This is a genomic window from Candidatus Avedoeria danica, assembly GCA_016703025.1.
GTDB lineage: Bacteria > Chloroflexota > Anaerolineae > Epilineales > Epilineaceae > Avedoeria > Avedoeria danica.
Window position 1 is genome coordinate 1,367,501 of the sequence record JADJCV010000004.1, and the last position, 461,373, is coordinate 1,828,873.

General features: G+C 70.5%; 323 protein-coding genes, 2 tRNA genes and 16 pseudogenes (1 of these 341 running past the window's edge). 155 read left to right on the top strand and 186 right to left on the bottom strand.

The annotated features are described in order from the left end of the window. The first annotated feature begins 126 nt into the window (after positions 1–126). From IPG72_08985 to IPG72_09010, 6 genes are all read left to right on the top strand, one after another. Positions 127–2,883, top strand: a complete 2,757-nt coding sequence (locus IPG72_08985) for a hypothetical protein (protein ID MBK6769126.1) — start codon at positions 127–129, stop codon at positions 2,881–2,883. Positions 2,884–3,155: 272 nt separating this feature from the next. Further along, positions 3,156–3,329 carry a hypothetical protein gene (locus tag IPG72_08990; GenBank protein MBK6769127.1) on the top strand — a complete coding sequence of 58 codons (174 nt, stop codon included), beginning with the start codon at positions 3,156–3,158 and terminating at the stop codon, positions 3,327–3,329. 482 nt (positions 3,330–3,811) lie between these two features. Next, entirely contained in the window at positions 3,812–5,518 is a 1,707-nt protein-coding gene (locus IPG72_08995) for a hypothetical protein (protein MBK6769128.1), read from the top strand. After that, positions 5,511–6,152, top strand: a complete 642-nt coding sequence (locus tag IPG72_09000; protein ID MBK6769129.1) for a CoA pyrophosphatase — start codon at positions 5,511–5,513, stop codon at positions 6,150–6,152. Before IPG72_08995 ends, IPG72_09000 begins: the two co-directional genes overlap by 8 nt. Continuing rightward, entirely contained in the window at positions 6,149–6,781 is a 633-nt protein-coding gene (gene thpR, locus IPG72_09005) for an RNA 2',3'-cyclic phosphodiesterase (GenBank protein MBK6769130.1), read from the top strand. Before IPG72_09000 ends, thpR begins: the two co-directional genes overlap by 4 nt. Positions 6,782–6,826: 45 nt before the next feature. Next, complete coding sequence (locus IPG72_09010; protein ID MBK6769131.1) at positions 6,827–7,810, top strand: 6-phosphofructokinase; 984 nt, start codon at positions 6,827–6,829, stop codon at positions 7,808–7,810. Between the two features lie 67 nt (positions 7,811–7,877). On the opposite strand, the gene IPG72_09015 is transcribed toward IPG72_09010, so the two are convergent. Beyond that, positions 7,878–9,830 (bottom strand): S8 family serine peptidase, encoded by a 1,953-nt coding sequence (locus IPG72_09015; protein ID MBK6769132.1) that lies wholly within the window; start codon positions 9,828–9,830, stop codon positions 7,878–7,880. Between the two features lie 573 nt (positions 9,831–10,403). Here IPG72_09015 and IPG72_09020 point away from each other — a divergent pair. Beyond that, positions 10,404–11,555, top strand: a complete 1,152-nt coding sequence (locus IPG72_09020) for an acyl-CoA dehydrogenase family protein (protein MBK6769133.1) — start codon at positions 10,404–10,406, stop codon at positions 11,553–11,555. Positions 11,556–11,597: 42 nt separating this feature from the next. Here the strand turns inward: IPG72_09020 and IPG72_09025 are convergent, their stop codons facing one another. From IPG72_09025 to rfbD, 4 genes are all read right to left on the bottom strand, one after another. After that, positions 11,598–12,530, bottom strand: coding sequence for a site-specific integrase (locus IPG72_09025; GenBank protein ID MBK6769134.1), 933 nt, complete (start codon positions 12,528–12,530; stop codon positions 11,598–11,600). A gap of 757 nt (positions 12,531–13,287) precedes the next feature. Beyond that, positions 13,288–14,679 (bottom strand): glycosyltransferase family 2 protein, encoded by a 1,392-nt coding sequence (locus IPG72_09030; GenBank protein MBK6769135.1) that lies wholly within the window; start codon positions 14,677–14,679, stop codon positions 13,288–13,290. Next, the gene (locus tag IPG72_09035) at positions 14,667–15,377 is read right to left on the bottom strand and encodes a hypothetical protein (protein ID MBK6769136.1); all 711 of its coding nucleotides are present in this window, start codon (positions 15,375–15,377) and stop codon (positions 14,667–14,669) included. Before IPG72_09035 ends, IPG72_09030 begins: the two co-directional genes overlap by 13 nt. After that, a complete protein-coding gene (gene rfbD, locus IPG72_09040) occupies positions 15,374–16,252 on the bottom strand; it encodes a dTDP-4-dehydrorhamnose reductase (protein MBK6769137.1) in 879 nt (292 codons plus the stop codon). The genes IPG72_09035 and rfbD overlap by 4 nt, the downstream gene beginning before the upstream one ends. Positions 16,253–16,506: 254 nt before the next feature. Here rfbD and IPG72_09045 point away from each other — a divergent pair, with 254 nt between their 5' ends. Both IPG72_09045 and IPG72_09050 read left to right on the top strand, forming a co-directional pair. Next, positions 16,507–19,014, top strand: coding sequence for a hypothetical protein (locus IPG72_09045; GenBank protein ID MBK6769138.1), 2,508 nt, complete (start codon positions 16,507–16,509; stop codon positions 19,012–19,014). 271 nt (positions 19,015–19,285) lie between these two features. After that, a complete protein-coding gene (locus IPG72_09050; GenBank protein ID MBK6769139.1) occupies positions 19,286–21,694 on the top strand; it encodes a lamin tail domain-containing protein in 2,409 nt (802 codons plus the stop codon). A gap of 3 nt (positions 21,695–21,697) precedes the next feature. On the opposite strand, the gene IPG72_09055 is transcribed toward IPG72_09050, so the two are convergent. Together IPG72_09055 and IPG72_09060 are read right to left on the bottom strand one after the other, a co-directional pair. Continuing rightward, on the bottom strand, positions 21,698–23,281 hold the full coding sequence (locus tag IPG72_09055; GenBank protein MBK6769140.1) for an AMP-binding protein: 1,584 nt from the start codon (positions 23,279–23,281) through the stop codon (positions 21,698–21,700). Positions 23,282–23,374: 93 nt separating this feature from the next. Beyond that, positions 23,375–25,804, bottom strand: a complete 2,430-nt coding sequence (locus tag IPG72_09060; protein MBK6769141.1) for an endonuclease MutS2 — start codon at positions 25,802–25,804, stop codon at positions 23,375–23,377. A gap of 226 nt (positions 25,805–26,030) precedes the next feature. Here IPG72_09060 and IPG72_09065 point away from each other — a divergent pair, with 226 nt between their 5' ends. From IPG72_09065 to IPG72_09085, 5 genes are all read left to right on the top strand, one after another. After that, positions 26,031–26,267, top strand: a complete 237-nt coding sequence (locus IPG72_09065; protein MBK6769142.1) for a helix-turn-helix domain-containing protein — start codon at positions 26,031–26,033, stop codon at positions 26,265–26,267. 14 nt (positions 26,268–26,281) lie between these two features. After that, positions 26,282–27,304: a LysM peptidoglycan-binding domain-containing protein gene (locus IPG72_09070; GenBank protein MBK6769143.1), complete on the top strand. Its 1,023-nt coding sequence runs from the start codon at positions 26,282–26,284 to the stop codon at positions 27,302–27,304. 128 nt (positions 27,305–27,432) lie between these two features. After that, entirely contained in the window at positions 27,433–28,629 is a 1,197-nt protein-coding gene (locus tag IPG72_09075) for a LysM peptidoglycan-binding domain-containing protein (protein ID MBK6769144.1), read from the top strand. Positions 28,630–28,713: 84 nt separating this feature from the next. Then, positions 28,714–30,615 carry a hypothetical protein gene (locus IPG72_09080; GenBank protein MBK6769145.1) on the top strand — a complete coding sequence of 634 codons (1,902 nt, stop codon included), beginning with the start codon at positions 28,714–28,716 and terminating at the stop codon, positions 30,613–30,615. Then, positions 30,612–34,292, top strand: coding sequence for a VWA domain-containing protein (locus tag IPG72_09085; GenBank protein MBK6769146.1), 3,681 nt, complete (start codon positions 30,612–30,614; stop codon positions 34,290–34,292). Before IPG72_09080 ends, IPG72_09085 begins: the two co-directional genes overlap by 4 nt. A 40-nt stretch (positions 34,293–34,332) precedes the next feature. Here IPG72_09085 and IPG72_09090 read toward each other — a convergent pair whose 3' ends face one another. Beyond that, positions 34,333–35,658, bottom strand: coding sequence for an exo-alpha-sialidase (locus IPG72_09090; protein MBK6769147.1), 1,326 nt, complete (start codon positions 35,656–35,658; stop codon positions 34,333–34,335). 198 nt (positions 35,659–35,856) lie between these two features. Between IPG72_09090 and IPG72_09095 the strand changes: the two genes are divergently transcribed. Further along, entirely contained in the window at positions 35,857–38,625 is a 2,769-nt protein-coding gene (locus tag IPG72_09095; protein ID MBK6769148.1) for a hypothetical protein, read from the top strand. Positions 38,626–38,679: 54 nt separating this feature from the next. On the opposite strand, the gene IPG72_09100 is transcribed toward IPG72_09095, so the two are convergent. Together IPG72_09100 and deoC are read right to left on the bottom strand one after the other, a co-directional pair. Then, entirely contained in the window at positions 38,680–41,247 is a 2,568-nt protein-coding gene (locus IPG72_09100; protein ID MBK6769149.1) for an aldehyde dehydrogenase family protein, read from the bottom strand. A gap of 161 nt (positions 41,248–41,408) precedes the next feature. Then, positions 41,409–42,494 (bottom strand): deoxyribose-phosphate aldolase, encoded by a 1,086-nt coding sequence (gene deoC, locus IPG72_09105; protein ID MBK6769150.1) that lies wholly within the window; start codon positions 42,492–42,494, stop codon positions 41,409–41,411. Positions 42,495–42,635: 141 nt separating this feature from the next. Between deoC and IPG72_09110 the strand changes: the two genes are divergently transcribed. Then, positions 42,636–43,271, top strand: coding sequence for a peroxiredoxin (locus IPG72_09110; GenBank protein ID MBK6769151.1), 636 nt, complete (start codon positions 42,636–42,638; stop codon positions 43,269–43,271). Positions 43,272–43,319: 48 nt separating this feature from the next. Then, positions 43,320–43,541, top strand: a complete 222-nt coding sequence (locus tag IPG72_09115) for a CPXCG motif-containing cysteine-rich protein (protein ID MBK6769152.1) — start codon at positions 43,320–43,322, stop codon at positions 43,539–43,541. 30 nt (positions 43,542–43,571) lie between these two features. Here the strand turns inward: IPG72_09115 and IPG72_09120 are convergent, their stop codons facing one another. From IPG72_09120 to IPG72_09155, 8 genes and pseudogenes are all read right to left on the bottom strand, one after another. Further along, a complete protein-coding gene (locus IPG72_09120) occupies positions 43,572–44,252 on the bottom strand; it encodes a hypothetical protein (protein ID MBK6769153.1) in 681 nt (226 codons plus the stop codon). A 358-nt stretch (positions 44,253–44,610) separates the two neighbouring features. Next, on the bottom strand, positions 44,611–46,941 hold the full coding sequence (locus tag IPG72_09125; GenBank protein ID MBK6769154.1) for a DEAD/DEAH box helicase family protein: 2,331 nt from the start codon (positions 46,939–46,941) through the stop codon (positions 44,611–44,613). Further along, positions 46,938–47,991, bottom strand: a pseudogene (locus IPG72_09130) (virulence RhuM family protein). Before IPG72_09130 ends, IPG72_09125 begins: the two are co-directional and overlap by 4 nt. 9 nt (positions 47,992–48,000) lie before the next feature. After that, a complete protein-coding gene (locus IPG72_09135; GenBank protein MBK6769155.1) occupies positions 48,001–49,317 on the bottom strand; it encodes a restriction endonuclease subunit S in 1,317 nt (438 codons plus the stop codon). Further along, positions 49,314–50,770 (bottom strand): annotated as a pseudogene (locus tag IPG72_09140) (N-6 DNA methylase). Before IPG72_09140 ends, IPG72_09135 begins: the two are co-directional and overlap by 4 nt. Before the next feature lie 88 nt (positions 50,771–50,858). After that, entirely contained in the window at positions 50,859–51,158 is a 300-nt protein-coding gene (locus tag IPG72_09145; GenBank protein MBK6769156.1) for a hypothetical protein, read from the bottom strand. A gap of 163 nt (positions 51,159–51,321) precedes the next feature. Beyond that, entirely contained in the window at positions 51,322–51,738 is a 417-nt protein-coding gene (locus IPG72_09150) for a type II toxin-antitoxin system VapC family toxin (protein ID MBK6769157.1), read from the bottom strand. A gap of 134 nt (positions 51,739–51,872) precedes the next feature. Continuing rightward, complete coding sequence (locus tag IPG72_09155; protein ID MBK6769158.1) at positions 51,873–52,256, bottom strand: hypothetical protein; 384 nt, start codon at positions 52,254–52,256, stop codon at positions 51,873–51,875. 239 nt (positions 52,257–52,495) lie between these two features. Here IPG72_09155 and IPG72_09160 point away from each other — a divergent pair, with 239 nt between their 5' ends. The 3 genes from IPG72_09160 to IPG72_09170 all read left to right on the top strand — a co-directional run bounded on the left by IPG72_09160 (position 52,496) and on the right by IPG72_09170 (position 55,688). Then, positions 52,496–54,364: an SBBP repeat-containing protein gene (locus IPG72_09160; protein ID MBK6769159.1), complete on the top strand. Its 1,869-nt coding sequence runs from the start codon at positions 52,496–52,498 to the stop codon at positions 54,362–54,364. 452 nt (positions 54,365–54,816) lie between these two features. Further along, a complete protein-coding gene (locus IPG72_09165; GenBank protein ID MBK6769160.1) occupies positions 54,817–55,236 on the top strand; it encodes an ester cyclase in 420 nt (139 codons plus the stop codon). A 215-nt stretch (positions 55,237–55,451) separates the two neighbouring features. Then, positions 55,452–55,688, top strand: a complete 237-nt coding sequence (locus IPG72_09170; GenBank protein MBK6769161.1) for a GlsB/YeaQ/YmgE family stress response membrane protein — start codon at positions 55,452–55,454, stop codon at positions 55,686–55,688. A gap of 219 nt (positions 55,689–55,907) precedes the next feature. Here IPG72_09170 and IPG72_09175 read toward each other — a convergent pair whose 3' ends face one another. The 8 genes and pseudogenes from IPG72_09175 to IPG72_09210 form a co-directional block, all read right to left on the bottom strand. Next, entirely contained in the window at positions 55,908–56,498 is a 591-nt protein-coding gene (locus IPG72_09175; GenBank protein MBK6769162.1) for a hypothetical protein, read from the bottom strand. A gap of 1,726 nt (positions 56,499–58,224) precedes the next feature. Next, positions 58,225–59,394 (bottom strand): annotated as a pseudogene (locus IPG72_09180) (DUF11 domain-containing protein). 360 nt (positions 59,395–59,754) lie between these two features. Beyond that, positions 59,755–60,324, bottom strand: a pseudogene (locus tag IPG72_09185) (DUF11 domain-containing protein). 525 nt (positions 60,325–60,849) lie between these two features. Then, positions 60,850–61,425: pseudogene (locus IPG72_09190) on the bottom strand (DUF11 domain-containing protein). Next, positions 61,352–64,444, bottom strand: a complete 3,093-nt coding sequence (locus IPG72_09195) for a DUF11 domain-containing protein (protein MBK6769163.1) — start codon at positions 64,442–64,444, stop codon at positions 61,352–61,354. Before IPG72_09195 ends, IPG72_09190 begins: the two are co-directional and overlap by 74 nt. Next, complete coding sequence (locus IPG72_09200; GenBank protein ID MBK6769164.1) at positions 64,431–69,482, bottom strand: DUF11 domain-containing protein; 5,052 nt, start codon at positions 69,480–69,482, stop codon at positions 64,431–64,433. The genes IPG72_09195 and IPG72_09200 overlap by 14 nt, the downstream gene beginning before the upstream one ends. A 629-nt stretch (positions 69,483–70,111) precedes the next feature. After that, a complete protein-coding gene (locus IPG72_09205; protein MBK6769165.1) occupies positions 70,112–70,930 on the bottom strand; it encodes a hypothetical protein in 819 nt (272 codons plus the stop codon). Next, positions 70,879–78,408: a DUF11 domain-containing protein gene (locus IPG72_09210; GenBank protein MBK6769166.1), complete on the bottom strand. Its 7,530-nt coding sequence runs from the start codon at positions 78,406–78,408 to the stop codon at positions 70,879–70,881. The genes IPG72_09205 and IPG72_09210 overlap by 52 nt, the downstream gene beginning before the upstream one ends. Positions 78,409–78,999: 591 nt before the next feature. On the opposite strand from IPG72_09210, the gene IPG72_09215 reads away from it, so the two are divergent. The 6 genes from IPG72_09215 to IPG72_09240 all read left to right on the top strand — a co-directional run bounded on the left by IPG72_09215 (position 79,000) and on the right by IPG72_09240 (position 92,784). Then, positions 79,000–80,460 carry a hypothetical protein gene (locus IPG72_09215; GenBank protein ID MBK6769167.1) on the top strand — a complete coding sequence of 487 codons (1,461 nt, stop codon included), beginning with the start codon at positions 79,000–79,002 and terminating at the stop codon, positions 80,458–80,460. A 24-nt stretch (positions 80,461–80,484) separates the two neighbouring features. Then, positions 80,485–81,813 carry a hypothetical protein gene (locus IPG72_09220; GenBank protein ID MBK6769168.1) on the top strand — a complete coding sequence of 443 codons (1,329 nt, stop codon included), beginning with the start codon at positions 80,485–80,487 and terminating at the stop codon, positions 81,811–81,813. A 125-nt stretch (positions 81,814–81,938) separates the two neighbouring features. Continuing rightward, positions 81,939–84,209, top strand: coding sequence for a VCBS repeat-containing protein (locus IPG72_09225; protein ID MBK6769169.1), 2,271 nt, complete (start codon positions 81,939–81,941; stop codon positions 84,207–84,209). 226 nt (positions 84,210–84,435) lie between these two features. Next, complete coding sequence (locus IPG72_09230; protein ID MBK6769170.1) at positions 84,436–87,906, top strand: hypothetical protein; 3,471 nt, start codon at positions 84,436–84,438, stop codon at positions 87,904–87,906. A 46-nt stretch (positions 87,907–87,952) separates the two neighbouring features. Continuing rightward, positions 87,953–88,603: a sigma-70 family RNA polymerase sigma factor gene (locus IPG72_09235; GenBank protein ID MBK6769171.1), complete on the top strand. Its 651-nt coding sequence runs from the start codon at positions 87,953–87,955 to the stop codon at positions 88,601–88,603. Beyond that, positions 88,600–92,784 carry a hypothetical protein gene (locus IPG72_09240; protein ID MBK6769172.1) on the top strand — a complete coding sequence of 1,395 codons (4,185 nt, stop codon included), beginning with the start codon at positions 88,600–88,602 and terminating at the stop codon, positions 92,782–92,784. The genes IPG72_09235 and IPG72_09240 overlap by 4 nt, the downstream gene beginning before the upstream one ends. Before the next feature lie 132 nt (positions 92,785–92,916). Here the strand turns inward: IPG72_09240 and IPG72_09245 are convergent, their stop codons facing one another. Continuing rightward, positions 92,917–93,825 carry an SDR family oxidoreductase gene (locus IPG72_09245; protein MBK6769173.1) on the bottom strand — a complete coding sequence of 303 codons (909 nt, stop codon included), beginning with the start codon at positions 93,823–93,825 and terminating at the stop codon, positions 92,917–92,919. Between the two features lie 119 nt (positions 93,826–93,944). Here IPG72_09245 and IPG72_09250 point away from each other — a divergent pair, with 119 nt between their 5' ends. Beyond that, positions 93,945–94,835 (top strand): hypothetical protein, encoded by an 891-nt coding sequence (locus IPG72_09250; protein ID MBK6769174.1) that lies wholly within the window; start codon positions 93,945–93,947, stop codon positions 94,833–94,835. A 41-nt stretch (positions 94,836–94,876) separates the two neighbouring features. Here IPG72_09250 and IPG72_09255 read toward each other — a convergent pair. The 13 genes from IPG72_09255 to IPG72_09315 form a co-directional block, all read right to left on the bottom strand. After that, a tRNA-Asp gene (locus IPG72_09255) sits at positions 94,877–94,953 on the bottom strand. A 149-nt stretch (positions 94,954–95,102) separates the two neighbouring features. Further along, on the bottom strand, positions 95,103–96,146 hold the full coding sequence (ltaE, locus tag IPG72_09260; GenBank protein ID MBK6769175.1) for a low-specificity L-threonine aldolase: 1,044 nt from the start codon (positions 96,144–96,146) through the stop codon (positions 95,103–95,105). Next, positions 96,146–97,615, bottom strand: coding sequence for a glutamate--tRNA ligase (locus IPG72_09265; GenBank protein MBK6769176.1), 1,470 nt, complete (start codon positions 97,613–97,615; stop codon positions 96,146–96,148). Before IPG72_09265 ends, ltaE begins: the two co-directional genes overlap by 1 nt. 18 nt (positions 97,616–97,633) lie before the next feature. Continuing rightward, positions 97,634–98,779, bottom strand: a complete 1,146-nt coding sequence (locus tag IPG72_09270; GenBank protein MBK6769177.1) for a rod shape-determining protein RodA — start codon at positions 98,777–98,779, stop codon at positions 97,634–97,636. After that, positions 98,776–99,063 carry a cell division topological specificity factor MinE gene (minE, locus tag IPG72_09275; GenBank protein MBK6769178.1) on the bottom strand — a complete coding sequence of 96 codons (288 nt, stop codon included), beginning with the start codon at positions 99,061–99,063 and terminating at the stop codon, positions 98,776–98,778. The genes IPG72_09270 and minE overlap by 4 nt, the downstream gene beginning before the upstream one ends. Positions 99,064–99,065: 2 nt before the next feature. Then, a complete protein-coding gene (gene minD / locus IPG72_09280; GenBank protein MBK6769179.1) occupies positions 99,066–99,896 on the bottom strand; it encodes a septum site-determining protein MinD in 831 nt (276 codons plus the stop codon). Between the two features lie 156 nt (positions 99,897–100,052). Beyond that, positions 100,053–100,691 (bottom strand): septum site-determining protein MinC, encoded by a 639-nt coding sequence (locus IPG72_09285; GenBank protein ID MBK6769180.1) that lies wholly within the window; start codon positions 100,689–100,691, stop codon positions 100,053–100,055. Continuing rightward, entirely contained in the window at positions 100,688–102,865 is a 2,178-nt protein-coding gene (gene mrdA, locus IPG72_09290; protein ID MBK6769181.1) for a penicillin-binding protein 2, read from the bottom strand. The genes IPG72_09285 and mrdA overlap by 4 nt, the downstream gene beginning before the upstream one ends. A gap of 2 nt (positions 102,866–102,867) precedes the next feature. Then, positions 102,868–103,374, bottom strand: a complete 507-nt coding sequence (gene mreD / locus IPG72_09295) for a rod shape-determining protein MreD (protein MBK6769182.1) — start codon at positions 103,372–103,374, stop codon at positions 102,868–102,870. Positions 103,375–103,388: 14 nt separating this feature from the next. Beyond that, positions 103,389–104,372: a rod shape-determining protein MreC gene (locus tag IPG72_09300; GenBank protein MBK6769183.1), complete on the bottom strand. Its 984-nt coding sequence runs from the start codon at positions 104,370–104,372 to the stop codon at positions 103,389–103,391. A gap of 10 nt (positions 104,373–104,382) precedes the next feature. Then, the gene (locus IPG72_09305; protein MBK6769184.1) at positions 104,383–105,423 is read right to left on the bottom strand and encodes a rod shape-determining protein; all 1,041 of its coding nucleotides are present in this window, start codon (positions 105,421–105,423) and stop codon (positions 104,383–104,385) included. 237 nt (positions 105,424–105,660) lie between these two features. Further along, complete coding sequence (locus IPG72_09310; GenBank protein MBK6769185.1) at positions 105,661–106,338, bottom strand: 50S ribosomal protein L25; 678 nt, start codon at positions 106,336–106,338, stop codon at positions 105,661–105,663. A 187-nt stretch (positions 106,339–106,525) separates the two neighbouring features. After that, positions 106,526–107,575 carry a glycosyltransferase gene (locus tag IPG72_09315; protein MBK6769186.1) on the bottom strand — a complete coding sequence of 350 codons (1,050 nt, stop codon included), beginning with the start codon at positions 107,573–107,575 and terminating at the stop codon, positions 106,526–106,528. Positions 107,576–107,676: 101 nt separating this feature from the next. On the opposite strand from IPG72_09315, the gene IPG72_09320 reads away from it, so the two are divergent. The 4 genes from IPG72_09320 (at position 107,677) to IPG72_09335 (ending at position 112,943) form a co-directional block, all read left to right on the top strand. Further along, positions 107,677–108,702, top strand: coding sequence for a rhomboid family intramembrane serine protease (locus IPG72_09320; protein ID MBK6769187.1), 1,026 nt, complete (start codon positions 107,677–107,679; stop codon positions 108,700–108,702). A 105-nt stretch (positions 108,703–108,807) separates the two neighbouring features. Continuing rightward, a complete protein-coding gene (gene recJ / locus IPG72_09325; GenBank protein ID MBK6769188.1) occupies positions 108,808–110,616 on the top strand; it encodes a single-stranded-DNA-specific exonuclease RecJ in 1,809 nt (602 codons plus the stop codon). Between the two features lie 18 nt (positions 110,617–110,634). Next, on the top strand, positions 110,635–112,059 hold the full coding sequence (gene phrB / locus IPG72_09330) for a deoxyribodipyrimidine photo-lyase (GenBank protein MBK6769189.1): 1,425 nt from the start codon (positions 110,635–110,637) through the stop codon (positions 112,057–112,059). Then, the gene (locus IPG72_09335) at positions 112,056–112,943 is read left to right on the top strand and encodes a YihY/virulence factor BrkB family protein (protein ID MBK6769190.1); all 888 of its coding nucleotides are present in this window, start codon (positions 112,056–112,058) and stop codon (positions 112,941–112,943) included. The genes phrB and IPG72_09335 overlap by 4 nt, the downstream gene beginning before the upstream one ends. 490 nt (positions 112,944–113,433) lie before the next feature. On the opposite strand, the gene IPG72_09340 is transcribed toward IPG72_09335, so the two are convergent. The 4 genes from IPG72_09340 to IPG72_09355 all read right to left on the bottom strand — a co-directional run bounded on the left by IPG72_09340 (position 113,434) and on the right by IPG72_09355 (position 121,719). Further along, positions 113,434–116,070 (bottom strand): phosphoenolpyruvate synthase, encoded by a 2,637-nt coding sequence (locus IPG72_09340; GenBank protein MBK6769191.1) that lies wholly within the window; start codon positions 116,068–116,070, stop codon positions 113,434–113,436. A 179-nt stretch (positions 116,071–116,249) separates the two neighbouring features. After that, positions 116,250–118,883, bottom strand: a complete 2,634-nt coding sequence (locus IPG72_09345) for a hypothetical protein (GenBank protein ID MBK6769192.1) — start codon at positions 118,881–118,883, stop codon at positions 116,250–116,252. Positions 118,884–119,257: 374 nt separating this feature from the next. Next, positions 119,258–120,151: a hypothetical protein gene (locus IPG72_09350; GenBank protein MBK6769193.1), complete on the bottom strand. Its 894-nt coding sequence runs from the start codon at positions 120,149–120,151 to the stop codon at positions 119,258–119,260. Positions 120,152–120,366: 215 nt separating this feature from the next. Continuing rightward, positions 120,367–121,719, bottom strand: coding sequence for an AMP-binding protein (locus tag IPG72_09355; GenBank protein ID MBK6769194.1), 1,353 nt, complete (start codon positions 121,717–121,719; stop codon positions 120,367–120,369). A 291-nt stretch (positions 121,720–122,010) separates the two neighbouring features. Here IPG72_09355 and rpsB point away from each other — a divergent pair, with 291 nt between their 5' ends. From rpsB to IPG72_09440, 17 genes and pseudogenes are all read left to right on the top strand, one after another. Beyond that, positions 122,011–122,799: a 30S ribosomal protein S2 gene (gene rpsB / locus IPG72_09360; protein ID MBK6769195.1), complete on the top strand. Its 789-nt coding sequence runs from the start codon at positions 122,011–122,013 to the stop codon at positions 122,797–122,799. A 122-nt stretch (positions 122,800–122,921) separates the two neighbouring features. Beyond that, on the top strand, positions 122,922–123,521 hold the full coding sequence (gene tsf, locus IPG72_09365) for a translation elongation factor Ts (GenBank protein MBK6769196.1): 600 nt from the start codon (positions 122,922–122,924) through the stop codon (positions 123,519–123,521). Between the two features lie 98 nt (positions 123,522–123,619). Beyond that, entirely contained in the window at positions 123,620–124,381 is a 762-nt protein-coding gene (locus IPG72_09370) for a UMP kinase (GenBank protein MBK6769197.1), read from the top strand. A 39-nt stretch (positions 124,382–124,420) separates the two neighbouring features. Next, entirely contained in the window at positions 124,421–124,981 is a 561-nt protein-coding gene (gene frr / locus IPG72_09375) for a ribosome recycling factor (GenBank protein MBK6769198.1), read from the top strand. Positions 124,982–125,082: 101 nt separating this feature from the next. Next, positions 125,083–125,799 (top strand): di-trans,poly-cis-decaprenylcistransferase, encoded by a 717-nt coding sequence (gene uppS / locus IPG72_09380; protein ID MBK6769199.1) that lies wholly within the window; start codon positions 125,083–125,085, stop codon positions 125,797–125,799. Between the two features lie 37 nt (positions 125,800–125,836). Further along, a complete protein-coding gene (locus IPG72_09385; protein ID MBK6769200.1) occupies positions 125,837–126,736 on the top strand; it encodes a phosphatidate cytidylyltransferase in 900 nt (299 codons plus the stop codon). Positions 126,737–126,743: 7 nt separating this feature from the next. Continuing rightward, entirely contained in the window at positions 126,744–128,705 is a 1,962-nt protein-coding gene (locus IPG72_09390; GenBank protein ID MBK6769201.1) for a hypothetical protein, read from the top strand. A gap of 33 nt (positions 128,706–128,738) precedes the next feature. Next, positions 128,739–129,605, top strand: a complete 867-nt coding sequence (locus IPG72_09395; protein ID MBK6769202.1) for a zinc metallopeptidase — start codon at positions 128,739–128,741, stop codon at positions 129,603–129,605. 108 nt (positions 129,606–129,713) lie between these two features. Further along, entirely contained in the window at positions 129,714–130,886 is a 1,173-nt protein-coding gene (locus IPG72_09400) for a cysteine desulfurase (GenBank protein ID MBK6769203.1), read from the top strand. Positions 130,887–131,148: 262 nt separating this feature from the next. After that, the gene (gene nuoB, locus IPG72_09405) at positions 131,149–131,859 is read left to right on the top strand and encodes an NADH-quinone oxidoreductase subunit NuoB (GenBank protein MBK6769204.1); all 711 of its coding nucleotides are present in this window, start codon (positions 131,149–131,151) and stop codon (positions 131,857–131,859) included. A 28-nt stretch (positions 131,860–131,887) separates the two neighbouring features. Continuing rightward, positions 131,888–132,328 (top strand): annotated as a pseudogene (locus IPG72_09410) (NADH-quinone oxidoreductase subunit C). Positions 132,329–132,556: 228 nt separating this feature from the next. Next, positions 132,557–133,281: pseudogene (locus IPG72_09415) on the top strand (hypothetical protein). A 14-nt stretch (positions 133,282–133,295) separates the two neighbouring features. Further along, on the top strand, positions 133,296–134,069 hold the full coding sequence (locus IPG72_09420; GenBank protein MBK6769205.1) for a 4Fe-4S binding protein: 774 nt from the start codon (positions 133,296–133,298) through the stop codon (positions 134,067–134,069). Between the two features lie 46 nt (positions 134,070–134,115). Next, complete coding sequence (gene ndhC, locus IPG72_09425) at positions 134,116–134,484, top strand: NADH-quinone oxidoreductase subunit A (GenBank protein ID MBK6769206.1); 369 nt, start codon at positions 134,116–134,118, stop codon at positions 134,482–134,484. Positions 134,485–134,522: 38 nt separating this feature from the next. Continuing rightward, positions 134,523–135,086, top strand: coding sequence for an NADH-quinone oxidoreductase subunit B (locus tag IPG72_09430; GenBank protein MBK6769207.1), 564 nt, complete (start codon positions 134,523–134,525; stop codon positions 135,084–135,086). A 22-nt stretch (positions 135,087–135,108) separates the two neighbouring features. Continuing rightward, positions 135,109–135,666, top strand: a complete 558-nt coding sequence (locus tag IPG72_09435) for an NADH-quinone oxidoreductase subunit C (GenBank protein ID MBK6769208.1) — start codon at positions 135,109–135,111, stop codon at positions 135,664–135,666. An 8-nt stretch (positions 135,667–135,674) separates the two neighbouring features. Further along, the gene (locus IPG72_09440; protein MBK6769209.1) at positions 135,675–136,916 is read left to right on the top strand and encodes an NADH-quinone oxidoreductase subunit D; all 1,242 of its coding nucleotides are present in this window, start codon (positions 135,675–135,677) and stop codon (positions 136,914–136,916) included. Positions 136,917–137,017: 101 nt separating this feature from the next. Here IPG72_09440 and IPG72_09445 read toward each other — a convergent pair whose 3' ends face one another. The 4 genes from IPG72_09445 to IPG72_09460 form a co-directional block, all read right to left on the bottom strand. After that, positions 137,018–137,965 carry an ABC transporter ATP-binding protein gene (locus IPG72_09445; protein ID MBK6769210.1) on the bottom strand — a complete coding sequence of 316 codons (948 nt, stop codon included), beginning with the start codon at positions 137,963–137,965 and terminating at the stop codon, positions 137,018–137,020. After that, entirely contained in the window at positions 137,962–138,927 is a 966-nt protein-coding gene (locus tag IPG72_09450) for an ABC transporter ATP-binding protein (GenBank protein MBK6769211.1), read from the bottom strand. The genes IPG72_09445 and IPG72_09450 overlap by 4 nt, the downstream gene beginning before the upstream one ends. A 46-nt stretch (positions 138,928–138,973) precedes the next feature. Next, the gene (locus IPG72_09455; GenBank protein MBK6769212.1) at positions 138,974–139,741 is read right to left on the bottom strand and encodes an efflux RND transporter periplasmic adaptor subunit; all 768 of its coding nucleotides are present in this window, start codon (positions 139,739–139,741) and stop codon (positions 138,974–138,976) included. A 71-nt stretch (positions 139,742–139,812) separates the two neighbouring features. Further along, positions 139,813–140,952 (bottom strand): ABC transporter permease, encoded by a 1,140-nt coding sequence (locus IPG72_09460; protein ID MBK6769213.1) that lies wholly within the window; start codon positions 140,950–140,952, stop codon positions 139,813–139,815. Positions 140,953–141,097: 145 nt separating this feature from the next. Here IPG72_09460 and IPG72_09465 point away from each other — a divergent pair, with 145 nt between their 5' ends. Continuing rightward, on the top strand, positions 141,098–141,730 hold the full coding sequence (locus IPG72_09465) for an NAD(P)H-dependent oxidoreductase subunit E (protein MBK6769214.1): 633 nt from the start codon (positions 141,098–141,100) through the stop codon (positions 141,728–141,730). Between the two features lie 98 nt (positions 141,731–141,828). Further along, positions 141,829–143,088 (top strand): NADH-quinone oxidoreductase subunit NuoF, encoded by a 1,260-nt coding sequence (nuoF, locus tag IPG72_09470; GenBank protein ID MBK6769215.1) that lies wholly within the window; start codon positions 141,829–141,831, stop codon positions 143,086–143,088. Between the two features lie 60 nt (positions 143,089–143,148). Here the strand turns inward: nuoF and IPG72_09475 are convergent, their stop codons facing one another. Continuing rightward, positions 143,149–143,427, bottom strand: a complete 279-nt coding sequence (locus tag IPG72_09475; GenBank protein ID MBK6769216.1) for a hypothetical protein — start codon at positions 143,425–143,427, stop codon at positions 143,149–143,151. A 155-nt stretch (positions 143,428–143,582) separates the two neighbouring features. Further along, complete coding sequence (locus IPG72_09480; protein MBK6769217.1) at positions 143,583–146,144, bottom strand: M20/M25/M40 family metallo-hydrolase; 2,562 nt, start codon at positions 146,142–146,144, stop codon at positions 143,583–143,585. A gap of 392 nt (positions 146,145–146,536) precedes the next feature. On the opposite strand from IPG72_09480, the gene IPG72_09485 reads away from it, so the two are divergent. From IPG72_09485 to IPG72_09535, 11 genes are all read left to right on the top strand, one after another. Next, positions 146,537–148,888, top strand: coding sequence for a hypothetical protein (locus tag IPG72_09485; GenBank protein ID MBK6769218.1), 2,352 nt, complete (start codon positions 146,537–146,539; stop codon positions 148,886–148,888). Positions 148,889–149,081: 193 nt separating this feature from the next. Next, positions 149,082–150,056, top strand: a complete 975-nt coding sequence (locus IPG72_09490; protein ID MBK6769219.1) for an alpha/beta hydrolase — start codon at positions 149,082–149,084, stop codon at positions 150,054–150,056. Between the two features lie 87 nt (positions 150,057–150,143). Then, positions 150,144–150,512: a cupin domain-containing protein gene (locus IPG72_09495; GenBank protein MBK6769220.1), complete on the top strand. Its 369-nt coding sequence runs from the start codon at positions 150,144–150,146 to the stop codon at positions 150,510–150,512. A gap of 153 nt (positions 150,513–150,665) precedes the next feature. Next, positions 150,666–151,238 (top strand): isochorismatase family protein, encoded by a 573-nt coding sequence (locus IPG72_09500; protein MBK6769221.1) that lies wholly within the window; start codon positions 150,666–150,668, stop codon positions 151,236–151,238. Positions 151,239–151,437: 199 nt separating this feature from the next. Then, positions 151,438–154,293: an NADH-quinone oxidoreductase subunit NuoG gene (gene nuoG, locus IPG72_09505; protein ID MBK6769222.1), complete on the top strand. Its 2,856-nt coding sequence runs from the start codon at positions 151,438–151,440 to the stop codon at positions 154,291–154,293. Continuing rightward, positions 154,293–155,330, top strand: a complete 1,038-nt coding sequence (nuoH, locus tag IPG72_09510; protein ID MBK6769223.1) for an NADH-quinone oxidoreductase subunit NuoH — start codon at positions 154,293–154,295, stop codon at positions 155,328–155,330. Before nuoG ends, nuoH begins: the two co-directional genes overlap by 1 nt. Positions 155,331–155,354: 24 nt before the next feature. After that, the gene (gene nuoI, locus IPG72_09515) at positions 155,355–155,936 is read left to right on the top strand and encodes an NADH-quinone oxidoreductase subunit NuoI (GenBank protein ID MBK6769224.1); all 582 of its coding nucleotides are present in this window, start codon (positions 155,355–155,357) and stop codon (positions 155,934–155,936) included. Positions 155,937–155,995: 59 nt separating this feature from the next. Next, positions 155,996–156,514, top strand: coding sequence for an NADH-quinone oxidoreductase subunit J (locus IPG72_09520; protein ID MBK6769225.1), 519 nt, complete (start codon positions 155,996–155,998; stop codon positions 156,512–156,514). After that, entirely contained in the window at positions 156,511–156,831 is a 321-nt protein-coding gene (nuoK, locus tag IPG72_09525) for an NADH-quinone oxidoreductase subunit NuoK (protein ID MBK6769226.1), read from the top strand. The genes IPG72_09520 and nuoK overlap by 4 nt, the downstream gene beginning before the upstream one ends. Positions 156,832–156,869: 38 nt before the next feature. Next, on the top strand, positions 156,870–159,323 hold the full coding sequence (locus IPG72_09530; protein ID MBK6769227.1) for an NADH-quinone oxidoreductase subunit L: 2,454 nt from the start codon (positions 156,870–156,872) through the stop codon (positions 159,321–159,323). Positions 159,324–159,332: 9 nt separating this feature from the next. Continuing rightward, positions 159,333–160,982: an NADH-quinone oxidoreductase subunit M gene (locus tag IPG72_09535; GenBank protein MBK6769228.1), complete on the top strand. Its 1,650-nt coding sequence runs from the start codon at positions 159,333–159,335 to the stop codon at positions 160,980–160,982. 92 nt (positions 160,983–161,074) lie between these two features. Here the strand turns inward: IPG72_09535 and IPG72_09540 are convergent, their stop codons facing one another. Beyond that, positions 161,075–161,824, bottom strand: coding sequence for a LamG domain-containing protein (locus IPG72_09540; protein ID MBK6769229.1), 750 nt, complete (start codon positions 161,822–161,824; stop codon positions 161,075–161,077). 113 nt (positions 161,825–161,937) lie between these two features. Here IPG72_09540 and IPG72_09545 point away from each other — a divergent pair, with 113 nt between their 5' ends. The 8 genes from IPG72_09545 (at position 161,938) to IPG72_09580 (ending at position 165,358) form a co-directional block, all read left to right on the top strand. Further along, entirely contained in the window at positions 161,938–162,477 is a 540-nt protein-coding gene (locus tag IPG72_09545; protein ID MBK6769230.1) for a hypothetical protein, read from the top strand. A gap of 114 nt (positions 162,478–162,591) precedes the next feature. Beyond that, positions 162,592–162,828, top strand: coding sequence for a hypothetical protein (locus IPG72_09550; protein MBK6769231.1), 237 nt, complete (start codon positions 162,592–162,594; stop codon positions 162,826–162,828). Positions 162,829–163,131: 303 nt separating this feature from the next. Further along, a complete protein-coding gene (locus IPG72_09555; protein ID MBK6769232.1) occupies positions 163,132–163,764 on the top strand; it encodes a dephospho-CoA kinase in 633 nt (210 codons plus the stop codon). Positions 163,765–163,825: 61 nt separating this feature from the next. Further along, positions 163,826–164,071, top strand: coding sequence for a hypothetical protein (locus IPG72_09560; protein MBK6769233.1), 246 nt, complete (start codon positions 163,826–163,828; stop codon positions 164,069–164,071). Then, the gene (locus tag IPG72_09565; GenBank protein ID MBK6769234.1) at positions 164,068–164,295 is read left to right on the top strand and encodes a hypothetical protein; all 228 of its coding nucleotides are present in this window, start codon (positions 164,068–164,070) and stop codon (positions 164,293–164,295) included. The genes IPG72_09560 and IPG72_09565 overlap by 4 nt, the downstream gene beginning before the upstream one ends. A gap of 21 nt (positions 164,296–164,316) precedes the next feature. Then, positions 164,317–164,577 carry a hypothetical protein gene (locus tag IPG72_09570; GenBank protein MBK6769235.1) on the top strand — a complete coding sequence of 87 codons (261 nt, stop codon included), beginning with the start codon at positions 164,317–164,319 and terminating at the stop codon, positions 164,575–164,577. Further along, positions 164,553–164,900, top strand: coding sequence for a GNAT family N-acetyltransferase (locus tag IPG72_09575; GenBank protein ID MBK6769236.1), 348 nt, complete (start codon positions 164,553–164,555; stop codon positions 164,898–164,900). Before IPG72_09570 ends, IPG72_09575 begins: the two co-directional genes overlap by 25 nt. Next, entirely contained in the window at positions 164,891–165,358 is a 468-nt protein-coding gene (locus IPG72_09580; GenBank protein MBK6769237.1) for a hypothetical protein, read from the top strand. Before IPG72_09575 ends, IPG72_09580 begins: the two co-directional genes overlap by 10 nt. A 163-nt stretch (positions 165,359–165,521) precedes the next feature. Here the strand turns inward: IPG72_09580 and IPG72_09585 are convergent, their stop codons facing one another. The 4 genes and pseudogenes from IPG72_09585 to IPG72_09600 all read right to left on the bottom strand — a co-directional run bounded on the left by IPG72_09585 (position 165,522) and on the right by IPG72_09600 (position 169,426). Next, positions 165,522–165,923, bottom strand: coding sequence for a hypothetical protein (locus tag IPG72_09585; GenBank protein ID MBK6769238.1), 402 nt, complete (start codon positions 165,921–165,923; stop codon positions 165,522–165,524). A 379-nt stretch (positions 165,924–166,302) separates the two neighbouring features. Then, positions 166,303–166,653 (bottom strand): helix-turn-helix domain-containing protein, encoded by a 351-nt coding sequence (locus IPG72_09590; GenBank protein ID MBK6769239.1) that lies wholly within the window; start codon positions 166,651–166,653, stop codon positions 166,303–166,305. 112 nt (positions 166,654–166,765) lie between these two features. Continuing rightward, a pseudogene (locus IPG72_09595) lies at positions 166,766–168,169 on the bottom strand (hydroxymethylglutaryl-CoA reductase, degradative). A 177-nt stretch (positions 168,170–168,346) separates the two neighbouring features. After that, positions 168,347–169,426 carry a hypothetical protein gene (locus tag IPG72_09600; GenBank protein ID MBK6769240.1) on the bottom strand — a complete coding sequence of 360 codons (1,080 nt, stop codon included), beginning with the start codon at positions 169,424–169,426 and terminating at the stop codon, positions 168,347–168,349. Positions 169,427–170,050: 624 nt separating this feature from the next. Here IPG72_09600 and IPG72_09605 point away from each other — a divergent pair. Further along, positions 170,051–170,335, top strand: coding sequence for a hypothetical protein (locus IPG72_09605; protein ID MBK6769241.1), 285 nt, complete (start codon positions 170,051–170,053; stop codon positions 170,333–170,335). Positions 170,336–170,418: 83 nt separating this feature from the next. Here the strand turns inward: IPG72_09605 and IPG72_09610 are convergent. The 7 genes and pseudogenes from IPG72_09610 to IPG72_09640 all read right to left on the bottom strand — a co-directional run bounded on the left by IPG72_09610 (position 170,419) and on the right by IPG72_09640 (position 177,449). Continuing rightward, positions 170,419–171,460, bottom strand: a pseudogene (locus tag IPG72_09610) (hydroxymethylglutaryl-CoA lyase). Beyond that, entirely contained in the window at positions 171,457–172,119 is a 663-nt protein-coding gene (locus IPG72_09615; GenBank protein MBK6769242.1) for a hypothetical protein, read from the bottom strand. Before IPG72_09615 ends, IPG72_09610 begins: the two are co-directional and overlap by 4 nt. Before the next feature lie 108 nt (positions 172,120–172,227). Next, positions 172,228–173,586, bottom strand: a pseudogene (locus IPG72_09620) (hypothetical protein). Next, positions 173,579–174,380, bottom strand: a pseudogene (locus tag IPG72_09625) (enoyl-CoA hydratase/isomerase family protein). The pseudogenes IPG72_09620 and IPG72_09625 overlap by 8 nt, the downstream one beginning before the upstream one ends. A 115-nt stretch (positions 174,381–174,495) precedes the next feature. Then, the gene (locus IPG72_09630; GenBank protein ID MBK6769243.1) at positions 174,496–176,049 is read right to left on the bottom strand and encodes a methylcrotonoyl-CoA carboxylase; all 1,554 of its coding nucleotides are present in this window, start codon (positions 176,047–176,049) and stop codon (positions 174,496–174,498) included. Positions 176,050–176,181: 132 nt separating this feature from the next. After that, complete coding sequence (locus IPG72_09635) at positions 176,182–176,376, bottom strand: Arc family DNA binding domain-containing protein (protein MBK6769244.1); 195 nt, start codon at positions 176,374–176,376, stop codon at positions 176,182–176,184. 203 nt (positions 176,377–176,579) lie between these two features. Beyond that, positions 176,580–177,449, bottom strand: coding sequence for an SPFH domain-containing protein (locus tag IPG72_09640; GenBank protein ID MBK6769245.1), 870 nt, complete (start codon positions 177,447–177,449; stop codon positions 176,580–176,582). Between the two features lie 201 nt (positions 177,450–177,650). On the opposite strand from IPG72_09640, the gene IPG72_09645 reads away from it, so the two are divergent. The 6 genes from IPG72_09645 (at position 177,651) to IPG72_09670 (ending at position 184,565) form a co-directional block, all read left to right on the top strand. Then, the gene (locus IPG72_09645; protein MBK6769246.1) at positions 177,651–179,540 is read left to right on the top strand and encodes a potassium transporter TrkA; all 1,890 of its coding nucleotides are present in this window, start codon (positions 177,651–177,653) and stop codon (positions 179,538–179,540) included. An 11-nt stretch (positions 179,541–179,551) separates the two neighbouring features. Then, positions 179,552–180,526, top strand: coding sequence for a mevalonate kinase (gene mvk / locus IPG72_09650; protein ID MBK6769247.1), 975 nt, complete (start codon positions 179,552–179,554; stop codon positions 180,524–180,526). After that, positions 180,523–181,374, top strand: a complete 852-nt coding sequence (locus tag IPG72_09655) for a hypothetical protein (protein ID MBK6769248.1) — start codon at positions 180,523–180,525, stop codon at positions 181,372–181,374. The genes mvk and IPG72_09655 overlap by 4 nt, the downstream gene beginning before the upstream one ends. Positions 181,375–181,981: 607 nt before the next feature. After that, positions 181,982–183,034, top strand: coding sequence for a diphosphomevalonate decarboxylase (gene mvaD / locus IPG72_09660; GenBank protein MBK6769249.1), 1,053 nt, complete (start codon positions 181,982–181,984; stop codon positions 183,032–183,034). 17 nt (positions 183,035–183,051) lie between these two features. Further along, the gene (locus IPG72_09665) at positions 183,052–183,687 is read left to right on the top strand and encodes a flavin reductase family protein (GenBank protein MBK6769250.1); all 636 of its coding nucleotides are present in this window, start codon (positions 183,052–183,054) and stop codon (positions 183,685–183,687) included. 35 nt (positions 183,688–183,722) lie between these two features. Beyond that, complete coding sequence (locus IPG72_09670; protein MBK6769251.1) at positions 183,723–184,565, top strand: hypothetical protein; 843 nt, start codon at positions 183,723–183,725, stop codon at positions 184,563–184,565. A gap of 178 nt (positions 184,566–184,743) precedes the next feature. Here the strand turns inward: IPG72_09670 and IPG72_09675 are convergent, their stop codons facing one another. From IPG72_09675 to IPG72_09685, 3 genes are all read right to left on the bottom strand, one after another. Then, the gene (locus IPG72_09675) at positions 184,744–188,520 is read right to left on the bottom strand and encodes a hypothetical protein (GenBank protein MBK6769252.1); all 3,777 of its coding nucleotides are present in this window, start codon (positions 188,518–188,520) and stop codon (positions 184,744–184,746) included. A gap of 222 nt (positions 188,521–188,742) precedes the next feature. Continuing rightward, positions 188,743–189,717, bottom strand: coding sequence for an isoaspartyl peptidase/L-asparaginase (locus tag IPG72_09680; protein ID MBK6769253.1), 975 nt, complete (start codon positions 189,715–189,717; stop codon positions 188,743–188,745). Between the two features lie 23 nt (positions 189,718–189,740). Beyond that, a complete protein-coding gene (locus tag IPG72_09685) occupies positions 189,741–190,514 on the bottom strand; it encodes a hypothetical protein (GenBank protein ID MBK6769254.1) in 774 nt (257 codons plus the stop codon). A 192-nt stretch (positions 190,515–190,706) separates the two neighbouring features. Between IPG72_09685 and IPG72_09690 the strand changes: the two genes are divergently transcribed. Beyond that, the gene (locus IPG72_09690) at positions 190,707–192,950 is read left to right on the top strand and encodes a pyruvate dehydrogenase (protein ID MBK6769255.1); all 2,244 of its coding nucleotides are present in this window, start codon (positions 190,707–190,709) and stop codon (positions 192,948–192,950) included. A 23-nt stretch (positions 192,951–192,973) separates the two neighbouring features. On the opposite strand, the gene IPG72_09695 is transcribed toward IPG72_09690, so the two are convergent. The 8 genes from IPG72_09695 to IPG72_09730 all read right to left on the bottom strand — a co-directional run bounded on the left by IPG72_09695 (position 192,974) and on the right by IPG72_09730 (position 201,691). Further along, a complete protein-coding gene (locus IPG72_09695) occupies positions 192,974–193,345 on the bottom strand; it encodes a hypothetical protein (GenBank protein MBK6769256.1) in 372 nt (123 codons plus the stop codon). Positions 193,346–193,415: 70 nt separating this feature from the next. Beyond that, on the bottom strand, positions 193,416–194,558 hold the full coding sequence (locus tag IPG72_09700; GenBank protein ID MBK6769257.1) for a hypothetical protein: 1,143 nt from the start codon (positions 194,556–194,558) through the stop codon (positions 193,416–193,418). Beyond that, positions 194,555–195,613 carry a hypothetical protein gene (locus IPG72_09705; protein MBK6769258.1) on the bottom strand — a complete coding sequence of 353 codons (1,059 nt, stop codon included), beginning with the start codon at positions 195,611–195,613 and terminating at the stop codon, positions 194,555–194,557. Before IPG72_09705 ends, IPG72_09700 begins: the two co-directional genes overlap by 4 nt. A gap of 155 nt (positions 195,614–195,768) precedes the next feature. Beyond that, entirely contained in the window at positions 195,769–197,625 is a 1,857-nt protein-coding gene (locus IPG72_09710; GenBank protein MBK6769259.1) for an ABC transporter ATP-binding protein, read from the bottom strand. Beyond that, positions 197,625–199,490, bottom strand: coding sequence for an ABC transporter ATP-binding protein (locus IPG72_09715; protein MBK6769260.1), 1,866 nt, complete (start codon positions 199,488–199,490; stop codon positions 197,625–197,627). Before IPG72_09715 ends, IPG72_09710 begins: the two co-directional genes overlap by 1 nt. Positions 199,491–199,769: 279 nt before the next feature. After that, a tRNA-Sec gene (locus IPG72_09720) sits at positions 199,770–199,865 on the bottom strand. 87 nt (positions 199,866–199,952) lie between these two features. Continuing rightward, on the bottom strand, positions 199,953–200,699 hold the full coding sequence (locus IPG72_09725) for a TlpA family protein disulfide reductase (protein MBK6769261.1): 747 nt from the start codon (positions 200,697–200,699) through the stop codon (positions 199,953–199,955). Between the two features lie 17 nt (positions 200,700–200,716). Then, positions 200,717–201,691, bottom strand: coding sequence for a hypothetical protein (locus tag IPG72_09730; GenBank protein ID MBK6769262.1), 975 nt, complete (start codon positions 201,689–201,691; stop codon positions 200,717–200,719). 75 nt (positions 201,692–201,766) lie between these two features. On the opposite strand from IPG72_09730, the gene IPG72_09735 reads away from it, so the two are divergent. The 11 genes from IPG72_09735 to IPG72_09785 all read left to right on the top strand — a co-directional run bounded on the left by IPG72_09735 (position 201,767) and on the right by IPG72_09785 (position 219,764). After that, the gene (locus IPG72_09735) at positions 201,767–203,728 is read left to right on the top strand and encodes an ABC transporter ATP-binding protein (GenBank protein MBK6769263.1); all 1,962 of its coding nucleotides are present in this window, start codon (positions 201,767–201,769) and stop codon (positions 203,726–203,728) included. A gap of 216 nt (positions 203,729–203,944) precedes the next feature. Next, positions 203,945–204,220: a 30S ribosomal protein S20 gene (locus IPG72_09740; protein ID MBK6769264.1), complete on the top strand. Its 276-nt coding sequence runs from the start codon at positions 203,945–203,947 to the stop codon at positions 204,218–204,220. Between the two features lie 157 nt (positions 204,221–204,377). Then, positions 204,378–204,950 carry a hypothetical protein gene (locus tag IPG72_09745; GenBank protein MBK6769265.1) on the top strand — a complete coding sequence of 191 codons (573 nt, stop codon included), beginning with the start codon at positions 204,378–204,380 and terminating at the stop codon, positions 204,948–204,950. 359 nt (positions 204,951–205,309) lie between these two features. After that, entirely contained in the window at positions 205,310–209,494 is a 4,185-nt protein-coding gene (locus IPG72_09750) for an oligosaccharide flippase family protein (protein MBK6769266.1), read from the top strand. Positions 209,495–209,562: 68 nt separating this feature from the next. Beyond that, entirely contained in the window at positions 209,563–209,757 is a 195-nt protein-coding gene (locus tag IPG72_09755) for an Rdx family protein (protein MBK6769267.1), read from the top strand. Between the two features lie 63 nt (positions 209,758–209,820). Then, positions 209,821–211,158 carry a tetratricopeptide repeat protein gene (locus IPG72_09760; GenBank protein ID MBK6769268.1) on the top strand — a complete coding sequence of 446 codons (1,338 nt, stop codon included), beginning with the start codon at positions 209,821–209,823 and terminating at the stop codon, positions 211,156–211,158. Positions 211,159–211,272: 114 nt separating this feature from the next. Further along, entirely contained in the window at positions 211,273–215,253 is a 3,981-nt protein-coding gene (locus IPG72_09765) for a hypothetical protein (GenBank protein ID MBK6769269.1), read from the top strand. 124 nt (positions 215,254–215,377) lie between these two features. Next, positions 215,378–215,950: an RNA polymerase sigma factor gene (locus tag IPG72_09770; protein MBK6769270.1), complete on the top strand. Its 573-nt coding sequence runs from the start codon at positions 215,378–215,380 to the stop codon at positions 215,948–215,950. Next, positions 215,943–217,451, top strand: coding sequence for a carboxypeptidase regulatory-like domain-containing protein (locus IPG72_09775; GenBank protein ID MBK6769271.1), 1,509 nt, complete (start codon positions 215,943–215,945; stop codon positions 217,449–217,451). The genes IPG72_09770 and IPG72_09775 overlap by 8 nt, the downstream gene beginning before the upstream one ends. Next, positions 217,448–218,179: a response regulator transcription factor gene (locus tag IPG72_09780; protein MBK6769272.1), complete on the top strand. Its 732-nt coding sequence runs from the start codon at positions 217,448–217,450 to the stop codon at positions 218,177–218,179. The genes IPG72_09775 and IPG72_09780 overlap by 4 nt, the downstream gene beginning before the upstream one ends. Before the next feature lie 130 nt (positions 218,180–218,309). Continuing rightward, on the top strand, positions 218,310–219,764 hold the full coding sequence (locus IPG72_09785) for a HAMP domain-containing histidine kinase (protein MBK6769273.1): 1,455 nt from the start codon (positions 218,310–218,312) through the stop codon (positions 219,762–219,764). On the opposite strand, the gene IPG72_09790 is transcribed toward IPG72_09785, so the two are convergent. The 9 genes from IPG72_09790 to IPG72_09830 form a co-directional block, all read right to left on the bottom strand. After that, on the bottom strand, positions 219,756–223,208 hold the full coding sequence (locus IPG72_09790) for a hypothetical protein (protein ID MBK6769274.1): 3,453 nt from the start codon (positions 223,206–223,208) through the stop codon (positions 219,756–219,758). The two genes, IPG72_09785 and IPG72_09790, sit on opposite strands and share 9 nt — an antisense overlap. Positions 223,209–223,446: 238 nt before the next feature. Further along, positions 223,447–228,948: a S8 family serine peptidase gene (locus IPG72_09795; GenBank protein MBK6769275.1), complete on the bottom strand. Its 5,502-nt coding sequence runs from the start codon at positions 228,946–228,948 to the stop codon at positions 223,447–223,449. A 36-nt stretch (positions 228,949–228,984) separates the two neighbouring features. After that, positions 228,985–230,085, bottom strand: coding sequence for a hypothetical protein (locus IPG72_09800; protein MBK6769276.1), 1,101 nt, complete (start codon positions 230,083–230,085; stop codon positions 228,985–228,987). Positions 230,086–230,195: 110 nt separating this feature from the next. Beyond that, positions 230,196–231,338 carry a hypothetical protein gene (locus tag IPG72_09805; protein ID MBK6769277.1) on the bottom strand — a complete coding sequence of 381 codons (1,143 nt, stop codon included), beginning with the start codon at positions 231,336–231,338 and terminating at the stop codon, positions 230,196–230,198. A 41-nt stretch (positions 231,339–231,379) separates the two neighbouring features. Next, positions 231,380–232,408: a hypothetical protein gene (locus IPG72_09810; protein MBK6769278.1), complete on the bottom strand. Its 1,029-nt coding sequence runs from the start codon at positions 232,406–232,408 to the stop codon at positions 231,380–231,382. A 437-nt stretch (positions 232,409–232,845) separates the two neighbouring features. Then, positions 232,846–233,424: a hypothetical protein gene (locus tag IPG72_09815; protein ID MBK6769279.1), complete on the bottom strand. Its 579-nt coding sequence runs from the start codon at positions 233,422–233,424 to the stop codon at positions 232,846–232,848. A 13-nt stretch (positions 233,425–233,437) separates the two neighbouring features. Next, positions 233,438–235,153, bottom strand: a complete 1,716-nt coding sequence (locus tag IPG72_09820) for a CTP synthase (GenBank protein ID MBK6769280.1) — start codon at positions 235,151–235,153, stop codon at positions 233,438–233,440. Between the two features lie 95 nt (positions 235,154–235,248). Further along, complete coding sequence (locus IPG72_09825; protein ID MBK6769281.1) at positions 235,249–236,190, bottom strand: CAP domain-containing protein; 942 nt, start codon at positions 236,188–236,190, stop codon at positions 235,249–235,251. Positions 236,191–236,270: 80 nt separating this feature from the next. Then, positions 236,271–237,455 carry a hypothetical protein gene (locus IPG72_09830; protein ID MBK6769282.1) on the bottom strand — a complete coding sequence of 395 codons (1,185 nt, stop codon included), beginning with the start codon at positions 237,453–237,455 and terminating at the stop codon, positions 236,271–236,273. 164 nt (positions 237,456–237,619) lie between these two features. Here IPG72_09830 and IPG72_09835 point away from each other — a divergent pair, with 164 nt between their 5' ends. After that, positions 237,620–240,436 (top strand): hypothetical protein, encoded by a 2,817-nt coding sequence (locus tag IPG72_09835; protein ID MBK6769283.1) that lies wholly within the window; start codon positions 237,620–237,622, stop codon positions 240,434–240,436. 53 nt (positions 240,437–240,489) lie between these two features. Further along, the gene (gene efp, locus IPG72_09840; GenBank protein MBK6769284.1) at positions 240,490–241,056 is read left to right on the top strand and encodes an elongation factor P; all 567 of its coding nucleotides are present in this window, start codon (positions 240,490–240,492) and stop codon (positions 241,054–241,056) included. 108 nt (positions 241,057–241,164) lie between these two features. Here efp and IPG72_09845 read toward each other — a convergent pair whose 3' ends face one another. Continuing rightward, the gene (locus IPG72_09845; GenBank protein MBK6769285.1) at positions 241,165–242,007 is read right to left on the bottom strand and encodes a DUF4230 domain-containing protein; all 843 of its coding nucleotides are present in this window, start codon (positions 242,005–242,007) and stop codon (positions 241,165–241,167) included. Between the two features lie 66 nt (positions 242,008–242,073). Between IPG72_09845 and IPG72_09850 the strand changes: the two genes are divergently transcribed. Beyond that, positions 242,074–242,976, top strand: coding sequence for an MBL fold metallo-hydrolase (locus tag IPG72_09850; protein ID MBK6769286.1), 903 nt, complete (start codon positions 242,074–242,076; stop codon positions 242,974–242,976). A 12-nt stretch (positions 242,977–242,988) separates the two neighbouring features. On the opposite strand, the gene IPG72_09855 is transcribed toward IPG72_09850, so the two are convergent. After that, complete coding sequence (locus IPG72_09855) at positions 242,989–244,638, bottom strand: M28 family peptidase (protein ID MBK6769287.1); 1,650 nt, start codon at positions 244,636–244,638, stop codon at positions 242,989–242,991. Positions 244,639–244,828: 190 nt separating this feature from the next. On the opposite strand from IPG72_09855, the gene IPG72_09860 reads away from it, so the two are divergent. The 3 genes from IPG72_09860 (at position 244,829) to IPG72_09870 (ending at position 248,005) form a co-directional block, all read left to right on the top strand. Further along, on the top strand, positions 244,829–245,680 hold the full coding sequence (locus IPG72_09860; protein MBK6769288.1) for a PIG-L family deacetylase: 852 nt from the start codon (positions 244,829–244,831) through the stop codon (positions 245,678–245,680). Between the two features lie 299 nt (positions 245,681–245,979). Next, positions 245,980–246,756, top strand: a complete 777-nt coding sequence (locus tag IPG72_09865) for an SDR family oxidoreductase (GenBank protein MBK6769289.1) — start codon at positions 245,980–245,982, stop codon at positions 246,754–246,756. 19 nt (positions 246,757–246,775) lie between these two features. Continuing rightward, on the top strand, positions 246,776–248,005 hold the full coding sequence (locus IPG72_09870) for a competence/damage-inducible protein A (GenBank protein ID MBK6769290.1): 1,230 nt from the start codon (positions 246,776–246,778) through the stop codon (positions 248,003–248,005). A gap of 6 nt (positions 248,006–248,011) precedes the next feature. Here IPG72_09870 and IPG72_09875 read toward each other — a convergent pair whose 3' ends face one another. Further along, entirely contained in the window at positions 248,012–249,097 is a 1,086-nt protein-coding gene (locus IPG72_09875; protein ID MBK6769291.1) for a site-2 protease family protein, read from the bottom strand. 3 nt (positions 249,098–249,100) lie between these two features. Beyond that, complete coding sequence (locus IPG72_09880; GenBank protein MBK6769292.1) at positions 249,101–249,853, bottom strand: metallophosphoesterase; 753 nt, start codon at positions 249,851–249,853, stop codon at positions 249,101–249,103. A 277-nt stretch (positions 249,854–250,130) separates the two neighbouring features. Between IPG72_09880 and polA the strand changes: the two genes are divergently transcribed. The 3 genes from polA to IPG72_09895 are packed head-to-tail and all read left to right on the top strand — an operon-like array spanning position 250,131 to position 257,970. After that, the gene (gene polA, locus IPG72_09885; GenBank protein ID MBK6769293.1) at positions 250,131–254,021 is read left to right on the top strand and encodes a DNA polymerase I; all 3,891 of its coding nucleotides are present in this window, start codon (positions 250,131–250,133) and stop codon (positions 254,019–254,021) included. Next, the gene (locus tag IPG72_09890) at positions 254,018–255,961 is read left to right on the top strand and encodes an ABC transporter ATP-binding protein (GenBank protein ID MBK6769294.1); all 1,944 of its coding nucleotides are present in this window, start codon (positions 254,018–254,020) and stop codon (positions 255,959–255,961) included. Before polA ends, IPG72_09890 begins: the two co-directional genes overlap by 4 nt. Continuing rightward, positions 255,958–257,970: an ABC transporter ATP-binding protein gene (locus tag IPG72_09895; GenBank protein MBK6769295.1), complete on the top strand. Its 2,013-nt coding sequence runs from the start codon at positions 255,958–255,960 to the stop codon at positions 257,968–257,970. Before IPG72_09890 ends, IPG72_09895 begins: the two co-directional genes overlap by 4 nt. Positions 257,971–258,101: 131 nt before the next feature. Here IPG72_09895 and IPG72_09900 read toward each other — a convergent pair whose 3' ends face one another. The 6 genes from IPG72_09900 to IPG72_09925 all read right to left on the bottom strand — a co-directional run bounded on the left by IPG72_09900 (position 258,102) and on the right by IPG72_09925 (position 266,013). Beyond that, positions 258,102–258,830 (bottom strand): WD40 repeat domain-containing protein, encoded by a 729-nt coding sequence (locus tag IPG72_09900; protein MBK6769296.1) that lies wholly within the window; start codon positions 258,828–258,830, stop codon positions 258,102–258,104. A 19-nt stretch (positions 258,831–258,849) separates the two neighbouring features. Next, entirely contained in the window at positions 258,850–260,688 is a 1,839-nt protein-coding gene (locus tag IPG72_09905; protein MBK6769297.1) for a DMT family transporter, read from the bottom strand. Continuing rightward, a complete protein-coding gene (locus tag IPG72_09910; GenBank protein MBK6769298.1) occupies positions 260,685–262,868 on the bottom strand; it encodes a DUF3516 domain-containing protein in 2,184 nt (727 codons plus the stop codon). The genes IPG72_09905 and IPG72_09910 overlap by 4 nt, the downstream gene beginning before the upstream one ends. A gap of 140 nt (positions 262,869–263,008) precedes the next feature. Next, on the bottom strand, positions 263,009–263,206 hold the full coding sequence (locus IPG72_09915) for a hypothetical protein (GenBank protein ID MBK6769299.1): 198 nt from the start codon (positions 263,204–263,206) through the stop codon (positions 263,009–263,011). Positions 263,207–263,447: 241 nt separating this feature from the next. Beyond that, positions 263,448–265,172, bottom strand: coding sequence for a DNA repair protein RecN (recN, locus tag IPG72_09920; protein ID MBK6769300.1), 1,725 nt, complete (start codon positions 265,170–265,172; stop codon positions 263,448–263,450). A gap of 193 nt (positions 265,173–265,365) precedes the next feature. Then, entirely contained in the window at positions 265,366–266,013 is a 648-nt protein-coding gene (locus IPG72_09925; GenBank protein MBK6769301.1) for a Uma2 family endonuclease, read from the bottom strand. 193 nt (positions 266,014–266,206) lie between these two features. Here IPG72_09925 and IPG72_09930 point away from each other — a divergent pair, with 193 nt between their 5' ends. After that, the gene (locus IPG72_09930; protein MBK6769302.1) at positions 266,207–267,133 is read left to right on the top strand and encodes a hypothetical protein; all 927 of its coding nucleotides are present in this window, start codon (positions 266,207–266,209) and stop codon (positions 267,131–267,133) included. Here the strand turns inward: IPG72_09930 and IPG72_09935 are convergent. The 7 genes from IPG72_09935 to IPG72_09965 all read right to left on the bottom strand — a co-directional run bounded on the left by IPG72_09935 (position 267,130) and on the right by IPG72_09965 (position 274,567). Then, positions 267,130–267,786, bottom strand: a complete 657-nt coding sequence (locus tag IPG72_09935) for a Uma2 family endonuclease (GenBank protein ID MBK6769303.1) — start codon at positions 267,784–267,786, stop codon at positions 267,130–267,132. The two genes, IPG72_09930 and IPG72_09935, sit on opposite strands and share 4 nt — an antisense overlap. A 205-nt stretch (positions 267,787–267,991) precedes the next feature. Further along, on the bottom strand, positions 267,992–268,882 hold the full coding sequence (locus IPG72_09940; GenBank protein MBK6769304.1) for a hypothetical protein: 891 nt from the start codon (positions 268,880–268,882) through the stop codon (positions 267,992–267,994). Then, positions 268,872–270,629: an FAD-dependent oxidoreductase gene (locus IPG72_09945; protein ID MBK6769305.1), complete on the bottom strand. Its 1,758-nt coding sequence runs from the start codon at positions 270,627–270,629 to the stop codon at positions 268,872–268,874. Before IPG72_09945 ends, IPG72_09940 begins: the two co-directional genes overlap by 11 nt. 70 nt (positions 270,630–270,699) lie before the next feature. Continuing rightward, positions 270,700–271,227: a hypothetical protein gene (locus IPG72_09950; GenBank protein ID MBK6769306.1), complete on the bottom strand. Its 528-nt coding sequence runs from the start codon at positions 271,225–271,227 to the stop codon at positions 270,700–270,702. 22 nt (positions 271,228–271,249) lie between these two features. After that, a complete protein-coding gene (locus IPG72_09955) occupies positions 271,250–272,185 on the bottom strand; it encodes an NAD(+)/NADH kinase (GenBank protein MBK6769307.1) in 936 nt (311 codons plus the stop codon). Further along, entirely contained in the window at positions 272,137–272,763 is a 627-nt protein-coding gene (locus tag IPG72_09960) for a hypothetical protein (protein MBK6769308.1), read from the bottom strand. The genes IPG72_09955 and IPG72_09960 overlap by 49 nt, the downstream gene beginning before the upstream one ends. 82 nt (positions 272,764–272,845) lie before the next feature. After that, positions 272,846–274,567, bottom strand: a complete 1,722-nt coding sequence (locus IPG72_09965) for a hypothetical protein (GenBank protein ID MBK6769309.1) — start codon at positions 274,565–274,567, stop codon at positions 272,846–272,848. 118 nt (positions 274,568–274,685) lie between these two features. Between IPG72_09965 and IPG72_09970 the strand changes: the two genes are divergently transcribed. Then, entirely contained in the window at positions 274,686–275,213 is a 528-nt protein-coding gene (locus IPG72_09970; protein ID MBK6769310.1) for a phosphatase PAP2 family protein, read from the top strand. Positions 275,214–276,333: 1,120 nt separating this feature from the next. Here IPG72_09970 and tsaB read toward each other — a convergent pair. After that, a complete protein-coding gene (gene tsaB / locus IPG72_09975; GenBank protein MBK6769311.1) occupies positions 276,334–277,512 on the bottom strand; it encodes a tRNA (adenosine(37)-N6)-threonylcarbamoyltransferase complex dimerization subunit type 1 TsaB in 1,179 nt (392 codons plus the stop codon). A gap of 10 nt (positions 277,513–277,522) precedes the next feature. Further along, positions 277,523–278,290 (bottom strand): tRNA (adenosine(37)-N6)-threonylcarbamoyltransferase complex ATPase subunit type 1 TsaE, encoded by a 768-nt coding sequence (locus tag IPG72_09980; GenBank protein MBK6769312.1) that lies wholly within the window; start codon positions 278,288–278,290, stop codon positions 277,523–277,525. Positions 278,291–278,452: 162 nt separating this feature from the next. Here IPG72_09980 and IPG72_09985 point away from each other — a divergent pair, with 162 nt between their 5' ends. Then, positions 278,453–279,193 (top strand): metallophosphoesterase family protein, encoded by a 741-nt coding sequence (locus tag IPG72_09985; GenBank protein ID MBK6769313.1) that lies wholly within the window; start codon positions 278,453–278,455, stop codon positions 279,191–279,193. A gap of 81 nt (positions 279,194–279,274) precedes the next feature. On the opposite strand, the gene IPG72_09990 is transcribed toward IPG72_09985, so the two are convergent. The 9 genes from IPG72_09990 to infA form a co-directional block, all read right to left on the bottom strand. Further along, entirely contained in the window at positions 279,275–279,988 is a 714-nt protein-coding gene (locus IPG72_09990; GenBank protein ID MBK6769314.1) for an ABC transporter ATP-binding protein, read from the bottom strand. Between the two features lie 9 nt (positions 279,989–279,997). Further along, positions 279,998–280,867: an ABC transporter ATP-binding protein gene (locus tag IPG72_09995; protein MBK6769315.1), complete on the bottom strand. Its 870-nt coding sequence runs from the start codon at positions 280,865–280,867 to the stop codon at positions 279,998–280,000. After that, positions 280,864–282,780 (bottom strand): leucine/isoleucine/valine transporter permease subunit, encoded by a 1,917-nt coding sequence (locus IPG72_10000; GenBank protein MBK6769316.1) that lies wholly within the window; start codon positions 282,778–282,780, stop codon positions 280,864–280,866. Before IPG72_10000 ends, IPG72_09995 begins: the two co-directional genes overlap by 4 nt. Beyond that, entirely contained in the window at positions 282,777–283,802 is a 1,026-nt protein-coding gene (locus IPG72_10005; protein ID MBK6769317.1) for a branched-chain amino acid ABC transporter permease, read from the bottom strand. Before IPG72_10005 ends, IPG72_10000 begins: the two co-directional genes overlap by 4 nt. 158 nt (positions 283,803–283,960) lie before the next feature. Continuing rightward, positions 283,961–285,271: a branched-chain amino acid ABC transporter substrate-binding protein gene (locus IPG72_10010; protein MBK6769318.1), complete on the bottom strand. Its 1,311-nt coding sequence runs from the start codon at positions 285,269–285,271 to the stop codon at positions 283,961–283,963. A 192-nt stretch (positions 285,272–285,463) separates the two neighbouring features. Next, positions 285,464–286,147 carry a cytochrome c biogenesis protein CcsA gene (ccsA, locus tag IPG72_10015; protein ID MBK6769319.1) on the bottom strand — a complete coding sequence of 228 codons (684 nt, stop codon included), beginning with the start codon at positions 286,145–286,147 and terminating at the stop codon, positions 285,464–285,466. A gap of 97 nt (positions 286,148–286,244) precedes the next feature. Then, positions 286,245–287,639 carry a heme ABC exporter ATP-binding protein CcmA gene (gene ccmA / locus IPG72_10020; protein ID MBK6769320.1) on the bottom strand — a complete coding sequence of 465 codons (1,395 nt, stop codon included), beginning with the start codon at positions 287,637–287,639 and terminating at the stop codon, positions 286,245–286,247. 4 nt (positions 287,640–287,643) lie between these two features. Then, the gene (locus IPG72_10025; protein ID MBK6769321.1) at positions 287,644–288,120 is read right to left on the bottom strand and encodes a hypothetical protein; all 477 of its coding nucleotides are present in this window, start codon (positions 288,118–288,120) and stop codon (positions 287,644–287,646) included. Between the two features lie 37 nt (positions 288,121–288,157). Then, the gene (gene infA / locus IPG72_10030; GenBank protein MBK6769322.1) at positions 288,158–288,400 is read right to left on the bottom strand and encodes a translation initiation factor IF-1; all 243 of its coding nucleotides are present in this window, start codon (positions 288,398–288,400) and stop codon (positions 288,158–288,160) included. A 272-nt stretch (positions 288,401–288,672) separates the two neighbouring features. Between infA and IPG72_10035 the strand changes: the two genes are divergently transcribed. After that, positions 288,673–291,042: a PASTA domain-containing protein gene (locus IPG72_10035; GenBank protein ID MBK6769323.1), complete on the top strand. Its 2,370-nt coding sequence runs from the start codon at positions 288,673–288,675 to the stop codon at positions 291,040–291,042. 21 nt (positions 291,043–291,063) lie between these two features. Here the strand turns inward: IPG72_10035 and IPG72_10040 are convergent, their stop codons facing one another. Next, a complete protein-coding gene (locus IPG72_10040; GenBank protein MBK6769324.1) occupies positions 291,064–293,034 on the bottom strand; it encodes a heavy metal translocating P-type ATPase in 1,971 nt (656 codons plus the stop codon). Between the two features lie 155 nt (positions 293,035–293,189). Between IPG72_10040 and IPG72_10045 the strand changes: the two genes are divergently transcribed. The 9 genes from IPG72_10045 (at position 293,190) to IPG72_10085 (ending at position 304,093) form a co-directional block, all read left to right on the top strand. Continuing rightward, complete coding sequence (locus tag IPG72_10045; GenBank protein ID MBK6769325.1) at positions 293,190–294,629, top strand: dipeptidase; 1,440 nt, start codon at positions 293,190–293,192, stop codon at positions 294,627–294,629. Beyond that, a complete protein-coding gene (locus IPG72_10050; GenBank protein MBK6769326.1) occupies positions 294,626–295,003 on the top strand; it encodes a hypothetical protein in 378 nt (125 codons plus the stop codon). Before IPG72_10045 ends, IPG72_10050 begins: the two co-directional genes overlap by 4 nt. A gap of 119 nt (positions 295,004–295,122) precedes the next feature. Then, on the top strand, positions 295,123–295,650 hold the full coding sequence (locus IPG72_10055) for a hypothetical protein (GenBank protein ID MBK6769327.1): 528 nt from the start codon (positions 295,123–295,125) through the stop codon (positions 295,648–295,650). Next, on the top strand, positions 295,647–296,390 hold the full coding sequence (gene tatC / locus IPG72_10060) for a twin-arginine translocase subunit TatC (GenBank protein MBK6769328.1): 744 nt from the start codon (positions 295,647–295,649) through the stop codon (positions 296,388–296,390). Before IPG72_10055 ends, tatC begins: the two co-directional genes overlap by 4 nt. Before the next feature lie 458 nt (positions 296,391–296,848). Continuing rightward, positions 296,849–297,985, top strand: a complete 1,137-nt coding sequence (locus IPG72_10065; protein ID MBK6769329.1) for a DUF2142 domain-containing protein — start codon at positions 296,849–296,851, stop codon at positions 297,983–297,985. A 645-nt stretch (positions 297,986–298,630) separates the two neighbouring features. After that, the gene (locus IPG72_10070; GenBank protein ID MBK6769330.1) at positions 298,631–299,455 is read left to right on the top strand and encodes a TRAM domain-containing protein; all 825 of its coding nucleotides are present in this window, start codon (positions 298,631–298,633) and stop codon (positions 299,453–299,455) included. Next, complete coding sequence (locus IPG72_10075) at positions 299,452–299,883, top strand: RidA family protein (protein MBK6769331.1); 432 nt, start codon at positions 299,452–299,454, stop codon at positions 299,881–299,883. The genes IPG72_10070 and IPG72_10075 overlap by 4 nt, the downstream gene beginning before the upstream one ends. A gap of 76 nt (positions 299,884–299,959) precedes the next feature. After that, on the top strand, positions 299,960–301,504 hold the full coding sequence (locus tag IPG72_10080; protein ID MBK6769332.1) for a S1 RNA-binding domain-containing protein: 1,545 nt from the start codon (positions 299,960–299,962) through the stop codon (positions 301,502–301,504). Between the two features lie 126 nt (positions 301,505–301,630). Continuing rightward, positions 301,631–304,093 carry an ATP-dependent Clp protease ATP-binding subunit gene (locus tag IPG72_10085; protein MBK6769333.1) on the top strand — a complete coding sequence of 821 codons (2,463 nt, stop codon included), beginning with the start codon at positions 301,631–301,633 and terminating at the stop codon, positions 304,091–304,093. 100 nt (positions 304,094–304,193) lie between these two features. Here IPG72_10085 and IPG72_10090 read toward each other — a convergent pair whose 3' ends face one another. The 6 genes from IPG72_10090 to IPG72_10115 all read right to left on the bottom strand — a co-directional run bounded on the left by IPG72_10090 (position 304,194) and on the right by IPG72_10115 (position 311,590). Then, the gene (locus IPG72_10090; protein MBK6769334.1) at positions 304,194–306,878 is read right to left on the bottom strand and encodes a hypothetical protein; all 2,685 of its coding nucleotides are present in this window, start codon (positions 306,876–306,878) and stop codon (positions 304,194–304,196) included. A 65-nt stretch (positions 306,879–306,943) separates the two neighbouring features. After that, entirely contained in the window at positions 306,944–308,272 is a 1,329-nt protein-coding gene (locus IPG72_10095) for a hypothetical protein (GenBank protein ID MBK6769335.1), read from the bottom strand. Beyond that, positions 308,269–308,865, bottom strand: a complete 597-nt coding sequence (locus IPG72_10100; GenBank protein ID MBK6769336.1) for a sigma-70 family RNA polymerase sigma factor — start codon at positions 308,863–308,865, stop codon at positions 308,269–308,271. The genes IPG72_10095 and IPG72_10100 overlap by 4 nt, the downstream gene beginning before the upstream one ends. Before the next feature lie 203 nt (positions 308,866–309,068). Continuing rightward, complete coding sequence (locus IPG72_10105; protein MBK6769337.1) at positions 309,069–310,568, bottom strand: hypothetical protein; 1,500 nt, start codon at positions 310,566–310,568, stop codon at positions 309,069–309,071. After that, positions 310,549–311,163 carry a sigma-70 family RNA polymerase sigma factor gene (locus IPG72_10110; GenBank protein ID MBK6769338.1) on the bottom strand — a complete coding sequence of 205 codons (615 nt, stop codon included), beginning with the start codon at positions 311,161–311,163 and terminating at the stop codon, positions 310,549–310,551. The genes IPG72_10105 and IPG72_10110 overlap by 20 nt, the downstream gene beginning before the upstream one ends. A gap of 184 nt (positions 311,164–311,347) precedes the next feature. Next, positions 311,348–311,590 carry a ferredoxin gene (locus tag IPG72_10115; protein MBK6769339.1) on the bottom strand — a complete coding sequence of 81 codons (243 nt, stop codon included), beginning with the start codon at positions 311,588–311,590 and terminating at the stop codon, positions 311,348–311,350. Between the two features lie 78 nt (positions 311,591–311,668). Here IPG72_10115 and IPG72_10120 point away from each other — a divergent pair, with 78 nt between their 5' ends. Next, positions 311,669–312,559, top strand: a complete 891-nt coding sequence (locus tag IPG72_10120; GenBank protein MBK6769340.1) for a bifunctional 5,10-methylenetetrahydrofolate dehydrogenase/5,10-methenyltetrahydrofolate cyclohydrolase — start codon at positions 311,669–311,671, stop codon at positions 312,557–312,559. A gap of 22 nt (positions 312,560–312,581) precedes the next feature. Here IPG72_10120 and rsfS read toward each other — a convergent pair whose 3' ends face one another. Further along, positions 312,582–312,890: a ribosome silencing factor gene (gene rsfS, locus IPG72_10125; protein ID MBK6769341.1), complete on the bottom strand. Its 309-nt coding sequence runs from the start codon at positions 312,888–312,890 to the stop codon at positions 312,582–312,584. 256 nt (positions 312,891–313,146) lie between these two features. Between rsfS and IPG72_10130 the strand changes: the two genes are divergently transcribed. Genes IPG72_10130 through IPG72_10145 form a run of 4 tightly spaced genes read left to right on the top strand, consistent with a single transcriptional unit; the run spans position 313,147 to position 317,377 of the window. After that, positions 313,147–313,977, top strand: coding sequence for a GNAT family N-acetyltransferase (locus tag IPG72_10130; GenBank protein MBK6769342.1), 831 nt, complete (start codon positions 313,147–313,149; stop codon positions 313,975–313,977). Positions 313,978–313,980: 3 nt separating this feature from the next. Continuing rightward, on the top strand, positions 313,981–314,835 hold the full coding sequence (locus tag IPG72_10135; protein MBK6769343.1) for a 1-acyl-sn-glycerol-3-phosphate acyltransferase: 855 nt from the start codon (positions 313,981–313,983) through the stop codon (positions 314,833–314,835). Next, positions 314,832–316,307 (top strand): NRDE family protein, encoded by a 1,476-nt coding sequence (locus IPG72_10140; GenBank protein MBK6769344.1) that lies wholly within the window; start codon positions 314,832–314,834, stop codon positions 316,305–316,307. Before IPG72_10135 ends, IPG72_10140 begins: the two co-directional genes overlap by 4 nt. After that, positions 316,304–317,377, top strand: a complete 1,074-nt coding sequence (locus tag IPG72_10145) for a hypothetical protein (GenBank protein ID MBK6769345.1) — start codon at positions 316,304–316,306, stop codon at positions 317,375–317,377. Before IPG72_10140 ends, IPG72_10145 begins: the two co-directional genes overlap by 4 nt. A 168-nt stretch (positions 317,378–317,545) precedes the next feature. Here the strand turns inward: IPG72_10145 and IPG72_10150 are convergent, their stop codons facing one another. The 8 genes from IPG72_10150 to IPG72_10185 all read right to left on the bottom strand — a co-directional run bounded on the left by IPG72_10150 (position 317,546) and on the right by IPG72_10185 (position 323,106). After that, the gene (locus IPG72_10150; GenBank protein MBK6769346.1) at positions 317,546–317,788 is read right to left on the bottom strand and encodes an RNA-binding S4 domain-containing protein; all 243 of its coding nucleotides are present in this window, start codon (positions 317,786–317,788) and stop codon (positions 317,546–317,548) included. Positions 317,789–317,832: 44 nt separating this feature from the next. Continuing rightward, positions 317,833–318,039: a hypothetical protein gene (locus tag IPG72_10155; protein MBK6769347.1), complete on the bottom strand. Its 207-nt coding sequence runs from the start codon at positions 318,037–318,039 to the stop codon at positions 317,833–317,835. Positions 318,040–318,155: 116 nt separating this feature from the next. Further along, positions 318,156–319,400 carry an arginine deiminase gene (locus IPG72_10160; GenBank protein ID MBK6769348.1) on the bottom strand — a complete coding sequence of 415 codons (1,245 nt, stop codon included), beginning with the start codon at positions 319,398–319,400 and terminating at the stop codon, positions 318,156–318,158. Positions 319,401–319,500: 100 nt separating this feature from the next. Then, entirely contained in the window at positions 319,501–319,953 is a 453-nt protein-coding gene (locus tag IPG72_10165; GenBank protein ID MBK6769349.1) for a hypothetical protein, read from the bottom strand. A 55-nt stretch (positions 319,954–320,008) separates the two neighbouring features. Continuing rightward, positions 320,009–320,410, bottom strand: coding sequence for a hypothetical protein (locus IPG72_10170; protein MBK6769350.1), 402 nt, complete (start codon positions 320,408–320,410; stop codon positions 320,009–320,011). Positions 320,411–320,460: 50 nt separating this feature from the next. Then, complete coding sequence (locus IPG72_10175) at positions 320,461–321,111, bottom strand: hypothetical protein (GenBank protein ID MBK6769351.1); 651 nt, start codon at positions 321,109–321,111, stop codon at positions 320,461–320,463. A 139-nt stretch (positions 321,112–321,250) separates the two neighbouring features. Then, positions 321,251–321,637: a DUF2089 domain-containing protein gene (locus tag IPG72_10180; protein ID MBK6769352.1), complete on the bottom strand. Its 387-nt coding sequence runs from the start codon at positions 321,635–321,637 to the stop codon at positions 321,251–321,253. 86 nt (positions 321,638–321,723) lie between these two features. Next, positions 321,724–323,106, bottom strand: a complete 1,383-nt coding sequence (locus IPG72_10185; GenBank protein MBK6769353.1) for a UTP--glucose-1-phosphate uridylyltransferase — start codon at positions 323,104–323,106, stop codon at positions 321,724–321,726. Between the two features lie 317 nt (positions 323,107–323,423). On the opposite strand from IPG72_10185, the gene IPG72_10190 reads away from it, so the two are divergent. Both IPG72_10190 and IPG72_10195 read left to right on the top strand, forming a co-directional pair. Continuing rightward, complete coding sequence (locus tag IPG72_10190) at positions 323,424–324,416, top strand: basic amino acid ABC transporter substrate-binding protein (protein ID MBK6769354.1); 993 nt, start codon at positions 323,424–323,426, stop codon at positions 324,414–324,416. After that, positions 324,413–325,264, top strand: coding sequence for an amino acid ABC transporter permease (locus IPG72_10195; protein MBK6769355.1), 852 nt, complete (start codon positions 324,413–324,415; stop codon positions 325,262–325,264). Before IPG72_10190 ends, IPG72_10195 begins: the two co-directional genes overlap by 4 nt. Here the strand turns inward: IPG72_10195 and IPG72_10200 are convergent. Further along, the gene (locus IPG72_10200) at positions 325,261–325,629 is read right to left on the bottom strand and encodes an FHA domain-containing protein (protein MBK6769356.1); all 369 of its coding nucleotides are present in this window, start codon (positions 325,627–325,629) and stop codon (positions 325,261–325,263) included. The two genes, IPG72_10195 and IPG72_10200, sit on opposite strands and share 4 nt — an antisense overlap. A 55-nt stretch (positions 325,630–325,684) precedes the next feature. On the opposite strand from IPG72_10200, the gene IPG72_10205 reads away from it, so the two are divergent. Next, positions 325,685–326,428 carry an HAD family hydrolase gene (locus IPG72_10205; GenBank protein MBK6769357.1) on the top strand — a complete coding sequence of 248 codons (744 nt, stop codon included), beginning with the start codon at positions 325,685–325,687 and terminating at the stop codon, positions 326,426–326,428. Next, a complete protein-coding gene (locus IPG72_10210) occupies positions 326,425–327,798 on the top strand; it encodes a cytochrome P450 (protein MBK6769358.1) in 1,374 nt (457 codons plus the stop codon). The genes IPG72_10205 and IPG72_10210 overlap by 4 nt, the downstream gene beginning before the upstream one ends. A gap of 128 nt (positions 327,799–327,926) precedes the next feature. Here IPG72_10210 and IPG72_10215 read toward each other — a convergent pair whose 3' ends face one another. The 3 genes from IPG72_10215 to IPG72_10225 are packed head-to-tail and all read right to left on the bottom strand — an operon-like array spanning position 327,927 to position 334,004. Then, the gene (locus IPG72_10215) at positions 327,927–330,092 is read right to left on the bottom strand and encodes a hypothetical protein (GenBank protein MBK6769359.1); all 2,166 of its coding nucleotides are present in this window, start codon (positions 330,090–330,092) and stop codon (positions 327,927–327,929) included. A gap of 26 nt (positions 330,093–330,118) precedes the next feature. Then, positions 330,119–331,984 (bottom strand): hypothetical protein, encoded by a 1,866-nt coding sequence (locus IPG72_10220; GenBank protein MBK6769360.1) that lies wholly within the window; start codon positions 331,982–331,984, stop codon positions 330,119–330,121. A 58-nt stretch (positions 331,985–332,042) separates the two neighbouring features. Then, positions 332,043–334,004: a hypothetical protein gene (locus IPG72_10225; GenBank protein MBK6769361.1), complete on the bottom strand. Its 1,962-nt coding sequence runs from the start codon at positions 334,002–334,004 to the stop codon at positions 332,043–332,045. A 322-nt stretch (positions 334,005–334,326) separates the two neighbouring features. Here IPG72_10225 and IPG72_10230 point away from each other — a divergent pair, with 322 nt between their 5' ends. The 8 genes and pseudogenes from IPG72_10230 (at position 334,327) to IPG72_10265 (ending at position 345,450) form a co-directional block, all read left to right on the top strand. After that, positions 334,327–337,122, top strand: a complete 2,796-nt coding sequence (locus IPG72_10230; protein ID MBK6769362.1) for a right-handed parallel beta-helix repeat-containing protein — start codon at positions 334,327–334,329, stop codon at positions 337,120–337,122. Positions 337,123–337,302: 180 nt separating this feature from the next. After that, positions 337,303–340,566, top strand: a complete 3,264-nt coding sequence (locus IPG72_10235) for an SUMF1/EgtB/PvdO family nonheme iron enzyme (protein ID MBK6769363.1) — start codon at positions 337,303–337,305, stop codon at positions 340,564–340,566. A gap of 49 nt (positions 340,567–340,615) precedes the next feature. Then, a complete protein-coding gene (locus IPG72_10240) occupies positions 340,616–341,791 on the top strand; it encodes a hypothetical protein (protein MBK6769364.1) in 1,176 nt (391 codons plus the stop codon). Beyond that, positions 341,788–342,747 (top strand): hypothetical protein, encoded by a 960-nt coding sequence (locus tag IPG72_10245; GenBank protein MBK6769365.1) that lies wholly within the window; start codon positions 341,788–341,790, stop codon positions 342,745–342,747. Before IPG72_10240 ends, IPG72_10245 begins: the two co-directional genes overlap by 4 nt. Beyond that, positions 342,740–343,366, top strand: coding sequence for a hypothetical protein (locus IPG72_10250; protein MBK6769366.1), 627 nt, complete (start codon positions 342,740–342,742; stop codon positions 343,364–343,366). Before IPG72_10245 ends, IPG72_10250 begins: the two co-directional genes overlap by 8 nt. Positions 343,367–343,499: 133 nt before the next feature. After that, complete coding sequence (locus IPG72_10255; GenBank protein ID MBK6769367.1) at positions 343,500–343,799, top strand: hypothetical protein; 300 nt, start codon at positions 343,500–343,502, stop codon at positions 343,797–343,799. A 102-nt stretch (positions 343,800–343,901) separates the two neighbouring features. Beyond that, the gene (locus IPG72_10260; GenBank protein ID MBK6769368.1) at positions 343,902–344,426 is read left to right on the top strand and encodes a ClbS/DfsB family four-helix bundle protein; all 525 of its coding nucleotides are present in this window, start codon (positions 343,902–343,904) and stop codon (positions 344,424–344,426) included. A 304-nt stretch (positions 344,427–344,730) separates the two neighbouring features. Next, positions 344,731–345,450, top strand: a pseudogene (locus tag IPG72_10265) (DUF3494 domain-containing protein). A 667-nt stretch (positions 345,451–346,117) separates the two neighbouring features. On the opposite strand, the gene IPG72_10270 reads toward IPG72_10265, so the two are convergent. Next, positions 346,118–346,738 carry a hypothetical protein gene (locus IPG72_10270; GenBank protein ID MBK6769369.1) on the bottom strand — a complete coding sequence of 207 codons (621 nt, stop codon included), beginning with the start codon at positions 346,736–346,738 and terminating at the stop codon, positions 346,118–346,120. Between the two features lie 35 nt (positions 346,739–346,773). On the opposite strand from IPG72_10270, the gene IPG72_10275 reads away from it, so the two are divergent. The 6 genes from IPG72_10275 (at position 346,774) to IPG72_10300 (ending at position 356,047) form a co-directional block, all read left to right on the top strand. Continuing rightward, positions 346,774–348,324: a hypothetical protein gene (locus tag IPG72_10275; protein ID MBK6769370.1), complete on the top strand. Its 1,551-nt coding sequence runs from the start codon at positions 346,774–346,776 to the stop codon at positions 348,322–348,324. A gap of 14 nt (positions 348,325–348,338) precedes the next feature. Then, a complete protein-coding gene (locus IPG72_10280) occupies positions 348,339–348,959 on the top strand; it encodes a DoxX family protein (protein ID MBK6769371.1) in 621 nt (206 codons plus the stop codon). A gap of 371 nt (positions 348,960–349,330) precedes the next feature. Continuing rightward, the gene (locus IPG72_10285) at positions 349,331–350,740 is read left to right on the top strand and encodes a hypothetical protein (GenBank protein ID MBK6769372.1); all 1,410 of its coding nucleotides are present in this window, start codon (positions 349,331–349,333) and stop codon (positions 350,738–350,740) included. 781 nt (positions 350,741–351,521) lie between these two features. Then, complete coding sequence (locus tag IPG72_10290) at positions 351,522–352,709, top strand: CHAT domain-containing protein (protein MBK6769373.1); 1,188 nt, start codon at positions 351,522–351,524, stop codon at positions 352,707–352,709. A 929-nt stretch (positions 352,710–353,638) separates the two neighbouring features. Continuing rightward, positions 353,639–355,285 (top strand): AAA family ATPase, encoded by a 1,647-nt coding sequence (locus tag IPG72_10295; GenBank protein ID MBK6769374.1) that lies wholly within the window; start codon positions 353,639–353,641, stop codon positions 355,283–355,285. A gap of 162 nt (positions 355,286–355,447) precedes the next feature. Continuing rightward, complete coding sequence (locus IPG72_10300; protein MBK6769375.1) at positions 355,448–356,047, top strand: hypothetical protein; 600 nt, start codon at positions 355,448–355,450, stop codon at positions 356,045–356,047. A gap of 19 nt (positions 356,048–356,066) precedes the next feature. Here IPG72_10300 and IPG72_10305 read toward each other — a convergent pair whose 3' ends face one another. Continuing rightward, entirely contained in the window at positions 356,067–356,918 is an 852-nt protein-coding gene (locus IPG72_10305) for a hypothetical protein (protein ID MBK6769376.1), read from the bottom strand. 518 nt (positions 356,919–357,436) lie between these two features. Between IPG72_10305 and IPG72_10310 the strand changes: the two genes are divergently transcribed. Continuing rightward, the gene (locus tag IPG72_10310; protein MBK6769377.1) at positions 357,437–358,363 is read left to right on the top strand and encodes a tyrosine-type recombinase/integrase; all 927 of its coding nucleotides are present in this window, start codon (positions 357,437–357,439) and stop codon (positions 358,361–358,363) included. A gap of 502 nt (positions 358,364–358,865) precedes the next feature. Here IPG72_10310 and IPG72_10315 read toward each other — a convergent pair. Both IPG72_10315 and IPG72_10320 read right to left on the bottom strand, forming a co-directional pair. Continuing rightward, complete coding sequence (locus tag IPG72_10315) at positions 358,866–360,674, bottom strand: hypothetical protein (protein ID MBK6769378.1); 1,809 nt, start codon at positions 360,672–360,674, stop codon at positions 358,866–358,868. A 542-nt stretch (positions 360,675–361,216) separates the two neighbouring features. Next, positions 361,217–361,772, bottom strand: a pseudogene (locus IPG72_10320) (recombinase family protein). A 612-nt stretch (positions 361,773–362,384) separates the two neighbouring features. Between IPG72_10320 and IPG72_10325 the strand changes: the two are divergent. From IPG72_10325 to IPG72_10345, 5 genes and pseudogenes are all read left to right on the top strand, one after another. Continuing rightward, positions 362,385–363,086 (top strand): hypothetical protein, encoded by a 702-nt coding sequence (locus IPG72_10325; protein ID MBK6769379.1) that lies wholly within the window; start codon positions 362,385–362,387, stop codon positions 363,084–363,086. Continuing rightward, positions 363,004–363,546, top strand: a complete 543-nt coding sequence (locus IPG72_10330; GenBank protein ID MBK6769380.1) for a site-specific integrase — start codon at positions 363,004–363,006, stop codon at positions 363,544–363,546. The genes IPG72_10325 and IPG72_10330 overlap by 83 nt, the downstream gene beginning before the upstream one ends. Beyond that, a pseudogene (locus IPG72_10335) lies at positions 363,543–364,992 on the top strand (DDE-type integrase/transposase/recombinase). The gene IPG72_10330 and the pseudogene IPG72_10335 overlap by 4 nt, the downstream one beginning before the upstream one ends. Beyond that, positions 364,989–365,787: pseudogene (locus tag IPG72_10340) on the top strand (AAA family ATPase). The pseudogenes IPG72_10335 and IPG72_10340 overlap by 4 nt, the downstream one beginning before the upstream one ends. 661 nt (positions 365,788–366,448) lie before the next feature. Beyond that, entirely contained in the window at positions 366,449–369,436 is a 2,988-nt protein-coding gene (locus IPG72_10345; protein MBK6769381.1) for a hypothetical protein, read from the top strand. A 403-nt stretch (positions 369,437–369,839) separates the two neighbouring features. Here IPG72_10345 and IPG72_10350 read toward each other — a convergent pair whose 3' ends face one another. The 19 genes from IPG72_10350 to IPG72_10440 form a co-directional block, all read right to left on the bottom strand. Continuing rightward, a complete protein-coding gene (locus IPG72_10350; GenBank protein ID MBK6769382.1) occupies positions 369,840–370,292 on the bottom strand; it encodes a hypothetical protein in 453 nt (150 codons plus the stop codon). 114 nt (positions 370,293–370,406) lie between these two features. After that, positions 370,407–371,099 carry a DUF4386 domain-containing protein gene (locus tag IPG72_10355; protein MBK6769383.1) on the bottom strand — a complete coding sequence of 231 codons (693 nt, stop codon included), beginning with the start codon at positions 371,097–371,099 and terminating at the stop codon, positions 370,407–370,409. Positions 371,100–371,486: 387 nt separating this feature from the next. Further along, a complete protein-coding gene (locus tag IPG72_10360; protein ID MBK6769384.1) occupies positions 371,487–374,414 on the bottom strand; it encodes a hypothetical protein in 2,928 nt (975 codons plus the stop codon). Positions 374,415–374,620: 206 nt separating this feature from the next. Beyond that, positions 374,621–377,095 (bottom strand): hypothetical protein, encoded by a 2,475-nt coding sequence (locus IPG72_10365; protein ID MBK6769385.1) that lies wholly within the window; start codon positions 377,093–377,095, stop codon positions 374,621–374,623. Between the two features lie 447 nt (positions 377,096–377,542). Then, positions 377,543–378,862, bottom strand: a complete 1,320-nt coding sequence (locus IPG72_10370; GenBank protein ID MBK6769386.1) for an imidazolonepropionase — start codon at positions 378,860–378,862, stop codon at positions 377,543–377,545. A 48-nt stretch (positions 378,863–378,910) separates the two neighbouring features. Then, the gene (locus IPG72_10375; protein MBK6769387.1) at positions 378,911–380,335 is read right to left on the bottom strand and encodes a proline--tRNA ligase; all 1,425 of its coding nucleotides are present in this window, start codon (positions 380,333–380,335) and stop codon (positions 378,911–378,913) included. Positions 380,336–380,474: 139 nt separating this feature from the next. Next, a complete protein-coding gene (locus IPG72_10380; protein ID MBK6769388.1) occupies positions 380,475–381,392 on the bottom strand; it encodes a PhzF family phenazine biosynthesis protein in 918 nt (305 codons plus the stop codon). Positions 381,393–381,422: 30 nt separating this feature from the next. Beyond that, positions 381,423–381,719, bottom strand: coding sequence for a ferredoxin family protein (locus tag IPG72_10385; protein MBK6769389.1), 297 nt, complete (start codon positions 381,717–381,719; stop codon positions 381,423–381,425). 172 nt (positions 381,720–381,891) lie between these two features. Further along, entirely contained in the window at positions 381,892–382,761 is an 870-nt protein-coding gene (locus IPG72_10390) for a pilus assembly protein (GenBank protein MBK6769390.1), read from the bottom strand. 23 nt (positions 382,762–382,784) lie between these two features. Continuing rightward, the gene (locus tag IPG72_10395; GenBank protein MBK6769391.1) at positions 382,785–383,504 is read right to left on the bottom strand and encodes a pilus assembly protein; all 720 of its coding nucleotides are present in this window, start codon (positions 383,502–383,504) and stop codon (positions 382,785–382,787) included. Continuing rightward, on the bottom strand, positions 383,495–383,998 hold the full coding sequence (locus tag IPG72_10400) for a hypothetical protein (GenBank protein MBK6769392.1): 504 nt from the start codon (positions 383,996–383,998) through the stop codon (positions 383,495–383,497). Before IPG72_10400 ends, IPG72_10395 begins: the two co-directional genes overlap by 10 nt. A 45-nt stretch (positions 383,999–384,043) precedes the next feature. After that, positions 384,044–384,649, bottom strand: a complete 606-nt coding sequence (locus IPG72_10405) for a prepilin peptidase (protein MBK6769393.1) — start codon at positions 384,647–384,649, stop codon at positions 384,044–384,046. Positions 384,650–384,712: 63 nt separating this feature from the next. Continuing rightward, positions 384,713–384,934: a hypothetical protein gene (locus IPG72_10410; GenBank protein MBK6769394.1), complete on the bottom strand. Its 222-nt coding sequence runs from the start codon at positions 384,932–384,934 to the stop codon at positions 384,713–384,715. A gap of 265 nt (positions 384,935–385,199) precedes the next feature. Further along, positions 385,200–385,457: a hypothetical protein gene (locus IPG72_10415; GenBank protein ID MBK6769395.1), complete on the bottom strand. Its 258-nt coding sequence runs from the start codon at positions 385,455–385,457 to the stop codon at positions 385,200–385,202. Positions 385,458–385,635: 178 nt separating this feature from the next. Then, positions 385,636–386,301 (bottom strand): hypothetical protein, encoded by a 666-nt coding sequence (locus tag IPG72_10420; GenBank protein ID MBK6769396.1) that lies wholly within the window; start codon positions 386,299–386,301, stop codon positions 385,636–385,638. After that, entirely contained in the window at positions 386,301–387,194 is an 894-nt protein-coding gene (locus IPG72_10425) for a hypothetical protein (protein ID MBK6769397.1), read from the bottom strand. Before IPG72_10425 ends, IPG72_10420 begins: the two co-directional genes overlap by 1 nt. A 24-nt stretch (positions 387,195–387,218) precedes the next feature. Next, positions 387,219–388,436 carry a CpaF family protein gene (locus IPG72_10430; protein MBK6769398.1) on the bottom strand — a complete coding sequence of 406 codons (1,218 nt, stop codon included), beginning with the start codon at positions 388,434–388,436 and terminating at the stop codon, positions 387,219–387,221. Then, positions 388,433–389,269, bottom strand: coding sequence for a hypothetical protein (locus IPG72_10435; GenBank protein ID MBK6769399.1), 837 nt, complete (start codon positions 389,267–389,269; stop codon positions 388,433–388,435). Before IPG72_10435 ends, IPG72_10430 begins: the two co-directional genes overlap by 4 nt. Positions 389,270–389,320: 51 nt before the next feature. Continuing rightward, entirely contained in the window at positions 389,321–390,325 is a 1,005-nt protein-coding gene (locus IPG72_10440) for a ParA family protein (protein MBK6769400.1), read from the bottom strand. A gap of 340 nt (positions 390,326–390,665) precedes the next feature. On the opposite strand from IPG72_10440, the gene IPG72_10445 reads away from it, so the two are divergent. From IPG72_10445 to IPG72_10460, 4 genes are read left to right on the top strand one after another with little or no spacing between them, the layout of a single operon-like run. Next, complete coding sequence (locus IPG72_10445; GenBank protein ID MBK6769401.1) at positions 390,666–395,393, top strand: HEAT repeat domain-containing protein; 4,728 nt, start codon at positions 390,666–390,668, stop codon at positions 395,391–395,393. Next, complete coding sequence (locus tag IPG72_10450; protein MBK6769402.1) at positions 395,386–396,750, top strand: winged helix-turn-helix domain-containing protein; 1,365 nt, start codon at positions 395,386–395,388, stop codon at positions 396,748–396,750. Before IPG72_10445 ends, IPG72_10450 begins: the two co-directional genes overlap by 8 nt. A gap of 1 nt (position 396,751) precedes the next feature. Continuing rightward, positions 396,752–398,779, top strand: a complete 2,028-nt coding sequence (locus IPG72_10455; GenBank protein ID MBK6769403.1) for a tetratricopeptide repeat protein — start codon at positions 396,752–396,754, stop codon at positions 398,777–398,779. 10 nt (positions 398,780–398,789) lie between these two features. Beyond that, positions 398,790–400,145, top strand: a complete 1,356-nt coding sequence (locus IPG72_10460) for a winged helix-turn-helix domain-containing protein (protein MBK6769404.1) — start codon at positions 398,790–398,792, stop codon at positions 400,143–400,145. 66 nt (positions 400,146–400,211) lie between these two features. On the opposite strand, the gene icd is transcribed toward IPG72_10460, so the two are convergent. Both icd and pckA read right to left on the bottom strand, forming a co-directional pair. Next, on the bottom strand, positions 400,212–401,459 hold the full coding sequence (gene icd / locus IPG72_10465) for an isocitrate dehydrogenase (NADP(+)) (protein ID MBK6769405.1): 1,248 nt from the start codon (positions 401,457–401,459) through the stop codon (positions 400,212–400,214). 40 nt (positions 401,460–401,499) lie between these two features. After that, a complete protein-coding gene (gene pckA / locus IPG72_10470; GenBank protein ID MBK6769406.1) occupies positions 401,500–403,092 on the bottom strand; it encodes a phosphoenolpyruvate carboxykinase (ATP) in 1,593 nt (530 codons plus the stop codon). A 292-nt stretch (positions 403,093–403,384) separates the two neighbouring features. On the opposite strand from pckA, the gene IPG72_10475 reads away from it, so the two are divergent. Further along, positions 403,385–403,852: a CinA family protein gene (locus IPG72_10475; protein MBK6769407.1), complete on the top strand. Its 468-nt coding sequence runs from the start codon at positions 403,385–403,387 to the stop codon at positions 403,850–403,852. On the opposite strand, the gene ftsH is transcribed toward IPG72_10475, so the two are convergent. Both ftsH and IPG72_10485 read right to left on the bottom strand, forming a co-directional pair. After that, on the bottom strand, positions 403,833–405,671 hold the full coding sequence (gene ftsH, locus IPG72_10480) for an ATP-dependent zinc metalloprotease FtsH (protein MBK6769408.1): 1,839 nt from the start codon (positions 405,669–405,671) through the stop codon (positions 403,833–403,835). The two genes, IPG72_10475 and ftsH, sit on opposite strands and share 20 nt — an antisense overlap. 121 nt (positions 405,672–405,792) lie before the next feature. Further along, positions 405,793–407,820, bottom strand: coding sequence for a protein kinase (locus IPG72_10485; protein MBK6769409.1), 2,028 nt, complete (start codon positions 407,818–407,820; stop codon positions 405,793–405,795). Positions 407,821–407,879: 59 nt separating this feature from the next. Between IPG72_10485 and IPG72_10490 the strand changes: the two genes are divergently transcribed. The 5 genes from IPG72_10490 (at position 407,880) to IPG72_10510 (ending at position 412,752) form a co-directional block, all read left to right on the top strand. Further along, positions 407,880–409,004, top strand: a complete 1,125-nt coding sequence (locus IPG72_10490) for a diacylglycerol kinase family lipid kinase (GenBank protein MBK6769410.1) — start codon at positions 407,880–407,882, stop codon at positions 409,002–409,004. Continuing rightward, on the top strand, positions 409,001–410,074 hold the full coding sequence (cax, locus tag IPG72_10495) for a calcium/proton exchanger (GenBank protein MBK6769411.1): 1,074 nt from the start codon (positions 409,001–409,003) through the stop codon (positions 410,072–410,074). Before IPG72_10490 ends, cax begins: the two co-directional genes overlap by 4 nt. Positions 410,075–410,198: 124 nt before the next feature. Next, positions 410,199–410,423: a preprotein translocase subunit SecG gene (gene secG / locus IPG72_10500; protein ID MBK6769412.1), complete on the top strand. Its 225-nt coding sequence runs from the start codon at positions 410,199–410,201 to the stop codon at positions 410,421–410,423. Between the two features lie 3 nt (positions 410,424–410,426). Beyond that, positions 410,427–412,085 carry a peptide ABC transporter substrate-binding protein gene (locus tag IPG72_10505; GenBank protein ID MBK6769413.1) on the top strand — a complete coding sequence of 553 codons (1,659 nt, stop codon included), beginning with the start codon at positions 410,427–410,429 and terminating at the stop codon, positions 412,083–412,085. A gap of 127 nt (positions 412,086–412,212) precedes the next feature. Next, positions 412,213–412,752, top strand: coding sequence for a hypothetical protein (locus IPG72_10510; protein MBK6769414.1), 540 nt, complete (start codon positions 412,213–412,215; stop codon positions 412,750–412,752). A gap of 96 nt (positions 412,753–412,848) precedes the next feature. Here IPG72_10510 and IPG72_10515 read toward each other — a convergent pair whose 3' ends face one another. From IPG72_10515 to IPG72_10605, 19 genes and pseudogenes are all read right to left on the bottom strand, one after another. Beyond that, on the bottom strand, positions 412,849–414,171 hold the full coding sequence (locus tag IPG72_10515) for a LysM peptidoglycan-binding domain-containing protein (protein MBK6769415.1): 1,323 nt from the start codon (positions 414,169–414,171) through the stop codon (positions 412,849–412,851). 94 nt (positions 414,172–414,265) lie between these two features. Further along, positions 414,266–415,435, bottom strand: a complete 1,170-nt coding sequence (locus tag IPG72_10520) for an SPFH domain-containing protein (protein ID MBK6769416.1) — start codon at positions 415,433–415,435, stop codon at positions 414,266–414,268. 96 nt (positions 415,436–415,531) lie between these two features. Then, complete coding sequence (locus tag IPG72_10525) at positions 415,532–416,509, bottom strand: hypothetical protein (protein ID MBK6769417.1); 978 nt, start codon at positions 416,507–416,509, stop codon at positions 415,532–415,534. Continuing rightward, entirely contained in the window at positions 416,506–417,246 is a 741-nt protein-coding gene (locus tag IPG72_10530) for a hypothetical protein (protein MBK6769418.1), read from the bottom strand. The genes IPG72_10525 and IPG72_10530 overlap by 4 nt, the downstream gene beginning before the upstream one ends. After that, positions 417,243–419,294 (bottom strand): DUF2207 domain-containing protein, encoded by a 2,052-nt coding sequence (locus IPG72_10535; GenBank protein MBK6769419.1) that lies wholly within the window; start codon positions 419,292–419,294, stop codon positions 417,243–417,245. The genes IPG72_10530 and IPG72_10535 overlap by 4 nt, the downstream gene beginning before the upstream one ends. Positions 419,295–419,403: 109 nt before the next feature. After that, positions 419,404–419,913 (bottom strand): annotated as a pseudogene (locus IPG72_10540) (class I SAM-dependent methyltransferase). Next, positions 419,910–420,419, bottom strand: coding sequence for an RsmD family RNA methyltransferase (locus tag IPG72_10545; protein ID MBK6769420.1), 510 nt, complete (start codon positions 420,417–420,419; stop codon positions 419,910–419,912). The pseudogene IPG72_10540 and the gene IPG72_10545 overlap by 4 nt, the downstream one beginning before the upstream one ends. Before the next feature lie 45 nt (positions 420,420–420,464). Continuing rightward, on the bottom strand, positions 420,465–421,487 hold the full coding sequence (locus tag IPG72_10550; protein MBK6769421.1) for a class I SAM-dependent methyltransferase: 1,023 nt from the start codon (positions 421,485–421,487) through the stop codon (positions 420,465–420,467). Between the two features lie 131 nt (positions 421,488–421,618). Further along, positions 421,619–422,875: a hypothetical protein gene (locus IPG72_10555; GenBank protein MBK6769422.1), complete on the bottom strand. Its 1,257-nt coding sequence runs from the start codon at positions 422,873–422,875 to the stop codon at positions 421,619–421,621. Continuing rightward, the gene (locus IPG72_10560; protein MBK6769423.1) at positions 422,784–423,221 is read right to left on the bottom strand and encodes a hypothetical protein; all 438 of its coding nucleotides are present in this window, start codon (positions 423,219–423,221) and stop codon (positions 422,784–422,786) included. The genes IPG72_10555 and IPG72_10560 overlap by 92 nt, the downstream gene beginning before the upstream one ends. A 322-nt stretch (positions 423,222–423,543) precedes the next feature. Next, complete coding sequence (locus IPG72_10565; GenBank protein ID MBK6769424.1) at positions 423,544–424,455, bottom strand: tetratricopeptide repeat protein; 912 nt, start codon at positions 424,453–424,455, stop codon at positions 423,544–423,546. A 187-nt stretch (positions 424,456–424,642) separates the two neighbouring features. After that, complete coding sequence (locus tag IPG72_10570) at positions 424,643–426,295, bottom strand: methyltransferase domain-containing protein (protein MBK6769425.1); 1,653 nt, start codon at positions 426,293–426,295, stop codon at positions 424,643–424,645. Between the two features lie 357 nt (positions 426,296–426,652). Further along, on the bottom strand, positions 426,653–426,994 hold the full coding sequence (locus IPG72_10575) for a hypothetical protein (GenBank protein MBK6769426.1): 342 nt from the start codon (positions 426,992–426,994) through the stop codon (positions 426,653–426,655). 388 nt (positions 426,995–427,382) lie between these two features. Further along, entirely contained in the window at positions 427,383–427,724 is a 342-nt protein-coding gene (locus IPG72_10580; GenBank protein MBK6769427.1) for a hypothetical protein, read from the bottom strand. Between the two features lie 269 nt (positions 427,725–427,993). Next, positions 427,994–428,242 (bottom strand): SPASM domain-containing protein, encoded by a 249-nt coding sequence (locus IPG72_10585; protein MBK6769428.1) that lies wholly within the window; start codon positions 428,240–428,242, stop codon positions 427,994–427,996. After that, positions 428,175–429,089: a radical SAM protein gene (locus tag IPG72_10590; GenBank protein MBK6769429.1), complete on the bottom strand. Its 915-nt coding sequence runs from the start codon at positions 429,087–429,089 to the stop codon at positions 428,175–428,177. The genes IPG72_10585 and IPG72_10590 overlap by 68 nt, the downstream gene beginning before the upstream one ends. A 164-nt stretch (positions 429,090–429,253) precedes the next feature. Further along, positions 429,254–430,108 (bottom strand): glycosyltransferase, encoded by an 855-nt coding sequence (locus IPG72_10595; protein MBK6769430.1) that lies wholly within the window; start codon positions 430,106–430,108, stop codon positions 429,254–429,256. Further along, entirely contained in the window at positions 430,105–431,385 is a 1,281-nt protein-coding gene (locus IPG72_10600; protein ID MBK6769431.1) for a glycosyltransferase, read from the bottom strand. Before IPG72_10600 ends, IPG72_10595 begins: the two co-directional genes overlap by 4 nt. A gap of 17 nt (positions 431,386–431,402) precedes the next feature. Further along, positions 431,403–432,020, bottom strand: coding sequence for an FHA domain-containing protein (locus IPG72_10605; GenBank protein MBK6769432.1), 618 nt, complete (start codon positions 432,018–432,020; stop codon positions 431,403–431,405). A 137-nt stretch (positions 432,021–432,157) separates the two neighbouring features. On the opposite strand from IPG72_10605, the gene IPG72_10610 reads away from it, so the two are divergent. Continuing rightward, entirely contained in the window at positions 432,158–433,246 is a 1,089-nt protein-coding gene (locus tag IPG72_10610; GenBank protein MBK6769433.1) for a serine/threonine protein kinase, read from the top strand. A gap of 3,271 nt (positions 433,247–436,517) precedes the next feature. Then, positions 436,518–440,303, top strand: coding sequence for a S8 family serine peptidase (locus tag IPG72_10615; GenBank protein MBK6769434.1), 3,786 nt, complete (start codon positions 436,518–436,520; stop codon positions 440,301–440,303). A 133-nt stretch (positions 440,304–440,436) separates the two neighbouring features. Here IPG72_10615 and IPG72_10620 read toward each other — a convergent pair whose 3' ends face one another. The 5 genes from IPG72_10620 to IPG72_10640 form a co-directional block, all read right to left on the bottom strand. Then, entirely contained in the window at positions 440,437–442,371 is a 1,935-nt protein-coding gene (locus IPG72_10620; protein ID MBK6769435.1) for a hypothetical protein, read from the bottom strand. Between the two features lie 193 nt (positions 442,372–442,564). Beyond that, positions 442,565–443,917, bottom strand: a complete 1,353-nt coding sequence (locus tag IPG72_10625) for a hypothetical protein (protein MBK6769436.1) — start codon at positions 443,915–443,917, stop codon at positions 442,565–442,567. An 81-nt stretch (positions 443,918–443,998) separates the two neighbouring features. Next, a complete protein-coding gene (locus IPG72_10630) occupies positions 443,999–444,715 on the bottom strand; it encodes a hypothetical protein (GenBank protein ID MBK6769437.1) in 717 nt (238 codons plus the stop codon). A 275-nt stretch (positions 444,716–444,990) separates the two neighbouring features. Further along, positions 444,991–445,887 (bottom strand): hypothetical protein, encoded by an 897-nt coding sequence (locus IPG72_10635; GenBank protein ID MBK6769438.1) that lies wholly within the window; start codon positions 445,885–445,887, stop codon positions 444,991–444,993. A gap of 196 nt (positions 445,888–446,083) precedes the next feature. Continuing rightward, on the bottom strand, positions 446,084–449,014 hold the full coding sequence (locus IPG72_10640; GenBank protein ID MBK6769439.1) for a hypothetical protein: 2,931 nt from the start codon (positions 449,012–449,014) through the stop codon (positions 446,084–446,086). Positions 449,015–449,249: 235 nt separating this feature from the next. On the opposite strand from IPG72_10640, the gene IPG72_10645 reads away from it, so the two are divergent. Beyond that, a complete protein-coding gene (locus tag IPG72_10645; protein MBK6769440.1) occupies positions 449,250–451,748 on the top strand; it encodes an AAA family ATPase in 2,499 nt (832 codons plus the stop codon). Positions 451,749–452,098: 350 nt separating this feature from the next. Here the strand turns inward: IPG72_10645 and IPG72_10650 are convergent, their stop codons facing one another. Continuing rightward, positions 452,099–453,202, bottom strand: a complete 1,104-nt coding sequence (locus IPG72_10650; GenBank protein MBK6769441.1) for a hypothetical protein — start codon at positions 453,200–453,202, stop codon at positions 452,099–452,101. Positions 453,203–453,230: 28 nt separating this feature from the next. Next, positions 453,231–453,833 (bottom strand): hypothetical protein, encoded by a 603-nt coding sequence (locus IPG72_10655; GenBank protein ID MBK6769442.1) that lies wholly within the window; start codon positions 453,831–453,833, stop codon positions 453,231–453,233. A gap of 141 nt (positions 453,834–453,974) precedes the next feature. On the opposite strand from IPG72_10655, the gene IPG72_10660 reads away from it, so the two are divergent. After that, positions 453,975–454,754, top strand: coding sequence for a hypothetical protein (locus IPG72_10660; GenBank protein ID MBK6769443.1), 780 nt, complete (start codon positions 453,975–453,977; stop codon positions 454,752–454,754). A gap of 42 nt (positions 454,755–454,796) precedes the next feature. Here IPG72_10660 and IPG72_10665 read toward each other — a convergent pair whose 3' ends face one another. From IPG72_10665 to IPG72_10675, 3 genes are all read right to left on the bottom strand, one after another. After that, complete coding sequence (locus IPG72_10665) at positions 454,797–455,447, bottom strand: response regulator transcription factor (protein ID MBK6769444.1); 651 nt, start codon at positions 455,445–455,447, stop codon at positions 454,797–454,799. Between the two features lie 106 nt (positions 455,448–455,553). Beyond that, entirely contained in the window at positions 455,554–456,714 is a 1,161-nt protein-coding gene (locus tag IPG72_10670) for a hypothetical protein (protein ID MBK6769445.1), read from the bottom strand. A 7-nt stretch (positions 456,715–456,721) separates the two neighbouring features. After that, positions 456,722–457,885, bottom strand: coding sequence for a DUF2270 domain-containing protein (locus IPG72_10675; GenBank protein MBK6769446.1), 1,164 nt, complete (start codon positions 457,883–457,885; stop codon positions 456,722–456,724). 222 nt (positions 457,886–458,107) lie between these two features. Between IPG72_10675 and IPG72_10680 the strand changes: the two genes are divergently transcribed. Together IPG72_10680 and IPG72_10685 are read left to right on the top strand one after the other, a co-directional pair. Beyond that, entirely contained in the window at positions 458,108–459,925 is a 1,818-nt protein-coding gene (locus IPG72_10680; protein MBK6769447.1) for an SLC13 family permease, read from the top strand. 95 nt (positions 459,926–460,020) lie between these two features. After that, on the top strand, positions 460,021–461,373 hold the 5' portion of the coding sequence (locus IPG72_10685) for a carboxypeptidase M32 (GenBank protein ID MBK6769448.1). 165 nt of this gene lie beyond the right edge of the window; the window shows 1,353 of its 1,518 coding nt (coding positions 1–1,353); its start codon is at positions 460,021–460,023; the stop codon falls past the right edge of the window.

Sequence of the window (461,373 nt, forward strand, 5' to 3'; positions counted from 1 at the left end):
GTGTCAAGCCCTGGAGCCTTAAAGATTTTGGCGTCGGGATTCCGGCGGTGGCGGCCGACGTATAATCGCAACCGATCCGACACGGGACGGCCATTCGGCCCGCCGCCCGGACTGGGGGGCTGCGCTTTGCTCGATCGATTCCTGTCGACCAAGCTCTACTTGCCGCGTCCTCGCCATGGCCTGGTCGCCCGACCGCGCTTGGCGGCGCGCCTGGACGAGACGCCGCCCGGCGGCGTTGCGGTCCTGTCGGCGCCGGCCGGATCTGGCAAGACCGTGCTGGGCATCCAATGGCTGAACGCGTTGCGGGCCTCGACCGAGCCGTCGACGGTGGCATGGATCGCGCTGGACGGCGCCGACAACGATGCAGCGCGGTTCTGGGCCGGTGTCGTGGCCGCCCTCCACGCCGCGGCTCCGTCCCTGGCGCCGGGTGCTGAAGCGCTCGTGCGCAGCCGGGACCGCGTGGAGCAGGATGCCCTGCTCACCGCGCTGATCAACGGTCTGGCTGCGCATCCCACCGCGATCGTGGTCGCCCTTGACCACCTGAACGCCATCGATGACCCGGTGCTGCTCGACTCGCTCGGCTACCTCCTCGAGCATCTGCCCGAGAACGTGCGAGCCATCCTCACGACGCGCGTCGAGCCGCCGCTCCCAACGACGCGGTGGCTGGTCGAAGGGCGGCTGTGCGCGCTGACCGAGGCCGACCTGCGTTTCAACGAAGAAGAGGCGCACGCTCTCCTCGCCGAAGTCACCGGACTCGGCGTCGATGCGGACCAGGTCGCTCGATTGACGGAACGGACAGAAGGTTGGGTCGGCGGTCTCGTGCTCGCTGCCCGCGCGGCCCGAGATCGCGGCGTCGAGACCATCCTCTCGTCCTTCGACGGCAGCCATCGCTACGTCGGCGACTATCTGGCCACCGAAGTGCTGAACGTGCAGCCGAATGAAGTGCGCGCCTTCCTGCTCCGGACATCCGTGCTCGATCGGCTCTGCGGTTCGCTGTGTGACGCCGTCGTCGGCGCCGTTGAGGGCACGGCGCAGACGATGATCGAACACCTCGATGCCGAGAACGTCTTCGTCGTTCCGCTCGACGACCACCGCCAGTGGTATCGCTACCACCGCCTGTTCGCCGACGCGCTGCGCGTCCGGTTGACGAGCGAGCACACCCCGCTCGAGGTGTCCGAGCTTCATCAGCGCGCCGCGGCTTGGTACGGCGCGAACGGGTACATCGTTCGCGCCGTCCGGCACAGCCTCGAGGCCGGGGACGAGGACGACGCGGCGGCGTTGATCCTTCTGGCTGCTGACGATGCCTGGACGCAGGGTCGCGCGGCAACGCTGAGCGGCTGGATCGGGGGACTTCCGGCGGGCGCCACGGACCGCCATCCCCGCCTCGGGGTGTACGCGGCGCTCTCGTCCGTCCTGCTCGGCCAGTCGCTCGAGACGGTCGATCCGCTCCTCGACCAACTCATGGACGCGCTCGCCGACGACGCTCCGCCGTGGCGGGGCCGCCTTGCCGTTGTCCGCGCCACGGCCGCCGGCGTGCGCGGTCAAAGCGCCGCGGCCGCCGCCGAGGCGCGATCCGCGATGCAGCTGCTCGATGCCGACGACCTCCCGTGGCGCGGACTGGCAACGATCGATCTCGGCTTGGCCGAGCTCGCGCACGGCCACGAGGCCGCGGCCGCCGCCGCCTTCGCGGAGGCGCGCGCGATCAGCATCCGAGCGGCCAACGGCTACGCAACCTTGGCCGCGTCCGTGAACCTCGCCCGCGCCCACCACGCGGACGGCGCGTTGCATGCCGCGGCCGCCGCGTACCGCGAGGCGCTGGCTTGCGCCGAAGAGCACAACCTCCAACAGCTGCCGCTGACCGGCCTGGCGCACATCGGCCTTGGCGACGTGCTCCGCGAGTGGGACCAGCGGGATGAGGCTGCCCAGCGCATCACGGACGGGCTGGTGCTGGCGGAGGGCCGCCACGTCCACGTTCGGACGGCCGTCTCCGGTCACCTGGCGCGGGCTCGGCTCGCCGTCGCCACAGGCCGGTGGGCGGACGTCGCATCCGACTTCGATGCCGCCGAGGCGCTGTCGCTGCGCCACGACCGCCCCGAGTACTTGGCCGAAGTTGAGTACGCCCGGGCCATCGCCGGCCTGCAGGCGGGCGATCCGGGGCCGGCCCTTCGCTGGGCCGGCGAGGGCGGCCCGGCCTCCGATGGAACGATCAGCGAGGGCGCGCCGGAGGCAGTGAGCGGCGGGCTGCTGCTGCGCGCCCAGCTCGCCCTCTTCCTCAGCGATCTCGACACGGCGGCCCACATGCTGGAGACGCTGTCCACGCAGCTGGCAGGGTCGAGCGGCCGTACGGCGCTGCGCGTCGGCCGCTCTTTCGCCGCCGCCCGATTGGCGCTGGCCCACGGCCATCGGACGGGGGCCGCCCTGTCGATGCGCACGGCACTCCAGCACGCGCTGCCGGAGCACTACGTTCGGTTGTTCCTTGACGAAGGCGACCGGGCGGTCGAGGCGCTCGAACTCGCCCGGTCGACCGCCGACGGCATCGATCCGCTGGACGAAGCGCTGGCGGGTTACGTGGCCGAGCTCCTCGCGGCTGCGTCGCATGAGACCGCCCTTCGCGCCGTGGCGGAGCGCGGCGACGGCGACAGCGGCCTGCGTTCGGTTGACGGTGCGAAGCAGGCAAACGCACGACTCCTCGAACCGCTCAGCCCGCGCGAGCTTGAAGTGCTGGCCGCCGTTGCGGCCGGCGAAACGAACCACGAGATCGCCGAACGCCTGACGATCGCGCTGTCAACCGTCAAGACGCACGTGAACAACATCTATGGCAAGCTCGGCGCGCGCAACCGCACCCAGGCCGTCGCCGTCGCACGCGAGCTCGGGCTGCTGTGACGCGCGTTCGCTCCCGTCGAACCCCACGCCCTGCCTGTCCGGTTGCGTGGACGGCGAAGCGCCGCTAGTACCCCGCCACTGCAGAATCTTTGGCCTTCGTACTCTGCCAGGCACCCTAGGCATGGCCAGTGGCGGGGTACTAGGTGCCCGCCGAACCGGCAAAGGTCAACCTTTCGGCCGATGCAGTCGAGCGACGCGGCACGTATTCTGTAGCCGTACGTCGGGCATTGGCATCGACGTGCTCGTCCGCATTGGCCATTTGGAGGTCCACCATGTTTTTCCATTCCGATATCCGTGCCCAGCAGGCCCGTTTCGACGACCTGCGCCGTGAAGCGATCGGCCAGCTTCGCATCCGCCAGCGCCAGGGCGACCGAGTGGCGGACGAGCGTCAGCGCAGCCGATCGCTCCTGAGCCGCCTCGATCGGCTGAGCCGACCGTGGCGCTAGTCGCCGCCTCACAGGCGGCCACGCGCCCCAACCAACGCCCCGGCCGGGCAGTCGCCCCGCCGGGGCGTTGCGCGTTAACGGCCAAGGCGGCGTCCTGACCCACCTTCCCGGCATCCCCCGTCGATCCACCTTTCGGACGATGTCCCTCCACCCCCACAATCCGTATCCTGACCGTGCAACCGATCAGACACCTCCATACCCCGTGCGGGCGGGGCGGCGCAAGCCGCCCCGTTCGTGCGTCTGGTGACCGGCACGCAACCCCGACGGCCCGCGACGAGTCATAATGACCGCCGGTTGTCACGGGAAGGGCGCGCGCCATGTCCCTCGTCAAACGCGATCCGCCACGCCGTTGCCGAGCACTGCGACGACGGCGAACGGCCCAGACCCCGCCCACGGGGGCGCCCGGGGGGCCCCCCGGGGGGGGGGGGGGGGGGGGGGGGCGGCGGGGTACGAGGCTGTCGATCCTGCTGGCCGGGCTGCTCGTGACCGCGACGCTTGCCTCCCTCGACGCGCAGCCACCGGACGCGGCGGAACGAGCGCGCTCAGTCGCCGACTCGAGGTCGACGGTCTACCTGCCGCGCCTTGAACGCGATGTCGGCTCGTGGCCGGATCAGGCGCTGGCCGATCGCATTTGGGGCGCCCTCGAAGCGTTCGAGCGCCGCCATCCGCTCGAAACGCTCGTCCCGAGCGTCGACGTCACGCCGTCCATCGCCGCCGCGATGGTGAACGTCGACGCCGCGTGCGCCGACTTTCCGGACATCCCGGACGTGTTCGGACCGGGCGCGCACCGCAGCGCCTGCCACGTCTGGGTGCCCGACGCGTTCGGCTTGTACCATGCCGCACGCGCGCTCCGCCTCGTGCAGGCGGGGCGGCCAATGACGGACACCGACGTCATGCGTCATCACGACTGGGCCCAGGCCTACCTGGCGGAGTCCGTTCGCGTGATGCAGCTGTTCGTCTTCGTGCGCTGCGATCCGCCGAACCCGTTCGGCTCGGACGACCCGCCTCGTTGCTTCGGCTACCGCGACACGCGTGCCGCCGTCTGGCAGAACACGCAGCGAGCGATGGAGCTCGGCGTGCTCGCGGATGCGGTCGCCCAGACCGGCGGCATCCACCCGGACATCGGCGCGCCCTTGGACGATGTTCTCGTCAGCACCGCCCGCGCCTGGCGCGCCGCCTTCTGGTCGGCGCAGCGGATGCCGAACGCGCGGCTCGACTTCGTCACCCGGCGCGCCGTCGAGGCACCGGCGCGCTCGCTCGGCGACGAGGACGTCGCCGCGGCCGTCTCGCACACGTTCCGCTGGGACGCCGACAAGCGGAACTCGCCGGCCGAGGAGATGGCCTGGATGGGCGCGGGCGTCGTCGTCGCAATGGCCGTCGCGGGCGATCGGATCGCGGCCGACGAGAAGGACGTCCTCACGGCCGCCGGTCGCCATTATGTTGATTACGCATTGTCCTACAACCGCCCCGACCCGGTGTTCGGCGTGCCCGTGCGCACCGTCGGGGCGGAGACGGACGGCGGACCCTACGGCCAGAACCGCTACTGGATCGAGAACCACCAGGATGATGCGCCCTCGCTGCCCTACCTCGGCTTCACGTGGGCATCCATCGGCATCGCCCAGCTGACGAGTGACCTGCCGCAGGGCGCGGTCTGGCCGAGCTTCGCGCCCCGCGATGCTTGGCCCGTGCTGGCCGCATCCGCCGAGGCCACACTGATCATGCCCGACGGCCAAAGCCTGGCCGATCTCCGGCCCGGCAACGGCGTCGGCTTCGATGTCGCCCGCTACCCACTCTGGACGATGCCGTGCGGCGAACACCGCGCGGGCGCGCTGTACATCGACGTCGGACCGAGTCGACCCGCCGGCAGCGCACGGTTCGTTTCCGAGATCGGCCACCCGGCCGGCCTTTCGATCGTCCTGGCAGGTGTGCCCCTGATCCGCACGGCCCTCGCCGCCGGCGACCTCTCGACGGCCGCCCGCTGGCAACGCCGCGTCGATGCCGTTCTCGCCGAGTACACCGCCAACCCGCCCGGCTTCGACGGCGTGCCGTGCAAGGTGGCGCCCTGGGTCTCGACGACGCCGGCGTACCATTGGGCCTACATGATCAATGCCTACCTCTACCCATGGCTGGTGGCCAGCGGCCACAGGATCGGAGAGAGGGACGACGCGGTGCCGACGTCCGGTGACTGACCACGCGGCCGTGGTCGCACGCCTGCGCCACCGCTTGGCGGCTGGCGACCTGCCCGGAGAGGCTGCGTTCAGCGCCCTCACCGTCCCCGGCCGCGCGGGCCGCACGGTGGACGAGGCGCGCGCAGGGGGTGCGCGCGAGGGTGCGGTGCTCGTGCTGATCTACCCCAACCCCAAAGCGCCGCACGTCGTGCTGACGGAGCGGCCCGCATCGCTGCGCGACCATGCCGGCCAGGTATCGCTGCCCGGCGGCCGAATCGAGCCCGGCGAAGAAGCGCAAGCGGCAGCACTGCGTGAAGCTGCCGAGGAGATCGGGATCGCCGATGCCGTCGACATCCTCGGCCCCCTTTCCCCGCTCTGGATCCCGCCGACGAACTTCCTCGTGTTTCCGATCGTCGCCGCGGCGCCCGCCCGCCCGACGTTCCGCCCGTCGCCCGACGAGGTGGCAGCGCTCATCGAGACCCCGCTCCACGCCCTCGCCGACCCGCACGCCCGGGGCACAGCCGTCCGCACCGGTCTCGACGGACAGCCGCGCCGCGTGCCGGCGTTCCACGTCGACGGCCGCGCGGTCTGGGGCGCGACGGCGATGATCCTCGCCGAGCTCCTCGCGGTGCTAGAGGAGCGTGGTGCGCCATGACCGAAGCCACGCTGCTGCGGCTGTTCGTGGCCGTCCCGATCCACGACTCCGCCCGCGCCGCGATCGCGCGCCACCTCGATGCCGCGCTCGGCGGACCGCTGCCAGGCCGCGTCGTTCCAGCGCCGAACTGGCACATCACGCTGCGCTTCCTCGGGAGCGTCGCCGCCGATGCCGAGGCGCCGCTCGTCACGGCCCTCGACGGCGCGCCGTGGCCGGCCGCCTTCGAGATCGGGTTCGGCCGGCTGGGCGCCTTTCCGTCCGCGCACCGCGCCCGCACGCTGTGGCTGGACGTCGATCCGGGTGGCGACGCACTCGGGCGGCTGGCCGCCGTCGCCGAGGGCGCCGTGCGCGCGTGCGGGTTCCCCGCCGGCAGCCGGTTCACCGCGCATATGACGCTCGCTCGGCTCCGGCGGGGCGACGATGGCGACGTTCGGCGGCTGCTGGACCGCGTCCCCTCGACGGCCGTCCGGCAGACGGTGGCCGCCGTCGCGCTCATGGACAGCACGCTGTCCGCCGGTCCGCCGCGCTACACCGAGCGACACCGCATCGTGCTGCCGGTCACGCCGCCGACGTCGCCGCCCGACACCCGCCACCCGGCAGGCGTGGACAGGCCGTCACCCCGCCACTAGAATCGACCGGCTCCGGTTCGGACTCGGACAACAGGCGGAGGGACGATGAAGCCGCGTCGCATCGCGGTGCTCACGAGCGGCGGCGACGCGCCCGGCATGAACGCGGCCCTGCGCGCCGTCGTGCGGATGGCGGCGTCGTTCGACATCGCCACGATCGGCATCAAGCGCGGCTTCGCCGGCCTCGTCGAAGGCGACGTTCGGCTGCTCGACCGGCGGAACGTGGGCGGCATCATGGACGCCGCCGGAACGGTCCTCGGAAGCGCCCGCCTGCCGGCATTCCGGTCGCCCGACGTGCAGCGCAACGCCGTCGCCACGCTCGATTCCGAGGCCGTCGACGCCCTCGTCGTGATCGGCGGGAACGGCAGTCAGGCCGGCGCGCACGCGCTCGCGTCGCTGGGCGTCCCGGTCGTCGGCATCGCCTCGACGATCGACAACGACCTTGTCGGCACGGACGTGACGATCGGCTTCGACAGCGCGGTCAGCGTCGCGATCGAGGCGATCGACCGGCTGCGCGCGACGGCCGCCAGCCACGAGCGGGTGTTCCTCATCGAGGTGATGGGGCGCGACAGCGGCCATGTGGCGCTCCACGCCGCGGTCGCCGGCGGGGCCGAGGCGTTCGCTGTGCCGGAGGATCCGATCGATCCGGACGCGTGGCTGGCCGAGTTGGCGGCGACATGGCGCCGGAAACGCCATGCGATCGCCGTCGTCGCCGAGGGCGCGCGGCCCGGCGCCGCGGCGCTGGCCGACGCGCTCCGCGCTGCGCGTGAAGCCCACGGACTGGCCGAGATCAGCGTCCGCGCCACGGTCCTCGGCCACGTCCAGCGCGGCGCGACGCCGACGGCAAGCGATCGCCTGCTGGCAACGCGTTTCGGGGCCGAGGCTGCGCGGCGCCTGGCGTCCGGCGAGCACGGCATCCTGATCGGCAGCGACGGCGGGGACGTCGTCGCGACGCCGCTCGCGGACATCGTCGGCCGGATCAAGCCGCTCGACCCGGACCTCTTGCGGTTGGCCGCGGCGCTCGACGCCTGAGGCGACCGGCGGTTCGCTCCAAACAACCGCGACGGGCGCCGGAACCCGGACCGTCCGGACCCGATCGTCAGTGAATCGCTGGATCCGCGTACCGCAGGCCGCGGGGCAGATAGATCCGGCTGACGTGGTCGGCGACGTGGACACGGAGCTGCAGGCACGCGCAGCCGGTGCGCGCGGCCAGGCCGCAGTCCTCCTGGTTGAACTTCAGAGCGCGCGGCAGGTCGGGGTCGTTCGTCGGGCAGACGCGGACTTCCTGCGGCGCGATGACGCTGCTCGACGACAGGCCGTTCGCCCAGCGGTCGAGGTTCTCGATGTTGATCACCAGTCCGCGCACCGAGGCCTCGCCGCGCCGTTGGCTGCGCGCCTCCTCCTCGAGCCACGTCGTCTCAGTGTAGATCGCCCAGGCGTCCACGTTGAGGTAGGGGTTGACGATATAGCGCTGGATCTCGGGCTCGCCCAAGGGCACGAACGAGTGGATCGCCCGACCGCCATCCAGTCGGATCTTGCGCGGCATCTGCTCGACGGTTCGCTCGAAGTCCACCACGCCGCAGCCGTACGCGTCGTTCCGCAGCCAGTCGTCGTCGCCGACCTCGAACTCGCCGAGCGTTTCGTCGCGGTGCGCGCCGCGGCACAAGTGCTCCTTGACCTGCAACGGAGACAGCGTCGGGTTGATCGTCTTCATCACCGCCGCCACGCCGGCAATGTGGGCAGCGGCGAAGTCGTCGGGCGCGAAGAGGAGCCGGAAGGGCGCGATCATCTGATAGGGCTGCTCGATCTCATGTTCATCGTCCGTGCCGCCCGGGACGCGGTTGATCGTCGTGTAGAAGCCTTCGCCCGGCGCCGCGATGTCCACCCACGGCCCCGTGCTCATCGTGCGGCGGCGCGCATACTTGTAGCCGTCCTCGTCGACGTGCGTGGCCGTCACGCCGATGACGTTGGAGCTGTTCGTGCGCGCCGGCCAGATGTCCGGATTCGCGCCTTTTGGGCACCCTTGGACCTGATCGACGCGCTCGACGAAGCCGCATTCACCGGCCGGCGCGATGACGGGAATGCCCTTCGTTCCGGCGAACGCGATCGCCTCCGACAGCCGCTTTACGCTCTCGTAGCGCACCTCGTCGGGGATGAGCTCGCCCAGCGGCAGGCCACCGATCAGGATGACCGTCGCCTCGTTCTTGGCCGCGTAGCAAACGCCTTCGGTGATGCTCTTGATCCAGAACGCGGCGCCCCATCGATCCGTGTCCGGGTCCTTGGCGGCGAAGGTCGCCTTGATCGGCATGATCCGCGCGCCCCACGATACGCCGGCGATCCCCTCGCCGTTGTTCGTCTGCGCTGCCGCGATGCCGGCCATCTGCGTGCCGCGATTCAGGGAGCGCGCGACGGTTCGAGGTTCGAAGTAGAGCGGCTGCGGTTCGTTGTCGCCCTTCGTCGGCGCGTTCCAGTCGCGGCCGAAGTCCCAGCCCTGTACATCGTCGACGTATCCGTTCCCGTCGTCGTCCCGACCGTTGTCCGCGGTCTCGTCCGGGTTCCGCCAGATCTTGGCCCCGAGGTCCGGGTGGCCAAGGTCAACGCCGTCGCTGATCACCGCGATCGTCACGTCGTCGCGGCCGTAGCTGACCTGCCAAGCGTCGAACACGTGAAGCACCTGTCCGAGGCTGTCACTCTGGAAGTCGAAGTACTCGTCGTTGGGCTTCGTCGAGACGGATCCCTGCGCCACGTCGGCCGCGTCGAGATCCGATGCGCGCGCCGCCGCGCGGCGAGCCACGCGGTCAGCGTCGAGCGTCGCCCCGTCGCCCCGCGACAGTACTTCATCGGCCGCGACTTCATCGGCCGCGACTTCATCGCCCGCGACGCCATACACGCGCGGCGTACCTGCCGGCGGCTGCAACCGCGTCCGATCACCCGCCGCGAGCGGCGCGAAGCCAAGGGCTTCCTGCGGACGGAGCGAGCGCGGCTGGAGGGCAGCCAGCCACGCCGGCTCGCACGTGGTCGTCGCGAGCGCGCGCAGCGCATCCGCGGGCACGTGAGCGCCGGGCGACGCCTGGCCCGCAACGCCAGGCGGTGTGGTCAACAAGACGCCAAGGACCGCAGCAATGGCCGCAGCGGGACGCAAGGGGCACGCGCGGCACGGAGGGAATCGCATGCTCGAGAAACCTCCATGTGCCGCGCGGGGGGAAGCGACGGCGACTGGAACCGCCCACCCGGCCGGCACGGCGTGCCGGAGCACAGCACCTTGGGGAAAGGGTGAACGTATCGGACCGCTATCAGAACGCATCCCGGTGGCCCGCATCGAACCCAGTCGGGCGCAATGCTCACCTGCAGATGCATGCGATATGGATAGGACGAGTTGACCGTCGACTAGGATACGCTCCACGGCGGCCGTGTCAAGACCGCGCCCGTGCATGCGACACACACCCGACAGTGCCAACCCGAGCCGTTTCAGCGCCTCTGCACGGCACGTCTGCACGGCCACCGAACCGGCTTGCGCCGGCCACGCGCCTCCGGTATCCTCTCGCGCCCTGGCGCACCCGGCGCCGCCGACGCCCGGTGTCCCGGCCACGCCGCCGGCCGCCCCACCCGATCCGGAGCAGACGCAGTGGACTTCGAGCTGACCGAAGAGCAGCGGATGATCCGGGATGCCGTGCGTGCGGTGGCGCAAGGCGAGTTCGCGCCGCGCGCCCACGACGTCGATGAGCGGTCGCGCTTCCCGGCCGAAAACTTCGCCCGGTTGGCCGAGATGGGCCTGATGGGCCTGCCGATCGCCGAGCGGTACGGCGGCGGCGGCGGCGACACCGTCAGCTACGCCTTGACAGTTGAGGAGCTTGCGGCGGCGTGCGGCTCGACCGCGCTCGTCTACGCGGCGCACGTCAGCCTCGGCTGCTCGCCATTCGCCCTCTTCGGCACCGAAGCGCAGAAGCAGGCCTACCTGCCGCGACTGACCTCGGGGGCGATGTTCGGCGCGTTCGGCCTGACGGAGCCGCACACCGGCTCGGACGCCGGCGCAACGCGCACGACGGCCGAGAAGACGCCGGACGGCTGGCGGCTGAACGGGCAGAAGATGTGGATCACGTCCGGCGGGATCGCCGGCACGATCATCGCGACGGCGCGGACGGTCGTGGACGGCGAGGACATGGGCGTCAGCTGCTTTATCGTCGAGCGCGAAATGCCCGGTTTCGTCGTCGGCAAGGACGAGCCCAAGATGGGCCCTAAGGGTTCGATCACGAGCCAGCTGTTCTTCGAGGACTGCGCGCTGCGCGACGACCACTTGCTCGGCGAGGCCGGCAAGGGGCTCAAGCAGATGCTGACGATTCTCGACGGCGGCCGGATCTCGATCGCGGCGATGGCGCTCGGCCTCGGACGGGCGGCGCTGGAGCATGCGACGGGCTACTCCCTCGAACGGATCGCCTTCGGCAAGCCGATCTCGGCGAACCAGGCCGTGCAATGGAAGCTGGCGGACTCGGCCGTTGGGCTCGACGCAGCGCGGCTGATGACGTGGCAGGCGGCGTGGCTGAAGGACCACAAGCGCCCGTTCGGCAAAGAGGCCGCGATGGCGAAGCTTGCCGCCAGCGAAGCGGCGGAAAAAGCGTGCTTCGAGGCCGTCCAGATCCACGGCGGGATGGGCTATTCCCGCGAGGTGCCCGTCGAGCGCTTCTACCGCGACAACCGCTTGACCGAGATCGGCGAAGGGACGAGCGAGATCATGCGCCTCGTCATCGCCCGCAGCATTCTGCGCGAGCGCGCCGACTAATCCGACGCATCGCCCTGGTGCCCGCGCGCCCGACGCACATCCTCACGCCGACGGGAACCGCTCGCTCACGCCGCTCGCCGGTCCGACGCCCGCCGCCAGCAGCCCGAGCTTTTGCGCCGTCTCGGCCCATGTGATCGGCGAAAGGCCGAGCCGGGCGCTGAGCGCTTCCGGAGGCACGCCGGCCCGCCAGGCGCGCAGCGCCATCGTCCAGCGCAGCGTCTCGAAGCTCGTGCGCTCGGGCAGGGCAGCGTCGCGCACGATGTCCTCGAGGACGTATTCCAGATTCCGCGCGGTGCAGGCAAAGAGCGGGGCGTCGTCGCCGACGTTGTAGCGGCGGCGGTAGGCCTCGAGCAGCGGCAGGAGCACGGCATCGAACGGCACGCGCCGTTCCTTGGCCCGGAATCGCGGCGCATCGTAGCGCACGAGCACGGACGGCGCGGCCGGGTCGGCTTGCACATCCGCGCTCTTCAGGCGGATGAGTTCGCCCTTCTTGAGTCCGGTGTCGAGGAGCAGCCGCACGAGGAGCTCCGGCCGCGGGTCGGGTGCCTGATCCCGCCCCCGGATGGCCGCGGCCGTTCCGAGGAGCGCATCCACTTGCGTGTCCGTCAGCACGAGCGGCAACGGCGCGACGGCGCGGCGATGGACCAACGGCAGTGCCGGGTCGTCCGCACGGGCACCCTCGGCGGCGAGCCACGCGAAGAACACCTTCAGCGTCGTCACGCGGCGGGCGTAGCTCTTGGCGCTGCACGGCTCACCGCGGTGCTCGAGCAGCCACGTCAGGAAGCGCTGCAGATCGTGCACGTCGATCTGGCCGATCGGCCGGCCATGGCCGAGGAACTGCGCGAGCAGGCGGAGGTCGCTGGCAAAGCCCAGGCGCGTGTTTTCGGTCTTGCCGGCGCGCAGCAAGTGCTCATGGAATGCCGCCGTGGCGCCGTCCAACGTCGTCGCCGCCTTGACGGCCGGCCACGGCGCCACTCGGTCTCCTACGGGACCGGCGGCACCCGGCCCCGTCGCCGGATGCCCGCCGAACAGCGGCAGCTGCGAGGGCGCGCGCGGCGGCGCTGGGTGGTCGTCCCTGTCCATGATCGGAGGCTAGCAGCACGGCCACGTTATGGCAAGTGGGGGAGGCCAGCCCCTTCGATGCGCGGTTACGAATATCTTAAGATTGCGAGGTCGACAGGCTGTGGTAGAATGGCCCGACGCGCCGCGAGGGCGTGGGGCGATGCCGTTTCGATGTGTCGCCGTGCCGCTCCCTTAGGAGGATGCCATGCGCAGGTGTGCGGTTACGATGGTATGGATCGCGCTGTTGGCGGTGTTTACCGGCACGACGGCGCATGCCCAGAACGTTCAGGGGATCAGCTTGCGGGCCGGTGAGGCCATGAAGGGTTCGCCGAGCGGTGTCGTCGACATCGTGGGCAACGGGACGTCGGCCATGGTGGCCGTCGACCTTTCGGGCGCCGCCGAGACGATGAAGCTTGCCGACTTCGAGGACGCCAAGGCGTTCGTCGTGTGGGCCGTCGACATGGATGGTTACCGGCACAACATCGGCACGCTCACAGACGAGCTGAAGATCGCCGACGCCGCGGTCGAGTACCGCGTCGCCCGCGTGTACGTGACGGCCGAGGCGGACGCGAAGGCAACCGCACCCACCGGCGACCCGCTGTACAGCGTGACGCTCCGCAACGTCACCGAGAAGTCCGGCGAGCCGGCCGGCGCATCCAAGGCCAGCAGCTCATCGACGACCGCGTCGACGAGCGCGTCGACGAGCGCTTCGACGACGAGCAGCACCGCGGCATCGAGCGCGGCCAAGCCCGCCGCCGTCGCCGGGACGAAGCCGTCCGAGCTGCCGACGACCGGTGGCGGGATGTCGGACATGATGGTCCTGGCCGCTGCCGCGCTCGTGCTCTTGGGCGTCGGCGCACGGCTGTTCGGCGTTCGGGCCTAGCACTCTGTCACTGGACACGCTTCGGACATCCGACACAGGTAGTTGTCCGCAGACCCTTGAATCCGCAGACCCTTGAATCCGCAAACCCTTGAATCCGCAGACCCTTGAATCCAACGGAAGGCGTGCCCGTGTGGCACGCCTTCCGTTCGTCATCGGCCACCGTGGTCCGCGCCACGCCCCTCGATCGGCGCCGGCTCGCGTCCGGTGAGCAGCATCGCCATCGCCCGGGCATCGATCCGCCGTGACCGTTGGATGATCCGCCGCGCGCCGAACGAGCGCCACGCCGTCCCCCAGCCCACGATCTGACCGCGCATCGTCGCGCGAGCCGCGGCGCCGCGCGCGTGCCGCAGCGCGCGCGAACGTCCGGCCCTCAGCGAGCGCGATGCGCCAGGCGTTCCTCGCGACGAGGGGCGACGGGTAGCACCGCTGGATCGTCCAGGCGCGGTTGCGGGCCACGTGGTAGCTGGCCACCGGTCCGCCGCCCGTCGCCGAGAGCTTGTGGTAGACGACGGCGTCCGGCACGAACACGCAGCGCCAACCGCGCAGCCGCGCCCGCCACGCCAGGTCGACGTCCTCGTAGTAGCTGCCGAAACGCGCCTCGAAGACGCCGACGTCGTCCAGCATCGCCCGGCGGTAAGCCGCCGCCGCGCCGCTCGCGCCGAAGACCCAGCGGGCGTCGTCGCCATCGAACTGCCCGCGATCGACCTCCCAGACGCCGCGGTTCGCGGCCTGCCCGGCGCGGTCCACGGTGTCGCCCGTCGTGTGCAGCGTTTCCCGCCGATCGAAGAGTCGGACCTTGGAGGTGGCCATGCCGGCCCCCGGCGCCGCTTCGAGCCCCCGCACGAGCGCCGCCAGCCAGCCCCGCTCGACCTCGGTGTCGTTGTTCAACAGGACGATCACGTCGGCGCGCGCACGATCGATGCCGGCGTTCACGGCGCCCGCAAAGCCGATGTTCGCCGGCAGCCAGATCGTCGCAACCGCCGGGTAGGCCGCCATGAGATCACGCGTCCCGTCCGTCGAGCCGTTGTCGACGACGATCGTCTCGAACGGCCCGCAGTCCTGGCGACCGAGGCTGTCGAGGCAGACGGTCAAGTGGTGCGCGCCGTTCCAGGTGGGGATGATGACCGAAGCGATCGGACCCACCGGCGGGCCATCCCCCGCCGCGCTCACGCTTCCCATCGCGCCATCGGAACGGCGCGCGACATCACGCGCCAGGCCAACGTTCCGCCGAGAAGCGAGCCGATTCGGTCCGAGGCCGCGAGCGCGAGCAAGCCGGCATCCGCCAGCGCCGCGGGTGCGGGCGGCAGGAGGTCGAAGTGCAGCAAGACGTCGCGGCTGGCCCCACCGATGAACGCCTGCGCACCCGGCGCGCCATGCCACGCCCGCGCGACAACGACGTCGGCGCTGTCGGCGAGGATCAGCTCGTTGATCTCCACCGTGGCCGGGCGACCGGCGGAACCGCCAAGCGGCCAGTGCGCCTCGCAGCCGCGACTGGGCCGCAGCCAGAGATCCCCCTGGATGTTGGCGACGTCGTAGCCAGCGGTCGGGATGCCGTGCTCCAGGGAGAACGCGTTGAGGAGGTCCGCCACGACGCCCTGCGATGGAACGCCGTGCGGCGACCGCGCCCAGGCCAGCAACGCCTCATGCGGCGGGATGGTTGCGGCCGGCAACCCGACGTCGGCGTACGCTGCCCGCCACGCAGCGAACACCGCATCCGGCGGTGGGGCCGCGGCCGCCGCGACCGCGGCGCGCGTGAGGGCGTCGCGTGCAGCGGCGGCCGCCCCGTCGGTCACGCCTTGGATGCGGCTCATGCGGACCGTCAGCCGAACGAAGTCGGGCACCGGCCCGAAGACGGCACTGTCGATCCGCTCGATCACGACCGGACCCGCGCCGGGACGTCAGCGACCCCGGCGGCGGTGTCCGGGTGTCCGCCGCGTTCGAAGAAGGCCTCGAGTCCCGATTCCCAGGCGGGGAGGCGGATGCCGAGCGCGGCGGCGGCGCGGTTCGCCAGCGGGGCGTATGCCGGAGGGCGGGCGAGGCGCGGGAACGCGGCGGCACGGTCGATCGGGAAGTCCCGCCGGCCGGCGCGGTCGAGCGCGGCGCGGGCGAGGTCCCAGCGGCTGCAGCTGCCCTCGTTCGTCAGGTGGTACGTGCCGTACGTGCCCGTCGCGACGAGGGCGAGAATGCCATCCGCGAGGTCATCGCAAAACGTCGGGTTGCCGACCTCGTTGTCGACGACGGCCAATCGGTCGCGCTCGCCCGACAGCGCGAGCATGCGCTGGACGAATCCGCGCCCGCCGAGGCCGTACAACCAGGCCGTGCGGACGACGTAGTGCGCCGGCTGGACGGCCCGCACGAGGTGTTCGCCGGCCAGCTTGGAGGCGCCATACACGCTGATCGGCGCCGGGGCGTCATCCTCGACGTACGGCGCGCCCTTCCGCCCGTCGAACACGTAGTCCGTGCTGACCTGGACGAACGCGGCCCCCGACGCCGCCGCGCCGCTGGCCGCCCGCCAGGCGCCGACCGCGTTCCCTCCGAACGCCGCCTCAGGCTCGCGCTCGCAGCGGTCGACGTCCGTGAACGCGGCGGCGTTGACGACGACGTCGGCGCGGACGGCCGCGACGGCGTCGGACGCGTCGGGCCGCGTCACGTCGATTCGGGTGCGGGGGGCGGCGACGACGTCGTGGCCGACGGCGCGGCGGGCGATTGCGCGTCCGAGCTGACCGTCGGCGCCGAGGATGAGGATGCGCATGCAACGTCCGGTGTGCGGGGGCCGCCGGCGGGGTGCGGCGGGCGCGGGTGGCAGGATTAAGGCAGCGGTGTCGGGCCGCGGTCAAGTTGGTGTGACAGGTTGCGCCCCGATCTGACCGTAACACCGGCCCGATCTCATCCGTCCTCTACCCTTGAAGCCCTGCCCGGCGGTCCCATCCCTGCCGACCACCCCCCAACACAAGACCGGGGTCGGCCGGGCCGCGATCGATTGGCTCAACACCCAAGGAGGTTCGGATGGCTGCCCTGCCACGGCGTGCCGCATGTCTGGCGCTCGGAATCCTGGCGCTGACGCTCACCACCCCCGCAACGTTCGCGTGGCTCACCGGCGCCGCCGTCGGACCGCGCACCCCCCGCACCGCCCACGCCCGCCCGGCCGCCGACGAGGTGCCGGCGGGCCAGATCGTCGTCCGCGGCCGGATCGACTACATCGACCGTGACATCGAGCGCGCGCACGCCGCCGCCGGGGTGCGCGTCGAGATCTGGGACCAGGACAAGGGGTTCCCGGACACGTCGAGCAAGCTCGGCGAGGCCCGAACGGACATCAACGGCTTCTTCGAGAGCCCGCCGCTGCCCAACCAGGACCGCGACGCGCCGGGCGGTGAGGCCGGGCTCACCGGCCAGGACATCTTCCTCAAGCTCTTCACGGACAACGGCGACGTCAAGCTCCTCCAGCTCGGAACGAGCCGCGAGTTCGTCTGGCAGAGCTACGACCTCGACCGCGAAGACGGGATTCAGCGAAACGTGGCCGACGGTTCCGTCACGATGCCGCGCCTGATCGTCCAGGGGACGACGCGCGACGTGGAGGCTCTCTGGACGTTCGTGAACATGGCCGAAGCATGGCTGTTCATGCAGTCCGCAAGCGGTTCGAACCCGGGCAAGGTGACCGGCTACTGGTCCAAGGACAGCCAGACCGGCCCGCTGTACGATCCGGCGAAGCGCGAGCTTGTCTTCCGCAATGACACGGCCGGCTATTCCGACGTCGTCGTCCAGCACACCGCCTACGCGCTTCTCCACAACATCTACGGCACGCTGCCGGCGGCGTGGACGGCGTGTCTGTCCGGGTCCGAAGAGAACATGAAGAACGAGATCGATCCGGCGTGCGCGCTGGTACAGGGCTTTGCGACGTTCCTGCCGTTGGCCGTCTACAAAGAGGCGCTCTTCGATTCGCAGGTCCTCCGGCGGCTCGATCTCGATGCGCCCGGGCCGGTGACGCCGGGCTGGAACAACGGCGATCGCGTGCCTGGCCGAATCGCCGGCGCATTCTGGGACCTGTACGAGGAAGACCAGACCGTCGAGGAGTTCGACACGTTCAACGCGACCTTCGGCGACGTCTGGGAGGTCTTCCGCCAGAAGAACCCGACGACGTTCGCGGAGTGGTGGGCCGGCTGGAAGGCGCTCGGCAAGGACAGCTGCGGCGCCGTCGGCAGCCTCTACCAGAACTCGATCGACTACGCCCGCGGCCTGCGCGTCGCGCCGATCCCCGACGTCGTCCTCGACGAGGACCAGTCGACGGTCGTCAACCTCGCCGCGTACGTCACGAACGCCGACTGCCCGCCGGATCGCCTGAAGCTGACGATCATCGATTACGGCGCGCCCGAGGCCGGCATCGAGCCCATCGCCGGCACGCTCATGATCAGCGTCACGCCGCAGGCCAACTGGTTCGGCCAGACGACCGTTCGCGTCCTCATCGCCGACGGTCCGACAAGGGTGAACACGACGTTCAAGGTCATCGTGAGGTCCGTCAACGACTGCCCGCGGATCACGCCGCGGATCGCCGATCCGGGCTCCGTGCGCTACGGCGAGACGATCACGATCGACCTCGGCACGCACGGCACGGACGTCGAGACCGCGCCGGCGCTGCTGCAGTGGCGGGCGGACATCGAGCCGCAGTACAAGGACCTGATGGTCACCGGCAACGGCACGACACAGCTCGTGTTCTCGCTGAACTCCTCGATCATCGTGGACTACTCCGCCCTCGTCGACATCGTCCTGCGCGATACCGACGGCTGCGAGGTGCGCCAGCCGATCGCGCTGAACTGGACGGAGCGGCCGAACCAGCCGCCGGTCATCTGGATGGACCGCCTGGTCCGCGAGTACCAGGCGCCGGTGAACACGACGATCCACGTCGACCTGAACGGCGTGGCCGGGGATGCCGAGGACGGGCCGGACGGCCTGGAGTGGTTCATCGAGAACTCGGGCGACATCAAGGCCCAGGCGCTGAAGGGGAGCGACAAGCGGTCGTTCGACTTCATCCCGAGCGACGGCTACATCGGCAGCACGTTCCCCGAGCTGGCGGTGAAGGACTCCAAGGGCCTGCAGGCCACGGCGGGCATCACGCTCACATGGGTCATCACGAACGCCAAGCCCGTCATCCTGCGCAACCTCCTCCTCGGCAAGACCGTCGGCGCGAGCCAAGGCGGTCGCCCGAGCCCTGCCGCGTGCTACCCGCTGGCGAACAAGGCCACGGACGCCGACGATCCGGTGTCCAGCCTGCTGTGGTTCCTGCGCGACTACGACGCGGACAACCTGACCGTCACCGGCCAGGGCACGCAGGCCGTCTGCCTCCGCCCCCGCCCCGGCTTCGTCGGCTGCGAGACGGCGCGCTTCCTCGTCCGCGACCCGAAGGGCGGCACGGACAGCCACGAGGTCACGACGTGCTGGCGGGAGATCAAGATCCTGTTGCCGTACACCGTGAAGCCGCCGCAGTCGGCGGCGATGCAGCAGCGCGGCAGCCGGCGGTAGCGGCGGCCTAAGGCCCCCGCCCCCGGCGTCGCTTCGCTCGCCGACCCCTCCCCCAATGCTGGGGGAGGGGTTTTCTTTGTGCTGGGGGAGGGATCTTCTTTGTGCTGGTGGAGGGGTTTTCTTTGTCATCCGGGCTTCTTCGGCACCGCGTGCTTCCCTTCAACCCCCTTTAACAGACCGCCACATCCCGTGTGATATACTGCCGCCGACCCCGCCCCCCGGCGCCCGGCCCACCGCGTGCCCAGGCGCCCTGCCCCGCCAGGAGCCCGGCATGCGCCCGCCCCGTCCCGAACGACCGCGCCGCCGAACCGCCACCCGCGCCGTCGTCGTCGCCACGTCGTGCGCCTTCGCTGGAGCCGCGCTGCTGCCATGGACCGACGCCCGCAGCCAGCCGGCGGCGAGCGCACAGGCCCCGTCCGCGACGGCGATGAAGGTCTGCGAGATCCAGGGCGCCGGCATGTCGACGATGGCGCCGACGTCGACGCTGGTTACGGAGGGCATCGTGACGGCGGCGTTCGTGCGCGTCGAGCCGTTCGGCTTCATGATCGAGGATCCGGGGTGCGACGGACGCGTCGAGACGAGCGATGGATTGTTCGTCTATGTGCCGAAGGGCGTGGAGGTGAGCGTTGCGGTCGGCCAGCGCGTGCGCGTCACGGGCCGGGCGAAGGAGTATGCCGGGCTGACGGAGTTCCTCGTCGGCGGCCCAACGGCCGTCGAGGTCCTCGGCACGGCGGCGCTGCCGGCGCCCTTCCCGCTGGCGCTCACGATGAACGCGGCGGACAACGCGGCCCTCCTGGAGGCCCACGAGGGCATGCGCATTGCGCTCCCGCCCGTTGCGGCCGTCGGCGGGACGGATGCGCACGGCGAGGTGCCGCTGATCGATGCGACGGCGGCGATCTCCCACGTCCTGCGACCGGCCGCCGACCCCCGCCTGATCGCGGCCGTGGCGCCAAGCGGGTGGCCGGTCGTGGCGCAGGGCGACACGCTCGCGGGCGTCGTCGGGCCGCTGCACTACTGGTACGGCAAGTACATCGTGGCGGTGGACGACTGGTCGACGGTCACGGTCTCGGCCGGCGGACGCCCCCCGGCGACGTTCGCACCGAGTGCGGCAGGGGAGCTCACGGCCGCCACGTTCAACGTCGAGAACTTGTTCGACGGTGTCGACGATCCGGGCAAGGACGACACCGAGGCAACGTATTTCCCGCGCTCGCAAGGCGAGTACGAGCGGCTCGTCGACCGGCGCGCGAAGGCGATGGCGGAGCGGCTGGGCATGCCCGACATCGTCTCGATCGAGGAGATCGAGCACCTGTCCGTCCTGGAAGATCTGGCGACGAACCCGCGGCTCGCGCCGGCGCATTACGGCGCCGCGCTCATCGAGGGCATCGACCCGCGCGGGATCGACGTCGGCGTGCTGTACAACCGGGCGCGACTGCGGCTGCTCGGCGTCGAACAGCGCCAGAAGTGCATGGATGGTGCGTTGGCCGGGGCAGCCGGACTCGGTCCGTGCACGCTGCCCGGCGGCGCGCCCGGCAAGCAGATCTTCGCCCGCCCGCCGCTCGTCGTCCACCTCGGCATCCGCGACACGGACGGTCGGCTCACCGTCGTCGCCAACCACTTCAAGAGCAAAGGAGGCGATGACGCCGAGACGACGGCCACCCGCCTCCTGCAGGCCAAGCACATCGTCGACCTCGTGCGCGCGTACCAGGCGGCATCGCCGACGACGCCCGTCTTCGTCATGGGCGACCTGAACGACTTCGAGGACAGCCCACCGATCCAGGAGCTCGTCGGCACCGGCCTGCTCACCGACCTCCACGACCGCGTGCCCGCCGAAACCGACTACACGTTCATCTTCAACGGCACGGCCCAGGTCCTCGACTACATCCTCGTCCCGCCCGCGTTCGCCGCGTCGCACGTCACGGACGCGCGCGTCGCCCACTTCAACGTCGACTTCCCGTCCCACCCGCCGCTCGACCGCATCCCCGAGCCGCCGTCGTTCGAGACGTCGCGCGTGAGCGACCACGACCCGTTCGTCATCCGCTTCAAGCGCTTCGGCACGCCGCGTTTCGAGCTGTTCCTGCCGGCGCTGCTGCGAACGGCCGAGTTCAACGTACCGAGCGGCGGCGACGGACCGACGGCAACGGCGCGGACAATCCCGCCGGAAGCAACGCCGACGAGCGCGGGGCAGCCGACGCCACCGCCCGGCTCGACGCCGCCGACCGCCGCGCCCACCAACATGCCCACCCTCCGGCCGCCCACCGCGACGCCCGCCGCCGGCGCGGTACCCCGCACGCCGCTGCGGATCTCGACGCTGTTCTACGACGGCGTCGTGCGGGACACCGAGTCCGACGAGTACATCGAGATCGAGAACGTGACGGCGAACGCCATTGCGCTCAAGGGATGGACGGTCGTCTCAGCGCGCGGCACGGATCAGGTCTTCGCCTTCCCGGCGGCCGCGATGATCGATGCCGGCGCGCGCTGCCGCGTCTACACGAACGAGGACCACCCCGAGCGGCCGTGCGCCTTCAAATGGGGGAGCGACCAGGGGATCTGGAACAACTCGGGCGACAAGGCGGAGTTGCGCGATGGGGTGGGGGCATTGATCGACGAGAAGTGCTACGGCGGCGAGCCATGGGGCAACGCCTGTGCCAACGTGCCGGAGACGCCGACGCCCACGCCGTAGCGGTCAGCCCCCCAACCCCACCGCCATCCGCTTCAACGCCCCCAAGTCCCGCTTCCCCGTCCCGAGCACCGGAATCGCCTCGACGACGTGGAAGTCGACCTGCCTCGGCCGCCAGAGCGTCGGCAGTCCGTCGAGCGACTCGAGGAGTTGATGCGCCGAAACCGGCAGCGCCCCAACGTGCAGGACGAGGAGGCGTTCACCGCGCTTGGCGTCCGGCACGGCGCACACGGCGATCTCGACGGCGTCGTCGGGGTGATTGGCGGCAATCCAGGACCGGAGCACGCCCTCGACCCTATCCAGCGGGACCATCTCGCCGCCTACCTTGGCGAAGCGGGCCAGCCGGCCCGTGATCGTGATGACCCCTTCGGCGTCGATCGTGGCGACATCGCCCGTGTTGTAGCCGCCGTGGATGAACGCGGCCGCCGTGAGGTCGTCGCGGCCGAGGTAGCCCTGCATGCGGGCGGGCGAGCGGGCGACGAGCAGGCCCTCCACGCCGTCCGGCTGGCGGGCGAGCGTGTCGGGATCCACGGTGAAGACCTCGATGCCCGGCAACGGCCAGCCGACCGTCCCCTCGCGTATCGCGCCGGGCCGGTTGCCGGCCACGACCGGCGCCAGCTCGGTGCATCCGTAGCCTTCGAGGAGCACGGAATTCGGGTACTGGGCGCGGAACGCGGCGTGCAGCTCGCTCGGGCACTTCTCGGCGCCGACGACGCTGTAGCGCAGTGCCTTGAACTGCTCGGGCGTCACGCGGCGCATGTAGGACCGGACGAACGTCGGCGTGCTGATCATGTAGCCCGCGCCGCTCTTCTCCGCCATCACGCCGATGCCGGTCGCGTCCAGCGGGTCGGGGTGCGCGGCGATCCGGACGCCGTAGCAGAGGCACATCCACATCCCCGGCACGAGCCCGAAGCTGTGAAACAGCGGCAGCGCCGTGAGCAGCGTCGCGCTGTCCGGGGCGATCTCGACGTGCTCGACCATCGCACCGCAGTTCGCCAGCACCTGGCGGTGCGTCAGCTGGACGCCCTTCGGGTCGCCCGTCGTGCCCGACGAGAAGATGATCGTCGCCACGTCATCCGGTCGGGCGCGATCCAGCCAGCGGCTCGGCAGCGCGATGACCTTCAACATCGCCCACACGACGGCCGGTTTGGACAGCCCGCCGAGCAAGTCCTCCGCCAGCACGACCCGACCTGGCAGCTCCGGCTGCCCGAGGCGCTCCAGGTAAAGCCTGGACGAGACGATCGTCCGGAGATCGGCCAACTCGGCCATCCGCCGGATCTGGACCTCGCCGGCGGTGTGGTTCAGGTTCACGCTCGTGCGCCCGCCCAACGCCAACGCCAGGTTCACGACCGCGCCGCCCCGCCCCGGCGGCAGCATCACGCCCACCCGCCGCTCGTCCGGCGCAAGGCCGAGCATGTCGCGGATCACGAGCGCCGCCGCGGCCAGGCGCAGCCGCGAGATGTCGCCGCGCTGCTCCTGGACGGCCACCCGTCCCCAGCGCCAGCGGGCGCGCGCGATCGTCGCGGCGCCGAGCGTTCGGCGGTCGCGCAGGCTCTCGGCGAGGGCTTGGTCGTAGGTCAAGCGGGGCATGTTCCGGCTCCGGGCGTATGGGGGAGGCGTATCTGGGGGGTGGAGGTGGAGGCGGGGGTGGGGCGGGGGGTGGGGGCGGGGGTGGAATCCGGATCAGTCGAAGTACACGACCGTGGCGCCGTCGCCCCCTTCCGTGCGATCGCCGGGCCGATGGCGCTTCACGGACCGGTTGGCGGTCAGGCGCTTCCGAAGCGCGGTCTTCAGCGCACCGGTGCCGTGGCCGTGGATGATGCGCAACCACGGCGCACCCTGCAACAGCGCGCGATCGATCCGGGTGTCGACGATGTCGAGCGCTTCCTCGACCCGCAGGCCGCGCACGTCGACCTCGGTGGCCGGCCCCGAGCCGGCCGAAGGCTCCGGCGCGAGCGGCACCGACGATCCGCGCTTGACGCGCGACGCCGAATCAACCGGCGGTTCGCTCGGCGCCGCCGCCACGAACTCGAGGTCGTCGAGCGAAACCGCCATCCGCATCCGCCCGAGCTGCACGTGCGCCGAGTCGCCGTCCACGGAAAGGAGCGTCGCCAGCTGGCCGAACGAGCGAACGCGCACGCTGTCCCCCGGCGACCAGTCGTCCACGTCGGCCGCGCCGCCCGGCCGTACGTTCTCGGCCGTCAGGATGTCCTCGATCTTCGCCAACCCGCCGAGGATCTCGGCGCGCTCGGCAGCAAGTTCGGCCGCCGACGGCGCTCCCGCTGCCGGCGCCTCGACGACGACCGTGCCGGCGCGCGCGAGGGCCGCCGCCCGCTCGGCGCGCTTGAGGAGCCGCGCGATCGCCTCTCTGGCCGCCTCGAGTTCGTCCTGCGCCTGCGCCCGCGTCGTCTGGAGGACCGCGGCGCGTTCGGCGGCCAGACGATCCACACCCTCTTCGAGCTCGGCCGCCCAGCGGTCGGCCGTCTGGCGCTGTTCCGTCGCCGCGGCACGGTCTTGGATGGCGGAGCGCCGGGCGGCGCGGATGTCGGCCAGCAGCTCCTCCATCTCGACCTCGCTCGTCGCCAGCCCGCCCCGCGCCGCCTCGACGATCGCGCCGGGCAGGCCGAGCCGCTCGGCGATCGCCAGCGCGTTCGAGCGGCCGGGCAGTCCGATCGTCAGCTCGTACGTCGGGCGGAGCGTCTCGAGATCGAACTCCACCGAGGCGTTCGCGACGCCCGGCGTGCCGTAGGCATAGGCCTTCAGCTCGGTGAAGTGGGACGACGCCACCGTCGCCACGCCGCGCGCCCGGAGCGCCTCCAGAATCGCGCCCGCGAGCGCGGCGCCCTCGGTGGGGTCGGTGCCGGCGCCGAGCTCGTCGAGCAGGACGAGCGAGCGCGGCGTCGCGTCGTGGAGGATCCGGACGATGTTCGTCAGGTGACCGGAGAACGTCGAAAGGCTCTGCTCGATCGACTGCTCGTCGCCGATATCGGCGTACACGGCGTCGAAGACGGCCAGCTGCGCCCCGTCGGCGCACGGGACCTGGAGGCCGGCCTGCGCCATGAGCGCCAGCAAGCCGACCGTCTTGAGCGTCACCGTCTTGCCGCCCGTGTTCGGGCCGGTGATGACCATCAACCGAAAGTCGTCCCCGATCCGCACGCCGATCGGCACGACCGTTGCCCCGTCGAGCAGCGGGTGGCGCGCGGCCTCGCACCGAAGCATCGGCGCCGCGGCGTCGACGATCTCGGGCGTCACCGCTCGAAGCTCTCGGCCGTACCGGGCCGCCGCGAACGCCAGATCGAGATCGCCGAGCGCCGCGACGGTTTCGGCGATCGCATCGGCCTCGACGGCGACGGCCTCCGAGAGCGCGCGCAGGACGCGCTCGACCTCGCGCTGCTCCTCGACGGTCAGCTCGCGGTGGGCGTTGCCGTTGTCCACGACCGCCAGCGGCTCGACGAACAGCGTTGCGCCGCTGTCGGACGTGTCGTGGACAACGCCCGGCACGCGGGAGCGGAAGTCGGCCTTCAGCGGCACCACCCAGCGGCCGTTGCGCTGCGTCACGAGCGCGTCCTGCAGGTACTCGCGGGCCGCGCCCTTCACGAGCGCCTGCAGCTGGCGGGCGATCCGATCGTGGACGACCTTCAGCTGCCGCCGCACGCGCCGCAGCTCAGGCGACGCGCTGTCCAGCACCTCACCCGCCTCGTCCAGCGCCTCGCCGATCGCATCGTGCACGGCGGGACACGGGTCGATCCGCCCGGCCAGCGCCGCCAGTCCCGGCCAGCGGGCGTCGTCGTGGGCGATCGCCCGCTTCAAGCGGCGCGCGACGGCGAGCGTGGCGCGCACCGCCAGCAGCTCCGCCGGCTGAAGCACGCGGCCGCGCGCCGCTCCGGCCACCGCGGCGCGAACGTCCTGCGCGCCCTCGAGCGTCGCGCCGTCGCGTCGATCGGCGAAAGCGCGCGCTTCACGCGTGACGGCTTGGCGGGCGCGCACCTCGACGGCGTCGGCGGACGGCCGGAGCGCCAGCGCCAGCTCGCGACCGACGTCGAATGCGGCGTGGCCGGCGAGACGCGCGACGATCTTGTCGTACTCGAGCACGCGCAGCGTTTTCGGGTCCATCGAGCCAACTCCGTCCGTAACGTCGACACCAATTGGGTCCGACTTAAGAATTCCAATCTGTCAGTCACTACACAAGGAAACGGAATTGCCTATTGACAAGCCGGTGGTCAACAGGTACACTGGCGGGCGAGCAACCGCTACCAGCTCGGCCCAAGCCATAGCAAGCACTAGCATGACCGAGCATCACGTAGCTGCGCGAGCCGGAGCGCTCAACAAGGGACGGCCTATGCCCGAGTTTTATTCTACCCAGGACGTCGCCGACCGCCTCGGGGTCAGCATCTTCACGATCCGGCGCTACATCCAATCCGGCAAGCTCGATGCGGTCAAGCTCGAAGGCGGCTACCGCGTGAGCCGGACGGCGCTGGATCACTTCCTTGCCGAGCGCGCCACGAGCGGACTGTCCGCTGAAGGCCGCGTCGACCCCGAACCGTCCGTCCACCCGTTCGCTTCCACCCTACCCTGAGGAGCCCCATCACCATGCGCACGATCATCCGGACCGCCCTGTTGGCCATCGCGCTTGTCGCGTTCGGCCTCCTCGACAGCCGCGGCGCCGCAGCCAACAACGGCGGCGTGCACGTCGTTCAGGCGGGCGAGACGCTCTACAGCATCGCCGCCAGCTATGGCGTGAGCGCCGATGCCATCGCCGCCGCGAACGGGATCATGAATCCCGACTACATCCGCGCCGGCCAGTCCCTGTCCATTCCCGGTGCGGCAATGCCCGGCCCGGGCGGACCGTGGGAGGTCGAGTCGCATCAGTGGGGCGGTCGCTACATCGTCAAGCCGGGCGACACACTCTACAGCATCGCGTGGCGCACGGGCACGAGCGTAAGCGCGATCATGGCCGCCAACGGCATCGCCAACCCCAACGTGATCTACGCCGGCCAGGCGCTGACGCTGCCGGGCGGTGTTCAGCCCGATCCGGGCGGCCCCGGTCCCGATCACGGCAAGCCGCAGCCGCAGTGCGGTTACCGCACCACGGTCAAGGGCGGTGACTCGCTGTCGGCGATCGCGTGGCGAACCGGAACGACGATCAACGCTTTGGCGCGGGCGAACGGAATCGCCTATCCGTACCTCATCTACCCCGGTCAGCAGCTGCACGTCCCGTGCGCCGACGGCCGCCCGGGCCAGCCGCACAAGCCCGGCCCGCGCCCGACGGCCCGCCCGACGGCCACCGGCCTCGTGCCGGCCGCGTGCCACCGGAACATCCAGATCGTCGATCCGCTGAACCTGGGGCACGTGTCCGGCACGCTCTACGTCATCGGCACGGCCGACATCCCGAACTTCCAGTTCTACAAGCTCGAGTACGCGCGCGGCACGACCCCGCTGAACTCCGAGTTCCACTCGATCGGCGAGACGATCCGCCAGCGCGTGCGCGACGGGATGCTCGGGGTCTGGTACCTCGGCAACATGCCCGCCGGCGACTACGTCCTGCGCCTGACCGCCGTCGACAACACCGGCCAGTTCCCGACGCCGTGCAGCGTCCGGGTGAAGGTGAACTGATCGACGGCAGGACGGCGTCGACGACGATGGCCGGTCGCGCGGTCGCAGGCAGGGGCACGGTATGCCGTGCCCCTGCCCGACGATTCGTGGCGCAGACCGAGGGTCACGTCAACGCAACGGCCCGCGTCGTGGCGCGATCACTTGCGGTCGCCGCGGCGGTCGTCGCCGCGGGCCTGTGGTCCGTTGCGGCCCCGGCGGTGCGGGCCCAGGCGCCGAGCGCGGCCACCCTTGCCGCGACCGGCGGGGCGTCGACCGAGGCATTCGGTCTCCACGCGGTCCATCCGGGGGAGACGTTCTGGCAGATCGCGGCGCGCTACGGGATGACGGTGGCAGACGTTGCCGCGCTGAACGGCCTCCGCCCGACCGCGCTCCTCCTCCCCGGCCGCTCGGTGCGTGTGCCCGTCGAGCGCGCCGCCAACGCGCGGGCGGCATCGCCGGCCGGACCGGCCGGTTCCGGCGAGGCAGCGCGCACGCTGCAGGCCGACGTCGGCGGCGCGTCCGGCGGCGACGGCGACGCCGCGTCGGCCACACCGTACGAGGTCGTCCTCGGCGACACCTTGTACGCGATCGCGGATCGCTTCGATGCCGACATCGAGGCGATCAAGCGGCGCAACGGCCTGCCGGCGGACGGATCGATCTACGAGGGGCAGACGCTCCAGATCCCGTCACCGCGCCCGGCCTCGGCCCAACCGGTCGACGCGGATGGCGACGGCAAGCCGGATCCGGCCGCGGACACCGACGCGGGCGCCCGCGCCGGCAGCGGCGCCGCCGTCCGGACGACGGACACCGTCACCGTCGCGTCCGGCGAGACGCTCAGCAGCATCGCCGCGCGCTACGGGACGACGGCGGCGGCGCTCATGCGCCTGAACGCCCTGGGCGACGACAACATCTATGAGGGTCAGTCGCTGCAAGTGCCGCACGCGGGCAGCGGCGTGTTGGCCGGCGTCGGCGCCAAGCGGATCGAGGTCGACGTGAGCGACCAGCGGATGTTCGTCTGGGAAGGCGACAACCTGGCGTTCAACTGGACGGCCTCGACCGGCCTGGCGACGCATCCGACGCGCACCGGCTCGTTCGCCGTGCAGAGCAAGGAGCCGAACGCGTGGTCGAGCGCGTGGGAGCTCTGGATGCCGCATTGGCTCGGAATCTACTGGGCCGGCGGTTCGGAGAACGGGATCCACGCCCTGCCGATCCTCAACGGCACGACGCTGTGGGGCGGCCTGCTCGGCTCGCCCGTGAGCTACGGCTGCGTCGTGCTGGACACGGCGAACGCCGAAGCGCTGTTCAACTGGGTGGACATCGGCACGCCGGTCGAAATCCACGACTGAGCGGACAAAGCCCAAAGCGCATTGCTCCGGTGTTGAAGGGGCCGTATACTCGGCCCTTACGCCCACCGCCACAGGAGCGCGCAGATGCGCTTGTCCTTCCGCTTCGCCGCCGCCCGCCGTCGCGCCCCAGGCCCGATCGCCGTCGGCGGTCTCGTCGTCATGTCCCTCCTCCTGCCATCGAACGCCGCGCGCGGCGCGACGATCCAGGTCTGCGCGTCCGGCTGCCGCTACACCGCCATCGCCCCGGCGCTCGAGGCGGCGGCGGACGGTGACGTGATCGAGGTCGGCGCCGGGACGTACGCCGGCGGCATCGTCGTCACCAAAGCGGTCACGATCCGCGGCGCCGGGCGCACCGAGACGATCATCTCGAGCGCCAAGTCGGCCACCGTGGCCCTTCAGAACCTCCTCGGTCGGAGCACGCTGGAGTCCGTCACGGTCTCGGGCGGGATCGGCTTGAACATCGACCAGCGGCGCTACGGCGGCGGGATCTACGTGAAGGGCAAGTCGGCGACGATCAAGGATGTCCTCGTCACGGGCAACGGCACGGAGCGCGGTGTCGGCGTGACGTACAACGGCGGCGGGATCTACCTCGATGCCGGCGACGTGACCATGACCGACGTGCACGTCGTCGGCAACCGGGCGACGAACTCGGGCGGCGGCGTCGTCGTGAACATCGATGCCACGCTGACGATGAACGGCGGGCGGATCGCGGACAACGAGGTCAAGAACGCGGACGAGTCCAACCCCGAAACGGACACGAACGCCCGCGGCGGCGGGATCTACGTCGAGGATCGGACGACGCTGACGGGCGTCGAGATCAGCGGCAACCACGCCGCCGCGTCAGGCGGCGGGGCGAACGTCGCCGGCGTCGGGCGGCTCACGCTGACGGACTGCGTCGTGCGCAACAACCGCTCGCACCAAGGCGGCGGGATCTACAACACCGCCACCGTCACCATCGTCGGCGGTCGGATCGAAGGCAACACGGCCTCCGGCGAGACAGAGGGTTCGTCCGCGGGCGGCGGCGACGGGCTCGCGTCCGGCGGCGGCGGCCTCCTGAGCTTCGGCACGGCATCCCTCGAAGCCGTCACCGTCGCGAACAACGCATCGATGTCGAACGGTGGTGGTTTGGTTTCGATCAAGGGATTGGGCGGCACGCAGTTCGGCCGACTGACGGCGTCCCGCTGCACGATCACGGGCAACACCGCCAAGGCGAGCGGCGGCGGGCTGTACGCCGCCAACGACGATCCGAACGACACGCTCGGCGCCGAGGTCACCGTCGATCGGTCGACGCTGTACGGCAACACGGCCCTCGACGGCGGCGCGGCCCTGCTCGATTTCGGCCGGCTCGAGTTCCGCGACAGCACGGTCGTGAACAACAATGCGCTGGGCGACGGCGACGGGCTGATGACGAACCAGGACAACGCGCTCCGGGTCGGCAGCACGATCCTGTCCAACGAGGCGAACGGCGCCAACTGCTTCAACAAGATCGCCTCGCTCGGCAACAACATCGACTCGGACGGCACGTGCGCCTTCGCCAACCGTGACGACACCGTCTCGACGCAGCTCGAACTCGGGCCGCTGGCGGACAACGGCGGACCGACGCACACGCTGTCCATCGGCCCGAACAGCGCGGCGATCGACATGGGCAACCCAGGCCGCTGCGCCCAGAACCCGCTCGACCAGCGCGGCGCCGTCCGCCCGGTCGACGGCGACGGCGACGGCGTGAAGCGCTGCGACGTCGGCTCGTTCGAGTTCGGCGCCGAGATCGCCGGCACGGCCACCCCGACATCGACCCGCACGCCCACCGGCCAGAGCACGAACGCGACGCCGCGCACCGCGACGCCCACCCCGAGCCGCACGCCCACGTTCGTCATCGGCTCGCCGTCGCCGTCGCCGACGTTCGTTGAAGGCGAGCCGACGACACCGCCCCCGCCGACGACCCCGGTCGCGGGGCGATCGTTCATGCCGTTCGCCAACAAGCCATGAGGATCGCCGCACCGGTCTGCACCGCCTGCGCGGCGATCACCCTGCTGGCGGTGATCGGCACGAACGCCGACCGTCGCCGGCACACCGCCGCGCAACCCGCCACCCTCGCCGCCCGCGCCGACGCCGCGTGCCGCACGACGCACCCGATCGTCGCCGCCGTCGTCCAGACGCGCGGCCTCTCCGCCGCCGCGCACGCCGCCGCGCCGGCCGTCGTCGCCGTCCACGCCACGACGCCGGGCGAGCCGGCGGCGCCCGAGGTGCTGGCGACGAACGGGCAGGTCGGTGCGGTGTACGGGCTGGCGTACGATCCGGCGGCCCGCGCCCTCTTTGTCGCGGCCCACACGCGCCGCGGCGGGGCGTTCGGACCCGGCGGACCGGGCATGATCTACCGGATCGACCTCGACTCGGGCGCCGTGGCGCCGTGGCACGCCCTGGCCGCCGGTGAAGACGTGCATGCCCCCGAGCTGGCGGATCACCCGACGGCCGACGACACCGCGGCGATGCGCTGGGTCGGCCGGATCGGCTTGGGGGACATCGAGCTTTCCGACGACGGCACCGCACTGCACGCGGTCAACCTCGGCGACCGGCACGTCCACACGCTGGCCTTGGCCGACGGCGCGGCCATCAGCCGCTTCCGCGACAAGCAGCGGCGCGACCAGTTCGACGACTCCCTTCACCCATTCGCGCTCGCCACATCCGGCGACGACCTCCTCTTCAGCGTGACGGACGGCTACGACGACGACTACCCGCCGCGCCAAAAGGCCGCCTGGGTGTACGCGGCGCTGCCCGATGGGAACAACCGACGCACGACCGCATACGCGGAGTGGGCGTACGCACCGCGCTCGCCCGCCTGGGGCGCGTGGGACGACAAGGTGACGGCCGTCGACCAGCCGTGGCTCGTCGACGTCGCCGTCCGCCCGGGCGGCGCGCTCGTCCTCGGGATGCGCGACCGGACGGTGGACATGGCGCCCGACCGCGTGCTCGATGCGTCCGACCCCGCCTACCGGAGCGTCGGCGAGCTCTTCGCGACGCGCTTCCAGGGCATCACGTGGCGCGCCCAACCCGATACGACGTTCGACACGCTCGGCCCCGACGGCCAGCACGCCGCGTTCGGCGCCGTGGCCATCGTGCCCGGCCTGGACGTCGTCGTCGCGCCGACGCTGCCGCTGCGCGCCACCGGCGCGGTGTCGACGACGGCCGTGAGCACGACCACCGTCGGCCTGGCGTGGTTCGACGCCGCGAGCGGGCGCCGGATCGCTTGGACGCCCCTCTTCGATCCCACCGACATCCCCGGCCTCGCCCTCGAGGTCGGCGCGGGCGACGTCGCGGTGCTCTGCGGCGCGACGCCGCCGTCCGACGTGAACCTGCCCGCCACCGCCACCGCCGTCGGCGCGCCGATCGCCACCGCGACGGCAATCGCCCGCGGCACGGCCTCCGCCGTGGCGAGCGCGCTCACCGCCACGGCCGCCCCGTCCGCCTTCGCCGCCACGCAGACCGCCCACGCCCCGACCGAGATTGCCCGTGCCACGGACGCGCGCGCCACGGCCACCGCGATGGCGCCGACGGCGTGGGCGCTCGAGACGCAGCGCCCGGCGGCGCAGACGGCGGTGGCCGGCACGGCCACCGTGGTCTCGGCCAAGCTGGCGACGGCTGCGCCGGCGATGGCGACGCGCCTGCGCGCCACGGCGCTGGCCACGCGGCCGGCGGTGCGGCGCAACGCGGTCGTACAGGCTCGGGCGACGATCCGTGCCTCGGACGCCAGCGACAATCCGTACCTGGCCGTGGCGAATCACGTCCCGGTTCTCGACGCGGCCGGCAACGCACAGAACGACGCATGGATGGCCGCGGAGCCCGTCGTCATCGCGTTCAACAACAGCGAGCCCGAGGACATCCTCGAGCACCACACCCTGGCCTGGCACGACGAGCTCGGCGCCGTCTTCGGCATCGCATCGGACATCGGGCGCGAGCAGCTCTACGTCGGGGCGTTCGTGAAGCGGGTCACGCAGCTCGGTCCGCTCGGGCCGGGCGGCATCTACCGCATCGACCTGCCCTCGGGCGCCGTCGAGCCGTTCGCCGTCTTGAACGCCGGCGCCGATCCGCACGACTTCAGCCGGGACTTCGACGTCGCCACGCGAAACCAGGTCGGCCGGATCGGGCTCGGCGACCTCGAGTACGCGCCGGAACGGGACGAGCTCTTCGCCGTGAACCTGAGCGATCGGCTGATCTATCGCTACCACGTGCCGGACGGTCGGCTGCTCGGCGCCTTCCCGCACGGCGCGATCCTGGAGCGCTGGGCGCGCGACGCCCGCCCGTTTGCCCTCGGCTGGCACGACGGCCTCCTGTACCACGGCGTCGTCGACGAGGCCGGCGATCCGCCGGCGGCCTACGTCTACCGCTCGAACGCCGACGGCAGCGACATGGCCGAAGTCGCGCGCCTGCCGCTGGACTACCCGCGCGCGCCGATGTGGGCCGACGGCGCGGCCGGCCGGCGTGAACCGAGCGCGATGCTCGTCGATCTCGAGTTCCGCAACGACGGCGACCTCGTCATCGGCCTGCGCGACCGGATGGGCGACAGCGAGGTGCAGGTCGTCGGCAGCGGCGACATCATCCTGACGACGCGGGTCGGCGATCGCTTCGTCCCGCTGCCGGCGCCCGAGCTGTACAACGACACGATCCTGCACCAGGAGACCGCGTTCGGGTCGCTCGCCGCCATGCCGTGGCTCGACCAGGTGGCGAGCACGGCCGTCGACCCGATCACGGTCAACTCGAACGGCACGCTGTGGTACGACAACACGACGGGCCAGTGGCTGCGCCGCGAAACGATCCACGCCGGCCTCGTGCTGACGTTCGCCAAGGCGGCCGGCCTCGGCGACATGGAGAGCCTTAACGTCGCGCCGACGCCGACCCACACGCCGACGCCGACGGACGTCTACACCCGGACGCCGTCCCCGTCGCCCACCCTGACGCTCACCCCGCCCCCGACCGTCACGCCGTCCCCGACGACGGGCCATTTCGAGATCTACCTGCCGCTGGCCCAGCGAATGCACTGCGTCCCGTTCGAGACGCGCACGGACGTCGTCCTCGTCCTGGACATGAGCACCTCGATGTACCGCCTGACGCGCGGCAACCGCACCAAGCACGACGCCGCCGTCGATGCCGCGCACACGTTCGTCGGCCTGATGCGCTTCGTGCCGGACGCCAACGGCCGGCGCGACCGCGTCGGCGTCGTCGGGTTCAACAACGACGCCTGGGTCGGCACGCTCCTCACGAGCGACCGCGCCGCCGTCGACGGGGCGCTGGACGGCCTGGCGCGCGGGATCAAGGAGGGCACGCGCCTCGACCTGGCGATCGCCCAGGGCCAGGCCGTGCTGGACGCCACGCCGCGGGCGTCCGGCGTCGACCCCGTGCTGATCCTGCTCACCGACGGCCTGCCCAACCGCGTCCCGACGCCCGAAGGCGGCGGCCGCCAGGAAGACACCGTTCTGGCCGCCGCGTCCGCCGCGAAGGCCGCCGGCACGCGCCTGTTCGCCGTCGGCCTCGGTGAGACCGGCGACGTGTTCGAGAGCCTGCTCGACGGCGTCGCGTCGGGACCGGGCGACTTCTTCATGGCGCCGGACGGAGAGGACTTGGCGGGGATCTATCGGGGGATCGCGGGGCGTTTGACGGGCTGTCCGTGACGGATGGGCGGCGGATCGGGCGCGCGCCCGCCGCGGGCGGTCAGGGCGGGCTCGATCCGCTCGTGTCCGACCACGTCGCCACGTTCGCCCCCTTCCGATCGACCCACGCCAGCGCGACGCGGCCCTGCGGGCTCACGGCCAGGGTCGGCATGTTCGGCTGCCCGCGCGTCTTGTCGGCGCCGTCGGCGATCGCCACGGGCGGTGCGAAGGTCAGGCCCTTGTCGTCGGACACGGTGTGGTACAGGACGCGTCCGCCCTCGCCGTCCGCTTGCCAGGCCGCGTGGATCCTCCCGCCGGGGCCGAGGCCGATCGTGGGCAGGGTGTGATGCCGGGTCGTCGCGGCGTTTATCCGGACGTTCGGGCCGAACGTCGCCCCGCCGTCCGTTGAGGCCGCCAGCCAGACATCGCCGCGGCTGAGCGTGCCCGGCGGCTCGTTCCGGCCGTCCATCCACGCCACAAACACTTCGTCGGCGCGGACGGCGAGCGACGGGCCGGCGATCGGGCAGGCCTCCAGGTACCAGTGGGCGTCGCTGACCGGCGTCACCGGTTCGAAGGTCGCACCGCCGTTCGCGGACCGGATCAACGCCAGATCGCGCGCAAAGCCCTTTTCAGGATCGGCCGCCAAGCTGCGATAGGCGATCAGGACGTCCTCGTCGCGCGCCACCACATGCGGCTGACAGCACTCGCACGTCCCGTCGCCGAGGCGCTGCACCTCCTGAAACGAGCTTCCCCGGTCAACGGATCGGACGAACCGGAGCGCGCTGCCGTTCAGCCACGACAGGACGGGGTCGCCCTCCGCATCCAGCGCGACGGACACCATCGTCGTCTCGCCGGCCTCATCGGCGGCCGCCGTCGTGCCCGGAGCGAAGCTCCGTCCCCCGTCCGTTGAGCCCGCGTACCACACCGCCCCGCCGTTGCCGTCCGGCGGGAGTTCCAGCCACGCCACGCCCACCCATTCGCCGCCCGTGACCGCGACGGCCGGGCGCTCGATGGGCATCACGTGCACGGGCCGATCCCCGGTGGCCGGCACCGCTTCGCCAAACGTCCGGCCTCCGTCCTCCGATCGCGCGACGAACAGGCCCTCGCCCTGCCCGTATGCCACGACGACGCTCTCCGTGTCCGTCGCGGCGACGGCCACGGACCGGGCGCCCGGGAACGCCACAAGGGTGAAGCCCGGGATCGCAGGCGTGGCGAACGCGTCCGGCGGCACGGCCGCCTCGCCCGGGACGAACGCCGTTGCGGCCGCCGCCGTCGCGACGTCTGCCGGCGGCACCGAACGGTTGGCCGGTGCGTCGACGCTGCAGCCCACGACGAAGACGAGAGATGCCGCCGGCCAGCAGTTCGCCCAAACCCAACGCCCCCGCATGTCGCACTCCTCGATGGGGTACAGCGGATCGCCGGCGTAGCCAACGGGTCGACGCGGCCCCCGGTTCACACGCCCGTCGCGGGCAGAACGCACACCGCCTCGACAGCCGCCACGCACAGGGGTACCTTACGCACCGCCGGCCGCGCATCCGATCGCGTCCAGCGATGGACGGATGACCACACCCCGGCGGAGGATCCAATGAGCTCCTTCCTGTCCTTCCTGGCCGACCTCGTCGCCGTCACCGCCCCGATTGCGGCCATCGCCCTCTTGGTTGCCGTCGTCGTGCTGGCGAATCCCGAGCCTGCCGCCGCGCGCGACGCGGCGCCCCGGCCGATCGCGCGCTTCTGGGCATGGATGTGGGCGCGGCTGCGCGCCGTGCTCGGCAACCTGCGCCATGTGGTGCTCCTGCGGTACCCGCTGCTGCTCGGGCTCTTCCTCATCGGCATGCCGGCCATCGCTCTGCACACGCCGCTGCGGGACAAGATCGGCAACCTGCTCGTCGTCACGCCGGTCGAGCTGGCGTTCGCGACGTTCCTGGCCGTCGTCGTCGCCTGGATCATCGTCCGTACCGCCGCCCTGACGCTGAACTACGGCCCGGCGCGCTTCGACGTCCCGCCGTGGCCCGTGCTCCCGCCGACGCCGGCCGGGGGCAGGCTCGCGGCCGTCATCGCGTGGCTTGGGCGGAACGGCGTCGCCGCGGTCGCCACGCCGTTGATCCTCGTGACGGCGGTTCGGTCGTTGGCCGACGCGCCGTTCGGCGTGCCGGTTTGGCCGATTGTCGGCGCCGGCACGGCGGCCCGCGCGGCGGTGCTCGCCGGGGCGGTGATCGTGGGGGCGATCGGCGCCTACGTGGTGCGCGCGATCGTCGAGTTCCTGCGGATCGACCCGAGCCCGACCGACCGCACGATGCAGCGGCGGGCCGCCAAGGAAGCAGGCGAGATCCGCAGCCGTGTCACGGGCCTCGTGGAGCGGGCCGCCCGTTGGATGTACCGGGTCTGGTTCCGGTGGCTGGGCGACGGCTACGCCGAAAACGGCGCCGTGGCGAGCGGCCATCTGGCGGCGGTCGTCCAGTTCGGGCTGTGCCTCATCCTCTACGTGATCATCGGCGCCGCGTTCAGCCCGGCGAATCTCATCGATGCCCGCGGCGTCGGCTGGGCGCTGAACGGCTGCTGGAACACCGTGCCGTGGCTGTGCATGCCGACGCTGGGCTACCTGTGCATCGTGACCGGAGTGGCCGCGTGGACGTTCTCGGCGACGTCCTTCCTGTTCGACCGCTGGCGGGTGCCGCCGCTGCTCGTCCTGTTCGTGCTCTTCGGCCTGAGCGCCACGCTCATGCCGGCGGACCACTACTACCGCATGACGCGGTCCACGCTGCCCGGCGTGGCCGCGCGCGCGCCGGGCACGCCGTCCGATGGCGCCGGGTCCGACGTCGTGCCGTCGCCCGCATTCCCCAGCCCGGCCGAGATCGTCGGTCGCACGCTGGCGGCGCAGGACGGGCCCGGCCCAAAGCGGCTCATCGTCGTGGCCGTCAGCGGCGGCGGGATCACGTCGGCCGCGTGGACGGCGCGTGTCCTCACCGGCCTCGAGTCCGCCGTCGGGGAGCCGTTCACGGGCGCGCTGAGCGCAGTCAGCACCGTGTCCGGCGGCAGCGTCGGTGCGATGTACTACCTCGGAGCGATGAACGACCGCCGACCGCGCCCGGCACCTGTCCTCGAGGGGATTCGCGACGCCTCGGCGGCGCCGGGCATGCGCGCGATCGCGTGGGGCATCGCCTACCCCGACATCTGGCGCGCGGTCGCCCCGTACCTCGTCGGCCTCGTGCCGAACGGCCGCTACTTCGACCGAGCCTGGAGTGCCGAGACCGCCTGGGAGCGCGCCTGGACGCTGAACATCCGCGCCGCGGCCGGGCAGCCGGGGAACGCGCCGGACGTGGGTGCGGACGGCGCGGCGGGCTACGGGCGGCAGGGGGAGGCGCAGGAGACGTGGACGGCGAGCCCGGACGTGCCGTACCTGCTCGACCTGCGGCAGCGGATCGCCGAGACCGACCTGCCCGTGCCGATCTTCAACACGATGACCGTCGAGGACGGCCAGCAGTTCATCCTCTCGCCGGTGGACCTCCTGCCCAGCGGCACGAGCCCTCGGCGCTGCGGTGAGCGGGCGATCGAAGCGCCCGTGGCCGACGTTGCGCAGCGCAGCCCGGCCGGCACGAGCGCCGGCGCCCGGGCCGCCGACCCGCCGGAGCCGCTGCGCGATCGGCACTTCTGCACGTACCGTGAGACCTACCCCGCTGCCGACCTGCCGCTCGTGACCGCAGCCCGCCTCTCCGCCTCGTTCCCGTGGGTCAGCCCGGTCGCCCGCCCGTCCGCCAAGGACTGCCAGGACTGCGGACCGCTGTACCACCTGAGCGATGGCGGCTACTTCGACAACGACGGGCTGATCGGGGCGATGGCGTGGCTGGAACAGGTGCTGCCGACGTTCGCCGAACAGAGCCGCACGGCAGGCGCGGCCGGCGGGTCGGGCGCGTCGGGCGCGTCGCTGCCATCCACGCGCGAGATCCTGATCATCCAGATCCGCTGGGGCAAGTGGACGCCGGCGACCCTCGACGAGCTCAAGCCCGCCAAGGGCGCGCTCTTCCAGATGATCGGCCCGTTCCAGGCGCTCCTTCGTGCCCGGGGCGCCACACAGAGCTCGCACAACGCGCAGACGCTGCGCCTGATGAACGAGCGCTGGTCACGTGAGGTCCTCGAGCGCTACCAAGTGGGCGTCAAGATGGTCGACTTCGACCTGGCCGGCCCGCCACCGCCGGGCGGCAGCGCCGCCGAGCCGCCGCTGGCGTGGCAGCTCACGGACCGCGAGGTCGCGCAGATCAACGCGCAGTGGTGCGGGCCGGCGGTGATCGAGGGGGTGAACGAAGTGGCCAGGTATCTCGGGACGACGGCGGCGATGGGGTGTCCCGGAGGGCAGTGAGCCACCGGCACGGCCGTGTTGTCGTGTTGCCCCACATCGCGGCGCGACCCGTCGTCACGCCCCGTACGGCACCCAGATGTTCTTCACCTGCGACGCCTGCCGCATGAACGCCTGCGCGTCCGGCATGTCGCCGCCGCCCCAGGCGCCCGTGCGCCACGTGCGCTTCACGTTGCCGGCGCTCCGTCCTTCCAGGTCCGCGACGAGCCGGGCTTCGGCCGGATCATCGCTTCCGTTCTCGGCATGCCAGAGCAGCGCGACATCGTCGTGGTCCGCCAGCACCGGCGCGAGGACTTGTCGCGAACCGGTCACGAGGTTGACGGCGCCGGGCGGGACATCGGACGTATCGAACACCTGACAGAGGTCGGTCGCCAACAGCGGCCAGCGCTCGGACGGCACGGCGACGACGGCGTTGCCGGCGGCGAGCAGTGGCCCGACGAGCGTCGTGAGCGCGGCGAGGGGTGAACGGTCCGGCGCAACGACCGCGGCGACGCCATACGGCTCGTTCAGCGCCAGGACGAGCGCGCGCTGCGGAACGCTGTGGACGGCGCCGTCGTGCTTGTCGGCCAGCGCCGCCCACGTGAACCAGCCGCGCACGGCGTCGTCGACCTCGTCCAAGGCAGCCGCGTCGGCCGCACCCGTGAGGTCGGCGATCCGCGCCGCGAACTCGGCCCGGCGGGCCTCGAGGTTCTCGGCCACAAAGTAGAGCACCTGCGCCCGCCCCGGCCCGCCGAGCGCCCGCCATGCCGCCGCGCCCTTGTGCGCCGCCTCGACCGCGTTGCGGACGTCCTTGCGGTTGCCGTCGGCCACATGCCCGGCCAGGCGGCCGTCGGCGGTGTGGACCGGGCGGCTGTTGCCGCCGTCGGGGCGGGTTTGGCGGCCGGCGATGTAGTGCTTGGGGGTGCGGTCGAGGGGGGGGAGGGCGTTGCTCGTCGATGAGCCGATGGTGCCCTCATTGCCCGACGGCCAAAGGCCCTCTCCCCCCGACCCCCTCCCCCAAGTCTGGGGGAGGGGGAGGATGCTTGGCGAGGGGGGGAGGGCATCGGATCGCGGGACGCCTGGATCAACGGCGGCGTCTGTTCTGTCCGCTTCGTCGGCCCCTGATCCTCCCCCTCCCCCAGACTTGGGGGAGGGGGTCGGGGGGAGAGGGCCTCTCCGACCCCGCACATACGCCCACATCCCTTCCCGCCCCCCCTCGCGCCCGAACCCGCTCTCCCGATACCCCCCGAACCCGCTCGCCGCGTCGAACTGGTTCGTGCCGTTGATCCAGACCGTGCCCGCCTTGATCCGCTGCGCGGCGTCCAGCGCCACGTTCACGTTCTCCGTCCAGACGCTCGCCGCCAGGCCGAACGGCGTGTTGTTCGCCAGCTCGACGGCCTCTTCGGGGGTGCGGAAGGTCATCGCGACGAGCACCGGGCCGAAGATCTCGACCTGGGCGATCGTGCTGGCCGGCTCGACGTCCGTGAAGAGCGTCGGCGGGTAGAACCAGCCATCGGCCGGGACGGCCCACGACGGCTGCCAGCACGTGGCGCCTTCCGACACGCCTTGGGCGCACAGGCTGCGGATCCGCTCGAGCTGGACGGGGGCGATGATCGCGCCGATGTCGACCGCCTTGTCCAGCGGCGAGCCGACGCGCAGGCGCTCCATCCGCGCGCGCAGCTTGGCGTAGACGTCCGCGGCGATGCGCTCCTGGACGAGCAAGCGGGAGCCCGCACAGCAGACCTGGCCCTGGTTGAACCAGATCGCGTCGACGACGCCTTCGACGGCGCTGTCGATGTCCGCGTCGGCGAAGACGACGAACGGGCTCTTCCCGCCGAGCTCGAGCGTCAGCGCCTTGGTCGTGCCGGCCGTCGCCCGCCGGATGACCCGCCCGACGTCCGTCGAGCCGGTGAACGCCAGCTTGTCGATGCCCGGATGCGCAACGATGGCCTCGCCCGTCCGCCCGTCGCCCGTGACGATGTTCACGACGCCCGGCGGCAACCCGACGTCCTGGCAGATCTCGGCGAACAGCAGCGCGGTCAGCGACGTGAACTCGGCCGGCTTCAGGACGACGGTGTTCCCCGCCGCCAACGCCGGCGCGATCTTCCAGCTGAGCATGAGGAGCGGGAAGTTCCACGGGATGATCTGCCCGCACACGCCGTGCGGCCCGTAGCCGGCCGCCTCGAACTCGCTCTCGAACAGCTGCGCCCAACCCGCATGGTGGTAGAAGTGCCGCACGACGAGCGGCACGTCGATGTCCCGCGTCTCGCGGATCGGCTTGCCGTTGTCCAGCGTCTCGAGCACGGCCAGCAGCCGGTGGTGCTTCTGAACGTGGCGCGCGATGGCGTAGAGGTACCGCGCCCTGCCATGCCCCCCCAGCGCCGCCCACGCCGGCTGCGCCGCCCGCGCCGCCGCGACCGCCGCGTCGACGTCGGCCGCACCGGCCTGGGCGACGCGGCCGAGCACCTCGCCGGTGGCCGGGAAGTGCGTATCGAACCACTCGCCGGACGCGGGCGAACACCACTCACCGCCGATGAACAACCGGAATTCCGGCCCGCGCGCATCGATCCAGGCCCGCGCATCGGCGTCCGATTCGGGGGCGGGGGCGTAGTCGAGCGTCGAACCGACGGGGTCCGGTGCGTTCATCGCGCGTGCTCCTCATGCCGCCCCATACACCACCCCGCTGCCCACCGCATGTTGCACCCGCGTAGGGGCGACGCATGCGTCGCCCCTACGCGGGTGGATGGCGTGTGGGCCGGCGTGTGGGCCGGCGGGGTGGTGATTTGCGGGGCACGCGTCGTCATTCGTCACCCCAGCGGCATCTGGTGGCGGGCCGCGTATCGGCCCGTGGCGCGGTGCGAGAGTTGGCGTTCGATGTCGGCGAGGGCGCTGGAGGCGCCGATGCGGAAGGTGCCGGGGACGACGTGTTCGGGGCCGAGTTCTTCGCGGACGAGGATCATCCAGGCCAGGACGTCCTTGGCGGTGCCGATGCCGCCGGCGGGCTTGAGGCCGGCGGCGGTGCCGGTGCGTTCGGCGTAGGCGCGGATCTGGCGGGCCATCACGAGGCCGACGGGCAGCGTGGCGTTGACGGCTTCCTTGCCGGTGGACGTCTTGATGAAGTCGCTGCCGGCCATCAGGCAGACGCGGCTGGCGACGGCGACGTCGGTGAGCGTGCCGAGGTCGCCGGTGGCGAGGATGGACTTCATCAGGACGCCCGGTCCGCACGCGTCCTTGAAGGCGCGGACCTCGTCGTACAGGCCGGCCCAGTCGCCCAACAGGACGTGCGATCGGCCGATGACGATGTCGATCTCGTTCGCCCCGGCGGCGACCGAGGCCCGGATCTCGGCGAGGCGCGTGGCCATGGGCGACTGCCCGGCCGGAAAGCCTGTGGAGACGGCGCAGACCGGGACGGCCGTGCCGGCGAGTGCGGCGACGGCCGGCGCGACGAGGTTGTGGTAGACGCAGACGGCGCCCGTCGCGAGCGCGTCGGCGGCGGCATCGTCGAGGCCGAGCGCCGAGAGGAGGTCGCGGCGGACGGGGCGACGGGCCTTGATGCACAGGCGGTGGACGCGGCCGGGGGTGTCGTCGCCGGACAGCGTCGTGAGGTCGAGGAGGGTGACGGCGCGCAGGAGCCAGGCGGTTTGGGCGGCTTGCTTCACGCTGCGGCGCGTCGTCAGCGTGGCGGCGCGGCGCTCGACGGCGCTGCGGTTCACGCGGACGTCCAGCGCCCAGTCGAGGTCCAACGGCGTGCCCGGGTTGTCGGCGCGGTCGATCGTCGGGCGGGGCGCCGGAACGTCATCGGCGTCCTCACGGGGGCGCGCGTCGACGTGCGCAGCCGCCGGCGCGGCGATCGGCGGCGCGGCGGACGGTCGGCCGAGGCCGTTCGGATGCATCGCGCTGACGTGCGGCGGTGGCATTTCGGACATGGGCGCACTATATATCAATATCATGTCCGACCATGATCATGTCGGATCATGTCCGCATCCGATGAAGGCGCGCGCGCCGGCTTGAAGCAACGAAGGAGCACTCCCGGAATGGCCATTCACTTGGGCGACACCGCCCCGGACTTCACCGCCGAATCCACCGAGGGCACGATCAAGTTCCACGAGTACCTGGGCGACAGCTGGGGCATCCTCTTCTCGCACCCGGCCGACTTCACGCCGGTCTGCACGACCGAACTGGGCCGGGTGGCGGCGCTGAAGCCCGAGTTCGAGAAGCGCGGCGTGAAGGTCCTCGGCCTGTCCGTCGACGGGCTGGAGGATCACGCGACGTGGAGCGCCGACATCCTGGAGACGCAGGGCACGGCGTTGAACTTCCCGCTGATCGCCGACGACCACCGGGTGGTGGCCGACCTGTACGACATGGTGCCGCCGGCCGCGGCCAACAACCTGACGGTGCGGTCCGTGTTCGTCGTCGGACCGGACAAGAAGGTCAAGCTGACGATCACGTACCCGGCCAGCACGGGCCGCAACTTCGACGAGATCCTGCGCGTGATCGACTCGCTGCAGCTCACGGCGAAGTACTCGGTCGCCACGCCGGTCGACTGGGAGCGCGGGGAGGATGTGATCATCATCCCCGCCGTGACGGACGCCGAGGCGGACGTGAAGTTCCCGAAGGGGTACAAGAAGATCAAGCCGTACCTGCGCGTGACGCCGCAGCCGGATCTCTAACCGTTGCCCGGTTGGACAAGCGCGGGGGACGGCACAGGAGCGGACGCGATGGGACGGCTGGACGACGACGACCTCGACTCGTTGGACGACCTCGAGCAAGAGGTGTTCTTCCCGTGCCCATGGTGCGCCGAAACGGTCTCCGCGCTGGTGGAGCTGTCGGAGGCGACGCAGGACTACGTCGAGGACTGCGAGGTGTGCTGCCGGCCGATGACGCTGCACGTGTGGCGGAGCGGACGGCGCGTGCGGATCGAGGCGCGGGCCGGGGGGTGAGTCGACACGGCGGTTCGCCACCCGACGCCGCTACTTGATGATCTCAATCACCTGCCCCGCGCCCACCGTCCGCCCCCCCTCGCGGATCGCGAACCGCAGCCCCTTGTCCATCGCCACCGGTACGATGAGCCGCACCGTCGCGACGCCGCTCGAGCCGGGGGCGATGACGTTGCGGCCGCCCTCCAGCTCGATCTCGCCCGTCACGTCCGTCGTGCGAAAGCCGAACGACAGCGTCATCTTGTTGTGGAACGGGGTGTGCCGGCCGCCCTCGTCCTTGGCCGAGTGCAACATCGCCCGAAACTCGGCATGCGGCTTGATGGTGCCCGGCCGTACGACGACCATCCCGCGCCGGATGTCCTTCTTGTCGACGCCGTGCAGCGTCAGGCCGACCCCGTCCCCGGCCCCGGGGGGAACGCCGCCGGCATCGGGCACCGCGCCCTTGCGGAACATCTCGATGCCCGTGATCGTGGACTTGAGCGTGCCTTCGCGCATCCCGACAAGCTCGACCTCGTCCCCGACTCGTGGGGTGCCGGACTCGATCGTGCCCACGACGAGGACGTCGCCGGGGCACGCGTTCGAGAATGCGTACTCCACGGGCAGCAGGAACGGCGGCTCGGCAGGGGCGGCGTGAAGCACGCCGGCGCCGAAGTGGACGGCTAGGAATCCGGCCGCAAGGGCCAAGAGCGGCAATCGCACGCGCTTCGTCGACATGACAGCCTCCAGTCTGGGGGTCGGGGCCGCGATCGGACGCACGTCCGTCGGCGCATCGGCATGGCGTCGACACGATGGCCCGCGACCGGCCTCGGCAGCATAGGCCTGCGCGTGGCACGTGTCCACCAGGCGGACGGCGGATGGAGGCGCGGCGGTCCTAGGTAGGGATCGCCGAAGTCCTTGAAAGGAATCGCTTCAATCCTCTATAGGAATCGCGCCATTCCTTGGTAGGAATCGGGCTGAACCATCTGTGGAGTGGTCCACGTCCTTGGAAGGGGTCGGCGCGAACCGCAGCGGAGATCGCTCGACACCACGGATGGAAGCGCCGCCCCGCAACGTCGTCGGGCTCGCCTCCTGCCTATGCAGCTGGTCGTAGTTGGTACAGGTACTTCTGGAATCCCGCGAACACCCGCCCAATCTCCTCTGCCTCCCCGAGGTCAGCCAGCGCGTCGGCGATCGAGTTCTGGTACTTCAGCCGCAGCAACGGCGTCAGCTTGTCCTGGTCGAGCTCCTCCACCCCGACGCTGACGTAGTGCGACAGGACGAAGTCGAGAAACGCCTGCTGCTTGGCGTTGAAGTGCGCGCTGATGTCGACGCGCGCACCGGCGGCCCGCTCGCCTCGGGTCAGCGGCGCGAGCGCGTACGCCACGTGGGCCAGGACGTCGAACAGGTCGCTCTTCTCGGCGTCGATGATCCTTTGCATCTCCGCCAGCTGCTCGCCGCCGAAGCCCCGCTCTGCCAGCCCCTGCAACAGCTTCCGCCGCGTCTCGGGCGCACTCCAGAGGCTCCGCAGCTCCGTCTCGTCCTTGAAGAACTCGGGCAACCGCCCGAACAGCGCTTCCATGAACTGCTGCGCGGACATCGGCGTGCCGTCGGGGTGCCAGTAGGACGTGCTCATCATGTGCTGGATCGTGCGCGCCTTGCCGTCGGACAGGGTGACCTTGATGGTCGGTCGCTTGCCGTACTCGCCTTCAGGCTCGCGAACGGGCGCGACCGGTGGCTCCGGTGGGTGCACGGGGTATGGCAGCGGGCTTGCTTCCGGCTCGATCGGCTCGCCGTCCCACTCCGGATCCGCGAAGTGATGGTGTGCCTTCACGAAGTCGTAGATCGTGAAGTAGTCCTTGCCGTCGTAGAGGCGCGTGCCGCGGCCGATGATCTGCTTGAACTCGATCATCGAGCGGATCGGGCGCATGAGGACGATGTTGCGGATGTTGCGGGCGTCCACGCCGGTGGACAGCTTCTGCGAGGTCGTCAGGATCGTGGGGATCGTCTTCTCGTTGTCCTGAAAGTCACGCAGGTGCTGCTCGCCGAGCTCGCCGTCGTTGGCGGTGACGCGGTGGCAGTAGTTCGGGTCGGAGCCCGTCTTCATCTGGTTGACGAGGTCGCGCACGGCCAGGGCGTGGGCCTGGGTGGCGCAGAAGATGAGCGTCTTCTGGCGCTGATCGATGAGGTTCATGAAGAGCTTGACGCGGTAGGCCTCGCGCTCCTTGATCTCGATGAGCCTGTTGAAGTCCTTCTCTTCGTACCTGCGCCCGCTCTCGATCTCGCCCTCGACCAGTGTGTCGTCGGGCGTAAATGTGTATTCATCGATGGTCGTGGCGAACTGCACGACCTTGAACGGGGTCAGGAAGCCGTCGTTGATACCGTCCTTCAGCGAATACGTGTAGACGGGCTCGCCGAAGTAGGCGTAGGTGTCGACGTTGTCCTTGCGCTTGGGCGTGGCGGTGAGGCCGAGCTGCACGGCCGGCGCGAAGTACGCCAGGATGCCGCGCCAGTTGCTCTCGTCGTTCGCGCCGCCGCGGTGGCACTCGTCGATGACGATGAGGTCGAAGAAGTCGGGCGGGTAGTCGCCGAAGTAAGGCGACGGGTGGCCGTCCTTCTCGGGGCCACTCATGAACGTCTGGAAGATCGTGAAGAACAGGCTGCCGTTCTTGGGGACTTTGCCCCGCTTGCGGATGTCCTCAGGCGCGATCCGCACCATCGAGTCCTCGGGGAAGGCGGAGAAGGCGTTGTAGGCCTGGTTCGCCAGGATGTTTCGATCCGCCAGGAACAGGATCCGCGGCCGGCGTGACGGCTCTCGGCTCAGGTTCCAGCGGCTGTGGAAGAGCTTCCAGGCGATCTGGAAGGCGATGAATGTCTTGCCGGTGCCGGTGGCCAGGGTGAGCAGGATCCGCTGACGGTTGTCCGCGATGGCCTCCAAGACGCGGTCGACGGCGGTGTCCTGGTAGTACCGGCTGGGGTGCGACCCGCCCTTGTCCTCGAACGGCACGGCGGCGAAGCGGTCGCGCCACTCGTTCGCTTCGGCGAAGGTCATCGACCAAAGTTCGTCCGGCGTCGGGTAGCGCGCCAGCTCGCCTTCCTTGCCGGTCCGCATGTCGATGCCGTAGATCCCCTGGCCGTTCGTGGCATACGTGAAGCGGACGGCCATCTTGCCGGCATAGTTCTTGGCCTGACCCACGCCTTCGGTCAGGTGCTTGTGCCACGCCTTGGCTTCGATGACGGCCAGCCTGTGCGTTCGATGGACGAGCACGTAGTCGGCGGTGATCGGGCTGGCGCGTCGGCCACGGCCTTCGATGCGACCGGGCGAGATCGGGAACTCGCGCAGGATCCTGCTGTCCGGCACGACGCCCCAGCCCGCCTCCTTGAGCGCGGGGTCGATGTGCTCGGCGCGGGTCTCGGCTTCGTTCATGGCGTGGGGGGCCTTGGTTTCTTCCGTTTGGGCAGCTTCTCGACCTCGTCCGCGAGCTGCCTGAGGGTGTCGGACTCCGCTGCGTCTTCAAGCTGTGCACGCCGAAGGGCGGCGAAGCGCTCGTACGCCCGCTCGGCGATGGCATCTGCGCTGTCGCGGCTGACCTTGCCAGCGTCTGGCAGGATAGCGCGCTCGTTCAGGCGGAGGAAGTCGTCGAGACGGGTCTTCCAGGTCTCCATGAAGATCTGCTTGCGGCGGCGGGCTTGGTCTTCGGCGAAGTCGAGGAACATGACGACGATGCGGTTCAGTTCGGTGATCTCGGTCTCGCGGAGGTAGTTCTTGGCGACGGTGATGTCACCCTTGCGCACCACGCCGCCCTTCCACGTGGTCAGGCCCATGTTCGGCTGGGCGGCGTCGGCACGCTCGGCGATCAGCTCGGGCGCGGTCTTGCCGGTCACGGCGAAGTGCAGCTTGTTCTGCACGGTCTGGAAGAAGAGCTGCGTTTCCGGCTCGGTGGGTGTGTAGTCGGCTGCCAGCGCCAGGATCTCCCGCACCCGCAGGTACATCCGCCGCTCGCTGGCGCGGATGTCGCGGATGCGCTCGAGCAGCTCGTCGAAGTAATCCGTCTGCCCCTCGCCGGGCGGGTTCTTGAGCCGCTCGTCGTCCATGGTGAAGCCCTTCACCAGGTACTCGCTGAGGCGCGCCGATGGCCCACTGGCGGAATTGCGTGCCGCGTTGGCTGCGGACGCGGTAGCCGACGGCGAGGATGGCGGGGAGGCTGTAGTGGTCGATGTCGCGGGTGACCTCGCGGGAGCCTTCTATGCGAACGATCCGGAATTTCCGGATGGTTGCCTCGCGCTCCACCTCGCCCTCGTTGAAGATGTTCGCGAGGTGCTCGTTGATCGTCCGGACGTCCTTCTGGAACAGCTCGGCGATGAGGGACTGTGATAGCCAGATGGTCTCGTCGACGAATCGGCACTGGATGCGGGTGCGGCCGTCTTCGGTCTGGTAGAGGATGAGGCTGGATGAAGGGGGGTCAGGGACGGGCATGGGGTGGTCCTAGAGCTGGCCGGTGAAAGCTTGGTGGAGGAGCGACTTCTTCAGTGCATCAAGAGCGGTAAGCTTGTGTTGGTAGAGGACCGTGAGGTGTTGGGATTCGGCTAGAACGGCGGCTAGCCGCACGGCAATCGACCTTTGCTCGCTCACGGACGCAGGATGCTTAATGATGAAATCTTGAATCTGCGCCTTGGTGATTGCCTGCCGTGTTGAACCTCCGTCCTCTCCTGTCTGAAGCAATCTGTCCTTATAATACCTGGAGATCAGAAGGAAGTGGAGAAATGCGGCATCCAGCTTGTCGGCAATAGGTCTAATAATCGATACATGTTGATTCACCCGCGCTGGGAGGACATTCTCAGGGACGATGCAGCAACGCGCCACAGAAGCGCCGGTGATATTCAGAAGCACGTCACCTTGCTGTACTTCTACATTCGACAAATCGTTGGCCTGCTGATCATCGAGGAATGCAAGTTTGGGGTATCTGAATTCAAGATCGTGAACATTCAGGCTGCGAATCAACGAAACGCCTTCCGGCTTGTAGGACTTCTCGCCACCGCGAGGGGTCGCGCCGCTGCCGATCTTGGTCGCGAGTGTCTTCAGACGGCTTTCCACCCACCCATCGCTGCGCTGGCTGAAGACGGACTGCAGATGGTTTTCAAACACCGCCCGCGCGTTCTCCCGGTTCCTCTCGGCGTTGGCCTTGGCGGTGGCGATGCCCGCGAACGCTTCGTCGAGGAGACGGACGATGCGGTGTTGTTCGGGGAGTGACGGATGGCATATGTAAAAGGCCTTTACCTCAGGGAAATAGATCGTCTGATGAACTGAACCGCTGGACAGCCGACGAAGATCATCGCCCTCGGCAATCAAGAGATATTTTAGAAAGTTGTGATCGAGTTGATCTGAGCAGACCCAATTCACGAAGTCTTGACTGGTGGCCATCGGGCGTCCCATGACGACCACATAACCGACGGATGCCGTACGCGACAGGCAAACCGTGTTCGTCGGAAGCACACGGGCCGAGGAATTCGCAATTCCGAGTTCGTTGGTGCTTTCGCGCGTCGCTTCAATCTGCCTGCCGTGGTTCGCTCGCGCGTCCTGGATACCGATCCATGGAATCGATCCACCCCACCACTCGGAATGTCGGCGACTCGGTGTGTGTCCGGATTCGAGTCGGGCAAGGTCCGTCAACAGCGACCATTGCCAGCCCTTGGGTGGTGGAACGGAGGGCGGACCAACTGCAAGCGCGAGATTCGGCGGAATGTGACGCGTGGTAGCCTTACGGCCCCCAGTTGCTGTGATGCGGGCGGCGACGGAAGTCACAGCAGCGCTCGGATTCTCGCCAAGACCTTCGCACTCTCTGCATCCAACCCCTCAATCTCATCCAAGATCTCCCCGGACTCCGATGAACCACATCCTCCCCCGCACCCGGATTCTTCACCGACAGATCCCACGTCCCCTGATCAATGCCCTCAACATCCACACTCCAACTCTTCGCCGAGTCGGCATGCGTCCTCTGCAATTCCACGAACTCCGCCAGATCCGTGTCGTTCAGCGGGTTCGTCTTGCCGAGGCTCCTGCCCGGATCGAGTTGGTAGTACCAGACGGTTCGCGTCGGCGCGCCCTTCTCGAAGAACAGCACCACCGTCTTCACGCCCGCGCCCTGGAACGTGCCGCCGGGGCAGTCGAGGACGGTGTGGAGTTGGCAGCTCTCCAGCAGGAGACGGCGGAGGCTGACGGAGGCGTTGTCCGTGTTGGAGAGGAACGTGTTCTTGATCACCACGCCGCCCCGCCCGCCGGCCTTCAGGCTCTTGATGAAGTGCTGGAGGAACAGGAACGCCGTCTCGCCGGTGCGGATGGGGAAGTTCTGCTGGACCTCCTTGCGCTCCTTGCCGCCGAAGGGCGGGTTCGCCAGCACCACGTCGTAGCGGTCCTTCTCCTGGATGTCGGCCAGGTTCTCGGTCAGCGTGTTCGTGTGCAGGATGTTCGGCGCCTCGATGCCGTGCAGGATCATGTTCATGATCGCGATCACGTAGGCGAGCGACTTCTTCTCCTTGCCGTAGAACGTCCGCTCCTGAAGAACGCGATCCTCCGCCGTCGTCCGCGACGGGTTCATGCGCTTCATGTACTCGTACGCCTCGCACAGGAAGCCCGCCGACCCGACCGCCCCGTCGTAAACCCGCTCGCCGATCCGCGGCCGCACCACCTCCACGATCGCCCGGATCAGCGGGCGCGGCGTGTAGTACTCGCCGCCGTTCCGGCCGGCGTTGCCCATGTTGCGGATCTTGGCTTCGTACAGGTGGGACAGTTCGTGCTTCTCGGCCTGCGACCGGAAGCGCAGCTCGTCGATGAGATCGATGATCTCGCGCATGTTGTAGCCGCTGGAGATCTTGTTGGTGATCTCGCCGAAGATCTCGCCGATCTTGTACTCGATCGTGTTCGGCCCGCGCGCGCTCGCCTTGAAGCTCTTCAGGTACGTGAAGAGCGTCTGGTTCACGAAGTCGCGCAGATCGTCGCCCGTCAGCGCCCTGTTGTGGTCGATCCTGCCGTCCGCACCCTTCGGCGCCGCCCAACTGTCCCAGTGGGCCGATGCGTCGAGGATGAATTGATACGGCTTCCCCGCCATCGCCGCCTCAGCAGCCAGGTCCTGCTCCAGCCCGTCGAGGTACTTCAGGAACAGCAGCCACGACGTCTGCTCGGTGTAGTCCAGCTCCGTCGTGCAACCGGCCTCCTTGCGGAGGATGTCGTCGATGTTCTTGAAGGCTTGCTCGAACACGGGCGCGGACCCTCGATCCGTGTATGTGGGTGGGTTTGCGGGCGGCGACGTGCCACGCATATGATAGAACAGACGATCGAAACGCCCGTCATCCCTGCCGCCCCCGAACCACCACCATCCCCCCTCCACCATCGCCGCCACCACCCCTCACAATCACGCGGCTCCCGGCCACCGCCAAGCGGTACGCGACACCGCCCAGCGGCAGGCGGCCCACATGCCGCGGAGCGGCCGGCTCCGGGAAATCGAAGGTATCGAGGAGGCGGTTGTTTCGATCGGTCCCGCCGCCGTTCATCTGCTCCGTGATCGCGTAGGCCACGTGCCCCTCGACCGCCACATTGTGAACCTCAGCCACGATCGGCAGCGCGTCCGGCTGACGCAGGTCGCCCACGTGCAGGCGCCCGCCATTGGCCCGCCCTTGGCCAGCAAGTAGGCCGTCCGACGACCGGCCGCAACGGCCACAAGCGTGTCGCTGACAGCGAAGCGGTCTCGCAGCACAGGCCGTGGGGCTGCTTCGATGGGCACGACCGACCGAACGGTTCAACGCGGCGCAATCAAACGCGTCGCGGCAGCCACTGCACGTTGACGCGCTCAGCGATCCGCTCGAACTCGGGGTCGCCCGTGACAACCGGCGCGTCGTGGCGCACGCCCAGGGCAGCCGCGAAACAGTCGGCGTACGAAATGCCGCCAAGACGCTTGAAGTCGGCCGCAATGTGAGCGAGATCCCAATCGGCACTGACCACGGCCAAGCCCACGTCCAAGAGCGAAGCGATCCGCTCATCCGCCGCTGTCGGACCGTACGCGCGGCCAATCGCGTACCAGGCTTCACCCAGGTTGACGGCCGAGATCAGGAGCTGAAAGTCGTCGCTGCCCGCGCGCGTCAGCAGCACCTCCACCTCAGCGGCGCCTGGCTCATCCTCGATGAACGCCACCAGCGCATAGGCATCCAGGACCACAACGCCGTCGGTCACGCGTCGCGCTCGCGATCACGCGCCCGTGCGTCCACTAGCTTCGGCAGCGCGCCTTTGCCCTTCAATGACCCGCGCTGCTGCTTGACCACCGCCTTCGCCTCCCGCTGCACCGCCCGCGCATACCCCTCCGCCAGCTATGGCCGAACCGCCTCGAACGTCGCCGCGCTCGGACAGAGCACGCACAGCCACGCCTGCGGCGCATAGACCGGGTGCGGCATCAGCTGGTCCAGCGCCGTGAAGTCGTGGCCGGTCTGTACGATCCCGTCCGGGCCGGCCTTCGGCGTCTCCGGGCCGAATAGCGAGCGGTACGTGTCCCGGCCGACGCCGACGTTCAGGCGGAACACGGACGGACGGTTCAGGTTCGAGGCGCGGTCGTACGCGTCGTCCTGGGTCCCCAGGGTGGCGAAGGGCATCATGCGATCGGCGCCGTAGAAGAAGAAGGTGAAGCCGTCCACGGTCGTGAGGTGGACGTCGTCGAAGGTGTCGGTGATGTAGTGGGTGATCGCAGGCTCGTCCATGGGGCGCACACTCCTTTGTTGCCAGAACCCGATGAATCCCGCTCCGTCACCCAGGCGGTTCACCGAAGCGGTTGGTGCCACGCGTGCCTGTGGCAAACCCGGCGTGGATGGCGAACAGCAAGGCGGCCGGCGTCTCCAACGCCGGCGTAGCCCGGCCGCGCATGCCGCCGTGTTCGTCAGGTCGACTGCGCGCCGCATAATACATGCGGATTCACGCACTGCCGCTCCGGAGCCTGCCCATGTCCCGCCCCTCCCCCCTCGCCCGCCTCACCGCCCTTGCCATCGCCCTTGCCACCGCCCTTGCCCTCGCCGCCGCCCTACCCGCCGCCGCCCGTCCCGCCCGTAGCGCGGCCGCCACCCGCAGCCACGCCGGCACCATCTCGGCCATCGCTCCCGCCCCCACCGTTCGCTTCATCCCCAACCTCGGCCAATGGCCATCCGCCGTCCACTACCGCGCCGAGTCGGCCCACGGCGCGCTCCTCGTCACGGAGTCATCGACGCGCCTCATCCCCGGCAAGCGCCTTCCCGGCGTGTCGCACTTCCTGCGCGGTCCCGACCCGGCCGCCTGGATCACGAACGTCCCGGCGTTCGACAGCCTGACGGTCCGGGACGAACGCACGGGGACGGACGTCGTGCTCGACGGGGATCCATCAGGCTCCTTTGCGCACCTGTTCGAAGTCGCGAACGTTGTCGCGCTGGGCGCCGCAAGCGAAGTCGCCCCGGACGCTGCCCTCTCCCCGACCTTCGCCGCCACCCCCACCCTCGCCTACAGCACCTACCTGGGCGGCCGCACGAGCGACCTCGCCCGCGGCATCGCCGTCGACGCCGACGGCAACGCGTACATCGTCGGCACGACGACGTCCAACGACTTCCCCGCGATCGGCGCGGGCGGCGCGCCCGGTGGCACGCCCGGCGTTCCCGGCCCCTTCCAAGGCACGATCGGCAACAGCGGCAGCCTCCAAGACGCGTTCGTCACGAAGCTCGACCCGACCGGCACGCACATCTTCTGGAGCACGTACCTCGGCGGCGTCCGCCAGGACGAGGCGTTCGATGTCGCCGTCGACGCCGCCGGCCGCGCCCACGTCACCGGGTACACCACCTCGCCCGACTTCCCGACGGCCCGCCCCGTCCAGCCGTCCCTCCACCTCGCGGACGGGATCTGGTCGGGCGACGCGTTCTTCGCCCGCCTGTCCGCCGACGGCAGCGCCCTCGAGGTCGGGACGTTCTTCGGCGGGACGGGGCGTGATGTCGGCAAGGGGATCGCGCTCGGCCGCGACGGCGCGGCGTACATCGCCGGGTGGACGGGCTCCAACCTGCCGGCCGTGAACGCGGTCTACCCGCTGAACCGCGGCGTGCGGGATGCGTTCATCGCCAAGTACACGCCCGCGGGCGATCAGCTCGCTTTCACGACCCACCTCGGCGGGGCGGATGCCGACGAGGGACGCGACATCGCCGTCGACGCCGCCGGCAATGCGACCATCGTCGGCAGCACGATTTCGCTCAACCTGCGGACAACGGCGCCCTACCAGAGCACGCGCCGCGGCGACAGCGACGCCTTCATCGCCCGCCTGAACGCGGGCGGGACCGCCTCGACTACGCCACGTACCTTGGCGGCCGCGGCGCGGACCAGGCCGTCGCCGTCGCCGTGGATGCCGCTGGACAGGCAACCGTCCTCGGCCGCACGGACTCGCCGGACTTCCCGCGCGCCGCCGCCCTCCAGCCGACGCGCTCCGGGCCGACGGATCTCTTCGTCACCCGGTTCACCGCGGACGGCGGCGCGCTCACCTACAGCACGTACCTCGGCGGCACAGCCGAGGAGGGCGGCTGCGTCCAGGACGAGAACTTCCGCGATCTGGCAACGCCCACGCCGGACGGCCGCGGCATCCGCTACCTCGAGGGCAGCAAGTTCACGGACGGCCCGTCCGCCGCCCTCGTCCTCGACGCCGCCGGCCGCGCCATCGTCGTCAGCTGCACGAGCTCCGGCAACATGCCCACGATCCAAGCGCTCCAGGACCGCCGCCGCGGCACCTACGACCTCCTCGTCGCCGTCCTCCGCCCCGACGGCGGCGCCCTCGACTTCGCCACCTACCTCGGCGGCCGAGGCATGAACGTCGCCCGCGCCGCCGCGCTCGGTCCGGACGGCGGCATCCACGTGGCCGGCCAAACGGATGCCAGCGACTTCCCGCTCGCGCCCGCCGCCGGCGCGCTGGACGACGCCCGCGCCGGCACGGACGACGCATTCGCGCTTAAGATCGGCGGCGTGCCCGACCTCGTCGTCCCGACCGCCGTCCGCCCGACCCCCACCGCGACACCGCCCGCGCCGACCGACCCGCCGTCACCGACCGTCGTCCCGCCGACGCCCAGCCCGGTCGCGACGATCGAAGCGACGCCGACGGGGACAGGCGGCGACCGGCGGCTGTGGCTGCAGCTGGCGGAGCGATCCCCGTGATCGCACCCTTCGCGGCCGCGGCGACGGTTTGTCCACCGGCGGGGCCGTGCGACCGATGTGCAGTGGAGAGATGACCGCTTCTCGAACCTATCCCGGAACCGGAGGACCCAGATGTCGAGCGAGCAGAAGGCGATGTCCGCAGCCGTCCTGGGCGACGTGTATGCGGCCGGCAACACGGACCGGATCCCGGCGTTGTTCCACGAGCGCTACGTCCAGAAGCCGTACGGCTTCTCCGGCCACGACGGCGTGCGTCGGCACGCCGCGGCATGGCGGACGGCGTTCTCCGACTTGGCGCTCGAGCTCGTCGACCAGATCGAGGAAGGAGACGGCGTCGTGAACCTCGTCTTCCTAACCGGGACGCACGACGGGCTGCTTCACGACCACGTCGCGCCGACAGGCCGGTCCGTCGCTGTGATGGCGATCATCCTCCACCGCTTCGAGCAGGGGCGGATCGTCGAGGGCGTCGTTCTTTTCGACGAGCTCGCGCTCTACCAGCAGCTGGGCGTCGTCGGGACGCCGGTGTGGGGCTGAGGCGGGGACAGGTCACCCAATTTCCAGGTCACCCAATATCAACGGCAGCCGCTGGCGAATTGGATCACGGCGACATTGCAGCAGGACGGTTCGCGCCGATGGGCGCCATCCGGTTGCCTCGCCACCCGGTTCGCACTACGCTCCCGCCCCACGTCATACGTCGCACGCCGTCGTGGCGCGCACGTCATCCGACACGACCTACGGAGGCAACGCACATGTGGTGGATCATCGCCGGCCCGATCGGCGGCTTTCTGGCCGGCTGGTTCCTCAAAGGCGACAAGAAGTTCGACCTCGTCGACGTCGTCATCGGCCTCCTCGGAGGCGCGCTGTTCGGTTGGATCTTCTCGTTCGTCGGCACCGGCTTGTTCGGTCAGGTGATCAGCGCGTTCCTCGGTTCCATCGTCCTCGTGTGGCTGTACGAGAAGTTCTCGGGCAAGCGGATCAACATGTAAAGGTCATCCGGCCGCAACACATCCCACCTCGGCCTGACGACAACCATCCGCGTAGGGGCGACGCATGCGTCGCCCCTACGCGGTGGATGGATGCGCGGGGCGGCGGCGTTGTGTTGCGGTGGATGGATGCGCGGGGCGGTCGTTGACCGCAACGGGCGTCGGTACGCGAAACGGGCCGGTCCTTTTGGGGACCGGCCCGTGATCGTGTGACCGCTTCGCCTACGGCCCGCAGTTCGGCGGCGCTTCGAGCAGGAAGTGGTCGAAGAGCGGGAAGGACTGGTAGGCCTTGCTCTCGTCGCCCGGGATGTCCGGGTCGCCGAGCACGGCGCCGATCCGCTCGATCCCGACGGCGCCGAGGCCGACGAGGTTGCGGACGAAGCGACCCTGCGCATCGAAGACGTCGTGTTCCCAGAACGTGGCGCTGACGACGATGCTGCCGAGGAAGCTCGGCCGGACCCAGCCCCAGCTGTCGATGTTGATGTACTCGACCTGCTTCTCGCCCAGCTTCTCGCAGACGAAGTCGATCAGCCCGTTCTGGTCGTACAGGAAGATCGCAAAGTCCGTGAAGCCCGGCTTCGGGACGAGGTTGGCGATGCCGATCTCCGTGCTCACGCCGCGGTTGCGCTTGGCGACCATCGGCAGGGCGAAGACCGCCGAGCCGCTCGCCACGCCGCCCTTGCCGTTGCCGAGCTGCCAGTCGTAGATCGTCTCGGTGGCGGCGTTGTAGGCCACGGCTTCACGCCGCTCGCTGCGGGCCGGATCGCTGAAGCGCTCGAGGATGACGACGCTCTGGATCCGTGGCGGATCCACGAGGTGCGCGCCCGGCGTCCACCACTCCTGGCTCTCGGCGCGGGCCGTGCCCGTCCAGTTGCCCGGCAGGCCGGCGATGACCGGCAGGAAGTACGACTGGCTGCCGCGCGGGCAGATCCAGTCCACCAGCGTCTGCTTGATCCCGCCGCCGAAGTCCAGGAAGTAGACCTTCACCTTGGCGGCCACGGTGGCGGACAGGTTCTGGACCTGGATCGCCGTGTCCCAGCCCATGTACTCGTTGTAGATGAGCGGCGCGTAGTTCACCTGGTCGCCCAGCGTGAACTCGAGGGCGTCGATGTCGGCCGGGATCCCGACGTAGCTCGTGAAGTGGTTCGGGCCCATCGTGTCGACGACGATGCCGAGCGGCTGGCTGGCGCGGATCCAGGCGCTGCCGATCCAACCGGCGCCGACGACGGTGGCCGGGTCGAAGTCCGACCGTCTCGCCGCGCGACAGCTGGATCACGTCGCCGAGGATCGGGCGCAGGCAGTTGTCCTGGTCCTTGAACCAGATCTCGAGGCTCGTGCAGAGCTCGCCCGAGTTCTGGATGTGGAGGATCGTGTTCAGCCCGGCGTTGCCGGACACGATGTAGGGCGCATAGCTCGTGAAGCCGCCGGAGACCGGATCGTACGCGCCCTCGAGATCGCTCGACACCCCCTCGTAAGCGGCGTGGTTCGTGCGGTTCGGGTCGGCCGGATCCGGGCAGCCGCGGTTCACGACGACCGCCAGCGGCTCGCCGGCGAACTTGCTGAAGTCGTAGCCGTCGTACGTGCCGCGCTTGCGGTAGGCAATGTCGAAGATGAGCCAGTTCAGGTCGCTGCCGACAACGGACTCGTAGATCCGCTCGCACACCAGGCGCCCGAAGGCCACGGGCTGACCGGGCTGCTCCTCGACGATCGCGGCCGAGAGCGAGTACACGACGGCGCTGTTCGCGCCCGGCGGGATCTGACTGTTGGCGAAGCTCCAGGCGCTGCCGGGGCGCAGCAGGCCGCTGCACTCCACCTTCAACGGCCCGGCGGCCTGCGGCGGGCAGAAGCCGGCCTCGCCCCAGACGACGAGGACCGGAATCGTGTCCCTGTCGCCGACGTTCTGGACCTGGATCCAGGTCTCGCACGTCTCGCCGCCGAGGATCGGCAGCTGGAGCCTGAAGTCCACGCCGACGCACGGCACCTCGATCCGCACGCTGTCCGAGTCCGTGACGATCGGCAGGCACGACAGGTCCGTCCGGCCCGAGTTCACCGGGTTCGCGCTGACCTCGACGACGTCGACGGCGTTGCCGCACTCGCGCGTCAGTTGCGGCACGGTGACCTGGCGCAGCACCTTCTCGCCCGGCGCGACGGGCACCTTCGGATCGATCCCGAACGTGACCGTATCCGTGAAGATGATGGTCGGCATCGTCGAGCGCGAGCGGAGCGTGTCGGTGATGAAGATGTCGTCCAGGTACGTCGTGCCGGTGTTCGTGATCTCGAAGCAGAACGTCACCGGCTGACCGGTCTCGTTGATGACCGGCAGGTCGGCGCCCGGGCAGATCCCGTCGAACGAGACCGTCTTGTCGATGTTGATGGACGGACACGCGACGGTCGTCGACTCGACGGCGCGGTTGTTCGCGCCGTTCCGGTCGACGGTCGGGGTGCGCGGCGTCGTCGGCGGCGTGCCGTTCGGCCCCTGCGCCGGGCCGGTGTTCGCCACTGGCCAGAGGGCGTCGTTGCGCCGCGTTTCGATGCTCACGGTGTTCGCGAAGACCGAGCCGCACTTCGCGGCCTGGCGGACCATCGCCGTGAGCTGGATCGTGACGCTCTCGCCCGTGTTCAACCGGCCGAGCTGCGGCACGCCCGCGTTGTTCACACCGTTGCCGACGCGGATCGTGATCCGCCCGTCGTCCCGCACCTCGACGACCTCGCCGGCGGACACGGTGACGTCCACCTGCGCCGGGTCGACCGCCAGGGCGTCGATCGGCAACTGGTCGACGACGAACACCTCGGCTGCGTCCGACGGGCCGTTGTTGGTGGCGACGATCTGGTACGTGACCATGCCGCCCGGCGTCACCGGATCGCACGTCAGGAAGTCGCCGAAGATGTCCGTCTTCGTAATGGCCAGATCGGCCTCGGCGATGATCCGGGTCCGCTCGGTGTCGCGGTTGTTCTGCCGCCGGAAGTCGACGGTGGCGGTCGTGAGGAACGCCGTGTTGCGGGCGATCAAACCGGCCTCGCTGTTCAGCGGACCCGCGGACTGCACGTTGGCGGCGTCCAGGACGTAGCCGGCATCGACGATCGTGACGATGTCAAAGCCGTAGCCGACGCCCGGCGTCAGCGTGCCGACGCCGCCGCTGAAGATCGTCTCGTTGTGGACCTTGAGCTGCCCCAGCGTGACGATGTTCGTGACCGGGTTGTACGTGCAGACCGCCACGTCGTCCGGATCGAGCGGCTCGCAGCGCAGGAAGCGCTCGCCCGTCAAGCCGGGCTGCTTGAAGTCCAGCGTGTCCGTCAGGACGACGCTCACGGCCGTCGAAGGCCCGGCGTTGCCGAACGTGATCCGGTAGCGGTGCTCCCGGCCGGCGATCGCGAGGTCGGGCTCGATGCTGCGGTCCAGCCGCGGCTCGGCCGGCACGTCGACCTTCTGGAGGAAGCCGTTGGCGTCGCCGAACGGCCCGCCGTCGCCCGGCCCGCCGATGTCGGCGACGGCGTTGACGGTCGTGTTGTTGCAGGACTGGTTGTTCGTCGCCAGCGGGTCGTTCGTCAGCGTCAGCTCCGGCGGCGGCGGCGGCAGCGGCGACGGGGCGGCCGGCGGCGAGGCCGGGGCGAAGAGCGCGTCCACGCAGTTTCGCAGGACGGCGTTGTGGGCCACGGCGCGGTCCACCAGAACGTACAGGCTGAACGTCCGGCGCTCGCCCGGCGCCATGTCGCCGACGGTGCAGTAGAGTGTCCCGCCGTTCACCTCGTCCGGCCGGCACATGACGCCGCCGTCCGTGCGCAGGAACGTCACGCCCGTCGGCAGGATGTCCCGCAGCGTGACGTTGCGCGACAGGCTCGGGCCGGCGTTCTGGACGCTGAGCTCGTAGCGCAGCACCAGACCGGCCGTGACACGGTCCGCCAGATCGGCCGTGAGGAACCGCGCGTTCGTCACGTCGTAGCCCGTGACGTTCTGCCCGGTCGCCGTCTTGCTCGTCGAGAGGTCGGCCGACGACAGCACCGCGGTCTGGACGTGGGCGTGGTTGTTCGCGACGTTGGGATCGAAGACGTCGGAGCGGACCTCGACGTCGTTTTCCAGGACCGAGCCGGGCGCCACGGTCGGGTCGACGAGGACGTCGAACGTGATCGTCGCGCCGCGCCGCTGCGCGGAGTCCACCCCCAGCAGCGTGCCGAGACCGCACGTCAGTTGGTCCGACGGGCTGCCGGGCGTACCGGTCTGGCACGCCGTGGCGGGCAGCTGCGGCAGGTTGTCCACGTTCACGCGCACCGTGTTCGGCAGGACGGTGACGCCGGCCGGCAGCCGGTCCGTCACCAGGACGTTCTCGGCATCGGACGGACCGCCGTTCTGAACACGGATCGTGTAGCGGATCCGGCGGCCGGCGGTGACCTGCGTGGCCGAGCCTGAATAGAACGGCGCCTCGGGCAGCACGGGCAGCGCGGCCTGGGTGTTCACGATCCGACCGGCCTGGCCGTTCACCTGCACCTCGCCGAGCGCCGTCTTCGTCACGGACAGGTTGGCGACGTCCGTGATCTCGTGCAGCACCTCGGCATGGTTGTTCGGCGGATCGAGTTCCTCGGACGTCGTGACGACGTCGGCGACGTTGCGGATGTCCTGCGCCTGCCGGAACCGGACGCGCATCGTCACGATCCAGCGGCCCGTGTTCGGCGGGCCGTCGGCCAGGAGGACGCCGAGCTGCGGGATGCCGAAGGCGGGCGTGAGGACCTGCGTGAGCGTGCAGTCCACTTGCAGCCGTTGGCCGATGAGGGGAATGCCGCTGGGCTCGAGGACACCGAACGGCGGCACGGGCGGCAGGGCGGGCGGCCACGGCGTGCCCGGGAGCACGTTCGTCTCCGTCGCGCCGTTGGCCAGGCTGCGGCACGTCGCCGGTCGGTCGGAGGTGATGTCGATGAGATCGAACTGTTCGGCCGACTGGAGGACGTCCTTCAGCGCGACGCCTTCGGCGAAGCTCGGTCCGTGGTTGTCGACGATGACGGTGTACGTCAGGATCTGGCCGGCGCGCACGCGGCCCTCGTTGTTGCCGAACTTCGAGATCGACAAGTCGACGACCGACAGGATGTAGTTCTTGGCAAACGCGGCGTTGTTGGCCGCGACGGGATCGCCGAGCGACGTCTCGCTCGAGACGGTGACGTTGTTCGTGATCGTCGTCCCGGCGGGGATGTTCGGCCGGACGAGGGCCCAGATGTCGAAGCTGCGCGACTGCCCGCTGGGCAGGTATCCGATCGCGCACGAGAGGATCTGCGGCACGGCCGGCGCGTTCGTGATCACGCACGGCGGCTGGAGGGTGTCGATCTCATAGATCACCTCCGGCGGCAGCGTGTCCGTCACGACGACGTTCTGCGCGTCCGACGGGCCGTTGTTCGTCACGAGGACGGTGTACTTCACCTGGCGGCCGGCCGCGATCTTCACCGGCTCGACCGTCTTCTGGATGGAAACGTCGGCCTGCGTCTGAACCGGCACGACGATCGTCGTGCTGTTGTTCACGGCGTTGCAGTCGGGCGTCACGCTCTGGACCAGCGCCGTGTTCGACACCGAGCCGGGCGGTGTGTTGGGCCGGACGATGGTGTTGATGAAGATCCGGCGCCCGCCGACCGGCGGCTCGCCGACCGGCACGTCGAACAGCGAGCAGATCACCTGATGTGCGCCCTCACTGTAGGTGCAGAGCTCGCGGTCTCGCAGGTTCTCGATCCGCGCGCCGACGAAGATCACGCCGGCCGGCAACGTGTCGCGGACCGTGACGCTTCGGCTGTTCGACGGGCCGGCGTTCTCGATCACGAGCTCGTAGGTCAGCTCGCGGCCGGCGATGACCGGGCTCGGCGTCGCGATCTTCTGGATCGAGAGGTCGGCGACCTCGCCGACGGTCGTGATATGCGTCACGAAGTTGTCGTCGTAGAACGGGTCGATGTTGTCCGACGAGGCGTAGGCGCTGTTCACGATCAGGTTCGTGCCCGAGCGCCCGACGTAGTCCGCGTTCACCCGCGCCACGATCGTCACCGTGCCGGACGCGCCGGCCACGAGCGAGGCGAAGACGCAGCGGGCCGGGTCGGACGGGTCGCCCGGCGTACCGGCGTGGCACCCTGCGGCCGACGCCGCCGGCCCGACGCCGGCGATCGAGACGATCTCGAGCCCGGCGGGCACGAAGTCGGAGACGACGACGTTCGGGGCGATGCTGCCGCCCGGTTCCCCGAAGGCCGGCGCCTGGTTCGTCACGATGATCGTCCACGTCAGCCGTTCGCCGGCGGTGACGTTGTTCGGAACGCTCGTCGTCGTGGCGCAGACCGTCGGGCTGCGCACGATGCCGACCGACGACTTCGTGATCACGAGATCGGACGTGTCCAGCACGGAGATGCTGTCCACGGCGACGTTGTTCCCGAGCCGCGGGTCGGGCGTGCCGATGCGTCCCGTCACGCCGTCGCGGCTGTAGACGCGCGCCTCGTTGTTGATGTCCTGCGTCTGCGTGGCGCGGGCCGTCACCTGCACGGTCCAGCGGCCGGTGCCGGAAGCCGCTGCCGACGGGCTCGAGCGGCTCGACGAGCGTGCAGCGCAGGATCTGGCCCGACAGCGGCGGCGGCGCCGGAGCGACGGTACAGGCGTCGTTCCGCGCCGGATCGAGCAGCGTGCCGACGAGCGTGAACGCGCCCGACGAGAGGAGCGTGTCGTCGATCGCCAGATCGCGGGCGTGCGAGGGCCCGAGGTTCTCGACGAGGAGGGTGTACGTGAAGATCTCGCCGGCGCGGATGCCATCGTCCGGCTTGCTGATCTTCCAGATCCGGGTGTCCGCCAGGTCGACGAGATGCGTCAGGTGGACCTCGGTGTCGTTCAGGATGTCGGTGTCGTCCTGGTCGGCCGTCACGCCGGCGCGCAGCGTCAGGACGAGCGGCTGGGCGGCGATCAGGCGCGTGTAGTAGGCGTCCGGCTCGACCTCGGTCTGGACCGTGATCGTCTTGCTCCCGCCCGGCGGGATCGAGCCGAACTGGCACGTCAGGAAGCCGACCGGCGCCTCGACGCACTGCGGGACGTTGTTGTCCGTCACGTAGTGGACGTCGACATCGAGCATGAGCGTGAGGACGACGCCGGTGGCGATGCTCGTCCCGTCGTTGCGGACCGTGATGTCGTAGAACAGCCCATTGCCGGCGACGGCCGGGCCGGGCAGGAGCGGCGGGCGCGGCGTCTCGGCGTCCGGGTCGGCGGCGTCGGGTGCGTCCGGGCCTTCGACCGCGTCGGCCGGAGCGGTGTCCCCACCCTCACCGGCGTCGTGGGCGTCGCGCGCCAGCTCGAGCGCCGCGGCGGACTCGGCCGGGTCCGGGTAGATGGCCGCCGGGCGCGAGACGATGATGATGTCGAGGTCGATGTTCGGGACGCCGAGGACGACGGCGTCGCGGTTGTTGTTAAGGTCCTGATCCCCGGTCAACGCCGTCACCGTGGCGATGTTCGTCGCGGACTCGCTGGCCGCCGAGCTGAACGTGGCGTTGATCGTCAGCGTGCGCGACGCGCCGTTGGCCAGCGCTCCGATCGTCCAGACGCCCGAGATCGGGTCGTACGTCCCGCCGGAAGCGGTGTGTGAGACGTACGTCAGGCCGACCGGGAGCCGGTCGCGCGCCGTGACGCCGACGGCGTTCAGCGGCCCGTTGTTCGTCACGACGATCGTGAACGTCACGGGCGTTCCGAAGGCGTACGGACCGGGCGTGACGGTCTTGTCGATCGAAAGGTCCGCGCCGCGAACCGAGACGTCTGCGGTGGCGGTGTCGTTGCTCAGATCGGGGTCGGGCAGGCTGGTCGCGGCGACGGTCGCGACGTTCGTCAGAACCTGGCCGCCCGTACCGCTGAGGACCTGGCCCCGCAGCAGGAGCGTGCGCATCGCGCCGTCCGGCAGGCTGCCGATGTTCCAGATGCCCGAAACGGGGTTGTACGTCGTGCCCGGCGGCGTCGTGGCGCTGACGAAGGCCATGCCGCTCGGCACGCGGTCGCGGATCTGGACGCCTGTCGCGTCGTCCTCGCCGTTGTTCGTGACGGTGATCGTGAACTCGACGGTCTGGCCCTCGTCGGCGATCGGCAGGTCGACGGACTTCGTGACCGCCAGGTCGGCGAAGACGAGGAAGATCGGCACGGACGCCGTGTTGTTGCGCGTGTCGGGGTCGCCGATCATCGGCGAGAGGTCGTCAACCGTCACGGTATTTGTAACGATCGGGTTCGCCGCCGCGACGCCCGGGTTCACGGTGGCGACGATGTCGAGCGTCGCCTCGGCGCCGATGCCGGTGTTCTCGTCGAACGCCAGCGCGCCGACGTTCCAGTCGCCCGTGCCGGGCGTGTAGGTGCCCTGGCTGGCGGTCGAGCTGACGTACGTCAGCTGCGGCGGCAGGACGTCCGTCGCATGCACGTCGATCGCGTCCTTCGGACCGTGGTTCGTGACCGTGATCGTGTAGATCACGGTGTCCCCTTCGTCCGGCGTGTTGTCGTCGACGGTCTTCTCGACCTCGAGATCCGCACCTTGGACCCAGACCGCGACGGTGCCGGTGTTGTTCGACAGGTTCGGGTCGTTCGGGTTGTTCGGCGGGTTGCTGTTGCCGGAGATCGTCGCCCGGTTCGCGATGAAGCCGCGGTAGCGGATGACGTTGTGGCTGCCGCAGCTCGCGACAAAGAGGTCGCCGTCCGGGCCCCACACGAGGCCTGTGGGGTTGATCGGCGCCGGCTCGCCGGGCTCGGTGATGAGGAACTCGCCCAGGAAATCACCGGGCGACATCGGGGAGGCGACCTGCGGGCCCTGGTAGACGAGGACCTGGGAGCTGCCGCTCGAGACGACGTACAGGTTGCCGTCCGGGCCGAACGTGAGGTCGGCCGCGCCGGCCAGCGGTCCGCCGTGCGAGAAGACCTGGACGAACGCGCCCGTGTCCCCGGCGTACTGGAAGATCCCGCTCGGCGTCGAGACGTAGAGGTCGCCGTCCGGGCCCCAGGCGAGACCGCGCGGGGCGATGAGGGACGGCGAGCCGCCGAAGTCGACGAACGGCGGCGGGATCGGGAAGCCGCGCAGGAAGCCGGTGTCGAAGTAGCGCAGGATCTGGTTGCCGATGTTGCTCGAGACGTAGAGCAGGCCGTCGTCCGGTCGAACGCGAGGCCCTCCGGACCCTGCAGGCCCCCGAGCCGAAGAAGCCGGGGACGTACGGCGTGCCCTCGTAGGCGCCCGTCGTTCCGTTGTAGCGCAAGATCTGGTTGTTGTTGTAGCTGGCGACGTACAACCTGCCGTCCGGGCCGAACACGAGGTCGCGCGGCCCGTCGAGCCCGCTCGTCTCGTCGACGAACGTGTCGATGAACGCGCCCGTCGTCCCGTTGTAGCGCAGGACGCGATCCGTGAACTCGCTGGACACGTACAGGTTGCCGTCCGGGCCGAACGTGAGGTAGCGGGCGCAGTTCAGGCCGGGGACGGTCGCGCTGTAGCGGACCTGGGCGAAGACGCCGAAGAACGCCGCATGCCCGTCGAAGCGGACGATCCGGTTGTTGCCGCGGTCGGCCACCAGCGCGTCGCCGTCCGGGAGGAACACGATGTCGCCGGGCACGCTCAGGACGCCGCCGCCGAACGAGGGCAGTGCGGCGCCGGTCAGGAAGTTCCAGCGCTCGACGGCGCCGGGGTGGGTCGTGCCGTACAGGTTGCCGTCCAGACCGTAGAACACATCCTCGATGAAGCCGGCCGGGTTGAAGCCGGCCGGGTCGCTGGCGACGCCCGCCGCGTTGACCCGCAGGATGTTGTTCGGCCCGCGGTTCGCGACGTACAGGTTGCCGTCCGGTGCGTACGCCAGACCGCGCGGGTCGTTCAGCAGCCCGCCGGAGCTGAAGACGCCCAGGAACGCGCCGGTCGCGCCGTCGAAGCGCAGGATGTCATCAGGAAAGAAGAAGTGGTCGCGGGCGACGAAGACGTCGTCCCCGTCGCCGATGGCGAGCCCGAACGCGCCCGGCCCGTCCATCGGGGTGGACCCGACGACCGAGCCCGGGCTGGTCGACGTCGGCCCGTTCAAGACGACGATGGCCGAGTCGATGGTCGTGAACGTGCACGACACGTTCAGCGTCAGGAAGACGAGCTTGCCGTCCGCCGTGATCTCCATGTCGAAGACGTTGTTGATGCTGCCGATGCCGATGCCGCACGCCGCGTTGAGGAGGTTGGCGTCGAAGAACGGCGTGGCCGACTCGGAGCCGGTGGTGGGGTTGTAGCGCCGGATGATCACCTCGTCGTTGTTCGACGGGTCGACGATGGCGGCGTAGAGCTGCTGGTCGAGGAAGCTCATCTTCAGCGCCCGGATGCCGTCGACGCCGGTGTTGTCGAACACGCCCTCGAACGTGCCGCTCACCATCCGGCCGAAGCCGAGGATCTGGTGCGAGTCCGTGCTGGCCACGAGGAGGTTGCCCGAGACCGGATCGATCGCCAGCGCCTCGGGTCCGACCAGCCCGTTCTGGTTGCTGGCGATGATCGGCAGGCCGGGGCCGAGGAACACGAGGTCGAGCTGCAGGACCTGCGACAACCCGCGGTTGGCCACGTAGAGGTAGCGCTGGTCGGGCGAGAGCACGATGCCCGTCGGCCCGGAGAGGCCATCGGTCGCGTCGAACAGCGCGCCCGTGCCGATCTGGGCCGAGGCGACGACGTTGAACACGAGGATCTCGCTCGAGTTCCGGCTCGCGACGTAGAGGTCGGCGATCGTGTCGCCGTTCCGGTCCGGGCCGAATACGATCCCGTCCGGGCCGGAAAGCGTCGAGTTCGGGAACATGCCGAACACGCCCGGGCTCGGGTCGTCCTTGTGCGCCGCGACGACGCCGGTGAAGCCGCCGGCGGTGTTGTAGCGCCGTACCTGGCTGTTCAGCGCGTTCGAGACGTACAAGTTGCCGGCGCCGTCGAAGACGAGCCCGCGCGGCCCGGCGATCCCGTTCGGGAACGGGAACAGCGGGTTCGGGCCGACGAACTCGCCGAGCGGAGCGCCCGTCGTCGCGTCGAATTGCAGCACCTGGTTCGTCTGGTTGCTTGCGACGTACAGGACGCCGGCCCGGATCGCGAGCCCGACCGGACCGCGCAGGCAGCCGAGACCGGGCACGTCGCAGTCCACATCGGGCTGGCGGTCCACGAAGATGTCGACGAACGCGCCGGTGGAGCTGTAGCGGAGGACCTCGTTCGAGTCGTAGCTCGAGACGAGCCAGTTGCCCGTCGCCGGGTCGCGGAGGATGGCGCTCGGGCGGCGCAGCCGGCCGAACGGCGGTGCCGGCGAAGGGTCGCCGTCGGCGATGACGAACTCGCTGTCGAACCGCCCGGGCGTGCGCGCGGTGTTCTGGTCGACCCGCACCGTGATCATCAGCGTTTCCATCTGGGCGATGGCGAGGTTGCCGACCGTCCAGATCCCGGTGACGTTGTTGTAGCTGCCCTGGGTGGCCGTGCTGCTGACGTAGATCAGGCCCGGCGGCAGCTGGTCGAGGACGGTCACGCCGGTGGCGGCGTAGCGACCGTCGTTCTGGACCTTGATCTCGAACGTGATGACCTCGTCCTCGCACGGCATCGGGTTGTCGACGCGCTTGAAGACGACCCGCAGGTCGGCGCCGGCCGGAGGCGGCGCGATGAACTTCACCGCGAGGTCCTCGTGGACGATCGGCGCGCCGATCCCGCCGCCCGGGTTGCAGCCGTAGGTCAGCCCGAGCGTGCCGTTCGGACCGTCCAGCCCGACCGTGGCCGAGCGCCCGCCGCTGCGGTCGCCGCCGGTGGCGATCGCGTTGACGAGCGTCGCGGCGGTCGTCATCACCTGGTTGTTGAACCGGCTGCCGATGTACAGCCGGCCGTCCGGGCCGAACGACAGCATGCGCGGCCCGTCGAGGCCGCCGCTGCCCGTCGGCGCGAACGTGCCGATGAAGGCGCCGGTCGTGCCATGGTAGGCGAGAACCCGATCGTTGGACTGGTTCGTGACGTATAGGTTGTTGTCCAGACCCCCGAAGACGATGCCGGCCGGCTCATCCAGGCCGCCGCTGCCGGCGGCGACGAAGTTGCTGATGAACGCGCCGGTCGTCCCGTTGTAGCGCTTGACCTGGTCCGTCTGGAAGCTCGACACGTACAGGTCCCCGCCCTGGAACACGATCCCGAGCGGGACGTCGAGTCCGCCGCTGCCGGCGGTAACGAAGTTGCCGATGTACGCGCCGGTCGTCCCGTTGTAGCGCTTCACCTCGTCCGTGTTGATGCTCGCGACGAACAGGTCGCCGCCCGTCCCGAACCGCAGGCCGTGCGGGCCGTCCAGGCCGCCGTCCTCGTCGATGACGAGCGTGACCGGATCGTCCTCGACGAACTCGTCGATGAACGCGCCCGTAATGCCGTTGTACTCGATGACCTCGTTGGAGAAGATGCTCGACACGAACAGGTTGCCGTTCGGACCGAACACGAGGTCCTGCGGCCCGTTCAGGCCGCCTGAACCAGCGCTCACGAACACACCGACGAACGCGCCGGTCGTGGCGTTGTAGCGGAGCACCTCGTTCGTGGAGCGGCTCGAGGACGTACAGGAAGCCACCGTTGAAGACAAGCCCTTCCAGGGAACGACGGCAGGGTGGGCGAAAGGAACGTCACGAGGTCGACGTCGAACTCGAGGACGCGGTTCGAGCCGTGGCTGACGACGTACAGGTTGCCGACGCTGTTGAAGCGGATGTAGCGCGGCTCGTTCAGGCCGTTCAGTCCGGGCGCCACGGCGACGTTGAAGAAGCTGCCGTTGCCGCCCGCGTAGCGCAGCACCCGGTCGTTGTTCTCGCTCGCGACGTACAGGTTCCCGTCGGCCGGGCCGAACGCGAGACCGCGCGGACCGTCCAGGCCGCCCGAGCCGCTCGCGACGAACGTCCCCGAGCAACGCGCCGGTCGAGCCGTCGTACCGAGCACCGTGTCGGTGTTGTAGCTGCTCACGTAGAGGTGGCCGTCCGGCCCCGAACACGAGATCGTCCGGGCCGTCAGGCCCGCCGGAGCCCGCGGCGACGAACGTGCTGATGAACGCGCCCGTCGTGCCGTTGTAGCGCAGGATCCGGTCGTTGTTGAAGCTGCTGACGTAGAGGTTGCCGTCCGGCCCGTAGCGCAGGCCGCGCGGCCCGTCCAGCGCGCCGGAGCCCGCGCCGACGAACGTCGCGAGGAAGAAGCCGTCGTTCAGCTGCGTGCCGGGGTGGGCGCCGTTGTAGAGGAGCACGCGGTCCGTGTGGAAGCTGCTGACGAAGACTTCGTCCACCCCGTCCGCCGTCGGGTCGCCCGTTCCGCCGGCCACGCCGTCACCGATCGTCATGCCGGAGGGTCCGTCGAGGCCGGCTTCGCCGCTGCGGATGTGGACGCCCTCGAAGGTGCCGGGCGTCGTGAAGCGCGTCACCTTGTCGCCCGTCTCGCTGCTGACGAGCAGGCGGTTGTCCGGCGACGGGTAGAGGGCGAGCGCGTCCGGCTGCCCGCTGTCGACGTTCAAGTACTCGACCCGGATGTCGCTGCTGCGCTCCAGGATCTGGATCTGGAAGATGACCGTTTCGGCCGCTTCGTTGAAGTGGCTGACCTGTTCCCACTGGGCCACGAACACCCGGTTCGGCGCCGTGCCGAAGGTGTAGGTCAGGATCCGGCCGTTCGTCGCCACGCGCCAGTCGTCCCACAGGCCGAAGATGCTGCCGCCCGCGGGTGCACCGCCGGTCGGGGGGCACGCGTTGGAGAAGCGGTTGTCGGGGCCGCCGAGGCTGATCTGGCCGTTGCCGCAGACGAAGACGCTCGTGTAGACCTGATCGAAGTACGTGAAGCTGAAGTCCGGCAGCACCCCGCCGTTCAGCGCGACCGAGACGCACTCGTCGTCGGTGATCGCCGGCAGCGGCGTGCCGATCGAGCGGATGTCGCGGAAGTCCGAGATCGGCGCCTCCGGGGTTTCCGATCTCGTCGGAGTCCACGTAGCGGTAGTAGCCGTTGCTCGCCAGGCCGCCGCCGATGGCCATCGGCTGCATGCCCTTCCCGGCGTCGCCCATGATGATGGGATCGCTCTTCACGACCGGCGGCGTCAGGTCGATCGCGAACGGCTGGTCGCCCGAGGGGGCCGCCTGCGACACGCCGGGGGCGCCCGCGGCCGGCACTTCGGGCGGCGCGCCCGCCGGCTGCGGCACGTCGGTCGTCCCGCTCTGTGCACGCGCCGCTCCGCCGGCAAAGGCCAGCGCGACCGCGAGCGCGACGCCAAGCGCCTTGGCGATGCGAACGGGTCGGGCTTGGCTCTTCACCAGGCGGATGGTTATTCGCCTGCGCATGGGAGGTTCTCCTTGGGGCGTGCGGCGGTCTCTGACAAGCCCGACCGGCGCCTATCGCTCAGCGAGCGGCTGGAACACCGGCACGCCAGGGCAGTTCGGAGCCGTTTCCGGCTCGAAGTGGTCGAAGATCGGGAAGGCCTCGAATGCCTTGCTCTCATCTCCCGGCACGTCGTTGCCGTTCAGGACACCGCCGATCCGCTCGACGCTCACGGCGCCGAGGCCGACGAGGTTGCGGACGAACCGGCCTTGGCCGTCGGAACACGTCGTGCTCCCAGAAGACGGCGCTGATGACCATCGAGCCCATGTACCGCGGCGGGATCCAGCCGATCGTGTTCAGGTCGAGGTACTCGACCTGCTTCTCGGTCAGCTTCTCGCAGAAGTGGTCGATTCGGCCGTTCTGGTCGTAGAGGTAGATGACGAAGTCGGTGAAGCCGGGCTTCGGCACGAGGTTCGTGATCGCGATCTCGCTCGTGACGCCATTGTAGCCCTTGGCGACGAGCGGGATGGCGAAGACCGCTGCGCCGCTGGCCGTGCCGCCCTTGCCGCTGCCGAGCTGCCAGTCGTAGCTGTAGCACTCCGTCTGGGCGTTATAGGCAATCGCCTCGCGCCGCGCCGTGCGCGCCGGGTCGGCCCACTTCTCGAGCAGGACGACGGACAGGATCTTGGGCGGCTCGACGTTCGGACCGCCGGGCGTGATCCACTCCTGGCTCTCCACGCGCGCCGAACCGACCCACGCGCCGGGCAGGCCGCCGATGACCGGCAGGAAGAACGTCTGGCTGCCGCGCGGGCAGATCCAGTCGACGAGCGTCGTGATGATCCCGCCGGCACGATCCAGGAAGTAGACTTTGACCTTGGCCGCGGTCGTGCCGGAGAGGTTCTGGACCTGGATGGCGGAATCCCAGCCCTGGTACTCGCTGTACGTCAGCGGGGCGTAGTTGATCTGGTTGCCGAAGCTGAAGTCCAGCTCGAACACGTCGGCCGGATAGCCGTTGTAACTCGTGAAGTGGTTGGCGCCGTTCGTGTCGACGACGACCCCCGGAGCGGGACCGTCGAGCGGATCCAGGCGCTGCCGAGCCAGTCCGGTCCGACGACGGTGTTCGGATCGAACGACACCGTTTCGCCGGGCGAGAGCGTGAGGACGTCACCGAGCATCGGGCGCATGCAGTTGTCCTGGCCGTAGAACCAGATCTCCAGGCTCGAGCACAGGGCGCCCGAGTTCTGCATGTGGATCACGGAGTTCAGGCCGCCCTTGTTGGCGAAGACGAGCGGCGCATAGAAGCCGTGGCCGCCGCTCCGCGGGTCGGCCGCGCCTTCGAGGTCGCTGGAGATGCCGATGTACGCGGCGCTGACCTTCTGGTTGGGGTCCGTCACGTCCGGGCACGTGCGGTTGACGACGACGGCCACAGGCTCGCTCAGGTACTTGCCGAAGTCGTACGTTCGCCACAGTCCGCGCATCCGGTAGGCGGCGTCGAACCGGACCCACTCGAGGTCGCGACCGACGACGTACAGGTTGATGTCCTCGCACACGAGCGCCCCGAACGGCACCTTCGTGCCCGGTTGGACCTCGACGGTCTCGGCGCTCATCGCGTAGACGACGGCGCTGCGGCTGCCCGTCGGCACCTGGCCGGCAGCGAACCGCCACGCCGAGCCCGGCCTGAGCAAGCCGCCGCACTCCGCCTTCAGTGGACCGGCCGCCTGCGGCGGGCAGAAGCCCGGATCGCCCCACACGACCATGAGCGGCACGATGCTGCGGTCACCGACGTTCTGTACGGTGACCCAGGTTTCGCATTCGCCGCTGTTGAGCACCGGCAGCTGGAGCCGGAAGTCGACGCCGGCGCACGGAACCTCGATGGTGGCGATGTCCGAGTCCGTCACGTCCGGCAAGCACGTGAGGTCGGTGCGGCCCGAGTTCACGGGGTTGGCCGTGACGGTCACGATGTCCTCGACGATGCCGCACTCGCAGTCGAGGCTCTGATAGGTCACCTGCCGCAGGACGGTCTCGCCCGGCGCGACCGGCACCTTGGGGTCGACGCCGAACTTGATCGTGTCCGTGAAGATCACCGTGGGCATCGTCGTGCGTGTGCGCAGCGTGTCCTCGACGAAGATGTCGTCGAGGTACGTCGTGCCCGTGTTCTTGATCTCGAAGCAGAACGTGACGGGCTGGCCGGTGCGGTTGATCTGCGGCACGTCGCGACCCGGGCACTTGCCGTCGAACGAGACCGTCTTGTTGATCTCGATCGCCGGACACTCGATCTTCGTGTTCTCGAAGTCGAGGTTGTTGTTCGCGTCCGGGTCGATCGTGGGCGTTCGCGGCTCCGTCGGGCTGACGGGCGGCGCACCCTGCGGCGGCCCGGTGATGATCGGCGGCCACCGGACGTCGTTGCGGCGCGTCTCGACGGTGACGACGTTGACGGCGAAGCCGCCGCACAAGGCCGTCTGCCGGACCATCGCCTGTATCGTGATGATCACCTCTTGGCCGGCGTTCAATCGGCCGAGCTCCGGCACGCCGGCATTGTTCACCCCGTTGCCGACCTGGAGCGTGATCCGCCCGTCGTCGCGCACCTCGACGATGCTGCCCGCCGAGATCGTCACGTCCACCTGTGCCGGGTCGACCGCCACGAATGCCTCGGGCAGCCGATCGATGGCGAAGACTTCCGCAGCATCGGATGGACCGTCGTTACGGACGCGGATCGTGTACGTGATCATGCCGCCGCGCGCAACGGGGTCGCACTGCAGGAAGTCGTCGCCGAAGAGGTCCGTCTTGTCGACGGTGAGATCGGCCTCGGCGATGATCCGGGTGCGCTCGGTGTCGCGGTTGTTGCCCAGGCGGAAGTCCGTCGTCGTCGATCGGACGAAGACGGTGTTGCGGGCGATCGCGCCGGGCTCGGAGTTCAACAGGTTGGCGGCGAGCGTGTTGGACGCATCGAGGATGTATCCCGGATCGACGAGCGTGATCAGGTCGAAGCCGTACGTGATGCCGGGCGCCAGCGTACCGAGGCCGCCGCTGAAGATCACCTCATTGTGCGCCCGCAGATTGGCCAGCGTCACGACGTTGGTGACGGCGTTGTAGGTGCAGACCACGGCGTCGTCCGGATCGAGCGGCTCACACCGCACGAAGCGCTCACCCGGCAGGCCGGGCTGCTTGAAGTCCAGCGTGTCCGTCAGGACGACGCTGACGGCCGTCGACGGCCCGGCGTTGCCGAACCGGATCCGGTAACGGTGCTCGAGGCCGGCGATCGCAAGGTCCGGCTCGATCGGCATGTCCAACCGCGGCTCGGCCGGCACGTCCCTCTTCTCGATGAACGACAGCGCACCCGAAGTCGCCGGACCCGGCTCCGGGCCTCCGACGTCCGCCACGGCGCGGACGGTCGTGTTGTTGCAGGCCAGGTTGTTCGGCACGAACGGATCGTCCGTCAGCGGCAGCGTCGGCGCGGGCGGCGGCAGTGCGGGCGGCTGGGCCGGCGGTGTGGCGCCAAGGAAGAGCGACGTGACGCAGTTCTGAATGACGGTGTTGTTCGCCACGGCCTGGTCGACGGCGACGTAGATGTCGAACGTCCGCCGCGCACCGACCGGCATATCGCCGACGGTGCAGTAGAGCGTCGTGCCGCCGACCTCGGTCGGCCGGCAGCTGGCGCCGACGACACGCAGCAGGCGCACGCCCGCCGGCAGCACATCGGACAGCGTGACGTTGGACGAATCGCTCGGACCGTTGTTCTGGACGGCGATCTCGTAGCGCAGCACGAGGCCGGCCGTGACGCTGTTGGGTTGATCGGCCAGGATGAAGCGCTGGTTGGCGACGTCGTAGCCGACAACGTTCTGCCCCATCGCCGTCTTGCTCGTCGACAGGTCGGCATCCGTGTCGACGACGGTCTCGACGTGGGTATGGTTGTTCTGGTTGAACGGGTCGAAGACGTCCGAGCTCACGAACGCATCGTTCTCGAGGACCGACCCTGCGGCGAGCGACGGGTCGACGAGCACGTCGTACTGGATCGTCGCACCGCGGCGAATCGCGAAGTCGACGCCGAGCAGCGTGCCGAGGCCGCACACGAGGCGGTCGGCCGGGTCGCCCGGCGTGCCGGTCTCGCACGTGCCGGCCGGCATGGCCGGCTGGTTGTCGACCGTGACGATGACCGAACCGGGCAGGATCGTCACGCCCGGCGGAAGGCGGTCCGTCACGACGACGTTCTCCGCGTCCGACGGGCCGCCGTTCTGGATCCGCAGCGTGTAGCGGATCCGGCGGCCGGCAGTGGCCAGCGTTGCGGATGTCGTGTAGTTCGGCGCCTGCGGGAAGGCCGGCGCACCGGCGGTGGTGTTGTAGATCAGGCCGGGCTGGCCGGTCACCTGCACCTCGCCCACCGCCGTCTTGACGATCGACAGGTTGGCGACGTCCGTGATCTCGTGCAGGACCTCGGCGTGGTTGTTGTCCGGCTGCGGCTCCTCGGCCGTGGCGGACAGCACGTCGGCGACGTTGCGGATGTCCTGCGCCTGCCGGAATCGGACGCGCATCGTCAGGATCCAGCGGCCGCTGTTCGGCGGGCCGTCGGCGCGCAGGACGGCCAGCTGGGCCTCGTTGCGCGGCGTCGCGAGGATGTCCCCTTGCGTCAACGTGCAGTCCACCTGCAAGCGCTGATTGATCAGCGGGATGCCGGTGGGCTCGAGCACGCCGAAGAACGGCACGGGCGGCAGCGCGGGCGGCCAACCGGTGCCCAGGATGTTGTTCGTTTCGGTGGCGCCGTTCGCCAGGCTGCGGCACGTCGTGGCGCGGTCGGACGTGATGTCGATGAGATCGAACTGCTCACCGCTCTGCAGCACGTCCTTGAGCGACACCGTCTCGGCGAAGCTCGGTCCGAGGTTGTCGACGATGACGGTGTACGTCAGGATCTGCCCGGCGCGCACCTGGCCGTCGTTGTTGCCGAACTTCGTGACCTTGAGGTCGCTCTTCGTCAGCACGAGGTTCCGGCGGGCCGAGACGTTGTTCCGCCCAAGCGTGTAGACATCACTGTTCACGACGCCGGCGATCGGGTTCAGGTCGCGGTCCGGCTCGGTCGGGCTCGTGACGATGGCGACGTTCGTGATCGTCGTACCGCTGAAGATCTCGGGCCGCACGAGCACCCAGATGTCGAACGTGCGCGTCCCGCCGCCGCTGTCGGCAACGTCCCGCGGCGGGTTGCTGCCGCGCGGCTCGATCGTCCCGAGCGGACAGAGGAGCGGCGAAGTGCGCGTGAGGGCGATCTGCCCGCGCATCTCGCCGCCCGGGAAGTCCGTCGAGTGCACGTTCACGTAGAAGCCGGCCGGGTTGGCGATGATCGCCGCGGCCTGCGCCGCCGACAGGAAGAGCTCGCCGACGACCGGATTCGTCGGGCTGAACGGCGGCGGCGGGGGCTGGTTGAAGAGGTTGATGACGACCGGCCCGTTCACGCCTGCTCCACCCGCGTGGATGTGGGCGTCCAACAGGTTGTCGATGTCGTTCACCTGCAGGCTGTAGACCAAGCGGTTCGTCGTCGTGTCGAGGACGAACGTCGCCAGCCCGTTGGCCAGCGATGCGTTCGGCGGCACTTCATTGGCCCCGGCCAGGACGGCGCGGTAGCCGAGCAGGTTGGCCGGCCGGGTGCACATCGGCGCGTTCGTGTCGATCTCGTAGTTCACCTCGTCCGGCAGGACGTCGTAGACCTCGACGTTCTGGGCGTAGGACGGGCCCAGGTTGGTCACGCGGACGGTGTACTTCTTCTGCTCGCCGGCGAAGACCTTGACGGGCGAGCTCGTCTTCTCGATCTCGAGGTCGGCGATGGCGACGATGTTCGTCGTGATCGTCGTCGAGTTCGTGGCGAGGTTGCAGTCCGGCGTAACGCTCGACGTCGCCGTGACGGTGTTCAGGATCGCGCCCGGCGCCGTGTCGGGTTTGACGCGCGTATTGATGAAGATTCGGCGTTGCCCGATGTTGGGCAGTGTGTTCGGCTCAGCCGGGGGGATGTCGAATCCGGAGCAGATCACCTGGTGCGCACCCGTGCTGTACGTGCAGTTCTCGCGGCCCTGCAGGTTCTCGATGCGGGCCGAATGGAAGACGACGCCTGCGGGCAGCGTGTCGCGGATGATCACTTCGCGGGCCGTCGAAGGGCCGTTGTTCTGGACGATGATCTCGTAGCTCAGCGACTCGCCGGCATTCGCCGTCGTCGGCGTCGACGTCTTGCTGACGATCAGGTCGGCGACCTCACCGACCGTCGTGATCTGGTTCACCCAGTTGTTCTGGAGGCTCGGATCGAGGTTGTCCGACGACGCCTGAGCGCTGTTCTGGAGCAGGTTCGTGCCCGAGACGCCGACGTAGTCGTCGTTGACGCGCACGACGATCGTCATCGTCGCCGTCTGGGCGACGGCGAGCGAGCCGTACGTGCAGCGCGTCGGATCGCCCGGATTGCCCGGCGTACCGGCGTGGCAGCCGGCCGCGCCGCTCGGGCCGACGCCGACGACGCTCACGAGCTCGAGGCCGTGCGGCAGGAAGTCCTCGATGACGACGTTCGTCGCGGTGCTGCCGCCGGGCGCGCCGAAGGCGGGCACGAGGTTCGTCACGACCAGGTTGTACGTCAGCTGGAATCCGGCCGTGACCTGACCGGCCGTCGGCGTCGTCAGGGCGCACGTTACCGCACTCCTGACCTGGCCGATCGACGTCTTTGTAAGCGCTAGGTTCGAAGTGTCCAGCACCGAGATGCTGTCCACGGCGTAGTTGTTCGCCAGATCCGGATCGGGCGTTCCCGGGGTGCGCCCGGTGATCGCGTCGACGGTGTAGACGTGGACCTCGTTGTTCACATCCGTCGCCTCGACGGCGCGCGCCTCGATCTGGACCGTCCAGCGCCCGGTGCCGAGGCCGCTGCCGACCGGCTCGAGCGGTTCGCCGAGGATGCAACGGACGATGCGGCCCGTCTGGGGCGGCGGCGCCGGCGCCTGCGTGCAGCTGTCGGCGCGGGTCGGGTCGAGAATCATGTTCACGAGCGTGACGTTGCTGTTGAACAGCACGGTGTCGTCGAAGCGCACTTCGCGGGCCGTGGACGGGCCGAGGTTCTCGATCAAGACGGTGTAGGTGAAGACCTCGCCGGCGCGAATCGTATCGTCCGGCTTGCTGACCTTCCAGACGCGCAGGTCGGCCAAGTCGTCCAGGAACGCGACCTGGACGAAGACGTTGTTCGACGGGTCGGCGTCCACCTGGAAACTAGAGACCCGGACGGTGTTCGTCATCCGCTCGAACCCGTTGGCGACCGCCTCGGGGTCGACGTCGACCTGGATCGTGAACACTTTGGTCTCGCCGCCGTCCAGCGTCCCGAGCTCGCACTCGACGACGCCGCTCCCCGGCGCCGTCTCGGCGCACGCCGGGTCGACGACCGGGCCGCCCATCCCATCGTCCGTCGGCGGCGCGTTGGACGAGATGAAGCGAACCTGCGGCGGCAGCGTGTCGACAACTTCGACGTCCGTCGCGCGGCCGCTGCCGAGGTTCGTGACCGTGATCTCGTAGAACAGCGGCTCGCCGGCGATGGCGGGGTCCGGGAACGAGGTCTTCGTGACCATGAGGTCGACCTCGGGCTCGATCCGCAAGTCGTCCAGGAGCAAGCCGGTGTCGATCCGGAAGTCGTCCTCGCCCTGGTCGCTCACGAGGAACCGCAGCTCGTGGGGGCCGGAGGCCGTGATCAGGTGCTGGAACGTCTCGAAGCCGCTTTGGCCCCACTCGAAGCTGCAGCCGCCGTTGCCCTGGAGAATCCGCACGCCGTCGACCGGGACGTCCGGCAGGGGCGACGGCCCGCCGCCGGGCACGCTGCCCGTGAGGATCGGCACGCCGTCGAGCGTGACGATGAAGAAGTCGTCGAACGGATCGGGGCTCGTCGTGCCGTCCGACTCGGCCGTCAGGAAGTTCCAGTCGAAGCTGAGCGTCGCCGGCACCTGGGTCGGCGAGAGGGTGAACGACTGATACATGATCGCGCGGTCGTTGTCGCTGTTGTCGTCCGGATCGCCGTCCAGGTCGCCGAGGTTGACGTTGCCGCGCTCGCCCGGGCCCGAACAGAGAAACGCCATCCGCGCCCCGTCCGGCGTGACGATGTCCCGACCGTCGTTTACCGGCTCGCGGGTGAACTGCGCGTCCGTGAGCGTCGTCACCGTGCCGAGGCCGTCGTCGATGTCCCAGCCGGCGAGCATGTCCTCGAAGCTGTCGACGTACGGCAGCACGCCGCCGGCATCCAGATCCGCCAGCGGCTTCATCGGCTTGGCGGCTTTGACCGTCGCATCGGACGTCACCGGCACGTCGGACGACGCGCCGGCGGCTCGCGGCGCCTGCGCCGACGCTCCGCCGCCCGAAAGGGCGAGGGTCACGCCGCACACCGCGCCGAGCACCAGCAGCCGCCAGCCGATCCGACGGCGATACGGCTCGGTGGTTCGTGCCAGCGCGCTCGGGATGGGACCGGTGGGGCGCATGGGGTGCTTCTCCTTCGGCCGGGCGCCGCGTCGGGATCGGCGGCTCGGTAGCTGATTCATTCTGTCCCGCCGGGCCGAGATTCGCCCTTGCCGGACCTTGGGAGGGTCCGCGGTGGCAGCACTCGGGCACTGCGGATGCGTGTGCGGTTCGTGAGAGACGGCGGCAACGGCTCGTTCCTGGCTGCCTGCTTCCGGTCCCCGACGGCGTCGCGGCACCAACAGACAGCATGCACCGCGCGCCAATGCGGGTGCCTGCCAATGTAACGGTTCAGCACGTCGGGTGGATACGGCTCACGCGCCCAAGTAGTCCATCGTTCCTTAAGACCCGAATGAGTGGGCGTTGCCTCCTTCGACAGAGCACGACCGCGGCGATGCGCCCCACTGCATGAGCGTGCGCTAAGGGCCAAGAGTAACGGCCGGCGCGCTGGCGCCAATTCGGATCGACGCGTATCCTTCCGCGACCCACGCGCGTTACAGTTGTGCGCGACGGGTAACTGCCGTGGTCGTGTGGCGCGCCCGTCACATGGGTACGGTTCGGCCAGACGGGCCGTCGGTTTTGCGATCCGGTGCGGGTCGCCAGGAGGTGTTGCCGTGCAACGAACGGTCATCGGTGCTGGGCTCCTCGCCACGGCCTTCGCCGCCGGGGTGACGCTGAGCGCCGCGAGCGCGCCGAATGCCCGGGCGGCCCGCGGGGGCCCGTCGACCCAGTCGGCATTACCGGTCGAGCAGGCCGCACCCGCCGCCCCGCCGGCCGAGGACTTGGCGCGCTCCGGCGCCGCCGCCAACGCGCGCCGCCGCTTCGAGGACGCCGCCGACGACTTCAACGCCGACGGGACGCTCACCGCTGAGGCGCTCGCCCAGGTTGCCGGCGAGCGGGCCGAGATCCTGGAGTGGATGGACGATTTCATCGAGGCGCAGGAACTTGTCGCGCCGCAGCCGGACACGGGCAGCGTCGACCGCCTCCGCGACCTGCGGGCGCGGATCGCCGTGATGCCCGACGAGCACCTCCACCGTCTTCGGATCGGCATGGGCGACGACCCGGGCTTCTGGCAGCTCTTCGACATGCTGAAGAGCATCCTGCTGCCGGGCAGCCAGCCCGTGCCGCCGCACTACGTCGACGCGATCGCAGCGTCGTACGACGTGCCGGAGGGCGTGACGTACAGCCGCCGTCCGCAGCGCTATGCGATCGCCCCGGGGCTGATCGGGGGACCGCCGGTGCAGCGACTGCCGGTTGCGCCGGGCGGCTTCCAGCCGGACGCCGTCGTCACGCCCGATGCGACGCAGACCGTGCCCTACCCGCTTCGCACGCCGTTCCCGACGCGCGAGGCGCTGCCTCCTGTGGAGAGCCGGCCGGGCTGCACCGGGGCATACACCGATAACAACATCTGCGAGGAATGCCCCGACGCTGTACCGCTCGGCGCGGTCTTCGCCGCCAAGCTCGCAGCCATCATCGCCGGCGGCCTGAACGACGCGTCGGGCACGTCGTCGCAGGATATCTGCGCGCCGCCGGGTGTTGGCTTCACGGTGCCGAACTTCGTGAAGTACATCTTCATCGGCATCGCGGCCGCGGCCGAAGAGGTGGTCAACGGCCTCGAGGCGGCGAACAAGGTGGCCGAGGACTGCCGCGAGGCCTATGCCCAGGCCGTGGCCAACACGCAGCTCGACGAGACGATCTCTTCCCGCGTCTCGCAGGCGAGCTTCGACCTGCACGCCGACACCGAGATGCGCTTGGCGATCGAGCACAACCTCCTCCGCGGCGCGGACGAGAACATCGGCCTGTTCATCCTGCCGTTTCACCGCTGCGGGAGCTTGATGCCGCAGGCGGACGTCGAGCAGCGCTTCCGGTTCTGCGGCAAGCTCGAGCTCGTCCGAGAGGTCGTCGCCGATGCGATCGACCGGAACAACGCCGCCGGCGGGACGGTCGACGTGAACAACGCCCGGCTCGAACTCGTGGCGGGCGACATGCACTACATGAACAGCCAATGGCGCTCGGCCTACGCGCGCTATCGCGCCGCCTACATCCGCGTCGTCCAGCAGTCGTCGACGCCGTAGGCACGGCGGCAACAGGAGCGTCTGATGCGCATCAACACCGCGCTCACCAAGGTTCTCGGCCCGGTTGTCCTCGCCCTCGCGTTCGCCGCCGGCCTCGGCTACGGCAACGGCGCGAACGCGGCGCTCGGCACGGCGCGGCCCGTCCGCGCTGCGGCGCCGCCGCCCGGCCCGAACGCCGCCGCCCCGCTCTCCTTTCTGGACGACGACGAGCCGGCCGCCGTGCAGGCCCGCCAGCTGGCGATCCTCGAGCAGCTCCCGGAGGAGCAGCGGTGGCGCGAGTACATCGCCCCGTACCTCGCCACCCAGGGCGTGACGGACGCCGCGGTCTCGGCGCAGGACGACGACCCGCCGACACCGGCCGAGCTCGAGGCGTTCCGCGCCACCTATGCGACGTTCGCCGTCGACCTCCAGCGCCTGCTCGACCTCATCCCGCCGGACCGACGGATGGACATCAAGGACCGCGTCGCCGACGCGCAGGCCCTGATCCCGCAGATGACATACGACGAGCTCGCCGCGCTCAAGGAAGGCTTTGCCGACTACCCAGGCTTCTGGTCGGCGCCGACGTGGGCGGCCAACCTCCTCGCGACCAGCGGCCACGTCCAGGTGGGCCAGCTCCCACCGGGCGGCGGTGCGATGCAACCGCAGGCGCTGCCCACCCTCCCGCCGTTCGTCCCGCAGTTCCCGGATTGTAAGGACTATGGCTCGACCCCGATCTGTGACGACTGCCCGGTGGCGCCCGCGGGCGGCTATATTTCGATCGCCGTGCTGAACGCCGTCGCGGTCGCCGCCAAGTACGGTTGCCAGTTCATCCCGCCCGACCTGCTGACGGGCTCGGCCAGCATCCCGAATCCGGTGAACGTCATCTGCGTCGGCGTCCGCGTCGGCCTCGAGATCGCCGCCGCCTCGCTGAACCTGGCCTACGAGCTCGCGAACAACTGCAACGAGGCTGTCTTCTACGGTATCGTCACCACGTACCTCGACACAACGGTCTCGTCGCGGGCGTCGCAGCAAAGCCACGACTTCCACCGCGCCTGGAACCTCCGCACGGACATCGAGGACAACCTGCTCGACCTGCTGGACAAGCGGATTTCGACGTACCAGCTGCCCGCATCCCAGGCCGGCTTCCTCACGGCGACCACGACCGACCTCTCCGTGGACTGGATCGTCGAAGACACGATCAACATGCAGGCCGCGGCGGGCTACGACGTCCGCAACGCGCAGGCCGAGCTGGCCGACGCCCGCATCCTGCTGTCGGGCGGCGACTACAAGAACGCCTTCGCCCGCTACCGCAAGGCCTACCGCGCCGCGGTGCGCGTCGGCCGCGAGCTGCCGGCGGCGACGCCGACGCCGTAGTGCGCCCTGGCGCGCGCATGGGTTCAATCGGGCATCGACGTCGGCACGCTGGGGATGCCGCACGCCCGTGGGCCCGTCCTCTGTCGCGGCGGGTCCGTCCGGGGATCGCACTGACGGTCGCTGCCGTGCTCGGCGTGGCGCACATCGTCGACGCTGAGTTGCCTGTCGCCGCCACCCCGGCCCGCGGGAGCGGCGTGTTCACCCTCTTCGGCTTCCTCAGCGGCCCGACGTCCGCCCGCGACGTCGCACTCGGCGACCTCGACGGCGACGGCGATCTCGACGCCTTCGTCGTGAATTACGGCACGCTCTCGCCCGGCGGCATGCTCGTGGGCGAGCCGGATCGCATGTACCGCAACAATGGTGGGGGTACGTTCGTCGACAGTGGCCAGCGGCTTGGCACCAGCTTCGGCGACGCCGTCGCGCTCGGCGACGTGGACCGCGACGGCGACCTCGACGCGTTCGTGACGAACTTCGGCCACTTCGATGCCACGGGCGCCCTGATCCCGCAGCCCGACGAGATCTGGCTGAACAATGGCGCCGGTGGGTTCAGCGATAGCGGCCAGCGGCTCGGCAACGACCCCGGGCGAGATGTCGCGCTCCGCGACCTCGACGGCGATGGCGACCTCGACGCGTTCGTGGCCAATGGGGCGGACCCGAACGGCGTTCCGCCCGGCCGACCCAACAAGGTGTTCCGCAACAACGGTAGCGGCAGCTTCAGCGACACCGGCCAGCGCCTTGGAGCCGTCGACTCGGCCGCGGTGGCCCTCGGCGACCTAGACGGCGATGGTGACTTCGACGCCGTCGTCGGCAACGATGGTGCGCCCGATGAGGTCTGGCGCAACGGCGGCAACGGCTTCCTCACCGACAGCGGCCAGCGGCTTGCCAACGGCAACACCTGGGATGTCGGCCTGGGCGACTTCGACGGCGACGATGATCTGGATATCTGGTTCGCGATGGCCGCGGTGCAGTCCGGGAGCGGCCCACCCCAGCCGGATCTGGTCTTCCGCAACAACGGCGTTGGCCTCTTCTCTGACTCAGGCCAGCGGCTCGGCGCAGGCACCACCTCCGCCGTACAACTGGTGGATGTCGATGGCGATACGGATCTCGACGCCGTGGCCGGCAACCTTCGCCAACCGACCGAAGTCTGGCTGGGCAACGGCGCCGGCGCCTTTGCCGACAGTGGGCAGCGGTTGGCGCGGGCCGCAACGCTCGGCATCGCGGTTGGCGACGTCGACAGCGACGGCGATCCCGATGCCGTGCTGGCCAACCAGGGCGAGTTCAGCACGATCTGGCGCAACGTCAATGCCATAGGCAGCTCGCCGACGGCCACACGCACGGCATCCAGGACGCCGACGTCGACGGCCACCCGCACGCCCACCGTCACCCCGTCGCCGACGTCGACGGCCACCCGCACGCCCACCGTCACCCCGTCGCCGACGTCGACGTCGACGTCCACCCACACGCCCACCGTTACCTCGTCGACAACATCGACGTCCACCCGCACGCCCACCGCCACCCCGTCGCCAACATCGACGTCGACGTCCACCCGCACGCCCACCGTTACCTCGTCGCCGACGTCCTCCCCAACGCCGATGCCCACCGCCACCCCGACGCGCACGCCGACGCCGACGGTCACCCACACGCCGACGATCACGCTCACCCCGTCACCCGGCCCGTCGCCGACGGCGTCGAACACGCCGACGCCGAGCGCCTCCCCGACGGCCAGCCCGACCCCGACGCGCACCGCGTCACCGACGGCTTCATCGACCCAATCGCCCAGCCCATCCCCGACGCCAACCGTGACCCGCACCCCCAGCCCGTCGCCCACCCCCACTGCCACCCGCACGCCCACGCCCACCGTGACCCAAACGGTCACGCCCGGCCCGTCGCCCACGCCCTCCACCACGCCGACCCCCTCCAACACACCGACGCCCTCCGCAACGCGCACCGCCACGCGGACGCCGACGATCACACCGACGCCCTCGATCACCCCGACCCCGTCCCTCACCCCAACGCCGTCGTCGACGTTCACCCCGTCCCTCACCCCAACCCCGACCCGCACCCGCACCGTCACGCCGACGCGCACGGCCACGCTCCCCCCGACGGCCGGCCCGTCGCCGACGGCCTCCCGTACGCCGACCGCCGCCCCGGACACCGCCACCCCGACGCCCACACCCTCGCCGCCGCACACGGCCAGCGCGACGCCCGAGCCAGCCACGCCGACGATCACGCCGACCGCGCCCGTCGAAGCCACGCCGACCGCGCGGCCGGACGCGACGGCGCCGGCGTCGCCCGAAGCATCGGCCACGGCGACGATTCCGAGCGCAACCTGGCGCATTCACCTACCGATCGCGGCCAAGCACAGCCCGATCGGCGGCCTCGCGTTGCGCCGGTAGGGGCAGGCGTGCCGTGCCCTCCGCGCGCCCACGACAATCCTCCGCGCACCCACGACAACCCTCCGCGCGCCCCGCAAGACCATCGCCCCTCCGAAATGTCACCGAATCCGTCCCCCCGGGATCATGACCCGTGAACTTGCCCGCGCACGGGCTCTTGGCCGCGCATGGGCTTTTGCCCGCGCACGAGGTCTTGCCTGCGATCGGGCGCACCCACGGGAGAACGACCATGAACCCTCGCTTCACTCCAACGACCGTTCGCCTGCTGCTGATCGCCGCCCTCGTGGCGGTCGCGGCCACGTTGCCCGCCAGCGCCGGGATCGCCGGCGCCGGCGCCACCGGCATCCAACTCCTGAACCTCGGCACCACCACGACGGACGTAGAGGTCCAGTTCCGGCCGCAGGGAGGCGGAGCGGCAACATCGGTCCATCGCTCCGGCGTGGCGTCCGGCAGCGCCGTCAACCTCTATTTACCGATGGAGTCCGGCCTCTCGAACGGTGCCTTCTCGGCCGCGATCCTCGGCGCACCCGAGGTCGCCGCGCTCAGCCGCACGGATTGGGGGTCGTCCGGGGGGGCGGTGCTCGTCGAAGGCGCCGCCGATGACAACGCCGTCTCCATTCCGCTGGCCCTCAGCAACGACGCGTTCGACACGCTCGTGAACGTCCAGAACACGGACACCGCGGCGCCGGCCGCCGTCTCGATCGCGGCCGTACGCAACGGCACGACTGCCGTCGCCGCCACGGTCGACCTCACGATCGCCGCGGGCGCGTCCGCCACGGTGGACCTCGGTCGCCATCCGGCGTTTGCCGCGCTCGGCAACTTCGACGGCGCGCTGCTCGTCACCGCCGACCGTGCCGTCGCCGCCAGCGCGATCGTCGACGGCGAGACGAGCCCGATGGGCGTGGCGGGCTACGCCGCGCCGGGCGTCGATGCGGCGGCCGGACGGCTGCTGCTGCCCTACGTCCCGCTCGAGGCAGTCGATGCCGCCGGTGCGACGTGGCACAGCACGCTGGCCCTGCACAACGTGGGCAGCGTCCATTCCACGATCGAGTTCATACTCATGGGCGTCTCTGGCACGTGCGACCAGAGTGACACCGGCGCGATCAGCACGCTTCAGGTCCCTGCTGGCGGGTCGCTGCACGTCGACGTGACGCCGTCGGCCGCCGGGTTGCCCGCCGGCTGCACCGCCGCCGGCATCGTCCACACGAGCACAGACTCGCATGTGACGGGCGCCGTCCTCACCCGCGCGGTCGCCGCAGCGGGCACCGTGACCGCGCTATCGAGCTACGCCGCGCTACCTGAGAGCGACGCCCGCACGCAGCTACAAGCCGTCCTGATGCGCCGCGAGCACACCGCCGCGACGCTGTCGACGACGCTCTGGCTCCTCAACCCCGGCGCCACGGCGGCCACCGTCACCGTCGAGGTGCGCGATCCATTCGGCACCTCGCTCGCCTGTCCGGCCGGGTGCACCCTTTCCGTCCCTGCAGGCCGCGGCGCGCCCGTGCCGGCCGACTTCGGCAGTGCGATGCCCCCAAACATGTACGGCAGCGCGTTCCTCCAATCGGACAGGCCCATCACCGGCGTCATCGTCGACGCGTCCATGAACGGCGTGCTCGACGCAGCCGCCGCCCCCCTGCTCTCGACGGCCGACATCGGCCGCCACTGGCTGCCCCTCGTCCTGCGCGCCCGCATCGGCCCGCCCCCGCCGACGCGGGCGGCGACCGCCACCTCCGGCCCAGGCACTGCTGTGCCGCCTTCGAACACGCCGACCCCGGCGCCCACCGACGGCCCGGTCCGGTGGCCGCAGCCCAGCGCGGGCAACAGCGCGGGCAGCTTCGCGGCCAGTGGTATCCAGGTTCTCAATCAGACCGCGGCGGCCGAGAACGTGGCCGTGCGCTTCGCGCCGGTTACCGGCGAGGTGCGCACGATCGATCGCGGGTCGGTGGCGCCGGGTGCCGCGTTCAACTTCTACCTCCCGGTACACTCAGAACTGTCCAGTGTTTCTTATGTCGCGTCGGTCGTCAACCCGGCCGGGTTCGGGTCGGTCGGCCGAACGGACTGGTCCGGGGCCGGCGGCTCGATCATGTTCACCTCCGCGCCCGCCGACGATGACATCGCCCTGCCGCTCGGCCTGCGCGCCTCCGAACGGGCCTACATCCGCATCGCCAACCCCGATCCCGCCGCCACCGCAGACGGCACGATCCACTACGGTGCCGCCACGACCACCCTGAGCATTGCCCCCGGCCGCTTCGTGACCGTCGCGGCGCCGGCCGGCGCCGCCATCGCCCGCATCGCCGTCGACCGCCCGGTCGTCGCCTCGGCCCTCGTGTTCGACCTCGCCAGCGATCAGGCGATTTACGACGTCGCCGGCCGCGGCACGGACGATGCCTCGACGGAGCGCTGGATCCCCCGCGCCTACCGCGCCGCACCCCTCGACGACGCGCTGGGCGTCACGCGCTCGAGCCGCTTCGTCATCGCCAACCCCGGCGCAGCGGCCATCGACGTCACCGCGCACGTGCTCGGCTCGACGAGCGCCTGCGCCGGCCAGGCGCTGTCGATCGGTCCGCGGTCCGTCGACGCGGGCGGCGCGCTTGCGATCGACCTCGCCGCGGAGACCACCGTCCCTGCCGGCTGCGCCGGCGCGGTGCGGATCGAAGGCACCGGACCGTTCGTTGCCAACGCCGTCGACCACTACTTGGCCGAGGGTGCGCCGCTCACAGCGGCGGCGGCGCCGGCGGTGGCGGCCGGCGACGGCGGGACGGACCGCTGGCTCCCGATCCTGCGCCTCAACCACACCGGCGCTCGCTTCACGACCGACGTCAGCGTCGTCAACCCGGACAGCCAACCGCACACCGTCACGCTGACGGCGACGGACGGCCAGGGCGGGCCGATCGGCGTCGCCGACGGCAGCGTCGTGCTGCCCCCCGGCGGCGGCCACGTCTTCCGCGGCGCGGTCGTGCTCGGCGCGCTCAACCACGCCTACGGCAGTGGCCGGATCCAGTCCGACGGCCCCGTCATCGTCCGCGTGGATGAGTTCTCGGCCAGCGGCACCTGGGACGCAACGGCCCTGTTGGCCGGCCCGGCCGACGACGGGCACGCCCCGCGGCTGGGCGACGGCATCCTCGTCTGGGCACAGAAGGGTGAAGGGCTTGGGGTCGGCGCCGTCCCCGAACCGACCGCCGTCCCGACGCCCATCCCCGCCCCGCCGCTCACCCTGCTCGCCGCCGCCTTCGTCGACGTCGCGGGCGGCACGGCGGCCGGCTGCGCCAGCTGCGACGGCGTCTACGACGCGGCCGATCGGGTCGCCGCGGCCGCAGCGCCGCTGCCACGGTTGCAGTTCTCGGTCCACGACGCGACCGGCCGGCAGGTGGCCAGCGGACGAAGCCAGCTCATCGACGGCATCCAGATCGCCGGGCTGCAGTTGCCGCAGCGCCTCGCCGACCGTTCCCTCATCGTGAAGCTCGACGGCCTGCCTTCCGGCTGGTCGTACTGCCCGAACGCGCCACTCGAGCGCGCGCTGACGCTCAAGGACTTCGAACTCGGCACGGCGCGGCTGTACTACCACTTCAGCAACGCCTGCGTCCCCGCCGGCGCCCTCGCGCCGATCGTACCCGCCGCGCTGCCGGACCTGCCGCCCGGCTTCGGGCAAGCGCGCATCTTCATCCCCTGGACGGTGCGCGACCGCGATCTCGGACGATGAGTCGAGCCGCGGCACCGCACGACCCGTTGGCGACGCACGCCCCGGCGTGAACGACGCCGCAGCGCCGCTGCCAACCGCCGCGAGCCCGGACGGGTCGTCCGGGCTCGCGGCGCGCGCGCGCGGCGGCGACGAGGCCGCATTCGCCGCCCTCTACCGCGGCTGCGTCGACCGCACATTCCGCTACCTCCGCCTCCGGGTCGGCGACGCGTCGCTGGCCGCCGACCTGACGCAGGACGTCTGGCTGAACGCGCTGAAGGGCATCCGCGACCTCGGCGACCCGGCGCGCTTCGACGCCTGGCTGTTCGCGATCACCCGCAACCGCCTGCGCCGCCACTGGGACGACCGCCGCCGCAACCCGACCGCGGCGTCGATCGATGCCGACGGCGACGCCGCACCGCTCGCGTTCGACGATGCGGCCGCCGGCACCTCCCCAACGATGGACGGATTGGGCGCCTCGGTCGTGGGCGAGGGCGTCGAGGCAATGGCCGGCATCTGGCGCCAGGCCGCGCTCGTCGAAGCCGTCACGGCGCTCTCGGACCGGCAGCGTGAAGTCATCGCCCTGCGCTTTGGCGCCGGGTACAGTGTTCTGGAAACCGCCGACCTCCTCGGGCGCAGCGAGGCGGCCGTGAAGCAGCTGCAGCATCGAGCACTGGTCGAATTGCGCGCGCGGCTCCAAGATAAGGAAATGGCACGATGAGCGATCCACGCCGAGCACGGCCCTCCCCGGACGACGCGTCCCGGCCCGCCGCGCCGTCCGGCCCAGCGGCCACCGACGGCGCGGCCGACCGCTTGGCCGAGGCCATCGCCCGCGCCTCGGCGATGGACGGCGCCGCCGCCGGAGACGACGCGGGCCGTGGTGCGCCATCCGATGCACACCGCGCAGTCCCCGCCCCCGCCCCCGGCCCGGACTTGGCCGAGCTCGTCTCACTCGCCGCAGCCCTGGCCTCGCTGCCCGCACTTCCCGCCGCCCGCCGCACCGCGATCGACCGCGCGCTCGGTCTGCCCGACGCCGCCGGCGCCGCCGGCGCTGCGGTCACCGCGCCCATCCCGATCGGGCCAGCCAGCCAACCGGAGGACGCCGAAGCGGCGCACCGATGGCCGTCTGCGCCAGGCCGACACGGTGGGACCGCCTTGCTCATCGGCATCCTGCTCCTGCTCACCGCCGCCGGACTGCGCGCCGGCCGCGACCGAACCCAAGTGCCGTCGCCGGGCCTCCGGATCGCCGCCACGCCGGTCGCGGGCCCGGCAACACCGGATCCGGCCCCGATCGCCCGGATCGGCACGTCCGTCACAACGGGACGAGCGAACAGCGGCAACGGGACAGCCGACGCGATGGGTTCGTTGCGCGACGGCCGCGACGGACCGGCCGGGGCGTCGATGACGGTCCGCGGCATGGCGGCCGAGCGGACCGAACCGCGACCCGCGCGCGCGGCGCCGTCTCCGACCGCCACGCCGTCAACGCCGACCGAGCCGGCAGGGCCATCCGTCCTGCCCGCGCCGGCGATTCTCGCCGCCCCGCCGGCCACCGACGCCCCGCCCGCGACGCCGCCGCGCCGCGCCACCCACACGGAACCGGCGACGGGATCGCCACCGGCGAGCCCGACGACCGCTCCGGACGCCGGCCTGTGCGCCGGCCCCGCGGCGCCGCAAACGCTCACCGTCCACGTCGTCGACGGCGCGGGCGGCGCGCTGGCGGATGCCGATATCGCCATCGGCCGGGCGCCGGATGGGCCGCTGGACGTCTATGCCGTCACGGGCGTCGACGGCTGCCGCCGTGTCGTCCTTGCGCCGGGCGAACACCACGTTCGTGCGTCGTGGCGGGGCCTCACGCGCTGGTACCCGTCTTCTGCCGACCGCAGCAACGCCGAGCCCGTCGCGATGAAGGACACACCGCAGTCTCTGACCGTGATCCTGGCCACCGACGACGTCGAGCCGGCGCCCGCGGCGATGCGATCGACCCCGCGCCGTGCGGCGACTTCCGGCATCGGCACGTCGCCCGACGCCGACGGCGGCAATGACGCGTCGCCCGACGCCGACGGCGGCAGCGACGCGGCGGCCGACGCGCCAGCCTCCGCGGACGGGCTGCCCGACCGCATCACCCAAACCGGCGGCGCCGTCACGAACGTCGCCTTCGATGCCGCCACCGGCACCGTCTGGGCCATCGTCGGCCCGCGCCTCACGGCGTGGCGGGTGGCGGCGGACGGCTGGGTCGCGCTCGGGCGATCGGATGTCCTGCCGGCCGTGCCCGAGGCACTGGCGATCGGCGACGGGCGCGTCGCGATCGGCTTGATGGGTCGCGGCGGCCCGGCGGAGGTCTGGCTGTTCGACGCCGGCGCGTTCACGCGTCCGATCGTCCGGATCCGCATTCCGCTCCTGAAGAGCGGAGCCGTCAAGATCGGTGCCGTCGCGGTGGGTGGGCAGCTCGTCTGGGCGGTGACCGATCGCGGCGTCTCCATCCTCGATCTCAAGCCGGCCGCGCCGGTCGAGGTAGGCATCGTGGCCACCGACGACGGCCGCTTTCAGGCGATGGACGCCCTCGACTGGCAGGGTGACGTCGTGGTCCTGGGCGAGCGGCGCTACGCCGCCGTCGTCCGCCCATGGGGGCTGTGGTTGATCGACGCCATCGACCCGCGCCGCCCGAGCGTGCGCTCGTCGCCCGCCGCGCATGCGACCCGACCGCGCTGGCCGGCGTTCGCCGTAGATGCGCGCGGGCCAAGCGTCGCCTTCGTCGATGTGACCGACGACGGTCCGGGCCGGCTGACGGTCCTCGACGCCAGCGATCCGGACCGCCCTGTCGTCCGTGCTCACATCGACCTCGCCGACACCACGCCGGCCGCCGAACGTCATTCGCGGCCCGTCCCGATCCGCGACGACCCGCGCGACGGCCGCTCGCGCGGCGCGGCCGCGGCCTGGCGGGCCGACGGCGTGACCGTGCTGTCGGCCGACGCACGTTGGTGGGCGCACGCCGCGCTGCACGACGACGGACCGGCGTGGACCGCGTCGGGCACTGGCGCGCCCTGGGATGCCAGTCGGGCAGTCGTCGCGGTGCTGGACGCAGCCGGCACACCGACCGATCACGCGCCGACCGATCGCGCATCGACCGATCGCGCATCGACGAGCGCGATGCCGATCCCACCGTTCGTTGTCGCCGGCGGCGACGCCGGCCTGCGCGCGCACTTCGACAACGCAACTTCGGTGGTCGCCCCCGACATCGCCCCGCCGCTCTGGCAGACCGTCCTCGGCGCGGACGCCGACACGTTGCTCGGCGCGGCCGGCCGCGCTGGCGTGGCGACGTTTGCCATCGGGAGCGACGACGTCGCGTACCGCGCTGCGACGCGACTGTTCGGCGACGGGGAACCCGGCGATGCGGGATCAGCCGGCGGCGGCCGCGACTGCGGGGCCGTCGTGGCGGTTGCGGCCGACACGTCGGCCCGGTCCGGCGAGACCGGCGGCGGAGCGGTGGCGCTGACCGCGGCGTGCGGGCTCGTGACGCTGGCGATCGAGCCGGACGGTCGGGCACGCGTGCTCGGCCACGTCGATTGGCTTGCGCCGCAGCCGGAGGTCGTCGCACACGCCGTGCCGCTCGTCGTGCGCGACGGCCGAGCGGCCTGGGTCGAGGCCGAGGCCGACGGGCGCGGCGCTTTCGTCGCCGTGGCCGACGTGCGTTCGCGGGCCCAGCCGCGCCGAGCCGGGCGGGTCCGCCCACGCCAAGGCTTCCCGGTCGCGATCGGCGCGGCGCCGGACGCATGGCTCATCATGTCGAGCACGGGGGTCGGCGCGACGCTCGAGGTCTGGCCGGCCGGGCTCGATGCCGCGGCCCCGCGCAACTCCACATCGCTCGCCCGCACGTACCGGACGGTTTCGGCCGATGGCGGCGTCATTCTTCTGTCCCATCCAGCGGAGGGGCCTGGCACGGCCCTCCTCGCGCTCGAGCCGTTCGGCGGCGGCTTGCGCGTTGAACGAAGCGGCTGGGGGTTCGGCGCCGTCGCCCTGGCCGACTCAGCGTTTTCGCGCGGCGACCACGTGCTGGCCAGCGACGGAGCGGCGCTGGCCGCCCTCGACATCCGGCACGGGCTCGCGCCCGTCGGCCAGTCCGTCGCGCTCCCGCACGGCCAGTTGATCGACGCATGGGGGACTTCGCCGCAGCGCGACGACGTCCTCTGGACGCGGGGCGACGCGTACGTGGCGCTCGGCGATGCCGGCGTCCTCCGCATGCCGGGCGAAGCCCTCGGCACGGGACCGACGAACGCACCAGCACCCAACCGTCGCCCGTCGCCGATCTACCTGCCCCGCCTCGGCGCGGAGCGGCCGACCACGCCGCTCCCGGCTGTCGAAGCGTCGGATCACCACATTGTCCTGTTCGACGGTACGACCGCGGCTGCGGCATGGCTGTCGGCCAACGGCGGGCCGGACACGCTGGCCGTCGCCGTCCGCGCCGCGGCCGCCGCCAACGGCCCGTTCGGCCGCCTCACGCTCGCCCGCTGGGACGACTGGGCGGTGCGATGGCCGGCACCTTTCGGCAACGACCACGCGGCGCGCGCCATCGCCCGGTCCGTCGCCAGCGCCCCCGGCCGCGAGCGCCGGGCCGACGCGGCGCTCGCGTTGGCAGCCGACGTCCTCGGCGAAGCGCCGCCCGGCGCCGGACATGCCATCCTCGTGGCCGCCGACGACGTCGCGGCCGATGCCGTTGCCGGCGCCGCGGCGCGCGCACGGGGGCTCGCCGACGGCGGTGCCCGGCTGACGGTCGTGCTGCTCGGCCCGCCGCGGCCGGCGCCGGGGCTGGCGGCGGTGGCCGACGCGGGCGGCGCCGTCGTGCGCTCGGCCGTGGATGCGGCGGCGCTCACGACGGCGATGGGCGCGGCTGCGGTCACACCGTGAGGCCGCAGCGCTTCGGTGGGTTCGATGGGTAAGATGGGTTGAATGACACTGGTTGATTCGGTGGGCGTGTGAACGTCGTCAGAGCGACGCCGAAGCGTCCCGACTGCCGACGGGCCGTCGCATCGTGACCGCTCAGCGAAACGCGCCAGCGTCCGGGGTCTTCCCTGCCGCGACCTCGGCGTAGTATCGCCCCCAGTCCGGACGGCTCCCGTCGATGTCGGTGAAGCCGTACACGTGCATCATCTGCCACGACGACAACGCCTGCCCTGACCAGCGCGCCACGTCGGGATCGGCGGCCAGGGCGGCGACGGCACGGCCGACGTATGCGGGCGACTCGGCCATCGCGAAGTGGGGGTCCGTCGCCGCGCCGGCGCGCCACGTGGCCTCCGTGACGCCGAAGTGATCGAGCATCTCCTCGGAGCGGAGGAAGCCGGGCGTGATCGACAAAGCCGTGCCGCCGAACGGTCGGAGGTCCTCGGCCTGGCCGAGGGCCAGCCGGATGACGGTCGCCTTGGAGAGGTCGTAGAAGAGCGAGCCGCGGTAGCCTGCCTCCTGTCCATCCGTCACCTCGATCACCAGGCCGTGCCCGGATGCGATGAGCAACGGCGCGACGTGCCAGCTCGTGATCAGGTGCGTCTCGATCGCGTTCCGGAACATCTGCAGGCCGCCGGACAGCGGCTGGCGCCAGAACGGCTCGTCGAACACGATCAGCTTCTCGCCGCCCCAGACGTCGTTGACGAGGATGTCGAGCCGTCCGGCGTGGTCCGCGCCGATCCGCTCGGCCAGCGCCTTCACCTGCGCGGCATCCATGTGGTCGACCGCGACCGCGATCCCGACGCCGCCGGCGGCCGTCACGAGTTCGGCGGTGTCCTCGATCGTCTCGGCGCGGTTCAGGGGCGACCGATGCGTGCGCGTCGTGCGCCCGGTGCAGTAGACGGTCGCGCCGGCCGCGCCGAGCTGTACGGCGATGCCTCGCCCTGCACCGCGCGTCGCTCCGGCGACGAGCGCGATTCGACCCTTGAGCGGTGGTTCGAGCGTCATGACGACGGCCTTTCTTTGTCGACCCGTGCGCGGCGGCGGCCATGGGTGCCCGCGGCCGGGGTCGCGGGCGCCCATGGCCGCGGCACGGGCATCGAATCGCGCATGATATACTCGCCGGCATGGACCCGCGGCCGCAACGCACCCCAACCGCACGCGCCCGGACGGTCGTGGCGGTGGCCTGCGCCGCAGCGCTCTCGGCCTGGGCCCTCGCCGGTCACGCGCCGCGCCCGGCGGTCGCGCGAGCGCCCGGGCAGGCGCCCGGACAAACGCTCGCGCCGTCACCTCCACCGCCCGGTCCCGGTCGATCGACGTTCGGCGACGCGCTGGCCGGCCTCGTGAACACGCTCCGCGCCGAACGGGGCGTCGCGGTGCTCCCGCGCGAGCGTGCGCTCGACCGCGCGGCGTCCGCCCAGGCGGCGGCGCTGGCACTTGCCGGCGGCGTGGCAGGCGACGACACGCCAAGCGGCGGTGAAGCGCTGCGCGCCGCGGTGGTGCTGGCCGGCTGGGATGCCCCGCCCGACCTTACGGCGGCCCGCGCGTACGCCGTTCGTCGCAACCTCGAGCAGGCCGCGGACTGGCTGGCGAGCCCCGACAATCCGGACGGCGCGGCGCTCTTCGACGCAGCAGCCACCGCGCTCGGTGCGGCGACGGAGCCGTTGGCGGATGGCCGGGTTGCCTGGGTCGTCGTCGTCGCGGCCGGCGCCCCGCCACCGCCATCCGCCGGCGACGGCAGCCAAACATCCACCATCGCGATGCCCGGCGGCGTCTCCGATCCGTTGGCGCCCGCCGTCCGAACGGAAGCGCCGCCGTTCGCCGTGACCGCGCTGCCCGCTGCCCGTGGGGATGCGTTCGGTCCCGCCCTTCCGGACACCGGCGCCCTGTCGGGCGTCGACCCGCTTGCGGCGTGGACGCCGGCGCTGCAGCGCACCGCGCGCATCGTCATCGCCGTCGTGATCGGCTTGTTCGTTATCACGGCGCTGCGGTTGAGGGGTGCGGATCCGAACGGATGAACGAAAAACCGGGCTGCCGACATGCGACAGCCCGGTTCCGGTGGCGGGAGCGACGGGATTCGAACCCGCGATCTTCGGCTTGACAGGCCGATGTGTTAGGCCTCTACACCACGCCCCCGTGCCCCATCCTGGCCCGCCGTTCGTCCGCCGCATTCCTGCGGCGGCACCTCAGCGGCGGGCGAGGATAGCATCCAGAGCAGGCGCCTGTCAAGCGTGCGGGCGCGTGTCCATCCAAGTCGACGCTCGGCGGCCCGCGGCGGCGGTGCGTCAGCCGAGCAGCTGCCGGAACGCGGCGAGCGCCCGCTCGACATCGTCCGCCGTGACCTCCCAGTGCGTCACGAGCCGGAACCGGTTCCCGCCGACGCCGAAGAACCGCACCCCTTCCCCCGCCATTCGCTCCACCAGCGCGTCAACGTCGATGTCAGCGCGGTCAAGGGCGGCGACGACGATGTTCGTGCGGCCGGCGTCGGGGGCCGGCGTCACGCCGCGGAGCCCCGCGAGGCCCTCGGCCAGGCGGCGGGCGTTCGCGTGGTCGTCGGCCAGGCGGTCGACCATCGTGTCGAGGGCGACGAGGCCGGCGGCGGCCAGCACGCCGGCCTGGCGCATCCCACCGCCGAGCTGCTTGCGCGCCCGCCGCGCGGTGTCGATGAACGCCGCGGTGCCGCACAACACGCTGCCGACGGGCGCAGCGAGCCCCTTGGACAGGCAGAACGTCACGCTGTCGGCGTCCGCGGCCAGCGCGCTGACCGGCACGCCGAGCGCGACGGCGGCGTTGAAGATCCGCGCCCCGTCCAGGTGGACGGCCAAGCCGTGCGCGTCGGCGACGGCCCGGACGGCCCGCATGTAGGCTGCGTCCAGCACGGCGCCGCCGCAGCGATTGTGCGTGTTCTCGAGGCAGATCAGGCGCGTCACCGGGAAGTGGACGTTCGGCGTCCGAATGGCAGCCTCGACTGCCGTTATGTCGAGCGTTCCGTCGGGTCGATTCGGCAACGTGCGGGGCTGGATCCCGCCGAGCGCGGCCATGCCGCCGGCCTCATAGTAGAACGTGTGCGCCTCATCGCCGACGATCGCCTCGTCGCCCCGCCCGCAATGGGCCAACAACGCCGCCAGGTTGCCCATCGTGCCGCTTGGCATGAACAAGCCGGCGGCCTTGCCCATCGTCTCGGCCGCCTGGCGCTCGAGGCGGTTGACGGTCGGGTCCTCGCCGAAGACGTCGTCGCCGACGTCGGCCGCGGCCATCGCGGCCCGCATCGCGGGCGTCGGGCGGGTGAGCGTGTCGCTGCGCAGGTCGACGATGCCGTCCACCGCCATCAGCCCCCCCCGCTTTCGAGGAGGTCCGCCGCCGCCACGAGCCGATCGATGACCTTCGCCTTGCCGACCATGGCCAGCGTTTCGAACAACGGTGGTGCGATCTTCTTGCCCGTCACGGCCACGCGCACCGGCTGGAAGAGCGGCCCGGGCTTCACGCCGAGCTCATCGGATAGGGCGCGCAGCACTTCCTCTAGCTCTTCGGCCGTCCAATGGTCGACGACTGCCAGCGCCTCCGCGGTGCGGCGGAGGTTGGCGGCGACGTCGGCGGGGGTGAGCTTGTTGGGTACGAGGTCGGCCACGTCGGGGGTGACCCTCGTTGCCCAGAAGAAGTCGACCAGCGGCACTGCCTCGACGAGCGTCGTGATCCGCTCCTGGATGAGCGGCACGAGGGCGAGCACCTCGGACGAGGTCGCCTCGATTCCCGCGTCAGCGAGAAACGGCGTCAAACGCGCCGCAAGGTCGTCTGGCGCCAGGCTGCGGATGTAATGGCCGTTCATCCATTGCAGCTTGTCGGGATTCCAGGCGGCCGGCGAGACTTTGATGTCCGCCAGCGCGAAGCGCGCCGCTGCCTCGGCCGGCGTGAAGATCTCCTCGTCGCCGCTGTAGGCCCAACCGAGCAGCGCCAGGTAGTTGAACAACGCCTCCGGCAGGTAGCCGGCGGCGCGGTAGTCCCGCACCTCGGCGCCGCCATGGCGCTTGCTCAGCTTGCCCTTGCCGTCGGGCGCGAGGACGAGCGGCACGTGGCAGTAGACCGGCGGCGTCCAGCCGAACGACTCGTACAGCACGAGGTGGATCGGCGCGCTCGGGATCCACTCGTCGGCGCGCAGGACGTGCGTGATCGCCATCGCCTCGTCGTCGACGACGACGGCCAGGTGGTACGTCGGCCAGCCGTCGCTCTTCAGGACGATCGGGTCGTCCAGCTCGGCCAGGTCGAACGCGATCTCGCCGCGCAGGACGTCGGACAGCGTCCGCGTGCCCGCGAGCGGCATCGCCAGCCGGACGGTATGGCGACCGCCCTCCGCCCGCTTGGCGGCGACCTCGTCCGCGCTCAGGTTGCGGCAGTGCCGATCGTATCGCCCCTTCAGCTTGCCGAGCTCGCGTGCCCGGCGCACCTCGTCCAACCGCTCGGGCGTGCAGAAGCAGCGGTACGCCTTGCCGCCGGCGATCAACGCGTCGACGCGCTCGCGATACCGCTCGATCCGCTCGCTCTGCATGTACGGGCCGAACGCACCGCCCGTGAACGGCCCCTCGTCCGGCGTGATCCCGAGCCAGTCCAGCGCCGCTCGCTGGTCGTCCAACGCCTCGGCCACGAACCGACTGCGGTCCGTGTCCTCGACGCGCCAGACGAACGACCCGCCGTGCGCGCGCGCGAACAGCCAGTTGAAGACCGCGGTGCGGGCGTTGCCGACGTGGAAGAAGCCCGTCGGCGAGGGCGCGATGCGCACGCGGACGGGAGTGGGTGCGGACATGCTGGTCTCCGTTTCAGGTTACGAGAACTCCAACGGCCGCCGGCACATCCGCACGGACTGCACGAGCCCGAGCGCGACCATCGCCGTCAGCAGGCTCGAGCCGCCGTAGGACATGAACGGCAGGCTGAGGCCGGTCGGCGGCACGACCTGCAACACGACGCCGATGTGGATCAGCGCTTGGCCGAAGAGGTACGTTGCGACGCCCGTGCAGATGAGCGCACCGGTGGAGTCGAGGGCGGTCGAGGCGGAGCGCAGGATGCGCAGCACGATGAAGCCGAGGAGGGCGACGGCGACGGCGCTGCCGACGACGCCGAGTTCCTCGGCGATGAGCGCATAGATGGCGTCGGAGTGGAGCACCGGCACGAACCCGCCCTGTGACTGCGAGCCCTGCGCGTAGCCGATGCCGAGCAGCCCGCCGTTGCCGACCGCGATGAGCGCCTGCCGGCTCTGGTAGCCGGGCACGATCATGTCGGCGAAGCGCGCCAGCCAGTGCTCGTAGAGCAGCCCCATCCGGAAGCTGAGCGCGATGAGCGGCCCGGCCGGCAGGACGAGGAGGCCAAGGTGCAGCATCCGCGCTCCGGCCGCGAACGTGATGCCGAGCCAGATCAGCGACAGGACGACGGCCGTCGAGAGGTTGGGCTGCATGAGGATCAGGCCGACGGGCACCGCGATCATGCCGATCGCCCCGAGGAGGACGCGCGGCCGGCGGACATCGTAGCGGCTGTAATAGGCGGAAAGCGCCACGATCATCACGACCTTCATCAGCTCACTCGGCTGGATCGTCAGGATCCCGATCTGAAAGCCCCGCCGCGCGCCGAGTACCGTGACGCCGAAGACGAGGACGAGCCCGAGCGCGGCAACGAACACCCCATAGAGCGGCAGCGCGAACGCCGCCAGCGTGCGGTAGTCGCTGGCGCTGACGAGACCGTACAGTACGAGCCCGAGCGCCGCGAACACGATCTGCTTGTAGACGTAGTCCTCCCACCACACGCTCGTCATCCCGCCGCGCAGCGTCGCGCTGTAGATCATCGCCACGCCGAACGCGACGGCCGCAGCGACGGCGAGCGTCATCAGCCAGTCGAAGGTGCGCAGCTTGCGCCACATCGCCTCCGGCATGGACGCCGTCGCCGGCCGCGGCAGACGCCCGACGAGCGCGCGGTTCACCGGCCGCCCCCTCCCGTCCCGCCGCCCCCGCCACCCGCCCGCCCGAGCGGGATCTCGGCCACCAAGCGCCCGCCCTGCTCCAACTTCACCTCGACGTCGGCGTTCGCGATGTCGACATGGCGCGAGATCACGGCGATGATCTCATCGCGGATCAGCTCGAGCTGCGCCGGCGTCAGGCGCGCGCGGTCGTACTCCAGCACGACCTTCAGCCGCTCCTTGGCCACCCGGCCGGATGCGTCGGACGGAGGTCCCGGACGGCCCATCAAGCGATCAAGAAAGCCCATGGTCACCCTCCGTCCGGTCCGGCTCGGAACAGGTTGCTCAGGCTCTTGAGGAACCCCTTGGCCTCGACTTCGTCCAGCGCCATGAGCGGCACGGTCTCGCCTTCGATGCGGGCCGCGATGTTGTGGAACGCCCGGCCGGCGCGCGACGACGCGTCAAGGGCCACCGGCTCGCCGCGGTTCGTCGCGGCCACGATGCCGGCGTCCTCGGGCACGACGCCCAGGATGTCGACGCGCAGGATGTCGAGAACGTCCGCCGTGGACATCATGTCGCCGCGCGCCACGAGGTCGGGCTTGATCCGGTTCAGAATCAGGACCGGCGCCGGCTTGCCGGCGGCCTCGACGAGGCCGACGATCCGGTCGGCGTCGCGGACGGCGGACACCTCGGGCGTCGTCACCAGGATCACGCGATCGGCCGGCGCAAGCGCGTTGCGGAAGCCCTGCTCGATGCCGGCCGGCGAATCGACGAGGATGTAGTCGACATGCGCGCGCAGGTCCTCGCACACCTGCACCATCTCCTCTTGCGACACGTCGTCCTTGTCGGAGTGCTGATCGGCCGCCAGCATGAGCAGGCCCGGCACGCGCTTGTCGCGGATCAGCGCCCGTTCCGCATCGACGACGCCGCGTACGACGTGCATGAGGTTGTAGACGACGCGGTTCTCGAGGCCCATCACGACGTCGAGGTTGCGCAGCCCGATGTCGGCGTCGATGACCGCCACCGTCCGCCCCCGCCGTGCGAGCGCCACACCGATGTTCGCCGTCGTCGTCGTCTTGCCGACGCCGCCCTTGCCGGACGTGATCGTGAAGACTTGGGCGCGTTGGGACTGTTCGTCCATGGATGGTGGCTCCGGGAGTGGGTTGGGGTCGAGGGGCCCGTGGTGGCCGAGGCAGGGCGGGCACGGGGACCCGCCCGTACATGGATCATGCGGCTTGCAGCGGTATCCTGATCGTCGTCGTCGTCGCCGTCGTCATCGTCGTCGTCGTCGTCGTCGTCATCGCCATCCTTCGACCACGATCCGGCCGTCGACCTCACGCGCCACTTCCGGCACCGGCACACGGTCCGGCTCCTCGGGCGCGCGGGCGAGCGCCGGTCCGATCCGCAGCTGCGTCGGCGCGAGGTCGAGCGCACAGACCATCGCCCCGGCGCTCGTCAACCCGGCCTCGACGGTGCCGCGCAGCCGTCCCCAGACGATGACATGGCCGCCGGCGATGATCTCGGCGCCCGGGTTCACGTCACCCAGGACGATGACCGACCCATCATGGCTGATCCGCTGCCCGCCGCGCAAGGTGCGCTCCACCAGCAGCACGCCTTCGGCGGCGGCCGGGGCGGGCGCTGCCGGCGCCGGCGCGGCGGTCCGCCCGCCGATGGAGACCTCGATGAGCGACATCCCGGCCGCGGCCACCTTTTCCGCCAGACGGGCGACGAGCAACGGATCCAGCGGCCCCGGCTTGACCTCGACCGCGGTCGGCGCGCCGGCGAAGAAGGTCCGGCCGCGCCGCGCCAACTGGGCGTCGAGGCTGGCGAGGATGTCGTCCGGCGCTTCGCGGCTGTCGACGGTGATCGTCACGGTGTTGCCACGGCCCTTGATCGTCACCGGCGGCTTGGGCGGCAGCGGGACTTCCTGGCTCATCGGTCGCCCCCTGAGGGTGGAGCGTCGGCCGCGGTGCCGTCCGCCCGCGGCGCCGACGGCCCTTGGCCGGGCGCTTGGGCATCGGCCTCGGCCGTCGGGCACGGCGGCGAGGTGCACGGCGTCGCTTCCGGGGCGGGCTGCGGGATGCCGAAGTACGTCCGCAACACCTCGGCGGCAATCGGCGCGGCCACCTGCGAGCCCTCGATGATGTGGTCCAGACCGCGGCCGTCGACGAACACGGCCAACGCGATCTCGGGCTTGTCGTATGGGGCGAAGGCGACAAACCAGGCATGGGTCAGCAGGTTGCCGTAGCGGTCGGTCCGTACGGTTGGCTTGCCGTCCTTGCCGGTGAACACGTCGGCGAACTCGGCCGTGCCCGTCTTGCCGGCGATCGCGACCTGCGGCGGCATGCCGGCCCACGAGGCCGTGCCGCCGGGCAGCACCGCCTGTCGCATCCCCTCGCGCACGAGCGCGAGGTGCGCCGGGTCGACGGGCACCTGCCGGATCACTCCGCCCGGCACGCGGCGCGGGTCGTCGCGGCCGTTGACGTCCGCAACGCGCGTCACGAGGTGCGGCCGATAGAGCGTCCCGCCGTTCGCCACCGCGGCCGTCGCGTTCGCCATCTGGAGGGGCGTCGCCAGCGAGTAGCTCTGGCCGATGCCCATGTTGTAGGTCTGGCCGGTGCCCCAGTACTCGTCGTTGTGGGCCGCCAGCCACCGCTTGTCCGGCACGAGCCCCTCGACCTCGCCGACGAGCTCGATGTCCGTCAGCGCACCCAGGCCGAACGCCATGGCGTAGCGGCCAAGCCGGTCGCTCCCAAGGCCCGCCTGGTTCGCCCCACCCTCGTAATAGCCGCCGGCGACCTCGTAGAAGAAGACGTCGCACGATTGGGCCAGCGCGCCGACGACGTTCAGCGACCCGTGCCCGCCGCGATTCCAGCACACGAACTGCTGGCGCGCCGCGGGGTTGTAGGCGTGCGGCAGGTAGATGGCGCCGGGATCGACGATCCGCGTCTGGCCCGTGATCACACCTTCCTGCAGGGCGGCGGAGGCGGTGATGATCTTGTAGGTCGAGCCCGGCGGCTGGCCGGTGATGGCCCGATTGACCAAGGGCAGATCGGGATCGGTCAGCAGCTTGACGAACGCCTCGGGCGAGGCGCCCGTCGAAAACATGTTGTTGTCGAACGTCGGCAGCGTCACCAGTGCCCGTACGGCACCATCCCGCGGGTCGATCGCCACGACGGCGCCGCTCTTCGAGCCCGACTTTCGGAGTCCGCGCGCCAACGCTTCCTCCGCCGCCTGCTGGAACGTCAGGTCGATCGCGAGTTCGAGGTTGTCGCCCGGCACGGGCTCGCGCCGCGTCGTCTCCAGCCGCCGCAGTGGGCGCCCGTGGGCGTCGACGACGACGATCTGCTCCCCTTTCTGGCCACGCAGCACGTCCTCATACTTGGCCTCGATCCCGCTCCGGCCGACGCTGTCGTATACCCGATAGTCCTTGGCGAGGTAGCCGTCGACCTCCTCCTCGGGGATCGCGCCGGTGAAGCCGAGGATGTGGGCCAGCGTCGGACCCGCCGGGTACTCGCGCACGCTCGACTCGGTCACGAGGACGCCGGGCAGATCGCCCTGCCGCTCCATCAACCGAAAAGCGGCATCGCGCGGCACGTTGCGGTCGATCGGAATCGGTTGCCATCCGGCCCAGACGGTCTCGCCTTCGTCGTTGACGGGCATGAGCCGGATGATGCTGCGCGGCGCTGCGAACATCGCCCGCACCGCGTCGTCCTGCGCGCCGCCTTGCGCGTCCCGCGGTCCGGACCGGCCGACGCGCACGCTGGCGGCACGCGGATAGACCGACATGCCGACCCGCTCCGCGACGGTGTTCAGCACGTGCTCGCGGGCCTCGGCGGAAATGTCCGCCAAGGCACCCGGCACGATGGACACCGTGAAGCGCGGGCGGTTGAAGACCACCTGTTCGCCCTTGCTGTCGTAGACCACGCCCCGGTCGGCCTCGATCTCCTGGGCCACGTAGCGGTTGTTGCGTGCGTCCGTGCGCAGCTCGGCGCCGCGGATCACCTGGATCTGCCACTGGCGGCCGAGAAGCGACGCCAGCGCGACGACGACGATCACCCGCAGGCCGATCAAGCGCGTGGAGCGGAGCGGACCCGGAACGCCGGCCATGACTAGCGTTCCCACGCCAGCCGCGGCGGGCCGCTGCGCCGCGCGAGCCAGCGCAGCGGAAAGTAGACGATCGGCAGCCACAGCAGGTTGAGGAGCACGGTCGGCAGCACGGTCGGGACGAGCGCCTCAGGTCGAAGATCGACGATGTCCCCGATCAAGCCGAGCACGACGATCTGGCCGGCGATGAAGACGATCGTCGCCACCGTGGTCAGCGCAGCCGGCATGAAGATCGCGTCCGCCAAACGGCCGGCGCCGAGACCGACGACGAGCGCCGCCGCCATGAGCGGCAGCGTGTACGTGCCGATCGGCTTGGGCGACATCACGTCGCTCAACAATCCTGCCGCGAGCGCCCAGGCCATGCCTTGGCGTGCCCCGCGCACGTAGCCCCAGCTGACGACGACGAGCAACGTCAGCAGCGGCACGGCGCTGCCGAGCGCGGCCGAGGGCATGAGCGCGACCTGCGCGATCACCGCCCCGAGCAGGATGAGCGCCGCGCCGTACGGGTTCACGACCGCCCGCGCGTTCAGGGTCGTACGACTGCGCCGGAGGCGGCCGATCCGTCGGGGGCCGATCCGTCGGCAGCCGAACTGTCACCAGCCGAACCGTCGGCGGCCGAACCGTCGGCGGCCGATCCGCTGTCGATCGAACCGGCGGCGTCGGGCAGCGGCACGGCGCGCCAGCCGGTGATGACGAGGGCGAACTCGACGCTGCCGAGGTCGACGAACGGCCGGACGACCGCCTCCTGGTTCGGCCGCTCGTCGCTCTGCCGCACCTCGATCACCTGGCCGATCGGCACCATCCGCGGGAAGCCGTTCGTGCCGTCGAGCCCGCTGGTGTGGATCACGTCGCCGACGACGATGTTGGGCGGCATGCCCGGTCCGTTCTGCGGCACGTAGCGCAGCGTGAGCTCGCCGCCGACCGAGCCGACGAGCATCCCGGTCGCCCGCGACCGTTCGACGCGCGCACCGACGGCCGAACCGCCGTCGCTGATCAACAGGACCTGGCTCGCCTCGCCGTACGTGCGCACCACCCGGCCGACGAGACCGCGGTGCGTGGCCACCGGGTCGCCTGCCGCGACGCCGGCCAGGCTGCCCTGGTCGATCCAGATCGCATGCACGAGCCCGCCAGGTTCACCGCCGACGACGTCCGCGCGGACGCTGGCGCCCAGCAGATCGAGGTCGACGCGGTCCCGCTTGTAGCCGAGGGCGGCGCGCAGCTCTTCGTTCTCACGGATCAACTGGCCCTGCTTCGTGGACTCGACCTGGAGCCGGGCGTTCTCTTCGGTCAGCTCCGCCACCTTCGCCTCGAGCGCCTCGCTGCTGCGCGACCACTCCGTCACGACGCCCACTTGCTCGCGCGCGCTGCGCAGCGCGTGCGTGACGGGCGAGAGGACGCGCGACAGCGTGCCGTTGATCACCGCCGGCCCGCGCCAACCGCGCGCCAGGCCGAACACGACGCCGAGCAGCGCCAGCGCGAACATCCACGACGGCCGGTCGCGGCGCGACATCCGGAAGCGCCTACCGTCCACCGGTGGCCAGCGCAGCACGCTGCGTGGAAGCGAGGACCGGCGCGAGGTTGTCGAGGTCCTCGAGGACGAGGCCGGCGCCGCGCGCGACGCACGCCATCGGGTGCTTGGCCACCTTTACGTCGATCTTCGTCTCTTGTTCGAGCCGCTGCGCGATCCCGCGCAACAGCGCCCCGCCGCCGGCCAGCGTGATCCCGTGCTCCATGAGGTCCGCCACGAGCTCGGGCGGCGTGTCGTCGATGGCGTCCTTGACGACGTCGACGATCGTCTGCACGGGCGACGAGAGCGCGTCGCGGATCTCGATGGACGAGACGTCGACGCTCTGCGGCAATCCGGTGAGCAGGCTGCGGCCGCGCATCGCCATCGTCAGCTCGACGTCGAGCGGGAACGCGCTGCCGATCTCGTGCTTGAGCTGCTCGGCCATCCGCTCGCCGATCGCCAGGCTGTAGCGCTTGCGGGCGTAGTCGATGATCGCCTCGTCCATCTCGTCGCCCGCCACCCGGAGGCTTCGGGCGACGACGATGCCGCCGAGGCTGAGGACCGCCACCTCGGTCGTCCCGCCGCCGATGTCGACGATCATGCTGCCGATGGAAGCCGTTACCGGCAACCCGGCGCCGATCGCGGCCGCCATCGGTTCTTCGATGAGGTAGCACTCGCGCGCGCCGGCGCTGATCGTCGCGTCGTGCACGGCACGCTTTTCGACCTCCGTCACGCCGCTCGGGATCCCGACGACGACGCGCGGCTTGGGCAGCGGGCTGAACGAGCGCTCGTGCACCTTCTTGATGAAGTAGACGAGCATCTTCTCGGTGATGTCGAAGTCGCTGATCACGCCGTCCCGCAGCGGGCGGACGGCGATGATGTTCGCCGGCGTCCGGCCGACCATCTTCTTGGCCTCCGACCCGATCGCCAGCACCCGCCGGGTACGCTTGTCGATCGCCACGACGCTCGGCTCATTGATGACGATGCCCTCGCCCTCGACCATGACCAACGTGTTGGCCGTGCCGAGATCGATGCCGATATCGCGGGAGAACATGCCCAGCAAGGCATTCAGCGGGCTGATCACGAAAGCGGGCTCCTCAAACGGCCGCGGAACAGAAACGGACCTGTGGCGGACCCGGCGCAGTATAGCACACGGGGCTCGGGCCGATCGGCGGCGGTCCGGGCGCGGACGCACCACGCGAAGCGGGCGGCCGACGGGGCCGCCCGCTTCGCATACGATCCGTTAGTGTCCGATCCGCATGCGCGAGTCGGTGGGCAATTCCGGCCGACCTCAGTCGGCGCCATCCTCCGGCGCCGCGTCTTCCGCGTGGGCGGCGGCGTATTCGGAGGTCGTCGGGTCCATCGCCGCAAGGTAGTCATCGTCACCGACGACCGCCGCGCCGCGGCGGAGCGCCGCCATGCGGGCGACGGCGCGGTTCGAATCGTCCATGATCCGAACGCCCTTCGGCACGTCCACATCCGAGATGCGCAGCACCTGGCTGAGCTCGCGCAGCTTGCCGCCGTCGACGACGATCTCCTGCGGCAGGTCCTTGGGCAGGGCGCGGACGATGACGTGGTCGAGCAGGGCGCGGATCATCGCCTCGTTGCGCTGCACGGCCGGCGGCACCTTGCCGCCGATCCGGACCGGGATCGCGGTCTGGACGGGCACGCGCTCGCTGACCTCGAGCAGGTCGGCGTGGATCGGCGTGAGCTTGGTCGGGTGGATCTGCAGCGCCCGGGCGATCGCCAGGCGCGGCTTCTTGTCGCCCTCGATGTCCACATGGATCAGCCGCGTCGTGCCGGCCTTGTGGAGGACGGAGCGCAGGTGCTTCGTGTCCACCTGCAGGCTGACGGGCTCGCTCTCCGGGCCATACAGCACGCACGGCGTCATGCCGGCGCGCCGCAGCCCGGCCACCTTCTTGCCGGTGACCGTCCGCAGCTGTGTGTTCAGAGTGATCTGCTCGCTCACGATGAGGCTCCTGCAACCGTCCCACGCGGCCGCCCGAGCGGCGGCCGGATTGTCGATCAACCTGTGCCGCAGCGCCGAACGGTGCCGACGCGGCGACGAACGGAGAGGATAAGGGCTTCGAGGCGTGGGCGCAAGTTCAAGGACCGTCCGAGCCGAGCCGGCGGCTCCCGCGATCGGTCGCTTCGCGTCAGCCGTCCGCCGTCCAATCGTCCGCCGTCCAATCCGGCGGCCTCTCCCGCCGCCGCCACCCCCACCCCACCGGATACCCCACCATTTTCACCCCATCGCCCGTGACCCGGATCACCGGCACCCACAGCCCAGCGGCCACCCGCTGTCCGATCGTCAACGCCCGCCATTGGCGCACGAGTCGCCGGCAGGGCTTCGCGACCATCGTCACGAGGCCGGCGGCCAGGAGGAGCCACCATGCGGCGCTGTTGAACACTGCCAGGGCGACGAGCGACGGGACCGCGACGACGTAGGTGAGGTAGCGGATCAGGTGCCGCCGCCGCCACAGGTCGGCCTTGCCGTCGCCGCGGGCGTACAGGTAGTACTGGCGGGCGAAGTGGGCGAGCGTCGGGCGGGGCCGAAAGCGGGCGACGGCCGACGGCGCGAAAGCGGGCGGCCCGGCGATCCGCTTGAGCCGCAGGTCGAACACGAGGTCCTCGCAGTAGTCGAGCCACTCCGGGTAGCCGCCGATCACGGCGGCGTCCGCCTTCAGGAAGGCCACGGACCGGCTGGACGGGAGGAACGTCCTGGGGTCGATGTCGGCCACGTCCGGCAGCGTCGTCGCGCCGAGCGCCGTCTCGAACGCGCCCTCCGGCGCGCTCGTGAAGAATCCGGCCGCCCAGCGCGCCTCGCCCCGCTCGATCGGCGCCGCGAGAGCCGCCAGCCACCCCGGCACGAGCCGCACGCCGGCGTCCGTGGCCGCCAGGATCGGCCCGGCAGCCGCGGCAATCGCGGCGTTGCGGCCTTGCGAGATGTTCGCCCCCGGCCGCTCGACGAGCGTGAGCCGCAGCGCCTCGCCGTCCGGCCGTGCGGCGCGCCACGCCCGCACCGCGGCGACGGTGCCGTCCGTCGAACCGCCGTCGACGACGACGACCTCGTCCGGTGGGCGCGTCTGCGCCGCAAGGCTGTCGAGCAGCGCCCCGATCGTCGCCGCTTCGTTGAACACCGTGGCGATCACCGAGACGGCGCGGGCGGCGGGCGCACCGGACGGGAGGTCGTGGACTTCGTGCATGACGGGTTCTGGCATGGCGGGCGGATTATACGGGGATGTTAACGGGGAACCGTCGCACCCGATCGGGCGCTGGACGGCGGTGGGCCCTACCATTGTCGACCATGGACATCGAATTGCCCGACGAGACCTCGCCGATACGCGACGACCCGCCGCTACCCGGCCCCTCGCTGCCCGAGCCGGCGCGCGTGCCTTCGCCGCTCCCGCCCCCCGCCACCGCCACGCTCGGCCCGCTCCGGCGCCGCCAGGCCGACGGCTGGTCGCTCGTCCTGTCCAGCGAGGGCATCGGCCATCAGCTCCTTTCGGGCACCGACGGCCTCTACCTGGCGGTCGATGCCGGCGACGCCGTCCGCGCCTCGGCCTCGCTGCAAGCGTATATGACCGAGAACGACGCGCCGGTCTTCGACACCGCCCGCCGCCCGCCGCTGCGGCCGAGCGCCGATCCCGCCGGTCGGGCCGACCTCGGTTTCGGCATCGCCGCCGGCCTCGCGCTCCTGGCCGGGTTTGCCGTCACCGGCGATGCCACGCACGGCGGCGGGCTGGCGCCGCTCGGCGGGGCCGACAGCGGTTTGATCCTGAACGGCGCGCTGTGGCGGACGGTCACCGCGCTGACGCTGCACGCCGGGATCGGCCACGTCCTGGCGAACGCGCTGGCGAGCGTGATCTTCCTGCCGCTTGCGGCGCGCCGCCTCGGGATCGGCCTGACCTTGCTGGGCACGATCGGCGCCGGAGCGATCGGCAACTGGCTGACCGCTTACCTCCGCGGGCCCGGCTCACTCGGCGTCGGCTTTTCGACGGCCGTCTTCGGCGCGCTCGGACTCCTCGCCGGCGCGCGCCTCGTCGACGGCGACCGCGGCGGGCGCGGCGGGTGCGGCGGGTGCTGGATCGTGTTCGGCGCAGCCATGGCACTGCTTGCGCTCCTCGGCTCAGGCGAGCAGAGCGACGTGCTGGCCCATGCCTGCGGCCTGGTCGCCGGCGTGCCGATCGGCGCCGCGATCGCGCGATTCGCACGCGCAGGTGCGCAGGCGCACGGGACGTCGACGTCCGTCGCCGGCGCGCGCCTGCAGTGGGCGGCCGGGATCGCAGCGGTGGCGATCATCGCGGGCGCATGGGGGCTGGCGCTCCGCTGACGGCGCCTTCACGCGGCGTCATCAAGCGACATCCCTCTGCCCCGGCTGCGACGCCGGCGCAACGCCGCACCGTATAATCGTCCCACCCGCGAATCGAGGATCCTCGTGCCCAACCCCGTCCCGCCTGCCGCGCCGCGCGCCCGGTGGCGCCTCAGCCCGCCGCCCTCGCCCGCGCTCGATGCGCTCGGCGACCCGCTTCTGGCGCGTGCGCTCGCCGCGCGCGGCGTGGCGGAGCTCGACGGCGCGGCGGCGTTCCTCGGCCGGTCGGTGGGGGACGACAACCCGTTCCGGCTGGCGGACATGGACCGCGCCGTCACCCGCCTCCGCCGCGCGATATCGGGCGGCGAACGGATCGCCGTGTACGGCGACTACGACGCGGACGGCGTGACCGGCACCGCCCTCCTCACGACGGCGCTCCGCGCGCTCGGCGGCGACGTCCTGCCGCACCTGCCCCACCGCGAGCGCGACGGCTACGGCGTCCACACCGCGGCGCTCGACCGGCTGGCGAAGCACGGCGTGCGGCTCGTCGTAACGGTGGACTGCGGCGTCCGCGCGGCGGAACCACTCCTGCACGCCCGCACGCTCGGGATGGACGTCATCGTCACGGACCACCACGCGCTGCCGGACGAGCTGCCGGCGGCAGTGGCCGTCGTGAACCCGCGCCGCGCGGACGATGGCTACGGGTTCCACGAGTTCGCCGGCGTCGGCTTGGCGTACAAGCTGGCGCAGGCGCTCCTGCGCGTCGCGGCGCGCACCTCGGCGCGGCCGGCGGCGCTCCACGAGACCGACCTGCTCGACCTCGCGGCGATCGGAACCGTCGCGGACGTCGTGCCGCTCGTCGGCGAGAACCGGATGCTCGTCCAGGGCGGCCTCGAGCGGATCCGCGCCGGCGCCCGACCGGGCGTCGCGGCGCTGTGCGAGGCCGGCGGTTTCGAGGCGGCGACGATGACGGCGCGCGGGATCGCTTTCGGGCTCGGGCCGCGGTTGAACGCCGCGGGGCGGATGGGCGATGCCACGATGGCGCTGACGCTGCTGTTGTCGGAAGCGGACGGCGAGGCGCGCCGGCTCGCCGCGCAACTCGAGCACATGAACCGCGAGCGGCGCGCGGCGACGGACGTCGCGCTCGAAGCGGCGCACGCGGACCTGGCGGGCCGGACGGACGCGCCGTTCCTGGCCTGGGCATCGCCGGACGTCGGCCTCGGTGTGATCGGGCTCGTCGCGGGCCAGCTGGCGCAAACGCACTATCGTCCGGCCGCCGTGTTCCGCATCGAGGGCGAGACGGCGCGCGCCAGCCTGCGCTCGATCGCCGAGTTCAACGTCGTCGAGGCCCTCGACCGCATCGCCCCGCTGCTCGAGCGGCACGGCGGCCACGCGCGCGCCGGCGGCCTGACAGTGCGAACGGACCGCCTGGACGAGGTCGTCGATGCGCTCACCCGCTTGGCGGAAGACGCCCTGCGCGGGGCCGATCTGCGCCCCGTCCTCGACATCGACGCCGAGCTGCCCCTCACGGCCGTGAACGACGACCTCTACCGCCGGCTGCAGGCCCTCGAGCCGTTCGGCGAAGCGAACCCGACGCCGCTCATCCTCAGCCGGGACGTCGTCGTCGCGTCCAAACGGATCGTCGGCGAGCGCCATCTCAAGCTCATCGTCCCGACGGCGCGCGGGTCGATGGAAGCGATGGCATTCGGCCACGGGGATCGGCTGGCGGGGGTTGGGGAGCGGATCGACATCGTGTACGGCGTGCGCGAGCGGGTCTGGCGCGGGGAGCGCAGCCTCGAGCTCGACGTACAGGACTTCGCGGCGGCCGGGACGGCCAACGTCCAGACGGACGATGACACGATGGCCGATGCCGGTCGGATCGGGGACAGGGTCGCGGGTGTGGGCGCGCCCGACGTCGTCGCCGCCTCCATCTGACCGCTCGACCCCCGACGGATGGACGCGCCGGCGACACCGATTCACCCGGACCGCGTCCGCGCCCTGAACGACGCGCCGGGCCACGGCGCGCCGGTCCTGTATTGGATGTCGCGCGACGCGCGTGTGGCGGACAACTGGGCGCTGTTGCATGCCCGCGCGATCGCCGCCGCCGCGGATGCGCCGCTGGCCGTCGTGTTCACCCTGGCGCCGTCGTTCCTCGCCGCGCCGTGGCGTGCCTACCACTTCCTCCTGGCCGGGCTGCGCGGCGTCGAGCGCGACCTGCGCGCGCTCGGCATCCCGTTCGCCGTCCTGTACGGCGCCGATCCGCCCGACGCCGTCACGGCGTTCGTCCGCGCCCACGGCGTCGGCCACGTCGTCGTCGACTTCAACCCGCTGCGGTTGGCGCGCGAATGGCGCTCAGGCGTGGGCGATCGGCTGGCGGCGGCGGGCGTGCGGCTCGAGGAGGTCGATGCGCACAACATCGTCCCGTGCTGGGCGGCTTCCGGCAAGCTCGAGTTCGCGGCGCGAACGATCCGGCCGAAGATCGCGCGGCTGCTCGACATATTCCTCGAGCCGTTCCCTTCCCTTGCTCCCCAGACCACGGCGTGGCCGACGCCGCTGCCGGTGGTCGACTGGACGGCGGCCGAGGGGTCGCTGAGCGTCGACCGGTCTGTGGGCGCCGTGGACTGGATCGCGCCCGGCGCGTCGGAAGCCCGCCGCGCACTGGATGCTTTCCTGGCTGATAGCCTCGGTGACTACACGAAGCGGCGCAACGACCCGAACGCGGACGGGCAGTCCGGGCTGTCGCCCTACCTGCACTTCGGACAACTCGCGCCGGCGCGCGTTGCGCTCGAAGTCCGGGCACGTCTTGCGGCGGGTGGTCCCGACATCGATCGCGCCCATCGCGTCGTACCCGACGCCGCCACCTTCCTCGAAGAGCTGGTCGTCCGCCGCGAGCTGTCCGACAACTTCTGCTTGTACCAACCGGCGTACGACGCCGTCGCCGGCTTCCCGGCGTGGGCGCGCCGGACATTGGACGCGCACCGCGGCGACGCGCGCGAGGCGCTGTACGACGTCGACGCCTTCGGTCGCGCTGCGACGCACGATGCGTTGTGGAATGCGTGCCAGTGCCAGATGGTCCGTACCGGCAAGATGCACGGGTACCTGCGGATGTACTGGGCGAAGATGATCCTGGCGTGGTCGGCCACGCCCGAGGAGGCGCTGGCAACCGCCATCGTCCTGAACGATCGGTACGAACTCGATGGGCGCGACCCGAACGGCTACGCCGGCATCGCCTGGGCGATCGGCGGGGTGCACGATCGGCCATGGTTCGATCGGCCCGTGTTCGGGACGGTGCGGTTCATGAGCGCGAGCGGCGCGGCGCGGAAGTTCGATGTCGGAGCGTACGTGCGGCGATGGCCGGAGCGGGATGGGCGCGCATGACGGGCGATCGCACCGACGGGGCGCCCTCCGCCAGCGCCGGCACCCTCGCCGTCGCGTACCACACCCGCCTCGCGTCCGCCTGGCGGCTCTGGCGCCGGCCGTTCGTGTCGACGGCCGCGGCGGCGATCGCCTACCGGACGCTGTTCTCGATCGCGCCGCTGCTCGTCCTGGCGATCGTGGTGCTCGGCCGCATCGTCGGAGAGACGACCGCCCATGCGACCGTGCTGGCGTTCGCCTCCGACGCGCTCGGCGTGCAGATCACCGGGCCACTGGCGGACGCCGTGTCGTCGTTGCTCGAGGCGATCACCCATCCGGGCGCCCAGCTGCAGGCGACGGTGGTGGCGACGGCACTCGTCGTGTTCGGCGCATCGGGTGTATTCGACGAGGTTCGTCTCGCCCTCAACCTGCTGTGGTCGGTCGAGGTGCAGCGGGGTCGGCGCGGTCTGAGAGCCAAGGCGCTGGCGCGGGTCGTCGGCCTCACGCTCGTGCTCGGCGGGGGCGTTCTGGTGGCGATCTCGTTGGCCACGGCCCGTTGGATCGCCGCGACGGCACGCGCGATCGGCGTGCCGTCGCATTGGGTGCCGGCGGCGGGTCCGCTGGACCGGGCGGTGATCTTCGTGTTGATCACGGTGCTCTTCGCCTGCGTCTATCGCGGCTTCTCGGACAGCCGCCCGCGCTGGCGCGATGTCTGGGGCGGCGCGCTGATCACGGCGGCGCTGTTCAGCCTGAGCAAGGGGGCGTTTGCGGCGTATGTGGTGATTGCGGGGGTGGGGTCGGTGTATGGGGCGGCGGGGGCGTTGGTGGTGCTGGTGCTGTGGGTGTATGTGAGCGCTTGGATGATGCTGTTCGGGGCGGCTTGGGTGGGGGTGGGGGTGAAGGCGTGATGCGATTGCTCGGGCTCGAGAGGAAGTGCTGAGCCGGCGGGCGGGGATGGTGGGGTTCGTGCCTGTTGGGTTCGTGCATTTATTTCGCAGGGGCCGCTTGGCCCCTGCACCCCGGCCAGGGGGTGCGGCGCCCCCCTGGACCCCCCGCATCGGAGTGACCTGGCACTGGAAGAACGGGGTACCGCAGCCTGATGCGTTCGGGAAAGTCAAAGGGCGACGTGCCCGTGATTCGATGTCTCGTACGTCCGGACATGGACATTGGCTCTAACCTACGCGGCGACGACGATCCTTGGCTTGATTGAAGTGAAACCTGATGCGGGGGGTCCAGGGGGGCGCCGCACCCCCTGGCCGGGGTGCAGGGGCCAAGCGGCCCCTGCGAAACAAAAGCACGAACCCAACAGGCACGAACCCCACCATCCCCGCCCGCCGGCTCAACACTTCCTCTCCGCCCAAACCAACAGACCAACCGTCGAGGCAAGAACCTCGCACATCACCGCTCCAACATCACCCGCCCCTCATCCCCATCCACCGTAATCCGCCCCCCGTCCTTCACCCGCGCCGTCGCCACCCCCGTGCCGAGCACCGCCGGAATCCCGTACTCCCGCGCCACGATCGAACTGTGGCTGAGCGGCCCGCCGACGTCCGTGACGATGCCGGCGGCCAGCGCGAACAGCGGCGTCCAGGCGGGGGTCGTGATCTTCGTCACCAGAATGTCGCCGTGGCGCATCGCGTGGAAGTGCTCCGGGCCCAGGATCACGCGGGCCGTGCCGGTGACGCGCCCGGGGCTGGCGCCGATCCCCTTGATCGTATCGCCGCCGTCCTGGTGGGAGTGGGCCGGCATGAAGCGCATCAAGTCCATCCCCAGGAACGTTGCGCCCCCTTTCAGCGGCAGCGCCACCGGCGGCGTGGCCGTGCGGTTGTGCGCCGCCGTCGCCCGCCGCTTCGCCACCGTGTCGGCGTGGTCCGCCCCCCGCTGGCCGCTGTCGATCGCCCGCGCCACGTCCTGCAGCTCGTCGACCGTCAGCCAGTAGACGTCGTCGGACGCCGCCACCGCGCCGGCGGCGACGGCACGCTCGCCGAGGGCGTGCATCATCCGCCGCAGCTGCGGCCAGCCGAGGCCGACGTCCGCCAGCGCGTCCTCGCGCAGCGGCGCGAACTGCTGGGCGCCGCCGAGCAGCCACCCGACGAACCGGCCCCGCCGCCCGCGCAGGCGGGATCGCAGCGCGTTCGTCGCCGCCTCGCGCGCAGCCGACGAGGCCGCTTGGCGGGCGTGGGGGCTGCGCGCATCGCCGGCGACGAAAGACTTCAGCGCTTCCAGGAGCGGCGACGGATCGTCGGCGGCGAGCGGCTTGCTGAAGTCGAGGTCGTACACCGCGTCGCCGTAGTGCTGGAGATGCGCGGCGAAGAGCGTCGTGAACACGTTCCAGGCGTCGTCCGAGACACCGGGCGGGGTCGGGCCGTCGAGGGCGGACGCGAGGTCGGCGGCGGACATCGACGTGAGGGCGAACGCGAGGTCAGGATGCTCGTGTGCCCACTGGGCCAGATCGAAGAGCGCCTTCTCGGCGCGGATCGGCTTGCTGTCGTAGCCGAGGAGGTAGGCAATCGCCGGCGGGTCGCCCTTCCGCTTGGCCAGCTTGTCGTAGAAGTACGCAAAGCAAGCCTCGCCGATGTAGGCGACGGGCAGGATGCCGGACTGGATCGTCAGGTAGTAGGCCGCCGCGGCGTCCGTGATCCGTGCCGCGCCGGCCAGCAACGCCGTGGCCGACGCCGCGGCCAGGTCCCGCTCGGCCCACTCGGCGGCGACCGCGCGGTAGCGCGGCAACGCTCTGTCGGCCCACACCGATCGGGCCTGCCGGAAGTGGTCGATCAGCTGGCCGGGGTGGGTGAGGAAGTGGAAGAGCATCCGGAACGTCTGCGCCGGCGACATCGAGTAGTCGTAGTACGCGAAGCCGTTGATCGTCGTGAGGTCGGTGAGCTGCTTCATGACCCGCGCGAGGCCGATCTCCTCCATCAGCGCCGCCATCGCCCGGTTCCAACGCGGCAGCGCCAGCGTCTCGAAGAGCGGCGAGAGCGGCTCGGGAAGAAGCTCGATCACGCTCGAGCGGGCGTAGCGTCCGGTCGGATTGGGCGTCGTCCAATCCAGCTCGACGATCGGATCGGGCAACGCCGTGATCGGCCGCGCCTGGACGACGGCGATGCTTCCGTTGGCGATCGCCCACTCCATATCGACCGGGTGTCCGTACAGCTCCTCGATCTCGCTGCCAAGCCGCGTAAGCTCGGCGATGTGCGCCGGCGAGAGCGTCGGCGCCGTCCGCAGCGACGCTGACAACGGCACCTCGCGCGTGCCACCGTCCGTGCGCACCGTCTGCACCACCTTGTCCATCACATCCGCCGATCGGATCGTCCCGGTCGCCTTGTCCACCCGGAACGTGTCCGGCGTGACGTGCCCGCCGACGATCGCCTCGCCCAGGCCCCATGCCGCGTTGATGACCACTTCGTCGCGCACCCCCGACATCGGGTTGGCCGTGAACAGGATCCCGGCCACGTCCGCGGGCACGAGGCGTTGCACGACGACCGCCAGGTTCACGTCCGCGCCGTCGATGCCTTGCCGCGCCCGGTACCCGATCGCCCGCGCGGTCCAGAGCGACGCCCAGCAGCGCTTGACGGCCGCGAGGACCGCATCGGCGCCGCACACGTTCAGAAAGCTGTCATGCTGCCCGGCGAACGACAGCTCCGGCAGGTCCTCCGCCGTCGCCGACGACCGCACCGCCACCGCCGGCTCGCCCGCCCCGAGCACGGCGTACGCCGCCCCGACGCCCTCGGCGATATCGCGCGGCATGCTTCCCTGCGCGATGAGCGCTCGGATGAGCGCCGACGCCCGCTCGAGGGACGCCGGATCGTCGATCGACGCCCTGCCCGCCGCCCGCCGGATGACCTCCGAGAGGTGGTTCGCGTCGATGAAGCGCCGGTAGGCAGTGGTCGTCACGTGGAAGCCGGGCGGGACGGGGAGGGCGGCGGCGGACAGGCGGGCGAGTGAGGCGCCCTTGCCTCCGACGGCACCGAGGGATGCGTGGGGGGAGTCCAAGGGCAGGATGAGCGGGATCGCGGTCACCGACGGCGCGGACATGCACGCTCCTTCGTCTTCGCCGACATTGTGCGCCGCCCGCGACGCGAGGACCAAAGCGCGAGGGGCCGGCGTACTCCGCCGGCCCCTCGCGACCCCCATGGTGATGGTTCGTGGTGATACCAAGTTGTCCGCTGTCCGCTGCCGACTTACGGTGCGCGCCGCGGCGGGCGCGCCTTGCCTTACGGCACCGGCGGCGGGGGCGGGGGCAGGTTCGTCGGCCCGGGTGGCGGCGGGCCGCCGGGGGTCGGCGGGTTCGGGCCGGGCGGAATGGCGGTCGGGTTGTAGGGATAGGGCGTCGGGACGGCCGGGCCGCCGGGTTGCCACGGGCCGTGGTTCGGGACGCCCGGGCAGCCGATGACCGGGCCGGCGAACGCGAACGGGCCGATGATCGGGAAGCCGGGGCTGGCCGCCGACTCGTCGCCCGGGATGTCGACGCCGAACTGCGTCGCCGTCCGCTCGATCTTCACGACGGCCAGGCCGACGACGTTGCGGGCGATCCGGTTCGCCTCGTCGTAGGTCAGGTGCTCCCAGTACACGGCGCTGATGACGGCCGAACCCTTGAATCCCTCCGGCAGGATGCCGAGATCGCCTGCGACGTCCAGGTACTCCACCTGCTTCTCGTTCAACTTCTCGCACAGGCTGTTGATCAGGCCGTTCTGGTCGTAGATGTAGATGATGAAGTCCGTGAACCCCGGCACCGGCACGACGTTGTTGATCGCCAGCTCCGTGGAGAGGCCGGTCCCGCGAACGTCCTTGAAGAAGCTCGGGATGCCGACCCGACCGACGCCGGAGTAGAGTCCGCCGTAGCCGCTGCCGGTCTGCCAGTCGTACGCCCGCTGTTCGGGGAACATGGCATAGCTCATCGCCTCGAGCGCCGCCGTCCGCGTCGCGTCGCCGTACTTCGTGAGCGTCACGACGCCCGTCACGTTCGGCGCCTGGATGCCGGGCTGGCCGGGCATGAACCAGTCCTGGCTCTCGACGCGCACCGCACCCACCCAGTTGCCGGGCAGCGCGCTGATGACCGGCAGGAAGAAGCCGGCGCTGCCGCCTGGGCAGATCCAGTCCACCAGCGTGTTGATGATCCCGCCGGAGCGGTCCAGGAAGTAGACCTTCACCTTGGCGTTGTGGATCTGGCTCAGGTTCTGCACCTGAACGAGCGCGTCCCAGCCCTGGTACTCCGAGTACGTCAGCGGGCCGTAGGCCACCTGACTGCCGGTCGTGAAGTACGGCGCGCCCTCGTAGCTGTACTTCAGCTCGGACGGGTTGCCGGTATAGCTCATCAGGACGTCCTGGCCGATGTTGTCCACGACGATGGACACCGGTTGGCTGGCCCGGACGTAGGCGCTGCCGACGAAGTTCGGGCCGACGCAGCTCGCCGCATCGAACTGGTGGGTCTCGCCCGGCGCCAACGTCGCCACGTCACAGACGCGCGGGCGGTTGCAGTCGTCCTGCGCCTTGAACCAGATCTCGAGCGACGTGCACTCGTAGCCGCCGTTCTGGATGTAGAGCCAGCTCGTGAAGCCGCCCTCGTCCGCGTAGATGAGCGGCGCGAAGAACGCGAAGCCGTTGTACACGGGGTCGTACGTGCCGAGCTGTTCGTCGGCGATGCCGGCATAGCCGCCGGTCACGTTCACGAGCGGGTTCTGGTCGCCCGGGCACTTGCGCACGACCTCGACCGCCAGGCTCGCGCCCGCATAGCGGCGGAAGTCGAAGTTGTACGTCGAAGTCTGCCAAACGCCGTACGTGTTGAACGCCTGCTTGAAGCGCCGGTAGTTGTCGCAGTTCCCGACGACGTCATGGAACAGCGCCTCGCACAGCAGGTCGGCAAACACGTCGCCGCTCGGGCCGCCGGACGGGTAGGTCCCGATCGCCGGCGCGCTGAACACCATGCCGCTCTTCGATCGCCCCGGCAGCTGCGCGCCGATGAAGTTCCAGGTGCTGCCCGGCGCGAGAAGCCCGGAGCACTCGACCTTCAGTGGCCCCGTGCACTGCGGCGGGCAGAAGCCCGGCGCGCCCCAGACCATGAGCAGCGCCTTCGACGGCCACGCCCCGACGTTCTGGGCTTCGATGATCGTGTTGCAGACGTTGTCGTTCGCTTCGTAGTTCAGGATCGGCAGGTGGATCTGGCGGCCGGTCGGGATCTCGCAGCACGGCGGCGGCGGCACCGGGCCGCCCGGCACGACCGGGGGCGGCGGCGGCACGACCGGCCCGCCGCGCGGCCCGGTCGGTTGGTAGAACCCAAAGTCGGCGCGGCCGCTGCAACACCACAGGAGCGAGAAGTCCCGCAGCTCGAGGTCGCGCGACGTCGGCGTCGTCGGGACGTACTTCTCGTCCGCGTGGATGACCTCGACGTGGTAGACCGGTCCGAGCGGCAGGAGCGGGAACCGATAGTACCCGTCCTGGTTCGTGACGGTCTCGCCGATCACCTGCCCGGTCTGGGCATCCGAAAGCCGCACGACGACGTTCGGCAGCCGCCAGTCGCCGCTGTTCGACTCGTAACGTCCGTTGCGGTTGTTGTCCACGTAGCTGTTGCCGACAACCTTCAGCGCCGTGCAGCGCGTGAAGTCGTCGTTCGGCGTGTCGCCCTCCGCCGGCCGGACACCCGGCGGCATCTCGGCGCCGCTCGGCCCGCTCGGGCAGTTCGGCGTCGCCTCAGCCAGCGGCGCGACGACGGCGTCATCCGACGCCACGGCCGACGTGTCCGCGGCGCGAGCGGCGTTGCCGCCCCCCGTCGCCCCGAACACAAACGATCCAAAGGCGAACGCGGCGATCCCCAACGCTGCAGGTGCAGCGCGTCCCAGTCGCTTGACCATTGCCCACTCCTGATGATGCCAAGTACATCGGGTCGACGGTACGCGCGAGACCTCGCGCACATTCGTCGACGGCGGTGGGCAGGCGGCCGACTTCGGGGGGGATAACGACGCCGGCAACAGACGTGTTACGCCCGGCTCACCAGGCGCTCACGCAATGCAGCAACCATCCATCCCCGACCCACGCGCATGCGACCATCCACCCACGGAATCCATCGGGCGCACGATCTGTCGATCCGCCCGCACGGGCCGATGGCGCCGAGCCGGGCATACGAAAAGGCGGGGGCTGCCGAAGCAACCCCCGCCTTTCACGATCCGATCATCGACCAGCCATGCGCCGCGCCGCACCCATGCGGTCGGCGGCCGACGCAAGAAGGCTAGTAGCGCATCCAGTAGCCCTGCCACTGCCACTGCGACTGGTAGCACCGGCAGTTGTTGTTGTAGGCGTACCGGCTCTGCCACAGGTAGCCCGGCCGGTAGCTGACGGTCGAGCCGTAGCACTGGTTCGTGTACGTGCGCTGCGTCGGCACCCACTGCTGGCAACCCTGCTGGTAGGGCAAGTAGTACCACATGCCCTGGCTCTGGTAACAGCTGTTGTTCAGCTGGTTGCCGTTGTAGCCGTAGAAGTAGGCCAGGTTCGAGCTGATCCAGGGCTGGCGGAGGTAGGCCGCCATGCTGTTGCAGAGGTTGTAGTAGTTGTTGGAGTACTGGCGGTAGACGTTATAGCTGTTGTAGAACATCGCGCCGGAGTTGTAGCCGTAGGCGCTCCAATTGTCCGGCGAGGCGCCCGCGAGCATCGAAGCGCCGCCGAACCCGGCGTCGCTCGCCGCGCCCTCGCCCTCGGTCGCGGCGCCGCCCGGGCCGGGCATGCCGATGACCGGGTTGACCGCGCCGTCGGGCAGCGCCGCCATCGTCACCTCGAAGTCAGGCGACAGCGTGACCTCGCCGCGCTCGATGAGCGTGTTCGAGTCCGCCATCGCGGCGCGGTAGTCGTCCAGGTACGCCTGGCTCACGCCGAGCGTCTCAGCCGTGACGTCGTCGCGGAGCTGCATCGTGCCGTCTTCGGCGACGTACAGGTACGGCTCCATCCGCTGGACGAGGTCGAGCACGTCGGCCATTTCGGCCGCGTCGACGATGTGGGCAGCGTCCATGCGCTCGGTCTGCGCCGGGACGCCGGCGGGCGCCATCTGCGCCTGGGCGGTGCCGGCCGCGAATCCAGCCGTGCCTAGCACGGCGGCCGCGGCGACAAACAACAAGTGGGTCCGGTTCATCAGGTCATACCTCCATCGGAAAACCAGGGTGCCTTTGCGGCGGACGGACGGATGGGCAGGAGCTCGACCGATGGTCGATGCCGCCCGTTGAGGCGGCAGACCCGACGCCGGATAGGATAGCAGGATTCGTGCGATCCCTGAAGGACGAATGCGGAATCCACGCTTACGGGCGGACGAGACTCCAGCCAACCCGTTCCGGCCCGTCACTCCATCTCCTAACGTCGGCGCGCCGGCCCCGTTACGCGGTCCGGGTGTTGCCGAAACCGGTCGAACACCGCCATCGCCTCGTCCGGGCCGTGGTCCACCTGGAGAAAGCCGTCCGCGTCCAGGCGCGCGCCCGGCTCGACGATCGCGCCGCCGACGACGTTGGCCGCCCGCAACACCAGGCCGCCCGGCCCGGCGGCAGCCGTCACCCCGGGCAGCGGCAGCCCGACGCCGCCAATCCCGCGCCAGCCATTCACCGGATGGCACGCCACGAAGCCCGCCACGCCCCGCGGCGCCCAGCCGACGCACAACTCGACGCCCGTGGTCTCGACGAACGCGCGCGCCAGCATCGGCGGCACGGGCCCGCCGACCAGCCAGCCGCGCACGGACCGCAGCTCGGCATGCGGCAGCTCGGGCGCCGCCACCAGCCGCGCGACGGTTGCGACGTCGGACACGACCCAGGCGGGCGGGAAGTAGCGCAGCGCATCGACGGCATCCGCCGGCTGCCACGATCCGGGCAGCGCCACGCGCGCCCGCAGCGCCGGGGCCGCGCCGAGGGCAGCGACGACGCCGAGCGGCGTGGCGAGCGGCGCGAGGACGAGCCATGTGTCGTCGCCCGGGCTCGTGTCCGTGAGCCACGCCGTCATCATCTGCGCCCCGGCCGCGAGCACGGGCATGCCGTAGCGCACACCGTCGACCTCGATCGCCCCTGTCCGCACGGCCTCGTCGCCGGTCGGCGACGCCTGGCCATCGCCGGCGACCCAGCGCTGCCACGGGACGGCGTCCGGGACGGCGGCAACGGGACGGTGCGTGCGCTTGCCGGCCCCCAGGCGGGCCAGCCACCGCAGTCCGAAGCGAAGCTCGCGCAGCGGGTCGACGGTGATGATCCGTGGAAGGGGTCCGCCCGTGCGTTGCATCGCCTGCGCGAACGGCAGCGCCTCCCGGTCGAGGACGATCGCCAGCGGCGCGCCCAGCCGATCGCTCAGCTCGGCGGCGGCGGATGCGTCCGCGCCGTCGACGGGCGCGACGATGCGGCCCGCCCTGAGCGTGCCGAGGACGACGGCGAGCAGCGTCGGCCCGGGCGGCAGCGCCACGACGATCGGCCGTCCGTCCGCCGCGGGTTCACGGCCCAGCGCCGCGGCGACGGCGTCGGCCGAGGCGTTCAGCGCGGCATAGTGAAGTGCCCGCCGCCCGTCCGTGACGGCGGGGAACGTCGGCGCAACGGCGGCCGCGTCGGCGAGGATGCCCGCGAAGTCGCCGGCGGCTGGGTCTAGGACGTGCGGCACCCCAGGCTCGTAGTGCGCGAGCCAGGACGCCTCGTGCGGCACTGCGCGTTCGCGGATGTCGGGATTGGACGTCGCCATGGGGATCCGATCGTTCGAGCGGAGAGCGATTCGTTCGTTCGGAGGTCGATCGCACGGGTGGATCGCAGTGCCGCTGCCGGTTGCTGACCCCGGCCGGCGGCGCAAGGCACGCGAATCGGCGCACGCTAACGCTACCACGACCGAAGGCGACTGTGTATAATGCCCGATCGGCCTGCCGGATGCGTCCGCGGCCGAGCGCATCCGCGCACCATCTCACACGCCACCCACCCTTCGTGACCGGCCGAGCGCCGGCCCTGGGCGGCGGACGACGAACGAAAGGGACCGAATCCGATGAGCCTGGCCACGATGAAAGAGCTGCTTGAAGCGGGTGTCCACTTCGGACACTACACCCGCCGCTGGAACCCGAAGATGCGCCCGTTCATCTTCACCGAGCGCAACGGGATCCACATCCTCGACCTCGCGCAGACCGTCGAGAAGCTGACGGAGGCGACCGATGCGGTGCGCGCCGTGGCGGCGAGGGGCGGCACGGTGCTGTTCGTCGGCACGAAGAAGCAGGCGGCGAGCAGCCTGCAGGAAGCGGCCGAGCGCTGCGGTTCGCCGTACGTCATCGACCGCTGGCTCGGCGGGATGCTGACGAACTGGCAGACGATGCGCGCGCGGGTCGGCACGCTCCTCGACCTCGAGAACCGGCGCGACCGGGGCGAGTTCGCAATGCTCTCCAAGCGCGAGCAGCTGACGATCGAGCGCAAGATCGAGAAGCTGAACAAGCGTCTCGGCGGCATCAAGCACATGCACGACCTGCCCGACATCATGTATGTGGTCGACACCCGGCGCGAGCACCTCGCCGTCGGCGAGGCGAACAAGCTCAAGGTGCCGATCGCCGCGATCGTCGACACGAACTGCGACCCGGACCCGATCACCTACGTCATCCCTTCCAACGATGACGCGATCCGCGCGCTCAAGTTGATCACGGACAAGATCGCCGACGCGATCATCGAGGGCCGGACGGAGCGCGAGAGCACCGCCGGAGACGGCGGGCCGAGCGACGACGTCGACACGACGAAGCGGGTGTACGACCCGTTCGACGACGAGGCGGTCGAGGACGACGACGAGGACTAGCCGTCCGGCCGTCCGCCGGTTGTCGTCGTTTGGACAGATGAACCCCCCGATTTCACGATGGACGGCCGTCCGGCACGCCGGGCGGCCGTGACACGGCACGCCAGACTAGGAGCAAAGATACGATGGTCACCACCGACATGATCCGCCAGCTGCGTGAGCGCACCGGCGCCGGCATCCTGGATGCCAAGAAGGCCCTCGATGCGAACGACGGCGACATCGAGAAGGCGATCCAGCAGCTGCGTGAGCAGGGCTTGGCCAAGGCGGCCAAGAAGGCGATGCGCGAGGCGGCCGAGGGCCGGGTCTACAGCTACATCCACGGCGATCCGGGCCGCGTCGGCGTCCTCGTCGAGGTGAACTGCGAGACGGACTTCGTCGCCCGAACGCCGACGTTCCAAGCGCTGTGCCACAGCATCGCGCTGCAGATCGCGGCGGCGAACCCGAGCTTCGTCTCGCCGGAGGAGATCCCGGCCGAGGTGCTGGAAAACGAGCGCTACACGCTCCTCAAGCAGCTCGAGGGCGAGAACAAGCCGGCCGAGATCAAGGACAAGATCGTCGCGGGCAAGATCGACAAGTGGTTCACGGAGGCCGCACTGCTGCGCCAGCCGTTCATCAAGGACGACAGCCAGACCGTGCAGGACATCGTCATGGCCGCCATCGCCGAGCTCGGTGAGAACATCGTCGTCCGCCGCTTCAGCCGCTTCGTGCTCGGCGAGCAGGCGTAGCCCGGCGGCGGCGTAACGTTCGGACGTCAGCCATCGACGGCACGGAGGAAGCAGTGGCAGAGGGTGCGGCGGCGGAGGGTTCGGCGAATCACCGCTCGATCGGGCAGGGCGGCCTGCGCTATCACCGGGTGCTCCTCAAGCTCTCGGGCGAGGCGCTGGCCGGCCCGTCGGGCTTTGGGATCGACCCCGATGCCGTCGCGTTCGTGGCGGGCAAGGTGAACGAGCTCGCCGCCCTCGACGTCCAGGTGGCGGTCGTGCTCGGCGCGGGCAACATCTGGCGCGGCGCGCACGCCCATTCGATCGACCGCTCGACGGCCGACCAGATGGGCATGCTGGCCACGGTGATGAACTGCCTTGCGCTCCAGAACGCGCTCGAGCACCTCGGTCAGACCGTACGCGTCCAGACGGCGATCGAGATGGCGGCGGTGGCGGAGGCCTACATCCGCCGCCGCGCGATCCATCAGATGGAGAAGGGCTACATCGTCGTCCTCGGCGCCGGCACCGGCAACCCGTACTTCACGACGGACACCGCCGCGGCGCTGCGGGCGATGGAGCTCGAGTGCGACGTCCTGATCAAGGCCACCAAGGTGGACGGGATCTACTCCGCCGACCCAGCGAAGGATCCGACGGCGGTGCGGTACGACCACCTGTCCTACCGCCAAGCACTCGACGCGGACCTGCGGGTGATGGACCTGACGGCTTTCACGCTGTGTCAGGAGAACGACATGCCGATCATCGTCGTCGACCTCTGGTCGGCGGCCGGTATTACGGATGCGGTACGCGGCGCGGCCGTCGGCACGCGCGTCGACGCCGTCGACAATCCGTTGTTGGGCGCGGTGCCGGCGCTGGCGGTGCCGTAGCGACGGGCGGCTTCGGCCCGCATCGAACAGGAGGATCGGATGCACGGTGAGACGAGCGAAGAGATCCTGATGGACGCCGAGATGCGCATGGATGGCGCCGTGTCGTCGCTGGACCACGATCTGGCCGGCTTCCGCTCCGGGCGCGCCTCGACCGGCCTCGTCGACCGCATCCTCGTCGACTACTACGGCACCCCGACGCCGATCTCGCAGTGCGCCACCGTCGGGACGCCCGAAGCGAACATGATCACGATCCGGCCGTGGGACGTGTCGACGCTGCCCAAGATCGAGAAGGCGATCCGGACTTCGGATGCCGGGCTGAACCCGTCCAGCGACGGACAGATCGTCCGGATCAGCGTCCCGCCGCTGAGCGAGGAGCGGCGCGCCGAGCTGACGAAGCTCGTCCTGCGCCGCACCGAGGAAGCGCGCGTCGCCATCCGCAACGTCCGACGCGACGCGGTGCACGCGCTCGACAAGCTGGATCACATCTCCGAGGACACGCTGCACGACGCCAAAGACGACCTGCAGAAGCTGACCGACAAGCACGTGCACACCGTCGATCAGCTGGGCGAACGCAAGACGACCGAGCTGCGCGAAGTCTGACCCCCGTGGCCGCCCGCCCGCCCGCCACCGCGAAGCCCGCCGCCGATGCCGCGCCGCCCGAAAGGGCTCGGCCGGCGCGTCCGCAGCACATCGCCGTCATCATGGACGGCAACGGCCGCTGGGCGCGCCGCCGCGGCCTGCCGCGCCTGGCGGGGCACCGCGCCGGCACGGAGGCGCTGCGACGGGTCATCGAGGCGTGCGTCGAGTTCGAGGTCCCGATCCTGACGATCTACGCCTTCTCGACCGAGAACTGGAAGCGCCCGCCGCACGAGGTGCGCGGCCTCATGTTCCTGCTCGAGGAGGTCATCGAGCGCCAGCTCGACGCCCTGGATCAGAACGGCGTCCAGATCCGCCACATCGGCTGGCTGGACCACGTGCCGGACAACCTCCGCCGCGCGATCGCCCGCGCGATCGAGCGCACGGCCAAGAACGACCGCCTGATCCTGAACGTCGCCTTCAACTACGGCAGCCGCCACGAGATCGTGCGCGCCGTCCGCCGGATCGTCGCCGACGCCGTGCCGCCCGAGGAGATCGACGAGGCGACGATCGAGCGCTATCTCGAGACCGCCGGCCTGCCCGACCCCGACCTGATCATCCGCACCTCCGGCGAGATGCGCCTTTCCAACTTCCTGCTCTGGCAGGCCGCGTACGCCGAGATCTACGCCACGCCGACGCTCTGGCCCGACTTCGGGCGCGATGAACTGAGGCGCGCGCTGGACAGCTACGCGCAGCGCGAGCGGCGGTACGGGGGGCGGTTGGACGAGGCGGGGGGTGAGGTGGGCGAGGGGGCGGCGGTCGGTGTGGGCGAGGCGGGATGACCGGCTGTTGCGCCGAAGTGGATGAGGGTCGGAGCGCGTGAGCAACCTGGCCAAGCGGATCGCGAGCGCGGCGGTGATGGTGCCGCTCGTTTTGGCTGCCGTGATGTGGTCGCCGGCGTGGCTTTGGACGATCGGCGTCAGCCTCGTCGCCGGTGTCGCGGCACGCGAGATCGGGACCTTGGCGTTGCAAGCGGGCATCGACGTGTCTCCGGGCTTCGTTGCGATCGGGACCGTGGCCCTGTCGTGGGTCGCGGCCGAACTGTTGGGTCGTCCCGAGTGGCATCTGAGCGGCGACGCGCTGCTGGCCTTGTTCGCCGTGCTCGTCGTCGCCGCCTTCGTGGATCAACTTGTGCGACGTCCCGAGCGGCGGTCCGCGGCCGCATGGGCGATCGCGATTGCCGTCCCGCTGTACGTGGGCGGCATGGCCACGTTTGTAATCCGCCTGCGCACGATGGACGACAGCGCGTTCTGGGTGCTGTGCCTGCTCGTGCTCGTGTGGGTGAACGACAGCGCTGCGTACTTCGGCGGCCGCGCGCTCGGCAAGCACCCGATGGCGCCGGCGCTGAGCCCGAAAAAGACGTGGGAGGGACTGCTCGTCGGCACGTTCGTCACGATCGCCGTCGCGTGCCTCGGGTTCGTGGTCGTCTATTACGTGATCGAAAGCAACAGTTACGTCTTCGGCGGTTCGGGACCTGCATCGCCATGGATGTCCGGTGAAATGCTTGCAAAGTGGGTCGGGATGGTCGCACTGCTCGGCGCGGCGGTATCCATCGCCGGCCCGCTCGGCGACCTCTCCCACTCGTTCATCAAACGCCAGTTCGGCGCCAAGGATTCGTCCAACATGATCCCCGGCCACGGCGGCGTCTGGGACCGGATCGACAGCCTGCTCTTCGCCGCCCCGGTCGTCTACCTCTTCGCCCGCCTGCTGGGCGTATAGCGTTGTGATGGCCATGGGCCCGCTGCTCATCGAAATCCTCCGCCGCCTGAACCTCGTCCTCGCCAGCACGACGGTCCTCTTCGCGTTCAGCCTGCTGGCGTACCTCTTCGTCTACAACGTCCGCAACCCGGTCGCGCGCGCCTTCGTGCGCGTGCTGGCGCTCGTGACGATCGTCTACATCGGCGACGTGTTCCTGGCCGCCGCGCGGCTGGATGCGGCGAACCCGGCGACGCGGTTCTGGTTGCACTTCGAGTGGATCGGCGTCGCGCTCGTGGCGCCGGCGTTCTACCACATGGGCAGCGCGCTGCTGGCGACGACCGGGCGGGCGCCGGCGCGCAATGGGTTCTATGTCTTGCTGGCGTGGGCGATGGGCCTCGTTGCCCTGGCCGACGCGCTGTTCACGCAGCAGATCGTCGGGGTGCCGTTCGGGCCGGCCGGCGCGGTGCGCCTTGCCCCCGGACCGCTGTTCGGCGTGTTCGCGCTCGGCTTCGCGTTCTGGACGGCGGGCGGGACGTGGCACGTCTGGCGTGCCCGCGCGCGCGCGTTGACGCCCCGGTCGCGGCGGCGCAACGCCTCGCTGCTCGTGGCCGTCGTCGCACCGCTGTCCGTCTTCCCGTATCTCGCGGTCGGCGGTGCGACGATCGCGGCCAGCCCGGCCATCTGGCACGCCGTCAACATCGCCGCCAACGCGGCGCTGGCGGCGATGCTCGTCCTCGTGGCGTACGGCGTCGCGTTCAACGGCACGCTGACGCCCGAACGCGCGGTGCGGCGCGACTTCGTGAAGTACCTCGTTCACGGCCCCGCGCTCGGTGCGTTCGCGCTCCTCATGCTGCAGTCCGTGCCGCGACGGCTCGAGCTGAGCCTCGGGCTGCCGCGCGACGCCGTGCTCAGCTTGGCGGTCGTGCTCGGGATCGTCGGCTATCAGTTCATGGTGCGCGCGGCCAAGCCGTACGTCGACCGCATCATCTTCGGGGGCGAGGGTCCCGACGTGATGTGGCTGCGCCGCCTCGACGAGCGGTTGCTGACCGCGCACGACCTCGAACAGCTCTTCGAGAACATCATCGCCATCCTCTGCGACCGGCTGCGCGTCACGACGGGCTGCATCATCGGCCTCGGCGAGGGACGGCCGGTCGTGGACGCATGGACGGGCGAGCGGGCGCGGACGCTGGCGCTGTTGGCGGGGATCGACCTGCCCGAGCTGGCGCAGCGGGCGGATGCCGACGGGTACGCCGGCACGCACCAGGACTTCCGCATCTACGCCCTGCGCGCCAGCGGCGGCGGCGCGTTCCTCGGGCTGCTGGCCGTCGAGGACCCGGCCCGCACGCTCGCGCCCGACGAGGCGGCCACGGTCGCGTCGTTGGTGGCGGCGGCGCAGGAGGCGCTCGAGGAGCGTGTCATCCAGCAGCGCGTGCTGGCGAGCTTGCGCGCGCTCGAACCCGAGCTCGAAGGCGTGCAGCGCATGCGCGGCGCGCTCGAACCGGTGGCCGGCGGCACGGCCGAGCTGCCGGACGGCGCGGCGACCGAGGACGCGACGACGCCCGCGAGCGACGCGGCGTTCACCGGCTGGGTGCGGGACGCGCTGGCCCACTACTGGGGCGGGCCGAAGCTGTCCGAGAGCCCGCTCCTCGGCCTCGGCGTCGTGCGGCGGGCGCTGACGGAGCACGACGGCAACCCGGGCCGCGCGATCCGTTCCGTGCTCGAGCAGGCCCTCGAGCAGCTGAAGCCGGACGACGGCGAGCGGAGCCCGACGGCCAGCCAGTGGCTGCTCTACAACATCCTCGAACTGAAGTTCGTTCGCGGTCACACCGTGCGCGAGATCGCCGAGCGCCTGGCGTTGTCCGAGAGCGACCTCTATCGCAAGCAACGCGTGGCGATAGAGGCGTTGGCGCAGCAGCTGGCGGTGATGGAGGCGGGCGCGAGCACAAGATTGCGCACGCCGGGCCGGACGTCTACCATCCCCGCAGAGTGAAGATGGGTTCGTGGCAAGAGGAGCGGACGGACGATGAAGTGGCGTGAACTGCGGCGCAGCGAGAACGTCGAGGACCGGCGGCGGATATCCGGGCCGGCAGTGGCCGGCAGCGTTGGCGGCATCGGGCTGCTCATCGTCTTGGCGTTCAGCCTCCTCACCGGCGCGGACCCGCAGGACCTCATCGAGGTCATCGAGCAGACGGGCGGCGCTCAGGTGCCAGTGTCCGAGGCGAACCTGTCGGCCGAGGATCAAGAACGGGGCGATTTCATCGCGGCCGTGCTCGGCAGCACCGAGGATGTCTGGTCAGCCGAGTTCTCCGAGAGCGGCGCGGACTACCCGCCACCGGACCTCGTCCTGTTCACGGAGGCGGTGGCGTCGGCCTGCGGCAACGCCAGCGCGGCGATGGGACCGTTCTACTGCCCGGCCGACCAGAAGGTGTACATCGACCTGAGCTTCTATCAGATGCTGCAGGAGCGCTTCGGTGCGCCGGGCGACTTCGCTCAGGCGTACGTCATCGCCCACGAGGTCGGCCACCACATCCAGAACGTGCTCGGCACATCCGGCCAGGTCGAGGCAGCGCGCCGTCAATCCTCGTCTGCCGAGGGCAACGAGCTCTCCGTCCGCCTCGAGCTGCAGGCCGACTGCTTCGCCGGCATGTGGGCGCGCAACGGCCAGGAGATGATGGGCATGTTGGAGGAAGGCGACATCGAAGAGGCGCTGAACGCCGCCGAGGCGATCGGCGACGACCGACTCCAGAAGCAGGCGCAGGGCTATGTCGTGCCGGACGCCTTTACGCACGGCACGTCCGAGCAGCGCGCGTCGTGGTTTGCCCGCGGCTTGAACGAGGGATCCATGGAGCGGTGCGACACGTTCAGCGGATCGATCGACATCGACCGGTGAGCCGGCGGAACGCGTCGGGCCTTTGAAGCGGCGCGCGCCGTCTCGGCGACGTTCCCGGGCGGCCCGCGGCTGTGGACCCCCCTCGGATCGCGTCGTACAATCCCCGCGATGAAGACCGACCGCCTCATCTACCTCGACCACTCGGCCACGACGCCCGTTGCGCCGGACGTGATCGAGGCCATGATGCCGTACCTCACGACGTGCTTCGGCAACGCATCGGGTGCGTACGGCCTCGCCCGCAAGTCCCGCGGCGCGCTCGAACGCGCGCGGTCGTCGGTGGCGGAGCGGATCGGCAGCCAGCCATACGAGATCGTCTTCACGTCCGGCGGCTCGGAGAGCGACAACCTGGCGATCCGCGGCGTCGCCCATGCCTGGCGGGCGGCCGGGAACGCGGGCGGGCACGTGATCACGAGCGCGGTGGAGCACGAGGCCGTCCTGGCGACGGCGCATTGCCTCGAGCACGAGGGGTTCGACGTCACGGTCGTCGGCGTCGACGAGACGGGGCGGGTGCGGGTCGACGAAGTGCTCGGCGCCGTCCGGTCCGACACGTGCCTCGTCAGCTTGATGCTCGCGAACAACGAAGTCGGCACGCTCCAGCCGGTGGCCGAGGTCGGCGCGGCGCTCCGGCCGCGGGGCATCCGCGTCCACACGGACGCCGTACAGGCCGGGGCGTGGCTCGACATCGATGTGGATGCGCTGAACGTCGACATGCTCAGCCTGTCGGCCCACAAGTTCTACGGCCCGAAGGGCGTCGGCATCCTCTACGTCCGCGACGGGACGACGCTCGAGCCGACGCAGACCGGCGGCGGACAGGAGCGGCACCGCCGGGCCGGGACAGAGAACGTGGCCGGCGCGGTCGGGCTGGCGGTCGCCCTCGACTGCGCGGCCGCCGACCGGGCGGCGACGGTGCCGCGGCTGACGGGTCTGCGCGACCGATTGATCGACGCCCTGACGGCCGATCCGTCCATTCTGCTCACCGGCCACCGCACGGAGCGCATGCCGAACCACGCCTCGTTCTGCATCGCCGACGTCCGCGCGGACGTCCTCCTGCTCGGCCTCGACATGCACGGCATCTGCGCTTCGAGCGGCTCGGCGTGCTCCAGCGGCAAGGTCGAGCCGTCGCACGTCCTCTCGGCGATGGGCGTCGGGCCGGAGCTGGCGACCGGGGCGCTGCGCTTCAGCCTCGGGCGAAGCACGACGGTTGAGGACATCGACGCCGTGCTGGACGTGCTGCCCGATCTGGTGGCGCGGCTGCGGGGTGTTGGTGCGGTGCGGCCCTGAGGCGCCGCGTCGTCCTGCGGGCCTTTGACCCCCTCCCCCCCCCGTATAATCGCCCGCGCCGTACCTTGCGACGCAAGGCTCCCGCCGAGGAACCGCGATGGCAGACGATCCGACCCCCGTTCTTGCGCCGAGCCGCGCATCGGCCCCGACCCGCTTCGTCACCCCCACGATCGATCCCGACGTCCTTGAGTCGTGGACGTCGTACGTGCAGCGGTTCGAGAACGACGAAGCGTTCATCCAGGGCCAGATCGAGCAGAGCGTCATGGTGACGACGTTCGATCGCCTGATCAAGATGGTCGACGGCGTCTACAACTGGGGGCGCAGGTCCTCGATCTGGCCCCTTCAGTTCGGCCTCGCGTGCTGCGCGATCGAGATGATCTCGACCGCCGCCAGCCGCTTCGACATCGACCGCTTCGGCGCCGGGCTCTTCCGTCCGAGCCCGCGGCAGGCCGACCTGATGATCGTCAGCGGCACCGTGACGAAGAAGATGGTCCCGCAGATCGTCCGCCTCTGGAACCAGATGCCCGAGCCGCGCTACTGCCTGTCGATGGGCGCCTGCGCGACCGGCGGCGGACCGTTCAAGGAAGGCTACAACGTCGTCAGCGGGATCGACCAGTTCATCCCGGTCGACGTGTACGTGCCCGGCTGCCCCCCGACGCCGCAGGCGCTGCTGCACGGCCTGATCGCCCTGCAGCGGAAGATCGACGGCCAGAGCATCAAGAACGTCAGCTGGTATGGGCGCGATCCGCTGCCGGAGGTGCCGGTGCCGGTCCTCGGACCGGATCTCGTCGACCTGCGCCAGCTGCCCGACATCCAGGCGCGCGCGGCCGAGCTCGGCGCGCTTTCGCCCGAGGAGCTCGCGGCGATGCAGGCGGGCGCCGGCGCCGCAGCGGCGGGCACAGAGGGTGGGATCAGTGCGGTCATGGCCGAGCGGCTGGCGATCTGGCGCGAGCGCGTGGCGTCGAAGGGCTGAGGAACAAACCTTGGAACACACGAAGACGATGCAAACGGACGTCGTGGCGCCGCTGGCGCCGACCGATGTCGTGGCCGCGGTGCACAAGCAGCTGGGCGAGCGCGTGACCGTCGATGACGGCGGCGCGATCGTCGTCGGCCCGTCGAACCTGATCGACGTCGTCCGCGCGTTGCGGGATGACCACGGCCTCGACTACTTGGCGAACCTCACGGCCGTTGACTGGCTCGACCGGTTCGAGGTCGTCTACCACCTCTGCAGCTCGGCAGGCGGCTCGCCGGTCGTGCTGAAGACGACGACGGACCGCGCGAACCCGCGCGTCCCGAGCTTGTTCGGGATCTACCCCGGCTCCGATTTCCAGGAGCGCGAGGTCTACGACATGTTCGGGATCCGCTTTGCGGGCCACCCGAACCTGAAGCGGATCCTGATGTGGGAGGGGTTTGCCGGCTGGCCGCTGCGCAAGGACTGGCGCGAGGCCTACTTCGAGCAGGAGCACAAGCCGCTCACGAGCCGCTGGCCGGATGGGCAGTTCTTCTTCGGCGAGGACAAGCTGACGGACTGGGGCTCGAACACCAAGTTCCCGCCTGCCTACACCGGCGCCGAGATCGGTCGGCCGAAGCCGCAGGAAGGGCAGTACGTCGTCGACATCGATGCGCTGCGGCGCGGCACATCGTTCGGCAGCGACCGCCTCGTCGTGAACATGGGGCCGCAGCACCCGAGCACGCACGGCGTGTTCCAGATGCGCCTCGTCCTGGACGGCGAGACCGTCGTCGATCTCGAGCCCGTGATGGGCTACATGCACCGCAACCACGAGAAGATCGGCGAGCGAAACCTCTGGCTGGGCAACATGCCTGCATGGAGCGGGCGATCGACGAGATCGACGCCTACCTGACGAACAACGAGATCGTCATGGAGCGGATGAAGGGTGTCGGCGTGCTGACGCCCGAGTTGGCGATCGCGTACTCGACTTCCGGGCCGGTGCTCCGCGGCTCCGGCGTGGCGTACGACGTCCGCCGGGCCGACCCGTACGGGATCTACGACCGTTTCGACTGGAACGTCGTCACCGCCAACGAGGGTGACGTCTATGCGCGCTACGCCGTCCGGATCGGCGAGATGCGCGAGAGCTTGAAGATCCTGCGGCAGGCGCTGCCGCAGATGCCGGCCGGCGAGATCCTGGGCGGCAAGAAGGCCTGGCAGGTGCGTGTGCCGGCCGGCGAGCACTATGCAAGGGTGGAGAATCCCCGTGGCGAGCTTGGGTACTACTGCGTCTCCGACGGCAAGGCCAACCCGTACCGCTACCACGTCCGCTCGCCCTGCTTCGTGAACCTGACGTCGTTGGCCGAGATGTGCAAGGGCTACAAGGTGGCCGACGTGGTGGCGATCCTGGGGTCGATCGATATTGTGTTGGGTGAAGTCGACAGGTAGTTGAGGAGCGGTCGATGGGTTACGGCATGGGCGTGCTGAAGGGGATGGGCATCACCTTCCGGCACATGATCGAAACGTATACGATCGGCTTCAAGCTGCAGCCGTCCGCGGCGGGCGACCTGCCCGCCCCGACCGGCGTGGCGGGCGGCATGCCGACGGCCACCGGCGGGATGCAGACGATCCAGTATCCCGAGGAGAAGCTGCCCGTTCCGGAGCGCTTCCGCTACCTCCCGTTCCTGCTCTACGACGAGGAGCAAAGCCACGAGCGCGCCCAGTTCGATGGCGTGCGGTGCACGGCGTGCGGCATCTGCGCCAAGGTCTGCCCGCCGCAGTGCATCTGGATCGTCCAGGGCAAGGGCGACGACGGCAAGCCGCGTCCGGTGTGCACGGAGTTCTACATCGACAGCAGCATCTGCATGAGCTGCGGCTTCTGCGCCGAGTACTGCCCGTTCGATGCGATCAAGATGGACCACGAGTTCGAGCTCAGCAGCTACGAGCGGCACGAGAGCTGGGTCTACGACCTGCAGGAACTCCTCCACCCCGTGGCCTACCACGCCGCGATCCACCCGACGGACTACGCCCGCGAGGTCGAGGAGACGCGCGCCAAGGAAGAAGCGAAGCGCACGCGCGACGCAGCCAAGGCGGCGGCGGCAGCCGAGGCGGGCGGCGGCGATCCGGCGGCGGAAGCGGCAGCGGCGGCGGCGGCCGAGGAAGCGAAGCGGCTGAAGATGGAGGCGCGCGAGCGGATGCTGGCGGCCAAGAAGGCCAAGGAGCAGGGCGGGGGGTGATGGGTCTGAGGCGACACACCGCCCACTCGACGGCTGACGGCGCGCCATGCTAGCCGACTACGCCCCCCTCGTCGTCCTCCTCGCCTTCGCCGTCGGCCTCGGCGTGATCGTCATGGGTCTGGCGCACTTCATCGGTCCGCGCAACCCGTCGCCCGTCAAGGACCAGACGTACGAGAGCGGTATGACGGCGATCGGCGGGGCGCAGCGGCGGGTGCCGGTGCGGTACTACCTGATCGCGACGCTCTTCATCCTGTTCGATATAGAGGTGATCTACCTCTACCCGTGGGCGGCCGACTTCCGCAACCTCGTCGCCAAGCAGGGCCTCGGGGCGCTGGGCGGGATGGCGGTGTTCCTGGGCATCCTGCTGGTGGGCTATGTGTACGTCTGGCGCGAAGGGGCGCTGGAGTGGGACTGACCCGTTCGTCGTCGACGAGCGCTGCGACGAGGTGATCGATGTCCGCCACGTTCCTGAGCCCCGATGACATCCTGACCCCCGACCAGCTGGCCGACGGCAAGACGGGCGAGATGGGCTTCGTCACGACGACGCTGGCCAAGGGCGTGAACTGGGCCCGCGCGAACTCGGTCTGGCCGGCATTGTTCGGACTCGCATGCTGCGCGATCGAGATGATGCACAGCCAGATGGCCCGCAACGACATGAGCCGCTTCGGCATGGAGCTCATGCGCGCCTCGCCGCGGCAGTCCGACCTGATCATCGTCGCCGGCCGGCTCTCGCGGAAGATGGCGCCGGTCATCCGCCGGATCTACGACCAGATGCCGGAGCCCAAGTGGGTGATCAGCATGGGCGACTGCGCCAGCTGCGGCGGCATCTTCAACAACTACGCCCTCGTGCAGGGCGTGGACGAGGTGATCCCGGTGGACGTCTACGTGGCCGGCTGCCCGCCGCGGCCGGAGGCGCTGATGTACGGGATCATGAAACTGCACGAGAAGATCCAGGCGGAGGGGATGGACAGCTGGCGGGATCGGAAGGGTGGGTTGGGGATTCAGGTGGGATCGTGATGCAGACACCGGCCGGTCGTCGATGAAATCAGCACAGGACGACCTCGACGCCCTCCGTGAGCGTTTCGGCGAGGCCATCCTCGCCGCCGCCTCCCCCCTCGGCGAGCCCACCGCCCTCATCGCCCGCGAGGCCTACCGCGACGCCGTGCGTTTCCTGCGTGACGAGCGTGGGTACAACCTCCTGCGCGACGTGACTGCCGTCGACTACCACACCGTCGAGCCGCGCTACCACGTCGTTGCCCACCTCGCCGCGCTGCCTGCGAGCATGCTGGCGGGGCAAGCGACACCCGCTCCCGACGACCCGCTGCGTACACTGCGGATCAAGGTGCCCGTGCCCGCCGACGACACCGTCGTCGACTCGCTCGTCCCGCTCTTCCCGACCGCCAACTTCCACGAGCGCGAGACCTGGGACCTGTTCGGCATCGAGTTTGCCGGCCACCCCGACCTCCGCCGCATCCTCATGCCCGAGGACTACGAGGGCTTCCCGCTGCGCAAGGATCATCCGCTGGTGTACGAGGAGATCGCGTTCTCGTTCAACCAGGAGGAGATCTACGCCAAGAAGCCGTTCGCGAGGAAGTAGCGTCCACCATGACCCCACCCGACCTCCTCACCCCCCCCGCGCCCCAGACGACATCGCGCCCCGCCCCGCCGTCCCGCCCCGTCGTCGACGAGCCGATGGTCCTGAACATCGGCCCGCACCACCCGAGCACGCACGGCGTGCTGCGCGTCGTCATTCGGCTGGACGGCGAGATCGTCGTCTCGGCCGATCCGGACATCGGGTTCCTGCACACCGGGATCGAGAAGACGTTCGAGGCCAAGACGTACGTCAAGGGGATGACGCTCGCGCCGCGGATGGGCTACCTTTCGCCGATCCACAACAGCTTGGCCTACGTCCTGGCCGTCGAGAAGCTGCTCGGCGTCGACGTACCCGAGCGCGCGACGGTGATCCGCGTGATCCTGGCCGAGCTGGACCGGATCGCCAGCCACTTGGTGTTCGTCGGCATCCACGGCCTCGACCTCGGCGCCTCGAGCGCCGTCATGTACACGTTCCGTGAGCGCGAGGCGATCCTGGACATCATGGAGCTCGTCGGCGGGGCGCGGATGTTCCCGATCTACATCCGGCCCGGCGGCCTGTCGTCCGACCTGCCGGTCGAGTTCGAAGCGGCCGTCACCGACATCCTGGACCGCCTGCCCGCGGCCATCGACGACTACGAGCGGCTCCTGACGAACAACGTCTTCTGGAAGGACCGGACGGTCGGCGTGGCCGTCATCTCGGCCGAAGAGGCGCTCGCCCTCGGCACCGGCGCGCACATCCTGCGCGCCACCGGCGTGGCGTACGACCTGCGCAAGTGCGATCCGTACTGCGGCTACGAGGACTACGAGTTCGACGTTCCGGTGCGGACGGAAGGCGACGCGTACGCGCGCTACCTCCTTCGGATCGCCGAGATGCGCGAGAGCGTGAAGATCGCCCGCCAGGCGTTGGACCGGCTGCCCGACGGCCCGTACGTCACCGCCGACCGCAAGGTGGCCCCACCGCCCAAGCACGAGCTGGCCACCAGCATGGAGGCCGTGATCCACCACTTCAAGCTCTGGACGGAGGGCTTCCGGCCCCCGGCCGGCGAAGCATACGCCGCCGTCGAGGCGCCGCGGGGCGAGATGGGCATGTACGTCGTCAGCGACGGCACGGCCAAACCGTGGCGGGTCCACATGCGCTCGCCGAGCTTCGTGAACCTGCAGGCGCTGGAGACGATGGTCCTCGGGCGGCAGGTGGCGGATCTGGTGACGGCGGTGGCGAGTTTGGATCCGGTGATGGGCGAGGTGGATCGGTAGGGGCGCTGCTTGCAGCGCCCTGATCCGTGGTCAACCGAAATCCGCCGAAGGTCCGCCGGTGCAGTTTTGTCGACCGGCGAAGGGCGCAGCAAGCAGCGCCCCTACGATCCCGAATCCACCCCCCGCCCCGCCAACGCCGTGAACACATCCTCCAACGTCACCTCCGCCGCACGCACGACCGCATCGCGAAAGCCCAGGCCGACGAGCGCCGCCCGCAGCGAGTTCGCGTCGTGCGTCCCGCGGGTCGTTACCGCGTGCGCATGGTCACCCAGCAGGCTGACGTTGGCCACGCCGTCGATTCGGCCGAGCGCGTCGAGCAGAGGCAGAAGCGGTGCGGCGATCACGTCCCAGGCCGGCCCGGCGACGGTGGCGGCTTTCAGGACGTGCGGTGCGTCGAACGCCAGCAGCCGGCCCGCGTTCATGATCCCGAGCCGGGAGCAGTGCTCCGCCTCGTCCATGTAGTGTGTGCTGACGAACACCGTCGTGCCCTCCGCCGCCAGGTCGTAGATGATGTCCCAGAACGCGCGCCGCGCTTCGGGGTCGACGCCCGACGTCGGCTCGTCCAGGAAGAGAAGCGGCGGCTTGTGGACGAGCGCGATGCCGAGCGCGAGCCGCTGCCGCCAGCCGCCGGAGAGCGCACCGGCCCGCACGTCGAGTCGATCGGCGACGCCGACCCGCTCCGCCACGCCGACCCGCTCCCGTTCCGCCACAGCGTTCCGCTCCCGCCCGTACAACCCCGCATAGAACGCCAGGTTCTCCGCCACCGTCAGCTCTTCGTAAAGCGCGAAACGCTGACTCATGTAGCCCACGTTCGGCCGGATCCGCTCGGCGTCGCGGTGGACGTCGAAACCCAGAACCGACGCTGAACCGGCGGTCGGGCGCAGCAGCCCGAGGAGGATCCGGATCGTCGTCGTCTTGCCGCAGCCGTTCGGGCCGAGGTAGCCGACGACCTCGCCGCGATGGACCGTGAACGAGACACCGTCGACGGCCGTGAACTCGCCGAACCGCTTGACGAGGTGGTCGACGACGATGATCGGTTCGGCCGTCATCGCTCCGACCTGCCTTCCGCCAGGAGCGCGATGAACGCGTCCTCGAGCGCCGGGGCGATCGGGCGCAGCGCGGTCAAGGTCGCGCCCGCTGCGGCGAGGGCGCGCGGCAGGCGCTCGAGCGGGCCGGCAGCCGCTCGTACCCGGATGTGGTAGCGCTCGCCGAAGGCCGCGACGTCCTCGACGTCGGGGTCCGCCCCAACGACCGCCTGCACCGTCCGGCGCGGCGTCGCCATGAGCTCGAGGACGCGGCCGTCCAGCGGCGCCGTCAGCTCGCGCGGCGTCCCCTCGCGCAGGATCGCGCCCTCGTGCAGGAAGCCGAGCCGGGTGCAGCGGACGGCCTCGTCCATGTACGGCGTGCTGACAAGGACCGCCACGCCGTCGGCCAGCAGGCGGAAGATCAGCTGCCAGAAGTCCTGTCGCGTCAGCGGGTCGAGCCCGCCCGTCGGCTCGTCGAGCAGGACGGCGCGCGGCTCGTGGAGCAGCGCGCACGCCAGGCCGAGCTTCTGCTTCATGCCCCCCGAGAGCACCCCTGCCAGCCGGTCCTCGACGCCCGCGAGGCCGACGAAATGGAGGAGGTATGCGCTTCGGCGCGCCAGCACGTCACCCGCCACACCGCGCGATGCGCCGAAGAAGCGCACATTTTCGGCCACCGTCAGGTCGCCGTACATGCTGAAGCGCTGGGCCAGATAGCCCAGCCGGCTTCGCGCGTTCTCGGTGTCCGCGGCGACGTCGTGCCCGGCGATGCGGGCATGGCCGGCGTCCGCGCGGAGCGCGCCGACCAGCAGACGCATGAGCGTCGTCTTGCCGGCGCCGTCCGCGCCGACGAGGCCGTACGCTTCGCCGGGACGGACGGTCAGGCTCACGCCGCGGACGGCCGCGGTGTCGCCGAACGACTTGTGGAGGCCGTCGGCCTCGACGAGGGGGGGCGGCGGGGCGGCGATCATCGGGGGGCCGGTGGGCACCCGGCCGCCGACGGCAGCCCTCCGCTCCGGCGGTCCAAACAGCCCCTCATTCGTCTTCGTCGAACGTCACGTCGGCCGGCATGCCGGGCTTCAGCCGGTCGCGCTTGTTGGTCACGCTGAGCCGGACGCCGTACACCGTGGTGCGCCGCCCGGCGGCGGTCTGGACGTTGCGCGGCGTGAACTGCGCGGTCTCGTCGATGTGGACGACGCGCGCGTCGAACGTCTGGGTCGGGAACGCGTCGACGCGCAGCTCGGCGGTCTCGCCGAGGTCGATCCGGCCGTAGCGGTCCTCGGCGACGTACACCGTGATCGTCAGGTCGTCCGTCCGGCCGAGGACGAGGAGCGGCGCGCCGGGCAGGGCGACCTCGCCCGGCTGGATCGCGCGGGCCAGGACGACGCCCGTGATCGGGGCGCGGAGCGTGAGCTTGTCGAGCTGGACGTCGAGGACGTTGAGCGCCGCCGCTGCGGCGGCGACCTGGCGCGCCGCCGGCGCAGGCGGTGGCACGATCGCCTGCGCCGCGTCCCTGGCGATGTCGAGCGCCAGCTGCGCCTGCGCGCGCTGGGCGTCGAGGAGCGCCGTGTCCAACCGCACGACGACGTCGCCGACCGCCACGTCATCCCCCTCGTCGACTTCGACCGCGACGACGCGGCCGCCGATCTCGGCCGCGACGTCGACTTCCGTCACTTCGATCGTGCCCGACGCCTCGAGTGCCGCCGCATCACCCGTGCCGTCGCGCCCGAACATCCACCACGCCGCGCCCGCGACCACGGCGAGCGCGACGATCGCCACGGCAGTCTTCGCATTCGTTTGCATATCGCCTCCAAGTCCCATCCGACTTGTCGTGTCCGCCCTCGCAGGGGTGGTCGGTGGTGAGTGATCCGTGATCAGTCGAGCCGCTTGTGGAACCGAAGCGCCGCCGCGCCCATGATGACGACGGCGAAGACGGTCAGCGCCGCGATCTCGGGCCAGAGCGCCGCGGCGCCGACGCCCTTCAGGACGATGCCGCGGACGATGATGAGGAAGTAGCGCAGCGGGATCGCGTAGCTCAGGAGCTGGAGGAAGGGCGGCATCGCCGCCAGCGGGAAGAAGAAGCCGGACAGGAAGATGCTCGGCAGGTTGAAGAAGATCGCCGTGATCGTCGCTTCCTGCTGGGTCGAGCTGATCGTGCTGATGAACAGTCCGATGCCGAGCGTCGTGACGAGGAAAAGGCCGGCGAGGACGAGGAGGAGCGGCAGGCTGCCGTTGATGGGCACGCCGAACAGCAGGACGCCGGCGACGAGGATCTCGACCATGTCGATGAAGGCGATGACGACGTACGGCGTGAGCTTGCCGACGACGAGCTCCCACGGGCGGATCGGCGTGACGATGAGCTGCTCGATCGTCCCGCGCTCGCGCTCGCGGACGATCGCGGTGGCGGTCAGGATGATCGTGAGGAACTGCAGGATCAGGCCGATGAGCGCCGGCACCATGTAGTAGGCGCTGACGAGGTCGGGGTTGTACCAGACCTGGGTGCGGACGTCGATCGCCGGACCGGCCATCGAGGCCGCCGCGGCGCCGCGCCGGGCGAGGCGCTCGACGGTCAGCTCCGTCGCCTCGGCCTGCCCGGTGAGCCGCGCCGCGGCCAGCGCCGTGCTCGCCACCGTCGGGTCGCTGCCGTCGATGACGAACGCCACGGCGGCCGTCTCGCCGGCGACGATCCGGCGGCCGTAGCCGGGGGGGATGATCAGTCCGGCGCGCGCCTTCCCACGGTCGATGAGGTCGCGCAGCTCGGCCTCGGAGTCGGCGTCGAAGCGCACCCGGAAGTAGTCCGCCGCCTGGTACGACGCCACGAGCGCCCGCGACTGCGCCGACCGGTCGCGGTCGACGACGGCCAGGTCGATGTTCCGGACGTCGTTGGTGGCGGCGTAGCCCAGCAGGAAGAGCTGGACGACGGGCATGGCGAACGTCAGAGCCAGCGTCCGCGGGTCGCGGACGATCTGGATGAACTCTTTGCGGATGACGGCGCGCAAACGGGGGTTGAACATGCGGCTTGGCCCGGCGCTCGGGAACACGACTTCGGTTCTGGCGCGGGGTGGGGTACCGGCGCGGCTATTGTACAGCAGATTGGATGGTATCATCGCGCCATCCGCCGCGCCGCGTTGCCGCAGCGCCGTGTCTTGGAGCCGTCCGATGCCCGAACCCGCCGCCGTGTCGCTCGCTGTGCCGCCCGCCCTGCCGCCCGCCGACCGCCTCCAGCGCGCCTTCGCCGCCGAGATCGCGGCCGCGGTCGCCAAGTACCCGGCCGGCAGGCAGGCCTCGGCCGTGCTCGACCTCCTGTACTTGGCCCAGTCCGCGTACGGCCGGATCACGACCGAGTCGATCGAGGAGGTCGCGAACCTCCTCGAGATGGACCCCACCCAGGTGCGCGGCGTCGTCGGCTTCTACTCGTTGTTCAAGGAAGAGCCGCACGGCCGCATGGTCGTGCACTATTGCACGGACCTGCCGTGCGCGCTGCGCGGGGCGGAAGCGTTCCTGCCGCGCGTCTGCCGGGCGTTCGGCGTCGCCAAGGCCGGCGAGACGAGCCCGGACGGCCTGTTCTCCGTCGAGGAGGCGATGTGCCTCGCGGCGTGCGATCGGGCACCGATGATGCAGGTGAACCTGTCGTACTTTCATGACCTGACGGACGAGCGACTGGACGCGATCGTCGCTGACCTGAGGGCAAGGGCCGCATCGGGCGGGTCGATCGGGCCGCCGTTTGGGTTCGGCAGCGTGCGTGACGTCGCGGCGGCACACGAGGCGAACGAGGCGCACGGAACGCCGTAGGATCGCACGTCCGTCATCGAACCGTCGTCCGGGGTGGCCGGCACGCGATGTTCGCAATCCACTCGCGCCTCGGCGCGATCCTCAGAGGCCAGACCGCCATGCCCGAGCAACACGTCGTCCTGCGCCACCGCGCCATCCCCAACCTGGATCGCCTCGACGTCTACGTCGCGAACGGCGGCTATGCCCAACTGAAGCGCGCCGTCACGCAGATGACGCCGGCCGAGGTGATCGACCTCGTGAAGCTGAGCGGGCTGCGCGGCCGCGGCGGGGCCGGCTTTCCGACCGGGCTCAAGTGGTCGTTCGTGCCGGCCGGGATCGACAAGCCGCGTTATGTCGTCGTGAACAACGACGAGAGCGAGCCGGGGACATTCAAGGACCACGAGATCACGCTCTCGAATCCGCATCAGTTCATCGAGGGCGCCGCGATCGCCGCGTACGCCATCGGGGCGCGCGACGTCTACATCTACAGCCGCGGCGAGTTCTGGGACGAGATGGCCCACTTGAAGGCTTGTATCGCCGAAGCGCGCGCGGCCGGTCATCTCGGGCCGAACCTGCACGGCACGGACTACGGCGTCGAGGTCCACGTCACACCCGGCGCCGGCGCCTACATCTGCGGCGAAGAGACGGCGCTGCTGAACTCGCTCGAGGGCGAGCTCGGCCAGCCGCGCCTCAAGCCGCCGTTCCCGGCGGTTGCCGGCCTGTACGCCTGCCCGACCGTCGTGAACAACACCGAGACGCTGGCGAACGTGCCGCAGATCCTCGAGCGCGGCGCGGAGTGGTACAAGGCGATCGGCACGGAGAAGAGCCCCGGCACGAAGATCATCAGCGTCTCGGGCCACGTGACGCGCCCCGGCAACTACGAGGTCCCGCTCGGCACGCCGTTCGCCGAAGTGCTGGCGATGGCGGGCGGCGTCTGGCAGGGGCGGGCGATGAAGGCCCTCCTGCCCGCCGGCGCCTCGGCGCCCGTCCTGTCGGCCGACGTCGCCATGGGCATGAACTGCGACTGGGAGAGCGTCGCCGCCACGGGCTCGATCCTCGGATCGGCCAGCTTCATCGTCCTCGACGAGACGACGGACATGGCGTGGGTGGCCTACAAGACCGTCCGCTTCTTCCAGCACGAGTCGTGCGGCAAGTGCTCGCCGTGCCGCGAGGGGACGTTCTGGATGAAGCGGATCCTCACCCGCGTCGTGAACGGCGAGGCGACGGCCGCCGACATCCCGCTGCTGGGCGATGTGGTCCGCCAGATCGACTCGAAGTGCTTCTGCCCGCTGGGTGAGTTCGCGTTGTCCGCGCCGCGGAGCACGTTGGCGCAGTTCGAGGGGGATTATCGGGCGCACGTCGACGCGACGCAGCCGTAACGACAGAAGCGCCGTTGGTCCCGGTCAGACCGTGACTACGATCTCGGTTAGATCGCCGGCCTAGGACACGATCACCTGCTGCAGCGGCTGGATGTCCGGCTCCCCGACGTCGATACCCAGCTCATGGAGAATCGGCATCAACACGGCGCCGAACATCTCGAACTGCGCCATCGATTCCCAGACCTCGAACACGGACAGCTTGTCGCCCGTGCCGTAGCAGGCATGGTAGCGGCGGCCGCCGGGATTGGGGCCGCCAAGGACGGCCTCCAGCCGCGCGAGGGCCCGTTCGTATGTTGCGGCGTTCAGCGAAACGGGGTGAAATAGGATGGCGATCGGCATGGGAGTCGTCCCTTTAGTGGTTGGCGCGCGCGGTCATCGTGGGGCATCCGTCCCGGACCACGACCGCGCGGGCCGGAAGACGCAATCATCGTCCGCAGACGCTCAATGCGCCAACCACGACGCGGTCGCCGGAATTGGTGATCGCCTGCGAACCATCAGCGCCCCATCCCTCCCCACGGCAACCACACCCCCGTGACGGCCGCGCCCGCCAGCCGGACCGTGGCCGGTGCCGGGAGCCGGGTCCCCGCGGCGTCGTACGTCCCGGTCGCGCCGTGATCGATGCGGAAGACCGGCGGGCCCGAGCCGCGCAGCCTGCGGAAGCGGATGTGGGCGATGCGCCCCGTGCCGGTCGTGCTCACATCGGCACCAGCCGATCCGAACGAGATCACTCCGGGCGCGAGGACGGGGCCGAGGACGAGGCTGTTCTGCGGCACGAAGTCGCCGCTCTCGACGCGCATGATCGCGAGCGCCAACGGGTCATAGGACAGCGTCACTTCGGAGGCGGCCATCCCGGCGGTGTCGACGGCCACTGCGATCACCTCGTCGGGCAGCTGGGCGACGGAGGCCGAGGGCTGCATGCCCGCCATGGGCCGGGCGCCGGCCGGTTCGTTCACACGAGCGTCGATCGATGGCTGCGCGGCCTCCAACGCTTGGCGGCCCGGCTGTGAAGGGAGCGGCAGCGCTCGACGGCTCGTGAGCGCAAGCAGTTTGGTATTCGCCGCCGACCACGTCGCGTGGGCGGCGGCGTCGGCCATCTCGTCCAGGATCGACAGGTTGATGTTCGTGATCGTGTCACACGGCGCGTGATAGCACGGGTCCATCGGCGCGCCGGCCGTGCCCTTGTAGCGGCTGGCCTGCTCCGGCGTCATCATCATGTTGTGACCGGTGAACAGCCCGCTGGCCGGGATGCCCACCCAATCGAAAGCGTCGGAGTCGAGAGAGCCGACGATGGGCGTCTCCTCGTACGGCACTCCCCGGCTCTGGAACCAGCGGCCGAAGAGCGCGGAGAGCTCGTCGCTGCCATCGGGCGCGTTCGTGGCCGGGTAGACGTCCCGCATCGGGTTGACGGACCCGATCATGTCGAAGTTTAGGTACGCGATGATCCGGTGGTGCTCCGTCGGCGAGAGGCGCTCGAGGTAACGCCGTGCGCCCCATCCGCCAACCTCTTCCGCGCCCCAGAGCGCAAACTTCAGGCGGTGCCGCGGCCGTAGGTCGAGTCGGGCGACTTGTCGGGCGATCTCCACGACCGCCGCGGCGCCCGAACCGTTGTCGTTGATGCCCGGTCCGCTCCGGACACTGTCCAGGTGAGCGCCGATCATGACGACGGAATCGTCGTCGCTGAACGGCCATTCGGCGACGATGTTGTCCTCGCGATCGATCGCCGCCGCCGCTTCCGCCTTGATGTGGACGCGCACCGTCGTGCCGGAGCGCACGTGCCGCACGATCGCCTCGCCAACGCCGAAGCGCGTCGCGAAGACCGGGATCGCGAACACGCTCGGCCCGAGCGTGATCGGAAACGGATCGGTGCGGTCTGGCTGGCCCTCGTTGAAGATGAAGGCCGCGACGGCGCCTTGTGACACCGCGTTGAGGGCCTTTTGGGAGACATTGCACGTGCCGCGCTGCATCAACGCCACGGCGCCGCGGGGGAAGCCGTCGAAGTCCTCGCGCTCGCAGCCGCTCGTCGAGCTGCTCTCGGGAGCCGGGGGAACCGTGACATCGACGGGCACGATGTCGGCCGTGACCTCGCCGCCGCCCGAGAAGGCCGCCTGCCGGAAGTCGATCCCTGGCACCAGCGCGACGGCATCGGGCGAATGCACCTCGATGACGGCCGGCAGCGGCTCGACCGCACGCAAGCGCTCGAACGCGCTGCGCACGTCCCGATAGCCCGCGTCCTCGAGCACGGCCGCCATGTACCGCACGGAGGCGTCGTACCCGGCCGTGCCGGCCGCACGGTTGCCGGCGTTCGCGTCCGCCGCGGCCTGCAGCGCCTCCAGGTGCCCACGGATCGGTTCGATCGCGACCGCCTCGCGCAGCGCCGCGGAGTCGACCGCCTCGAGCGGTCCGCAGCGCCGTCCGGCACGCCCGGCGACCGCCTGCACGTCGGCCGCGCCGATGCGGCCGTCGTGATCGAAGTCGAGCGTCGGGTCGTACCCGCCCTCGCCGCGGCGCGCCGCGAAGCGCGAGGCGACGACGTCGACTTCGTACGGGTGCACGAGGCCGTCGGAATCGAGATCGCCCCGGCAGCCGACGTACGTGGCACCCGCGTTGGGCGTGACGCGCGTCATGTCGCCGCCGGCCCAGGCATACAGCGTCCGTTCCTCGACCGTCACCGGCGCATCCGTTTCCGTCGCCGCCCGGACATACAGGCGGGCCGCCATGCGCATGCCGTCCACCGCCGCGATCGGCACTTCAACGGTGACGGGCACCCGCGCGCTGGCTCCGGGCTGGAGCAGGCGTCCGGGCCCGCTGCGAACCGGCCACGCATTGTCGCCGCCCACCGGGTCGACCGCGACGCCGACGACATGCGGGGCGTCCAGGTTGTTCGAGATCGTGACCGTCGTCGTGATCACCGCCAGCGGCGACGTGGCGAAGAGGCTGCCGATCGGACCCGGCACAGGCTGTTGGGCGAGCGAGCGCGGCGCCTGCGGCTGGGCGTCGGTTCGCCTCTCGGCGCCAGGCGGGCGACTCAATGCCGGGTCGGTCCCCGTGCGGGGCATACGGACGTATGGTGATGACCGGTCCGCGCGGCTCGGCGCAGCCCGCAAGAGGAGCGCGGCGGTGACAACGCACGCTGCGACCGCTGCGGTGGCGCGGCCGGTTCGCGATCGGCGAGCAAGGGCGAGGCTGGACATTGCTGGCTCCTGTCGATGAGGGCTGCGAGGTGCCTCGGGAACTGCGGCGCAGGGGACGGACCACCTGTCGCCGTGCGCCCAGGATGATAGAGTGTCCGCGCTTCGCACAACGGCTGGACGTGAAAGGACGGGACGCTATCCTTGCTGACGCACGGCAGGCCGCCCGTCCACGCGGCGCCTGCTCCGCACGCAAGCCGGGTCGAGGATCGAACGCCGCACGGCCGAACAACCGCCACTACATCGAGGAGTCCACGCACATGATCCGATGCCGCCACCGCGTGTTCCGGCGCCCGAACGTCGTCGCGCCCATCACCGCCATCTGCGCCGCCGGGCTCGCCGGCGCCATCGTCTTCGCGGCGCCCGCCGCCCCCGGCCAGCCTGCCGCCGGTGCGGCAGGAGCGACCCATGCGATGCACTCGACCCACTCCGCCGACGCATCGGCCGCCACCGACGAGCCATGGACCGTCGCGCCCGTCGACTCTCTCGGCGGCACCGTGAACGACATGGCCGTCGATGAACAACGCCAGCTGGTCTGGGCCGCTCAAGGCCCGCACGTGATCGCGATTGACATGCACGATCCGTCCGCACCGAAGATGGTCGGGCGGTCGGCGATGCTCGACGAAATCGTGACCGCTTTGGCGGTGGACGGGACGACAGGGGTGGCGCTGATCCGATCTCACTCGAGCCAGGACCCTGAGGTACTCGTCACGCTTGACCTGTCGGACCCGACCGCGCCGCGTGCCGTCGCCAGCATCGCGCTGGACAGATATGGGATCGGCGGACAGACGGTGGTCGCCGACGGCATGGCGTTCGTCGGTCACGTGTCGATCAACGATCCGGTTGAGCCGGTCCAGTCCCGCCGCCGGCTGGTCGCGATCGACGTCCACGACCTGAGCGCGCCGCGCATCGTCGACGACAACATGGTTCCGGCACCAGGCGATGTGTACGACATCAAGCGGGTCGGCGACGTGTTGGCCGCGACCGCCGTCGAGTGGCCTGCGCCCGGGCAACCGGGACGTCCCGTCTTCCGCCTGCACCTGTTCGATCTCGCCGTTCCCGGTCATTTGAGACCGGCGGCGATGATCCTCGACCCATCGTGGTACCACCTGGGCACGGGTCCGGGCGCCGACCGCGGGACGACCCTCTACGGTTACGGCAAGGAGGGGGGCGTCGTCGCCCTGGACATCGCCCAGCCCGACGCCCCGCGCGAGATCCGGCGTTGGCCGGCCGCGGCCGAATGGGACGGCGACATCTACGCGGCGACGTCGATTCGTCCGACCCTGCTGATCGACGAAGCGGGCGTGCCGTTCCTCGTCACGCGGGAGACGACGGGTTACTACAAGGTGAGCGCCGTCGACGTGACTTCGGAGGTGGGCGGACAACGGTCGTCCTACCTGATTCCCACCTCGCCGTGCGCCGCGGCGATGAGCGGTCGATACGTCCTCGTGGCCGAGATGAGCGGCGACATCGGCATCGTCGACACCCAGGCGCTGACGCCGGAGGCGAGCTCTGCCGCCAGGGTCGGCTCGATTCGCACGCTCGGCATCGTCACGATGCTCGCGATGCGCCGGGATCGACCCGATGGCCTGCTCTACGCATCCGGCCGGCGGGGCGGGATCACGGTGCTCGACCTGGAGCGACCGTACGATCCGTCGGTCATCGGCCGCTACGTCGACGGCGCGTCGCGCGATGTCCTCCAAGTAGCCGGCGGCATCGCGGCGTCCGGGCGGGATGGGTGGCGCGCGGGTGTACCCGATCCCACCTTGGATCGGCTTGACGTCATCGACCTGACCGATCCGCGGGCGCCGCGCCGGCAGGCCACGTACAGTGACGGACGGTTCGCCCGCATCGCCGTCGCGCCCGATGCGACGTGGATCGTGCACGGCCGGTACTTCGGCGCGGGCGACCAGCCGCCGCTCACGTTCTCCCCCGCCGCGGGGCCGTCGGGTGGATCCGAGACGGCGCTGCCGCTCGACGTCCGGCTCCTCGACGGCGCGACGGTCGGCGGCCGGTTCCTGTCCGTGGGCACCTATCCGCCGAGCGCCACCGCCTGCACGAGCAACCGCCTCGCCCTCTGGGACGTGCCGGACGCCAGCGGCCCGGCGCGACGCATCAGCCACCTCGACGTGAGCCCGTGCAAGGGCGAGGCGAAAAACCTTCGTGTCGCGGTCGCCGGCGACATCGCGTACGTCACCCAGGTGCTCGAAGCCCCGTCGTGGCCCGGAATCGGCCGGTCGCAGATGTTCGTCGTGAGTGTGCGCGACCCGTTGCGCCCGCGAGTCATCGCCCAGCTTCCGATCTCCAACACGGCGAACGAGCTGATCGAGCACGGCGGCTATGTGTTCGCCTCGGTCGGCTGGGGGGGCGCCACGAACCACGCGCACATCACCATCATCGACGTCCGCCGTCCGACGGCGCCGCGCGTCGTGGGTTCGCTGCCGGACCTGAGCGGCGCCGTAGCGGTGAGCGATGGGCGCGTCTACGTTTCGAACGGCACCGCCGGGGTGTGGGTGTTCGAACCGCCCATCGACTGGTCGCCGCTGCCGCCGGCGGACGCGCGGATTGCGCTGCCTTGGTTGGGGGCAGGGGCGATGATCGGCTCGCCGTAGGCGTCGGCGTGCCGGTGCTCGTGCTCGACGTGCAGACGGAGTGGATCCCGCGCATGAAGCGCTTGACGACGGCGAGAGGGAGCGCGGCCGCGCGTAGTCGCCCCATCTGGTTGACGCTTTTGGCTGCGCACGCAGACGCGAGGAATGCAAATTGTCGAACGTGAACGGAACGCCGCACCCATCATCCCGCGCCTTGCCCAAGCGCCGGCGCGTCCTGCGCTGGATCGGCCGGGGCTTGGCCGCGGCCGTGGGACTCGTCGTCGTCCTCGGGACGGCCGGCGCGATCTACGAGTCGTCCGCCGAGGCCGCCGACCTACAGGCGTATCCGCCGCCCGGCCGGATGGTCGACGTCGGCGGGCACCGTCTCCACATCCACTGCCTGGGCACGGGCAGTCCGACCGTCGTGATCGACGCCGGGTGGGGCGGCTGGTCTGCGTCCTGGAGCAGCTGGGTGCAGCCGGATGTGGCCAAGACCACGCAGGTCTGCACCTATGATCGCGCCGGCATGGGCTGGAGCGAGCCAGGTCCGCTGCCGCGAACGGCGGAGCACTTCTCCCGCGAGCTGCACATCCTGCTGCAACGCGCCGGTGTGGAGGGTCCATTCGTGCTCGTTGGGCACTCGATGGGCGGCCTGACGATGCGGACATTTGCCCATGCCTATCCGGCGGACGTGGCCGGGGTGGTGTTGGTCGACTCGATGAGCCCGAGCCAGGCCAAGCCGGCCGTTCCGGGGGCGCCGCCGCTGGCGGCCGCGCCCCCGAGCAAGCTGTCGATCCTCACGCTGCCGGCGCGGATCGGCGTGCTGCGACTGATCTCCGGGTCGCCAGCGGCGTCCGGCGTGTCACCGGCGGTGGCGAACGCCTACACGGCCTTCTCGGTCACGCCGCGCTCGGTGCAGACGACGCTGGATGAAGGCATGGGATTGCCCGAGAGTTTTGCTCGGGCGGGCGCCATCACGAGCCTCGGTGCCGTACCGCTGATCGTCCTGTCGCGCGGCTTGGATCGCGAAGCGGACTGGGACCGGTGGCAGACCGAGCTGCTCGACCTATCGTCCAACAGCCGGCAGTTGATTGCGGATACGAGCGGCCACAACGTCGAGTTGGACCAGCCGGCGGCCGCTGTTGCGGCCATCGTGCAGATCGTCGAACAGGTTCGCAGCGGGTCGTAGCGTGTGTGGCTGGGCCGGAGCGACATCGCCGCACGCGCGCGCCGGGCCTGCGACCGGCAAGCCTCGCAAGGAGCAAGGAGCCTGGAGATGACCCGCAAAGTCAACCTATCCGCCGCCTTCGCCCGCTTCTCCGACCCCTGGAACCCGAAGATCGCCGGCGACATCAACGACATGCAGATCAAGCTCGCCAAGTTCAAGGGCGAGTTCCAGTGGCACCACCACGACGATGAGGACGAACTCTTCCTCGTCCACAAGGGGCGCATGCGCATGCGCTTCCGCGACCGCGACGAGATTGTCGAGCCGGGCGAGTTCATCATCGTGCCGCGCGGCGTCGAGCACTGCCCCGCGGCGCTCACCGAGGAGTGCGAGGTCGTGCTGATCGAGCGGAACACGACGCTCAATACGGGCAACGTCGAGAGCGAGCGGACGGTGCGGGCGCTGGAGCGGCTTGCGTGAGCGGTGCGCCGTTGGCCGGCGCCTCGATCGCTCTAGGGACGATTGACCCGGGTGCAGCAGCGGCTAGACTTCGCGTCCGGACGGAGTGATCAGCGAGCATCGTCCTTCCGATCCTGACGACAGCAGCCGAGGCCCTGAGCCATGGAGACGATCATGACCACCCTGCCCGACCGTCCCGACACCGCCCTGCTGGTCGTGGACGTGCAGAACGAGGTCGTGGCCAACGCCTATCGCCGCGACGAGGTGATCGAGAACATCCGCACCCTGATCGAACGAGCCCGCGGCCTGCGGGTGCCGGTGATCTGGGTGCAGCACGCCGACGACAACATGCCGGAGGGCAGCGACGGTTGGCAGTACGTGCCTGAGCTGCAGCGGCAGGGTTCCGAGCCGCTGGTGGGCAAGCGGTACGGCGACGCCTTCGAGGACACGAAACTGGAGTCCGAGCTGAACCGGCTGCATGTCGGGCGGCTCGTCGTTGCCGGTGCGCAGACGGATGCCTGCATACGGGCGACCCTGCACGGGGCGTTCACACGCGGCTACGACACGCTCCTGGTTGCCGACGCGCATACCACGGAGGACCTGTCGGAGTACGGGATGCCCCCGCCCGACAAGGTCATCGCCCACACGAACATGTACTGGACGTGGCAGGACGGTCCTGGGCGTACGGCGTCCGTGGTCGAAGCGGCCGACGTTGACTTTCAGGCGGGGGAGCAGGGATCGTCGTAACGCCTCCGCGGCGCACGGCTCCGGCCGGGGCGGGGGCGTAGGCCGCCGACCACTCGACCGAGAACGGGACAACCCCGCCCCCAACGTGCCTCCCCCCCCATTCCGTATACAATAGCGCCCGTCCGCCCGCTCCCCGGGCCACGCCCTCACGCCCCATCGACCGCGCCGGCGCCCGCGTCCCGGCCACGCACAAGCGGCCATGGCCACGAACGGTTCCGCCCCCAAGCTCGTCCACGTCGTGATCGACGGCCGCCCGGCCGCCGTTGGCGCCGGCACGAACGTCGTCGACGCGGCGCACGCGGTCGGCGTCGAGATCCCGATCTTCTGCCACCACCCCAAGCTCGTGCCGGTCGGCATGTGCCGGATGTGCTTGGTCGAGGTCGGCACGCCGGGCGTCGATCCGGCCACGAAGGCGCCGCTCGTCGACGACGCGGGGGCGCCCGTCATCAAGTACTTCCCGAAGCTCATGGCCGGCTGCACGACCGTCGTCAGCGAGGGCATGCACGTCCGGACCGAGACGTCGGCCGTCACGGAAGCGCGCGAGGCCGTGCTCGAGTTCCTGCTCACCAGCCACCCGCTGGACTGCCCGGTGTGCGACAAGGGCGGCGAGTGCCCGCTCCAGAACCTGACGATGCGCTACGGCCCCGGCACGAGCCGCTTCGTCTGGGGCGAGAAGTTCCATTACCCCAAGCCCGTGCCCATCGGCCCGCTCGTCGCCCTCGACCGCGAGCGCTGCGTCCTGTGCGCCCGCTGCATCCGCTTCGAGGACGAGATCGCCGACGACCAGGTCCTCGGGTTCGAGAACCGCGGCCGCGGGATGGAGATCGTCAGCTTCTCCGATCCGCCGCTGGACTCGGTCTTCAGCGGCAACACGACGGACGTCTGCCCCGTCGGTGCGCTCACGACGGCCGACTTCCGGTTCGAGTCCCGCGTCTGGGAGCTCGAGAGCCGCCCGGCCATCTGCCCGCACTGCGCCGTCGGCTGCAACGTCAGCTACGACACCCGCCATGGCCAGGTCCTGCGCGTCATGCCCCGCGAGCACGACGCCGTCAACGAGATCTGGCTGTGCGACAAGGGCCGCTTCGGCCACGGCTTCACGACGCCCGACGGCCGCCTGACGGACCCGCTCGTGCGCGACGCCAACGGCCGGCTCGTCGCGACGACGTGGGACGATGCCCTCACCCGTGCCGCCGAAGCGCTCAAGCTCGCGGCCGCGGCCGATGGCCCCGCGGCCATCGGCGGCGTGGCCGGCGCGACGCTCGCGAACGAGGACGCCTACGCCTTCGGCCGCTTCCTGCGCGCCGTCGTCGGCACGAACAACGTCGACCATCGCCCCAAGGTGATCGCCGACGACAGCGTGCACCGCTTCGGCGCCGGCGCCGACACGATCGTCCACGCGCTGGGCGCCGGCCACGCGATCGTCGTCGTCGGCCTGGACGCCGAGGCCGAGGCGCCGGTGCTGTTCCTCAGCCTGAACAAAGCCCGCCGCCAAGGCGCGGCGCTCGTCACGCTGTCGACCGCGCCGCAGAAGCTCGACCGCCACGCGGCCCACCTGCGCGCCGTGCCGGGCGCCGAAGCGACGCTGCTGGCCGCGCTCGTCCGCGCCGCCCTCGAGGCGGCGCACGAACCCGTCGAGGGCGCCGCCGCGCCAAGCGCCGCGGCCAAGTCGCTCGCCGATCGCTTGGCCGATCACGGCCCCGCCGCCGTGCACGGCGTCCACCCGGTCGATCCCGACGCCGTGGCACAGGCCGGCAAGGCCCTCGCCGCGGCCGACACCGTCCTGTGGGTCTACGGCCAGTCGGCCGTCGATGCCGGCCTCGTGCCGCTGATGGCCGCGTACGCCGCCGCCACCGGCCGGCACGGCCGCGCCGGCGCCGGGTTGGTGGCCGTCGGGCGGCACGCGAACAGCCAAGGTGCGGCGGACATGGGCCTTGCCCCCGACCGCCTGCCCGGCCACGCGCGCGTCGACGACGCGGCGGCGCGCGAACGGCTCGCCGCCGTCTGGCCGTCGCTGCCGTCCGCCGAGCCCGGTCTGGACGCACGGGCGATGCTGGCCGGGGGCGTCCGGGCGCTGTACGTGCTCGGCACGGACCCCGTCGGCGACGACCCGACGCTCGACGTGCACGCGAACGGCGTCCGAACGCTGATCGTCCAGGACCTCTATTTGACCCCGACGGCCGAGCAGGCCGACATCGTCCTGCCCGCCCAGTCGGCGGCGGAGCGCGACGGCACGTTCACGTCCTTCCTGCGCCGCGTCCAGCGCACGTACGCCGCCGTCGACCCGGTCGGGCATGCCCGCGCCGACTGGAAGGTGCTGCGCGATCTGGCGGCACGCTACGGCGACGCCGAGGCGTTCGGCACGCCGTCCGACGTGTTCGACGAAATTGCGCGCGCCGTGCCCGCCTACGCCGGCCTCAGCTACGCCGCGCTCGGGCCTTCGTCGCGAACGGCCCCCAAGGACGTCTTCCTGCCGTTCGCCCCGCTGACCGAGGCGCGCGCGGTGAGCTACATCGGCACGCGCTACGAGAACCGACACGGCATCGGCGCGGCTTGGCTCACGCCGGCCGAGGCGGCGTTCGTCGAAGGTGACACGGCGGAGCATGAGGCCGTCGCTGCCGACGTTCCCGTTGACGCCTTCGCCGCCGACGCCCTCGACCGCGCGTCGGACGGCGACCTCGTCCTGATCCCGACCACGATCCTGTTCGACACCGGTCGCCTCGTCGCCTCGTCCACCGTTCTCCACCCCCTCGTCCCGCGCCCCCACGTCGCGTTCAGCCCATTCGACGCCCTCCAGCGTGGCCTCGTCGAGGGCGGGCGCGTGCGGGTGACGGGTGCGGGCGGAACGTTCGAGGCCGAGGTCGTCGTGCAGGACGGCGTGACGCCGGGCACGGCGCTGGCGCCGGAGAGCCTCGGCGTCGCGGTCCGCGCGGCCGTCGGCGGCGGGCGGGCGGGGCGGGTGCGCGTCGAGTCGATCGCCCCTGGCAACGCCGACGAGGCGTTGGCTTCGACGTTGCCCACGGCGACCACCGCCCTCGCTCCCCCGGGACCCGCGTGATGGACGCCATCGATCTCGCCATCGTCGCCGTCAAGTGCCTCGTCATCGTCGCATTCCTCTTGACCGGCTTCGCCTACACGACGTTCCTCGAGCGCAAGGTGATCGCCCGGATGCAGCAGCGCCTCGGCCCGAACCGCGCCGGGCCGCTCGGGCTGCTCCAGCCGGCGGCGGACGGGGTGAAGCTGATCTTCAAGGAGAACATCACGCCCGTCGGCGTCGACCGCTTCGTCTACTTCCTGGCCCCGATCGTCAGCATGGTCGTGGCGATCATGGCCTTCGCCGTGATGCCGGTGGCCGATCCCGTGACCGTGACACTCGGCGGGCAGGCGCGCGAGATCCGCTTCCAGCTGGCGGACTTCAACGTCGCGCTGCTCTACGTCCTCGGGATCACGAGCCTGGCGGTGTACGGCCTCGTGCTGGCCGGCTGGGCGTCGAACAACAAGTTCGCGCTGATCGGCGGCCTGCGCAGCGCGGCGCAGATGGTGAGCTACGAGCTGGCGATGGGCGTCGCGCTCGTCAGCGTCGTCCTCGTCGTCGGCTCGCTGTCGATGAACGACATCGTCGACTGGCAGGTGGCCAAGGGCCTGCCGCTGATCGTCCTCCAGCCGGTGGCGTTCGGCATCTATGCCATCACCGCCATCGCCGAGACGAACCGCGCGCCGTTCGACTTCCCGGAAGCCGAGCAGGAACTCGTCGCCGGCTACCACACCGAGTACACCGGCATGCGGTTCGCGCTGTTCTTCATGGCCGAGTACATCAACATGATCACCGTCAGCGGCCTGGCGGCCACGCTCTTCCTCGGCGGCCACCACCTTCCGTTCGTCGAGCGCTTCACCGGCAACCTGCCGTGGTTCGTCGACATCGGCGTCTTCCTGGCCAAGGTGTTCGTCGCCCTCTTCGTCTTCATCTGGATCCGCGCCACGATCCCCCGCCTGCGTTACGACCGCCTGATGGCGTTCGGCTGGAAGGTCCTGTTGCCCATCTCGCTGGCAAACCTGGCCCTGACCGCCGTCGTCGTCGCGTTCATGGCGCGATAGGAGGCGACGATGTTCGACAACCTGATGCACCTCGCCCGCGGCATGGGCGTCACGTTCGGGACGATGTTCAAGAAGCCGGTCACGATCGCCTATCCCGAGGTGAAGCGGCCGGTTTCCGACCGCTTCCGCGGCCGCCACGAGCTGAAGCGCTATGACAACGGGCTCGAGCGCTGCATCGGCTGCAGCCTTTGCTCGGCGGCCTGCCCGGCGGACGCGATCCTCGTCGTACCGGCCGAGAACCGGGACGAGGAGCGCTATTCGCCGGGCGAGCGCTATGCCGCGGTCTACGAGATCAACATGCTGCGCTGCATCTTCTGCGGCTTCTGCGAGGAGGCCTGCCCGGTGGATGCGATCGTCCTCGAGCACGAGTACGAGCTGGCCGCGTACGACCGCCGCGAGATGCTCTACACGAAGTCGATGCTCCTCGTCCCGACCGCACCGGGTACGCCCGTGACACCACAGGACACGCGGGGCCGCGACATTCCGTTCCGGATGGGTGGGATGGACTACTTCAAGACGCCGCTGGAAGTGAAGCGGGCGGCGTCCATCGTCGATCCGGCCGCCGTCGCGATCACCGCCGGCCCGTCCGCGGGAGCCGGCGAGTGAGCGGCCTCGACCCGGCCTTCCTCATCGTCGGCGCGCTGGCCATCGTCACCGCGGTCGGGATGATCCTGGCGAAGAACGTCGTCCACAGCGCGCTGTTCATGGTCGCGCACTTCGGCCTGACCGCCGTGCTCTACCTCCTGCTGAGCGCCCCGTTCCTGGCCGCTGCCCAGCTGATCGTCTACGCCGGCGCGATCATGGTCCTCGTCCTGTTCGTCGTGATGCTCCTCGGCCGCCAGGAAGCGCTCCTCGACGAGCCGATCACCGGCCAGCGCTGGCTCGCCTTCGCCGCGCTCGCCGTCCTCGGCGTCGCCCTCGTCCGCGTGGCCGCCTTCGGCGTCCCGGCCGCGCCGGACGGCGGCACCGCCGTCGTCCCACCCGGGTTCGGCAGCCCGGCGGCGATGGGCGACGCGCTCTACACGCAGTGGGTCCTGCCGTTCGAGGTCGTCAGCCTCGTGCTCCTGGTGGCGATGATCGGCGCGGTCGTCATCGCCCACTTCCAGCGGCGTCCGAGGAACGAGAAGGCCGACGGCGCGGCCATCGCCGCCGACGCAACCGACGTCCCGAGCCCCCGCGCATGATCCCGCTCGCCGCCGTCCTCCCGCCCGCCCAGCCGCTCATGCTGGCCGCCCTCCTGTTCACGATCGGTGCGGCGGGCGTGCTGCTGCGCCGCAACATCATCATCGTGCTGATGTCCGTCGAGCTCATGCTGAACGCCGTGAACATCACGCTCGTGGCCATCTCGCGCGCGATGCTCCAACTGGACGGCCAGATCTTCGTCTTCTTCAGCCTGACCATCGCCGCCGCCGAGGTCGCCGTCGGCCTGGCGCTCGTCGTCGCCCTCCACCGCTCGCTCGGCAGCAGCGACGTCGACGACGTCAGCAGCCTGCGCGGGTAGCGCGCGAACGCCCAGCTCGTCCCACACGAGGCGAATCCATGTCGATCGAAACGCTCCTCCCCTGGGTCCCGGCGCTGCCGCTGATCGGCTTCGTCACGCTCGTCTTCTTCGGGCGGCGGCTGGGTGGACGGTGGTCGGGGGTGCTGGCGACAACGTTCATCGGGGCAGCATTCGCCGTGGCCGTTGCCATCGCGCTGCAGGCTACGCCGAGCCTGCTCTGGCCCGAGCGCGTGACGACCAAGATGTCCACCGTTCAAGGAGACAGGCTCGAAGTTGAATTCGGACACGGCATCGACCCAAGCGCAGCGGTGTATCGCACCACCCTCTGGACATGGATGACCGTCGCCCCCCAATACGACCTCACCGTCGTCACCCGCCCCGTCCGCGCCGGCGAGCCCGTCCCCGCGGACGCCGTGACGACGATCCGCCTGCCGCAGGCCCGCATCACGCACGACCTCGAGCTGTTCGCCACGTCGCACCGGATGTTCACGCCCGAACAGGCGATCGGCCGGGTCGCACGCGTCGACCTCCTGCCGATCGGCCCGGACGCGCCGCTGAACGGCGATCGCCTGCTCGCCGAAACGACGCTCATGCCCGACCCGGAACGCATGGACACGGCCGCCGGCCTGCCCGAGCGCCCGCTCGGCTACGTCGTCGACGTCGCCCTCCAGCTCGACGCGCTCAGCCTCCTGATGATCCTCATCGTCACCGGCGTCGGCTTCCTCATCCACCTCTACTCCATCGGCTACATGGCCCACGACGCGGACCGGCCGCGCTACTTCGCCTACCTGAACCTGTTTGCCTTCAGCATGCTCACCCTCGTCCTCGGCGCGAACTTCCTCGTGCTGTTCGTCGGCTGGGAGCTCGTCGGCGCATGCAGCTACCTCCTCATCGGCTTCTGGCACAAGGATCCCGCCAACGCCTCGGCCGGCCGCAAGGCCTTCATCGTCAACCGGATCGGCGACGTCGCGTTCCTCGTCGCCATGATGCTGATCTTCACGACGTTCGGCTCGCTCGCCTTCGCCGACGTCCTGCCGCGGGCCGCCGACCCGCTCGTCCTCGGCGGCGGCGTCGCCACGCTCATCGCCGCCCTCCTCCTCATCGGCGCCACCGGCAAGAGCGCCCAGGTCCCGCTCTACGTCTGGCTCCCGGACGCCATGGCCGGCCCGACGCCCGTCTCCGCGCTCATCCACGCCGCCACGATGGTGACAGCCGGCATCTACATGATGGCCCGCGCGCACGTGATCTTCGACCACGCGCCGTCCGTCCTCGTCGCCGTCGCAGTCGTCGGCGCCGTGACCGCTTTCGGCGCGGCGCTCATCGCCCTTGTCCAGTCCGACATCAAGCGCGTGTTGGCGTACTCCACCGTCAGCCAGCTGGGCTACATGTTCCTCGGCGTCGGCGCGGGCGCATACGCCTCGGGCGTGTTCCACCTGATGACGCACGCCTTCTTCAAGGCGCTCCTGTTCCTTGGGGCAGGCAGCTTGATGCATGCGATGGAGCACGGGTTCCATCACGGGCAGGACGGCGGCCACAGCGCGGCGTCGTCAGGTGAAGCACACGGCAGCGGCCACGACGTCGCGTCGTCCGACGACGATCACGACGGCGCCGCATTTCCCCCCGGTCCGCCCGCCGCCCTCGACGGCATCCCCCCCGAACAAGACCTCCGCCACATGGGCGGCCTGCTCCGCAAAGCGCCCGTCACCGGCTGGACGTTCGTCATCGGCGGCTTGGCGCTCGCGGGCGTCTTCCCGCTGGCCGGCTTCTGGAGCAAGGACGAGATCCTGCACCACGTCATCGGTCGCGCGGGCGAAGGGGGACCGATCTGGCTCGTGCTCTTCGCGCTCGGCCTCGTCACCGCCGGCCTGACCGCGTTCTACACCGGCCGCCTGCTCCTCCTCGCCCTCTTCGGCCGCCCGCGCTCCTCCGGCGCCGCCCACGCCGCCGATTCGCCGCGCACGATGACCGTGCCGCTCGTCGTCCTGGCCGTCCTGAGCATCGTCGGCGGGCTACCTTGGCTCAGCGGCCCGCTGGCCGAGGCGCTCGGTCCCGTCCTGAGCGTCGCCGGGCACGTCGTCGACTCGGCGCACGAAGCGGGGCCGAGCGCGCTCACGCTCGCCCTTATCGCGTCGGCCGTCGCCCTTGGCGGCCTCGCCCTGGCCTGGGCGATGTACCGCCCCGGCACGCCCCTCCTCGACCCGGCGCGGTGGGCGACGTCGATGGCGGGCGTGTACCGCACACTGCGCGGCAAGTTCTACGTCGACGAGCTGTATGCCTGGGCGATCGTCCGCCCGTTCACGCGCATCGCCGATTTCCTGTGGCACCGCGTGGACGACGGCGTCGTCGACGCGGCGGTGAACGCCGTCGGGCGCGGGGCGGTGGCGCTCGGGCAGGGCTCGCGGCGCTGGCAGACGGGGTACGTGCGGACGTACGGGCTCGGGATCGTCCTCGGGGCGGCGGCGTTGGCCGCGTGGCTCCTCTGGCTCGTGTGAGGTCGACGCATGCTGTTCAACACGTCCAACGCGCTCGGCTTCCCCGTCCTCAGCCTGACGCTGTTCCTGCCGCTCGTCGGCGCGCTCGGCCTCCTGCTGCTGCCGCGCCGCCACGACTCGCTGTACGTCGCCTGGGGCACGTTCGTCGCCGCGACGACCACCGTGCTGGCCGGCATCCTCTGGTTGAGCTACGAGGTCGACTGGCCGTTCACGACGACGCTCGCGAACTTCCAGTTCGCCGATCCGGCGCGCGGACCGCTGCCGTGGCTGCCGGGCGGCGTGACGTACCAGGTGGCCGTCGATGGGATCGCCGTCGTCCTCGTCTTCCTGACCGCCCTGCTCACGACGCTCGCGCTCGCGTTCAGCCTCGGCAGCGTTCGAACACGGGTGCGTGAGTACGTCGCGCTGCTGCTCGTCATGGAGACCGGCGTCATCGGTGTCTTCGTTGCCATGGACCTCTTCCTGTTCTACGTCTTCTGGGAAGCGGCCCTCATTCCCATGATGCTCCTCATCGGCATCTGGGGCGGCAAAGAGCGGCTGTACGCGGCCTACAAGTTCGTCGTCTACACCGTCGCCGGCTCGGCGCTCATGCTCGTGGCCATCGTCGCCGCCAAGGAACTGTCGAACGCCGCCTCGTTCCACTACTTCGATCTCATGCACGCCCTCGCGCCACTGCCCGGCGTCGGCGCTGCGCCGGGCATTCCCGTGCCGACGTCCGGCGCCGGGGCGTCGATCATCGCCCTCCTCGGCCTCGACCTCCCGCACGCCGCGCTTGCGATCCGAATCGCGATCTTCCTCGCCTTCGCCCTCGCCTTCGCCGTCAAGGTGCCGATGTTCCCGTTCCACACCTGGCTCCCTGACGCCCACGTCCAGGCACCAACGGCGGGCTCGGTCCTCCTCGCGGGCGTGCTGCTCAAGATGGGCACGTTCGGCTTCATCCGCTGGGCGATGCCGCTGTTCCCGGATGCCGCGATGACCGTCGCGCCGTGGCTCGTCGCGCTCGCCTTGGTGGGCATCTGGTACGGCGCCTGGGTCGCCTTCGCCCAGACGGACATGAAGAGCCTCGTGGCGTACTCGTCCGTCAGCCACATGGGCCTCGTGATGGTGGGCATCCTGGCGATCCAGCCCGTCGGCATGGCCGGCGGCGCCCTGCAGATGATCAACCACGGCCTCTCGACCGGCGCGCTCTTCCTGCTCGTCGGCATGCTGTACGACCGCGCCCACACCCGCGACATCGCCGCGTTCGGCGGCCTGTGGTCCGCCATGCCGCGCTTCAGCGCCGTCTTCCTCGTCGTCACGTTCAGCTCGATCGGCCTGCCGGGCACGAACGGCTTCGTCGGCGAGTGGCTGAGCCTGCTCGGCGCCTTCCAGACCCGCCCGCTGTGGGGCGTGCTGGCCGCGTTCGGCGTCGTCTTCGGCGCGGCCTACATGCTCCGGCTCGTCCAACGCGTCTTCTTCGGTCCCGCCAGCGAGCTGTCGCGTTCGATGCCCGACCTCACGGGGCGCGAGATGGCCATCCTGGCGCCGCTCGTCATCCTCATCTTCTGGATCGGCCTCTACCCCAAGCCCTTCCTCGCCCCGATCGAGGCCAGCGGCACGTCCATCGTCGAGACGATGCGGCAAGGGGTGGCGGAGGCGGTGGTGGGCATCGTTCCTTAACGGACGAACGCGCCCCCGGTCACGCCACAAGACCCGGAATCGTCGAACCCGCGCAACACACCAGCCCAAGCCGGTTCACGACAGGCGTGCCCCTACTCCGTCGGCTTGCACTTCCCGCCCACCCCAGCCCCCGCAATCCCCGCCACCTCATCGTCCCCCAACACCCGCTGGTACAGCGTCACCTCGTCGATGTCGCCCGAGAACGGCAGGTATGGGCTCAGGTTCGAGCTGCCGATCCGCACCGGCACGCTGTTCGCCAGCGAGCCGGCGATGATCGCCGAGCCGGACGATACCCGGATGCCGTCGACGAACAGCCGCGCGCTGACGGCCGTCTGGTGCCGGTCGAGCACGACGGCGACGTGCCGCCAGACGCCGTCGAGGGCGAGCGTGGCGCCGAACGGCGTCGGCACGGTCTGCCCGGACGACGACAGATAGAGGATCGGCCGCCCGTCGACGAGCATCAGGCTGTAGCCCTGATCGCGCGTCAGCTTGTCGAACACGGCCTGCAGCGCGCCCCCGCGCTCCCGCCGCCGCAGCCAGAGCTCGATCGAGAAGTCGCCCTGCGGCGCCGGAGCGCTCGCGGCCGGCACATCCAGCCCGACCGCGTCCGGCACCTCGACGAGCGCCGTCAAGCCGTCGAACGTCAACGCGCCGGCCACCGCCCCGGCCGGCCGCCACGCCGCCGCGCCGAGCAGCGTCCCGTCGTGCCCATTGCCCGTGACATCCTTGGCCGTCGACCCGCTCCCTTCGTCGAACGGCCACCACGCGGCGGCGAACGGCGGCGGTTCCGTGCAGGCGGGCGTGGCGGTCGGCGAGGCCGACGGCGCGGTCGTGGCGGTCATCGTTGCGACGGCCGTGCTCGTCACGGTAGCTGTCGCGGTCGCCGTCGCCGTCGCAGTCAGTCACCGTCGCCGTCGCCGTCGCCGTCATCGTCGTGGTGGCGGTGGCGGTGGCGGTGAGCGTGACCGTCACGGTCGGCAACGCTGTTGCGGTCAGCGTCGGCGTGAACGTCGGCGTGTGCGTCGCGGTGGATGTCGGCGTGTACGTCGGCGTGAACGTCGGCGAGGGCGGCGCGGTCGCGGATGGGGTCATCGTAACGGCGGCCGGCGCGCACTTGCCGAGGAGTCGGATCGCTTCGAGTTCGGTGGAGCCGAGGGCACGGGTGAACACTTCGACGTCGTCGAAGATCACCGAGCTGCCGCCGCTGCCCGAGCCGGCCATCCGCCGGCCGAAGCGGAACGGGCTGTCGTTGGCCAGCGACCCCGCGGGCACTGCGGGTGCGCGCCCGCCGTACGCGTCGCCGGCGTTCGCCGGGACGCCGTCGAGGATGAACTGCACGCCGGCATTCGGGCCGCTGCGGCGCACCGTTGCGGCCACGAAGTGCCATGCGGCATCGGCCGGCAACAGGCGGCCGTTCGTGCCGACGCCGGAGCCGTTGCGGTTCGTGAAGACGGCCGATCGGCCGGCGGCGTCGACGATCTGTAGGCCTAGGTAGCCGCTATCGAAGTAGAACGCATAGCCCGCTCCCCCGGCGCCGCTGCGCTTCTCGGCCAGCGCGATCTTGCCCGTCCGCGCGATGGCCACCCGCGATGTCCCGAGCGGCAGTCGGATGAAGGCATCGATCGTCCAATCCGAAACACCGATGTCCAGCGCCGCCGCCGGCGCGTTCACCTCGCCCCACTGCGCGTTCTTGCCGAAAGCCCTGCCCAACCCGCGGTTGCCCGGCGCCACGCCCGGCAGGCCGACAAGCCGCGCCGTGTTGCCGCGCATGACATCCGCCGCCGTGTCGGACGGCGCGTCCTCGTCGAGCGGCCACCAGCCCTTCAGCTCGCTGAAGTCGCCATAGCACGCGCTCTGCGCCCCCGCAACGGGCGCTCGCCCCCGCAACGCGCCGGCGGAACCGACGGCGACGGCGCCGAGGCAGAGCGCGCCGGCGACGGCCCAGCGGCACTGCGCGAGCGACATCGAGGATCGGGAAGTCGAAGAGCGTTTCATGGGGCGTCCCTCACTGCACGGACCGCCCCTGCCGGCGCATCCGCGACATTGCGGTGGACGGTCCGGTGCAGAGCGTAGCGGACAACGTTGCGGGCGGGTCTTAACATCAGATTAACCACACGGGTGCGCATCACCTCGGCTATCATCCCCGCCGATGTCCCAGCCCCCCTACCTCATCGGCCTCACCGGCGACGTCGGCGCCGGCAAGTCCACCGTCCGCCGCTGGCTCGAGGCCAAGGGCGTCGCCGCGCTCGACGCGGATGCCGTGGTCCACACGCTGCTCGGCGACGGCGGCGAGGCGCGCCGGGCGGTCATGGAGCGCTTCGGCGGTACGGTCATCGCGCCGGATGGCGGGATCGACCGCGCGGCATTGGCGCGCGTCGTGTTCGGCGATGCGGCGGCATTGGCCGACCTCGAGACGATCCTCCACCCCCTCGTCCGCACACGCACGCGAACGTGGCTGGCGTCATGCGGCGCCGAAGTGGCCGTCGTCGAGGCCGTCAAGCTTGTCGAGGGGGGGCTGGCGGCGCAGTGCGATGCCGTGTGGCTCGTCCTCGCGGCGTCCCATCGGCGGGCCGAGCGCGTCCGCGTGCGCGGCTGGGACGAGGCCGAAACGGCGCGCCGGATGGCGGCGGCCACCCCGCTCGCGCCGCGCCTTGCGATGGCGACGGAAGTTATCGACAATACGGGCACGCCCGAGGCGACGGCGGCGCAGCTCGAAGCGGCTTGGCAGCGACTTGAGCTGCGCCGGGCGCAGGTCGGGAAGCGACCGCCAGCCCACTCGTGACTTCGGTCGCGATGGCGGCGTTGAGGTTGTGGCGGGATCAATCACGGAGCGGGGGCACCGAATGGCGTGGATCAACCGACATCCGAACCTGGTCACCTGGGCCGTGCTCTCGATCGGGATGGTCGCGATCGTCGGCTACTCGGCCCGCGATGTGGACACGCTCGCCGGCCGCCAGTGGTTCTGGCTGGCGTTCGCGACGGTCCTCGTGGCCGGGCTGTGCGCCTGGATCATCTCGTGGGAGGCGGATGAGCCGGACGACGACGATGTGTCCGGGGCCGAAGCGCCCGAACCTGGAGGGGAAGCGTGAGCGCGCGCGTGAAGCTGCCCGTGCCCGCCGCCTGGCAGTCGGCCGTCAAACACGCCATGGCCCACCTCGCCGTTCGCCTCGGCGTGCCGCGCTCGGCGGTGGCGGTCACGCGCGCGGACGACGACGGCGGGATCGCCGGGCACGCTGGACGTCTGGCTGATGGCGGGCGGGCGCAGCTATCGCTACGTCGTCGGACCGTCGGGCGCGCTGCCGGTGGCTGCTGAACGGTCGGGCGTGCCCCGGCCATGACCAGCGTTGGCGCCGCGGACCATATGCAGCGCGCGCCCGACGGACTGCTTCGGTTCGACGTGCGGCGCGACTTGGCGGCCGTCATCGAGCTGCTCGAGCTCGGCTTCGGCGACGACCTCGAGGCCCGCGACCGGCGCTGGCTGAAGGATCTCGCGGCGCTCTCCGCCGCCGGCCCGCTGATGAACGTGCTCCTCCACATCATCCGGGCGCGGTCGACGGCCTTGGCGGCTTCGTGTGGTACGACGCAGGGCGCCTGATCGCCAACGCCAGCCTGCTGAGGGCCGGACCGGACACCTGGGTCATCGCCAACGTCGTGACGCATCCAAGCTACCGCCGCCAGGGCATCGCGGGCCGACTGATGGACAGCGCGCTCGACGTAGCGCGCGCGCTCGGGGTGCCGACGCATCCAGCTCCAGGTGCGCGACACGAACGACGCCGCCAAGACGTTGTACACCGGCCTCGGCTTCCGGGCCCATCGGGTCGTCGACGCTCTACCGTCTGCCGTCGTCCGCCGCCCTCGCACCTTCCTCCGAGGACGGCCGAACTCGCACCGGCGCCGGTGCCGACGAAGTGGCCCTGATCGTCACCGTCCGGCCATGGCGCTCACCGGGCGACGCGCGCACGACGCCTGCTCGCGCGCGCCGGCGAGATCGGCCGGGCCGGACCGCCGTCGCTCGTCCGCGGGACGGCGCGGCGCGGGCGCAGTTGAAGGGCCGGCTCGACGACTGGCTTCACAGCCGCACGCGCCACCGACTGGCCGTGAGCACGGACGGCGAGCACCGTGCGCTTGCCGTCGTCGATGCGTACGAGTACGGCAACGCTCACCGGCTCGACATCGTCGTCGACCCTTCCTGGCGCGGTCGCGTCGAACCGCAGATCGTCCGCGCCTGTCTCGATCGGCTCATCGGCGTGCCGCCGGCGGCCGTCGAGACCGACGCCACGGGACAGGACGGACCGCTTCGTGCAGCGCTGGAGGCGGCCGGATTCGTACCTGTGCGGACGCTGGAGCGGTTGGAATTGTGGTTGGGCGGGCGGTGATCGGACGGCGGCCGGCAACGCGCACCCGTCGGTAGGGGCACGGCGTGCCTGTTTGACCCTGGGGACAAAGGTAACAGATCGACCTCAGGACATGGGTAACACAGCGGTTGGGATTGAGCGGCTCGCAGGCCGGAGGGATGGGTTCATGCTGGGAGATGCTCGATCAATGCGCGGGTACGATGGGCGAGCAAGTCGATCTCACGGATGTACATGGAGCGATAGGCGACCAGGAGTTTGTCCTCGACGCGGCGAGACCAGACGGTCTTGCCGACGAGGGCCTCGCACACGAAGTACTGGCGGCCTTGGTAGCGCAGGTTGCCGGCTGAGTTGAGTTCAAAGAGATCGCCACCGCTTGGATACACCCAAGGCTGGACGTCTGGGCAGTAGGGTCGAGGGCTGGGATGATACCGCGCCGCCGGCACGTGCATGGCCAGACTTTCGATATCGGCCGGTCATGGTTGTAGTCCTGGCGAATCGCCGGCAGGGCAACCTGAAAGCCCTCCATCGTGGTTGGGTAGCCACGATGCGCGAGAGCTTCGTCCAGCGTGCGATGGAACCGTTCCACCTTGCCCTGCGTCTGTGGATGACCGCGCGCGCTGTAGATGGAGTCGGATGTCCTGTTCGAGCAATCCCACGGACAGCCGAGTAAGGCCGTGGCCGTTGGCCGTACTCCACCACGGCGCACCGTGATCCATGAGCATCGCCTCCGGCAGGCCCATAGTGCTGGAAGCTGGACACCAACACGGCCTCCACTCCGGAGAGACGGGTGCTAGCCAACGGCTCTAACGCCACAAGGGTATCGGCTGTGATCATCGATCAGGCTCAACGGATAGCACCAACGGCCTGCCTGCACCCGATACTCTCCCTTGAAGTCCAGCTGCCACAAGTCGTTGGGTTGCGGGCGCTCGAAGCGCTGCGTAGCCGGGAGCTGGCGGCTCTTTCCCTCAATGAGTCCCTGCCGTTTGAGGATCCGCTCGATCGTGGCGTGGCCTAGTTGAATGCCCTCCCGAGCCAGCAGCAGCTGCAATTTCTTGCTGCCCCAGCCGTATCGTCGCCGCAGACGTACCACCGCCGCTTCGTGCGCCTCCGGCGTTCGTCCTGGACTCTGATGGCCGTCTCGAATGCTCCGCCAGATCGACCAGCCCCTCCTCTCGTGCCCGCCTCAGCCACTTGTAACCTGTCTTGCGGCTGATTCCGAACGCTCGGCAGATCGCTGCCACCTCAGCGCCTGGCTGCCGTGCACGAACCACGAACTCCAGTCGTTCTGTGCGCACATCGGTTTCCTTCCACGGCATGCCAAGCCTCCTCTCGGATCTTGGCCCGCCAGCGTGGTGTCACCGATGTCCTGAGGTCAACCTGTCACCCTTGTCCCGAGGCTATACAGCGTGCCGTGCCCCCAACCGTGCGTTATCGAGACGGTGCGGGCCTGCGGGTGGCTCGCAGCTCGTCGAGCACCTCGGCCGCACGCCCGGCGCGGATCACTCCCTCCGCCACGAGCGCCGTCGCGACAGCCTCGGCCTCGTGCGCTTCGGCGCCGGCGGACAAGGCGAGCTGACGTGCGTGCAGCGCCATATGGCCATCCTGGATGCCCTCGCACACGAGCGCTCGCAGCGCCGACAGGTTCTGGGCCAGGCCCACGGCGACGATGACCCGCGCCAATTCCTGTGCGGATTCGGCGCCGATGATCTTCAGGCCCAGTGCCGCCTGCGGATGCGCCCGCGTGCCGCCGCCCACGATGCCAACGGCCATGGGCAGCTCCAACGAACCCTCCAGATCGCCGCTCGCGTCGACGTGCCAGGTCGTCAGGCTGCCGTAGCGGCCGTCGCGCGCGGCAAAGGCATGCGCGCCCGCTTCGACGCCTCGCCAGTCGTTGCCCGTGGCGATGACGACCGGGTCGATGCCGTTCAGGGAATCCCCTTGTTGTGGGTTGCCGCACGCCATGGGTCGACGACCGCCAACGCGTTCGCCTCGACGATCCGCTTCGCCACTTCGTGCCCGTCGCGGCCGTCGCGCGCCAGCGCCGCCGCCGGGATACGGCAGCGGGCGGTGGCGCGGCGTTCGGTGGCCAGGTTGGAGAGGATGCGCAGCAGCACCCGCCCGCCGGTGACCTCGGCCAGCAGCGGGGCGACGGCCTCGCACGCGGTGTTGACGGCGTTGGCGCCCATCGCGTCGCGGGTGTCATAGAGCAGGTGGACGACCAGCATCGGCCCCACCGGCGTGTCGGGGAACGCCGGACGACGAGGTCCTTCGCGCCGCCGCCGAGCCGCGGCAGCGTCTCGCTCTGACGGTGTGCGACCTCGAGGATCCCGTCGCGGGCAGCCAGGATTCGCGCCGCGGCTCGATCGAGGTCGTCGTCCGGGGAGGTCAAGCAGCTGAACCTGGCCGATCATCACCGGTGCGTCGGCGGATGTCGTGAAGCCACCGCCGGCGCGGGCAAGGAGCGCCCGAAGCTGGCGGCCGCCACCACGGACGGCTCCTCGACGGCCATCGGCACGAGCACGTCGCGCCCATCGATGCGGAAGTTCGTCGCGATCCCGAGCGGCAGGCCGAACACGCCGGCGGCGTTCTCGATCATCGCATCGGCCCGCTCCAGCGTGAGCGCGCCCGTGCCCCAAGCAACGCCGTCTCGGCCTCGTCGAGCCCGGCCCAGCGCACCAAGACCGCTTGCCGTGCCCGCGCCGAAAGCCGATGGAAGCCGGGCAGGCGGCTGGAACCGTCCTCGATGGCCCGCTCGAGGCTGGCGGGCGTCGCCGCGGACGGCGTGGACGGCGTGAAGGATTTGGCGAGCGTCGACGATGTCGTGGCCGTCATCGGTCGGAGTTGGGCGGTCGGTCGAGCCAAATGCAGCGTCATCGTGCGGTTTCCCTTCGTGCACCCTCCGCCGGTCCACTCGGGTGGCCGACACAGCGGGTCGCACGCAATTGTCGCTGCGTCCGCCTGCCAAAACCTACCAACCGCTCTCCGACGCCCGCCAGCCTGCGCGGTCCGTCACTCCTTGACGATCGGGATCTCGTTGCCGCGCTGGTACCGCACGTTGGCCGTGCGGATGGCATACAGGTCCAAGTTGCCCGAGCGGTCATCGCTGTAGAGCAGCAGGCCGTTCACCAAGATCGGCCACGACTGGTTGGCCGGCGGGACGCGGATGCCGAACGACGGGCCGCGCGTGCGGTTGTTGTCGTACACCTGCAGGCCGAGGATGTCGTTGGGCGTGGCCGGGTCGTAGACGTTCCAGACCAGGCCGCCCGAGCCGTAGTTCGGGTTGAAATCGTCGTCCTCGGTGCCGGCCAGTCGCTCGTCCGTACCGTTCGGCAACCCGTTGCGCAGCCGGATCGTGTAGATCTCGGTCGTCTCGCCGCGGTCGTCCACCCAGGCGACCGCGGCGCCGTTCGTCGTCGGGTCGGTGGCGTTCCATGTCTCGCCGGCAAACACCTGGAACGGCTTGCCGTTCGGGATCGCGTTGAACCGGATCTTGCGGGCCATGATGCGGTCGAGATCCCGCTGGTTGTCGTCGTACACCAGGATGTAGCCGACGGTGTCGTGCTCCGACGCCTGTATCGCGACATCCGGATGCTGCTGGTCGCCGGGCCCGCTGACGAGCACTTTGGGCGAACCGACCGAGTATCCGGCCGGGCTCACGCGGACCCCGAAGATGTCCCAGCCGTTCTCGTCGCCGGTGAACTCCGACCAGACGAGCAACAATTCGAGCTGCGGGCCGTTCCAGACCAGATCGGGGTCGACGCGTTCGCCGTGCGGCTCGCTGCTGCGGCCCGGGCCCTGCACCTCACGCACGACGGCGATGCCTTGGCGATCCGGCCCGCCGTTCGGCAGACCGTTGCCGAACAACCGCTTGCCGTACAGCTCGCCGCCGCTGCCGCGGTCTTCGATCCAGACCGCAAAGTAGTCGTCGAGTTCGGCCGCCGCGTCCGTCATGTAGGCCAGGGTCGGCATCTTCTGGTCGCGCGGCGGTGACGCCGCACGGACTGCCGGCTGCGTGCCGCCGACGATGAGCGTGCCGCACAGCACGACGGCGACGGTAGCGGCCCGGCGGAATCCGAGCGAGAGGTCCATGTTCGACTCCTTGGGCACGCGATCCATCGCGCATCGGGGCGTACGTATTATATCGGCGCACGGCGACGACAGGATACGCCCGCGCGCATCGGATCGCAGCGTGGAACGTTTTGGTCACCTCGCGGGTCTACACCCTCAACCGCCGCCGCTCGCCACCGGCCCACACCGCGCTTCCATCATTGCCCGACATTGGAGCGATCGCCGCCCGGGTCGACGCCGGGCGGCGGCGGTGCTAATCTTGAACCGGGAGCAGGTCGACAGACGTTTCATTCGGTGATGCTGGCTGGCTGCTCGTCGACGCCGCGTAGATCAGGAGTGCACGATGACCATCTACATCAATCCTCGCACCGCACCGTCACGTCGGACGATGTTCCGGTTCGCTGCTGGCGTCGCCCTGTGCGCCGCCCTCGGCCTCGCGGTGCAGAACGCCTCGGCCGCTCGCCAGCCGGCGCCCGTGCCGATCGCCGGCGCGTGGTGCGGCATCACGGACAGTGGCGGCTCGATCCGCTTCGATGTCTCGGCGGATGGTCGCTACATCGGCGGGATCACCGTCAACCACGGCACCGGCAGCGGCATCTCCGGCAACGAGGCATCTCGAACTCGTCCACCGGCGTTGCCGACGGGATGTGGATCTTCCGGCGCGACCGCGAAGAGGTTCGCTGCGACAACCGCGGCGACCGCCGCCCGACGGACCCGCCGCACGGCCGCAACCCGATCCGGTGCAACCGCCCGCCGTGCCTGCCGGCGAACTGCGACACCCTCCGCGTGAACGAGATCATGATCCGCGGCTTCTTCGACGCATCCGACGCGGCACACGGGAACTACACGTTCCTGGCGGGCAGCGGCAATCGGCGCCTCGTCGGGCGGTACACCGCTTGGCCGATGGCGGTGGCGCCCTGTCTGCGGTGACCGCACCGTAGGGACACGGCCGACAACACGGATCCCAGACGATCAGGGGCACGGCGAAAGCCGTGCTCCTTCCTTTGGCACGTTCAGCCGTCGACCGGCGCCCGCAGCGCACCCAACGACGATCCCGCCCGCATCACCTGCCCCGGCAACCGCACCCCGAGCCGCGGTTCGAGTTCGCGCGCCGCGACGATCAGACCCTCGAGGTCGATCGCGGTCGTGATCCCGATGCCGTGGAGCATGTGAACGGTGTCCTCGGTGCAGATGTTGCCCGTGGCGCCCGGCGCGAACGGGCAGCCGCCAAGGCCGCCGATCGACGCGTCGGCGATCGCGACGCCCGCGTGCAGCGGCGATCACGTTGGCTGCGCCCGAGCCGCGCGTATTGTGCAGGTGCACGGCCAGCGGCAGCGTCGGCACCCGGAGGGCCAGCGCACGGAACAAGCGGTGGACCTGCGTCGGCACGGCCATGCCGGTCGTGTCGCCAAGGCAGATCTCGTCCGCGCCAAGCTCGGCGCAGCGCGCGGCGATGTCCAGGACGCGCTCGGGCGGGACATAGCCCTCGAACGGGCAGCCGAAGGCCGTCGAGATCGTCGCACGCATCGGCAGGCCGGCGGAGCGCGCCAGCCGGGCGGACTCGCCGAGGGCGCCAAGGGACTCGGCGATCGACTGGCGCAGGTTGCGCTGGTTCTGCGCCTCCGTCGCCGACAGGACGAAGTTCAGCCCGTCGAGGCCGCCGCACGCGAGCGCGCGCTCGACGCCGCGGACGTTCGGCACGAGCCCGACGATCTGCGCCGCGCCCGTGTCGATGTTCGCCATCACGGTCTCGGCGTCGGCCATCTGCGGCACGGCGCGCGGGTGGACGAAGCTCACGGCCTCGATGCGCCGGAAGCCGAGCGCGCACAGCCGGTGGATGAGGTCGATCTTCACGTCCGCCGGCACGACGTTGGCGATGTTCTGCAGCCCGTCCCGCGGGCCGACCTCGAAGATCTCGACGCGGTCGGGCAGCGCAGCGGGTGACGGGGTGGCCGCCAGCGCCGCGCGCTCGGCAGGCGACAGCGCCCGGATCGGGTCGATGCTCGACGGCGGGGCGGTCCTCGACGGTGGGGCGGTGCCCGACGGCGGCGTCATGGGGCGGCCGCCGGGGCCTCTTCGAGGGCCAACAGCGGCACGCCCGGCTGGACGGCCTCGCCCTTGGCACAGTGCACGGCCGTCACGACACCGGCGAACGGCGCCTGGATGGCCACGACCATCTTCATCGACTCGAGCAGGATCAGCTTCTGCCCGTCGGCAACGACCTCGCCCGGCGCGACGAGGACGTCGAGGACCACGGACGGGATCACGGCCGACAGTCCCGCCGCGTCCGCCGCATGGCGTGCGGCGCCGCCGGCGACGACGCGGCCGCAGCGCAGCGTCCGACCGGCCGTCCAGATCTGTCGATCCGTGCCATGCGCGGTCCCCGCCACCGGGATCCGGCGCCCGGCGTCCGCCGCATCGACGAGCGTCCACGTGCCGTCGCGTTCCGGGCGGACCCACGAGTGCGACCGCCGCCGCTTCGTCCGGAATGGCCGGCGGCGGCGTGGTCGTCGGGCCGTCGCCGGAAGCGATCGGCCCGAGCCGGACAATGACGTGCCCGTCGCGGCGCGTGACCTCGGCCACGCGCTCGGCCGCCGATCCGGAGCGTTACCTTCATCGGCCCGTCTCTCGGACGTTGCGCCAGCCGCCCAGGCGGGTCCACGGATCGGCCGCTGCGGGGCGATGCCGTCGCCCGTCACCGCACCGCCGGCCATTCCGGCGCCGCCCGTGCCCGCGGCGCCGGACGCACCGAGCAGCTCGAACGCCGCCGCCGCCAACCAGGCGTCGTCGTCGGCGGTGATGGGCGCGCCTTGCCAGTCGGGTAGGTGCTCGTCGAGGAACCGCGTGTGGACGTCACCCGCGCGGAACGCGGCGTGGCCGACGATCGCCTGGGGTAGTCGATGTTCGTCGTCACACCGAGGACGAGCGTGTCGTGCAGTGCGCGCTGCAGCCGCGCAAGCGCCTCGGACCGATCGGCGCCGGAAGCGATGACCTTGGCGATCATGGCGTCGTAATGCGGCGTGATCTCGCTGCCGGCTGCGACGCCGTCGTCGATGCGGATGCCGGGGCCGGATGGGGGTCGGTAGGCCGCCAGACGGCCGATGGACGGCAGGAAGCCGGCCGCCGGGTCCTCGGCGTACAGCCGGGCCTCGATCGCGTGCCCGCGCAGCGTCACGTCGGCTTGGTCGATGGACAGCGGCTCGCCGCCGGCCAGCCGGAGCTGCCAGGCCGCCAGGTCGAGGCCGGTGACGAGTTCGCTCACCGGGTGCTCGACCTGGAGGCGGGTGTTCATCTCCAGGAAGTAGAAGCCGCCCGGCGGCTCGGCCGTCGGGTCGACGAGGAACTCGACCGTGCCGGCCGAACGGTAGTCGACGGCCATCGCGAAGCTTGGCGGCCGCCGCCGTGATCGCGGCGCGTTGGGCCGGGTCCAGACCGGGGCCGGCGCCTCCTCGATGATCTTCTGGTAGCGGCGCTGGATCGAGCAGTCGCGCTCGAACAAGTGGATCACCTTGCCGCGGCCGTCGCCGAGGACTTGGACCTCGACGTGCCGGGCGAGCGGGAAGTAGCGCTCGAGGAGCACGGTGTCGTCGCCGAACGCCGACAAGGCCTCGGCCCTGGCCGCAGCGAGCGCGTCCGGGAACCCGGCGGCATCGTCCACGCGGCGCATCCCGCGCCCGCCGCCGCCGGCCGAGGCCTTGATGAGGACCGGGAAGCCGATCTCGGCGGCCGCGGCGGGCTAGCGCGCCGTCGCCGAGGCCGACGCCGCTCACACCCGGCACCGTCGGCACGCCGACGGACCGCGCCAGCTCGACCGCCGGCACCTTGCCGCCCATGCGGCGCATGGCGTCGGCGGTCGGGCCGACGAAGGCGATCCCGGCGGCCTCGCACGCCTCGGCGAACGACGGCCGCTCGGACAGGAAGCCGTAGCCGGGGTGGATCGCATCCGCGCCGACGCGCCGTGCGGCGTCCAGGATGAGATCGGCGCGCAGGTACGTCTCGGTGGCCGTCGAACCGGCAAGCGGCACGACGACGTCGGCCGCCTGGTGCCACACCGCGTCGCGGTCCGCATCGGACGCGACGCACGCCGCGCGCAGGCCGAGTTGGTGCGCGGCGTGGATGATCCGCCGGGCGATCTCGCCGCGGTTCGCGATCAGGACGGTGCGGAGCGGCCGGTCAGGCATCGCCGCCCTCGACCCAGCGCGGCGGCCGGCGCTCGAGGAACGCCGCCATGCCCTCCTGCCCCTCGGCCGAGGCGCGGCGATCGGCGATGATGTGCGCCGTGCGCTCGCGCGCGCCGGCCGGATCGTTCCAGACCGCCCAGATCAGCCGCTTGACGGTGGCCTGCGCCTCCGGACCTGCCGCGCGCAGTGCGGCGATCCGCTCGGCCACACCGTCGTCCAGGCCGCCCGGCGGCACGACGCGGGCGACGAGCCCGATCGCCTGCGCCCGCGCGGCGCCGAAGACCTCGGCCGTCAGGAAGAGCTCGCGCGCCGCTGCCACGCCGATCCGCGGCAGGGACGAACGGTGAGATGACGGCCGGGACGATGCCGAGCTTGGCTTCGGACAGCGCGAACTTGGCGTCCTCGGCCGCCACCGCGATGTCGCACGCCGCCACGAGCCCGACGCCGCCGCCCATGCACGCGCCGTGGACCCGGGCGACGACGGGCTTCGGGCAATCGCGGATCGCGGCCAGCATGTCGGCCAGCGCGTACGCGCCGGCGACGTTCGCCTCGTGGCCCTGGTGGGCGATCGCGCGCATGTAGGTCAGGTCGGCGCCGGCTGAAAAGTGCTTGCCGGCGCCGCGCAGGACGACGAACCGCACCGCAGCATCGGACCCGAGGTGCACGAACGCGTGCGTCAGTTCGAAGATCGTCTGGTCGGACAGGGCGTTGTGGACGTCGGAGCGGTCGACGACGACCGTCGCGACGTCGTCGTCGTGGTCGACGCGGATGTGCTGGAAGGGCGCGTCGATCATCGCGCCGACCCACGCATCGATCGTCCGGAGCGTCCGCGTCTTCGGGGCGGCCCTGCGCCGTCGCACGGCGATCACATCCGGAAGACGCCGTAGCCGCCGTCCGGCCGCGGCGCGTTCAGCGTGGCGGACAACGCCAACCCGAGCACGGCGTGCGTGTCGACGGGATCGATGATCCCGTCGTCCCAGAGCCGGGCGGTGGCGTAATACGGGCTGCCTTCGACGGCGTACTTGTCGAGGATCGGCTGCTGAAGGCGGCTTCCTGATCGGGCGGCAGCGGGTCGCGCCCGTCCTGGTTCACCGTCCAGAGCACGGTGGCGGCCTGCTCGCCGCCCATGACGCTGATCCGGCTGTTCGGCCACGTGAACAGGAAGCGCGGGTCATAGCCGCGGCCGACCATGGCGTAGTTGCCGGCGCCGTGTGACACGCCGATGAACACCGTCAGCCGCGGGACGGGCACGGTGCTGACGGCCGTGACCATCTTGGCGCCGTCCTTGGCGATGCCGCCCGTCTCGTACGCCCGCCCGACCATGAAGCCTGCGATGTTCTGCAGGAAGACGAGCGGCGTGCCGCGCTGACCGCACAACTGGACGAAGTGCGCCACCTTGGTGGCCGCCTCGCTGAACAGCAGCCCGTTGTTGGCGACGATCCCGACCGGCATCCCCCAGATGTGGGCGAAGCCGCACACGACCGTCGGGCCGTAGCGCGCCTTGAACTCGTCGAACCGCGAGCCGTCCACGACGCGGGCGATCACCTCGCGCACGTCGTAGCTGACCCGGACGTCGGCCGGGACGATGCCGTACAGTTCGGCCGGATCGTACAGCGGCGGCTCGGGCGACTGCCGCTCCACGGCGTACGGCGCCGGCCGGCGGTTCAGGTTGCCGACGACGCTGCGCACGAGTTCGAGCGCGTGCGGCTCGTCCTCGGCGAAGTGGTCCGCCACGCCCGACAGGCGCGTGTGGACGTCCGCGCCGCCGAGGTCCTCGGCGCTGACGACTTCGCCGGTGGCGGCCTTCACGAGCGGCGGACCGCCGAGGAAGATCGTGCCGTTGCCCTTGACGATGATCGCCTCGTCGCTCATCGCCGGCACGTAGGCGCCGCCCGCCGTGCAGCTCCCGAGGACGGCGGCGATCTGCGGGATGCCCATCGCGCTCATCCGGGCCTGGTTGAAGAAGATCCGCCCGAAGTGCTCGCGGTCCGGAAAGACCTCGTCCTGGCGCGGCAGGAACGCGCCGCCCGAGTCGACGAGGTAGATGCACGGCAGGTGGTTCTCGCGGGCGACGTCTTGCGCCCGGACATGCTTCTTCACGGTCAACGGGTAGTACGTCCCGCCCTTGACGGTCGGGTCGTTGGCGACGATCAGGCACTCCCGCCCGTGCACCCGCCCGACGCCCGTGACGATGCCTGCGCCGGGCGACTCGTCGTCGTACACGCCCCACGCGGCGAGCGGCGAGAGCTCGAGGAACGGCGTGTCCGGGTCCAGCACGGCCTCGATCCGCTCCCGCACCGGCAGCTTGCCGCGCTCGCGGCTGAGCGCCACGACCCGTGGATTGCGGTCCGTGGCGACGCGGGCCTGGCGCGCGTGCAATTCGGCCGCGAGCGCGCGGTTGTGCGCGTCGTTGGCCTTGAACTCGGGGGACGAGGGCTGGGCGTGCGAGTGGAGGGCAGGCATGGGGCGGGATGATACGGCGGGGCGTGGGGCCGGGCAAGGGAGCCACGGGCGCCGGCCGGCCGGGCTTGGCATCGCATCACGGTGAATCGAGCGCAGATCACGGTGACTTGATCGCAGATCACCGCGATCTCGTTACGGTTCGGCCGCCACCCCTTCGCCGTCCGCCGGCGGATCCCGCGGCACGAGCCGGCTGCTCCTTCGCAGCGCGTCGCGCAGCACATACTCGATCTGCCCGTTCAGGCTTCGCAGCTCGTCGTCGGCCCAGCGCTGGAGCGCGGCGAACAGCGCCGGGTCCATTCGCAGCGGAAACGTCTTTCGTTCGGCCATCGACGGCGCCTCCTGGCGTACCCCCTGTCCGTCAGCGCCTTCGGCGCTGCCACCTTTCCCCCGCGGGGGCGTCGGAAAGCGTCCATCCTCAGCGGCGGCAGTCGTGACGAGCGCGGAATCGGCCACCGGATGGACGTGCCCTCTCCCGCCCCCGCGGGAGAGGGCAGGCGCGCCCCCGCGCGCCGGGTGAGGGAGACCGCGGGTTAGTTGTGCAGCGTGCCCGTGTTCACGACGGGCTGCGCATGGCGGTCGCTGCACAGGACGACGAGCAGGTTGCTGACCATGGCGGCCTTGCGCTCGTCATCCAGCTCGACGATCTTGCCTTTGGAGAGCATCTCGAGCGCGTGCTCCACCATTCCGACCGCGCCCTCGACGATCTTGTAGCGTGCGGCCACGATCGCGCTGGCCTGCTGGCGCTGGAGCATCGCGGCCGCGATCTCCTGGGCGTACGCCAGGTGGCTGATGCGGGCTTCGATCACCTCGACGCCGGCCTTGCCGAGCCGCTCCTGGATCTCGTCCTTGAGCTTCTCGGAGACCTCGGCCGTGTTGCCGGACAGCGATTGCTGGCTGGAGTCGTGGGCGTCGTACGGATAGCCGGTGGCCAGGCTGCGCAGCGCCGACTCGCTCTGCACCCCGACGTAGTTCTTGTAGTCGTCGACCTCGAACATCGCCTCGGCGGTGTCGACGACGCGCCAGACGACGACGGCGGCGATCTCGATCGGGTTGCTGTGGTTGTCGTTCACCTTGAGCTTGGGCGTCTCGAAGTTCCGGACCCGGACCGAGACCTTGCGCTTGCCGTAGAACGGGTTCGCCCATCGCAGGCCGGGCTCGCGGGCCGTACCGACGTAGCGGCCGAAGAGCTGGAGCACCTGCGCCTCGTTCGGGGCCACCATGAAGAACCCACCGAGCATGACGCACTCGACGACGAGGGCGGCGGTCAAGATCAGCCCAACGACGATCTGTTCACCGCTGAACGCCCAGACCATCGCCAAGCACGTCAGGATGATGGCCAAGGGCAACGCGACGAGCATTGGGATCCCGGCCAGGGGCGTGCGGCGAATCTCGCGGATCATCGAAGACCTCCTGTGTGCAAGAACGAGCTATCAACATGATATCACTACGATGGCACTTCGCGTAGGGTTGCGGGGACGGGGGAGAGTCGATGGGCGCGCCTCGGGTCGATCGCTTGCCGCAGGGCAGCGGCGCGGCGATACTCCGCCGGTAAGAAGGGACCATCGGCGCGAGTACCCTCCAACTATCCAAAGGTCGTCTGCATGCCGAACACCTCGTGGTCCGAGCGACTGCGCTATCGGTTCGACAACTTCATGGCGCGGGGAACGCCGGCCATGGTCGGAGGGCTTGGTCTGATCAGCCTCGGCGTGATCTTCGTGGCGGCCGCCCTCCTGGTGGGGCTCGGGATCCGGCCCGGAGGCGAGGATCACCCGCTTGGGTTCATCGAGGCGGCGTGGCAGAGCCTGATGCGCACACTCGACTCGGGCACGATGGGCGGCGATGCAGGCTGGGGCTTCCGTATCGTCATGCTGTTGGTCACGCTCGGCGGGGTGTTCATCATCAGTGCGTTGATCGGCGTGCTGTCGGCCGGGATCGATGCCCGGATCGAGGCTTTGCGACAAGGACGGTCGCGCGTCGTCGAAGCCGGCCACATCTTGGTGCTCGGCTGGTCGCCCAAGATTTTTGCGGTCCTGAACGAGCTTGCGACGGCCAACGCCAACGTTCGGCGGCCATGCGTTGTCATCCTCGGCGCCGAGGACAAGGTGGTGATGGAGTCCGAAGTGCGCGAGCGCGGGCAGACGGGCCGACTGCGCATCGTGTGTCGTCACGGCAATCCGTTGGATCCGAACGACCTGCGCATCGGCAGTCCGGAAACGGCGCGCTCGATCATCGTGCTGCCGGCCGAGAGCGTGCACGGTGACATCCACACCGTCAAAGCCCTGTTGGCGCTGGCACAGATCAAGGGCGATCACGGCAAAGCGTGGAACGTCGTGGCCGCCGTGCGCGATGCGGCCAACCTTGACGCGGCCCGCCTTGCGTCCGGCGCGTGGGCGCACATCGTCCTCGTCGACAACCTGATCGCCCGGATCACGGCGCAAACGTGCCGCCAGAGCGGCCTGTCGATCGTGACGCAGGAGCTGCTCGACTTCGACGGCGACGAGATCTATTTCGCGCCGCCGGGCGCGGCGGGGGCGGTCACTTATGGCGAAGCGCTGCAGAACTGCGTCGGCGGAACGGGCATCGGGATCCGCGATGCGGGCGGCGCGATTCGACTCAACCCCTCGGGCGCGACCGCCGTCGGGCCGGGCGATCGGCTGATCGTCATCGCCGCCGACGATGACAAGGTGGGGTTCAAGGACGCCTCCGCAGACGTGGTCGATCCCACCGTGGTTGCCACAACGAAGCCAACCGGCGTCGATGCCGAGCGCACGCTCGTCCTCGGCTGGAATCGCCGCGGTGACCAGCTGATCGCGGAGCTGGACAACTACGTGACGCGAGGCTCGACCGTCCACGTCGTGGCCCAACTGGACGGCCGTGGCATGCCGGCGGCAAGCGGTCACACCAACCTGTCGCTGTCGGTGGATCCAGGCAACCCGTGCGATCGAGCGACGCTCGAGATGCTCGACGTGCCAGGCTACGATCACGTCATCGTGCTGGCGGGCGAGGGGCACGACGACCACCACGTAACCGATGCGCAGACGCTTATCACCCTGCTCCACCTGCGCGACATCGCCGACCGCAGCGGCCGTGATCTCGCCGTCGTCTCCGAAATGCTCGACGTCCGCAACCGCGACCTTGCGGTCGCCACACGCGCCGATGACTTCATCGTCAGCGACCGACTCGTCAGCCTGCTGATGGTGCAAATTGCCGAGAACCCGGAGCTGGAGGCGGTGTTTCAGGACCTGTTCGACCCGGATGGCGCCGAGATCTACCTCAAGCCGGCGAGCGACTACGTGGTGCTCGGCACCCCGCTCACGTTCCACTCGGTGATCGAGAGCGCGCTTCGGAAGGGCGAAACGGCCATCGGCTACCGGCGCGCCACGCACGCCGGCGACCCCATGCGCGCGCACGGTGTGGTGGTCAACCCGGTCAAGTCGGAGCGTTTGACCTTCGAGGCGGCCGATCGTCTGATCGTACTGGCCGAGACGTAGCCGCGCCGCCGATGCCCCCCCTCGCCCGCGCCACCGCCCCCGCCAAGGTCATCCTCCTCGGCGAGCACGCCGTCGTGTACGGCCACCCCGCGCTCGCCGCGCCGGTCACGACCGTCGGCGTCGAGGCGACGGTGTGGCCGGGCGACGGCGCGGCGCTGTGTATCACCTCGCGCTGGCCGGACGGCCAGGCGGACGTCGACGTGGCGCGGGCCGGCGACGAGGCGCCGATGGCCGTGGCCGTTCGGGCGACGCTCGCCCGCCTGAAGGTTGCGGACCTGCCGAGCTGGCGAATCGCGCTGCAGAGCACCGTCCCGCCGGGGCGCGGCATGGGATCGAGCGCGGCCATGGCGGTGGCGCTCGTCCGCGCCGTCGCCGGAGCCGCCGGGGCCGCGCTGGACGACGCGGCGGTGTCCGAGCTGGCGCTGGAGAGCGAGCGGATCGTCCACGGTCGGCCGAGCGGGATCGACAATGCCTGCATCGCGTTCGGACGGCCGATCTGGTTCGAGGCCGGCGCCTTCCGGCACGCGCCGGTCGGGCGGACGCTCGGGCTCGTCGTGGCCGACAGCGGCCGCTTCAGCAGCACGCGCGCGATGGTCGAGGCAGTGCGCGCCGCACGAACGGCCGACCCGGCGGGCATCGACGGCGTGTTGTCGGAGTTGGGCGATCTGACCGTCCGCGGCGCCGCTGCGCTGGCCGAAGGCGATGGCGCAGCGCTCGGCCAGGCGATGACCACGGCGCACGATGGCCTCCGGCGACTGGGCGTCTCGACGCCGGACCTCGACCGATTGGCCGAAGCCGCAGCACAGGCCGGGGCGTTCGGCGCGAAGCTGGCGGGCAGCGGAGGCGGCGGCGTGATCGTGGCCGTCTGTCCGCCGCACGAGGCGACGCGCATCGCCGCGGCTTGCCGGGGTGCCGGCGCGCCGTGGACGTGTGAGGCGCGGCTTGAGGCGGATGATCCTGCAGCGACGGCGCTGGACGGCGGATGAGCGACCGTGCACCCGTTCTCCTCAAGCTCGGTGGTGCGCTCCTGACGGACAAGGACGGCATCGAGGCGGTGCGCTCCGACGTGTTGACGCGCGTCGCGGCCGAGGTGGCGGCATGGCGCGCCGATGATCCGGACGGCGCACCGCTCGTCATCGCCCACGGCAGCGGCAGCTTCGCCCACGTGGCCGCGCGGCGGACCCGCTTCCTCGACCGACCGGGCGATCCGGCTGCGTTTGCCGTGGTGGCGTCGTCCGCCGCCCGGCTGCACCGCCATGTCGTGGACGCGCTGATCGAAGCGGGCCTGCCCGCGATCGGCGTGCCCGGCGGGGCGCTGGCGACGCTGGACGCCGGCCGGATCATCGCCGTTCGCTCGGACCTCGTGGGCGACCTCCTGGCGTTCGGCGCGGTGCCGGTGACGTACGGCGACGCCGCGCTCGATCGCTCGCGGGGCGGCGGGATCGCCTCAACCGAGCCGCTCCTGGTCGCCCTTGCCGAGGCCCTCGGCGCGGCGCGCCTGGTCTTCGCGACGGACGTCGACGGCGTGTACGACCGCGACCCCGCCGCCGACCAAGCCGCACGCCGCTACGACCGGCTGTCTCCCGGCGACCCGAACCTGGCCGCCCTGTCGCTCGGCGGCGCCCGGGCTGGCGCGACGGACGTCACCGGCGGGATGGCCAGCAAGGTCGGGGCGGCGCTGGCACTTGTGGCGCGGCGGCCGGGGGTGACGGTGCGAATCGTATCGGGGCTTCGGGTGGGTGCGGTTGGAGCGGCGCTGAGGGGTGCGGTTGAGGCGGGGGGGACGGTGGTTGAGGCGGATCCGGGGGGCGGTGCCGAGGCTGGGCGCGGGTGAGCGCGTGGGCGTGGGAGGGTTGGGGAGCGGAGGGGATGAAGTGCTGAGCCGGCGGGCGGGGGTGGTTGGGGTCGGGGCGTTTTGGGTTCGTGCATTTTGTTCGCAGGGGCCGCTTGGCCCCTGCACCCCAGCCAGGGGGCGCAGCGCCCCCTGGACCCCCGCACCAGGTTTCGCTTCTATGGCCGCCGCGGATTGTCGTCGGCGCGTAGATTGGAGCGGACGCCCCAATCCCGTCGAACGAGCAGGCAATTGATCGAGCAAGATCGTTGGGATGTCATCTTGCTCGTTGACGTTTTTGGCCCGCACGCCGCGGGGCGGTCCACAGACTACTCTGTGCCGCACTTCGATCCGCCAGACCTCTTCCGGGCGCGAGACCGCGTGCTTGAACGACCGGAAACCCCGATGCGGGGGGTCCAGGGGGGCGCTGCGCCCCCTGGCCGGGGTGCAGGGGCAAGGTGGCCCCTGCGAACAAAAATGCACGAACCCAAACACGCACGTCCCCAACCACCCCCGCCCGCCGGCTCTGCACTTCATCCCCTCCGCTCGCCTCAGCCCTCCCCCGCCCACCCAAGCCCACACGCCAAGCGCGCTGCTATCATCCCCCGCCATGTCCCACTTCGCCCCGTCCCACCCCGCCGCCACCGCCACCGCCCGCGCCCCGTCGAACATCGCGTTCGTGAAGTACTGGGGCAACCTGGACGACGCCACGCGCCTGCCGTTCAACGACAGCATCTCGATGAACCTCAGCGCCGCGCACACGACGACAACCGTCACGTTCGACACGGCCCTCCACACCGACACCCTGACAATCGACGGCCGCGCATACGACCCGCAGCACGCCGCCGACGCCGTCGCCATCACCCGCGTCACGCACCACCTCGACAGCTTGCGCGCACTCGCAGACACCACCGATCGTGCCGCTGTCGTCAGCGTGAACAGCTTCCCGATGGGCACCGGCATCGCGTCGTCCGCTTCGGCGTTCGCGGCGCTCAGCGTCGCGGCCGCGGCAGCGCTCGGGCTCGAACTCGACGAACGCACCCTTTCAACGATCGCCCGGCGCGGGAGCGGCTCGGCGGCGCGGTCCGTGCCGGAAGGGTTCGTGCGGTGGTACGCCGCCGCCACCGACGAGGGTTCATACGCCGCGTCCATCGCCCCCGCCACGCACTGGGACCTTCACGACGTCGTCGCGATCGTCAGCCGGGCGCACAAGGCCGTCGGTTCGGGCGGCGGGCACGCGCTGGCCGCGTCGAGCCCGCTGTTCGCCGAGCGCATTGCCCGGCTGCCGGCACGCCTGGCGGCCGTCGAAGCGGCGATCGCGGCGCGGGACGTCGCCGCGCTGGGCGATCAGATCGAGGCCGAGGCGCTCGAGCTGCATGCCGTGGCGATGACGAGCCGCCCCGCCGTTCTCTACTGGGACGGCGCAACGGTCGAGCTGCTCCACCGCGTGCGCCGCTGGCGTGCGGACGGGCTCGCCGTCTGGTTCACGCTCGACGCCGGACCGAACGTGCACCTGATCTGCGAAGGTCACGTTGCACCGGCCGTCGCCGCCGAACTCGCCAACCAATCTTATGTCGAGTCGTCAATGGACAACTCCCCCGCGGCAGGCGCGCGCGTCATCGGCCCTGGCGAAGACCGCGGCCCCAGCGCCGGGCACGCGTAGCAAGGAGCCGCACTTACATGCACATCGCGATCGACCCCACCGCGCTCGATCCGGCGGACACCCACAAGCTGACGATCGGCACGATCGTCCCACGCCCGATCGCCTGGACGACGTCCGTGGACGGCGAAGGGCGGGTGAACCTGGCGCCGTTCAGCTACTTCATGGCCTGTCACTCCTACCTCCCTGCCGTCGCGGTCTCGATCGGCAGCCGTGCCGGCAAGCCCAAGGACACGCGCGCGAACATCCTCGCCACCGGGGAGTTCGTCGTGAACATCGCCACCGCGGCGCTCGTCGACGCCGTGAACGTCAGCGCGGCCGATTTCCCGCACGACATCAGCGAGCTGGACGTCCTGGGCCTCGAGACGATGCCGTCGGTGAAGGTCCGCCCACCCCGCGTCGCCGCCTCGCCGATCCACATCGAGTGCGTCGTCCTGCATGCGCTCACGCTCGGCGAAGAACCGCGGGCCTCGACGCTGTTCGTCGGCCGGATCGTGCAGTGGCACATCCGGTCCGACCTGCTGGACGACGGCTACCGGGTCGATCAGGCCAAGATCGAGGCCCTTGCGCGGATGGGCGGCCCGTTCTACACCGTGGCGCGGGATCCGTTCGCGCGGCAGATCCCGCCGTGGGAGAGCGTCGTCGGTCCGCGCTAGGCGTTCACGCGGCGGAACCGTACACTTTGCGACCCATGGATGCCGAATCCCCCCCCGGCGACCGGAGCGTCGTGCTGATCAGCCTCGTGCTGGCCGGCATTGCCGTTGCGTCCCTTGCCACGATCCCGCCGCTCAGGCTGTCGCTGAACATCCTGGGCTCGCCGCTCGGGATCGCCGTCGACGGCGTCTGGCTGATCGGCGCGCTCGTCGTCGCGATGACCGCAGTCGGAATGGACGCGATCGTCCGCATCGAGTCCGGCCATGCCAACGTCGACGCGCGCTTTGCCGCCACGTTCTGGATCCTCCCGTGCCTCGTGACGCTGGCCGCCGCCGTGGCGATCCCCCGGCTGCACGCCGCATCGAGTGTCTGGGTGGCGCAGTGGGTGGCCAGCGTGATCCTCCTCGGCGGGCTGCTCACGCTCGTCATCGTCGCCGAGCGCCACACGATCCAGCTGGACGACATCCACTATCGCACCGCCCGCCTCGGCCTGAACTTCATGACGTACGGCGCCGCCCTTGCGTTGTATGCCGCGATTCACGGCCTTCATCAGCGCTCGCTGATCAGCGTGCCGGCCGTGTGCCTGGTCACGTTCCCACTGGCGCTGGAGATCCTGCGCTCCAGCGAGGAGCAGCTCGAGAACACGTGGGTGCACGCCGGGATCGTGGCGCTCATCCTCGGCGAGCTCACGTGGGGACTCAACCTGCAGGGCGTCTCGGCGCTGCGCGGCGGCGGGATCCTGCTCGTCGCGTTCTACGTCTTCTGCGGCATCGCCCAGCAGCACCTCGCCGGACGGCTTACGCGGCGGGTGGTGATGGAGTACGCAGCCACGGCGGCCGTGGGGTTGGGATTGATCGTGTGGAGCGGGGGGTGGGGGTGAGCGACCCCGGCCTGGGGGGCACGTCGCGCTGCGGGCCGCGCCCGGCGGTCAGATGGACGCGCGGCCCGGAACAGGAAGAGGCCCGGCACGCGTCCACGTGCCGGGCCTCTGTCAATCCGTGCTCTGTCAATCCGTGCTTCGCGCAGCAGCAACGTTCGCGCCGGGCGCCGACCGTCCGCTAGGGAAACGGTGGCGGCGGCGGTCCCCCCGGCGTCGGCGCCGGCCCGCCTGACGGCGGCGGCGCGGCCGGTTGCCCCGGGCATCCCGGCGCATACGGCCCGGCGAACGCGAACGCGCCCGGGATCGGGAAGCCCATGTTGCCCGAGGCCTCATCGCCCGGGATCGGCGCGTCCAGGACCGTGCCGACGCGCTCCACCTTGACCGCCGCCAGACCGACGACGTTTCGCGTGAAGCCGCCGCGCGGGTCGAAGACGTCGTGCTCCCAGAACGTGGCGCTGATGATCGCCGAGCCCTTGAAGCCGCTGTTGATGAAGCCCCAGCTCTGGAGGTTGATGTACTCGACCTCTTTCTCGGACAGCATCTCGCACAGGTAGTCGATCAGCCCGTTCTGGTCGTAGATGAAGATCGCGAAGTTCGTGAAGCCGGGTTTGGGGACGATGTTCGCGATCGCGATCTCGGTCGTGACGCCGGTGCGCTTGTAGTCCTTCAGGAAGCTCGGGATCCCGATCCGGCCGATCCCCGAGTACGTCCCGCCCGGACCGCTGCCGAGCTGCCAGTCGTACGCCAGCTGCTCCGGGAACAGGTTGTAGGCGATCGCCTCGTTCGCCGACGTGCGCGTCGCGTCGGAGTACTTCACGAGCTGCGCCACGCCGACGATGTTCGGCGCCCGCACGTTCGGCGCGCCCGGCGAGAACCAGTCCTGGCTCTCGGCGCGGATGCTGCCGACCCAGTGGCCGGGCAGGTCGGCGATCACCGGCAGGAAGAACGTCTGCGATCCGCCCGCGCAGACCCAGTCGGCCACCGTCGTGATGATCCCCCCCGAGCGGTCCTGGAAGTAGACCTTCACCTTGGCGGCGGCCACCTTGGACTCGTTCTGGACGATGACCGCCGTGTCCCAGCCCTGGTACTCGGAGTAGACGAGCGGCCCGTAGGCCACCTGGCTGCCGACGGTGTAGGCCGGCTCGCCGTTGAAGACGTAGTTCAGCTCGCTCGGGGTGCCGTTGTAGGTCATCAGGACGTCGTTGCCCACGTGGTCGACGGCGATCGCCAGCGGCTGGGTGGATCGCACCCAGCTGGAACCGTACCAGCCGGCCGGCATGCAGCCGCCAACGTCGAACTGGTACGTCTCGCCGGGCGCGAGCGTCGCGATGTCGCAGATCCGGCTGCGCAGGCAGTCGTCCTGCGCCTTGAACCAGATCTCGATGGACGAGCACTCGAGGCCGGCGTTCTGGATGTAGAGGATGCTGTTGAAGCCGCCCTGCGCCGCGTACAGCGACGGCGCGAAGAACGCGTAGCCGCCGTACACGCTGTCGTACTTGCCGAGCCACTCGCCGGCGACCCCCTCGTAGCTGGCCGCCACGTTCACCTCCGGCCGCAGGTCGCCCGGGCACTTGCGCAGCACCTCGACGGCGATCGGCTGGCACGGCGGGGAGTGGAAGTTGAAGCCGTTCCAGAAGCCGCCCTCGGTGAACGCCTGGAAGAAGCGGCGGTACTCGTGGCAGTTGCCGACCACGGTCTCGAACAGCGTCTCGCACAGCGCGTCCGCATAGTAGTCCTGGCCGTGCGGACCCTGGATCATGTCCGTGTTCGCCGAGAACGCCATGCCGCTCTTGGCGCTCGACGGCAGCTGCGCGCCAAGGAAGTTCCACGTGCTGCCCGGCGCCAGGAGACCGGAGCACTCCACCTTCAGCGGCCCGGCACACTGCGGCGGGCAGAAGCCTGGCGCGCCCCACACCAGGACGAGCACCTTGGCCGGCCGATCGCCGACGTTCTGCGCTTCGATCCAGGCGTCGCAAACCTGATCGTTGCCCAGGTAGCCCAGGATCGGGAGGGCGGCATACGCGCCGATGTTCGGCCGGTCGGGGCTCTGGTTGTAGATCGGCCGCGGCGTCGGGGGCGGCGGGATGAAGGTCGGCGGCGCGGGCGGCGTCGGGAAGCCGCCGGGCGGCTCGAGCGTCGGCGGGCCGGGCGGGACGGGCGGCAGGCCGCCGGGACCGCCGTTCGGGCAGTAGCTGCACGCCTGGTACTGGAACAGCGCCTGGCAGTTCGGACCGTTCGGCTGGATCCAGAGGTACTGGCTCGGCCCCGTCCCCGGGATCGGGTTCCAGCCGACGGGCACGTCCATCCAGACGCGGTACTGGCCGGGCTCGAGGTTGTAGAAGTGCGCGTAGCCATTGCTGCCCTGCAGAAGTCGCATCGAGACGGGCGGCATCGCCGGCGTACCCCACGGCGTGAGGAGCACGGCATACACCGTGGCCGGGAACGGTCCCGGCAGACCCTGAGTCGTCGGCGATCGGAAAGCCACCGTCTGCACGTCCATCGATCCCGTCCCAGGCCGCCGTGTCGGCGTCGCGCCCGGCGACGTGCCGCCCCCGGTCGTCGCCGTCGCGGTCACGACGGGCACCGGCGCCGAGGTCGCGGTGCGCGTGGCGGTCGCGACGTTGGGGGTGGGCAGGGGCGACGTAGCCGATGCGGTCGCCGTACCCGACGGCAGCCCGGTCGGCGACGGGACGGGCGACGTCGGCGTCGGCTCCACGGTCGGCACGGCGACCGTCGCGGACGGCGCCTTGACGGTCGGCGTGTCGATCGCGCTGCCCGGCGTCGACGTCGGTGGAACGGTGGCGGGTGGTTCGACCGGCGCTTGCGTGGCGGTCGGCGCGCTCGTCTGCGTCGGCGGCACGGCCGTGTGCGTCGTCGTGGGCGGCACGTCCGTATCCGTCGGCGCGGGTGTTGCGGTGCGCGTGGCCGTCGGCGGATCGTCCGTGGGCGTCGGCGGATCGTCCGTGGGCGTCGGCGGGACGTCCGTGGGCTCGGGCGTGGCGGTGCGGGTGGCGGTGCGGGTGGCCGTCGCCGGCACATCCGTGTCCGTCGGCTCGGCCGTCGCCGGCGGGACGGCCGTCGGCGGGGCGTCCGTGGGCTCGGGTGTTGCGGTTCGGGTGGCGGTTCGGGTGGCCGTCGGCGGCACATCCGTGTCCGTCGGCTCGGCCGTCGCCGGCGGGACGACGGTTGGCGGGTCCAGCGTCGGCGTGCGCGTCGGGGGAACCTTGGTGGCCGTCGGTGCGATGACCACCGGCGTGTTCGTCGGCACGTCGTTCACGGCAAAGCAGCGGCGCGCCCCGCTGTCGCAGGCGGCCGATCCGTCGAGGCTGCGCGCCTCGTCGTCCGTGCCCCATTGGGCGCAGACCTGGCTCGGGTTGCCGATAAGCGCAAGATCAACGGTCATGTCCACGACGGGGCCGCACGTACCGACCCCTAGGGTAAACGACAGCCCGCGGCCGCTGGCCGACTGGCCGGCACCGCCGGAAGTCGCGCGGATGCGCCGCCAAGCGGGACTGCCGATCGCGTTGTTCAGGTACGCCGGCGGGTCGCTCGATGCCCAGTCGTCGCTGAAGCGGCCGTTGCCGTTCGGGTCGTCGAGCAGCGTCAGCTCACCCATGCCGTCCGAGTCCGCCGCACCGCCGGCCGCGACGTCGCGGTCTTCGAGCATGAGCAGGAACGAGCCGTGATCCGTCTCGATCCGCCACTTGTAGCGCGCGTCCGCGACGGCGCCGCCGGCGGACGGCCAGCCGGGCGCGCCGGCAAGGCAGACGCGCAGCGCCAGCTGGTCGCGCCCGAGGCGGTACCAGGCGGTGTTCACGTCGCGGCCGGCGTCGGTCGGCGGACAATTCGCCGGGCCGTCGTCGTCGAGGATCGTCCAACCGGCCTGCTGCGTCGCACCGGTGGACGGCTGCCCACCGAGGAGGGCCGGCAGCAGGCCGGCGGCAAGACCGATCACGAACAGCGGAGCCACAAGGATTGCGCGGCCGAAACGCCCCATCATTCCACCTCACGGACGGAGGCCGCGCATGGCCGCGGCTCCGATGACCGAATGAATATCGCCCAACGGAACGACCCTTGCGCTGCGGCGCAGGTGCGCCGCCGGCGTGTGGGTCGATTCGGGGGCGATAACGGTGTTCGCGGCGTCGCGTTAGGGCCAGTTGCCGCGGCATCGGCTGCGTCAGAGGTCGTCGCCGGACCCGTCGGTGTTGCGCCAGGCGACGGGCATGGCGTGCGTGTTGCGCGCCCAGCCCGGGCGGCCGGTCGCGTCGAGCACGATCAGCCCCGCTTGGCCGCCGGTGCGGTCGGCCAGATAGCGGACAGCCGCCGGCGCGGCATCTTCGGCGGTGGCGCCCTGGCACATCGACAGGCCGGTGTGGTGGGCCAGGCAGACGCGCATGATCAACTCGCCGTGCCCGGTGCACGACACGGCGCCGCCCCGGTCGTCCGCCCACGCCCCGCTGCCGATGATCGGCGAGTCGCCCACGCGACCGGGCCATTTGTCGCTCATCCCGCCGGTCGAAGTGGCGGCGGCGAAGTGCCCGAACGCGTCGCACGCGACGGCGCCGACGGTGTCGCCGGGCAGTGCCGGCGTGCGGGCGGCGGGCGGCGCGCCGTCGGGCACCTCGTCCGGCGCACCGTCCGGCACACCGTCGGGCGAGCGGAGACGATCGTGCTCGTCCGGCTCGGCGGGCGTCGTGCCGGCGCGGCCGGCCAGCCAGCGGGCGTGCACGTCGGGCGCGATGAGCGCAAGGCCGGGCACCGTCAGACCGCACTCGCGGGCGAAGCGGTGCGCGCCATCGCCGACGAGGAGGTGGTGCGGGCAACCGTCCATCACGCGGCGGGCCAGCGTGATCGGGTTCTTCACACCGTGCACCGCGGCCACTGCCCCGAAGCGCAGCGTCTCGCCGTCCACAAGGATCGCGTCGAGTTCGACTTCGCCGTCCCGGTTCAGGTAGCTGCCGTAGCCGGCGTCGAACAGCGGATCGTCCTCGAGGAGGCGAACGGCAGCCTCGACGGCGTCGAGGGCGGAGCCGCCGCGCAGCAGGACGTGCCAGCCGGCGTCGGCCGCCGCCCGGGCAGCGGCGCGCTTGGCCGGCACGTTGGACGGCGCGTGGAAGCCGGCGCCGCCGTGGACGAGGATGGAGGGCACCACGACGGCGCTTGTCTGCGTCGGGCCTACGGGCAGCTCGCGCCCATTGCCTTGACGACGCCGAAGACATCGTACAGATCGATCATGCCGTTCGGGACGACGTCGTAGCGCGGATCCCACGTGGCGGCGCCGGGCGTGTCGAGGAACCGACCGCTCACGGCCTCGACGTCGAGGCGGTTCACGATCCGGTCGGCGTTCACGTCCTCGGCGATCTTGCACTCCTGCGGCTTCGCCGTGGGCTGCGGGGCGCGCGGCGGCGTCACGGTGCGGTAATCGGGCTGCGGCACGGCGAACACCTGGGTCCAGACCGGGCTGAAGTCGATGGGCTGCGGGCTGTAGGCCACGCCGATGTCCGTGTACTTGCTGGACAGGATGTTCTTGCGGTGGCCGCTCGAGTTCATCCAACTGTCCATCACCGCCGCCGCGTCGGGCTGGCCCTGTGCGATGTTCTCGCCGACCGTGACGGCCATGTAGCCCGTCTTCCTCACGCGGTCGCCCGGCGCGCCGTCGCCACAGCCGGTGTGGGAGAAGCACTTCTTGGCGACCATGTGCTCGTTGTGCGCCCACGCCGCTTCCTGCAGCGAATAGTTCACGATGAGCGGCTTCTGGCCTGCCTTCTTGCGCTCGGCATTCACGAGGTCGACGACGGCCTGCTCTTCCGGCAGGATCCGCTCGCCGGGCGCCGAGGCCGATGTGGCCTGCGCTTGGAAGAAGACAAGCAACGCGGCCGCAACGAGCGGCAGCGCGAGCCAGCTGCGGCGCAGATCGAACTGATGACCCTTGACCGGATTCTGGACCATGTCCCACCTCGTTCGTCGGTACGGTGGTTCATCCAAACGATGGATGGCGTCGGCATACGGATGAAGGCCCTGGGCGTGAAGCGGGGCCGTTGGGTAGTATACCACGCGGGTCGCGGCGTCAAGAACGGCCTCCACGGCTGTGCTATCCTCAGCCACCTTTGTCCCGCCCCGCTGCCGCGCCGGAGTGCCGCGATGTTCACCGCCCCGACCGCCCCGCCGTCCGCCGCCCCGCCCTCTTCAGCCCCGGCCGCCCTCGACCGCTCCGCCGCCGTCGACCGCGTGGACTGGCTGGCCGTCGCCCGGACGGTGCTCACCTCGCGGGCGATCGATGCCACCGAGGAGCGGGAGCTTGCGCCGAGCGGGCTCGTGAAGTACCAGTTCTCGGCGCGCGGCCACGAGTTGGCCCAGGCGCTGCTCGGCCTCTGGCTCGACCACCCGCACGACGCCGCCACGGTGTACTACCGCTCCCGCCCGTTCATGCTGACCGCCGGCCTCGAGCCCGAGGAGGCGATGGCGGCGACGATGGCCCGCGCCGGCTCGCCGACCGGCGGCCGCGACATCGGCGTCGTGTTCTCGTTGCCGTCGCGCGGGCGCCAGACCGTGCTGCCGATGAGCGGCGACGTCGGCGCACAGTACACGCCGGCCGTCGGCTGGGCGCACGGGATCCGCTACCGGTCCGAGATCCTCGGCGAGACCGAGTGGGGCGGTGCGATCGCGGTCGTGCTCGGCGGCGACGGGAGCTGCGCGACGCCGGGCTTCTGGGCGGCGCTGAACATGGCCGCCACCGGCCGGCTGCCGCTCCTGATGCTCATCGAGGACAACGGCTATGCGATCAGCGTGCCCTCGACGTTTCAGACGCCGGGCGCCAACATCGCGTCCAACCTGGCCAGCTACGAGGGCGTCCTCATCCTCGACGGCGACGGCACGGATCCCGCCCTCGCGGCCGGCCTGATCGACCGGGCCGTCGCGCACGTCCGCTCGGGCACCGGACCGTGTTTGCTCCGCCTGGCCGTGCCGCGGCTGTGCGGGCACTCCATCCAGGACAACCAGTCCTACAAGGACGACGCCACCCGCCAGGCCGAGGAGGCCCGCGATCCGCTGCCGCGGCTCAAGGCGTTCCTCGTGCCGAGCCGGTTGGACGAGTCCTCCTGGGACGATCTTGTCAGCCAGGTCGAAACCGACGTCGCCGCGGCACGGCTGCGGGCGGAAGCACAGCCGGATGGCGATCCGGCGACGGCGGCGACGCGCGTGTTCTCGTCGGTCGGCGGGATCCGCCGCGCAGGCGAGGCGTCGAGTGGGCGGCTGTCCGCGTCGGCGGCGACGGACGGCGACATCGTGCAGGTCGTCGGCGGCACGCGCCCCGAGGGCGTCGGGCTGACCGCCGACTGGGAGGCAGCACCCCAGCCGCCCGAGCCGGTCCGGATCAACATGGTCGACGCGATTCGCCTCGCGCTCGAGGCCGAGCTGGCCGTGCAACCGCGGCTCGTCGTCTTTGGCGAGGATGTCGGCGTGAAGGGCGGCGTGCACGGCCTGACGCGCGACATGCAGTTGAAGTTCGGCCCAGCGCGCGTGTTCGACACGGCGCTGACGGAGGAAGGGATCATCGGCCGGGCGGTCGGCCTGGCCTATGCCGGCCTCGTGCCCGTGCCCGAGATCCAGTTCCGGAAGTACGCCGACCCGGCGACCGAGCAGCTGAACGACTGCGGCACGGTCCGGTGGCGGACGAACGGCCGGTTCGCGGCACCGGTCATCGTCCGGATGCCGGTCGGTTTCAGCCCGGCGACGGGCGATCCGTGGCACAGCATTTCCGGCGAGAGCGTCTTCGCCCACAGCTTCGGCTGGCGGGTCGTGATGCCGTCCAACGCCGAGGACGCCGTCGGCCTGCTGCGGACGGCGCTGCGCGGCGACGACCCGGTCTACTTTCTGGAGCACCGCGCCCTGTACTTCGGCGCCCAGGCCCGCCGCCCCTATCCAGGCGACAGCTACGCGATTCCGTTCGGCGTCGCGAACCGCGTGCGGGCAGGGGACGATCTGACGGTCGTGACGTGGGGCGCGATGGTGCACCGGTGCCTGGAAGCGGCCGAGGCGCTCGATCGAGAGGCCGCGGAGGCGGGCGGCGATCGGCACGGCGTCCCGAGCGCGTCCGTCGACATCCTCGACCTGCGCACGATCGTCCCATGGGACCGCGGGGCGGTGCTGGAGAGCGTCCGTCGAACGGGCCGGTGCCTGATCGTCCACGAGGACAACCTGACGGCCGGCTTCGGCGGTGAGATCGCGGCGGTCGTGGCGCAGGAGGCGTTCGACGTGCTGGATGCGCCGGTGGTGCGGGTGGGGGCGCCGGACTGCCCGGTGCCGTACAGCTTGGCGTTGATGGAGGGGGTCGTACCGACGGTGGGGGAGATTGCGGGGCGGATGCGGGCGTTGTTGGGGTTCTGAAGGGCGGCCGGCGTCGTCCGTTCTCAGAGCAAGGGCCATCGATGCCCGCAGGCATGACACGTCGCGAGACGGCCGGTTCGCCGCGTGTGCGCATGGCCCCACAGCCGCACCGCCGCAACCACGAACGGAACGACCACGACCGCGCCAAGGAACACGCCTTCGACGGTGGGCTGCCACTCTGCAGCGCTCCCGCCGTCGCGCAGGAGCCGCACGATCTGGTACGCCGTGCTGACGACGATGATCGATCCGATCACGCCGATCCAGCGTAGCGACAAGTTCGCCCTGCGGATCCTGCCCCGCGTGATCCGGTCGTCCGCCGCGGCCGCCTCGATCGAAACCAGCGGGCTGGCGCAGTGCGGGCAGGCGACGTCATCGAGGAGGACGTGGTCGGGCACGGTCGGTTGCCGTAGCGTATCGGGCGTCTCGGCGAGGCGCAGCGAGCGCGGAGCCTGCGGCCCCCGCTCCCTACGGCCCCCGCCCCATGAAGTCCCGCGGCCGCATGTGGAACCCCACCCACTCCACCGGCATGTACGGCGCATCCTCGCTGCGGACCTCGTGGTAGGCGTGCACGGCGTACCAGATGACGATGTCGTCGTTGATCACGTTGTCGCCCGTGATGTACGTGCTCAGGATGTCGGCGTCGTCCGTGCTGACGAAGCGCTCGCCGGGCTTCTGCTTGGTGACCCAGAACTCGCCGCGCGAGAAGCCCTCGTTGGGCTTGGCGCGCAGCTGGCCGTCGCCGGGGCTCGGGATCAGCTCGTAGCTCATCGCCAGGCCCTGGCTGTTGCCGCGGTTGTGGTCCACGACGCGCCACTTGCGGAACGTCGTCAGGTCGGTCGGGCGATAGGTCTCGCCCAGCAGCGTGTTCCAGCCGTTCGCGCCCGTGGCGCCGCCGCCGGTGACCGGGGCGACGCGGTAGAACTCCTCGACGCTGTCGCCCTCGGGATCCTCGATGTCGATGTCCAGGCGCCAGTACACGTTGTGCAGATGGGCCGTGTTGCCGAACTGGAGCGCGCCGGCGAGGCCGACCTCGGGATGGATCGTTCCGTCGTCGTGGAACATCCAGCTCGTCAGGTAGTTGTACGCGCCCATCTGGCTGCTCACCAGGAGCCGCAGCGCCTTGCCCCGCCGCCCGGCGCAGTTGCCGGCGCAGAAGCGCGATGCGATCCCGCTGTCCATGATCTCACGGCACACCTTGCCGCCCTGCAGGAGCGAGCCGTGCGCACAGTCGATCGGCTGGTTAAGCGGCTGCATTGCCGCGCCGAGCCCGTACGCCACGTCGTGGTAGCGCGGCGTGCCGGTCTCGTACGGGACGAAGATCTGGGCGACCGTGCCGTCGCTCATCACGTGCTGCCAGCCGTCCGGGCTCTTGTAGAACGCCTGCGTGATCGCCAAGCCCTCGTTCGCCCGGATCTCCCAGCAGATGGACCAGTTCGCGCCCTCGGCCAGGTTCTGGCCGCCGCAATAGGCGCTGGCCTGGGCGGACACCGCGACGGGACGGCCAAAGAGCGCGATCGCCAGGACGGCCAGCCCGGCGGCGATCCCCGCCAGCCGACCTCGATGCCGCGGTTGTTCGATGATCACTGCAGCGCTCCCATCTGCGCTCACGGCTGGTTTCCTTCCATCGGATCGGCTGTCGGTGCATCTTCCGGTGCATCTTCAGGCGCAGCGTACCCTTCGTCCGCCGCGCCGGCCGACGCCGCGTCGATGGGCGCATCCGCGTCCGAGTGCGCCGTCCCGGCCTCGCTGGCCGCGGGCATGTCGGCGACGTCGACGACCTGCAGCGTCACGAGGTCGACGACCGCGGTGAACGTCGGCAGCGGCGCCTTGACGGTGCCGAAGAACAGGCGCACGCAGCGGTGCTCGGCGCACGGGCCGTCCTCGGCGCGCGTGATCAGGCCGTTGGCGATGGCGGTCGCCGCGTCGAGGCCGGCCGCCTCGAGCTTCTCGATGACCCGCTCATCCTGCCGCGCGACCATCGCCGCCTCGTCGATCTCCTCGCGCACGAGCGGCAGACCGGCGCCCAGCGGGGCCTCGAGCGCGCTCACGTCGCCGCTCGCCAGGTCGACCTTGGCGTATACGGCCTCGCCGGTGTCGTAGCGGTAGATCCCGACCTCGGCAGCCCGCGCCGTGCCGCCCTTTTCGTTCAGCCGTTGGGTGTACAGCACCCGGTAGCTCGGCCGCTCGGCCAATGCCGCCACGCGGTCCTCGGCCGACGCCGCGTCGAGATCCGTGTCCGACGTCCCTGCCTGCACTGCGCTGCGGTCGACGGCCGAGGCCACGACGTCCTGCACGACGGTGGAGGCAACGGCCAGATCGGATGCCCGCGCGACCTCGTCGTCCGTGAGCATGTTCGCCGGGCCGGGAGGGGCGTTCTCGCTCGCCTCACGGGCCGCCATCTCATCCGACGTCATCGCCATGCCGGCGCTGCGGTCGGCCGCGTCCCCATCCTCGGTGCCGGCACCCTGGGTCTCGGTCATCGCGCGCTTCGTGTCGCCGCGTCCGGGGCCGGGGGCCTCGGCCTCATCGCCGGCATCGCCGGCCTGTTCGGTGGCGGCCGACCCACCGTCGTCGCCGTCGTCCGTCGGCAGCGCGTCGCAGCCGGCCAGCACGGCGAGCATCGCCAGCGGCAGCACGACGCGTCCGATTCGCCATCGGGCCATGGGTCCCTCCTGGTGTGGGGTTTCGAAGAAGCGGTCGCCTGGCTGACGGCGCCGCCGTCCGACGAAGGGATCGAAGGGTGAGCGAGCGGGCGGGATGATAGAGGTGTTGTGTTATGTCTGCAAGGCGGGGAGGTGACGATTGAAGAGACAAGAGATCAACGGCTGAAGCCGTTGCCCCCTTCGGCCCCCGACGCGCCCACCACCCCTTCCTCCTCCGGCACCACGTAGTCCAACGACTGATGCCGAAAGTACGTGTCGTACAGCTCGGCATAGTGCCCGCCGCCGCGCATGAGCGCGGCGTGGTCGCCCTCCTCGATGATCCGGCCGCTCTCGAGAACCAGAATCCGGTCCGCCGCCTGGACCGTGCTCAGCCGGTGGGCGATGACGATCGACGTCGCCTCGGCCAGGATCAGCTCGAGCGCCTCCTGGATCTGAGCCTCGGTGAACGGATCGATGGACGCCGTCGCCTCGTCGAGGATGAAGATCGCCGGGCCCTGGACGATGACCCGCATCAGGCTCACGAGCTGCCGCTGCCCGACGCTCAGTCGGTCGCCGCGTTCGCCGACGTCCGTCGCAAGGCCGTTGGGCAGCGCCGTCAGCCACTCCCCGTCGCCGATCCGCATGGCCAGCGCCTCGATCTCGGCGTCCGTCGCTTCGGGTCGGGCGTAGCGGATGTTGTCGGCGACGGTCCCGTTGAACAGGAACGGCATCTGCGGGACGATGCCGAGGTGGCGGCGGTACGCCGTCAGATCGAACGTGCGCACGTCGCGGCCGTCGATGCGGATCGTGCCCGCCTGGAACTCGTAGAAGCGCTCCACCAGCCGGGCGATGGACGACTTGCCGGCGCCGGTGTGGCCCACGAGCGCGACGCTCTCGCCGGCGCGGATGTGGAGGCTGAAGTCGGGCAGGACGGGCTCGGCGTCGCCGTAGCCGAAGCGCACGTGGTCGAACGTGATCTCGCCCGCCAGGTGCGGCACCGGCTCGGATGCCGTCTGCTTCACGGACGGCTCGGCGTCGATCAGCGCGAACACGCGTTCCACGGCCGCGAACCCGACCTGCACCTGACTCCAGAACGACGAGATGTTGATGATCGGGAACCAGATCCGGTCCATCATCTGCGCGAACAGGAACCAAGCCGCGAGCGTCAGCAGCCCCTGGCGAACCTCGATGGCGCCGCGCCAGACGATGAGCGCCGTTCCGACGCCGATCAGCAGGTTCAGCACCGGGAAGACCATCGCCAGCGTGAAGCCGCGCGTGAAGTTCAGGCGGTAGCTCGTCCGGTTCACGGCCGCGAACTCGTCGTACACCGTCTGCTCGCGCCGGAAGTTCTTGGCCACGGCGATGCCGGCAATGGTCTCGAACGTCTTCGCATTCACCTCGCCCATCGCCCGCGATCCCTGCCGGGTGACGCTGCGGGCGATCGAGCGGAAGCCCCACGTGAAGACGAAGAGCACCGGCACCGTGAGGAGCGTCCAGAGCATCAGGCGCCAGGAGTACGTCGTCGCGACGACCGCCAGGATCGCGACCTCGATGACCTGCGAGAGCAGGTCGCCGACGAGCGTCACGCTCTGGGCGATGTCCGACGTGTCCGACGTGATCCGGCTGACGATCCGGCCCGACGCGAAGCGGTCGTAGAACGAGAGGTCGTGCGAGGCGGCGGCCTTGAACGCATCCCGCCGCAGCGCGAGCACGATGTCGCCGATCGTCCGCGCCAGCGCCCTGCGCCGGACGAAGTTGCCGGCCCAGATGAGGACCCAGCTGACGAACAGGAAGGCGATGAGGCCCAGGACGACACGCTGCGGCACGGCCGCCGCCCCGGCCGCGCCGAACCGGTTGACGGCAAACGCCAGCACGAGCGGCACGCCGGCCGACAGCGCCGAGATCACGAGGACGCCGACCGCGACGAGGACGAGCTGCGCGCGGTGCGGGCGGAAGTAGATTGCCGCGCGCCGGATCAGGGCGGCATCGCCGTACTGCCGATCGTAGGCCTCGACGTCGAGGTTGTTGAACATCATGGCGCCACACCCGCACCGTCGCCCATGACGTCCTCGACGTCGCCTGGGGCGAGCCGGACGAAGATCCGGCGATAGGGGGGGCACGTGTCCAACAGCTCGTCGTGCCGGCCGACCGCCTCGACCGCGCCGCCGCGGAGGACGACGACGACGTCCGCCCACCGGATCTGCGACAGCCGGTGGGTGATGAGGACCGTCGTCCGGCCGTGGGCGGCGCGGCGCATCGCGCGCTGGATCCGGTCCTCGGTCGCGGAGTCGATCGCGCTCGTCGAATCGTCGAGGACGAGGATGTGCGGGTCCGTGATCAGGGCACGGGCGATCGCCAGTCGTTGTCGCTGGCCGCCGGAGAGCGTAACGCCGCGCTCGCCGATGACGGTGTCGTAGCCCTCGGGCAGGCGCTCGATGAAGCCGTGCGCCTGCGCTTCGCGTGCCGCGGCCTCGATCTCGGCGCGCGTCGCGTCCGGGCAGCCGAAGGCGATGTTCTCGGCCACGGAGCGACTGAAGAGGAACGGCGCCTGCTCGATGATCGCGATCTGCCGCCTCAGCCGCTCGAGCGACCACTCGCGCACGTCGACGCCGTCGACGGTGACGCGGCCGGCGTCGACGTCATAGGTGCGGTTGATCAGTCGGGCCAGCGTCGTCTTGCCGGCGCCCGTCTGGCCGACGATCGCCACGGTCTGGCCGGGCGACACGCGGAAGCTCACGTCGCGCAGGACGGGCGATGCCGCGTCGTATCCGAACCGGACGCCCTCGAAGACGATCTCGCCTTCGATGTCCGCCGCATGCCCGCCGCTGTTCTGATCGAGGTCCGTGCTGCGATTGATCAGCTCGAGGATCCGCCGGGCCGACGCCATGCCGAGGCTGACCTGGCTGTAGGCGAAGAGCGAGACGAACGTCGGGAAGCCGAACAGGCCGAGATAGCCGGTGTAGGCCACGATGTCCTTGATCGCCACGCCGCTGCCCGGCTGGCGCGCCAGCCACGCCACGTGCGCAAAGCCGAACGTGATCGCCAGACCCATGAGCAGGAGCGGCAGGAAGCGCGCTTCCTGGTCGCCCTGCCGCACGATGGCGTCGCGGTAGGCCCGTGCGTTCACCGTGAACCGCTCGACCTCGGCCCCCTCCTGCGCGGCGCTCTTCACGACCTCGATCCCGTCGATCGCCTCGGCCAGGCGGCTGTTCAGCCGGCCGAACGTCTCGCGCGCCTCCCGTGTGACGGGGGCGAGCTGGCGCAGGTACGCCCGCAGGGCCCAGACATAGCTGAGCACGAACAGCGTCGGGACGATCGCCAGCTGGGGATGGATCGTGTAGCCGAACACGGCCGGCATGACGAGGAAGAACCCGGAGCCGATGACGAGGTTGAGGCCGGGGTTGAACATGAGGTTCAGCTCGCGCACATCGTTCGTCGCGCGGGCCATCGTGTCGCCGACGGGCTGCCGACCGTGGAACGTCATGCTCTTGCCGAGCAGGCTGGCGTAGAGCTCGTCGCGCACGTCCCGCTCGAGCCGCTGGCCGAACGCCTCGCTCCCGGCGTTGCGCCCGAGCTGCAGCACGGCGCGCACCGTCTGCGAGGCGATGAGGAGCCACGCCACCCGGATGATCGTGGCCATCGCCGGCTCCCACGCCGAGATGCCACCCGACGCCGTGCTCGCCGCGGCGCCCGCCAAGGCACCGTACGCCTCACCGACCAGCTTCGGCACGACGCCGGCCAGCACGGCATTGCCGAGCGCACCGACGAGGACGATCGGGATCAGCCAGCCGTGGCGCAGGACGTGCGACAGCACCCAGCGCCCGGCGGAGCGACGGTCCGTTCGATAGGGGCGCGTGAGCGCGAACTCGGTCGTGGCGGGCTGGGCAACGACGGCCATGTGGTGCTCCTCGGCACGGCGCGCGAAGGGTCCATTCTAGTCCGGTGACCAAGCCGAACGGTGCGGCGGCCGGACAGCGATCGGGCGGAGCCGCGATACATGGCGGCTGGCCATGGGGTCGAAGGCGCGGCGTAGCGCGCCTGCTTGGTGGGGATGCGCGGGCGGTATGGGCGGCGCGGGCCTCCGGGCGACGCGTTCGCATCGCCCCGGCGCGGCACATGGTGTGACGAATGAACATGCGCGCGGGCCTTCCGAGATCGGAAGGCCCGCGCGCTGTGTCGGGGATGCATGGGAGTCGAACCCACCAGCGCCGGCTACACACCGCCGCTCACCGATTTTGAAGACCGGGGAGGCCACCGGGCCCCATTCATCCCCACGACGAGAACACGAAGAGAAACGGCGCGTCCCCCGCCCGCCGTCGACCGATCGCCGCACGGCCGACGGCCATGCGGCGCCGGAGGACTACGGCCGAAGCATCAACGACGCCGCCTGCTCCAGCTCGTACGGGCTGCCGTACGCGCCGCGCTTGATCGACATGATCCGGCCGTCCCGGCCCAGAAGGTAGGTCGTCGGATACGTGCCGATCCGGTACGTGTCGGCCACCTGCCCATCCACGTCGAGCCCGACCGGGAACGTCAGGCCGAGCTCGGCCAGGTAGGGCGCGACGAGTTCGGCCGGCTCATCGACATCGACCGCCACCACCGCCAGATCGCCGGCGTCGGCGTGTGCGTCGTGGAGCGCTTGAAGGAAGGGCATCTCGTGGCGACACGGCACACACCACGTCGCCCAGAAATTGAGGAGCACGGCCTTGCCGGCGTAGTCAGCCAAGTCGACGATCGTCTCCGGCGCCGGCCCGCTCAGTCGGAAGGTCGGCGCCAGATCGCCGAGGTTGGCCATGCCCGGCTCGACGACGCCAACCGAGAGCACCCCCGTGTCGGATCCGGCCACGGGCGGAGCGGCGGGGGTCGGCGCCATGGCCCGGCCATCGACGCCGGCCGGTGCGTCGGCCCCCTTCAGCGCGCCGAGCATCGCCGCGAGCGTCGCCTCGCCCTCCGCCCCGCTGACCGGCGCCGCCGGCGCGGGCGCCCGCAAGCGCGCGACGACCCGCCCCGAGGCGAAGCCGACGCCGAGCATCGCCGCGGCGGTGAGGACGTAGATCAGCGGCCAAGGGCGGGAGGCGACCGGTCGGCCGTCCCGTTCGTCAACCATTGCGACCTCCCCGTCGTTCATGGCTGCGTCCCCGGTTCGGCGCCGCGCTCCTCAGCCGGCAGAACGCTGTCGGGATCGTAGAAGTAGATCTGGACGCTCTGCGTCTCCCACGCCCGGTCGAGCCAGTCGCGAACCAACGCGTCGCGCCGCTCGGCATTCTGGCGCTCCTCCTGCGGCAGGTCCTTGAGGATCGCGGACTGGATGAACAGGTCGATGTCGCCGGCCCGTTGCAGGAAGGCCACCACGTTCGCCTCGGCGACGCCGTTCGCCGCCATCGCATCATCGAGTTGCTGCCGCGCCGCACTCTGGCGGGCCAGGAGGCTATCGATCAGCTCCTGCGCGGAAAGCGGCGGCGGCTTGTCGGGCATCGTGCGCGCCGCGTTCTCCAACAGGATCGCGTCGATCTGCCGCCGCAGCAGCTTGACCTGGAAGGCCCGCATGCCCGCCACGTCGTCGTAGTTCGGCACGGGGTCGGCCGAGAGCGTGGCGATCGTGCGCGCCACGCGGACGGCGATCTCGAGATCGGCCATCAGGAACGGCACGCCGTCGATGTTGGCGACCATCGATTCGCGCGGGAAGTCGGGGTTGAGCGGCGGGACGTTGGCCAGCGCGGTCAGCGGCGGCGTCGTCGGCACGACGCCGGCGCCAACGCCCGGCGCGGCGCCCGGCACCGCTGCCGCCGCGCCGTTCGCCGGAGCCTGCGCCGGCGGCATGGTCACGTCGGGCTGGCGGCGCAGGAGGACCGCTGCCACACCGGCCAGGAGGAGCAGCGCCAAGCTGCCGCCGGCGATGATCGGCAGCAGGCCGCCGCCGGTAGGGCCCGCGTCCGGCGGGCGCGCGCCGGACGGGCGCGGCTCACGCGGGCGGTCCGCGGCTTTCGCCTTGGGTCGAGTCTCGATCTTGAGCAAAGGCATGCCGGTCAGCGCTTTCAGGGGCAGGAGTGAGGGATCGATCCCAGTAGCCGTCACGCCGGCGATCGGGCGGCGGATCACGCGATCGAAACAACGGGAACGGCCGGCAATCATAGATGAGAAACGATCGGCCTGCGCTATCGTTGCCGGATGCAGATGCACGGCTCAGGGTGGTCGAGCTTCATCCAACACGATCCGTCCCGCCCACAACCCAAGGTGGACGCGGCACTGCTGCGCCGCGTAGCGGGGTGGGTCTGGCCGTACCGGCGTCGCGTCGCGCTCATGCTCGTGCTCCTGTTGATCATCTCGCTCGTCGAGCTCGTACCACCGCTCTTGTACGCCCGCCTGATCGACAGCCTGGCTTTGAACGAGGCGACCGGCCGGATCACGCTGACCCCCGGGCGCCTGAACCAGCTCGCCCTCGGCTTGCTGGCCGTGCCGATCGCCTCGAGCCTGCTCGGCGCCTGGCAACGCCACCAGAACGCGACGGTCGGCGAGGGCCTGATCTACGACCTGCGGGTGGCGGCCTACAGCCACCTCCAGCGCCTTGGCCTGCGGTTCTTCACGGCCACGCGGACCGGCGAGATCACGTCCCGCCTCGAGAACGACGTCGTCGGCGCGCAGAACGCCGTCGTGAACACCGTGCCGAACGTCCTCTCGAGCGTCCTGACGCTCAGCACGACGCTGGCGATCATGCTGCGGCTCGAATGGCGCCTGACGCTGTTGGCGGTGGCCGTCGTGCCGCTGTTCGTCCTGCCCGCCAAGCGGATCGGGCTCGTGCTGCGCCAGATCCGGCGCGAGAACAGCGAGCTGAGCGCCGCGATGTCCAGCCAGCTCCTCGAGACCGTCAACGTCAGCGGGGCGCTTCTGATCCGCGTGTTCGGGCGTCAGGCGGACAGCATCGGGCGCTACGCCGAGCGCGCGGCGGCGGTGCGCGACATCGGCATCCGGCGGGCCGTCGTCAGCCGCTGGTTCTTCTTCGGCCTCGGGATCGCAACGGCGGTCGGCACGGCCGTCATGTACTGGGCGGGCGGCCACCTCGTGCTGGCCGGGGAGATCAGCCCCGGCTTGATCGTCGCGTTCGCCGCATACCTCAATCGCCTGTTCGGGCCGATCACGAGCCTGTCCAACATCCAAGTGGAGTTCGTGAGCTCGCTCGTCAGCTTCGAGCGGCTGTTCGAGTACCTCGACCTCGTGCCCGAGATCGGCGAGCGCCCGGGCGCCCTCGACCTCGATCACGTCACGGGCGACGTCCGATTCGAAGGGGTCGGCTTCGCCTACCCGTCGTCCGGAACCGCCTCGCCCGGCGGCACGACGTGGTCCTTGGCGGACATCGACTTCACGATGCGTCACGGCGAGACCGTGGCCCTCGTGGGCCCAAGCGGCGCCGGGAAGACGACGATCAGCTACCTGATGGCCCGCCTGTACGACCCGACCTCGGGCCGCGTGACGCTCGACGGCCACGACCTGCGCGACGTGACGCTCGCCAGCATCGCCCGCCACGTCGGCGTCGTGACCCAGGAGAGCTACCTGTTTCACGACACGATCCGCGCGAACCTTCTCTTCGCCGCGCCGGACGCGGACGACGCGGCGCTCGAGTCTGCCTGCCGCGCCGCCAACATCCACACCCGCATCCTCGATCTCGAGCACGGCTACGACACCGTCGTGGGCGAGCGCGGCTACCGCCTCTCGGGCGGCGAGAAGCAGCGCCTCGCGCTGGCGCGGGTCATCCTCAAGAACCCGGCGGTGCTCGTCCTCGACGAGGCGACGAGCCACCTCGACACCGAGAACGAGGCGCTCGTGCAGGAAGCGCTCGCGCGCGTCATGCGCGGCCGCACGAACCTCGTCATCGCCCACCGTCTCTCCACCGTGCAAGCCGCCGACCAGATCCTCGTCGTCGAGGGCGGCCGCCTGGTGGAGCGCGGCTCCCACGCCTCGCTGCTCGCGGCCGACGGTCGCTACGCCGACCTCTACAACACCCAGTTCACGCCGAGGGCCCTTGCCACGGACGCACTGACCACGCGCCCCGGCGCACAGCCGGCGCAGGACGGCCCGACTGCCGACGGCAATACTGCCGGCGGCCAGATCGCAAACGGCCGACCGGCCGGCCGGCCGTGAGATTCGCTCCCCCAAACTTGCTCCCCCAAGCGATGATGCCTATCATCGCCGTTCGCGGTTCGGCAGCGCGAACCACCGGGTCGGTTCCCGGCCCGTTCGCGCGGTGAACCAGCCTCCAATCGTGATCTTTCCGTGATCCTTCGTTGAACGACGATGCGTGGCCCGAGCCGGGCCGCCGTCGATTGAGCGCCGCGTGCGCGGCCGAGGAGAACATCCGTGGCGAACACCGCATCCGCTGAGAAGGCCGCCCGTCAGGCGACGAAGCGCCACGCGCGCAACCGCTGGTACCGCACGCGCGCACGCACGTTCGTGAAGCGCGCCCGGATGCACCTCGACCTCGGGCAGCACGATGAGGCCCAGGCGGCGGTGCGCCTGGCTTGCGAGGCGCTCGACCGCGCCGCGTCGAAGGGCGTCATCCACGCGAACAACGCCGCTCGGCGCAAGTCGCGCCTGATGCTGGCGTTCAACAAGGCGGCCGCCGCGCGCGCCTGAGTTCCTGTCGGCTCGAACCTGATTCGCTCCATTGCGGTGCCTCTCGTCATGAGAGGCACCGCTTTTTGGTTGGCGGTGCGCTTGACATGACACATATGTTCTAGTATATTTGTTCTACGATCGACGCCGCGAAGCGTCTGAACCGTGGAGCACCGCCATGAACGTCCTGCCGACCGCGCTCGAGCTCCTCGCCGACAGCACCGTCACCCGTCGCGCCGGCGCCGCCCCATCGGCGCAGCGTCAGCCGCGCACCATGGCGCGCAAGCGCTCGGCGCAGTTGCCGCTCGCCCTTCCGCTCGGACGCCGGGCCGAGAGCCGTTCCCGGTCTCTTTCCGACACGGCACCGTTCGCTCCGCCGCCCGCACTGGACGCCGTTGCGGCGGCCGGCGCGCTCTGGGCGGGGCTTGGCGCCGCCGGCGCGGTCACGCGCATGGATGCGCCGGAGCACGGCTGGCCGGACGCCCTCGTCCAGCCCGGCGACGCCGTGCTCGTCGCCAAGGGGGGTGCGGTGGCCGAAGGCGCGCTGTCGGCCCTCTGCATACGTGGCACGAACGCGGTCCAGCTTCTCCGCGTGCACCGATCCGGCGACCGGCACCTCCGCCTGCAGCCCGAGAACCGAGCGGTGCCGCCGCTCATCGTCGCTGCCGCCGACGTCGAGCTCATCGGACCGGTGCTGACGATCGTCCGTCGCGGCGCCGGCGAGCCTGCCGCTCGGCGTCGGACGGCATAGGGTCGAACGGCACTGGTTAGAGCGACACTGGTTAGGGCGGCACTGGTTACTGGTTAGGGCGACACTGGTTAGGGCGACACTGGTTAGGGCGGCACTGGTTAGAGCGGCACAGGTTAGAGCAACACTGCCCGTACCTGGCACGGCTCCGCGCGGGTTCGCATCGACATCGCCGGGTCCGCATTCGTGTCAGGTCAGCATTGGCGCCCGGCCGAGGGGCAGAGTTATCCTAGTCGCCCCATGGAACGTGAAGTCGTCGTCCGCGAAGCCGTCCTCTCCACCGCGCTGGCGCACGCCGCCGGCTGCGCGCCCGCGTGCGGTTCCGCCGGCCGGCCCGGCCATGCCGGGGCCGTGCGCCGCGGATGACGTCTGCCCGGCGCCAAGCCGCTGCGCTCGGCCGCCGCGTCTGGCCCCGGCTCCGGCGAACGATCGTCGTTGCGTGGCCGGCGGCGTTGCTGCTGGTCGTCCCACTCTTCCTCTTCTGGCGTCAGACCGTCGGCGGCCTGACGCTCGTGCCCTATGATGCGCTGACCGCCGACCCGGTGTTCCGCGATGCCCTCGCGGCGCGCGGCATCCTCCGGCCGCAGAACGGCTTGTTGGCTGACCTCGTGTTTCAGAACGTCGTCTGGAAGCAGTTTGCCGTCGACGCGCTGAGCCGGGGTCAGGCCCCGCTGTGGAACCCGTTCGTGCTCGGCGGGCTGCCGTTCTTCGCCGCCGGCCAGCACAGTCTGCTCTACCCGCCGACCCTCCTGTTCGCCTGGCTCGGGGTCGATCGGGCGTTCGGCTGGCACGCCGTGCTCACCCTCTGGCTGGCCGGGCTGTTCGCCTTCGCCCTCGGCCGCCAGATCGGACTCGGCCGAGCTGCATCGGCCTTCCTGGCCGTGGCGTGGTCCGCGTCGACACTGTTCGTGGCCAACGCCGTGTTCCCGATGATCCAGGTGGGCATGGCGTTCACACCGCTCATCTTGACCGGGATCGCCGGCGCCGCACGGGCGCTCGGCGCGCGTGGACACGGCAGCCGCGGCGCCGAGGACGTGGGCGGACCCGGCGGCAGCCACTGGAACCTGCCGACGGGCCGCGCGGCTTTCTGGCTGACCATCACGGCCCTCGCCACCGCCGCAACCGCGCTGGCCGGGCACGCCGAGATCCTCTATTACGCCGGCCTCGTTGCCGCCGCGTTTGCCGTCACGCAAGCCATCGGCATCGGCCGCGCCGGCGGGGTGCGCGCCGGCGCATCCACGCTCCTGTGGCTGGCGGCGGCCGGTGCCGTCGGCCTGCTCATCGCCGGCGCCCAGCTTGTCCCGTTCTACGAGCTGGCCGGCACGAGCCATCGCACCGGCACGCGCTACGCCGACGCCATCGACTGGGCGTTCGGCATCCGCCAGCTGGCGACGTTCTTCGTGCCCGACTTCTTCGGCAACCCGGCGCACCACGCCGTCCTGTCCCTCGACGACCTCCGGCGCGTGTCCCTTGACGGCGACGCGTTCTGGGGGGGCGGTTGGGGCGCCAAGAACTACGTCGAGGCCGCCGCCTACATCGGCGTGCTGCCGTGGCTGCTCGCGCCCGTCGGGCTCGTCGCGGCTTGGCGATCGGGCGCCCGCTTCTGGCTTGGCCTGGCCGTCGCCGCCGCGGCGTGTGCCTTCGGTACGCCGCTCTATCGCGTCCTCTTCGCACTGCCCGGCTTCGACCAGCTGCACACGCCGTTCCGCTGGGTCTTCGTGCTCGACCTCAGCGTCCTCGTCCTGTCGGCCATCGGCTTCGACGCGCTCGCCCGTTCGACGGCCGGCCCGCGCGCCCGCGCCACCGGCCGGGTGGCCGGCGGCCTCGCGCTCGGCCTCGGGGCGTGGGGCGCGATCATCCTCGCCCTCGCATGGGCCCTGCCGCACCGCTGGACGTCCCTCGTGGCGCGCACCATCGCCCGGGACGATGACCTGTCGCGCACGATCGCGGCCCACTTCACCGGCGCCGACGTGTTCGGCAGTTACCTCTTCTGGTCGATGCTGCACCTCGCCCTGTTCCTGACGATCAGCGGCCTGGCGGTCGTCATCCTGGCGCGGGCGGAAGCCCCGGGGGTGCGCCGGCGCGGGATCGCGCTCGCCGTCGCCGCGGTGGCGCTCGACCTGGCGCTGATCGGTTACGGGTTCAACCCGGCCGTCGATCCGGCGCTGGCCGACGTCCGACCGCGCGCCGTGCGCTTCCTGTCCGAAGTCGGCGCCGTGAAGTGGGGCCGCGTCGTCGGCTTCGGCGAAGGGCGCGTCCTCTGGCCCAACACCGGCCAGCGATTCGGCATCCAGGATCTGCGGGGCTACGACTCGATCATCCCGCGCTGGATCGCCCGGACGTGGTCGGCCGTCGAGGACCAGGAGTCGATGCTGGTCTTCAACCGCATCGGCAACGTGCACGACGCGGACGCGCTCGACAGCCCGGCGCTGGCGGCGATGGGCGGTCGCTACGTCGTCAGCCGCGACGAGATCGCGAGCCCGAACCTGGCGCTGATCGACGACGGCGACGTCAAGGTGTACGAGAACCGGCTCGCGATGCCGCGTGCCTGGATGGTGAAGATCGTCGAGGTCGCCGAAGGGGAAGCGCTGCGCAGCGCGCTGCAGCGATTCGATCCCGGCACGACGGTGCTGCTCGAGGAGGAACCCGAGCCCGACATCTGGGGCGATCTCGTGCCCGGCCGCCAGGCGGTGCGCAAGGACATCGGCATCACCGAGCACTCGCCCACCCACCTCAGCTTCGACGTGTTCACGCCCCGCGCCGACACGCTGCTCGTCGTCAACGAGGGCTGGTTTCCGGGCTGGCGCGCCTTCGTGACCCCCGCCGGCGCCGCGCCGGACAGCGCCGTCGAGGTGCCGGTCTACCGCGCCGACGGGATGCTCCGCGCCGTGCCGATCCCGCCCGGCCGATCGACGGTCGACCTGCGCTACTTCCCGATGTCGCTCAAGCTCGGGTTGTACGCCTCGTTCATCGGCCTCGTCCTGTTGTTCCTCCTGGCCGTGTACGCCGCCTGGGCCCGCTATGTCCGCATCGGCGAGGACGACGCCGTCGGGCGGATCACCGTCAACGCCGCCGGACCGATCGGCGCGGCCCTCGTGACCAAGGTGCTGCAGTTCGTGTATGCAGCGCTGTTCATGCGGGTCCTCGGGCCCGACAACGCCGGCCTCTACTACTATGCGATCACGGTGTACGGCCTCGTCGAGATCGTCACGAGCTTCGGCCTCGGCGTGCTCGTGGCGCGCGAGATCGCGCGGCGCCCGGCCGAATCGGCGCGGATCGTCAGCACGAGCGTGGCGGTCCGGTTCGGGCTGACGTTGGCAGCGCTGCCCGTCCTTGGCCTCATCGGCCTCGGCATGGCCGCCGCCGGACGACCGGTCGACCCGGCGGCGGCGACGGCGATCGGACTGCTCATCGTGGCGCTCGTGCCGGGCCACCTGAACGCCGCGCTGACCAGCGCCTTCCAGGGCACCGAGCGGATGGTGGCGCCGGCGGCGGTGATGATCGTCTCGGCGCTGCTCTCGATGTCGCTCGGGGCGCTGGCGCTCGCCGGCGGCCACGGGTTCGTCGGCATGGCTGCCGTTTCGATCGCCGTGAACGCGATCACGTTCCTCCTGCTGGCACGGTTGCTGACCGCATCCGGCGTGGCCTGGTTCGGCCGGCCGAGCGCGCAGCTGGCGCGCTGGATGATCGTCGCATCGCTGCCGCTCATGCTCAACAGCCTGCTCCAGACGCTCTTCTTCAAGGTCGATGTCCTCTTGCTCGCGCCGCTGCAGGGGGAACAGGCGGTCGGCTGGTACTCCGCGGCATACAAGTGGGTCGAGGCGTTCCTCATCGTTCCGCCCTACCTCGTGATGGCCCTGTTCCCGCTGATGAGCCGCCGCGCCGAGAACGACCGCGGCGGCCTGCGCTCGGCCTACGAGAACACCGTGCGCTGGCTGATCGCCCTGGCGCTGCCGGCGGCCACGCTGACGACGTTCCTGGCCGAGCCGCTCATCGCGCTGCTCGCGGGTCGTGACTACCTGCCGAACGGCGCCCGGGCGCTCCAGGTGCTGATCTGGTTCCTGCCGTTCTCGTTCGTCAACGGCGTGACGCAGTACGTCCTCATCGCCCTCAACCGCCAGCGCTGGATCACGTGGAGCTTCGCCGCCGCCGCGGTGTTCAACGTCACCGCCAACCTCATCGTGATCCCGCGCTACGGCTACACGGGCGCGGCAGTCGTGACGATTCTCTCCGAGCTCGTGCTGATGGCGCCGTTCCTTTGGGGGCTGCGCGACCTCGGCGCGCCTCCCGTGCTGGCGCTCGCCTGGCAGCCGCTCCTGTCCGCCAGCGGCCTGGCGCTCGTGCTGGCCGGCAGCGCCGCCGTCGGCGTCCCAAGCTGGCTGGCGGCGCCGGTCGGGCTCGCCGCGTACGCGGTCGCGCTCGTTCGGCTCGGCTGGCTGACGACCGAGGACCGGGCGATCCTGGCGCGGTTCAGGCCAGGGCCGCGTGCTACGATTGGCGTCCTGTCCGCGCCCGGCGTCGGCGAGGCCGTCGACCACGCGCCTTGAGGAGATCACCGATGCACATCCGGGTCACGTTCTGCATCCCTTGAAACTACGCCCCCATCGCCGCCCGTGTGGCGGAGGCCGTCTTCACCGAGTTCGGCCTGGACATCGCGAGCTACACGCTCAACCCGGGCTCGGGCGGCGTGCACGACATCTGGCTCGATGACGACCTCGTCTTCTCGAAGAAGGCGATCGGCCGCCAGCCGACGCCTGAGGAGATCATCGACCTCATCCGGCCCCGGATCGAAGCCGCCGCGCGCGGTTGAACAAACGGGCCGCCCCGCCGCACCCGATCGCGCCCGACAGCGCTCCCCGACAGGTGGCCCCACATGAACCCCGCTCCGTCCGACGCCGTCCGCCGACTCGCCGAACGCGCCGCCGCCGCCCTGCTCGGCGCACCCCCGCCCGCGCTGTCCGACGAGGTTGCCGCGTACGCCGCCGCTGCCGGGGCCGAGGCCGCCGTGGACGACCTCGACGCGCTGGCCGAAGCGACGCCCGACGCGGCTGCGACGTACTTCGTCCGCGGCCTCGCGCTGGCTGCGCTGGGCCGACCGGCCGCCGCGTGCGACGAACTCCGCTACGCCGGCGAGCTGGACGAAACAGCCGTTGCGCCGCTGTGGCGCCTTGCCGAGCTCGAGGAGGTCCGCGACCGAGCCGCCGATGCGGCCGACGCGTGGGACGCCGTTGCCGAGCGCGGCTCCGTCGACCCGACGGTGTTCCTTCGCCTGGGCGAGGCGCTCCTCGACGCGGACGAGCCGACGCGCGCCACGGCGGCGTTCGAGGAGGGCCTCGGGTTGGCCCCCAACGACGGCCGCCTGCTGGCCGGACGCGCCGCAGGCGCGCTGGCGCTCGACCTGTTCGACGACGCGCTCACGGACGCATTGGCCGCCGTGCAGCGCGCGCCGAACGACGTCGCGTGCTGGGAGACGCTGGCCGACGTTCGGATCGCCCGCCGCGAGATGGCCGACGCGCTGGGTGCGATCGAACGACTCCTCAAGCTCGCCCCCGACCACGTCGAGGGCATGCGACTGCGCGGCGATGCACGCTGGGAGAACGGCGACATCGCCGGCGCCGTGGCGGACTACACCGCGGCGCTGGCCGTCGAGCCGACGGACATCGAGACGCTCCTCGCCGCCGCCGAGGGCCATCTCCGGCTCGGCGACGCCGAGCTGGCGCTCGCGCGGGCGACGACCGCCCTCGCCGAAGACCCGCTCGATCCGGACGCCAACGCCTTCGCGGCGCGGGCCGAGGCCGCCCTCGGCCGCGCGCACGCCGCACGCGATCGCCTCGACCGGGCGATCCAGGACAGCGAAGAGCCGGCGTCGCTCTACCTGGCCAGGGCCGAACAACACCTCGCTGCCGGCCGGACGAACCTGGCATGGCGTGACGCCCGCTGGGCGATCGACTTCGACGAAGAGCTGGCCGCGGCGTACGTGCTGCGCGCCCGGTGCGCCCTCGACCTCGAGACGGCCGCGGAGGCCCTCTCCGACCTCGATGCCGCCGTCGACCTCAACCCGAGCGACGGCGCAGCGCTGGCCTGGCGCGGCCGCGCCCGCCAGCTCGACGGCAACATGGGCGGCGCCGTGGACGACTGGCAAGCGGCGCTCGAAGTGCTGCCGCCGGACGACCCGACGCGTGCCGAGATCGCGCGGTGGCGGAACGCGTAGCGACACAGGGCGCGTCGCGCTCGGTCGAGCGCGATCCAGCATTGGCGGGCCCACGAGGCACGCGCACGCGATGAACCCGGAGACACGACGATGCATGCATGCCAGTCACGATGGTTGTCGCCCCAAGCACGCGGCGCCGCCCGGCGGCTCACCCGTCCCGCGCTCGTCGGCGCCGCGCTGCTCGCGATGCTGCTCGTGCCGGCGCTCGTCGCCGCACAGACGCCCGTCGATCGTGCGACGGCGAGCATGGGCGCACGCACCGCCGTGTCCGGCGGATCGGGTGCGTCGGGCGCGGCGACTCGGCGGCCATTCGCGGACGAACGTCGAACGGCGCGGCCGTCCGCGCACCGCGCCGCCGCACCCGCGCAGGACGCCGCGGCGCGCGCGCCCGTCACGCTCACCGTCGGCGGCCGCTCGTTCGAGTGGCGCACGCTGCCCGAATCGCCCGTGACGGTCGAGCTCCGCTCGGGCGAGATCGTCAAGGCGACGGCTTGGACGCAGAGCGATGCCCGGGGGCGGGTTGAAACCCAACTGGAGCCGGTCGGCGAGGACTTCGTCACGATCGAGGCGGGCGACACCGTGCGGTTCAAGGCCGACGGGCTCGACGACGTCTGGCACGTGTCCGTTCCGGTTCTCGCGGCGGACGTCGACGCCGTGACGGACGCCGTCGTCGGCCGGGCGCCGGCCGGGGCGACCGTCGCGCTGGCCGTCCGTCTCCGGACGAACGCCGCGCTCGACTTCTTCGGGGCGCAGATCGCCCCCCCGTCCGGCGCCGACCGGCCGGAGGACGCGCCGTCCGTCGAGCGGCGGGCGACGGCCGGGCCGGACGGCGCGGTGCGTTTCGACCTCGCCGGCGATGCCGATGTGCGCCCCGGTGACGGGATCTCGCTCGCGCTGCAGGATCCGGACGGCGACACGTTCGTTGCCGTCGCCGCCGCAACGCAGGTCTGGCTGCCGCAGTCGGCGGAATGGGCGATCGCCACCGCCACGCTCGGGACGACGGTCACGCTGACGGTCCTGGCGCCGGACGGGCAGACGCGTGTCGTGCTGCACGGGCGGACGTTCGACGTCTTGTCCGGATCGCAGATGCCGATGGCCTATCTCTACCCATCGGGCGAGGATCGCGAGGACGAGGAGGAGGCGCCCGTTCCGATCGCCGGAGACGCCCTTGTCCTGCAGCGCTCCGCCGGCCTCGCTCCGCAGCGGGTGACCACCGCCACGCTGCCGGCGCTCGCAATCGACGGGCTCGACCGCGACGGCAGCGTTCGCGGCGCCGGACCGCCGGGCGCCGCCCTGTCCGCCCGACTGTACGGCCCGCTCGGCGAGGAGAGCGACCTCGCCGTCGCCCCCGGCGCGGACGGCGCGTTCGCCGCCAAGGCGCCGACGCCGCTCGGCCCCGGCTGGCGGGCGCTCCTCGTCTGGTCGGATCCGGGCGGTGTCGCCACCGGCGTCCTCGGCGTCGTCCCGCACGTGCGGGCGCGGGTCGGCTCGGCGTACCTCTCGGGCGTCGGCTGGCCCGGCCGTCCGGTCACGGTGACGCTGCGCAGCGGCGCAGCAAGGCTCGGTTCGTGGTCCGACACCGTCTCCGACAACGGCATGTTCCGCCTCGCGCTCGTCCGCCGCCGGGCGGACGGCACGCCGTCCGACACGTTTCTACGGCTGGCGCCCGGGCTGAGCGTCGAGGTCGAGTTCGACGACGGCGATCCGGTGGTCGTCGGGATCGCCGATGTCACGACGTCGACGGATCCCGACCGCGAGACCGTGACCGGCACGGCACCGCCCGGCGCGGCGCTCACGCTGACGATCATGCGGCCGGTCGACGAGGATGCGGTCGGCGACGTGTACGAATTCCGGCTCGATGAAACGCTGGCCGTACAGACCGGCCTCGACGGCCGCTGGACGGTCGACTTCGGCGCGGACCGCGGCCCGGATCACCCGCCGATCGACATCGAGCCGCAACTGTGGGGCGAGGTCGTCCTTGTGCGGCCCGATGGCCACTTCATCGTCCGCGGCTGGGCGCCGGTCCGCATCAACGCCGGTCTCGGCGTCGGCTTCGTCGCCGGCTTCGGACCGCCGGGGGAGGACATCGCGCTCACGCTGCGCGACGCGGCAGGCGACGTGGTCGTACAGCGCCGCATCGGGTCTGAGACGGCGCCGTGGGGCGAGGACTTCCCGCAGTGGTTCACCGACATCACGGACCCGCTGGGCAAGGAGGTGCCGACGCAGGCCGGCGACACGCTGGAGGTGGCGGTCGGCGGTTCGATCGCCTCGCTCGAGTTCCCGCCGATCGAGGCGGCCAGCCACGTCGGAGACGACCGCATCACCGGGCGGACGAGTCCGGACGCACCGCTCGACCTCTCGGTCTGGACGCCGAGCGGCGAGGAATTTCAGGCGTCGGGCATCGCGGACGTGGACGGCACCTTCGCGTTCGACCTCGCCCCGCAGATCGACCTCGTCTACAACGCATCGGTCACGCTCACCGCGCACGTCGGCCGGCACCGCGTCTGGTACGACGTCATCGTGCCGGGGCTGGTGCTCGATCTCGACGCCGGATCACTGTACGGTTCGGCCGAGCCGGATCTTGCCGTCACGCTTACGCTCGAGCGCGACGGGCGGACGATCGTTCGGCGGCAGATCACGACCGATCGATACGGAACGTTCGAAGCTTCCCTCGTCGGTGCCGCCGGCGACCGCAACCGGCCCACCGCCGGCGATGTCGTCGTCCTTGCCGCGCCGGGCGCACGCTTCATCGAGAAACGGGTCGCGATGGCCGTGCCGGAACTCACGATCGAGCTGCCGTCCGAACGGGATCACCTGCGCGGACGGTTCGGCATCGGCGGTTCCCTGTCGGTCGACATGTGGTCCGAGGGTCCGACCGCTGAGTCGCCGGACTCGACCGAGCTCGTGACCGGTGCAGACGGGCGCTGGCGGCTCGACTGGTCCAACCGGGATTTCAGGCTGCTCGGCGGCTGGTCGGCGAACGCCACGCTCTCGCTGCCGTCCGGTCACGAGGCGCGACGCACCCGCACCGTGCCACGGCTCGATCTGCGCCTCGGCAGCCCGGTCGCGTGCGGCGACGCCCTGCCGCACGCGCCGGTGCGCGTGTCGGCGTCCGGGCCGTCCGGTTCCGGCAGCGGGACGGCGACGTCGTCGACCGTCGGTCGCTTCCGCATCGACCTTGCCGGCTCCGACCGGGAACCGCGTCCGATCGTGACCAGCGACACCGTCAGCGCCGACCTCGGCGGCTGGCCGGCCACGCTCACCGTGCCCCGCCTCGACCTCGCGATCGACTGGGCGCACGACGTGATCACCGGCACGACGACGCCGTCGGCCACTCTGATGCTCGCCGCCTGGCAGGGCGACTGCACCGCCGCCGGCGACGGCAGCCTGTGGTGGTCGAACTGGTCAGGCACCGCAGACGCCGCCGGGGGCTTCAACGCGCCCGTTCCGGACGCATACCGGTGGTGGGGCGTCGACCGCCGGTTCGCCGTCGTCGTGCTCACCCCGGACGGTCACCGCGTGTTCCGGCCGCTGGCCGAGGTCGGGATCACGGCGCGGCCGGACACCGCCGAAGCGCTCGGCGTGGCCCAGCCCGGCGCACCGCTGACGGCCACGCTTCACGCGCCGGACGGCCGGCTGCGCGCCGCGGCGGACGGCACGGTGACGTCGGATGGGACGTGGACGGTGGCGTTCGCGGCGGAGGGCACGCCCGTGCGGTTGCGGGACGGGGACCGGCTGTCGGTGGGCGCCGGCGGCAGCGTCGGCTCGCTCGTCGTCGAGACGCTGGCGTTCGACTTCGACGTGGCGCGCGGCCTGATGGGCACGGCCCGCCCGAAACGCGATGTCGAAGTTGTGCTCGGCCTCGACTCGCGCGACAGTTCGCAGGAGCGCAGCGAGTGGTACAACCTGACCGCCGACGACGCCGGCGCGTTCACGATCGCCGCTCCCCCGCCGCGCAGCCGTTGGAAGTTCACCGACGTTCGCAGCGTGCAGGCCACGATCCGATTGACGGACGGCCATCTGCTCGAGAGCCGGCTCGTCCTCGCGCCCCCGCCGCCGGAGGCCGTCTATCTGCCCGTTGCCCACCGGAAGTAGCCCGCGGCCCGCCGCAGTTGATCCGCGGACGAAGTTGATCCGCCGACGAAATCGGTGCAACCTTGCGCACGCAAACCGTGTCCCAAACGGATATCGCCACATCGTCCACACGCTGAGGGACCCCATGACCACGCTCGCCGTTCCCTTCCCAACACTCGGCAAACGTGAATCCGATCCGGGCCTCGCCTACCTGCGGGCGATGGCACAGGGTGAGCCGAGCGCGCTCGAAGCGCTCTACCGCCTGTACGGGGGGCGGGTCCTTTCCTATCTGCGCGGCCAGTTGGCGGACGAAGGCCTGGCCGAGGAGGTCGTCCAAGACGTGTTCCTGGCGGCGTGGCACGCATCGGCCGCCTTCCGCGGCGAGAGCAAGGTCCTCACCTGGCTCCTGACGATCGCCCACAACCGCGCGATCAACGCCCGTCGTCGTCGTCGGGCCACGATCGTCGCCCTCGAGCCGCGCCTGGCCGGCGCCGCGGATGGTTCCGCGGGTGTCGGCAGTCGCTTGGACATGCATGCCGCGCTGAGCCGCCTGCCAGACGTGCAGCGGGCCGCCCTCGAGCTCGTCTTCTATCATGGTCTCTCCGTCGTCGAAGCGGCGGCCGTCCTCGATGTGCCCGAGGGAACCGTCAAGAGCCGTCTTCACCGCGCCAAGGCAACGCTTCGCAAGCTGCTCGACGAGGACCGGCACCATGCCTGACCGCCTCGAGCTGCCGTGGATCGACGCGCTGGCCGGCCGAACCGGTGCGGCCGATGCGGCACGCGTGGCCGAGTCGCTGGCGCACGATCCGGCCGCCGCCGAAGCGTTCGAGGGTTGGCGCCGACTGGCGTCCGCCGTCCGCGACGACGCCGCCGCGCGGGCCGGCGGGCTGCCGCCGCTGGACGGCGTGCTGGCGGCCATCCGTACGCCGGCCGCCCATGGCGATGGACCGACCCCCCTTGACCGCATCGGCCGCGCAACGCTTCGCCGCCTGGCCGCCGAGCCCATCGACGTGGCCGGTGCGCCGAGCCCGGTGCCCGCCTGGGTCATCGGCGCCGCGGCCGTGGCGGCGATGGTCGTCTTCGCCCTCTGGCCGACGCCGCACGGCCCGCTCGGCGGCGTCTTCTTCGCCTCGCTGCGCCAACAGAACGCCCAGCCGCCGATCGCCGCGGCGATCGGCCCGACACCCGTCGCCCGGCTGCGCGATGCTGCCGCCGACCTCCGACGTGACCGCCAAGGAGTGGACACCGGCGCGCTGCGGGCGAACGCCGGTGATCGGCCGGGCGCCCTCGCCGCCTTGGAACTCGATGGCGCCGACTACGACGTGCCGCTCGACGCCGTCCTGCGCTGGCCGGACGGCGTGCGCGGCGGGCCGGGTGGTGCGGCGGGTACCGCCGCCGCGCGCACCGCAACCCCGCGGCCGGGCACGGCCCGCGCCGCCGGCGCGGTCACCGGCCCGGGACAGGTCGCGCCGCCGGGCGGGGATCCGAACGGTTACCCTGCCCCGCAATCGCCGTCGGTCGCCTATCCGCCGCCCTCCCCGCGGCGCCCTGCCGAGACCGGCGGAGAGGGCCGGAAGCCGTCGAAGCCGCCGGCCAAGCCACCGGCCACCCAGCCGCCCGAGCCGACGCTCCCGCCGCCCACGGCCACACCCGCGGCGACACCCGCGGCCAGCACCGTCGTCGGCCACGTCGTCGGCGACGACGGCGGCGGCCGCGCCCAAGTGCGCGTTGCAGCGTATCGCCGCGACGACGGGCCGATCGGCGGGAGCTGGATCGAGACGTTCACGGCCGATGCCAGCGGGCGCTACACGTTGACCCTCGCTCCGGGCACGTGGCAGCTGTATGCCGAGGCGCCCGGGCACCGGCCGCAGTGGTGGCAGAACGCCGACCGGCCCGAGGGTGGGCAGGGCGTCGAGTTGGCCATCGGGCAGACAACGGGCGCGGACTGGCGGCTGGCGGTGTCCGGCGACGGCGACGGCCTCCTCGTCGGCGAGGCCAGTGCGCATGCCTGGGTCCGCGCCGTTCCGGAGGGCACGGACCCGGCGACGGCGGCGGGGCCGAGCGCGCTGGCGGATGGCAGCGGGCATTTCGCCCTGCCGCTGCCGGCGGGCCGCTGGGCGGTCGCCCGAGCGGACGATGGGCGCGACAGGGACTGGCGCGCACTGGCCGAGGTCGTCGAGATCGTCGCCGGCGTGTCGACGACCGTTTCGTGGCCGTGAACGGATCGCCGCCACCGACGGTCCTGATCGTCGATGACGAGGCCCAGATCATCGACCTGGCGGAGCTCTATCTGCACAACGAGGGCTTCAACGTCCGGCGAGCGACGAGCGGTTCCGAGGCGATCCAGTCGCTGCGCGACGACCCGCCCGATCTCGTCATCCTGGACATCATGCTGCCCGGCATGGACGGTTGGGAGATCACCCGTCAGATCCGCAACGAGAGCGCCCTGCCGATCATCATGCTGACCGCACGCGGCGATCCGATCGATCGCGTCGTCGGCCTCGAGCTCGGTGCCGATGACTACGTCGTCAAGCCGTTCCACGGCCGCGAGCTCGTGGCGCGCGTGAAGGCCGTGCTCCGCCGCACGTCGCCGGCCGACACATCTGCCGCGGCCACCAGCCCGGACGCGGTCGTGACGGTCGGCGATGTGACGATCGATCCGGCACGGAGGTTGGTGACCGTGGCCGGCGAGCCGGCATCGCTGCGGGCGCGCGAGTTCGACCTGCTCCTCTACCTGGCCCAGCACGAGGGGCTCGTCCTGTCGCGCGATCAGCTGCTCGACCGCGTCTGGGGCTACGACTTCCTGGGCGACAGCCGCACGATCGACGTCCACGTCGCGCACGTGCGCAAGGACCTTGCGCCCTCGCGGTCCGTGACGATCGAGACGGTGTGGGGGATCGGCTACAAGCTGATCGCGCAAGCGCCGTCCGGGAACGACGCGTCGTAGGTCCGACGCGGGCGCTTCGACCGCTGCGTGATCGCCGGGCATCCGGCACGTTGCTGCCTCAGGAAAGATCTCGCGCGTGCGCCACCCCTTCGTCACAGTTCGGTAACACCCAAGCGCTAGACTGCCCGCCATGCGTACCCTCCGTTCGCGACTCCTGGCCGGCTACGCCGTGCTCGTGCTGCTGACCGTGATGCTGGCCAGCGGCGCTTCGCTCGTGCTGTTCGACCTGCAGGGACGAAACCGCGGACAGTCGGAAATGGCCCAGCTGGCGGAGCAGCTGGCGCGGCGCATCGCCATCGCGATCAGCGAGGACCCGAGCGGCGACGCCTCGGCCGTATTGACCGAGGTCGTGCGCCAAGCCCCGTTCGGGCGGCCGCTGCTCGCCCAGGTGCTGCTCGTCGACCGGACCGGCGACGTCGTCGCCGCGCCGCGACGGACGCCGATCGTGTTCCAGACGACGCGGTTCAAGCCTGTGCTCATCGGCAATGCGGTGCGGCCGCACGTCGGCCTTGCGCGGCTCGCGGACGGCGTGCGCGTCGCCTACGTGGCCGCTCGGATCACGGACCTGCCGGCGGACATGCCGGAGCGGTGGCTCATCGTGGCGCGCCCGTCGCGTGAAATCCACGGGCTGTGGCGGACGATGCTGCCGAGCTCAGCCGTCGTCGGGACGATCGCGCTCCTCCTGGCCGGGCTCGTCAGCTGGCAGCTCGCCCGTGGCATCACCCGCCCGGTCGAAGCGATGACGGCGGCGAGCGCCCGCCTTGCCGCCGGCGACTACAGCGCCCGCGTCCCCGAGGGCACCGGGCAGGACGAGGTCGCCCGATTGGCGCGCGCATTCAACCGCATGGCCGCCGATGTCGGCGATGCCCATCGCCGGCAGCGCGAGTTCGTGGCCAACGTCGGCCACGACCTCCGGACGCCCCTGACGACGGTGCGCGGCTTCGCCGAGGCGTTGCTCGACGGCACGGCCCGAACCGACGTTCAGCGCGAACAGGCGCTCACGACGATCAGCACCTCTGCTGGCAGGATGGCGGACCTCGTTGAGGAGCTGCTCGTGCTGGCGCGCCTCGAAGGCCAGGAAGGCGGGCTCGAGCTGGCCGCGGTGGCGGTCACCGATCTGATGGACGGGGCGGTCGCCGCAAACGCCGGCACCGCGCGCGCCCGCAACGTGGCCGTCCATGTCGACGTCCGCGGGGGCGACGACCGGCCGCTGGCGGTGCGCGCCGACGGCGCATGGCTGTCGCGGGCGCTGTCCAACGTCCTCGACAACGCGCTGCGCTACGCGCCGCGCGGCAGCACGGTCCGCATCTCGGCCGCGCGCGAGTCCGCCGCGCACACCGAGCCGGCCGCACGGCGCGTGGCGATCTCGATCACCGATGCTGGGCCGGGGATGCCCCCCGAGGTGGCGGCGCGCGCATTCGAGCGCTTCTTTCGCGCCGACCCCTCGCGCGCTGCCGGCAACAGCGGTCTCGGGCTGGCGATCGCGCGCGAGATCGTCGAGGCGCACGGCGGGTCGATCGCGATCGAGACGTCCGTCGGACATGGCACGTGCGTCACGCTCCGGCTGCCGCCGGCCTCACTCTGACCGCCGCACGACCAGCCTTGGCTTGACGGCGTACGGCAGCCAGACGGCGTGTCGCGGCGGCGGCGGCGTGGCCGTCGGCGGGACGACGTCGACGACGGCCTCGCCGAGCACGGTGCCGTACTCGGCCGCGACGGCCAGGCGCCCGGGCGCTTGGCCGACGAACAACCGCGCCCGTGCCGAACCACCGATCGTCGCCACGATCGCGGTTCGCCCGCCGCCGTCGAATGTCCCGCGCTCGGCGGTGAACGTGACCGGCCAGCCGTCCGCCACGGCATTGCCGCAACCGTCGATCACGACGGCGACGAGGTCGATCGTGCCCCCAACCGCGACGCGACTGGGAGAAGCGCCCAGCACGACGCCAACCGGTGCGCCGGCGATCAGCCGGACGACGGCCTGCCCAAGCGCCGTCCCGACCCGCGCCGTCACGATCGCCGCGCCGAGCGGCGGGCCGCCGGCGAGCGTGGCCGTTGCGACGCCGCCGGATGTGACGCCCTCGCTTCGGTCCAGCCGCCCAGCCGTCGTCCGCCACTCGACCCGGGTGCCGTCCGTCACCGGGCGGCCGGCCGCATCGGAAACGGCGGCCGTCACCCGCGTGGCGTCCACGGCGCATGCCACGATCTCCGGCGGTGCGGCCTCGACCGTCACTGCGGCGGCCGGGCCCGACACGATCCGGGTGGTCCACACGCCCGTGTTGTCGCCCGGCGTGCCTTCCGGTTCGGCCGCCAGCGCGTCGGCGCGCAGCGTCAGAACGGTGCCGACGGGCACATCGGCGGGGAGGCGCACATCGAATGACACGCTGCGGCTGGCGCCGGACGCCATGTGCTCGAAGTCCCATCGGACGCGGCCGGGCGCCGTGGCCTGGCCGGGGTCGTCGGCGCGGAGCAGCGTCGTGCCTGACGGGAGCTCGGCGGTCAGCGTGAGGAGCGTCGCAGCGTCGTGCGGGGCGACGTTCCCGACATCGATGCGGTAGCTGGCGAGCGCGCCGGGCTCGGCTTCGGTCGGGCCGGTGATGGCGGTGCGCAGATCGATGCCGGCGATGAACGTGCTATCGAAGCGCGCGTCGTTGCCGGCGTCGATGTCCGGCACTGGGCTGCCGATCGCCACGCCGTGTACGAGCGCGCTGGCCGGGACCGCGTCGGCATCGATCCTGAGCCAGAGCCGCAGCGCACCGGGCGAGGACAGGGACTGATCGATCGCCCACTCAAGGACACGATCGGTCGGTTCGAAGGGCGTCCGCTCGTGCACCTGGGTGCCGAAGTCCGCTTGCCAGTGGTCGAAGCGCGTGCCGACGGGCAGTGTGCTCGTGAGGACCGCCGCGGCCACCTCGGTCTGCGTTTGGTCGTTGGAGAAGCCGATGTCATACACGGCCCAGCCGCCCGGCCGGAGGATGCTGGCGCCGGTGTCCAGCCGAACGTGCGCGCGCAGGTCGGCGGTGAACACGCGCAGCTGCTCGATGCCCACGAGGGGGCGCGCCAGCGCCACGGCCGTCGTCGTCGTGACCTCGGCGCGGGCGAACAGAAGATCAGAGCCTGACCAGGCCCCGTCGGCCACGACGCGCGGCCGGAGCGTCACCGTCAGCACGCCCCCCGGTTCGAGGTCGTTCAGCCGCCAACTGCGCGCAACGTTGCCGCCCGAGCGGATCGACTCGCCGTCGGCGGTGATCGGCCGGGTGGCGGCCACGCCATCGAGCGCCAGGCTGTCCGGCAACTCCGTCATGAGCCGGAGGCCCCGCGCCGGCGACTCGGAGTCGTTGTGGATGCCGAGCACCCAGCTCAAGGTGTCGCCGGGATGCGTCTGGTGAACGGATGTCGGCCCGCGCGGCCCGGCGATCGTGGAACCAAGGCGCAGCGAAGCTGCGCGGACCTCGATGACGGCCGACGCGCCGACCGGCCCGGCCTGCGCCGACACGCTCGCCGTGCCGGGCGTGTCGCCGGCGCTGAACATCGCCGTCACGGTGCCCGCGCGCGTCACGCCCTCGTCGGGCGCCACCAGGCCGAGCGACGTCGCCAGGCGCACGACCGTGCCGTCGGCGACCGGCTCCCCGGCGGCGTCCAGCACCCGCGCCTCGATCGACCGCGACAAGCCGACGCCGAGCGTGGGCGGCACGGACAGCGCCATCCGGGCCGCCGGGCCGGGGTGGACGTCCGTGCGCACGGACCCGCCGTTGTCGGCAGGCAACGCATCCCGACCGAGCGACCGGATCGCCGCGTCGAAGGTCAGCGTGCGCGCCGGCGTGTCGGGCAGCACCTCGGCGTCGACGCGAACGGTCTCGATCGGCGCCTCGCCTTCCGGGTCGGCCGCGCCGCGTTCCCAACGCAGCGTCCGGCCATCGACGGTGGCGGGCGGCACCGTCCGCACGAGCGCGATGCCGGACGGCAGCGTGGCGGTCACGACGATGTCCTTCGCCCGTCCGCCGGTGCGGTTGCCCCAGCGAATCTGCCACGAAAGCGCGCCGCCGCGCGCCGCCGCCAGCGGGCCGAGTGTCGAGAGCCAGAGATCCGGCACGACGATCGGCACCGGCTGCGTCACGGCGACGTCGTCAAGCGCACGCGTGATGCCCGTGGCCGCCGTGATCGACGCGCGCGGCGCCAGCACGGCACCGGCCGTCGCGTCGGGGCGCACGCGGGTCACGAGGTCGATGTATCGCCCCGACGCTCCGCCCAGCCGGGCGAAGCGCCAGCGCACCTTGCCGCCGTCGACGGTGCGACCGGCATCGGCCGGCAGCGTGTCGGTGACGAACGCGATGTCGCTCCCGAGCGCGATCTCGACGGCCGCATCCTCGGCCGCGGCCGCCGCGACGTTGGCGGCCAGCACCGTCCAGGTGACGATCTCGCCCGGCCGGGCGTCGCGCGCCTCGGTGGCGATCTCGACGCGCAGGTCAGACGGCAAAATGCGGGTCGACGCGGCGGCCGACGCCCCTTCGGTCCCGGCGACACCGCCGGCGCCGGCCGTGAGGGCGACGTGAACGCGGCTGCCGGGCAGCGCGTCGGACGGCACGGCGACGGTGACCGTGAGCGTGGCCGTCGTGAAGCCGGCGAGCGACCCAAGCGCGGCATGCAGCCGGCCGGCGGACGCGCTGACCGGCGCCGTCGCTCCGAGCAAGGTGAGCGTTGAGGGCCACGTCAAGGTCAGCGCAACGGCGGGCGCCGTCGCCGCGCCACGGTTCGCCACACGGGCCACCAGCGAAAGCGATCCGCCGGGCGCGACCGCCGGCGGCACCGCGAGCGCCGCGGACAACGCCGGTGCCGTCTCGGTCAACGCGCTTCCGGTCGCCGCGCTTCCGGGCACCGACTCGGCGGCGCGGAACGATGGGTCCGACGTGGCCGCGCCATGTGGCGCCACGCCCGCGACATGGCGCGCCATGACGAGCGCGGCTGCGGCGGCTGCCAGCAACGCGGCTGCCGCGGCGGCAGGTTTTCGAACGGTGATAGAGGGGTTCAGCACGGCGATCTCAGCCCATGCGTTCGGACGCGTGCGTTCGGACGGCTGCGGTCGGGCAGAGCGGCGCGGCCGGAGGCACCGTGCCTTCGCCGGGCGGCGACGGCATGCGGTGCACCGCGGTGTTCGACGTGCGCCGCATGCCGGATGATACGGCGAGATCGTACGCGAGGACGGTGGACGCCGCACGGGTGTAGGCCGACAGCCACAGAACGGACGCGTGGCGGCGCGCTCCGGATGATCCCTACGGCCGGCTCGACGCCAGCGGCAGGTAGACGCGGCCGGATGCGCCAAGCACATTGGCCGCCGTTGTGAGGCGCGCCCCGTCGGCCGATGTGACCTCGAGCACGTTCGACACCCACGTCGCCGGCTGGCCGGCGAAGCGCGTGTCGAACGTCACCTCGACCGCGCTCCCGGGCGGCACGTCGCCCGTCCAGCGAAGCGTGCGGGTTGCGGCGTCCCAGACCGGCCGCGGGCCGAGCGACGCGCGCGCCGAGTCGGACTCAAAGGTCAGGCCGCCGGGCAACGTATCCGCGAGTGTGAGGCGAGCGGCCGTCGGGTTGGTGTTCAGCGCCCGCAGCACCCACGTGATGTTCTCGCCGGGCCGGGCGGCGCTGCGCGAGGCGCGCTTCGAGATCGTCGCCACGGGGCGCTGCCGGACCGTGGCGACGGCGCGAAAGTCCGTCCGCGGCACGTCCTTGGCGCGGACTCGGGCGAGAACGACGAGGCGCGTCCCGTCCGGCACCATGGGCCGCAGCGCCATCTGCCAAGCAAACGGAATGACCTGTCCGGGCTCGACGCGCCCCTGCCAGACCAGCTCGTCCTCGACGACCCGCAGCTCCGGCGACTGCGAGCCGGACACGAGTTCGACGCCCGCCGGCAACTGGATCCGGATGTCGGCGTCGCGGGCCGCGATCCGGCCGTCGGTGGCAACGGACAGCTCGGCCGAGAACGGCCGTCCGGGCACGGGCGCGTCCGTCGACAGCGTGAGCTCGGTCGGATCGAACGTCAGACGATTGACGAGCACCGTCGCCGCGACGGATGTGTCGCCGACTCCCTCCGAGGAGAGCACGGCGTTCAAGCGCAGCTGGCTGTTCGCGCTCAGGCTGGAGCCGGGCACCGCGTCCAACGCGAGTCGGGCCCAGCCGCCGGGCGATGTCAGGCGGAGCGGCGTGCCCACGACCTCCGCGGCGGCAATCGACAGTGTTCGCCCGTCCGCCGCGTGCAGGCCGAGGATCGCGCCGCTCACGGGCGCGTCGGGGGCGATCCACAACCTAATCGTGCCGTCCTGATCGAGCGAGGCGGCGGCGACGGGGTCCGGGTGGGCCCCTGGCGCCAACCAGAGGATGGCGAAGCCGTCTCCGGACCGCTGGATGCGCGGCGAACCGAGCACTCGGCCCGGCCGCCACAGCACCGCGATGGCCGGCACGCCGGCCGCCGCCGGGCCGAGCGCCGGGTCAGGACGCTGCACCGGCGGCGCGAAGGCGATCAGGCCGTCGTCCGTCACCCAGGTGCGCGTTACGACCTCCGCGAAGAACGGCACCGGGACGCCGACCGGAACGGGCGGGCGCAAGCCGGCGCCATCGGCGGCCGGGAGCGCCGAGCCGCCGGGGGAGGGTGGCCAGTCGGTGGTCCGACGGTCCGGAACGGCGACGTAGTCCTCGGCTGCCGGCGGAATGCGGACATCCCACGCCACGCTGGCGACATCCCACTGCACCTGGCCGCCGGTGACGCGGACGCTTCGCTCGTCGGCCACGAGCGAGGGCGGCAGCGCGAGCGCGGCATGCGCATCCACGGCAGCATCACCGAAGTTGCCGACGAACAGCGTGACGCTCGTCGGCTGGCCGGAGCCGACGGTGTCCGGCGCCACGACGAGCCTTGATGGCCGGAGATCGAAGCGCCGGACTTCCGTGGTGAAGTCGGCCGTCCACACGTTCGGCGGCGCAAGGCCGTCGTCCGCGTGCAGCCGGATGGAGCGGGCACCGGGCGATGCATCGGCCGTGATGACGAGCGGCACGTCGAGCGCCAACGTCGCGCCGGGCGGTACGGTGATCCGCACGGTCAGCACGCGCGTCGTCGCATCCCAGCGGCCGTTCGGACGCTCGGGTGGTTCGATGCCGGGCGGCAGCGCCAGCCGGACGGTCGTCTCGGCGGCGGCGCGGCCGAGGTTCACGAGGGGCGCCGTCAGCACGGCGGCCCGCCCGGCCACCCATACGGCCGGCGCCGAGCGCATCGGCCCGGCGAGCGTCAGCACAGGTCCGCCGATTCGAACGCCGCCGCTCAGCATCACACGATCGACGGCATTCGTGTCGATCGTGGCCCGGACGACGGCCTGCTCCCCGGCCGTGGCGTCCACAACGGCTTCGAACGCAACGGTGACGATGACGTTCGGCGCCAGGTCGCCGGTCCAAAGCACCCCGTCGTTGGGGTCGGGCAGCCAGGCGGCTGTGCCGAGCGAGGCGGTCAGCGTTTCCGTCAGCGGTCGGAGTCCGACGGGCAGCTGCCCGATCCGAACGAGTGGTGCCACCGCGACGAGCGTTCCGTCGTTGACGACCTTGAGGACGACGCGGACGGGACCGGGAGCGGCCAGCCGCGCGGGAACGACTTCGAGCGACGACCCGGACGACAGCCGCGGCGCAGCGACCTCGACGGCCGTCGTGGCCGTGATCGGTGCGCCGGCGGCGGTCAACGTGGCGGTCACGATCTGGCGACCGGCGGCCAATGCATGCACGGTGGCAGGGATCGTCCAGCGGGCCGGCGTGTCGGCCGGCAAGCGGCCGCGCCACGTCAGCGCGCCGTCCTCGGCCAGCGCCCAGCCCGCCGGCAGGCCGTCCGCGGCCACGACCAGCCAAAGCGGTCGTTCGAGGCGCAGCGCGGCGTCGGTGGCGACGCGGGGACCCATGGCGGCCACCATCAGATCGACGGCGCCACCGGTGCGCACGATGGCCGGATCGGCCCTGACGGTGAGTCGGGGCGGTGTCAGCCAGCCGATCAGGCCGCCGAACAGGCGCGCCAGTGCGGCCGGGTCGCCTGCGCTCTCGGGGCCGAAGGCAACATACGCGCGCCGCCCGACAGGTGAGTCGACGGCCACGCCGGCGGCGTCGCCGCCGCGGTAACTGAGAATCGGGCGTGCCTCCGGAACTGCGACCGCGACGACGTCAGGCTTGTGGCGGCCGCCCTTGGGATACGCGCCGGGCGACGCCAGCCGGATGCTGAGGCCGCCGAGGAAGTCGAGGCCGGCCGCGGTGTTCGTCGCGGCGTCGGTGGCGACGAAACGCGCGCCGAGGATGTCGCGAAAGAACGTCGGCGCCAGGCGGGCCGATCCTTCGCCCGAATCCCACTGCCCGATGTCCTGGCCGGTGACGAGCAGCCGGCGGCCGGCCGCGACCCACGCCGTGAGCCAGTCGGTGACCCCTTGATCGCCACGAAGCCGCTCGAGACTGCCCGGCGAGCCGAAGAGATGGGACCAGACGACGATGTCGTACGGCGATCGTTCGGCGGGCGGCGGAAGCGGATCCTTCGGCGCATCGATCGTCCAAACGTCGACGGCATTGCCGCGTGCATAGCCGGCAGTGTCGAGCGCGCGCGCCGCGTACGGCCAGATCCGCTGGCCGTCGCCCATCCAGGCGTCGGCATCGACGAGCAGGATGCGCGGCGCCGCGCTGAGCGCCGCGTGCCACGGGCCGGCGGCCGGGACGGTGGCGGTGATCGCTCGATGGCCGGCCGCCCGCACGCGGAGCAGCGCAGTGTCGGGCGGCACGCGCAACGTGAAGCGGCCGGCGGGATCCACCACCGTCGAGACAGGGGCGTCGGCGGCCGGCGGGACGCTGCCGGTGTCCGGCGCCGGCGGCGGCGCGAGCGCGACGGCCGATGGATCCGTACCGGCATCCACAGCCTCGACCCGCGCCCCTCCGAGCGGCGCACCGAAGGCGTCGACGACCGTTCCGCTGAGCACCGTGCCCGACGCGGCTTCGAGCTGGACATCGATCGCCGTCGTGACATCGTCCTCGACGCCGACCGTCGCCGGGTTCGTGGGGCTTGCGCGCCAGCCGGGGGCGCGCACCGCGATCGGCCAGCGGCCTGCCGGGACGGCCATGCCGAACGCGCCGCTGGCGTCGGAGAAGGCGGTCCAACTGAATGCGCCCTCGCCGAGCGTCACGCGGGCGAGCGGAACGGGACCGTCCGCACCGCTGATCCGTCCGACGACCCGCCCGCTGAGCGCCGCGGCGGCGGCCGCTCGATCGGCGGCCAGGCGCCCGAAGCCGTACTGCGGGTCGGGGCCGGCAGCACCGGCATCCGTCGCGGTTCGTCGCAGGATCTGGGCGACATCGTCCGGCGTCAGGTCCGGCTGGGCAGCGAGCATCAACGCCGCGGCGCCGCTGACCTGCGGCGCGGCCATCGACGTGCCGTCCTTGCGATCGAAGCCGGAATCGAGACCGGCGGTGAACACCTCGACGCCCGGGGCGACGACGTCGGGCTTGATCCGGCCGTCCCATGTCGGACCGCCAAGCGAGCGGCGCCAAGATCGCCCCGCATCGTCGACCGCGCCGACGGCGATCGCATCCGCCGCGGCGGCCGGCATCCGGATCGTCCCGGACGGGCCGATGTCGCTGTCGTCGTTGCCCGCGGCAAAGACCGCCGTGATCCCGAGCTGACGCCATGCCGCCAAGATGGGCGCAAACAGCGGGTCGACGCCGTTTTCGAGCGTCCACGAGGCGTTGATGACATCAGGGGCGAGGTCGGGGCGAGGTTCCTGCAGCTTCAGGTTCGTCGGGGCCATCAGCCATTCGGCGCTGCGAAGCAGGATCGCGTCACCTGCTGCGCCCTGGTCGTCGAACGCGCGCACCGCAATCCACTCCGCCGACGGCGCAACGCCGTACGCGTGCGCGCGGTCCGCGCCGACGGCCAGCGCGGCGACGCCCGTGCCGTGGCCGAGGCCATCGCCGGGTCGGTTCGTGTACCCGACGAAGTCGGCCCAATCGTAGGCATGGTCGCCATCGCGGCCGCGGTAGCGGCTGCCCAGCGCCGGATGCAGCCAGTCCACACCCGCATCGAAGACGGCGATGACGACGCCGTCGCCGGTGATGCCGCGCCGCCACGCCTCCGGCGCGCCGACCGCAGCGAGCCGACCGGCGGCATCCGGCGCCGGCGGAACGATGCTCACCGAACGCGTCCCCGTGGAAGCGAGCCGGTGTCGGCCCTCGACGGCGACATCGAGCACGCCGGGCGCGGCCCGCAGGCGTATCGCGGCTGTGTCGTCGGCCAGCACGGCAACGGCGTGCCCGACCGGAAACCGCTCGATGCGCGCGACATGGCCGGTGCGCTCGAGTGCGGCCAGCACGTTGTCCAGCGACGCGAGGTCCGCCTCACCGGCCGCCACGAGGGCCGCCCAAACGTCGGCGCGGCGGGAGCGGCGGGCCAGGCGGCCGCTGTCGGCGGCAACGCCGACGCGGATCGCGATGGCGTCGGCCGGCTCGGTTGCATGGACGCGCACGATCATCGGCCGGAGCGTCGAAGGGGGCGCCGGCGGCGGTGACTGCGGCGGTGACTGCGGGACTGCGGCGGGCGGTGACAACGGCTGCGCGGGCGGCCGGGACGAAGCATGCACCGCCGCGGGGCGCGCGCGCGCCCCAACGGCCATCGCCGACCGCTCGGAGGCGGTCGGCGACAAGGCGAGGAGTACGACGGCCAGCGCGCCGGCCCGCCCGAGGGGCGAGCCGGACGCGCGGCCGTGGAGCAAGCGCATCACACCATGAGGCTAGCGCAGACGACGGCCTTTCGGCTAGCTGCGGCGCCGGCGCTCGAACACGAAGCCGAGGGCGGCCAGGCCGCCGAGCAGCGTGGCCAAGCCGCCGAGCACGGGCGCGAGCGGCATGTCGGCGATGCCGGTGGCCGGCAAGCGGACGCTGGCGCTGGCCTTGGCCGGGGCCTTGGCGCCGGCGCGGACGAGGCCGAAGTCGATGCCGACGACATGGTTGCCGTTGACCTTCACGTGGTAGCGTGACGGGGTCGTGATCTTCCACTCGGCGCCGGGCTGGATGAACACCTCGTACTCGCCGACACCGAGGCCGTCGAAGCTGTAGTTGCCCGGACCACCGGTGACCCAGACCTTCTGCAGGCCGCCGCCGTGGATGTTCACCCCGACGTGGTCGAGGCCGGGCTCACCCGGATCGATGACGCCGTTCTGGTTCTCGTCAATGAACGCGACGCCGGCGATCGCGCCGAGCTTCTGCTCCTTGTCCTTGTGGCGCTCGCTGCCGCCACCGCTGCTCGGCTTGCGCGTCGCGGTCGGCATGGGCGTGGCGTTCGGGTCCACCGTCACGTTCGGATCGGGCGTGGCGGTCATGCCCGGATCGGCGGTCGGCGTCTCGAGGGTTTGGCAGAACTCGGACTTGTAGAAGAAGAAGTCCAGGCGGCCGTTGCCGGCCGGACCGATCTCCGCCTCACCGATCGTCTGGCTGGTCTCGCCGCGGCATGCCTCCCAACCGTCGGGGCCGGAGACGATCTCGATGGTGTACTCCTCGTCCGGACCGAGCTCATCGACGTCGAGGCTGAGCAGCTGGAGGGCATTGCCCTGGGACGTCGTCGTGCCTCGCCCGACCTCGTTGCCGTCGATGTCGAGGACGACGAACTCGATCTCGGGCAGCGGGTCGGTGTCGGCGTAGTCCGTGTCGCCCGGATCTTCGGACGAGTTCTGGCTGCTGCCGTTGCACGTCGGACAATCGGGATCGGGGCCGCCGTCGACGTCGACATGGCCGATGATGATCAGCCCGATCGTGCCCTGCGCCGACGGGGCGGCGTACAGGCGACCGCTGACGGTGCCGGTGATGAAGAGGGCCGCCAGAACGGCGACGAGGGCTCGCAAGGGAAGCGTGGTGCGCATGGGTGCTCCGTCCTTTCAAACGTGGTCCATCTTGGCGAGCGGCCGTCCGGGCCGGATCGCGTCGGATCGGTGGTCCCGCGCGGCCGATGCGCGCGGGTGGATTGCCTCGGCTAAGCCTGCCGGCGGCGACGTTCCGCCACCATGCCGAGCCCGGCAAGGCCGCCCAAGGCAAGGGCGAGCCCGCCGAACAGCGGCGCCATCGGCACGTCGGCGATGCCCGTCGACGGCAGGCGAGGGTTGTAGGCGCGCGGCGCCGGTCCGCGCGGGCGGCTGGTGAACCCGAAGTCCACGCCCTGGATCACGTCGCCGTTCACCAGGACACGGTAGAACGAAGGTGTCGTGATCTGCGCGCCGCCGCCGGCCACGACGAGCACGTTGTACGTACCGGGAGCCAGGTTCGAGAAGCTGAACTGCCCGGTCGGCAGCGTCTTGAAGACGAGGTCAAGACCGTTGCCCTCGAGACGGACGAGTACGTCGCCGATGCCGCCCTCCGTGCCCTCGATGCGGCCGTTCTGATTCTCGTCGATGAATGCGACGCCGCGGATCTCGCCACGGCCGCCCGTCGGCTGGCCGCCCTGAACGACGGCCGGGGCAACGGACTGCGCTGCGGCGGGTGCACCCTCGGCGGGATTGTCACTGTCGTCATCGTCGCCATCGTCATCGTCGCCATTGCCATCGTCGCCGCCGTCATCGGGCCGAGCGGTCGCGGTCGGCTCCGACGGCATCGGCGTGGCAGTGGCTTCGCCCGGCGCCGTCGGTGCGTCGGTTGGCCGGCTGCAGCCCAGGAAGAAGTGGAAGTCCTCCCGTGCGCTGTCGATCACGAACGAGTCGAACGGGATCGTCCGGGTGCTCGACTCGCCCGTGCAGAGCTGCCAACCGGACGGCGGCCCGACGAGCTCCAGCGTATAGGACTCGTCGACGTCGATGGCCGGTACGGTGAATTGGGCGCGCTGCAGTCCGAGCAGCTGCGTCGTCACGGTGCGGCTCACTTCGGCGCCCGCCATGTCGCGGACGACGAACTCCATCTCACCGAGCGGATTGCCCGCGGCAAACGACTCGTCCTCGGCGTCGTATTCGCCGTTGCAGCCCGGGCAGTCGGCCGTGCCGCCTCCGGCGACGTCGACGAATGCCACGAGCGAGATCGTGAAGTCACCGCCTTGGGCCGCGGGCGCCGCGTGCAGCGTCCCGGCCAAGCCGGCGGTCGCGAGGAGCGCGACCAGGGTCGATAGGAACAGTCGGAAGTGGGTACGCATGGGTTGGTCCATCCTTTGCAAGGGTCGAGCGGGGTCGTCGGTCAGCGCAGCCGTTCGGGCCGTGGGCCCGAGTGGCGCGAGAGGGGTCGTCGTCTGATCTGTCGGCCGCCGGTGCCGAGCACGGCCGCGAGCGCGGCCAGGAGGGCGAACCCGGCCGCGCGGGAAGTCGGCGCGGCGCCGGATCGGCCCGTCTGCGGGAAGGTGGGGGCGCTCGAAACGCCACTCCTGGCGCCATCGAGCGGGCTGGAAGCCCCGTGGCCCGCGGCTCGATCGTCCGTGTCCCCGCCGATCGCATCGCCGCTGGTGGCGGGCGGTTGTTGGCTGTCGTCGGCCGACGAGCCATCGACGGGTGCGACCGGCACGGCGGGCGCGGTGGGCGACGACTTCGTTGATGCCGTTGGCGCGGGCGTGACGTCGGGCGTGACGTCGGCCGTGGCGTCGGCCGTGGCGTCGGCCGGTCCGGTGGCCGCGCCCGGCGGCTCAGCCGTGGGCGTCGCGGCGTCGGCCAAGCGGCGGCAGCCGTGGGTGAGCGCCAAGCGGACGGCGGCGCGGCGGGTCGTCCCGTCGAAGTCGGCCGCCACGACGGTGTGGTCCTGCGCGGCGTTCGGACAGAGCTGCCACGCGGCCGGCAGCGTGCGGAGCGTCACGGTGTACGCGCCCGGTTGATCCACGCGGAACAGCGTTTCCTGGCGACCTGGCTCGACGGCGCGGGTGCGCATCGTCAGCTCGGTGCCGGACACGTCGGTCAGCGTGACGTCGAGCCGCGGCAGCGGATCCCGCTCGGCAAACAGCCGATCACCCGAGGAGAACTCGCCGTCGCAGCCCATGCAGTCCGGGGCGAAGTCGCCGTCGCCCTCGAGGTCAGGGAACAGGAGGACCGCGACCTCGGCCTGGTTCGACTGCGCCTGTCCGCGCGGCGCAAGGGGTGGGTGCGGCAACGGCAGGCCGACGTTCAGCCCGAGCGCGATCCCCAGCGCCGCCGCAGCCAGCCACACCGCCGCACGCGCCCCGGCAATCGGGGCGGCGCTTGGCGGTCGGTTGGGTGGCCAGAGCGGGCGTGAAGAGCGCATCGAGTGGTCCTGCTTCGGTCCGGTGTGGCCGCGAGCGTGCGGTTGTCCACGCTGCGATCCCTTGCGAGTTGGTTACCGTTGCCTTAGTTAGAAAAGCGTTTAGAGGCGATGATGCACGGATTGTCCGCCGCTGTCCAACCGGACCGCCCGTGGCGCCCGGTGCGTGGCGCCGCCGCGAGCGACGACACCACGCACCTGTGGACGACCCCCCACCTCTTTCGGAGCCGGCCGAACCGACACCGAAAGGAAAGCAAGCACGGACGAGCGAGGCGGGAAAGGGCTGCCGCTCTAAACGCAAAACTAACTAAACGCGATTATAACCGAGATTCGGCGAACGTCAAGGGGGCGGCGCCACGAATCTCGGGCGATGGGGTCGACATGGGCTGGCACTCGGGATCGCCGGTCGACGCAGGGTGCGACGGTGCGATCGTCGGGCTTCAGTCGCCCGCGGGTCTCCGCCAGAGCCACCAGAACCGCTCGGCCGGGAAGCGCTCCGCGTCGAGCGGACGCCCCGCGAAGGGAGCGGTGACCGTGTTCGGGCGCGCCGCGGCATCGGCGGCGGACAGCGATGCCTGGGTCGCCGGCTGGGGAGAGACGCCGATCCGTCCGAGCTCGTCGAGGAGCTGGGCCGCGCGCGTGCGCTGCCGCGCCGCTTCGTGCCAACCATCGCCCGCGCGCTCCGGCTCGCGCACGACGTCGTCCGCCGTGGCCTTCCAAACCGCAACGGCACTGCGCAGCTCGCGGTGGAGCTTGGCGGCGTAAGCGTCCGGTCGGAGCGCCGCCGCGGCCCGCAGCTGGTCATCGAGCGCGCGGGCGTCGGACGGCGCGACGGCGGCAAGGGCATCGAGCGCGTCGAGGAGCACGCCGAGCGTGAGCGAGACCGGATCATGGCGGCCGCCGTGCTCGGCCATGACCGGCAGGAACAGGGCGTCGGAGGCCAGGTAGTCCGGCAGGCGCGCGATGAGGGCGTCGATGATCGCGATGCGGTCGGCCGTCGGCTGCTCGGCGAGGTTCATGCGGCGCTCCGTGTCATGCCTCGGCCCGCTCGACCGCCGCGGCGCCATTGCGGGGCGCCTCGACAGGTTCGCCGACGTTGACGGTGGCCGTCATCGCCGCGGGCGGCGCGTCGGCCCGCGCGCGGCCCGCCGTCACGACCGCCCGTGCGAACGCGCGGAACAGCGGGTGCGGTCGCAGCGGGCGGCTCTTGAACTCCGGATGGAACTGGCTGCCGACCATGAACGGGTGATCGGCCAACTCGGCCACGTCGACGAGATCGCGCTCGGTGTAGAGACCGCTCACGACGAGGCCGGCCTCCACGAGCCTGGAGAGGTACGCCGGGTTCACCTCGAAGCGATGACGGTGGCGCTCCGTGATCAGCTCGGTGTCGTACGCAGCGGCGGCGCGCGTGCCGGGCACGAGGCGACACGGCCAGGCGCCGAGGCGCATCGTCCCGCCCATGTCCGTGACGTTCAACTGTTCGGGCAAGAGGTCGATGACGGGGTTCTTCGTGGCCGGGTCGAACTCGGTCGAGTTGGCGTCGTCCGTGCCGAGCGCGTAGCGGCCGAGCTCGATGACCATGATCTGCAGGCCGAGGCAGAGACCGAGGTAGGGCACCCGCTGCGTCCGGGCGTGGCGCGCCGCGGCGATCTTCCCCTCGATGCCGCGGCTGCCGAACCCGCCCGGGACGATGATGCCGTCGGCCCGCTCGAGGGCGTCGAGGTTGCGGCCGCGTTCGAGGTCCTCCGAATCGATCCATGCAATCTGGAACCGCACCCCTTCGCCCCAGCCGGCGTGCTGCAGCGCCTCTTCGACGCTCTTGTACGCGTCGTGCAGCTCGACGTACTTTCCGACGAGGGCGACGGTGAAGCAGGGCTTGGGGGCGCGGATGCGGTCGACGAGGTCGCGCCACTGGCTGAGTTCGGGCGGCCCGACGTTCAGGCCGAAATGGCGGACGACGAGATCCCCGAGGCCGGCGGCCTCGAGTTCGAGGGGGACGCTGTAGATCGTGTCGGACGTGACGGCCGGCACGACGGCCTCGACGGGGACGTCGGTGAAGAGGGCGATCTTGTGCCGCAGGTCATCCGCCACCGGCTTGTCCGACCGCGCGACGATGACGTCCGGGTTGATGCCGATGCCGCGTAGCTCCTTGACGGAATGCTGGGTGGGCTTCGTCTTGAGCTCGCCCGTCGCCTCGAGGTACGGCAGGAGCGTCAGGTGGATGTAGAGGACGTTCGGCGGACCGATGTCGATCCGCATCTGCCGGATCGCCTCGAGAAACGGCAGCGACTCGATGTCGCCGACCGTGCCGCCGATCTCGACGATCTGGACGTCGGCGCCGGACTGCGCCGCGGCAAGGCGGATGCGGCGCTTGATCTCGTTCGTGATGTGCGGGATCGTCTGAACCGTCTTGCCGAGGTAATCCCCCCGCCGCTCCCGGGCGATGACCTCCGAGTAGACCTGGCCGGTCGTGATGTTGGCGGCCGGCGGCAGGTCCTCGTCGATGAAGCGCTCGTAGTGGCCGAGGTCGAGGTCGGTCTCGGCGCCCTGCTCGAGGACGAAGACCTCGCCGTGCTCGAACGGGCTCATCGTTCCGGGATCGACGTTGATGTACGGGTCGAGCTTCTGGATCGACACCCGCACGCCGCGCGCCTTGAGCAGGCGGCCGACGGCGGCGGCGAGGATGCCCTTGCCAAGCGAACTCGTCACGCCCCCGGTCACGAAGATGTAGCGCGTCTTTGGATCCACGGCCCGGTGCTCCTTAAGCGGTTCGCTGCGGCGAGCGATCGTTCACCGGGGTTCGATGATAGCGGCGGTGGCGGCGGTCGGCCAGCGGTCGGCAATCAGCGGCGTCGCCCGGTTCCCCACCCCGTCGACGCAAGCGCGAGCAGGCCGACGACGGCCAGCAGCGCGACGACACCGACTCCGACGGCCACGGCCGATATCCGCGTCGGCGGTGCGGCGGGTGCGGTCGACGGGGCCGCACCCGCGGTCGGGCCGGCCGCCACGGCAGTCGGCGTCAACGCCGCCGTCGTCGCCACGGCGACGGTGTCCGTCATCGGCTGCGTGCTACTGGACGGCAGCGACGCGGTGAGCGCCGCCGTCGCCGTCAGCGACGTCGTCGAAGTGACTTCGGCCGTCGCGGTGACGACTTCCGTCGCCGCGGCCGTTGGCGGCGCCGTGGCGACCGACGTGGCCGTCACCGGGACCGCGGCCGGCACGTCGTCGACGCCGTCGTACGTCCCGAAGTCGAGCACCCACACGAAGCCGAAACGCGTGGGCGCTGCCCCCACCCCGACCTCGCGGAACGTAGCGTCGAGCATGTTCGGTCGATGGCCCGGATCGTCCATCAACCACTGGAACCCTTCGTCCACCGTCGCGCGGGCGACGAAGTTCTCGCTCGTGCGCACGCCGCCGTGCCCGGCGCCATAGCCGGCGTCGGCCATCCGCTGCTTGGCCGAGCGACCGTCAAGGCCGGTGTGCGAGTAGTGGTTGTGCTCGGCGACTTCGCGGGCGTGGCCAGCCGCGACGTCGGCGAGGAGCGGCGACGAGCGGTACGGCCGCAGCCCGTTGGCCGTGCGGGCGGCGTTCAAGCGGGTGAGCATGCCCTCGGCGGCGGCGGCGGTGGCGGCTTCGTCGGCGAGGGCGCGGTGGGCAGGATGGGCGGTGATCGGCAGCGACGGCAGAGCGAACAACGCCACGGCAACGGCTGCGGCCGCGGCCGCGGCTGCGCGCACCACGGAAAGCGCGGCGGCCCGGTTCGGACGGGCGGGACGTGGGGCCATTTCCGGACTCCTGACTGGCACAAGGACGGACGGGGCCCCATGATCGTCAGCACCTCGTGATATCGTCAAGCCGCTGCGCGTCACCGCACGACGAACGGCACGTGGATCGGCTCCCGCACACCGCACTCGGCCATCCCGCGCCCGCGCGCGTAGATGCAGACGGGCGGCGCCTCGAAGGCGCGCTCGAGAAGGTCGCCCGCCACGCCGGTGAGGCCGGCAGACGGCCCGCCGGTGACCTCGACGGCCAACAGGCGCGGTCCGGTTTCGGCATCCGCACGGGCTCGGAACGTTGCCCGGACATGCATTTCGCCGGCATCGGATTGCTCCACCGGTTTGAACCACTGGATCTCGGGGGACGCGGCGTCCGAGTCCGGATCGGTGTCGACGACGTCCCAGTCGCTCGTGGCCGGTGCGATGCGGGTGAACGCCTCGGTCGGGACGTCCGGCACGAACATCCGGTCGGCGATCTCGCCGAGGACCGCAACAAGGTCCGTGCCGCGGTCGTTCGACGAGCGAAACAGCCAGCCTGGGGTGTTGCAGCCGGTCATCCGTGGCTGCGAACGCCGCGTCACGAGCAGTGCCACCGTTGCGCCGGTGTCGCGCACGTCCCGGCAGGCGGCGGCGTAGTCTGATGTCGTGGGCTGCGGGCCGGTGCCGCACTCCGTTCCGCCCGAGTCGACGACAAGGACAATCGGTGACGGTTCGCCGGGCGATGACGGACGGGCTGCCAGAGCATCGCGTGCGAGCGCGAGGGCGCCGAGCATGTCGCGATCCTGGCTCGCCGGGAAGCGCGAGAGGCCGTCGCGCCATACCCGGTGCGCCGCCTCCCCCGTCCCAAGCGACGCGCTGACGCCTGCCGGGCAGCTCGCCATCACGGTCCCGAACCGCTGGCCGTTCTCGAAGCCCACGCGGTCCGCGAAGGAGGTGAGCGCCAGACGGAGGTTGCTGAGAAAGAGCGGCCCGTCCGGATCCACCGCGGCCCAGGCGGCGGACGGATCGGCGACGATCAGGACATCGCGCTTCACGCCGCCGCCGGCGCAGCGCCACCGCCACGAGAGCGTGAGGCCAACCGTGCCGCCGATCCGCACGGCAGCGCGGTCGGTCGTGGCTTGCGTGTCGACGATCTCGCATGGACCGTCGGCATCGGGCGCGGCGACGGACGGCAGGGCGTGGGCGACGGGCAGTCCGTGCAGGCCCGTGCGATGTTCGACGAGGACGGCGGTGCAGAGGGCCGCAACGATGAGTGGCCGAATGGTGGTGGGCACGACATTCCTCCTGGCTATGAGCGTGGCTGCGATGGGGTCATCGACGGGCGCGGCGAGCGCGTGTCACACTGGGTCACGCCTCAGGCGCCGGACGGTTCCATCGACCCGCGCCGCCGCGCCCGAACCGTCGAACATCTGTTGCCGCATCTGATACAATCGCCATCATGTCCACCCCCACCACCTACGTCAGCCTCGACCTCGAAACCACCGGACTGAACGCCGACCGCGACGCGATCATCGAGGTCGGCGCGGTCAAGTTCGCCGACGGGCGGATCCTCGGCGAGTTCACGTCGCTGGTTCAACCGGGCATCACGCTGTCCCACCGGATCGAGCAGCTGACCGGCATCCGCACGATCGACCTCGTGGAGGCGCCGCCGATCGGTCCCGTCCTGGCCGAGCTCGCCGCGTTCGTCGGCGACGCGCCCGTTGTCGGGCACAACGTCGGTTTCGACCTCGGCTTCCTCAAGCGCGCCGGTTGGACGCCGCCGGGCGACGCGATCGACACGCACGAGTTGGCGACGATCCTCGTCCCGGAAGCCCGCCGCTTCAGCCTCGGCCATCTGGCGGCCTTCCTCGCCCTCGACGGCGACCCCAACCACCGCGCCCTGCCGGACGCCCGAACGAGCCGCGTGCTGTTCGATGCTCTCGTCGAGCGCGCCCGCCGCCTCCCACCGGCCACGCTCACCGCCATCGAGCGCCTGTCGACACGCACGCGCTGGGGCGCCGGCCGCGTGTTCATCGCCGCGGCGGCCGACCCGCTGCCCGCCGCGATGCCGCGCCCGATCGGGTCGGCTTCGCTCGGCGCCGCGCTGAAGAGCAGCCCACGCCGCGTCGAGATCGACGCCGCCACGGTGGGCGCGCTGCTGGCGCCGAGCGGGGCGCTTGCGGGCTCATTGGCCGCGTACGAGGACCGGCCCGGCCAGCAGGCGATGCTGGCCGAGGTCGTGCGGGCGCTGAACGACGGCGACCAAGTGCTCATCGAGGCCGGCACCGGCACCGGCAAGAGCCTGGCGTACCTCCTCCCGGCGGCGGCCTATGCGCTGGCGAACGGCTGCCCGGTCATCGTCAGCACGCACACGATCACGCTGCAGGATCAGCTCGTCTCCAAGGACCTGCCGCTCGTGCGGTCGCTCACGGACGACGGGCTGCGCTTTGCGATGCTCAAAGGACGGGACAACTACCTCTGCCGCAGCCGGCTCGACATGCTCCTCCAGCGCGACGACCTGGATGCCGAGACCGTGCGCGCCTTGGCCAAAGTGCTCGTCTGGGCACCGACGACGACGACCGGCGACCGCGTCGAGCTTGCGCTGCGGCCCGAGGACGAGCGCACGTGGCGGCAACTCTGCGCCGACGGCGGCGCGTGCACGGGCGACCGCTGCGCCTACGCCGCCCGCGGCGAGTGCTGGCTCCACCGTGCCCGCAGCCGCGCCTTCGCCAGCCACATCGTCGTCGTGAATCACGCCCTGTTGGCGAGCGACATGGTGCAGGCCGACAGCGGCCGCGGGATCCTGCCGCCGTACAAGCACCTGATCATCGACGAGGCGCACCATCTGGAGGATGTCGCCACCGACGTGCTCAGCTTCTCGGCCGGGCGAACGCAGCTGCAGGACGCCGTCGCGGCGCTGGCGGCCAAGAGCCGCGGCACGCTGGCCACGCGCCTGACGACGGCGCTCGAGCTGTTGCGCATGGCGCCGATCACGCGCGCTGCCGCCTCGGCCCTGCTGGATCAGCTGGCCCGCATGACCGGCGGCCGCGCGGACGCCGACGCGGGCGTCGGTCGGCTGTACGACGCGCTCGCGGAGTTCCTCCAGGTGACGGACGAGCGCCGGATCGTCGACAAGCGGATCACCGAGGCCGTCCGCCACAGCCCGGACTGGTCGGCCGTCGAGCTGGCATGGGACGACGCGCGCACGGCGCTGGTGGCGATGCACGATGCCGGCCGGCGGCTGCTGAGCGGCATCGTGACGATCGAAGGCGACCTGGCGGATGGTGACCCGATCGTCGCCGACCTGCGCGACGCCCTCGCCGCGCTCGAAACGCTCATCGAGGGCCTCGACCGCGCCATCGCCTCGCCGCGCGGCGACGACGTGGTCTGGGCGGCCGCCGACGGCCAGGGGCGGCAGGCGCTGCACGTGGCGCCGCTGGAGGTCGGGCCGACGCTGGCGCGGCAGCTGTTCGCCGACAAGGAGACGCTCGTCCTCACCTCGGCCACGCTCCGGGCTCCCGACTTCGACTTCGCGCGCGATCGGCTCCAGCTGCCGGACGCGGCCGACCTCGTCGTCGAGAGCCCATTCGACTACGAGCGGCAAGCGCTCCTCTACGTCCCGACGGACATGCCCGAGCCGAACCGGCCGGACCACCAGCGCGCCCTCGACCGCGCGCTCATCGCGCTCGGAACGGCGATGCGCGGGCGGACGATGGTCCTCTTCACGTCGCACGCCTCGCTCCGCGAGACCTACCACGCCATTCGCTCGCCGCTCGGCGACGCCGGGGTCACGGTGATCGGCCAAGGGCTGGACGGCTCGCGCAACACGCTCCTCGGCACGTTCATGGACCCCGAGACGCCGACGATGCTGCTCGGCACGCGCTCGTTCTGGGAGGGCATCGACATCCCCGGCGAAGCGCTCAGCTGTCTCGTGATCACCCGCCTGCCGTTCGACGTCCCGACCGACCCGCTGTTCGCCGCGCGCTCCGAGCGCCTGGACGACGCGTTCAACGACCTCTCGATCCCGCAGGCGCTCCTCCGATTCCGCCAGGGCGTCGGCCGGCTGATCCGCACGCGCGCCGACCGCGGCATCATCGCCGTCCTCGACGGCCGGATCATGACGAAGCGCTACGGCAGCACGTTCCTCGACGCGCTGCCGGAAATGACCCGCCGCCGCGCGCCGCTGGCCGATCTGGCGTTCATCGCCCACGATTGGATGGCGATGGAGGCGACCGCTGGCCGCCCGGTGGGCGCCGTTGCGAATCTGGCGTCATGAGGCGCCTGTCCTGTAAAGTTGTGCGGATTCGATGACGAAGGGATGGACGGACGATGATCGAAGCCGCTCAACTGCGCCGGGGTATGGTCGTCGACCTGGACGGCGCCTTGTACGAGTGTATCGACCAGAGCCTAATCAAGATGGGCCGCGGCGGCGCAACCGTCAAGGCCAAGATCCGCAACCTCGATAGCGGCGCCCAGTTCGAGCGCTCGTTCAACTCAAACGAGCGCCTTCAGGACATCCGGCTAGAGAACCGCCGCGTGCAATACCTCTACACCGACGGCGACCTGTTCCACTTCATGGACCTCGAGTCCTACGAGCAGCCGGTGATCCCCCGCGACCAGATCGGCGACGCCGCGCCCTGGCTCATCGAGAACATGGAGCTGCAGCTGGCGATGCACGAGGGCAAGGCCATCCGCATCGAGCTGCCGACGACCATCGACATCGAGGTCGCCGAGGCGCCGCCGGGGTTCAAGGGCGACACGTCCTCGGGCGGCACCAAGCCCGTCAAGCTGGCGAACGGCTTGATGGTGAACGTGCCGTTCTTCGTCGAGACCGGTTCGATCCTGCGGATCGACACCCGGACCGGGGCGTACGTGACGCGGGTCAAAGGCGCATAGCCGTCTGGTGGGCGATGCCGCGCCCGAGATGCCGTACCGTCGGTCCACACCACAACCGCCCGCGTTGGGCCGGGGTTGGAGTCATCATGGGCGTCATGGGTATGGGCGTCATGGGGTGGGCGGCGGCCACTCGCATGGGCCGGGGGTGCGCGTCTTGATCGTGACGCGGCCCGCACCGGCGGCCTCGAGGACGGCGCGCACCGCTATGGACGCGCGTTCGTTCGCCTGCGTCAGCACGTCGGCCGCGCAGGCGCCCTCGACGATCCGCGTGAGGGCGTAGCGCTCGGCGCGTGATTGGAGGTCGGGGTCGACCGGGCCGAAGAGGCTGCGGCGCAGGTCGTAGACGCGGGAGCGCTCGACGTCGATCGCGGCGCCGAGGATCTCGGGCGCCGGAAGCTCGACGGTCACCGACTCGGCTTCCGGCCCGATCGGCTCGCCCGAGCGGCGTTCGATGTCGACATCGCCTGTGCGCAGCTTCGACAGGTCGACGCCGGCCCGGACCTGGCCGTTGGCGATATAGAGCAGCTCGGTCGAGCCGATCGTGAAGCCGCCGATCTCGCGGGACTGCGACTCCGAGACGACGGTTTCGAGCGTGTAGACCATCGTCGTGAGCTCGGCGGCCTCTTGCAGCCGCTCGACGATGACGGATTTTGCGGTCAGCGCCGGCGTCGGGTTCGGCCGCGGGCTGAACGCGTTCGAGACGTCGTCGAGGAAGGCGTCGCCGCGGCGGTAAAGGCCGTAGAGGATCAGCGCGGCGACGACGAGGAGTGCGCCGAGGCCAGCCACGAATACCGCGGCGGCGATGACGGGCCACGAGCGGCCGGGTCGCGGCAGGCGCGACGGGTGCGAGACGTCGTCGTCGGGCGAACGGGTCGATGGCCAATCGCCGGCGGGCGGCGGCGTACGGCGGAGGGTCGGCGGGCGATGCTCGGGCGGGGTGTCGGTGGTCATCGCACTAGAATAGGCGGCGAGCCGCGGCGCGGCCAGCTTCCAACGGCCGAACGACAAGGGTCACCCGTGCGCGTTCACATCCTCGACCTGAACTTCATGGCCCTCGACCACGCCGTCGCCGCCTTCGCCATCGAAGGGCCGGACGGCTGGGCGCTCGTCGAGACCGGACCCGGCTCGACGCTGCCGGCGCTCGTCGATGGTCTGGCGGCGCTCGGCGTCCATCCGACCGAGTTGGCCGGCGCGCTCGTGACGCACATCCACCTGGACCACGCCGGAGCGGCGGGCTGGCTGGCGCGCCGAGGCGTCCCGATCTACGTCCACCCCGTCGGCGCGCCCCACCTCGTCGACCCGTCGCGCCTCGTCGCCAGCGCGACGCGGATCTACGGAGATGAAATGGACCGGCTGTGGGGGGCGATCCTGCCGGCGCCAGCCGATCGGGTGAACGCGGTCGAGGACGGCGCGACCGTCGAGGTCGCCGGGCTCACGTTCCGGGCTGTCGCAACACCCGGCCACGCGAAGCACCACCACGCCTGGCGGGTGGGCGACGCGCTGTTCACGGGCGACGCGGGCGGCGTGCGCTTGCCGGGCAGCCGGCTGGTGGCCGTGCCGGCGGTGCCGCCGGAGTTCGATCCGGACGCGTGGCGGACGACGATGGATCGCCTGCTCGCGGAGTGCGCTGCCCTGCCGGCGACGACGCTGTACCTGACCCACTTCGGCGCGGTCGCCGATGGCCGGTGGCACTTCGAGCGGTTGCGCGAGGAGCTTGGCGACGTCGTCGCGTTCATCGGCGGGCAGTTCGACGAGGGCATGGATCGGGATACGATCTTGCGACTTTATGTCGAGTGGTCGCGGGCACGGGCGTTGGAGGCGGGCGTGGATGCGGCCGAGTTGGCGCGGTTCGAGGCAGCGAACCCGTTCGGTGTGAGCGTGGATGGGGTGCTCAGATGGTTGGGAAGGCGAGCGGGGTAGCTTATCGCCGGCCTACCGCACCCCCTCCCCGCCAAACACCCCCATATGCCCCAGATCATCGCTCCCCGCCACCGCCACCCGCACCTCCGCCCCCACCGGCACTCCGTTGATCACCGTCTCAGTGCCCCGCGACCATTGGACGGCCCGGTAGGCCGGCTCGCCCGCCAGACGCCAGGCGACGTAGTAGCCTTTGACGTCGGGATTGGGCAGCGCATCCCACGTCACCCGCAGTCGATCCCCGCCCGGTGATTCCGTCGCCCCCGCCGCAGTCCCCGCCGCCACCGCCTCCACCACGAGCCGCGGCGCCGCCACCTCGCCGACCGGCGCAAGGGCCAGGTTGGCGGCGACGGCGACGTTCAGCCGGACGACGGCGGCCTGATAGGCCGGGTCGAGGCGCTCGGCCGTGTCGGACACGGCGTGCCGGCGGCCCGCATCCTCGATCGCGTCCATCAGCCGGATCGCCGGGTAGCCGGCTTCCGTGAAGGCCATGTGATCCCCGCCTTCGGCGTCGACATCGGCCGTCGGAACGGCCTCGACGGCCAGCGGACCGGCCGGCGCCCCGAGCGCGCCGGCGTAGCGTGCCGCGACGACGGCGGCGTAGCGCGCCAGGCGCCGGGAGGGCCCACCGTCCGCACCGGCCGAGAAGGCGCGCACGCTCGCCGGCTGCCGCGCCCCACCGGCGCCGGCCGCGCCGCCGACGACGTCGTTGTTCAGCACGGCGACGATCCCGAGGCCGAGCTCGCGCGCGTGGGCCGCGTGGTGCTTGGCGCCGAACTGGCCCTCCTCCTTGGCCGCGGTTGCCAGCAGCCGGACCGTGGCGTCCCATTGCCGCCGGCCCATGACCCGCGCCAGCTCGAGGAGCGCTGCCGTGCCCGACGCGTTGTCGGACGCGCCCGGCGCATCGCTCGCCCCGTCGTCGAGGGCGCTCGTACGGGAGTCGTAGTGGGCGATGACGTAGACGAACCGCTTGTCGCGTCCGATGCCGGTCAGCGTGGCCACGACGTTCTGCTGCTCCGTCGAGCGTCCGGCGAACGTCAGCGGGAAGGGTTCGGCCTGGGCCACGATCTGGCTGACCGAGCTGCGCCCGATCTGCTCGAAGCGCTCGCGCAGCCACTGCCGCGCCGGCCCGACACCGCGCGCACCGCCCTCGGGGCTCGAGAGCGCGTGGCGCGTGCCCAACGAGGCCAACTTGACGACGTCGGCGCGCAGGCGGTCGGCCGAGACGGCGCCCATCAGGTCGACGATCGCCGGGTCCGTCGGCGGCGGGCCGGCCGCGGCCACCGCCTCGCTCGGCCGCGGCGTCGGCGCCGGCAGCCCTTCGGCCGGCGGGGGGTTGCCGTTGGATGGCGGCGCGTTCCCGCCGCCCCCCGGCGCAACGGACGATCCGTCGGCGCTGCCCGCCGTCGCAAGGCCCATGACACCCGGCGGGCCAAGCGTGTACGTCGGCAGCGCGCCCGGCGCCAGCGGCGCCTCGGCCGTGCCGGCGACGACGCTGGCGGCCGTCGACTCGGCCCGCTCGTCCGGCGCGGGCGCGCCACGGCAGCCGCCGGAAACGGCGAGGGCGGCGGCAGCGGCAAGCGCGGCGGATCGCGCTGCGAGGCGGCGACGAACCGGCAGCGGGGCGGTCGGTCGCGGTGTCCGCACGTCATCGATGATCGGCATACGGGCGATTATACGGTGCGAAGGCACCGTCTCCGGTGAGGACGCGCTAAGATTTCGGCCGCATCGTCGTCCTGCCTGCCGGGGGGAGAGCCGTGGCGGCGCGACCGGTCCTGCAACCACCATCGGCCATCCGCGCTGGGCGGCGTCGGCGTTCGTCGACCGCGACCGCACGCCCGCGCGAACACCGTTCATGCTGAGCCAACGCACCGTCGTGGCGCTTGCCGCTCCGGACGCCGCAAGCGAAGGCCCGATCGACGTCGTCGTCCTCTCGCCGCACTTCGACGACGCCGCGTTCTCGCTCGGCGCGGCGCTCCACCGTTGGGCCGCCGACGGACAGCGCGTCGTCGTGGCCACGCTGTGCGGCGGCGCGCCGGCGCCGGGACCGCTCTCGCCCTTCGCCGCGGCCCACCACGCCCGCTGGGCCGCGGCCGCCGGTGCGCAGTGGGGCGCGGCCGCGGCCGTCGTCGAGGCGCGCCGGGTCGAGGACCGGCACGCGAACGCGATCCTCGGCGCCGAGGGCTGGACGCTGGACGTCGCGGACGCGATCTATCGCACCGTCAACCACCGCGGCCGCTCGCTCTGGCCGTACGCCGACGAGACGGCGCTCTTCGGCGCCCCCCACCGTCGCGAGGCGGCGCTCGGCCGGGCCGCGGCCGAGACGCTGGCCAGCATCGGCCCGCTGGCGCCGGACGTGCGGTGGCTCGTCCCGCTGGCGATCGGCGGGCACGTCGACCACCGCATGGCCCGCGCGGCAGGCGAGCTGGCGGCATGGCGGGCCCGCCGGGCGGTCAGGTACTACGCCGATTATCCGTACGCCCGCACCCCCGGCGCCGCGGCCCGCGCGCTCGCCGCCGAGCCAAGGCCGCTCGAAGCCGTCGACGACACGCTGGCCGCCGGCGACGGCGACGTCGCAGCCAAGGTCGCGGCCGTCGCGGCCTTCCGGTCGCAGCTGTCGACATTCTGGCCGGGCGACGCGGCGATGGAGGCGGACGTGCGCGGGTGGACGGAGCGGGTGTGGCGGGGGGTGGAGGAGGGAGAGTAGGCCGGCGGCGTCATACGGAGGATCGCGCTCGCTCCGACGGGCGCCGGCGCAGCGGTTCGATGCAGCGCATCGGTGCGACCGCGTTCGCTCGTCTGTTCTTGGAAAAACACGCCCGCCGCGTTATGCTCCGCTCAGTCTCGCCGCAGCAGACACGTCCGGCCCGGCCCCGCGCGCGGCCAAGCCACGCCAGCCGGGCCGCTTGCTGCCCCGCCGGGACGCAGGCTGCCCATTCGCACGACAAGACCATCCGCGCGCCTCCAACTCTTGGGCGCGCCGTGTCCGACGCAGGGGGATTTACGATGTCCGGATCGACGAAATCCAGTCTTGAGAACGGCGTTGCGCTCGTCACCGGGGCCGGCAGCGGCATCGGGCGGGCGACGGCGCAGGCGTTTGCGCGCGCCGGCGCGTGCGTGGCGGCGGCCGACATCTCGGCCGCCGCCGCCGAAGAGACGACCGCCCTCATCCGACAGGCCGGCGGCTGCTGCACGCCGATCGTCGCCGACGTGACGGACGAAGCCAGCGTGCAGGCGATGATCGACCAGGCAAGCGCCATCGGCGAGCTGCGCGCGGCGTGCAACTGCGCCGGGATCGCCGGTGCGGCGGCCAAGATCGGCGACTACCCGCTCGACGAGTGGAACAAGGTCGTGGCGATCGACCTGACGGGCGTCTTCCTGTGCATGCGCGCCGAGCTTCAGGCGATGGCGGGCCACGGCAAGGGCGGCTCGATCATCAACATCGCCTCGATCGCCGGACACGTCGGCTTGAACGGGGCGGCGCCGTATGTGGCCTCCAAGCACGGCGTCATCGGCCTGACGCAGACCGGCGCGCTGGAGTATGCCGGCGCCGGCGTGCGCGTGAACGCCGTCGCGCCCGGCTTCGTGGTGACGCCGATCCTGTCCAAGAGCGGCATCCCGTTCGACGAGGCGGCGCAGGCCAAGCTTGCCAGCCGCCATCCGATGAACCGCCTCGGTCTGCCGGAGGAGATCGCCGAAGCCGTCGTGTGGCTGGCGTCGGACGCATCGGCGTTCGTCACCGGCACGACGCTGAACGTCGATGGCGGGTACCTGGCGCGCTAGCGAGCCCTGAGCGACGATCGTGTCGAACGTTCGGCACGAAGCGGGCGATCCGACGGATCCGACCGTCCCGGTCACCGCCGAGATCGTGACGATCGGCGACGAGCTCGTGCTGGGCGAGGCGCTCGACACGAACGGCCGGGATCTGGCCCGCGCGCTGCGCACGATCGGCGTCGCCGTGACGCGCCAGACCACGGTCGGCGATGCCGTCGACGGCGTGGCCGCCACGATCCGTGAAGCGGCGTCGCGCGCGCGGATCGTCCTCACGACGGGCGGCCTCGGGCCGACGTTCGACGATCCAACGCGCGAGGCGGCGGCACGCGCCGCGGGCGTCCCGACGGTGTTCCTCCCCGATCTCTGGGCGACGATCACAACGATGTTCGAGCGCTTCGGACGGGTCCCGACGGACAACAACCGCGCACAGGCGTTCGTGCCAGCCGGTGCGCACGTCATCCCCAACCCGGTCGGGACGGCGCCGGCATTTGCCGTCGATGTCCGCGACGCGTGCGTGATCTGCCTGCCGGGCGTCCCGCGCGAGATGCGCTACCTGACCGAGCATGCAGTGCTGCCGCTGCTCGTGGCGCGCTTCGGCCTGACCGAACGGCTCTGGCTGCGAACGCTGCACTGTGCCGGCATCGGCGAGTCGGCGCTCGACGCGGCGATCCACGACATCGTGGGCACCGTGCGGCAAAGCAGTGCGCTGGCGGTCGGGCTGGCGGCGCACCTTGGCGTCGTCGATGTCCGGCTGACGGCCCGCGCGGCGACCCGCGAAGCCGCGGACGTCCTCATCGCCCCGATCGAGTCCGCGATCCGGGACCGGCTCGGCGACGCCGTTTTCGGCGCGGACGACGAGACGCTTCCTGGCGTCGTGGCCGCGGCCCTGGCGGCGCGCGGCTGGCGCATCGCCGGCGTGGAGGCAGGCGTCGGCGGGGCGCTGGCGGCGGCGCTGGCAGGGGCGGGCGATGTGTGCGCGGGCGTCGAGGTCGTGACGGACACGCTCTCCGCCGCGGCGCTCGAGGCCGCCGTGGCCGCGGCCCGCCGGTCGCGCCACGTCGAGGTCGGCGTCGGCGTCAGCCTGCGGCGGGCGGGCGATCCGGCGCACCCAGCGCCCACCGCGGGGCGGATCGACGTCTGCATCGCCACGCCGGACGGCGTGACGACGACGACGCTGGCGCACGCCGGGCACCCGGACAGCGGGCCGAGCCGGGCGGTGGCGGCGGGGGTGGATGGGGTGCGGCGCGCGATCGGCTGAGGGCCGTCACCGATCGCGGCGCTGGCCGGCGGCTTGGATCGCCAGGAACTCGCCCACGTTCTCGATCGTCAGCAGGCCGACGAGCCGACCGTCGGCCTCCACGGGCACCACCTGGATGCCGGCGCCCTGCATCCGGCCGACGGCGTCGATGAGCCGTTCGTCGGCGCCGGCGCGCGGGAAATCGCGGCGCATGAGGTCGGCGACGGGCGTGTCGAGCGCCTGGCGGTGGAGGGCGGCGAAGAGCTCGGTGCGCAGCACGACGCCGACGAGCACGCCATCGTCGACGACCGGGAAGTCGGCTTGGCTGCCGGAGAGGATGAGCGAGGTCACGCGGTGGAGCGGGTCGGACGGCGCGACGACGTCGAAGCGCGTCAGCATTGCGTGGGCGACCGTTATCCCGCCGAGGGCGGCCTGCGCCTGCACGGCGCCGGCCTCCTGCCCGGCTGCGATCCAGACGAAGAAGGCGATGAACAACAGGATCGGGTTGCCGAACAGTCCGAGCAGGCCGAACAGGAGCGCGATGCCCTGGCCGAGGCTGGCGGCGACGCGGGTGGCGCGGGCGTAGGGCAGGCGCAGGGCCAGGAGGGCGCGCAGGACGCGGCCGCCGTCCATCGGGAACGCCGGGATCATGTTGAAGACGGCCAGCGAGAGGTTGATCACGGCCAGCCGCTCCAGGAGCGGGCCCGTGGCCGTGCTCAGCCCGGCGAACGGGATCCATGAACCGGTCGCACCCAACCAAGCGAACAGCGCGGCGAAGATGGCCACGTTCACGAGCGGTCCGGCGACGGCGACGACGAGCTCCTGCCGCGGTTCGGACGGCATCCGCTCGAGGCGCGCGACGCCGCCGATGGGGTAGAGCGTGATGTCGCGCGTCGGGATGCCGTAGCGGCGGGCGGCGACGGCGTGGCCGAGTTCGTGTAGCAGGACGCAGCCGAAGAGGAGGACGAAGAAGAAGACGCCCTCGAGCGCGGCTGCGAAGCTGCGATCCCGCAGATAGGTCGAGACGCCCAGATACGCGAGCAGCAGGACGAACGTGGCGTGGATGTAGATGTCGATGCCGAATGGACGTCCGAGCTTGATCGACCAGCGCACGGATCAGCCGTTCGGTGACGCGGGCGCGCCGAACGGCGCGGCGCCGGGTCGCCAGGCGGACCCGGCCGGTGCGAGCGCCTCCGGGCGCCAGGGCGAGTCCTCCCAGCCGGGCACCTGGACGATGCGATCGTCCTCGAGGATGTAGCCCGTCAGCGAACGCCCGTATACGCAGCCCGAGTCCAACCCGACGGCGTACGGCGTGCCGTCCCGGCGGCGCTTGACGACGAGGCCGCCGGGCGCGTCGTGGCCGAAGATGATCGGCTTGTCGGCGGGCTCGTAGAAGTCGTGCCAGCGCGGGCCGACGATGCCCTTGGCGGGGGGCCAGAGCCGGATCGTCAGGAGCTGCGACCGGTCCGTGCCCGCCAGGCCGGCCTTCGGGTGGACGCCGGCATGAACGAGCAGGAACTCCGGCGTGTCGATGTACAACGGACGGGCTTTGAGCCAGGCGAGCACGTCGTCCGCGACGGGCCACAGGGCCGCGACCTGATCGCGATCCTTGTCCTTCTCGAGGCAGAGCGTGCCGCCGGAGAGGCGATCCTCCAGCAACCGGATCAGCCAGTCGTCGTGGTTGCCCAGCACCATCTCGGCGCCGGTGGCGCGCACGATGTCCCAGACCCCGAGCGGGTCGGGGCCGCGCGAGAAGGCGTCGCCGGTGAGGTAGAGTCGATCCGTGTGACGGTCGTAGTCGAGGCGGGCAAGCAGCGCGGACAGCGCCTGGGCGCAGCCGTGCACGTCGCCGATGAACAGCGTCCGCATGGCTCGTATGGCCCCCTGTGAGTCCCCTGGCCTGCCATTCCCATGAACACAGGCCTGCAAACCGTGATCGCGACGAAAAGCATAGGCTATGACGAGAAGCATAGGCTATAACGGGCGGCGGGGCGAAGAGATTCGGGCGAGGGGAGCGGGATGCGGAAGCCGGCGGAGGGAGATGTCGGAGGAAGTCGCAGGGCGAGCGCCCGGCGACGAACCGCCGGGCTACAATGACGCGGCCGGCTGAAGCCGGCTACGGGCTCCGGGCCCGGTCCGCATCGACGTGCGATCGCCGTTGACGCCGACCGTGCCGGACGTCGATCGCCACGACGCCAAGGTGAACAGGATGCTCATCGCGACCTGGAACGTGAACTCGATCAAGGTGCGCGAGGAACGGCTGCTGGCCTGGCTCGCCGCCGCCGAACCCGACGTCGTGTGCCTGCAGGAGCTGAAGGTCGTCGACGAGGCGTTTCCGCTGGCGGCCGTCGAGGCCGCCGGCTACCACGCGGCGATCCATGGCATGCGCGCCTACAACGGCGTCGCGATCCTGTCGCGGACGCCGATCACGGACGTCCGCATCGGCTTGGACGACGGCGTCGACGACCCGCAGGCGCGCCTGATCGCCGGCACCGTGCAGGGTGTGCGCGTGATCTCGGCCTACTTCCCGAACGGCGAGACCGTCGGCAGCGACAAGTGGCGCTACAAGCTGGCCTGGATGGCGCGCCTCGAGCGCTATCTGGCCGCGCACCATGCGCCCGACGAGCTGCTGGCCCTGTGCGGCGACTTCAACGTCGCCCCGGACGACCGCGATGTCGGCAATCCGGCGCGCTGGGCCGACAGCGTGTTGTGTCATGCCGAAGCCCGCGCCGCACTCGCCCGCATCGCCGACAGGGGCCTCGTCGACCTGTTCCGCCGCCACCATCCGGCCGGCGGCATCTGGTCGTGGTGGGACTACCAGGGCCAGGGCTTCGACAAGGACGACGGCCTGCGGATCGACCACGTCTGGACGACGGCGCCCCTCGCCGGCCGGCTGGTCGCGGCGGCCGTCGACCGGTACGAGCGGAGCGGCAAGGGCGCCAGCGACCACGCGCCGCTGTGTGTGGCATTCGACGCGGCAACGGCATACCTGCCGACCGACGCAGCCTACATCACGTCGCGCCCCCCCGTCACCGACGACCTCGCCCGTGAAACGCCCCCCCACGGCTCCGCCACCTCCCCCCGCGTAGGGGCGACGCATGCGTCGCCCTCGTCGGCCCCATCTGCCGCCCCGCCTTCCATGACGCCCACCCCCCGCCCCCGCAAGCTCATCATCATCGACGGCCACAGCCTCGCCTACCGCGCCTTCTACGGCCTCCCGCACGTCGACCGCCACGGCAAGCCGTCGTTCTCGACGGCCGGCGGCACGTACACGAACGCGGTGTACGGCTTCGCGAACATGCTGATCAAGACCTGGATCGACGAGCGGCCGGACTTCCTGGCCGTGGCGTTCGACCTCGGGCGGACGTTCCGCGACGACCTGTTCGCCGAGTACAAGGGCACGCGGATGAAGATGCCCGACGAGCTCGTCCCGCAGATCGACCTGATCCGCGAGCTCGTCGAGGCGTTCGACATCCCGGCGCTCACGGCTGAGGGCTACGAGGCGGACGACATCCTCGGCACCGTGGCCCGCCGCGCCGCCGCCGACGGAATCGACGTCCTCATCGTCACCGGCGACTCGGACTCGTTCCAGCTCATCCGCCCGAACGTGCGCGTGATGTCGCCCGGCCGGCTGTGGAGCGACGTCGCGGTCTGGGACGAAGCGGCCGTCGCGGCGCGCTACGATGGGCTGACGCCGGTGCAGCTGATCGACTTCAAGGCACTCAAGGGCGATGCCAGCGACAACATACCGGGCGTGCGCGGGATCGGCGAGAAGGGCGCCGGGCAGCTGCTGAAGGCGTACGGCACGGTCGAGGGGATCTACGACCATCTCGATGAGGTGACGCCGCCGCGCGCCCAGAACGCCCTCGAAGCCGGCCGCGACATGGCGTTCCTGTCCAAGGACCTCGTGACGATCCGCACGGACGTGCCGCTGGACGTCACGTGGGAGCAGTGCGCCGTCCACAGCTACGACGTCGCCCCCGTCCTCGACCTCTTCGACCGCCTCGAGTTCCGCTCGATCCGCCACCGGCTGCCGCCCGGCGGCGTCGGCGCAGGCGCGACAGGCGACGGCAACGGGGCGGCGGCGGGGGCGTCGGCGACGGGGACCACGGCGGTGGGCGCGGGCCGAAAGACCCCGCGCACGACTTCCACGCGCCCGGCGCAGCTGTCCATGTTCCCGGAAGCCGAAGCGGACGGCACGCCCATCCCGCCCCCCGCCGACATCACCGCCACGACGATCGTCCGCGACCGCGCCGGCCTCGACGCCCTCGTCGCCGCCCTCGTCGCCGCCCCGATCATCGCCTTCGACACCGAGACGACGGCCACCGACCCGCTCGACGCGGCGCTCGTCGGCCTGTCGTTCGCCGTGACCGAAGGTGCGGGCTGGTACGTGCCGGTCGGGCACGCCGAGGGCGAGCAGTTGCCGATGGCCGACGTCCTGGCGGCGCTCAAGGGCGTCCTCGAGGACCCGGCGCGGCCCAAGGTCGGCCACAACGCCAAGTACGATGTCGTCGTCCTCGCGCAGCACGGCATCGACGTGCAGGGCGTGACGTACGACACGATGCTGGCCGAGTTCCTGATCGACCCGGGCGGGCGGATGGGGCTCAAGACGCTGGCCGGCAGCAAGCTGGGCGTGCGGATGACGGAGATCACCGACCTGCTGGGCACCGGCAAGCACCAGATCACGATGGACCACGTCGACATCGCGCACGCCGCGCCGTACGCCGCGGCGGACGCCGACGTCACGTTGCGGCTGATGAACAGGCAGTCGGACGAGCTCGACGAGCTGGGCCTCCGCCCGCTGTTGACCGAGGTCGACGTGCCGCTCGTGCCCGTGCTCGTGGACATGGAGCGCGCCGGCGTGCTCATCGACACCGTGAGGCTGGGCGAGATGGGCGCGCGGCTCGGGTCGCGGCTGCACGAAATCGAGGACGAAGTGCGCGCGGCGGTCGGCGTCGACTTCAACCTCAGCTCGCCGCAGCAGCTCGGCGAGATTCTGTTCAACACCCTCGGCCTGACCGCGCCCGGTGCCCGCAAGACCGCCACGGGGCGCACGTCCGTCGCTGCTGACGTCCTGGAAAGCCTGCGCGGCGCCCACCCGGTCGTCGACCTGGCGCTGGAGCACCGCCAGCTGTCCAAGCTGAAGGGCACGTACCTGGATGCCCTGCCCAAGCTCGTCAAGCCCGCCACCGGCCGCGTGCACACCTCGTTCAACCAAACCGGCGCCGTCAGCGGCCGTTTGGCCTCCACCGACCCCAACCTCCAGAACATCCCGATCCGCACGGCGCTCGGCAAGGAGGTTCGCCAGGCGTTCATCGTGCCGCCCGGTTGGAAGCTGATCGCCGCCGACTACTCGCAGGTCGAGCTCCGGATCACGGCGCACATCACGAAGGACGCCGGGCTCGTGGCGGCGTTCAAGGGCGGCGAGGACATCCACCGCGCGACGGCGGCGACGGTTCTCGGCATCGCGCCGGAGGCCGTGACGTCCGACCAACGCTCGTTCGCCAAACGCGTGAACTTCGGCCTGCTCTACGGCATGGGCGCCCGCAGCCTGGCCGAGCAGGCCGGGATCCCGCTGGCCGAGGCCAAGCAGTTCGTCGACGCCTACTTCACGCGCTTCCCGGGCATCGCGAGCTACATCGCCACGACCAAGCAGCTCGCCAAGGACCAAGGCTACGTGACGACGCTCCTCGGCCGCCGCCGCGCCTTCCCGATCCTGCGCTCGACGACGGCGGACGGCCGGACGCGGATGCTGCAGGCCTCGGCCGAGCGCGAGGCGATCAACCACCCGATCCAGGGCACGGCGGCCGACATCATCAAGATCGCGATGATCCACATCCACGACAAGCTCGAAGCGGAGGGCCTGCAGGGCCGGCTCCTCCTGCAGGTGCACGACGAGCTCGTCCTCGAGGCGCCCGAGGCCGAGGTGCCGCGCGTTGTCGAACTCGTGCGCACGACGATGGAGACCGCCTATCCGCTCGACCCGCCGCTCGTGGTGGAGGTCGGGGTCGGGGACAACTGGGACGATGTGAAATGACGACGGTGACCGATGACGAGCGGGGCGGCCCCCGCCCCGGGCGCGCTGGGCACGCCGACCCTTCCCTCAATGCCGGGGGAGGGGTGAAGAAGACCGCTCGGCCAGGCGGCTTGCGGCGGGCGATCGCCTTTCTCAACCAGCAGCGCAAGATCGCGCTGACGACGTACGCCGCAGTGGCCGTCGCGACGGCGTGCCAGCTGGCGATCCCGCTGCTCGTCCAACAGATCATCGACGTCGTGCGCGCGGCGGACGCGGCGCGGGGCAGCGGCGGCGCCAAGCTCGTCGGCGACGCCGGGCAAGCGACGAAGCAGCTCGTGCACGCCGGCGGACCGGCCGTCGACCTCACACCGCTCTACTGGGCCGTGGGCGGCATCGTCGCCGTCGGGGCGGTGCGGGCACTGTTCGCGTTCGGCCAAGGGTTCCTGGCCGAGGTCGCCAGCCAGAACGTCGCCTTGACGATGCGCAACGACCTGTTCGGCAAGATCCAGCGGCTCTCGTTCAGCTACCACGACCGCAACCAGACCGGCCAACTCATGGTCCGCGCCACGGACGACGTCGAGAAGGTCCGGATGTTCCTCGGCCAGGGCTTCGTCATCGCGCTGCAGGCGCTGCTCATGCTCGTCGGCATCCTGGCCATCCTGTTCAGCATCAACGCCCGCGTGACGTGGGTCGTCGTGCCGATCCTGCCGGTGGCCATCGGGCTGTTCGTCGTGTTCGGCCGGATCGTGCAACCGCTGTTCGGCCAGGTCCAGATGCGCCTTGGGCTGATGAACTCGGTCCTCCAGGAGAACCTGGCCGGCATCCGTGTCGTGCGCGCGTTCGCCCGCGAGGACCGCGAGAAGGCGCGCTTCGAAGCGTCCGCCGAAGCGCTCATGGTCCAGCAGCTGAAGGCCAGCCGCGTGCTGAGCTTCCTCTTCCCGGCCGTCTTCCTCACCGCCAATCTCGGCCAGGCGCTCGTCGTCTGGTTCGGCGGTCTCGAGGTGCAGGCGGGCGGGATGTCGATCGGCGCCTGGAACACGTTCCAGCTCTACCTGATCTACGCCTTCCTGCCGATCGGCCAGCTCGGCTTCATCGTCGCGCTCCTGGCGCAGGCGAACACGTCGGCCGGCCGGATCTTCGAGATTCTGGATACCCAAAACGAGATCATCGACTCTCCCAACGCTCAGCCGCTCGCCGCCGCACTTGGGCGCGTCGCATTCGAGGACGTCACGTTCCGCTACTTCCGAAGCGGCGACGCGATCCTGCGCGGCGTCTCGTTCGAGGCCGCGCCCGGCCAGACCGTGGCGCTCCTCGGGGCCACCGGCAGCGGCAAGTCGACGATCATCAACCTCATCCCGCGCTTCTACGACGCCACCGACGGCGCGGTGACGATCGACGGCCGAGATGTGCGCGACATCACGCTCGAGAGCCTTCGCCGCCAGGTCGGCATCGTCCTCCAGGAAACGACGCTGTTCTCGGGGACGATCCGCGACAACATCGCTTTCGGCCGCCCTGAGGCCACGCTCGAAGACGTCCGCGCCGCCGCGCGAGCCGCGCAGGCCGCCGCGTTCATCGAGGCGCTGCCCGAGGGCTACGACACGCCGGTCGGCGAGCGCGGCACGACGCTCTCCGGCGGCCAGAAACAGCGCATCGCGATCGCGCGCGCGATCCTGATGGACCCGCGGATCCTCATCCTGGACGACGCGACGTCGGCCGTCGACCTGACGACGGAGCTTGCGATCCAGCGCGCGCTCGATGCGCTGATGGAGGGCCGGACGAGCTTCGTCATCGCCCAACGGGTCAGCACGGTCCGACGCGCGGACGTGATCCTCGTGCTGGACAAGGGCACGATCGCCGCCAGGGGGACGCACGCCGAGCTCCTCGAATCGAGCCCGACGTACGTCGAGATCGTCGCCAGCCAGCTCGTCGATGACGCGCAGCACGCGGCGGTGGCCTCGTGATCGGCGGGATGGACGGCGGCCGACGGTTCTTCGACACCGAGGTCCGCAAGCCGACGCACGTCGGCGCGACGCTGCGGCGGCTGGGGCGCTACTTCCGGCCGCACGTAGGTGCGCTGGCGGTCGTCGCCGGGCTCGTCATCGTCCAAAGCGCCACGGTGGCGATCACGCCCGGGCTGATCGGCCAGGCGGTGGACTGCTACTTGGCGGTCGGCAAGGCATCGGCCGCCGCGTGCTGGTGGACGGACAACCCGGGTCAGGACGCGGCGGGGCTCGGGCGGCTCGTCGGTTTGATCGCGCTGCTGTACGTGATCGGCGCGGCCATGGCGGGCGTCATGTTCTACGCGATGAGCCGCGTCGGCCAGCGCGTGCTCGTCAAGGTGCGCACCGAGATCTTCGACCAGATCCACCGCCTGTCGATGAGCTGGCACACGAAGCATGAGGTCGGCGACGTGATGAGCCGTCTGACGAGCGATGCCGATACGCTGCAGCAAGCGGTGAACTTCGCGCTCGTTCAAGTGATCGGCAGCCTGCTGCAGATCGCCCTCCTCACCGTGGCGATGGTGCAGGCGAACGTGGTGTACGCGCTGCTCGCGCTGGCGATGGTGCCGTTCATGTTGCTGGCCACGCGATTCCTGTCCGGCCGCGCCCGCGCCGCGTTCCGCGTCAGCCGGCGCGAGCTCGGGGCGGTCAGCGCCGACCTGCAGGAGAGCATCGCCGGCGTACGCGAGGTCCAGGCGTTCGGCCGCGAGGACGAGAACATCGCCAGCTTCGCCCGGACGAACCAGGCGAACCGCGACGCGAACGTGCGGGCCGTGGCCTACACGGCGGCCCTCGGCCCGACGCTCGAGTTGCTGGGCTGGCTCGCGATCGCGCTCGTCGTCGGCTTCGGCGCGGCGTGGGCCACCCGCGGGACGCCGGTCTTCGGCACGCTGTTCACGGTCGGCCTCGTCGTCGCGTTCATCGGCTACAGTCAGCGGCTGTCGCAGCCGATTCAGAACATCGCCCTGCTCTGGACGAACCTCCAGAACGCGATCGCCGGCGCCGAGCGCATCTTCGGCTTCCTGGACGAGCCGATGGAGATCACGGACGCCCCCGGCGCCGTCGCCCTGCCGCCCGTGCACGGCCGCGTCGTGTTCGACGGCGTGGGCGCCGAGTACACGGCCGGCCGCCCGATCCTTTCCGCGATCGACCTCGTGGCCGAGCCGGGCCAGACCGTGGCGATCGTCGGCCCGACCGGCGCCGGCAAGACGACGCTGATCAACCTGATCCCGCGCTTCTGGGACGTCACCGCCGGGCGCCTGACGATCGACGGCCACGACGTACGGTCCGTGACGCAGGAGAGCCTGCGGTCGCAGATCGGGATGGTCCTCCAGGACACGTTCCTCTTCGCCGCATCCGTCCTGGAGAACATCCGCTACGGCCGCCCCGACGCGACGGACGATGAGGTGAAGGCGGCCGCCGCGCTGGCGCACGTCGACGGCTTCGTCGGCAGCCTGTCCGACGGCTGGGACACCGTCCTGGGCGAGCGCGGCGCCGGCCTGAGCCAAGGCCAGCGCCAGCTGCTGGCCATCGCCCGCGCCGCCCTGTCCGACCCGCGCATCCTCATCCTCGACGAGGCGACGAGCAGCGTCGACACGCGCACGGAGCGCCTGATCCAGGCCGCGCTGGCCAAGCTGCTCGCCGGCCGCACGAGCTTCGTCATCGCCCACCGGCTGTCGACGATCCGGGATGCGGATCAGGTGATCGTGCTCGAGGCAGGCCGCATCGTCGAGCGCGGGACGCACACGACGTTGCTGGCGGAGGGCGGGGCCTATGCGAAGCTGTACGCGAGCCAGTTCGAGGGGGTGGAGGCAGATGCGGTGCCGCCGCCCGCCGAAGACACGCCCACGGCCGGGGACGGCGGGGTCAACGGCAAGATCAGCACCCCCGCCGCCGTTCCGATCGACGTTCAGACCCCGTCGCCGGACCGAGGTGCCTCCAACGGTGGGTCCCACCCAACGTCCGCGTAGGGGGTGGGATGGGCGTGGCGAGGGATCGGGCGATGCGGGCGTAGGAACGACAGGCGGTGCGCGCTGCGGCCGACCCGTGTGGCGAGTTGCAACGCGTCGATCGACGCGTTGCGCCGCACGATCACCCCCCATCACCGCCCCGCCCATACCACCGGCAACCACGCCCGCCTGCCCACGCCGCTGCCCGGCACAACCCCGTACAATCGCAGCCCCCCGCCCTTCGCCTGGATGGCCCCGGCTACAAACCGACGGCCGTCCGGCGAAAATCCTTGCAGGTGGACACCGGCGAGGTGGGCGACGACGAGGCCCCTGTCGAGCGCGATGAGCGACGTCCGCACGTCCGCGTCGCCGTCACACGCGGTGTGGGTGACGGCCAGCAGCGAGCCATCCGGGCTCACGTCGACGCTGTCCACGTTCCGCCTGTTCCATTCGACGAGCGATCGTTTCGACCGTTCGCCGTCCCAGACATCGATCCCCAACGTTTGACACACGCCTGGATGGCTGTGTCGCTCGCCCGCCATGACGACGAGTCCGTGGTTGGAGACGTGGACGATGGCCGGCGGGCCGAACGCCACGGTTGAGATGGGGTGCACGGTCAGCGGAACGCACGTCGGCAATGCGCTCAGATCGGATCTACACATCCATTGGCCGGATGCGAGGCGGCCATCAGCAACGGGCCAGCCGACGAATCGTCCGTTGGGCGACCACCACGTGAGTCCGCCCGTCGTGCCACCCGTGCCCGCCGGCGGCGGTGACGACCAGCGTTCGCCGCCGGTCAGGATGTCGCGGACCACCAATGCGTTCACCCTCCACGTCACGGCACTGACCTCGGCGGTACCGGGCCGCAGGTGCGCCGACACCCCCGCGTCTCGTGCCACCTCACGGTCGGCGAGGAGCGCGCCGGTGGCCACGTCCCATGCCGCGGCGTAGCCCGCGCGGCGCAGCACAGCCAGCTGACGCCCGCCGTCGGCAAATGCGATCTCTCCGCCCGCGCAGCACGATTCGCTCCGCAGCACAGACCCTGTCGCCGCGTCCACGAGGACCAGGCCCGTGTATCCGGTCGTGGCAAGCGTCCGCCCGTCCGGGCTCACCGCCACCCGAGGCCACGTCGTCCTGGAGACGCCGCCCGTCGCCGTCCACCCGATCTCGCCGTCCTGCGTCGAACGCGCGACGAGACGGTCCGCGCCGTAGATGGTGTACATCACCTTCGCGTCGGGTGAAAACGAAACCGCCCCCTCCCACCCCGCGACGGGCGGCACGAGCCGCTTCAGCTCGACGAGATCGAGCGCCGTGCGCGCCGTGATCGCATCGGCCGCCAGCGCCGGCGTCGGGAGCGGGGCGCCCACCACGATCGGGCCGTCCTTCGGCGTCGGGTCGAGCGTCGGCAGGCGCGTCGGCGTTGGCCGGGTGGGGTAGGACGACGGGTCGGCCGTGACGAAGCCGCCGGGCGTTGCCGTCGTCGTCAGCGGCGCGGCCACGCGCAATCGAACGTATCCGGCCGCGTCGGCGGCCGCGGCAAGCGGCGGCGCGTCGCGGCCGGCCAGCGACGGCAGGGTGAGGCACGCGACGAGGGCCGCGACAATCCACGTCGTGCCCCGAGCGTCGTCCCGGAGCGAGATGGGCATGCGGCGCGCGTTCATGGGATGTCGGCTCCGTTGGTAAGGGCGGCGCAGTGGTCGCGCAGGCAACCATGGGGACACCCGATCGCGACGAAACGTTGCGCCCGGTCGCAAGGCGACCCGCCCCGATTGCACCCGCGGGCATGCGGTCTGGTTGTGCGCAGCTACTCTCCCCGCTTCGCCCCCCAATCACCATCGCCCCCACGATCAGCGCCCCCCCCGCCCACCCCAGCGCCCCCATCCGCTCCCCCATCCACCACCAGCTCGCCGCCGCCGCGAACAGCGGCTCGCCCGCGAACACGAGCGCCGTCCGCTCCGGGCTCGTGAACCGCTGCGCCGACGCCTGGACGACGAACGCGACGGCCGTGGCGAGGACGCCCGTGAACCACGCTGCGAACCACACGCCGCCCGGCACGGCCAGCCACGACGCCGCGTCGCCGAGGAGCCGCCCGCCCGGCGCCGCCAACGGCGCGACGAGCCCGCAGACCGCCGCCATCGTCAGGATCTCGACGGTGGCGAGGGCGATGGGATCGGCATCGGGCGCATATCGCCCGAGCGCGACGATCTGGACGGCGAACGCCACGGCACAGCCGAGGATCATCCAGTCGCCGTCGTTCAGCCCGAGCTGCCACGATGTCGCGGGCGCGGCCGCTGCGGCCCCGCCGACCGCGGCCGCCGGCAGCGCCTGCACGCTCAACAGCGCCACGCCGGCGACCGCGACGACCGCGGCCACGACATCGCTCGCCAGCGGCAGGCGGCGCAGCACCGGCCAGTTCAGGAACGGCACGAAGACGACCGCCAGCCCCGTGAAGAACCCGGCCCGCGCCGGCGTCGTCGTCTGCAGGCCGAACACCTGGAGCGTGTAGCCCGCGGTCAGCGCCAGCCCGACGCCGATACCGGCCAGGACGAGCCGCCGCTCCAGCCGCACGAGCCTCCGCCAGCCGATGGCCACGAGCACCGCGCCGGCCATCACGCAGCGCACGGCGTTGAACGTCATCGGCGGCACAACCGCGACGGCATCCTTCACCATGACGAACGTCGCGCCCCAGATGGCGGTGACCGCGAGGAGGGCGAGGTCGGCGCGGAGGCGGGGGGTCATTCGGTGGCAGCCAACCCCGCCGCCACCGTCTGCATATCCAGCGCCCTCGCCGCCTGCTCCGCCTGCACGCGCTCCCACTCGCTGAGCAGGCTCGCGTCCGTCGTCAGGATGAGCGTCCGCAGCGCGACCTCGATGTCGAAGATCGCCTGCGTCTTGTAGACGTCCGGCACGGACCGCGCGAGCGCCCGCCAGACCTCGCCGATGTAGCGAAGCAGCGTGCCCTCGTTGCGCTCGATGCCGTAGCGCCGGACGTAGCCGCCGAAGTCGTCCGCGTGCTCGAGCATGTCGCGGACGATGGACTTGGGGGTCACGTCCTCGTGCTGCACCCAGGGGTGGCTCTTCGCGAACTCTTCGAGCGCCGCCGCCAGGTACTCCGCCATCGGCTGCGGGTAGCTGACGGCCTGGAGTTGGCGATGGCGGTCCTCGTACGGGACGCGCTGCATCTTCAGCCGATCGAGCAGCGCGCGCTTGGCGTGCTCGGCCTGGGCGCGCAGGACGACGACGGGCGGCTCGAGGATCGCCTCGACGAGGCTCAGCACGTCCAGCGGGTAGCGCTTGCCGCGTCCGTCCAGGCCGGCGACGGCGTCCGCCAGGAAGAGCGAGAGCGCGTGGTGGAGCGTGAAGTCCGCCTGGAGGTCCGGATCGACGGCCACGTGCCCGCCGTGCGGGGTGCCGTGGACGGCGATGATCCCCGCCGAGCGCAGGCTCCTAAAGAGCGACGCGGCGCGCTTGAGGTGCCGTTGGCGGCGAGCCAGGCCGTCGTGGCTGCGGCCGATCAGGCCGACGAGCGTCGCGTAGCCGGGGGCCGCGTTCTCGTCGCCCTGGGGCGCCTCGATCCCGCCGTTCAGCGCGTCCAGGAGCATGCCCATCGTGATCCGGAAGCGGGACTGGAGCGGCTCGGGCGGCTGGGCGATCAGGCGCTCGAACGTCTCCGGCGTCCAGAGCACGGCGTCGCGCGGCGGCGGCTTGGGGCGCGACGTGGCCGCCTTGCGCCCGCGGCCGGCGTTCTTGCGAACCATCTGATCCGTCTTGCGCTTGTTGTCGATGACGTGTTGCGGCGCCTGGCAGACCACGGTCCCGCGGTCGTCGAAGCCCTTGCGGCCGGCGCGGCCGGCGATCTGCTTGAAGTCACGCACGCGCAGGATCCGTACCTTCTCGCCGTCATACTTCGAGAGGCCGGTGAAGACGACGGTCCGGATCGGCAGGTTCACGCCGGCGCCGAGCGTGTCCGTGCCGCAGACCACCTTCAGGAGCCCGGCCTGGGCCAGCTGTTCGACGAGCAGGCGGTAGCGCGGCAGGAGACCGGCGTGATGGATGCCGACGCCCTGCCGCAGCAGATGGCGCATCGTCTTGCCGTACGGCGTCGCCAGGTCGGCGTCGGCGAGGACCTCGTTCAGGTGCCGCTTCTCGTCGTTGGAGAGCGCGTCGATGCTCGTCAGTGCCTGTGCCTGCTCGGCGCACTGGCGCTGCGTGAAGTTCACGATGTAGGCCGGCACGAGGTTGGAACGGATGAGGTGGCGGACGGTGATGTCCAGCGTCGTGTCGCGGTAGACGTAGTCCAGAGGGACGGGGCGGAACGACGACGTCACCCATGTGGCCGGCCGCCCGGTGTCCGCTTCGAGGCGCTCGATGAGGGGCTGCATGTCGCCGAGCGTCGCGCTCATCAGCAGGAACTGCGTGTCCGGCAGGCTGACGAGCGGCACCTGCCACGCGGCGCCCCGCTCGTGGTCGTCGTAGTAGTGAAACTCGTCCATCACCACGCACCGCGGCGGTTCGTCCGTCCCGCGCACGCACATGTTCGACAGGATCTCGGCCGTGCAGACGATGACCGGCGCGTCGTGGTTGATGGCCGCGTCGCCGGTCAGCATGCCGACGTCCGCTGCGCCGAAGAGGTGGCACAGCGCGAAGAACTTCTCGTTCACGAGCGCCTTCAGCGGCGCCGTATAGAACGAGCGCTCGCCGTCGCAGAACGCCTTGAACTGCAGCGCCGTGGCGACGAGCGTCTTGCCCGAGCCCGTCGGCGTGTCCAGGATGACGTGGCGACCGGCGAACAGCGCGTCGATCGCCTCGTTCTGGGCCGGGTACAGCGTCAAACCGGTCTCGGCCACCCACTCGCGGAAGCGCGCCGCGATCTCGGCGGGCGTGCCGGGGGCGACGCGGGAGCCCAGCGGGGTGCTCATGGGGGGCTGCCGATCGCGACAACCTGGAAGGCGCCGCGCCCGACAAGCAGCACGCCCCCCGCCCGTTGCCGGGCGAGGGGCGTGTCGTTGGCCTGTGTGGGCACGGCGCCGCAAAGCACCGCGTTCCGGTCAGCGATGACCTAGACCTTCTTCTTGAGGACGGGCAGGCCGTTCTTGGACTCGGCGACCATGTAGCCATCGGGCACGGCATCGAGCGAACCGGTGCTGGCTGCCTTGGCGAAGTAGAACAGGCGCTGCTGCCGGCCGCCACGCAGCGTGACGTCCTTGGCGTGCAGGAAGTAGGTGGTGCCCTTGCTGTTCTGTGTGCTGAAGGCCATTTGGCATCTCTCCTTGGTGATGTCTGCGCCCGCGAGACCGGCCCCGCGGCTTGGCACGCTTTCCTCAGACGAAATGCCTGCGGTCGGCGATACGGTGACCCCTTGAGGTCGCCGATCAGGTGGGGGACGGGGCCGTCGGGCAGGAAGTACGGAAGCGAGTATACCCGTAAAGAGAAACGGGTCAAGACCGGCGCCGCTTTTCAGACTAACGACGTGCGCCTCCGCGGGCGATCCGCACGGGTCACGCGCGCTGCTCGTCCTTCCACGCCGCGGTCGCCGCCAGCAGTTCGGCGGCGTTCAGCCGCCCGGCGTCGGAAGCCGCGCCGAGCATTGCCGTGACCTCGCCCAGGCGATCGGCGTCGGCCAGCCGTTCGACGATCGTCCGGGTGCGCCCGTCCACGGCCGTCTTGCGCACGTGGTGGTGTACGTCGCCGAACACGGCAACCTGCGGCAAGTGGGTCACGCACAGCACCTGGTGGTGCCGCCCGAGCTGCCAGAGCTTGCGCCCGACGACATCGCCGATCCGCCCGCCGATCCCGGCGTCGACCTCGTCGAAGACGAGCGTCGGGACGCGGTCGGCCGATGTGAGAATGCGCTTGAGGGCCAACATGATCCGCGCCGTCTCGCCGCCGGACGCCACGGCCGCGAGCGGCAGGAGCGGCTCGCCCGGGTTCGTGCTCACCTGGAACGCCACGCGGTCGACACCGCGCTCGTCGAACGCAAACGCGCCGTCCGGCGTGGGCGCACCGGCATCGTCCGGCCGCCGCGTCTGGGCGATATCGAACCGACTGCCCGCCATGCCCAGATCCCCGAGCTCGACGACGACGGCGTCCGACAGCCGCTTGCCGGCCGACGTTCGGGCAGCCGACAGCTTGGCGCTGTCCGTGCCGATCTCCACGAGCAGCGCCGCCCGCTCGGCCTCCAGCGCGCCGATCCGCGCCGTGGCGCCGGAGAGGTGCGACAGCTCGTCCGCCGCGCGCTCGGCAAAGGCCAGCACGTCGGCCACCTCCGCCCCGTACTTGCGCTTGAGCGTCCCGATGAGGTCGAGCCGCTCGTCGACGGCCGCCAGCCGCTCCGGGTCCGCCTCGAGTCGATCACGATAGCTGCGCAGCGTGGCGGCCGCGCTGCCGAGGCTCTCGAGCGCGGCCGCCAGCGCCTCGCCGACGTCGGCGACGGACGGGTCGACGCTGCAGATGTCGTCGGCGGCGCGGGCTGCGGAGTCGATGCGATCGAGGGCGCCGGGCGTCTCGTCGTCGCCCTTCAGTGCCTGCCAGGCGCCGTCGGCCAGGGCGCCGAGCCGCTCCGCATTCGCCAGTCGGGCGCGTTCGGCTTTGAGCGCCGCGGCTTCATCGGCATCGAGCGCTGCGGCGCCGATCTCGTCGACCTGGAAGCGAAGCAGGTCGGCGCGGCGCATGAGCGCGGCCTCGTCGGCTTGCAGCGCCGCCAGTTCCTCGCCGGCGGCCCGCCAACGCCGAACGCGGCCCGCCAACCGGGCGCGGTCCGTCTCGATGCCGGCATAGGCATCCAGCAGGTCGATGTGGACGGCCTCGCGCTTCAGCGAGACGTTGTCGCTCTGGCCGTGGACGTCCACGATCAGCGCGCCGAGTTCAGCCAGCGCGCGCACCGGCACGGCCCGGCCGTTGATCCGCCCGGTCGATCGCCCCTCGGCATGCACCTCGCGGGCGACGATGAGGACCGGGTCCTCGTCGACGCCGTAGGCCTCCAGGACGGGCCGCAGCGCATCGGCCCGCGCGCCGGGCTCGAACACGCCCTCGATGAGGGCCCGCTCGGCGCCGGCCCGCACGGAACTGGAATCGGCGCGCTCGCCGAGCAGCAAGCCGAGCGCGCCGACGATGATCGACTTGCCGGCGCCGGTCTCGCCGGTGAGCACGTTGAAGCCCCCTGCCAGGCGGAGGCGCAGGTCATCGATGATCGCGTAGTCGCGGATGGCAAGCTCGACGAGCATGGCTTTGCGGGTCCGAGGCGGTCCGAGTGGAGACGGGATCGGACGAAGCGGGGTCGGGCGGCGGGATGATCGGGCGGCGCTGCGGCGATGGTGAACATCCGTGCGGCACGATCGTAGCGGAGGCGGTGCGGCGGGTAAAGGATTGGGGCGGTGTCGGTTGCCGGTGCCGGCAGCAGATGACGCGCGCAGGCGGTCAGCGAACGGCGAAGAGCACGTCCATGGCGACGGCGAGACCGGGCAGGAGCGGCGAGGTGGCGTTCTCACCAGGGGCGAAGCGGCCGTGTTCCCGATAGGCGTCGGACTCGAGCGCCAACACGGTGAGGGACGGTGACTGGGTGTCGACGATCCAGTACTCCGGGATGCGCGCCTCGGCATACTCCAGGCGCTTCGTCACGAGGTCGTGGTCGGCGTTGCCTGGGCTGATGATCTCGACAACGAGGTCCGCCCCGCGCCAGTAGTCGTCGGCGTTGCGTGCGTCGGCCGCATCCAAGAAGGCAAGCAGATCAGGTTCGCGAAAGCGCGTCTCTGAGACGCGAAGCCGAAGCGGCGAGTAGTAGATCACGCCTCCGCGAGCTTCGAGCCAGGCATCGAGTAGCAGGAGCAAGCGCTTCGAGATTCGCTGGTGGGTCACGGTCGGCATCGGCAGTTCCTCGATCCAGCCGTCCGCCCACTCGATGAGGTGGTTGGTGTCCCGCGTCAGCCACAGATAGTCGTCCGCCGTCCATTCGCCTTGCGCCGGCAGGAGGTCGGCCAGGCGACCCTGTTCGACGCGCAGCTTCCAGGCACGCCGCCGTGCGCGCGGGCGCGGCTTGGTGACCTGGGGCGGGCTGGCGATCGTCATGGCGCGATCTCCTCGGAGCGCGGGGCAGCTGGATGTTGCGCGTGGTTGGCTGTCGCGGATCTGCGCGGCAAGGATACGCGGCGGGGCCGGGGGCGCCAAGGGCATGGGCGACACGTTGGCGACACGGCGGCGACGGCAGCGATCCGTTCCGAGCGCGTTGCGCGTCATGGCGCATCCCCGCCATACTGTCGCCATGCCCCGTGCCCAGCTGCTGACCGTCCTGACAGCGATCGCGTTGACGCGCTCCGGGACGCTACCCGACATCGCCCAAGCCGCGCCGCCGTTGCAGGCCACGCCGACGCTGCCCCCGACCGACTGCCCGCCGTGCGCTCCGCCTCCGCCGCCGTTCGAGGCGATGCAGGCCGCCGACGCGACCTTCTTCGGTCGCGTCGTGGATGCGCAGGTCAACAGCGCGGCGGGCGAGCGGCTCGAGGTGACGTTTCACGTCACCGAGACCTGGACAACCGACACCGTCGGCGAGCGCACCGTGGTCGACGTGCCGCGGGCCGTCTGGGCGTGCGGCCGGCGGCCGGACATCGGACAGAGCTGGATGGTGTACGCACAGCGCGACGCGGACGGCCGGCTGGCGATCGGGCACTGTGATCGAAGCCACATCGCCGATGGTCGGGGGGATGCCGATGCCAACAACGGCCTGGGTACGGGCTGCGATCCGGTTCGCGAGTTCCGATTGGCGTTCCTGCCGCTGGAAGTGCGAGTCGGCGAGGCTTTCGCGGTGCAGCTCAAGACGCGGAGTCTCAGCCTGACGGAGTTCACCGTGCGGTCGGACCCGCCGGAGTCGGCCGTCGTCGATCCGCCCTGTCCGATGCCCTGCCGCGAGTGGCGGTACCAGTTCGGGATGCGGGCGACGGTGGCCGGACGCGTCGCGATCTCGGTCAGCGCTTTCGGGGAAGACATGCAGTGCCACCGCAGTGCCCGCGTGTGGAACTGGACCCATCCGATGGCCTCAGCCGCAATCGTGATCCGGCCGGCCGGCCCGCCGTATCGAGTCTGGCTGCCGTTCGCCATGCGCCGGTCACCGGGGGACGCGAATGTACGCCCAGCAGTTGGCCTCCACCTTGAATGGGTTCGCCGCTGGCGTGTGCGGCCGCTCCCGCGTTAGAAAGCGGTGAACACGCCTTCCACGGGAACCATCAGGTCGGGTAGGAGTGGCGATGTCAACACGGCGCCGGTAGCGTAACGACCGTACTCGCGGTAGCTACCGGCTGCGTCTGCATCCAACACGAACACGGTGACCGTCTCCGACGGTGGGTCGACGATCCAGTACTCAGCAATTCCGGCCTCCGCATACTCGACGCGCTTCGTAACCCGGTCGTGATCGGCGTTGCTCGGGCTGATGACCTCAACGACGAGATCTGCGCCCGTCCAGTACGCTTCGCCGTGGCGCACATCGTGCGGGTCGAGGAGGACGAGGACGTCCGGTTCGCGGAAGCGCTGCTCGGCAAGGCGCACCTTCAGTCCGCTGAAGCGAACCAAGCTCCCACGCGGGGTGAGCATCTCGAAGAATGTGCGGTAGAGATAGCCGATGATGCGTTGATGCGTGTCGGTCGGCATCGGTAGCTCCTCGATCCAACCATCCGCCAACTCGATGAGACGCCGCGTATCCCGTGTCAGCCAGAGATAGTCGTCCGCCGTCCACTCCCCCTGCGCCGGCAGGAGGTCAGCCAAGCGGCTCTGTTCGACGCGCAGCTTCCAGGCACGCCCCCGGGCACGCGGGCGCGGCCTGGTGGCCTGGGGTGGGCTGGCGATCGTCATGGCGCGATCTCCTCGGAGCGCGGGGCAGCTGGATGTGGCGCGTGGTTGGCTATCTCGGACCTGCGGGGCAAGGATACGCGGCGGGGCTGGGGGCGCCAAGGGCATCGGCGACAAGTTGGCGACACGGCGGCGACAAGGAACGTGTCGAGGTCATCGACGACGGCCGCAAGGTGGCCACCGCGAGAACCGCATGTCGGACGGCCGCTCAGTCGGGACCTCGCAACGCCGCCGCCCGACCCGCCCATGGCAAGTGCGCGGTCGACCGCGACGTCGCCGGAGTCACGACGCCCGTCGTCGTCGCGCTCGGGCGCGGCGACACGTGCGCGGTGGGGGTCGCGGTTGGCGCTGCGGACGGCGTCGCGGTCAACCCGACGCCCCCATCGCCCTCGGCGAAGAGCACGAGCTTCGGGGCGAACTCCGTCTCACGGCTGCCCAGCCACACCGATACCTGAATCGTTCCGCCCTCGGCCATGGATCCCGCGCGCACCATCCAACCGTTCGGTCGCTGGCCGTCGAGCCAGGCCTGGGCCGGGGCGGTGAAGTCGAGCTTCAGTAGCCCCGCCGTCGCAACTGCCGTCGCCTCCGGTGCTCCGTGGCGCGGCCTGTCCTTGCCCATGACGGTCGTCTCGTCCCAGACGTCGAGCGTCGGGCTGAACGCGAGCGATGCAGACTTGCGCGACCCTTCGGGGCGGTACGACGTGCTCTCGGTGGAGTGGACGACGAGCCAAAGCTCGGCGCGTTCGATGCGACCGTCCGAAATGGCGGGCGGCGGCCCGAAGCGGAAGAGTCCGTCCATGACCAGGCCGAGGTGCCACATCCCGAGGTTGAGCTGCGGCTCCGCACCATGGGGCCGATCGGACACCTGAACGCCGATGCGGCCGATGTCGTAGTCCACCCAAGTGTCGGCCTCGGCGTCGACGACCGTTGGCATCGCCTGCGCGGCCGGCGACAGCGCCAGCACCCGGTTGTCGCTGACCCCGTCCGTCGGCGACGATGGCGAGCCACCGGTCAGTCGTTCGAACAGCACAAAGCCGGGCGCGTCGCCGGCACCGATGGCGCAGGCCAAGAGCGCGGTGATCGCGACGCTACGGGCCACGGAGCCCCCTCTCTGTGAGCATGGCCCGCCCCACCGCCTCCGCCACCTCGATCCCGTCCACCCCCGCGCTCATGATCCCCCCCGCGTACCCCGCCCCTTCGCCCGCCGGATACAGCCCCCGCACGTTCACGCTCTGGTAATCCAACCCGCGCGGCATCCGCAGCGGCGACGACGTGCGCGTCTCGACGCCGGTGAGCACCGCGTCGGGCATCGCGAAGCCCGCGATCTGCCGGTCGAAGGCCGGCAGCGCCTCGCGGATCGCGGCGACGGCGTAGTCCGGCAGGCTGGCGTTGCCGCGCTCGTCGCGCATGTCGAAGTCCGTCGGCCGTACGCCGGGCGTGTAGGACGGCAGGACGTCGCCGAACGCGGTCGAGGGCCGGCCGGCCAGGAAGTCGCCGACGAGCTGGCCGGGCGCCGCGTAGTCGCCGCCGCCCAAATGGAAGGCGCGCGTCTCGAGGCGGCGCTGGAAGGCGATGCCGTCGAGCGGGCTGACCGGCCCAGGCGCGTTCAGATCGGCCGCGTAGTCCGCGGGCGCGATGCCGACGACGATGCCGGCGTTCGCGTTGCGCTCCTTGCGCGAGTACTGGCTCATGCCGTTCGTGACGACGCAGTTCACTTCGGATGTGGCTGCGACGACGGTGCCGCCGGGGCACATGCAGAAGCTGTACACGTCGCGGCCGTTGCTGGCATGGTGCACCAGGCGATAGTCGGCCGGTCCGAGGAGCGGGTTGCCGGCGTTCGGTCCGAACCGGGCGCGGTCGATGACGGACTGCGGGTGCTCGATCCGGTAGCCCACGGCGAACGGCTTGGCCTCCATGTGCACGCCGCGGGCGTGCAGCACGGAGAACGTGTCCCGCGCGCTGTGGCCGAGCGCGAGGACGACGTGATCGGCGCGGAGCTCGCCGCCGTCCGCCAGCGAGACGCCGCGGATCCGGCCGTCCTCGATCCGGACGTCCGTCACGCGCTGTTCGAAGCGGATCTCGCCGCCCAACCGCTCGATCTCGGCGCGCATGTGCTCGACGACCTTCACGAGCCGGAACGTGCCGATGTGCGGCTTCTGAACGTAGAGGATCTCCTCCGGCGCGCCGGCCTTCACGAACTCGGTGAGGACCTTGCGCGTCAGGTGGCGCGGGTCGCTGATCTGGCTCCAGAGCTTGCCGTCGGAGAATGTGCCAGCGCCGCCCTCGCCGAACTGCACGTTCGACTCCGGATCCAACACGCCCCGCCGCCACAGGCCCCACGTGTCCTGCGTCCGCTCGCGCACCCTCTTGCCGCGCTCCAGAACGATCGGCCGCAGGCCCATCTGCGCGAGGACGAGCGCACAAAAGATGCCGCACGGACCGAAACCGACGATCACCGGGCGCAGCGGTGTGTCGGGCGATGTGTGCGATATCGGCGACATCGGCGACCTGAGCGCCGTCGACGTCGACGGCGTTGTCGACGGCGTTGTCGACGCCGCGTAGAAGTCCGCCGGCGCGTGACCGACGAAGCGGTAGCGCGTGTCCGGCGACGGGCCGATCCGCCGATCGGCGGCGAGCCGCTTCAGCACCGCCGCCTCGCCCTGCACTTCGCAGTCGACGGTGTAGACGTACAGGAGCGACCGCTGCTTGCGCGCATCGACGCTGCGCTTGAAGATCGTCACGACCGTCACGTCGTGGTCGGCCACAGCCAGGCGGGCGACGACCGATGCGCGCAGGGCGTCCTTGGGGTGATCGAGGGGGAGTCGGAGGTCGGTGATCCGCAGCATCAGGACCGGCCGACGGATGGTGGGGCCACGGCGGGCCAACCCGCGAACCGCCGCGATCGCGACGGCCGCCTCACCGCAAGCGCGCCGCCGCCGCGCTCGTCGCCAGCACGGTGTAGACGATCAAGCCGAGCAGCGGCACGCGCGACAGCCCGCCGAACTGCCACGTGACCACGGCCACGATCGCCGTGCCCACGATGACCGCCCCGCCCGCCACCATCATCAGCCCGCGCCCGCGCTTGCGCCCGGCCGAGCGGCCCACGACGTCACCGATCCCTGTGCCCAGGCTGCTGCCGAGGATGAACGCCAGAAACAGCTGAAAGAAGCCGCCGATCAGCGCGAACGCCATCTGCGCCACCACCGCCGCCGCAACGCCGGCCGCCGCGCCGACGACGGCGCCGAGGACGTAGCCCCGCGGCTCCACCTTGTAGAGCGGCGAGCGCGTCTCCTTGATGCACTCCTTGCACCGCAGTCCGACCGGGTGCCGCCGCGCGCAGTCGGTGCACATCGGCCGGTCGCAGCGGGCGCAGCGCAGCACGGTCTCGCGGTCGGGGTGCCAGGTGCAGTGCAGCACGGGCGGCTCGGCGACGTCATCCGTCATTCGCTCCGTCATCGCGCCGCCCTCACGAAGTCTCGCGCGGCCGGATGGACTTGCCGCGGTGGAGCCGTTCGACCAGGCCGGCGTAGAAGTCGCCGGTCGAGCCGAGGCGCATGAAGCGGGCGCGGTGCGGGCTCAGGCCGACGCGGACGTGGTCGCCGTCGGCCAAGTCGTGGGCCGGGCCGCCGTCGATGGACAGGATCGCGTCGTAGTCCGTCCGAACGACGATGTCCACGACGCGCTCGGGCGCGAGGACGAGCGTCTTGATCGGCACGGGGTGCGGCACGACGGGCGTGACGACGATGGCCGCCATCGTCGGGTCGACGACCGGGCCGCCGGCCGACAGGCTGTAGGCCGTCGAGCCGGTGGGCGTGGCCACGATCAGGCCGTCGGCGAAGTAGCGCAGGTAGGGCGCGCCGTCGATGGCCGTGTCCAACCGCACCGGGCGCGAGACACGACCGCGGCCGACGAAGACGTCGTTGACGGCATCCAGCGGGCCGATCGGCTGGCCGCCGATCATGCCCGTGCAGCGCAGGAGCACGCGCTCCTCGATCACGACGTCGCCCGCCAGGAGCCGCGGCAGGGTGGCGATGGCATCCGCCGGCTCGATCTCGGTCAGGAACCCGAGCCGCCCGTAGTTCACGCCGATCAGCGGCACATCGGCCGCCGCCGCCAGCCGCGCGACGCGCAGCATCGTCCCGTCCCCGCCGAGGACGATCAGCCAGTCGCACGCCACGACGCAGCCGTCGAGCGCCTCGATGTCCTGCCACGCATCCGCCACCAGCGGATCGGCGCCCGCTGCCGTCAACGCCTCGGCCAACCGGTCGGCCAGCGCGCGAGACTCGGCGACGCGCGGGTGGTAGAAGACACCGGCCCGCCGCCCCGGGCCCGGCCAGCCGGCCCCCATCGTTGTTACCGCGATGTCCGCCGCACCCGCAGGCGCTCCCGCCATCGCTGCCATCGCTCTTCTCCCAACAGTCCAACGGGGCCGACAAGGCCGACGAGACCGACAAGGCCCAACAGCGTGAGCCAGGCGCCAAGGGTAACGGAGCGGGGGCGGTAGGTCCATTCGATGCGCCAGCGACCGGCGGGGAGCCGGACGCCGAGGATGGATCGGTCGACGCGAATCACCGGCGGATGCGCGGCCCGGTACATTTCGATGCCGTCGCTGTAGTTGTGACCGTCCCAGCCCCATGCCCGGGCTCGCCAACCGCCGTCCGCATCGAAGGCGGTCGCGACGACGACCGTCCCATCCCCTTCGAGATGGGCATCGACAACGATGCGCGTCGGCTCGAGTCCGGCCAGTTGCGCATGGCCGGATGGCGGGACGGGTATCGCCAGCCACTCCTTGGATGGGTACGTGTACTCCTCCACGTGAGGTCGCGCGACGGTTTGCGACGGCGGGTCGCCGACCAAACTTGCGTCCAACACCGCTACCGTGAATGGATCGAAGTCCGGTGCGGGCTTCCATGTCCCGGTGACCACTTCGACGGTCGGGGCCACCCAGGTCAGCCGTCCCGGCAATTGCACCTCGAACACCTTCCCGTCGGTCGTTGTTCCGGTCGGGTGATCGGTGTCGGCCGACGGATGGGCGGGTACAAGACCCGCCCCTACAGGACGATCATCGTCGGCCAACGGTTTCAACAACGCGGCCGCCCCCTCCCGCGGCTCGGTAACGGCGTACCGCACGCCCAATATCTTCCACCACACGATCTCCGGCGCCGTCGTCACGAGGTCCTCGACGGCCTTGAAGTGCAGCGGGCTGTCCCCCGTCACGTCGTACAGCCCGAGCACGCTGGCCGCGTTCGGCCCGGCGGCCAGCCGCCCCTCGCTGCTCACCCGCCCCTCGCGCGCATGCGGCAGCAGCGCCGCCGCGCGCGGGTCGGCCGTCGCGTCCAGCGCCGCCGCGTCGGCGGGGCCGAGCGCGCGGCCGCGGTTCGTGCTGGCGAGGTCGAAGACCGTGATCGCGACGAGGGCGAACGTGGCGACGCGCGCGTCGAAGCGGCGCGGGGCGAGGCAGACGATGGCGGCGGCGACGGCGACGAGGGCGGTGAACGTGAGCGCGTCGGCCCAATCGCCCTGCCCGAAGCGCAGCTGGGCGATCAGGGCACCGGCCGTCGCCATCGCCCACACGGCACGCGAACACGCGCCCGACCTCGCGCCGGCGCGCGACCGCGGCGTCGAGCGACAGCGCGGCGGCCATCGCCAGGCCGACGGCGACGAGGACGGCCGCGCGCTCCTGGTGGCGGAACGTCGCGAACGCGGGGACGACCTTCAACAGCTTCGGGAAGAGCGGGCCGTTGCCGCCGAGGGCGAACAGCCATGCGCCGCCGGCGAACGCCAGCCAGATGCGGCCGGTCCGGGCGCGCAGCGCACCCCACAGCGCGAGCACGAGCGGCACGATGCCGACGTACAGCGGCGACCACTGGCTGACGACGTGCGGGGCGAACAATTGGACGATGTCGCGCGCCGGCAGGCCGGCCAGCACCTCGCCCTCGCTCAGCGTGCGCGAGGCATGGCGGACGAACGCCAGCGTCGGCCCCCACTGGACGGCGGACAGCGCGACGGCGACGGCCAGCCAGATCGCGGCGACCTGCGCGATGTCGCGCAGTCGGGGCGTCCGCCCTTCCGCGCCCACCGCCGTCGACCTGCGCACCACGCCCATCGTGACCGCCACCAGCCACAGACAGCCTGCGGCCACCACAAATCCGGCCGTCTGGGCATGCCCCGCCAACACGGCCATCGCCGTCGCGGCCGCCGCAAGCGCCGCCCACCGCCGCCGCACGGCGCCCGACTTCGCGGACGTCGCTGCGACGAGCGCCGCCAGCGTCGCGGGCAGCCAGACCGCCGTATCGAGCACGGCCAGTTGGACGATCGGATAGCCCGTCAGGTAGCCGCCGGCGCCGAACGTGGCGACCGCGAGGGCCGCGGCGCTGCGCGAGGCACCGAGGCGGCGGGCGAGGGCGCCGGTGAAGAACGCACCGAGCGCCAGGTGCGCCACGGCCTCGACCGTGACCGTCCACAGGGGCAGCGTGCGGCCGCCGATGGCGAACGGGATCTGCAACAGCCGCCACGGATAGAGCACCGCCAGCTGCGGGTCGGCCAAGGCCGGCGTGCCGGCATATTGGTGCGGGTTCCACAGCGGCAACTTGCCGCCGGCCCAGGTGGCGGCGACGAACGCGCGCCACGGGAAGACCTGCCGCAGGAAGTCCTCGCCCGCGCCACCGATGGTTAGACGATCGGCCAGCTTGGGCGTGAGCGCCGGCCAGAGCAGCACGACGGCCAGGGCGAGGCAGGCGGCGAGGGGGGCGATCGGGCGCAGGCGGGCGAGGCGCGGGGACATGGGGCGTAGGGTACCATTTTGGGGCGCGGGCGGTGCAGGTGGAATGGACAGCGTCGAATGAAGCAACGGCGACGTCAGCCGCTGACCCGTCCGTCCCGAACCCAAAGGCAGCGCCCCCATGAACCCCATCCTTGCCCTCGACCACCGCATCGCCCACACGCTCCGGAACCACCCGCTGCCCGCGGCCTTCGAGCCCGTCGTCCGCCTCGTCAGCCACTTCGGCCTGTTCCCGGCGCACGTCGCGCTGTGGTGCGCCGCGGCATGGGCCGTCGACTTCGCGCCGCCCGTCGTGTGGGCGCTGGTGGGCGCGGTGGTGGTGCGGGCGATCGCGTTCGTCCTCAAGGCTTTGACGCGCCGGCAGCGGCCGTACGAGATCGTCGGCGGCGTGTCGAGGGTCGGCGGGCGGCCGCCGGACTCGTCGTTTCCGAGCAGCCACACGGCGCAGGTCGTCTACACCGCCGTCGCGCTCACCCGCATCGCCGCACCGGCCGGCGTGCCGTTCGTGCCGCCGTGGTGGGTGCTCGCGGCGGTCGTCGCGGCGGTGGCGTACGCCCGGATGCGGCTCGGGGTGCACTTCGCGACGGACGTCGCTGCGGGCGGGGCGATCGGGGCGGCGGCCGCGCTGATCGTGCGGTACATGGCCTGACGATGGGGCGCGAACGGGATGCGTCAGGCGGCGGTCAGCCGCGCGTCAGGCACGCCGCGTATCCGCAACGGGTCGTCCTGCGTCTTATCACGCACATTGGGTTGATTCTGACCGACGCATTGGAGGACCGTGATGGCAACTGGACTCGTGATCTTGACCGTGATGGTGCTGTTGGCGTGCTGTGATGGACTTGGCCTCTCGCAGCAGTAGGCCGCTCGCTCCGAATCGGCCGCACCGGCGGCCGTCCCATCGCCGTGAGGCGATAACCAACGAATTCGGATCGAGTTTGAGCTTCCGCTGTCGACCGCGCCCATTGCGGTCGGACGCCGGACCCGAGAATGGACGCCGCCGAGCGTGTTGCCCGGCGGCGTCTCTCTTTGTACCGACGCCATCGAGGACCGGCCGTCGTCCGCGTTGGATCGTCCTCACGACGGCCACTGCGAACGCTTGGCGGGCACTCATTTCCGGCCGTATCCGGCTGCGGTGCGGCGCGTTCTAACGGGCGAAGGGTTACCCGTGGCGGCATTGCCGCGGGAAGGGGGGTTCGGACGATGGAAAGCATGCTTGTGATCGTGACGATGGTCCTGCTGTTGGCGTGGTGCGAGATGCTCGGCCGCAGCGGGGACGCCTCGTAGCGTGCGCCCTTGCTTGACCGCGCATTCGCGCGGCGGCGCGGATCGGGCGACGCCGGGACGGGTGTTGAAAATTCGTTGAACCGCTCGCGTATCCAATGCGGTTAGATGACGTCATAGTGGTCACGAACACGGCGTCGATGCCCGGACCGATGGGTCGATTGGTTCGGTATCTCGGGCACCGAACGACCACCGCACACCATTTGGAGGTTTGATCATGAGCACCGGAATCATCATCCTGACCGTCATGTTGCTGTTGGCTTGGTGCGAGACGCTCGGCTTTTCGGGCAACTGACGCCCGCCGGCCGAACCCCTTCGACATCGCTCGAGCGACCACCCGTCCAGGTCAGCCTACCACCGCGACAGGCGGTCGCAACAGCTCTCTCTCCTCTGCGGCGCGACGCCGGATGGACCCCATCCGGCGTCGCCGCATTTAATCATCTCGCCGCTTCGCCCGGTCCGCTGCAGTCGGCCGCTCGCCGGCCCCATCAGGGCGAGACGCCCCGCGTCATGATCAGCGCGTCCTCGCCCGTGTCCGAGTAATAGCGCGTGCGCCGGCCGACGACCTCGAAGCCGAACCGCCGGTAGAGGGCCTGCGCGGCCGCATTCCCGTCGCGCACCTCGAGCGTGAGCGCGGCCAACCCGTCCGCCGCCGCGATTTCGACGAGCCGTGCCAGCAGGCGGCCGCCGATCCCGCGGCTCTGGAGCCGAGGCTCGACGCCGATCGTCATCACATGGCCCTCGTCGACCTGCCGCCACAGCCCGGCGAATCCGACGATCGGGCCGTCCCCCAGCACCGCCACCACCGTCGTGGCGATCGGGTTCGCCAGCTCGCGGCTGAAGTGCTGCGCGTCGAGGACGCGCAGGAACGCGCGGTCGTGCAGCTCCGTGACGGCGGCGACGTCGTCGGGGGTCATGAGGCGCACGACGACGGCAGCGGACGGCAGCGGCGGCGGGGCCGGTTCGCCGCCGCTGTAGATCGGCGAGAGCGTCGCCACATCGGGCGGCGGGCCGAGGTGCAGCTGCTGCCGGCCGAGGTGCGCCAGCCAGCCCGGCCGCCGCAACCCCGCCGCCGCCGGCAGCACGCGCGCGCCCGTTCCCTCGAGCGCGGCGCGCGCCTCCGCCGTCAGCTCGCCGGCCACCCAATCGCCGGGCGCCACGCGATGGACGAGGTCGTCGATCGTCCAGACCGCCAACGTCCGGGCGTCCGGCCAGCCGCTCCCGCCGGTGGCCGCCCCATCCCCATAGCGCGCGGCGATCACGCGGCTGCGGCCGGCTTCCAGCACCGCCCAGAGCGGCGCCGTGCGGGCGCCGTCGGGCGGCGAAAGCGGCGCCGCCACGATGTCCAGCGTCGGGATGCCGATGACGGCCACCGGCCGCCCGCCCGGGCGGGCGTGGGCGGCGCCGAGCGACAGCCCCTTGGCCAGGCTCAGCCCGATCCGCAGACCGGTGTACGAGCCCGGCCCGATCGCCACCGCGATGCCCTCCAGATCCGCCACGCCGAGGCCGGCCTCCACCAGCGCGTCGGCGACGGCCGGCGCCAGCTGGCGCGTGTGGTGGCGGCGGCTGGACCACGTGCGCTCGCTGACGACGCGCTCCGCATGGCACACCGCGATGCCGGCCATGTCCGTCGCGGTGTCGATCGCCAGCCACGGCCCCGAGCTCATCGGTGCCACGTCACGAGCCGGCACCGTGCGGGTCATCGGCGGCGAAGCACGCCAGGATCGATCGCCCGGCGCCGGTCAAGGCGATGAGGACGATGCGGCGTTCCGTCGCCGGTTCGAGCCCGCCGGGATCGCTGCCGTCCTGCGCATCGCCAACCGCGTTGCGATCCACGTCGCGATCCGCGGCGCGATCCGCATCGCCAATCGCATCGCCAATCGCATCGCCAACCGCTTCGCCACTCGTGTCGGATCGCCCAGACTGCCCAACGACGTCGGCCAGCGTCACCGTGACGTCCGCCTCGCCCAGTGCTCCGTCGGCTTGCTCCGGCCACTCGACGACGACGATATCGCCATCGGCACGGCACTCGTCGAGGCCAAGCTCGAGCGCCTCAGCCGCCGAGCGGATGCGGTACAGGTCGGCATGCAACAGCTGACCGGCCGCAGGATCGATCGAACCGGAGTCCGCGCGAAGAGGGGTTCCGCCGGCCGGAGGATGCCCGGGTCCGATCCGATTCGCCCCCAGCGCGTAGCCGTGGAGGATCGTGTACGTCGGGCTCGAAACGCGTCCCGTGATCCCGAGGCCGCCGGCGATGCCCTGTGCGAACGTCGTCTTGCCGGCGCCGAGACCGCCGGACAGCGTGACGAGCGCGCCGGGCGACAGGCAGCGGCCGAGCGCGGCACCGAAGGCACGGGTGGCGCCGGCGTCGCGGGCGGTGCGCTCGAGACGGACGGCGGCGGCCGGTCCGGGCGGAACGGGGAGGCCGGGCGACACGGGGAGCATGCGGCGGATTATAGGGGTCGCCATCGAAACCGGCGCGACGGCTCAGCGCGCCGCAGCAACGATCCGTCGCGGCGGCGATTGGAGCGGCGCCACGGGCCGCATGTCGGATCCGGAGCCGGGGCCGCCCTGTGCTACCATCGCCCAAACGTGCGGAGGCCCCTGTTGGACGTCGTCGTCCTGTCCGATATCCATGCGAACATCGAGGCCCTCGATGCGGTGCTGGCGCATGCCGGTCCGTTCGACGAGGTCTGGTTCCTCGGCGACGCCGTCGGCTACGGCCCCGATCCCGAGGCGTGCGTCCAACGGCTCATCGATGTGGCGCCCACCATCTGGCTGGCCGGCAACCACGACCACGCTGCGCTCGGCAAACTCGACGTCTCGGACTTCAACCCCGAGGCGCGCGAGGCCGCCGAGTGGACGACCGCGCAGCTGAGCGACGCCGTGCGCGCTCGCCTGAACGTGTGCCTGCCCCGCCTCGACGATGCCGTGCGCGACATCACGTTCGTCCACGCCAGCCCGCGCAGCCCGATCCGCGAGTACATCCTGAACGCGGCACTGGCCGAGGCGGCGTTCGACAGCTTCAGCGGGCCGCTCTGCCTCTTCGGTCACACCCATGTGCCGGCCGCCTACGACGAGGCGATCGACGGCGCGGTGCGCCATCCGCTGAGCGCCGAGACGCCGCTGTCCCTCGTCGGCGGCCGCTGGCTGCTCAACCCCGGCAGCGTCGGCCAGCCGCGCGATGGCGACGCGCGCGCCAGCTACGTGCGCCTCACGAACACCGGCGCCGAAGGCTGGTCGGCCACGCTGCAACGCGTGGCATACGACATCGAGGCGACACAGGCCAAGATCCTGGCGGCCGGGCTGCCGCCGCGGCTGGCAGCGCGGCTGGAATTCGGCTGGTAGGGGCACCCCTTGTGGGTGCCCCTACGATGCGATGGCGTTCGATCATCGCGACGGACGGCGCGGCCGTGCGGCGGATCGGGCTCAGACGCCCAAGTAGGCCTCGATGACCGCCGGGTCGCGCTTCAGATCGCCGGCCGGGCCGCTCAGGCGGATCGTGCCGGTCTCGAGGACGTAGCCGCGATCGGCGACGTCCAGGGCGGCGAGGGCGTTCTGTTCGACCAGGAGGATCGTCGTGCCCTCCTCGTCGTTCAGGCGGCGGATGATCGTGAAGATCTCCTCGACGAGGATCGGCGCCAGGCCCATCGACGGCTCGTCGAGCAGCAGGACGCGCGGGCGGGCCATCAGGCCGCGGCCGATCGCCAGCATCTGCTGCTCGCCGCCGGAGAGCGTGCCGCCGGCCTGTCGGCGGCGCTCCTTCAGGCGTGGAAAGCTCTCGAACACGCGCTCGAGGTCGGCGGCGATGCCCGCCGTGTCCGAGCGGATGAAGGCGCCGATCGCCAAATTCTCATCGACGGTCAGCCGAGCGAAGATGCCGCGGCCCTCCGGCACGTGCACGACGCCCTCGGCGACGATCGCGTGCGGCTTGAGCGCGGCGATGTCGCGCCCGCCGAGCCGCACGCTGCCCGCGCTGGGCCGGATGAGGCCCGAGATCGTCCGGAGCGTGGTGCTCTTGCCGGCGCCGTTCGCGCCGATGAGCGTGACGATCTCACCCTCGTCGACCGTCAGCGACACGCCCTTGAGCGCGTGGATGTTGCCGTAATGGCTGTGGACGTCGTGCACCTCGAGCAGCGCCATGCCGTGTCCCTACGCTTCGTCGGTCGCGTGCGGCCGGTCGCCCGGGGCCGCTTGGCCGCCCGCCCCGCCATCACCGGCCCCGCCCGCCTTGACCACTCCGACCGCCTCGACCGCCCCACGGCCGAGGTAGGCCTCGATGACGAGCGGGTCGCGCTGGATCGCCGCCGGCTCGCCCTCGGCGATCTTGCGGCCGAAGTCCATCACGGTGATGCCGTCCGAGATCGTCATGACCACCTTCATGTCGTGCTCGATCAGGAGGATCGTGATGCCGAGCGCATCGCGCAGGCGGCGGATAAAGGCGATCATCGTGTCCTTCTCGGCCGGGTTCATGCCGGCCATCGGCTCGTCGAGGAGCAGGAGCTTCGGCTTGGTGGCCAGCGCGCGGGCGATCTCGAGCCGGCGCTGATCGCCGTAGGCCAGGTGCTTGGCCAGCACGTCGCCGTCGCCGGACAGGCCGACGAAGTCGAGCAGGCGGCAGGCCTCGTCCAGCGCGGCCGCCTCCTCGCGCCGCGCGGCGCGCGTGCGGAAGATGACGCCCCACAGCGACGCGTGCAAGTGGCTGTGCTGGCCGACGAGGATGTTCTCGATGGCTGTCAGGTTCGGGAAGAGCCGGATGTTCTGGTAGGTCCGGGCGATGCCGAGCCGCGTGATCTGGTCCGTCCGCCGCCCGTCCAGCCGGTGCTGCCCGTCGAACACGATCCGCCCTTCCTCGGGCAGGTAGAAGCCGGTCAGGCAGTTGAAGAACGTCGTCTTGCCGGCTCCGTTCGGGCCGATGACGCTGTAGATCGCGCCCTCGGGGATGGCGAGCGACATGTCGTCGACCGCGGTCAGCCCGCCGAAGCGCTTCGTGACGTTCCGGGCGTCGAGGACGGCGCTCATGCGCGGGCCTCTGCGCCGGCCACCGCGGTGACCGTGCCCGGTCCCGCTGGCGACGGGATCGCAGCGTCGCCGGCCGGCGCGTCGTCGTCCGGACGGAGTTCGCGCAGCGTGGCCGTGCTTGGGATCATGCCTTCGGGGCGATAGAGCATCATGGCCACCAGGACGATGCCGTAGGCCCACAGTCGGTACTCGGCGAACTCGCGCAGCAGCTCGGGCAACCCGACGAGCGCGAGCGCCCCGACGATCACGCCCGGAATCGAGCCCATCCCGCCGACGATGATCAGCGCCAGGATGTTGATGCTGATCAGCAGGTTGAAGCTGTGCGGGAAGATCGACACGAGCTTCGGCGCGAAGATCGCGCCCGACAGACCGCTGAACGCGGCCCCGATCGCGAACGCCATGAGCTTCGTGCGCACCAGATCGACGCCCATCGCCTGTGCCACGTCCTCGTCCTCGCGCAGCGCCATCCAGGCCCGGCCGTGGCGGGAGTCCTTGAGGCGCAGCGCGACGAACGCAGCAACGACGCAGCCGGCCAGGAGGATGTAGAACAGCTTCTGCGGCTTGTCCGGGCCATCGATCGCGGCGCGGTAGATGCACAGCGGCACGTCGATCCCGCGCGCGGCGCACCCTTCGCCGACCGCGAGCCACGGCACTTTGATCGGCGGGATCCGCTTCAGGCCGAGCGAGCCGCCGAGGAACGGCTTCAGCCACTCCGAGAGCGCCAGCACCCGGATGATCTCGCCGAAGCCGAGCGTGACGATCGCCAGGTAGTCGCCGCGCAGGCTGAGGACGGGCACGCCGAGGAGGGTGCCGGCGATGACGGCGACGACGATGCACACCGGCAGCGCCAGCCAGAAACCGACCGGGCCGACGGGCGGGCCGCCGCCCGCGGGGACGGCCGCCAGGAAGCTCTCCGGCGACGTCAACACGCCCATCGTGTAGGCCCCGAGGGCGAAGAAGGCGACGTAGCCGAGGTCGAGCATGCCGGCGAAGCCGACGACGATGTTCAGGCCAAGGCCCATCAGCACGAACAGGCCAACCTGGTTGAGGACCTCGCTGTGGTACGAGCCGGCGAAGCGCGGCAGGGCGATGAGGGCCACACCAGCGAGCGCGATGCCGGCGCGTCGCAGCCAGCGCCTGTCGTGCGCCGGCCGGGTCGCCAGCCGCCGGTCGACGACCGGGCGGTAGCGCGCGCCCAGCCAACGCAGCGCCGCGACACATCCGAAGAGCGTCGCCGCGCCGGCAACGGTCAGCGACTTGCCGCGCAGGAACCACGCCGTCGAGGCGCGCGGCACACCGTTGTGGTCGAGCAGGATCGTCACGTGGTCGCTGAGCACGCCGACGAGCGCGACGGCGATGGCGCCGGCGGCGAGCGCGCGGCGGACGTCGGGGCGCACGAAGGTGACGGCGACGGCGGCGAGCGCGGCGAGCGGCAGGTGCCAGGCGAAGCTGCCGAGGACCTCGAACAGATCGGGCGTGGCGTGGATGAAGACTTCCCGCAGCTGGAAGCCGTCGCCGCCCGCGCCCAGCGCCGGGCCAAGCCGGACGAACGCGGCCGTGACGGCGCTGGCCACCGCGCCGCAGCCGACGGCACCGATCGCGTCGAGCGGCCGCGGTCGGGCCGGCAGCAGGCCGCGGACCGCGACGAAGGCCACGATCAGCGCGAGAAGCTCGGGCAGGCTCAGGAGCGTGACGGCGACCGCCTTGCCGTCTTCCGTGCGCAGCACATTGATGATCGAGCGCGTGCTGAACGCCTCGAGCAGGCCGACGAGCCCGAGGAACACGATCACGGCGCCAACGATCAGGCCGCGGCGGCCGTAGGGCGTCAGAATCGCCATCGGCCGCGCATCCGTCGGTGTCGTCGGCGACACGGGCGGCACGGGCGGCACGGGCGGCACGGAGTCGGCGCTCACGCCCGCTTCTCCGCGACGCGCTCGCCCAGGATGCCCGTCGGGCGGAAGACGAGGACGAGCACGAGCAGCGAGAACGCGATCGCGTCCTTCAGCTGGTGCGGCGCCGGGATGCCGAGGCCCTCGAGGAAGAGCGCCGGCCCGAGCGACTCGACGACGCCGAGGAAGAGGCCGCCGAGCATCGCCCCCGGCACGTTGCCGATGCCGCCGAGCACCGCGGCGGTGAACGCCTTGAGGCCCGGCTGGAAGCCCATGTTGAACACGACCTGGCCGTAGATCAGCGCGTGGAGCACGCCCGCCACGCCGGCCAGCGCGCCGCCGAGCATGAACGTCTGGACGATGACGCCGTCGACGTTGATCCCCATCAGCGCGGCCGTGTCCTTGTCCTCGGAGACGGCGCGCATCGCCCGGCCGGCGCGCGTGCGCTGGACGAACAGGTAGAGCAACGTCATCAGGCCGACGGCCGCGACGAAGACGAGGACATGGACCTTCAGGATGGGTACGCTGCCGAGCTTGAAGCTGCCCTTGAGCAGATCGATCGTGGGATAGGTTCGCAGCCCCGACCCGAAGAGCCCGCTGAACGTGTACTGCAGGAACAGCGATGCCCCGATGGCGGTGATCAGCGGCACGAGCCGTGGCGCGCGCCGCAGCGGCCGGTAGGCGATCCGCTCGAGGAGCACCGCGATCGTCGTCGAGCCCGCCACGGCGACGAGCGTGATGATCACGAGTCCGAAGAGCGCGCCCCCCACCGAGTCGAGCCGCCCGGACCGGTTCAGCGCGTCGGCGGCGAAGAAGCCGATGTACGCGCCGCTCATGAAGACCTCGCCGTGGGCGAAGTTGATCATCCGCAGGATGCCGTACACGAGGGTGTAGCCGAGGGCGATCAGGGCGTACAGGCTGCCCTGGGACAGGCCGAAGATCACGAACGCGATCCAGTTCTCGGCGCCGTACTTGCCGGAGCTGAGGATCTGGAACGGGCCGTAGATCAACACGCCGACGACCGCGATTGCGGTCAGCCAGCGCATCGCCGTGGCGAGCTGCTCGCCGGTCGTGCTGCGGCGCATCGTCGGCCTCGCGTTGGGAAGTCGGTCTCGCGCTGCTCGGGCAGGGATGTCAGACGGGCGGCACGGGCGCGCCGAGAAGCGCGTCCGTGCCGCCCGCAACGATCAAGGAACGGTGCCGACTATTCGGTCGGCCAGACCTTCTCCATCTCGGTCAGGCCCTTGCCCGCCTCGATGTCGGTCAGGTTGATCTTGTAGACGGCGAGCACCGGATCGGCGCAGTCGCCGTTCGCATCGCACGTCAGGTTGCCGGTCAGGCCCTGGAAGCCGGACGTCGCCGCGATCGCGTCGCGGAACAGCTGGCGATCGATGTGCAGCGTACCGTCCTCGTCCTGGACGGCGACCTTCTGGATCGCGGCGTAGATGATGTTCGTCGCATCGTACGCGTGCGCGTGGAAGGCGCTGACCGGGCTCTCGTTGTATGCCGCCATGTGCGCCGGGAGGAACTTGTCCTTGTAGGCGCTGCCGAAGACCGAGAAGTCGGGGCTGGAGAGGTACATCCCGTCGACGGCGTCGCCGGCGGCCTCGATGAAGTCCGGCGAGAACATCCCGTCGGCGCCCATGCCGGGCACGGTCTCGAGGCCGGCGATCTCGCCCTTCTGCGTCGTGATGTAGCCGCCGCCGGCCGAGAAGACCGGGTAGTACAGGAACTCGGGGCTGGACTGGGCGATCGTCGTCAGGACGGCCCGCATGTCCGTGTCCTTGTCGCTGACCGCCTCGTGCGCGACGACCTCGCCGCCGAGCGCCTTGTAGGACTCCTCGAACGCCTCGACGAGACCGGCCGAGTACGGGCTGCCGTCGTTGATCGTGGCGACCTTCGTCAAACCGAGGCCGGTGAACACGAAGTCGGCGCCGACCTTGCCCTGCACCTTGTCGTTATGGGCGGTGCGGAAGAAGCCGGCCTCGCGGCTGTCCGGAGCGGTGAGGATCGGCGCGGTGGCCGACGGCGAGAGCATCGTCAGGCCGGCCTCCGAGATGATCGGCGCACCCGGCACGGACTCGGACGAGCACGACGAGCCGATGACGGCGACGATCGTCTTGTCCGCCGCCAGCTTCGTGGCCGCGGCCTGCCCGCCCTCGGCGTTGCAGCCCGAGTCCTCGCCCGTCAGCTCGACGGTGTGGCCGAGGAGCTCCGGCGTGTCGGCGATCGCGAGCTCGATGCCGCGCTTGGCGTCCTGACCGAGCGTCTGGTTGTCGCCGGCGACGACGAGCATGTAGGCGATCTTGATCGGATCGCCCGGGGCGATGTCGAGCACGCCGAGCGGGCCGGCCACCGGCGCCACCGGTTCGGCGGGCGCGGCGGTCTCGGCGCCGACGGCAGCGGCTTCGGTCGGCTGTGCAGCCGAGTCGGACGGTGGGGCTTCCTCGGGCGCACACGCCACGGCGAGGAAGAGCGGCAGCAACAGCGCTGCCGCAGAGAGTCGAACCTTCATGTCGCGTCTCCTCCTTACAGAGAACGGAATGCGGCGCGATTCTATCGACCCGCTCCAGCGAAGTCCAGCCCCCCGTCCGCCGCAACGTACGCGCCGCCGACGGCCGCGACGCCTGCCCTAGTACTCTGTCACTGGACACGCTTCGGATATCCGACAGAGGTAGTTATCCGCCGATCCTGCAGTGACAGAGTACTACCGCTCGTCCAGCGCGTCGCGTGCCGCCTCCAAGCGAACGCGGGCCAGCATGCCCCAGGCGACGATCAGCGCGTAGGCGACGAGGGACAGCAGGACGGCACGCACGATCCCCGGATCGGCGGCGGCTCCGCCGGGACGGTTGAGGATGGGTGGCGGATGCTCCGTGCGGAAGAGGAGCGTGGCGAAGTGGTTCAGAACGCCGGCCGGGATCGCGGCCACCGCAAGGACGGCGGACAGCGTCGCGCGGCGGTCACCGTCCGTGACGTGCCGGAGCAGGAGGTACCCGACGTAGACGAACCACAGGAGCAGCGTCAACGTGAGCCGCGGGTCGCTCCACTGCCACCACCAGTTCGAGGCGACCTTGGCCCAGATGCTGCCCGTGATCAGCGTGATGCTGGACAGAACGACGCTCCACTCGGCCGCCGCCACGGCGATGTGGTCGAACCGGCGGTTGCGACGCCAGAGGTAGAGAACCGCCGCCGTCGCCGTGATCCCGTACGCGATGTACGCCATGAACGCGGCGCCGACGTGGACGTACAGGATGCGGATCGTCTCGCGCAGCGTCGCTTCGTCGGGTGAGCGCGTGAACACCCAGAGCGTCGCGATCACCGTCGCCGCCAACGCCGCCACCGCCAGCACCCGTTCGGCGCGGTCGAGCCGCCTGTCGTTTCGTTCGCTCATCGCGCCTGTCATCCCCATTCGTACCCGCTGCCAATACCCGGCTAGTACCCGCTGCGACACCCCGATCGCCGGGAAACGAGGGCAACGACTGCCGCGCTCACGTGCTGTCGACGACGACCGGGAACAGCCAGAAGCCCACGACACAGAATATCACGTCGTACGCCGCCATCAGTGCCAAGGCGGGTCCAAGCTCGGTCAGCGGCGCACCGGCCAGCGCCCCGCCCGTGGCGCGCACGGCAGCGAGGACGAGCGGGAGGAGCAGCGGGAACAGGAGGATCGGCAGCAGCACCTCGCGGCCCCGCGCCGTGGCGCTGATGCCCGCCACGAGGACACCGGCGGCGGCCCAGCCGGGCACGCCGGCGGCCGCAACCGCGGCAAGCCCGAGGACGTCGCCAGCGCGGAGCGCGAACAGGGCGACCCACAGCGGCGCGAGCACCCATGCAATGGCGAGCGTGAACGCCGTCGCCGCCGCCCACTTTCCGAGGAAGAGCGCACCCCCGTCGAGCCCCGTCAGCCGGAGCGCCGATAGCGCGTCACCATCCACCTCGGCGGCGATCATCCGCCCCAGTCCGAGCGTCCCGCCGAACAGGAGCGCCACCCAGTACGCGCCCGGCGCGATGCGCGGCAGATCGGGCGTCACATCGCTGAACGCGTACGCCAGCACCGTCCCGCACAGCGCGGCGAACACGCCGAGCGCCGGCAGGAGCTCGCGCCCGCGCAGCTCCGTGCGCACGTCTTTCTGAGCGATCAGCCAAGCGCCTCGCAGCACGCCAAGCCCGCGGCGCCGTGCAGCCGGTCGAGGCGACGGCGCGACTTCGGTCCGCTCCGCCGTCGGTCCAAGCGAAGGCGCGGCGCCGCCCGGTCCCTCCGCCGAACGCAGCCGCCCGTCCACCAGCGTCGCCACCCGATTCGCCTGCCCACGCGCCCGCCCGTCGTCGTGGGCCGCGAACAGCACCGTGGCGCCGTTGGCGCAGGCCGTGGCGATCGCCCGATCGAGGCGCTCGCCGCCGGCGGCGTCGAGCGCGGTAAACGGCTCATCGAGCAGGATGATGTCCGGCGCGGTCATGAACGCGCGGGCGAGGGCTAGTCGCTGCTGCTGGCCACGCGAGAGCGTGCGCGTGCGCATCGCCGGGCGGTGCGCGAGGCCGAACGCGTCGAGCGCCTCGGCCGCGGCACCACCGGGATCGGCAAGGCCGTTCAGCCGAGCGAACAGGTCGAGGTTCTCGATCGTGGACAGCTCGGCGTACAACCCCGGCGCCTGGCCGACGAAGGCCACGCGCATCGGCCGGCCGTTCGCATGGGCGACGGTGCCGCGCTGCGGGCGCAGCAGCCCGGCCAGGATGCGCAGGAGCGTCGTCTTGCCGGAGCCGTTGGCGCCGTGGAGCACGACGCACTCGCCGGGCACGAGCGCCAGGTCGATACCCTCCAGGACGCGGACTCGGCCAAAGCGGTGGGCGATGTCGCGTGCGGTGCACGCGGGTTCGATCGGCACCGCGCTAACGCGCCGCCGCGAGCTGCACCGCCACGCGCACGGTCTCGGCGACGGTCCCGCTGACCGGATCGACCGCCGAAACCTCGACGGTCCCGGGTTCAGGCGCATCGAGGGTGTACGGGACGTCGACGACGAACCCGCCATCGGCCTGAAGCGTGAGCCGGGCATTGCCCCGCTGCTGGGGCGTGGCCCCCGCGACGACGATCTGGGCAACGTAGAGCAGACCATCCTCGTGCCGCACGACGCCGCGCACGCGCACGGGCGATGTCAGGCTGGCTCCGGCGACGGGCGCGCTGATCCGGAGGAGTGGCGTCGGGTCCGTCGCCAGCGCGGCGGCCGCTCCCGGCGCTGCCGGGGCGTCGTCGGCACGGTCGGCGGGGCGTGTCGCGGCCGCTGGAAGAGGGGTGTTTGGCGCAGCGGGCAGCACGCTGCCGTGGCGCGGGCGGGTGCAGCCGGCCGACGCGATCGCAACCGCCAGCAAGGCCGCGCTTCGCGCCAAGCGTCGCCGCCCGCGCGAGCTAGTTCGCGCGGCCGTTGACACCGGCACGGTGGCGATACGTGATCCGGCCGCGGGTGGCATCGTACGGCGACAGCTCGACCCGCACGCGGTCGCCGAGCAGCACCTTGATGTAGTACTTCTTCATGCGGCCCGACAGATACGCCAAGACCGTATGGTCGTTGTCGAGTGCAACCTTGAACATCGTGTTGGGGAGGGCTTCCGTGATGACGCCCTCCACTTCAATTTTTTCGTCCGTGGACAATGCGCTTCCTCCGATTTCACCACCCGCGCGCCGAGCCGATGCTCGGCACGCCGCGGGCGGCATCGCAAGCAACGATCATAGCACATCCCGGCACGGATCGACCGACCGCTGACAGAGGCGGACGCGTACGCGCGGCGTGGCATCCGCGCGGCCGACATCCTTGACCCGCCGCGCGCGCGTCGGCTAGACTTTGAGGCCGTGCCTCGGCCTGCGGATCGTCCGCCGCGCCGCGACGGCCGCCGGAACCGCCGGCGGCGCCCGAAGGATCGCCCGTGGCCGCGCAACACGATGCCACCCTCGGCTACGCGACCGACGCCGGCCGCGGGTCAAAGGTCAATCAGGACAAGCTGGGCTTCTACCTTCCGGACGACGCGCGCTTGGCCGATCTGGCCGGCCAGATCTACGTCGTCGTGGACGGCATGGGCTCGCGCGACCGCGGCGCCGCTCTGGCCGACCTGACGATCCGGGTCGTCGTGCGGGCGTACTACGCCGCCGTCATCGAGCACGGCCGGGCGGATGCGTTGGCCGTGGCGATCGGCGCCGCCGATCGCGCGCTGCGCAACGAGTTGGCCGAACGGCCGGATGACGCGGATGCCGGCTGCGCGCTCGCGGCGGCGGTGCTGCGCGGCGACGAACTCCTCGTCGGCCATGTCGGTGATCCCCGGGCGTACCTGATCCGCGACGGCCGCCCGTACCGCCTGACGGACGACGTCGCCGACGGTGCGCACCTCGGGCGCGGCGCCGAGGTCAGGCCCGTCATCACCGACGCGATCCCGCTCGGACCGGGTGACCGCATCCTGGTCTGCTCGGACGGCCTGCACCAACTCGTCGCCGAACCGCAGATCGCGGAGTTGGTCGGGAGCGGCGCACCGCAGGAGGCGGCCGAGAAGCTCGTGGCCGCGGCGAACGCACGCGGCGGCTGGGACAACATCACGGCGCTCGTCGTCGATCCGTTCGCGACGGCATCCCGGCCGGTTCCGGTGGCGCCGCCGCCTTCCGCCGCGCGCGCACCTCAGCTCGAGGCGACGGAGATCGAGTGGGGCAAGGTCGGCATCACCAGCGCGCTCATCCTGGCCGCGGCGGCGCTGCTCATCTTCCGGCCCTGGCAGCGCCTTGACATGAATGCCGTCGCCGGCGTCTTTGCCCATCCGACACCGACGCCGGAGCCCCCAACCGCTCCCCCAACCGAAACGCCGATCCCGACGGCCGTGCCAACCGAGACGCCGCGTCCGACGGACGCCGTCGTCACCGTCCCCGAGCTCGTGAACGAGGTCGGCACGAACGCGCTTCAGGCATTGAACGGGACCGGGTTGACGGGCGAGTTCATCAAGCAGTACTCGTCGACCGTCGCACCCGGCTACGTGATCAGCCAGGAGCCGGCGGCCGGCGCAAGCGTCGCACCCGGCAGCACGGTCCAGGTGGCGATCAGCCTCGGCCCGGCGCCGGCCCCGACGAAGCCCGTGCTCCGCGCCTGGCCCACCTGGACGTACGCACCGCCGACCGCGCCCGTCGAGGTCACCGTCGCCCCGACGGAGGCGCCGACGAGCCCGCCGGGCGGTGGGGATCCGGGCGGTGGCGGCGGCGGCGGCGGAAGCAAGCCCAAGCCGACGGATCCGCCCGCGCCGCCGCCTGCGCCGACGTCGCCCCCGCCGGAGCCGACGGACAAGCCGAAGCCGCCGACCGAGAAGCCGCCGCCCGCACCATACGGCGCGGCGACGCCGGATCAACCCGCAGCCATTCGACCCGCGGTCCGCTTCGGACCGAATCGCGGCCCGGTGGTCGCGGCCATCGACCTTGCGGCCGCGGCCGATGTCGCCCGTGCCGGGCTGGCACTTTCGCTCTCCGGTTTCGGCCGTTCGCCCGGCCGTCCGGCGCTGCAAGTGACGACGACGGCCACCGCGACGTCATCCGTGACCGCAACGGCGACGATCACGCCCACCGATACCCCGACGCCGACCGATACCCCGACGCGCACGCCGACGTCTACGAACACCCCGACGCCCACGAACACGCCGACGCCCACGAACACCCCGACGCCCACGAACACGCCAACCCAGCCGGCCTACCTGCCGCTCCTCCTCCAGCAGCACTGGCAGCTCTGCACGCAGCCGTGGTTCATGGACGACCAGACCGAGCCGAACGATCGCCGCACGGGCGCCGAGATCCTCGTCGGCCGCAACGACCGTGTCCTCTGCCCTCGTACGGCATACGCCGGCCGGCTGCGCCGCGCCGACGGCGTCGAGGACGTGCAGGACAACTTCGTGTTGACGATGCGCCGCACGAGCGGCCTGAAGGTCTATCTGAGCGTCCCGCCGAAGTCTGCCGGCGACCTCGATCTCTACGTCTACCCGCTGTCCGACGTGAACACGAGCCGCCCGGGCTGGTCGAGCGACCTGGCCCCCGGCATCGACGAGGTCGTTACGCTGCCCGCGCGCGAACTCGTCAATGAGCGGATCCTGTGGGTCACGGTCTGGGGCCTCGGCAAAGAGGTCGTCCCGCCGTACGAGCTGTGCTACGAGTACGACGGCGACAATCGCTGCCGGGCGGCGCTGGCTGCGGCGGCGGCGCGGACGGCGGCCGTGGAGGCGCAGGTGTGGTACGGGGTGGCGGCGACGCGAAAAGTCAGCGCGATCCCGAGGTAAGGGCACGGCGCTGCCGTGCCCTCATGCCCGCCACCCCAACAACCGCAGCCCGTTCAACACGACGAGCACCGTGCTCCCCTCGTGCGCCAGCACGCCCACCGTCAGCGGCACCCCGATGCCAATCGTGGCGGCGGCGAGGATGACGATCACGCCGACGCTGAACACGATGTTCTGGGCCACCGTTCGCCGCGCCGCGCGGCCGAGCGCCACGACGTCGACGAGTCGCTCGATCCGATCGCCCATCAACACGACGTCGGCTGTCTCCATCGCGACATCCGTCCCGCCGCCGCCCATCGCCACGCCGAGCGCGGCCGCAGCCAACGCCGGCGCATCGTTCACGCCGTCACCGACGAAGGCCACCGGGCCGTCGACGGCCAGCGCGTGCAATGCCTCGACCTTCTGCACGGGCATGAGCGAGGCATGGATGTCCTCGGCATGGATGCCGACCTGAGCCGCCACCGCCGCCGCCACCGCCGCGTTGTCGCCGGTGAGCATGACGATCCGCCGTACGCCGGACCGCCTGAGCCCGGCGACCGTGGCCGCTGCGGTCGGGCGCACCTCGTCGGCGACGGCGATCGCGCCCAACGGCGCCTCGTCGCCGCGCGCAACGAGCATGACCGTCTGCCCGGCCGCTTCGAGCCGCGCCACGGCCGCGCCGGCCGCCCCGCTCATCGTGCCGCGCTCGACGAACAGCTTGGCCCGCCCGACCGTCACCCGCACACCGTCCACCATCGCCTCGACGCCCAGGCCAAGCAGCGCCTGCGTGTCCGTCGCCGCCGGCAGTGCGATGTCCTTGGCCGTGGCGGCCGCCAGGATCGCGCGGGCGATCAAGTGCCCGCTGTGCGCTTCCGTCGCGGCGGCCAGTCGCAGGATGTCATCCGCGCCGAGCGCACCGAGCGACACGATCTCGGTCACGATCGGCCGCCCCTGGGTCAGCGTCCCGGTCTTGTCGACGGCAACCGTCGTCACCGCCGCCGCGACCTCGAGGTGGGCACCACCTTTGAACAGCACGCCCGAGCGCGCCGCCCGCGCGATGGCCGACAGATACGTCGCCGGTGTGCTGATGACGAGCGCGCACGGACTGGCGACCACGAGCAGCGTCATCGCCCGATAAAGAGCGACATCCGTCGGCCAGCCGAGGACGAGCGCCGGCACCGCGAACATGAGCGCGCTCGCGCCGATGACCGCCCAGGCATAGCCGTTGCCGAAGCGGTCGATCATCCGCTGCGTCGGCGCCTGTGACGCCTGGGCATCGGCCACGAGGGCGATGATCCGGGCAACCGTCGAGGCCTCGCCGGCCGCGGTGACGCCCACCGTCAGCATGCCGGCGCCGTTCATCGAGGCGGCGAACACCGCATCGCCCGGCGCCTTGCCAACCGGAATCGACTCGCCGGTGAGCGCCGAGGCGTCGACGTCGCTGGCGCCGGCCGTGATCGTTCCGTCCGCCGGGATCCGCTCGCCGGGCTGGACGACGATCGTGTCGCCGATCGCGAGCTGCTCGACCGGCACCCACTCCACGTCACCACTGGGCAGACGGCGGCGGGCGACGTCCGGGCGCAGCGCCATCAGCCCGTGGATCGCACGCTGGGTTCGGCCCATCGCGAACTGCTGGAGGGCCTCGGATAGCGTGAAGAGAAACAGGAGCACGAGCCCTTCGGCCGGGGCGCCGATGGCCGCAGCGCCCCATGCCGCCAGGATCATGAGGACGTCGATGTTCAGCTTGCCGACAGCGATGGACTCCCATGCCTTGAAGCCGCCCGAGACGCTGCCGGTCAACAGCCCGACGACGACGACGCCCCACCACAGCCACGTCGGGCCGCCGAGTGCCTTGACCGCGTAGCCGGCGACGAGCGCGGCGCCGGTGACGGCCGCGAGCACGGCCAGCCGCGGCCCGGTGAGCCACGCGCCGCGGTCGGCGGCAGGCACCGGGAGGGAGGCGGGCTCGCCAAGAGCGGTGCGGAGTCGGGTCCAGAGGGTCGTGTTGGTCGTCATGGGACAAGGCTAACGGATGGGGGGCGAACGGGGCAAGGATGGTCGGGCGGGGAGGCTCTCCCCCCGACCCAATCGCCCCGCGGTATACAAGTCGCCCCGCGGTATACTTGACGCCCTCCCTCATCCGAACCCTCGCCCCTCCCGGAGCACCCTGCATGCCCACGCCCACCGCCCTTGCCGCCGACCCGCGCCTCACCGCCGCCCTGGCCGCGGCGCACGCCGACCGCGCGGGCGCACTCGCCCGCCTCGTCGAGCTGCTGCGCATCCCGAGCGTCAGCACGGTGCCGGAGCACGCCCCGGACGTGCGCGCCGCGGCGGCGTGGGTGGCCGCGCGGATGCGGTCGGCGGGGCTGACGGGCGTGCGGATCGACGACACGCCGCGGCACCCGGTGGTTTACGGCGAGCGGATCGTCGATGCGTCAAGGCCGACCGTCCTCATCTACGGCCACTACGACGTCCAGCCGGTGGATCCGCTCGACCTTTGGCAGACGCCGCCGTTCGAGCCCACCGAGCGCGACGGCGCGCTGTATGCCCGCGGCAGCTCGGACGACAAGGGCCAGGTGATGGCGAACCTCGAGGCGATCGCCGCCTGGGAGGCCACCGGCGGCCTGCCCGTAAACGTGAAGCTCGTCATCGAAGGCGAGGAGGAGATCGGCAGCCCGAACCTGGAGGGGTGGATGCGCGCGCACGCCGACGCGCTCGCCGCCGACGTCGCGCTCGTGAGCGACACGGCCATCCTGGCACCGGGAACGCCGAGCATCGTCTACGCGCTGCGCGGGCTGTGCTACGTCGAGATCGAGGTCGAAGGGCCGCGGCGCGACCTGCACTCGGGCCAATACGGCGGCGCCGTGGCGAACCCGGCGAATGCGCTGTGCCACATTGTGAACCAGCTGCTCGATCAGGCGACGGGGCGCATTCTCATCCCGGGGTTCTACGACCGCGTTCGCCCGATCGACCCGGCCGAGCGCGCCGAGCTCGCCCGCGCGCCGTTCGACCTCGGCGCGTTCGGTGGTGCGACGGGCGATGCCGGCGGCTGGGGCGACGCGGACTACAGCATCGTCGAACGCCTCGGGGCACGGCCGACGCTGGACGTGAACGGGCTCGTCAGCGGCTGGACGGGCGCGGGCGCCAAGACGGTGCTGCCGGCGAAGGCGCTGGCCAAGGTCAGCATGCGGCTCGTGCCGGACCAGGACCCGGACGAGATCGTGGCCTTGATCACGGAGCACGTCGCTTCGATCGCCCCGCCGCACGTCAAGGTGACGGTGCGCAACCTGCACGGTGCCCGCCCGGCGCTCGCGGATCGGGACACGGTGGCGATCCGAGCCGCCGCGGCGGCGTACGAGATCGGCTTCGGCCGGGCGCCGTATTACATGCGCGAGGGCGGCTCGATCCCGGTCGTGGCCCTCATGGCCGACGTGCTCGGCATCGACACCGTCCTGATGGGCTTCGGCCTGCCGGACGACAACCTGCATGCGCCCAACGAACGCTTCGTGCTGGACCAGTACGAGCGCGGCGTCGACACCGCCATCGCGTTCCATGCGGCGCTGGCGGCGGGCAGCGGCGTTGAGACCGACAACGAGGGGGCGGCGCGATGAGCATCGCCCTGCTGCACGCCACGCTGTCGCGCACCGCATTGTTCTTCACGGGGGCGATGGGCGTTTGGTCGCTCTGGCTCGTCGCGCGCAACCGCGGTCTGGACGGACGCTTCATGGGCGCCCTCGTCATCGGCGAGACGCTGATGGTCCTCCAGATCGTGCTCGGCCTCGCGCTCAGTCTCGAACGCGGTTGGGACGCAGTCCGCTACCTCCACGTGCTATATGGTGTGCTGGCCGCGCTGATGTGGCCGTTCGTCTACACGTTCGCGCCGCGCGACGGCAGTCGGCGGGAGGCGGTGATGTTCAGCGCGACGACGTTCTTTCTGTTCCTGCTGCTCGTGCGGGCGGTGACGACTGCCGTGGCGCCGCGCTAGCCGCGGACCCTGCGACCGCACGTGGTTGACCCCACCTGGTTGACCGCACCACACATCGGCGAGCGCGAAGCGAAGCGGAGCGTGCCCTGTTCAACATCAACGGCTGGGAGTTCGTCTTCGTGGCGATCCTCTTCCTGCTGCTCTTCGGCCCCGAGAAACTGCCGACCGTCATCGTCGAGGGGATGCGGATGTTCCGACAGCTCCGCTCGGCGGCCGAGGAGGCCACCGGCGAGATCCGCCGCGAGTTCGAGGCGGCGGCCAGCGAGATCGAGGCGGCCAAGAAGGAGCTGACGTCGGCGGTCGACGAGGTCCAACGCTTCGGCGCCGAGACGCGCGCATTGGTGGACGAGGCGCAGCGGGAGGCGGTGACGGGCGGGTCGACGGGGAGCGCAGCGTCGTCGGATGCGGCGACGATGCATTCGGATGCGGCGACGATGGGTACGGTGGCGACCGGCGAATCGACTTCGTCCGGTGCGGCGACGGACGATGTCGGCTCGATCCTGCCGCCCGACATGGCGGAGATGATGCGGGTGCACGATGTGGACCCGGCGGAGCATGCGATCGAGGCCATGGGCGGGCCAAGCCGCGGGGCGGAGCGCGCACCTGAGCCGACGGCCGCCGAGACTTCACCCGAGGTCGACGAATGACGACTGCCACACCCCTGCCCGCGATGCCCCTGATGGAGCACCTGCGCGAGCTGCGCAAGCGGCTGATGTGGGCCGTCGGGTCGGTGTTCCTCGGCATGCTCGTCGGGCTCGGGTTCTCGAAGGCGGTCATCAACGGCCTGATCGGGATGTGCACCGCCTGCCCGGAAATGGTCGTCTCGCAGCCGCTCGAGGGCTTCACGACGTACTTCCGCGTGGCGCTCATGCTCGGCATCTGCATCGCCATGCCGATGCTTGTCTACCAACTCGTGGCGTTCGTGATGCCGGCGCTGATGCCTTCCGAGCGCAAGTGGCTCTACATCTTCCTTCCGGGCGCGTTCGTGCTCTTCGTCTTCGGCCTGCTTTTCGGCTACTACATCGTCTTCCCGCGGACGATCAACTTCCTGATCAAGTTCCTGGACGGCAGCGCCACCGCGCAGATCACGGGCGGCGAAATCCAGATCGTCCCGCGCCCGCAGCTCAGCCTCTACATCGCGTTCTTCACGAACCTGCTCATGATCATCGGCCTGACGTTCGAGACGCCGCTGATCGTCCTCCTGTTGGCCAAGCTGCGCTTGGTCACGACGAAGACCCTCGGCCGCTACCGCCGCCACGCCGTCCTCGTGATGGCCGTCTCCGCCGCCATCCTGACGCCGACGCCGGATCCGTTCACGATGTTGATGGTGTTGGTGCCGATGTACTTGTTGTATGAGCTGGGCATCGTTCTTGCTCGCTTCGCGTGAACGTTCGAAGGATCAACGGTGCCCGCGACGCGACAAGGCGGCCTGCGATGACCCACTCGCCGATACATGACGCCCGAGGATCGGGGCGACGACTGGCTGTCCTGATCGTCGTCGCAGCCACCGGATTGGCGAGCCAGTTCGCTTGGCGGACGCCTCCGTGGCAGGCGCCCGACGAGCCGGCTCACGCCAACTATGTCGTTCAGTTGGCACTTCGGGCACCCGAGTGGCCGGTGATTGGGCCGGGCGACTGGGTTCCCGCGCGTCTGGACACCGTTCAGCACGATCCTAACGCACCTTACGGCCGGAGTCCCAAGTGGGAGGGCCTGACCTACGAGGATCACCAGCCGCCTCTCTACTATGCGCTCATGGCGCCGCTCTTCATGGGATGGCGGACGGGGAATGGGCTTGAGTGCCGTGATCACTGGGGGGTCGACATCCCATTGCTCTCCTGCGACGCAATGGTCGCAATCATCATCCGCTGGCTGTCGATTCCGCTCTTTTGGCTGACCCTGGTCCTCGCTTGGCAGACCGTCGTCATGATGTTGCCTGCCCATCGCGCGGTGAGTCACGCGGTCATGGCGTTCGTCGCGTTCGTGCCGATGTCGGCCTACATGGCGGCCAGCGCCAACAACGACGCCCTCGCCAACCTCGTCATGGCCCTCGCCCTCCTCGCCGCCGTCCACCGCCTCGCCGGCCGCACCACGCGCCGCCGTTATGTCGTGTGGGCCGGCCTCATCTGGAGCGTGGCGCTCCTTACGAAGCTGACGGTCTACCCGGTCATCCTGCCGCTCGCCGCGGCCGAGGTCCTGCGCACACGGCGCGAAGGCGCACCCATTCGCGAAGCGGTCGCGCCTGCCGCCAAGAGCGGTGCGCTCGGCCTCCTCATCGCCGCGCCGTGGTTCATCCGCAACATGTTCGTCTACGGTGTCACCGACCCGTTCGGCCTCGCCGCGCACGACCGCGTCGTCGTCGGGCAGCCGCGGACGGCGGACTGGATCGCGGAGCATGGCTGGGGCGCGTACCTGGAGCGGGCGGTCGTGTTCACGTTCGACAGCTTCTGGGGCGTGTTCGGGTGGATGGCGGCGTTCATGGACCGGCGGATCTACATCGTGCTCGCGCTGGCCTCGGTGATCATGATGATCGGGTTCGCGGGTTACGTTCGGCGGGCATGGCGCGCTTCCCGCACCGGTCGCGGCATCGACATCGACATCGGCGACATGGGCGACGTTGACCGGCGACGCGTCGACGACAGCGACGTCGACGGCGGAAGCGACAGCGACGTCGGCCCGCTCCAGCGCGACGTCGTCGTCGTCTTCGGCCTCGTCGTGGCGACGACGGTCGGCGGCTACCTCTGGTACAACCTGACCTTCGTCCAACACCAAGGCCGCTATCTCTTCCCGGCGCTGATCCCGATCGCCACCGCCGCCATGCTCGGCATCCGCGAGTGGGCGCGCTGGCTGGCGAAGGCGGTGCGGCGGCCGGCCTGGGCGGAGGGGATCGCGGCGGCCGGGATGGCGGCGTTCGACGCGGGGCTGCTGGCGACGTCGGTGTGGGCGCTGGTGCACGTCATCCCGACGCTCTGGCCGGGAGGGTAGCGGGGGAAGGGCGGCGACGGTGGCCGAGGGGTGTGTGGCCGTGCTACACTCCAGGCGCGTCTCGGTCAAGACCATTCATCCAGATGCGCATTCGCATCGCCCTTCATCCGACCGGCACAGCACCTGATGGACACCGCGCAAGCCACTGACCACGCCCCGCATCGCCCGAGCGCCCCGCCGCACCGTGCCCGTGGCACCGTGCGACGGCCGCGCGCGCGGCTCTGCCCGTGACCCGCGCGACGGACGCCGTCGGCTGCAACGCCTGACCGGCTCCGCATCGCTCCTGCTGTGGCGGTCCCGATTGCCCCTCGTGGCAGACGGGAGTACCGCATGAGAAATCGTCGATACGTCACTTGGGTCCGGCTTGCCGGCGCGCTGACGTTGGCCATCGTCGGCTACAGCGCCGGCGCGGCCTTGTTGCCGGCGGACGTTGCCAAGCAGATCGCCGAGTCGCTGAACGCCGGCAACATCGGCGGCATCCAAGAGGTCACGCTCGTCAACCTGGCGTTCGCGACGTCGTTCGCCCTGTTCGGCTTCGGCATCGGCTACCTCTTCACGCCGACGATACTCCGGCCGCTGTTCGAGATCCGCACCGAGCTCGCCGAAGCGCCGCCGGCGACGCTGGCCGGCGCGGCGCTCGGGCTGATGATCGGGCTCCTCTTGTCGGCCCTGCTCACACCGGCCCTTGCGCGCCTGCCCGCGCCGTTCAACCGCTTCCTGCCCTTCGGATCGGCGCTCGTCCTCGGCTACCTCGGCGCGAGCATCGTCGGCCGCAACCCGAACGCCTATCTGTCCGTCCTCTCACGCATCCTGTCCGGCAAGGGCCTCGAAGACCAGTCCGGGCGCTACATCCTCCTTGACACGTCCGTCATCATCGACGGCCGGATCGCGGACGTGGCCGAGACCGGGTTCATCGACAAGACGCTTCTCGTCCCGCGCTTCATCCTGGCCGAGCTGCAGCAGATCGCCGACTCGTCCGACGGCCTGCGCCGCAACCGCGGTCGGCGGGGACTCGAGATCCTGAACCGGCTGCAGAACTCGAAGGCCGTTCAAGTCGAGATCACGGACAAGGACGCCCCCGGCACGCACGAGGTCGACCGAAAGCTCGTGCGGCTGGCCCAGGACCTCAACTGCCCGGTGATGACGAACGACTACAACTTGAACCGCGTCGCCGCCATCGAGAGCGTCCGCGCGTTGAACCTGAACGAGCTGTCGAACGCCGTCAAGACGATCCTCCTGCCCGGCGAGCAGATGGATATCCGGATCATCCAGGAAGGGAAGGAGTTCGGCCAGGGCGTCGGCTATCTCGAGGACGGCACGATGGTCGTCGTCGAGGGCGGGCGCGATCACGTGGACGAGATGCTCGACGTCACGGTGACGCGCGTGCTGCAGACCGTCGCCGGCCGGATGATCTTCGCCCAGGCCGCGGGCGCCGCGAACGCCCTTCCCTCGCAAAGGACCACCCCATGACCACCGAGCCCCTCCCCCGCATCATCGACCCCGGCGTCGGCCACCACCACACCGTCATCTCCACCGACAAGGCGCCCTCCGCCATCGGCCCGTACTCCCAGGCCGTCCGCGTCGACCTGACCGTCTTCTGCTCCGGCCAGGTGCCGATCGATCCGGCCACCGGCCAGCTCGTGGATGGCGATATCAGCGTCCAGACGCGGCAGGCGCTGACGAACCTGGCGGCGGTCCTCGACGCTGCCGGATCGGGGCTGGACCGCGTGCTGAAAACCACGGTGTTCCTGATCGATATGGATGACTTCCAGGCGATGAACACCGTGTACGCCGACAGCTTTCCAAGCGCGCCGCCCGCCCGCTCGACGATCGCCGTCAAGGCGCTGCCGCGCGGCGCACGGGTCGAGATCGAGGCGATCGCGCTCGCCAAGTCATGACGCCTCGCCTCGGATTCATGCAGCGACTGCCCGATGCGGTATAATCGCGCGCATCTCTGTGTGTGAGGAAGACTGAATGACCGACCCATTTTCGACAACCACATCCGCAATGCCCCACCCGATGCTGGAGCTCCTCGAGTCGTACGACGACCAGGGGAAGCGCTTCCAGCGGGGCGACATCGTCAATGGCCACATCGCGCTCATCCGCGACAACGAAGTCCTGATCGACGTCGGCGGCAAGCGAGAGGGCATCCTCTCCAGCCGCGAGATGTCGGCGATGACGAAGGACGACATCGCCGGGCTTCAGGTGGGTGATGAGGTCGAATGCCTCATCATCAACCCCGAGGACCGGCAGGGCAACCTGGTGCTCTCGCTGTCGCAGGCGCGCATCGGGCAGGACTGGGACCAGGCCGAAGAGCTCCACAAGGGGGACCTGTCGTTCGAGGCGAACGTCAGCGGCCACAACAAGGGCGGCCTGATCGTCTACGTCGGCCAGGTGCGCGGCTTCGTGCCGGCGTCACAGATCGACCGGCGACACGGGTTCAGCCGCGAGCAGATCGACGGCAGCGGCGAGAGCCCGCTGGCGCTGCTCGTCAGCCAGCCGATCTGGCTCAAGATCATCGAGATCGATCGCCGCAAGAACCGGCTGATCCTCTCCGAGCTCGCCGCGATGCGCGAGCGCCGCAAGTCGTCCAAGAGCGAGCTGTTGACGTCGCTCGAGGATGGGCAGGTGCTCACCGGCATCGTGACCAGCTTGGCGGACTTCGGCGCGTTCGTGGACATCGGCGGCGCCGATGGCCTCGTCCACCTCTCGGAGCTCGCCTGGAACCGGGTGAACCACCCGAGCGAGGTGCTCCACCTGGGCGACAAGGTGACCGTCAAGGTCATCAGCGTCGACCGCGACCGCAAGCGCATCGGGCTGTCGATGAAGCAGCTCATGCCCGAGCCGTGGAGCGATATCGAGCAGCGGTTCGTCGTCGGCGAGGTCGTCACCGCCACGATCACCCGTTTGGCGGACTTCGGCGCCTTCGCGCGCCTCGACGGCGACATCGAGGGCCTGATCCACGTGTCCGAGCTGTCGGACGAGAGCAAGCCGGCCGGTGAGATCGTGCAGCCGGGCGACGAGGTGACGGTCCGCGTCATCCGCGTCGATCCGGACCGCAAGCGCATCGGCCTGAGCCTGAAGCGCGCCGACGTGGCCTACGATGACCTCGTCATCGCCACGGACGACGTCGCCGAAGTCGGCGAGGTGGCTGGCGTTGGTGCGGCGGCCGAAGCCGCCGTGCCGACTGCGGATGAGGCCAAGGCGGCAGTCGAGGCTGTGCCGGCGGCAGTCGAGCCGGTCGCAGCTCCGGTCGAGGCGGCTGCGGACGTTGCAGCCGATGTCACTGCCGATGTCACTGCCGATGTCACTGCCGATGTCACTGCCGATGTCGCTGCCGATGTCGTAGCCGACGCGCCGGCCGTGGTTGAGACGCTCGAGGCACCGGCCGAGGTCGAGACGGTTGCCGTTGAGGCGGCGGATGAACCCGTTGCCGAGGCCATCGTTGAGAGCGACGAGATGGCCGAGCCGGCTGCCGAGCCCGAGATGGCGGCGGCCGCGATGGAGGATGAGGCCTAGTCCGCCGCGCCGAACACGGACGACAGGGGATCCGTAACGCTACGTCGGCGGGTCTAGACGAATCGACACAATAATCGCGGGGGTGGGGGGGCGCCCTCCACCCCCGCCGGTTAGATGGGATCGAGGATGGCCAAGTTCGACGATCGGTTCACCGAACGTGCCCGCCGCGTCTTGATGTTGGCACAGGAGGAGGCGCGACGCCTTCAGGACAGCTACATCGGCACCGAGCACCTGCTCCTCGGGCTCGTGCAGGAGGAGCGCGGTGTCGCAGCGCGTGTGCTGCGCGACCTTGGCGTCAACCCGGTTCAGGTTAGGCGGATCATCGAGGAGTCCAGCCGCCGCGCCGGCCGCCGCTCGCCCGGCCAGACCACCGGCCTCAGCCCGCGCACGAAGCGCGTGATCGAGCGCGCCGTCGAAGAGGCGCGCCGGATGAACCACCAGTACATCGGCACCGAGCACCTCCTCCTCGGCCTGATCGGCGAGGGCGGCGGGCTGGCGATCGACGTCCTCAAGGACCTCGGTTGCGACCTCTCGCTCGTGCGGATGCAGACCACGCGGGCGATCATGCAGACGCCGAGCCGCGAAAAGGTCGAGCGCCCCAAGAAGAGCCAGCAGACGCCGATGATGGACCAGCTCGGCACGGACCTCACGGCGCAAGCCGAGGAGGGCCAGCTGGACCCCGTCGTCGGCCGGCGGCGCGAGATCGAGCGCGTGATCCAGATCCTCAGCCGCCGCACGAAGAACAACCCGGCCCTCATCGGCGAGCCCGGCGTCGGCAAGACCGCCATCGTCGAGGGCCTCGCCCAACGGATCGCCGAGGGCGACGTGCCCGCCCAGCTGCGGGACAAGCGCGTCTTCATGCTCGACGTCGGCAGCCTCGTGGCCGGAACGATCTATCGCGGTCAGTTCGAGGAGCGAATGAAGCGCGTCGTCGACGAGCTGAAAGGCTCGGATGCCATCCTGTTCATCGACGAGCTCCACATGCTCGTCGGCGCCGGTTCAGCCGGCTCGAGCGTGGACGCCGCCAACCTGCTGAAGCCGGCGCTTGCCCGCGGCGAACTCCAGTGCATCGGCGCCACGACGCTCGACGAGTACCGCCGCTACATCGAGGCCGACGCGGCGCTCGAGCGGCGTTTCCAGACCGTGTTCGTCGAAGAGCCGAGCGTCGAAGAGACCGTGCAGATCCTGCGCGGCATCAAGCCGCGCTACGAGGAGCACCACAACCTCAAGATCCGCGACGAAGCGTTGGCGGCCGCGGCCCAGCTGGCGGCGCGCTACATCACGGACCGCTTCCTGCCCGACAAGGCGATCGACCTCGTCGACGAGGCCGCCAGCCGGGTGCGGATGTACAAGCTGCCCGACACCCCCGGCCTGCACGAGGCGTTCGAGAACCTGCGCAGCCTGCAGGGGGAGCGTGACAAGGCGTTCACCGAAGAACGCTACGAGGAAGCCGTCGTGCTGCGCGAGCGGGAGCGCGAGCTGTCGGGCACGATCGAGACGATGCGCGACGCGTCGAACGACCAGCTCGAGGTGACCGAGGAGGACATCGCCGAGGTCGTCGCGATGTGGACGGGCGTGCCCGTCGTCCGGATCGCCGGCGAAGAGAGCGAGCGCCTGCTGCAGATGGAGCAAACGCTCCACGCCCGCATCGTCAGCCAGGACGAGGCGATCGAGGCGATCTCGAAAGCCGTCCGCCGCGCACGGGCCGGACTCAAGGACCCGCATCGGCCGATCGGCGTCTACATCTTCCTCGGCCCGACGGGCGTCGGCAAGACCGAGCTCGCAAAGGCGCTGGCCGAGTTCATGTTCGGCAGCGAAGACGCGCTGCTCCAGATCGATATGAGCGAGTTCATGGAGCGCCACGCCACGGCGCGCCTCGTCGGCGCCCCGCCCGGCTACGTCGGCTACTACGAGGGCGGGCAGCTGACCGAGGCCGTACGCCGCCGCCCGTACCAGGTGGTGCTGCTCGACGAGATCGAGAAGGCGCACCCCGAGGTCTTCAACATGCTCCTCCAAATCATGGAGGACGGCCACCTGTCGGACGCCAAGGGCCGCAAGGTAGACTTCCGAAACACGATCATCATCATGACCTCGAACGTCGGGGCGTCGCAGCTGAACAAGCACCAGGTGCTCGGTTTCAATGCCGGCAAGGACGACCAGGACCGCCTGACGGCCGAGTACGACGTCATGAAGGACAAGGTTATCGATGAGCTCAAGCGGACCTTCAAGCCGGAGTTCCTGAACCGCGTCGACAAGCTGCTCGTCTTCCGACCGCTCACCCGCGAGAACCTGCGCCACATCGTCGACGTCCAGCTCGAACGGATCGGCCCGCGGCTCGAAGCCCAGCGGGTGACGATTCATGTGACGGAGGGGGCCAAGGACAAGGTCCTCGAGGAAGGCTACGACCCCGAGTTCGGCGCCCGACCGTTGCGCCGGGCGATCATGGACCTCATCGAGGACCCGCTCTCGGAAAAGATCCTTTCCGGCACGATCCAGCCCGGCGACCACGTCGTCGTCGACATCGCGCCGGACGGGTCGGAGTTGGTGTTCGACGTACCGGAGCCGGTGGCGCCCGAACCCGTCCTGTAGGGTCGACGCATGCGTCGCCCATGACGTTCGGCGTTCCGGGTGGATCACATCCCTCGCACATTGCGACACGCACGGGTATCGGGCGACGCATGCGTCGCCCCTACGGGATACCCACCGCCCCATCCTCCCGACCTTCGATCACCCGCCCGTCCGTGCGCGCAATCCGCAGCCACGTCGCCGTCGACCCGTCTTCGAACGCCGTCGCCACACCGCGGCCGTCCGTCAGCGTCCACTGGGGGGAGCGCAGGTAGTCGACCCGGTGGCCGTCCACGAGGGCGCTGTAGCCGTCGACATCCGTGCCGTCGATCAGCCAGCCGTCCGGCGGCAGGTCGACAACGCGGTCGTCGTGGACGACGGGCCACGTCCCATCCCCTAGGTTGACCCAGACCGTCATCGCGTGCGGGCCGCCGTAACGCAGCACGAGCCGCGGGCCGATGAGGTCGAGGCCATCGACGAGCGCAGCGGCCAGCGCTCGCTCGCGGCCGTCCGGGCCGACGTAGACCACGCCGAGCAGCGGCGCTTCCAGATAGCGGGTCTGGAGCGGCAGGAACAGGTGGTAGTCCTTGACCTCCTCGGCCAGCGACAAGGGTGACGCCGGGGCGCCCGCCCAGGCACGTGCACCCACCGGTCGCGCCACGCCGGAGGAAAGCCACGCCCCGGCATGCCCGAACGCCAGCTCGGTGGCGCGCCATGCGTCGCGCTCGGCGGCCGTCAACGGGCCGGCCGGACGCGCCGCCCCGAAGAAGCGCTCGATCGTGCCAAGCCCGTAGCCGATCGCCTTCGGGCGCGCCGTCTGGAGGACGAAGTCGGGCACGACCGACACGTCGGCACCGGCGCTGTCGTCGAACTGTCCGGTCGAGAGGCTGCGCGCCACACCATCCAGGTAGCCCAGATAGAACGTGTCATAGCGCGCCGTCCACGGGCCGTGCGCCCCGTCGGCCCACACGGCGCCGAGGCGGCGCTGAAGGTCGGCGAACAGGCGGCTGTGCGCCGCGACGCTCTCACCGATGGCCCCCGGATGGCGCGGGCTTGAGTCGAAATCCAGGTTGCTGTCCGGGGCGCCCGGCCAACCGAACGCCGGATTCCACGCGCCGAGGACGTCGAGCGTAACGGCACGAACGCCCGCCGCCGTCCAACGGTCCGCATCCTCGAGCGACTGGCGGGCGGCACCGGTCGGCGGGATCAAGAAGCGCGGGACCGTCGACCCATCCCGGCAGGCGAGGCCGACATCCATCTGTGTCGGCAAGCCGTCGCGGCCGGTCACGCGTTCCGTCGTACGATAGGCGGCGTTGAGCCGCTCGGGACAGCCGGACGTCGTCAGCGTGTACGCCGCCGATGGCGCCACCGCCGCGGCCGAAGCCAGCGCCCGCCACCCGTCCTCGCCGCCCCGTGCGCCGTCCGGCGGCCACGCCGCCGGCGGCAATGCGTCCAACGCCTGCCACTCGGGCGCGTGGAGGACGATGTCGGCGACCCCGAGCGCGCGCAGGGCGTCCACATAGCCGACGCGGTCGGCAAACGTTGGTCGGACGGCCGGCGGCACGGCATCCTCGACAAGCGTCACATGCAGCCGCCCGACGTTGGCGGCACGATGCGGCGCCACCGGGCCGGGCGGCTCGGCGAAGGTGTCCGCGACATCGGCCGACCACGTCAACCACACCGTCTCGTCGACGGCGCGCACGAGGCCGAGGGCGTCGGGATCATAGAACGCAGCCAGCTCGTTGGCGTAGCCCCCGCCGCTCGGCGCCGGCCCGCGCGCCGCCAGCGCGTTGGCATGTGACTGCGGCATGTCCAACAGCGCGCTCGTGAACCACTTGCCGTCGACGAACGTCACCGGCACGCTGTCCATGTACGGCACCCGGACACTGACCGCCGTCCGCCCGCCCTCGATATCGCCGGCGGTGAAGCCGGCATAGCGCCCGCTGGCATCGCCCGGCCCGTCCAAGCTCTCCGCTCGCAGGGCGATCGACCGCCCGATCGGCATGAGCGTATAGCGCTTGCGATGTTCGACGTTCTCGAGTCGCTCGGTGACCGTGACGACAACGGATCCGCCGACGACGGCGTGCTCGAGGCGCTCGACCGTCCAGTCGAGGAGGAAGAGCCGCGGCTCGACGACCTCGTCCTCGAGCGTCCGGTAGTAGAGGCCGGCGCCGGCCGCGGGATAACGGCCGCTCGAGATCTCGCGCAGGCTCATGCGACCGCGCTGCACGTCGGGATGCGTGAGGTCGAGCGACCAGCTGGGCTGTGCGTCGCCGGCAAGCGCGAAGCGATAGCCGCGCGCAGCCGCATCGAAGCGAACGGAAGTGGCGCCGCTGCGCCCGGCGGCACGAGGCGCCAGCCGATCCGTGGCCGGGTCGTGCGCCGCGAAGAAGGGCGTCGGGCTTGGCGTCGGCGATGGCGTCGCCGGCAACGGGCTGGCGGTGCCGGCGGTTGCGGTTGCCGCGTCGGTGGCCGGGGGCGTCCGCGTACCCGTCGGGCCGGCGAGCGTGCGTGTCGGCGAGCCGACGGTTGCGGGCGGCGAGGGCGTCGGCGACGGCGGTAGGGTGGGCATCGTCGTCACGGCACGGGTTGGCGACCCGGTGGCGGTCGGGGTGCGCGGCGTGCGCGGCGTGCGCGAGGCAGCCGCGAGCTGTGTGGCGCGGGTCCGGGGGTCGACGTACACATTGCCGAACGGGAGATAGAGCCGGATGGAGAGGTCCGTTCGCGCAGCGGCGCCGGCCTCGGGCGGAGCCGCAACCGGCGCATGCAATCCCGCCCAAGCGGCGGACGCCGCCAGCCAGGCGAGCACCGCGACGCATGCGCCGAAACCAAGACGCCGAGCAACTCCACCCCGGCCGGTTTCCCTCCGTGCGGTCACGGACGCTTGGGGGTTCTGGACGGAACCTTCGTCGCCGGGGGCGGCTCGCTGATCAGCGCCGTCGCTCGCTGACCGGCGAACGGATTCACCTGGGTCGGCGCCTCGACGGGCGGTGGCGGCACCTCCGTTGCCTGCGCCGGCGGCGCACTCGTCGGCGCAGCCGCCCCGCCACTCGGCGGCAACGACCCTTCGCCCGCGCCCGGCGGCCCGCCCGGCGGCGGCGCGTCGCCGGCCGGCGCCGTCGCGGCGGCAACCGTTGGGGCGGCGACGTAGGGCGGCAGTGCCGTTGTCGGCCGGTCGGTCGGGCTGGCCGGCGGCACCGCGTCGCCGCCGCCCGCCTCGACATCCGTCGGCACCGCCGCGACATCCACCGTCGGCGACGGCCGGCCGCGCTCGCCGCGCGGCGGGGCGTGCACATCCGGGCGGCCCGTCGACGGCAGCGGTACGGGCGCCAGCGCCGCGATGCCGCTGTTCAGCACGCGCGCCGCCTCTTTCGGTGCCTGACCTGCCAGCTCGCCCAACGAGCGGGCGGCCGCATCACGCGCCATGCGCACGTTCTCGATGAGCGCACGATCCTGCGCGCTGGCGGCATCGCGCCCGGCCGAGGAAAGCTGGGCGATCAACGCCTCGACGATCCGCGCCGACGGGTTGCGGCCGCGGTTGATCAGGGCGCGAATCTCGGCGATGCGGACTTCGGCCAACTCGAGATGGAACGCCGCCCGACGGCCGGGGTCGAAGATCAGCGCCATGCGCGCGCTCTCGGCGGCCCGCTTGACGCCGTACAGCGCATCGCCGGGCACGTCATCAGCCGATACGACCACCGACGAGCCAAGCCCGAGCGCGACGGCGAGCACGGCTGCGGTCAGTCGCAGCAACAGCTGCGGTCGGCCGCCAAGCCAGCGGGCCCGGATCGAGCGGTCGGTCGCCGGACGTCCCGCCGGCACACCGTGTCGCCTGCGCCCGTCCCGTGCGTCCGCCGCGGCGCCGGGCGTTCGGGCTGCGGCCCGTCCGTCACGGCGTTCCGCCGGGACGAGGGCGCGCAACACGGCGGCCTGCCGGGCGCGCGTCGTCTCGCCGACGGATGCCGGCAGGACCACGGACGCCTTGGCGGCAAGCCGGACGAGCGAAGCAAGTTCGGCGTCGTCGGCCAGTTCGGCGAGCACGTCAGGCAGCGGCGTGCCGCTCGTCACGGCCGTCCAGGCAGCGGCGAATCGCTCGGCCTGGGCGGCATCGGCCGCCATCGCGTCGTCCGCCGCGTCGTTCGGGGCAGGGCCGCCGCGCAGCGCGTCGCGCTCGGGACGCTCGGGGGGTCGTCGATCGTTCACGAGGCGTTGTCCCAGCCAAGGGCGCGGCGCAATGCGCGCACGGCGTGGTGCTGCAGGTTCTTGATCGCGCCCTCGCTCCGATTCATCGCCTCGGCCGTCTCGCGGATGCTGAGGCCGGACGCAAATCGCAGCGCCAAGACCTCGCGTTGGAGATCGGTCAGCTGAGCCGACGCGCGCTGGAACGCCGCACGATCGAGCATCGCTTCAGCCTGAACGATCGCCACTTCCCCCTCCTCGTCGACCACCCGACCGATTCGGGTGTCCTCGTCATCCCCATCCTCGTCCGACTCGACGGCCGAGATGGGCCGCTCGGGCCGGCGGCCGACACGGCGCCAATGATCGATGACCGTGTTGCGCGCGATCCGGAGCAGCCACGGCGCGAGCGTCCCGCGCCAGTCGTAGCCGTCGAGGCCGCGCAGCACTTGAACGAACACGTCCTGCGTCAGGTCCTCGGCCACGCTGTCGTCGCGCACGCGAAACAGCACGAAGCTGTAGACGCGATCGACGTAGCGCTCGTAGAGCACGCTGAACGCTTTCCCGTCACCGGTGCGGGCCGACTCGACCAAGCCGCGCTCGTCAGCAGGATCGCTCACCGAACGCTCCGGTGCGGACCTCGGACAATCCGCCTAACGCGCTGGGGGCCGACCGGGTTAGGTGTTGTCACGACTTCGACCGTGTTCTGGACGGGGTCACGGGACACGGACGGCCTTTCCGCGGTCGACGCTGCGCGGGCGGCGTGGGATTTGGAAGGGCGCGCGCGGCGATTCTAGAAGGCTCGCCGGTCCGAGGCAAAACGCTACGGACCGGACCGGCGGCCCGGACCCGGCGCCGTGTCGCCCCGGGAAGCGCCACCTCGGCTGCGGCCGCCCCTCGCTGCGCCCGGGTCGACCACCGTCGCCGACGGCTGCGGCGGCGGTGTCGCGGTCGGGTTCAACGCATCGGTCGGCGGGGGCTTCGGCGTTGGCGGTTCGCCGACAGGGGTGGCGGTGTGCGACGAGACCGTCGGCGGCGGCGGGTCGATGACGTCGCGCGTCGGCGTGGGCAGGGGCGTCGGCGTCGGAACAGGCGGGCGCGTGGCGGTGGCCGTCGGCGGCGGCGGCGTGCCGGTGGGCGGGTCCGGCAGCCTCGTGGTCGATGTCGGCTCGATCGGGACGAGCGGCGGCGTCGGCGTCCGCCGGACGGGCGTAGCCGTCGCGAGCGGGCCGGTGACGGTCAAGGTGAGCGCCGGTGGCGGGGTCGTCGCGAACGGCGGAGGCTCGTCGGGCGGCAGGGTCCGGGTCGGAACGGCGGTGGCGGTGGCCGACGGCGGCAACGGCGTGACGAGCGTCGGTGTCGGCTCGGGCACGGGCGTCCGCGTCGGTTCGGTCGTCGGCCGCTCCGACGGTGCGGACGGGGCCGGCGAGGGCGGGGCCTGGCCGGCGCCCTCGGTCGGCGACGGCACGATGGGCACGGCACGTTCACCGCCGGGCAGCAGGCGCGGCGGTTCGGCTTCGGGCGTATCCGCCCGGTTCACGATTTGCGCAGCGGCGACGCCGAGGCGCAGTCGTTGGCCGGCATGCACGAGGGCCGCGCCCACCGGCGATGCCCGGCCGACGGCCAGCCGCTCGAGCTCGTTCGCCGCAGCGTCGGCGTCCGCACGCGCACGCCGCAGCGCGCGGCCGTCGTTCTCGACTGAGCCGGCGATCGCCAGAACGTCGTCGTAGGCCGTGACGAGACCTTCGACGAGCGCGAGCACCGAATCGTCCGACGTCCTGCCTTCCTCGATCGCCTGTCGCAGCTCGCTCAGCCGACGCCACGCCCGGTCGAGGCGCGACTCGACGCGGCCGATCGTGCCGGGTTCGGCCGGCAGCGCGACGTGCTCCCAACCGCGCCGGACGGGGTAGAGCGCCTCGCCCGGCTGCGCGCCGCCGGAACGGACGACGATGCCGGCGAAGAAGCCGAAAAAGACGCCGGCCAGCGCGATCGGCCACCAGTCCTTCGGCCGGAACGCCGGCGCGCGCCGCTCTTCCGGCGCGTCACCGCGCGCGGGGCGCTCGGCATCCGCCGGCGCCGGACCGGCCTCCGACAACGAGAGGCGCAAGTCCATGCGCAGTTGCTCGCCGAGCCCGACGACGAACCCGGGCCGAAGCGCGTCGCCGGATGGGCGATGCTGCGCGAGCCGACTGCCGGCGACGAGAAGCGGGCGGAGCTCGGGCGGCAGCCGCTCGGCGACGTCGTCGGGCGACGCGCCAGCCAACACGGCATCCACGGCCGCGTTCAGCGCATCCCGCTCGGCATCAAGCCCGTCGTCGTGCATGAACCTCTGAGGCCTCCTTCAGGCCGGCCGCGCGCTTGAGCGCACGATGCTGCAGCACCTTGGCATTGGCGACGGTGATCTCCATTCGTTTCGCCGTCTCCTCGATGCTCAGCCCGGCCAGGAACCGGAGCTCGAGCACCTGACGATAGCGCGGCGGCAACGGTTGCAGCAGCCCGACGACCACCGCATCCTCCTCGACCCCGTCGGTCGGTGCGTCACTGTGATCCGCTGCGTGCAGCTGCGGCGTGAGCGCCACCGTCCGTCGATAGCCCGCTGCCCGCCGGTGGTTGCGGACAGCATTGCGCGCGATCTGATAGAGCCAGTTCTTGAAGCTGGCCTCGTGCCGGAAGCCGGCCAGTCCCTGGATCATTCGGGCGAACGTATCGGCCGTCAGATCCTCGGCATCCTCCCGATCGCGGACTTGTGCGAGAATGAACCGATAGATCGCATCGACGTAGTTCCCGTACAGCGTCCCGAGCGCGACCTCGTCGCCTTCGAGCACACTCCGCACGAGCGACCCGTCGCTGACGGGCTCCACCACGCCGGTGCCGGCTCGGTAGCCCTTCCAGAAGCCGCTGGGACCCGCTTCGCTCATCGCATCACACCCGCACCCGTCATAGGTCGGGCGCAGGCATGCGCGTAACGACACGCGATGGTTACGCCCGGGCAGTCGACGCGGCCGCGACGGCCGCGCAGTCGATGAGACCCCGCCGCCGCCCGAAGCGTTCCACGTCCTTGCGGAGCGACGTCCGCGACAGCTATCATCGGCCGCCGGTCTATCATCGGCCGCCGGTCGCCGGCGGCGCCGGCGGGTAGACGGCGCGGCCATCGTCGTCGATCAGGCGGATGGCCAGTGTCGGGCAGGCGTATGCCGCCTCGCACAGCACGTCATCCGCGGCCGGGCCGCTCACAACCGCACGCCGGCGACCGTCGCCCGCGTCGATGACCTGGAAGGCGCGCGGCGCCGTGTCGGCGCACATGCCGGCACCACAACAAACGGCCCAATCGATGCTCACGCGCATCCCGACCTCCACCCGATCACAACCCGTTGTCCTGCATGCACAGGATAACGCAACCCACACAGGAAGGGTACGTCCCACATGGCGGCTTCATGGCTCATGGGCAAGGCGTTGTCCGAGCGTTTGCGCGCCGACGCGGCCGAGCGGTCGACGCGCTTCGCCGCCTCGGTCGGCCGGCCCCCCGCGCTCGTCTCGCTCCTCGTCGGCGACGACGCGGCCAGCGCCGCTTACCAGCGATCGAAGGGCGTCGCGGCGGCCAAGGCCGGCATCGCCTATCGCGCCGAGCGGCTGGCGGCCGACGCCACGACGGCGGACGTCGTCGCCGCCGTGCAAGCGCTGAACGCCGATGCGGCGGTCGACGGCATTCTCGTCGAGATGCCGCTGCCGCGCGGCTGCGACACGGCGGCCGTGCAGGCGGCGATCGACCCGCTGCGCGACGTCGACGCCGTGACGCCGGCCAACCTCGGCCGGCTGATCTGCGGCATGCCCGGACCGCAGCCGGCGACCCCGCGCGCCGTGATGGCGCTCCTCGCAGATGCGGGCATCGCGCTTGCCGGCGCCCAGGCCGTGGTCGTCGGTCGTTCGAAGACCGTCGGGCTGCCGGTGGCGCTGCTGCTGTTGCAGGCGGACGCGACGGTGTCGATCTGCCACTCCCGGTCGCGGGACGTGGCCGCCGTCGCCCGAACGGCCGACGTTCTCGTCGTGGCGGTCGGGCGGCCGGCGCTCATCGGTCCGGACGCCGTGAAGCCCGGCGCAGTCGTGGTCGACGTCGGCACGAATTGGGTGGACGATGGCGACGGCGGGCGCATGGTCGGCGATGTGGACACGGCGGCCGTGGCCAACGTCGCCGGTTGGCTCACGCCGGTGCCCGGCGGCGTCGGACCGGTCACGACGGCCTGCGTCCTCGTCGCGACGCTCGAGCTGGCCGAGCACCGGGCCGGAACGGCGCCCGCATCACCGCAGGCGCGCTGATCGATCGCCCCTGATGCCTCCGCTATGCCATCCGCGCAACGAGCAGCGCATCGGCCCACAGCGACTCGAGGGTGTAGAAGGCGCGGCGCTCCGGATCGAAGACGTGGACGATCAGCCCGCCGTAGTCGACGAGCATCCAGCCCGACTCGGGCGCGCCCTCCACGGTCGCCGGCTTGAGCCCCATCGTCTCTCGTAGCGCGTCGACGACGGCCTCCGCCACGGCGCGCATCTGACGCGTCGAGCCGGCGGTGCCGATGACGAAGTAGTCGGCGATGGGTGTGACGGGGCGCAGATCGAGGATGATGAGGTCCTCGGCCTGCTTGTCGCTCATCGCGTCGAAGGCCAGGCGGGCGGCGGCGTTCCAGTTCAGTTCAGGCAGTTGCAAGCGTTGTCGTCCATCGTACCGTTGACCGTTGGGGCAGGATCGCCGCCGTCCCTTGCGGTGCGGGTGGCGGATCTGCCCGGCGACGGGGCATTATAGGGTTCCGGGCTCCGAAGTGCCCACCGCGTGCCCGCGATAGGGCACAATATCCTCCGCCGCGTCCCCCAGCGGCCCTCGCCCAAGCCAGCCCAGGACGCTCACTGACGTGTCGATCCCGACGACCCTGCCGAGCCTGTCCTCTGTGCCGATCGAGCCCGCCTACCCGTTCCAACCCGAGCGGATCCCGCGGGAAGCGCTCCGCGCGGGTCCGTATTCGGTCCGCTGGGCGCAAGACGAGGCCGACCTCGACGCCGTTCTCCAGCTGCGGTTCAAGATCTTCAACCTGGAACTCGGCGAGGGCTTGGCCGAGTCGTTCGCCACCGGCCGCGACCGCGATCCGTTCGACGCATGGTGCCACCACCTGATGGTCACGGACGTCGAGGGCGGCCAGCTCGTCGGCACGTACCGCGCCCACACGAAGCCGATGGCGGACAGCGGTCTTGGCTGGTACTCCGCAACGCTGTTCGACGTGGCCACGCTTCCGGGCGACGTCCTCGAGCGCGCTGCCGAGACCGGTCGGGCGTGCATTGCCGCACACCACCGCAACGGCCGGGTGCTCTACCTGCTCTGGAAGGGGCTGGCCACTTACCTGGACTACAATGGCTGCGACTTCATGTTCGGCTGCACGTCCCTGACGACGCAGGATCCGGAAGAGGGACTGGCGGCCCTCGACTGGCTGGAAGCGGAGGGCTTCATGCATCCGACATGGCGCTGCAGCCCCCAACCGGCACATCAGTGCGTCGTCGATCCCGATCACTCCATCTCAACGTTGCCCGAGGTGAACATCCCCCAGCTCATGCGCATCTACCTCCACCACGGCTGCAAGATCCTCGGCCCGCCGGCGATCGACCGCGAGTTCAAGACGATCGACTTCTTGACGATATTGAACGTGCGGGAGATGGACGAGCGCGTCCGACGCAAGTTGTTCGGGACCTGACGGATGGCGATGGCCAAGCGGCTGCGGCCACCGACGTCGCCGGCCTCGTCCGACCGTCGGATCGCGGCAGCCGCACTCGCCGCGCGGCGAAGGGCGCGGGCCGTCGTGCGTGCGACGGCGCTCGTCACCGTGACCGCCGTCGGGTACGGCGGGCTCGTCGCCGGCCAGACCGTCCTCGGCCGCACGACGCCGGCCGCCCGGCGCTTCCGGCAGCGCATGTTCCGCCGCTGGTGCGGTGTCGTCGTCCGCATCCTCGGCATCTGCATCCAGGTGCGCGGCGAACTGCCGACCGCGCCGTTCATGCTCGTGACGAACCACCTCAGCTATATCGACATCCTCGTCCTTGGCGCGAGCCTCGAAGCCGTGTTCCTCGCCCGCCACGACATCGCGACGTGGCCGGTCATCGGGTGGGCGGCGGAACGGCTCGGAACGGTCTTCATCAACCGCCGTGACTTCGGCGACCTCCAGTCCGTGAACGCCACGATCCACGGCGTCCTCGAACGCGGCGACGGCGTCGTCCTGTTCCCCGAGGGGACCTCGACGGACGGCCGCAAGGTCGGCCCGTTCCGATCGCCCGTCCTCGAGCCCGCCGCCGCGCTCAAGCTGCCGGTGGCCTACGGCGCGCTCTCGTACGCCACGCCGCCCGGCGAGCCGCCGGCCCACAACAGCGTCTGCTGGTGGGGCGATGCCGAGTTCGCGCCCCATTTCTGGGCGATGCTCCACATCGCCGCCATCGACGCGCCGCTGGCCTTCGGCCCCGACCGAGTGGAGCACGCGGACCGCAAGGCATTGGCCGCCGCGCTCCACGAACGGGTGACGGCGATGTTCGTGCCCGTCATCACAGGAGAGGGTTCATGAGCACCGACGTCGCGCTCGCCGCGGCCAACATCGCCTTCGTCCGACAAGCGATCGACCTCTTGGAGACGATCGACGACCACGCCTTCACGCGGACGTCGCCGCCCGTGTACACCAGCGGCGTCGGCGCCCACTTGCGGCACTGCATCGACCACTACGCCCGCTTCCTTGACGGACACCGCGCCGGCCTGATCGATTACGATGCCCGCGACCGCGACCAGCGGCTCGAGACCAACCGTCTCTTCGCCCGCCGCGCGTTGCTGGACATCGCCAACGCCCTGGCGGCCGTTGCGCCCGAGGACGTGGACCGGTCGGTCGACATCGTCATCGACTGCGGCCCGGTGGATGGCGCCGACGGAATCGATCCTCGCTGCCCGTCGACGGTGCGGCGCGAGCTCCTGTTCCTCGTCAGCCACACCGTCCACCACTACGCGCTCATCGCCCACATCCTGCGCCACCAGGCCATCCCGGTGCCGGCCGGCTTCGGCGTCGCGCCGTCGACGCTTCGGCACCGCGGCGGGCTGGCCGGCGGGCTGGCCGGACGGGCTGGCCGACGGGCACACCGCAGCCGCGCGCGAGGCCGAGCGGACGGTCGCGGGCGCCTGAGGCCGCCGTCCGCACCCGCGACCGTCCCGATGTGCACGATCACTTGGCTCGACGACCCCGACGGCGGATACGCGCTGCTGTTCAACCGTGACGAGCGCCGCAGTCGCGGGGCCGCCGCCCCGCCGACCGTCGCGGCGTGCGACGGCGTGCCCTACCTGGCCCCAACGGACCGCGACGCCGGCGGCACGTGGCTCGGCGTGAACGCGCATGGCGTGACGGTCGGGCTGTTGAACCACTACGTCGCCGACGCCGCACGGACGGCCGACGCCGCACGTGTATCGGCCGACGCCCCACGGTGGGCCGACACACGTGCGCCCGAAGCCCTCTGGCCATCCCGCGGGCAGCTCGTGCGCCGGCTGATGGCGTGCGCCACCGTCGACGACGTCGTCCATCGTCTCGCCGACGCGGGGACTGCCGCCGCCTTCCGCCCGTTCGAAGTGCTGACGCTCGACACCGGCGGCGGCAGGGTGCGCGCCACGTGGGACGGCCGAAGCCTCGCGATCGCACGGGCGCCGGTCGTCCGCCCGCCGATCAGCTCGTCGGGATTCGCCACGGCCGAAGTGCTGGCCGTCCGGGCCGCGACGTACGACGTTCTCGTCGGGCCTGACCCGGCGGCGGCGCGGCCGGACGTCGGCGATCGACTCGACGGTCCGGCGCGCCTGGCACGCCTCGAGGCGTTTCAGCGCTCGCACGTGCCGGAGCGCGGCGGCTTCTCGGTGTGCATGCACCGCCCGGAGGCCCACACCGTCAGCCTGACGATGCTCGGCGTCGAGCGCGAACAGGTGTGGATGCGCTATGGGCCCGGGCCGGCCTGCACCGCCGTCCTCGGGCGGGCGCTGACGCTCCCGCGCTGCGGTGGCGCCCGATGACCGCCCCGTCGAGCCGGGCGTGGCGGGCGCGCCGGCGACTCGTCGGCCGGTGGCGGCGCTGCACGCACTGGGAGTTCTGGCCGATGTGGGCTTTCTACCCGCCGGTCGTCGCCTGGATCCTGTGGCTCGGCGTCAAGCACCGCGGCTTCACGGTGTTCACGGCGGCCAACCCCGGCATTCCGGACGGCGGGTTCATCGGCGAGTCCAAGCACGCGATCCTGTCCGGGCTCGCCGCGGCCGGCGACGCCGTCGCCCCGCACCGCCTGATCGCCCCCGACGCCGATCCGGCGGCCCGGCTCGCGGCCCTTGACGCCTTCGTTCGCCACGTCGGCACGACGTACCCGATCGTCCTCAAGCCGGACATCGGCCAGCGCGGCGCCGGCGTGCGGATCGTCCGCAGCTGCGAGGCGGCCGCGGACTACCTGGCGCGCGTCAGCGGGCCGGTCATCGCCCAGGCGTTCGCGCCCGGCCACGAGTTCGGCGTGTTCTACGTGCGCCACCCTGGCGAGACGCGGGGGCGGATCTTCTCGATCACCGAGAAGGTGCTGCCGACGCTCGTCGGCGACGGGGTGCGAACGCTCGAAACGCTCATCCTGGCGGATGCCCGCGCCGTCTGCATGGCGCGCGCCTACCAAGCCGCGAACGCCGAGCGGCTGCACGACGTGCCCGCCGCCGGCGAAGCCGTGCTGCTCGTCGAGGTCGGCACGCACGCCCGCGGCGCGATCTTCCGCGACGGCAACTGGGCGCGGACGCCGGCGCTCGAGGCGGCCATGGACCGCGTCAGCCAAGCGTTCGAGGGGTTCCACATCGGCCGTTACGATCTGCGGACGCCGTCCATCGAGGACTTCATGGCCGGGGACAACTTCCGAATCGTCGAGCTGAACGGCGTCACGGCCGAGGCGACGGACATCTACGATGCCCGCAACAGCGTCTGGACGGCGTGGCGCACGCTTTGCCGCCAGTGGTCGCTGGCCTTCGAGATCGGCGCCGCGCATCGGGCGCGCGGCGTGCCGGTCACGCCGCTGTCGCGGTTGTGGCGGAGCGTGCGGGCGTATGAGGCGGTGGACTGAGGGGGTCGGACAGGCAGCGGGTGGGTCAGACCCGGGCGGGCAACACAGCGGGCCGCCCCTGGTACACCACCACTGCAGAATCTCCGGGTTCCCCACTCTGGTGGCAACCCCGAGCGTGTCCAGTGGTCGTGTACTACGGCGTGGACCCGTCGTCCGTATCGTCCTCCGTCAGGTATCGTCCTCCGTCAGATCGACGACCAGATCGACAACCGCCTCCGTCCCTTCGACGGCCACGACGTCGCCGTTCTTCAGTTGCCGGCGCCGCCGCGTCTCGACGCTCCCGTTTACCGTGACCTCGCCGTCACCGATCCGCAGCTTGGCCTCGCCGCCCGAGTTGACCAAGCCGGCGAGCTTGAGGAACTGGCCGAGACGGATGACGGTCGCGCCGGGGTCGCTGTCCTGGGCGCCCAGCGCGGCCGGCGACGGGTCGATGTCCGACCGCTCGCCCGCGTCCGTCACCGCGCGAGGATCCGTTCCTGGTTCGCGAGGATCTGATCGAGCTTGCCCTGATTCGACTGGATCGTGGCCTGGTTCGCGACGATCACCTTCTGGTTCTCGAGGATGCTCTGCTGATTCGCGACGATCAGGTCCTGGTTGGCGAGGATCATCTGCTGGTTGGCGATGATCGTTTGCTGGTTGGCGACGACTTCGTCCTGGCCCATCGTGGTGGCTCCTTGTTTCGCAAACGTTGCTGTGCGATCGGATGCTGTGCGATCGGATACTGTGCGATCGGTTGCTGTGCGATCGGATGGGCAGTGTACGGCCGCGCCGCGCGGCGTCAAGCGCCCCAGGCCGGCCGGCGGGCCACCGGCAGCGTCATGCAGCGCACGCCGCCGCCGCCGCGCAGGCACTCGCCCCCGTCGAGCGCCACCGCGATGCGACCCGGCGCGCCCATGTCGACGCGGCCCGCGATGACGTCGTCGGCGGGGACGATGCGGAAGCCGTGGTTCGCCAGCGCGGCAAACGTCGCCTCGTTGCGGCCGTAGCCGAGCACCTTGCCGGGTGCGAGGGCCAGGAAGTTCGTCCCACACGCCCACTGTTCACGGTCCTGGCTCACCGGGTCCACACCGCCGCACGGCACAACGGTCAGCTCGACGCCGCGCCGGGCGAGGGCGTGCAGCAGGCCGTGCGCGTCGCGGAAGCCGCGAACGACCCCGCCCGCGAGCTCGGCGACGGTCACCCGGCAGCCGTGGTCGCCCGTGATCAGCGGCGGGTAGGCCACGCACGTGTCGTGATCGAGCAGCGTGAAGACCTTGTCGAGGTGGAATGTCGCCCGACCGGCCGGGAGCGCCACGACGAGGACGTCGCGCGTCTTCCCGTCCTCGGCCAGCGCCGTGAGCAGCGCGTCGATGCCCGCGACGTTCGTCCGCTCGCTCCAGCCGACGATGACGAGATCGTCGCGCACGACGACGACATCGCCGCCCTCGATGGACGCACCCGGCCCGCCGCGCGAGCCGATGTCGACGGTCCGGCCGCCGAGGCGGGGGTGGTGGGTCAGCACGGCGCGCATGAGATCGCTCTCGTCGGCGCGCACCGGGCGGGCGAACGACCCGACGAAGACGCGGTCGCCGATGCCGAACGCCGGATCGCGCGTGAAGAACGCGTTCGGCTGCGGCGGCAGCGCGAACCGCGACGGGTCGATGTGCCGAGCGAGCGTGTTCGCGCGCTCGGGCACGCCGCCGATCAGCGCCCGGGCCAGCGCGGCCGCCGGGAGGGCGGCGAGATCCACGGCGTGGTCGGGACAACCATGGCGCGTGCAGATCGAATCCAGGAGGGCCGTCCGCACGGCACCGTCCTCGAGGACGTCGGCCAGCAGGTCGACAAGGGGGAGCACATCGGCGACCTTGGCGAGTACGGCGGTCATCTGCCGGTGCTCGGCGCGCGCCGGGCCGAGGAAGAGGATGTCGTCGTACAGCGCGTCCGCCGCGGTGTGCGGCGTGACGTTCTCGATCTCGACGCCCGGCTCGTGGACGATGACCGCCTGCAGCGGTCCGATGTCCGAGCCGATGCTGAAGCTCCCCATCCGCACCTCCCCGGATCGGCGGCCGCGGACGCGGGCGCTGACGTGGCGCAATCCTACCACGCCGGCACCCGACGCCCGGCGGCCGGGCGCGGCGGCGAGGTCAGTCGAAGCCGACGACGACGAGCGATCGGCGGCCGCGCTCCGGGTGGTCTTCCTCGACCCGCACGAACTCGAAGCCCATGACGCTCTCGACGTAGGTCGCCAGAGCCGCCGTGCCCTCCCCGGCCGGCGCGCCGTCGGCCAGCGCAAGCGCTTTGAGTGCCTGCACGCCGCTCATCCGGCCGGGCAGTAGCGCGCCGATGATCGGGATCGGAATGGGGATCCGGACGTCCACGCGCTCGTTCTGGCCGTTCCTCGTCTCGCGGACGTACACCCGGAACCAGAACCAGAGCAGCCGACGGGCGCGCGTTCCGAGCGGCCGCCCGAACGTCGTCCGCAGCGTCTGCGCCTGCTCGGCCAGCGCCGCGACGTCGCGAACGACGACGGGCGCCGCCGGGCGGGTGACGACGAGGTCGCGGGCCGGTGCGGTTGGGCGGGTGGCTAGGGTTTCCATTGGGGGCGTCCTTTGTGGTGTTTTTTGGGGAGGCGGCGGGGATCGGGGGACGGCGTCACTCGACGAAGATCTCGACGCGCTGGCCCTCGTCTTCGTCGTAGACCTCGACGATCCGGCCGATGGCGCCGGAGGCGATCGCGTCCGCGACGTCGTCGAGGTCGACGTGGCTGAACGCATCGCCTTCGATGTGCGGCGCGAACCGGCGGCCGAGCTTGAGGCCGTAGTTCACGATGCCGAGCGGCAGCGTGACGTTCACCCGATCACGCCCCGTGGCGGCGTCCGTCACCCGGACCTTGAACCACTTGGCCCGCCCCTCGCCGTCGTGCACGCCGGGCGTGCCGGCGGCCGAAGGCATGGCGCCGCTCAGCGCACCGAGCAATCGGGCGCCCTCCTCGGCCGAGACGCGGCCCTCGGCGACCATGTTCAGGATCCGCAGTCGTTCGTCTGCATTCGACATGAGAGGGCCTCCCGTGCGCGTGTGACCGAGTTCAGTCGGTCCGGATTGGATCAGACGGTCTGGTTGACGCGGCCCATCGCCGCCAGCAACCGTTCGGCTTCGTCGGCCGTGATCTTGCCCTCGCCGAGCATCCGCAGGACGGTCAGCGTCTCGGTGCTCTGCCCGCCCCCCGCGTCGCGCTGCGCGCGTGGGCCGAACGGGCCGCGCGGTCCGAACGGGCCACGGGGACCGATGGCCCCCATCGCGCCCGAATCGACGGCGGAAGCGCCGCCCCAGCGCCATCCCTCGCCCCGTTCGCGTCGAACACGTCGCTCGCCCCGCTGGGCCAGGACGCGGGCGCGCGCCACGACGTGGGCCACCTTGTGCTCGATGCGCGCGGCAGCCCGCTCCCCGGCCTGCTCGATGCCGGCCCGGATGTGGTCGATCTCGTCGGGCTGCAGCCCCGCCGCCGCCAGCCGCTCCGGCAGCGTGTGCAGCACGCCCGAGATCCGGACGTGGATCTCCTCGGCCAAGCCCTCGAGCCGTTCCGCGACGCGGTCGGCAATGTCCGCGGCGGCCGCGACGGCCGCGGCAGCGGCATGCTCGGCCGCCTGGGTCGCCTCGGCGGCCATACCGACGTCCTCGGCGGCCATGCCGACGTCCTCGGCGGGCGTGCCGCGATCATCGTTGTCGGGGGCGTGATCGAAGGGGGTGGCGTTCATCGTCTGTCCTCCTGTCGCTGCACGAGCAGCGTGGTGTGTGGTTGCACGTGGGTTGCCGGACCGGTCACGGCGTCCAAATGGAGATCGAATGGGCTGGGCAAACCCGGGCAAATGGTTCGAATGGGCGAAAGCGACGTGCCTAGCCGTCCCCTTCGAGCGCCTCGATCGCCTGCGCGACGCTGAGCACGCCGGCATCCAGGTCGGCCAGCACCTTGGCGCGGCGGGCGTCCGTCTCCGGCGCGGCGCCGCCGTCTTCGCCGGGCTCGAAGCCCATCGCGCGGATGCAGGCGTGCAGGCGGGTGCGCAGCGTCGGGTAGGAGAGATCGAGTTCGCGCTGCATGCGGGTGAACTTGCCCTCGCAGCGCACGAACGTCGCCACGAATGCCAGCTGCTCGGCGGTCAAGCCGCCGAACGCGCCGCCGCCGTCGAAGCGTCCTTCGAGGGTGATGTCGCACTCGGGGCACCACAGACGGGTGGTGACGAGCGATCCCCGGCAGGCGGGGCAGGACTGGACGTGGGGGTACATGGGTCATCCTCGGATGCAAGCCGGCGTCGGATTCGCGGCCATTGTATCCGGAATGTTGCGATTGTCAATACCGTCTTTCGAAATTCTTACGATTGCTTACTGAATTCGCCATTGCTCAACCGCGCCCCGTCCGGGATCGCGATCACGTCCGGTCCGTCGTTCACCAGCGCCACGTCGCCCTGCGCGACGACGCCGCGGCCGAAGCGGTACCGGCCGGTGATCGCGAGCGTGCGGCAGTCGGTCATGCTCGGCGGACCGGCCGGGAACCCGGCATCGAGGTCCTGCACGGAGCGCCAGTGCGCGTCGTCGAGCCGAACGGCCGGCAGCGGACGCGAGCCGTCGGCAAACGGCGGCGCGGGGACGATGCGCCACGCGTCATCGAGTCGGTAGGCGTCCGAACGGACGAGGAGGAGGTCGTCGTTCTTCTTCACCGGCGCAAACCGAACGCGCGGCACGCGCACCGCCCGCGCGCCCTTGAACACGCCGACGGCCGCACCCATCGCCGTCTCGAGCTGAATCGCCGGCGGCGACGACGGGTCGGTCGGGTCGACGGGCTTGCGGTTGCGGATGAGCGGCAGCGCCAACACGCCGCCGTGCGCGTCGAGTTCGGCGCGCAGCGTCGGCAGGTGGAGCCAGAGGTTGTTCGTGTTGAACCAGGCATAGCGCTCGATGTCCTGGAAGTCGTCGACCTCGTCCGGCGGGCACTGGGCGAGCTCGCGCAGCATAAGCGCGCCGTCCGCGCGTTGCGCCAGGTGGCCGCCCTTGCGATCCAGCACGGTGCGCCGCGTGACCTCGACACCGAACGGGACGTGCTCGGCGGCCAGCCAGCCGAGGAGCGAGAGATCGAGCGTTGCCCCCAGGTTGTCGGCGTTGCTGACGAAGGCGTATGCGTAGCCGGCCGCCAGAAGGGCATCCAGTACGCCGGAGGATGCAAGGGCCGGGTAGAGGTCGCCGTGGCCGGGCGGGCACCACTCCAGCGTGCGATCGGCCGGCCAGTCGACGGGCATGAGATCGTGCGCCCAGACCTTGGGCACCTGGTGCTGCAGGAAGTCGAGCGGGACGTCGGTGGCGAGGTCCGGATAGGCGGCCAGCGCGGCCAGCGTCGGCGCGCGCGTCGCAAAGCTGTTCATGAGGAGCAGCGGCAGCCGTGCGCCCGTCTCGGCCCGCAGCGCGAGGACCTGGCGGGCGATGATGTCGAGGAACGTCCAGCCGTCCCGCACGGGCAGCAGCGACTTCGGCCCGCGCAGGCCCATGCTCGTGCCGAGCCCACCGTTCAGCCGGAGAACGACGGTGCGATCCAGGGCGGCCCGCCCGGCTGCGGCATGGTGGCCGAGGGCGGCGAGATCGGCCAGCCCCTCGGGCGGTAGGGCATCGCGGCCCGCGATGTGACCGGTGGCGCCGCCGTGCAGCTGATCGTACGCATGCCGGAACGTCCGGACGGCGATCTCGGGCACGGCAGCGGCGGCCATGCGCGCGGCGAACGGGGCGAAGGCGGCATCGGTCCGGGCATCCATCGCACGTCCTGCACGGTTGATCGAACAGGGAATCGACTATGGGGATCGACCTGGGGGATCGACCTGGGGGAACGAACATCGGATCGACGTGGCGGGCCGATCGTCGGGTCGGCCGGCCGGGTCGATCATATCACCCCCCGTGTCTGCCTTGTGCCCATCGACCCGTTGCGCTATAACGCGGCCGTTCGCTCGGCCGCCGCCCGGTCGGCCGAGACCGCGATGACTGGAGCACGACGACCATGCAAGCTTGTACCCCGTGGCGTGCAGCCATTTTGACCCTTTCCGTCGCGGCCGGCTTCGGCCTGGCGGCGTGCGGCAGCAGCGAAGGCTATCCGGCGCAGCGCGCGCAGCAGCAGGAGCAAATGGCCGAACCGACGTCGGCCTATCCGGCCCCCGGCGACGCAGCCGACAGCGGCCCCGCCGAAAGCGATGGGGTCGACAGCGGCACGATGACCGGCGACAGCGTGGCCGGCCTCGGCGGCGCGTCGCTGCTGATCGGCACGGACGCCACCTACCCGCCGATGGAGTCGACGGACGAATCCGGCAACATCGTCGGCTTCGATCCGGCGCTCATGGAAGCGATCTGTGTGATCGCGGACTGCCAGCCGACGTTCAAGGCGACGGCGTGGGACGGCATCTTCGCCGCGCTGGCCGCCGGCGAGTTCGACGCGCTGATGAGCTCGATCACGATCCTGCCCGAGCGCGAGGCGAGCGGCAAGGCGAAGTTCACCGTGCCGTACTACTCCGTCGGACAGGTGATCGTCGTCCGCGCGGACAACACGACGTTGACGGGTGTCGACGGCCTGACGACCGCCACGGTCGGGGTGCAGAAGGCAACGACGGGCGACACGGCCGCCACCGAAAAGGGCGGTGTGCCGGAGGCGAACATGCGGCGCTTCCCGAACAACGTGCTGGCGATGCAGGCGCTGAAGAACGGCGACGTGGACGCCGTCGTGTGCGACGCCCCGACCGCGCAGCGCTACATCAGCGACGATCCGGCGGCGTTCAAGCTGGCCGGCGAGCCGTTCACCAGCGAGGACTACGGGATCCTGGTCCCGGCCGACCGCAACGACTTGCTGGCCGCGTTCAACGCCGCGATCCTCACGCTCCAGTCGGACGGGACGATCGACGCGCTGCTGGCCGAGTGGGAGGTCGGCAAGCCGGCCGACGATGCCGCGGATGCGGCAGACGCCGCGGCGGTGACGAGCGACGGCGCATCGGCCAGCGACGCCGTCACCGCGACGTCGGGTGCCACCGTGCCATGACGCGACTGGCCGCCCGGGCGCCGTGGTGGCTGATCGTCCTCGCGCTGGGCCTCGTGGCCGTCGGCGTGTTCGTCGTCGGATCGCCCGACGCGCAAACGACGCTGCGCGTCTTGCAGCGCGGCCTGCGCGTGACGGTCACGGTCACGCTGGCCAGCTTCGGTCTGGCGCTCGTCCTGGGCGTCATCGCCGGCCTCGGCCGGGTATCGCGCCACCGCTGGGTGCGCGAGCTTGCCACGCTTTATGTCGAGTTGATTCGCGGCATCCCGATGCTCGTCGTCCTGTTGTGGTTCGGGTTCGGCTTCGCGCCGTGGTTCGTCACGGCCGCCCGCGACATCGTCCTCGGCTGGGCGGACGGCGGCGCGACGCTGTTCGGGCTCGTGCCGTGGCTGGCGGCGGTCGTCGAACCATGCAGCCGTCCGTCGCGCTGCCTGTCGATGGAGTGGCGCGGCATCCTCGGGCTGGCGTTCGGCTACGGCGCGTACGTCGCCGAGATCGTGCGGGCGGGCGTGCAGGCGGTCGGGCGCGGGCAGAGCGAGGCAGCGCAGAGCCTTGGGATGAACCGGCGCCAGTCCCTGCAGTTCGTCATCCTGCCGCAGGCGCTCCAGCTGGCGCTGCCGCCGCTGGGCAACGACTTCATCGCGCTGCTGAAGGACAGCTCGCTCATCAGCGTCCTGTCCGTGGCCGACATCGTGTATGTCGCCAGCCAGCACGTCTCGCAGTCCTTGCGCACGATGCAGGTCTACAGCCTGATGGCCGCCGTCTACCTGGTGCTGACGCTCATTCTGTCGTTCGGCGTGCGCTGGATCGAGAGCCGCGCCGCGTGGACGCGCACCGTCCGGGCCGCCTAGCGATTCGAGCGTCCGTCGCCGTCGCTGGCGATGCCATTGGGGTCACCGTCGTCCTGTTCATCGTCCAACATCGCGACGACGTCCAGCCGGACCATCGCCAACTCGACGACATCGCCGGCGGACAGCGCAGCGTCGCGGACGACGACACGCCCGTTCAGGCGGGTCGGGCTCGTGCGGCTGAGGGCGCGCAGGACGAACCGGTCGCCGTCGCGGCCGATCTGGGCGTGGCGGCGCGAGACGGACAGGTTGTCGAGGACGACGTCGCACGCCGGATCGCGGCCGAGGACGAGCGGGCCATCGGCGAGGGCGATGCGGTGCGTGACGTCGTTGCGGCGCAAAGAGAGGGCGAGGGGTGGGTTCGACATGGGGCGAGGGTAGTGCGGACGGGCGGTTGGGTCCAGCAGGCCGGAGGAATCGGCAATGACGTTCGAGGCGGTGCTGTTCGATTTGGACGACACGCTCCTGAGTTGGGAATCCCCGGCATGGAGCTGGGAGGAGATCGGCCTGCGCCGGGCGGAAGGGTTGCGCCGATACCTCGCCACACTGGCGATCGATATCGACGCGTCCGCGCTGGCCGCGGCGTCGCATGCCGCCATCGTCGACGCGTGGCGGGCCTCGCGGGTGGATCCGGACCACCCGTCGCCGCGCCTCGGCCGCGCGCTGTGCGACGCGCTCGACCGCCTCGGCGCGCGGACGACCGCGCTCGATGTCGACGCGCTGTGCGACGCGTTCGGGTGGGAGGCGATCCCGGGCGTCGTGCCGCTGCCGGATGCGCTGTCCGTCCTCGATACCTTGCGGGAACGCGGGGTGCGGATCGGCATCGTCACGAACAGCCACGTTCCGGTGCGGCTGCGGCTGGCGGAGCTCACCGCCCTCGGCCTGGCCGAGCGGATCGACGTCTGTGTGACCTCCGGCGACGTCGGTCGCCTCAAGCCGCACCCCGCGATCTTCCATGCCGCGCTCGACGTGCTCGGCGTGGCGCCCGGGCGCGCGCTGTTCGTCGGCGACCGGCCGGAGCGCGACATCAAGGGCGCGAACGCGGTCGGGATGACGAGCGTGCTCTATCGCCCCCCCTACCTGCCGGCCGCGGCGCCCTTCGGCCCCGGAGAGTCGCCGGACCACACGATCGCGGGGTTGAACGAAGTGCTGGAGATCGTCCGATGACGAACCCGAAGTTGCCGCGCGCGCCGCGCGTGCCCGGCCACCCGATCCTCGGCTGCCTGCCCGAGTTCCGGCGCGACGCGCTGGACTACTACCGCGGCTGCCACGCGCGCTTCGGCGACGTGTTCGAAGTGCGGTTCGTGACGCAACCGGTTGTGACGATCGCCCATCCGGACGGGATCCAGCGCGTGCTGCAGCTCAACCACCTGAACTACCAGCGGGCGCCGTTCATCAACGCCCTCTTCATCCGCCTGACCGGCATGAACCTGTTCACGCTGGACGGCCCGTCCTGGCTGGCCGAGCGGCGCCTGCTGCAGCCGGCCTTCCACCGCACCCGGATCCAGGCCTTCGGCACGACGATGGTCTCGGCGGCCGAACGCCTGCTGGACGACTGGCGCACCGCCGCGCGGGCCGCCGGCGGTACGGCCAACGTCGACATGCAGGCCGAGATGCGCCGCGTGACGATGGCCGTCGTCGGCCGGTCGCTCTTCTCGGTGGACTTCAGCGGCGATGCCGCCGAGATGGGCCGGGCGATGCTGGCCACGACGGACTTCTTCGAGTACCGCTCCCGGCGCTTCCTCGCCCCGCCCGCGTGGGTCCCGACGCGGCGCAACCGCGACCTCGCACACGCCAAGGGGGTGCTCACGGCGCGGATGCAGGCGCTCATCGACGAACGGCGGTCCGGCGGCGAGGAACGCGACGACTTCCTCGGCCTGCTCCTCGGGCTGCGCGACGCCGAAACCGGCGAGGCGATGACGGACGTCCAGCTGCGCGACGAGCTCGGCATCATGTTCGGCGCCGGACACGAGACGACGGCGAACACGCTCACCTGGGCCTGGCATCTCCTCACGACCCACCCGGCGGTGCTCGATCGGGCGCGCGACGAGCTGCGCCGCGTCGTCGGCGACCGCCTGCCGACGATGGACGACCTACCCGCGCTGCCCTTCCTGCGCGCCGTTGTGGACGAGACGCTCCGCCTCTTCCCGCCGGCGTGGGCGATGAGCCGCCAGGCGATCGACGATGACGAGGTGATGGGCTTCCGCGTGCCCGCCCACGTCACGCTCACGCTCCTGCCCTACCTGGCCCACCACGATCCGCGCTTCTGGGACGCCCCCGAGGCGTTCCGGCCCGAGCGCTTCCTGGACGGCGCCGGCCCGAGCCACCCCTTCGCCTACGCCCCGTTCGGCGGCGGCCCGCGGAAGTGCATCGGCGAGCAGTTCGCGCTCACCGAAGCCCAGCTGATCCTGGCCACGCTGTTGCCGCGGGTGGAGGCGACGCCGCTCGCCCCGGACGCGGTCGAGGCGGACACCGGGTTCACGCTGCAGGTGGCGGGGGGGCTGGCGATGGGGGTGCGGGTCACGCACGAAGCGTAGCGCCACGCCGAAACGCCCTACTTGCGCACCCTCAGCCTGCCCCACACCCATCGCCCCGCCCACCACGCCGCCGCCGGGGCTTCCCCAGGCGGCGGCGTGCGCAGACGTCGACTGACTACTCTATCAACTCAGCGGCGGTTCATCCACGGCAGGTAGATGTCCAGCGGGGCGGCATCCATGACATCGACGGTGACCGTTGCGCCCGTCTGCTCGGACGGGATCGTGGCCGGCTGCGGTTCGGTATCGTCCACCAGCACCACCTCCGGCAGCGTCACCTGGCTGGTGCCGCCGGCGCGGCCGCGCAGCGTGATCGTGCCGAGCAGGCCGCTGCCGTTCGCGCCGGTGGCGGGCGCCGTCTGGGTGACGCTCAGGTCGATGGTGCCGGCGGTGTTGTCGGCGCGGTTCAGCAGCACGAAGCTGTTGATCGGGTCGAGGAACTCGCCCACCGACACCTGCACGCCGTCATCGCTTGGGCTCACGTCCTTGACCTGGAGCATCGTGGGATCGAACCGCAACTGCACGCGGTAGCCGTACAGGCGCGACACGTCGTCGACGCGCAGCTCCAAGGGGATGTCGACGCCCAACCCGTCGGCGCGCGCCTCGCCCGGCACGAGGCGGACGCGCACGGCTTGCGCAATTCGCGCCGGCGCGGCGAGCCTGTCGTGGGCCAATAGCGAGTGGGCTAGCAGTGCCGGCCACGGGCCAGGCGCCACTTTGAGCATGTTGAACTGCACGCCGGTCATGTCCAGGATGTTGACGGTCTTGTCGTCGGTGATGTCGCAGGCGGTGAGCCAGCGCGGGTTGGGACCCGTCATGTTGTACTTGAGGTTGAAGCGCTGGCCGATCATGACCGCGTCGACAATGTCCACCCGATCGTCCTTGTCGAAGTCGCCCGCCAGCAGCTTCACCTTGGGCCACTTCAACGTGCCGGTGGCGCTGGCCGGAATGAGCCGCTGCGTCCGCAAGTAGCTCGGGTGCGTCACGTCCACCGGCCGGCCCACCGGCACGCCGGAGAGTGTGAACTTCCCGGTGGCATCGGTGAGCACGCAGTTCCCGCTGCTACAGACCCGCGCCCCGGCGCTCGTCGGCCTGCGCTCGAGCTCGACCTGGCCTTCGACGTTCGCCGCCGGCCCGGAGAGCACGGTGATAAGCGCGTTCTCGGTCTTGGTCGGGATGGCCAAGGACTGCGGGTCGGAGAGGACGGTCTCGGTGATCGCCAACAAGGACTTGCCCGGGCCGGCGCCGCGCATCACCACGTGCGCGACGGTGCCGGCGCCGTTCACGCCCGCCTTCTCGCCGGTGAGCGTGAAGAAGTACTCCAAGCGGCCGGTGGCGTTGTTGGCGACGTTGCGCAGGACCGTGTCCGGCTTCGGAAAATCAGCCGGGACGATCTGCGCGCCCGGGCGGCCCGGGTCCTGGTCCACCACCTGTACCACGCGCGGATCGTAGGTCACCGCCAGCTGGCCGCCGTACAGGTCGACCATCTTGCGCGCCTTGAGGTCGATCGTGAACACGGCGCTGCTCCCGACCGTCATCGTGTAAGGGTCGAGGTACAGCGTCGAGCGCGAAACGCCGCCGATGCCGCCTGCCGCGCCGGCGCTGGCCATGCAAAAGCGATTCGTCGGCTGCAGCGCGCAGTAGCGCCGCGCCGCGCCCTCAAGCGACACCTTGGCCAGCTCCACGCCGCCCAACTCGACGTCGACGATGCGCACCGAGCTGACGCGCGGGTCGAAAGGCAGGTACAGGTGCCCGTCGCCCGCGTCGCCGATGATGTGGTACGGATCGTAGAAGTGCGGGTCGAACTGCTGGAGTCCGGACGGTCCGTTGGGAGCTGCGGCGTTGGGCCCCCGTGCGTTGAGCGCCAGCCGCGGTCCCGGGTCCGTTGGGCGCGGGACGACCACGTTCTCGACGCGCAGCGGGTGCCAGGCGTTGACCGAGCGAAGCTTGACCCCGGCGCGGTCGTACAGCTCCAGCTGCAGCTGCGGCGGCGCCGTCCGTTGGATGTGCGCCTTGCCTTCGAGCAGCGACGGTGGGTCGACGGTGACCTTCGTCCGTGACGTGAAGTGCAGCGCGAAGTCGAATACGTGGCTGTTGGCGTCCTCTTGCGCCGTGAAGTGCGGCAAGGGTGCCGACGCAGGGGGCGAGCCTGCCTGTTGCAGGCTGCTCGCCGTGCGGGCCTGTTGCCCGGCCGCATCGGCGACGTAGCCGACGCTCAGGACGAGGCCGACGACCACGGCGACGGCGATGGCGGCGATGGCGGCCGGACGGGTCGCGGCGCGTGTAAGGGTTTCCATGGGGCTCTCCATTCCGCTGCGCTTCACTAGCAGCCGCCTTCGGGGCACAGCTTGTCAAAGGTCCACCGGAAGCGGCGGATGTCGCTCGTCGTGCCGTAGTCGTTGTTGTTCATGAGGTCAAACCGCTGGTTGATCCCGTCGACGAAGCTGGCCGGGTCGGAGACCCACGTCTGTGGGGTCGGCGTCCCGCCGGGCGTCGCGGTGGCCGTGAGCGGGTTGATCGTCACCTGCGGAATGGGCCGGCACGGGCCCTGGGTGGGCCACTTCAGCTCGCCGTTGATCTTGTTCAGGTCGGCGACGTCGGCCATGCACGCGCCGATCGAGCGGTAGACGTTGGGGAACGGGTCCGCGACGCCGTAACCGCCGTCGCAGCAGTACTCGTCGGCCAAGCCGAACACGGCGTGACCCAACTCGTGGCGCATGACGTTGGGCCCGTCGGCGCGGAGGGCGTTGACGGTGAACATCCCGCCGCCGGCCGCGTCACGGGCGTTGGAGAGCGATGGCACCGGCGCGCCGTTGCTGATCTGGCGCCGGTGGATGATCTCGGCTACGTCCGCGAACGGTTCGCGGCCGTTGCCGTCGGTGAGGCCGATGCCGTTGTTGGTGGTGCCGCCCGTGCCGGTCGCCGGCCAGCCGGGGGCGCCGGTGCGCTGCGAGACCCAGATGTTGATGCGGCTCTGGTACTGCAAGAACACGGGTTCGAGCAGCGCGCCGTTGACGACGGCGCTGGCGTCGGTCAGGAACTGGGCGTCCGTCCAGCCGTTGGCGTAGCCCGTTGCGGCGCCGACGCCCCGGTCGGTGGCGCTCGGCGCGCGGGCTACGGCGCCGCCGTCCGGGTAGATCACGATGTCGATGGCGCGTTCCTTCGGTTGCTGGTAGAGCACCGGCACGACGTTGGCACCGGGCGGAATGCCGACGGTCACCTCGCGGTAGTTGCTGGCGATGGCGACGCCGGGGTTTTCGAGCCAGCAGCCGTATTGGAACGTGGCGCCGGTCGGGTTCACGATGGCCTGGCAGCCGCCCCCGGTCGCCGGGCGGAGGCACTCGGCGGCCATCACCCGGTTCGGGTTCGCCGAGTCGGCGTTGAACCAGATCTGGAGCTTGTCGACCGCGATCTGGCTGAAGTTGTAGATGGTCGCCAGGCCGCCGAACACCGGGCCCATGCCCGGTACGGCCGTGGGCTGGAAGCCGGTCTCGATGTCCATGGCCGCGGCGTTGATCGTCACCGGCTGGCCGGGCTGGGGCCACAGCGGACTGTGGGTGCAGCTGACCGATGTCCGGCCGACCCGGGTCGGATAGACGACATCGACGCTGAACTCGATGCCGCCGCCCTCTTCGTCCTCGTTGCCGCCGTCGGTGATGCGCTGCCCGCAGGTGGCCTTGCCGGTCGGGAAGTTGCCGCCGACGCGGCAGGCGCCGGGGTCCTTGCCGATGACGACCGTGAGGTCGAGGGACCGACCGTCACCCGCGGTCAGGTCGACGTGGTCGTCACCGCCGCGTGCGCCGCTGTCGTAGTCCCATACTTCGATCTTCACCGGCACCAAGCTGTCCGGGGCGGCGACCTTGACGAACTGCCAGCCGGGCTCGATGCTCGTCTCGTCCTCGAACTGCGAGGTCTCGAACTTTTGGCCGTCGATGTAGGTGATCGAATAGAAGTCGGCGTCCTCGCCGCCGACGCAGCCCGCAAACGTGTCCTCGCCGTAGCAGCCCCGCTCCCAGACTTTGTAGATGGTGACCATCACCTTGGTCTCGGTCTGGGCGCTGACCGGCGGGCGGGACAGCGCGAGCGTGAGTCCCAGCATCATGAGGCCGAGCGCCGAGTAGGCCAGCAGGCGGCGATGCCGGGCGCGGTGAACCGCGGCCCGGCGTGGTGATCCGATCGGTTGATCCATCAGGTCGCTCCTTCGGTTCGAATGGGGCATAGGTGCGATTGGGGCGTGCCAGCGGGCCTTATGGCCACGGGCTGGGCGCCGTCTTGAGCAGGTTGAACTGCACGCCGACCATGTCGCGGATGTCGATCACGTCGTCGTCGGTGATGTCGCAGGCATCGAGCCACGGTGGCCCGGGCCGGGTGGGGTCGTAGCGCAGGTTGAAGCGCTGGCCGACCATGGTCGCATCGTCCACCTCCACCTTGCCGTCCTGGTTCAGGTCGCCGGAGAGCAGCGTCAGCGGCGGCGCGTCCACCGTCGCGCCTTCGGCCGGGGCCTCGAACGGCCGTTCGGACCGCAGATAACTTGGGTGCGTCGCGACCAGCGCCAGGCCGGCGCGTCGAACTGTGGACGTGAGCTGGTAGGCGCCGGCCGCGTCGGTGGTGGCGCACGATGCCAACACGCACACCGTCGCCCCGGCGTTGCTGCCGCGTCGCTCCAGCCGCACCCGGCCGCGAACGGTGTAGCCCGCGGCGGTCGCGGTCGGCGTGGCCGTCGGGCTGGGGGTGGTGGTGGGGCTGGGTGTCACGGTCGGGCTGGGGCTGGCGGTGAGGGTCGCCGTCGGGCTAGCGGTTGCCGTCACCGTCGCGGTCGCCATCGCCGTGGCGGTCGTCGACGGCGTGGGCGACGCAGCCTCAACTTCGTTGAGGTAGCGGACCAGCGCCAGCCGGGCCGAGAGGTCCGGCGGCTGCGCGTAGCCGGCGGCCACCGCGCGGCCGTCGGGCTGCAGAGCGAGCCCGTAGGCCTCGTTGCGCAGCGCGGCGCCGAAGGTGGTGGTCACCAGGCCGGCGGAACCGAAGCTGGGATCGAGGTCGCCGCTCGGCAGCAGCCGCAGCATGAGGATCGCCGACGTGCCGCCGCCACTGTACTGTGCGCCCGCCACCAGCGTTCGGTTCAGCCTGTCCGCCGCGACGCCGAATCCGCCCTGGCTAGCCTGGTCGCCGGCGGCCGGCACCACCAGTCGGCCGTCAGTGTTGAACGTGTCGTCCAGCGTCCCGTCCGCCAACAGCCGGGCCACCCCCAGGTGCTCGTTGTTCTCGCCGGTCAGGACGACCTTGCCGTCGGCCTGCAACGCCATGGCCAAACAGGTGTCGAACTGGCCGGTTTGGTCGAAGTGAAACAGCGCCAGGCCGCTTTGGCCGAACGAGTTGTCGCGCGCGGCGCCGTTGGCCCAGTACTTGGCCACGACGCACTGCGCGCTCGAGCCGGGGCTGTCCCCGTAGTCGTTGTAGCCGGCCACCAGAAGTCGGCCGCTGGGCAGCCGGAGCAGCGCCCGCGCCACCACCGGCGCGAACAGCTCGTGGTGCCAGCCGTTGTCGCCGAAGCCGCCGTCGGGTTCGCCGGTCGACGTGAGGCGCAGGATGCTGAACGTTGCGGCACGGCCGGTGCGGGCCAGGCGGTCCACCAGGACGAACACGCTGTCGCCCGGCCCGGCCGCCAGCCCGCGAACCAGCGTCGTGGCGTCGGACTCGAACGGGCCGTCGACCCAGCCGCCCTCGCCGAAGGTCGGGTCCAGCGCGCCGCCTTCCAGGTAGCGCGCGATCAGGTAGCTGTTCCCGTCGTCCCCGCCCACCACCACCCGGCCGTCGGGCAGCGGCAGGACCGCGCGGGCGGGGCCAGTCAGCGAGCAGTCGTCGTTGCTGCACCGATACGTCCCATGGACCCGGTAGCCGTTGCCGAAGAAAGCCGTGTCCGGCTGGCCGGATGCCAGATGCCGGGCCACCACCCAAATCAGGCCGTCGAACGGGTTGCCGTTGGGCGCGTAGCCGCCGGCGGTGACGATCCGGCCGGCGGGGTCGATCGCCACGGCATTGGCGGCCAGCCCGCCGACGAGGGCAAGGGTTGCCCGCCCGCCGGTGCCGAACGAAGGGTCCAGCTCGTCGCCGGCAGCCGGGGCGCCCCGGGCGACCGAGGACCACGCGCCGGCCGCCACCGCCAGTGCGGCCAGCACACCGGCGGTCCAGTGCGAACGACGGTGGATCATCACGGGTGTACCTCCGTCACGGTGCGTTCCACATCGGATGTTCCAAGACAGTTTCGCTCCAATCCACAGTGACCCTAACGGATCTGCCATCCCATCGCGTGTCTTGGCATCAGCCTATGGCACGGGGCTTCGATCCCGAGGGCCTTCCTACCGAAATCTTTTCAACTTCGGTTGCATTGGCACCACGGCAGCGCTTTCCACGCTTATCGTGCGTACCACGGACCGCCTGACCCGGGGCTGGGACGAGATCTAGAGTCGCCGATTCCGGCGGGGGGCGATTGTGCTTCCTGTCCCCGGTCGGCTGCCTGCAAGGAGATTGGATGTGACGCTGCGAACGCTCGGCCTTGATCGACTGGCGGGTGCCCTGGGGGTACGACGGCTTTCCCTGTGTGTAGGCTTGCTGCTTGCCTCATCCGCGATCGGCCGGGAGTCACCTGCTTCCAGCCCACCGACCGTTTCGGGCCAGCCACTCGCTCCCTTCACGTCGGCCGAGATCAAGGGCTGCCCCGTCCTTCCCGCCGACAATATCTGGAACGCCGCGGTGGACACCATGCCGGTAGTCCCCAATTCAGACCTCTACGTCGACACCATCGGCGCCGACGTGGGCCTTCACCCTGACTTCGGCGCCGGTCTCTTGGAGGGCACGAGCTCCCCGATCGGCATTCCATTCGTGGACGTACCGGCGAGCCAGCCCGGGGTGGAGGTCACCTTCGAGTACGCCGACGAGAGCGACCCGGGCCCCTACCCCATTCCCACAGACGCGCCGATCGAAGGCGGTCCCGACGGCGACGGCGATCGGCACGTGCTGGTCTTGGAACGGGACAACTGCAAGCTCTACGAGCTGTTCGACGCCCATCCCCAGGACGACGGCAGCTGGAAGGCCGTCGGCGGCGCGATTTATGACTTGAACTCGCACGACCTGCGTCCGGACGGCTGGACGTCGGCCGATGCCGCCGGCCTCCCCGTCCTGCCCGGTCTCGTGCGCTATGAAGAGGTGGCCGCCGGCGAGATCCTCCACGCGCTGCGCTTCACGGTTCCGGCGACCCGCCGGGCGTATGTCTGGCCGGCGCGGCACCGCGCCTCGACCCGCACCGAGGAGCGGTTCCCGCCCATGGGCCAGCGCTTCCGCCTCAAGGCCGACTTCGACATGTCCGGATTCTCGCCGCAGGTGCGGGTCATCCTGCGCGCGCTCCAGAAGTACGGCATGATGCTGGCCGACAACGGATCGCCCTGGTACCTATCCGGCGCGCCCGACGACCGTTGGGACAACGACGTTCTGCGAGAGCTTCGGGGCGTGAAAGGGGCGGATTTTGAGGCCGTCGACGTCTCCTCGCTGCAGTTGAACCCCGACTCGGGCCAGGTTCGGACGACCTCTGCCACGGCGACGCGGGGGCCGACCAACACCCGGACGCCCAGCACCATTCCACCGACGCCCTCCGTCCCTCCGACGCCCACCATCCCTCGGACGCCCGACGACTCGCCACTCTACCTGCCGCTGGTCTACAACGGCCTGGCGCTTGCGCCGCCCGCGGCGACCCGAACCACGCAGCCCGCCACTCCCGTTCCGCCAACCAGGACGTCGCAGCCCGCCACGCCCGTGCAGACGACGCAGCCTCCCACGCCAACGCGGACGGTGCCGCCCGCCACGCCACCCCGTACGACGCCGCCTGCCACGCCAACGCTGGCCGTGGTCTCCGCCGACCTCTTCGTCGACGACGACAACACCACCGGCGCTGCGGACGGCAGCGTCCGCCGTCCGTACAGGACCGTCCAGCAGGCCATCGACGCCGCCTCGGGCGGGAATGTCATCGCGGTGGCGGGTGGAACCTATATCGAGGCCGTGCTCGTGCAGAACAAGACCGTGTCGCTTTATGGGGGGTACATCGGGGGCACTGAGGCCGACTATACCGGTGGGACCGGCGGCAACTTCGGGGTTCGCAACCCCACCGCCAACGTTGCCAACCTCCAAGGCAACTTGCAGGATTCGGTGGTCACGCTGCTCGAGTCCGGCTCGACCGTCGTGGACGGCTTCCGCATCACCCGCGGGGTGCGCTCTACGATTCCGCTGCCAGGGTGTGTGGGTGGTGGACTCTACGTCCTGGGCGGCGAGCCATCGATCTCGAACAACATCATCGAGAACAACAGCACCTGCGCCGACGCCGCGAACGGCGAGGATCTGCTCGGTGGCGGCATCTACGCCAGCAACGCAAACATCTCGATCCAGGGCAATGTCATCCGCGACAACGTCTCCGGGCGCGGCGCTGCCATCGCGATCGCCGGCGGGGAGGTGGTCATCCGCGGCAACACCATCCAGGACAACATCGGTCGCGGCGACCACGGCGGGGGCGTCTACGTCTTCTCGCCAAACGCCCAGATCTCCCACAACCTCATCGCGGGCAACGAAATCGGACGGGAGCTGGGCTACGGCTGGGGCGGCGGAATGGCGATCTTCAACGAAGGCGGCTTTTTCAGACTGTCCTACAACGTCTTTACCGACAACTTCGCCCCCTCCCTCGGCAGCGCCATCCTCGTCGACAACGGCGCGCGCGCCGAAATGGACCACGAACTGTTCTACGCGAACCAGTGTGGCGTGTCGAGCGGCGTGCCGGGCGGTGTGTCGACGGTCTTCGTCGATGGCGACGCCGGCGGTATGGGCTCAAGCCTCACCATGAGCAACAGCACGATCGCCGGCCACGACTGTGATCCACCGGTCGCCGGTACTGCAGTCACCGTGCTGGAGTTTTCCGACGTCACCATCCGGAACAGCATTTTCTGGGGCAATGGCGGGGACGACGTCGAGGTGGATGAGACCTCCAAGATCAACATCCGCTACACGCTCTCCGAGGAGCTTCTTTCAGGGATGGGCAACCTGTCCACCGATCCCCTGTTCGCCAACCTGGCCGGCAACGACTTCCACGTGCGCTCGTCTGCCGGGCGCTGGGATCCGGCGGCCAACGGGGGCGCCGGCGGGTGGGTACTGGACAACCAGGACAGTCCCGCCATCGATGCCGCCGACCCGGCATCGCCCTTCGCCGCCGAGCCCGAACCCAATGGTGGCCGGGCCAATATGGGCGTCTACGGCGACACGCCACAGGCAAGCAAGTCCGCGCCGCGATGATGGACTTGTTCTAACGTACATTGTGTGCGACCGCGCCGCCAGTGGTCACTGGCGGCGCGGTCGTAAGGCGTGGTCCTGCGGCCCTGCCTGCTTGCTTCGCGCGCCCTGAAATGGCAACATCCGGCGCGTATGCCAGTCCACACCGCCCGGTCGCCCATCGATCTCATTGGGCCACAAACCGTGCGTCAGGCACTGGCCGCCGTTCGCCACCTGGAGTCCAAGGCCCGCCGCCAGCCGAACCCGCTGCTCGGCCTGCAGATCGTGGACGTCCGGCTGCGCGAGATGGGCGTGACCGCCAGCGACGAGAACCGCCAGTGGGCGTTGGCGGGCGTTTTGGTCGACCTCGTCACCGAACGCCTCGCGGCGCTGCGTCGCGAAGCGAACGGTCCAGGAGTAGCCGCCCTTGCGGCCGGCGCGACGCCGGCCCGGGAGCTGGCGCGGTTGGCCGACGACTTCAGGGCCGGTGACCACGTCCGCGAATGCTGGAGCGCCATTCACAGCCGCTTCATCTCGACGGCCAGCCCGCCGATGGACGAAGTGGCCCGCGTGGCCGGCGTCGGCCGGGTGACGCTGGCCCGCCGGCTGAACCAAGGGCTGGCGCTGCTGTCCAATGACCTCCGGCGCCGCGAGCTCGAACTCGTCCGCCGCGGCGAGCTGCCCTACAGCCCGCGGCCCGCCCAGCGGGTGCGCGTGCATCCGCACGGCGGCGCCGACCCAATCGAACCGCCGAGCCTCGTGGCGCGCCGGGTGCTCGAATCGGTGCAGGCGGAGCGTCACCCAGGCATCGACCTCTCGGCGGCCGACGCGCTGACGCTGGTCAGCCGGCCGCCGGCGGACCTCGAGGCCTACCGCGTGGCGCGTATCGCCGCATGGTCCCAGCCGCGCCACTCCTTGGACCAGCGCTTCGTGCGCCTGACGCTGGTGGTGGATGCCGGCGAGGAGGAGCCCGCCGGCCGCTGGCAGACCGGCGGTCAGCACGAGGACATCGCCGCGGCGCTCGATGCGGCCGGCAGTCCGGTGGTCGCCCTCCTGGGCGCGCCCGGCAGCGGCAAGTCGAGTTTGCTTGGGCGTTTCGAGCTGGACGAAGCGGTGGCGGCGCTGCACGGCGAGACCGACGCGGTGACGTTCTTTGTGCCGCTCGGCCAGTATCGGCCCGTCGCTGGCCGGGCGCTGAGCGCTCCCGGGCCGTGGCTGGAGGCGCGGTGGCACGAACGCCATCCGGACCTGCCCGCATTGGCGGACTTCCTGGCCCAGGGTCAGTTGACGCTGCTGCTGGACGGGCTTAATGAGATGCCGCACGTCGATGGCGCCGAGTACCACGCGCAGGTGGCCGCCTGGCGGCACTACCTTGTCGACGAGCTGGCGGCGGTGGCCGGCAACCGCGCCATCGTCAGCTGCCGGAGCCTTGACTACAGCGCGCCGCTGTCGTCGGCCGAGCTGCGTGTGCCGCAGTTGCAGGTGGAGCCGCTGACGGACGACCAGGTCCGGACGTTCCTGTGGGCCCACCGACCGGCGCTGGCCGAGCAACTGTGGGCAACGCTGTCCGGCTCGCCGCGGCTGGCGGTGCTGCGCGTGCCGTACGCCCTGAAGCTGCTGGTCGATCAGGCCGGGCCCAGCGGCGACCTTCCGGGCGGTGGGGCGGCGTTGTTCACGGGCATGGTGCGTCAGGCCCTGCGCCGAGAGATCGAGCGCGACAACACCGCCTTTCGACCGGGCCTAGTGCTTGACCAGCGCGACGTCCGCCAGGTCACCCAGTGGCGCTGGCGGACGCCGTTCGAACTGCCGGAGCGCGGTGTGCTGTTCCCGGGGCTGGCGAGCCTGGCGTGGGGCATGCAGTCGCGGGGCCTGGGTGGAGACGGGGCGCAGGTACGCGTCGACCGCGCCGAGGCGCTGGCGCTGTCGGCGGCACCGCCGTCCGGTGGCCTCATCGAGGCCGGGCTGGCGTTGGCGGTGCTGGACGAAGAGGTAGCCTCGGATGACGTGAGCTTTCGTCATCAGCTGTTGCAGGAGTACTTCGCCGCCCGCCGGCTGGCCGCGGCGCCCGCTCCTGATCGGGTGTGCCAGGCCTGGCGGGCGGTCGACGTGGTACCCAGCGTGGCCGAACTGTTGGCCGCGATCCCGGCCGGCGAGCCGCTGCCGCCGCTGCCGGCGACCGGCTGGGAGGAGACAACCGGCCTGGCCGCCGAGATGGCCACGGATGCGACCGCCTTCCTGGAGGGCGTCGCGGCGGCGAACCTGGCCCTGGCCGGCGCCATCGCCGCGCGGCCCGACGTGGCCGCCCGGCTCGACAACGGGTTCGTCGACGACCTGCGATCTCGCCTGACGTTGCGCAGCCGCGACGGGGCGGCGGACGTGCGGGCCCGTATCGCCGCCGCGCGGGCCCTGGGCACGCTGGGCGACCCGCGCTGGCCGCGCCGCGCAGGCCCCGACGGCGACCATCTGGCCCCGCCGCTCCTCGAGATCGCCGCCGGCGACTACCCGCTCGGCCGGGCCGAGCCCTTCGAGGCGCTCGGGCGGCAGTGGTGGGCGCGCTACACGCCGCACACCGTCCGGTTGGATCGCTTCGCGATGGGCCGGTTCCCGGTGACGAACGCCGAATGGGCGTGCTTCATGGCAGCCGACGGATACGAGGACGAGCGCTGGTGGGACACCCCGGCGGCGGCCGACTGGCGCCGCGGCGTCGGCACGACGCTCGGCATCCATCTAAGCGTTCAGGAGTGGGTGCGGCGCTACCGGGCCAACCCCGATCTGCTGGCGGCGACGCGCCGCGAGGGCGGCTTCACGCATGAGGTCTTTGAGCGCTGGCGGCGGCGCCTGGCCATGACCGAGACCGAGTTGGCGCTGCATCTGGCTGAGCTGTACCCGTCGGAGCGCAAGACGGCACCGCGGCAATGGACCAACGGCCGCTTCAACCACCCCGCGCAGCCGGTCGTGGCCGTCACTTGGTACGAGGCGCGGGCCTACTGCAACTGGCTCGCGGCGCAGACTGGCCGGCCGTTCCGGCTGCCGACCGACGCCGAGTTCGAGGCCGCGGCGCGGGGGCCAAGCGGCCGCGACTACCCGTGGGGCGGGCCCTTCGACCCGGCGCGGCTCAACTGCGTGCTCAGCCACATCATGACCACGACGCCCGTCGGCGTCTACCCGGACGGCGACACGTCGGATGGCTTCAGCGACCTGTCGGGCAACGTCGAGACCTGGACCAGCACCTTGGTCGGCACCGGTGACGACACGGCCCCGGACGGACCGCGCGAGTGGCACCGCGACCTTGAGGCGGTCGACGTGCCGTCATCGCAGCGCCGGGTGGTCCGCGGGGGCTGCTGGATGGACAACCATTCGCGGGTCCATCCGAGCTACGGCGTGGGGTACGGCCCGGACTTCTGTCCCGATTCGGTGGGGCTGCGCCTGGCGTGCAGCCTGGACGGGTCCACAACGGTGCCAGCATGACGATTGGACGTATGATCCACCGTCGAACGACTTAGAGATGGAGGCCGCGGTGTCGCCAGCGCCGGATGTCCTTGCCCCAACCAGCCGCCGCTGGCCCGAACGCGCCCTGCTGGCCTTGCTCGTCGCCCAGCTCGTCCCTGTCGGCGCACTGTTTCCGTACTACGCCTTCGCGCGCCAGGACGCATGGGGCCTCAAGCTCTTCGCGCTCGCCCTCGCCGCACTCGGCGCGGCCGCCGTCGTCGGCGTCTGGCGGCGCGCGCCGTGGGCGCTGTGGGCCGTCGTGGTCCTCGTCGCGCTGAAGCTCGTCGTCGATGTCTTCGGATACACGCACGTGCCCGACCTGCGGCTGCCTGCCGTCTCGACGCTGGCGAACGGTGCGATCCTCGCCATCGCCTTGCGGCAGGCGCTGCCGATCGGCGACCGCATCTCCCCCGGACAGCGCGCGTTCTTCACGTGCGTCCTCGCCCTCGCCGCCTGGGTCGCCGTGCGCGGTCTGTTCTTCCCCGCGCACCTCTCCGCGACGATCCCGTTCAACGTCCCGCCGCTGCACAGCCGTTTCCTGGGCGCCATGTACCTGTCGGGGGCGACGTTCATGCTGCTGGCCATCCGCGCCCGGTCGTGGCGCGAGATCCGGATCGTCGTCCCGATGGTGGCGATCTGGACCGGCGTGCTCGGCCTCGTCTCGCTGCGCTTCCTCGGGGCGTTCGATTGGGCCGAGCCGCAGACATGGACGTGGTTCATCGCGTACAGCGCGTTTCCGATCGTGGCGGCGTGGATCGCGTGGCGGCAGCGCGGCGTCGCGGGCGGCGCATCGACGGCTTCGCCCTTGCCGGCGCTGCCGGCGCCCCTTCGCACCTACCTCTGGGCGCAGGCCGCCGTCCTGACGCTCCTCGCCGTCGCGCTCCTTGCCGCGCCCGGCGCGGTGGCCGCGGTTTGGCCCTGGAAGATCTCAACCGAGCTCGCCCAGGTGTACAGCGCGCCGTTCCTCAGCTTCGGCCTCGGCAGCTTGATGGCCGCGCGCGCGACGGCCGCGGGCGAGGTGCGCATCGCCCTCACCGCGACGCTCGTCTTCACAGCGGCCGTGCTTGCGGCCTCGGCGCTGCACCGCGGCCTGTTCGCGCCGACAGCGCCGGCCACGTGGCTCTGGTTCGGCGGCTTCGGACTCGCCACGGCCGTCCTGCTGCGGTACGTACTCGCCCGTCCAAGGAGGACCGAACAGCCATGACCGCCCCGACCTCGCCGAACACCCCATCCCCATCATCGCCGAGCGCCGCATCGAACCCGTCGACAACCGACGGGCCGACACGCCACGCCGGCGACGCCGTCGGCACGCCCGTGGCGTGGTGGCTGCGCGCCTGGCTGGCGGTCGAGGTCTTCTTCGGCCTCGCGGCCATCAGCTCGATCTTCCTCCGGCCCGACCAGACGGCCACGAACTTCGCCTGGCCGATTCCGGCGACGGTCATGGCGGCGACGCTCGGCGCGTTCTACTTCGCCTCGGCGCTGCTCTTCGTGCTGCCGCTGTTCGAACGGCGCTGGGAGAACGTCCGGGTCATGATCCTGCCGACGGCCGTGTTCGCCACGGCGATGTGCGTCACGACGTTCCTCCACTGGTCCAAGTTCAGCCTCTGGACGCTGCCGTTCAACGTCTGGCTGGCCAGCTACGTCCTCCCGCCGCCGATCTTCACCGCGGCGTACGCCTGGCACCAGCGCCGCGCGCTGCCGGTCGGCACCGCCGTCGACGGTCGACTGCCCGCCGCCGCGCGCACGTTCCTGCGCACCAACGGCTTGGCGGTCGTCGCCGTGGCGCTGACGCTGTACGTCGTCCCGTCCCTCCTCGTGCCCCGCGGCCCGTGGCCGCTGACGCCCCTCACGCTGCGCGCGCTCTGCAGCTGGCTGATCGGCGTCGGCCTGCTGCAGGTCTGGATGGCGTGGGAGAACGACTGGCGCCGCGTTCGGCTGGCGACGGCGATGCTCCTGCTCCTGCCGCCGGCTCTGTACGTCCAGCTCGCGCGCTTCCGCACCGCGGTGGATTGGTCGAACCTCGCCCTGTGGATCCTCCTCGCGGACGTGACGGCGGCCGGCCTCGTCGCCGTGTGGCTCTGGCTCACGGTGCGGCGAGACGCGGGCGAGGCGCGCGATGGCCGGGATGGTCGCGATCATCGAGAACGCCAAGATGACTGACATCGCCGAGCCGGCACCGCCGATTCGCTGGCCGTTTCACCGCTACGCCAAGTACGCGTTCCTCGAGGACCTCGACCACACGCGGCACATCCCTGTCGGCCGGCTGTGGGGCACGCGGATCGCGGTCACGCCGACCGCCGCTCTTCAGGTGCCGTTCTTCTTCGCGCTCGGCGTCCTGCTGACGTTCGTGCCGGGGCGAATGGCGCTCGTCGCCCCGCTCGGCGACCGCATCGAGAACGCCGTGCTGTTCACCGTCGCCGGCCTCGTCGCCAACGCGGCCCATGCTTTCGGCCACATCGCCAGCGGCACGCTGGCCGGCAGCGCGATGGACGAGCTGCTGATCACCGCCACGCGCGACGCGAACCTGTACCTGGGCGATCAGAGCGCCGTCCGCGGCCGGACCCACATCGCGCGCGCCGTCGGCGGGCCGGTGGGCAACCTCGTTGTCGCCGCGATCACGTTCGCCGTGCTCACTGCCCTGGGCGGCGGGGGGACGCAGCCGATGCTCGACCGCATCGCCGGCGTGAACCTCCTGTTCGGCCTGGGCGGCTTTCTGCCGCTGCCGAGCGTGGACGGCGCGGTGATCTGGCGGGAGGTGTGGCGGGGCCTGCGCGGCTGAACACCGCGCGCCCCAGCGCCGCCGCCGCAGCGCCGTCCGATGCGCGGTAGGCCGTCAGCTGCCCGATACGCCCTACTGGGCTGCCGCGTCCCCTCCGGCGATGGCCGCACCGATCCCGACCCACGCCAGGCCGATGAGGGCCATCGTCGCCTCGAACGACGGCGCAGCGCACAATGCCCGCCAGGCCGGCCAGGCAGCCGAGGCACCACGGCAAGGCGGCGGTCGCCGTGATCGCGTCGAACGCGTCCTGGCCAAGCGTGAAACGCAACCAGGCGATCAGGTACAGCACCCCGCCAAGTCCGGCGAGGATGCCGAGCAGACGCGCTTGGTTGCCACCTTCGGCGGCCGGGACGTTGGGCGAGGTCGAGGCCATGGCGGTCACGATTGCCTCCAGGAAATGCGCGCAACGGCGTGGATGGGCACGTTTTCATGACGGTGAGGATGCGTGCCGCGATGATACACTTCCCCTCGCACTGCGCGGACGCCGCGGCGCACCGCGAACCACGGCGTTGCAGGAACGATGGAGGCCTGCGATTTGGATGACCTGGACGCCCAACGAAGCGCGATGATGGCGGAGATCGACGCCGGCTTCCGGCGCTTCACTGCGTTCCTGGCCGCGCTGGACGACGCCGACCTCACCGGTCCGACGGACGCCGCCGGCTGGACGGCCAAGGACCATGTGGCCCACCTCACCGCCTGGGCGGGCTCGATGATCGCCGTCTTGGACGGCCGGCCGCGCTGGGAGGCGATCGGCGTCACACCCGAGGTCTGGCAGACGATCACGGACACGTACGACGTGATCAACGCCGCGATTCAAGCGCGGCACCGCGACACGCTGCCGGCCGAAGTTCGCACCGACTTCGACGGTACGCACCGCGCCCTTGTCGCGCGGATCGAGTCGATGGCCACGGCCGATCTGGTCCGGCCGTACGTCCACTTCCAGCCGTGGGCGACCGGGCGGGACGATCCGCTGTATGGCTACCTGCTCGGGAACACGGTCGGGCATTACGACGAGCACCGGGGGTATGTGGAGGAGATGGTCAGCGCTCGGCCCACCTGAGCCGCGGCGACCGACCTTTTCACTGGACCTGAGGAGTCACCACCGGAACCGCTCTTCGAGTCCATCCGCACCACCCAGTTCCGTATCGTCGGTGCGGTCGGCTGGAAGTCCCCGGCAGAGGAGCTCACCGCTTTGTTGCGCTAACCACTTCAGACCGCCGGGTCAACTCCACGCATGAACCGCAGGCTCCGTTGTTCAACGTTGCTGCCCAACGTCAAGTCCCGTATCCGTTCACGTTGGATTCGCGTTATCTAAGAGTCGTCCATCACAGCTACTTGGACACAGCTGCTTGGAGAACAACGTGATGCGCGGAAACCCGGGTTGGCGTGTGGGCCGGTGGCGTAGCGCTGCGAGCGCGGGACTTGTGCTGGCCGCGCTGCTACATTCGGGCCTTTCCCCAGCGTCGATTGCGCGAGCCCAGGCGTTCCTCGGCACGGCGCAAAGCTTCGGTGTCCTCGGCGGCTCGACGGTGACGAACACCGGCCCGAGCGTGATCACGGGCGGCAACCTTGGCGTTTGGTCCGGTCTGGCCATCACGGGCTTTCCTCCGGGCGTCGTCGTTCCTCCCGGCGCGATCCATGCGGGAGACGCGGTCGCGCAACAAGCCCAGAGCGACGTGACCACCGCCTACAACTCGCTGGCCGGCATGGCGTGCAACACCGATCTGACCGGCCAGGATCTCGGCGGGCTCACGCTCACGCCGGGCGTCTACTGCTTTGCCTCCTCGGCCCAGCTGACGGGCAACCTGACGCTCGACGCCCAGGGCAACAACCAGGCTGTCTTCGTCTTTCAGATCGGCAGCTCGCTGACCACGGCAACCAACGCGTCGGTCAGCGTCATCAACGGCGGGCAGGACTGCAACGTGTCCTGGCAGGTCGGCAGCTCCGCCACGCTCGGCACCGCCACTTCGTTCGTGGGCAACATCGTCGCGCTCACGAGCATCACGCTGAACACGACGGCCAACCTGTCGGGCCGCGCGCTGGCGCGGAACGGGGCCGTGACGCTGGACAACAACGCAATCACGGTCCCGCTGTGCGCGTTGCCGCCGACCGCCACGTTCACGGCTTCGCCCGGCCCGTCGCCGACAGCGACACGCACTTCGACGCCCGGCCCGTCACCCACCGCCACGAACACGTCGACGCCCAGCCCGACGCACACGTCCACGCGCACGTCGACGCCCAGCCCGACGCGCACGTCCACGCGCACGTCGACGCCCGGCCCGTCACCCACGGCCACCAACACGCTCCCACCAGGCGCGCTGCCTTCGCCGACGCCGGTGACGGTCGGTGGGTTCACCGCGGGTTCCTTCCGTCCGGCGAAGGTGCGGGGTCGCGTGACGTTGCCCAACTTCGTGCCGCTGCGGATCGGCGCCGTATTGGGGTTCCTGGCTGTCCTGGTCGCGGCAGCGGTGTGGCGACGAACGCGTTGACGCCGGCGCCCGAAGGTCCCGATCTCGTCTTGGCGCGTGCGGATCGCCTCCGGAACCGCCGTCCGCCCCGCCCGAAGTAACCCTCATCCCGGCAACGCACGACACCGTGTAGGCGTCGTCCGACACGCATCCGCGCCGCCAACCGCTACCGTCGGCCGGCGTGCTCCGGTACTCTCGGCGCGACGAACATCCGCGTCCTTGCCATCCCGCGTTCAGCGATGGGCATGCGCCGTCGCATGGGTTGATTCCGCTCCGAGCCGGATCAGCCCATGGGAGGCCGTACGTCGACTTGCCGTTTCACTTGACCCATTAGGAGCACGCCGATGACCACCCCGCCTCTCTCGACCACAAGATCGTCGGCCACGCCGCGCGCCACAGTCCGCAACGCCGCGCTCATCGCCCTCTCCGCCGTCCTCCTGATCGCAAGCGTGATCGCCCTGCGGCCGCCCTCGGTCGCCGGCGCCCCGCCCAGCGAGAAGCAACCGTTCGACGTGTCGGGCGACCGCGGGCCACAGGCCCAGGCCACGATGACGGCGACCGTCGTCGCCACGGCCACGGCGACGATCACGCCGACGATGGCCCCAACGCTGACGCTCACGGCGATCGCCACGGGCACCGGGACGCCTCTGCCGACGGGCTCGGCCACGTCGGTCGGCACGGAGACGCCGGACATCACGGAGACGGCCGCTCCAACGGTATCGGCCACCGCGTCCGGCACGGGCACGACCGAGCCGACGGACACCGGCACGCCGGTCAGCACCGGGACGGCGACGGCGACCCGCACAGGCACCGCCGCCGCGACCGCGACGCAGACGCCGACCGGTACGCTCACCACGGTCGGCACGGCCACCGCGACCGGCACGGGCACGGTGGCCGGCACCAACGCCCTCGCCGACGGGCACGGCCATCGGCACAACGATGCCCACGCCAACGGGCACGTTGACCGCGGTCGGCTCGGCCACGCCATCCGCGACGCGCACGGGCACGGCCGGCACGCCGGTGGCGACGACAACCGCGACCGCGACCGCGCCGCCGACGGTGGTGGTCGACCTCGCATTGCCGTTCGCCAGCCTGCGGCGCTGGCACGATGCCGGCAACGTCGCAACGGGCATCCAGGTGCAGAACCTCGACCCGGCGGCAGCCGCCAACCTGACGGCGCGGTTCATCGACGACGCCGGGGCGGTGGCGGCCACCGTGGCTCGGACGGCCGCGGGCGGCGGGGCGCCGAACTTCTACCTGCCGACGATCTTCCGCGACCTCCCGGTCCCGGACGGCTTGTTCAGCGTCCGCGTGAACGGCAACCGCCCGCTCGGCGCGATCGTCCGGACGGACTGGTTCAGCGTGCGCGGCGCCGGCATCGCGTCCAACCCGGTCACGGGCAGCGACGTCGTCGTCGCCAGCTTCCTCCGCCGCTCGGTCGGCCGCTCGTCGATGGTCGCCGTCCAGAACACCGCTGCCACGACGACGACGGCGACCGTTGTGGTCTACGGCGGCGCGGGCGGCAGCACGCCGCGCGCCACGTTCGCGCTCTCGCTGCCGCCGCACGCCGCCCGACGGGTCTGGGCCGACTTCGAGTCCGCGCTGACGCCGCTCGGTTCGTTCGAAGGCTGGCTGCGGGTGACGTCCTCGCAAGCGCTGTCCGTGCAGGCGTGGGAGGTCGGTTCGATCGCGGCCGGCGCGCCGCTGCCCGTGGCGGCGTTCGAGGGCCAGCCGGCGGCGACCGCAAGCGACCGCCTGGCGGTGGCGCTCTTCCGGTCGGCCCAGCGGGGCGTGCTGAGCACGGACCGGCTGAACACGCGGATCGTCGTCGTGAACCCGGGCGTCGTGCCGGCGACGGTGACCGTGAGCTACGCCGGCAGCGACAACGAGGCGACCTCGGTGGCCTGCCGAAACGGCAGCTTCGCCCACCCGGCCGTCACGCTGCCGCCCGGCGGACGCCACGTCTTCCGCCAGGCGCCCGGCGGCGGGCACTCCATCCCCGCCGACTGCTTCGGCACGGCGCGGGTCCGCACGGCCGCACCGGCGCAGCGTGTCGTGGCGATCGTCTACGACGCCACGAACGACGACGAGCTCCTCTCGGCCTACGACGCCCTGCCCGAATCCGAAGCCGCGCTGCGCGTGGCCCTGCCGCTCTTCCGGCGCCGCCACGTCGGCCTGACGACGGGCATCCAGGTGATGAACGTCAGCACGGCGACAGCCACCGTCCGAATCGAATTCAGCGCCACGAACGCCGCGACGGGCGAGAGCACGCCCATCGGCGGCTGCACGGTCTGCACGCAGTCCGTGCTGCCGAACCAGTCCTACACGTGGTGGCCGCCGAGCATCGGCGGCATCCCGGACAACACGTTCGGTGCTGCGGTCGTCACCGCCGACCGACCGGTCATCGCCCTCGTGAACGACTACCCGACCTCGCCGGACGCCGCGGCGCGAACGGACCCGGCCACTTACCTTGGGCTGTCGGCCCAGTAGAAGGAGTTCAACCGATGCCGACGAACACCCTGTCCCGTGTGGCTCATCGTCAGATCGCCGAGCCGCCGATCGCGCAGTTCCTGTTTTCGGATACCCGACTGGCGCCGCTCTGGACGATCATCCGCCTCTACCTCGGCTACGCATGGCTCACGGCCGGCTGGGGAAAGCTGACGAACCCGGCCGGCGTCTGGGTCGGAGCCAAGTCCGGCACGGCCGTGACCGGCTTCATCCAGGGCGCGCTGACGAAGACCGGCGGCGAACACCCCGATGTCGGCAGCTGGTACGCTGCGTTCCTGGAGCGGATCGCGCTGCCGAACGCGGTGCTGTTCTCCTACCTCGTCACGTACGGTGAGCTTCTCGTCGGCGTGGCGTTGATCCTCGGCCTGCTCACGGGATTCGCGGCTTTCTTCGGCGGGTTCATGAACGCCAGCTTCCTGTTCTCCGGCGCGGTTTCGACGAATCCCGTGCTCCTGCTGCTGGCGATTCTGGTCATCCTGGCATGGCGCGTCGCGGGCTACTGGGGCCTCGATCGCTGGGTGTTGCCGATGCTCGGTGTTCCCGGCATTCCGGGCACGCTCTTCGACCCATCGACGGCGACGGCGATGCCGCCGTTGCCGCCGATCCGGCCGACGTGACGGACGGGTCGGCGCCGGATGGACGGCGATCGGGCTCGTGATCGCGCTCGGTCTTGGGATCATGATCGCCGTCGCCAACCGTGGGACCACGGGGAACATTCAGATCGATCCGACGCCGCCGGCGTAAGGGCAGGGGCAACATCGTCGGGCATTACGACGGGCATCGGGGGTATGCGGAGGGTTGATGCGCCGAAGTTGACACGCCCACGTCGGCGCAACGTCGCCCCTGCGCGCAGGGGCGACGGCACGGTCTTGACGGCGTTGCCCCACCCCCGCTTGCCGTATACACTCCCGCCAATCCGTTCGCCGGTGCTCCGCAGCCTCGATCGCTGTGCGAGCCTGCCGTGCGGCACCGTGGATGGGAGCCCCGCATGCCCAAGCACCCCATGCCCGACGTCATCGTCCTCCTGCCCGGGGTCATGGGCAGCGTCCTGAAGAAGGACGGCAAGAGCGCCTGGGGCTTCGACGCCGGCAGCATCACGCGGGCGCTCTTCACGCGGGGCGATTCGATCGCCGAAGGCCTGCTGCTCGGCGGCGACGATCCGGCGCGGGAGACGCTCGACGATGGTGTGACGGCCACAGGGCTGCTGCCCGATCTGCACCTCCTGCCCGGCTTCTGGAAGATCGACGGCTACGGGCACGTGGCGGACGTGATCCAGACGGTGTTCGACGTGCAGGAAGGCGAGAACTTCTTCCGCTTCCCGTACGACTGGCGGCGCGACAACCGCGCCTCCGCCCGCAAGCTCCAGCGCGCGAGCCGAGACTGGCTGACGGCCTACCGGCGCACGAGCCCGCAGGCCAAGCTGATCCTGGTGGCCCACTCGATGGGCGGCCTCGTGTCGCGCTACTTCCTCGAGGTGCTGGAGGGGTGGAAGGACACGAAGGCCTTGATCACGTTCGGCACGCCGTACCGCGGCTCGCTGAACGCGCTCGACACGCTGAGCAACGGGATGCACAAGGGCGGGCTCAAGCTGGATGCGCTGACCGGGCTCGCCCGCAGCTGCACCTCGATCTACCAGCTCCTGCCGATCTACAAGGCCTACGACGCCGGCGACGGGACGCTGGTTCGCGTCGGCGAATCCGTCGGCATCCCGAACGTCGATCCGCACCGGGCGAAGGCGGCGCTGGCGTTCCACCGTGAGATCATCGCGGCCGTCGACGCCCACCTGGTGGATCCGGCGTACATGCGGGACCGCTACCGCATCTTCCCGATCGTCGGGACGACGCAGTCCACGCTCCAGTCCGGCCGCCTGACGAACGGCACGGTCGTGCTGGCGCCGTCGCACGACGGGCAGGACCATAGCGGCGACGGCACCGTGCCCCGTGTGGCCGCCGTGCCGCACGAGGACGGCCCGGCCGACAGCGCGATGTACGCGGCGATGAAGCACGGCTCGCTGCAGAACACGAACGCGGTGCTCCAACACCTCGAGGGCGCGATCACGTCCCTCTACATCGACCTCGGCAAGTTCCTCGCCCCCGACCGCCGCGCGCAGCTCTCGCTCAGCCTGGACGACGTCTACTTCGACGACGAGCCCGTCGTCATCGGTGTCGACGCCGGCATCGATCGGCTCCAGCTCGTCGCGACGGCGGTCGATGCGACGACCGGGGCGACGGTGGCCACGCAGCCGATGCGCGACGGCCGCGACGGGACGTACTCGGCGCAGTGCGGTCCGCTGCCGGAGGGCTCGTATCGGATCCACGTGCGGAGCGACGAAGCCGCGAACCGGGACGATGTGATCCCGATCGCCGACGCGTTCGGCGTCAGCCCGCGGGTGTCGTGATGGCGCAGCCCCTCGACCTCGACGCCGTCGCCCGCCGCGCCCAGCGGAGATCCTCGTGCTCTCGGCCGACCAGACCGTCGCGAGCGCGCTTCGGGCGATTCGCACCACGGGGGCCGTCTGGGTCGTCGTCGTCCGCGAGGAGGACTGGGAGCCGCGTCCATACTTGTATGCCTACCGCCCCGACGAGCTCGTGCGCATCGTCGTGGCATACGGCCCCGACACGTTGTCCCTGCGCGCGGCGCTCAACCTGCAGGAGAAGAAGGCGAGTGCCGTCGGGACGGAAGGCGAGCCCGCGCCGACGCCGAGCGGCACGTCCGGCTCCGAAAGCCGGATCGTGACGGTCGATGCCGAGCGCGTCCCGATCCGGGTGGAGGAAACCGTACAGGAAGGGGCAGTCACGCGGGGTGGGCTGCGGCCGCCGAGGCCCGCAGGGCGGCGGAATGCCGACCGGAGCAGCGATGATCGAGATGCGCCTCGGGACGCGCGCGCCGGCGCCGGTGACGATCGGCACGGAGGAGGACATCGACGTCATCGTCGCGGACCCCGCCGACGCGATCCGCATCCCCGGTTCCGTCACCGCGACCGGATCCGCGACCGAGCCGATCGTCGCGATCCTGACGATCCTCGGCGACGCGGTCACGGTTGTCGGGCCCCACATCCTGCGGCTCGACCCACCGACACGGGGCGCGCCGTCGCAGAGTGCGTTCGTCATCCGCGCTGTCGCGGAGGGCGCGGTGCAGGCGGCGGTGATCTTCCGCCAGGGGGCACCGAGCTGGGTAACATGCGCCACCAGATTCGCGCCACGGCGCACAGCGTACCCGCCGTGCGCGCGGAGGGTGCGGCATCGGGCGCCCAGCGCGCGGCGGGCGACGGCGGGGTGTTGCTCTTGCAGATCGATCCCATCACTTCCGGCGCGTCCGGCACGGACATCCGCTTCCGGTACCGCGTGCACTGCGCGGACCTTGGGCTCGACTTCCAAGAGTTCGAGTCGCCGAAGCTGCTGGCCAGCAACGGGACGCCCGCGGATTCGCTGCGGGCCTACGTCGCCGGCATCTACGACCAGATGACGAACCAGCTCCTGCGCACTCAGGATCAGGTGAATCGCTTCAAGCGCGAAGTCGAAGCCTTCGGCGTGCAGCTGTGCGGGCAACTGTTCCCCGCCGAGCTGACGGAACTGCTCTGGGAGGGGCGGGCGGACATCGCGGCGGTGCGGGTCATGTCGTGGGAGCCCTTCATTCCGTGGGAGCTGATCCGGCTGAAGGACCCGAAGGGACGCGATTCCGACGACCGCTTCCTCGGCCAGTACGGCATGGTCCGCTGGCTCCCCGGCCGCAGCGCCGCGCGGTCCCTGCCGCTCCATGACTGGAGCTTCCTGGCCGCCACCTACCCGAACAACCCCGCCGACAACGTAACCGGCGAGGTCGAGTACTTCACCGCGACGCTTCCCCAGCGCGGGATCCAGCCGGTCCAGGTGGCCTCGACCTACGACGCGTTCGTCGAGGCGCTGGAGAACCCGACGTTCGACGTCCTCCACGTCGCCTGCCACGGCGAGGCCAAGGAAGACAACATCGACAAGGCCGTCCTGGTCATCACGGACGAACTCGTGAACGGCCGAACGCAGAGCGTATCGATCACCGCCGACGTCGTCGCCATGACCGCCCGCTTCGGCGACCGCCAGCCGCTCGTCTTCCTGAACGCCTGCGAGGCCGGCCGCCTGGGCGAAAGCCTGACGGCCTGGGGCGGCTGGCCGAAGCGGCTGATCGATGCGGGCGCGGGGGCTGTGGTCGGCGCGTCGTGGCCGGTGCGAGACGTGGCGTCCAACACGTTTGCGACGGCGTTTTACGATGCGTTGATTGGGGGGAGGACGTTGGCGGAGGCGGCGAGTGCGGCGCGGGGGGCGGCTTCGGGGGTGGGGGATGCGACTTGGTTGGCGTTTAAGGTGTTTGGGGATCCGCATGCGGGGAGGTGATGGTGAGGGGAGGGGAGGGGCTGGGGGAGTGGGCGGTCACGGGTGAAATGGTGGTGCTGTGGGGCATGGTGAAGCGCCCGGGTACAGGAGTACAGGATCCCAGGCTCGATGCAGACGTCCCGGATGATCCGCGTGGGCGGAAGAGGCGGAGTGATGTCTGCGCGTAGAGTCACGAGGTTGCGCAGGGCATTGGGCGGGATTATGATCGACGTCGATGTGTCGCGGGCGGGGTTGTCTGGGGGCCGGGGGGAGTACTCAGCAGATGTGCGATGGGCTTTACGCCTGCGTCTAACTCCGTCTTAGGCGCGGGTTCCACGAGGGCGCGATGAACAACGTTGCGCTGGGTCACGGAATTCGCATCCACCCCGACAAGTGACCGGCCTCCCGAACAGCGGGCCTTTCAGGACGCCTCACGCGGCGACAGTCTTGCAATCCAGCGCCCTACTCACCCATCAGACTTCATCGGGTCGAGAGGGGCAAGCGAAGGTGAATCGTGTCCGAAAGCCTCTATTCATATCGTGTACACGTGGGGCACTATGCATCCGGCGTCGAGTGTCCAAAATGTAAGGCGTATCGAACTTTTCGAATTGAGCGTTATATCGGTGTCGCCAAAGGCCTCCTGAACCTCAGGAAGACGTTCAGGCTGTGGAACGAGGCTAGTGGAGAATGGGTAGGCTATCGATGCGAATTATGCGGATACCTGTGGTGGCACAGTGGTCAACCATTCACCGAGTCTTGGAGCGTGTGGTCCGGCTACACAAATCCTGCAATTAAGAATGCCAAGGACTTGAGCGACCAGCACTAGCAAGATCGCTGACCCTCAAGTCACCAGATCAGTGGATCTCCATCGAAGGCAGCAAGCATGAGGGATTGGCGACCATTCAGATTCCAGGTCATGTGATCATCGCCAACCTCTAGTGGAGCCTGCCGTGGCCGACGTCAAGATAAACATACCTGGGTTCGGCGAGATTGACGGCCACTCGCCGATCGTTATCCTAGGACCGAATGGGTCCGGAAAGACACAGCTTGCGCAAAAGATCGCATCTGACAATCAAGTCAGCGCTATCAGTGCTCAGCGCCGCACTTGGGTCGATGAGGGCCTTCCCGTCCAGGAAGAGCATCAGTTACGCAGCAATATGCAATCGCAACAGAATCGATGGAGGGAACACTCGTGGCAGCCAACAGAAGAGATCAACTTTTTGCTCTCGACACTAATTCAAGACCACACGAACATCCTTACCCGAAGAAACGAGGAAGCAATAGAGGCGGAAACATCGTTGGATCCCGTCCGGGACACCAAACTGATTAGGCTTCAGGACCTCTGGACAAGGTTGTTTCCCAAGCGCAAGCTAGAGATTAGTGGATTCTTCCCGAAAGTCAGACGCCTAGACGCCGACGACGAGATGCCGCTGTACCAGCTTAGGCAGATGAGCGATGGCGAGAGAACTGTGCTATACATGGCGGCCCGGGTGCTAGCAGCACAGGAACAACTAATCCTTGTGGATGAACCCGAGCTGCACATGCACAGCAGGCTGTCAGTGCGGTTTTGGGACGAGGCCGAGAAATTGCGACCCGACTGTAGATTTCTATACATCACTCACGATCTGAACTTCACGATGTCACGTAGGGATGCAACGGTTCTAATAACTCGGCCTGGTGATGTGGCCGAAGCCGTGTTCGCCCAAAATATCCCTTCCTCGATCGCTATGGAGATCCTTGGCGCTGCAACCTTGCCGTTCTACGCCAAGAGAATCTTCTTTTTCGAGGGTGAGCCGGGAAGAGGGTTCGCAAGCGAATTCTTTGCGGCGTGGTTTGATGGCGTTGAGACATTCACAATCCCGTCCGGAAATCGAGCGTCGGTTTTCGCGGCTGTGTCTGGCTTAGCCACGGTAGGGCTCGCGGCAGCAGATGTAATTGGTCTCGTGGATCGTGACTACTACTCTGATTCTGCCCTTAGGGTAAGTGTCAGTGGTGTGACCGTTCTTGATCTTCACGAGATCGAGAGCGTACTGTGTGATCAACAAGTGGTGGCCGCGCTGGCAGAACACCTCGGCAAGGATACAGGATCAGTGTGGCGGTCGTTTCTGGACTGCGTGCGTAAGGAGTACAACGGGCAGAATTTGAGTGCGGTGGTGGCGCAGCGGGTGCGATCGCGTGTACGCGAACTTCTTGATGGCGCCTTTAACGGAGGCCAGATTGCTACTAGTCTCGAGCAGACGTGTTCGAATCACTGCAAGAGTCTCGAGGCACTTGATGTCCCAGCCAAGACATCCGCTATGTTCACGGAGGAATCTCAACGTGTGCAGTCTGCCGTCATCACTGGGGGGGTGGAAATGTTACAGATCCTCCCCGGAAAGCACTTGCTCGGCCTGCTTTCGCGTATACTGGGAATGGCCAACGCGTCGCAGCTCCAATCCCTGGTAATTCGCTCACTCGACATGCGGCACCTTGGGACTAACGATCCTCTCTTCGCGCTCCCGGGGCGAAGATCGAAGCGGCACTCCTGGCCTATCTGCCGGCACGCAGAATATAGTTCCTATCACTCTAGGCCGATAAGTGGTTCATTCAGAGAGTGAATCAAGTTGCGTCAACGGCAAGGACACTCCTTGAACGTCGTAGGTGAGTCTAGCACACCGTACCAGTACCTGGTCACCGATTAGACGCAGGCATTCTGAGGCTAGCCTGGCTCTGTGGGTAGGTACATTAGCTAAGAATCAGCCTGCAATCGAGAGGTACTCGTGCTCTTTCAGAAGTGTATCACTTTGGCCAATCAGTACGTGCAGGCGCAACTCGCGACAGCAACGGCCACGTTGTTTGATGCCGAGGGTGCGAAAGAGATTGTGGCACGGCTTAGGCAACTCGACTGGATTTACGAACATGTCGTAGATCTCGAATCCAAGGAGATTAATGACTATGAACGCACACACGGTGCTCTTCAGGTTGATCAGAACGTAGTGATCGTCTATCTTTCTCAGGATGTCATGGATGATTCTTCTGTGCCATTCACTACGCACGAGGAATTGCGAGTATTCGCTGAAGCATTCTATTACACTGCCCACAGGCTATTGGTGATCCTAACTCAAAATGCGGCGGGACTTCCGCATCTAAGGAGGATCAACGCCAACGGTATTCGCAGGGTCCGTAATAACCTTCTAGAACATGCAAACAAGAAGGGCGGGCGGCCGAGTTATACGTTCTCGGTCTCGAATGCTTCTGGAACACGGTTTCGCCCTTTGGCGCGTGCGGAGGAGCCGGACGCATATCTCGATGAAGGCATTCACGCCAACGCTAAGCAGCTGTGCACTGAGTTGGAGAACCTCCTGATGACGGTCGTATAGCTCCCACATCGGGCCACTGTCAGGCAACCTTATTCAGCAGACCGCTTAACAAGCCCCAAACCACACGCCGCAGTTCGGCCTCACGCGGTGCAAGGTGTGCCTCTGCAATCAGATCCTCTGCTCGGGCACCACCATGACTTATGGAATTTCGGATTCTATGCAATCGTAGACGCTCATCAGTGTGCTCGAAACACTCTATAATCGCACGATCTGCATCGTTCGGGACAAATGTGCGGAGAGCGTGACGAGCCTGAACGGGAAAGCCAGGCGATGCCATTCGATAGGCACGATCGAGTGCTTCCCTGTCGACCTCGCTCCGATCTGGGTTCCAGATCTTCGCGGCCAGCGCACTAATCGCTTCAACACTGGGCTTGGAGAGAGGAACGAGTTCGCAAGCTGCCGCAACCAGACACTCAAAAGCGGTCCAGTAGCTAGTAAATGCCCGCACCGTATCAAGTCGGTAACCCTCTCCGAGGTGGCTGCGAGGTTCTCGCATCCAGTAAAGTGCAGCCTCCACTCGATGTTTTGTCTGCTCTGGCAGTCTATACAGGAGTTCCACAAATGTGGCCGCGTCTGAACCGAATGGCTCCGCGCGAGATCCCTTGATCATGCCGGTGAGCGCGCACCACCACACTATGCCCGACGCTCCCCAGGAGGCAACCGCTTGAGAACCGAGCAATACATTGAGACGACGTATGGCATCGCTGTAATCGCGCACAGAATGGGTCGTGACTGAGATTCGAACACGCAGCACGCAAAGGGCCCGGCCGAATACGGTGGTATTGCGCAACGGTTGGCTATAGACGGTGATTCGCAGCTCCTTGTGTACGAGATCAGAGCCAGGCGGCAAGAAGTCGCCACCAACCAGCACTTCAAGCTCATTGCCCCAATCGGCAGGCCAACGTCGAATGGCCTCGTCGACTTGCGCGAGGGACCATGCAAGTTGCGTTTCACAACCAGCGGCGATGAGTTCGCGTGCGCGCTGTACAAGGATCGGTGTCGTTTTCGTGACGTCAGTTCCATCGCTACGCGACAACACGTTCGAGTTTGCCTCTGTGTAAGGCAGGAGTATCGCTGTCTCCCGAGCCTTGCGGTCAACAGAACCTATTATAGGCGTGTGTAGTTTTGACGGATCAAGGCTGTCGGGCCAGGCCCTGCCCCGAAGCCGTTACCGCCTGCCGCTCGATTGAGTGGCCCTTGAAATCATCTGTCGGGCCTGTTACACTGTGGAGGTGCGTCTAATACTGCATTAGACGCGGCAGGGAGGCGATTCGAGGCTGTTTGCCGTCCACTAAGTGCATCTAGCGGAGTCGTTAGACGCAGGTCTCTTGGAGACCCCGGCGCGAAGGCCAAAGCGCCTTGCCGTTACCCATTGAACCAATACCAACTATGACCACCAGCGACAACGATCAACAGTTCACCGCCCAGACGATGGAGGAGGCCATCCGGCTCTTCTCGGTCGTTGGTATGCCGGCCCGAGGGCTGTCAGCGCGCACGAGAGTCGAGTATGGCAACGATTTGGCGGAGTTCGCCCGGTTCGTTGCGGATCGTGGCCTCTCACAGCTTGGCGAGGTGTCCCTCCGGCACCTTGAGGCATACATGGCCCATCTGGACGGGCGCGGGCTCAAGGCCAGCTCGACGAATCGGAAGGCCCAGACCTTGAAGAGCTTCTTCCGCTTCCTTCACGATCAGAGCGTCCTATCTGAGAACATCGCCGCCCGGCTCGTCCCACCGCGGATCCCGAGGCGCGAGCCTCGGTTCCTCAGTGAGATCGAGTACAAGGAGCTCCTGCGCACCTGCTCCCACAGTCCACGCGACGCGGCGCTCGTGGAGCTTCTCCTGCAGACCGGCATGCGGCTGTCTGAGGTTGCCGGCCTGACGTGGTCTGATGTGGAGCTGCCGGCGAAGGTGACGCCCGAGCCGGACAACGTTGGGCACGCCCGGATCACCCGGAAGGGTGGAAAGGTCGTCCTCGTGCCGCTCAACTACAAGGCCTGTCGGGTGCTCAAGACCTGGAAGGCTACGCGGCACAAGAGGGCTGAGGGGTGTGATGCCGTGTTCGTCTCCAAATACGGCTTGAGGCTCTCCAAGCGGGCGATCCAGGACACGGTGGCCAAGCATCTGGCGGCCGCGAAGATCACCGGCGCCTCCGTTCACAGCCTTCGGCACACGATGGCGACCCACCACATCGCCCGAGGCACCGATCTCAAGACCGTGCAGGAGACCCTGGGGCATGCCGACCTGGCGACCACCGCTCTCTACGTGTCTCTGGCCAAGCAGGCGCAGAAGCGGGCGCTGCAGGAGCATGCACTATGATTTGCCTTCCACCACATCCTCCGGAGCCAACCAGGCTCGGTGACCTTCACACACTACTACTTTCTACGTCCCGCTACGATTCCCATGACGACACTTATCAATAACAGCATAGTACCATGCTCCATGGAGAGGAATAACCCCAGCCTGGCAAACAAGACGGACACCATGACTCCAAGGCCAATTCCCATTAATAGTATGGACCAAAGCAAGAGCCTGGAGATATGTATCCCTTGATTGATTGAGCGCACGATCATTACTCCTTTGTTATTTCCTCAATGGTGATACGTCACCATGGCAAAGTATTTTGATCATGAAGTCCCAAGGAGCAACGTGCTCGCTCACACGTGTGCCTCCTCAGCACGACACAGCACTTCGGGTGGAGGCGACTATGGCATGGGCCAGCTCCTCATATGCCGCTCGGGCAGCCGGCTGAACCATTACTCCAACTGCCCCGTCATCTGTCACGCGGCTCTGACTCCTTCCTGTCCGCTTGCTGGTTATCCTAGGGGCAGGGCGTGGGCGTTGGTACATTGGGGGTAGCGGTAACGAATGCGCAGGCCCATGCAAGTCCACGTGTACATAGCCATCTGCACGATGCGATGTCACCCTGTGTGCAGTTACATTTAACGGTGTCGCATGCCTCATCAAATCCGAGCTCGCAGCCAGGCCAACAGGCTCCGGGTATAGCCCAGCAGCTGCATCGCTGAAACGCCGTAACTTGACCACACACGCCCGCTACCGCAGTCGGCGTTAACACCGGTGTGGGCGTGACTGTCTTTGTTGAGATCGGTGTATTGGTAAGGATCGGCGTCGGGGTACGTGTGCTAGTTGGCGTGGGAGTTAGGGTGCATTCTACCGGATCACACAGCCTAGCAGCACAGGCCGTCAATCCACCAAGACTATTCATCATCTTGGCCGTAATCCACTGTCCATAAAATACCCAACATGCCGCTTGAACCGGGCCAGGTACCCCAAAGGAGCAAACTAGCGCGTATGCGATCCCATATGCCGCCAACTTCCGGAACGCCGATGCGGTTGGGTCCCAGCAGTCCGATATATCGCACGGCGCCCATGGATTGAATGAATCAAAAACGTCGTCCCCGGCGAAAGTCTCCAGTGATGCAAGATCATCGTAAGCAGCAACGATAAGGGGAATAAAATATGCGACCTGATGAGATCCTTCGTCCTCCCAGGAGTATGTGGTTAGCAATCCGCCCACCGAGTACTCGCCACTCATTGATTGTAGTCGTCCGACAACTGATGCAACGCTAATCCCGTCAATAGCGGGTACCTGCTCAAATTCAATACTATCGCTTACATCAAGCTCTGCTGATGTGGTCGCCTCACTTCCAGCAACATACGCATAGGCATTCCATTCATTATAGCCCGTAGATTCTAGTCGGACATGATCACCCGCGATTATGTCATATTGACTGTCGAATATTTCTCCAAGCGCAGCCTCCACATCGACTAAATTATTGCTCGGGACAGTGTATGGCTCAGGCCATGATGGGGTCGGTGTTGCAGGGAAGCCCGGTGGACAGGAGCACTCCTCGACACATTGCCCATATAGTATGTAGTCATCAAGTATGAGGATTATCGTTGCGGCCGTAAGCCCCTGCGCACAAATACCGGAAAAGGGGTCAGGAATGATTCCACAGCCCAGAATAAGGATTCGCATTTCTGTGAATGACGCTGCGGCTGATGAGAAGAACAAACTGGCACACAAATCTTCACACTGGCCGCCTCCACCTACTTCCTCCAGCATTTCCACCATATCGTTCCATTCGATTGAAAATGCCTCTGCGCGATCTCCGTTGGACTCTTCGCTTCCAGATGTACCCCAAGGCAGGAAGGTGTGAGTTGTCACGACACCGTTAACTGTATTAACGCCAACGAAATCTATTCCGATCACATTTTTGACGAAGACACCATTGTCAATATCAGCGGCTGCAATTGCTATAGAGCTTACATAGAATGAGTCGCTCGGGTCCAGTTCGTCTGGCACATCAAGTTCGAACCAATCCGTATATGCGATTGCGGATCCAGATGATGCCTCATGTCCGTCTACAACAAGTATTGGGTATTGCCCTTCGTCTAGCGCGTCTAATTGGATATATGATTTGTTTCTGACAAACTCATATTCTGTTCCCCATAAGTCTATCCACGTGTCGAATAGATCCGGGCCGTACATATCGTGCGCCGAAGCAAGACTTGAATCATGGGTTCGATCCTTGTTGTCAATTGTCAAGGATTGACTGCCGAGTCCGAAAAGAATTCCAACAATAGCGCAAATGGTCACAATGAACACGAATAGTGTTGTCCGTCGCAGATGATTACTGACTGCCTTACTCCTGCTCACCAGTCTGCTCCTTGCTTGGTGTAATATGGTCTGGCCCTGTTCCGACGAGACCCTCATCTCCGGCTCCGACGCCCGGCCCGCCCTATCTATGACGCCCTCTCGATTTTATGTCGAGCGCCGGTCGCTCTGCCCTTCACGTTGTACCCGTCGCAACGCAATCGCCCCCGCCCGGAGCAACTCCGAGACAGGGGCGACGGATCACGCGGCTTGATAGGGCGGCGTCCGAATGTAGCCGGCGCACCGAGGGGCCGTAGGAGACCTTGCAGACCGGACAGCTCGTTCATTGGAGCCTTGATGGGGTGGCTCTGAGCGGCGGAGCAATGTGAGCGGCGACAAGGTACCATATGGGAATACGTATGTCAACCCCTTATTTTCTGCGCGATAGTCGGGTCTCGCTCAGGCTATAGCTGCCGCCCATCGGCTCTTCAAATGGCTTTGGTCGACTTCCGGTCAAGGCAACTGCCTCGCGTCCGTTGGGCACCCCACCTCGATCAGGGTCGCCGACGCAGATACTCATACAGCGTGGGCTTGGAGATTCCCACCAGCTGACAGATCTCCGCGATCGGCCGTTTTCGCTCGTCGTACAGTTGATAGAGGAGCTGAACCTGGGCTTCGCCGAGCTTCTTCAGGCGACCGCTCTGCTTGCCTCGAGCACGCGCAGCCGCCAGGCCAGCCATTGTCCGTTCCCGGATCAGGGTTTCGCTCGAACTCAGCCAGCGCCCCGAAGATCTGAAACACGAGGCGGCCCGCGCTGGTCGTCGTGTCAATGGCCTCCTTCAGGCTCTTGAGTCCGATCCCTCGCTCCTCCATCTGACCGACCACCTCAATCAGATTCTTGAGCGAGCGCCCCAATCGATCCAGCCGCCACACGACCAGCGTGTCGCCCTTTCGAGCAAAGCTGATGGCCTCCGCAAGCCCTGGTCGCTGCGCCACCGCGCCGCTCAGCCGGTCCTCGAATATCCGCTCACACCCAGCCTTGGTGAGGGCATCGACCTGGAGATCGAGATTCTGGTCCTCGGTCGAGACCCGCGCGTAGCCAATTAACATATGTGTGCCATACGATCCCCTGCGACGTCTGAAAAGTCAGTCCGTTGAGATGATTTCTAACTCTAGCAATCTTACTGACTTACCTTACCGCTTGTCAAGTGTGATCTTCCTCGGTATCTGTCGCCTTTTCTGCACCGCTATCTGTCGCCGGTCGGCCATTGTGGACGTAGGCCCGGAGCGATTGTGATGGCAGAGATTGCTTGGCAGTCCGATCCTCTCCAGCCTCGCAGAGCCGACAGTCAGACCGCCATCAGCGGCCTTTGCTCTAGCTTCCCCGCCGCCAGTCCGTCGAATTCGATCCCAGGTGGTTCAACTCCAAATGGCCCCGCATCTCCTCTACCTTGATTGACCACGCACAATCGGCTGCCGTAGCATCCACCCTCTATGTAGCCGAGGAGGTCTGGTCGCGCTTGTGCGACCGCGGATCGCGCTGGAACCAGAACGATGACCGCGTGACAGACGATAAGCGTAGCTAGCAGCAGTTGTGATCGCCCGATCATCGTGGCCTCCGATCTTGGTTAGCGATTGCCCTCAGCGGCCAGTCTATAGCCACCCGGTCCACACGTCAATCCACTTCCCAGAACAGCCCTTCTGTGTAGTATACTGGTCAATATGAAATCCAAGCCACTCGATGACACGGCCAAGGGCAGCGACCGGATCGCCGACAATTCACGTCACGAAAGGGAACGGCCCGATTCCGGGGCCGAAATCGTCGCCGTTCCGGCGCTCGACATCACCGCGATCCCCGATCGCATGAGCGTCTGGATGGAGCGCTACCAGACGTTTGCCGTCGCCGGTAATCGCTCGCCGGCGGTGGCCATCAAGATCGCCTTGCACCTCGGGCGCTTTCGCACGTTCTTCGAGGAAGCCTACGGCCACGACCGGCTTTCCGTCTGCCTGCAGCGCGATGTCACCGCTTGGCAGCGAGCTCTTGTCGCCTTGGGCCTGGCGCCGGCGACCGTCAGCAACCACCTGGCATCGCTCTCGGCCTTCACGTCATGGGTGTACAGCGTGGCGCCCGGCCTGTTTCCGCTGGGGGATCCGACCAAGGGCGTGTCCGAGTTGGGACTGCCGCCGCTGGAACCACGGTCGCTCTCTGAGGCCCAGGTGCGCTCCCCTGAAGAATCTGTGCGACCGACTGCCCAAGCTGGCCCACAAGAGGGGCCGCCGCTGGGCCGCCCAGGAGAGCAGGCCCCATGCGTATCGCCGACCCTGGCGGGATCGGGCGCTCGTGTTCCTACTTCTTTCAACCGGCCTGCGGCGCGAGGAAGTGGTGCGCCTCAACCTCGACCAGGTCGAGCCCCGCACGGCTGAGGCCTTGCGGCGCGCAAAGCGATCCACGATCACAGGGGTGCTGGGCAAGGGCAAGAGTCAGCGCACCGTGTTCCTGTCGGCCGATGCCAGGACGGCTCTTGCCGACTACCTGGAGAAGGAGCGACAAGGCGACGCCAATGAGGCCGCCGACGCACTCTTCCTGAGTGCCCGAGGCCTTGGCGCCCGCCGGGATGACGGTCGCCTGTCGGTGCGGGCGATCAATCGGGTTCTGGAGTACATCGGCCGGCTGCATGACGCCGAGGTGCCTGGGGCCGGCCGGCGAGTGAGTCCGCTGCGGCCACATGATCTGCGGCACACGTTCGCGTTCCTGCTCTCTCGGGCTACGAATGCCGACGCCTACGAGCTCGAACGGCGGCTGGGTCATCGTTCTGGCCGTTACATCAGCCGCTACACCAACCCGCCCGAGGCGGTGGCAGCTGGGTACGTGGAGGACTTGTGAACCTGGCGGAGCTGTCGGAGGCCGAGCGAGAGCAGGCCCTGGCCCGCTTCGCGCTTTTGCGACTCCACCTTGAAGATGGCCTTTCGGCACATCAGACGGCCACCGACGCCAACGTCTCGACGCGCACCGTTCAGCGTTGGGCGCGCTCATATCGAACAATTGGACTGTCCGGACTCGTCCGCAAGCCCCGCTCCGATCAGGGGCATCGGAAATTACCGGACGATCTCGTGCGATTGATCGAGGGCCTCGCGCTGCGGCGGCCGCCTCCAACCGCCGCAACCGTCTGCCGGCAGGCCGCTGAAGTGGCCGAGCAGCAGGGCTGGCCCATTCCCCGCTACAAAACGGTCTACGACATCGTTCGGCACCTCGACCCGGCGCTCACCACCCTCGCCCATGATGGTGACAAGGCCTACGCCGACACCTTCGATCTGATCTACCGGCGAACAGCCGCTCGCCCGAACGAGATCTGGCAGGCGGATCACACCCTCCTGGACATCTGGGTGCTGGATCAACGGGACCGCCCAGCTCAGCCGTGGCTCACGATCGTCATGGATGACTTCAGTCGAGCCGTCGCCGGCTACGCGTTGAACCTCGGCGCCCCCGTCAGCGGTCAACACGGCGCTGGCGCTACGCCAGGCGATCTGGCGCAAGGGGCATCCGCATTGGCACATCTGCGGCATCCCCGACATCTTCTATACGGATCACGGCAGCGACTTCACGTCGCGTCATCTGGAACAGGTGGCCGCCGACCTCAAGATGCGGCTCGTGTTCTCCACCGTCGCCGTCCCCCGGGGCCGTGGCAAGATCGAGCGCTTCTTCGAGACCGTCAACCAGCTCCTGCTGTGTCAACTGCCCGGCTACGCACCGGCCGGCACACCGCAGCCGACACCGACTTTGAGCCTCTCCGATCTCGATGAGCGCGTGGGCCGGTTCGTCGCCGACGACTATCACCAGCGGCCGCACGGCGAGACCGGGGAACGCCCTCAGGAACGATGGTTGAACGGCGCCTTCATACCTCGCCTGCCTGCGACCCTGGAAGAGCTTGACCTCCTGCTGTTGACCGTCGCCACCGCGCGGCAGGTGCACCCGGACGGCATTCACTTCCAGGGCATGCGCTACTTGGACCTGACACTGGCGGCCTACGTCGGGGAGGCAGTGACCATTCGCTACGATCCTCGTGATCTAGGCGAGGTGCGCGTGTTTCACCAGGACCGCTTCCTGTGCCGGGCCGTCTGTGCGGAACTGGCCGGCGAGACGATCTCACTCAAGGATCTCATCCGTGCCCGACGGCAACGGCGCCGCGAACTGAAAGGCACCCTTGCTGAGCGAGAGCGGCACGTGGCTGTGTTCATCCAGAGCCCCAAACCCCTACCGGCGGAGAGAACTGAGGACGAGCCACCGTCGCCCGACGCCCCGCGTCGATTGAAGCGCTACGTGGATGACTGACGTGGAGTCGGGCTTCGTCGCCACCAAGGAGCACCGGCGCTTCGTGGAGTTCTGCGAGGCCTGCCGGCGGCACCGATACATCGGCCTCTGCTACGGCCCTCCCGGTGTGGGCAAGACTCTTTCCGCTCGGACGTACTCCAGCTGGGACGTGTTGGAGCCCTTCCTGTCGCGCTACGTGCTCGGCGATGAGCCGCCAGCGGGAGTCGATGAATGCTTTACCGTCTTCTACACACCCGAGGTCGCCAACTCACCGCGGTCGGTCGATCGCGGCCTTGGCTTGCTCCTCCTTCGGCTTCCTCTGTGCCTCTCCGGAAACCAAGACCGGCGAGTTGTATCCGACCTCCACGGAGCTGGCCGCCAGAGTGCAGCTGGTGATCGTTGATGAAGCTGACCGGCTCAAGATGGCGAGCCTGGAGCACCTGCGGGACACCCTACGATCGGGGTCGCTTTGGCATGATATTGATCGGGATGCCGGGGATGGAGAAGCGTCTGGCCCGCTACGCTCAGCTGTACTCGCGCGTGGGGTTCGTTCATGCCTACCGACCGCTCGGCGCCGAGGAGGTCGGCTTCGTGCTTGGGCGCCATTGGCAGCAGTTGGGGTTGAACGTCTCGGCCGAGGACTTCACCGATGTCGAGGCGATGGCGGCAGTGGTACGCATCACCGGAGGCAACTTCCGGCTGATCCACCGGCTGCTTGCCCAGGTTCAACGCATCCTGGAGATCAATGAGCTGAAGACGGTCACCGGAGAGGTGGTCGAAGCGGCGCGGGAGGGGCTGGTCATCGGGCCGATGTGAGACGAACCAGTGGGACTGGGCGACGGATACCGCTGCTGAAAGGGCGACAGATACCGAGGAAGATCACATGTCAAGGAGCAATCGCTGGAGCGACCGACCATCTCGGCACGAGTTAGAAAAAGGGAGGTTTGTCTTACCGAAACCGGAATGTGTCGCAACCGATCCGGCTGTAAACCCCGACAACCCACCGCCTGAGGACATCGCCTGGATGTCGGTGGTTGGCCGATCGTAAGCGTTCAGGGATCCAGCCGAGGGTAGTGGTTGCCGAGAGGCAGGAGGCGGCGTAAGCTGCAGGGCATGAAGATCGAGATTCTGACTGCCGGTACGCTCTGCGACCTCAAGCGGCGCGAGGAGCTACAAGATCTCTGCGAGTATATGCTGGCGAAGATCAGGCGGCTTGAAGCGCGGATCTAGCACCTCGAGGAGCAACAGCGGCGCAACTCGAGAAACTAATCACTGATCTCGCTCCGCCCGCGCTCGGCCCGGGCACGTGAACAGCGAGCAGTCACGGAGATGCCGTATGCAGTCCAGGTCGCGTTCCCGACTCGACGAGGGGCCACCGACCCCCGCCGATCTGCGCCTGCCAGGGGAAGGTCAACCTCTGACCAAGGACGGAGCGTCGTCCGGTATCTCGAGGGCGACGCAAGTTGGGGTCGGTCTCGTGCTCGTCGCCGTGTTCGGCCGCACCGTGCTCGTCTCCGGTGCCCGCGAAACCACGCTGTCTCCGTCCACCGCATTGTCAGCAGGCGCGGCGGACGGCGACCCCGTGCAGGTCGCATCGCCTCTACCTACCGACACCGTCGACCCCAACCCGCCGACGCCTACACCGATAGGGGGACCGACAGCGCAGATCAAGGCGTATGCGAGCCTCGATGTCGTCGGCGGGCGCGCCGCGGATTGCCCGGGCTGTAATCGCTACATCAGCCCGTACGAACGCGAGGGCTTCGGGCCACGTCCGGTCTGGCCGATGACATTCCGACTGCTCGCCGACGACGGGCGCATCCTGGCCGTCGCCACGTCCGGCCCGGATGGGCCGGTCGCCATTGGGGTGCCGCACGAGCCGGTGAGCTCCGGCTACGTCCTGGAACTTCTCGCACCGCCGGAGGGGTACGACCTCTGTCCGTACAGCCCGAGCGGACGCTGGATCCCGGCCGCGGACCTACGGAGCTCGTGGGACGAGACGTTCATCTTCCGCAACCACTGTCCGCTGGGCACCGAGGGGACGTCGGTGCCGTTGCCGTCGAGCACATTGCGTCCGCCACCGACGTCAACCGTGACGTCGACGACGACGGCCCCGGTCACTGCGGTACCCACCATGGCCACGCCGACGTTCGATCATCGGGTGACGCCGACCCACACCGCCACGGTGACCGCCTCGGCAACGCCCGAGGTTGTCGAGACGACCGTTCCGACGTCGCCACCGACCTCAACGGCCACGTCGACGCCGACGGCCACTTCCACCGCGCTGCCCGTGACACCGGGCACTCCGCTCGCGATCCCGACGGCCGTGCCGGTCGCCGGACCACCGCTGACCGCCGACACAATGGTCCTCCGGAAGGAGGATGACCCAGAGGTCTTCTCTGGCTGCGTGGACGACGTCACCGCCTACGGAGACGGCTACATCCTCTCCTGCAAGCACCTGCTTCAACGCGTCGCGCGCCGCCGGCCGAACGAGCCGCTGCGCGCGGTGTCCGAGCTGCAGGTCGAGGAGGCCAGCGGGTCGAAGGTGGATCGTCTCATCCGGACGGCCGGGCGCGTGTTCGCCCGCAGCTACGATCGGCGCATCCGCGAGCTACTCCCGTCGCCCGGCGACCCCGTCCTCTTCAACACCGACCTGCACGCCGACCACTTGCTCGCTGTCGGCGACGTGCTGGTGGCGATCCAGAACCAGAGCGGCATGTTCGGGGATCGGTTCGCCCTCGTAACGATGGACGCGGAGAGCCTCGAGCGGTTGGGCGATTCGGGCGCTTCCGTCCCCCTATACGCGCCGATCGCCGATGACACGGCGCCTCTCGTCTACAACCGGACGTACGGCGTGCGGCTCGATGTCATCGACCTTGCCGATCCGACGACGCCGCGCTCGGCGGCCTCACACCCGGCGGGCACTCACATCGCGAACTGGTTCGCCAGCCCGTTCTACGCGCACGACGGCCTCGTCTACCTCAGCGTGAACGAGATGGCCGGCGCGACCGCCGTCCGGTGGTGGGCGGAGGTCTACGACTTCACGACCTCACCACCCTCGTTCGTCCGCCGGATCGAACTGTCGGCCGGCCTGCCCGTGCGCCTGCCGGTATCGCCGAGCGCCCAGCGCATGCTCATCGCCGGCGGCATCCTCTTTGCTTCCCCCGGCGGTGGTTGGCTGGCGCGCGTCGACGTCCGCGATATGGATCATCCCATCGCGCTCCCGCCGCTCGCATTTCCCGGCAGCGAGCTCCGACTCGAAAGCATCGATGATCGCGTAATCGTCATCGTCGATGGGGTGCAATTGAACGTCATGCCGCCCGTACGCGACGCAGACCCCGGACTCGATGCGGTATGGAGCCCATGGTGGCCGCCCGATACTGTTGGTTCGATTCAGGTCGTCGGCGACGCAATGGCGATCGGCCAGAACCTGACGGTCAATGACCTGGCGCACTTCGACCACGAGTTCTTCGATATCCGCGACGCTGCCTCGCCCCGGCGGATCGGCCGCCTGCGCACGAACGGGCCGGACGTGCTGGCGGACGCGGCTGGCACGATCATGGCGTTGGCCAACGGCGGGCTCGAAGTGCAGGGATACGAGCGCACGTCGGATGGCTCGCCACACGTCGTCTCCAAGTGGTGCTTGCCCGACGGACCGTGCCCTCCGGTCCCGGAGGCGACGCCTTTCGTGTCGATGGCCGCACGGGAGGCGACGGTCTTCGCCCAGCAGGCCGATGGAACACTCGTCGTGCTCGACTCGGCAAACAAGCCGCTGCCTCGGGAGATTGCACGCATGCACATCGCGGGCCTGAAGGCGGGGCCGATGCGGCAGGTAGGCAACCGGCTCGTGGTCCTGCCAAAGAACGAACCGCCGTTCGTCATGGACGTGACGAGCCCGGCCGCTGTGCGGCCAATAGGACCCCTCCTCGGATTGCCCCCCGGCATCACCTTCGCCGCAGCCGTTGGAACCACGTTGGCCTTGGCGCGCGACGATCGCGTGTACTTCTTGGCAGTGCCGGCGAGCGGCCCGCCGACGGTCGTGTCCCAGCTGCAGCTCCCGACCAAGATCGAGGCCCTCGCGAGCGACGACAACCGCTGGTACGTCAAGCAGCGTGGCACCGACGGCACCGGCATCGGCACCGTCTGGGTTGTGGCTGCGTTGCCTGCCAGCCCGCCCGAGGTCGTTGGCTGGCTACCGCTGCTCGGCTCATGGATGATGGGCGCCCGGGACGGCGTGCTCTACGGCGGCACGATGCTCTTTGGCGGACTCGAGGTTCGCTCGAATCTGCGCCCGGACGATGGATCGACCCCCGTCCCGACGCAAGCGCACACCGCGACCCCGACCGCCACCGATAGCGCCCAGCCCATACCGAGCCGAACCCCCCCATCGACTCTCCGTCCGACCGCCACGCGCGAGCCTAACCAGCGCCTGTGGCTGCCGCTGACTCTTCGACCGCGACCGCGCTAGGCGTCGAGCACGTGACCATGCGTCTCGCGCACACTTTGCTCACGGTCATAAGGGCTGCACCCTTCACGGTGGCCGTGCTCGCCTGTGTTGCGCGTTTAGCATCCACCCGCCAAGACGGATGCTGAGACCATGAGAAGAATGCTGGCAACGAGGCGCTGGCTGCTCTGGCCCGTGCGGGCACGTACGGCTTTCGTGAGGCCGATCGCGACGACTCCGAGCTCGATCGCCACCGCTCCTCCCCAGTGGAGGATTGGGGAAGTGTCCGCCTGAACGCCTGCCTTCGAGACGGCTGAAAAGGGGTCACCGCCGTCTCGAAAAGGAAGGTCTTCGAGACGGCCAAACCTCGGATCCAAGGTGTTGGCGAGGAGAATCATCAACGGCCGCCGCGACAACGGCCCTGGGCTCATCGCTTGTCTGCCAACACCAGCCGCTGCCGTTCGCGCTCCAGCGGCGCGAGATCGCCGGCGCGGCGCAGGACGTATGGGTCGAACTCGTCCGCGTCATCGGCGTCGGCCGCGAACAGGCGCTCGCCGCGAACGACGTTGGCCGCCACGAACGGGTCGGCGTCGGCGAGTGAGATCAGATCGACGCGCTCGACGCCCAGCAACGCCTCGAGCGCCTGCGCCAACCGCACCTTGGCCTCGACGTCGAGGCGCACGTCGCGCGCGGCGAGCACGCCGATGTCGACGTCCGAGCCGCCCGAGCCCATGGCTTCGAGCCGACCCCGGTGCCATTCGACGACCTCGCCGGCGCGGCTGCCGAAGACGTAGAGGATCGCGACGCCGTGCGCCGCGCAGAGTGCGGCCAGCACGGCGTCGCGGTCGGACGACCCGGGTGGGACGGTGTGCGGGAGCATGGGCAGATTATGGGCACTTCCCGCCCCGGGTCGTCCGTCGGAGCTGGCCCGAGCATTGCACGATCCGCCGATGGCCGACGTCGGTCGCGATCCGCTCGGTCAGCCTGTCTCGCGCTACGCCTCCGGCGCGCCGGCGGCCACCATGCCCGCCGTGATCGGTGAGGGCTTGAAGCCCTTGACGATCAGCCAGACGCCCAGCGAGAACTCCCAGAGCGCGATCGGGAGCGCGGCGAGCCCCGCTTGCACGGACACGGATGGCCAGACGCCGAACAGGATGGCGGCGTCGGAAGTGAGGAGCGCGGCCGCTCCGATGAGCCCGAGCACGGGCAGAACGCGCGGCACCAGACGCGACTGGTACATCAGGGTGCCGAGCAACAGGCCGTTCACGGCCGGAATCAGGCTCTGACTGACGAAGAACGTCCGGTCGTACAGGGCGGCCAGCGTACGCCCTGCCACCAACGCCTCGGCGCCGGCTCCGGCCTGGCGCAAGGTCACGATCGTCAGGAGGCTGGCGACGCCGGCGAAGATCAGGGCGCCTTCCAAGACCCGCGAGCTGACGAGGCCGAGCGCCATCCCTTCGTTCTGCCGCTTGAGCACCGGGTACAGAGCGACCGCAGTGCCGATACCGGCGAGGGCCACGATGATCTCCAGGACGCCGCCGATGAGGACGCCGGTGTCCGGGCCAGGACCGACGATGTAGTTCGGATCGTGCACCGGAACGTAGAGGGAGAGGAGGGTCGGGATCGAGACGAAGGTGAGCACGTAGAAGACGCCTGCGACGAGCGCGGTCTTCCGCAGCGAGGTCATCGGGGCGCGCTTCGTCGCGGTCGGGCTGGTGGCGGTCGTCATGTCGTTCTCCACTCGGTGTACGGCATAGGTTTCCAGCCGAAGGGTCAGTGTACAGCATGGCTTCGCACAGGTGTTCCAATTTCGTGCCAGGAAGTCCCCCACTTCCAGGCTGGAAACGGGGGTTCACCCCCCGTGGTTCCCACGGTTTCCAGCCTGAAAACCCAGGACCGAACGCGCTCGCCCTCCAACCGCCCGCCCTCCGCCCGCAGCAACGCGACGGCCCGGCGCAGTTTCCCGCGCCGGGCCGTCGTCTCGTCTTCTACTGGTGGGCGCGGCTGCCGCGCCCCTGCACCACCGTCAAGGGTTTCAGCGCAGGGTCTGCGCGGTCACCCTCTTGGCCATCACCTAGCGATAGGTGATGTTCACCTGCCAGTCGTTGATCGTCCCCGCATCCCCGCCCACCAGGTCGGTGATGTCCAGCGACCACTGGCCGCCGGGGTCCGTGCCGTCGAACTGGTCGAGCGCATCCGGCGCGACGCCGGCGCCGCCCGGTGTGACGCGGAGGAAGCCCGACGGCGGGCAGACGCTGCCGATCGGCGCGCCGGCGTCGGAGTCCACGATGGCGAACATGTTGTCATCGGCGCCGCAGACCTGGTTCACGATCGTCACACCGATGAGCGCGTTGCTCGAAACATCGATGTTGAGGTCGCTGTTCCAGGTGTGGTTGATGTCGAGCGTGATGTCGACGTCGGCGATCGTGCAACCGATCTGTGCGCCGACCGACGCGAACGCCGAGGGCGCCGCGCCGCTCGCCGGGATGGCGACCGGGCAGTTGTCGCAGGACGCCGTCAACGTGTCCGGGCAGCCGCCGGCCGGGCGGTTGTCCGGGAAGCCGGCGCACAGCGGCAGCGGGCCCATGAAGCAGTACTCGAACACCGGCTCGCCCTCTTCGTCGTACGTCACGGCGAACGGAATGCCGCGGTCACCCGCCGCCTCGTCGCCCGGCACATCCTCGGAGAACTTGCCGCCGCGCCGCTCGATCGACACCGCGCCGAGGCCGACGAGGTTGCGCTCGAACTGCCCGCGGCCGCTGAAGACGTCATGCTCCCAGAACCAGGCGCTGATGATGGCCGAGCCCTTGAAGCCGTTGTTCACATAGCCCCAGGTCTGGAGGTCGATGTACTCGACCTGCTTCTCGTTCAGCTTCTGGCAGATGTAGTCCAGCAGGCCGTTCTGGTCGTAGATGTAGATGACCAAGTCCGTGAAGCCCGGCTTGGGCACCACGTTGGCGATCGCGATCTCGCTCGTCAGGCCGGAGCGGGAGAGGTCCTTCAGCAGGCTCGGGATGGCGATCAGGCCGACGCCGGAGTCCAGGCCGCCGCCCGTGCCGCTGGCGATCTGCCAATCGTAGATCTTGTGCTCGGGCAGCAGGTTGTAGGCGATCGCCTGCGTCATGCTCGTGCGTGCCGTGTCGGAGTACTTGATCAACGTCGCCACCGCCACGATGTTCGGCGAGAGCACGTTCGGCCCGCCCGGCGTGATCCATTCCTGGCTCTCGACGCGCGCGCTGCCCACCCAGTTGCCCGGCAGGTCGGCGACGACCGGCAGGAAGAACGTCTGGCTGCCGCGCGGGCAGACCCAGTCCACCAGCGTCGTGATGATGTCGCCGCCGCGGTCGAGGAAGTAGACCTTCACCTTGGCCGCCACCACCGCGCTCAGGTTCTGGACCTGAATGCCGGTGTCCCAGCCCTGGTACTCCGAGTACGTCAGCGGCGCGAACGCCACCTGGTTGCCGGCCGTGTAGGTCGCCAGGTTCGGGTCGAAGGTGTAGTTGATCTCGCCCGGCTCGCCGACGTACGTCATCAGCGTGTCCTGGACGGTGATGTCCACCACGACGCCCATCTTCTGCGTCGAGCGGATCCAGGCCGAGCCCTGGAAGTCCGGGCCGACGCAGTCGTTCGCGTCCAACTGGTACGTCTCGCCCGGCGCCAGCGTCGCGATGTCGCAGATCGAGGCGCGCAGGCAGTCGTCCAACTGCTTGAACCAGATCTCGAGCGAGCTGCACATCAGCCCGCCGTTCTGGATGTAGATGATGCTGTTCATCCCGGCCTTCGAGGCGTAGACGAGCGGCACGTAGAAGCTGTAGCCGCCGTACACCTCGTCGTACACGCCGAGGTGGTCGCCGGCGATGCCGTTGTACTTGCTGGTCACGTCGACGCCCGGCGTCGCGCTGCCGGGGCACGTGCGGTGCACGTCGACGGCCAGCGCACCGCTGCCGCGCGCCAGCGACATGTCGATGCCGTCGAAGAAGAGCCCCTCGTCGTACGCCTTCTTGAAGCGGCGGTAATCGTCCGCGTCGCCGACGACGTTGAAGAACAGCACCTCGCAGACGTACGAGCCCGTGACGTCATCCTCGGGGATCACGTCGATGCCGTCCTCGGTCAGCTGGCGCGCCGAGAGCTTGAAGAGGATGCCGGACTTCGAGCCCGTCGGCACCTGGGCGCCGTACAGGTTCCAGGTGGTGCCCGGCTTCAGCATGCCGGTGCACTCCACCTTCAGCGGGCCGGCGGCCTGCGGCGGGCAGAAGCCCGGCTCGCCCCACGTCACCAGCGCCGCCATCTGGTTCTCGCAGCCGACGTTCTGCACTTCGATCCAGGTCTCGCAGACGTCGTCCTGGCCGAGGAAGTTCAGGATCGGGAGGTGGACCTGACCGCCGAGCTGGCGGTTCGGGTCGACGGCCGGTCCGAGGTGGAGCACCTCGAGGAACGCGGCTCCGCCTTCGTACGGGCTGTCGAGGACCTCGATCGAAAGCGAGTGGCTGCCGGAGGGCAGGACGACCGTGCCGTGGCTGAACTGCGCGCTCAGGAACGCCTGGCCCGGATCGTCCTCGTAGATCGTGCAGTCCGGAGCGTCGTTGCCGACGCGCGGCGTCTCGAGGACGACGCGGCCGCGGTCGAGGATCCGGAACGAGTCGCCGGTGCAGAAGGCGTCCGTCACGTTCAGCGTGACGTTCGTCGGGTGCGAGAAGTCGATCGAACCCGGTACCGGGCCTGGGCCGCCGAAGCCGAAGACGATGCCCCAGCCGGCGAGCTGGTCGATGTCGTACTGCGCCGCCAGATCGGCGGTCCCCTGCGTGCCGAGCGCCCCGTCGGCCGACATCGGCAGGGCACCGCTGTCGTTCGGCCGGATGCCGCGGCTGTTCTTGCCGAAGTGGTTGAGCGCCCGCCCGTCGCGCGGCTTCTCGCCCTGGGCATGCGCCGACGAAGCGGAAAGAACGAACGCGGTCGCCACAACGGCGACGGCGACAAGCCGAAACAGGCGATTCAGGAGCAATCGACTCCGGACAATGCATGGTTTGGAGTTCCCTTCAAGCGGGCGGCCACCCCCAAGGACGGGCGGCGTACGGAGCCGGCACGCAACACCACCCTCGGCCGAAGGCCGATGCGGCTGGCTGTTACAACGCGGGTCGGGAGATCGGGATACGGGCGGCGTGGCGGCAAACGGTCACGATCGCGGGCAAGAGCGGGCCAGGAGCCGGGCTAGAAGCCCCCGTCCAGCGCGATCTCGAGCCGCACGTCGTTCACCCGCCCCGTGTTGAACGAGGCGGCGTCCTCCACCCGCAGGATCCACTCGCCGCGCGCCGGGACGCCGGTCAGCCCGTCCAGCTGGCGGTTCTGGCTGCGGTAGGCGGCGAATCCGGCCGGCGGGCAGACGCTGCCGATCGGCTGGGCGGCATCGTCGTCCAACAGCGCCTGCATGCCGGACGTGAAGCCGCATACCCGGTTGGCCAGGTTGCGGAACTGGAGCGCGCCCGGCGGGTTGTCGGACTTCGCCAGCCGGAGGATGAGATCCCCGACGGCCGGGTGCTGGATGTCGAGGCGGATGTTCATGTCGCTGATCCGGCAGCCCGGCGGAACGTTCACGTTGACGCGCGCGTTGGCCGAGCCGGCGTCCGGGATCGGCAGCGGGCAGTTCAGGCAGCGCGCCGTGACGGTGTCAGGGCAGGCGAAGGGATCGTTCGGGGCGCCGGGCACACCGGGGCACAGGATGTCGAAGAACGGCGCCGGGCCGTTCAGGCAGCGCTCGCCGCGGATGTCGGCCAGCGCGAACGCGATGCCGCGCTCGCCGGCGGCTTCGTCGCCCGGGATGTCCTCGCCGAGCACCGTCCGGCTGCGCTCGACGGCCATCGCGCCGAGGCCGACGAGGTTGCGCTCGAAGCGGCCCCACGGATCGAAGACGTCGTGCTCCCAGAACGTGGCGCTGATCACGGCCGAGCCCTTGAAGCCGTTGTTCAGATAGCCCCAGCGGTAGAAGTCGATGTACTCGATCTGCTTCTCGTTCAGCTTCTCGCAGATGAAGTCCAGCAGGCCGTTCTGGTCGTAGAGGATGATCGCGAAGTCCGTGAAGCCCGGCTTGGGCACGACGTTCGTGATCGCCAACTCGCTCGTGATGCCGGCCTTGCGCGTGTCCTTGAACAACGACGGGATGGCGATCAGGCCGATCCCGCTCTCGAGACCGCCGCGCGTGCCGGTGGCGATCTGCCAGTCGAAGATCTTGTGCTCCGGCAGGAGGTTGTAGGCGATCCCCTCGATGATCTGCGTCCGCGCCGCGTCCGAATACTTCACGAGCGTCGCGACGGCGACGATGTTCGGTCCCAGTACGTTCGGCGCACCGGGTGTGATCCACTCCTGGCTCTCGACGCGCGCGCTCCCGACCCAGTGCCCCGGCAGATCGAACACGACGGGCAGGAAGAACGTCTGGCTGCCGCGCGGGCAGATCCAGTCCACCAGCGTCGTGATAATGTCGCCGCCGCGGTCGAGGAAGTAGACCTTGGCCTTGGCCGCGACCACCGGACTCAGGTTCTGGACCTGAATGCCCGCGTCCCAGCCCTGGTACTCGCTGTAGATGAGCGGGGCGAACGCGATCTGGTTGCCGGGCGACGTATAGGGCGTGCTCGGGTCGAACGTGTAGTTGATCTCGGTCGGCTCGCCGATGTAGGTCATCAGGACCTCGGGGCCGATGATGTCGGCGACGATGCCCATCGGCTGCGACGCGCGCACCCAGGCGTTGCCGACCCAGTCCGGTCCGACGCAGTCCGCGGCGTCGAACTGATAGGTCTCCCCCGGCGCCAGCGTCGCGACGTCGCAGATCGAGGCGCGCAGGCAGTCGTCCAGGTGCTGGAACCAGATCTCGAGCGACGAGCACTGCAGGCCGCCGTTCTGGATGTAGATGATCGTGTTGAAGCCGCTGTGGCCGGCGTACACCAGCGGGACGTAGAACGCGTAGCCGCCGTACACCGGATCGGACGCGCCAAGGTGGTCGCCCGCGATCCCGTTGTACTTGCTGGTCACGAGCACGCCCGGCGTGTCGACGGCCGGGCACTGGCGCAGCACGTCGACGGCCAGGAAACCGGTGCCGCGAGCGCGGTCCAACGGCACGCCCTCGAACGTCAGCCCCTCGTTGTAAGCCTTCTTGAACCGCCGGTAGTCGTCCGCGTCGCCGACGACGTTGAAGAACAGCACCTCGCACAGGTAGCTGCCGACGACGTCGTCTTCGCCAAGGTCGACGCCGATGTCGTTCAGCTGGCGGGCGCTGAACTTGAAGACCATTCCGCCCTTCGAGCCCGTCGGCACCTGTGCACCGGTGAGGTTCCACGTGCTGCCGGGCCGGAGCAGTCCGGTGCACTCCACCTTCAGCGGACCGGCCGACTGCGGCGGGCAGAACCCGGGCTCGCCCCAGACGATCATCGCCGCCATCGCGTACTCGCAGCCGATGTTCTGCACCTCGACCCATGACGAACAGACGTCGTCCTGGCCGATGAAGTCCAGGATCGGCAGGTGCACCTGGCCGCTGAGCTGGGCGTTCGGGTTGACGCCCTGGTTGTGACCGAACCCGGGCGGCCGCTGCGCAAGCGCGACACCGCGCGGCACAAGGATGGCGGCAAGCGCCGCGCACAGCCCGAGCACGGCGCCGAGTCGACCAAGGCGCATGGGCGCGTGGCAGGCGAGTCGCATCGCGGTGACTCCTTGAACGATCTCGCGTGAGATCAGGGGGAAGTGAAGGAATGGGCACCGCGTAGCCGGGGGGGCCGCGGCGCCCGCACTAGATGACGGTACAGGGGGATCGGTTGATACGGTCAGTTGTCGCGCACCGGGGCGGATGATAGCGGTGCGGCTTCGCCGCGGCAATGGGGATTCCGTATATATAATGTGCGCCGCCGCCCCCCAAGGCCGCCCACCCGACTTCACGCGCGCCGCACGGCAGCGCCCAACGAGGAGCAGACGCACCCATGTCCCGTGGCTACCGACCCAAGCGAACCCGCAACGAGAAGATCGTCATCTTCATCGGCATCCTCGTCGTGCTCAGCATGGTGCTGGGCAGCGTCGCGTCGATCTGGATGCAGTAGCCGGTCTGAGTGCAGTTCGCGCACCGCGCCGATCGTCGCACCCGATCAGCCCCGATCATCGCACCCATCGGCCCCCCAGCATCACCCGCACCGCCCGGTTCGTCCCGAACCCGTACGCCAGCTCGCGCGGATCGTCGCTGTCCGTGAGCACCGCGTCCGCCGGACGCCCGACCGCCAGCCGCCCGGCAACGGCGTCGCGGCCGACGGCGCACGCGGCGTTGCGCGTGACGGCCACGAGCGCCTCCGCGACGGACAGTCGGCCGTAGCGCGTCCCGATCGCCAGCGCCAGCCAGAGGTTGGGGCACGGCGCGGTGCCGGGGTTCCAGTCTGACGCGAGCGCCACCGGAGCGCCGTGGCGGACGAACGCCGCGCCGTCGGCGAAATGGGTCGAGCCAAGGCCGATCGTCGTCACCGGCAGGAGCACGGCCACCGTGCCGCTCCTGGCCAGCGCGGCCATCTCGGCCGGCGTCGTGGCCACGAGGTGATCGGCGCTCGTCGCCCCGAGCTCGGCGGCGAGCGCCGTTGCACCGAGGTTCTCGAACTCGTCGCTGTGGACCTTGAGGCCAAGGCCGGCGGCCTTGGCGGCGGTGAGCACCGCGCGGGTCTCGGCGACGTCGAACGCGCCGGCGTCGCAGAAGACGTCGCAGAACAACGGGCCGCGCCGGCCGAGCGGGTGCGCCGCGACGCGCGGCAGCATGCCGATCACCTCACGGACGAAGGCGCCCCGGTCGGGCGCGTGCGCCCCCGCGTACGCACTCGGCAGCGCGTGCGCGCCGAGGAACGTCGGCACGACGCGCGCCGGGTGCGCGGACGCCGCCGCGGCGATGACGTCGAGGTGCCGCATCTCCTCGTCGACGGTCAGCCCGTAGCCCGTCTTCACTTCGACCGTCGTCACGCCATGGTCGACGAGCACGTCCAGGCGCGCCGTCATCCGCGCCACCAGATCATCGAACGACGCGGCGCGTGTGGCGCGGACGGTGGCGTTGATCCCGCCGCCGTTCGCCAAGAGGTCGAGATAGCTCGTCCCGGTCAGCCGCGCCTCGAACTCGTCGGCCCGCGTGCCCGCCCAGACCAGGTGCGTGTGCGCGTCGACCAGGCCCGGCAGCACGACGCGTCCGGCGGCGTCGACAACGTCCATCGCCCCGCCCCCAAGTTCCGCCCGTCCCGCACGCGCCGCATCGACGTGTCGCCACACCCCGTCGCGCGGCCCGACCGCCGCGATCCGTCCGCCGGCCACCGCGATCGCCCCGTCGTCGATGCGATCGACGCGCCCTTGCATGGGCCCTGCGAGCGGGCCGGGGCGGCCGTCGTCCATCGTGAGGAGCGTGGCGTGGTCGAGGACGACGTCGATGCGGGGCATGGTGTCGGTGTTCACGGTCGTCCCCTCGCATCGATCGGGCGTTTGGAAGGTGATCCCGCCGCCTCAGTAAGCCCGCGCGAACAACGCCACCGTCGACGTCTCTTTGCCGGTGTAGAAGCACTTTCCGGGCGCATCCGGCTGGTCGAACGGCAGGCAGCGGATCGTCGCGCCGTGCGCTTCCTGGATGGCCGCCTCGTCCTCGTTGCCGCCGGCCCACAGCACGCGGACGAAGCCGCCCTTGGCGAGTGCGGCCGTGAAGCTCGCCTCGTCGTCGGCGGCGTGCGTGTTGCTGGCCACGAAGGCCGAGGCTTGCGCATAGAGGCCGTCCTGGACGGCGTCGAGCAGCGCGCCGATCTGTCCGGGCAGGTCGGCCCGCGGCACCGTCGTCTTCGACCCGTCGTCGCGCCGCGCAACCGTCACGACGCCTTGCTCGACGTCGCGCGGTCCGATCTCGATCCGCAGCGGCACGCCCTTGATCTCCCACTCCGTGAACTTGAACCCCGGCCGCTCGTCGCGGTCGTCCACGTGGAGGCGCACGGACGTGCCGAGGGCGGCACGCAGCTCGTCGACGGCGGCCATCACGGCCGCCTTGCCGGCGTCGTCGCGGTAGATCGGCACGATGACGACCTGGATCGGCGCGAGGCGGGGCGGCAGGCGCAGGCCGCTGTCGTCGCCGTGGGTGAGGATGATGGCGCCGATGAAGCGCGTCGAGAGGCCCCAGCTGGTCTGCCAGACGTGCTGCAGCGTGTTGTTGGTGTCCAGGTACTGCGTGTTGAAGGCGCGCGCGAAGTTCTGGCCGAGGTTGTGGCTCGTGCCGCTCTGCAGCGCCTTGCCATCCCCGAGGAGCGCCTCGATCGTGTACGAGGCGTCGGCGCCGGCGAACTTCTCGCGCTCGGTCTTCCGGCCCGCGACGACCGGCACGGCCGCCTCGTCGTGCGCGAACGTTCGATAGACCTCGAGCATGCGCAGCGTCTCTTCCTGCGCTTCCTCGGCCGTGGCGTGCGCGGTGTGCCCTTCCTGCCACAGGAACTCGAGCGTGCGCAGGAACGGGCGTGTCCGGAGCTCCCAGCGCACGACGTTGCACCACTGGTTGATCAGGAGCGGCAGGTCACGGTAGCTCTGGATCCAGGTGGCGAACATGTGGTTGATGATCGTCTCGGACGTCGGTCGGACGACGAGGGGCTCCTCGAGCGTCTTCCCGCCGCCGATCGTCACGACGGCCAGCTCGGGCGCGAAGCCCTCGACGTGCTGCTTTTCCTTCTCGAGGAAGCTCATCGGGATGAACATCGGGAAGTAGGCGTTCTGGTGGCCGGTGGCCTTGAACATGCCGTCGAGTCCCTGCTGGATCCGCTCCCAGATGGCATAGCCGTACGGCCGGATGACCATCGTGCCGCGGACCGGCCCGTAGTCGGCCAGGCCGGCTTCGCGGATGACGTCGAGATACCACTGGGAGTGGTCCGTGCTGCGCGGCGTGATGCGCTCGGCCATGGTCGTGCTGTCCTAGCTGGAGAGGGGAGGAACAAGGCTTGTGAGCCTGTCAAGACCATACGGCCGATGATCGTTGCCTGAGGCGCATCCCGTCGTCGCGCCGGTCTTGATTGGGCTTGACAGGGCTTGGTAGGGAGCCCTAGAAGAAGACGGTGCCCTCGAGGCTGCGGACGACGTTGCCCCCGACTCGGATCGCCGGCACCGCGCCGGTGACGTCGATCTCGACCTCGACGAGGCTCGGCCGGCCGATCTCGTAGCCCTGCTCGCAGCGCAGCTTGAACGGCGGCCGGCCGAGGAGCAGGTTGTGGTGCGCCAGGAAGGCTGCCAGCGCGCCGTTGGCCGAGCCCGTCGCCGGGTCCTCGTCGATGCCGAGCGGCGGCGCGAAGACGCGGACGTGGACGTGGTTGCCCGGCACGATCGTCTCGCGGCTGAAGGCCAGCAGGCAGCCGGCGCCGAGGTCGTGCAGGAGATCCTCGACCGCTTGGCCGACCGGCAGCAGATCGCGCATCGTGGCCAGCGAGCCCATCGGGACGACGAGGCACGTCAGGCCGGTGCGGACGAGCGTTGGCGGCAGCGCGGTGCCGAGGATCTGCGCCGGATCCAGCGTGAGGGCGGCCGCGATGCGGCTCGATTGGCTCGGATCGACCGGCCCGAGGATCTCGGACGCGACGACCTCGGTCGAAACGTGCATCGCGCCGTCCGCCTTCGGCCGCCGCAGCGATACGGGCCGGAGTTCGTCCCCGATCTCGACGACGACGTCCGCCCGGCCGCCCGCCAGCGGGAGCTGGCCCGTCTCCGCCAGGACGTACGCCGTCCCGAGCAGCTGATGGCCCGAGTAGACGACCTCGGTCGTCGGCGTGAAGCACCGCAAGCCGAACGCCGCCCCCGCCGCGTTCGGCGGCACGACGAACGACGTCTCGGCGTGGCTCATCCCGCGCGCGACGCGCTGCATCTGGTCTGGCGACATCTCGCCCGGATGCGGGATGACGACGACCGGGTTGCCGCCGAAGGGGCTGTCGGTGAATACGTCTGCTTGGATGAACTGGACCTTGCGCACGGTGGACCCTGGGGTGAGGGGACGGGCGGGCTACTTGAGCCGGCCCATCTCGTAGAGCTGCACGCCGGCCTCGTAGCCGGGGCCGGCGGTGAAGAAGCGTGCGTTCAACGCCGTGTCCCCGGCATGTGCCTCGGGCACATCCATCTCCGGGAAGATCGCCTCGGGCGGGCAGGCCGGCACGCACGCGCCGCAGTCGATGCAGATGTCGGGGTCGATGTAGAAGAGCGGCCACTCGGCCTCGGGATGGCCCGGCACGATGCAGTTCACCGGGCAGACGTCCACGCAGTCGCCCTCGCGCGTGCAGAGGCTGGTGATGACAAAGGCCATGGCGTTCGCTCCTCGATGCTCGCCCCGGTCCTTGCGTGCCGGACGGCGAACGGACCGCCGGCGTGATGACGGCCGGCGGTCCGCTGAAGGCTCATCTTGCGCGGCTCGGCCGCACCGGTCGCGCATTGTAGGTCGGTCAGGGCGATGGGGCCAACGCCGGCGCCATCGTCACCTACGGCCGAATCCCAAATGTCGTCGTCACGGTCGCCGTCGGCACGATCGGCGTGGCTGTCGGATCGGGCGGCACGGTCACCGTCGGCCAGCCAGGCGTTGCCAAGCCGAAGCGCCAGCCGATTTCAGGTCCTTCGACGCCGAGCCACCGCGACTTGTCGTATTCCTGTCCCTCGCGCTGGCCCCACCAGCGCGGGCACTGCACGTAGCCGAGCGCGCGGTCCTGGAGGGTGATCATGCGCCACGAGTCCGTGAACGGGATCGTGACCCACCACGGAACGGTGAACGAGCTTCGGATGAGGAAACGGACGTTCTTGTGGTAGAGATAGTCGCCCATGCTGGCGGTGCCGCGCTCGCCGCGGACCTCGTTGCAGATCTGGACGAGCGTGCCGTTCGTCGGCCCGTACTCGTCGCCTTCAAAGACCGGTGACGCGTCGCTGCTGCCGGTCAGCGCCGGCTCGGTGACGCTGATCAACAGATTGGCGTCGATGTACTCGGGAATATAGAAGCGCAGGTCGCGCAAGCGGCTGACGATGATCCGCTTCGCCTCGATCTCGTAGAAGTCCTCGGGGATCGCCATCGTGCCCGAGATCTTCTCCGTCGGGCTGAACGGGTTCATCTGCTGTGTTCCGCTGATCTCCCAATAGCGCGCCTGCTCACCGATGTGGCGCGCCGCCTCCTGTGTGCCGCGGTCCAGCTGCCACTTGATCACCAGGAGCATGATCAGGTAGAAGATCAACATCACGAGCAGGAACAAGAGCGGCAGCGTGACGGCGGTGGTGAGCATCGAGCTGCCGCGACGGTCCTCGCGCCAGCGTTGGCCGAGGGTGGTGGGCACAACGGGTGCGCCGTTGTTCGCTTCGTTCGTCATCGTCCGTCCTTCCTTGCTGCCGACTACCGCGGAACACACGGGCAGAGGCACCGACACACCGGATCGTCCGGATCCGGGCACGGCGTCGGCGTTGGCCCGGGCGGGCACTCCGGCGGATCGTCGTTGCAGCGCGGGCAGTCTCGGCCCCGCGCTGCCGCCGTTGCCTTGAACGGCGGCACCTCGACGTAGGCGAAGCGCTGGCACGTCAGCGTCAGATGGGCGCGCGCCTCCTTCTCATCTTCCGTCTCGTCCGGCTTGCCGGCCCAGAAGCGTGGGAACGGGTGCGGCATGTCCACCGTGAAGCGGACGGCGAACTGGGCATCGTCGACGGCGTCGGCCGTCGCGTCCTCGGCGCTGGCGGGCGGCTGGGGCTCGCCGTGCGGTCCGTTGCCGGCGGACGGCCAGATCACGACGTTGTCCAAGTCGAGGGTCTGGCGCGCGAGCAGCTCCGAGCCGGCGGCCTCTTCCTTCAGGAAATCCAATGCCACCGCCGCCCAATCTTCCGGGTAACGCGATTCCTCGGGAAAGCGCGGGCCCTCGACCTGCAGGTAGCGGGCGGCCTGCCAGGCTGCGTTGCACAGGCGATCGCGCGAGCTCATCACGGACCAAACGGTGTACGTTCCGTACACGATCACGACAAAGGCGGGCAGGACGGCCACGAACTGGACGAGCGACGCGCCTGAGCGGTCGGCTTGCCAGCGGTTGGCCAGCTGGCGAGCCTTGCGCAGCAAGGTCACTTGCATAGGATCTCCCCCCTTCGCTTCTCGTTCAGGTTGAACCCGACCCCTGGGAAGGGCTCGACGCTGGGCATTTCGTAGTTGAAGTGAACTTCCATGTCGAAGTCCATCTTGCACTCGTACTCGCCGGAGCCGTCGAAGGTCACGTCGATGACCAAGCTGTTTGCGAACAGATCCGTCCGGGTGATCCAGGGGTTGTTCTTGAGCTCGTTCTCGATCAGGCGGCGGGCGATGGTGGCCCACTCATCCTCGCTGGCCACGGCGGGCGGGTAGAGCGACAGGTAGCGCACCGCCTCGTACGTGCCGGTGTGCAAGGACTCGCGCACCTGCACGACCTCCCAGGCCTTCATGAGGCCGAAGGTGCTGATGATGATCAGCGGCATCATGACCATCGCCTGGATGGCCGTGGCGCCGCTCCGGTCCGCGGTGAAGCGCTGCACGAGGCGCCGCAGCACCCGCCCAAGAGGCAGATCGGGTGTGAAGCTGAACCATCGGTTCATCGTCAAGGTCCTCTCTCCGGTGAGGCCGGCGGCGCGCTCACGGTCTCAGGCGCCCAGCGCCGCGAAAAACTGCCGGAAGTGCGTGACATACGGCTCGAGGCCGCTCCAATAGGGCCAAACGTAGATCGCGGCCGGCAGCGCGTATGTCCATGCCAGCGGCTTGCCGTGCTCCGTCAGGTCGGCCTCCGTCGGCAGCAGCGCGCCGGTGAGGGCGCGGGTGCGCAGCGCGCGGAGCTTGTTCATCAACCCGGCCCGCCAGACCTCGGCCGCGAACAATGCCGACGTCACGACGAACAGCACGACCGCCATGAGCAGGATGAACTCGCTGTGCGGAAACAGTGCCAGGAGCGCCATGAGGAACTTCGCGTCGCCGCCACCGATGAAGTGGAGCATCCACAGCCCGAAGCAGACCGCGAAGCCCACCAGGATGAAGATCGGCCGCACCCACCAGCCCGGCTCGCCGGGCAGGGCGGGCGTCGTGCGGAGCACGATGGCGGCGTACAGGATCTGCAACACGCCGACGCCCAGGAAGATCGGGCCGGTCATCCGGTTGAGGATGATGCCCTGCCGGGTGTCGCGCATCGAGATCAGCACCAACCACACCGTGATCACGACGCGCGTCCCGATGTCGAAGATCTGCAGCGCCGTCATCGACTAGCCTGCCCGACCGAGCGACACGCGCGCCGATGGCATTCGGCTGTACACCGCCCCGCCCTACGGCCCGACGGGCGTGATGAAGTCGCCCGGTGGCGGCTTCTCCATCGCTCCGAAGATCCGCTCGTAGAACAGCATGACCTCGTCCTGGATCGCCAGGATGACCGGGATCGTGACGATGAGCAGCACGGCCGTCACGACCGCCCACTCGAGCATCTCCGCCCCGTCGGTGTCGCGCCAGAAGCCCTGCAGCTTGGTGCGCAACTGTTGCTTGGTGCGCATGAGTACACCTCCCGCAAGTGCCGGCTGGGCCGCGGCGGTCGCCTTCGACGGCGCCGCGCGGGCCGGACAAGGACACTGGATGATCGAAAATAGCCATACCGAGTCGTTCAGCAATCGGCGTGCCACGACCCGCTTGTCGCCCGCCCAATGAACGGGGCAACACCCTCATGAAGGAATCGGATAAAGGAACCGGGCAGGGCAGCTGTGCTGCCCTGCCCGGTCGTCACCCGTTTCCGGAGGTGGGACGGAAGTCCCAGGGCGATGACTAGCCCGCGTCCTCGCCAGCCTCGCACTGGTAGGTCGAGGTGTCGCAGATCGTGCGGCTCGTGAGGGTGGTGATGTTGCCACCGTCGCGAACCTTGGCCACCCAGCACTTGATCGCGCACAGAACCGTGCCGATCGTGCGGCCGACCGCGGCGTAGAGAACCAGGGTGGCGACGACGAGGATGATGGTAACCAGAGCCCACTCAACGAGCTCCGGGCCAGTCTCGTCCTGCCAGAAACGCTTGAACGTACCGATCATGGTTTAGGCCTCCTGAAGGTGAGGATAAAAGGAACTACGGCCAGTATAACCAGTCCGAACAGGGATTGCAAGGGGTCTGCGGACCAATTTGGCCCCTTGCACCGAATTGTCAGGTTCGCGTCAGCTTGGGCGCTCTCGCTGCCGGTCGCCGGCACTGCCGATCCGCTGCACCGCCCGCTCAACCGCCGCCGATGCCGGGGATCTCCGTCGTGCCGGGGCCGGTCGCGCCGCCCAGGTTCTTCACGAAGAGCAGGATGAGCGGCGCCCCGAGGAGGAGAAGCGTCATGAAGAAGACGCCCATGATCATCGGAATCGTCAGGATGACCGGCGCCCGCTCGATGTCCTTCTCGACGCGGATGCGGATCTCCTCCTCGATGTCGTCGAGCGTCGTGTTGACGGCCTCGGAGTAGGAGAGGCCGCCTTCGTGCGCCAACTCGAGGCGCTCGGAGAGCTCGGCCAGGTGCTCGTTGTTGAAGTCCGTCGCCAGCGCCCGGATGACGGCCTCCGGCTCGACCTGCAGCTGCGAACGGACGCGGGTGATCAGTCGTTTGCCGAACTGGCCGCGGTCGCCGAACTGCTTGGCCGCCTGGTTCAGCGCGCCCGCCATCGTCTCGGCCAGGCTGAGCGACAGCTGCAGCGTGAGGACGAAGTCACGGACGGTCGGCAGGTCAACCTCGAAGGCCGGCCGCTTGCGCACCCGGCGCCACCAGTTCCGCGGCCGGTACCGGGCGTAGCGTGGCGCGCGGCGCTTGGCTTGGATGCGCCAGAACGGGCGCCACATCACGGCCATGCCGATGCCGAACATGAAGACCGCGACGATCGCGAGCATGATGGAGAAATCCATCAGAGAACCTTCTCCTTGAGCGTCACGGCCTTCCGCTCGATGATGTAGCTCGTCCCGACCGAGATGCCGGCGACGATGAGGAACATGATCTGACCGGCCGTGTACTCGTACAGCTCGCGCAGCATCGGCACGAAGCCGATGACGGCGATCATGCCGAGCGCGATCAGCTGGATGATCCGCGTCTGCCCGGTAACGACCGTCATGTTCACCTCGGACTTGTCCCGCAACTCCCGCGCCCGCCGAAGGCGCTTGAGCAGGCCGTCGAGCGCGACCATGATGTCTTCGTGCTTGGAGTCCTCACCCCGCTGCAGGATGTAGACGAACTGCTCCATGTACGGGTCCTGGATCCGCTCGCGCAGCTCGCTCCATGCCCGGGCCGGATGCGCCGTCACGTAGAACGTGGTCACCGCGTGGGCCACCGCGCCGCCGACGGGCTGCGGGATCTTCTTGTTGGACTCCTCGAGCGCGTTGAAGACCGTCGGCCGGATGCGGAAGACGCTCTTGAACGCCGCCACGAGCTCGGCCACCTGACCGGTGATGAGCAACCGCTCGCCGACCCGGGCGGCCTTCGACTGCCGCCACGTGAGCCAGCCGCCCACGATCAGGATGAACAGCGCCGGCGCCCAGGCGCGCTTGATCACCGCCTCGACATCGATCGGATCCATGCCCTCCGGCACAATCGCGCGGTTCAGCCCGCGGATGTAGAGGTAGAAGACGACCAGGGTGTAGATCCCGAGGGCGTACACCTTCCAGTCGATCTTGCTGCTGACCTTCTTCTTGGCGATGGCCCGGCCCTTCTTGAGCCGGCCGCGCATACGGTGCGTAATCCAGTCGTACACCAGGAAGCCGACGATCAGGCCGCCGCCGACCATCAGGAGGAAGATTGGGCTCATGGCATCGCCTCCAGCTGACCGCGGCTACGCTTCGCGCCAGCGGCGCGGTTCGCGCAGCGGCGTCCACGTCTTGCGCCGCATGTCGTACTCCTTGATGACCTCGTAGTCATACTCGACCGCCTCGCCGGTGCCGCGCGTGACGCCGTGTACCGCGATCATCTCCCGCATATAGCGCTTGTACTGCTGGCTATCCGGGTCGTAGCCCTTGTGGATGTGGACCGCCAGTCCAAGACCGGAGCCGATGATCTCACGCCGCTCGTCGAGCGGGATGCCGCTGCCGCGTGACAGCGTCTCGATGCGCGTCATCGCCAGGCGGGCAGAGTGCGCGTGCGTCGTCGTATAGGCCGTGATCCCGAGGTTGAGGCCCATGATGAACTCGATGGCCTCTTCCGACACCGTCTCGCCGATGATCATGACGTCCGGCCGCATCCGCAGGAAGACGACGTTGACGACGCGCCCGACCTCGCCGTGCCCTTCCTCGACGACGAGGTGGGCGTAGTGGCCGAGCTGCGGCTGCACTTCCTGGAACGTCTCGACGAGCGCCAGCTGGCAGTGCTTGGGCAGGTACTGCGTGAACGCGTTCAGGATCGTCGTCTTGCCGGCGCCCGGGCGGCCCGAGAAGATCGCGCTCTTGTCCATCATCCGCGCGACGCCCTTGAGGAACTCCGCCGTCTCGGCGTCGATCGCCTTGTACTCGATCAGATCCTCGAACGTCAGCTTCTTGCGCGAGAACCGCCGGATGTTGATGGCCGTGCCCTCGCGGGAGAGCGGCGGAATGGCGGCGGTGAAGCGCGATCCGTCCGGCAGGCCGAGCTTGATCTGCGGGTCCTCGGCGCCGATCTCCTTGCCCTCGAGGTCGGCGATGCGGCGGGTCATCCGGTAGAAGTACTCGTCCGGTGCAACCTCGCCGACGTCATGGATCTGGCCCATGCGCTCGATCTGGACGAAGCCCTTGCGGACGATGATCTCCTCGACGCCTTCCTGCTCCAGGTACGGCTGCAGGACGCCGAGGCCGGTGATCCGGTTCGCGACCTCGCGCGCCACCGCCTGCCGGTCCTCTTCGGCGACATCGAGTCGCAGCTCCTTCATGGCCCGCAGGACGTTGGCGTGGAACGCGAGCTCCTCCTCGGGGTTCACCGCGTTCGCGCGGCGCCAACGCGGCACCGGGATCTCACGCCGGACGCAGTAGTCCTGAACCTTCTTGACGATGTCGTTGTAGTCGTAGCGTGCAACGCTGCTCATCGGCCACCGCCTCCCCCGGTGCGGGGCGGCTGCGGCGCCGGCGTGCTCTTGAGGATGCCCGCCAGGGCGGTCGCGGTGAGGGAGAGGTCGTACGGCAGGCCGCTGGTGGCGGTGGCGGCGGTGGCCGGGGTGGCGTACAACTGGCCCGGCGTCTGGTTGGCGGCGAGCGTCAGCCACGGGTCCAGGTTCTGCGCGCCGAGGGCGTCGATGATGTGGAACGCCTTGTCCGGCGGCACGGCCACCGTGACGAGCGTAACCGGGCGCTCACGCGCGTCGCCGGAGGTCTTGATCTCCCCCGTGAGCGGGTCCGGCTGCCGCGTGGCCTGCGACGGCGCGCTGCCGGCCGCCGAGACTCCGACGACCCATACGCGCGGCTCGACGAGGACGGTGAACTCGCGGTTGTCGTCATCGCGGCCCGAGCCGTACACGTTCACGATGTGGCCGGGGCGCAGCTTGCCGCCCACCAGCTTCTCGGGCGAGGCGCCGAACGAAACGATCTCGAGGTTGAGATCCTTGACGTAGCGGACCTCTTCCGGCGGCAGCGCGTTCTTCGTGCTGATGATGTCGCCCGGCGCGATCCGCGCCGTCGTCATCTTGCCGGGCACGAAGTCCACCGGGTAGGCGCCGCGGTCGCGGGCCTGCGTCGGCGAGAGCGTCGTGGTCTTGAGCATGTCCTGGGTGACGATCGTGTACGGCTCGATGGCCGCCGCCGCAACGGCCACGTTCACCGGCACCGCGGTCTGCGGCTTGTTGAACAGGCTCGACAGATACATGAGCGCGCCGATGCCGAGAATACCGACACCGGCGATCAGGGCAATCGAACGGATATTCATTGTGCGGTTCTCCCCCGTGTCCTCTGATTAAGGCGTGTGGTCAGGCGTCGATCAGGTCGGCTGGACGGCGGGCTTGGCCGCCTTCTTGGTCCGGCCGCCGCCGAAGAGGTTCGCGAACGGCCCCTTCGGCTCGTAAGCCCCCCACACCGCCGGGCCATAGGTGTGGAACAAGACCCGCTTGCCCAACTTGCCTTCGAACCGGTCGGCGGACCGCAGGACCGGCAGCTCGACGTTGCGCTCGATGCCCGAAAGGGCGACCGAGTCCACGATGCCGCCCATCTGGTTCATCAGCACGCCGGCCTTCGGCCCCATCTCGGCCGCCAGCTTCTCGGCGTTCTCGACGGCGTCCGGCCGGTCGGCCGTGGCCACGCAGTACCAGCGGTCGATCTCGTCGCGGACCGCGCCGATGAGGGCGTGCGGCCAGCGGGCGTCGATGACCGTCAGGACGTGCTCGCGCATGACGTCCTTGAGGTACTTGCCCAACAGCTGGATCGAGAGGTCACGCGAGTTGTCGTAGTCCATCGGGACGAGCGTGACGTTGTTCCAGACATAGGGTTCGATGTCCGGCTGCGTGGCGAGCTCGAAGAGCGCCGGCAACTGCTTGCCGACGAGGGCGCTCAGCGCCGACTCGCCGTACGTGAACTCGATCAAGCAGACCGGCAGCTTGGTGCGCTCGGCGAAGTGCTTGGCCGTGTCCATCGCGATGACGGACTTGCCGACGCCGCCCGAGTACGAGATGAACGCGATCGTGCGCTTCGTCGGCATGTCGCTCGAGTCGCCCGAAAGGCGGCGCGCCTCGCGCAGCCAAGCGTCGGGCTCGGCCAGGAACTCCTCGCTGGACACAAAGGGGACGTCGCTGTCCGACAGGATCCCCCGCAGCATCCCGACACTGTAGGGATGCTCAACCAGGTCGTCGAAGTCGACGATGATGAGCTGTGCGCCAGGGAGCGCGTCGTAGATCTGACCCGTAAACAGGGCCTTGTCGTACTCGAGTCCGGTCAACCCCTGCAGGACATCGAACACGGCCAGGTCTTTGGTGGCAACCAGAACTTTCACGGAGCGACACCTCTCTGCATGTTCCACCTCGTGCGGCGATTCGGTGGATCCAGCCCGGGGCAACCGATTCCCGAACCCGAATCCCTCCGCGAGACCCCCTCCGAAGCCTGACATCGCTGACCGATGGTGGACTTTCGGAGACCGAGCCTCCAATGTGGGGCGCATACTACTGTCGGGTTTCACCGTACGCTTGACCGTGACCTGACGGCCTTCTTACGAAAGCCTGACTGATTCCTGACCGGCGCGCGATGGCCGAGATTGCCCGTGCCCGTCGCGTGCGATATATTTCATCCTTGCCGATTGCGTCGCCCTTCACGGCGACGGCCCGACAGGAGATGCGGTGAGCGCGGGCGTAACGCGGCGACTCGGCCCGAGCGGGGGCCTGCGGTGGCAGGTGGCCACCCACTGGGGCATATACGGCAGCTATCTCGACGCGCTCGAAGCGCGCCTTTCGACCGGACGACTGCCCGGCGGCGCGTCGGTGCGGATCGAGGATGCCTACATCCCGCTCCGCCTCCGGCCGTGGTCGATGTCGCCCGAGGGTCGTTGGTCGGTGACGAGCGGCACGCCGCTCATGTCGCTGGACGAGGCGCTCGAGGCGCACCGACACGTCCTCCTGATCGGGCCGGCGGGCACGGGCAAGAGCACGCTCGTCCGCTGGCAGGCCGTGGCGTCGGCTCGATCGGCCAAGCATATCGGCCGGCGCGCGCTGCTCACGGATGGCGGTCCGCCGCCCCTGCCCGTATATATCGATGGCCCCGACCTACCCCCCGAGGGCGACCTCGAGGCGGTCTGCGGTCGCATCGTCGAGACGTTGGCCGGAGAGGGCGGGCAGGCGTTGTTCCTGCAGCATCTTGCAGTCGGACGCGCCACGCTGCTCTTCGACGGCCTCGACACCGTGCCGCCGGACGCGCGCCGCCGCGTCGCCGAGCGGGTGCGCGAGCTCGTTCGGCGCCACCCGAGCGTGCGCGTCGTCGTCGCGATGCGGGACGCGGCCGACGCGGCGCACCTCGCGGAGTTCGCCGTCCTCGAGGTCGCCGGCGTCGATCCGGGCGAGGTCGAGACGCTGGTTGCCCGCTGGGGCCAGCGCAGCGGCGCCGACCAGAACGCGTTCCTTCAGGTCATCGAGCGCAACGTCCTCGTCCGGTCGCTCGTCGCGCGGCCGGGCTGGCTGGCCGCCGGCCTCTCGCGCTCCGTCGGACCGCGCCTTCGCGCGTTCGACGTCGTCGCCAACTTCGTCGCGTTCATCGACCCGGAGGGCATCGAGCCGTTCCCGGCCATGGCGCTGGCGATGCACGAGGCCGGTGGCGACGTCGGCCGGGCGGAGGATGTTGCGCCGGAGCGGCGATCGTCCGGCTTGCTGTGGTGGCTGTCGGACGATCGGTTCACGTTCGTCCATGCGTCGGCGCAAGCCTACTTTGCCGCAGCCGCGATCGCCGCCGACTTCGAGGCCCACCGGGCACGCCTTCTCGACCGCGCCAGCGATCCGTGGTGGCAACCCGTGGTCGTCTTCACGGCCGGCCATCTCGACGGGCCGAACGCGGCCCGGTTGGCGGACGACCTCCGCCGCGCCGGGCACGTCGAACTTGCAGGCCTGGCGCTGGCCGAAGCGATCGATGCGCCCGAGCCGCTCGTCGAAGCGGTGGCCGCGGCGCTGCTGGAGCGCCTGATGACCGTCGCGCCGGCCGACCGGCAGCGGCTGGCGGTTGCGCTGGCCGGCCTCGTCGGCACCGAGCCCGTTCGCCGGACCGGCGTTTCGGGGCCGGTGCTGCAGACGCTGGCGCACGGGCCGGCGCTCGCCCGCCAAGCGGCCGCCCGCGCGCTCGGTGCGCTCGAGGACCCGGCCGCCATCGCGCCGCTCCTCACGTCGTTGGGCGACCCGGAACCCGGCGTCCGCGCCGCGGCGTCGGACGCGCTGGCCGCGTTCGGCGAGCGCGCACTGCAGCCCCTTGTGCGGCAGCTGTCCTACCCGAGCGAGCACGTGCGCGATGCCGCCGCGCGCGGGCTGGCGCGCATGGGGATCGGCGCGGTGCCGGCGCTCGTGAGGCTGCTCGACAGCACGTCACCCACCAGTCGCAACGAGGCGGCCGAGACGCTTGCGGCGATCGGTGCCCCGGCGGTGCCGGCGCTCGTCGCGCTCGTCGCCGGCGAGGGTGCGATGGGTGACCGGACGGCCGCACGGCTCGACAGCGCCGCCGCCTCGCTCAAGCGCATCGGGGCGCCGGCGGTGCGCGAGGTCGTCACGGCGTACGCGGACGCGGATCCGCCGACGCAGGCGCGATTGGTGAACATCCTGCGGGCGATGGGCGACGGTGTGTTCGAGGCGTTCGGCGCGATCATCGCCGACGCGCGCCAGCCCAACGGCAGCGAAGCAGCGGCGCTCCTCGGCCTCGTCGGGCAGAAGCACGGCGGCGCGATGGCGGCCAAGCACCTCGTCGCCGCGCTGGGCGACAGCCGCTTCGAGGTACAGGACGAGGCGCGGCGCAGCCTGTCCCATCTCAAGGACGATGCGCGCGCGGCGCTCGTGGCGGCCCTGACGCACAAGGACGTCCGGGTGCGCTGGGAAGCCGCGCAGATTCTGCTCAAGCTTCCCGCCCCGCCGATTCCCGAGCTGCTCGGCGTGTTCGAGGTCCGGCTGGCCGGCAGCGACGTCGGCGAGCGGCGGCAGGCTGTGGAGGCGCTGGGCAAGCTGATGGACCCGGCGGCGGCGGCCGTGCTGCGCCAGGCGATTCAGGATGCCGACCCGATCGTCCGGCGCTCCGCCATGCAAGCGCTGGCGGCGGCCGACCCGACGGGCGCGGCGGAGCCGCTTGTGGCCCGCTGGGCGGCCGAAGAGGACGTGCCGACGGCGTTGACGCTCTTGGACGTCCTCTCCACCGTCGACGCCGGCACGGCGATCCCGGTGCTGATCGACGCCCTTGCCGCATCGGACAAGCGGTTGCGCGTCGCTTCGACGGAACTGCTGGCGAGCATCGGCGAGGCGGCGGTCGTGCCACTCGTTTCCGCGTTGAACGCCCGTCCGGGCGAGATCGACCTCGAGGGCAGCCTGCGGGTGCTCGAGCGGGCCGGGACGGCTGCCCGTTCGGGCGGGCACACGCCGGCCAACCTCGCGCGAACATACCACCGGATGCTCGTCGAGCCGCTGGACGTCGACGAGCTCGTCTACCTGGCGACCACGATCGAGTGGTGGCCACCGGCGCTCGAGCTGCACCGAACGTTCCTCACCGCCAAGAAGTTCATGGCCGTCCAGAGCCTCGGCGGGATCGGCAACGCCGAGCAGGATCTCGACTGGATCGACGCCGAGGAGTGGTTGCGCCCGGCGGCGCAGCGGGCGATGCGCCAGCTGCGCCTCATCTCGCAGTCCGTGCAGTACTACAACCGATCCGGCAAGCGTTCCGCCAAGGAGAAAGGACTGCTCAACGCGATCGCGCAGCTGAACGACCTCCAGACGCTGGCCGGCGACCTCGGCGTGCCGCACGACCGCGTCCTGCTCGGCGTCGTCGATCACTGGCGCACGCTGACGAACGCCGCGATTCGGGAGTTCCAGGGCCGCGCCGAGCTCGCCCTCGAGGCCCGCACGGAGAACGTCCGCATCCGCGACATCGACACGACGGCCGTGCTCGTGTTCGAGATCATCAACGCCGGCGAAGGCCTGGCATCGAACATCCAGATGACGCTGTCGGCGCCCGACGGCGAGGTCGCGCTCCAGTCGTCGCCGACGCACTATCTGCCGCCGCTCGGCCAGGGCGACCGGCTGTCCGTGGAGTACACGGTCCGGCGGCACGGCGCGGGCATCGTCCCGCTGTCGGTCGACGTGCGCTACGACGACCCACAGGGCGAGGGCCAGCTCCAGTCGTTCACCCAGCAGGTCCGGTTCTTCGTCGAGGAGCAGGAGTACCGCGAGATCGGCCCGAGCCCGTACATCGCCGGCCCGCCGGTGAAGTCACGTGAGATGTTCTATGGCCGCGGCAGCATCTTCACCTGGGTGCGCGAGAACCTTTCGGGCACGTACCAGGCCAACGTGCTCGTCCTCTACGGCGAGCGGCGGACGGGCAAGACGAGCGTGCTCTACCAACTGCAGCACCACCTGCCTGAGTACGGCTTCGTCCTCATCGACCTGCAGTCCATCGCGTACGCCCTCGGTTCGACGACGGACGTGCTGTACGCGATGGCGCGCAAGGCGGCGACGGGCCTCAGCCGCCAGGGGTTCGTTCTCGAGCGGCCGGAGCGGGAGCAGTACGTGGACAACCCGCTCGAACAGTTCGTCGACGTCGGCGAGGAGATCGGCCGGCAGGCGATCGCGAGCGGCCGGCGCGCGGTGATCATCTGCGACGAGTTCGACCTCCTGATCGAGGCCGTCGAAAATGGCCAGGTCAGCCCGTACGTCTTCGACACGATCCGCGGTCTCATGCAGCATCAAGAGGGGCTGAGCTTCATCTTCACCGGCGCCTACAAAGTGTCCGAGATGCTGCGCAACCCGACGAGCATCCTGTTCAATACGGCGCTCCGCCGCAAGGTCAGCTTCCTCGAGCGGGACGAGGCCGAACGGCTCATCCGGGAGCCCGTCCAGGACGTGCTGTGGTACGATGACTTGGCCGTGGAGAAGATCCTGCGCGTCACCGCCGGACAGCCTTACTTCATCCAGTACATCTGCCATGAGATCGTCAACCTCTGCCGCCACGACCGCAAGAACTTCGCCACGCTGCGCGACGTCGATCGGGCGCTGCAGACGACGGTACAGGAAACGACCGGCATCATTCGCAACGGCTATCAGTCGCTGACCCGCGAGGAACGGATCCTTCTGGCCGCTGTCTCACGCGTGACGGACGACGGCCGGCCGTACGTCGGGCTTGACGATATCCTCGACACGCTGAGGCAGGACAACGTCGACGTGCCGAAGCGGGACGGGATCGAGGTCATGCGCCAGTTGGTCGATCGCGACTTCATCACCGAGCGTGCCGGCGAAGGCTACGGCCGGCAGTACGGGTTCACGATGGAGCTTGTCCGGATCTGGCTCGAGCAGAACGACGAGTACAACCGCCTACTTGAGGAGCTCCGCCATGAGTGAGCAGCGCACCCCGTTCGTCCTCGGCAAGCCGATCAAGACACCCGAGGACTTCTACGGCCGCGAGCGTGAGCTCCGCGAGCTGTTCGAGTCGGTCAAGAACATGCAGCCGGCGGCGCTGGTCGGTGAGCACCGCTGCGGCAACACGTCGATCCTCTACCAGATGCTGCACCCCGACCAGCAGTCCCGGTTCCTCTCCGAGGACGAGCGCGAGCAGCTGATGTTCGTCTTCGTGAACGCCCAGCTGGCGGGCGACTCGCCCGAGTCGCTCTTCCGGCGGGTGGCGCTGGCGTTGCGCCGGGCCGACGAGTCCTCGACGTTGGACTTCGGCGGCACGATCGATCGGGCCTGGATCGAGGACTATCTGGAGGACGTCGCAACCCGCGGCCGGCGGCTGGTCCTCCTGATCGATGAGTTCGACGTGCTGGCCGGCTATGAGGGCAGCTTCTGGGAGTGGTTCCGCGGCCTGTTGATCGAGTACGACGTCTCACCGGTCGTCGCCAGCCGCCTCGAGCTCGGACGGTTCCGCGAGGACTGGGGCAGCGGTTCGCCGTTCTTCAACATGTTCCGCACGGTGTACATGGGTTCGTTTACGCCCGAGGAGGCCGACCACTTCGTGGCCGAGATCTCGGCGATCTCCGATTTCGACTTCCGGCGCGTCCGGCCCGTGATCGACCGCCTGGCCGGCCGGTTCCCGTTCTACATGCAGGTGGCGATGGCGCTGCTGTACGTCCACGTCGGGGACGCGGCGCTGATCGACGACGACGCCGTTGCCGCCGTCGAGCAGGAGTTCCGCGCGCGCAACGAGCACCTCTTCGCCGACGCGTGGCCCAAGCTGCCCGACCTCGAGCGCGAGGCGCTGTGCCAAATCGCCGTCGGCCACGGCCAGGATGCGCGGGCAGCTTCCGCCGTGCACAAGGCGATGCCGACCCTCGAGCGCCGTGGCTACGTGCTGGACGGGCAGATCTTCTCGACGGCGTTCGCCGACTTCGTCCGGCGGCAAATGATGCGGATCGAGCTGAACGCCGAGACCGGCGAGGTGCGGATCGAGAAGCGGAGCGTCGAGTTGCCGCCAAAGGAGTTCGCGCTGCTGCGCTTCCTGATGGACAGCGAAGGCGACGTCGTCACGAAGGACGATATCGCCGCCGCGGTCTGGCCGGAGTACAGCGGCAACTCGCTTGGCGTCACCGACGCGATGATCCAGAAAACGATCAGCCGCCTGCGCAAGGAGGTCGAGGTCGACGAAACCGAGGAGGGCGGCTTCCAGCATATCGAGAGCATCCGCGGCCAAGGTTACCGCTTCCAGAATGCGAGCGTGCAAGACGTCTACCAGCAGCGCGAGACGATGGCCACCGCCTGAGATGCAGCGTGGGGAGATCGTCGCCAACCCGTATATCTTGACGCCGCTGACGGACGGCGTCGGGTTCTTTGGCCGCGATTCCGTCCTCCAGTTCGTCCGCAACACGCTCAACAGCCCGTACCAGAACGTCATCGTGCTGTTCGGACAGCGCCGGATCGGCAAGACGAGCCTGATCCATCAGCTCCGACAGAGCGGTGAGACGCCGGCGGGCTGCCGGCCGATCTACTTCGACCTGCAGGGCCGCGCCGAGCATGCGCTCGCCCAGGTGCTGTACGGTCTGGCCCGTGAGATCAGTCGCAGCCTTGCGATCGAGCTGCCGCCGCGCGCCGCATTCGAGGACGAGACGTTCTTTCAGTACGTCTTCCTGCCCGAGGTCTACCGCGTGATCGGCAACGACCGCCTCCTCGTGCTCGTCGATGAGTTCGACGTCCTCGGCGGTGAGCACGTGCCGCCCGATGCGGCCTACCACGTCCTGTTCGGCTATCTGCAGGACCTGCTCATCGACGAGCAGCGGCACCTGACGTTCATCTTCGTCGTCGGCCGACGCCTGGACGAGCTGCCAAGCCGGATCAAGGCCACGTTCAAGAGCGCCCAGTGCAAGCGGATCTCGCTCCTCGACCGCGCCTCGGCGACGGACCTGATCGTCGAGCCCGCGCGTGGGCTCGTCAGCTACGACCGCGATGCCGTCGAGAAGCTGCACGCGCTGACGAGCGGGCACCCGTACTTCCTGCAGCTCCTGTGCTACGAGCTCTTCGATCGCTGCATCCGCCAGGGCAATACGCGGATCACCGCCGACGACATCTCCGACGACGTCCTCGAGCAGGCGATGGAGCTCGGGATGGGCGGCCTCGCCTGGTTCTGGGACGAGTTCCCGCCCGCCGAGCGCTTCCTGCTGGCGGCCGTCGCCCACCTGACGCACGCGCACGAGGTCGCCAGCCTTCGCCGGATCGGCCAGGCGCTGCACGAGCACGGCGTGAAGCTGCAGGGCATGGAGCTGTCGACGGCTCCCCAAGTGCTGACGGACTGGGAGATCATCGAGCCCGTCGGGCGCGACGCATTCCGGTTCAGGGTCGACTTCCTCCGCCAGTGGATCCTCACGAAGCACTCGCTCGACGAGGCGAAACGCGAGCTCGAGCAGGTCAGCGCGCGCGCCGTGCGTGACTACGAGCAGGCGCGCCGGCTGCACCACGACGGCGAGCTCGATGAGGCGATCTCGGCCTACCACCGTGCGCTCGCCGCCAACCCAAACCATGCCCGCGCACAGCTCGGGCTGGCGCAGGCGCTGTACGAACGCGGTCAGCTCGAGCACGCGATCGACGCCTTCGAGAAGGCGTACCGAACGGATGTCGAGAGCGCGCGCGACGGGCTGGTGGCGGCGCACCGCGACACCGGCATCACGCTCGAGTCCGAGGGCCGTTTCGATCAGGCGCGGCCGCACTACCAGCGGATCCTGGACATCACGCCGGACGACCCGCTCGCCCTGCAGCGAATGCGCAACACGTGGCGCGCCACAGCCGGCTCGCATCTGGCCGCCGGACGCTGGGAACAGGCCGTCGAGGCCTATCGCGAGGCGCTGCGCTACGTGCCCGACGATGCCGTCATCCAGCTGGCCGTCACCGAGCTCGAACAGCGCCACCTCGAGGCGGAAGCACTCAAGCGGCGCCGTCAGCAGCTGGAGCGTGCCGTGCTGGAAGCGCGCTTGCGGGAGGAGCAGACACGGCGTGAGCAGCTGGAGCGGACGGTGGCGTTCATGCTTCCGCGCTTCGCTGCGATTACAATAGGCCTCGGCCTGATCAGCGCGGTTGCCGTCGGGGTGGCGCCCGCGCAATGGCAGCCGCGGCTGTGGCCGTTGCTCGTGATCTCGCCCGCCGTCATCCTGGCCGGCTACCTGTGGTCTCGCCACAGGCTGATGCGCGGCCCGGCGACAAGCGATGAACCGTTGGCGCGCGAGGCGCCGCGGACCGAAAGCGGCCCTGCCCTCGCCCGGATCGACGGGTCCGAACCATCGGAAGCCGGGCCGCTCAGTTGAGAGTGGGTCCATGAACGAACCGTCCGACCTCACAACGCTTCACAGGCTGCGCGCCGCGGACAACCCGTTCACGCCGCACGCGCCGGCCGTCCATTCGATGTTCGTCGGCCGCGACCGCGAGATCGACCTGATCTTCGGCCATCTGTTGGCCGCGCAACGCGGCAACGTCGCCGTCAGCGGCCCGTTGGGCAGCGGCAAGTCGAGCGTGCTCCAGTACATCGCCCACCCTGAGATCGCCGCGCGCTATGGCGCGCTGCCGTCCAGCACACTGCTGCAGTACGTCGATGTGCAGAGCGTGACCCCGTTCACGTTCGAGGCCTTCTGGCGACGGGTCGCCCGTCTCGCGGGCCGGACACCCGGCGCGGCCGCCGCTTCGCTCGCCCCACTGGCCGACACGCCGATCCTCGACCTCATCGCCGTCGAGATCGTGCTCGACGATTTGGCCGACAAGGGCGGCGTGCTCGTGCTGCTGCTCGATGAGTTCGAGTGGGCGGTGCACGCTGCGTCCGCCGAGGAAGCGGCCCAGTGCCGTCACTTCCTGGCGCAGATGGCCTCGTTGGCGCGGCGGACCCCACGCAATCTCGCGATGGTGGTGGCCACCGAGCGACCGCTGCACGAGCTCACCCGTGAGATCGAGTCGTGGCGCGGTTCCCCGTTTGCGACGTTGTTCACGACGCTCGTGCTCAAGCCATTGTCCGCGGAACACACCCTGAGCCTGCTCTCGCACGCCACCACGGCCGCGGTGCGGATGGACGATGCGGACGCGCTGCTCATCCTCGAGCTCTCGGGCGGCCACCCGACCGTCGTTCAGGCGGGCGCGTTCGCGCTCGTCCACGGTCGGCGGCAGGGCCTCGACGGCGCCGGGCTGCACGACGTGATCCGCTCGGCGGTCGCCGACCTGCAAGCCGACGCGCTGGCCGGGTCCATGCAGTCCGCCGGCTGGGAGGGCGGCCTGACGCTCGCGCCCACCGCAGCGGCGCCGGCCGCATCGCTCACCGCAGCATCGCGCCCGGCGTTCGATGGGGCGCCGCCCGACGGATCCGTCGGCGGCGGCGTGCCGACACCCGGTCTATGGATCGACGAGCAGAGCGGCGACGTCTGGGTCGACGGCACCCGCATCGATCACCTGACGGCGCTCGAGTTCAGCCTGCTCCGCCTGCTGTGGCATCACCCGAACCGCTTGTGCAGCAAGGACGACATCATCCACCAGCTCTGGGGCGCCGAAGCGGCCGTCAGCATCGACGATGCGCGGGTCGAGAAGCTCGTCAGTCGACTGCGGCGAAAGATCGAGGCAGCGCCCGGCCGTCCGCAATACGTGCGGACGGTGCGCGGGCGGGGGTATCGGTACGTGCCGCGGGTGACGTAGGGCGCGGCGAAGGGTGTCGCCGAGGCAACGGCCCGCGGGCAGGCACGGGGGCCTGCCCGTGTGACGTCACATCCGGTCCACCACGGCCTGCGCGAAGCCGCTGCACGACACCTCCGTCGCGCCCGTCGTCTGGCGCGCGATGTCGTACGTCACGACCTTGTCGGCGATCGCGCGGCCGATCGCTCCGCGCAGCACTTCGGCGGCGGCGTGCCAGCCGAGGTGCTCGAGCATCATCAGTCCGGAGAGCGTGACGGCGCTCGGGTTGGCCTTGTCCATCCCGGCGTATTTCGGCGCCGTGCCGTGCACGGCCTCGAAGACCGCCACCTCGTCGCCGATGTTGGCGCCGTGGGCGATGCCGAGGCCACCGATCTGGGCGGCGGCGGCATCGGACAGGTAGTCGCCGTTCAGGTTGGGCAGCGCCAGCACCTCGTAGTCCCGGGTGCGGATGAGGATCTGCTGGAGCATGTTGTCGGCGATGCGGTCGTTCATGAGGACGTGTCCGGCCGGCTGCTTGCCGTCGTGCTCGGCCCAGAGCGCGGCCTCCGTGACCGTGCGGTCGCCGAACTCATCCCGGGCCACCTCGTAGCCCCAGTCGCGGAATGCGCCCTCCGTGTACTTCATGATGTTGCCCTTGTGGACCAGCGTCACCGTTGAGCGTCCACGGTCGAGGGCGTACTGGATCGCCTTGCGCACGAGGCGCTTCGTGCGGAAGGCGCTGATCGGCTTGACGCCGATGCCCGTGCCGTCGACGCTCTCGATGCCCTTGGCCCCCATCTCGTCGTTCAGGAACGTGATCAGCTTGCGCGCCTCGGGCGAACCGGCCTGCCATTCGATGCCGGCGTATACATCCTCCGTCGCCTCACGAAAGAGGACGATGTTCATGTTGCGCGGCTCGAGGACCGGGCTCGGCAGGCCCTCGATGTAGTAGACCGGCCGGACGTTGGCGTACAGATCGAGCGACTGGCGGATCGCCACATTCAAGCTGCGGATCCCGCCCCCGATCGGCGTCGTCAGCGGCCCTTTGATGCCGACGCGGAAGTGCGCGAAGGCGTCGAGCGTCTCCTTCGGCAGCCATTCGTTGCGCGCCGCCATCGCGCGCTCGCCGGCAAACACCTCGACCCACGCGATGGACTTGCCGCCGCCCGCCTTGCCGACGGCCGCGTCGAGCATCTTCTGCATCGCCGGCGTCACATCGGTGCCGATCCCGTCGCCCAGGATGAACGGGATGATCGGCCGATCGGGGACGTCCAACCGACCGTCGTTGGAGGTGATCCGCTGGCCGTCGGCGGGGATGGCGAGGTTCGGGAACGACATTGGGCGAGGCTCCGGCGTGTGGACGGGCTGTGGGGAACGATCAGCCCCGTGGGGCACAGGCGCGCACGGCAGCGCTGACGCCGTCGGCGTACTTTTCGAAATTGTCGCGGAACATGGCCGCCAGCTCGGACGCCTTCGCGTCGTATGCCGCCGCATCGGACCACGTGCTTCGCGGATCGAGGACCTCGGGCGGGACGCCGGCCACGGCCGTCGGCACCGCGACGCCGAACACCGGGTCCGGGCGCGTCGGCACGCCGTCCAGGTCGCCGTGCAGCGCCGCCGTGAGCATCGTGCGGGTGTGCGCCAGCGACATCCGCCGGCCGACCCCGTACGGGCCGCCCGTCCAACCCGTGTTCACGAGCCAGACCTTGGCCCCGTGGCGCGAAAGTCGCTCGCCGAGCATCGACGCGTACACGCCCGGGTGGCGCGGCATGAACGGCGCGCCGAAGCACGTCGAGAACGTCGCCGACGGCTCCTTCACGCCGCGCTCGGTGCCGGCGACCTTGGCCGTGTAGCCCGACAGGAAATGGAACATCGCCTGCTCGGGCGTCAGCCGGGCGATCGGCGGCAGGACACCGAACGCGTCGGCCGTCAGGAAGACGACGTTGCGCGGATGGCCGGCCATCCCGGACGGCACGAAGTTGCCCAGGTGGTCGATCGGATAGCTCGAGCGGGTGTTCTCGGTCAGGGCGTCGGATGCGTAGTCGGCCTCGCGTGTGACCGGATCGTAGGCGACGTTCTCGATGACGGTGCCGAAGCGCTCGGTTGCCCTGAAAATCTCCGGCTCGCTCGCGGCAGTGATGTGGATCGTCTTGGCGTAGCATCCGCCCTCGAAGTTGAACACGCCCGCCTCGCTCCAGCCGTGCTCGTCGTCGCCGATGAGCGGACGATCCGGGTCGGCCGAGAGGGTCGTCTTGCCCGTGCCCGAGAGGCCGAAGAAGAGCGCGACATCGCCGCCCGGACCGACGTTCGCCGAACAGTGCATCGGCATGACGTTTCGCGACGGCAACAGGAAGTTCATGACCGAGAAGATCGCCTTCTTGATCTCGCCGGCGTAGGCCGAGCCACCGATGAGGACCGTTCGCTCACCGAAGTGGACGACGATGTACGTTCCGGAACGCGTCCCGTCCGTCGCCGGATCGGCCACAGAGGACGGCGAGTGGAGCACGGTCCAGTCGGGGTGGAAGTCGGCCAGCGCCTCGGCGGGCGGCCGAAGGAACATGTTGCTGGCGAACAGGTTGTGCCACGCCCCTTCCGTGACGACGCGGACGGACAGCCGGTGGTCGGGATCCGCGCCGCACCATGCATCGCGCACGAAGAGGTCGCGCCGCTCGAGGGCGCGCAGCGTCTTGACCTTGAGGGCGGCGTACGACGCCGGGCTGAGGGGCACGTTCACCTTGCCCCACCAGACATTGCCGGACGACGAGGGTTCCTCGACGAGGAAGCGATCGTTCGGCGATCGACCGGTGTGCGCACCGGTCGTGCACGCCAGCGCGCCGCTGGCCATCAGGTGCCCTTCCCCCCGCGCCACCGCTTCTTCAACGAGCGCCGCCGGGGCGAGATTCCAGTAGACGTCCGCCTGCGGCTGCAATCCGTGCCCTTCGAGTCCGAAGCGCTCCGGCCGTTCTTGCATGCGAATCATGTCGCCTCTCCTGGTCTGGTTTCCCCTGTCAGGAATGAACCCTGTCCGGAATGAACCCTGTCCGGAGCGAACCCTGTCCGGAGTGAACCGCGCCGGCTAGTCTACCACACGGGGGCAACCCGGCGGCCACTTCGACGATGGCGGCCGTGTGGCCGGAGAGGGCGTCGCCGGCCGCGTCGCCGGCCGCGTGGACGGCGCGCCGAAGCGGGCATACGATCTGGCGATGACGCTCGGCCGCCCTTCCGACCCGGAACCCCTCGAACGGTCGCTCATCGACCGGGCGATGGCCGTCGGCGTGGCACTCGTGCAGCGAGGCTGGCGCCTCGCAACGGCCGAGTCGTGCACCGGCGGCCTGATCGGTGCGGCCGTCACCGCCGTGCCGGGGTGCTCGGCGTGGTACGTCGGCGGCGTCGTCAGCTACGCCGACCGCGCGAAGCACGACCTCCTCGGCGTTCCCGCGGCAACGCTGGAAGCGCATGGCGCCGTCAGCGCCCAGACCGCCGCCGCAATGGCGACCGGCGCGCTCGCCCGGCTCGGGGCCGACATCGCCGTGAGCGTCACCGGGATCGCCGGGCCGGACGGCGGGTCGGCCGACAAGCCCGTCGGGCTCGTGTGGTTCGGGATGGCAACGGCGGAAGGCGTGACGACGTGGTCCACACGAACCGACGGCGATCGCGCAGCGGTCCGGGCGGCAGCGGTGGCGGAAGCTCTCGATGCGGTGGCGGCGGTGCTCAGCTCGCGGCGCTCATGACCCCGACGAACTCGTCGCGGTCGAGCGTCTCGACCTCGAGGAGCTTGCGCGCCACGGCGTGTACCCGGTCGAGGTTGTCCCGCAGCGTCTTGACGGCGCGATCATACGCATCCGTCACCAGGCGCCGCACCTCATGGTCGATCTGTCGCGCCACGGCTTCGGAATAGTTCCGCTGCTCGGACAGCTCGCGGCCGAGGAACACGAGTTCCTGCTTCTGGCCGAACGTGATCGGGCCGAGCGACTCGCTCATGCCGTAGCGCGTGACCATGTCGCGTGCCGTCTTCGTGACGAACTCGAGGTCGCCCGAAGCGCCGGTGGAGACCTCGCCGAAGACGAGAACTTCGGCCGCGCGGCCGCCGAGCGCCGCGGCGAGGTCGGCGCGGAACTTGGCGCTGCTGCGCAGGTAGGTGTCCGATTCGGGCAAGGACGACGTGAGGCCGCCGGTCATGCCGCGCGGGATGATCGTCACGCGATGGACGGGGTCGCATTCGTCGAGCACGTGCATGACGACGGCGTGACCGGCCTCGTGGTAGGCCGTGATCTTGAGTTCCTCGGCCTCCATCGTCCGGCTCTTGCGCTCCGGGCCGAAGCGGACCTTGTCGACGGCCTGCTGGATGTCCTCGTTCGTGATCTGGCGGGCGTTGCGGCGCGCGGCCTGGATCGCCGATTCGTTTACGAGGTTCTCGAGGTCGGCCCCCGAGAAGCCCGGCGTCTGCTTGGCGACGGCGTCGAGATCGACGTCGGCGGACAGCGGTTTCCCGCGGGCATGGATCTCGATGATCGACCGTCGCCCCTTCACGTCCGGGCGGTCGATGACGACGCGGCGGTCGAATCGGCCGGGCCTGAGCAGCGCCGGGTCGAGGATGTCCGGGCGGTTCGTGGCCGCGACGATGATCACGTTCGTGTCGGTGTCGAAGCCGTCCATCTCGACGAGGATCTGGTTCAGCGTCTGCTCGCGCTCGTCGTGGCTGCCGCCCAGCCCGGCGCCGCGCTGGCGGCCGACGGCGTCGATCTCGTCGATGAAGACGATGCACGGGCTGTTCTTGCGCGCTTGGTCGAAGAGGTCGCGCACCCGGCTCGCCCCGACGCCGACGAACATCTCGACGAACTCCGAGCCCGAGATCGAGAAGAACGGGACGCCGGCCTCTCCGGCGATCGCCTTCGCCAGCAGCGTCTTGCCGCAGCCGGGCGGGCCCATCATCAGCACGCCGCGCGGAATCTTGGCTCCGAGCGCGATGAACTTTTCCGGCTCGCGCAGGAACTCGACGATCTCGGCCAGCTCCTGCTTCGACTCGTCGACCCCGGCGACGTCCGAGAACGTCACCGTCGGCGTATCGCCGGTCAGCAGGCGCGCTCGGCTGCGGCCGAACGAAAGCGCCTGGTTCGAACCGCTCTGCGCCTGGCGCATCATGAACGCCAGCAGCCCGATCATGAGGAGGAACGGCACGAGCGTCGAAACGAGCGCGCCGACGCCGGTGAAGTTGGACTGCCGCTCGACCTTGAACTTCACGCCCTGCGCGTCGAGCTGTGCGTAGCTGAGGCCGAGCTGCTCGACGAAGCCGGCGGCAACGCCCCGCTCCTTGAGCACGACGCGGCGCGCGAGCTCGCCAACGCCCGGATTGCGCAGCGTCACGATCGCCCGCGTTTCGTCGCCGCTGACGGCAATGCTCTGCACTTCGCCCTGCCGCACGAGCGCGGCGAGCTCTGACTGCGGCATCTGGAGTCGCGTGCCTCGCTCGGCTTGGTAGAGCGTCATGAGCCCGACCAGTCCGACGAACACAAACCCCCAGATCCACCAGCTGCGTCGTGTGTTCCGCATTCCGTGCCCAACCCTCATGCTGCGCGAACGGGGTGCGTCACCGAGCGACGCACAGCGCCGAACTATAGCATATGGGCGGCAGCTGCCGCAGGTCGGGCGCCGGTCCGAACGAAGCGGGCGATCAGCCCTCGACCCAGATGTCGAACAGCCGGGCCCGGCTGCCGTTCGGGCTGTCCGCGCCGCCGACGACGGGCACGAGCTCGGACGGTGCGTCCGTCGGGAAGATCTCGACCCACACGAAGACCATGCCCGAGGCCCCCGGCGGCACCACGAGGCTGAACGTGCTGCCGACGACGCGATCCCCCTGCGACCAGCCGGCGCTCGGCCGGTCACCGGCCAGCGGGGCGACGGCCTCGCCCAGAACGGTCTCGCCCGAGCGGTCGCTCAGGAGGAATCGGGCCTGATAGTCCCGCTGCACGTCGCCCACCGCCTCCCATGCGACGGTGAACGAGACGGTCTCGCCGACATGAAAGGCCTTGGTGGTCAGGTTCACCCCGTCCAAATAGACGCCGTCTCCAAAGGTGACGTTCGTCGATTCGAACGTCCCGCTGGAGTAGTTGATCCAGACCGAGGCGCCGACCGGCACGCTTCCGCCGCCCGGCGGGTCGGTGCCGATGATCGCCCCGGCGGGCACGTCGGCGCTCCACATCGCCCGCTTGGCCGGCACGAGGCCACTCGCGCTCAGCACGTGCTCCATCGCCTCGAGGCTCTCGGCCAGCGGTGGAATCGAGACGAGGCCGTGTGCGCCGATCAGCAGCTTCACGGCGTCGCCTTGGACAACGGTCTCGCCGACATCCGGCTGCATGCGGACCACCCGACCGATGTCGGCGGCGCCGGCTTCGACGGGCTCGAGGCTGACGGACAAGCCCTTGGCTTCGAGCGTCGCCTGACCGGCGGCCGCCTCGAGGCGCATGACATCCGGCACGTCCACGAGGATGGGCGGCGGCGTGGCCGATGCGGGCGCTGCCGACAGCGCCCCGCGCGCGCCATCCCCTTGCCCCCCGTCCTGCCCGGAGCCGATCCGGCTGAGGTTGGCGTACCACAACAGGATCAGCCCGCTGACGAGGACGACGGCCAGCAGCGCCAAGCCGAGCACGTTCCAGTCGAGCAACGGCCCGCTCGGTTGGGCGGCTTGACCGGCGGCGTTGCCGGCGGCGGCGCCGCGCTCGTCGGGCGTTTGCGGCACGCGCGGCCGGCCGTACCCGTCGTCCTTGGCCGGTGCACCGGACGACGTGCCGCGCGCAACCGACGCCGCCGCCGGGTCGGGCGTCGGACCGGTGTGCTGCTCGCTCATGCGCCGGAATGCGTCCAGCGCATCCGCCAGCCGCGCCGCGTCGGGATACCGTTCCGCCGGATCACGGGCCATCGCCGTGCGGACGATGGCGGCGAGGCCGGGTGGGACGCTGGTGTTCAGGTCTTCGACCGGCACCGGATCCTCGTGCAGCACCCGCATCGCCACGCCGAGGCTGCTGTCGGCCTCGAACGGCACGTCGCCTGTCAGCATCTCGTACAGGACGACGCCGAGGCTGTATACATCGGACGACGGCGTGGCCGGCTTGCCGGCCGCCTGCTCGGGCGCCAGGTAGTGGACCGTGCCCATCACGACGCCGGGCGTCGTGATGCCGGCATCGGACAGGGCGCGCGCGATGCCGAAGTCGGCCACCTTCGGGCGGCCGGTCGCGCTGGCCATGATGACGTTCTGCGGCTTGAGGTCGCGGTGGATCAGACCCTGACTGTGCGCCGCACCGACGGCATGCGCCAGCTGTGCCGCGATGTCCACCGCCCGAGCCGGCGAGAGCGGCCCGTCGTGTCGGATGACGGACTTCAGATCGCGGCCCGGCACGAACTCCATGACCAGATAGTGGCGACCGCCATCCTTGCCCACGTCGTACAACCCAACGACGCCCGGTTGGTTGAGCGCCGCCGCCGACCGCGCCTCGGCCCGGAACCGCTCGAGGAACTCCGGATCAGACGCGAACTGGTCGCGCAGCAGCTTGACCGCGACGATCCGCGAGAGCTCGGTGTCCTCCGCCCGCCACACAACCGCCATGCCGCCCTCGCCGATCACGTCTAGCAGACGATAACGACCGTTGAGAACGAGCGCCGGGTCACCGGCGGCTGGGCTGGGCAGTGGGGTGTCCGCAGTCACGGCGCGCGATTGTAGTCGAACGCGACGGGCGTGGCGAAGCGACGGTATAATCCCGCGCCGTGAAGCCGAACATTTCGCCGCACCGCCCGGCGGTCGCCATGCCCCCGCGCCGGCTGAGCGGCCCGGTCGCCGCCTGCGTGATCGCCAACCCGTCGGCCGGCCGCGGCGGCCGCCTGGCCGCTCTCGAAGTCGCCGTCGAACGGTGGCGACGGCGCGGCTGGTCGATTGCGTGGCACTGGACCGGCGGCCCCGGCGACGCCACATCCCTTGCGCGTTCGGCGGCCGCCGACGGCATCGAGGTCGTGGCCGTCGCAGGCGGTGACGGCACCGTGAACGAGGTGGCGAACGGGCTGGCCGGTTCGGCGACGGCGCTGGCGATCCTGCCGGCCGGCACCGCCAATGTCCTGGCCGCGCAGCTCGGCCTCGTGCGTTGGCCCAGCCCGTTGCGCACGCCCGACCTATCGGCCGCCGCCGATTCGCTCGCCGCTGGCGTGATCCGGCGTGTCGACCTCGGGCTGGCCGAGCCGACGGGCAGACCCGGGCGGCACTTCCTGCTGTGGGCCGGCGTGGGCCTCGACGCGGCCATCGTGGCGACGATCGAGGGCCCCGGGCGGCCATTGAAGGAACGCTTCGGTGCGCTTGGCTTCGCCTGGGTCGCGCTGCGGAGCGCCATGCGCGAGCACGGCGGCGAGGCCGTCGTGCGGATCGACGGCGTGCGAACGCGCGGTTGGCTCCGCGGCATCGTCCTCCACAACATCCCGCTCTACGCCGGCCTCGTGCACCTCGCCCCGGAGGCGCGCCTCGACGACGGCCGGTTGGACGCCGTGGTGCTCATGGGCGACACGCAGCGGGGAGCGCTCGGCGCGTGGCTCCGCGCCGGCCACGCCGCGTCGCCCGGCGCGTTCGTCCGTCGTGTCGTCCTCGGACGATCCGACTCGGACCACCCGCTGGCCACGCCGGCCGAAGTCGTCCACGTCGTGGGCCGTCCGCCGCAGGCGGTGCACGTCGACGCCGAACCGTGGGGCACGACGCCGGTGCGCTTCAGCGTCGTGCCGGGCGCGCTGGCGCTCGTCGTGCCGGCCGGCGCACCGGCCGCGCTCTTTCAGGCGGGGGCGACGCCCGGGCCGCGAGTTGCAGCCGGCGCGTTCGTTCGGCGCCGGCACCCGGCGGCGGTGGACCGATGAACCTCAAGCCGCTCCGGTCGTTGTACGCCCTGCTGGTGTGCGTGCCGCTCACGCCGGCGCTCGCGGCCGCGGGGGCGGACTCCATGTGGGTCTTCGGAACGGCGGTGCTCGGGCTCATCCCGCTTTCAAGGCTCGTCAGCCGGGCGATCGAAGAGGCGGCAGCGCGCGCCAGCGCGCGTGCGGGCGGCCTGCTCACCGCGACGCTGGCCTACGCGCCCCAGCTGATCGTGTGCGCGATGGCGCTCGCGGCGGGGCGGCACGGGCTCGTGAAGTCCAGCATCACCGGCGCCTTGCTCTCGATGTTGCTGCTCGTGATGGGCCTGGCGTTCTTCGTCGGCGGGCTGAAGCACCGGCGCCAGTACTTCAACCGCGAGCAGGCCGAGCTCTCGGCGACGATGATGGTGCTCTCCGTCATCGCGCTGTCCGTGCCGGCGCTCTACGGGACGTTCGTGCCGCACGTGCGGAACAGCGGCCCGGTCGAGAGCCTGAGCGAGGCCGTCGCGGCCATCATGTTGATCGTGTATGCCTTGGCGCTCTACTTCGCGCTCTACTGGGACGGCGACGGCACCGGCATCACCCCACCCCGAGCGGCCGCGCCGCGCTGGCCGCTCGGCCGTGCGCTCGGCACGCTGGCCGTCGCGCTGCTCGGGATCGGCTGGCTCGGCCACGAGCTCGTCGATCAGATCGGACCGCTGACGCGCGACCACGCCGTGTCCGAAACCTTTCTCGGCCTCGTGATCATCCCCCTGGCCACGAACGTCTCGGGCCACCTCGTCGGCGTCGAGATGGCGTGGCGCAACCGCTCGGACGTCAGCCTGGCGGTCACGCTCGGCGCCGGGATCCACATCGCCCTCTTCGTCGCCCCGCTGCTCGTGTTCCTCTCGCTCCTCCTCGGCCAGCCGATGGACCTCATCTTCAGCCCGCTCGAGCTCGTTTCACTGGCTGCCGCCAGCGGCGTCGCCACGCTCGTGGCGCACGACGGGGCGTCGAACTGGCTCGAGGGCGTCCTGCTCATCGCGGTGTATGCGATGCTGGCGATGGCGTTCTGGTGGGTGCCCGTCGTCGGCTAGCGACGGTCCGGAGCGCCGATCCGGCCCCCGGCGCAAGCGGATGCGTTGACCGGACGAGCGATGCGCGGCTAGAATGCCGATCTTGCCTGAACGGGGCCGCGGTGCGGCGCCGGTGGAGGATCACATGGGATTCGTGGATTACGTCAAGATCGCGATGATCGTCATCGCGACGTGCCTCGTCGGCCTCGTCATGCTCCAAGCCCGCAACGGTGGCCTGGGGGACATGTTCGGCGGAGAGAACCTGTATCGGACACGGCGCGGCGTCGAGAAGACGGTGTTCGACATGACCGTCGTCTTCGCGGGCCTGTTCCTGCTGCTGGCGTTTCTGTCCGTCTACTACAGCAGCTGAGCCTTGCTCCGCAACCTGCGCTGGCAGATCGCGCTTGCCGCCGCCGGCGTCGCGCTCATCGGCCTTGTCCTGCTGTTCGTCTCCAACCGCGCGTTCGAGGATCGACCGGCCCGCGGTGGACAGGTCGTCGAAGCCGTCGTCGGCCGTCCGGGCACGTTCAACCCGGTGCTGTCCACGAGCGATGTCGAGATCGACGTCGCGCGGCTGCTGTTCAGCGGGTTGACCCGCCCCGACAGCGACGGCTCGATTCGGCCCGACCTGGCCGCGGAGTGGTCGATCAGCGACGACGGCCGCGTGTACACCTTCCAGTTGCGCGATGCGGTCTGGCACGACGGCTATCCGGTGACGAGCGACGACGTCGTCTTCACGGCCCGGCTGGCCGGCGACGACGCCGTCGGGACCGCCAAGCACCCGCTCGCCGCGGCGTGGCGGGACGCCGTGGTCGAGGCGGTCGATGCCACGACGGTCCGCATCACGCTGCGCGAGCCGTTCGCGCCGTTCCTGGCGGCCACGACGATGGCGCTCGTCCCGGCCCACATCTTCGCCGCCGTGCCGATCGGTGAGATCGCCCGCCACGAGGCCTCGACGCTGGCCCCGATCGGCACCGGACCTTGGCGCCTCGACCTGCCGGGCGGCCTCGAGCAGGACCAGATCCGGCTCGTGCGATTTCAGCGCCACTGGGACATCACCCGCCGCCAGCCCTACCTTGACGGCATGACGCTGCGCTTCTACGACAGCCAGGCGGCCGCGCTCGAGGCGCTCGGGCGGCGCGAGGTCCAGCTGATGGGCGGCGTGACCCCGGACGCGCTCGCGTTGCTGGGCGATGACGTGCGCCAGCTCAACGCCGTGACGGGCGACTACACGCTCGTCTACCTGAACCCGGCCAAAGTGCTGTTCGCCGACGCACCGGTCAGGCGCGCCCTCGGCCTGGCGATCGACCGGAGCGGGATCATCCAGGACGTGCTGCGCGGCCAAGGCGCCGTGGCCAAGAGCCCGATCCCGCCCGGCTCATGGGCGTACGACGCCACTGTGCCCGCGCCCACGTTCGACCGCGCCGCGGCCGAGCAGCTGCTGACGGACGCCGGTTGGATCGACATCGACGGCGACGGGATCCGCGACCGCGACGGCCGCCCGCTGCGCTTTGCGCTCGACGTGTTCACCGGCGACACCGAGCTCCTGGCCGTTGCCGGCCGTCTGCGCGACGACTGGCAGAACGTCGGCATCGGCGTCGACGTGCGGCCCGTCGGCCAGGAGGAGATCCGCACGGCGCTGACGGAGCGGAGCTACGAAGCGGCGCTGTACGGCGTCCGCGCCCGCATGGACGACGACCCGGACCCATACCCACTGTGGCACAGCTCGCAGTCGGAGTCCGGACTGAACTTCGCCGGCTACGCCGACGCCCAGTCCGACCAGCTGCTCGTGGCGGTCCGACAGATGACCCCCGAAGACGTCGACGGGCGGCGCAGGTTGTACGGCCTCTTCCAGGCCCGCTTCGCCGAGCTCCAACCCGCCCTCCTGCTCTATCATCCGGTCTACACGACGGCGGTGGTCGACCCGAACCTCGGCGGCGTCCAGCTGCCGGCGTTCCTCGCCGAGCCGGCCGACCGCCACTTCACCGCGCGCGACTGGTTCGTTCGGACGGAGCGCATCTTCGGGAAGTGATCTTCGGGAAGTGATCTTCGAACAGTGATCTTCGATCCGTGATCTTCGGACGTTGGTCTTCGGACGGGTAATCTTCGGACAATAGGTCGATCCGTTGCCCCGATCGACCGTACTGCGAGGTGAGCCGATGGGACCGTCGACACCGCCCGGGACGACGCCGGAAGGGCCATGGCCGGTCGAGCCGACGCCGGCCGAGCCAACGCCGGCCGAGCCAACGGCAGCGACGTCAGCACCGTCCGCGCCCATGCAGTCTGAGCCCGTGCGGTCGGAGCCGCCGCGGCGCCCGCCGCCGCCCGCGCCGCCCCTCTCCCGCGCCAGCAGCCCGGGCGCACGCCGCGTCGTCGTGCTGGCCGTGTTGGCGCTGCTGTCGGTGTACACCGTTCGGCTCGCCCGCCAGTTCGCCGTGTCCCAGAGCGCCGAGGCCAAGCGCCTCTCGCTGGCGGCGCGCGTCGCAGCGCTCGAGACCGAGACGGCCGCCATCCAGACCGAGACCGCCTTCGCCGGCAGCGACGCCTACGTGGAGCGCTGGGCACGCGAGGACCAGCACATGGTCCGCCCCGGCGACCAGCCCGTCCAGGTGGCGCTGGCCACGCCGAGCACGCCGGCGGCGGGGACGCCGGAGGAGCCGGGGTTGTTCGAACGGTTATGGGGGTGGTTGCGGCGGTAGGGGCGCACGATTGGCTTGTGTTGTGGAGTGGTGCACGTCGTCGGCCGGCCGAGAGGGGATCGTTCACCCGTGCAGGGCGGCCACGGGGGGCCGCCCCTACGGCTCCACCGACGGCGTCGGCCCATCGCCCACCGTCCACGTGAACGCGATCCAGTTCACGTCGCCGGACAGCACGGTCGGATCGTCCGAGCCGAGCAGGCTGTCGCCGATCCGGCCGACGGCCACGGCCCAGACGAGTTCACGGCTCGCCCCGAGGGCCGGGCGGAAGCGCGCCGGTATCCGCGCCGCCGTCGCGCCGCCGCGGACGGTCACGCGCACGGCTTCGTCGATCGGCGCATCGGCCTCGTTCAGCAGAACGATGTACGCGATGCCGGGCGGCAGCCGCCCGATGGACGACCAGCGCAGCATCGGCGCATCCCCCGTGATGGCCGTGCCGAAGAGTGGCGACAGCGCGAGCGGGGCGGCGTAGCGGTCGGCGTCGTCCGTCAGCGGCTCCTGCTGCGCGGCCTGCCCGGCGTCCGAGCCGGGCTGCCCGCCGGCGATCCCGCCCGGCAGCGGCGTCGCCGTCACGACCTCGGCCGTCTTCATCACGAGCACCTGACCGAGCTGGAGGATCGCGTCGGCGTCCGCCAAGCCGTTTGCGGCCACAACGTCCTCCACCGTCACGCCGTTCGCTTCCGCCAGCGTCGACAGCGTGTCGTCCGCCGCGACGGTGACGGACACCGCCTGGACGACGACGGTCAGACCATCGGCCGCACCGGCCCTGGCCAGGATGTCCGCGGCCAGCGTGTCCGTCGCGGGCGCAGCGGCGTCGACCGCTGGAGGCGCTTCCTGGACGAGCGCGTCGGCCGGCGGCAGGGCGTCGGACAGCGGGATCTTGATCACCTGCCCGATCGACAGACGGTCGAGCGTCAGCTCGCCGACGTTGGCCGCCAGGATCGCCTCGACCGTCGTGTCGTTCTCGGAGGCGATGTTCCAGAGCGTGTCACCGGACGCGATCGTGTGCTCGAGGGCCGGCGGAGCGGCCGGGGTCGGCAACGGGGGCAGGGTGGCGGTGGCCGTGACGACGGCCGTCGCGACGCTCACCGCCATCGTCGGAGGAACCACAACCGCCACGTCCGTGCCGCGAAGCACGACGGCGGGCGGCGCCGGCAGCTGGCCGGGCGCTCCCGACCGCCACACCAGGATCGCCGCGACGATCGCCGCGAGGCCGACAACGGCCGCCGCGCTCTCGACGAGGACACCGCGGCGCGTCAGCCGCCATGGCACCCGCGTGCCGCACACCGAGCAGTTGCGCTCGTTGGCGAGCAGCGTCGAGCCGCAGCCGCTGCAGCGCCGCGCGCTGCGTCGAGGGAAACCGTCGATAAGCCCGACCTCCTGGGTCCGTCGGCCGGCGCGCGCAAACGGGGGGGGGCGCACGCCGAATGCGCGGCGCGAAGGCTAGCATAGGTGCGAACGCGGCCGCAAGGCCGACCGGCCCCGCCGATCCTCGAACAAGGGCGACCGAAGGGCATCAGCCCGCCGTGTACCGGCTGGCCGCCCGCACGAGCGCCGCCGTGACGGTCGGCTGGCGGAAGACTCCCTCGAGCTCATCCGCCAGCCACGGCCAGCGCTCGACCGTGGTCTGCCGGCGCTGCCGAACGGCCTCGAGGTCGGGCACGGCAGCCGCGAGCTCGATCCGCAGCGCCTCGAGCGCGCTGACGACCTCGGCGCGCTCGGTGGCGGGCACGGCCAGCTGGCGGTTCGCGAGCACCTGCAGGCCGGTGAAGACCTCCTCGAGCGACGCGTCGCGGTCATCGCCGGCCGGCGCACCGGCCCGCGCGGCCGGGGCCTGCATCGCCGAGCCCATCATCTGCGCCAGGATCGCGCCCATTCCGGCGCCGGCGCCGAGGCCCATGCCCGCGGCAGCCGCGTCACCGGCTCCGCCCCCGCCGCCGCCCCCGCCGCCGAGCATCCGGGCGGCCTTGAACTTCAAGTAGGCATCCATGTCGCCGATCGCACCCATCGCCGCGCGCTCGTCGATGGCGGCCTGCGTCTCCTCGGTCGCCGAGATGTTCGTGATGTAGACCTGCTTGAGCGCGATCCCGACGGACAGGAAGGCGTCGCGCAGCCGCGCCGCGAGCCCGGCGGCAAGCTCATCGTACTTGGACGGCAGATCGAACAGGCCGATGCCGCTCTCGCCCAGCAGGTCCGACAGGCGCGCGACGACGATGCCGCGCAGGTAGCCGACGATGTCGTTCGTCGTGTACAGGCCCTGACCGCCGACGATCTTGTTGATGAAGAGGCCGGCGTCGTCGATATCGATCGCCATCGTCCCGAACGCCCGCAGCCGGGCGACGCCGAGGTCCGGGTCGCGCAGCGCCACCGGTTGGGTCGTGCCCCACTTCACGTCGAGGAACGTGCGGTGGCTCACGAAATAGACCTCGGTCCGGAACGGGCTCTTTCCGCCGAACGGCAGCCCCATGAGTCCTGTGAGGAGCGGAATGTTCTCGGTGGACAGCGTGTACCGCCCAGCCGAGAACGTGTCCTGCGCCAGGCCGTTGTGGAAGAAGACGGCCGACTGGAACTCGCGCACCACCAGCTGCGAGCCGAGCCGGAACTCGCCCGAGCCCCACTCCGGCACGCGGTGCACCATCTCGTTCGGTCCCGGGTTGTCCCATTCGATGAGGTCGAGGATCGCCATCGTTCGTTCTCCTTGTGGTCGGCGGCCGGCACGATGCCCACCGCCCTCGTCCGCGCGCTGCTCGCGCTGCCCGTCGCCGCTACTCGGCGCCGGGTGTCACCCGCTGCCGGACCCCGCGTCGGCCTCGACGCCGACGCCGCGCCAAGCGGCCGGGCCGTCTCCGGGCCGCGCCACCGCCAGCCAAAGCCACCCGCCCGCATCGCCGGCCATGAACGCCCGCGGCGCAGCGACGCTCCGCCGCCCCGCCGGCCCGCGCACGACCGCCGCGCCGTCGTCCGACCACGCCGCACGGAACGTGTCGTCCGCCAGCTCGAGCACCGGCGGCGGCGGCCAATCCGGCGGTCCGGCGGCAGCGGCCTCGAACGTGATCCGACGCCCGTCCCGGTCCTCCCAGAGCACGAGCCCGTCCGCCAGCGACACGCCGACGTCGCCCCGCGCGAAGCGCGCGACCTCGACGACGCGATGGAAGCGCCCGTCGTCGCTGACCTGTTCACCCGGCGCCACGGCCGCCAGCCCGGCCTGGACGGCCCGCGGCGTCCAATCGCGCGCCGCCAGCGCATCCCGCCGACCGTCCAGCAACGCGCCGGCCTCACCGACGACCCCGTCGCACGCCTGGACATCGGCCGCCGTCGGATCGCCGCCGGCCGCCGTCGTCGCCAGCTCCGCCAGCGCCAGCGAGAGCCGGCGATCGGCATCGGCCAGCCACGCGGCGGCGTCCGCCGGCAGCGCCTTGGCGGCGAACCACGGCCCGGACTTCGTCGGCGACGACAAGCGGTCGATCACGCGGTTCAGCCGGCCGAGGACCGCCTCGATCCGCGCCGCTTCCGCCATCCGTCCGGCATCCACGCCGCGTCGCTGCATGTCGCCCACCCGGTCACGGGCAGTGCGCGCGGCCGCGGCCAACGCGGCGCGCGCCGCCCGTTCCGTCGCATCGCGGCGCGCAGCATCGGCGTAGCCGGCAGCGGTCGAGGGCGGCGGCGCGTCTGCGTCGGCGGCGCCGATCGGCGTGCCATCCGCCGGGGCTGCGCCGGCGGCGGTCGATCCGTGGGTCGGAGGTGGCCACGGCGTCGTCACGGACGCGCACCGCCGCCCGGTCCATCGTCGGAGCTGCCGTCGGAGCTGCCGTCAGGGCTGCCGTCGGGCCCGCCCCCGGCACCGGTGCCGGCTTCCGCGCCATCGTTCGGTCCGCCGCCGTCGAACGCGATCGCTCCGTCGGCCACCTTGTCCGGGCGCAGCGCATCCGGCCCGCCGCCGGCCGGCGGCGCGACACCGCGCACGGTGGCCTGGCCGTCGCCGAGCGCCTGGAAGATCTCGGTGCCGCAGTACGGGCACTGCAGCACGCCGCGGCCGGCGATGTCGATCGTCCCACCGCAGTTCGGACAGGGTTGGACGCCGGCGGCGCCCTCGCGGCTGTAGAGCACGCCTTCGGACCAGTTCACGTAGCCCGAGAACAGGCCGCGGCCGACGGCCTCCAGCAGGAGGGCCCGCACCGTCTCGCGCGGCGCTTCGAGTTCGGTCACGGCCTCGCCGATCGAGACCTTGCCTTTCGTCAGCACCAGGTTCAACAGCTTTCGCAGCTGGGCCGCGCGCGCCTGCGCATCCGTGTCGGCGCTGCCGCGGGCGAAGAGGAGCACGGCCATCCCGCCGAGCGGCAGCGTGGCCAGCAGCGCACCGAACAGGCCGAGCGCATACCCTCCGCCGGACAGCACGCCGTCGGCCCGAGCGCCGTTCAGCCAGCCGAGCGCCGCCATGAACAGCCCAACGGCCGCCACGCCGACGACGATCCCGAGCAGTCGTGCATTCCGCATCATCCGAAACCTCCTCCGCCTCCTCCGCCGCCACCGCCACCGCCGCCGCTGAACCCGCCGCCCGACCAACCGCCGCCGCCCGAACCGCCCGACCAACCGGAACCGCCGGACGGCGCCGGCTGGCTGCCGAAAACGACGGCGGCGCTCGAGAGCATGGAGGAGAGACTCCCCGAGAGCGCGGACAACCCGCCCCCGAGGCGATCACTGGCGCCCTGCAGGTCCGGCATGCCGCCCGACGCGCCGTCGCCGGACGGGCCGAGCGGGCCGCCGCCCATGCGCCCCGAACCGGCGCCGTGGTCGAACGGCCGCGGTCCGCGGCCCCAATCCACCCACGGCCGGCCGCGTGCATCCTGACCGGCCGGAACGTACCACGGCGGCGCCGCGGCGTCCACGCGGGCGAACGCCGCGATCCATTGGCGGTCGATACCGAACGCCACCGCGTAGGGCAGGTAGCGATCGAACAGGTCGCCGGCCGTCTCGAGATGGCCGCGCTGCTGCTCGATGTTGACCAGCCAGTCGCGGAAGGCCCGCCAGCGCGCCGCGGCCTCGGCCCCGGCCGGCGTCTTGCGCGGCATCGCCGACGCGGTGAGCAGCGCGGCGATGCTGACGATGAGCAGCACCCCCGGCAGGCACATCGCCAGCGGGATCGTCTCGACGAGCAGGATCGTGGCGACGAACAGGACGATGCTCAAGACGACGCCGCCGATGCCGAGCCCAATGTACTGCCCGCGCGTCTTGTCGGGACGCGCCGTGAACAGGCCGGCGTCCACGACGCTCTCGTACAGCTGGCTGTAGAGCGCCGGGAGCTCGCTGTAGAAGGCGTTCTTGAGGTCGGACAGCTTGCGCCGGTCGCTGCGGCCGAAGACCGCCTCGACGAGCGCCGCTTCGAACTTCGAGAGCGTCGATGGCGCGCCTGCGCTGCCCGCGTCCGGCGCCCGCTCGAACAGGATGTCCTGACGGACGCCGATGCCGAGGAACCCGCCCTCGCTGACCTCGACCATCCGCAGCTCGCCGCGCCGTGCCAGGTCGACGAGCGTCGCAAGGACGTCGCGCAGGTGGGCTTCCTCGTCCAGCAGCGTGCCGACGACGCCGGGCGCGAGGTCGCTCGGCGGCTCGGCCAGGTAGTCGACGCCGAGATCGAACTCCGGGTCGCGGCCGCGCTGGTACCACACCCAGTAGACGCCGAACAGGCCGCTGGCCAGCGCGACGACGCTGAGCAGCGCCACGATGAGGTTGAACAGGGCCAGCCAGCCGTCGGCCTGACCGGTCGACGTCGCGCCGCCGCGGGCCGCGTCGATCTCGGCCTGCTCGTCCACCCGTTCGGCATCGAGGTCGGCCTGGAAGGCGGTCTCGGTGGCCTGAACGTAGCCGTGCGGCCACTGGCCGCGCACTTCGACGGAGGCGCCGTTCTCGACGTCCTCGACCCGGATCCGCAGCACGCGGTCCGAGACGCGATCGGCCGGGACCGGCCGCCACGCCGCGTTCGGCCGCGGTTGGACGTAGCCGCTGCCGTCCGTCCAGCCCGGCACGGCGTCCGGCAGCGTGACCGTGATGACGGCGTTTTCCACGAGCGGCCGATCGGGCCGGATGACCGTCCACCACAGCTGGTCGCCGCCCTCGTACGCCCGCAGCGCGCCCGTCACGGTGTACTGGACGATGAACCGGGCGGAGCGCGGCGCCCGGATCTCGGGGAACCACCACTGGACGCGGATCAGGTCGCCGCGTGGCGTCACGCTGAACGTGTTCGGATCGCCGTCGCCTTCGGCGTACGGCTGGTCGGGCGCGTCGACCCGGGCCCCGTGGATGCCGGCCGCGCCTTCGCGGGACAGGTCGACGTAGCCGGTCGTGAAAGCGCCCGCGTCGAACGACACCGTGATGTCCTCCACCACGTCGAACGTGCCGTCCGGCTGGACGGCGACGTCGACGGCGTAGGTCTGGTAGTGGGCCTGCTTGCTCTGCGCGGACGCGCGACCGCCACCCGTCCACGCGAGGGCGACGACGGCCACGGTGATCGCGCCAAGGATCCGTCGTCCGATCGTCTGACTTCTCACTTGCCCTCCTCCACGTTCGGCCATCCTCTACGCCCCCGCCGCCGCACGGTTGCGCCGCGCGACGACGACGAGGATGTCCGCCGGCCGCCGCCGGGTCCGATCGCCGGGGTTCAGCGAGAACGCGGTCCGCCTCGACCAGCGCCACGCGGACGTCCGGCAGGTGGTGGAGCACGCCCTGGCAGACGACGGCGTCGACCGCGCCGTCGGCCAGCGGTAGGTGCTCGGCATCGGCGATCAGCGGCCAGACGCCGGCGATTCCGGCCGCGTTCGCCTTGGCGACGGCCTGCTTGAGCATGCCGCGCGACATGTCCAGCGCGACGACGGCCGGTCCGGCAGCGGCGACGGGCAGCGTCGTGCGCCCCGTCCCGCAACCGATGTCCAGGACGACGCGCGCGCCGTCCGCCGCCAGGCGCTCCGCCCACGGCCGTGCCGTCCAGAGCTGCTGGTACGGGGCGAACTCACGGCCGATCAGACGGTCGTAGCGGGCAGCCTCGCGGTCGTGATGGATCGCGTCGCGGCGCTTCCAGGCGGTTGGGTCGGACGGGACCGGCACGGCGCCGGTGTGCGCGACGGTCGTGCGCTCGGCCGCGCGGCGTCGAGGGGAGGGGGGTTCGATCATCGCCGCGTCCAGAACTGCAACAGCACGCTCCCGTACTTCCGCTCGTCGAAGCGCTCGAAGTGCTTCACGTCCGGCACCACCGCCTCGCGGGGGTGGATCTGCACGACGACCTGCCCGCCGTCGGCGGCGACGATCTCGGGCCGGGCATCCAGCGCCAGCAGGGCGCGCAGCCACATGCCCTTGTACTGGGGCGGCGCCACGAAGACGATATCGTACGGCACGTCGGGCGTCGTGGCGAGGACGTCGAACGCGTCGCGGCGCATCACCCGCGCGCGGTCGGCAAGGCCGGTGGCGGTCAGGTTTGCGCGCACCGTCTTGACGGCGGCCAGCTCGCGGTCGATGAAGTCGCACCATGCCGCGCCGCGGCTGAGGGCCTCGATCCCGACGCCGCCCGTCCCGGCGAAGAGGTCGAGGACGCGCGCGCCGGGCAGGTCGGGGCCGAGCATGCTGAACAGGGCCTCTTTGGCGCGGTCCGTGATCGGGCGGGTCGCGTCGCCTGGGACCATGGCCAGGCGGCGGCCCTTGGCGGAGCCGGCGATGACGCGCACGGGTCAGCCTTCCGATCCGGCAGCGCGGTGGGCACGATCATCGCCATCGCCGTTGCCATTTCCATTGCCATTGCCGTCGCCGCCGTCGGCGTCGTCGGCGTCGACCCGCTGCGCCACGGCCGTGACCCACGAGCCGCCGAGAGCCCGGTCGAGCAACCGGAACAGCGGCTGGGCGACGAGGCGGACCGGGCGGACGTGGAGCACGAAGCGCAGGCTTCGCGCGATCGGCGACGGCAGGCGCTCCTTGGCGGCCAGCGAGATCGCGAGCGCGGTCAGGAGATAGCTTTCGCTGAGGTACGTCCAGTGCGAGAGCCGGAACCCGGCGTCGGCCAGCGTTCGCTCCAGCGTCGACCGGCTGAACACCACCAGGTGCCGCGGCGTGTCCCAGCCCGGCCAGCGCGTGCGCCAGAGCCTGGCCTCCCAGCCGTCGAGAACGGGCGTCGTGACGACGAGCCACCCGCCCGGCTTGACGGACGCGGCCACGTGCCGCAGATCGTCGGCCGGATGGTCCAGGTGCTCGACGACGTCCCACAGCGTCGCGACGTCGAACGCGGCCGCCGGCAGGTCGGCCCGGTCGACGGTGGTCGACCAGACCGGGATCCCGCGCGCCCGCGCCGCCTCGGCCGCCCACGGCGCCGGCTCGACGCCCGCGATCACGAGCCCGGCGGTGCGCGCCGCATGAAGAAACGCCCCCGTAGCGCACCCGACGTCCAGCACGCGCCCGCCCGCCCCGGCGAGGCCGCGGACGAGCGCGACGCGGCGGCGCAGGTCGCGGGCGCGAAACCAGCGGAGCAGCCAGGCGGGACCCTTGCCGCGCCGGACGTAGTCGGGCGGGTAGTAGTCCGCCATCGCCGCGGGCGCCGGCCGCTCGCGCAGGTAGGTGAGGCCGCAGGACGCGCATCTGGCGTAGCGGAACGTGCCGGGGCCGTCGAACCAGCGGTCGCGGGCGACGTGGAGGGGGGTGTGGGCGTCCGTGCGGCAGGCGGGGCACGGGACGGTGATGGGTGTCGGGGCGGGGTGGGTCATGGGGGGTGGATGATACACGGGGGGTGGGCGCACGGATGCGTGTGCCGCTATGGCCCCGTTCTCAGATCACCATTCGTAGACCGCCAGACCACAGTGACCTGCGCCCCGATTGCCGGCGATCTCGCCTCAGATCACCTGTGATCCGCAGCCGGACCAACGTTGTCTGAGCGGCCAACCATCTGCCTCCCATGAACGCAGCGCCCACCCGATCCGCATCCCAATCCCGGCGCGGACGCGCCAGCAGGACTGGGCCCGCGCTTGCACGCGGGGCCCGGCGATTTCCGGTGATCGGAGGTTAGCCCCTCAGTTTGGCGGCCCTTCGGCCGCCGGGGCAATGCCTTGAGGTCGGCCTTGATGCCGTTGTAGGTGGCAGCGTCGACCGAACCGACTTCCGAGATGTCGTTCACGATGACGACGATCGGCTGGTCGCTGGTGACGACCGCGGAGCCAAACGAGTTCACCGGCATCGCGTTCGGCGAGTTGCTCGGGAAGAACGTCCAGGCGTTCAACGGCTGGACCACGACCTTGCACGCCGCGCCGCAGGAGCTCAGGCCAACGCCCTTGTCATCCGCGAACACGACTTCGATGTTCGCCGGCCCGGTGCCGATGTTCATCACCTGGATGCCCGTCGTGAACTTCGCCGTCGTGTGACCGCGGCGCGCCAGCGGCAAGGCCACCTTCGTCGCGCCCTGCGCCGCCGGAACCGCGTTGTACGCAGCCGACGTCTCGGTCAGGTTCTTCGAGTCGTTCACGATCGCCAGGATGTTGCCATCCGACTCGAGCACGGCCGAACCCACGCAGCCCTTCGGCAGCGTCGCCGCCGTCGGCTGGTAGAACACGTGGCTCGAACCCGCCGGAATGGCCGCCGGGCCCTCCGTGTACGAGTTGCCGGCGCACTCCGCCGAGCCACCGTAGTACTTCGCCGTCACGTTCACCGGCGCGTTCGTCGGGTTCACGACCGAGATACCGGTCGAGAAGCCCTTCGCCCCGCCCGCGTTCGTCCCCGCCAGCTGCTCCTTGCGGATCAGCGGCGCGTACAGCTTCATCGCGGCGCCTTCCGGCGGCACGCCTTCGAACGCGTACACGGCCTTCTGGCTGCTCTCGATGTCGACGAACGACTGGACGCCCACGTCCACCGCGCTCGTCACCTTCATCGAACCCAGGAAGCCGCCCGGCGTGTTCGGCTGCACGCCGATGAACGCCGCGTCCTTCGAAAGGTCGAGCGTCACCGACGAACCCGGCTGCACCTGGTACGTCTTGTTCACCACCGCCGTCGTGTTGCCCTGCGCGAACAGCTCAACGGTCACCGTGGCCACCTGGCCCGTGTCCGTGTTCTGGATCGACACGAGCGACGTCTGGCCGTAGTACTTGATGACCGACAACGGCACGAACACTTCCTTTGCCCGGCTGAACGTTCGAGTAGATCGCCGCAGCGCCCGACGTCGTCCAGTCCGTGCGCGCGATCGCCGCGATCTGGCGGTCGGCGCTGATGATCGCCGCGTACGCGCCGTTCGTCAGCTCCGTCACCGTCGGCAGGTACATGTTCACCGCGCCGCCCGCCGGTACGTTCGGCCGCGACACCTGGATCGCCGTCACCGCCGACGTGCTCTGCTTGTAGAAGTCCGCCAACACCGTCGCCGACTGCGTCGCGTCCAGGTTCTGCACCTGGATACCCGTCGCGCCTGCTCCCTGGATCCCGGCCAGGCGGCTGGCGCCACACCGCCGGCTGCCCACCCTGGAACATCCCGGCCGCGGCCATCGCCACGCCCGCCACCACTCCAACACCGGCCGTCATTACGACGAGCTTCTTCATCTCGGGTCCGCTCCTTGTGGATTCCTGTGAGATCGGGTTCGGCACCTCATCGGCGCCTCTGGGGGCCTCGACACCGGATTGCGGTGGAGGCATCCCCACCGACGGGAGCTCAGTGTAGGCGGCCGATCGGCCGCCGCCCATGGTCCGTGGGGTGCACCGTGGGCCGAATCGGCTACGACTTTCGGTGTATTGCCGAGGGAAAGCCCACGAATCGGCGCCTCAACGCCCCGGATTCGGCTGCGATCACGGCGCTTCGATCGTCGCGGTGTCCGTCACGGCCAGCGTGTCCGTCAGGAGGGCGGTGTCCGTCAGGACGTCGGTCACCGCGGGCTCGTCGTACGCGTCCGGCGCCTCGGGCGTGTAGTCCGACAAGTCGTCGTCGGCGCGATCCGTCGGGCGGCTCTCGAGCAGCTTCACCTGCGAGTCGGCCATGTAGTACGCGCTGCTGCCGTGATCGGCGATCCGCTGGATCGTCTGGAAGTCCTCGTAGGCGGCGTTGAACCGGCCGAGCGAGTAGTTCAGCATCGCCCGGTTCTGCCACGCGTCGATGTTGTTGTCGATCGCGATCGCCCGATCGAAGTCCGCCATCGCCTTGACGTTGTCGCCCCGGTTCTGGTGCGCGAAGCCGCGGTTGCCGAACGCCTGCGAAAGCTGGTCGTTGATCGCGAGCGCTTCGTCCAGCTTCTCGATCGCCGTCACGTAGTCCCCGTCGTCGATGTACAGCCGGCCGATGTTCGCGATCGCCTCGGCGTAGTCGGGCTTGAGTTCGAGCGCGGCATCGAGGTCCGCCCGCGCCTCGTCGCGCCGGCGCAGGTTGATGTAGGCCACGGCCCGGTTGTTCAGGACCTCGTAGCGGTTGTAGCCCTCCGGCGACGACGCCTCGGTCAGCTCGAGGGACTTCGTGCAATCGCCGACGGCCTCGTTGTGGAGCAGGAGCGCGTCGTTGGCGATGCAGCGGTTGGCGTACGCGAACGGCAGGTCGATCCCGCGCTCGATCGCCTTGTCGAACGCCAGGAGCGCCCGTTCGTTGTCTCCTTGCGCCAGATAGTTCTGCCCCGTGATGAGCGGGCTGCGGAAGGCGGAGCAGCCGGCCGTCAGCAGGGCGATAAGGACGGATGAGGCGCTGACGACGCGGCGGATCGAGGGCTGGGTCAATTCAGGACTCCCGGGGATGGCGCACGCGGACGGAATGCTTCATCGAGCGTGCCGGAGGAGCGTACTGGAGGAGCGTGCCAGAGGCGTGCGGACGGCGCAATACGCCGAACGTCGTAGCGCGGTCGATCCGCGTCGATCCGGCGATGGGTCCCGGCACGTCGAGGGGTCCGATGGTGGTAGTGACCCCCTAACCCCCTTCGTCGTCCGGGCGGGCGATCCGAACCCACGCCGTCGCCAACACGAGCCAGCTGACCTCGACGGCGATCATCCACAACCGCCATGCCACGACGAGCCCGAGCGCCACGGCGCTCGATCCGTACAGTGGCTCGAGGAGGAGGACCATCCCGAGATCCTTCACCAGCCCGGTCAGCGGAAGCGGCCCCATCAGGTTGCCGAGCGCCACCGCCAGCGAGCCGATGCCGATCGCGTCCGGCAGGGAAGCCGTCGGGCTCACGGCGCGCATGAACGCGTACAGCGCCACGCCGGAGAGCATGAGCACGCCGACGCCGCGCGCCAGCCAGAACCGCACGTGGCCGCCGTCGAACGCCGGCAGGGTCGAGATGGCCGTCCGGCGCCCGGTCAGGCGGCCGCCGAAGGCGACGAGGCGCCGGAACACCACGGGCTGCACCGCCGCAAGGGCGAACGCCGCCACGACGACGAGCACCCAGACGCCGACCGGCGGAGCGGACGCCGCCCACGGCAGCGTCGCGCCGTACAGGACGAGGCCGGCGACGCCGAGCACCACCCACTCGATCGTCGTCGCCGCACCGACGGCCAGCGCATCCGCGCGGCCGTACGCGGCCAGGCGGCCGAGCGGCGTCCAGATCCCGCCGGGCACGACATGCGCCAGCGCCGCAAGGGCGTAGCGCTGCGCGTGCTGCGCCGGACGCGCCCGCACGCCGAACGCCGCGACGATCCGCCGCCAAGTGTCGACCATCAGGATCGCGCCGGCCGTCTGGACCGTCCACGTGACGGCGAGCCACCGGGCGTCGAGCCGGAACGCACTCGCCAGCGTGCCCCGCACGCGCCGGAGCTCACCGTACAACCGCACGCCGACGACGCCGACGACAACCGCCGCCAAGACGACGCCGGCCGCGAGCCGGAACATCCGCCAACGGCGATCCCGGAGGCGCCGAACGGGGAACGCCGCGCCGGCCCCGGATTGCCCGTACGCGGCGCCCGCGTCGGTGCCGCCGGTCTCGACGCCGGCCGCCCCGGCGCGCTTCAGTCCAGCACCACGCGCAGCCCGTTGGGCGGCGCCGGGTACATGTGGCGGTGTTCGTACAGCCACTGCGGGTGGGCGACGACGGCCTCGCCGTGTGCGTGCGCGGCACACGCGATGAACTCGCGCTTGGCGGCGAGCCACGGCACCGGCAGCGCGCTGACGCCGTTCAGCACGGCGTTGCCCGTCCCCCTTGACGAGCGAGCGCACATTGCGGCCGCGGTACGTCGGCCAGACGTTGGCCGTCGCGAGCTCGGCCACGCGGTAGTGGCTGGCCTCGAGCAGCCGCCGCACCTCGACGGGCGCGTACTCGCGCTGGTGGCGGCCGTAGATCCCGTAGCCGGAGTACGGAAACTCCGTCGGGCGGTTGAAGAACAGGTTCACGAGGCGCTTGATGTTGATGAAGTTCGGCACGGTGATGAACATCAGCCCGCCCGGCGCCAGGACCCGGTGGCTCTCGGCCAGCGTGTGGCTCGGGTTGTAGCCGAGGTGCTCGAGCGTCTCCATGAACAAGACCGCGTCGAAGTGGTCGTCCGGGTACGGGAAGGCATCGCGCTCGATGTTGAAGATCCGGACGTCGATCGTCAGGCGGGACGGCGGCCCGCCGAGGGCCGGCACGTCGAGGACGACGCGGCCGGACGGCTGCCGCGGCGCCTCGCCCGGCCACGACCCGGCCCTCGACGCTGACGGCGTCGATCTCGGCGCCGAACGCGCTGTGGACGAGCGTCGTGAAGAAGTACGGCGCCGCGCCGAGCTCGAGGATCCGCAGCGGCCGGCCGACGACGGGCGGCAGATGGCGATCGATCATCCGCAGGCTGAGCGCGGCCGACTTGCCGTGCAGCCAGGCGTACTTCTCGAGGTCGGCGCGCGCCCGGACCAACAGGTCGCGGTCGAGCGTGTCCTCGACGATCCGGACCTGGCCGAGCACCGCCGCAAGCGCGGCCGGATCCTTGGCCAGCCGCAGCACCTCAGCGTTCATCGTCGCCCATCCCTTCCATATGTGCCGCTTGGGTCGGCGACGTCCGCTGACCCGATGGCGGTCGGCCAGGCCGACGCCTGCCGCGACCCTACGTCGCGGCAGCCCGCCGCGAGCCCGCGCACGTAAGCCGCGCCGGTCGCCGGACGGCCGCCCAGGAGCGACCGCGCCAGCGTCAGCCCGAGGCTGACGATCCGATACGCGACGACGACCGCGCGGTGCGCGCCGCGGCTGTGGGCCGCATAGTACGGCACGCTCGAGCGCGCCAGCAGGTACGCCTGCCCCGGCGAGCCGACGCCGGTGGACGCCGCGACGTGGTGGGCGATGCGCGCGCTCGGCACGTGCGCCAGGCGGAAGCCGGCCGCGCGGGCGCGCAGGCAGAGATCGTGGTCCTCGTAGTAGACCCGGAAGCGCTCGTCGAACAGGCCGATCCGCTCCCAGAGGGCGCGGCGGACGAGATGCAGCAGCCGTTCGCCCAGTCGATGTCGTACGGATGGGGGGAAGGCGGGTCGGCCGTCGTGTCGTGCGCGTCGAGGGTCCAGGGTCGCCGGAATCCGGCCGATGGCCAGACGGCGCCCGGCGGATCGAAGTACGTGACGGTCGGCGCGACGAGGCCGATCGGACCGCGACGCGGCGCACGGCCGGGCAGCGGCGCGGCGGCGAGCTCGGCCACGGCGGCGCCGGCGTACAGCTCCGTCAGCAGGGACGGCGCGGCGACGGTGTCGTTGTTCACGAGCAGCGTCCAGGCCGCACCTTCGTCCAACGCCCGCCGGATCCCGACGTTCGCGCCGGCCGCGAAGCCGAGATTCTCGGGGAGGGCCACGAGCACGACATGCGGAAACGCCGCGCGCCCGCCTCGGCCGAGCCGTCCGTCGACCCGTTGTCGACGACGACGATGCGGTGTTCGACACCGGCCGGGACGGACATCGCTTCCAGGCTCGCAAGGCACGCCAGCGTCAGCTCGCGGCGGTTCCAGTTCAGGACGATCGACGCCACGACGACATCGGGCGGCTCGGTGCGCATGATGGGTCGTGTCACCGTCGCCAGAGAGCGGATGAAGGAGTCGTTCATCGAAGCCGGCCGTGCATCCGCGGTCCCTCACCCGGCGCGCAGTGGCGCGCCTGCCCTCTCCCGCGGGGGCGGGAGAGGGCGGTCCAGCCGGGGGCCGACGCGTCGATCCACTCGATCCCCCACGCAATGGATGGATCCTTTCTCCCGCCCCCATGGGAGAAACGCGGTACCCAAACGCGCCTGCCGGCGCGTTTGGGGCCCAATGGTGGCAGCGCCGCAGGCGCTGACGGATAGAGGGAGAGTTCGGCGGGCATGACTTGACCGGCTCTCTAGAACCCTTGACGATCGAAGAACAGCTTGAACATCGCCACCTGATCGCGCAGGCTGCGGCTGCGGTAGCAGTTCAACAGGCACGGCGCCTTGCACGGCTTCATCTTGTCGCGCACGTCCTGGGCGTGGGCCGACTCCCAGATCTGGCGGGGGTGGGTCGTCCGGACGTTGCCGACGAGGTCATCGACGGTGTAGCAGAAGTTCACGTCGCCGCGCGGGCCGATGTTGAACGTGCTGTAGCGGACCATGCACTCGTCCGGTCGCGGGTGGCTGGAGGGGCTCGCGGAAGTAGTGCTGCATCGCCACGAGGTGCTCATCGGGGTTCCAGACGGCTTTGCCGGCGCGCTTGAGTTCGCGCACGGCCTCAAGGGCATCGTGGACCGCGTCGGGGTCGCGCGGCCAGTGTGGGTTGCGCTCGAACCATGCCGGGTCCATCCCCTCGTCCGTCGCGAACGTCGGATACAGCGGCTGGAACAGGACGCGGTCGACGCCAAGGCCGAGGGCCCACTCGGCGGTGGCAGCCATGTCGGCGTACGTCTCCTCCATGATGATCGACGCCACGCCGAGAACGATGCTCGGGTCGCGGCGCAGGTTCAGCACGGCCTCGACGCAGCGGTCGTAGAGCGGCACGCCCCGGCAGCGGTCGTGCACCTCACGGTTGAGCGTGTCGATCGAGATCGACAGGAAGTCGGGTCCGACCTCGCGAATGCGGTCGCAGGCCGACGGCGTGAGGTACATCCCGTTCGTCGACATCTTCGTCTTGATGCCGATGTCGCGGCAGTGCGCCAGGATGTCGAACATCCCGCGCTTCTGGAACGGCTCGCCGCCGGAGATGACGATGAAGAACGGCCCGAGCCAGGAGCGCAGGTCGTCGAGGACGCGCTTCCATTCGTCCACGTCCAACTCGTTGTGCGCCTGGAGCGTCCAGATGTCGCACATCGTACAGCGCGCGGCGCACGCGTCGGTGATGATCACCGATACCTTGTCGGGCTTGCCGAGCGGGCGATCGAGGCTGTAGCTTGCCTTCAGACGCAGGTGGTTCAAGCCCTGCGTGGCGGCGAACTGCACATCGGCCAGCTGGATATCTGTGCGCATGGTGTGACCCCGTCAGAGGCGCCGGTTCATCGAACCAGCCGGTCGAACATCGTGGGCGATCATCGTCGCCGCGCATTGAGACAGCGGAAACGACCGCCGCGGGTCCGCATGGCACGGACCGGCGTGATCCCGGTCATCGTGCCCCGGACTCGTCCGGGGCACGATCATAGCGCCGGATCGGCCGCACCGAGGCACCATGCCAGCTTGGTGGCGTACACCGCCGGCCACGTCAGCGGGTAGCGCCGCCCCGGGCGACCCGCACCGTACAGCCGCGCCGTCGCCACCGCCGCGATGGCGGGTGCCAGCGCGTACAGCGCGAGCGGTCGGTAGATCCACGTCACACCGTCGAAGGCCGTCGGATGGCGCTGTCGCACGCCGACCATCCACCGCCCGCTCATGTACCAGTGGCGCCACATGTCGGCGGCCGTCGTCCGCGTCGGCCGGTGGAAGATCCACGCCGCGGGGTCGAGGAACGGTCGATGGCCGGCCGCCGCCAGCCGGATCGTCCAGTCGATGTCCTCGCCGCAGCGCAAACCGGGGTCCATCGCACCGACGTCGTCGACCGCCGTGGCCCGCACGCTCAGGTTCAGCGTCGGCAGGAAGGGGCGCGGGCCGGCGGGCAGGTGCGCGTCCACGTTGTGGAACATGGACAGGTTGTCCGCCAGTTGCCAGTACGGCCGCGGATCGTAGAGGACGGCGCCGCCCACGACGGTCTCGCCGGCGGCGTGCCGGGCGAGGTGGGCGGCCAGCCAGCCGGGTTCGGCGACGCAGTCCGCATCGAGGAAGACGTAGACGTCCCCGCTCGCCGCCTGGATGCCGCGGTTCCGCGCCCCGGCCGGCCATTCCGGCCGCTCGGTGTACAAGAATCGCACCCGCGGTTCGCCCGCCAGGCGCCCCGGACCGTCGCGGCCGACGACGATGACCTCGTGCGCCCGCGCGCCCGCCTGGGCGAACACGCTCGCCACGGCGCGGTCGACGACGGGCGAGTCCAGGTTCGGGATGATGACCGAGGCCTTCATCGCGCCGTCCCGGGCGCCGGCGCGCGATCGACGGCAGCGGCCTCGCCGACGCCCGCGGCCCCGTCGCCAACGCCCGCGTCGCCGACCAAGCCGACGAGCGCCGCCACGTACGCCGCCCAGCCGATCCGGCCCCGCGCCGCGACGGACCCCGCGCGCAGCCGCGCCGCCAGCCCTGGCTCCTCGCACAGCCGCACCACGGCCGCGGCCAGCGCCCGGGCATCCCCCGGCGGCACGACGAGCCCGGCGTCGCCGTCGACGACGACCTCGGGCAGCCCGCCGACATCCGTCACGATCATCGGGACGCCGTGCTCGATCGCCAACGTCAGGACGCCGCTCGAGGTGGCGGCGCGGTAGGGCAGGACGACGGCGTCGGCGGACGCGAACAACGGGGCCACTTCCTCGTTCTGCACGTAGCCGTCGCGGAGCGTCACCGCGTCGCCGAGTCCGAGCCGATCGGCCTGTGCGCGGAACGCATCGGCCCTCTGCCAGAACTCGCCGGCGACGACGAGCCGCACGCCCGGCACGGCCTCGCGGGCGATGGCGAGCGCGTCGATGAGGACATCCAAGCCCTTGTACGGGCGGACGAGGCCGAAGAAGAGGAGCGTCGGCGCCGGCCCGATCGGCAGCGGTCGAACTTCATCGGGGGCGGCATCGCCTGGCGCGGTGGCGTCGAGCGCGGCATCGCCGGGCATGGCGCCGTCCGCGCCGTCGCCCGCCAGGTGGTGGAGCGGCAGCGCGGCGCGCGCCACGGCGCCCGGCATCCGCGCCCGCTCGCCGACGATGCCCTCCAGGACGGCGACGAGCGGCGTCGCGTGGACGAGCCAGCGGTCGCCGCGGCGGAGCGCGAGCGCGGTCAGCCAACGGGCCAACCGGCCGGGCGCGTCGTGCGGCAGGACATTGTGGCAGATCAGCACGATCGGCGGGCGCCGGCCGCGCCGGCCGAGGAGGGCGCTGAAGCCGACGACGAACGGGGCGAAGAACGGCACCCACCAGACGAGGAGAACGGCATCCGGCCGTGCGGCGCGCACGCGGCGGGCGACGGCGGGCCAGCCGATCGGCCAGAGCGGCGCGATGATCCGTTCGGCCGGAACGCGCACCGGCTGTTCGGACGGGTCGATGACGGTCCGGCCCGGGAAGAGCCAAGCGGGGTAGAGGCTGCGAAAGGTCAGCGTCGTGACCTCGTGGCCGGCACCGGCGAGCGCCCGCGCCAGCAGGGCGGTGTGCTGGGCGATCCCGCCACGATACGGCCACACCGGTCCGATCAGGACCCAGCGCATCAGGCGGTCGACGCGGTCTAGGGCTGGTCCAGCCGGAAGCCGTAGCCCCGGATGGTCACCACATAGCTGTGCCGGGCGTCGTGCTCGGCCAGGCGCTGCCGGCAGCGCTTGACGAGAGCGTCGATCGAATCGTCGCTCACGCCGTCCCGCTCGGTCTCGGGCCAGACGGCGCCGACGATCGACTCGCGCGGCACCGGCCCGCCGTCGGCGTCGAGGAGGACCTTGATCAGCCCGAACTGCTGTGCCGAGAGCGGCGGCGCCAGCACCTGGCCGTTCACGAAGACGTGCATCGTCTCGGGGTCGATCCGGATGCCGCGACCGGAGAAAGCGAGCGGCGCGGTGGCGTCGGCATCCACGTACCACAGCTTGTAGCGGGCCGAGATCGAGATGTCGTCACCGTCCTTCAGCGGTCGCGGTTCGCCGGTCACGGGCTGGCCGTTCAGCCATGTCCCGTTCTTGCTGCCGTTGTCCACGAGGACGTAGCCGCGGCCGCTGCGGCGCACGGCGGCGTGCTGACGCGACACCGAGCGATCCGGCAAGCAGATCGCACACTCGGCGTCCCGGCCGATGACGATGACCTCGCGCCCGGCCAGCGGCCAGGTGCGCTCGGCAGCGCCATCGCGGAGCACGATCATCGCCCCTTCTTCTGCCACGGTGCCCTCCCGCGACGACTATAGCACGACCGCGGGGCCGCATCGGCCGACGCGGAGCGCGCCGGGAATCGCGCCGCACGCGCTTGACCCGCCGGCCGCCGTCGCCCTACCCTGCCCGTATGCGCAACCTCGAGCCCGACATCGTGCTTCGCGACCGCTACCGCTTGGTCGAGCTCGTCGGTCAAGGCGGTGCCGGCGCGGTCTGGCGTGCGGACGACCTGCGTTTGGCCGGCCGCGTCACCGCCGTCAAGGCGATCCTGCCGGACGTCGGCTCGGCGGCCGACCGGGCCGATCGCCAGGCACAGTTCCACCGCGAGGCCAGCATGTTGGCGCGCCTCGACCATCCGGCCCTGCCCAAGGTCTCGGACTATTTCGAGGACGACGGGACGGACTTCCTGGTCATGGACTACGTCGACGGGCCCGACCTTCGCCAGGTCGTCGATGCCGCGCTGGCGGCGGGCGAGCTCCTCGACGTCGAGCGTGTGCTCGGCTGGGCCGATCAGCTCCTCGACGCCGTCGCCTACCTGCACGCCCAGTCGCCGCCCGTGCTGCACCGCGACATCAAGCCGGCGAACATCAAGCTCGTGGCGGGCGAACGGATCAAGCTCGTCGACTTCGGCCTCGTCAAGGCGATGGACCCGGCCGACCCCCGGACGCTCACCGTGGCGCGCGGCGTCGGATCGCTGCCCTACACGCCGCTCGAGCAGTATGCCGGCGACACCGGCCACACGGACGTCCGGGCCGACCTCTACGCCGTCGGCGCGACGCTGTACCACCTCATGACCGGCCGGCCGCCGGACACCGCCCAGGACCGCTTCCTGCTGCCCAATGCGCTCACCCGCCCGCGCCGGCTCAACCCCGACGTGCCGTCGCGCGTCGAGTCCGCCATCCTGACGGCGATGGCGCTCCACCCCGAGCGCCGGCCGCCGACGGCCGAGGCGCTGCGCGCGCTCCTCGTCGGCGACGCGCCGGTCCTCGGCAGCGTCGAGCTCGGTACGGCGGGGCTGGCGTGGCGGCAGGCGATCTGGGACAACGCCGGCCTGATCGCGCTCGTCGCGCTGCTCGTGTTGCTCACCGTCGTCGCGACCTGGCAGGCGACCGCCGCGAGCGCGCCGGCCGCGGCGCCGACGGCAAGCGCTGGATCCACCGCCACCGCACCGATCGCCACGCCGACGGGGCCAGCGGCAGCAGCGCCAGCAGGAAGCTGAGCACCGGCGCCTGGTAAGCCGGGTTCCAACTGCGCGGCCAGAGTCGGCCGCCGCTCGGCAGCCAGCTGGGCATGCGCAACCCGCCGACGAGGACGAGCAAGTAGCCCGCCAGCCCGCAAGCGAGGCTGAGCAGGAAGAGCCGCACCGCACGTGAAGGCACGCGCGGTCCCTCGCCGGCACCGAAGACGATCACGCCGGCCAGCAGGATCAGCGTCAAGCTGAAGAGCAGGATGCTCCAGTCGGCCGGCAGCTGTCGGATCGCCAGCGGCCCTTGGCCGGCGGTCGGCGTCGGGACGTCGAGGACGCTGCCGCTGACGTGGACGACGAGCGGTGCGCTGGCCAGCCCGCTGTCCAGCACGGCGGTGATCTCGATGTCGCCCTGGCGATCCGCCGGGAGCGTGACGGTTGCCCGGCCATCGACGGTCTGCCCGACGACGTCGCGCAGGTAGACGTCCTCCGCGGGGTCGTAGCCGCGGACGGTGACCGTCGTGCCGTCGGGCACGGGGTGGCCATTGGCGTCCCGGATCTCGCCCGTACGCACCGTGATCCGCCCGCCGTGGGCGACCGCGGCGTCCGGCCGGCCGCCGACCAAGCTGAGGTCGATCACCTGGCCGGATGCGGGGAGGAGCTGGGTGGCGAGGTCGTAGCCGGCGCCCGGCACCGAGACCGGGCTCGCCCCGACCGCCGCCTCGTCCCCGAACACGGCGCGCAAGGCCACGCGCACGAACGGCCCCCCCGGACTGTAGACGGCATAGTAGGCGGCCAGCCGGGAAATCTCGCTGGCGTCGAGGCCGTACGGCGCGTCGAACGCAACGGCCACCAGTCGCTGGCCGGCCGACTCGGTCTCACTGGCCTGCAGGAACAGCCGCGGCGCATCCGAGCCCGGCGCCTCGGTCGGCCGGACGTCCCGCATGAAGAAGACGATCCAGTCGGCCTGGGCGACACCGCGCGCCACTTCGTCCTGCCGTGCCGCGCTCAACGGCGGCACGAGCGATGGGTTGTTCTCGGCAGCGATCCGGCCGGTGGCCCCGAGCCATGCCCGAAGCTCGCGGGCGGTCACGACGCCGACGTCCTCGGCGCGGACGATTCGCCGCGTGCCCGACCCCGTCGGGCCGTACGTCAGCAGGCACGTCGCGAGGACCTCGTCGGGGTCGAGCACCCACTGGGGCGGACACCCGTCGCACTCCCGGCTGTCGCGCGCGTCGACGACGAACAGCAGGCGATCGCCGGATTGCGGCGACGGCACCGGGGCACGGCCACCGCCGGCCGTCGGCGGGGCGAACAGCGTGAGCGCGGCGCGGGCGACGGCCTGCGCATCGTCGCCCCCCAGTCCGGTGGACGCAGGCGCGGCCTCGGCATCGACGGCGACGCCGTCCGGCGTGGCCGCAGCGTACAGCGCGCGCTTGCGGGCCAGGACGCGGCGCAGCGCCCGGTCGACGGCCTCGCGAACGTTGTCGTCCTCCTCGTAGGCCGCGGTGAGCCAGGCGAGCGCCTCCTCGATCTCCGCGGGCGAACGGGTCGGGTCGTCGGGCACGTCGAAGCCGGACAGGTTGAGGACGTCGTTGCCGGCCAGGAGCGCCTCGCGCACGACGCGGCGCACATTGAACGCCGCTCCCTGCGGGTCGGTGTAGCGCCGCACGCCGGCCAGCCCGAGTCCGGGGCTGAAGAGGAGCCCGCCGCCCTCCCGCCAGGCATCGAGGCTCGGTAGCTGGCCGCGCAGGTAGGCAAGGCCGCTGCCGTCGAGGGACAGCGGCCGATCGATCTGCCGCTGGACACCGCGGAACCGGACGTGGGTCGTCACGAGCGCGTCGACGACGCTGGAGCGGTTGTCCCGCGGCTCGACAACGGCCACGAACGGCACGAGCTCGGTGCGCCGCAGGTCGTCCAGGCTGCTCTCCACGATCGGCAACTCGGCGGTTTGGCTCCGGTCGGCGCCGCCGACGCCCGGGAAGCTGCCGGCGGCCACGGCCACCCGCCCGTCGCTGCCGCGGTGGATGCCGCCGACGATCTCCCGGCCGAGCTTGGCCACCCACGACGGGTTGCCGCCGAGCGCCCGGGCGCCGAGGTCGCCGGTGCTGCCCGGGCGCGGCTGGGCGACGACATCCAGGTTGGGACCGAGCCAAAGGTTGACGCCGACGGCCCGCAGCTCACGCCCGACGACCTCGCCGACGCGCCCGGCCAACGCCGGGTCCCACGTGGCGCCGAGGGCCATCGCGCTCGGTACGTCGGTCATGCCGCCGCGCAGCGGGCTGAGCGGGAACGCCGCCCCGTCGCTGTCGACGGCAATCCACAGCGGGACGAACGCCGCGTGTCGTGCGGCGCGCGCCTGCAGCGCGTTCGCCAGCAGCGCCACCTGGCGCGGCGTGTCAGGTGCGTTCAAAAAGTTGCCGGCGCGCGGGTCGACGATGACGCCGCCGACACCCTGATCGACGAGGCGGGCGATCGCGCGATCGTCGGACACGCCGTCGCCCCGGAACGGCACGAGGAGGAGCTGGCCGACGCGCTCCGCGGGGGTCATGTCGGCGATCAGGGCGTCGATCTCGCCGGCGGCCGTTGCCGCTCGGGGCGGCACGGCGGTCGCACAGGACGCGGCGAGGGCCGCGGCGAAGCAGAGAAGTGTTCGGGTGCGCACGGTGGGCAAGGATAGGGAATCCGCGGCCGAACGCCAGCGCCGGCCGCGCGGGGCGGTCGGGCGCCGACGCCGTGTCGGCCGTCGGACGCGACCGCACGACCCGGTTGACAGAATGGCCCGCGGCATGTTAATGTAGTTGTAACTCGCACGCTCGCACGGCGGCCGACGAAGGGTTGCGACAACGCCCTTCACCGAGTTGTGCGCGTGGACCTGAGGGCCGACTCGGGGTCGTTTGGCGGTCGAGCCGGCCCAACGACAGTCTACGGAGGTCATCCGGCCCGTGTGCGCAGCGACCGGTGTTATGCATGAAGAGAGGCGCCTGGCGACGAAGTCCTGGGTCTGCCCCTGCCCGAGCTCTGACGGGACCGCGCGCCGGCGCCTCTCGCCCGTGCATAACGGTGTTGGGAAATTGGGCGTTACGCACGGTTGTCGATTGCGACTTCATTCCTGGACGATCCCCCATGCGTAGGGAGTGACGCAATACGGCCGATAGACACGGACCGCGGAGCGGCCCGTCTTCTCAGTTCGGGTCTCCTCGGTGCGATTGCGTTGAGGAGCGACGAGTCCGGCAATGGCGGGCTGTCAGAGATTGCCGTTTCCGCTGCCCCGGACGGCGAACGCGATGCGGAGGAACAAGGCATGAGCCATCGACACGCGGCGGTGTTGCTGACAGCGGGAGCCGCCCTGCTGGTTGTCCTGACCGGCTCGACCACGACGCGCGGGGCGGCGCCAAGCACCGCCGACCACCCGACTTCCCTTCCGGCCCCGTGGTCGGCCGACGGCGGCGGCTTGCCGGGGGTGCTCGGTCCAGGCGACGCCGCGTCGGCACCCGCCGGCCTCGGCCTCGTGCCGCGATCGCGCGGCGCCGGTTCGCCGGGCGTGGCGGCCGGTGGGCGGGCCGCCGAGCCGCTGCAATCGGACCAGGTCGACGACCCGGGCTACATTCCGAACCGCCTCGTCGTCGGTTTTCGTCCGGAGGCGACCGACGAGTACAAGCGCAAGCTACACGAAAAGTACGGCGGTCAGGTCATCGACCAGATCAACAACCTGAACATCCAGGTCCTGCGGGTCACGGACACGGACCTGCTCACCCAGGTGCGGGCCTATCAGTCCGAAGTGCAGGTGGCCTTTGCCGAGCCGGACTACTTGGCCCACATCCTCGGCAGCCCCGACGCGGTGGCGCCCCGTGCGGACACCGCCGCCGGGCAGGCCGGCGGACGGAACCCACTGGCCCGACTCGGCCTCCAGATCACACCGAACGACCCGATGGTCGGCTCGCAGTGGCACCACACCAAGATCGAGTCGGCGGCCGCGTGGGACCGCCAGCGCGGCGCTGGGATCACGATCGCCATCGTCGACACGGGCACGAACTGCAGCCATCCGGATCTGGCCGGCAAGTGCGTCGCGGGCTATGATTATGTCAACCGAGACAACAACCCGGCCGATGACCAGGGCCACGGCACCCATGTCGCCGGCATCGCGGCGATGCAGACGAACAACGGGGTCGGCGGCGCCGGCGTCGGTTGGGACAGCCGGATCATGCCGGTCAAGGTGCTTGACCGAACGGGCAACGGCGGTCATTCCGCGATCGCCAGCGGGATCACGTTCGCGGCCGACAACGGCGCGCAGGTGATCAATATGAGCCTGGGCGGCGCGTTCACATCCTCGGCGCTCCGGAATGCGGTCGACTATGCGATCCAGCGCGGCGTCGTCGTCTTGGCGGCGGCCGGCAACGAGAATACGTCGAACCCGAGCTATCCGGCGGCTTACAACGGCGTGATCGGGATCTCGGCCACCTCGCAGTCGGATCAGCGGGCCAGCTTCTCGAACTACGGCAACGCGATCGACGTCGCCGCGCCCGGCGTCGCGATCCTCTCGACGGTCATGACGGGCGGCTACCAGCCATGGAGCGGCACGAGCATGGCCTGTCCCGTCGCGGCCGGGCTCGCAGCGCTCCTCGTGGCCCAGAACCCGAGCCGTACGCCGGCCCAGGTCGAACAGATCCTCGAGCAATCGGCCGACGACCTCGGGGATGCCGGCTGGGATCCGTATTTCGGCTGGGGCCGGATCAACGCCCGCAAGGCCCTGAACCTTGCGCCCGGCACCACGACGCCCGGCACGCCCGAGGGCGGCGGCACGAGCACCGCCCCGCCGCCGATCCAGGCCACGGCAACGCCCTCCGGCAACTTCGTTCTCCAGGTCGAAGAGCTGATCAACCTGAAGCGCGCCAGCGCCGGCCTCAACCCGCTGGCCTCGAGCCAACAGCTGCGCAACGCCTCGACCCGCCACTCGAACGACATGGCGTCCGGCAACTTCTGCGGCCACGACGGCACGGATGGCAGCACCGCCCAGTCGCGGATGTTGGACGCGGGCTACGGCCAGCCGTACGGTGAGATCGTGGCCTGCGGCCTCGTGTCGCCGGCGGCGGCCGTCGAAGCATGGTGGAACAGCCCCGCGCACAAGGCGATCATGTTGTGCACGACGTGCACCGAACTCGGCGCCGGGTACCGCAACATCGGCACGTACGGCCATTTCTGGACGGTCGACTTCGGCCGCCGGTCCGTGTCGGGCGCCACGCCGACGCTGGCGAGCACGGTGCCGCCGCCGGTGACCGGCACCGCTGCGCCGTCCGCAACGCCGCCGCTGCCCACGCCGACGCTCCACGCGCCGCCGGGTGGCGTGAACGTCGAGATCGCGCCGCGCAACAACAAGGCCGGCTGGGTCGTGAGCAACGTGCCCAACCAGAACTTCTTCACGGATGAGGAGGACACGTTCACCGGAACGTACGCCAACCGGACCTATCACGGCGCGGCCCAGTTCGAGCTCGGCGTGATCCCGGCCGGCGCGACGATCAACAGCGCCCGGCTGGAGATGATCGGCCGGGACGCCTCGTTCCTCGGGGTCGGCGGCACATGGACGGTGAACCTGCTGCGGACGGACATCGACGGCGGCTTCGCCGGCCAGGGCTACACCGGGATTCACAATGCGGCCATCGACGTCACGCTGATGCCGCTCCTCGGGCGCGACCTCTTGGGCGAATCGCAGAAGAACGCGTTCAACATGGACGATGGCGCGCTGAACGTGCTCCGCGCGCGGCATCTCGGCTCGCGCGCCCTTTCGATCCGGATGGACGGGCCGCCCCCCGGCGGCAACGTCACGAACCTCTTCACGTGGGACACCGGCTACGGCCAGACGACGCGCTACGCCGGCGTGCGGCTGTTCGTGAACTACAGCACGGCCGGTAGCGGTCCCCCGCCGTCCGCCACGCCGTCGCCGACCGAGCCGCCGGCACCGAACACGGCCACGCCGACCGTCGGCGCATCCCCGACCCCGACCACGACGCTTGTCCCGCCGACAGCGACGTTCACCGCACCGCCGCCGCCGCCGACCGTCACACCGTCGCCGACGCTCGTCCTGCCGCCGACGCGCGAGCCGGACGGCAACGAGATCGACATCCTGCCGGCATGCCTCGACGTCGGCTATGTCCGATCGTACGAGGCGTTCAACCACTTCTGCGACGACGACATGTTCACCGGCTATTATCAGGGCCGGATCTACTTCGGCGGCGTTCAGTTCGACCTCTCGGCCGTGCCGGCCGGTCGGGCGGTGCGCAGCGCGCGGCTCCTGATGAATGGCCTGTCGACCCGCTACCTGTCCGATGCGGGCAATGGCGTCTGGGAGGCGAACCTGCTCGAGGCCGCCGTCGACGGCGGCTGGCGCGGCGTGTCGTACGAGTCGCTGCGCAGCGCCAGGATCTCGTCCAAACTCCAGCCGCAACTGCACCAGTACGACCTTGGCGTCGGCATCCAGAACGTCTTCACATTCGACGCGACGCAGCTGCGCGAGCTCGAGTTCCGCAAGGAAGCCACCGGCAAGGTCAGCTTCCGGATGGACGGCCCGCAGGTCGGCGTGAGCAACGTCATGGACTGGGACACCGGCTTCGGCGCCGGGCAGCGGAACCCGCCGATTCTGCGGGTCACGCTCGGCCCGCCCGGCAGCGGCGAGCCGGTGCCGACGAAGTCAACGGACGACTTGGCGAAGATCAACGAGATCGTGGCCGAGATCAACCGGGTGCGCGTGGCCAGCGGCCGCGGCACGGTGGCGGTGTCCAGCGAGCTGCAGTCCGCGGCCGGCACGCACAACACGGACATGATCCGCAACAGCTTCTTCAGCCACACCGGCAGCGACGGCTCGTCGCCCGCCCAGCGCGTCGCACGCACCGGCTTCCCCGCCACGGCAGTCGGCGAGCTGCTGGCCGCCGCCAACGGCACGCCGGCGGTCGTCGTGCAGGCCTGGCTGGATCAGGGGCAGCGGGACACCGTCCTCGACCCGACGTACACCCAGATCGGCGCCCACTACCAGTTTGTCCGCGCCGTCGGCTACCAGCATTACTGGACGGTGGTGCTCGCCGCACGGGCCCGTTGACGGTCTGACGGACCGGACGGCGCAGGCGATCAGACCGATTCACCGCCGCTTCGATTTCTGACGACAAGACGGCGCCCTGGATCCCGCAAGGGAACCAGGGCGCCGTTGTTCGCGTCGTGAGGACGAGCTGCCGTTACGGGATCGGGGTCTCGAAGGCGGACACCGCCGGCCGCGTGCGCGACGCGATCGGCTGCGAGCGCACGAAACCGCTCGTGCGCAGTGCGATCGGCAGGAAGATCGTGCCCGTGCTGACGATCGACACGCCCGCGACCGGGGGCTTGCCGACCTCGACGATGTTCGAGTTCGCCTTGGCCCCATCGGCCTCGACCTCGACGATGACGTCGCCGTCGCGACCGTCCGACACGATGTAGACACCGGCCAAGTTGGACTGGCTCGGCGGCACGATCGTCCGGCCGCGGTCGGTGATCAGGTCGATCGACGTGCCGGAATTGACGACCTCGGGCTCGTTCTGGCCGGGCACGCGACGCTCGTACGCCAGGTAGCCGACGCTCGGCGGCAGAAGGCGGAGCTTGACGGGGGTCCCGTCGGCCACGTTGTTCCCGTTCAGATCCTTGATCTCGACGGTCACGCCGCCGCGTCGATCCCGGATCCGGTGGATCGCCTTCGGGTTGACGATGATCCGCATGTTCACCGCCGGGCCGACGACGTTGAACTTCGTTGCCGCCTCGATGTCGCCGGCGTCGGCGCGCAGCGTGACTTGGCCGTGATCGGGCTGCGGCGCCGGGACGGCGCTGCCGGCCGTATACGTCACCTCGGCCACGCCCTCGACCGGCGTCACCTCGGCCGAGCTCAGCGTCCCGAACCCGGTCGGATCGAGCGAGAACTCCACCTTGGTCCCGGACACGGGCAGGCAGTTGCGGTCCGTGACGAACGCGCTGAAGCGCGCCTGATGGTTCACGCCTGGTGCGGTGACGCTCGTGGCGAATACGGCCGTGGCACCGTCGGGATACGTCAGGCGCAGCCCGCCGAGGTTGCCGCGGTCCGTCTGGTCGGGGCTCGGGAAGATGAGCGCCGGTGCGCCCGGATCGCCGACGGTCCAAAGCGCCGTGTCGGCCGGCGTCGTACGCTGCTGCCCGCCGACAACGTCGAACAGGTCCGTGTTGTACTGGACGCACGCCTGCAACCGGCTGCCCTGGTAGCTGGCGGTGGTGCGTGGGATCGCCCAACCCGTCGTGTCGCTCGGCACGGCCGCGAGGCCGGTGGCGACCTTGGTCTGCGCGGTGGCGATGAGGGCCGTCGCTTCGGCGACGATCATGCAACCGCGCGCCGGGTCCGGCTTGATCGGCGGCCCCTCGTTGGCCTGCTGCGGCTGGAGGAGGCCGGGCACCTGCTGCAGCTTGACCAGCGCCTGTTCCAGCGCGTTCCGGGCCGCCGACAGGTCGGGCACGGCTGCGGCGCCGGCGCGGCCGGGCGCCATGTCCGGCAGGCCAAGCATCGCCTGCAACGTGCGGCTGAGCTCACTCGTCGTCAGCGCCGAGGCGTCGAGCGGATCGAGGATCGTCGGCAGCCAGCGCTGGTAGGGGTGCGGGGGCGAGGCCGTCGGCGTTGGCTGGCCGGGCTGCGGCGTCGGCAGCTGGATCGGCCACGTGTCCGGCGGCGGCGGGAAGTTCTGGCACTTGGTGCCGACCGAAGCGATCGACTCGGACAACGCCAGCTGGGTCACGCTGATCGCCGATCGATAGCTCGACACGAAGTCGGCGGCCGAAACGGCGATGGAGCGCTTGCCGGCACCGGCGCTGAGCGCCGGCAGCGACTGCTTCTTGACCACGACCCCGGAGAGATCGCGCAGCTGGACCACGAACTGCTCACCGCCGGCGGCATTGTCGTAGGCCACGACGGCGAAGAGGCTGGTGGCGGCTGCACCGAAATTGCGTCGGGGGTCACCATCACGCACGTCGCTCATGTAGAGCTGGGCGTTCACGCGATCGGTCTGGGCGAGGGGCGCGGCCGCGGCCGGGTGGGCCGGGCCGCCGACGACCATCAGGACACCGATGGCGACGCCGAGGGTCGAGAGCACGGTGACCAGGACGGCGGACAAACGTGGCATGTGGGGCATCTCCTTGGGTACGGATGAAGGCAACCAGCGAGCCTGACTGCGGACGCAGAGGATCGCAGGCGCGGCGTCCGCGCGGGCATCACATGCCAGCAGCGGCGCCGGAACACACGGTGGTCTTGACGTCAAGACGCACAGGACGCGGTCAAGGTCACGGGGCGCGTCCCGCGCGTCACGGAAGGGCGCACTATAGCCGGCGGCGGAACCAAAGGGCGAGCCCCACCAACACCGCGATGCCGGCTCCGAGGACGATGAGGTTCGGACCGCCCCCGCCCGCCGGTGTCGAACCGCTCGATGTTGCGTTGCCCGCCGGCACGGTGAACGTCGGCAGCGGCACGCTGCCGGATGCCTCGTTCCCGGCGGCCGACCCGCCCGCCAGCGGCTGCGCCCCGCCGGCATTCTGCGGATCGCTCGCACCAGGCGGCACGGCGGCGCCCGCGCCGTCCTGCGGCGTCGGGAGCCCGAGCGCGACGGACGTGGCCGCCTTGCTCTCGACGAGCGCCGCCATCTGGGCGGACTGCGTCGCCACGACGGGCTTGCCCACCTCGACAGCCGCCGTGCTGCGGCCTGCCTGCGTTGTGTCGGCGGACACGGCTGTCGTCGGGACGGGCGTGTTCTGTCGCGTGCCCGCGCCGGAACCACCGCCACCGCCGGTGAACGTGGCCGGCAGCCGGGGCGTCGCCGACGGCGCCGCCGTGACTTCGGCGGCGGCGTTGTTCGGGCTCTTGTTCGACGCCTGGATGACGACGAGATCCGCGCTCCCGGCCGCCGTGGAGGCCATGCCGAGCTCGTCGACGGTCACCGAGACGGTGTAGGGCGCGCTCTCGGCGTACAACGCCGCCATCGTGAACGACGTGAGCTTGCCGACCTCCTCATCGAGTTCGCCGGCCGCGGTGGCGAGCTCGATCGCCACGGGCGCGAGCTGCGCCAAACGGGCGCGCGTTGCCGTGACATCGGTCACGGCGATCCCAAGGATGTCGGACACCGCTTCCTGCACCTCAGGGTAGAGGCGGTCGATCGTCTGCTTGGCCCCGAGCGCCGCGCCGGTCAAGCCGGCGCGGTCCATCGGCACGAGCACGCGCCCGAGAGAGCGCAGATCGCGCTCGAGGCTCGTCCGCGCGTTCACGATCTCGCCGTCGACGCGGCGCGTGTCGGCGCCCATCTCGGCCAGTTCGAGGATGTCGTCGCAATAGAGTTCGACCAAGCCGGCCGCGCCGTGGACGAGATCGGTGGCCCTCAACTCCACCCGGGCCGTGCCGGCGCCGCTGTAGCGCTCGGCCTCGAGATCGAGCAGCGGCTCGCCGCTGTTGTCGAAGACATCGACCTTGATCCGCGTCTTGTTCGCATCCGTGTAGTCGAACAACGCCCAGGCGCTCGTCGCATCGGTCGGCACGTTGCCGGACTCGACGGCGTCACCGCCGGCCTCGGTCGTCGAGATCCGGACATTCGAGACCTTCGTGATCGCCTGCGCCGATTGCGCCCACAGCGGGGTGAGAAGCAGCGCCGCGGCAAGGCCGGCGCCTGCGAGCATGCGTCGCATTGGGTACATCGTCCACACGTCCTTGTCTGTATTCGTTGCGGTTCGGTCGGCACGGCGTGCCGCGAGCCGCGGTCGGGGCGATCAGCGCTGCTTGAGCGCCGACATACCAGCCCACACCACGATTGCCAACAACACGATGACGCCAAGGCCGCTCCCGAGGAGCAGGAGCTGGCTCGGCTCGCCCGCCCGCGGCGCGGCGGCATCGTTGCCGCCGGCGGGCGGATTGACCACGGGCGCCGCCGGATTGACGCCACCCGAGTTCGCGTCGACCGGCACGTTCTGGACGTTGCTCGCCGGGATCACCTCGGCATTGCCGACGAGGAGCGTCAGGCCGTCGGCCGGGCTCTCCCGTCCGTCGACCTCGACGTAGGCGTTCACGAGGTACTCGGCATCCGCGAGGGGTTCCTCGAAGGTGAACTCGACCGAGTTCGTGCCCGGCACCGAGAGCTCCGCCTCCTGCATGCCAGCGATGACCCCTTGCGGCGCGATGACCTTGATCACGGCGCGCCGGGCGGCCGTGCCGTCGTACTCGAACCACACCTTGAACTGCTTCGTGCCGGCGGGCGCCTTGAAGAGCTTCTCGCCGGCCGGTGCCGGCTGCTCCCAGACCGTCTGGCCGGTGTCGTCGCCGATGCGGATGTTGCCGACGGTGGCGCGCCCGGACTGCGCAAAGACGGGCACGACGAGCGTGCCGGCAGCGACGGCGGCGCACAACAGCGCGCCGATGCGGCCAAGCCACACACGCAGGAAGGCGCCTTGGTCCGCACGCAGGTCGGCACGATGGCGGTGGATGCTCATGCGTTTCTCCTCGCGCCGGCGCTGGCGCGCGGCGCATGATCTGACGATGTCGAGATGGACGTCGCCGAGCGCCCAGTGTCGGGGCACGGCGTAAGCCTTGGCTGAAGCCCGGGTAAGCGCCGCCTGAGCGGACGGTGGCCCAGGCATGGCGCGCCGCAGCGGCCATCGTCCCTACGGTGCGACCGAGGGCAAGGGATGGCGATCATATCACCCGGCGACTCTGACGCCAAAAGCCGGACACGGTGGCGCGCCCGCCCTGCCGCGCTGGCTTACGCTCAGCGCTGGCGGAGGATTGCGCCCTTGCTCACGACCGGCAGGTGGATGCGGGCCGGCCCCCACACCCAGAACTCCGCGGTGACGGCGATATCGCCCGCCACCTCCACCTGGACCACAAAGGTGTCCGTCGCGTGGTGCCCGGTCGCCGGGAGCGGCAGATCGCGCTGCTGAGCCGCCTGCGCGCTCAGGTCCGTCGACGCCAGCACGACCTCGCCGAGCAACGTATCCACCTGCGCCGCCCGACGCTGCTTGCCGGCGACATCGTCCGGCGGCAGCTCGATCGCCCGCGCGAGGATGAGGATCGCGTCACGCAGCGACCCGTCGATTTCGGCGACCGCGGCGGCAGGCGCCGGCGGGAGATCGATGCCGCCCAGCAGCTCCGCCGTCCACACCAGCCGCAGGACGGCCGCCTCCGCCGACCGGAGGTACTCCTGCACGCCGACGCTGCGCTCCGCGGCCTGCTTCGCGCTCTGCTTGGCATCGCGCGCATCGGCGCTCAAGCCGCCTGTGAGCACGCCGTACACCGCCGTACCTTCGATGTCGATCGTCGCGGTGCCGTCGCCGCTGTAGCGCGCACCGTGGCTGAACGCCGTCACGCCGCCGCGGCCCTTCACGACGACCCGGATCTCCTGGTCGGCCGCTTGCTCGTACGCAAAGCGGGCGTACACATGGCGCGTGCCTTCGTCGAAGAGGGCGGCCTCAGCCGTGGCGGTGGACGTCGGAACCGGCGGCGGGCCCGCGTCGGGCCGGGCGGCCACATAGAGGGACGTCACGCGCACGGCGGTGGTGTCCGCCTCGGCCGGCCGCCCGCCGGTGATCGCGGCGAGGGCGGCGATGCCGAGTGCGGCAGGGCACGCGCGGCGCAGCAGGCGGCCGGCAAGGGTCGGTCCGGTCATCGGGATCCTCCGTCTGGGGTCGCGTGGCGGGCAGGTCGGACAAGACACACGCCGGGGCGGAGCGCGTCGAGCGTTCGAGAGTCCGGTGATGGTAGTGCGTGCGGCACGGCGCAAGCAAGGTCGGTGACGCCGCGGTTTCGATCACGGGCACGGCAGCCGCAGATCGCCGTTACGGGGTCGGCCTCACGGACAGCCTCTAACGCAGTCGGGGCGGACGCCGGACGGTGAATGCGCGCACGACGAGCGGCAAGTAGACCCGCGGCCCGTGCTCGGGCGAGAGCCCGAACAGGACGGTCGTCGTCGTCCCGTCCGTGACGAAGGCGCCCTGTTCGGCCGGGCCGGTGACCACCCAGCCGGAGGGCGGCGCGACGCTCACGAAGAAGACGCCGGTCGGGAGGGTCGCACAGACAGGACGGTCCTCGCGGCTGCGGAGCTGCCGGTAGGTCGTGTGGCGGTCCGTCAGCACGTCGATGAGGACGTCGCTCTGCGCCGCCTCACCGGCGTCGCGGAAGCCGTCGCGGTTGCGGTCGTCGAACACGTCGACGCAGACCGTTCCTTGCGGGCCGTTCACGGTGGGTTCGGGCGTCGGCGAGAGGGTCGGGGCGCGCGTCGGCGGGAGCGTCGGGCCGCGGGTGGGCGTGGCGGTCGGACGCGGCGGGCTCGGCGTCGCGCTGGGCGTCGTCGGCGCGCGGGCGCCGAAGGCGAACGTCACGGACGCTTCGGCCATCGGTGCGCTGAAGTCGTATGCCCGCGCTCCGGAGGCCACGAGGTTGCGCGGCAGCTCGACGAGCTCGAGGCGGTAGGCGCCGTCCGCGAGGCCGCTCCAGCAATGATCGGGATCGTTCGAGCCGTCCGTCGTCCACGTGATGAAGACGCCCGAGAGCTGGTGCGTCAGCCGAAGCGTTGCCCCGGCCAGGAACCGCTCGCCGGCGTCGCGCCGGCCGTCGCCGTTGCGGTCGTCGAAGGCGATGATGCACGCCTGGCGGCCGGTAAACGTGGCGGGATCGCGCGTCGGGGTCGGCGGCCCGCTTGGCGTGTGGGTGGCCGTCACGCCGGGCGGCGTCGGCGTGGCGGAAGGGGTGCGCGGATCGACGGTCGGGCCGTCGGTCGGCGGCGGGACGGTCGGTTCGGGCGGTCGGGTCGGAGTGGCGCTCGGCGTCGCACTGGGCGTTTGGGCGAGGGCGGTCAGGGCGAGCCACGTGGCCGTGGCGCCCGGCCCTGCCGACGCCGTGACGGCCGGCGCCGCGGTCATCGTCGCAATCCAGGCCGAGGTAGCGGTCGCGGCGGCAGCCGTCAGGGTCGGTCCGGCGATGACCGTCGCGGCGACCTCGGTGCGGAACGCCGCGATCGTGGCCGTGGCGCCGGCGACGGCGGTGGCGGTCTGGGCGATCGGCGGGACCGTGGCCGACGGCGTCGGGGACACGGACGGCGTCGGCGACAGCGTCGGCACGGCCGAGACCGTCGCGATCGATGTGGACGGCGCTGTGGCGGTGATCGACGGCGTGGCGCTCGAGCCGCCGCCCGTCGTCGGCGACGTCGGCGGCGTCGGCGACGCGGTCGGGACAGGGGTCAGCGTGGCGGCGAGGCCGATCGCGTAGCTGACGACGAGCGCCGGGCCGCTGGCGGGATCCGGCGGGGAGGGCTCGCGGTTGTAGACGTCGACGCCGGAGTGCCACGCCGCCAGGTTGTTCTCGTCGGGCAGCGGACCGTCGACCCGGAACGAGGCGCGGCCCGTCCCGTCGACGCGCGCCTCGAGGAGCGGCAGCTGCGCCGGCGCGAACCCGAACGCGTTCTTCCGCCCGGGCAGGAGGTCGGTCTCCTCGAGCGAGAGCCCGATCTGGGCCGCGATGGCCGCCGTGCTGACGGTCGTGAACGTGGCATCGCGCCAGCCCGCATCGATCTGCTCGTTCAGCAGGGCGAGCTTCCACTCGCCGGTCTTCAGGAACTCGTTCGTCTGGCCGATGAGCTCGACGCGCGCGCCAAGGATGTTCGCCTCGGGCGGGATCTCGGACAGATCGAACTGGATCATCCCGTAGTGCGGGTTGTCGCCGCGGCCCCACATGCCGGCGTAGATCGAGGCGTAACCCAGGTGGTTCTTCCGGTCGCGCTGCGCCGAGACCTTGGGCACGTAACCGACGTCGGCGGGCGCGGGCCGGAGCGTGATCGTGTCGAACGACTGGGCGGGCGGCGGCGTCGGCGTCACCGTCGGCGGCGGGCCGGCGTACGTCGGCAGCGGCGTCGGGGTGACGGTGGCGTTGCCCGCCAGCCACTGGGCGGCGTCGGTGTACTCCGTCTTGCAGTCGCGCGGGCAATACTTCACGGTCACCGTCGCGCGGTCGACGACCTTGATGATCCCTTGCGCCTGGTTCGATTCCTGCGTCGAGAACCGCAGCGGCTGGACCGCCCGGAACAGCGGGAACGATGCGGCGTCCTCGACGAGCTCGACGAGGATGCCGACCGGATCGGCGTCGCTGACGACGCGAACGGTGATCCGGTCCTTCTTGGAGGCGTCGAGGTTCGCCGCCGGGTCGCGCGCCGTGATGTCCGCCTGCGCCGCAGCGCCGTAATAAACGTCGGCGTCGAAGGCGACGTAGAGGCCGACGTACCACTCGATTCCGGCGCCGATGCCCGAGAACGGACCCTCGGGCCAAACCGCCGACGTGTAGTACGGGCTGCCGCCGGGCGGAATGCCGTTCTTCTTCTCGAACGTGATCGTCTCACAGCCCACACCACTGTACACGATGCCGTCGGGGTGGTTGACGAACTGCCGGCCGCCGCCCGAGTCCTTGACGAACACGCGGACGAGGTCCTCGAACGAGTGGCAGTAGATGATGTGGACGGTGTCCGTGCCCGCCGGGAACTCGGTGACGCCGGGGCCCTGCATGCAGTGGTTGTCGTCCAGCTGGGCCTGGTAGGTCTCGTCGCACATGTGGAGGTGCCAGGCCGGCGTGATGACCGGGGTCGTGCAGTACGGCGGGCAGGCCTGCGCGGCGGCGCGCGGCGGCACGGCCGTGGACACGACGTCCAGCACGAACAGCAGCGCCGACACCGCAATGCACAGGCCGAGCGGCCCGAGGCGGCGTGCGGCGCTCCGCAGGGGGGCGGAGGGCTGCGGGAAGGTTGCCATGGCTCGCGGGTTGAGACGTGCAGGACGGCGCCGGCGTTACGGTCAGCCGATGGACGGATCGGGTGAGGGATCGGGGGAGGGATCGGGGAGGGATCGGGTGAGGGATCGGGTGAGGGATCGGGCAAATGATCTATCGCGTCTCTGATACGGCGCGGCGACGTCTTCATTGGCGGGCCGTCTGGCCGCCGCTTATACTTGCGGCCAGTGCGATCAAGTGAGGAGACGCCCGAACATGATGCCATTTGACCGGTTCACCGAGCGCGCGCAGGACGTGATCGCCCGATCACAGGAGATCCTGATGCGCTACAACCACAACCAGATGGACACCGAGCACGTCTTCCTGGCGCTCCTCGAACAGCCGGACGGGCTGGCGAACGAGATCTTCGAGGAAGTGCTCGGCGTGAACACCGAGCTGTTGGCGATGCAGCTCGACGAGTACCTCACGAACAACCGCAAGCTTCACATCCCGGGCCGCACCGGCTCGGGCAATCAGATCTATGTCACGCCCCGCATCCAGCGCATCGGCCAGGTGGCGATGAGCGAGGCGCAGTCGCTGACGGACGAGTACATCTCGACCGAGCACATCCTGCTGGCGATCGCCTCCGAGGAGCGCGGCCACGCGGCGCGGCTGCTCAGCGAAGCAGGCGTCGACAAAGAAGACATCCGGATGGCGATCGAGGAGGTGCGCGGCGGCCAGAAGGTCACCGACCCGCGCGCCGAGACGCGCTACCGCGTGCTGGCGAAGTACGGCCGCGACCTGACCGACCTGGCGCGCGCCGGCAAGCTCGACCCCGTCGTCGGGCGGCAGGAGGAGACGCTGCGGATGATGCGCGTCCTCATGCGCCGCACGAAGAACAACCCCGTCCTGATCGGCGAGCCCGGCGTCGGCAAGACCGCGATCGTCGAGGGCTTGGCGCAGATGATCGCCGACGGCGAGGTACCCGAGATCCTCATCGACAAGCGCGTCGTCGAACTCGACCTTGGCGCGATGGTGGCGGGCAGCAAGTTCCGCGGCGAGTTCGAGGAGCGTCTGAAGGCGGTGATGGACGAGATCCGCAACGCCGAGGGCAAGGTGATCGTCTTCATCGACGAGATCCACAACGTCGTCGGCGCCGGCGCCGCGCAGGGCGCGATGGACGCGTCCAACCTGATGAAGCCCGCCCTTTCGCGCGGCGAGCTGCAGTGCATCGGCGCGACGACGCACGACGAGTACCGCCAGCACATCGAGAAGGACCGCGCCCTCGAGCGCCGGTTCGCCCCGATCTGGGTCGAGCAGCCGTCCGTGGACGACGCGGTGCGGATGCTCAAGGGACTGCGGCCGCGCTACGAGGCGCACCACCAGGTGAAGATCACGGACGAGGCCGTCACGGCCGCGGCCGAACTCTCGGAGCGCTACGTCACGTCCCGCAGCCTGCCCGACAAGGCGATCGACCTGATGGACGAGGCGGCGGCCAAGCTGAAGATCGCGATGTACAGCATGCCGCCGAAGCTGCGCAAGGACGCCGCCCAGCTGGCCACGCTGGCCGCCGAGGAGGAGGAGGCGTGGCAGGGGCGCAACTACGAGCGCGCGGCCCGGGTCAAGAGCCAGCGGATGCAGCTCGAGAAGAAGCACATCGCCGAGGTCGAGGCCTGGCGCAAGGAGAACGGGCTGGACGACACCGTCGATGAGGAGGACATCGCCGACGTCATCAAGAGCTGGACGGGTATCCCGGTGAACCGGATGCTGGCCAAGGAGGCCGACCGCCTGCTCAAGATGGAGGCGCACCTCCACGAGCGTGTGATGGGCCAGGACGCGGCGATCAACGCCGTGGCGGACGCGATCCGCCGCAGCCGCAGCGGGCTCAAGGATCCGCGGCGGCCGATCGGGAGCTTCATCTTCCTCGGCTCGTCCGGCGTCGGCAAGACCGAGCTGGCCAAGGCGCTGGCCGAGTTCCTGTTCGACAGCGCCGACTCGCTGCTCCGGATCGACATGACGGAGTACCGCGAGCGGCACACCGTGAGCCGCCTCATCGGCGCACCGCCCGGCTACGTCGGCTACGACGAGGGCGGACAGCTGACGGAGGCCGTGCGGCGCCGGCCGTACCGGGTGGTCCTGTTCGACGAGATCGAGAAGGCCCACCCTGAGGTCTGGAACATCCTCCTGCAGGTTCTGGACGACGGCCGGCTGACGGACGGCCACGGCAACGTCGTGGACTTCCGCAACACGGTCATCATCATGACCTCCAACCTCGGCACCGAGTTCTCGATGCGCGGCGGGACGATGGGCTTCGGCAATGTCGAGGCGATCGAGGGCGACAGCCGCTTCGCCGACGACGTGCAGGCGGCACTCAAGCGGGCGTTCCGGCCGGAGTTCATCAACCGCATCGACGAGATCATCGTCTTCCACAAGCTGCGCCCGGAGCACATCGAGCGGATCGTCGGCCTGCAGGTCGATCGCGTGGCCAAGCGCGTGGCCGAGAAGGGCCTGCACCTCAAGCTGTCCGACGAAGCCCGCGCCTGGTTGGCCAAGGAAGGCTACGACCCCGGCTTCGGCGCGCGGCCGCTGCAGCGCCTGATCCAGCGCCAGATCGAAGCCCCGCTGTCCAAGCAGTTCATCGGCGGCGAGTTCGAGTTCGGCGACTCCGTCCTCGTCGTCGTCGACGCCGAGGGCAAGGGCCTGGCGTTCGAGCGCAAGGAAGCCGAGCCGATCCCGCTGGAGCACGTGCTGCCGACCGAGGCGACCGAGGCGACCTAGTACCCCGCCACTGGACATGCCTGGGGTGCCCGACAGCGTACGGAGGCCGGAGATTCTGCAGTGGCAGGGCACTAGTACTCCACCACTGAACATGCTCGTGGCGGCCACCAGAGTAGGGAACCCCTAGAATCCACAGTGGTGGAGTACTCGGAGCACTTGGCGCGCAGTTTGCGGCGGTGGTCCTGCACGTACGCCAGGGAATCGATCACAGTACGATCGATCACGGTACGCATGTGGAGTTGGTGCAAGATCACAGTGATCTTGGGTCAACTCCACGTGCCGTTTCTAGGGCGACATCCCACCGCGGTCTGCGTCGATATGCTGCGGGCTCACCGAATCGCCTACCGCCCCTACCGCCTCTCCCGCCCCTCCTCGACCACCTCGTGCTCGATGTCCACCCCCCCGCGCCGTCGCCCCCGCAGCCCGCGCGCGATCCGCGGCCCGGTGGGCTCGGGCGCGCGGCCGAGGAGGTAGCCGAGGCCGGTGACGACGGCGGCGCCGGCGACGACGGCGAGCCAGGCGAGGAGCGGCGTGCTGTCGCCCCCGCCCAGTCCGCCGAGCGCCGCGGTGAGGCGGTTCACCACGTCGCGCGCCATTCCCGCGACCGCGCCTCCGCCGGTGCCGCCGCCGCCCATCTCCGAGGCCGGCGCGGACGCAGCGACGAGGCTGTCGGACTGGGCGGTGACGCCGTCCGCCGTCGCTTCGGGCGGTCCGTCGTTGACGATCACGTTGACCGGGGCGTCGAGAACGACGTCGTGCTCCACCCCATCGGCCGTGGTCACGGACGATGCGCCGGCGTTCAGCGTCAGCTCGGCGCTGCCGGCGGTCAGGGCCGCGAACGTGACGGTGGCGATGTTGGGGGTACCGGTGGACAGCTGGGAAGGGTCGGTGGCGGTCAGCACCAAGGAAAGGCGCAGGCGGCCCGGCTCGAGGCGGTGCTTGAAGTCCGCTTGCGCGCCGCTCATGGTCAGCAACGGGTCGACGGTGATCGCGGTCACCGCCACGCGGTCGGCGTCGAAGTGGAGGTCGAGCGCAACGCGCTGCACGGGCGCATCCGGCGACTGCAGCGCGACCGACACCGCTCGACCGCCCTCGGCCGCCAACATGAGCATCGTCGGCGAGAGCATGACGCGAACGGCGGCCGCGTCGCCGGCCGGGGCCTCTTCCGTGGCCGCATCCCCGGCGGCGCCGGCCTGCCCCGTGAACGGGGCTCCGAGGCCGGATGTCGGGTCGGTCGTCGGCACTCCGAACGGCATGCCGCCGAACGCGGGCGTCGGGACGCCGTACGGCGCCCCGCCGACGCCGAGGCCGTTCGGCGCCCCATCGCCGGACGGCGGCGGGTAGCTGCTGCCGGGCAGGTTCAGCGGCGCCTGGGCATCCGCCGTCGCGCGCGTGCCGACGGCGACGAGCACCGCCAGGCACACCACTGCGAACAGGAACGGCCGCCCGGCCACCCGTCGCTCGTCGGACGAAGGCGCCGGCCTAACGGGATCGGATCGCATACGGCAGGTAGATGTGCGGCTGCGGCACCGGCGTCGGCTCGATGATCGCGAACTCGGCGGCCTCGAGATCGGCTGCGATCGGCTCGTTGGCGGTGTTCGTCAGGAGGAGCTGCCGGAGGACGACGACCGCCTGACCGGGTGCGATCGCCCGGAAGCGGAGCGTGGCCAGGTCGCCGTTGCCGCCGACACCGGGGACCGACGAGCCCGGCGGCTGCGGCAGCGTGTACACCAGGAAGTCGATCGAGTGGTCCGTCACGCGCGGCGGGATCGTCTCGATCTGACGGCCCGTCGTGCCGAGCCAGTCCGTCGGCTCGACGGCCTCGAGCTCGACGAGCGCCTCGTCCCAGTCGATGCCGGCCTGGTAGCCGGCCAAGTCGGTCACCCCGCTCACGCCGAGCGTCAGCGTGACCCAGCCGCCCGGGGCGATGCTCTGCTCCGACGGGGTCAGCCGTGCCGTCGCACCCTGCGCCGTTGCCGCCGGCACGACGTGCAGCAGCAGGGCGAGCGCCACGCCAACGACACCGAGGCACGCGGCGTGCGCGGCCCGGTTCGAAGCGGAAGAGGCGGGGGTCTGTGGCTCCATCGGCGCCGGCGATTGTAGTGGGGCGGCGGAGACAGGGGCAAGCGCCGATCGGGTGGCTCGCCGTCGCGCCGCTTCGTCGTCGCCCTTCGGTGCGCTATGCTCCGGCGCGCTGCGCGACACCCCCAGCCGGAGAATCGCCCGATGCGGATCCTCTTCACCCTGATCACCACCGCGGCCGTGGCGGCGCTCGCGGCGTCGACGGCGGGCTGCAACGCCGGCGGCGCGGACGGAGACGGTGCGCACGACGTCGGCACCACGGTCGGCGACCGGTCGACGGCGGGCGTGCCGGCGGATGCGATCGGCGGCGCACCCGGCATCGTCGATGACGGCGGATCTCCTTCCGCTGCGCAGCCGGAGGCGGCGGCTGCGGTGAACGACTTCGCGGCAGCCGAGGGCATCGAGCCGGGGTCGGTGACGGTGGTGGAGGTCAAGCCGGTCACGTGGCCCGACAGCGCACTCGGCTGTCCGTCGCCCGGCGAGATGTACACGCAGGCGCTCGTGCCGGGCTACGAGGTCCGGCTCAGCGCCGGCAACAAGACGGGGGTCTACCACACGAACCGCGGCAAGAGCGGTGCGATCGCCATCCGTCGCTGCGGTGCGGCGACGATCGCGTCAAGCGACGATCCCGTCGTGCTCACCCGGATCCGCGCGGACCTCGCCGGCCGGATCGCACCGGGCACCCCCGTGGTTCTCGAGCGCAGCGGGCCGGTGGCGGCGACGACCCTCGTCTGCCCGGGCACGCCGGATGCGCCGGCCGATCCGAGCGCACCGACGCTGCAGTTGGCCGTGTCGGAAGCGCTGTTCCGCGTCGGGTCGGATCGACATGCCTACCGGGTGTGGAATGGGCAGTTCATCTACTGCGGGATCGCGCCGCCCGCCGAACCGGTCGGCGCCGGAACGCCGACGGTGGCGACGTCGTAGGACCGGCCGTGGAATCCCCACCGCCGGCGGCAAGCGGCCGGATCATCCGTCGAGGTCGATCAGCCCGCGCCGGATCGCCACGCGCACGAGATCGACGAGGTTGTGGACGTCGAGCTTGGCCATGAGCTGCGTGCGGTGGCGTTCGACGGTCTTGATGCTGATCGCGAGCGCATCCGCGATCGCGCGGTTCGTGTGCCCGTGGCCGATCAGGCGCAGCACCTCCTGCTCCCGCTGCGTGAGCGTCGCCGGGACGGTTTCCGCCGCGGCGCCGGCGGCCGGGTACGGCGCGGTCAGGAGCGCGGCCGAGACCGCCGGGCTGAGGTAGGTTCCGCCGCGGCGGGCGGCGCGGATCGCCAGGAGCAGTTCGTCCGTGACGGAGTCCTTGAGCACGTAACCACGCGCCCCGTTGGCCAGCGCGCGGCGGGCCAGCGCCTCCTCCGCGTGCATCGTCAGGACGACGACGGCGGTCGGGATGCCCAGCGCCGTGACCTGGGCCGCGGCCTCGAGACCGGACAACCCGGGCATGCTGATGTCCGTCACGAGGACGTCGGGGGACAGCGCCTTGACCATGGCCAGCGCCGACGCACCGTCACCGGCCTCGCCCACGACCTCGATGTCGTCCGACTTGTCGAGCAGCGCGTGGATGCCCTCGCGTACCAGCCGATGGTCGTCGGCGATCACGACCCGGATCATCCGCTCACCTCTTCCGTGATTGACCGTCCGCTCATCGATCCGCTCATCGAAACGGACTGTCCGGTCATCGAAGCACCGTCCGCACATCGAAACGGGATAGGCGGCTTCACGTGGAGCCGCCTTCCGCCCGATCCGGCGCCACCGGCGCCTTCGGCGGGCCGAAGGGCAGCGTTGCCACCAGCCGTGCGCCGGCGGCGGCGCGGCTGTCGATCGTGAGGTCGCCGCCGAGGAGCTCGAGCCGCTCGCGCATCCCGACCAACCCGAGACCGTCGCCGGTCCGCTCGCCGCGCGCGTCGGGCGCAAACCCGACGCCGTCGTCCGCGACGGTCACGTGGACGAGGTCATGCTCATGGCCGAACGTCACCAGGACGTTGGCGGCCTGGGCGTGGCGAGCGACGTTCGTCAGCGCTTCCTGGACGAAGCGGTAGAGGCTGATGCTGGCCGCGTCCTGCAGCGGCACGCGGTCGGCGGCCGGCGCGGCGCGGAACTCGATCCGCAGGCCCGTCCGCTGGGCGAACGTCCGGCAGTGGTCTTCGATCGTGGCCACGACGCCGAGCGCATCCATCGCCGGCGGCCGGAGCCCGTGGGCCAGCGCACGGAGCGACTCGCGCGTGGAGTCGACGAGTCCGATCACGTCGTCGATCTCGCGCGCGACGCGGGTCAGGCGCGCCGGCAAGTCGTCACGAATCAGCTGAAGGCTGATCTTGAGCGCGGTGAGCGCCTGCCCGGCCTCGTCGTGCAGCTCCCGGCTGACCCGGTGCCGCTCCTCCTCCTGGGCCATCACGACCTGGCGGGCCAGCGTCTGGATGGCCGCCTCGGCCCGGCGGCGAGCGGTGACGTCGTGGGCATAGACGCGCACGACCATTCGCTCGCCTTCCTGGGTGCGCGTGATCTGCTGTTCGAAGATCGCCGAGCCCGTGTCGACCTCGCGCCAGACCTTGTCCGTGGCGCCGCGCTCGAGCTGTGCGATGACGTCATCGATGCCGGCGAGGAACGGGTGCCGCTTGCCGCGATCGCCCAGCTCGGGCAACAGCGCGCCGGCCACCGGGTTGCAGTACGTCACGCGGCCGTCGCGGTCCGTTTCGATGACCAGGTTGGGGTTCTGCTCCGGGAACGTCGCCAGCCGCTCGAGCTTCGCGCGTTCGTGGGCATGCGTGGCCGCCGCCTCCTCGAGCGCGGCCAGTCGCTCGAGGAGCGCGCCGACGTCGACTTCGGCGCCGTCGTCGGCACCGCTCGGCGCCCCCATCGCCCTCTGTTCTGCGTTCATCCGTGCATTATGGCGCATCGCTGCCCGGGCGCCGATACCCGGCGGTCGACTCGGTCCCGAGCGGCACGAAGCCCTCGCCGAGCACCTGGGCCACCGGCATGACGATGACGAACGCCTTCGGATCGGCCGCCTCGACACACGTGCGCAGCTGTGCGACCTCGGTCACGGTCAACGCGCACAGGAGCACCGAGCGGTCGGCGCCCGAGTACATGCCGGTGGCCGCCATGCCCGTCACGCCGCGGTGCATCTCGGTCATGATCCGCTGGCTGACCTCGGTCGCCCGGTCCGTGATGATCAGCGTCGTCAGCTCGGCGCGGCGGCGGCTGGGGCGGTACCACGCGCCCCGGTCGCTCATCGGCCCGGTCAGCTTGGACGATCCGCCGCCCTGGCCGCCCTTGCGCGCCGCGGTGCGCGCCCGGCCGAGCAACTGGCGCTCGACGAACCGCGGCAGCACCTCGCCGGCCGAGTCCTGCAGCTGGACCGTCCACAACCCAACCGCCCCGACGACGACGTAGAACGCCACGCCGAGGGCAATGACGACCTCGCCCGCCAGCGGTCCGAGCCGGGCGTTCCCGACGAACATGGTCCACGTCGTCGCCGGCTCGGGATGGAGCGAGACGCTCACGGCCCAGGCCATGGCCAGCAGGACGTAGATCAGCATGTAGTTGCGCCGGAAGCGGCGGCCGATCGCCTCCCAGTTCGAGATCGGGAACGACGGGTGGAGGAGGTTCTCCGCCAAGCTCTCGGCCCAATCGGGGGCCGGCCGAAACGGCGGGACGAGCATCGCCGCGAAGAAGTCCGTCTCGAGGAGCCGGACGCGGTACGCCCACATCTCGTAGTACCGGTAGCGGCGGGCCTCGATGAGCAGAAAGATCGTGATGAGCACGGTGTTCAAGATGATCACGCCGTGGTCCTGCGGGCCGCGCGAGCTGAACGCGAACGAGATCGCGGCACCGGTGGCGATCACGGCCCAGTTCGTCGTCGTGTCGAGCCGCGTGCGCCACGTGTTCGATCGCTGCACCTCGGCGCGGAAGAAATGGACCATGGCCGTGTTGAACTCGGCCGAGCGCATCTCGTAGCCGCGGTACGTCCAGACGGCGTTCTCGGACGTCCGGCGGGCCGCAGCCTCCGGTGTGTCCGGCGTCGGATCGGACGGTTCGTCTGTCGCCATTCTCGGAACGTTCCCCCCTCGCACGCGGCACCGATGGGCACCGTCGCCGGTCCGCACGCGCGACGGTAGCGTAAGGCGGGCGGTGGGGCAACCCCTCCGACGGACATCTCCAGGGCGCCCGCCGCGTCTGCGGAAACGCACAGCTTCCCCCAATCCGCCCCGAGCCGCTACGATGCCTCCATCCACTGCCATCCGCTCGCCGTCCCAACTGCGAGAACCCCCTTGCCCACCCCCGCCGTGCTCGCCGTCGCGATCATCGCCGTCGCCATCGCCGTGATGCTCACCTCCCGCGCCCGACCGGACGTCGTCGGTCTGACCGCGGCGCTTGCGCTCGGCGTCGTCGGCGTGCTCACGGCGGACGAGGTGTTCGCCGGGTTCAGCCGATCGTCCGTGGTCACGATCATGGCGGTCTTCGTCATGGCGGACGGGTTGCGGCGGGCCGGCGTGACGGACGCGCTGGCGGCGCTCCTCCTCCGGTTCGGCGGCCGCCGCGAGCCCCGCCTCGTGGCGACGCTCATGCTCACAGGCGCAACGCTGAGCCTGTTCATGAACAACATCGCCGCCGCGAGCGTCGTGCTGCCGATCGTGCCGAGCGCGGCGCGGCGGACGGGCGTCCGGCCGTCCCGCCTGCTCATGCCGCTGGCCTTCGGCACGACGCTCGGCGGGATGGCGACGCTCCTGACGACGACGAACATCGTCGTCAGCGGTGCGCTGCGCGACCGCGGGCTCGCCGCGTTCGGGCTGCTGGACTTCGCGCCCGTCGGCGGCGTGCTGGCGTTGTGCGGCATCGCCTACATGACGCTCTTCGGACGCCACCGCCTGCCGGCGCATGACCTCGGCGGACCGGACGGTCCGGACGCGCAGGCGCTGCTTGAGCTGTACGGCATCCCGGAGCGGCTCCTCCGGCTGCGCGTGCCGGAGGGCACGTTCCTGCACGGGCGCACGCTGACCGAGAGCACGATCCGCGAGCGCTTCGACGCCCATGTCGTCGCCGTCGAGCGCGACGGCGACGTGACGCACGCTCCGTCGCCGGACTTCGTCCTGCGCACGGGCGACGTGCTCGTCGTGCAGGGACGCCTCGAGGACCTCGTGGCCCGCGACGTCGCGCCGTACTTCGAGGTGCTGCCGGTGGGCGGATGGGCCAAGGGCGCGCTGGCCGAAGGCGACGCCGTCGTGCTCGAGGCGGTCCTCGCGCCGCGGTCGGCGCTGATCGGTCAGACGCTCCGCACCGCCCACTTCCGCGCCAAGTACGGCTTCAACACGCTCTCGATCTGGCGCCGCGGCGCCCCGCTGGCCGCCGGGCTGGCGGATCAGTCGCTCCGCTTCGGCGACGCGCTGCTGCTGCGCGGACCCGCCGCGAACATCGCCGCGCTGCGCACCGAGCCCGGCCTCATCCTGCTGGCCGAGCCCGACGTGCTGGCCGCCGAGCCGCCGCTCGTGGCGTGGCGCGGCCGGCTTGCCCTGGCGGTGTTCGTCGGCACGATCGTCCTCGCCGCCCTCAACGTCCGTCCGGTCTCGGAGGTCATGTTCGCCGGCGCGCTGCTCATGGTCATGCTCGGCACGCTCTCGATGGACCAGGCGTACCAGGCGATCGAGTGGAAGACGGTGTTCGTGGTGGCGGGGATGCTGCCGCTCGGGATCGCGCTGACCAAGACCGGCGCGGCGACGGCGGCGGCCGATGCCGTCGTCGGCGCGCTCGGCGCGCTCGGGCCGCGGGCGGTGCTCGGCGGCCTCGTGGTCGTCACCGTCCTCCTGGCGCAGGTCATGCACGGTGCGGCGGTGGCGACGATCATGGCCCCGATCGCGCTGGATGCCGCCGCGGTCGTGCATGCCGACCCGCGGGCGATGGCCCTCGGCGTCGCGATCGCCACCTCGATGGCGTTCATCACACCGCTCGGCCACCCCGTCAACCTGCTCGTCATGAGCGCCGGCGGCTACCGCGGCCGCGACTTCGCCGTCGTCGGCGCGCCGCTGGTGGCGCTGCTCGTGCCGTTGCTGCTTGTCCTGTTGCCGTGGTGGATGCCGTTGATCGGTCCGTGAATCCAGCAGGCCGTGAGTCAGGCCGTCCGCGAATCGTGTAGAATCGCCCGCCCGCCCCCATCCCATCGCCGCCCGAAAGGCCACCGCCCGTGTCCATCGAAGCCGACCTCGCCGAACTCAAGGCCCGGCTGCAGGAGATCGACGACCTGCAGAGCACGAACTCGGTTTTGGGCTGGGACCAAGCGGTCTACATGCCGCCGGGCGGCGCGGCGGCCCGCGGCCGGCAATCGGCGCTGCTGAGCCGGCTGTCGCACGAGCGCATGACGGACCCGGCGGTCGGCCGGCTGCTCGACGCGCTCACCGCGTGGGCCGCGGGACTGGATCCGGACAGCGACGAGGCGTCGCTCATCCGCGTCACGCGCCGGGACCACGACCGCGCGACGCGCGTGCCTTCCGCGTTCGTCCAGCGCGTGAGCGCCCATCTGGCGGCGAGCTACCACGCCTGGGAACGCGCACGGCCGGCGAACGACTTTGCGAGCGTGCGGCCGTTCCTCGAGACGACGGTGGCGCTCAGCCGCGAGTACGCGGGCTACTACGAGGGCTTCAACCCGGCCTACACGCACCCGTTCGACGCGCTGATCGATCTGGCCGAGGAAGGGATGACGGTGGCCAGCGTGCGGGCGCTGTTCGACGAGCTGCGAGCCGGCCTCGTGCCGCTGCTCGCGCAGATCCGCACCCGGCCCGAGATCGACGACGGCTGTTTGAAGGGCGACTTCCCCGAGGACGCGCAGCGGACGTTCGGCGAGACCGTCATCCGGGCATACGGCTACGACTTCACGCGCGGCCGCCAGGACAAGACCGCTCACCCGTTCATGACCAAGCTCGGCCTAGGCGACGTCCGGATCACGACGCGGTTCAAGTCGGACGATCTGTCCGAGGGGCTGTTCTCGACGCTGCACGAGGCCGGACATGCGATGTACGAGCAGGGCGTCGCCGACGAACTCGACGGCACGCCCCTCTTCAGCGGCGCGACGTCGGGCGTCCACGAGAGCCAGTCGCGGCTCTGGGAGAACCTCGTCGGCCGGAGCCGGCCGTTCTGGCGGCACTACTACGGTGCGCTGCAGTCCGCCTTCCCGGCGCAGCTGATGGGTGTCGACGACGAGACGTTCTATCGCGCGATCAACCGGGTTTCGCCGTCCCTCATCCGCACGGATGCCGACGAAGTGACCTACAACCTCCACATCATGCTGCGGTTCGATCTCGAGCTGGCGCTGCTGGATGGGTCGTTGGCCGTCGCCGACCTCCCCGAGGCATGGCGGGAGCGGATGCGCTCCGACCTCGGCGTCGTTCCAGCGGACGACTCCGACGGGGCGCTGCAGGACGTCCACTGGTTCGGCGGCCTGGTCGGCGGCGCGTTCCAGAGCTACACGCTCGGGAACATCATGAGCGCGCAGTTCTTTGCGGCGGCACGGCGTGACCTGCCCGACCTCGACGGGTCGATCGCTGCC

Coding starts and splice junctions, on each gene's coding strand:
- IPG72_10625 (MBK6769436.1), bottom strand. CDS start 443,917: ATGCGACGCATGCTCGCAGGCGCCGGCCTTGCCGCGGCGCTGCTTCTC.
- IPG72_10450 (MBK6769402.1), top strand. CDS start 395,386: ATGAGTGAGCAGCGCACCCCGTTCGTCCTCGGCAAGCCGATCAAGACA.
- IPG72_10510 (MBK6769414.1), top strand. CDS start 412,213: ATGGGACCGTCGACACCGCCCGGGACGACGCCGGAAGGGCCATGGCCG.
- IPG72_10040 (MBK6769324.1), bottom strand. CDS start 293,034: ATGACGACCAACACGACCCTCTGGACCCGACTCCGCACCGCTCTTGGC.
- IPG72_10155 (MBK6769347.1), bottom strand. CDS start 318,039: ATGGGCCAGGACGAAGTCGTCGCCAACCAGCAAACGATCATCGCCAAC.
- IPG72_09125 (MBK6769154.1), bottom strand. CDS start 46,941: ATGAACGAAGCCGAGACCCGCGCCGAGCACATCGACCCCGCGCTCAAG.
- IPG72_10185 (MBK6769353.1), bottom strand. CDS start 323,106: ATGGCCGCCGCTGCCGTGCCCGAGATCGCCGTCCGGACGTTCCGGCAT.
- nuoB (MBK6769204.1), top strand. CDS start 131,149: ATGGTGACGACGTTCGATCGCCTGATCAAGATGGTCGACGGCGTCTAC.
- IPG72_09085 (MBK6769146.1), top strand. CDS start 30,612: ATGAGGATCGCCGCACCGGTCTGCACCGCCTGCGCGGCGATCACCCTG.
- deoC (MBK6769150.1), bottom strand. CDS start 42,494: ATGCATCCGAACGGCCTCGGCCGACCGTCCGCCGCGCCGCCGATCGCC.
- IPG72_09915 (MBK6769299.1), bottom strand. CDS start 263,206: ATGGCCTTCAGCACACAGAACAGCAAGGGCACCACCTACTTCCTGCAC.
- IPG72_10050 (MBK6769326.1), top strand. CDS start 294,626: ATGAGCATCGCCCTGCTGCACGCCACGCTGTCGCGCACCGCATTGTTC.
- IPG72_10655 (MBK6769442.1), bottom strand. CDS start 453,833: ATGGAGCCACAGACCCCCGCCTCTTCCGCTTCGAACCGGGCCGCGCAC.
- IPG72_10530 (MBK6769418.1), bottom strand. CDS start 417,246: ATGATGCGGAATGCACGACTGCTCGGGATCGTCGTCGGCGTGGCGGCC.
- IPG72_09965 (MBK6769309.1), bottom strand. CDS start 274,567: ATGTCCCCGCGCCTCGCCCGCCTGCGCCCGATCGCCCCCCTCGCCGCC.
- IPG72_09555 (MBK6769232.1), top strand. CDS start 163,132: ATGTCCCAGCCCCCCTACCTCATCGGCCTCACCGGCGACGTCGGCGCC.
- IPG72_09535 (MBK6769228.1), top strand. CDS start 159,333: ATGCTGTTCAACACGTCCAACGCGCTCGGCTTCCCCGTCCTCAGCCTG.
- IPG72_10245 (MBK6769365.1), top strand. CDS start 341,788: ATGACCGCCCCGACCTCGCCGAACACCCCATCCCCATCATCGCCGAGC.
- IPG72_10120 (MBK6769340.1), top strand. CDS start 311,669: ATGGCGGCTTCATGGCTCATGGGCAAGGCGTTGTCCGAGCGTTTGCGC.
- IPG72_10115 (MBK6769339.1), bottom strand. CDS start 311,590: ATGCGCGTGAGCATCGATTGGGCCGTTTGTTGTGGTGCCGGCATGTGC.
- IPG72_10475 (MBK6769407.1), top strand. CDS start 403,385: ATGGCCGTCGGCGTGGCACTCGTGCAGCGAGGCTGGCGCCTCGCAACG.
- IPG72_09745 (MBK6769265.1), top strand. CDS start 204,378: ATGAACGTCCTGCCGACCGCGCTCGAGCTCCTCGCCGACAGCACCGTC.
- cax (MBK6769411.1), top strand. CDS start 409,001: ATGAACCTCAAGCCGCTCCGGTCGTTGTACGCCCTGCTGGTGTGCGTG.
- nuoH (MBK6769223.1), top strand. CDS start 154,293: ATGGACGCCATCGATCTCGCCATCGTCGCCGTCAAGTGCCTCGTCATC.
- IPG72_10010 (MBK6769318.1), bottom strand. CDS start 285,271: ATGAAGGTTCGACTCTCTGCGGCAGCGCTGTTGCTGCCGCTCTTCCTC.
- IPG72_09645 (MBK6769246.1), top strand. CDS start 177,651: ATGCCGAACACCTCGTGGTCCGAGCGACTGCGCTATCGGTTCGACAAC.
- IPG72_10170 (MBK6769350.1), bottom strand. CDS start 320,410: ATGTCGAATGCAGACGAACGACTGCGGATCCTGAACATGGTCGCCGAG.
- IPG72_09070 (MBK6769143.1), top strand. CDS start 26,282: ATGCGCACGATCATCCGGACCGCCCTGTTGGCCATCGCGCTTGTCGCG.
- IPG72_10390 (MBK6769390.1), bottom strand. CDS start 382,761: ATGACGAACGAAGCGAACAACGGCGCACCCGTTGTGCCCACCACCCTC.
- IPG72_10280 (MBK6769371.1), top strand. CDS start 348,339: ATGCCGACGAACACCCTGTCCCGTGTGGCTCATCGTCAGATCGCCGAG.
- IPG72_09670 (MBK6769251.1), top strand. CDS start 183,723: ATGGATGCCGAATCCCCCCCCGGCGACCGGAGCGTCGTGCTGATCAGC.
- IPG72_09430 (MBK6769207.1), top strand. CDS start 134,523: ATGTCCGCCACGTTCCTGAGCCCCGATGACATCCTGACCCCCGACCAG.
- IPG72_10325 (MBK6769379.1), top strand. CDS start 362,385: ATGAAATCCAAGCCACTCGATGACACGGCCAAGGGCAGCGACCGGATC.
- IPG72_09630 (MBK6769243.1), bottom strand. CDS start 176,049: ATGCCTGCCCTCCACTCGCACGCCCAGCCCTCGTCCCCCGAGTTCAAG.
- IPG72_09315 (MBK6769186.1), bottom strand. CDS start 107,575: ATGCACGAAGTCCACGACCTCCCGTCCGGTGCGCCCGCCGCCCGCGCC.
- IPG72_09245 (MBK6769173.1), bottom strand. CDS start 93,825: ATGACGCTCGAACCACCGCTCAAGGGTCGAATCGCGCTCGTCGCCGGA.
- IPG72_10400 (MBK6769392.1), bottom strand. CDS start 383,998: ATGAACCGATGGTTCAGCTTCACACCCGATCTGCCTCTTGGGCGGGTG.
- IPG72_09460 (MBK6769213.1), bottom strand. CDS start 140,952: ATGTTCAACCCCCGTTTGCGCGCCGTCATCCGCAAAGAGTTCATCCAG.
- IPG72_10425 (MBK6769397.1), bottom strand. CDS start 387,194: ATGAGCCCAATCTTCCTCCTGATGGTCGGCGGCGGCCTGATCGTCGGC.
- frr (MBK6769198.1), top strand. CDS start 124,421: ATGCACGGTGAGACGAGCGAAGAGATCCTGATGGACGCCGAGATGCGC.
- IPG72_10140 (MBK6769344.1), top strand. CDS start 314,832: ATGAGCACCGACGTCGCGCTCGCCGCGGCCAACATCGCCTTCGTCCGA.
- nuoF (MBK6769215.1), top strand. CDS start 141,829: ATGCCCGAGCAACACGTCGTCCTGCGCCACCGCGCCATCCCCAACCTG.
- IPG72_10585 (MBK6769428.1), bottom strand. CDS start 428,242: ATGGTCCGCTACAGCACGTTCAACATCGGCCCGCGCGGCGACGTGAAC.
- IPG72_09905 (MBK6769297.1), bottom strand. CDS start 260,688: ATGACCCCCCGCCTCCGCGCCGACCTCGCCCTCCTCGCGGTCACCGCC.
- IPG72_09655 (MBK6769248.1), top strand. CDS start 180,523: ATGAGCGACCGTGCACCCGTTCTCCTCAAGCTCGGTGGTGCGCTCCTG.
- IPG72_10160 (MBK6769348.1), bottom strand. CDS start 319,400: ATGGGGAGCTTCAGCATCGGCTCGGACATCGGACCGCTGCAGGCGGTC.
- IPG72_10350 (MBK6769382.1), bottom strand. CDS start 370,292: ATGCTCCCGCACACCGTCCCACCCGGGTCGTCCGACCGCGACGCCGTG.
- IPG72_09860 (MBK6769288.1), top strand. CDS start 244,829: ATGCTGAGCCAACGCACCGTCGTGGCGCTTGCCGCTCCGGACGCCGCA.
- IPG72_09845 (MBK6769285.1), bottom strand. CDS start 242,007: ATGACCACCGACACCCCGCCCGAGCATCGCCCGCCGACCCTCCGCCGT.
- IPG72_10070 (MBK6769330.1), top strand. CDS start 298,631: ATGATCGGGCTCCTCTTGTCGGCCCTGCTCACACCGGCCCTTGCGCGC.
- pckA (MBK6769406.1), bottom strand. CDS start 403,092: ATGCAAGAACGGCCGGAGCGCTTCGGACTCGAAGGGCACGGATTGCAG.
- minE (MBK6769178.1), bottom strand. CDS start 99,063: ATGGGCTTTCTTGATCGCTTGATGGGCCGTCCGGGACCTCCGTCCGAC.
- IPG72_09950 (MBK6769306.1), bottom strand. CDS start 271,227: ATGACGGATGACGTCGCCGAGCCGCCCGTGCTGCACTGCACCTGGCAC.
- IPG72_10605 (MBK6769432.1), bottom strand. CDS start 432,020: ATGATCGTGCTCCGCGATGGCGCTGCCGAGCGCACCTGGCCGCTGGCC.
- IPG72_09400 (MBK6769203.1), top strand. CDS start 129,714: ATGAAGACCGACCGCCTCATCTACCTCGACCACTCGGCCACGACGCCC.
- IPG72_10595 (MBK6769430.1), bottom strand. CDS start 430,108: ATGAAGGCCTCGGTCATCATCCCGAACCTGGACTCGCCCGTCGTCGAC.
- IPG72_10550 (MBK6769421.1), bottom strand. CDS start 421,487: ATGACCCACCCCGCCCCGACACCCATCACCGTCCCGTGCCCCGCCTGC.
- IPG72_10420 (MBK6769396.1), bottom strand. CDS start 386,301: ATGGATTTCTCCATCATGCTCGCGATCGTCGCGGTCTTCATGTTCGGC.
- ccsA (MBK6769319.1), bottom strand. CDS start 286,147: ATGAGCGAACGAAACGACAGGCGGCTCGACCGCGCCGAACGGGTGCTG.
- IPG72_09925 (MBK6769301.1), bottom strand. CDS start 266,013: ATGACGATCGCCAGCCCGCCCCAGGTCACCAAGCCGCGCCCGCGCGCA.
- phrB (MBK6769189.1), top strand. CDS start 110,635: ATGGACGCGCCGGCGACACCGATTCACCCGGACCGCGTCCGCGCCCTG.
- IPG72_10005 (MBK6769317.1), bottom strand. CDS start 283,802: ATGCGCTGGCTGACCGCAATCGCGGTCGTCGGCGTGTTGATCTACGGC.
- IPG72_10175 (MBK6769351.1), bottom strand. CDS start 321,111: ATGAACGCCACCCCCTTCGATCACGCCCCCGACAACGATGATCGCGGC.
- IPG72_10630 (MBK6769437.1), bottom strand. CDS start 444,715: ATGAGCATCCACCGCCATCGTGCCGACCTGCGTGCGGACCAAGGCGCC.
- IPG72_09265 (MBK6769176.1), bottom strand. CDS start 97,615: ATGTCCGCACCCACTCCCGTCCGCGTGCGCATCGCGCCCTCGCCGACG.
- IPG72_10135 (MBK6769343.1), top strand. CDS start 313,981: ATGGCGATGGCCAAGCGGCTGCGGCCACCGACGTCGCCGGCCTCGTCC.
- IPG72_09305 (MBK6769184.1), bottom strand. CDS start 105,423: ATGTTCTCCCGCGATATCGGCATCGATCTCGGCACGGCCAACACGTTG.
- IPG72_10395 (MBK6769391.1), bottom strand. CDS start 383,504: ATGCAAGTGACCTTGCTGCGCAAGGCTCGCCAGCTGGCCAACCGCTGG.
- ftsH (MBK6769408.1), bottom strand. CDS start 405,671: ATGCGGAACACACGACGCAGCTGGTGGATCTGGGGGTTTGTGTTCGTC.
- IPG72_09090 (MBK6769147.1), bottom strand. CDS start 35,658: ATGCGGGGGCGTTGGGTTTGGGCGAACTGCTGGCCGGCGGCATCTCTC.
- IPG72_10045 (MBK6769325.1), top strand. CDS start 293,190: ATGCCCACGCCCACCGCCCTTGCCGCCGACCCGCGCCTCACCGCCGCC.
- IPG72_09110 (MBK6769151.1), top strand. CDS start 42,636: ATGGCCATTCACTTGGGCGACACCGCCCCGGACTTCACCGCCGAATCC.
- IPG72_10580 (MBK6769427.1), bottom strand. CDS start 427,724: ATGAACGACTCCTTCATCCGCTCTCTGGCGACGGTGACACGACCCATC.
- IPG72_09990 (MBK6769314.1), bottom strand. CDS start 279,988: ATGGCGCTGCTCGAGGTGCACGACGTCCACAGCCATTACGGCAACATC.
- IPG72_09770 (MBK6769270.1), top strand. CDS start 215,378: ATGACCACGCTCGCCGTTCCCTTCCCAACACTCGGCAAACGTGAATCC.
- rpsB (MBK6769195.1), top strand. CDS start 122,011: ATGAGCCTGGCCACGATGAAAGAGCTGCTTGAAGCGGGTGTCCACTTC.
- IPG72_09785 (MBK6769273.1), top strand. CDS start 218,310: ATGCGTACCCTCCGTTCGCGACTCCTGGCCGGCTACGCCGTGCTCGTG.
- IPG72_10105 (MBK6769337.1), bottom strand. CDS start 310,568: ATGCACGACGACGGGCTTGATGCCGAGCGGGATGCGCTGAACGCGGCC.
- IPG72_09605 (MBK6769241.1), top strand. CDS start 170,051: ATGTGGATCTTCCGGCGCGACCGCGAAGAGGTTCGCTGCGACAACCGC.
- ndhC (MBK6769206.1), top strand. CDS start 134,116: ATGCTAGCCGACTACGCCCCCCTCGTCGTCCTCCTCGCCTTCGCCGTC.
- IPG72_09250 (MBK6769174.1), top strand. CDS start 93,945: ATGGACCCGCGGCCGCAACGCACCCCAACCGCACGCGCCCGGACGGTC.
- IPG72_09980 (MBK6769312.1), bottom strand. CDS start 278,290: ATGCTCCCCGTGTCGCCCGGCCTCCCCGTTCCGCCCGGACCGGCCGCC.
- IPG72_09080 (MBK6769145.1), top strand. CDS start 28,714: ATGCGCTTGTCCTTCCGCTTCGCCGCCGCCCGCCGTCGCGCCCCAGGC.
- IPG72_10545 (MBK6769420.1), bottom strand. CDS start 420,419: ATGGTCCCAGGCGACGCGACCCGCCCGATCACGGACCGCGCCAAAGAG.
- IPG72_09800 (MBK6769276.1), bottom strand. CDS start 230,085: ATGCGCACCACGCTTCCCTTGCGAGCCCTCGTCGCCGTTCTGGCGGCC.
- IPG72_09120 (MBK6769153.1), bottom strand. CDS start 44,252: ATGTCGACGAAGCGCGTGCGATTGCCGCTCTTGGCCCTTGCGGCCGGA.
- IPG72_09865 (MBK6769289.1), top strand. CDS start 245,980: ATGTCCGGATCGACGAAATCCAGTCTTGAGAACGGCGTTGCGCTCGTC.
- IPG72_10290 (MBK6769373.1), top strand. CDS start 351,522: ATGCGCCACCAGATTCGCGCCACGGCGCACAGCGTACCCGCCGTGCGC.
- IPG72_09480 (MBK6769217.1), bottom strand. CDS start 146,144: ATGCCCCGCACGGGGACCGACCCGGCATTGAGTCGCCCGCCTGGCGCC.
- IPG72_10620 (MBK6769435.1), bottom strand. CDS start 442,371: ATGCCACGTTTGTCCGCCGTCCTGGTCACCGTGCTCTCGACCCTCGGC.
- IPG72_09945 (MBK6769305.1), bottom strand. CDS start 270,629: ATGCTGCGGATCACCGACCTCCGACTCCCCCTCGATCACCCCAAGGAC.
- IPG72_09100 (MBK6769149.1), bottom strand. CDS start 41,247: ATGAACGCACCGGACCCCGTCGGTTCGACGCTCGACTACGCCCCCGCC.
- IPG72_10220 (MBK6769360.1), bottom strand. CDS start 331,984: ATGGATCAACCGATCGGATCACCACGCCGGGCCGCGGTTCACCGCGCC.
- IPG72_09750 (MBK6769266.1), top strand. CDS start 205,310: ATGACGTCTGCCCGGCGCCAAGCCGCTGCGCTCGGCCGCCGCGTCTGG.
- nuoI (MBK6769224.1), top strand. CDS start 155,355: ATGCACCTCGCCCGCGGCATGGGCGTCACGTTCGGGACGATGTTCAAG.
- IPG72_10430 (MBK6769398.1), bottom strand. CDS start 388,436: ATGAGCAGCGTTGCACGCTACGACTACAACGACATCGTCAAGAAGGTT.
- IPG72_09810 (MBK6769278.1), bottom strand. CDS start 232,408: ATGCGCTCTTCACGCCCGCTCTGGCCACCCAACCGACCGCCAAGCGCC.
- IPG72_09615 (MBK6769242.1), bottom strand. CDS start 172,119: ATGGCCGGCGGTGCGGTGACGGGCGACGGCATCGCCCCGCAGCGGCCG.
- IPG72_10110 (MBK6769338.1), bottom strand. CDS start 311,163: ATGAGCGAAGCGGGTCCCAGCGGCTTCTGGAAGGGCTACCGAGCCGGC.
- IPG72_10405 (MBK6769393.1), bottom strand. CDS start 384,649: ATGACGGCGCTGCAGATCTTCGACATCGGGACGCGCGTCGTGATCACG.
- IPG72_09495 (MBK6769220.1), top strand. CDS start 150,144: ATGACCCGCAAAGTCAACCTATCCGCCGCCTTCGCCCGCTTCTCCGAC.
- IPG72_09165 (MBK6769160.1), top strand. CDS start 54,817: ATGTCGAGCGAGCAGAAGGCGATGTCCGCAGCCGTCCTGGGCGACGTG.
- IPG72_09570 (MBK6769235.1), top strand. CDS start 164,317: ATGACCAGCGTTGGCGCCGCGGACCATATGCAGCGCGCGCCCGACGGA.
- IPG72_09640 (MBK6769245.1), bottom strand. CDS start 177,449: ATGATCCGCGAGATTCGCCGCACGCCCCTGGCCGGGATCCCAATGCTC.
- IPG72_09445 (MBK6769210.1), bottom strand. CDS start 137,965: ATGACGGCCGAACCGATCATCGTCGTCGACCACCTCGTCAAGCGGTTC.
- IPG72_10365 (MBK6769385.1), bottom strand. CDS start 377,095: ATGCGACTCGCCTGCCACGCGCCCATGCGCCTTGGTCGACTCGGCGCC.
- IPG72_09010 (MBK6769131.1), top strand. CDS start 6,827: ATGAAGCCGCGTCGCATCGCGGTGCTCACGAGCGGCGGCGACGCGCCC.
- IPG72_10520 (MBK6769416.1), bottom strand. CDS start 415,435: ATGGCGATCCTCGACCTCATCGAATGGGACAACCCGGGACCGAACGAG.
- IPG72_10215 (MBK6769359.1), bottom strand. CDS start 330,092: ATGGAAACCCTTACACGCGCCGCGACCCGTCCGGCCGCCATCGCCGCC.
- IPG72_09705 (MBK6769258.1), bottom strand. CDS start 195,613: ATGGCCCGATGGCGAATCGGACGCGTCGTGCTGCCGCTGGCGATGCTC.
- nuoG (MBK6769222.1), top strand. CDS start 151,438: ATGGCCACGAACGGTTCCGCCCCCAAGCTCGTCCACGTCGTGATCGAC.
- IPG72_09045 (MBK6769138.1), top strand. CDS start 16,507: ATGGCTGCCCTGCCACGGCGTGCCGCATGTCTGGCGCTCGGAATCCTG.
- IPG72_09440 (MBK6769209.1), top strand. CDS start 135,675: ATGACCCCACCCGACCTCCTCACCCCCCCCGCGCCCCAGACGACATCG.
- IPG72_09285 (MBK6769180.1), bottom strand. CDS start 100,691: ATGAGCCAGGAAGTCCCGCTGCCGCCCAAGCCGCCGGTGACGATCAAG.
- IPG72_10180 (MBK6769352.1), bottom strand. CDS start 321,637: ATGTACCCCCACGTCCAGTCCTGCCCCGCCTGCCGGGGATCGCTCGTC.
- IPG72_09065 (MBK6769142.1), top strand. CDS start 26,031: ATGCCCGAGTTTTATTCTACCCAGGACGTCGCCGACCGCCTCGGGGTC.
- IPG72_10065 (MBK6769329.1), top strand. CDS start 296,849: ATGGTCGCAATCATCATCCGCTGGCTGTCGATTCCGCTCTTTTGGCTG.
- IPG72_09855 (MBK6769287.1), bottom strand. CDS start 244,638: ATGCCGATCATCGATGACGTGCGGACACCGCGACCGACCGCCCCGCTG.
- IPG72_09220 (MBK6769168.1), top strand. CDS start 80,485: ATGCGCATCAACACCGCGCTCACCAAGGTTCTCGGCCCGGTTGTCCTC.
- IPG72_09500 (MBK6769221.1), top strand. CDS start 150,666: ATGACCACCCTGCCCGACCGTCCCGACACCGCCCTGCTGGTCGTGGAC.
- IPG72_10675 (MBK6769446.1), bottom strand. CDS start 457,885: ATGGCGACAGACGAACCGTCCGATCCGACGCCGGACACACCGGAGGCT.
- IPG72_09465 (MBK6769214.1), top strand. CDS start 141,098: ATGCCCGAACCCGCCGCCGTGTCGCTCGCTGTGCCGCCCGCCCTGCCG.
- IPG72_09240 (MBK6769172.1), top strand. CDS start 88,600: ATGAGCGATCCACGCCGAGCACGGCCCTCCCCGGACGACGCGTCCCGG.
- IPG72_09930 (MBK6769302.1), top strand. CDS start 266,207: ATGCCCCGTGCCCAGCTGCTGACCGTCCTGACAGCGATCGCGTTGACG.
- IPG72_09355 (MBK6769194.1), bottom strand. CDS start 121,719: ATGGCGACGTCCAATCCCGACATCCGCGAACGCGCAGTGCCGCACGAG.
- recN (MBK6769300.1), bottom strand. CDS start 265,172: ATGCTCGTCGAGCTTGCCATCCGCGACTACGCGATCATCGATGACCTG.
- IPG72_10670 (MBK6769445.1), bottom strand. CDS start 456,714: ATGAACGCAGAACAGAGGGCGATGGGGGCGCCGAGCGGTGCCGACGAC.
- IPG72_09685 (MBK6769254.1), bottom strand. CDS start 190,514: ATGGTCCAGAATCCGGTCAAGGGTCATCAGTTCGATCTGCGCCGCAGC.
- IPG72_10195 (MBK6769355.1), top strand. CDS start 324,413: ATGACGCGACTGGCCGCCCGGGCGCCGTGGTGGCTGATCGTCCTCGCG.
- IPG72_10275 (MBK6769370.1), top strand. CDS start 346,774: ATGCCCACGCCAACGGGCACGTTGACCGCGGTCGGCTCGGCCACGCCA.
- IPG72_09880 (MBK6769292.1), bottom strand. CDS start 249,853: ATGCGGACGCTGTTCATCGGCGACGTGCACGGCTGCGCCCAGGCGCTG.
- IPG72_09910 (MBK6769298.1), bottom strand. CDS start 262,868: ATGAGCACCCCGCTGGGCTCCCGCGTCGCCCCCGGCACGCCCGCCGAG.
- IPG72_10460 (MBK6769404.1), top strand. CDS start 398,790: ATGAACGAACCGTCCGACCTCACAACGCTTCACAGGCTGCGCGCCGCG.
- IPG72_09115 (MBK6769152.1), top strand. CDS start 43,320: ATGGGACGGCTGGACGACGACGACCTCGACTCGTTGGACGACCTCGAG.
- IPG72_10310 (MBK6769377.1), top strand. CDS start 357,437: ATGACCACCAGCGACAACGATCAACAGTTCACCGCCCAGACGATGGAG.
- IPG72_09835 (MBK6769283.1), top strand. CDS start 237,620: ATGTCCACCCCCACCACCTACGTCAGCCTCGACCTCGAAACCACCGGA.
- IPG72_09390 (MBK6769201.1), top strand. CDS start 126,744: ATGGCCATGGGCCCGCTGCTCATCGAAATCCTCCGCCGCCTGAACCTC.
- IPG72_09995 (MBK6769315.1), bottom strand. CDS start 280,867: ATGAGCGCCGTCCTCGACGCCCGGAACGTCACGAAGCGCTTCGGCGGG.
- IPG72_10085 (MBK6769333.1), top strand. CDS start 301,631: ATGGCCAAGTTCGACGATCGGTTCACCGAACGTGCCCGCCGCGTCTTG.
- IPG72_09485 (MBK6769218.1), top strand. CDS start 146,537: ATGATCCGATGCCGCCACCGCGTGTTCCGGCGCCCGAACGTCGTCGCG.
- IPG72_09300 (MBK6769183.1), bottom strand. CDS start 104,372: ATGTCGCGCCGCGACCGGCCGTCGTGGATGTTCGCGCTGGCGCTGCTC.
- IPG72_09550 (MBK6769231.1), top strand. CDS start 162,592: ATGAAGGCATCGATCGTCCAATCCGAAACACCGATGTCCAGCGCCGCC.
- IPG72_09560 (MBK6769233.1), top strand. CDS start 163,826: ATGGCGTGGATCAACCGACATCCGAACCTGGTCACCTGGGCCGTGCTC.
- IPG72_10285 (MBK6769372.1), top strand. CDS start 349,331: ATGCCCAAGCACCCCATGCCCGACGTCATCGTCCTCCTGCCCGGGGTC.
- tsf (MBK6769196.1), top strand. CDS start 122,922: ATGGTCACCACCGACATGATCCGCCAGCTGCGTGAGCGCACCGGCGCC.
- IPG72_09335 (MBK6769190.1), top strand. CDS start 112,056: ATGACGGGCGATCGCACCGACGGGGCGCCCTCCGCCAGCGCCGGCACC.
- IPG72_10645 (MBK6769440.1), top strand. CDS start 449,250: ATGCCATTTGACCGGTTCACCGAGCGCGCGCAGGACGTGATCGCCCGA.
- icd (MBK6769405.1), bottom strand. CDS start 401,459: ATGTCGTTCCCGAACCTCGCCATCCCCGCCGACGGCCAGCGGATCACC.
- IPG72_09635 (MBK6769244.1), bottom strand. CDS start 176,376: ATGGCCGAACGAAAGACGTTTCCGCTGCGAATGGACCCGGCGCTGTTC.
- IPG72_10225 (MBK6769361.1), bottom strand. CDS start 334,004: ATGATCCACCGTCGTTCGCACTGGACCGCCGGTGTGCTGGCCGCACTG.
- rfbD (MBK6769137.1), bottom strand. CDS start 16,252: ATGCGCATCCTCATCCTCGGCGCCGACGGTCAGCTCGGACGCGCAATC.
- tatC (MBK6769328.1), top strand. CDS start 295,647: ATGACGACTGCCACACCCCTGCCCGCGATGCCCCTGATGGAGCACCTG.
- IPG72_09475 (MBK6769216.1), bottom strand. CDS start 143,427: ATGCCGATCGCCATCCTATTTCACCCCGTTTCGCTGAACGCCGCAACA.
- IPG72_10080 (MBK6769332.1), top strand. CDS start 299,960: ATGACCGACCCATTTTCGACAACCACATCCGCAATGCCCCACCCGATG.
- IPG72_10635 (MBK6769438.1), bottom strand. CDS start 445,887: ATGACCGGACCGACCCTTGCCGGCCGCCTGCTGCGCCGCGCGTGCCCT.
- IPG72_09530 (MBK6769227.1), top strand. CDS start 156,870: ATGTCGATCGAAACGCTCCTCCCCTGGGTCCCGGCGCTGCCGCTGATC.
- IPG72_09955 (MBK6769307.1), bottom strand. CDS start 272,185: ATGGCAGCGATGGCGGGAGCGCCTGCGGGTGCGGCGGACATCGCGGTA.
- IPG72_08990 (MBK6769127.1), top strand. CDS start 3,156: ATGTTTTTCCATTCCGATATCCGTGCCCAGCAGGCCCGTTTCGACGAC.
- minD (MBK6769179.1), bottom strand. CDS start 99,896: ATGGACGAACAGTCCCAACGCGCCCAAGTCTTCACGATCACGTCCGGC.
- IPG72_09230 (MBK6769170.1), top strand. CDS start 84,436: ATGAACCCTCGCTTCACTCCAACGACCGTTCGCCTGCTGCTGATCGCC.
- ltaE (MBK6769175.1), bottom strand. CDS start 96,146: ATGGCGGTGGACGGCATCGTCGACCTGCGCAGCGACACGCTCACCCGC.
- IPG72_09055 (MBK6769140.1), bottom strand. CDS start 23,281: ATGCCCCGCTTGACCTACGACCAAGCCCTCGCCGAGAGCCTGCGCGAC.
- IPG72_09795 (MBK6769275.1), bottom strand. CDS start 228,948: ATGCGCTTGCTCCACGGCCGCGCGTCCGGCTCGCCCCTCGGGCGGGCC.
- IPG72_09815 (MBK6769279.1), bottom strand. CDS start 233,424: ATGAACCTCGCCGAGCAGCCGACGGCCGACCGCATCGCGATCATCGAC.
- IPG72_10255 (MBK6769367.1), top strand. CDS start 343,500: ATGAGGGCCATCGTCGCCTCGAACGACGGCGCAGCGCACAATGCCCGC.
- rsfS (MBK6769341.1), bottom strand. CDS start 312,890: ATGAGCGACAAGCAGGCCGAGGACCTCATCATCCTCGATCTGCGCCCC.
- IPG72_09435 (MBK6769208.1), top strand. CDS start 135,109: ATGAAATCAGCACAGGACGACCTCGACGCCCTCCGTGAGCGTTTCGGC.
- IPG72_09805 (MBK6769277.1), bottom strand. CDS start 231,338: ATGCGTACCCACTTCCGACTGTTCCTATCGACCCTGGTCGCGCTCCTC.
- IPG72_10610 (MBK6769433.1), top strand. CDS start 432,158: ATGCGCAACCTCGAGCCCGACATCGTGCTTCGCGACCGCTACCGCTTG.
- IPG72_09665 (MBK6769250.1), top strand. CDS start 183,052: ATGCACATCGCGATCGACCCCACCGCGCTCGATCCGGCGGACACCCAC.
- IPG72_09060 (MBK6769141.1), bottom strand. CDS start 25,804: ATGGACCCGAAAACGCTGCGCGTGCTCGAGTACGACAAGATCGTCGCG.
- IPG72_10640 (MBK6769439.1), bottom strand. CDS start 449,014: ATGGCAACCTTCCCGCAGCCCTCCGCCCCCCTGCGGAGCGCCGCACGC.
- IPG72_10615 (MBK6769434.1), top strand. CDS start 436,518: ATGAGCCATCGACACGCGGCGGTGTTGCTGACAGCGGGAGCCGCCCTG.
- IPG72_10355 (MBK6769383.1), bottom strand. CDS start 371,099: ATGACCTCGCTGCGGAAGACCGCGCTCGTCGCAGGCGTCTTCTACGTG.
- tsaB (MBK6769311.1), bottom strand. CDS start 277,512: ATGAGCTCGGGGCCGTGGCTGGCGATCGACACCGCGACGGACATGGCC.
- IPG72_09520 (MBK6769225.1), top strand. CDS start 155,996: ATGATCCTGGCGAAGAACGTCGTCCACAGCGCGCTGTTCATGGTCGCG.
- IPG72_09590 (MBK6769239.1), bottom strand. CDS start 166,653: ATGCCGTGGAAGGAAACCGATGTGCGCACAGAACGACTGGAGTTCGTG.
- IPG72_09050 (MBK6769139.1), top strand. CDS start 19,286: ATGCGCCCGCCCCGTCCCGAACGACCGCGCCGCCGAACCGCCACCCGC.
- IPG72_09210 (MBK6769166.1), bottom strand. CDS start 78,408: ATGCGCCCCACCGGTCCCATCCCGAGCGCGCTGGCACGAACCACCGAG.
- IPG72_09690 (MBK6769255.1), top strand. CDS start 190,707: ATGTTCACCGCCCCGACCGCCCCGCCGTCCGCCGCCCCGCCCTCTTCA.
- IPG72_09715 (MBK6769260.1), bottom strand. CDS start 199,490: ATGGCCGTCGTTGCCCAGCCCGCCACGACCGAGTTCGCGCTCACGCGC.
- IPG72_09760 (MBK6769268.1), top strand. CDS start 209,821: ATGAACCCCGCTCCGTCCGACGCCGTCCGCCGACTCGCCGAACGCGCC.
- IPG72_09170 (MBK6769161.1), top strand. CDS start 55,452: ATGTGGTGGATCATCGCCGGCCCGATCGGCGGCTTTCTGGCCGGCTGG.
- IPG72_10250 (MBK6769366.1), top strand. CDS start 342,740: ATGACTGACATCGCCGAGCCGGCACCGCCGATTCGCTGGCCGTTTCAC.
- IPG72_09775 (MBK6769271.1), top strand. CDS start 215,943: ATGCCTGACCGCCTCGAGCTGCCGTGGATCGACGCGCTGGCCGGCCGA.
- IPG72_10075 (MBK6769331.1), top strand. CDS start 299,452: ATGACCACCGAGCCCCTCCCCCGCATCATCGACCCCGGCGTCGGCCAC.
- thpR (MBK6769130.1), top strand. CDS start 6,149: ATGACCGAAGCCACGCTGCTGCGGCTGTTCGTGGCCGTCCCGATCCAC.
- IPG72_09935 (MBK6769303.1), bottom strand. CDS start 267,786: ATGACGATCGCCAGCCCACCCCAGGCCACCAGGCCGCGCCCGCGTGCC.
- IPG72_10410 (MBK6769394.1), bottom strand. CDS start 384,934: ATGCGCACCAAGCAACAGTTGCGCACCAAGCTGCAGGGCTTCTGGCGC.
- IPG72_09350 (MBK6769193.1), bottom strand. CDS start 120,151: ATGAACCGGACCCACTTGTTGTTTGTCGCCGCGGCCGCCGTGCTAGGC.
- IPG72_09160 (MBK6769159.1), top strand. CDS start 52,496: ATGTCCCGCCCCTCCCCCCTCGCCCGCCTCACCGCCCTTGCCATCGCC.
- IPG72_10200 (MBK6769356.1), bottom strand. CDS start 325,629: ATGTCGAACCCACCCCTCGCCCTCTCTTTGCGCCGCAACGACGTCACG.
- IPG72_09890 (MBK6769294.1), top strand. CDS start 254,018: ATGACGACGGTGACCGATGACGAGCGGGGCGGCCCCCGCCCCGGGCGC.
- IPG72_09340 (MBK6769191.1), bottom strand. CDS start 116,070: ATGTCCGCGCCGTCGGTGACCGCGATCCCGCTCATCCTGCCCTTGGAC.
- IPG72_09710 (MBK6769259.1), bottom strand. CDS start 197,625: ATGTTCAACAACCTCGACGTCGAGGCCTACGATCGGCAGTACGGCGAT.
- IPG72_10590 (MBK6769429.1), bottom strand. CDS start 429,089: ATGCGCACAGATATCCAGCTGGCCGATGTGCAGTTCGCCGCCACGCAG.
- IPG72_10455 (MBK6769403.1), top strand. CDS start 396,752: ATGCAGCGTGGGGAGATCGTCGCCAACCCGTATATCTTGACGCCGCTG.
- IPG72_09030 (MBK6769135.1), bottom strand. CDS start 14,679: ATGGGAAGCGTGAGCGCGGCGGGGGATGGCCCGCCGGTGGGTCCGATC.
- secG (MBK6769412.1), top strand. CDS start 410,199: ATGGGATTCGTGGATTACGTCAAGATCGCGATGATCGTCATCGCGACG.
- IPG72_09725 (MBK6769261.1), bottom strand. CDS start 200,699: ATGGTTGACGAACGGGACGGCCGACCGGTCGCCTCCCGCCCTTGGCCG.
- IPG72_09345 (MBK6769192.1), bottom strand. CDS start 118,883: ATGGTCAAGCGACTGGGACGCGCTGCACCTGCAGCGTTGGGGATCGCC.
- IPG72_10375 (MBK6769387.1), bottom strand. CDS start 380,335: ATGGCCGAGCGCATCACGCCGCGCAGCACGGACCACTCCCAGTGGTAT.
- IPG72_10665 (MBK6769444.1), bottom strand. CDS start 455,447: ATGATCCGGGTCGTGATCGCCGACGACCATCGGCTGGTACGCGAGGGC.
- IPG72_09735 (MBK6769263.1), top strand. CDS start 201,767: ATGCACGGCTCAGGGTGGTCGAGCTTCATCCAACACGATCCGTCCCGC.
- IPG72_10145 (MBK6769345.1), top strand. CDS start 316,304: ATGACCGCCCCGTCGAGCCGGGCGTGGCGGGCGCGCCGGCGACTCGTC.
- IPG72_10435 (MBK6769399.1), bottom strand. CDS start 389,269: ATGAATATCCGTTCGATTGCCCTGATCGCCGGTGTCGGTATTCTCGGC.
- IPG72_10385 (MBK6769389.1), bottom strand. CDS start 381,719: ATGGCCTTTGTCATCACCAGCCTCTGCACGCGCGAGGGCGACTGCGTG.
- IPG72_10660 (MBK6769443.1), top strand. CDS start 453,975: ATGCGGATCCTCTTCACCCTGATCACCACCGCGGCCGTGGCGGCGCTC.
- efp (MBK6769284.1), top strand. CDS start 240,490: ATGATCGAAGCCGCTCAACTGCGCCGGGGTATGGTCGTCGACCTGGAC.
- IPG72_10600 (MBK6769431.1), bottom strand. CDS start 431,385: ATGCGCTGGGTCCTGATCGGACCGGTGTGGCCGTATCGTGGCGGGATC.
- mvaD (MBK6769249.1), top strand. CDS start 181,982: ATGTCCCACTTCGCCCCGTCCCACCCCGCCGCCACCGCCACCGCCCGC.
- nuoK (MBK6769226.1), top strand. CDS start 156,511: ATGATCCCGCTCGCCGCCGTCCTCCCGCCCGCCCAGCCGCTCATGCTG.
- IPG72_09195 (MBK6769163.1), bottom strand. CDS start 64,444: ATGTCGCCCGGTGATTTCCTGGGCGAGTTCCTCATCACCGAGCCCGGC.
- IPG72_10205 (MBK6769357.1), top strand. CDS start 325,685: ATGACGTTCGAGGCGGTGCTGTTCGATTTGGACGACACGCTCCTGAGT.
- IPG72_09970 (MBK6769310.1), top strand. CDS start 274,686: ATGAACCCCATCCTTGCCCTCGACCACCGCATCGCCCACACGCTCCGG.
- IPG72_10165 (MBK6769349.1), bottom strand. CDS start 319,953: ATGGAAACCCTAGCCACCCGCCCAACCGCACCGGCCCGCGACCTCGTC.
- IPG72_09825 (MBK6769281.1), bottom strand. CDS start 236,190: ATGGCCCCACGTCCCGCCCGTCCGAACCGGGCCGCCGCGCTTTCCGTG.
- mvk (MBK6769247.1), top strand. CDS start 179,552: ATGCCCCCCCTCGCCCGCGCCACCGCCCCCGCCAAGGTCATCCTCCTC.
- IPG72_09155 (MBK6769158.1), bottom strand. CDS start 52,256: ATGGACGAGCCTGCGATCACCCACTACATCACCGACACCTTCGACGAC.
- uppS (MBK6769199.1), top strand. CDS start 125,083: ATGGACGGCAACGGCCGCTGGGCGCGCCGCCGCGGCCTGCCGCGCCTG.
- IPG72_09095 (MBK6769148.1), top strand. CDS start 35,857: ATGAGCTCCTTCCTGTCCTTCCTGGCCGACCTCGTCGCCGTCACCGCC.
- IPG72_10415 (MBK6769395.1), bottom strand. CDS start 385,457: ATGATCGGTACGTTCAAGCGTTTCTGGCAGGACGAGACTGGCCCGGAG.
- IPG72_10210 (MBK6769358.1), top strand. CDS start 326,425: ATGACGAACCCGAAGTTGCCGCGCGCGCCGCGCGTGCCCGGCCACCCG.
- IPG72_09455 (MBK6769212.1), bottom strand. CDS start 139,741: ATGCAAACGAATGCGAAGACTGCCGTGGCGATCGTCGCGCTCGCCGTG.
- IPG72_09600 (MBK6769240.1), bottom strand. CDS start 169,426: ATGGACCTCTCGCTCGGATTCCGCCGGGCCGCTACCGTCGCCGTCGTG.
- IPG72_09395 (MBK6769202.1), top strand. CDS start 128,739: ATGAAGTGGCGTGAACTGCGGCGCAGCGAGAACGTCGAGGACCGGCGG.
- IPG72_09540 (MBK6769229.1), bottom strand. CDS start 161,824: ATGACCGCCACGACCGCGCCGTCGGCCTCGCCGACCGCCACGCCCGCC.
- IPG72_09320 (MBK6769187.1), top strand. CDS start 107,677: ATGGACATCGAATTGCCCGACGAGACCTCGCCGATACGCGACGACCCG.
- IPG72_09420 (MBK6769205.1), top strand. CDS start 133,296: ATGGGTTACGGCATGGGCGTGCTGAAGGGGATGGGCATCACCTTCCGG.
- mrdA (MBK6769181.1), bottom strand. CDS start 102,865: ATGGCCGGCGTTCCGGGTCCGCTCCGCTCCACGCGCTTGATCGGCCTG.